This is a genomic window from Stenotrophomonas sp. ATs4, from assembly GCF_051861585.1.
In the GTDB taxonomy this organism is placed as follows: Bacteria; Pseudomonadota; Gammaproteobacteria; order Xanthomonadales; family Xanthomonadaceae; genus Stenotrophomonas; species Stenotrophomonas maltophilia_AS.
This window is the reverse complement of the sequence record NZ_JBLYPK010000002.1, coordinates 114,437-569,258: the sequence shown is the minus strand read 5'-3', so window position 1 is coordinate 569,258 and position 454,822 is coordinate 114,437. Positions and strand designations below refer to the sequence as shown.

Genomic DNA, 454,822 nt, shown 5'->3' with positions numbered 1-454,822 from the left:
AAGGGTCGGGGTTATCACTATTCGCACGCCGCGCCACTGGCAATGCTGTCCGCTGGTGAATTTCCAAATGATGACCCATGGGCGGCATTGGCGTGGGTATTGGAGCGCGCAAAGAAGGCAGATTTTGGTCATGTTTCTAAGCTGAGGCGCTTGATACTGGACAAGCGCAATGCCCCAACCTTGGTGTCGGCCTGCTTGGGGTTGACAGCTGATACGGGGCTGGATGGCGACCTCGAGTTTATTGCAGAGCTGATGATTGATGGGCCGGACTATCTACGCATTGAGGCAAGTCTTGCAGCTCAATGGTCCGGTGTTATGTGGTTGGTTCCCTTCATGCTTGAAGCGTGGCGTGCGCTGAGCCGCAGGGCTGATCGGGAATCGATCGAGGCAAACATTGTCAATCTTCTCGACCCAATTGAGGCTATTGAGCCTCAATTCTTTGCCAGTGGCTTAAGTGAGGACGAGTACACCAATGCTGTGGGTGTGAGACTGCAGCAGTTGAGAGGCATCTGTGGCAGTGACAAGGCATCGATATCGGGAGGCGCCTCCGTCGATATGAACCTGCAAATAGCACTCATGAAGAAGTCACTGGAGCCGAGGAACGCCAAGGACTGGGTGGATTGGGGTAATTTCCTGATATGGCGACGTAAATTCGAGGTCTATTCTGGAGTCGATTGCTCCGCTTTCTACAGGGAGGGCATATTTCAACCCAGGGCAGCGGCAGTCATACTGAACCGATATTTGGCAGCACCTGTGGACTTTGCGGCCGGTAAGCGATATTTCTTCGGCCACTTGGTGCCGCAGTGAAACAAAGAGATCTGGCATGGGGCGACGTGGTGCCGGTCTCCTGTCGCGCGCTGTGTCGGCGCCAGGTTGTAACTGGGCTGGATCTCGGCCAGGCCGGGGGCACGGTCAGCCAGCCCGGCTGACCGAAGTCGATCACGGGGAGCTGGACGAATCGGCCGCACATGGCCGGAGGGTAGCCCGGCCGGTCGTGCCCGGGCGTGTAGGGACAGCCCGACCCTACAAGGCGAGGTCGCCCGATGGCGCCAGCCGGGAAGGGCGGGCATCCTGACCTTGCCGGATCCGGGGCCACAGGCAGCTCAACCCGGGGCGCGTGAGCGGCGGCTTGCCGGTACAGAGTTAAGTTAGGCTCGACTCTGCCTCAGTCGACTTGCAGTACCAGATCCTCGCGGTTGTTCCGGGGCGTGTTCACCGCGCGGCTGACGCGGTGGGCCTCCATCGCCGGCGGCTCGCTGGCCAGGCGGCCTACCCGGAACGGATCACGGCTAATCCAGCTATGTGTTGCACTGATTGTCCTGGGGAGAGTAGAACCTTTTTACTGGTTACCGCTGCATTGCCGTCCGAAAGCGGCGAGCGTGCTGGCCGGGGGATCTGCAGACTACGGGGAACTTTCCCTGGAGTGAGCCATGTCCAACCGATACCAACGTTTCGTGCATCTGCACCATCAGAACGAGCTGCTGACCCTGCCAACCATCTGGGACGCAGCATCGGCCCGCCTGGCGCAGGCGTGTGGGGCTCACGCGGTAGGCACCTCCAGCGCAGCGTTGGCGTGGTCCTGCGGCCATGCAGACGGTGGATCGCTGCCCATGCGGGCACTGCTGCAGCGGGTTGCCGAGATCGTGCGCGTCACCGCGTTGCCTGTAACCGTCGACATTGAAGACGGATACAGCGACGATCCTCTTGAGGTGGCGACGTGCGTACAACACCTGGCTGAGCTTGGGGTGGTCGGCATCAACATCGAGGATGGCGACGGCGATCCAGCACTGCTCGCCGCCAAGATCGCCGCAGTGAGGCACATACTTGGGCCGCGTTCGCTGTTTATCAATGCACGTACGGACGTATATCTGCGTGGCTTGGCTCACGGCGAGGCAGCAATACGGATGAGCGTGGAGCGGCTTCAGACCTGCGCGCGGTCCGGCGCGGATGGTGGTTTCGTACCCGGCCTGCAGCTGCCGCAGGACATCGCCGCACTCAAAGAGCAAATACCCTTGCCACTCAATGTGATGTGGCTGCCGGGAATGCCTTCAAACGAAACGCTGTACGCAGCGGGAGTACGCCGCTTGAGCGCCGGACCTGCCCTTTTCATGCATGCCTGGGCGAGCGCATCGACAGCAACACGCGCGCTGCTGAGCGGCACGCTTGCCGCAGACGATATGGCGCCGGACTATGCCACGTTCAATTTGATGTTCTCATCGCGGCCTTAAGCCAGTGTCGACATGTTGGCCCACGACTTCCTCGTCACCTTCCGTGGCTCGCGGTCGCGCATGAACAGCACTCTACGTCGCGCGGTGACCGCTTCAGGAAATGTCTTTGTAGGGGTCTTACACATACACCTGATCCCATGTGTCCGGTCCTGCGGCTCGATCAGCGCCAGCAGGGACTTCCACGGAACAACCTGCTCCATCTCCCCTAGGAAGATTTCCCGGCGGGTCTATTTGCGCTTGCCCGGGCCCTCGGCGTCGCCGAATGTCAGCTGCATGAATTGCTCATCAACATGTGCTGCCATTGTCCATCAGGTTGCCGGCCATCGGCCGGCAACACCGGAGCACTTGTTCAGGGCATCCTTAACACGTTGTCCATAAACAAGTTCTGTGTATTGCCGATCAGCATGTGGAGTATTTTCGTAGATTCCACGTACACTGCTTTCGTAACTCTACGCTTTATCAATGGAACGACTACTACTCACAGCAATCGGATTGGTTGTTTCCAGCGCAGGACCTGCGTCTTTTGCATATCTTAAAGTGCAACGCTAACAATCAGTCCGCCGCACGCCGCTCAACTAAAGACTTGATGTACTTCAGCTGTTCCAATATAAAGTCAGAAAAGTTTGGCGCCAACACATCAAATCCACCCAGTTCGGAATTAATCTCTACAACTTGCCAATTATTTTTTGCGTCAAAAGCATATAGCACATCGCTAGAGTTTCCACCGAATACGTAAATAACATCATAGCCCTCAATTTCCCGGCCGCATATGGTTGAATATTTCTCTGGGCCATCATCAATGTAAAATGCCGCATCTAGCTCTCCGAAACCAAATTCTGTGAGAAATTCCAGATAGTCAGCTGGAACTTGGTGACGATGTGAATCATCAACATTGCATAACGTCGCACTCGTGTCTGCTGTGTGGTGGCCGTAATTGCCCTCATAGCCCTCTGAGGACGTAACATTATCAATCAGCGACTTTAACTCTTCTTTATTTTTTATAATCATCTACTAAATATTTTTTCCCGCTGGCCCTTGGTCCCGGCTGGCTTGCCTGCTTAACCGCGCCCCACTTGAACCCGGCGCTGAACTTCCTTCGCTTCGACATGAACACTCTTCATGGCTTGAATCGGTCTTCTTGTAAGTGTCCGTGAAAACGGGGGGTGAACCCCGGGGAGCCTGCGGCAGTCAGGCCGTGGCGGCTATGCAACAAATCGGAAAAAGCGGCTGTGGCGCAATGCACCGCAGCGGGACGCCCCTCAGCTATCACAGCGCAAGCATGACGCTATCGTCCCCTTGTCCGCTGGAGCTCTGTGCCTCGCGCACTATTGCGTTCGATAGATGGTCACAGTCAGCACAGCCCAGCGGGGCGGCCTCACGGGCTAAAGATGGAAGCGGGGTGTCAATTGCGTCGCTACCTTTCATCAAATTCTGCATAGTTGCATTGACTCGCCATCTCCCGTCGCTAGACTGCCGCACGTCATACGGGTCCATGGCGGGCGCCAACCTCGACTTAGAGTTGTGCGATGCCGTCGAGCTATGCCTTGATCCCACCTCTGCACTACTCAGTGTGAGGCGGCGTTACATAGAAGGTCTGCCCCCAACTCCAGCTTCTGCGGGACTAGCGCGTTGTCGCGAAGTTAGAAGGACGTAAAAACTACAGTTGACTGAAGTCCGGAGTGAGACATGTCTATCCCAAGTGCTCAATGCAGATTGGTAGCTAAGTACGAACAGAAAATATTTGGTGGCAAACCACAGGCCCGGGAATACCTGGATGAGGCAGGGGCTGCGTCAATCGACATGCTGACATGCCTGGACCCCGTCGACCCGGAGATTGTATCGATCGGAACGATCGGTGTGTCGGAGGTTGCGTTGATTACAGATTCTGGCGATGAGCTCTTCACGAGAGTTGAGCTATGTGCCGCAGCGCTCGCCTCTGAGGGCTACTGGGTGAATGCCGTTGCGTCAGTCGCGCTCCACATCATAAAGACTGAGAGATCTGTACTTCCGGGGTGCGTTGTGGAAAACATATTTCGTGATTACCTTCCAAATCCAAGGATGCCTCACGTGTATCTGGCTGTACCATTCTTCTGGAATGAAGATCATTTTCCGCAGCTTGATATTCCGCCGCTGCAGGTCAACTGGCTTCAATGCATGTCGATCTATGAGGAGGAGCGCTTGTTTATCCAGGAGTTTGGCAGCGACGCCTTTGAAGCCCGGCTCGTCGACCAGAGTGTGAACATACTGGACATGTCGAGGCAGCAGGCAGTGCTGGATTGAGGTGTTGACGCACTAGCCGAGTCGGCCGGCCGAGAAGGGGGGGCATGATGCCACCCGTCACCTCGATCTGGTGCAGGAACAACGCCAACAGTGTCGCGAGATACCACTGTTCCATGGGGTCATCCATCGAAAGTTGACGAGGTCCAGCTGCCGGCGTGGATGGCCGATCCCCTAGCGGGATCGAGCCCCGGGCATAGTTCTCGATGAAAGTTTGGCATGGTCGAACATCGCCGCGCTGAGTGCGCAGAAGAACGCACTTACCTGCGTCGCCCACCCGGCTTGTTGTGGCACAACGGATAGCTGGAGCACGACCGGAAAGCTCCATGTGGCCCATTGCGGTCCACAAACACCCCCACCTTGCACACCGGGCAGCGCTCTTCGTGAATGGCCGCGCCTGAAATCGCGGTAACTTCCACCGCGCCGTCCCGCACCAGCTCATCCAGGAACGGCGAGTGCTTGCCCTGCAGGGTGAACATCGCAACCGAGCGTCGCGCACGCGTCAGTGCTACATAGAACAGGCGCCGTTCTTCGCTCAGCGGATAGGTATCGCCGTCCGGCATTGCCAGCGAAAGCACCGGGTCATCCGCGCGCAGGCTCGGGAAGCTGCGATTGATCATGCCCGGCAGGATCACGTAGTCCGCCTCGCGTCCCTTCGACCGATGGACCGTGAGGAACTCCACGTCCATCGTGCTGCCGACGGCCGTCTTACAATCCAAAGGCACTGCACCGCGATCCGCGCGATACCGCCCCAGAACAAAGACTGTCACGCGCCCGTTGCGCCCCTGGGGCACCGCCCCGGACAACAACTGCTGATGCAGCTTGGCGAGGTACTGACGAACGCCATCCTGCACCTCCTCACGCCGAGTCATCTGGAACGCCTGTAGCACCGGGCCCATTGCCGGCGCAGCAGAGCGAACTTCCTTGGTGATCTGCGCGGGATTGCGGCTGATGAAGCGGCTGGACACATCGCACAGTGCCTGCGGGCAGCGGAACGTCTGTTCCAGTTTCAGCACCTGGCCGTGCCCCATCCACTCGCGGAATCCGGTCATCACCGAAACGTCGGCACCGGCGAAGCGGTTGATCGACTGCCAGTCATCGCCCACCGCAAACAGATGGCGGCCCGGTTGGCTGACCAGCGCACGGCAGAGGCGCGCACGGGCGCGCGATGCGTCCTGGAACTCGTCGGCCATCACCAGTTCGTAGGGTGATTCATAGTGGCCCTGTTCCAGCAGCCCGGCGGCCATGTTGAGCATGTCCTCGAAGTCGATGCCGTGCTCGTCAGCCAGTGCGTTGTCCCAGGCCTGGAAAACCGGCCCTGCGATTTCCAGGAAGCGACGATGTCGCTCCTTGAACTGATCCTCGGGCATCTGCCGCAGGCGCGCGGCCATATCGTCCAGCGTCAGGCAGTTGCTCTTGGCGTGCGCAATGAAGGTGCGCATCAAGCCGATCAGGTCCGCGTCCGGCATCGGCTTGGCGCCCTGATCGGACAGCTCGCGGTCTGGATTCGGGTCGAGTTCAACATCAGACTCGCCAAGCTTCTCTGCGAGGTCCAGCAGGGCATGTCCGCTGCGCAGGCCAAAGGAGGTCGTCTCGACAAGGGCCGTGCCGCGCGCCACATGCTGCTGGCGCTTCCAGTGCATGCCTTCGGCGTAGTTCGAAAAGTGCTCCGGCGGCTGGCCATCGGCATCCAGCGCAAAGTGCTCGTGATACAGCCCGGCGTCCGGGTAATAGAAGTCGGGGCGATACTGGCGGTGGGTGTCTGTCGTGGTATCGAACTCGTAGCGGCGCTCGTAGTCGTACGTCACGCCGTTGTAGAACAGCCAGTCGGCGATCACGCATTCTTCCAGGCTCTTCACCCGCTCACCCTGCAGCGTGCGGATATAGGGCGAGCCATCGCGGTCGTAACCATCGGCATCCATTTCCGCGCCGAATGGCGGCAGGTCGCGCCCGAATACCAGGCGGAACATGTCCCATTGGGTGCGGAAGTGGGTCGAGCGATCCTTCAGGTCGTCCACCAGTTCGGCCAGCTTGTTGAAGCCGAGCGTCGCGTCGATGGTCCAATCCGGGATGTCGGGCTTGCGCCCTGTGGCTTTGGCGATGATGGCCAGGCCCAGGGCGTGGAAGGTCCGGGCCTCCACCACGGTGTTGCCCATGCCGAGCCGGTCGAAGGATCGCTGCGCGCGCTCTTCCAGCTCCTTCGCGGCGTCCTTGTTGAAGGCGAGCATCACGATCCGTTCGGGATCGACAAAGCCGCGATCGATGGCATAAGCGGCCTTGGCGACCAGGGTGGATGTCTTGCCAGAGCCGGCCGCAGCCACGACCTGCACGCGATTGTCGAAGCAGAAGACGGCGCGCGCCTGTTCCTCGGTCAGGGGTTTGCTCTCGACCCGGTCCAGGAACTCCTTGGCAAGCGCCAGTTCGCGTGTGGCCATGGTCGCGTTGGCGTCGGCCCACACGGCGGGCCAGTCCAGCTGCCAGTCGTGCAGGGCGTCCAGTGCGGCGCGGTGGCTGGGCGAATGCAGGTCCTCGTGCACATTCTCATCGAGGAACAACCGTTCCAGTTCGTCTGGCTGAAGGGGCAGGGTGGGTCGGTCGGCCAGCAGCGCCTGCTGCTGTTCGTGGCTGATCCAGCGGCGGCCGGTAGCGCCCCGGTCGGTGAGCGCATCTGCCTCGGCCAGCCACGCCTGGATCTGCTCCAGGAGGGCTTCAAAGAGTGCCGTGCGACCACGCGTGGTGCGCGCGAAGAGCACGTGCTGTACAGCAGCTGCAAGTCGGGAGGCCTGGCCGTTGGGCAGCCCATTTACGGACAGCGTGTCACCGCCTTCGGTCTGCAGCACCACCCTGGACCAGAACAGCCCAGGAGTGACCTGCAGGCGATGGTCGTCATCCACGTGCTCCCGGTACGGTCTATCCCCGATCATGAGCTCGACGTGCTCGCCATCAAGCCGCAATCGCCAGTTCGGCGAGCGGGTCACACGCTGGCCCCAGCCTGAGGGGCGCCATTCCATAGACATCCAGATACTGCCTTGCGTACGTCAATTGGGCTTACAGAGCCCTTGCGCTCCATGATAAGGGGCCTTGACGACGCGTGTGGCGTTTCGCCTCATGGCCAGTCATGCGACCGGTTTCATTGACGCGGGCGAAGGCTGTTGCCAGCATCAAGCGTGTGGATCTGGAGGTCGACCATGGATACTGACTGGAACAGCGTGGGCACCCTGAAGCATACCGTCGGCGGCTACGCTATCCGGACCGATGCGCTGAAGATCCTGGTGACCACTGCAATGCAGGGTCACGAGGGTGACGTCTCGCAGATGCGCATCGATATGGAGGATGGCACCGTCATTCCGCCAGACGAGATCAGGCGCCTGGCACTGGCGCCGGGTCGGATCCGCTAGCAGTACCGAACGGCATCGGGCCCATGTGTCGTCCGGCAACGTCACGTGCTGGCATGTGCGAGCAGTCGATCACTCGTAGGCGCGATCCCGCTTCGTAGGCGGTACTTCGATGAGATCTCCCCGCCGGATCAGCTCATCCAGATCCACTGCCGATGCTGCCAATGCCTCCTGCGCATCGAAATCCCATTTGTTCCTGTACTCACGCGCCAGCAGATCGCAGACCGCCCTGGCGCGCTGGTAGGCATCGTTCTTCGCGTCATCCTGCATCAGCTCGTCGCGATGGATCTGGCAGAGCATCAGCTGATGCGCGTCCTCACCGCGCTCGCGCTCCCAGGTGATGTCGGGCAGGCCCGAAAGTGCGGTGGCAAGTGCGAATGCGGTCATTGACATGGCGGTGTCCAATGGGGCGATGGGAACCTGAGCGTATGCGAGCGGTGGCGGTAAGCGACCGCTGCCGCTCGCACGGTTTCACGAGGTGTTCACCATTCGCTACAGGATGGAATCCGCTATGGACGTCCTCTCAGGCGTTGACATCCACAACAATCCGCCCACGAACTTTGCCTGGAATGATCTGCTGGTAGACGTCCAGCACCTCGGCAAGCCCGATCAGTTGCACGGTGCTTTCCAGCTTCTGCGGATCCAGATCGGTGGCGAGACGATCCCACGCGCGTTGACGCACCTCCTGCGGCGCATTCACTGAATCCACGCCCGCAAGGGTCACGTTGCGGAGGATGAAGGGCAGCACCGAGCCTTGCAGCGCATCACTCTGGGCCAGTCCGCAGGCGGCAACTGCACCGCGGTATTTCGTCTCGGCAATGGCGTTGACGAGGGTGGGGCCGCCAGCCACATCCACCACACCTGCCCAGCGCTCGGCACTCACCGGCCTGTCGCGCGGTTCTGAAAGCTGGGCGCGATCAATGATCTCGGCCGCACCCAGGCTGTGCAGATACCCGGCGTGTTCCGGTCGTCCGGTGGCGGCCACCACGCGATAGCCAAGCTTTGAAAGGATCGCCACCGCGATCGAGCCGACGCCACCGTTGGCACCGGTCACCAGCACATCGCCCTTCTCGGGCGTCAGCCCGGCATCTTCCAGCGCCAGCACGCACAGCATGGCCGTGTATCCAGCAGTGCCGATGGCCATGGCGTCGCGGGTGCTCAGGTTGCCAGGAATCCGGTTGAGCCATTCGCCACGCACGCAGGCGCGCTGTGCCAGACCTCCGTGGTGGCCCATGCTGAGATCCCAGCCGTTCAGCACCACGCGGTCGCCCTGTTCGAATCCGGTGTTGCTGGACTCCAGCACTACACCCGACAGATCGATGCCAGGAATGAGCGGGAACCTCTGGATGACCGGACGCGTGTTGCTCAGTGCCAGCGCATCCTTGTAATTGAGCGTGGAGTACTCGACCTGTACCAGGACGTCGCCGTCCATCAGATCGGCCTCATCAAAATCGACCAGCTCGGTCGAAACCTCGTCGTTGGTCTTGCGTGTAAGCAGTGCTTTGAACGTCATGTTTGGCCTCACATTCACGGGATGAAGCCATGCTAGGCTCGCGCCCTTATCGCAACAAGAACGATGATTTTCCGTAGGTACTATGGTTTTCCGGAGTATTCATGCGTAGCAAGCGTTGGGACGGCAAGAGCGGTTGCGCCGTGGAAGTCACGCTGTCGGTCATCGGCGGCGTATGGAAGCCTGTCATCCTCTTTCATCTGATGACGGGCAAGCGGCGTTTCATGGAACTGACGCGGCGGGTGCCCAATGCCACCCAGTCCATGCTGACCAGCCAGCTGCGTGAACTGGAAGCCGATGGCGTGGTGATCCGCCACGTGTACCCGGAAGTGCCGCCGAAGGTGGAATACGAGCTGTCCGAGTTCGGGCGCACGCTGGTGCCGGTGCTGCTGGCCATGCGCGAGTGGGGTGAAACCTACCGCGGCCATGGACACACCGATGGCAACAACTGAAGCGCGAGGAGTGCGCGGGATTTCTGTGGACGCGCGAACGTCATGCAATGCAGGTGGAGTGATATCACACCGTCAGCAGCGGATAGAGCGATGCCCCTTGGAAGGGGCATCGCTGGGACTACGGGGTTGCCTTTGGATTACGGGGATCTGCAATGATCCGCGAGGGTGACCCATACAGCACCAGCACCCGCATACCGGTGCTGAATACCGGATCGGGGCCTTGCACGACCGTCATCAGGTTGCCGTTCTCGGTCTGTACCACGTTGCCAGCCGTTGATGGCCCCTTGGGCGCCTCGGCCGGAACAGGGGAAGTGTCGACTGTGGCGACGGTGGCCGTCGCCAGGATCGATCGGATGACCCGCAAGTAAAACGACCCGGTGCAAACGCGGGTGTGGGATGCCACGAGCGCGGCGCTCAGCCTGCAGGCCTTACCGGCGTTGGAGCCGCGTCCGGGGCAGGTACCCACCCGGATGGGCATCCACTACGTCAGTGCCCCAGCAGGGATTTACTTTGCCGGGGCGTCTGCGGTCTGCGCGGCGACCATGGCTTGTTGCATTTCCTTCAGCGACAGATAACCGTCACCATCGGTGTCCAGGCCCGAAAAGTACTGCGCGATCTCCGGCACCACGGTGGCTTCCTCTTTGCTGATTCTGCCATCCTTGTTCTTGTCCATCGCGGCAAACGCGGCGTCGATTGAATCGGCCTGCTTGCTGAAGCGTCCCTGCTGAAATCTCGCGTACTCGGCCTTGTCGACGCGCCCGTCGTTGTTGGTGTCCATGGCGGTGAATGTGGAGTCGATGTAGGCCTGTTTCGGGTCAGCCGGTGTGGCCTGGGCCAGCAACGGGGCAGTGCACAGTGCGATCAACAGGGTGGTCTTGGTCATGGGTCGTTTGTCCGTGAGAGATACAGGTCAGCGGCAGGGATAGGTGTAGCCGTCGGAACCGCGATAGGTGTCGTTGCGACGGTCGTAGTTGCCGTAGCGGTTCATGCAGTAGTCGGCGCGCTCGCGGGTCTCGCGCTCACGTTTGGCGGCAGCGGCAATCACGCCGGCCACCACCGCTGCACCTACCACGCCCACCACGACGCCGGCGGTCCTGGCGTCGTGCCGGCGCTCGCGTTCCCGATCACGGTCCCGCTCCCGTTCGCGCCGTTCCCACGCATCGCGATCCCGATCCCGGTAGTCCTGGTTCCACTGCGGGTTGTAGCGGTCGCCCCGCTGCGCATGGGCGTCGCCGGAGTACGGCATCAGCACCAGCTGCGCAGCGGCCGCCAGAATCAGCGCGGTCCTTCCTGTCTTCAGAAACATCGTCCAGCTCCTGTGCGGACATCATTGGTGGCTGTAGTACACCCCGCAGACATTGCGCGAACCTGCCGTCAGGGCGCGTAATTGCAGCGGCTATCGAACCAGCGCCTCCACCGGATCCAGCTGTGCGGCACGGCGTGCCGGCAGGAAGCCGAAGCCAATGCCGATCAGGCTGGAACACGCGAATGCGGCAAGAATTGAATGAGCGGAAAACACCAGGCTGAAGCCCACGTCGGCCAGCTCCAGTACCGCGCCCAGCGCCAAGGCCACGCCGATGCCGAGCACGCCGCCCAGCAGGCAGACCAGCACCGATTCGATCAGGAACTGCTGCAGGATGTCGCTGCGTCGCGCGCCCACCGCCATGCGTACGCCGATCTCACGCGTTCGTTCTGTCACCGAAACCAGCATGATGTTCATCACCCCGATCCCGCCGACCACCAATGCGATAGCCGCAATGGAGCTGATCATCATGGTCAGGATGCCGGTAGTCTGTTCGATGGACTTGCGGATCTGCGCGTTGTTGCTCAAGTAGAAATCCGTGCTGCCGTGGCGACGCGTCAGCAATCGCGCGATGGCCTGCTCGGCTGCTTCCATGCTGATTGCATCGGAAACGCGCACGGTGATGCTGGAGACGTGGCTCTGCCCCAGCATGCGCGCCATGGCGGTGGTGTAGGGCAGCCATACCCGCAGCAATGATGCATCGCCAACCGCGCCAGCATCCTTTTTCACCACACCCACTACGCGTACCGGCACGTTGCCCAGCAGCAGCGTCTGCCCGATTGGGTTTTCCGTCGTGGCGAAGAAACGTGAGCGGGTATTGGCGTCGATCACCACCACCTGCTGGTAGCCGGCCACGCCGGGAGGGCCGAAGAAGGCGCCTTCGCCCAGCTTCAGGCCATGCACGCGGAAGTACTGCTCGCTGACCCCCTGCACCTGCACGCTGGCCGAGCGGTTACCGCGCAGCGCCGTCCCGCTGGTGGCCACCCCGGGCGTGGCGCTGTCCACGAACGGCTGGCCAGCCAGGGCCACGCTGTCGCCGGGGGTGAGCGTTTCCACCCGCGCAGCGTGCAGGTCGCCAAAGCCTGAGCCGGGATAGATCTCGATGGTATTGGTGCCCAGGGAGGAGATGTTGGACAGGATGGCCTGCCGCGCACCGGTGCCCAGCGCCACCACCGACACCACCGACGCAATGCCGATGATGATGCCGAGCATGGTCAGGAAGGTACGCATGCGGTGCGCGTTCATGGCGCGCAGGGCCATGCGGAAGGCCTCGGCGAACCGGTCGCGCACGGCCTGCCAGCTACCGCCACTACCGCGCTGAGGCGAGGTTGCCGTCGCTACACCCGTTGCAGATGCAGTGCCGGTGACACGATCATCCACAATCCGTCCATCGCGGATTTCGATGATGCGTTGCGCATGTTCGGCTACAGCCATGTCATGCGTTACCAGCACCACGGTATGGCCCTCGGCGTGCAGCTCGCCCAGGATCTTCATCACCTCCTTGCCGGAGTGTGTGTCCAGTGCACCCGTGGGTTCGTCGGCGAAGATCACCGCGCCACCGTTCATCAACGCGCGGGCGATGGAGACGCGCTGCTGCTGGCCGCCGGACAGCTCGCCGGGCAGGTGCTGCATGCGCTCGCCCAGGCCCAGCCGCGTCAGCAGTTCGGCGGCCCGTGCGTGGCGGCCGTCCGCGGGCATGCCGGCGTAGATTGCCGGTACTTCCACATTGCTCAGTGCGGTCAGATCAGTCAGCAGGTGGTAGCGCTGGAAGATGAAACCGAAGTGCTCACGGCGCAGCTCGGCAAGCTCATCGGGCGTCATCTGTGCGGTTTCGCGCCCGCCAATCTGATAGGCGCCGGCAGAGGGCCGATCCAGGCAGCCGAGGATGTTCATCAGCGTGGATTTTCCCGAGCCGGACTGGCCAACGATGGCCACCAGTTCACCTGCGCGGATCTCCAGGTCGATGCCATCCAGCACCACCAGGGTCTGCTCGCCGGCTGCAAACTCACGGCGTACACCGCGGACGCGCAGCATCGGCTCGGTCGTGGCTGTACTCATTTCGGCTGCGCGGTTGCAGTTGCGGCTTCGTCGCTGGCCTGCGCCAACACCACCTGTTCGCCCTCTTTCAGCCCGCTGCGGACCTCCACCTGGATCTGATCATCCAGCCCGACGGTGATGCGCCGCGTGCTGGCGTGCCCATCGGTACCGCGCACGTCCACGCTGTAGCTGCCATCGGCAGCGCGTGTACCCAGTGCGGCCGAGGGAATGGTCAGCACGTTGCTGGCGCGGCCCAGCACGATGCGTACCTGCGCGGTCATGTAGCTACGCAGGCGGCCATCGGCATTGTCCACGTCGAACTGGCCGTTGTAGTACATGGCCGTGCGGCTGCCGCCTGACACGGCCGGCGAGGCGAGGCTGGAACTGTCCTCCTGAGTGATTGATTCGGGCGCCGGCGCGATGTCGCGCAACAGGCTGCTGTAGCGGCGACCTGCGTCGCCAAGAATGGTGAAGAATGCCTCTTGGCCAACGGACGTGTGTACAACGTCAGCCTCGGAAATTTCCGCGTACACCGTCATCACGTCCTGGTTGCCCAGCATGACGATGGTCGGCGCGCTCTGCACCGCGTTCACGGTCTGCCCCTGGCGCGCGACCACGGCCAGCACGGTGCCGTCGGTGGGGGCGGTGATGCGGGTGTACTCCAGGTTGGTCTGCGCGATGTCCACGTCTGTCTGTCGGCGCACGACCTCGCCGTCCAGCGCGGCAATCTGTTCGCGGGTGGCATCGACCTTGGCCTTGGCAGCATCGAAATCGGCGCGCGCCACCAGTTGCGATGTCACCAGTTGCCGCTGCCGATGCAGTGTCAGCTCGAACTGGCGCAGGTCGGTGGCCAGTGCATCGCGATTGGCACGCGCGGTGCGCTGTGCCGCCTGCGCGCTCAGCAGCGCATTGCGCTGCGTGCGCGAATCGATATCGGCGATCGGATCGCCTGCCTTCACCTTGTCCCCCAGCTTCACATGCAGGGTATCGATGCGGCCGGAAACCTGCGCGCCCACGCTTACCAGCCGCGAAGGCTTCAGCGTGCCAGTGGCTTCCACCACCTGTTCGATGTTGCCGCGAACGACTGGTGCAACCTGCAGTTGCGGTGGCGGTGCCGGCCGCAGGAATGCAAACAGAATCAGCGCGCTGCACAGCAGTGCGGCAGCAATGATGAGCATACGGCGGCGATTGCGCGATGCGGCGCTCATCAGCGCGGCATCCAGAAGGGACAGGGCATCGTGTGACCTCGAGACAGATGGAATGCACACCTGTGGTGACGGGTGTGGATGGTCGTCGAGTCTCGATGCGCTGGATTGCGTGAACCTTGCGGGTCTACCGCTGTGTCAGCCTGCGGCAAGAAGGGCGAGCAGTGCTACGGCGATGAACTGTAGGGCGCTACCGAGAACCAGCAGCACATTACGCAGCCGATGACCTGCCATCCGCGCACCGCAGAATTGACTCGCCGCGCCGGCCAACAACCAGAAGAACGTTGAAACAGGCACCTTCGTCATTCCTGCGCCGATGGCGGTCAGCAGCGCACTGGCAATCATTACCCCGGCAGCATGGCCATCCAGAGCGCGCAGCAGCGGTGGAATGGGGCGCGAGGTTGCCGCTCGCCATGCTGCCAACCCATGCAGCGCGGCATGCACGGCAACAAACAGGAATACGCCTGCGGCCGCCGTTGCGCTGGCGTGCCGATACGTTGAAGTCACCAGGGCAATGCCGGGCAGCAGCAGAAACAAAGCGCCAAACAGCCGCATCAACACGCCAGCGCGCTCGGCCTCTGGAACGGCGCGCAACCAGTGCGGCCAATGTTCCAGGCCGAGCGCACGGCCAGCCCGTGGGCGGCGATTCCAGGCAGCTGCTGTAAGGCCCGGCGAATTCCGCGGTGGCACAGTGCGCGTGGAAGAAGACGGAGGAGGGGCTCCCTGGGTCACATGCAGGCTTCCTGTCGGATCGGAACGCGGTGGCACGACAGGTGCCACACCCTGATGCTGTGCAGCGAACATTGCCGCAACCTTGCCTGTCCTCGCTGCCGGGCACGCCTGGACAGGTGTCAGTTACCCACGTGCATGCGATGTGTTCAGTGCTCCAGCGGTGGCGTGCTGGTCACGCCCGGATGCAGTGGAAACTCAACACGGATCAATGCACCACCGCCAGGTGCATCCAGAATCGTAACGTGGCCACCGTGGCGGTCGATCACTTGGCGCACCAGGTTCAGCCCCAGGCCCGCGCCTGTCTGCCGCGGCCGCAGCCGCTGGAAGGGTTCGAAAACGCGTTCGCGCTGGTCGACCGGTATGCCCGGGCCGTCATCCTCCACCTCCAGGCAACTGCCTTGGACGCGCACGATGACCTGGCTTCCGCCATGTTCGGCAGCATTCAGAACCAGGTTGGAGATCACCCGTTCCACCGCACCGGCCTCGCCGAGCACCGGGAAGTGGGGTTCCACCGCCACCGCCACGGCCTTGCCCGACTGGATCAGCAGCGGCGCCAGATCGGCGGCCACCCGCTTGGCCACCCGCGCCAGGTTGATGGATTCTTTCGGTCCGTCCTCCTCCATGCGGTGCAGATCCAGCAGCTGCTCGGCCAGCGTCGCCAACCGCGCCACTTCCACGGCCAGGCTGCGCGAGGTGGCATCGTCGGCGGCATCGATCTTCACCCTCAGAATCGCAATGGGTGTGCGCAGCTCATGCGCGGCGGCGGCAATGAAGCGGCGTTGCCGTTCGTGTCCTTCGTCCAGCCGGCCCAGGGCTTCATTCACCGCCGTCACCAACGGAGCGATCTCTACCGGCACGGCGGTCTCTGTAAGACGGATGCCTCGGCGGCTGGCGGAGATGTTGCGTGCTTCCTGGGCGATGCGTTCCACGCCGGCCAGGGCGCGACGCACGATGATCGGGGTCAGGATGATGGTGGCCAGGCCCAGCAGCAGGAAGATGGGCAGCGTGATGATGTGTGCGGCCAGCGCCATCTGCCAGGTCAGCGAATCGGTTTCGCCATGGGCCATGATGGTCAGCTTGCCGGCCGGACCGCGGTGCTGGCGTATCACCACGGCCAGGCCATCGTTGCGGCCACGTCCGCGCAGGTCCCCATAGGGAATGCCGTCGAGGGCGCCCACCAGCGAGGCATAGGCCGGTGGCACATGCCCGAACGTAACGTGGTGGCCGTGTTCATCCTCGGCGATGAACCACGCGTCGGGCACGACCTTCAGAAGCTCGGCCAGCTCCGGTGTGTGTTCCACATACAGCTCGCCGTTGCGGTCGCGGTGCACCGCGTCGGCGGCCACCGGCGCGAAGGTCTGGATGCTGTAGTAGCCGCCGCTGTCGGCACGTACCAGCACCATCAGCAGCGCGAAGAACGCCACCAGCAACGCGAGCAGCTGGTAGATCAGCGTTTTGACGATCAGCGGGCGCTTCAGCGAGGGACGACGTGCCATTACTTCGTTTCCCGCATCAGATAGCCGACACCGCGTATGGCGTGGATCTCCAGCCCTGCATCGGCGTCGGCCAGCTTTCGCCGCAAACGAGAGACATGCGAGTCCAGCGTATTGGAATGAATGCCGTCGTCGAAGCCGTACACCGCCATTTCAATGGACTCGCGCAGCACGGTGCGGCCCAGTCGGCGGGCGAGGGTGGCCAGCACGCGGATCTCGCGCCGCGGAAGCTCCAGTCGCTGGCCGCCCACGCTGGCCTCGCCCGAGGCGGGGTCGAACAGGAGCCGGCCGATGCTCACCGGTTCTACCTGCATGCCGCTCGGCCGGCGCCCGGCCGCACGGATCCGCGCGAACAGTTCTTCCAGCGCGAAGGGCTTGGCCAGGTAGTCGTCGGCCCCCTCATCCAGGCCGGCGATGCGGTCCGGCAGCTGCCCCAGCGCGCTCAGCACGATGATCGGCACCCCGGGGTTGCGCTCGCGCAACAGCGAAATCAATCCCAAGCCGTCGCCATCGGGCAGGGTGCGGTCCAGCAGCACCAGGTCGTGCGAACCAGACAGAGCCGCTTCGCGGGCCAGGGCCAGGGTGTTGGCCAGGTCGACCACGTAGCGCTCGCGCTGCAGGGCGGACTTCAGGGTAGCGGCCAGTTCGGCTTCGTCTTCGATCAGCAGGATGTGCATCGGCAGGGCTTGGGCAGGAAGGGGCGTGGCAGGGCGGTTCGGCACGCGCCGGCACCGTATTACAGGAACATTGCGTGAACATGGCGTGCCTTCACGATGCCCGGTGAGGCTGTGACGCGCCATGAAGAGGGGCATCGGCGCAAGGTTCGCGCAATCCGGGCACTCCAGCCTTGGCGCCCTCTTGCCGATCCCCAATCCCTGGAGTACCCATGAAGTTGTTCGTTCCGTTGTTGTTCGTGGCCGCGCTGAGTGGCTGCACCACCGCCAAGATGACCGTTACCCCCGATGGCCGACGCGGCGTTGCCATCGACTGCAGTGGCTCCAGTTCCTGGAGTGGCTGCTACGAGAAGGCCGGGCAGATGTGCCCGGGTGGCTATGTTGTCTTCAGCAAGGATGGCGACGACGGCAATGCCATTGCCGTGGGGAACAAGAACGGCTTCACCTCCACCCAGATGGCCACCCGCTCGATGCTGGTGGCCTGCTCGCACTGAGGCCAACAGGGGAGGTGGGTTGCCACCTCCCCGTTGTCACAGCCCGCAGCCCTGCGTCAGAAGCTGTAAGCCGCCTGCACATACACCCGGCGTGGCTCGCCCGGGAAGTGCCCGTTGCGCTCGATGAAGCCGCTGGCCGCGTACACCTTGTCAAACAGGTTCTTCACGTTGGCCTGGAACTGCCACTGCTTCCACGTGGTCTTCCAGCTCATGTCGAACACGGTATAGGCCTTCACCGTTTGCCCGTCCAGACTGACGCGCTCGCCCACATGGTCTGCCCCGAAGCCAATGGCGGAGTTGATCGCTGGCAGCTCGTAGCGTGTCCACAGGCCCAGCTTGTTGCGCGGTGCATTGGCAAAACGGTCGCCAGAGGCATTGGTGATGCCGTTCGGGCCGGCGTCCTTCACCCGCGCATCGTTGTAGGCGTAGGTCAGGTTCAGCACCCAACGCTCGGTCACGTCGGCCAGCAGGTCCAGCTCCATGCCGGTGCTGCGGACCAGGCCCAGCGCGGCCAGCTGGTTCACGCCACTGATCACCTCTCCGGTCGCCTGCACGATGTTGCTGCGGTCGATGCGGTAGGCCGCCAGATTCAAGGTCACGCGGTCAGCCAGCAGCGACTTCATGCCCACTTCCCACTGCTTGCTGCGCTCGGCATCGAACGGGCCACCTGCGGCCGGATTCTGGTTGGCCGCACTCTGCGGTACGAAGCCGCTGGCGACGTTGGCGTAGACATTCAGGCCATCGCGTACAGTGAACGTGCTGCCCAGCCGCCAGCTGAGGTCGTTGCCATCGACGCTGCTGCCGGCAATCCGGTCGTTGTCCTTGAAGCCGTCCCAGCGCAACCCGGCCAGCACGTGCCAGCGTGCGGTCAGCGCCAGTTCGTCCTGCAGATAGGCGCCGTAGCGTTTGCTGCGGGTTGAAGTGCTGCGCCAGGGCAGGGCAGCCAGGTTGTAGTCGTGCCAGGTGCTGGCGCCGTACACGGGATTGAACAGATCGATGCCGCGCACCGGCCCGGCGCCACGCGCAAGATCAGCGCTGTTGGCGGTCTGTGCAGTGAAATCCGCATCCAGCTGGTACACATCCGCGCCGAACAGCACCTTGTGCTCCACCGCGCCGGTGGTTACGCGCCACACGGCATTGCCATTGGCGGTGAATGCCTTGTTGTCGCGGATCTGGTTGCGCAGCTGGCGGGTCATCCATTCGGCAACACCATCACGATCGCGATCGATCAGCCCCATCGGCTCGTGGTACATCTGGTGTTCGTTGTTGCTGAACCATCGCGCGGCGACGTCCACGTCCAGATTGTCGCCCGGCGCGAAACGGTACTGCGCCAGCGCCACCTTGGCGCGCATATCGAGGAAGTCGCTGGCTTCGTTGTGGTTCCAGCGCCGGTCGGTGAGGAAGGTGCCGGCATCGTTGACCGGCACGCCGCGCAGGCGGTTACCCCCAAGGTTCTGGGTGATATCGGTGAACTGCAGCACCAGTTCGCCGGTCTGGCCGACGTCAAAGGCCAGCGAAGCATCACCGATCACGCTCTCACTGTCGGTGTTCCAGCGCACGCCCTGCTCGCTGTCGGCATAGAGCCCGGCGCGATAGCGCACGCTGCCGGCGGCGTTCAACGGCCCGGTGCCTTCGATCGAGCCGGCACGGAAATCCTTGTCCCCCAGCTGCATCTCGATACGGCGTTCGGCGGTGGCCTTGGGTTTGCGCGTCACGTAGTTGATGACACCGCCCGCATCACCGCCGCCATACAACGCACCGGCCGGGCCTTTCAGTACCTCCACGCGCTCGATGTTGAACAGTTGCGGCACCGAAAAACCGGCATAGGGATCACCCCGCAGGCCGTCATAGAGCACGTTTTCCTGTCGGAAGCCGCGCAGGGTCACGCCAGCGTAGCTGAAGAAGCTGATGCCGCTGATGCTCCGGTACAGGTCGGTTACCTGGCGGGCGGCCTGGTCGTCGATCAACTCGCGCGGCACCACCTGGATCGACTGGGGCACCAGCTGCAACGGGGTATCGGTGCGGGTACCGACGGCGGCGTCGTCCACGCGGTACAGCGTCTGTGCGCGGCCGCGCACTTCGACGGCATCCAGCTCCTTCGGCGGGCCATCCGCCGCATGGGCGGGAGGTGTCAGGGCAATGGCCAGAGCGGCGCAAAGGGGGAGCCTACGGGGCGATGGGAGGGCCATGGGGCGACAATATGGATTTCAAATGAGAAAGAATATCATTTGCATTGTCATCGTGCCGCTTCGCCGATCAGGCGCTGCCCGCCCGGTCAGGGCGGGCAGCGCCGGGAGCGCGCATCTCACGTCGGTGTCAGCAACTCGCTGATGGCATCGTGCTGCTTTCCAAGTTGTTGTTGCAGCACGAAATCGTGCAGCAGGGCCGCAGCGGCCTTGCGTTGCCCATCGATGGCCTGGAGCGAGGCATAGCGCACGGTCGGGTCGTTCGGGCTCGGTCGCCCAGGCGCCTCCATCTCGGTGGCGGAGGTGAGCGTGATGAAGGCCAGCGCGCGCTTGTTCTCCTTCAGTTCCGCGTTGGTGGTCAGCACTACCAGAGTGACTTCATAACTGAGGCTGCCGCCGCGCCGGGTGTTGTAGGCGTGGCTGCGCACGCTGACCTTGGTTCCCTTGGGCAGTACCGCCTGCAGCTTCCGGGCGAAATCCCATTTATCGAATGCCATCTGTGTCTTCTGGTCGACGCGCACCATGAACGCAACATCGACGCCGGTAAACGGAACCTGTGGCACATCCAGATAGGGGCTCTGTTTCAGGCTCTGCACCAGGACCAGATCGTCACTGAACATGGCGGAGGGATCGACGGGGGCGGTGAAGGACTGTTTGAGCAGCTCGAAGATGGTCAGTGCGCGTTGGCGTCCCTGGGCAATCCGCTGAAGTACCGCCGGTGCTGGATTGTTCTGCACATAGCTGGCGTTGGCGTCCTGCATGCGTCGCTGCACGATCGCTGTCAGTCCATTGATCTGCTGGTCGGCAGACGCATTGGCGTTGGCGGAGGCCTCTTCACCGGCCATGCTGTCGACTACCTTCTTGAACTGCGCCAGACGGTCCTGGCCCGCGTACAGGGTGTAGATCTCGTTTACGCGCGCCACCCGCTTGTGTCGCTTGCGCGCGCTGGGGCGGTTGGGGTCGACGGCGATCTCACACAGCATCACCAGGTTCTCGCGCAGGTGGTAGTCCATGTCCGGTAGTGGCAGACGGACCGGATCCTGGGCCCCACCATCGGTGCCGATCACCAGTTTTCCGCGGTCGATTTCCGACCAGACGGTGACCGCCTCGATCGAGTTCCGGCGCGGCAGGCTGACGTCGATCAGTTCCATCAGGATCGGTCGGGGCGTAGCGGGTGCCGTCTGAGGTGGATTCGGCGGCGCGGTGATCAGCTCGGCATGCCAGGTGTAACCCATCCGGTAAAGGATGAAGGGCCGGATGGCGTCGTTGAGGATGATGCCCGGCGGAGCTGCACGTCCCGGCGATGTGAGGTCACGCCGGGTGTCAAGGGTGAGCCCGGTGGTGTCGCGGCTGTAGACACGGCGCAGTGCCTGGGTGGGATCGCAGGTGGCACGCCAGGTGACGTTCGCGGGCTGGCCTGGAGGGAGGGGCAATGGCTGAGGCGTCGGTTCCAGCGGCGATGCGGCGGGCTGCGGCGGCCTGGGAAGGGGCTGCAGCGGATACGCCGCATTCTGTGCTGCGAGCTGATCGATCAGGAGTGCGACGTTCTGGCCGGCAATGGTGAGTTCTTCCACCACCAGATCTTCGATCAAGGCATGCAGTTCGTTCTGCACCGCGCCTGGCAGCCAAGGATCGATCACGATCTGCGTATCCCAGTCCGAGTCACCCGAGGTGAAAAGGTGTTCGTTGTGGTTCTGCAACATGTCCATGCGTGCGGCGAAGGCATTGCCGCCCTTGATGTAGAAATGCACCAACGGCATGTCCTGGCGGAGCAGGTACTTGGTGCGCACGCCGTCAGACAGGGCATGCAGTTTCCCGTCGATGTCGGCCAGCGCTCTGATGACGGCGTTGCGGATGTCCGGGTAGGTCTGCGCGCTGTTGATCTTCTTGGTCAGGTCGCCGCTGATCTGGCGGCGCCAGTCGGCTTGCTCAGGTGTCTCTTTCATGGCTTGGCCTCTGCGGGAAGACAGGGTGCTGCGCGAGGTGGGGCCTGACGCAACAGTGGCTTCACCGTAGAGGCCGGCAAGCGGGAATGATCGGGGCAATCGATGCTGGTCGTGACCGCCGATGCGGTGGATTCAATGATCGTTGCGGGCTGGTTACTGGTCGCGTGCGGTGTAGGCGGTCCCGCTGAGCGCAGCGCGCACGCCCATGCTGCCGCGCTGCCAGGTTGCAGTGAATGCCGGCGTGGAATCGTTGCCTTTGTTGAAGGCACGCAGTGCATCGGCATAGGCCACCACCAGCGCTGCGATCAGCATCGATGCACCCAGTTGTGCCGGTGCGTCGGCGGGGTCGGCCCCGATGGCATCTGCCATCAAGCATGCAAGGTCTGCGATGAGCAGGGCCTGCAGCTCCCGTGCGCGGCCTGCAAGTACGGGGCTTTCGGCGACGGTCAGCCAGAAGGCCGCCGCGCCTGTGTTGATCCGCAGCAGGGGGTGGCCACTCTCCAGAAGTTCCTGCACCAGCGACTGGAAGGCCGCCAGTGGGGGCATGCTGCGGCGCGCCAGCATTCCCTCGCGCAGTAGATCCCGGGCCTCCTCGTCGCGGTCAAACACCAGGTCTTCCTTGCTCGCGAAGTAGTTGAAGACCGTTTTGCGTGAGACACCTGCGGCCTCGGCGATCTCGGACATCGATACGGCTTCGAAGCCGCGCCGGATGATCAGCTCCGTGGCGACGTCCGAAATCGCTTGCCGGGTCTCGGCCTTGCGTTGTTCGCGGCGGCCTGGGGGCGGGGTCATGAGCGGCTCACTTGTGAAAACGTACACCGAGTGTAACAGTTGAGCCGCCAGAGCGCCGACCCGGTGCTCACAAGGAATCCCCATGCTGTACGACGTCGTCATTGCCGGTGCTGGCCCGGTCGGCCTGTTCCTGTCCTGCGAACTGGCCCAGGCCGGGTGTTCGGTGCTTGTGCTGGAACAGGCCGAGTCCGCTGATTCACCGTTGAAGCGTTTGCCATTCGGGCTGCGCGGCTTGAACGCGCCCACCCTGGAAGCGCTGGACAGGCGGGGTCTGCTCGATGCGGTCGCCGCCACGCAGGTGCTGAAGCCGGACAAGGGGCCGCCGCCGCCCGGCACGGCCCATTGGCTGGCGCAACCGCGGCCGCTTGGGGGCCACTTCGCCGGCATTCCGTTTGCGTTGGACGACGTGGACCGCACGCGCTGGACCTGGCGCCTGCCGACGCCGGTGGGCACCCAGATGGCGGTGGAGCTGCAGGCGCTGGAAGCTGTGCTGGCCCAGCGAGCGATCGCGCTGGGCGTGTGCATCGAGCGCGGCCGCGCTGTGCAGGCCGTGCGCGCTGGTGCGACCGAAGTGGTCGTCGAGACCGCTGCTGGAGTGGTTCGTGGTCGTTGGCTGGTGGGCTGCGACGGTGGCCGCAGTACCGTGCGCAAACAGTGCGGTTTCAGCTTTGCTGGCACGGATCCGGAGTTCACCGGTCACTCGCTGCTGGTCGAGCTGGAAGATCCCGGTGTACTGACGCCGGGCCGTCAGTACACCGCGCAGGGCATGTGCAACTTCAATCCGCCGGGTGTCCTGGCGCTTGCCGATTTCGATGGCGGTGCCGGACATCGAAAGCCGCTCGACCTGGCCGAAGCGCAGTCACTGCTGCGGCGTGTGTCTGCTCGCGATGCGACCATCACCGCGCTGCATCTGCACAGTACCTGGACCGATGGTGCACGCCAGTCCAGCGCCTATCGCAACGGTCACGTACTGCTGGCAGGTGACGCCGCGCATGTGCATTCACCGTTGGGAGGGCAGGGCCTGAATCTGGGCATCGGCGATGCGATGAACCTCGGTTGGAAGTTGGCCAGGGTGGTACGCGGCGAAGCCGACGAGGCACTACTCGACAGCTATCACTTGGAGCGCCATCCGATTGGCGCCACAGTACTGGACTGGTCACGGGCGCAGGTTGTGCTGATGCGTCCCGGAGCCGGTTCGCGCGCGCTGGCGGCGGTCATGGCGGATCTGGCCGATACCCGCGATGGCGGCACCTATCTGGCCGAGCGGGTCTGGGGCGTTTCGCAGCAGCTTGATCTGGGCGGCGGCCATCCATTGGTCGGTCGCAGCGTGCCAGACTTCCTGCTGGCCGATGGTCGCCGCATGGGGGAAGTGTTGAGGACGGGGCAGGGGGTGTTGCTCATGCTCGATGAGAACTGCGCGTTGCGCGACGTCGTCGACCGCTGGCAACAGCACTTCACCAGCGTCACCTCGGCGGTGGACCATGCGTTGGGCCTGGGCGCGCTGCTTGTGCGTCCAGATGGCATCGTGGCCTGGGCCTGCGATGCGGGAGGCGACGAGGCCGGGTTGGGCCTGGCGTTGCAGCGCTGGTTCGCACTGCCAAAGGCAGACTGACGCGCAACGCAAAGGCGCAGCCGATGTAGGCTGCGCCTGGCGCGGTTACAGATCCTTCTTCTTGCCGCTCAGGTCAATCGGCCTGTCACTGCCCTTGCGCTCGCTCGACCACACTTCCATGCTCTTGTTGCAGCGGCTCTCGCGGGCAGCCACTTCGCGCGGCAGATCCTTCAGATGCGGCGACTCCTGGCAGGCCTGATGCATGTTGCTGTCGTCATAGGTGGCACAGGCACTGAGCGAGGCCAGGGCAAAAGCGGTGAGGGAGGCGCGGAGCAGGGGCTGCAGGTTCATGCGGAGGTCTCGGGTGGTGCCGGGCTGGCCATGGAATTCAAATCCGTGACACCGGGCACGCACAAGCCGACCAACCACACTTGTTATTCTGTAACAGATGCGCGATAGTCCGCGCCCTGCTGGGATCAGGCGGCACAGATCATCAGCACCATGCACAGCAGCAGCATCAGCACGAACACGCGCCGGCTCAGCGCAAGGCAGGCCAGACAGGCGGCCAGCGACCAGGCGCCCAGCAGCGCGCAGGCCAACAGCCACAGCCCGATCACCATCAGCGATCCGGTCGCCAGCGTCGACAACGCGATCGCCTTGAGCAGGGCCATGCCCAGCACGCTGCCGAGCACGCCTGCCTGAAGGGCAACGACATCATGGCGGGCGGGGGTAGGGTGGCGAAGCATGCTGGCCGGATGCGTCATATGGAAGGGGCGGCGCAGGTACTGTGCCCGACCGCATATCCACGCCGCGTGTACTTCACGTGCGCCATGTGCCTGCGGCAACCGGCACTCAGTCGAACTCACCCTCGGCAGATTCCAGCCGCAGCCGGTACGCCGCCCGATGCTGGTACAGGCGTTGGCACTCTGCGGACTTGTGGATGCGGCTGCCGGGTTCGTTGGCCACCGAGTCGCATAGCCGCGCGATGTGGTTGTTGGACGCCAGCTCGGTCACGAAGAACACCGCGGTGAAGCCAGTGCCGAGCAGCGCGACATACAGCAGACGGCTGAGCCAGCGCGACAGCTTGCGCTCGAAGTGCTGCTGGATGGTCAGGTCGAAGCGGATGATGCTGAGCACGATCCAGATGATCGCTACCAGGAAGCAGAGTGTGGGCAGCAGCCCTCGCCAGAGCCCTGCCTCGTAGACTGATTCGTTGTAGTGGACGGCCGCCCCGGCACCGGCGATGGCGATGGCAAGTGCCCAGTTGCGGCCCAGCGAGAGCAGGTCGTCGAGCAGCTTCTCGCGGTTTTTTGTCGATCCTGCTGCCACCTGGGTTCCATCTCCATGCTGCGACCGGCGGCGGACTGCCGCCGATCCTGCAGATGGTGGAGCATCGCTGCGGCGATGAGAAGACCGCGAGGCTCAGTATGCGATGGTGCGTGCACCGATCCAGCGCCGGTAGCGGCGGGTACGGCACTTGCCGGCTGCCTGTGCCAGCAGCAGTGCCCACACCGGTGAGACACCGGGTGCGGTGGGGCGGCGCCGGCTCAGACGGCCCAGCTGGTACTTCACCGCAGCCATGTGCGCACTGGCCGCCAGCGGCTTGCTGCGCCAGCTGATGTCGCGCAGTGTCGGCACCGGGTCGCGGCCCTGTTGCCAGTGCTGTGGCAGATCCGGCTCGATCGCCAGCGCAGTGGCGATGCCGACCATGCCCACGCCGCTGGCCAGCACCTGCTCTGCCACTTCGCGGCGGCGGACGCCACCGGTGACCATCAGCGGCATCGTTGCCACCGTGGCGATCTCGCGTGCGAATTCGAGGAAGTACGCTTCGCGGGCCATGCTGCGTTGGTCGCGTGCGACGCCAGTCATGGCGGGGGCTTCATAGCTGCCGCCGGACAATTCGACCAGATCCACGCCAAGCGGCGCCAGCATCTCCACCACTGCACGCGCATCCTCGGGCGAGAACCCACCCCGTTGGAAGTCAGCGGAGTTGAGCTTTACGGCCACCACGAACGTGGGTGCCACGGCCGCGCGCACACCCTGCACGATCTCCAGCAGCAGGCGCGCACGGTTGTGCAGGCTGCCACCCCAGCGGTCGTCGCGGCGGTTCGAAAGCGGCGACAGGAACTGGCTGATCAGGTAGCCGTGCGCGGCATGGATCTCCACTCCGTTGAAGCCGGCACGCTCGGCCAGCTCGGCACTGCGGATGAAGCGTGCGATCACCGAGTCGATGTCGTCCTCGGTCATCGCCCTCGGCGGCGCGAACTGCTTGGACAGCGCGCCCATCTGCAATGCGACGGCTGACGGCGCGAGTGCGGGTTGGCCGAGCGCGGACGGCATCTGCCGCCCGGGGTGGTTGATCTGCATCCACATCTGCACGCCCCGCGAGCGGGCAGTGTCCGCCCAGGCGGTGAAGCGGTCGAGGTGGCGGTCGTCTTCCAGTACTACGCCGCCCGGCCCGGTCATGGCGCGCCCATCGACCATGACGTTGCCGGTGATGATCAGTCCGGCGCCGCCGTCGGCCCAGCGCTGGTACAACTGCAGCAGCGCTTCGGAGGGCGCGTGGTCGGCGTCGGCCATGTTTTCCTCCATCGCCGCCTTGGCGATGCGGTTGCGGATGACGGCACCGGAGGGCAGTGCCAGGGGGGAGAACAGCGACATCGGACAGCTCCAGGACAGGGGAATGGCGCTACGCTAACCTTCAAGTTTTGTTGAAGGTCAACAGGCTCCGATGTCGAGGATTCATACAGATGAAGATCGGTGAGCTGGCCAGGCGCACTGGCCTTGCCGCGTCGCGCATCCGCTTCTATGAGGATGCGGGGCTGCTGGTGGTGCAGCGCCAGGCCAACGGCTATCGCGACTACCCGGAGCAGGCGGTGCTGCTGCTGGAGTTGATCACCGGCGCGCAGCGCGCCGGCTTCAGCCTGGAGGAGATACGCGCCTTGCTGCCACCGGACATGGGCCAGTGGCAGCACGACGCGTTGATCATGATGCTGCAGCAGAAGGTGGCCGACATCGAAGCGCTGCAGTTGCGGCTGTCGCAGAGCCGGGCGCACCTGCTGGCGCTGATCGAGGACATCCAGGCGCGGCCGGACGGCATCGACTGTGCAGCCAATTCGCGGCGGGTGCTGGACCGCGTGCAGCGCGGTGAGTTGGCACAGCCGACCCTGGCGGCCGGCGATACCGCGTTGCTGCGTCCGGATCGCCGCCGCCGCGCGGGCAGCAGCTGACGATCCGGCGCGATGGTCAGTGGCTGCCGGCAGCGACGGCCTTGCGCTTCTTGTCCAGCATTACCGCCACGCACCACAACAGCAGGCCGCCGATGGCGGTGGCCGCACCGACATAGCCGGTGCTGGCCGGGCTGAAGCCGGCACTGATCGCCATGCCGCCCAGCCACGGGCCGAGGGCATTGGCGGTATTGAAGGCGGCATGGTTGGAGGCGGCGGCCAGCGTCTGCGCTTCGCCGGCCACGTCCATCAGGCGCGTCTGCAGCACCGCCGCCAGCGCGCCCATGGTGCCGACGGTGATGATCATCGGGCCGATGGTCCACACCGATTGCGCGGCCAGCGGATACAGCAGCAGCATCACGATCGACCAGAGCAGTACCACCGCAGCGGCCTTGAAGTGGAACTTGTCCACCAGCCAGCCACCGGCGATGTTGCCGATGATCGCGCCGATGCCGAACACGCCCACGGCCAGCGGCATCCACGATTCGGCCACGCCGGTGACCTGCACCAGGGTCGGTGCCAGGTAGGTGAACACGCAGAACATGCCGGCGAAGCCAACGGCGCCGATTGCCAGTGCCAGCCACACCTGGGTGGTGTTGAAGGCACGCAGTTCACGCATCGGCGAGGTGCGCACCTCGTCCGGATCGGGCAGCAGAAAGCGCGCGATCATCGCCACGGTGGCGATGGCCAGCAGGCTGACCAGGGCGAAGGCGGTGCGCCAGCTCAGCTGCTGGCCCAGCCAGGTGGTGAGCGGATTGCCGACCAGGATCGCAATCGACAGGCCCAGCAGCACCCGCGACATCGCCTGGCCGCGCTGGCCGGCCGGACTGATTGCGGCGGCCACCAGCATCGCCACGCCGAAGTAGGCGCCATGCGGCAGGCCGGCAACGAAACGCGCGATCAGCATCGTGCCGTAGTTCGGGGCCAGGGCGCTGGCCAGGTTGCCGACGGCGTAGAAGCCCATCAGCGCCAGCAGCAGCTTGCGGCGAGGGAAGCTGGCGCCGACGAAAGCGAGGATCGGCGCGCCGACCACCACGCCGATGGCGTAGGCGCTGATCAGGTGACCGACCTGGGTTTCGGAAATCGACAGGCCGCGGCTGATCTCCAGCATCAGGCCCATGCTGGCGAATTCACTGGTGCCGATGGCGAAGCCGCCCAGTGACAGGGCAAGGATGATCAAGGTGCGCTGACGGGGCGTCAGCCGCGCAGCCAGGGAAGAGTTGGGGCTCATGCGGGGGCGCGATGGGGGCGGGAAGCCAGGCATTGTACTGCTGCACCGCAGCAGGAGCAGCCATGCTGGGGGTAAATCAGTGTTTGATCGATGGGATTGCGGTAGGACGAGCAGGGGCTTGGCGCTGCAGCAGGTGCGATGCAGTGTTGTTGGCGTTCTGCATGTGACGACGACAGGCGGCACGGCATGATGCGAGATGCAGGGGCTGTTGGAGTGCCACAACAAGGAGAATGTTGATGCAGGAATTCAGGCATGTGCTCGAGACGCGCGGCCGCTATCAGCTGGTAGCGGTGTCCTACGCGCCGGTGTACGCTCCGGGCGATGTGGTCGGCCATGCGGTCGTAGCCGACGATGGGGATCGTCTGACCGACCTGATGTCGCTGGCCGAAGCGCGCCAACTGCTGTTGCAACGGGTGCGTGAAGAGGGTGAAGAGCCCGGGCTGGAGAACGAAAACCACCTGCGGAAGAAGGCGTCGCGCTGGCGCCGCCGCTAGGCCGTCGCGCCCTCGTGCGCATCATGGAGGATTCGGGTGTTGCCCAGTAAGAAGTATCTGCTCATCGCCATCATCACGCTGGCGACCCTGCTGCTTGGTTTCGTTTTTTCCGGCTACCTGACGCTGTTGTTGCTGGGCCTGGATACCAAGCTGTTCACCTGGAACACCTACTACCAGTACTTCAACGCCCTGGGCCAGCCGCAGGTCGCGCCGTTCGTGGGCAAGATCAAGTGGGCCGGCTATCTGGGTTTCGGCCTGCCGCTGCTGGTACTGCTGGTCACCGGCCTGGTGTTGCTGCTGAAGAAGGACAAGCGCTCGCTGCACGGTGATGCACGCTTTGCCACCAGCGCCGACCTGTCCAGGCATGGCATGTTCAAGAAGACCGGCCAGAGCATCGTTGTCGGCAGCCATGGCGGCAAGCTGGTGCGGCTGGACGGTCAGCAGTTCGTGATCCTGGCCGCGCCGACCCGCTCCGGCAAGGGCGTGGGCGTGGTCATTCCGAACCTGCTGGAGTACGGCGAATCGCTGGTGGTGCTGGACATCAAACAGGAGAACTTCGACCTCACCAGCGGCTGGCGCGCCAGCCAGGGCCAGGAGATCTACCTGTTCAATCCCTTTGCCGAAGACCGCCGCACGCATCGTTGGAATCCGCTCAGCTACGTCTCCGATGACCCGGCGTTCCGGGTGTCGGACCTGATGAGCATCGCCGCGATGCTGTACCCGGACGGCGCCGAGGACCAGAAATTCTGGGTCAGCCAGGCGCGCAATGCGTTCATGGCCTTCACCCTGTATCTGTTCGAGAACTGGGACGACGAGCGCAACAGCGGCTTCCCGGGTGGCTCGGGCACGCCCACCCTGGGCGCTGTCTACCGGTTGTCATCGGGTGATGGCAGCGATCTGAAGAAGTACCTCAAAGCCTTGTCGGAGCGGTCATTCCTCAGTTCCAACGCGCGCTCGGCGTTTGCCAACATGCTGTCGCAGGCTGATGAGACCTTCGCCTCCATCATGGGTACCTTCAAGGAGCCGCTCAACGCCTGGATCAACCCCGTGCTGGACAAGGCCACCAGCAGCAACGACTTCCTGCTGACCGATGTCCGCAAGAAGAAGATGACCATCTACATCGGGATCCAGCCCAACAAACTGGCCGAGAGTCGATTGATCATCAACCTGTTCTTCAGCCAGCTGATCAATCTCAATACCAAGGAACTGCCCAAGTCCAACCCGGACCTGAAGTACCAGTGCCTGCTGTTGATGGACGAATTCACTTCGATCGGCAAGGTCGAGATCATCGCCTCGGCGGTGTCTTACATGGCCGGCTACAACATCCGCCTGCTGCCGATCATCCAGAGCATGTCCCAGCTTGATGCCACCTATGGCCGGGAAGTGTCGCGCACCATCATCACCAACCACGCGCTGCAGATCCTGTATGCACCACGCGAGCAGCAGGACGCCAACGACTACTCGGACATGCTGGGCTACACCACCATCCGCAAGAAAAACGTCACCCATGCCCGTGAGAAGACCCACAGCTTCACCGAAGAGCGGCGCGCACTGATGCTGCCGCAGGAGCTGAAGGCGATGGGGCCGGACAAGGAGGTGTTCCTGTATGAGGGCATACCGCATCCGGTGAAGTGCGACAAGATCCGCTATTACAAGGATCGCTATTTCACATCGAGGCTGATGCCGAAGGTGGATGTTCCGATGCTTAACGTCTAATTCACGACGCTGAATTTGTGACGTTGGTTCACATTCATTGACGTGAATTCGTGAGCCAAGTCAAAAAAACATCATCTGTTCATAGAAATTCAGACTTGTCTGACATGGAATTGACGCGTGGTTGTGTAACTCTGTGTTCGTCATCCAGAAGTGTGTGTTGGATGACAGAAGTTGTAACGCAGGGTGGCCAGGAGTTTGTGCCATGGAAACAAGGATGGTTTCGACGTTGGTGATGGGTGCGGGTGTGTCGTCGGCGAAGTCTGGCGGCCCCGCCACCTGGTTGGCAGCTTTCGGGCTGCAGGGGAGCCGGGGCAGGTGTGCTGCAAGCCAGCGCGTCTTCCCGATTCCGGCGTGCGCCATGCAGCGCCGGACGACCAGGGGGCCAGTGTTCGGGACTGCTTTTTCGTACGTCAAAGTGAAGCCCGTATGAATCAGGCGTTTATCGCGAAAATATCCATCGCCGCAGTGGCGGCGTTGATGGTGGCAGGGTGTGCCACCAAGTCCGCTCCCGATTTCGGAGGGCGCTGGAAGCCGGTCAACCGTTTTGCTGCGGCGACGACCGAGATCCCGCTGTATTCCAGTTACGTCTACCAGGCTTCGCCGATGGATGGCACGCTCAAAGCCATGCTGGAGCGCTGGGCCAAGGATTCCGGACGCACGCTGGACTACCGCCTCAGCTCGGACTTCACGCTGTATGGCGCGGTCTCGAACATCGACACCACCAACGCACAGCAGGCCGTGATCGATCTCACCGCGGCCTATGCGACGCAGGGAATCTCCGTCTCCATCGTTGGCAACCAGATCGTTGTGCAGAGCGCTGGCGCGACGCCGACCGCGTCGGCGCAGGGCGCTGATTCCAACAGCGGCACCTGAGTCCACATCGAAATCATCGAACGTGCCGCTCCCCGCGCCTGTCGCAGGGGCTCCACGCCCATTGATGTTTCAGCAGTACGGAAGAATCCATGTTCCGCAAGAAGGATCCCGGCAACAGTCCCAAGGTCGAGCAGTCGGTCGCCAAGGCGGTCAGCTACGAGATCACCGTGGCCGACATGGCGCGTCGCAGCGAGCGCCGTGCCTGGTGGGTCGCCACGGGTTCGCTGCTGATGTCGCTCGCACTGGCGGGTGGCTACTACTACATGCTGCCGCTGAAGGAGAAGGTGCCGTTCCTGGTGATGGCCGATGCCTATACCGGTACCGCCACCGTCGCGCGGCTGAGCGGTACCTTCCAGGGCGAGACGATCACCAGCAATGAAGCGATCAATCGCAGCAACGTCGCCCAGTACGTGCTGGCACGCGAGTCGTACGACTCGGCGGTGATGGGCCTGCGCGATTGGGAACTGGTGTTCGTGATGTCCACCGATCCGGTCGCGCAGTCCATGCGTGTCCGCTATGCCGGCAACAACCCGCAGAATCCGTTCGTCATGTATGGCCGCGAGCGCGCCATCCGGGTCAAGATCCTCAGCATCACGCCGCTGGGCGCCGAAGCGAATGGCAGCTTCCGCGGTGCGTCGGTGCGCATCCAGCGCAGCTTGTTGGACAAGCGCACTGGCGTTGCCACCTATCTGGACAACCAGCTGGTGACGATGCGCTTCGGTTACAACCAGAACCTGGCGCTGTCCGAGCAGGACCGCATCCTCAATCCGCTGGCCTTCCAGGTCACCGAGTATCGCGTCGACAACGATTATTCCCGTGGCGTCCCGGTGCCGGATGACGGCGCCATGCAGGCGCAGGCGCAGCAGGCTGCACAGGCCGCGCAGCAGGCCCAGGGTGTCTACGATCCCAACAACCCGGCCGCGGCCACGATGATCGATCCGGCCACCGGCCAGCCGGTCGCGGCTCCGGTCAACGGCCAGGTGCCGGGTCAGTCGGTGCCGGGTCAGCCCGTACAGGGGCAACCCATGCCGGGACAGCCGGTGCAGGGGCAAGTAATGCCGGGGCAAGCCATGCCCGGACAGCCGGCCATGAGGCCGGCGCAGAACAATTCCACCGGAACTGCTGATGGAGCAAGCAACCGATGAGTAGTCGAAATATCAGGGGAAGCGCGCTGGCGCTGCTGTCGATGCTGTCGCTGCTGTTTTCAGCAACGGCGATGGCGCAGGCCGTGGACCATTACGAGTACGAGAAGGACCGCATCTATCCGGTTCGCACCGGCCTGGGCCTGACCACCCAGATCGAACTGAGCCCGAACGAGAAGATCCTCGACTACAGCACCGGCTTCAGCAGCGGCTGGGAGCTGACCCGTCGCGAGAACGTGTTCTACATCAAGCCGAAGAACGTCGACGTCGACACCAACATGATGGTGCGCACCGAGACTCATTCCTACATCTTCGAGCTGAAGGTGGTGGCCACTGACTGGCGGCAGCTGGAACAGGCGCGTCGTGCAGGCGTGCAGTACAAGATCGCCTTTGTCTATCCGAACGACACCGTGTTCGGCGTCGCCCAGGAAGCGGTCGAGGAAGAGGCCAAGCCATTGTTGAGCTCTGAACTGGCCAAGGACCGCCAGTACAACTTCAACTACTCCTATTCGACCAGCAAGGCGAAGAAGATGGGGTGGCTGATCCCGGTCAACGCCTATGACGATGGTCGTTTCACCTACCTGAAACTACCGAATTCGCCGGAGTACAAGACCGGCATCTTCCCGGCGGTTTTCGGTCGCGAAACGGAATACGGTGAAGACTTCGTGGTCAACACCACGGTTGAAGGCAATACGCTGATCGTGCACGGGACGCACCCGTACCTGGTCATCCGCCACGGCGACTTCGTCGTCGGCCTGCGAAGGAACGTGAAGAAATGAGCCAGCAGAACACTCCCGGAAACGACCCGAACAACGGACGCGACGAGAGCCAGGGTCCGTACGGCGCGCAGGGCACCCCGGACACGCAGTCGAACCCGTACTTCGGCACGGCCCAAGCCGAGCCGGCGCCGGATCTGGACGCGGCCGCGCCGCAGCTGCGCTCGGCCGAAGAGCAGCGGTTGAACCGCAAGGCGCTGCTGTTCCTCGGCGGCATCGTGCTGCTGCTGATGGCAATGGGCTTCCTGCTGTTCCGCAAGGGCCAGGATGGTGATGACGCCGCGCAGAAGGTGCCGGATGTCGCACGTGCCAGCACGCCGACACTGCCGGACGTTGCGCCGCCTCCGCAGGCGCCGCCGACTGCCGCCGAACCGATTCCAATGCTTCCGCCGATGTCGCAGGACGAAGGTCCGAAGCTGGTGCCCATCGCATCCCGGCCGGAAGCCATGGAACCCCGTGGGCCGACGCTGGTCGAGCGCCGGATGGCTGGCGTGGATGATGCCGCGCTTGCGGCAGGCAATCGCGCGCAACCGCAGCGCAGTGCGATCGACGAGCAGACCCGCCAGGCGCTGCTTGCGAACATGATGCCCAACCAGCAGGGGCAGCAGAAGATCCGCCGTGGGCCGGATGTGGAAGACGTTTCCAGTGCCACCTACATCCAGAGCCCGGATGCGCTGCTGGTGCGCGGCACCTACCTTCGTTGCGTGCTGGAAACCCGCATCATCACCGATCTCGCAGGCTATACCTCGTGCCTGCTGACCGAGCCGGTTTACTCGATCAACGGCCGCAACCTGCTGCTGCCCAAGGGCTCCAAGATCTATGGTGCCTACGGCGGTGGTCCGATGGGCAAGCGTGTGGAGGTAATCTGGGATCGCATCACGACCCCCAATGGCATCGATGTCGCGATGTCCAGCCCGGGCGTGGATCAACTGGGCGGTGCCGGGCATCCGGGTCAATACAGTGCGCACTGGGGCAGTCGTATCGCCTCGGCGCTGATGATCAGCCTGATCTCCGATGCCTTCAAGTACGCCGCTGCAGAGCACGGTCCGGAGACGACCACCATTGCCAACAACGGCATGACGGTGCAGTCGCCCTATGAGAGTGCTACCGCACGCACCATGGAGCGACTGGCCAATGAGGCACTCAGCAGCAACCGTCGTCCTCCGACGGTGACTATCAACCAGGGCACGATCGTGAACGTCTACGTCGCCAAGGACGTCGACTTCACCAATGTGCTGAACCCCCGCCGGTAACCCAACGAACGATCATGGACGCCGAAGTGTCACCCCTTGCCCTCGTCTCCAGCGATTTCCTGCGCTATCAGTACGAAGTGCTGGGCATCGCCGAGTACATGACTTCCCCGGAGGTGACGGAAATCTGCATCAACCGTCCCGGTGAGCTGTATCTGGAAACCCGGGCGGGGTGGCAGCGGGTGGATGTGCCGGGCCTGACCTTCGAACGGGCCCGGCAGTTCTGCACCGCAGTGGTGAACGAAAGCAACACTGGTCAGCGCATCACCGATGCAGACCCGGTCGTTTCACTCACATTCCCCACTGGCCAGCGTGCCCAGTTCGTGATTCCGCCGGCCTGTGACGCGGGCAAGGTGTCGATCACCATCCGGTTGCCGTCCAAGCACACGAAGTCGCTCAGCCAGTATCACGAAGACGGCTTCTTCAACCAGATCCTGGAAAGCGATGGCAGCATCAGCGAACAGGATCGTGAGCTGCTGGAACTGCGGCAGTCGCGCGAGTACGCCGAGTTCTTCCGTCGCGCGGTGATGTACCGCAAGAACATCGTGGTATCCGGTGCAACCGGTAGCGGCAAGACCACCTTCATGAAAGCGTTGGTCAATCATATCCCGGACAGTGAGCGCCTGGTCACGATCGAGGATGCGCGCGAACTATTTCTGACCCAACCCAATGTGGTGCACCTGCTGTATTCCAAGGGTGGGCAGAGCACGAGCAATGTCAGTGCAAAGAGCTGCATGGAAGCGTGCCTGCGCATGAAGCCTGAACGCATCATCCTCGCCGAGCTGCGCGGCGATGAAGCGTTCTACTTCATCCGCAACTGCGCGTCCGGCCATCCAGGTTCGATCACCAGCTGCCATGCGGGCAGCCCAGAGCAGACGTGGGACCAGCTGGCCCTGATGGTAAAGGCCTCCACCGAGGGTTCTGGGCTGGAATTCAACGTGATCAAGCGTCTGTTGATGATGACCATCGACATCGTCGTGCATATCAAGGCGCACGCTGGTTCGCGCTACATCACCGGTATCGATTTCAATCCTGGGCGCGCCCAGGGGCAGGAGGGCTGAAGGATGCTGCCAGGACTGGAAATGATGGCGTGCCCGGAGATGGCGGTGTCGATGGACGTGATGCAGCATGTCATCAACGTCGAGTCGTCACGCAATCCCTATGCCATCGGCGTGGTTGGCGGTGCGCTGGCACGCCAGCCGAAGGCCTTGGATGAGGCGCTCGCTACTGTGCGCATGCTGGAGGAGAAGGGCTACAACTTCTCCATCGGCCTGGCTCAAGTCAACCGCTACAACCTGGGCAAGTATGGGCTGGATTCCTACGAGAAGGCCTTCCAGCAGTGCCCGAACCTGCAGGCGGGTTCGCGCATCCTCGCCGAATGCTACAAGCGCTCCGGCGGCGACTGGGGCAAATCGTTCAGCTGCTACTACTCGGGCAATTTCGAGACAGGGTTCCGCCACGGCTACGTGCAGAAGGTCTATGACTCGATGCGCCGCGGGCAGCAGCTTGCCAGCAATGGCGTGGCGCCGATCGAGGTCGTCAGCCGCGGCGAACGCCGCAGCGTGAAGGTCGAACATCATCCGCAGCTGGCCTCTCCGGCGCAGGCGCGCATCGTTGCACAGTCGAGTGGCCCGGTGTACGTGCCGACGGAAGACCCGGCTCGCGCCTATGTCGTCTATCCGTCCACGGGTGCGATGGCGCGGGGCAGCCTGCTGAACATCGCCGACCAGGCACTGTCCAAGGTGGTGCTGGGCTCGGTGGACCGCATGATGCAGCCACAGGCACAGCCGGCCCAAGGAGCCGCCTATCCGCAGCAACAGGCCGCTGGCATGCCGCAGCAGTTGCCTCAGCAGGGTGCCGCGCAGGCAATGGCCATGCCGCAGCAATTGCCCGGTGCCGCTGGCGTCGGCAACGAGGGCCCCGTGATGCTGCGGCCTTGGAGCGAGCGTAACCAGCCTGTAGCCGGTGGTGCCAATCCGTACAACTCACCGGTGCAGACCGCGCCGGTTCAGCAGATTCCCGCAGGGGATGCGGCCTTCGTGTTCTGACGAAGTCGTGGTACGGCCAGTCCCCCGGCTGGTCGATTCAGTTGTGTTAGTCCATCAACAAGGAAATCAATCCATGAAGCGATCCAATCTCGACCTCGTCCAGGCCCAGCGCACGCTGAAGACCCTGCTGATGGCCACGATCTTTGTCGGCGCACTGTTCGCCCCGCAGGTGTTCGCCAACAACACCGACTTCGGCGGTACCGACAAGAAGGTCTGCGGTTTCTTCTCCAACATCAATGGCCTGCTGAACATGGCGTCGATCGCCGTGGTGACCATTGCGGTGATTTTCGCCGGCTACCAGATCGCCTTCGCGCACAAGCGCATTGGTGACGTCGCGCCGATCCTGATCGGTGGTGTCCTGATCGGCGCCGCCGGCCAGATCGCGCGCATGCTGCTGGGCGAGGGCAGTGACGGCAAGTGCACCGGTGGTGGCACGACGTACTACCTGATCAACAACGCCATCCAGTACTACAGTGCATAAGAACGTCCTGTTCCGCGGTTGCACACGCCCAGCGATGTTCCTGGGCGTGCCCTACCTGCCATTTTTCATGGTGGCGGGCGGGCTGTTGCTGCTCAGCGTATACACGAACTTCTGGTTCCTGCTCACCATTCCGGTGGCGATCTTCATCATGCGGCACATGGCCAAGCGTGACGAAATGATTTTCCGGCTGTTGGGCCTGCGCCTGATGTTCAAGCTGAAGGTGCGCAACGTGCCGGAGCACGATGGCATGTGGGTGTTCAACCCCAATCACTACCGCAACAAGCCGGCCCGAATGGATTGAGGTCCGGATCCGGCCTGGCGGGCGTCCACGCCCGCCAGGTCTCTTGAAACTCCTTGGCAGTACCTCTTTGGAAGCAGTCGTATGTTCAGCCCTGACACCTCCATCAGTGAGTTCATTCCGTTGTCTTCGCATGTTGCCCCGAACGTGGTCAAGACCACGGGCGGCGACTACCTGCTGACCTGGCATCTGGAAGGGCTGCCGTTCGTCGGCCGCGAGGAGTGGGAGCTCGAGCATCGCCACAATACGTTCAACCGCCTGCTGCAGACGCTGCGCGCGCCGGACTTCGTCAACGTCGCCTTCTGGGTGCACGACATCCGTCGCCGCCGCACGCTGAAGGGCAAGAGCAACTACAAGCAGCGCTTCAACCAGGATGTGTCCGACCAGTACATGGGCATGCTGTCTTCGCAGCGCATCATGCAGAACGAGCTGTACCTGACCATGATCTACCGCCCGGTGGTGGCGGGTAAGCGCTTCGTTGAAAAGTCGGCGAACGTGGACAAGCTGCGCGCCGAGCAGGAGCAGGCGGTCGAGAAGTTGATGGAGCTCGCCGGCAACGTCGAGGCTGTGATCCGCGACTACGCGCCGTATCGCCTGGGCATGTACGAAGCCAAGAACGGCGTGGTGTTCTCTGAAACGCTGGAGCTGTTCGGCTACCTGATCAATCGCATCGACGAGCCGGTGCCGGTGCTGTCGGCACCGATCAAGGATTACCTGCCTGTCAGCCGCCACATGTTCTCGGCCAAGACCGGCGATTTCGCGATCAATACTCCCAACGGTGCCAATCACTACGGCGCCATCCTGAACATCAAGGAGTATGCCGAGGGGACCTACCCGGGCATCCTCAACGGCCTGAAGTACCTGGATTATGAGTACGTCATCACCCATTCGTTCAGCCCAATGGGGCGCCAGGATGCGCTGAAGGTTCTCGACCGCACCAAGGGCATGATGATCTCCTCCGGCGACAAGGCGGTCAGCCAGATCGTCGAGCTCGATCAGGCCATGGATCAGCTGTCGTCGGGCAACTTTGTGCTGGGTGAGTACCACTTCATTATGGCGGTCTACGGTGACACCCAGGCCAAGCTCTCGCAGAACGTCGCCTCGACCCGCGCCGAGCTCTCCAATGCCGGTTTCGTGTCGACCAAGGAAGACCTGGCGGTTACCTCGTCCTTCTACTCGCAGCTGCCGGGCAACTGGCGCTACCGCACCCGACTGGCCAACGTCAGCTCGCTGAATTTCCTGGGCCTGTCGCCACTACACAACTTCGCCACCGGCAAGCAGCACAACAACCCGTGGGGCGACTGCGTCACCACGCTGCAGACCACCAACGGCCAGCCGTACTACTTCAATTTCCATGCGACCCATCCGTCGGAGAACTCGCTGGGTGAGAAGGCGATCGCCAACACCATGGTGATCGGCAAGTCCGGTACGGGTAAGACCGCGCTGATCAACTTCCTGCTCAGCCAGGTGCAGAAGTATGAGCCGTCGCCGACCATCTTCTTCTTCGACAAGGATCGCGGTGCGGAGATCTTCGTGCGTGCCTGCGGGGGCAACTATCTGGCCCTGGAGAACGGCGCGCCGACCGGCTTCAACCCGTTCCAGTGCGAGAACAACGAAGCCAACGTGCAGTTCCTGGCCGACCTGATCAAGGTGCTGGCCGGCAAGCGTGAGTACAGCGCCCGCGAGGAAGAAGACATCTATCGCGCGGTGGAGAGCATGCTTGATACTCCGATGCATCTGCGCAGCATGACCAATTTCCAGAAGAGCCTGCCCAACATGGGTGACGATGGCCTCTACGCTCGCATGCGGCGCTGGACTTCGGGCAATTCGCTGGGCTGGGTGTTCGACAATCCGATCGATACCGTTGACCTGAGCAAGGCCAACATCATCGGTTTCGATTACACCGACATCATCGACAACCCAGAAGTGCGCGTGCCGGTCATCAATTACCTGCTGCACCGCCTGGAGTCGTTGATCGACGGCCGTCCGCTCATCTACGTGATGGACGAGTTCTGGAAGATCCTGGACGGCGAGGGTGGCCTGAAGGAATTCGCGAAGAACAAGCAGAAGACCATCCGTAAGCAGAACGGTCTCGGCATCTTCGCAACGCAGAGCCCGGAGGATGCGCTGAAGAGCGATATCTCCGCCGCCCTGATCGAACAGACGGCCACGCTGATCCTGCTGCCGAACCCGAACGCGAGCAAGAGCGACTACATGGACGGCCTGAAGCTGACGGAGGCCGAGTTCAAGGTGGTTACTGCCCTGGACGAGCGCTCGCGCTGCTTCCTGGTCAAGCAGGGCCATGCCTCCAGCGTCTGCCAACTCAACCTGCGTGGCATGGACGACATCCTGTCCGTGATCTCTGCCTCGACCGACAACATCGATGTCATGCATCGGGTGTTGCAGACCGCCGCAGTGCGCAACCGGATCACCGTGGACGAACTCACGCCCGAGCAATGGCTGGAAGATTTCTACAAGAACCGGAAGGGTTCGGGGAAGTCAGCGAACAATAGTGAGGTGGCGGCATGACGATTACTCGAAACGTAACCCAGGCAGTTGCCTTGAACTCGATGGAGACGAAGATGGATGCCAATACCCGCGCCACCAGAACGCCGTGCGCTGCTTCGAAGATTCGCGTTGCAACGCTTGCATTCTCGCTTGCTGCGATGCTCAGCTTCCCGGTGAAGGGCTACACCGTCCCGGTCGTCGAAGTCGGCTTGAACACGGTCAACAGCACCTTGACGGAGTTCAATACACTGACCAGTCAAGCGCAGGCGTTTGCCGAGTACGGCACCCAGGCTCAGCGATTCATCGAGACGACTCAGAACTGGGCCCAGAAGCTGGCCAAGTTCAATCAGATCATTGCGACCCCACTCATGCCGACCGGGGTGACGCTGAAGCCGGTTCCAGCTGAATGGAATGTTGCCGAACGGTGCGGTGCTGGATCGATCATGAGTCTTTCCGGCATCCTTACGGCCTTGAATATGAATCCGGGTGGAGATATCGCCGCGCAGCAGCGGAACATCTGCGCAGCGATCCAGATGCTGGAAAACCAGAAGTACAACGAGACCGTCCAAGTGGTTCAGAAAACGATGCCGGACATGCGCAAAGTGCTTGATCGCATCAAGGACATCCGCGATCTGTTCAATACGGAAGGTGCGCTGTCAGAGACTGTCACCAATACTACGGTTTCTAACATCTACATGCAGGCCGACTTTGCTACTTGGGAGAAGAAGGTCGGTGCATACGATCGTCAGATCCAATCGCTCACGCGTATGCAGCAGATGCTGACCCAGCGCGCGCTGAAAGGCACGCAGTCCCCAGTGGGCACAATCGTCAAGGCTGCGGCTCTCAAGGCAGCGCTGTCGAACTGAGGTAGAGGGCCACCTTGGTCCGGTAGCACATTAATTATTGGGTGAAGTCATGGGTCTAGGGATAGGAGTCGGCATGTTCGGTATGAACGCATTGGACGTGCTGCAGAACCTGCATGTGTCGTCGTCGGTGGGTGACTTCGTTTTCTTTCGACTGATCCTCGATTACCTTCACAAGGAAATCGCGGATTTCGGCGTCGAACTGCTGGGAAGAATGATGAAGTGGGTCGGCGCCATTGCGCTGACGCTGATGACGCTGTGGGTATTCATCCAAGGTTTCCGCATTGTGACGGGGCGCAGTCGCGACTCGATGATGGTGCTGGTCACCAATATGGCCAAGGCGGCGTTGATTGTCTCCGTGGCAACCACCATGGCGATGTTCGGGCGTGATCTTCATACGTTCCTGAATAAGGATGTAAAGAATGAAATCACCCAGGTCATCACTGGCAAGAAGGACTCGCCGGAAGATCTGATCGACGAGAACCTCGGCTACATGCAACTGGCACTTTCTTCCGTCGATTCACTTGATGTGATGGGTGACGTTACGCTGGACAGTGCCAAGACCCGGGCGATGTGGTTCATCGGTATGGGGACCGGTGGCCCGGCGGTCACGGCGGGATCGATGCTGCTGTTGTACGAAGTCGCGCTGGCGTTGTTCATCGGCCTTGGGCCACTGTTCATTCTCTGTCTGCTATTTGATCAGACGAAGCAGTTGTTCCAGAAATGGTTGATGTATGGCATAGGCACGATGTTCTCGATGGCAGTGCTCGCGGCGATGACGGCCATCGCGATGAAGTTGGTGGCCAAGGTCGCGCTGTCGTTCTGGGGTTCGGCGCTGGTGGGTACCTTGATGGGTGACAACTTCACCGAGGGTATGTCCAGCATGGCCTTGCAGCAGGGGGGCATGGGTCTGATTCTGACGACGTTGATTCTTACGTCGCCGCCGATGGCCGCGATGTTCTTCCAGGGCACGTTGGGTAGCTTCATGGCTTATTCGCAGATTGGTGGTAGCGCTGTGCCGACTTCGCCAGGTCCGAGCGGGCAGCCACCTGGTGCGGCCGGTGGAGGGGCTCCACGGCCTGAGAACAGACAGGTGAACTCTGAAGTTCCTGTTCACCAGGCGATGCCAAGGTTCAATAGCGGTGTTGACGCACCTACCCAGCCGGGCCAGCGCGGAAATGCTGGAGCGACAGCATAGTTGAAAGAAATTGGAGTATGCAGATGCGCGAATTGAATGCCGTGATCCTCCTGGCTATAGCAAGCTTTTGGTGCAGCACTGCTCGGGCTGAAGGAAATTGTCCTCCGGGCTTCTATCCCATTGGCGGACAGGGGGTTCAGGGTTGTGCCCCAATTCCAGGCGCGTCTGCGGGTGCGTCCGTGGATGTGCCTGCAGCGCCCGCAGGCGAGTGGATGACGCGTTGGGGAGCGATTGCTGAATCCGGTAGTTCCACGCTTGTTGGTACAAGCATGGGACAGTCCTCAAAGCAGGACGCGGAGCGGCAAGCGATTACACGGTGCCAGGCGGAAGGGGCAAGGGATTGCCGTGTGTCCATTAGCTACTACAATCAGTGCGTGGCATATGTTGTCCCGTCCTCTGGTCGGGGCAAAGGATCAATCACTTCTGCGGTGGATAAGCCAACTGCAATAACGTTGGCAAAAGAGAAGTGTACGGATGCACAGGGGGGCGCTTGTGCCGTGGCCTACTCGGAATGCTCACTGCCTGAGTTTCACAACTTCTGAGTTTGGTCGTGCAGGCTTTGCGGTATAGGTGTGGCGAAGTCACCGCGCTCCTGCCGGGTTTTGACTTGTGACAGAGTAGTTCCTGCAGCGGGTCTGAAGGGGTTTCTCAGGGGGCGGCCTTCGACTTCTGGTGCAGATCCAGAACAGGCTGGCGACGCCGCGACGTGTCCGTACGGAGGCTGTGTTCGGGAACGTTCTCGCTATCAATCAAGCGTCGCTATCGACTCTATGAAGGACCAATAGAGCCAGCGCTTCCTCTTCAACTTAATAAGGCCATCGTGCGTAAATTTGGGGTCGATGCGGGATGACTGGCACTGCAATGTTCTGGTCCTGACGACGCGGATCCTGCCGCCTTCGCCCAGGGATGCCATTCGGCTTTGCGCTGATCGTGATTGCTGGCCATGACGCGAGGCAGCAAAGAGTGGGCAGGGCCCCGCGCCCATCCGCATAGGCAGCGGGGGCTTTCCGTGCAACATCGATCCAGCCGGGCGTAGGCCGTGTGTGGGGTGGCGATGCATGACCGCAGTGCCATCCACCGCGGATCTGTCTGTCGGATAAGCCACCATTCACGCTAACCGCGCTTTTTCTGTGATCAAGTGCGCTTTTCATTCCAAGCCCCCTTCGACGAGCCCCGCCTCCTCGAAGTAAGCTGCGTGCGCGTCAAAATCCCGACGAATCGGTGCTGTCGAACGCAGGAGCTTTTCCGTCCATGAGGACTCTGATCACCCGCGCTGCGGATGACGTTTGCCGCCGTCGCGGTCGCCGTGGGCTCAGGGCTATGATCCGGCATGGCGGACGCTGGGCGCGCATGGTGCATCGCACCGGTTCCGACCTCCGCTCGGATACCGGCAGGACGGGATTGAAGGAGTTGCAGGGGATGGAAAAGGGGAGTGGCACGCACATGGACAATGCCCTGGCGTTCGTTCCGTCCGGCGCGAACCTGCTGGAAGCCGTACGCGGCGATCTCACAGGTAATGGGGTCGACGATCAGTTGCTGGTGATCGATCAACCGGCGCCTGATGGCCTGGTGCCCGGCGAGCACGGCCCCAACCGGGTGCTGTTGCTGCTGCTGGGCGACGCCGCGGGCCGATGGCAACTTGCAGCACGCAACGACAAGCTGGTGCCGTGCTCCACCCGTGGTGGCATTGCCGGCGATCCCTTCGCCTACGTGACGATCGAGGATGGCGCGTTCAGCGTGATCACCAATGGCGGCAGCAGGGAGCGCTGGAGCAGCATCTACACGTTCCGTTATGCGCCTGCGGAGCGCGCCTGTTGGGTGCAGGGCGTGCAGCGGAGGGTGGTCGATATTGAGACAGAGGCGATCCATACGCGTGAGTTCTCGGCGGCCGAGCTGGGCAGGGTGCGATTCGAGGACTTCGATCCGTCCGCGGTTGCCGACGTGAGCCTGCCTTGAGTACCGCGCCTGTGAGGAGGCAGGAGTACCCCACGATGATCGAGCAGGAGTTTCACCGTGTCGCAGGATAGAGAGTCGCAGTTGTTGCGGCAGGCCACGGAGGCCGGCATGACCTCGTCCCGGGAACTGGCCAACTTCATGGCGCAGGCCGGGCACGAGTCCCGTGGCTTGAGCCGGCTCAATGAGAGTTTCAACTTCACCCGGGGCATCTCGCAGATCCCGGTGGAAGCGGCGTGGCGCAATGGCAATGGTGCACTTGAGAGCGCCCGTCAGGAGGCGCTGCGTGGGCGGCCGGAGAACCTGGCCGAGCTGATGTACGGCGGGCGCATGGGCAACGACGCGCCTGGCGACGCACTGAAGTATCACGGCCGCGGCTATCTGCCGTTGGTTGGCAAGGAGAATTACGAGCGTGCCGGCAAGGCGCTGGATCTGGACCTGGTGAATCACCCGGAGCTGGCCGCGCAGCCCGAGCACGCAGGCCGTATTGCGGTGTGGCAGTGGCAGACGCGGGTACCGGAGGCGGCGCGCGAGGATGTGCGCGAAGCGACCCGTGCGATCAATGGCGCGCTCAACGGCATCGAGGCCCGCCAGCAGCGATTCGATGTGTGGCAGCAGAAGCTGACGCCTGATGTGATGGCGCGGCTGGAGCGGGGCGACGTAGGGGCTCCGGCCCAGCCGGCCACTGTGCGCGACATGTCGCAGCCGGGCGAGCCGGGACACGCCCTGTTCCAGGGGGCGCGCCAGCACCTTCAGCAGATGGGGGCGCAGAGCGGACTGCGCAGTGGGCAGGAACTGGACAATGCCGCCGGCGCACTGGCGTTGAGCGCGCAGAAGGCGGGGATGTCGCGCATCGATCATCTCCTGGCCGGCAATGATGGTCGTACGCTGTTTGCCGTACAGGGTGCGCTGGGCGATCCGGCCATGCTGCGCGCATCGGTCGATTGCGAGCAGGCGGCGCAGCAGCCGCTGGAGCAGAGCAGCCAGCAGATGGCTGCCAATGTCGCGCAGCAGGACCCGGCGGCCGCACTCACCCGTGAGCAGGAGCAGCGTTCCCGATCTCTGTAACACCGGTGCCAGCGGGCAGGGTGCCCGCGGGCGCTTTACGTACGACGCGTGGCGCCCTGTGGCGCCGACATGGAAACCCACTCGTAAGGACACTACATGCGAATCGTTCCCCTGAATGCCAAGCACGCCGCTGCCCGCTGCAATGCATCCGTGCGCCGCCTGCCGCCGCTCTGGCTGCTGTCACTTGGACTTGCCGCGGCGTCGGCACAGGCTCAGGAGGCAGCGGCCCCCGTCGTGGAGACGCCCCCGGCTGCCGAGGCGACCGTTGACACGCCTGCAGGGACGGCACCTGTTGCAGCGCCCATGGTCACCGAAGCCGTTGTCGCGGCGCCGGCTCCCGAAGTACCGGCTGCCGTGACACCCCCTGCAACACCTGTGGTGGACGCGCAGCCGGCGTCGGCTGCTGACCCGACGCCTGTGTCTGTTGCGTCCGCAGCGGCGGCGCCTGTCGCTGCACCGCCTGCCGTCGTCGAGCCAGCCGTCCCGGCGGTAGCACCGGCACCGCCCGCATTGGTCGTGGTGCCGTTGCCGCCCGAGCAGGCAACCGAGCGTGCGCTTGGTGCCCGCTGCCCGGTGGATCTGGCCGGGCGACTGGCGACCCAGGGCGACCTGCTGATCGGCGCCTGCCAAGGCACGATGCCGACGCATCTGGCCGCGATGCTGGTCGCACTGCCCGAGCAGGACATCTACCTGCCACGCAGTTGGCGCGAGCGTGAGGTACAGCACAAAGCCTGGTTCAAGGCCGTGCCGGGCTACGGCCAACGTCCGGACTTCATCGTGCGGATGGGCGACATCTGGGTGCGTTCGTTGGAAGGGCGCGACGCCGACAGCACGTTCTACCTGGTGTCGGCGCCGTTCACCTGCAGCGACCGGGTCTCCAACCGCGATAAGTCCGGCGCGGAGCCGGTGCGCATGCCTGCCGGTGACTGCCGCGAGGCCTATGTCAGCCAGCGTGTGTACCAGGTACGAGGCGATGCGGCGCCGAGGGATGTCACCGCCGAGGCGATGCCGGCCATGCCGCAGGTGACCGATGCGGATCGTGCACGCCAGCTGGCCCGTGAGGGCAGGGTCACACTGGATCACAGCAAGCTGCAGTTCGGGCCTGCCATGCGTTGGTTCGTGCAGTATCCGGAGACGGCGCAGAAGGGCGGTCCGCGTGCCTACAGCGACTGGAACCGCGAGCACATCGCCTTCGTGGTCTGGACTGGCGATCGCTTCGAGTTGCGCGACAAGGTCCCGCGCAGCCAGTGGCCGTGTGATCCGGTGGCGCCGGGGGATCGGACCTGTGGGGGCTTCCCGGATTCCGGGCCGGATCTGTTCGTGACCGCCAGTGCGTCTGCACCGGTCGCGACCACCAGCCCCTGAGGCGCGATGCTGAAGTAAAGCGGGAGCTGGAATGACCGGCTCCCGCGCTGCCCATCAGGCCTGCATGCTGCGGGTCTGATTCTGCTGCTGTTCCAGCTGTTGGTCGCGCTCCAGCGCAAGGCGCTGACCTGCGGCCTGCTGGTCGATGCGCTGGCTGCTCTGTTCCAGCGGTGTGTTCATCGCCACCGCCGTATCCACCGACACGCGAAGGTGGGCGGGGTCACCGCCCTGGCCCTGCACGGCGAAGCTGCGCGAGGCATCGGCATTCATCATCACCTCGTCGATGCGCTTGCCGCCTGCCGCATGCATTTCGGCCGCCAGACTGCCCGCTAGCTGCGTGCTCATCACATCCGGCACGCGACCGACCCGCACGTCTTGCGCGTGCACGCCGCGGATCGCGTCGTTGAACAGCGGGTTGCCCAGGTGATTGGCATCGTCCATACGCAGCATGCTGGTGTGGTGGCCGTTCTTCTCCGCTTCGCGACGTGCCGGTTCACCGGGCTGCAGCGGGCCGCGGATGTGGTCGTACAGATCGACGGCGCCGCCCGGGATGCCGCGTGCCGCGCGGGTGACACCGCGACGCAGTGATTCGACGTCATCGCGGTACTCCTCGATCATCTTGGCGTTGTCCTTCGCCAGTTTCTGCGTTTCCGGGTGCTTCAGCACCGAGCCTTCGTTGAGGAAGTTGCCCAGCTTGTGCGCACCGAACGAGCTGGTGGCCGCGATGATCGGGCGGTCTGGAATCAGATCACGCAGGGCGTGATTGCTGAAGCCGTTTGCCGCGAGCGTCTTGATCTCGTCGGGCTTGGCGTAGACGCGCACCTGGCCGAAGTGCGGCGAGGCGGCGCTGACCGGATCGGAGGCCATGACGTGGTTGATCATGGTGCTGCCGCCTTCCGGGATGCGGTAGCTGAGGCTGACCGCGCCATAGGCGTTGAAGGTCTCGCCCTTGACGTTGAAGTGGTGCGAGGTGATCTGGGCGAGGGCGCCGCCGAGGGAGTGGCCTGTGACGGTGACCTGGGGCGCGCGGCCTCCAAATGCAGCTTCCTGCTTCGCGTAGTCCAGCGCGCTCTTGGTCAGAGCGATGGCATCGGGGGCCTGCACATTGGTGCGGGCAACGACCATGCCTCCGTCGGTGAGGATCGCATCACGAGCGATCTGCTCGGTGCCGCGATGAGCGACCACGATCTCGTTGGTATCGGTTCGTTGGTAGACCGTACCCTGGTAACCATTGAGTCGGTTATTGACGTGATCGAGAATCTTGTATTCGTGCCCGTTGAGCGTGACGAGCTCTTCCTCTCCCGGCCGCCGACGACCAACAGCGCGATCCTTGTAGGCATCATCGGATAGCGCAGCATAGTCCTGAGAGCTGATGGTCATTGGGTGACCTCGCTGGCGCTGAGGCTCATCGTGAACAACTTGCCCTGCAGTTCAGCCACGTAGTCAGCAGGGTTCGCCTTTCCGGTGGCGGGGTAGTTGGCAGCAAGCGGTGCCCGCGGATAGGCCGCGTCTGGATAGTAAAGAGTGTGGGTATTGCCCTCGGTCAGCGGTTCGGCCTTGACGAAGGTCAGGAAGCGGGTTTCTTCTTCGGCACCCGTTGCCTTCAGCATTGCCCCGGCACCGGTGAACTCCCAGGTGCACACGCCACGGCCGTAGTAGTCTTCATCCAGCATGCGATCCACATACAGCGTGCCGCGGTACTCGCCGTCGGCGACCTTGCGCAGCTCCACCGGCTCCTGGCTGGTGATGCGTGCGGCGGTACCGGTGGCCGGTTCGATGTGCCCGCACTGGTCTTCGTTGGTCACGTCGTACTGCGCGACTCCTTCGACGACCGCGAAATCACCGGGGGCATCCTTCAGGCGCAGCACCAGTTCATAGGCCTTGCGCGGGCTGGGGTTGAGCTTGGCGAGGCCACGCCCACCCTGGGCGACATCGACTTCAGCAGCGGCACGTTCCTGGTTCATGGCGGTCTCCGGGTTGCAGGCGGTCAACAGAAGCAGAGCAAGGCACGGAATCATCTTGTGGCGCAATGTCGGCCTCCTTGGGGGTAGGGGTAAATGTGACACTGGCAGTTCATGGCGTGAGCTTCTGCACAGTGGTGGTGGTTGAGAACAGCGCGTCGCGCAGATCTTCGCTGTACCCCGACGGATCTTCCTCGCCACTGGCGCCAAAGTTGGCGACAGTGGCGGCGCGCGGATAGATAAGGTTTGGGTAATAAAGCGTAAGAGGTGAGTCGTTCTCCATGCGCTCCTTGTCGACGAACGTCAGGAATCGCGTATCCGCCTCGCCGGTCGTAGCGCGCAACATCGCACCGACACCCGTCAGCGTCCAATGGCAGACGCCACGCCCGTAGTAATCCTCGTCCTGCATGCGGTCGAGGTAGAACGTACCGCGGTACTCGTTCTCGTCGACCTGGTGCAGTTCCACCAACTCCTGGCTGGTGATACGGCTGGCGGTACCGGTCGCCCACAGGACCCGGCCGCAGTCCTTGTGGTTGCTGACGTCGTACTGGGCAACGCCCTCGACCACCGCGAAGGGACCGGGGGTATCCTTCAGTGTCAGTACCAGCTCGTAGCCTTGCTGCGGTGATGGGTTGAGCTTGGCCAGGCCGCGTCCACCCGCGGCGACGTCACGCTCTGCATCCGCGTAAGGCGAGCAGGCCGTCAGGGCCAGCAAGAGGCCCATCGGTACCAGATGGCGTCCCTTGCGTGTCGGCATGGCTACATCCATGGCGGCATCCTGCATCGTGCGTCCGTGTCCATATATCCTTCCCTGGTGACAGGTTTATCGATTATGGAGTGTTCTGGAAACCTGGCGCCAGCTACGGCAAGGCATCGGCGACGGAATTTTGACGCATTCAGCGTTCGGCAGCGTTGCCGAATCGATTGCGGCACAGGCGATTCGAGGTTCGCGGCGTGATTGCGCTTCGCGTTCGACATTTCGCCGCCAATTTGTGACAACGGTCGCTAATTCACGCAACTCTCACGCAAGCGAACATTACGCCATGAACTACACGATCCGCTCTGAATCCACTGCCGACCACCCCACCATTCACGCGCTCACCGAGGCCGCATTCCGGAACGCTGCGCACAGCAGCCATACCGAGCAGTTCATCGTCGACGCCCTGCGCGCCCGCGGGGAGCTGAGCGTTTCGCTGGTGGCCGAGATGGACGGGAAGGTGATCGGCCATGTGGCGGTGTCGCCGGTGACGATCAGCGATGGCAGCACGGGCTGGTTTGGCCTGGGCCCGATTTCGGTATTGCCCGCGTGGCAGGGGCAGGGCATCGGTGCGGCCCTTATGCACGCTGCACTTGAAGCTCTGCGTCAGTAGGGTGCACATGGCTGTGTATTGCTGGGCGAGCCGGCCTATTACGGTCGCTTCGGCTTCCGTGCCGAGCCGGGCCTGGTGCTGCCGGGTGTGCCGCCGGAGTACTTCCAGGCACTTTGCCTGCAGCCTCCGTTGGCAGGGGGCGAGGTGCAGTACTCACCGGCCTTTGAGGCGACGGCCTGATCCGGGCCTGCCACGTTTCTGCTCAGGGCGCGCGCCAGACGGTTGGTTCGGGTTGCGGCTTCGGAATGCGGTAGCCGCCGATATGCTCGAGAAGTTCATTGGTACGGCGCTGCTCGACCAGTACCTCACGCAGCAGGTTGCGCACCGCGAAGATGGCGAACGGCACCAGGATCCAGACCAGGCTGATGCCCAGCGCGAACAGGGTCAGCAGGGCTTTTGCACCATCCATGCACGGCATTCCTTGGTCGAAAGCAGCCACGCTAGCACGTGGCTGCTGCCGACGGATGTCAGCCGTTGTGCCGAAGGTGGATCAGCGGATACGGACGGCCTTGCGAATCGAGCGGTGAGCGGCCGCTTTCGACGAAGCCCATGCGCAGGTAGAAGCCGACGGCCTGTGCGTTCTGTTCGTTGACGTCAGTACTCAGCTGCGGATGCTGGGCCAGTGCATGCTGCAGCAGCTGCCGGCCGATGCCGGTGCCACGTACGTCCGGATCGATGAACAGCGCTTCCATGTGCGTGCCGTCGATCAGCATGAAACCCAGCGGCCGATCCTGCGCATCGACAGCAACGGTCATCGGCGCCTGCGGCAGGAAACCGGCGACTTCGGCATCGATCGCCTGGCGATCTTCAGTGCTGAGGAAGTCGTGGGTGGCGTCGACGGCGCGGCGCCAGAGGTCGACAAGGGCGGCGCCGTCGTCGGCGCGAGAGGGACGGAGGGTGGTCATGTGTTCACCAAGGTGCTTGACAGGAATGCGCAGTATGAAGCTTTCCGGCCGCGCCTGCAGGTGCGGGTTCATCCGGCGCTTCGATGGCGGATGAAGGGACTGTAGGCAGTCGCTTCCGCGCGCAGCGCCACGCCATCCTCGAAGTCCCCGCTATTGTTGAAGGGCACGGTCGGCCACTGCCGCCAGTGCGTCAGTCGCTCGCGGTAGGAAAGGGTTGCTGCAGCCAGCGCTTCGTCGTGGGCCTGTACGCGTTCCGCTGCAAGCCCTGAACGCACGCCGTGCACTACATGCGGCTCCATCACCTCGAAGCCGACGTAGCGCAGGCTGTACATCAACGGCCACAGCAACAGCCGGGTATCGCCTTCGCGGCCATCGACCGCGCACGCCCGCGCCGACGAACCGGTTGTCACGCTCAGCAACGCACGCTTGCCCTGCATCACGCCATGTTCGTGACGTTGCCGGCTGTTGTACATCGGCCCATACACCATCACGCGGTCCAGCCAGCCCTTGAGGATGGCCGGCGCCGCGAACCACCACAGCGGGAACTGCAGGATCACCAGGTCCGCAGCCCGCAGCAGTTGCAGGTGACGCTGCACATCGGCGGGCAGCTGGTCGTGTTCGGCGCTGTAGCGTTGTTCACGCTGGGCATCGAAGCGGTCGGGCTGCAGACGTTGCCGATGGTGGCAGGCCGCTTCCAGCGGATCGAAGCCTTCCGCATATAGGTCGACCACATCCACCTGTACCTGGTCGTGCCGCAGCTGCTCGGTGGCCTGCACGGCCAGGTGGGCGTTGAAGGAGCGGGGTTCGGGGTGGGCAAGCAGGATCAGGGCGCGCATGGGGTGAGGTGCTCGAGGAGTGTGCGACCATCCTCGCGGCGCCGGCATGCCCCGGCAATTACGCACCTTGAGGTAACCATGGCCTTTCCCGGAGATGTCTATGCCGCCGATTGCTCGGCGCGCGATGCGCTGGCGCTGATCTCCGGCAAGTGGGTGATGCTGCTGTTGCCGGCATTGGCGCAAGGCCCGCAACGCAACGGTACGCTGCTGCGAAAAATCGAAGGCATCTCGCAGAAGGTGCTGACCCAGACCCTTCGGCAGCTGGAGCGCAATGGCCTGGTCGAGCGGTGTGGCCTGGCTAGCAAGCCGCTGCATGTCGAGTACCGGTTGACCGAGGTCGCGCGCGGCCTGGTCGAGACGCTGTCCGCTCTGGACCGATGGGCCGAGCACAATTTCCCGGCGCTGGATGCGGCCCGCGAGCGCTTCGACGCGCGCTAGCGGCGCCTGCACGGCCGCGGGCGTACAATGCGGCCCCGGCGGCCATCCTGGCCCTGTACACACGCGAGAACCGCCATGACCGATGCCCTGGGTGTGCCGGTGCACGACACCGATGAACACTGGATGCGCCACGCGCTGGCGCTGGCCGAGCGCGCGCAGCGCGAGTTCGACGAAATTCCGGTGGGAGCCGTGCTGGTGGGTGCCGATGGGCAGCTGCTGGGCGAGGGCTGGAACCTCAACATCGCCTCGCACGACCCCAGTGCACACGCCGAGATCGTGGCCATGCGGGCCGGCGGAAAGTTGCTGGCCAATCATCGCCTGCTTGGCAGCACGCTGTATGTGACCCTGGAGCCGTGTGCGATGTGCGCGATGGCAATCGTGCATGCACGTGTCTCGCGCCTGGTCTACGGCGCCAGCGACCCCAAGACCGGTGCCTGCGGCAGCGTGTTCGACCTCATTGGCGACGCCCGCCACAACCACCGCGTGGAGATTCACGGCGGGGTGCTGGCCAAGGAAGCCAGTACGCGCCTGACCAATTATTTCCGCGCCAAGCGTGGCAAGCCGCCGCTGTTGCTGGAAGACCACGCCAGCGAGGGCTGAGGGGCGAAAGGGTATGATGGGCGCCTCTTTCCATTACCGGTAGGCCGCGCGCCTGCCCAGCAACGAGGCGACACAATGGCGGACACCGGCGCGGCCAACGAGCGACTGATCTGGATCGACCTGGAAATGACCGGGTTGGATACCGATAACGATTCGATCATCGAGATCGCCACGGTGGTGACCGATGCCCAGCTCAATGTGCTGGCCGAGGGCCCGGAATTCGCCATCCATCACCCGCTGGAAACGCTGGAAGCGATGGACGAGTGGAACCGTAACCAGCACCGCCGTTCGGGCCTGTGGCAGCGCGTGGTGGACAGCACCACCACGCTGGCCCAGGCCGAGGCGCAGACCGTGAACTTCCTGGCGCAGTGGATCCCGGCCGGCCTGTCGCCGATGTGCGGCAACTCCATCTGCCAGGACCGTCGCTTCCTGCACCGCCAGATGCCGCGTCTGGAGAAATACTTCCACTACCGCAACCTGGACGTCTCAACGGTGAAGGAACTGGCCAAGCGCTGGGCGCCGACCGTGGCCGCTGGCGTCGGCAAGAACAGCAACCACACCGCGCTGAGCGACGTGCACGACTCGATCGCCGAGTTGCGCCACTACCGCCAGTTCATGGGAGCGCTTTCCGGCCTTCCCACTGCCTGAGGGCGGTAGCGCCGGGCGATGCCCGGCGAATGCTGAGGGAGCGAAGCTCTCGATCAGGGGGCTGCCCCGATCGATGGCTCCGGGAAACGGCCGTTCCTGTTGTAAGGGCGTGTGCAGTGGAAAAATGATGTCCTGCACCCTTGAGGGCAGGCCTCTTGAATGGCTTGTTGAGGTGTTCCAGGCGCATCGAGATCCCGCGTGAAGACGCCGAATTGACCTGAGTTGTAGTGAAGCAGTGCTACCCCGCACTGCCCGCTGTAGGACGCAACGATTTCACAGTTCTGGTCGCTCTTCTGCTTGCAGGCTTTGAGTGCCTTTCGATTGGCACTCTCCTGCTTGTGCTCATGGATGGCCCATCCAATGGCGTCGCCAGAGACGGAACGGGCGATCGCGCCCCATTGAGGGACGATCTTTACACTTGAGATAAAATTCCCGGAATTGCCATTGTTGTCACCAGCGGGAATGGGGGCACAGCCGCGAACACCCTGCCCGCCGATCGAGTAGTAGCCAGGGGGGCAGGCCCATGCCGAATGCGACAGGCTGGCGCCTGCCAGGAACAACAGCAACATGACCATCAAGCGTGGGTGCATGGTGTTTCCTCGTCCATTGAGTGGGCTCCGGGGCACCGGTCGATGCCTGCATCCCATCCTAGCGAATATAGCGGCCCCGCCCACCCTCCGTTCAACTCCATAGCGCTAAGATCGGCGCCATGAACGAGCCCATCCTGCTCCCTCGCGATATTGCCCACGACGCCGGCGACTGGTCCGACCTGCAGCGGGCGGTGGCCCTGCTGGAAGCGCCGACCCTGACCGCGCGCATGGCCAATCTGGTCGGCACGCCGCTGGAGTTCGCGGTGAAGGCGCTGCCCAGCTCGGTCTCCAACCGCATCCACGGTGCGGTGCAGGCAGCACTGACCAAATCGGCGCAGGCCGCGCTGTGGAGCATGGACAACACCCCCGGCAAGGGGGCGTCCACCCGCTGGCACAAACTGGCGGCGGCCACCTCGGGGGCGGTTGGCGGTGCCTTCGGCTTCGCAGCGCTGTTCATCGAGCTGCCGGTGTCGACCACCATCATGATGCGTGCAGTGGCCGACGTGGCCCGCAGCGAGGGTTTCGACCTGTCTGAGTTCAGTACCCGCCAGGCTTGCCTGGAGGTGTTCGCATTGGGGGGTAATTCGCCGCGCGATGACGCCAGCGAGACCGGCTATTACCTGGCCCGCGGCTTCACCACCGATGTGATGCGCCACCTGTCGGCCGAGCTGGCCGGGCGCGTGGTGACCGGCCGCGACCTGACCCTGGGCGTGGCACCGAAGGAGGCGGGCAAGCTGCTGGCGAAGATGGTGGAGAAGGTGGCGGCGCGCTTCGGCGTGGTGGTCACCGAGAAATTTGCCGCACAGGCGGTGCCGATCGTCGGTGCTGCCGCCGGTGCAACTCTGAATACCATGTTCACCGACTACTACCAGGACATGGCGCGCGGCCACTTCATCGTGCGCCGCTTGGAGTTGAAGTACGGCGAAGATGTGGTGCGCACCTGTTATGACCGCGTGGCGCATGGCGCGGTAAAGATCGAGCCAAGGCTGGAGTAAAGCCACGCCATGCGTGGATGAGCCCTCGAACCGGGTGATCCTTGCCTTGGGGGAACAATTGTTTTGCCAGTGCATGCCTGTTGCCTGGCGGCCGCCATCCCCATTCTTGCCGGCACTCCCCCCGCAAGAGATGTCCGCCATGTTGTTCACTCCCCACCGCCTGGGCACCCTGACGCTGCCCAACCGCATCGTGATGCCGCCGATGACCCGCTCGCGTGCCGCCGACGGCAACGTCGCCACCGCGGAAATGGCTGCCTACTACGCGCAGCGCGCCAGCGCCGGCCTGATCGTCAGCGAAGGCACCCAGATCAGCCCGCAGGGCCAGGGCTACGCCTGGACCCCGGGCATCCACAGTGACGAGCAGGTGCGGGGCTGGCGCCAGGTGACCGATGCCGTGCACGCTGCCGGTGGCCGCATCTACGCCCAGCTGTGGCACGTGGGCAGGGTCTCGCACGTGGCGTTGCAGCCGGGCGGCGTCGCGCCGGTGTCGTCGTCGGCGCTGCTGGCCGAAGGCGTAAAGGTGTTCGTCGATCCCACGGGCGCCGGTCCAAAGGCGGGCGTGGGCGAGATGATCCAGCACTCGATGCCGCGCGCGCTGGCCGAGGACGAGATCCCCGGCATCATCGCCGACTACGCGCAGGCCACCCGCAATGCGCTGGCCGCGGGATTTGATGGTGTGGAACTGCACGGCGCCAACGGCTACCTGATCAACCAGTTCATTGATTCCCAGGCCAACCAGCGCACCGATGGCTACGGCGGCGCGCTGCCGAATCGCCTGCGCTTCCTGCGCGAGGTGGTGCAGGCGGTGGTCGAGGTTGCCGGTGGCGAGCGCGTGGGCGTGCGCCTGGCGCCGCTGACTACGCTGCAGGGTGCGGTGGACGATACACCGCAGGCGACCTATCTGGCTGCCGCACACCTGCTGGGTGGACTGGGTGTGGGCTACCTGCACATTGCCGAAGCCGACTGGGACGATGCCCCGCCGATGCCGGTGGCCTTCAAGCAGGCGCTGCGCATGGTTTACCCGGGCACGCTGATCTATGCCGGCAAGTACACCTCCGAGCGCGCCGAGCAGGCACTGGCGGAAGGCTGGGCCGACCTGATCGGCTTCGGCCGCCCGTTCATCGCCAATCCTGATCTTCCGGAGCGCCTGCGCATGGGGGCGGAACTGAATCCGCCAGACCGTGCGACGTTCTTTGGCGGTGGTGCGGTCGGCTTCACCGATTACCCGACGCTGGAAGAAAGCGTCGCTGCCTGATTCTGGAGGCTGCCGGCCAGCAGCCGGCACTGCCGGGGTGCGCGGGGCAGGGTAGTGCCGGCCGCTGGCCGGCATTTGGGTGGGTGCCGACCGTTGGTCGGCACTACCGGCATGGATCAGGGCTTGTCGCGCACCAGCGCGTCAGCCTCTATCACCCCACCATCCTTGCCGTGCAGGTACAGGTGCATGTCCTGCTGCGGGTACGGGATGTTGATGCCGGCCTTGTCATAGCCCAGCTTCAGCTGTTCCAGCAGCGTGACCTTGGTGCCGAACCAGTCGGCCGACTTCACGTAGCAGCGGATGCCCAGGTTGATTGCATGCGCACCCAGCTCGTACACCACCACGTCCGGTGCCGGCGTCTGCAGCACGCGCGGATCGGCTTTCATCAGCGCCAGCGCGGTATCGCGTGCCAGCTGGATGTTGTCCTCGTAGCCGATGCCGATCACCAGTTCGACGCGTCGCGTCGGCTCGGCAGTCAGATTGATGATCGGTGCGGCGGTGATCAGCGTGTTCGGGATGGTGGTGTGCTGGTTGTCGGCACCGGTAAGCACGGTCTGGAAGATGCGCACTTCGCGCACGGTGCCGGTCTGCCCGGCCACGGTCACCACATCGCCCACGCGGAACGGGCGCAGCGTCACCAGCATCACGCCCGAGGCGATATTGGACAGCGAATCCTTCAGTGCCAGGCCAACGGCCAGGCCAGCGGTGCCGAGCACGGCCAGCAGCGGGGTGATCTTCACGCCCAGCGTGTCGATGGCCAATAGCGCCACGATCACCAACGAAGTGGCATAGACCACGTTGCGCAGGAAGGTACCCAGCATCGGGTCCACACCCATGCGCGCAGTGGCGCGCGGCATTGCGTTGGACAGGCGTCGTGCCACCCACATGCCGACCAGCAGCACCACGATGGCGGCCAGCAACGGTACGCCGTAGGTTTCCAGCAGGCGTTCCCAGTCGAGCGAGTGGAACCAGGGCGTTGCGGCGGGCGAGGGCGGTGCGGCGGCGATCATGCGGGAATTCCTTTGCTGCTGCGGGACAGGCGCGAGGTGCGCGTGGCGTGTACAGACGCCAGAAACAGCAAGCCCCGCAGAGGCGGGGCTTGCGTGCAGCAGCAGTATCGGCTGACGCCGATGAACACGACGTCAGCCTGCGGCCTTTACGGCATCAGCCGTTGGCCTTCAGCTTGGCCAGGCGCAGCCAGGTATCGACCACGGTGTCCGGGTTCAGCGACACCGACTCGATGCCTTCCTGCATCAGCCATTCGGCCAGATCCGGGTGATCGGACGGGCCCTGGCCACAGATGCCGACGTACTTGCCCTTGGCGCGTGCTGCCTTGATCGCCATCGACAGCAGCTTCTTCACTGCCGGGTTACGTTCGTCGAACAGATGCGCGACGATCGACGAGTCGCGGTCCAGGCCCAGGCTCAGCTGGGTCAAGTCGTTGGAACCGATCGAGAAGCCGTCGAAGATTTCCAGGAACTCATCGGCGAGCAGTGCGTTGGACGGCACTTCGCACATCATGATGATCTTCAGGCCGTTCTCGCCCTGCTTCAGGCCGTTCTGTTCCAGCACCTCGATGACCTTGCGGCCTTCTTCCAGGGTGCGCACGAACGGAATCATCACCCACAGGTTGTCCAGGCCCATTTCGTTGCGCACGCGCAGCACGGCCTTGCATTCCAGTGCGAAGGCGGCTGAGAAGCTCGGGTCGACGTAACGGCTGGCGCCGCGGAAGCCGATCATCGGGTTCTCTTCGTGCGGCTCGTAGTTGCTGCCGCCGATCAGGTTGGCGTACTCGTTGGACTTGAAGTCAGACAGGCGCACGATCACCGGGTTCGGTGCGACCGAGGCGGTAAGGGTGGCGATGCCTTCGGCCAGGCGATCCACGTAGAAGCCGACAGGATCGGAATAACCGGCAATCTTCTCGTCGATCTTCTTCTTGGTCGCCGCGTCCTGGCGGTCGTATTCCAGCAGCGCGTTCGGATGGATGCCGATGTGGCTGGCGATGATCATTTCCAGGCGGGCCAGGCCGATGCCAGCGTTCGGCAGCTGGCCGAAGTCGAAGGCACGTTCCGGGTTGGCCACGTTCATCATGATCTTCAACGGTGCCGGCGGCATGTTGCCCAGATCGGTGGTGGTGCGCTCGAAGCCGAGCTTGCCTTCGTAGATGAAGCCGGTATCGCCTTCAGCGCAGCTGACGGTGACCAGCTGGCCATCTTCGATGACCTTGGTGGCGTTGCCCGAACCGACCACGGCCGGCACGCCCAGCTCGCGCGCGATGATCGCGGCGTGGCAGGTGCGGCCGCCACGGTTGGTGACGATGGCCGACGCACGCTTCATCACCGGCTCCCAATCGGGATCGGTCATGTCGGCGATCAGCACGTCGCCCGGCTGCACGCGGTTCATGTCTTCCAGCGTCTTCACCACGCGGGCCACACCGGCGCCGATCTTGGCACCGACAGCGCGGCCTTCGGCCAGCACGTTGCCGCCCTTTTCGGTCAGCGCGAAGCGCTCGATCTGGGTGGCGTGGCTGCGCGACTTCACCGTTTCCGGGCGCGCCTGCACGATGAACAGCTTGCCGCTGACACCGTCCTTGGCCCACTCGATGTCCATCGGGCGGCCGTAGTGCTTTTCGATGACCAGGGCCTGCTTGGACAGTTCCTGCACGTCTTCGTCGCTGATCGAGAAGGTGGTGCGCAGTTCGGCCGGGGTGTCCTCGATCCTGACGCGCTCACCCGGAACATCCGAATACACCATGCGGATCGCCTTGCTGCCGAGCGAGCGGCGCAGGATTGCCGGCTTGCCAGCCTGCAGGGTGGGCTTGTACACGTAGTACTCGTCCGGGTTGACTGCGCCCTGCACGACCATTTCGCCCAGGCCGAACGAGGAAGTGACGAACACCACGTCGCGGAAGCCGGATTCGGTGTCCAGGGTGAACAGCACACCGGACGAACCGACGCCCGAGCGCACCATCAGCTGCACGCCGGCGGACAGGAACACGTCCTCATGCTTGAAGCCGTGGTGCACGCGGTAGGCGATGGCACGGTCGTTGTACAGCGAGGCGAACACTTCCTTGACCTTGTGCACGACGTCGTCGGCACCGGTGACGTTGAGGAAGGTTTCCTGCTGGCCGGCGAAGGAGGCATCCGGCAGATCCTCGGCGGTGGCCGAGGAACGCACGGCCACGGCCACGTCGCCGCCGCCGTTTTCGGCGCTCAGCTTGGCGTAGGCAGTGCGGATGTCCTGGTCCAGCTGCGGCTGCAGCGGCGCGTCGATCACCCAGCTGCGGATCTCCTTGCCGGCAGCGGTCAACGCGTTGACGTCTTCGACGTCCAGCGTGGCCAGCTTGTCGAAGATGCGCTTGGACAGGTCGTTGTGCGCGATGAAGTCCTTGAAGGCTTCAGACGTGGTCGCATAACCTCCAGGAACGGAGACGCCCAGACCGGCCAGATTGCCGATCATCTCGCCCAGCGAGGAATTCTTGCCGCCTACGCGGGCCAGGTCGGCCAGACGCAGTTCGTGCAACCACAGGATGTTCTCGTTCAAGCGCGATGCTCCGTTTGGCCATCGCCCGAGGCGGGCTGAGTGGCCGCGTCCGTAGGAAGAAGCCGATATGATGCCGGGCAGACCGCTGTCGGCACAAGCTTGTGTTGGCGGCCCTTTTAGGCTTCGTAGGGGGTAAAAGCGCGCATGTCGACCATCCGTCCGGTGTTCTACGTTTCCGATGGAACCGGTATCACCGCTGAAACCATTGGGCATAGCCTGCTGACCCAGTTCTCCGGGTTCAGCTTCATTACCGACCGGATGTCGTTTGTCGACGACCCCGAAAAAGCCCGGGAAGCCTGTTCCAGGATCCAGGCGGCGGGGGAGCGCTACCAGGTCCGGCCGATCGTGGTGAACTCCTGCGTGGACCAGAGCCTGAGCCTGATCCTGGCCGAGAGCGGGGCGCTGATGCTGGATGTGTTCGCCCCGTTCATCGAGCCGCTGGAGCGTGAGCTGTCCAGTTCGCGTGTGAACCGTGTGGGCCAGGCCCATGGCATGGTCGACTTCGACACCTACCACCGCCGCATCAACGCGATGAACTTCGCGCTGACCCATGACGACGGTATCGCGGTGAATTACGACGACGCCGACGTGATCCTGGTGGCGGTGTCGCGCGCCGGCAAGACGCCCACCTGCATCTACCTGGCCCTGCATTACGGGGTGCGCGCGGCCAACTACCCGCTGACCGACGAAGACCTGGAAAGCGACCGCCTGCCGCCGCGCCTGCGCAACTACCGGCGCAAGCTGTTCGGCCTGACCATCGACCCGGACCGCCTGCAGCAGATCCGCCAGGAGCGCCGGCCCAACTCGCGCTACGCCAACCTGGACACCTGCAAGCGCGAGGTGGCCGCGGCCGAGGTGATGTTCCAGATGGAGCGGATCCCGACCCTGAGCACCACCCACACCTCGATCGAGGAGATTTCCAGCAAGGTGCTGGCTACGCTGGGGCTGCAGCGCGAGCTGTATTGAGGCGCGTGCCACGACCAACGGTCGTGGCCTACCTCCGGGGGGGCGACCCTCCTGCGCGGTGGGTATCGACCGTTGGTCGATACCGAGCCCCTTTGGTCGGGGTGATCCCGCCCCCACGTTCAAGCACCAACGTGTAGGATCGACCCATGGCCCGAGCCTTGCCCCGCACCGAACGCATTCCCCGCCTGAGCCGGCTGAGCTGGCTCATGGGCCTGTACGCGGAAAACTACCGCCATCTGGTGCGCCTGTTCGAACCGGCCGGACTGGTGGCGGGCAGCTACATTTCCTCGATCGGTGATGGCCTGGATGTCCGCCTGGATGTGATCGAGTGCCACCGCTACACGGTGGAGCTGCGCCTGACCTACGACCTGGCCGACCCGGTGACCGGCGAGCCGGATCCGTCGGCCTACGTGCGCCTGTACCGCGATGCGCGGCAGGCCGAGACCACCCACTGCTATGTCGGCCGTCGCTGGCAGGACACCATGGGGCTGTACCCGCCGCCGGCGGAGCTGATCAGCCACCGCATGAGGATGAACACCTTCCTCGGCAAGTGGCTGGAATACCTGGCCGAGCGCGGCCATGGCGTGGCCACCCTGCGCCGCGATCCCGATGGCGCAGGCACACCCGCCGAACGCCGCCTGTCGCTGGTGCGCTGATCGGCCATAATCCACGGCTGACCTGCCGCTGGATGCTGCCCCATGCCGTATACCCCGATCGTCGCCACCCTGGGCTACGTGCTGTCGCCGGATCGTCGCCAGGTGCTGATGATCCATCGCAACACCCGGCCCGGTGACCACCACCTGGGCAAGTACAACGGTCTGGGCGGCAAGATCGAACCCACCGAAGACGTCGCGGCCGGCATGCGCCGCGAAATCGCCGAGGAAGCTGGCATCGACTGCACCGGCATGCGCCTGCGCGGCACCATCAGCTGGCCGGGCTTCGGCAAGCATGGCGAGGACTGGCTCGGCTTCGTCTTCATCATCGATGGATTCGAGGGCACCCCTCACGGCGGCAACCACGAAGGCACGCTGGAGTGGGTGGACCTGGACAAGCTGGACACGCTGCCGATGTGGGAGGGCGACCGCAACTTCCTGCCGCTGGTGTTCGACGCCGACCCGCGCCCGTTCCACGGCGTGATGCCGTACAAGGACGGTCGCATGGTGAGCTGGTCCTACAGCCGCCTGTGAGGCGGGTCCGAGCACCGCTGCGCTCGCCGGGCACGGCCCGGCGCTACCGACGTCGCACCCTCCGCGTAGCGTCGGGCCATGCCCGGCGGGGTAGATCAGCGACGCTGTGCCAGCAGCAGGTGGAAGTGCTTTTCTCGGCTCTGGCCGTCATTACCCGTCGCGGTTTCCCGATGGCTGCGCCAGGCCGAGACGCGGAAGCCCGATACACGCAAGGCCAGCTCCACCGCGTCCAGCTCATGAAGCTGGAAGTCGGCGGTGAATGGCAGGCTGCGCATGAAGGTGGCATCGCCGAAGGCCAGGCAGAGGCGGCCGCCCCGGCGCAGTACCCTCGCCAGCTCGTCGAGCACCGGGGCCAGGTTCGGCCAGAAATACAGCGTATTGACCGCCAGTGCGGCATCCATCGCGACATCGGCGACCGGCAGGGCGTGGGCGTCACCATGACGCATTGCGGCACGATCGGCCAACCCGGCGCTGCTCAGCCGCTGGTTGCCGGCCTCGACCATGGCCGTGGACAGTTCGATACCCAGATAGTGGCTGTCGGCGGCCTCCAGCATCAGCGGTGCGAAGGCTGCGTTGCCAGGTCCGACCTCCAGGACCCGTTCGCCGGCGCCAACGGCCAGCAGCCCGATCGCTGCCTGGTTGAGCGCACCGTTGCTGCGGTTCATTGCGTCGGCCACTGCCAGCGCGGCCTCGCCATGGGGGTGCCGCAGCTGTGCGGCCAGGGTGGGAGCATCCAGCATCATCATCGTCCGTTGCAAAGTTTCGGACGTGGCGGCGGCGAGTCCGCCGGTGACCATAGCGCCGACCCTGCCGCTTGGGAAGTAGGAAAACCCCGCTGCAGGGTGATGAGGAAATGTCCAGCGTCGCAGTCGGTGAGATCTGGTTGTCCACAGGGGGTGTGGATTACACGTGGGCAACTTTGTGGATAAGCCACGACAGGCGCCACCCCCCTAGGCTGTCAAGATGGGTGGCGAAAAATTCACCGCCAGTGAGGACGGGTGAGGGAGCGGTGAAGGATCGACCCCGCCAGCGCTGTCGCCAGCGGCGGTGCTCGCGGTAACCTGTGGGCCTTGATGCTCCGTGAGACTCCATGAAACGTCACTTCTCGATGCTGCGCGAATTCCAGCTGGCCGACTGGTTCACCCTGGCCAATGCTTTCTGCGGCACCGGTGCGGTCTTTGCCGCGATGCGCTTCCTGCAGGACGGCGAGCGCGGCTATCTGCTGTTCGGCATGGCGCTGATCCCGCTGGCCTTCATTTTCGATGCCCTCGACGGGCACATTGCGCGCTGGCGCAAGTCCAGTTCCACCCTGGGCCGCGAGCTGGACTCGCTATCCGACGTGATTTCCTTCGGGGTGGCCCCGGCAGCGCTGGCCTATGCCTGTGGAATGCAGGGCGGCTGGGATTGGCTGGTGCTGAGTTATTTCGTCTGCTGCGGCGTGAGCCGTCTGGCCCGCTACAACGTCACCGCCGAGGCACTGGCCGGCGACGAGGGCAAGGTCAAGTATTTCGAGGGCACCCCGATCCCGACCAGCCTGTTGCTGGTGATCGTGCTGGCCATCGCCGCCGGCACCGGCGCCATCGGCCAGGACATCTGGTTTGGCCAGTGGCAGATCGGGCCGTGGCAGCTGCACCCGATGGTGCTGCTGTTCGCCCTGTCCGGGTCGCTGATGATCAGCAAGACCCTGCGTATCCCCAAGCCATGAGCCAGCCCTGCGGAGGCCTGCGATGACCAGCTCGGCCCACGACCCCGGCAGCAGCGATTTCGAGACCCTGGCCCGGCAGTACTTCGGCGCCTGGGGCGATGCCCTGCGCCATGCGGGCACGCCCGGCGCACCGGCCGGAGACGATCCTGGCAGCTGGCAGCGGTTGTTCGACTGGTGGGGCCAGCTGCTGCCCGAACAAGCGCAGGGCGCGCCGGAAGATGCCGTGCGCCGCTTCCGCGAACAGGCGGGCAGCTGGTACGGCACCATGCAGGAAGTGGCCGCGCGTTTTGCCGGCCGCGATGCCAGCAGCGCCGATGTGGCCCAGGCCTGGCGTGAGGCGGTGCAGGGGCAGGGCGATGGCATGCTGCAGTGGATGCTGCAGGGCGCCCGCGGCAGCACCCACGCCGGCGCCGCCGTGCCCGAATTCGCCGCATGGCTGCAGCAGTTCCAGCTGCAGGCCGGCCCGTGGCTGCAGAGCCCGGCGTTCGGCCCCGGCCGCGAGCACCAGGCGCGCTGGCAGGCGCTACTGCGCGCACAGGAGGAGTACCAGCAGCACTCGCGTGCATACGTCGATCAGATCAAGCAGGCGCTGGACGAGGCCTTCGCGCTGTTCGAGCAGCGCCTGGCAGAGCATGAGCAGCCTGGCAGCCAGCTGACCAGCGCCCGGGCGATGTTCGACCTGTGGATCGAAGTGGCCGAGGAGGCCTACGCCAAGGTCGCCATGTCCGAGCCATTCCAGCAGGTATATGCCTCGCTGGGCAACGCACAGATGCGCCTGCGCGCTGGACTGCAGCGCGAGGTGGAACAGATGAGTGAACGTATCGGCCTGCCGACCCGCAGTGAGATGGATGCCGCACACCGCCGCATCGCCGAGCTGGAGCGCAGCCTGCGCCGCCTGCAGGCACAGGTCGCGGTGCTGGCCGGAACCGCTGCGGTCGATCCGGTGGCGCAGCCGGCACCGGCGAAGGTGAAGCCGGTCGCGCGCAAGGCCACGAAGAAGGTCGCACCGGCGAAGAAGGCGGCTGCGAAAAAGGTGCCCGCAAAGAAGGCTGCTGGCCGCACCACGCCACGGGCGCGTGACCGATGAAAGGACCACTGGGCTTCAACGCCGATGACCTGATGCAGGAAACCCTGGCCATGCAGCGCAAGCTGATGGAAGGGCTGAAGCTGCTGCCGCAGGTCGAAGATGTTGATTACGGCGTGACCGCCCGCGAGGAGGTCTGGCGCGATGGCAAGGTGGTGCTGTACCGCTTCGTCGGCGAACAGGCACCGACCCGCCGCACGCCGCTGCTGATCGTCTACGCGCTGGTCAACCGGCCGTACATGGTCGACCTGCAGGCCGACCGTTCGCTCGTGCAGAAGCTGCTGGCGCTGGGCCAGGACGTCTACGTGCTGGACTGGGGCTACCCGGATCGCTCGGAGCGCTTCCAGACCCTGGAGGACTATCTGCTGCGCTACATCGATGGTGCGGTGGATGCGCTGCGCGCGCGCAGCGGCAGCCCGGTCGACCTGCTCGGCATCTGCCAGGGCGGCGTGTTCGCGCTGTGCTACGCCGCGTTGCGCCGGCAGAAGCTGGGCAAGCTGATCACCATGGTCACCCCGGTCGATTTCCAGACCGCCGACAACATGCTCTCGCACTGGGCGCGGCAGGTGGACGTGGACCTGCTGGTCGACACGCTGGGCAACATCCCGGCTGACCTGATGAATGCCAGTTACCTGATGCTCAAGCCGTTCCGCCTGAACGTGCAGAAGTACGTGGGCCTGCTCGACATCCTTGATGACAAGGCGGCGCTGGAGGATTTCCTGCGCATGGAGAAGTGGATCTTCGATTCGCCAGATCTGGCGGGTGAGGCGTTCCGCGACTTCATCAAGCAGTTCTACCAGGGCAACGGGCTGGTGAACGGCACGGTGCGGATCGGCGAGGAAGCGGTGGATCTGTCGCAGGTAACCCTGCCGGTGCTGAACATCTATGCCGAGCAGGACCATCTGGTGCCGCCGGATGCCTCGCGCGCGATGCGCGGGCGCTTGGGCACGGAGGACTACACCGAGTCCAGTTTCCGCGGCGGGCATATCGGTATTTACGTGTCTGGCCGCGCGCAGCGCGAAGTGCCGGCCACGATCGATGGCTGGTTGAAGGCGCGCGACCTGTAGGGTCGAGCTTGCTCGACTGCGAAAGGTGGATAAGCTCAAACACCGTTTGATGGACAGGTACATGGCTCAGCCAGCAGTTTTCGCCCGGAACAACGTCTCGTTCAACGATTCGTCGCCACCGGTGCCGGTCGATCTGATTGCAGTGATGGTGCCGGGCAGATTTCCCGGCAGAGATGCCTTTATCGAATTCTATTCGAAGCACAATGGTGGCTACTTCGACGGCGGCGCGGTGTTCTATCGGGACACGTTCTACGAAGTTGCCGCAGAAGATCGAAATCGGCTTGAGTTGGAGGCATTCCATTGCATCAAGGTGCCGGGCATGCCTCCCAATCCTCGACTTTTGTCAATCGTTGATGTGATGGGATGGAGGGCAGACCGCCATCGCGATGCTCTGGCGTTCTTTGAAAGTCACATCCCCTTTGGGGGTGACTGCGGCGACAACGACTATTGGCTTGACACGCGGACAGGTAGTGTGAAATTCACAATTGCGGGGGAGCATATCCGTGCGGACGACGCGATTCTTGTCGCCCCGGACTTCCTCTCGTTTTGCGAGAATATTCAAGTCATGCAGCGATAAAATCGAGCTTGCTCGACCGCTATGAGGCCCCTGATGTCCCGACGAATTCCTCTGATCTTGGCCGCGCTACTGGCGGCGCCACTTGCCAACGCCGCACCCAGCGCCGACGCGCGGCGGGAGATTGCCCAGCTGATCTCCAGCCTGGATGGCTCCCAATGCCGGTTCCAGCGCAATGGCAGCTGGCACGATGGCAGCGATGCGCGCGCGCACCTGCAGCGCAAGTACGACTACCTGCTGAAGAAGGACATGGTGGACAGCGCCGAGCAGTTCATCGAGCGCGCGGCCAGCCAGAGCAGCATGAGCGGCAAACCCTACCGCATCCAGTGCCCGGGGCAGCCTGAACAGACCGCAGCCGCCTGGTTCGGCGCGCGCCTGCAGGCCCTGCGCCACCGCACGCCGTAGACATAGGGGCGGTGTAGAGTCGAGCGATGCTCGACTGCTTTTTCCCGTAGCCTAGGAGAACCCGCATGAACATCACGCCGCGCACGCTGTCGCGTTCATTGAACGACCGCATGATTGCCGGCGTGATGGGCGGTATTGCCCATCGCTTCGGCTGGAACGCCACGTTGCTGCGGGTGATCTACGTGCTGTTGTCGCTGGGGTCGGCCGCCTTCCCCGGCATCCTGGTCTACCTCATCCTGTGGCTGCTGATTCCCAACGAGGCCGATTGAAGACTGCCCTGACGCCCTCGCCGATCTGGCTGCGCGCGCTGCAGGTGCTTGGCGCGCTGTGGACGTCACCCAATTCCCTGCTCGGCGTGATCGGTGGCCTGGCCGGCATGCTTGGTGGCGCGACAGTGCGCTGGAGCGGCCGTGGCTGTGCGCTGGTGTTCGACCGGTGGCCGTGGGGACCGGGTGGGGCGATCACGCTGGGCAATGTGATCCTGCATACCGGCCATGACCTGGGCATCTCCTGCCGAACCTATGCGCATCAGGCCGGGTGGGGCGTGGAGCCGCTGATCCGGCTGGATGACCACGAGCGTGCTCACGTGTACCAGTACATGGTGCTGGGGCCGCTGTACCTGCCGGTGTACCTGCTGTGCGGCGGAGTGAGTGCACGGAATCCGTTCGAGCGGGCGGCCGATCATTTTGCCCGGTTCGGGCACGGCTGGTGGCCGTAGTTTCCAGCCAACGGCGCAGCCCCTCGTGGCTTGGTCACGGAAAGCCTACCTCCTGGGGGCTGGCCGGGGGGGGGGGGGGGCTGGCGGGGACGCCGTGAACCCATCCCTGGGGGCTTAGCCGCGGCATCCATGCCGCGGATACCCCGCCAGCCCCACCCACCCGGCCGCTGACAGATTTCGTGCGCGTCCAGCCACGGAAGAGAAAAGAACAGCAGAAACGGGTCGCGCGCTGCGCTTGCTCGCGAGCGGGGCATGGCTTTGGCTCTACAGGAAGCAACAAATCAGCCGGCCACGCTGCTTTTGCTCTTGATCTTTTTTTTCTTTTCCGTGGTTGGACGCGCACGGAACCTGTCAGGGGCAGGGCGGGATGGGGGCGCGGGTCCGTTGGCGCCATGGATGGCGCCATCGAGCCCCCATGGATGGGTTTACGGCGTGTCCCGCGACCCCATCCCGCCCTGACCCATCACATGAATCGCACTTCGCGACCACGCCACGAGGGGCTGCGCCGTTGGCGGGAATCCCCCGAGGATTCGTTAGCCGGAAGTTAAAGATCCGTAAGCATTCTGCTGCGATTCCGCAGTCATCTGCATGCAACCGATCGTCATTAGCCTTCGTGACGTTCCAGTCAGGTTCGACGCGGTAAGCTCTCCCTCGATGAGCTCGCAGCATCGCTCATCGAGTGCAGTACGCAGTAGCAATTTGGAGGAATACATCACATGGCAATCGTTCTTTATGTCGGTGGTAGCAAGGATGGCGAGAAGGGCGTGGTGCCCTACGGCTTCAGCAAATCCCGCGCTGACACCGCGCTGGGGCCGGAGTTCTACACGGAGCGGTTCATGGAACTGCAGGGTGTCGGCAAGGTCCGCCTGATGGCCCTGGAAAGCATGCGTGACGAAATCGTCATGCAGCGCGCCGCCCGCCACTACCGCTGACCTCCGCAACACGCGGCAGGGCGCGCTCACCATCGCGCGCCCGCGCCGGCATCCCAGCCCAGGGCCAGTCCGAGCCCTCTCTTCGCCAGGATGCCGGCGTCCAATCCGGCCCCGCCGCTGAACCTCGCCCCCTGTCAATGCCTTGTCCGGCTCCGTCGTGGGTTGCCAGAATGGGGTCTTCCCGTACCGCGGCACAGACCTGAAGCAATGCACGACGCCAAGAACGCCCAGAGCGCGCTCGCCCAGCAGATCGCCCAGACCATCGCCGACGAGATCGGTGCCCAGTCCACCCAGGTACGTGCCGCCGTCGGCCTGCTCGACGAGGGCGCCAGCGTTCCGTTCATCGCCCGCTACCGCAAGGAAGTGACCGGTGGCCTGGACGACACCCAGCTGCGCAACCTGGAAGTGCGCCTGACCTACCTGCGCGAGCTGGAGGACCGCCGTGCGGCGGTGCTGTCCAGCATCGGCGAGCAGGGCAAGCTCAGCGATGAACTGCGCAACGACATCCTGGCGGCCGATACCAAGAGCCGGCTGGAAGACCTGTACCTGCCGTACAAGCCCAAGCGACGTACCCGCGCCCAGATCGCCCGGGAGGCGGGCCTGGAGCCCTTGGCCGATGGGCTGTTGACTGACCCGACGCAGGACCCGCAGGCCTTCGCGGCAACCTTCGTCGGCACCGACAAGGGCGTGGCCGACACCAAGGCCGCACTTGAAGGCGCGCGCGCGATCCTGATGGAGCGTTGGGGCGAAGACGCCGCGCTGGTCGGTGAGCTGCGTATCTGGCTGGGCGAAACGGGCGTGATCCGTGCTCGCGTGGCCGAGGGCAAGGAAACCGAAGGCGCCAAGTACCGCGATTATTTCGAACATGCCGAGTCGCTGGCGAAGATTCCCTCGCACCGGTTGCTGGCGCTGTTCCGCGCGCGCCGCGAGGAGATCCTGTTCCTGGAACTGGACCCGGGCAGCGAGGCCGAGGCCGGCCACCAGTACGCCGAGGGTCGGGTGGCGCGCAAGGCTGGCATTTCCGACCAGGGCCGTGCCGCCGACCGCTGGCTGCTGGATGCCTGCCGCCTGACCTGGCGTGCCAAGCTGCACACCCATCTGCTGCTGGACCTGTTCAACCAGGCCCGCGAGAAGGCAGAAGCCGAAGCCATTGCGGTGTTCGGCGACAACCTGAAGGATCTGCTGCTGGCCGCACCGGCTGGCCCGAAGACTGTGCTCGGCCTGGACCCGGGCATCCGCACCGGCTGCAAGATCGCCGTGGTTGATGCCACCGGCAAGCTGGTCGCCACCGATACCATTTACCCGCACGAGCCGCGCCGGCAGTGGGACCAGTCGCTGCAGACCCTCAAGCAGCTGTGTGCCAAGCACAACGTGGAGCTGATCGCGATCGGCAACGGCACCGCCAGCCGCGAGACTGACAGGCTGGCCGGCGAAGCGATCAAGGCCGCCGCCAACCCCAAGCTGCAGAAGGTCGTGGTCAGCGAGGCCGGCGCCTCGGTGTACTCGGCCTCGGAGTTCGCGGCCAAGGAATTCCCCGACCTGGACGTATCGATCCGCGGCGCAGTATCGATCGCCCGCCGCCTGCAGGACCCGCTGGCCGAACTGGTGAAGATCGAACCTAAGGCGATTGGTGTCGGCCAGTACCAGCACGACGTGGACCAGTACCGGCTGGCACGGGCGCTGGACGCGCGCGTGGAGGACTGCGTGAACGCTGTGGGTGTCTACGTGAACACCGCCTCGGCCGCGCTGCTGTCGCGGGTGTCCGGCCTGTCGGCCACGGTGGCCGAGAACATCGTGCGCCACCGTGACGACAATGGCCCGTTCAAGCGTCGCAAGGACCTGCTGAAGGTCGCACGCCTGGGCGACAAGACCTTCGAGCAGTGCGCCGGCTTCCTGCGCATCGCCGATGGTGACCAGCCGCTGGATGCCTCGGCGGTGCACCCGGAAGCCTACCCGGTGGTCGAGCGCATCGTGGCCAGCACCGCGCGCCCGATCAAGGCGCTGATCGGTGATGGCAGCTACCTGCGTGGCCTGAAGGCAGAACAGTTCACCGACGACACCTTCGGCGTGCCGACTGTGCGCGACATCCTCAAGGAGCTGGAAAAGCCGGGCCGTGACCCGCGCCCCGAGTTCAAGGCCGCGCGCTTCGCCGAGGGCGTCGAGGACATCAAGGACCTGCGCGAGGGCATGGTGCTGGAAGGCGTGGTCAGCAACGTGGCCGCGTTCGGTGCCTTTGTCGATATCGGCGTGCACCAGGATGGCCTGATCCACATCTCGGCGCTTTCCGACACGTTCGTGAAGGACCCGCGCGACGTGGTCAAGGCTGGCGATATCGTCAAGGTGAAGGTGCTGGAGGTGGACGTGGCGCGCAAGCGCATTGCCCTGACCCGACGCCTGGACGATACCCCCGGACAGGCCACCAGCCGACCCGGCCAGCGTGATGAGCGCGGCCAGGGCCAGGGGCCACGCCGCGACGCAGGCGGCCAGAACCGGGGCCAGAACCGGGGCCAGAACCGGGGCCAGGGCAATGGCAATGGCGGCCGTCCCGCCGCGCCCCCGGCCAACAATGCCCTGGCCGAGGCCTTCGCCCGCGCCAAGCGCAGCTGAGGACCGTGTCCCCCGTCACGGTCGATCCGGGGCGGGGGACTTGTCGATTTTCCCCGTGATTGCGCACACTTGCGCCTGAGGGGGGCGTTTGGCCTCCCCGCTGTCGCTGGGGAGGGCCATGACGCCAGCAGGACCCGATGTCTTCGTTGAACGCTGCAGCGGATCGCTGCGGCGGGAGCCGGCCTGCACGGGCCGGGGGACGGGCTGATGGCGGGCCAGGGAGGCAACGGCAACCGGCTGCTGGAACGGCGCCTGCAGGAGCTGGCCGAGGAGCGTCGGCGCCTGGCGATGATCATCGACGGCACCGCAGCCGGCACCTGGGAATGGAACGTGCAGACCGGCGAGATGCGGGTCAACGCGCGCTGGGCCGAGATCGTCGGCTATCGACTGGAAGAGCTGGAGCCGGTGTGCCAGAAGACCTTCCTGACATTGGTCCACCCCGACGACATCGCCTTGTCCGACGCGGCGCTTGAGGACCATTTCGAAGGCCGCAGCGACAACTACGTCTGCCTGCTGCGCATGCGTCACAAGAATGGCCAGTGGACATGGATCCACGACCGTGGCCGCGTGTTCGAATGGGACGGGCAGGGACGACCGCTGTGGATGGCCGGTGCGCACGCCGACGTGACCGAGCTGCAGCAGGCGCGGCAGGATGCGGCCGAGAGCCGGCAGCGATTGCAGGCCGTTGTCGATGCCTCCGACGAGGTAGCGGTGATCGCTACCGATACCGAAGGCACCATCACCCTTTTCAATACTGGCGCAGAACGCCTGCTGGGATACAGCGCGGACGAAGTGGTCGGCCAGCGCCGACTGGGTGATTTCCACGATCCGGACGAGCTGGCGGCATGGCTGCGTCCGCTGGCGGCGGCGGACGGAAGCCTGCCGGGCGCGTTTGAGGCGCTCAGCGCCCGCGCGGATGGGCAGACTTATTCGCGGCAGTGGACACTGCGGCGCAAGGATGGCCAGTCACGCCAGGTACGCCTGTCGATCAGCCGCATGGATGGTGCCGAGGGCGCGCGGATCGGCTATGTCGGCATGTCCATCGACATCACCGAGATCCTGCAGGCGCGCGCCGAAGCACGCCTGTCGGCGGAGAAATTCGCCGGTGCGTTCACGTCGGCCGCGCTGGGCATGGCGTTGGTGTCGCTGGAAGGGCGCTGGCTGGACGTCAATGACGCGCTGTGCCGGATCCTCGGCTATCCACGCGAAGAACTGCTGCAGGTTGATTTCCAGCGGCTGACGCATCCCGACGACCTGCAGACCGATCTGGCCCTGGTGCAGGACCTGCTGGCCGGGCGGCGCAGCCACTACCACCTGGAAAAGCGTTATCTCGATCGCGACGGCAAGGTGATCTGGGCGCGGCTGTCGGTGTCGCTCGTCCGCAACGAGCATGGCGAGCCTGTGCATTTCGTGTCGCAGATCCAGGACATCAGCGCCCAGCGCAGCAGCGAGCAGCGCCTGTTCGAAAGTGAGCAGCGCAGCCGCATCACGCTGGATGCAGTTGCCGACCTGGTGCTCAGTGTCAGCCTGGATGGCCGTATCGACTACGCCAATGCCGCCGCAGTGCGCACCCTGGCCGGTGATGGCGCGCTGTCGCTGGCCGGGCACAAGGTGCAGGACGTGCTGGCACTGACCACCGAGTACGCACCCGGTTCGGTGCTGGATGTCTCGGTGCTGCTGGACCCGGAAAGCAACGCAGTGGACCTGCACGCTGACCTGCTGCTGCGGCTGGGTACAGCCACGATTCCGGTCGACCTGACCCGCGCCTGGCTGCGTGATGACGAAGGCCGGGTGCGCGGCGCGGTGTGGGTGCTGCGCGACGACACCCAGCAGCGCGCGCGCCAGCGCGAAGCGCGCCATCTGGCCGAGATCGATCCGTTGACCGAGCTGAGCAACCGTCGCGGCTTCGAGGTGCATCTGCAGCAGGCCATCACCCGTGTCGAGCGCACCGGCCAGGCTGCGTCGTTGATGTACATCGACCTGGACCGCTTCAAGCCGATCAACGACACCTGGGGCCACCTGGCCGGCGATGCGGTGTTGTGGGCGGTGGCCAGCGTGCTGCGCCATGGCGTGCGCGATTCGGACGTGGTGGCACGGCTCGGTGGCGACGAATTCGCGGTGATCCTGTCCGGCTGTACGCCGCGACGTGCCGCGCGCATCGGCGGTGAACTGCTGCATACCCTGGCATCCCTGTCGATTCCGTGGGATCAGGGCCGACTGCATGTGGGGGCCAGCATTGGTATCGCGCCATTGGCGGGTGGAATGGGCGTGGACCAGGCAGTGGCGGCGGCTGATGCCCAGTGCTACCGGGCCAAGGCGATGGGTCGCAACAACGTACAGGTGCAGGGCGAGGCCAGTGAGCTGCCGGGCGGCGACATCGACCCGCTCGAAGGCTGATCTCAGCCTGTGAGAGGAGCTGCGCGAATACTCCGCGCACCTCCCTTGGTACAGGTGATCCCATGAATGTCTGCAACCCGGTGACGGTGCGTGCCTTCGCCCCGGCCCTGGTCGGTTGGTGCCTGGCCCTGGCCGCCTGCCTGCGTGCGGAACAGTTGCACGGCGATCTGCACGCGCAGGCGTTGCTGCCGGTGCTGCAGGGCGGCGCGGTTGCCCTGCTGGTGTTCACGCTGTCCTGCATCGGTGCCACCAGCATCGTGCTGTGGCGGGCAGGCAGGAATGCGCTGGAGTGATGCGGTGGAAGGTCACCGCATCCTCCATGTCATGTTGCGTCAGCGCAGGACTTCATCCGAGCTGACCAGCTGTACGTCGTGCATCAGGTTGAGATAGGCCTCGTAGTAGCCTTTGTGCGAGGCGCCAACGATGGTCAGCATGCGGGTACCTGGATGCTGGCCCAGCACATCGCGCATGTTGGCGACCATGCGCAGGTTGCGGGTTTCCCAGTAGCCCACGTAATTGCGGCCGAAGCCCTCGGGTGAGGGTTCGACCAGGGTCGCGCCGAAGTCGCTGTTGTAGGCGACCATTGCCGTCTCAGGCGTGTTGTAGGCGCGATACATCGCGAGCAACCCATCGGGTTGAGCAAGGTTGGCTTCGAGCCGTTCGTCAGCCGCCATGCGCGCTTTGACGAAGGCGTTGTCCCAGGCACCTCGTATGGCGGCCGCTTGAGCCTTCTGCTGGGCTGCCGGCGTGGGCGAATCCGCAGTGTGGTCGTCGACCGCCCACAGCCGCTCCAGGCCCAGGCGTGCGGCAAGGACGCCTGCGACCAGGCCGGCCTCGTTGCGGCGGGCCATGCGCTTGTCGAGGAACTGCACCAGTTCCGGAGTCAGGCCATCTGCGGCGCGGCGCTCTTCCTGCGGCAGGCGCAGCCACTGCACGAGTGCCGAGCTGCTCTCGCCTGCAGCCAGGAATACTGCGGCCAGTCGGCGCCGCTCGGCGGCGGTGGGCGCTTTCGGCCAATCCGCAAGCAGGCGCTCCATTTCGACGTTGGCGCTGGGAACGTCCAGCCCCGTAGCGGCATGTGCCGGCGCTGGATCGACGCAGTAGTCAGAGACGCTTTCGGCGTAACGGGCCGGATTGCGGCGCATGAAATCGCACTGCAGCCCGGACAGGTTCTCGATTGCGATCGCAGTGGGTTTCCAGGCCTCCAGCCGCTTCAGCAGGGGCTCCAGCATCGCTGGCTGGAAGGTCTTCGGCAGGCTGGACAGATGCGGGCTGCCCAGCACCAGCACTTCGTTCGGGCGACCTGAGGGCGGACCCTTCAGCTGATCGGGGTGGAAGGTTGGCCGATACGTAGCGTCGGCGGCCAGTGCGCCGGTACTGCAGATGCTCAGAATGAGCAGGCTGGCCAAGCGTGGGAACATGCGATCTCCGTGTCAATGAACGTCCTGCGGGTCGCTGCATGCTCGCCAATCCTTCGTGTCGGGGAACCTCCCGTTGGTCATGTAAACCCTTTCGCCTTGAGTTGCATCGGTGTTCCGGGCGAGGCTGTACCCCCTGACCAGGGCGATGCAGGACATGACATCCGACAGCTGGACCATCGACAGCCCACGGCTGCGCCTTCGACCGTTCGCGGCCGCCGATGCGGAGGAAGTATTTGCAGCAATCACCCCAGGGCTGACCCGGTACATGGCCTTCGAGCCGCCGCCATCGAAGGAGGCATTTGCCGCTGTCTGGCAGGCATGGTTGCCAACCATTGCCGATGGTACGGACATCACCTTCGTCATCCGGCGGCACGACAACGGCGACTTCCTTGGTCTGGCCGGCCTGCATCGCACCACGGATGCCGAACCCGAGCTGGGCATCTGGATCGCGGAGGCGATGCATGGGCACGGCTATGGCCGCGAAGCAGTGGCAGCGGTGTGGCTATCGGCCTCCGAGCGTCTGCGATGCGCCGCGTTCCGCTACCCGGTGGCTGAGCAGAACCGCTCCAGCCGGCGCCTGGCGGAATGCCTCGGTGGACGGCCAGTAGCGCGTGAGCAGGGGGTGAAGTACTCGGCGATCGTCTACCGCATTCCGGCTGCAAAGCGTGGAGTTGCGACGGGCGTCGCGGAATCTGGTTAAAGCCGCCGCCCCCATCGCCGATATCCCCTCTGGATCCCGCTCCAGTCAGCCGCTGCAGGACCCCGGGCTGTCCCCAATGGGGCCGCCCGCGCCGTGTGTTCCGCTGCATCTCCGATGCTGATCGCGCCCGCACCAGACGTTCTTGCCAGCCGCTCGAGGGGTGCCTGCCGGCACCTGTAGTCCCAGGCAACTGATGTTGCCGCCGGGCATCCCGCCCGTCGGATCGCAACCGCTTACCGGACACCGAGGATCAGACAATGCTCATTCCAGGCTTCACGGCGGGCGCGCAGGCGCCGGCCGAGCTGCATACCCGTTGGTCACCGTGGCGCGCATTGTTGGGCGCGCTTGCTCCCCAGCACCGCACCGGTGCCGAACCGGCGGCGAGCGAGCGCGCCGAGCTTGAGGCGCAGGTCGCAGCGCTGCACCGCGTGCAGGCGGTCATCGAGTTCGCGCTCGACGGCACCATCCTGCAGGCCAACGACAACTTCCTGCAGGCAATGGGGTACCGGCTGGAAGAGATCCAGGGCAAGCATCATTCATTGTTCGTCGATCCAGAGCATGCCCGCAGCACCGAGTACCGCGACTTCTGGGCGCGGCTGGGGCGTGGCGAGTATGACGCCGGGCAGTACCGGCGCTTCGGCAAGGGCCAGCACGAGATCTGGATCCAGGCCTCGTACAACCCGGTGCTGGACAGCCAGGGTCGGCCGTACAAAGTGGTCAAGTTCGCCACCGATATCACCGCGCAGAAGCTGCAGGCGGCGGACTCGGCCGGGCAGCTGGCAGCGATCGGCAAGTCGCAGGCGGTGATCGAGTTCAGCATGGATGGCCGCATCCTCTCGGCCAACGACAATTTCCTCGCCACCACCGGATACAGCCTGGACGAGGTACGTGGACAGCATCACTCGTTGTTCGTCGAGCCGGACCACCGCGGCAGTGAAGAGTATCGGCAGTTCTGGCAGAAACTCGGGCGCGGCGAGTACGATGCCGGGCAGTATCGGCGCCTGGGCAAGGGCGGGCGCGAGGTCTGGATTCAGGCCTCCTACAACCCCATCCTTGACCTCAACGGGAAGCCGTTCAAGGTCGTTAAATACGCTACCGACATCACCGTGCAGGTACATGAAAACCAGGCCATGCAGCGGGCGGTGGCGCAGACCCGTGAAGTGGTGGCGGCGGCCAAGGGCGGCGATCTGACCCAGCGCGTGGCCACGGCCGACAAGCGTGGCCCGATCGCCGAGCTGTGCGAGGGCGTGAATTCGCTGGTCGAGGCGATGGCGACCATCATCGGCCAGATCAAGTTCGCCGCTGACACCATCGCGGTGGGCGCGACCGAGATCGCGCAGGGCAACAGCGACCTCTCGCAGCGCACCGAGCAGCAGGCGGCCTCGCTGGAGGAAACTGCAGTGTCGATGAAGGGTCTGGCAGAGACCGTGCAGCGCACCGCCACCAATGCACGGCAGGCCAGCCAGCTCGCCGGTGGTGCTGCCGATGTCGCGGCAAAGGGCGGCAGCGTGGTGCACGAAGTGGTCGAAACCATGGCGGTGATCAATGCGTCTTCGCGGCGCATCGTCGACATCATCGGGGTGATCGACGGCATCGCCTTCCAGACCAACATCCTCGCATTGAATGCAGCGGTGGAGGCTGCACGGGCGGGCGAGCATGGCCGTGGATTCGCCGTGGTTGCTACCGAGATCCGCGAGCTGTCGCAGCGTTCGGCCAGCGCCGCCAAGGAGATCAAGCATCTGATCGACGAGTCGGTTGCCAATGTGGGGGCCGGCACGGCGCAGGTTGAGAGTGCGGGCCGCACCATGGATGAAATCGTGACCAACGTGCGCCGGGTCAGTGATCTGATGACCGAGATCAGCACGGCCTCGCAGCAGCAGAGCGACGACATCCAGCAGATGAACCATGCGGTCGACCTGATTGACCAGGGCACCCAGCAGAACGCAGCGCTGGTGGAGGAGGCGTCGGCAGCGGCGCGCAGCATGGAAGAGCAGTCGGCGCAGTTGCTGCAGACCGTGGCCAGTTTCCGCGTGCAGGGTGGGGCCGGTCATCACTACGGGGCAGCGGTGCTGCGCGCGGTCTAGGCGCCCCGGCCAGGCCGCTCTTTCCCGTCCGTGGTGGCCGGATCGCCGTGCACACAGTTGCGCCCGGCGTGTTTGGCCCGGTACAGGGCCTGGTCGGCTCGGTCGACCAGGCCGCGCGGAGCGGCGTCCTGGCTGGCGGCCTGCCAGGCAACGCCAATGCTGATGGTGACGATGGCGTCTGCCGCCGGTAGACCCGCGGTTTCGACCGCCGCGCGCAGCCGCTCGCCCAGACTCAGGGCATGGGTGATATCGGGCGAGGGCAGGGCAGCGATGAACTCCTCGCCGCCGTAGCGGGCCAGCAGATCGTCGCCGCGTTGCAGGCAGCCATCCAGGATCTCGGCCACCGCGCGAAGCCGGCGGTCTCCTTCCGGGTGGCCGTAGGTGTCGTTGAGCCGCTTGAAATGGTCGATGTCGATCATCAGTACCGCAAGGCCCAGGCCCTGGCGGCGTGCACGGCGATGGGCGCTGCCCAGTGATTCGTCGAAGTTGCGCCGGTTGCCCAGTCCGGTCAACGGATCGCGCCGGGCCAATGCTTCCAGTTCGTCACGCTGGCGCTGGATCTCGACCTGGGTCAGCACGCTGCGCAGGGCATAGCCGAGCATGGCACCGATGAAGCCCACCGTGGCCAGGGTGGGTTGCAGGCGCGCGACCAGCAGCGCCACCATCATCAGCAGCAAGGGCAGCATCAGCGGCACGCCGGCGTCGACGATGCGGCGCAGGCTTCGCGATACCTCCACTGCCGGATAGCGGCGCTTGCTTCCCGCCATGACGGCCAGCAGCACGAACAGCCCGCTGATCAACAGGTCCCCCCAGTTGCCGTCAGGCAGCTGTGGCTGGCAGGTATTGATGTAGAACGCCAGCAGGAAGTAGCCCAGCGCGTAGATCGCAAGTGTCCGGAAGAAGTCGCGGCGGTCGGGATTGTCCTCGGCCAGGAAGCGGATCAGCGCGAAGCAGAACACCAGGCTGTTCTGCACGTTGCTCATCGTGTTCAGGCACTGCGTCCACAACGCGGTGTTGAAGTGCGCCATCGCCCGCGTATGCCCGTAGTACAACAGCCACAGCAACGCGATGATCAGCAGGTCCACCGCGCGGATGTAGCGGTTGCCGCCACCTGGGCTGGCCGCCACGTAGGTCAGGGGGATCCGGTAGAACACGTACAGAATCAGCGAAGTCACGCTCATCTGCGCAGGATCGAGGCCTGCCACATTGCGGTACAGCAGGGCCAGCAGGGCCAGCGAGAACAGGCTGACGGCGAAACCGAGCAGCCGCCACTTGCAGGCGGCCTGGCTGTTGCGGGCGCGCCGCACGCAGGCCAGTGCGGCCAGCAACGGAGCTGCGATCAGCATCAGATAGGAGCCGACCGGGTCCTGCGGGCCGACAAGGGCAATGACGAGCGCGTGCGTGACCAGAAAAAACAGTGCCGCACGCAACGTCATGCATTCCCCCGCCCCCAGCTCCGGCTGGGATCACGATAGGCAGAAGCACGTGCGGCTTGCAAGAAAAGTGTGCACTGCGTCTATTTCCAGCCGTGTCTGCAGGTGCAGTTGTGTTTCAGCGGGGTGACGCGGGGTCCTCGACCTGGGCATACATCCAGAAGTCGCGGGGCTGCCCCCGCACCCGACGGTAGGCGCGCAGCAGCCCTTCGCGCTGCATGCCGAGACGTTCAAGCAGGGCGATCGAACGGGCGTTGCTGTCCAGAACGGTTGCCTGGATACGCACCAGCGCGTGTGCGGAATGGCCCCATTCGAGCACTGCGCGTGCCGCATGCGTGGCCAGTCCCTGTCCCTGCCAGCGTGGATCGAGGTCATAGGCGAGTTCGCCGCGGCCGTGCGGCACGTCGATTCCGTTCAGGCCAACGGTGCCGATCAGCCGGTCGTCGGCGTCCACCAGCGCCCAGCGCAGACACGTTGCGGTGGGCAGGTAGCCGGCGATCTGTTGTCGCAGTGCCATTTCGGAAACGTCGCCCCAGCTGGTGTGCTCGGTCACGCCTGGCAGCGAGAGATAGCGGGACCAGGCGGCAGCGTCATCCGTGCGCAGCGGGCACAGTCGTGCGGGCAGGGTATCGGGGAGCGTGGGCAGGGCGGGCGTTGGCATCGTCGCCAGTTTCAACGCCCCGGCCCGGAAAATGCAAAAGGCCAGGTCGGGGACCTGGCCTTTGATGCAGTGGTGCCGGTGAAAGGACTCGAACCTTCATGGGGTCACCCCCGGCTGATTTTGAGTCAGCTGCGTATACCATTCCGCCACACCGGCAGGCAGCGTGCGAGTGTAACCGAGGTCGGCAGGGCTTTCATAGGGGGAGAGGCGATCAGGGCGTTTCCTGTCGGCTCCGACCCCATGATGGCTATACTGCGCCGGCATGTATGCCTCCAGGAGCGGTAGCCAATGACAGTGTTGCAGGACCTGAGGGTGCTGGTGGTCGAGAACGACGAGATGAGTGCGGCCCTGCTGCAGATGCAGCTGGTGCATGCCGGCGCATTCGTGGTCGGGCTGGCGGCGAGCGTGGCCGAAGCCCTGCGCCTGCTGGAAGAATCGGCGCCGGACGTGGCCCTGCTGGACTATCGCCTTGCCCGCAATGAAACCAGTGAGCCGGTTGCGGCTGCACTGTCGGCACGTGGCGTGCCGTTCGTGTTGGCCACGGGAATGCTGGCCGAGCAGTTGCCGGAGTCGATGCTGGCCGGTGTATTGCTGGTCAAGCCGTACCTGTCGGCAGATCTGAGCCAGGCGCTGGCCCGCGCCGTGGGTCGTTCCAGCGCGAAGGTCTGAGCCCCGCCGCTCAGGCGACCTCCTCGTATAGGAAACGAATCTCCTCGCGGTCATCGAGGATGCGGTACTGCCGCGCCAGATCGTCCGGATCGGGATTGAGCCAGGCATCAAGATGTTCCTTGCGGATGGGAACGACGCCGCGGTCATGGCCAGCGGCGGCAACGTCGCTGGGCGGGGCATCGGTGATCGTGGCGAACGACAGCAGGCGACCTTCCGGTCCTTCCCATTCCGCCCATAGGCACGCCAGCAGCAGGTCGCGCGGCGGATCGGGCCGGAATTCCAGTACCACGTCCTGTTCCTTTTCATCTGCGCCGAGCGCGCGCCCGGCGATGGCGTGGCGTGGCACGTGCTCATAGAACGCCTGCACCACCACCACGCCGTGGCGTAGTCCGAACGCGCCGCGCCAATAGCCTTCCAGGCTGTCGCGCCGCGCATTGTAGGTGCCGGGGTAGAGCACGTCGTTGCGCGCCGGCTTGTCCGGCAGCCGGCACTGATAGCGCATCGGCTTGATCACCCGCTGGCCGTTCTCACTGACCATCACCGGCGCGTAGGTGCCAGGGAAAATGCGGTTGTCGCGCGGCAGCAGCTGCACCCGATGCAGGTCTTCGAGCCGTGCCTGCGCACGCTCGATGCGGTTGCCGGCCACACGCAGGTCGTTGCGTGCTTTCTGGGTAGGGCGGTTGGCCAGCGTAGCGTTGGCGATATCACGCCGCTCGCGTTGACGGGCCAGATCTGCTTCCAGTTCCTGGCGCTCCTGTGCGTGCCATTGCTGGATCTTCGCCACGATGTCGCGGCCCTGTTCGGTGCGCGCGCCGGCAAAGCCGTCGTCCATGGCCTTGGGGGTCTTGGGTCGCTTCTTGCCGGGATCGTGCGCGTACAGCTCCGCGAATTCCTCCAGCGACAGGATGGCGCCGAACTCGCGCACGAGCTTGGCGTAGTCGGCGCGGATCAGAGCGGAGTAGCACATGGATGTTCTGCCGGCATGGGTCGCAGCAGCTGCGACGCGGATGCGGCAGGATAGCCCGACCTAAAGGGAGATACTGCATGAATGATTCCATCGCCTGCCAGTTCCGCGAGGCCGTGCCCACGGTCGAGGATTACTGCCAGCTGCGCGTGCTGGCGGGCCTCAGTGCCAAGCGCCAGGAGGCGGCGGCACGCGCGCTGCCCAATACGGTGTTCGGTGTCTGTGCGTACCAGGGCAATGAACTGGTGGCGATGGGGCGCATTGTCGGTGATGGCGGCTGCCACCTGCAGGTCTGCGATATCGCCGTGTTGCCACGCTTGCAGGGGCAGGGGCTGGGCAAGGAGGTGATGCGTCGCCTGGATGGCTGGATGCAGGCCAATCTGCCGCCATCGGCGTATGTCAGCCTGCTGGCTGATGGCGAAGCGCACCGGTTGTACGCGCAGTTTGGCTTCGCGCCCACAGCGCCGGCGTCGATCGGGATGTATCGCCGGTTCTGAGGCGTGAGCGAGGAGAAGCCATCCACGCATGGCGTGGATCTACTGCAGGAGCCCGGTAGTGAAGCCATCCACGCATGGCGTGGATCTACTACAGGTTTCGGGTAGATCCACGCCATGCGTGGATGCGTTCCGCCAGCAGATCACAGGCAAAGAAAAACCCCGGCCGAAGCCGGGGTTTTAAAGAATTGGCGTCCCCACGGGGATTCGAACCCCGGTCGCCACCGTGAAAGGGTGATGTCCTAGGCCTCTAGACGATGGGGACGCACGAAAACTTCAAGTTGTAGATCCTTCGACGGCCTAATGTCGAAGTGGTGGAGCCAAGCGGGATCGAACCGCTGACCTCCTGCATGCCATGCAGGCGCTCTCCCAGCTGAGCTATGGCCCCATGAAACTCCGGATTGTCCTGCCGGGAGCAGGGTCCGTTTTGAAACTGGCGTCCCCACGGGGATTCGAACCCCGGTCGCCACCGTGAAAGGGTGATGTCCTAGGCCTCTAGACGATGGGGACGCACGAAAAACTTCAAGTTGTAGAACTTTCGACGGCCTAATGTCGAAAGTGGTGGAGCCAAGCGGGATCGAACCGCTGACCTCCTGCATGCCATGCAGGCGCTCTCCCAGCTGAGCTATGGCCCCGTGTTACCGAGCCGCCCATCATACCTGCGTGTTCACATTTGTGGAAGCTTTTTTTTAAGCTTTCTTCGTTCCGGATCAACCGAAGCCACAAGGGCAGGGGAGCCGCAACGCCACAACCTGAATGCCGGTGGGCGGTGAACAAAAAAGACCCGGTTATCGGCCGGGTCCTCGTTGTTCGTGATGAGTGGCGTCCCCACGGGGATTCGAACCCCGGTCGCCACCGTGAAAGGGTGATGTCCTAGGCCTCTAGACGATGGGGACGCAATTCTCATCAATGTTCTTTAGCGACCTTTCGACGGCCTAATGCCGAAAGATTGGTGGAGCCAAGCGGGATCGAACCGCTGACCTCCTGCATGCCATGCAGGCGCTCTCCCAGCTGAGCTATGGCCCCACGTCGCTGAGGAGCGAAATAATAGCCTTGCCCCAGGGGGTTGGCAAGCATTTGTTGCACTTTTCTTCACGTCGATTGCGACGTGGATGTCGCTTGCCTGCGCTCATGCCGTGTCGTCGGTAAGCGCGGCCAGGATCGGGCATTGATCCAGTGTGCCGTGCCCGGGGCAGGCATCGACCAGCTGTGACAGCGCGTTGTGCATGCGCTGCAGTTCGGCCATCCGCTGCGCGATGTCCTGCAGCCTTGCCTGTGCGGTGTCGCGGACGCTGCCCATGTCCTGCTGGTGGCGGTCACTGAGTGCGAGCAGCTCGCCAATCTCTTCCAGGCTGAAGCCCAGTGATTTGGCCCGGCGGATGAACCGCAGCCGGCGCAGGTCCTGCTCACCGAAGATGCGGTAGCCGCCGGCCGAACGTGCAGCGGTGGGCAGCAGTAGCTGTCGCTCGTAATAGCGGACCGTATCGATGGGCACGCCCGCCTGACGGGCCAGTTGTCCAATGTTCATGGCGGATTCCTGCAGAGGCTGTCGACCATTTTGAAGCCTTGAGTCTGGTCAAGAGTCAAGGCTTCGTCCCAAGGCGCGTATTCAGCGCACTTTGCAACTTTCTTCATAGCCCTGCCGTTGTGCCAGTTCCTACCCTTCGCCTGAACCGGCCGTTCGATGGCCTGCAACGAACCGAGGAGGTGGTCTGTGGAAGGATTCAGGAACGAGGGATTCGTCGAGGTCGCAGTGGTCGAGTACCCGGGAGGCGATCCCTCGGCTGCCTCGGTGCTGGCCGAGATGGCCCACGTCGCCAATCGCCTGGCCCAGCAGCAGCGCAGGCCGTTCAAGCGCGTGCTGGTCACCCGCTGGATCGTGCCAGCCAGCCAGACCGGTGTGCATCGCATCGCCGGTGCGGAAATGCTCGATGCCGCCATTCCCGCGGTAATCGCCGTGCCCGGCCAGATCAGCCCAGGCACCTGCCTGCGTGCCGACGAGATCCTGCTTGACTGGCTGCGGGCCCACTATGACGGCGGCAGCCTGCTGGCCGCTGCCAGTGATGGCGTCAGCGTTCTGGCCCGGGCCGGATTGCTGGCGGGGCGCATGGTCAGCGGACCTGATCTGGGGCGCCACCCCGGTTTGCAGGCACAGGCCGCAAGCTGGGTGCCGAGTGAACGCGCACTGGTTGACGACGGCGATCTGCTGACCGTCGGCGGTTCGCAGGCCTGGCGTTTCCTGGGGCTGCGCCTGCTGTATCGGCTGCACGGGCAGGGTGTGGCCAGCGCGGTCGCACAGCAGTTGGGGATCACCGTGCCAGAGACGATCCAGCAGGATCTGGAACGTTTCAGTGCGAACTTCGCCCACGGCGATCGTGATGTGCTGAAGGCGCAGCGGTGGCTGCACACCACGGCGGCGCGCGGCGCCACACTTGCTGCGATCTGTGAGGTCGCCGGGCTGGAGCCGCGGACGCTGCAGCGGCGCTTCCTGCGGGCCACGGGGTTGCGCCCCATCGAATACTGCCAACGGCTGCGCATCGCCAAGGCACAGACCCTGCTTCAGCAAGGTGCAGGCATCGATGAAGTGGCCTGGGGCGTGGGCTATGCGGATCAGAGTGCTTTCCGGCGCCTGTTCCTGCGCATCGTTGGCATGACACCGGCCAACTATCGCCGCCACGTCAACTGCAAGCGGCGTGAGCGACCATTGATGCCATCAGTGGCGGGCAGCCTGCGGGGCCTGCAATCGCCATCGGCAATGCAGTTGGGGCGCAGTGCAGCGTAGTGTCTGTTCAAGTGTCGCGCTTGCAACCTGGGCGCGACCCTTCGACCATGCAGGCAGTGGACGAATGAGCAGGTGGGATGATGTCGAGTGTTGGGCCGGTACCGATGCCGGTGGTTTTGATTCTCGCATGCGTGTTGCTGGCGATGGCCGTGGCCCATCTATGGCCGCGTCGGAAGGACGGGGCGCCGCTACCCTCGGCGGCAAGCATGGTGCTGGACATGCTGCTGATCGGGCTGCTCTGTGGCCGCGTCAGTTTCGTTGCCTTGAACCTTGCTCTGTACCGCGAGGCGCCCTGGAGCATTCTGCAGATCGTAGACGGTGGTTATCACCTGCTGGTGGTGTTGGCTGCGGGCCTGGCGTGGGGGCTGTGGCGGTTGCGCTATTGGCGCGCCTTGCGAGCCCCGGTTCTGGTCGGTGCATTGACTGGCATCCTGCTATGGGCCGGCGGCAGCCAGCTCCTGTCAGCCTGGCAGGAGCGGCAGATGCCGCTGCCGACGCTGCAGGTGGTCGATCTGCACGGCGGGAAAGTCGATCTGCAGCAGTTCCGGGGGAAGCCGGTGGTGCTGAATCTCTGGGCGACCTGGTGCGGGCCCTGCCGCCGCGAGATGCCCGTACTGGCGGCGGCGCAGCAGACACACGCGGATGTGCAGTTCGTATTCCTCAACCAGGGCGAAACCCTGGATGAGGTCCAGGGTTTCCTCACCAGCGAACGACTGGTGCTGGGCAACGTGTTGCTGGACGATGACGCTGCCGCTTCAACTGTGCTGGGCGTGCAGGCCTATCCTTCCACGCTCTTCTTCGATGCGGACGGGCGCCTGCGTGAACTGCACCTGGGCGAACTGACTGCGGCCGGTCTTGAACACAAACTGCGCCGGCTGCGGTAGCCTGCGCGGGCATCTCACTACGGAGTTCCCATGTTGTCGACTTCCCTGCGCACCGCTCCTGCGGTGCTGTTGCTGCCGGTCCTGCTGGCATTGGCCGCCTGCAGCCAGGCACAGACGCCGCCGGGCAAGGCTGCCGCTGCACCGGCAGCAAGTGCTGCGGCCTCCGCCGCCAAGGGCGACCGTCCCGCTGTGTTGAAGGGCATCGAGAAGCATGGCTTCGAGGTTGTCGCTGAATTCGATGCGCCGGGTGGCCTGCGCGGCTTTGCCGGCGTGGTGGGTGGCCAGCAGCCGGCTGCGGCCTACGTCACTGCCGATGGCAAGCACGTGCTGGTTGGCAGTCTGTTCGATGCCGAGGGCAATGACGTAGCGGCCGAAGCGGTGGAAAAGCTGGTTGCGCAGCCGATGTCGGCCAAGATGTGGACCAAGCTGGAGGCCAGTGCATGGGTACGCGATGGCAAGGCCGACGCACCGCGCGTGGTCTACACCTTCAGTGATGCCAACTGCCCGTACTGCCACAAGTTCTGGGAAGCGGCGCGTCCGTGGGTCGATGCCGGCAAAGTCCAGTTGCGTCACATCATGGTCGGCGTGATCCGTGAAGACAGCCCCGCCAAGGCGGCCGCCATCCTCGCCGCGCGCGACCCGAGTGCAGCACTGCTGCAGAATGAACATGAGTTCGATCGTGGCGGCATCAAGGCGTTGCCGAGCATCAGCCGTGAGATCGCCGGCAAGCTCGATGCCAACCAGGTGCTGATGATCGAAATGGGCTTCCAGGGCACGCCGGGCATCCTGTTCCAGGATGCGCAGGGTCAGGTGCAGCGTCGCGCAGGACTGCCGCAGGGTGCTGATCTGCAGACGGTGCTGGGCCCGCGCTGAGCCACGCCTGCATCGTGATGCAACCTACAGGCCCGCATGGCAGCATGCGGGCCTGTTGCTTTCTGTGATCGGAATCAGCGGTGGGAGCCCGCGCATCTCCTGTTCGTCGTCACGTCTGAATAGTGACTGACATCAAGCCTCGCGCCTTGATTCCAATCAAGGCCAAAAACGACAGGCGGATTAGCCTGTGACCCATGGAATACAGCGTCAATGCGCGATGGATGCCGCGCTCGCCATGCCCTGATCAGGGTCGGCCGGCCCAGCCATTCACGACACTCTCACCCCGTGCTTGTTACCCAGACCGCTGCCGTCGCCACCTCTCTGGCAGCGCGGCCTTGGTGGAGTCGACATCGGCACGGGCAGGGCAGTGCCATCGTCCTGTTGCCTGCAATGCGCAGGCTGGCCACTGGCGTCGACGCAGTATCCGCATTTCCAGCAACGGCAACGTGGGGCCGGAGCGGCGCAAGCGTGCGTTCGGCCTGCGCAATGAACATGGATGTCCAGGGAGGATGCAATGCGCGTGGCGGTACTGAGTGTGGCCTGTTTGACCGCATGGGCGATTGCGCCAGCGTATGCGCAGCAGAATGGCCAGGAAGATGCTCAAGCCCTGCGCGGCGAGATTGCGGCCATGCGGCAGGCACTGGAGGGCATGCAGCAGCGTCTGGACCGGCTCGAACAACGCGATGGTGCGGTTGCGCCCGCCGTCGTGCAGGGGCCATCCCCGGCGGCCGTGCCCGCCAGCAGCGCCAATCTGCTGCATCCCACCCAGGTGCCGGGCGTGGCACAACCCGTGCTGCCGCAGCGCGAATCGGTGGCCGATCCATCCACTGCTGCGTCGCGTCCCGACAGTGCCGCTGGTCCAACCGATCCCGATCTGAAGGGCTTCTTCGCCATTCCCGGCACCGACACGGTGATCCGCATCGGTGGCTACGCCAAGCTCGATGCCATCGCCGATTCGCGCGCAGCGGGCGACGAGGATCAGTTCATTCCTTCGTCGATGCCGGTGGGCGGTCGTCATCGTGATGTGTCCAACTTCAACATCCATGCCAAGCAGACCCGCTTCAGTTTCGAGGCGAGACGCCCGACCACGCATGGCAACCTGCGTTTCTACCTGGAGAATGATTTCTTCGGCAGCAGCGACGGCTACGAATTCCGCCTGCGCCACGCCTACGGTCAGCTCGGCAATACCTACGCCGGCTACGGCTATTCCAGCTTCATGGATCCGGACAGCCTTCCCGACACGCTGGATTTTGCCGGTCCCGGCGGTGCTGGCTATCTACTGGTGGCAGGCATCCACCACAGTTTCGCGATGGGCAAGGGCAATACCCTGACCGTCGCCGCCGAAGACCCGAAGACCGAACTTGCCGGCGCCAGCGACGAGCGCGCCGCGGTGAACAGGCTGCCGGATGTGACCGTAACCGCGCGCATGGAGCGTGACTGGGGTCACCTGCAGCTTGGCGCGGTGGCACGCAGCCTGGCCTACGACGGTGAGGGCGAGCGCGACCGGCGCATGGCCGGCGGCCTGCAGCTGAGCGGCTCGGCGTCGGTTGGCCAGCGCGATCTGTTGCTGTTCGGTGCGCTTGGTGGGCGCGGCCTCAGTCGCTACACCGCCGATCTGACCGGCTCCGGGCTGGACGCGGTGGTCGGTGCCGATGGCCGTCTTGATGCGCTGGACCTGCACGGTGGTTTCGTTGGCTACACCCATTACTGGTCCGAGCTGTGGCGTTCGAACCTGATCTTCGGCCAGCTGACGCTGGAGCGGAATGCCGCATTGGCGGCCGACGCATTCCGGCAGAGCCGCTACGGCGTCTTCAACCTGATCTGGAGCCCGGCGCCGTCGTGGACGATGGGCATGGAGCTGCTTTACGGCCGCCTGGAACAGCAGGGCGGCGCACGCGGCGATACGGTCCGTGTGCAGGGCAGCCTGCAATACAACTTCATCAAATAGGCGCCAGCGGCAGCACGCCAGCGTAGCCAGTCCCCACGCCCGGGCCTACCGGGCTCATGCCAGTACAGGAGTGTGTCATGGCAGAAGCAAAGAAAATCGGGGTGGTCGGAGCCACCTTCCTCGTCGCCGGCAACATGATGGGCTCAGGCGTGTTCCTGCTGCCTTCCAGCCTGGCCAAGATTGGTACTGCCTCGATCTGGGGCTGGTTGATCACCACGGCTGGCGCGCTGCTGCTGGCCTTTGTGTTCGCCAAGCTGGGCAAGCTGGCACCCAAGGCGGGTGGCCCCTATGCCTATGCGCGCGACTGGTTCGGCCCATACATGGGCTTCCAGACCAATACCATCTACTGGTTCGCCAACTGGATCGGCAATGTCGCCATTCCGATCGCGGCGGTAGGGTATTTCAGCTATTTCTTCCCGATCCTGTCCGAGCCGCTGGTGCGTTGCATCGCGGTGCTGATCCTGGTGTGGGCATTGAGCTTTGCCAACATGATCGGCCCGGCGTTCGTCACCCGTGTACAGACGGTCACCACCAGTTTCGCGCTGGTGCCGATCCTGGGCATCGCCATCTTCGGCTGGTTCTTCTTCGATGCCGACATCTTCAAGGGCGCCTACAACGTGTCCGGTGAATCCAACTTCGGTGCGATCTCCAGCGCTGCGGCTCTGACCCTGTGGGCCTTCATCGGCGTCGAATCCGCTTCGGTCACCGCCGGTGTGGTGGAGAACCCGGAAAAGAACGTGGCCCGCGCGACGTTGGCCGGTGTGTTCCTGGCGGCAATCGCCTACATCGCCAGTTCGTCGGTGATCATGGGCATGGTGCCCAACGCGGAGCTGCAGCTGTCCGATGCGCCGTTTGCGTTGGCTGCGGCCAAGGCCGTGGGTGGCTGGGGCGGTGCGCTGGTCAGCCTGTGCGCCTTCGTCGGTGCCGCCGGTTCACTGGGTGGCTGGATCCTGCTGACCGCACAGAGCGCCAAGGCGGCCTCTGACGACGGCCTGTTCCCTAGCATCTTCAGCAAGACCAACAAGGACGACGTGCCGGTCAAGGGCGTGCTGATCGTGGCGGTGCTGATGACCCTGGCGGTGCTGGTCACCTCCACCTCGAAGACCGCCTCGGCCCAGTTCGACGTGATCACTTCGGCGGCGGTGGTGCTGACCCTGCTGCCTTACATCTACTCGTGCGTGGCCTGCTACTTCGTGGTCGAGCGTTCGCACACCCTGGTGCATACGGGTGCGTTCTGGACCCTGACCAGCCTGACAGTCGTGTACTGCCTGTGGGCGATCTACGGCTCGTCGGGAACCATCGTGCAATACGCCTTCCTGTTCGTGCTGTTCATCACCGTGTTCTATCCCTTCTTCAGCGAGGAGCGCCGCCAGCAGCGGCAGCGCGCCCGCGAGGCATCGGCCATCAGTGCCGGCGCCCAGCGTTCCTGAGTTCGACAAGGAGAATCAACGTGTACTTCAAGTCCCTGGACTATCCGGTCATTGTCATCGACAACGACTACGAGTCGCCGCGCATCGGCGGCATCCTGATCCGCGCCCTGGTGGAAGAACTGCGCAACAACGACCAGCGCGTGCTGTGCGGCCTGAACCTGGATGATGCCCGTGCTGGTGCCCGCACTTACGTGGCGGCCTCGGCGGTGCTGATCTCGATCGACGGCAGCGAAGAGGTGGATGGCGAGTTCCAGCGCCTGACCGCCTTCCTGCGTGAGCAGAGTGCGCGCCGCGCCAACCTGCCGGTGTTCCTGTACGGCGAGCGTCGCACCATCGAAAAGGTGCCGAGCAAGCTGCTCAAGTACATCCACGGCTTCATCTTCCTGTTTGAAGACACCAAGAGCTTCATCTCGCGGCAGGTGATGCGTGCAGCCGAAGACTACATGAAGAACCTGCTGCCGCCGTTCTTCAAGGCGCTGATCCATCATGCGGCCGAATCCAACTACTCCTGGCACACGCCGGGCCATGCCGGCGGCGTGGCGTTCACCAAGTCGCCGGTCGGCCGTGCATTCCATCAGTTCTACGGCGAGAACACCCTGCGCAGCGACCTGTCGATCTCGGTGCCGGAGCTGGGTTCGCTGCTCGATCACACCGGCCCGATCAAGGATGCCGAGAACGAGGCGGCACGCAATTTCGGTGCCGACCATACCTTCTTCGTCACCAACGGTACTTCCACCGCCAACAAGATCGTCTGGCATGGCACGGTGGCGCGCGGTGACGTGGTGTTCGTCGACCGCAACTGCCACAAATCGCTGCTGCATGCGCTGATCATGACCGGCGCGGTGCCGGTGTACTTCACTCCCAGCCGCAACGCGCACGGCATCATCGGCCCGATCAGCCTGGATCAGTTCACGCCGGAGTCGCTGCAGCAGCGCATTGCCGCCAATCCGCTGGCCAGCCAGGCCTACAAGGCCGGTTCCAAGCCGCGCATCGCGGTGGTCACCAACTCGACCTACGACGGCCTCTGCTACAACGCCGAGAAGATCGCCGACGAGATCGAAAGTGCGGTCGATTTCCTGCACTTCGACGAAGCGTGGTACGCCTACGCGGCGTTCCACCCGTTCTACGAGAACCACTACGGCATGGCCAAGGGCAAGCCGCGTGAGCAGGATGCGATCATCTTCACCACGCATTCCACCCACAAGCTGTTGGCGGCGTTCTCGCAGGCGTCGATGATCCACGTGCGCAACTCGGCGCAGCGCAATCTGGACGCGGAGCGTTTCAACGAGTCGTTCATGATGCATACCTCGACCAGCCCGCATTACGGGGTGATCGCGGCCTGTGACGTGGCCTCGAAGATGATGGAAGGCGATGCCGGCCGCTCGCTGGTGCAGGAAATGCACGACGAAGCCATCGCCTTCCGCCGCGCGATGCTGCACGTCCGCGATGACCTGGGCCGCGACGACTGGTGGTTCAGCGTGTGGCAGCCGACCCAGGTTGCGCGCAGCCTGGACAAGGGCGATACGCCGGCACCGCTGGTGGCCAAGCGTGAGGAGTGGTACCTGCAGCCGGACGCGCACTGGCACGGCTTCGAGAACCTGGTTGACGACTATGTACTGATCGACCCGATCAAGGTGACCCTGCTGACCCCGGGCCTGGCAATGGACGGCAGCATGGGCAAGCTGGGCATCCCGGCGGCAGTGCTGAGCAAGTTCCTGTGGGGCCGCGGCATCACCGTGGAAAAGACCAACCTGTACTCGGTGCTGTTCCTGTTCTCGATGGGCATCACCAAGGGCAAGTGGAGCACGCTGGTCACCGAGCTGATGGCATTCAAGGAGCTCTACGACCGCAATGCCCCGCTGAGCCAGGCACTGCCGACGCTGGCCGCCGATTATCCGAATGCCTACGCTGGCTGGGGCCTGCGCGACCTGTGCGACGCCCTGCATGCGTTCAACCAGGAATTCGCGGTGGCCAAGGTGATGCGCGAGATGTACGTGGATCTGCCGACGCCGGTGATGACCCCGGCAGATGCCTACAACCACCTGGTGAAGGGCGAGATCGAGCGGGTCGACATCGAGCAGATCAGTGGCCGCGTCGCGGCGACCATGCTGGTGCCGTACCCGCCGGGCATTCCGACCATCATGCCGGGCGAACGCTTCGGCGACAGCGACGAGCCGATCATCCAGTCGCTGCGCATCGCCCGCGAGCAGAACGCTCGTTTCCCGGGCTTCGAGTCGGACGTGCACGGGCTCATCATCGAGCAGGAGGATGATGCGGTTTCGTACAAGGTGGAGGTGCTGAAGGCCTGACCCGCAACGGTTGGCCCTTCGGCGGACAATGGATACCGCGCGCGAGCAACGCATCCTCAAGTTCTCGATCGGGGTCACCCTTGCGGTGAGCGCGGTCGGCTTCGGCGGTGGCCTGCTGGTGGGATCGCAGGCCATCCTGTTCGACGGCGTGTACAGCCTGGTCGACGTCGCCCTGACCCTGGTGTCGTTGTCGGTGCTGCGGCTGGTGGCGCGGGAACAGAGCCCGCGCTTCCAGTACGGCTATTGGCACCTGGAGCCGATGGTGGAAGCGCTTGGTGGGGTGATCCTGTCGCTGGCCTGCGTGTATGCGCTGGCCAACGCAGTGATCGGTTTGACCACGGGCGGGCACGAAGTGAACTTCGGGCCCGCGTTGTGGTGGGCGGCACTGCTGAGTGGCAGCAACCTGGCGATGGCGGCGTTTGTCGCCCAGCGGGCGCGGCACCTGCGCTCGGCGCTGCTGTGGCTGGACGTGCGTGGCTGGCTGCTGGGTGGGTTGATGAGCCTGGCGGTGGTACTGGCCTTCGTGTTGGCGCTGGTCCTGCACGGCGGTGAGTGGCACCACTGGGTGCCGTACCTGGATTCGATCGTGCTGGCGTTGATCAGCCTGGCGGTGTTGCCGGTGCCGGCGCGCAGTGCGTGGAAGGCCATGCGTGAAGTGCTGCAGGTGGCGCCGGATGATCTGGACCGGCGCGTGCAGCGGGTAATGCAGGCGTTCGTGGCGGAACGCGGTTATGCCGGTTTTACCAGCCACGTGGCGAAGATGGGGCGGATGCGCTTCATCGAGATCCATGTGCTGGCCGACCCGGCCATGCCGCTGGGTTCAGTGGGCGAGGTCGATGCGATGCGCGATGAGATCGCGGTGCGGCTGGATGCGCGGGGCAGCACGTTCTGGCTGACCATCGATTTCACGGCAGACCCGGCGTGGACGTGAGCGGGAAACGGTAGAGCCGAGCCCATGCTCGGCTGCCATTCGCGCAGCGCAGCCGAGCATGGGCTCGGCTCTACAGGTCGGCGTGATCGTTACGCGTGGCAGACCAGTCTGTTGCACCGGATCTGTTTGACCTCAACCAGAGTTGAGGTCGCAGACTGCCTCGCATCCCCCACGAGGCATGCGGCATGAACCTGCTGACCACCCCGGACCTCAGTCATGGCCTGCTGGAACTGTTCAATCCCCCGGGGCTTTACGACCCCTCGGCCAACGGTTACTCACACGTGGCAGTGGTGCGCCTGCCGGCGCGGGTGATCCATATCGCCGGACAGGGCGGCGAAGACGCTGACGGACAGCTCTCGCCCAGCTTCGAAGACCAGGTCGGGCAGGCACTGGACAATCTGCAGACCGCGCTGCGCTCGGCACACGCCAGCCTGGCCGATGTCGCGCGACTTCGCATCCTGGTGGTCGGCCACGACGAGGACCGGCTGGGCATCATTGCCCACCAGGTGCGCCGGCGCTGGCCGAATCGTGCCGCCCCCACCTGCACGCTGATCCCTGTGCCACGCCTGGCGCTGGACGGCATGCTGTTCGAGATCGAGGCGGAGGCCTACGCCACCTAGCGCAGGTAGTACTCCACGGGTACCACCAGTTCCTGCGGAGCCTTCATTTCATCGGGGATGGGCGGTAGCGGCTGCGCGCGACGGAAGGTCTGCAGCGCTGCGTCATCGAGCATCGGCTGGCCACTGGACTGCTCCAGCCGCAGCGACAGCAGCCGTCCCCCACGGTCGATGTTGGCCCTGACCCAGGCAGTGCCCTGCTGCCGGCGCGAGCGCGCGGCGGCAGGGTAATAGCGGTAACGCTCCAGCCGCGCCATCAGGCGGGCTTCCCACTGGTCGCTGGCGGCGCCGGCCTGGAAGTCCGCCGGTGGCGCGTCTGGAGCGGGCGGCGCGGCCGTGATCGATGCCGGTGCGGGACTGGCATCGGTCGCGGCCGCCGGCGGGGCGACCGGCAGCGGTTGCCGGCCAGTCCCGCCCGTTTCGCTGGCGGCCAACTCGCCCTCGCGCGCGGCGGTGGGCTTCGGTGGCGGGGGCGACTTTGTCGGTTGCGATGCACGCGCCTGCTGCGCCTGGCTGGGAGTGTCGGCCTGGCGCTCCTCTACGGGCTGTGGCGGCGTGGCCGGTGCCAGCAGGCGCAGGCTGATGCGCACGTCCTGTTCCGGTGGCGGCAGCCTGGGCGGCGTGGCGACCCAATGCACCAGCAACAGCAAGGGCAGCAGGTGCAGGCCGAGGGTGATCGCGATTGCTTGCCAGTGTTGGCCGCGCTCACTCATCGTCCAGCACCCACAGCAGGTCGGCGTCGGTCGCATCGATGGTTTCGCCGGGCGAGGCGAGAACGATCACCAGTGCCGGTGCATCCGATGGCAGGTAGCCCGGCACCCCTGTGCCGCGCAGGACGTGCCACCGGCCCGCCACCAGCAGGGCTGGCGCGGGTGCATCGACCAGTACCTGCGCCATGCGTGTGTCGCGGGCCTGTTGCACGGCCAGCATCCCATCCAGCATGGGTGCCGCGTCTGCGTGCTGGGCCAGCACTACCGCCGACAGGCGCTGGCGGGCAGCGGCCACCGGGAACCGCACGCCCTCGGTGGAGGCGAGCAGCACGTTGACCTCGGCACGTGACAGGTTGCCGCCGAACAACGGCGTGCCTGCATCGGCAGCATCCTTGACCAGCCCGCCATAGGCGGCCCACGGCCAGCGCGCATCCCAGTCCAGCAGTTCCTGCAGGCGTGCACCTTCGGCCTGGTTGCCCTTGGCCAGCCAGCGCTGCACCCGCTGCAGGCGTGGCTGGCGCTCGCGGGCAATCATTTCCAGCACCAGTGAACCCTGCGGGCGCTGCCGCTGCAGGGCCTGCAGCAGCCAGCGCTGGGCGGCGTGGTCTCCGGCGAGGTCATGGCGTTCGCCCAGCAGCAGTCGCTGGGCGCCTGCCGCACGTGTCACGAATGCGGCTTCGTCCAGGTGCTGGCCATTGGCCAGGTCGATCACCGTGCCAGGCATCGCCTGTGCGCTGGCCACGCCCGCCAGCGCAAGCAGGCATGCGGGCAGCCAGCGATGGCTAGAACGCCACATTGACGCCCATCGAGACGGTGCGGCCACGGCCGTTGCCGCGGTCCAGGATCGGGCTGAAGATGCTGTCGATCGAGGCATTGTTGTCATAGGCCTTGTTCTGCAGGTTTTCGATGTTCAGCCACAGCGTGGTGTTGGCCTGTGGCTTGAAGCTCGCGTAGAAGTCCAGCAGCACGCCGGTGCCGCCGGTCTTGCGGGTCTGGAAGAAGTCGTAGCCTTCCTCGGTCGGGCCGGAGTACTCGGCGCGCAGGCCGGCCTGCACGCGCTGCTGCCACCAGCGGCCGCCCACGTCCAGCGTCCAGTAGCGGTCGGGCAGGGCGGTGATGTCTTCCAGGTTGACGAACTCGATGGCCGGCGCACTGGTACGCGAGCGGGTCCAGCTCAGCGTGGCGTGGTAGTGCTCGCTGGCGTAATGCGCTTCCAGTTCGATACCGCGCATGCGCACTACCCCGGCGTGGTTCATCCAGCGCGTGGTGGCGCTGAAATCGTCGGCGTCCAGCACATCGGTCCAGCCAGTGAGCTGCGGATCGCTGTCGATCGGCACCACGAACGGTTCCACTTCCGGCGGATGCACGATCAGCAGGTACTGCGGCTTGATGTAATCGCGGATGCGGTTGTCGAAGCGGGTGACCCGCAGCTGTGCCAGGTCACCGTCGACCAGCAGCGAGTCGGTGCTGAGGTTGGCGCCGAACTGCAGGTTGCGCGAGCGCTCGCGGCGCAGGAACGGATTGGCACCGATGCCGTCGGCGATGCTGGCGTCCTCCAGCGGGATCTTCTCGAAGAACATCTCCTGCACGCGTGGTGGCCGGGAGGTACGCGAGACCTCGGCGAACAGCTGCAGCCAGTCAGTGGCCTGCAGTGAAACTGCCAGGCTCGGGCTGAGTGCGCGCTCGGTGCGACGCACGTCGATGTCGCCGCCATTGATCTGCGCGCATTGGCCCGGAACATCGGAGCATGCCGGGATGTGGCCACGGATGCCGAAGCGATCCTGGCGCAGGCCGGCGGTCAGTGCGTAGATGTCGTACTGCAGCTCCAGCGTGCTGAACACACTATCCAACTGGCTGCGGCCCTGTGGGTTGGCGCCACGCAGGATGGGCGTATCGGCCACATAGATGTCCGACTGGTGCTTGATGCCGGTGTTCCAGCGTGCCTGCAGTGCACCGATGTCGAAGCGGCTGGTGTTGTCCACGGTCCAGCTGCTCAGGCTGCTGTGGGTGCGGCGGCCGATGTAGCTGGAATCCTCCACCGGCGGATAGAACAGCCGGGTCTTGTTGCTGGCGAAGGTCGCACGCAGGTCGATCCACGGCGAATAGGGCGTGTAGTGATAGCTGGCGCGCTGGTTGCGCGCGGAAATCTGCCACGGATAGTTGTGGTAGAAGTCGTTTTCGTAACGCATGTGGCTCAGGTCCAGCCGATGCTGGTCGCTGGGCTGCAGGCGCGCTTTCAACAGCCAGCTGCTGGGCTGCTGGCTGCCCGGGTCGGCGTTGTTCTTCTGCCCACGTGCGGTGGCGTACTCGCTGCTGCGGCTGCTGCTGGCAGCGGCCAGCAGGCCGAACTGGCGGTCGCCACCCTCTTCGCTGTGGCGCCAGGCACCGGCGAAGGTGCGGCCACTTCCGTAGCCGTTGTTGCCATGGCGGTAGCCCGCGCGCAGGCCCCAGTCGCGCCCCTCACCGAGTAGATCGTCGATATCCAGCGTGCGGAAGTTGGCACTGCCGGCCAGCGTGCCGGCGCCATCACCACCGGCGACCGCACCGCGCTGCACATCCACACCGGCCAGCAGGAAGGGATCGACATAGGCGAACGGACCGCCCGAGCCATGCCCGGCATTGTTGCGGAAGGTCTGGGTGACACCGTCGATCATGGTGTTGACCCGGCCGGCACCGGTCATGCCGCGGATGTTGACCTGCAGGCCCGGCTGGCTGCGCGAATGGAAGCTGTGGGTGCCGGGCATCGAGCGCAGCAGGCTGTTGCCTTCCTGGCGTTCAGCCATCGCCACGCGCTCACTGCCGACCGAGGGTGCAAAGCCATCGCGGGTGGCCGGTACATATTGGCTGGCACCGGCGCCCGGTGCCTGGCCGTGCGCGGTAGTGCCCTGTACCCGCAGCGGACCGGTGCGGCGGCTGCCATCGGCGTGTTCGGCCGGTGCTGGTTCCAGAGTGGCGCGGTGCGCATCGATGAAGCGCGGGCGCAGGCCGCTGCCGGCCAGCAGGCGCGACAGGGCCTGTGCATCGTCGAAGTCACCGCGCAGGGAAGGCGCGGCATGGCCGGCGGGCAGCGCCGCGCCGATGACCAGATCGATGCCGGTCAGCCGGCTGTAGGCATCCAGCGCTGCCGCCAGCGGCTGTGCCGGGAGATCGTAGGTGCGAGTGGCGGCCTGCGCGTGGGCGTTGCCGGGCAGCAACGAGATGGTGCTGGCACAGGCCAGCGACAGGGCGAGAACAAGGGGGCGGGGGGACAGCATCGGGGGCTCCAGGGGCTGACGCAGAGCGTCGTCATCCTGGGTAGACGCAGCCGCAGGCCGGATGTCAGGGTCCATCACGATGTTCCCCGCGCGGTGGCAGCCACACCTGTACGCCGTTGCCAAGGCGCAGCACGCGCACATGCAGTTGCGTGGCCAGCTGGTCGCGATTGCTGGCTGCACCGTCGGCACGGCCGAGCAGGGTGACCGGCTGCTGGCGCAGGCGCGCACCCACGATCCAAGTGTGCCCACCATGCCAGCGATCAAGGCCCTGGGTGACCTCGACCAGCGGTGCCGATACCCAATGCAGGCGCCGCTCGCGCCAGACCAGGGCACTGCTGTCTGCGGTTGTCACGGTTGCCGGCGCGTCTCCATTGAAGCGCAGCTGCTGACCCTCGCTGGCCTGCACGCTGGCGGTGCCCCTCTCTACGCGCACGCTGTGCTCGGTAACGGTGACCACGCTGCTGTTGCCCTGCACGGCAAGATCGAACGCGGTCCCCAGTGCAGTGACGGTGCCCTGTGATGTGTGTACCTGGAATGGCCGGTCGGCATCGGCAGCGACCTTGAACCAGGCCTGCCCCTTTTGCAGTTGCAGCTGGCGGCGTTGTGCGTCGACGCGCACGTGCACTTCGCTGCCCGGTGACAGCAGGACGTGCGAACCGTCTGGCAGGGCTTCATCACGGATCTCGCCGGCGGCGGTGCGCAGCACCTGCGCGGCAGGCGGCGATGCGTGGCGGCTGTATAGACCGAGTGCGCACAACAACAGCACCGCAATGCCGGCCTCGCGCAGGCGGCGGCGTTGCCGGTGTTGCTGCTGCCGCTGCAGGCTGGGCATCGCTGCACCCGCATGCCACAGCTGCTGCAGATGCTGGTACTGCGCGTCATGCCGCGGATCGGCCTGGCACCACTGCTCGAAAGCATTCTCGTCGCGCTCGCCGTCGTGGCCGTCGAGCCACCAACGTGCCGCTTCGCGCGCGATTGCGTCCTGGCTCATGCGCCGGGTACCTGCTGCAGGGCGACCAGGGCGCGTAACAGGTGGCCGTGCGCGGTCTGCCGGCTGATACCCAGTTGGCGGCCGATTTCGGCCAACGCCATCTGTTCCACCCGTGCCAGCAGGAAGACCTGGCGCGAACGGGGTGGCAGCGCGGCAATGACCGCATCAAGGTGGCGCAGCTGCTCGGCGTCGAGCAGACGTTGCTCCGGCAGTGGCGCAGGATCAGCAATGGCGAGCAGCTGCGCGTCATCCAGCGCCTCCTCGCGACGGCGCTGGCGTTGTCGGTAATGATCGGCGATCAGATTGTGGGCGACGCGGTACAGGTACGCGCGGCCATTGCTCAGCAGGCCACTGGCGGCGACTTTGACGACACGCAGCCAGGTTTCCTGGACGACGTCATCGGCGTCGCTGCGTTGCGGGAGTTTTCGGCGGACATGGGCGTGCAGCGGCCGGTAATGGGCCGCGCACAGCTGCGCAACATCCGTCGGTTCGACAGGCGTGGACACGGGGCGGGCGACAACTGGGAAAGGGAACAGCCCGCGGCGGCAAGGGCGGCGGCTGCACCTTACAGCAAAAGAGAATCATTTGCATCTACGAATGTGACATGGCACGCATGGCCGATCTCGGGGTCAGCGCGGGCGATAGTCGCAGTGGATCTGCAGTGCTTCGGTCGGGTTGTGATGCAGTTCGAAGCCACAGTGCTGCAGGCTTTGCTTCACCCGCGCGACGGCTTCTGCATGGCGGGCGACGCGCAGCTCCTGCCAGCGCGGCGGGGTGAATACGCCCATGGGCAGCAGCCGCAGCCGCTTGCCGTGGAGGATCAGTGATACATCGATATGACGACCATCGATGTCGTGGCCATTGGCGCCGAAGATGGCATCGATCTCATCGCGGCGCTGTGGGTAGCAGGTGCTGAACACCGCAATTCCGAGCCGTCGCACTGCGCGGCGGAAGCCACCGAGGCGGCTGTGGCTGGGTTCGAAGCCACGGGTGAGCAGCAGGCGCAGCCCGGCAGGCAGCATTGCCTGCGCGTCGAGCAGGCGTTGCAGTACCTCTTCTTCCAGTTGGATGCGGGTCGAGGGCCAGCGCGGGGCGATGAGCAGTCCGTGGTGGTTGCCGCGTTGCAGGGTCAGCATCCGTGAAGCTTCGCACGCGGCCGAACAGCCGGGGTAGTGCCGGCCGCTGGCCGGCAGATTCGGATGCCGGCCAGCGACCGGCACTACCATCGTCGGGTCAGATGTCGCGGTACTGGATCTGCGAAGCCAGCACGCGCAGGCCGTCGGCATTGCTGGACAGGATGCGCTCTTCGCCAACCCCTTTCTGCCGTTTCAGCTGGAAGCCCTGATCGGCGGGCAGCTGCGCGGCGATGGCGTCCATGCGCTGCAGGGCATCGGGGCCGCTGCAGTCGAAGTGGCCCCAGTAGGCGCCATCGCGGTGGATCTGCAGTCGGTAGTTCATCGCGGTATCTCCGGCAGGTCCTGCAGCCAGTGGTCGAACATCGCGGTGGCTGCGGCGGCCAGTGGCGCACCATAGCGACGCGCCTGTGCACGTAGGTCATTCGGATCGATGCCGGCGTGGGCCAGCTCCAGCGTGTGGCCGATCAGCCAACGTTCGAACTGGCGCGCGTCCAGTTCCGGATGGCATTGCAGCCCCAGTGCATGGTGGCCGATGGCGAAGGCCTGGTGGCGGCAGCCGGGCGTGCTGGCCAGGCGGCGTGCACCGGCCGGAAGCTCGAAGGCTTCACCGTGCCAGTGCAGTACCGGGATGCCCTGCAGGGCCTGCAGCGGTGAACGCTGGCCTTCATCGGTCAGCAGCAGTGGCGAAAAGCCGATTTCCTTGCCGCCACTGGGAGTGACACTGGCACCGAGTGCACGCGCCATCAGCTGTGCACCCAGGCAGATGCCCAGGGTCGGCCGCTGCTGCTGCAGGCGGTGCTGCAGCAGGGTGATGCTCTCGGCCAGGAATGGATAAGTGTCTACATCGTTGACACTGATCGGCCCACCAAGCACCACCAGCAGGTCGGCGGCGGCGGCCGGATCGAGCGTATCGATACCGGCCTGCAGCACCTGCAGCTGCCAGCCCTGCGCCAGCAGCAACGGTTGCAGGGTGCCGAGGTCTTCGAAAGCCACGTGTTGCAGGACGACCGCGTACTTCATGCCGGGCCTCCACTGCTCGGCCAGTAGAAGCTGTCAGGGGTGGCACGTGCACCAAAGATGGCCTGGCCGACACGGACCACGGTGGCACCTTCCTCGATGGCCACTTCGAAATCACCGGACATGCCCATCGACAACTGCGTCAGGTCGAGGCCGGGCGGGGCGGTGCGTTGCAGCTGGTCGCGCAGTTCGCGCAGGCGCACGAAGCAGGCACGCACGCGCTCGACCTCGGGGGTGAAGATGGCCAGGGTCATCAGGCCACGTACGCGCAGGCGATCGAACGCCGGCAGCTGCTGTACGAAGGCCTCGACAGCATCGGGTTCCAGACCGTACTTGCTGGGTTCGGCGGACGTGTTGACCTGCACGAACACATCCAGCGTGCGCTCTTCCAGCTGCAGGCGCTGCTGCAGTGCTTCGGCAACGCGCAGGCTGTCCAGCGCCTGGAATTCGCTCGCGAAACGCGCTACGTAGCGCGCCTTGTTGGTCTGCAGATGGCCGATCACCGACCAGTGCACGCCAAGGTCGGCCATTGTCTCGGCCTTGCGTTGTGCTTCCTGCACCTTGTTCTCGCCGAGTTCGTGGCAGCCAGCGGCCACCGCCATGCGGATGCGGGCGTCGTCGACGGTCTTGCTGACCGGCAGCAGGCGCACGCTGGCCGGGTCCCGGCCGACGCGGGCGCAGGCATCGGCGATGCGTTGGCGCACCGTGACCAGGTTGGCGGCGATCTGTTCAACGGACTGGGCGACGGGCCAGTCGGCAGCGGCAAGGGGCATTCGGGCACCTCCAATGCAGGGTGGCCAGGGTGGGATACACTGGCACAGGACAAGGTATATTTTGGCATAGGACAAAATGAAAATCACCGGGCATAGCGCCGAGTCGATCTTCGACAGCATCCGCGACGGCATCGGCAAGGGCCGCCTGCCGGCCGGCAGCGTGCTGCCGCCGGTGCGTGAGCTGGCCGAGCAGCTGGGGGTGAACCGCAACACCGTGGCCGCTGCCTACAAGCGCCTGGATGCGGCGGGCCTGGCCAGTACGGCCGGTCGCCGCGGCACGGTGGTGCGTGGCCTGCCGCCGACGCTGGCGCGCGAGGGCAGTACGCCTGGGCTGGCCCTGCAGGATCTGGCCGGTGGCAACCCGGATCCGCGCCTGTTGCCCAACCTGCGCCTGGCCCCGGCTGCACCACGGCTGTATGGCGTGGGCACGGTCGACCCGAGATTGCAGGCGCTGGCGCGGGCCTCGATGGATGCGGACTGCCCCGAGGGCTATGCGCTGGAACTGACCCATGGTGCGGTCGACGGCATCGAACGTCTGCTGGCGGCGTGGCTGCTGCCGGGGGATCGCATCGCGGTGGAGGATCCCTGCTTCCTCGGCAGCCTCAACGTGCTCAACGCTGTGGGCCACGTGCCGTTGCCGGTGGCGGTGGACGCGCATGGCATGCAGGTCGAATCGCTGCGTGCGGCGCTGGAGGCCGGTGCACGCGCGGTGCTGCTGACCCCGCGGGCACACAACCCGACCGGCGCCAGCCTGGATGCGAAGCGGGCACGGGCGTTGCGCCAGTTGTTGGCGGCCTACCCGCAGGTGGCGGTGCTGATCGACGATCACTACGCGCTGCTCTCGCAGCAGGTCTATCACTCGGTGCTGCCACTGGATGGCCGGCGCTGGGCGCTGCTGCGCTCGCTGTCCAAACCGCTTGGCCCGGACCTGCGGCTGGCCTGGCTGGCCTGCGATGAAGAGACCGCGATGCGGTTGCGGCTGCGATTGGCGTCCGGTACCGGCTGGGTCAGTCACCTGCTGCAGGATGCGGCGACCTCGGTGCTGTCGTCGGCGGCACAGCGGGCGAAGATCGCTTCGGCAGGTGAGCGTTACCAGCAGCGCTTGCGCTCGCTGCAGGAGTTGCTGCATGCGCGTGGCGTGCCGACACCGTTGCCGATGGAAGGATTGAACTTGTGGCTGCCGTTGCAGGCGGACAGCCATCCGCAGGTGTTGGCGCTGGCCGCGCGCGGATGGCATGTGCGTGCAGGCGAGGTGTTCGCGGTGGCTGCACCGGGACATGGCCTGCGCATCACCTGTGCAGCGCTGGGGACGACGCAGCTGCGGCAGCTGGCCGATGACCTGGCGGCGGTGTGCGGTCTGTAGCGTCGAGTCATGCTCGACTTTGCTTCGCCTTTGTAGAGCCGAGCCATGCTCGGCTGTTGTTGGTAGAAGCAGTCGAGCATGGCTCGACTCTACAAAAGCAGATCAGGGCGCGGCGTTGGCGCCGGGGCGCACGTAGTAGGACTGGCCGCTGTCATCGACGAACATCAGCTCCGGCTTGCCCTGCCAGGAGGTGAGCATGGCGCCGGTGTTGTTCTGGTGCTTGACCATCAGGCTGGCGCCGCGGTCCGGGTTGGCGACGACCTTGAACACTTCGGTGGTGCCGGTGGCATCGTCCAGGGTCAGCAGGGCTTCGCCACCGCGGTCGCTGGTGCCGTAGCCGCCGCGTTCGGAACCATCGGGACCGAGCAGGATCAGGCCTGACAGGGCGGTGGCACGCGGTCCCTGGGTGCGGCCCTGGCTGAGCGGATCGGGAACCGGTGCGCCGAGGATCACCCGCGGCTGGCCGTTTGCATCGTGAATGACCAGACCGCGTGCTTCGATGATGCGTTGTGGCGATTGGCTGCGATGCAGGCTCCAGGCGGTCCAGCCGGAAACAAGCAGGGCAAGGGTCGAGACCAGCAGGGTGGTCAGCAGCAGTGCACGGGGCATCGGGTCGTCCTTCCTTGGATGTGCCGACGATAGCGGATGCGGACCGGCAATGGCCAGTTCGTTGTGTGACGTTGTGTATCGTCAGTGGAAATCGCGGCTGTGGCTGCGTAGTCCCTGCAGCAGCTCATCCAGGCAATGCATGCGCTGCACGATGACGTGCTGGACGCCATCGACGCGTTCCAGGCGGCCATCGATCTGCATCAGCTGGGTATCGACCAGCACCCGGTGCTGGCGATCGGCCAGGTGCCGCCAGACCACGGCGTTGACCATGCCGGTCTCGTCTTCCAGGGTGAGGAAGGTGACGCCACTGGCGGTCTGCGGGCGCTGGCGCATGCGTACCAGGCCGGCGATGCGCACGCGACGGCCATGGCCATGCCCGGCCAGTTGTGCAGCGTCCAGGCAGCCGCGGCTGCGCAGCTGCACGCGCAGGAACGAGATCGGATGGCGGCCAAGGGTGGTGCCGGTGCTGCGGTAATCGGCCTGCATGTCGTCCCACGCGCTGGGCAGGGGCAACGGCACGCGGGCTTCGGCGGTGGCGCGGGCCTGGTCGAACAACGGCAGGCGGTTTTCCACGCCGGAGATGTCCCAGCGTGCGCGATGGCGATGGCCGCTGAGCCCACGCAGTGCACCAGCATCGGCCAGCAGGCCCTGCTGACGGCGGTCCAGAGCGGTCCGCTGGCACAGGTCGCCGACATCGTCGAACGGGCGCCGCGCACGTTCGCGCATGATGGCCTGTACGGCGGGCTCGTTGCAGCCATCGACCAGGCGTAGACCGAGCCGTATCGCTGCCGGCCCTTTACTGAAATCCAGGGTGCAGTCCCAGTCGCTGTGGCGCACGTCCACCGGCAGCACGTGGATGCCATGCCGGCGCGCATCCTGCAGCAGCTGGTCGGGGCTGTAGAAACCCAGTGGCTGGCTGTTGATCAGGCTGGCGGCGAACGCGGCCGGGTGGTGGCACTTCAGCCAGCAGCTGGCATAGGTCAGCAGGGCGAAACTGGCGGCATGGCTTTCCGGGAAACCGTAATCGCCGAAGCCCTTGATCTGTTCGAACAGGTGCTCGCCGTATTCGCGGCTGAAGTTGTTTTCCATCATGCCAGCCAGCAGCTTTTCGCGGTGCGGTTCCAGGCCGCCACGGCGCTTCCAGGCGGCCATTGAGCGGCGCAGTGCATCGGCTTCACCGGGTTTATAGCCGGCCGCTTCCACCGCCAGCTGCATCACCTGTTCCTGGAACAGTGGTACGCCCAGGGTGCGTGCGAACACGCGCTCCAGTCGTGCTGGATAGAGCGGGTTGTCCGGATCATTCAACGCATCCGGGCCTTTTTCGCGCAGGATTCGTCGGCGTTCCAGGTAGGGGTGGACCATGTCGCCCTGGATCGGGCCGGGGCGCACGATCGCGACTTCGATCACCAGATCGTAGAAATTGCGCGGTTGCATGCGGGGCAGCATCGCCATCTGTGCGCGCGACTCGATCTGGAACACGCCGATGGTGTCGGCGGTGCAGATCATGTCGTAGGTGGGTTTGTCGTCATCCTCGATCGCATCCATGCGTCCACTGTGCAGGCCATGCTGCTTCAGCATCGCCAGGCACTTGCGGATGGCGGTGAGCATGCCCAGCGCCAGGCAGTCGACCTTCATCAGGCCGGTGGCATCCAGATCGTCCTTGTCCCATTGGATGACGGTGCGGTCGGCCATCGCCGCGTTCTCCACCGGCACCAGGGTCGACAGCGGGTGCTCGGAAATCACGAAACCGCCCGGGTGCTGCGACAGGTGGCGCGGGAAGTCGATCAGCTCGGCGGTCAGCGCCAGCAGCCGCCGCATCAGCGGTGTTTCCGGATCGAAGCCGCGCTCGCGCAGGGTCTCCGGCAGCGGTACGTGGCCGCCCCAATGGTCCATCGCCGCGCCCAGTTCGTTGACCTGGTCCATCGGCAGGCCCAGCGCGCGGGCGACATCGCGGATCGCGCTGCGGCCGCGGTAGCTGATTGCCACCGCAGTCAACGCGGCGCGTTCGCGGCCATAGCGGTTGAACACGTACTGCAGTACTTCCTCGCGGCGCTCGTGCTCGAAGTCGATGTCGATATCCGGTGGTTCATCGCGCTCGGCGGAGATGAAGCGCTCGAACAGCAGGTTGCTGCGCGCCGGATCGATTTCGGTCACACCCAGCACGAAGCACACCGCGGAGTTGGCCGCCGAGCCACGGCCCTGGCAGAGGATGTCCTGGCTGCGCGCGAAGCGCACGATGTCCTGCACAGTGAGGAAGTAGGAGGCGTAGTTCTTCTGCTTGATCAACGCCAGTTCGTGCTCGATCTGCGTGCGTTGCGCCGGTTCGATGCCGCCTTTCCAGCGCCACGGGATGCCGCGTTCGACCAGCACGCGCAGCCAGCTGTCCGGGTCGTGGCCTTCGGGCACCAGCTCGCGCGGATAGGTGTACTGCAGCTGCTCCAGGGTGAAATGGCAGCGCTCGGCGATGTGCAGGGTCTCGGCCAGCAGGGCAGGTGGGTACAGCTGGGCCAGTGCGGTGCGCGGGCGCAGATGGCGCTCGCCGTTGGGAAACAGGCGCCAGCCGGCTTCGGCCACGCTGCAACGGTGGCGGATCGCGGTCAGCGTGTCCTGCAGGGCGCGGCGGCGTCGCACGTGCATGTGCACATCGCCACTGGCGACCAGCGGCAGGCGGTGGCGTTCGCCGAAGGCCTGCAGCTGCTGCAGGCGGCGTGCGTCGTCGTGTTCGTGGTGCAGTTCCACCGCCAGCCATAGCCGATCATCGAAGCCGGCGCGCAGCAGTTCCAGATCGGTGGCCGCCGGTTGCCGGTCCAGCCACAGGCACAGCAGGCCGTTGGGCAGGCCGAGCAGATCGTCGCGCAGGCAGCGGTACTCGCCCTTGGCCGCGCGCCGTCGGCAGGTGGTGATCAACTGGCAGAGCCCGGCATAGGCGGCCTGGTCGGTGCACAGCAGGGCCAGCTTCGGCCCATCCTCGACCTGGAATTCGGCGCCGATGATCAGCGCCACGCCATGCGTCTTCGCTGCCTGCCAGGCGCGCACGATGCCGGCCAGCGAGCATTCGTCGGTGATCGCCAGTGCCCGGTAACCCTGGCCGGCGGCGCGCGCGAACAGTTCTTCGGCGATCGAGGCGCCGCGCTGGAAACTGAAGGCAGACAGGCAGTGCAGTTCGGCGTAGCCGGGCAGTTCGCTGTGCATGGCGGCTCAGCCGAACCAGCCGTGCAGCATCCACGGCGCCTGCGGATCGTTGCGCTCACGGAAAGCCCAGCCGCGCTGGCCGTGTGCGGTTTCCACCACGTAGTAGTCGCGGCGCGCGTCGGCCTGGTCCCACCAGCCCGATTCGATCCGCTCCGGTCCGGTGACGATGCGCAGCCGCGGATCACGCAGCGGTTGCGGGGTGTCCAGCAACCAGCCGGGGCGCAGCGGCCAGTACGACGGAGGCTTGGCTGGCGGCTGGGTGCCACTGGCGCGTTCGGGGCGATGGTCGGCCTGCACTGCCAGCGGCTGCACGGCGTCATCGCCCAGCCGCGCGCGCAGGCGCTCGCGCAGCTGGTTCCAGGGCATCGCCTGTGCCGGCCGGGTATCGAACAGGTCACGCGCGGCGGGTACGAACGGTGGCAGCTGCTCGGCCTGCAGGCGCAGTGCGCGGCTGCCGGCCGGCAGGGCGAACGCTTCCATGCGGTTGCGTGCGATTTCGAACAGCAGCGCGGGATCGCGCTCGGGCGCCAGCAGGCCGATGGTCAACACGCTGGCTGGCAGCAGGTCATGCTCGAAATGCAGGTCGAAGCGCTGCACGCCGCCATCGCGCGAACACAGGAACGCAGCCAGGTCCAACAGCAGGCGACGCAGCGGGAACAACAGGGCCTGGCTGGATTCGATCTCGTACTCGAATTCGATGCGCGCATCGAAACGGTCCGGTGGCTGGTAGTAGCACAGTGGCGCAGTGGGTAGCCCACGCAGTGCATCCAGCTGCTGCAGCACGTCAGGTGCGAAGCGCCGGGCCAGGCTGTCGCGCGGCAGCTGGAGCACCGGGCCCAACGTGCGCAGGCCGGAGCGGCCGAGCACGGTCACCGCGTCGCTGGGCAGGCCGCAGCGCGGCAACGGCAGTTGTGCCAGTGCCGCTGGAAGCTGCTGCGCATCGATGCCGAGGCCGTCGTGGACGTTGGCCAGCACGCGCGCGGCATGCGCGGTCGGCGCGGCCACCAGACGGTGGCGAAAACCCAGCTCATGCAGTTCACCGCGCAGGCGCTTCTGGATCGTCAGCCAGTCACCGAACAGGGCACGACTGGCGCCGATCTCCATGACCAGCGCATGCGGGAAGTCGAGGCTGACCTGCGAGCTGTAGGCATAGGCCCAGCTGGCCAGCAGCTGGCGGGTGTGCTGTTCGGCGGTGGGATCGTAGTCGTGCAGATGCATGTCCTGCACCAGTACCTGCGCGGCCGACAGCAGCATGCCCGGGCGCAGTCCCACCGCACGGGCGGCAGGACTGACCGCACGCAGCACGCGACGCTGCGCCGGCCCCTGCAGCAGCACCAGCGGCCGCTGCGGGTCCGGCTGCAGGCGCAGCACGCTGTCCAGCGCCAGCTGCGGCAACAACAGGCAGGCCCAGTGCATGGCGCGGCCTCAGTGGGCGATGGCCAGCGGCAACGGCTGCGCCGGCGGCAGCCCGCCACGGCACTTCAGTACCCGTACCTGGCCGTGGTCGAGCTGCAGGCGCAGGCTGGCCGGGGAGGGATTGCGCGCCGCCTGCGCCTCGCGGAACACGAAACCCAGGCACTGGCCGCTGTCGGCAGCCACCTGCAGCCGGCGCAGTGAGCGGTCATCGGCCTGGTGTGGCCAGCACAGCACCGCCGCACAGGCGGCGGAGCGCAGGCACTGTTCGGTGGCCCATAGGGCCTGTTTCGGTGTGGCGTGGATGATCTGCAGCTGGGCCAGGTCCAGTCCGGCCGCTGCCCAGGCTGGGGCATGCGGGCGATAGGGTGGGGCGACCAGCACGATCGGACGGTCGCGCTGGCTCAGCTTGGCCAGCGCCGGCCAGACCAGCGCCAGCTCACCCACCCCGGGCGCCGCCTGCAGTACCTCGCACAGCCCGCTGGCCGGCCAGCCGCCGCCGGGCAGGCGTGCGTCCAGTGCCGGGTGGCCGCTGGCCAGGTGGTCACTGGCCGGTCCCTGGCGGGCCGGGCCACGCCACAGCTGGCGCCCGTCCAGCAGCCGGTCGAGGGCGACGACGGCACCCATCAGCCGGTCCTCCTGGGGAGGCGCCGGGCGAGCTGGAAACGGCAGGAATGGGCGGAAACAGCGGGCATGGCGCGAGTATCGACGGGCCGGTATCAGGGGCTGAGACCGGACATGCTACTCGCCTTGTGAGTAGAATTACTAATGAAATCGGAGGGTCGGGTTTCAGGTTGCTGAAGGGGTAAAGCATCCACGCATGGCGTGGATCTACTGGACAGAGCCCCGGTGAATCCATGCCGCAGCTCGGTAGATCCACGCCATGCGTGGATAGGAGAACGGTGCCGACCCAGGTCGGCACCTGCCCCGCCGGCGACCATCCAAATCGGCCGTTTCGCTCGCCGGGCATGGCCCGGCGCTACCCAGGCCGTGGCCCGCGTTTCCCAGTCAGGGGCGGACCGGCAACGCGACCGGGCGCAGCGGCGCGGCATCGCCGCCACGGATCTTCAGCGGGCCGCCGATGAAGGCGAACTCGTAGACCTTGTCGCGGGCCAGTTCGTCCAGCGCCACCAGCTCGATGATCGGCGCGCCCTGCTGGGCCAGCAGGTAGGTGTGCAGCGGCACGTAGTCGTCAGACACCTCCGAGGGGAAGGTCTCGAAGCTGAGGTTGTCGGCGCCGACGATCATCGCGCCGCTGTCCTCCACCAGGAAGCGCGCCGCGTCCAGACCCATGCCCGGCGGGTTGGCCATGTAGGCCTTGGGCTGTTCGAACAGGCGCATGCGGCCGGTGCGGATCAGCACCACGTCGCCCTGCTGCAGTTTCACCTTCTGGCGTGCCAGCGCATCCTTCAGGTCCTGGCGGGTGACGCGGTAGCTGTCCGGCAGCATGTCCACGCCCTTGGCGGCGGCCACGTCGATCAGCACGCCACGCGCGATCAGCGGTGGGAATTTCTCGATGCCGGTGACATTCCAGCCACGGTCGCCGAGGTGCTTGTCGGCCTCGAAGCCGTTCCAGATCTTTCCATGGATGCCGAAGTGGTTCAGCGCATCGATGTGGGTGCCGGTGTGGCTGTACATCGAGAACGCGGTGCCGGTGTAGCTGCGGGTGAGGTTCATGGTTTCGCCCACGCCCATCGGGTCGTCCATCACCGTGCCGCGCGGGGTGTGGGTCATCCAGAACTGGTAGTGCGGGTCGCCGGCATCCTGCCAGCTGGGCATGCCGACGTAGTATTCGGTGGCCAGGTCATAGGCCTTGCCGCCGCTGACCCGCGACAGGATCGCCGCACGCGAGGCCTCGGTGATCAGGTTGAGGCGGCCGATCTCGTCCTTCGGCCCCCAGGGGCTGGTACCGACCTGCTGGCCGGAGGGAACGCGTTCGTGCGCGGACACGGTGGTGGAAGCGGCGGTGCCGGCCAGCAGCAGGGCCAGCGCGGTGGCCAGGGTACGTGGGGTCATGGGGAATCTCCTTGTGGGGTGAGGGATGGTGCGGCTCAGGCCGCGACCAGGTGCGACAGGGCCTGGCGCAGGTGTGGCAGCGGCAGGGTCTGCAGGCGCAGGCCGTTTCCGCCGATCACGGTGGGAATGGAACGGATGCCGAGGGCAGCGGCTTCGGCACGATCGGCCTGCACGTGCTGGCGTACTGCGTCGCTGCGCATGTGGTCAGCGAAGGCGCCACGTGGATGGCCCAGCGATTCGGCGATATCCAGCAGTACTTCGGCGTCGCCGACGTTGCGGTGCTGGTGCAGGTGCGCCCACTGCACGGCATCGAACATCGCGCCATGGGCATCATTGCCGCCGAGCATGCCGGCGGCCTGGCAGGCCAGTGCGCCGAGCCAGCCGGACGGATACTCGAAGTCCTGTGCGCGCATGCCTTCGATATCGATGCGCGCGGTGTCTTCATGCGCGGCGCAGTCGGTCCAGTGGCGCAGGATGATCGCCTTGGCGCGCTCCATCGAGCCGAACACCTCGACCATCTGCGCGCGCGAGTCCTGCAGCACGAAGCTGCGGTGGCGCACCTGGATGCCGAGTTCGGCCGAGACCTGCTGCAGGCGCGGGGCCAGCACGAAGCACCAGCCGCAGACCACGTCGTGGAAGAAATCGACCACCGGCGCTGCGGTGGCGGGGGAAGGAACGGAAGACATCTGCCTGCCATCGGTGAGAGGGGAGGCGGCAGATTAGGCAGCGCGGCGCGGCTGAAACAGCACGCCGCGGGCAGCTCAGTTTTCGCTGGTGGTTACGAATCCAGGCCGGCGCAGCCGGGCAGCTCGGCGTGCAGGAAATCGATGAAGGCGCGTACCTTGGGCTGCAGGTGGCGCGACGTGGGGTAGACCGCATGCACGAAGCGCGGCGGATAGCGGTGGTCGGGCAGCACCTGCTGCAGTTCGCCACGGGCCAGCGCCGGTGCCGCCAGGAACGAGGGCAGGGCGCCGATGCCCATGCCGGCCACCAGCAGGTCGCGCAGCAGCAGGCTGTTGTTGACGGTGACGCGCGCCGGCAGGGTGATCGTCACCTGGCCATCGGGGCCGAGCAGCGGCCAGCTGCCGGGCGAGTCGGACAGGCTGTAGGCCAGCACGCTGTGTGCCTGCAGATCGTCCACCGCCTGCGGTGCCGGATGCTGCCGCAGGTAGGACGGGGCCGCGCACAGCACCTGCTGCAGCGAGGCCAGGCGCCGTGCCACCAGCCGCGAGTCATCCAGTTCGGCGCGCAGCCGCAGCGATACATCGAAACCCTCACCGACTGCATCGAGCAGGCGATCTTCCATCACCAGATCCAACGACAGTTGCGGATGCTGCTGCAAGAAGCGTGGCAGCAGCGACGACAGCGTGCTCAGCGCGAATGACTGCGGCGCGTTCACGCGCAGGCGCCCGGCCACGTCGCCGCGCTGTTCGGCGATGCCGCGTTCCAGCGCCTCCAGCTCGTCGAGCAGGCGGCAGCATTCGCGGTAATAGGCGTGGCCGGTCTCGGTCAGGCTCATGCGCCGCGTGGTCCGCTGCAGCAGTACCACGCCCAGATGCGCTTCCAGCGTGCGCAGCTGCTTGCTGAGCCCGGCCGGCGACATGCCCAGGTCTTCGGCAGCGCGGGCCAGCCCGCCGCGTTCGACGATGCGGCGGAAGGCACGCATCAGGTTGAAGGAATCCATGCCGGCCCCGGGCGCGATGAGGGCGCCATTGTAGATCCACGCCATGCGTGGATGTGGGAAACGCGGCGCCGACCAAGGTCGGCGTCTACCAGGTGCGCGCGGGTTGCGCCGTTTGTTCAAGCCGGCACCCCATACGCCACGCCAGCATGCAGGCCCCTCACTTTCCGGGTTGCCCATGAAGCACTGGATGCTCCGCCTGTATGCCCCGCTGTTCCTGCTGGGTTTCGTTGCCACTGCCGCCGTCTGGGTCGGCCACTGCCACGGTGATCCGTTGTGGCTGCTGGCCTTGCTGGCGGCCGCCATCGCGGTCTCGTTCGCCGCCGAGCGTGCCTGGCCGTACGATCCCGCGTTCAACCACGACCACGGCGACAGCCTGCGTGACACCCTGCATGCACTGGTCAACGAAAGCCTGAACCTGCTGTCGATCGCCGCGGTGCCGCTGTTGGCGGCAATCATTCCGTGGCAGTTGTGGCCGGTGCAGTGGCCGTTCGTGCTGCAGGTACTGTTGGCTGTCGTCTGCGCCGACCTTGGCATCACCCTGGTGCACTACGCCAGCCATCGCATCGGCTGGTTGTGGCGGCTGCATGCGGTGCATCACAGCGTCACCCGCATGTATGGTTTCAACGGCCTGATGAAACACCCACTGCACCAGGCGGCCGAAGCAGTGGGCGGCGTACTGCCGCTGCTGCTGTTGGGCCTGCCGATGCCGGTGGCGGCGGTGCTGGCGTTCGCCATTGCCATCCAGCTGTTGCTGCAGCACTCCAACGTGGACATGCGTCCCGGCGTGCTGGGCCGGGTGATGGCCTGGGCGCCGCTGCACCGCTTCCACCACATGCGTTACGGCACCGCTGGCGACGTCAACTTCGGCCTGTTCCTGACCGTCTGGGATCACCTGCTGGGGACCGCCTTCGATGCGCCGGGCTATCGGCTGCAGCAACGCGATCTCGGTATCGGCAGCCAACCGGACTATCCGCGCGATTATCCGGGGCAGCTGCTGGCGCCGTTCCGCGAATTGCCGCATGGCGAGGTGCCGGAGCTGCCGGAAGGTCTGCGCAGGCGCGAATGATCGAACATGTCAGGTCGCGTGCAGCTGCAGGCCCTGCAGCTGCGCGGCACCGATGCCGAACATGCGGCGCAGGCTGCGCGACAGATGGGCCAGATCGGCGAATCCAGCGGCATGCGCACTGTCGGTCAGGCTGTGTCCGCGCAGATGATGCATGAGCGCGTTGCGCAGCCGTTGCCACAGCACCCAGCCGCGCAGGGTCACTGCCAGATCGGACTGGAAACGCCGGTGCAGCTGGCTGGTCGACAGGTGCGCCGCTTCGGCGATATCGGCGGCTGGTACCGGGCCAGGCAGGTGCTGGACGATACGGGCCAACGCCGCCTGCACGCGACGATCCAGCGGTTGCGGGCGGCTCAGCCGTGGCAGCCAGTCGCGCAGCTCCAGCGCGTTGCCCGGCAGCGCGTGCAGGTGCTGCTGGATCTGTGCGGGATCGGCATGCGCCGGCTCGAGGAACACCGTGCAGCCCGCTTCCGGCGCCGACAGGATCGCGTGCGTCTGGAAGGAGGGCAGCCACAGCCGTTGGCCCTGCTGCCGTACGCCATCGACCTCGACCTGCCAGGGTGCACCGTCGCTGAGCAGCAGTTGATGGGCGTAGTGCGCGTGCGCGGCGCTGTCACCGGCATGACCGTGAAGCACGGCGGCGTGCGCATCCAGCAGCAACGTGCCATTCCAGGGTAGGGCGGGGGAGGACATGGAGGGATTGTAGATCCACGCCATGCGTGGATGACTTGCACCCGGTGCCCCAAGACCGATATCCACGCATGGCGTGGATCTACGGAGGTGTGGCGTGCGCCCTCACCGCCCGTGCGGGTCGGGCCGGTGATGCACGTACTCGACCACGGTGCCATCGGGATGCACCGCATTGAAGGCCGCCCCGGTCGGTACCACCTGCAACGGGAAGATGATCTCGGCGCCAGCCGCGACCAGTTTGTCGTGATAGGGCCGAACGTCGTCGACCAGCAATGTCCCCGTGGTTGAGGTGAACGGCGCCAGCGCCTCATCGCACCCTTCGATCAACAGGAATGCACCGACCATGGCCAGGCGTAATCCGGCCTCCGGAAACGGGAACCCCGCATCGGCCACCACGCCCTGCAGCTGCTCGTAGAACGCCACGCTGCGCTCCAGCTCACCGGGGGCCACGAACACCCGGATCAGCACGCGCGGCGCGCGCTGGCTGGACGTATCGCAGCGGTCACGCCAGAGATGGTCGAAGTCGCGGTGGACGGTCATGGGCTCGGTTCGTGGCCAGGGATCTCCATTATCGGCAGCCCCGCGCGGCGCACTGATGACCGCCGGTGATGGCCTGATAACCACTGGCCGGGTTGCCCCTGTGACTTAGGTCCTGTTGACAGGTGTGAACGCCCTCGCACAATCTTCACATGATTGGGTCGCCCTGCGCGGCCCGGGCAGGCAGGTTGTCACGCCGGGAGGAGGGTCCCGCGCGCAGACCGGCCCGTCCTTCGGCCTGCGGGACGTTGCCTGGCAACCCCTGCGCGGCATGAACGCTGCACCCTTCGGCGGCACTTTCCCTGGACCGATTGCCTTGGCAACGGAATTACGCTCGCCGATGAAAACGTTTACAAAGCCGCTCGCCCTGTCCCTGGCCCTGTCTGTCGCACTGGCCGCCCCGGCCTGGGCCGACCCCGCCGCGTTCACTGTGCTGACCCTGGAACAGGCCCCGACCGCCGAGGCGATGCCGGCCCTGGCCGCCCAGCTGAAGACCCTGCAGGTGGACGCGGTCAGCGTGCGCCAGGTGCAGCGCGGCATCGGCCAGGTCGACCCGCTGCAGGTGCTGGCTGATGGCCTGGGCTACCAGTACCGCTTCATTGCTGCGGGCAAGGACGATGGCCAGACCCAGCGCGGCCAGGCCGTGCTGACCCGGCTGCCGATCGCCGCTGAATCCGGTCCGGACCAGCCGGGCCTGAATTACCTGCGCCTGGACGATGGCCGCCACACCGTGGCGGTCTACACCGATGCCGGCGCAGGTGCCGCACAGCTGCCGGCGCTGGTCACCCGTTCGCGGTTGGGCGCACCGGCGGTGCTGCTCGGCGCGGTGGCCGGTGAATCGGCCAAGGCCGCAGGTTTCGATCCGGCGCGTGTGGCGCTGGAAGCCGATGCCAGCTACTTCAGCGACGGCTTCCAGGCCGCCAGCAGTGCACCGTTCAAGGTGGAAGGCAGCACCCTGCGCGCCACCCTGTTGACCCTGGGCTATGCCGCCGACAAGCACGGCGACACGCCGTGGATGGACACCACCCTCAATGCCGATGCGCGCGCCGCGCTGCTGCTGAAGGCGATGACCGAGGACGAGAAGTTCCAGATGCTGCACAGCTACTTCGGGCTGGGCAAGGATGGCGGCAAGCTGCCGGAAGGCGCGGTGGGTTCGGCCGGCTTCGTGCCGGAAGTGGCGCGCCTGGGCATTCCGTCGCAGCAGTCGGCCGATGCCGGTGTGGGCGTGACCAATCCGGGCGGCATCCGCCCGGGTGATTTCGCCACGGCCATGCCGTCGGGCCCGTCCACCGCGTCCACCTGGAATCGCGCTGTAGCCTTCGCCGGTGGCGCCACGATGGGCCGCGAGGCGTGGCAGCAGCGCTTCAACATCCTGCTGTCGGGCAGCGTCAACCTGCAGCGCGACCCGCGCAACGGCCGCAACTTCGAATACGCCGGTGAAGATCCGCTGCTGGCCGGTTCGATGGTCGGCGCGCTGATTCAGGGCGTGCAGAGCCAGCACGTGATCTCCTCGATGAAGCACTTCGCGCTGAACGACATGGAGACCCGTCGCAACTTCCACGACGTGCGCATTGGCGAACAGGCCATGCACGAGTCGGACCTGCTGGCCTTCGAGATCGCGCTGGAAGCGGGCCGCCCGGGCGTGGCGATGTGCTCGTACAACAAGATCAACGGCACCTACGGCTGCGAGAACGGCTACCTGATGAACCAGGTGCTGAAGCAGGAATGGAAGTTCCCCGGTTTCGTGATGTCCGACTGGGGCGGCGTGCACAGCGGCTCGAAGGCGGCGCTGGCCGGCCTGGACCAGCAGTCGGCCGGTGAAGTGTTCGACGCGGCGGTGTTCTTCGATGAGCCGCTGCGCCTGGCCGTGCATGGCGGCGTGGTGCCGCAGGCGCGCCTGAACGACATGGTGGCGCGCATCCTGCGCACGATGTTCCTGCATGGCAACTTCGACAATCCGCCGCAGCACCAGAAGGTGGATGCCGAGGCCGGCTTCGCCGTGGCACAGCGTACGGTGGAAGAGGGCAGCGTGCTGCTGCGCAATGAAGGCAACCTGCTGCCGCTGGCCGACAGCGTGAAGCGCATCGTCATCATCGGCGGCCATGCCGACAAGGGCGTGATCGGTGGTGGTGGTTCGTCGATGGTGGGCGTGACCGCCAAGGGCACCAACGCGGTGCCGGGCGTGATGCCGACCACCTGGCCGGGCCCGGTGATCTTCCATCCGTCCTCGCCGCTGGAATCGCTGCGCGCCGCGCGCCCGGACGCGACCATCGCGTATGTGGATGGCAGCAATACTGCCGCTGCGGCCAAGGCCGCCGCGCAGGCCGACGTGGCCATCGTGTTCGCCACCCAGTGGGCCGCCGAATCGGTGGACCTGCCGGACATGCAGCTGCCGGACAACCAGGATGCGCTGATTTCGGCGGTGGCCAAGGCCAACCCGAAGACCGTACTGGTACTGGAAACCAACGGCCCGGTGCGCACGCCGTGGCTGGCACAGGTGCCGGCGATGCTGCAGGCCTGGTACCCGGGCATCCGCGGTGGCGAAGGCATTGCCGCATTGCTGACCGGCCAGGTCAATGCGTCCGGCCGCCTGCCGGTGACCTGGGTGACGGACGAATCGCAGCTGCCACGCCCGCACATCGACGGTCTCGGTTTCAAGCCGGCCAAGCCGTTCGGTGATGTGTTCGATTTCGATATCGAAGGCGCCAACGTCGGCTACAAGTGGATGGCGGCCAAGGGCCTGACCCCGACCTTCGCCTTTGGCCACGGCCTGTCCTACACCTCGTTCGCCTACGAGAACCTGAAGGTGAGCGTGGAAGGCTCGCGCCTGGTCGCCAGCGTCGACATCCGCAACACCGGCAAGCGTGCCGGTGCCGATGTGGCACAGCTGTACCTGAAGCTGCCCGCCGGCAGCACCACGCCGATCCGCCTGATCGGCTATGACAAGGTGAACCTGCAGCCGGGCGAACAGCGTCGCATCCGCATCGAAGCCGAGCCGAAGACCCTGGCTCATTACGATGCACGGGCGCGCCAGTGGAAGATCGACGGCGGTACCTATCAGGTGCAGCTGTCGCGCAATGCCGCCGAGCCTCTGCAGACGGTGGACGTGCAGCTGGTGGAGCAGGTGCTGCGCTGATGCCTGAAGACACGGCCCGCACAGGGCCGTGTCTGAAAAAGGGGACGGAGGGGATTAAGTCGTTTATGCACAAACGACTTAATCCCCTCCGTCCCCTTTTTTCATTTGCCAAACCACCCGCGCAGGAAATCAATCAGCTGCCGCACCTTCGGTGAGGGCTGCGTGCTGTGCGGGTAGACCGCGTACACGCTCTGCTGCGGGAAGCGATGCTGGCGCAGTACCGGTCGCAGCCGACCCTGGGCCAGATCGTCCTCGATCAGCCAGCGTGGCAGCACGGTGACCCCGGCGCCGGCCACAGCGAAAGCGCGCAGGCTGCTGGCACCATCCACGCGCACCACCGCATTGCCCGGGTTGGTGGCAAACAAGGCGTCGCTGCCATCCGGCGCCACCACCGGCACATCGGCCAGACGCGGGTAGCCCAGGCGGGGCAGGGTGCCCAGCTGCACCGGATCATCCACGGCATCGGCCGAGGGCAGGCGTGCCAGCAGCAATGGAGCGGCCACTGCGCACAGCGGATGCCGTTCCAGTTCATTGGCATGCAGCCCCGAGTCCGGCAGGCGGCCGAGGCGGATCGCCAGATCGAAGCGTTCGGGAATCAGGTCGGCCGGTGCCGGTGAGGTCGACAGGTGCAGCTGCAGCGCCGGGTGCCGTGCACGGAACGTCTCCAACGCGGGAATCAAGCGTAGCTGGGCGTACTCCGGCGTGGTGGTCAGGCGCAGCACGCCCTGCAGCTGGTGCTGGTCGCGGCGCGCGGCATCGATCGCTGCCTGTGCGGCGTCCAGCGCCTGCACGCAGTGCTGCAGGAATTGTTCGCCGGCCTCGGTCAGGGCCAGGTGGCGGGTACTGCGCAACAGCAGGGTCACGCCCAGCTCCTGCTCCAGCCGCTTCAGGTTGAAGCTGACCACCGCACGGCTGAGGCCGAGGCGATCGGCGGCAGCGGTCAGGCTGCCGGCCTCGACCACTGCACGGAAGATATCGAATCGATCGAGGCTGACCATGGCAATTCATTGTCAAAGCAGATTTGACAGTGTTGCAGTTGCTGTCGTGTTTTTCCAACAAGGCTCGCACGGCATGCTGGCCGCTTCCCTGCTGGAGCGTCGCCGATGCCGTCCCCCCGCCTGCGCCATGAGGCGATCTTCCTGCTGGTGTTCGCCCTGGACCTGGTCAACATGTTCATCGCCACGGTGGCTTATCCGGCATTGTCGGCGGAACTGCACGCCGATGTCGGTACCCTGGCCTGGGTCGGCACCGCCTACATGCTGGGCCTGAGCGTGGTGATTCCGCTGGCGCCGTGGCTGGCCGCGCGCTGCGGCGAGCGTCGCTTGCTGCTGGCGGCCCTGCTGCTGTTTGCGTTGGCGGCGGCATTGGCCGGCGCAGCACCGGGCATCGGCTGGCTGCTGGGCTGGCGCCTGCTGCAGGGGCTGGCCGGCGGCCTGCTGATTCCGGTGGCGCAGGCGGCGGCCTACCGCCAGTGCACGCCCGAGCAGCGTGGCGCGCTGACCCGCCGCATCCTGCTGGTGGCGCTGCTGGTGCCGGCATTGGCGCCAGCGTTGGGCGGGCTGCTGGTCCAGTGGTTGTCCTGGCGCGGCGTGCTCTGGGCCAGCCTTCCGTTGGCGGTGGTGGCAATCGGCCTGGTGCTGGCCTGGATGCCGGCCGATGGCGCGCGCAGTGCGCCGCGCCTGCAGGCCTATGCGCTGTCCACCGCAATGCTGGCGCTGGGTGCGCTGCTGCTGGCGCTGACCTGGCTCGGCGAGACGGGACATCGGGCCGCAGGCACCGTGTTGCTGCTGGTCGCGCTGCTGCTGGCGGCGGCCCACCTGCGCCACGCACGCAGGCAAGTGCAGCCGCTGCTGCGCTGGTCCCTGCTGTCCCATCGTGGGCTGCGCCTGGCGATGCTGATCTATCTGGCCGTACCCGGTGTATTCATCGGCAGCCAGCTGGTCAGTACCCTGCAGCTGCACCAGGCCGGTTACAGCGCGGCACGCATCGGTGCGTTGATGCTGCCGTGGGCGCTGGCTTCGGCGATCGCGATCACGGCCAGCAAGCGTCTGCTGGCCCGTTTCGGTGCAGCCAGAGTGTTGCGTGCGGGCATGGTCCTGCAGGCGAGCGGCCTGCTGTTGATGGCGCTGCTGCCGCAGCCGGCCTTCGCGTTGGCCGGGATGTTGTTCGCGCTGATGGGCGCCGGCGGCAGCTTGTGCAGCAGTACCGCGCAGACGCTGGCCTTCCATGGCGTGGAAGCGGAGGCGCTGGGCGATGCCAGCGCTCTCTGGAATCTCAATCGCCAGCTCAGCTTCTGCCTGGGCACCGCGGCCATCGCGTTGCTGCTGGCACTGGCCATGCAATGGCTGCCGGCTTACGCCACGCACGTGGCGCTGGGGCTGGCCGCCGTACTGACCCTGCTGCCGATGGCGCTGCTGCGCCGGCCGCAGAGGTTCACCCTTTCGCAACCGGAGAACACCTGATGGATACCACCGCAGAACATGAAATCCACCACCTGCATGACAAGCTGCAGGCCTGGTTCCGTGCCGAGGTTGGCGCGGATGCGCTGGATGATCTGATGGCGCATTTCTGCGCGGACTTCAGTATGGTCGGCATCACTGGGCGCAGGTTGGATCGCGATGCCGTGCAAGCGTTGTTCGCGGGTGGTCATGGCGCGCGCCCAGGCCTGCAGATATACATCGAAGCCCTGCAGGCAGTGGATGTGCCGTCGCCGCTGGCAGTGCTGCGCTATCGCGAAGGGCATTCGGTGGGTGAAGGGGCGGTTGCCTGGCGCGAATCGCTGGCGGTGCTGCGGGTGGAACAGGGGCGTTGGCGATGGTTGGCGCTGCATGAAGTGCCGGTGGCCTGACCGGTAGTGCCGGCCGCTGGCCGGCAACCGCGTAGCGCGCCCCAGGATCATGAAGTTGCCGGCCAGCGGCCGGCACTACCGGTCGTCGGCGAGCGCAGCGGCGCCGGAGGCACATGTGCCATCAGTCCTGCCTGCATCCGCCGCAGAATGCAAAGCCCGCCCACACTTCACGGATCAAGGCAGGAGTAGGCTTGAGACTTTCCTGCCGGGAGGGGTTGTCCATGCGTGTGCGTGCCGTTGCTGTAGCCATCGCCCTTTGCCTGTCCAGCACCGTGCTGGCCGCCGATACCCCGCCGATGACCCCGGACATCAGCGGCAAGCCCTTCGTTGCACCCGATGTCGGCCGCGATTACGACAAGCGCGTGGTGATGGTGCCGATGCGTGATGGCACCAAGCTGTATACGGTGATCGTGGTGCCCAAGGGCGCCCGCAACGCGCCGATCCTGCTGACCCGCACTCCTTACGATGCCGCTGGCCGCGCCAGCCGCAGTGATTCGCCGCGCATGCGCGATCTGCTGCCGCAGGGCGACGAGGTATTCGTCGACGGTGGTTACATCCGCGTGTTCCAGGACATCCGTGGCAAGTACGGCTCCGAAGGCGATTACGTGATGACGCGGCCACTGCGCGGGCCGTTGAACAACACCAAAGTCGACCACTCCACCGACGCCTGGGACACCATCGACTGGCTGGTGAAGAACGTGCCGGAGAGCAACGGCAGGGTCGGCATGCTCGGCTCGTCGTACGAGGGTTTCACCGTGGTGATGGCGCTGACCGACCCGCATCCGGCACTGAAAGTGGCCGCACCGCAGAGCCCGATGGTCGATGGCTGGATGGGCGACGACTGGCTCAACTACGGTGCGTTCCGCCAGGTCAACTTCAACTACTTCGCGATGCAGACCGAGAAGCGCGGCAAGGGTACGCCGCTGCCCAGTCTCGGCTATGACGACTACAGCACGTTCCTGCGCATCGGTTCGGCCGGCGACTACGCGCGTTTCACCGGCGTGGACCAGCTGACCTGGTGGAAGAAGCTGGTCGAGCATCCGGCCTATGACGGCTTCTGGCAGGGCCAGGCGCTGGATGCGGTGATGGCGAAGACACCGTTGAAGGTGCCGACCATGTGGCTGCAGGGCCTGTGGGACCAGGAGGACATGTGGGGTGCCAACCACGCCTACCAGGCGATGGAAGGGCGCGACAGTGGCAACAACCGCAATTACCTGGTGATGGGCCCGTGGCGGCACAGCCAGGTGAACTACAGCGGCAGCGAACTGGGCGCGCTGAAGTTCGATGGCGATACCGCGTTGCAGTTCCGTCGCGACGTGCTCAAGCCGTTCTTCGACCAGTACCTGGTGGATGGCGCGCCGAAGGCCGACACGCCGCCGGTGCTGATCTACAACACGGGCGAAAACCACTGGGACCGCTTGAAGGGTTGGCCGCGCAGCTGCGACAAGGGTTGCGCCGCCAGCAGCAAGCCGCTGTACCTGCGCGCCGGCGGCAAGTTGGCGTTCCAGGCGCCGGCGGCGGGTGAGGGCGACTTCGGGGAATACGTGTCCGACCCGGCAAAGCCGGTGCCATTCGTGCCGCGTCCGGTCCGCTTCGGTGACCGCGACATGTGGACCACCTGGCTGGTCAAGGACCAGCGCTTTGTCGATGGTCGTCCGGACGTGCTGACCTTCATCACCGAACCGCTGACCGTGCCGTTGCGCATCGGCGGCGCGCCTGTGGTGCACCTGCAGGCCTCCACCAGTGGCACCGACAGCGACTGGGTGGTGAAGCTGATCGACGTGTATCCGGACCAGGAAGCGTCGACGCCGGAGATGGGGGGCTACGAGCTGCCGGTGTCGCTCGCGATCTTCCGCGGCCGCTACCGCGAGAGCTTCAGCGATCCGAAGCCACTGGCGGCGAACCAGGTGCTGCCGTACCGCTTCGATCTGCCCAACGCCAACCACACCTTCCAGAAGGGGCACCGGGTGATGGTGCAGGTGCAGTCCAGCCTGTTCCCGCTGTACGACCGCAACCCGCAGACCTACGTGCCTAACGTCTACCTGGCCAAGCCGGGCGATTACCAGAAGGCTACACAGCGGGTCTGGCACAGCGCGGCGCAGGCCAGTTACATCGATCTGCCGGTGTACTGAGGCGAAGGGGGTGACGCCGGGCATGGCCCGGCGCTACCCAAGGATGTGCGGTGTCGGTAGCGCCGGGCCATGCCCGGCGGCGTTGGTAGTGCCGGCCGCTGGCCGGCATCCGCGATGGCGCAGGAGCGTGTCGACCAAGGTCGACACCTACCAAGGCTGGGCCATGGCATCCCGATCGACCAAGATCGACACCTGCCAGGGCACAGGCCTTCAGCCCACCTTCGAGGGGCCCGTGCGCCAGCGGCTGGGTACCAGGCCGAAGCGCTTGCGGAATGCCGCGGCGAAGTTGCTGGGGTGGCGGTAACCGCTGGCGGCAGCTGCCTGCTCAACCGTCCAGCCGTCTTCGCGCAGTCCCTGTTCGGCGTGGCGCATGCGTTGTTCGTGCAGGTAGTCGAACACCGAGCAGCCGTACTGCTGGGCGAAATGACGGCGCAGCGAGCTCGGGCTCATGCAGGCCAGCTGGGCCAGTTCGATCAGGCTGTGGGTGTGGCTCGGATCGTCATGCAGGTAGGCACGCACACGTTCCAGCCGCTCGCGCTGGCCGGCCCGCAGCGTTCGTACATGGTCGGTCTGCAGATCCTCGGCCTTCAGGCCAACGGCCAGCAGCTGCAATGCAACGCCTTCGCGCCACAACGCGTCAATGCCGTCCTGCCAGGGGCTGTCGAACAGCTGCCCGAGCACCGGCAGCAGGGTGTGCGGAATCGCCCAATGGCGGCATTCCAGGTGCGTGTTGAGCGCGGTCTCCAGTTGCGGCAGCTTGAACAGGTCCGGATCGATCTCGCCCGGCACCATCACACTGACGCCGCGCATGCGCGTTTCGCCAGGATGCGCACCCGTCATCTCGACCTGTTCGCGGTGGTGCGCGGTCATCGCCGTGCCAGCGCGCAGGGTGAAACCAGCGCGTCGCGGAATGCGCACATCGACCTCGCCCTGCAACATCACGCGGATGGCCAGGCCGGGACTCTGCTGGGCGGTGGCGACATAGGGAAAGCGATTATGGACGTCGGAGGCGATCAGGCTCATGCCGCCGCGCAGGAACTGTTCGTTGACCTCGCCATGGCCGGCCCACTGGTCGTCGCGCAGGTGTTCCGGGTCGGCGCGGTAATCGAAGCCATGGCGGTGGCCGAAGCGGCGGTAATCAGCAAAAGTGAAATATCGGGACATCGCTCGGCACGTGCATTGGAGGTGGACGCTGGCATTACCTCGCCCACGCGCTCTGCAAAGCAGATGCAGATCCGGTCGTTACCCGTGCAGACATGCTGGGAAGCAATGGCGTGGGCACTCTGGATGGTGGGGAAACACCAGGTTGAATGGAATGTTTCGAAGAAACTGGAAGCGTTTCCCATTGTCGCCTCGATTCGCGCGCTTTTGATTTCAATATGGTCAAAACGATTGACGATTACGGCCAAAGTGAAAATGCCGCCGAACATACGCCGGCGTTTTGCATGCATATGCGTACGCAATTCCATACATCAACTTGAGTTGAGGTTTCATTGCTGGAACGATCGTCTGCAGACGCGATGTCAGCCAGGCCATCACGGGCACGCGCGTAGGGTGGGGCGGTTGGCTGTTGCAGGCCACTTCGATACCCCCTACTGATGGAGAACGCAGATGATTGACTACCAGCTCACCGGCAAGACCGCGATCGTGACCGGCGGCGTGTCCGGTATCGGCTTGGCCGTGGCGCAGACCCTGGCGGCGTCCGGCGCGCGGATCTCGGTCTGGGATCTGAAGCAGGATGCGGTGGATGCCACCGTGGCGCAGTTGCGCGACGACGGTGCACAGGCCATCGGCATCGCGCTGGACGTCACTGACGACGCTGCGGTAGAGGCAGCAGTGCAGCGCACGATCAAGGAACTCGACGGCCTGCATGTGGCGGTCAACAACGCCGGTATCGGCGGGCCAGCTGCCAGCAGCGGTGACTATCCGATCGATGGTTGGCAGCGGGTAATCGACGTCAACCTCACCAGCGTGTTCCTGTGCCAGCGTGCGCAGATCCAGGCGATGAGGGCGGCCGGAACCGGCGGCAGCATCATCAACATGGCCTCGATCCTGGGCCAGGTGGGCTATGCCGGCTCCACTGCGTACGTGGCGGCCAAGCACGGCGTGGTCGGGCTGACCCGGACCGCAGCGTGGGAACACGCGACCGACGGTATCCGTGTCAACGCGGTTGGCCCGGGCTTCATCAGTACGCCGCTGCTGGAGAAGATGGACCCGAAGGTGCGCGCCACGCTGGAAGGTCGCCACGCGTTGAAGCGGCTGGGCACGGCCGAGGAAGTGGCGGCGCTGGTGGCCTGGCTGGCCAGCGACGATGCCTCGTTCGCGACCGGCACCTACTACGCCATCGATGGCGGTTATCTGGCGCAGTAACCGGATGCAACAGGGATACACATGGCGGTGATCAGTAGATCCACGCCATGCGTGGATGAACCCGTGCGGTGAAGAGGGCGTGCCACCGTCTTCACCCCTGTCCCACGGCCGCCGAGCAACGCTCCGGGAAACTTCCGGAGGCCCACAATGGAACTCACCCAGGACATGTCCATTCTGCTGCGCGTAGCCGCAGCGATGCTGTTCGGCGGCGTGCTCGGCGTCGAGCGCGAGATGGGCAAGCACGCCGCCGGCCTGCGCACGCACATGCTGATCGCCGGTGCCGCGGCACTGATTGTCGGTCTCGGTGATTCGGTGGCCGAACATTTCCAGCAGGAGCGCTACCGCGACCTGCTGCAGGTCGATCCGGTGCGCCTGATCGAAGCGGTAGTGGCCTGTGTCGGGTTTGTTGCCGCCGGCACCATCCTGCGTGGGTCACGCGAGGACCAGGTCAGCGGCCTGACCACGGCCAGCTCGCTGATCATGGCCGCGGCCATCGGCATCGCCGTGGGCATCGGCAAGTACCTGATTGCCATCGGGGTGAGCGTGCTGTGCGTGCTGGTGCTGGCGGTGATGCGCCGGTTGGAGAAAAGGATTTCGTAAGGAATCCCGAGTTGCCGGCCAGCGGCCGGCGCTACCAAGGCGTTATAATGGTCGGACCAATACTGCGTCTAGCCCTATGGTCTAATAGGCTCTTCGTCGCAGTGGCGGTTAAATCCGCTGCAAGTGGTCTGATCGAAATCATTATTGGTAAGACCAATAATCGACGGCCACGGCGATCCACCGTCTGCGGTGGAGCACATCCCGCCCCAGACGAGAGCCCCCATGCAGCCCTGGCAACACCTGTACGACCCCGCCGGCAACCTGTGGTTGTCCAGCCTGATCGCGCTGCTGCCGATCGCGTTCTTCTTCATTGCCTTGGCCGTGCTGCGCATGAAGGGCTGGCTGGCCGGCACGATCACCGTGGCCATCGCGCTTGGCGTGGCCCTGCTGTTCTACCGCATGCCGCTGAGCCAGGCGCTGGGCGCGGCCGGTTTCGGCTTCGTCTACGGCCTGTGGCCGATCGCCTGGATCATCATCGGAGCGGTGTTCCTCTACAAGGTCTCGGTCAAGACCGGTCAGTTCGACATCATCCGCGCTTCGATCCTGTCGGTCACCGAAGACCAGCGCCTGCAGATGCTGATGGTCGGTTTCGCCTTCGGTGCCTTCCTGGAGGGCGCGGCCGGTTTCGGTGCGCCGGTGGCGATCACGGCGGCACTGCTGGTCGGGCTGGGCTTCAAACCGCTGTATGCCGCCGGCCTGTGCCTGATCGTCAACACCGCGCCGGTGGCGTTCGGTGCAATGGGCATTCCGATCATCGTGGCCGGGCAGGTCACCGGCCTGGATGCGTTCGAGATCGGCCAGATGGCCGGCCGCCAGCTGCCGTTCCTGACCATCATCGTGCTGTTCTGGATCATGGCGATCATGGATGGCTGGCGCGGCATCAAGGAAACCTGGCCGGCGGTGCTGGTTGCGGGTGGCTCGTTCGCCATCGCGCAGTACCTGACCTCCAACTTCATTGGCCCGGAACTGCCGGACATCACTGCGTCGCTGGCGTCGTTGGTCTGCCTGACCCTGTTCCTGCGCCGCTGGCAGCCGGTACGGATCTTCCGCTTCGATACCGAAACCAGCGCCGAGGCGGCCGCACAGGCACTGGAGGCACCGCGCTACAGCGTCGGCCAGACTGCCAAGGCGTGGTCGCCGTTCCTGATCCTCACCGCGATGGTTACGCTGTGGAGCATCAAGCCGTTCAAGTCGCTGTTCGCGGCGGGTGGCCCGTTGGAAAGCTGGGTGCTGAAGCTCCCGGTGCCGGGCCTGGACCAGATGGTGCAGAAGATGCCGCCGATCGTGGACGCGCCGCTCAGCTATGAGGCGGTCTATAAATTCGACTGGTTCTCGGCCACCGGCACCTCGATCATCCTCGCGGCGGTGATCGCGATCATCGCGCTGCGCATGCCGACCCGGTCGGCGCTGCAGACCTTCGGCGAAACCGTGCGTGAGCTGCGCATGCCGATCTACTCGATCGGCATGGTGCTCGCCTTTGCCTTCATCGCCAACTATTCGGGTCTGTCGGCAACGCTGGCACTGGCGTTGGCGCACACCGGCGACGCGTTCCCGTTCTTCTCGCCGTTCCTGGGCTGGCTGGGCGTGTTCCTGACCGGCTCGGACACCTCGTCCAATGCGCTGTTCTCGGCGCTGCAGGCCACTACCGCGCAACAGATCGGTGTGTCCGACGTGCTGCTGGTGGCGGCCAACACCACCGGCGGAGTCACTGGCAAGATGATCTCGCCGCAGTCGATCGCCATTGCCTGCGCGGCGGTCGGCCTGGCCGGCAAGGAATCGGACCTGTTCCGCTTCACGGTCAAGCACAGCCTGATCTTCACCACGATGGTCGGCCTGATCACCCTGGCCCAGGCCTACTGGCTGACCTGGATGATTCCCTGAGCCATGCCGCGCGGTCTGGCCCTCTGTTGCGCGCTTCGGGCCACAATGGCGCCATGAGCACGCAACGTATTTCGGACAAGGTGGCCGCGCAGCTGCGCGGCCTGGTGCAGGAACAGCGGCTGCAGCCGGGCGACCGGCTGCCGGCCGAGCGCACCCTGGCGGTGCAGTTGGGGGTCTCGCGCACCGCACTGCGCGAGGCCATCGCGCAGCTGGCCAGCCAGGGCCTGCTGACCGCACGCGTCGGTGGCGGCACCTACGTGGCCGAACCTGCGGCGCGCGCGCGGCAGGCGCTGGATGAACCGCTGGCGCCGTACCTGCCGCTGTTCCAGGGCGACCCGGAGTACCGCTTCGACGTGCTGGAGATCCGCCACGCGCTGGAAGGTGCCACCGCCTGGCATGCGGCGCTGCGTGCCACCGACGAGGACCGCACGCGCATCGCGCAGGCCTTCCAGACCATGATGGACGCACACGGCAAGGACGACCCCGCCGGCGAAGCGGAGGCTGACGCGGCCTTCCATCTGTCCATCGCCGAGGCCTCGCACAACCTGGTGCTGCTTCAGGTGATGCGCGGCCTGTTCGATCTGCTGCAGACCAACATCTCGCAGAGCCGCGAAAAGCTCTATACCTCGGCGCGGACCTTCTCGCCGTTGTCCGACCAGCACCGCGAGATGATGGACGCGGTACTGGCTGCTGACCCCGAACGCGCGCGCGCCGCCGCGCATGCCCACCTCGAGTTCGTGCACACCACGCTGCGCACCCTCGACGACAACGAAGCCCGGCGTGCGCGGGCCTCGCGTCTACCTTCCCCACACGGTTGACCCCATGATCATCTCCGCCTCCACCGATTACCGTGCCGCAGCCGAACGCCGGCTGCCGCCGTTCCTGTTCCACTACATCGATGGCGGCGCGTATGCCGAGCACACGCTGAAGCGCAACGTTTCCGACCTGTCCGACATCGCGCTGCGCCAGCGCATCCTGCGCAACATGTCCGACCTGAGCCTGGAAACCGAGCTGTTCGGCGAAAAGCTGGCGATGCCGGTGGCGCTGGCGCCGGTCGGCCTGACCGGCATGTATGCCCGGCGCGGTGAAGTACAGGCGGCGCGCGCGGCCGACAGCCGTGGCATCCCGTTTACGCTGTCCACCGTATCGGTGTGCCCGATCGAGGAAGTGGCACCGGCCATCCAGCGGCCGATGTGGTTCCAGCTGTATGTGCTGCGCGACCGTGGCTTCATGCGCAATGCGCTGGAGCGGGCACAGGCCGCGGGCGTGACTACGCTGGTGTTCACCGTGGACATGCCGGTGCCGGGCGCGCGCTACCGCGATGCACACTCCGGCATGAGCGGCCCGAACGCCTCGCTGCGCCGCATCGGCCAGGCCATCACCCATCCGCACTGGGCCTGGGACGTCGGCCTGTTCGGCCGCCCGCATGATCTGGGCAATATTTCCACCTACCGTGGCAACCCGACCGGGCTGGAGGACTATATCGGCTGGCTGGGCAGCAACTTCGATCCCTCCATTTCGTGGAAGGACCTGGAGTGGATCCGCGAATTCTGGAAGGGGCCGATGGTGATCAAGGGCATCCTTGATCCGGATGACGCGCGTGATGCGGTCAAGTTCGGTGCCGATGGCATCGTGGTCTCCAACCACGGTGGCCGCCAGCTGGACGGCGTGCTGTCCACCGCGCGCGCATTGCCGGCCATCGCCGATGCCGTGCAGGGCGATCTGAAGATCCTCGCCGATTCGGGCATCCGCACCGGCCTGGACGTGGTGCGCATGCTGGCGCTGGGTGCCGATACCGTGCTGCTGGGCCGTGCCTTCGTCTATGCACTGGCCGCGCAGGGCGAGGCCGGCGTGGCCAACCTGCTGGACCTGATCGCCAAGGAAATGCGCGTGGCGATGACACTGACCGGCGCGCGTCGCATCGCCGATATCGGGCGCGATTCGCTGGTCAGCCTGCCATGAGTGGCCACGATGACGTGCTGGCGCAGTTGCGCGACGCAGTCGGCAGCCGCCATGTACTGACCGGCGACAAGGCCACGCGCCGCTTCCGTCGTGGCTATCGTTTCGGCGACGGCCCGGTGCTGGCGGTGGTGCGCCCGGGTACCTTGCTGGAACTGTGGCACGTACTGCAGGCGGCGGTGCAGGGTGGGGCGGCGATCATCCTGCAGGCGGCCAATACCGGCCTGACCGGCGGCTCGACCCCGGATGGCAACGACTACGGGCGGCCGATCGTGCTGGTCAGTACGCTGCGCCTGACCGGCATCCAGCTGTTGAACGATGGCCGCCAGGTGCTGTGCCTGCCCGGTGCAACGCTGGACCGCCTTGAGCAGGCGCTGGCACCGCTGGGCCGCGAACCGCATTCGGTGATCGGCTCGTCCTGCATCGGCGCCTCGGTGCTGGGCGGCATCTGCAACAACTCCGGCGGCGCGCTGGTGCGCCGTGGCCCGGCCTACACCGAGCTGGCGCTTTACGCGCAGGTCGATGCGCAGGGGCAGCTGCAGCTGGTCAACCATCTGGGCATCGCGCTGGGCGATACGCCCGAACAGATCCTGCAGCGCCTGCAGGCCGCCGACTATGCTGCTGCCGACGTGGGTGACGGCGACGGCCGCGCCGCCTCCGATCCACGCTACGCCGACGAAGTGCGCCGGGTCGATGCCGATACCCCGGCGCGCTTCAACGCTGACCCCAGCCGCCACTTCGAAGCTGCCGGTTCGGCCGGCAAGCTGGCGGTGTTCGCGGTGCGCCTGGATACCTTCGAAAAGGAGGCCGCCGAGGTCTTCTATATCGGCAGCAACCGCACCGACAGCCTCACCGTGATCCGGCGCCAGCTGCTGACCGGATTCCAGCGCCTGCCGATTGCCGGCGAGTACATCCACCGCGATGCCTATGACATCGGCGAGCGCTACGGCAAGGACAGCTTCCTGTTGATCGACAGGCTTGGCACTTCCCGAGTGCCCGCCGCGTTCGCATTGAAGAGCAGGGTCGATGGCTGGTTCGAACGGCTGGGCCTGCGCGGGGTGACCGACCGGGCGATGCAGGTGCTGACCGGCCTGCTGCCCTCGCACCTGCCCAAGCGCATGGGCGAGTTCCGCCAGCGCTACGAGCATCATCTGTTGCTGAAGGTCTCTGCGCAGGACGCAGCGGAAACCGAGGCCTGGCTGCGCGGTTTCTTCGCCGGGCACGAAGGCGGGTATTTCCACTGCACAGCGGAGGAGGGACGCAAGGCGTTCCTGCATCGCTTCGCGGTGGCCGGTGCCGCGGTGCGTTACCGCGAAGTGCATCGCGACCAGGTGCAGGACATCGTCGCGCTGGACATCGCCCTGCGCCGTGATGACGCCGACTGGTTCGAGCAGCTGCCGGCCGATATCGACGGCCGCCTGCTGCACAAGCTGTATTACGGGCACTTCCTGTGCCACGTGTTCCACCAGGACTACATCGCGCGCAAGGGCGAAGACCCGATGGCGATCGAGCATGCGATGTGGTCGCTGCTGGACCAGCGCGGCGCCGAGTACCCGGCCGAGCACAACGTCGGCCACCTGTACCCGGCCAAGCCGGCGCTGGCCGGGTTCTACAAGCAGCTGGACCCGAGCAATACGTTCAATCCGGGCATCGGCCAGACGTCGAAAGCCAAGGGCTGGGGTGGCTGCGACTGCGGATGATGTAGAGCCGAGCCGGCGCTCGGCTGATGCTTGTGGAGAGAAGCAGTCGAGCATGGCTCGACTCTACAAAGTGAATGTCGAGCAGGCTCGACGCGCCCGGGCAACGGTTACCATCGGAAGCCCAACCGCAGGAGCCATCCATGCCCACCGCTGCCGCCCGCGCCACCCTGTGCGTTGTACTGCTGGCTTCCCCGGTGCTGGCGCTGGCGCAGGGCTCGATCCTGCCGCAGCAGCGTGACGCCGCCGGCAATGTGATGGAGCCGCTGGGGCAGGTGCTGGAACAGAGCGGGCAGGGCGAGGCGCGCATGCAGTACTGCACCCTCGACCGTGCCTGGTGCGTGCGCGTGCAGCCGGTGGCCGAGGATGGTGACCGGCCGATCGTGCTGGAAGTCTCTGAAAGAGTGGCCGGCGAAAGCGAGCCGCACCTCTACCACGTCAGCATCGACGTGCCGCAGGAAAGCGAGCTGTCGCTGTGGCCATGGATCGTGCGGCTGGCCCCTGGCGTGGGCAGCGATGAACGAGTGACCGACCCGCAGCAGCGCGCCCGCCAGAACGTGCTGGTGGGTGGCATCGTCAAGTTCAGCACCATGTACTCCGGTGGAGGGGCCGATGCGTCCACGCTGCAGTTGGCACGCGTGCGCCACCTGCAGGACGACATCCAGGTGGACGACGACGTGTTGACCGTGCCATGGCTGGGCAATGCGATGATCCGCGCCTGTTTCAGCGAGCAGGACATGAGGCAGCGCGCAGGTGCCTGCCACGACGAATACGGGTTCTCGGCGAAGCTGGCGCTGGATACGACTGCCAAGGGCATGCCGGTGCTTCGCTATCAGACGGTGGCAACCCGCTTCCCGGCCGGCGTTTCACGCTTCGAGGATTCGCTGGCCAAGGGGCCGCTGAAGAAGAAGGATCTGCGCAGCGAGCAGGACCCGGCGTGCACCTATACGCGGCAGTTCCACTTCAGCGATGGGGTGTTCCACCCCGACCAGGCGCTGCCGGACTGCGCCGGCTATACCGAACCCTGAACCCTGTAGAGTCGAGCCGTGCTCGACTCGGGTTCTCGCGTGGCCCGACCGGAGAGCAGCCGAGCGTGGGCTCGGCTCTACGAAAACTGAGGAGGCGCTTACTCGCAGCGCGTGGACGTGATGATGTTGTCCTTGTCCACGAACACGCGCAGGCGGTCCTGGCGGATGTCCTTGGTGGTGATGGTGCTGGGACCGATCGGGTTGACCAGGCCGGCACCGCTCTCGCTGGACAAGCGGCGGATGTTGGGCTCATTGGCTGGCTGGCCGATGGCCCAGCCGAGCTGGCTGGCATCGCAGCGGCCGCTGCCTTTGACTTCCGGACCAGGCGTGCTGACACAGGCCGACAGCAGCAGGGCAGAGGCCGGCAGCAACAGGGACAGACGGAATGCAGACATGCGAGCGCTCCTGCGCAGGGAAGATGGCGGGAACGATAGCACCCGGCGTGCGAAAGGCGTCAGCGTCGCGGTCATTGCCGGCACAGCGTGGCCGTTGCATAGTGAGAGGAATGACTGGCACCACGCCAGTGGGCAGGCCGGGCTCTTCCGGCACAGGTATTGGATACGGTATGACGGCAGGCAGTTTCGGCGGGAAGCACAAGACGATGACGGTGCTGGCGTTGTCGTTGCTGGGCGTGGCGTTTGCCGCCTCCGCTGCCGATCCGGAGCCCGCGCCGGTCGAAACCCCGGTATTCGGCGCCTGGCGCAACCTGCAGACCGAGGCCGGCTACACGCCGGCCCAGCGCGACCTCGCCTTTGCCATGCTGCCGCAGGCCGCCACCCGCGGTGATCGATTCGCCATTGTCGACCGTGAGGGCAAGCGCGCGGTGTGCTGCCTGCAGGTGGCCAGTCCGTCGCTGGGCGTGGCCGCGCTGCGCGAGCAGTACCACCTGCCGCAGGCCTGGGTGACCGACCTGAGCAACGGCCGCAGCCCGGCGCGCCCCTATCTGCCGCACGTCTATGCGATGCAGCGGGTGGACGAGCTGGCCGATTACGGCTTCGCCGATGTGCCGGGGGCCTACAGTGACCTGGGCGGCCTGCTGATTCCGGAAGGTGCCGCGTTGGAGGCCGACGGCAGCGCCGTGCGCCTGGGTGACACTCGCTATCCGCTGCATTTCCAGCGCCAGCCCCACGCCGATGACGATGGCGCGCTGGACCGCTACAGCCTTCAGGCCGGCGAAGGTGCCGCCCCGATCGTGGTTGAAGTGCCGTTCGGCACCTACTGATTGCAGCACCGCACTGGCTAGAATGCAGCGCGGCGCCGTCTGCCGTGCCTGTTCCGTGAGTCGTTGCCGTGTCCCTGCGCCCCTTCCTGCTGCCGTCCCTGCTGCTGTTGTCCGCCTGCGCCAGCGCGCCCCCGCCGCCGGCCCATTCCGATGCATTGTGGCGATTGATCGAACGTGACTGTCGAAGCGCCGAAGGCCCACGCGGCGACTGCCTGCGCGTGGAGACGGCCGCGGACCGCCGCGATGTGCTGATCAAGGACGCGCACGGCGACTACCAGTTCCTGCTGATGCCGCTGGACAAGGTCAGCGGCATCGAGAACCGCAGCCTGTACCAGCGTGGTGCACCGAACTACTTCGCCGCGGCCTGGCAGGCGCGCAGCCACACCGAACAGGCCCTGCGGCAACCGCTGCCGCGCAATGTCGCCAGCCTGGCGTTGAACTCGCCGCACGGCCGTTCGCAGCACCAACTGCATATCCACGTGGATTGCCTGCGTGCCGATGTACTGCAGGCGCTGGACGCACATGCCGCTGCCCTGGCCGGACAGTGGCAGCCGCTGCCGGTGTTGCTGCGCGGCCATCAGTACCAGGCCCGTCTGCTGCCGGGCGTAGAGTTGACCGCCAATCCGCTCAATCTATTGGCCTATGACCTCGCTGGCGTGGACGACGTGGGCCAGTGGAGCCTGGTGGTGGCCGGCCGGGACGCAGTGCAGGGCGGCCCGGGCTTCATTCTGCTGGCTACGCGTGTGGATGCCAGCACCGGCAACGAGGCCAGCGCCGAAGAGCTGCAGGACCACGCCTGCTCGGTGCTGACCGGCGCAGGCGCCTCGCTGGAGCGGGTCCGCTAACCCTGGGTCTGCTGGCGGCTGCGCCAGACCGGTGCGGTCAGCGCCAGCAACTGGCGATCCTGCCAGCCATCCAGATCCAGATGATGGTCGCGCAGCAGGCCTTCGTGCTCGAAGCCGAAGGCGTGCAGCGCAGTGGCGAACGGGTCGCTGCAGTCCGGCGGCAGCATCACGAACAGGCGGTGCAGGCCGACATCCTCGAACAGGAACGGGCACAGCGCCTGCAGTGTGGCCTCGGCATGCGGGTGCCAATGCTGCAGCGACAGCAGTTCGGCGCAGCGCGCGTGCAGTGATTGCAGGCGGACGTGCAGCTGGTCCAGCACGTTGCCGTGGTCATCATCGAAAACGCCCAGCAGCAGTTGGTCGTTGTCCTGTTCCAACCGCGAGCGATGCATGTGGGCGAGGAAGCGCGCTTCCTCATCGATGCCGGTCGGGTCGCGGCGGCCGCGCCGGCGGCGGTCATCGAACAGGCGCCAGCGCGGCAGATCGGCGCGCTGGAAGGGACGCAGAGTGACCGGCGGCACCTGCAGCTGCAGCAGATGGCGGCGCAGCACCGGGCGCAGCGATGGAAGGGGGGAAGTTGGGTACGGGGTCATCATCCCTGGAACGATGGCCGTGCTCGCACCGTCAAACCATTCAAAACATTGCAAAAGCGCCGCGGTCGTCCGGAACGGGTCTGATTCGGTTCAGGCATAAGCCCATCAGGGCTGGTCATTTCCGTTGAAACCACCCATTCAGGACACTTTCGTTACGGGATCGTTATGCGCCGCACAGGCCGCTGGCCCCGTACCACCACCCGCCCAACTCCCCCAGGAAGCCCATGTCCGCCTCCCACAAGGCGCCGCGCCCGCGTCCGCTGGTGCTCGCACTGTCGTCCCTGATGCTGGTCTCGCTGCCGGCCTTCGCGCAGGAAAGCGCACCCACCTCATTGCAGGAAGTGAAGGTCACCGGCTCGCGCATTCCGCGTGCGAGCGTCGAAGGGCCGTCGCCGGTGACGGTGATCAGCCGCGAGCAGATCGATGCGCAGGGCTACCGCAATGCCTTCGATGCGCTGAGCGCGCTGACCGAGAACACCGGCAACGTGCAGGGCGAGGACTTCGGCAACACCTTCACCCCGGCCGCCAACACCATCAACCTGCGTGGGCTGGGCCCGAACCGCACGCTGGTGCTGGTCAACGGCCGCCGCCAGGCCGACTACCCGCTGGCCTACGAAGGGTCGGTGAACGTGGTCAACCTGGCCAACATTCCCAGTGCGCTGATCGAGCGCATCGAGGTGCTGGCGGCTGGCGCGTCGGCCGTGTACGGCTCCGATGCCATCGCCGGCGTGGTCAACATCATTCTCAAGGACCGCTTTGAGGGTGTGGACGTGAATGTGCGCGCCGGTGGCACCCAGCAGGGCGGTGGCGACAACCAGCGCGCACAGGTGGTCGGTGGCAGTTCCGGCGAGCGCTGGGATGCGCTGTTCGGCTTCGAGTTCGATGTGCGCAAGGCGATCCACGCGCGGCAGCGCGACTTCATGGATTCGCTGGACGATGACCCGGCCGGCAAGGCACCGCAGGCGACCGCGATCGCCTATCGCCGCAATGCTGCCACCGGCCGCAACATCGATTCGGGCGTCAACGGCTGCGACGCAGCGTCGGACATCTACGGTGGCAGCGTGTTCCGTGCCTTCAACCCGCGCCAGGGCTGGTACTGCGGCAGCAACGAAGCCGCCGCCAGCTACTGGACCGTGCAGACCCAGAAGCGCAACCTCAACGGCTATGGCCTGCTGACCTTCCACGTCAACGAGACCACCGACGTATTCGCCGATCTGGCGGTAGGCAGTGCGCGGATCTACAACAACACCCGCGCCCCGACCTGGACGTCGGCGCGCAACTACTTCTACAACCAGACCACCGGCAACCTGGAAAGCTGGTACCGCCGCTTCGCACCGGAGGAAATCGGTGGCCTGCCACGCAATGCCAATCGTTTCCTGGAAAGCTCGTGGTCGTTCAACGTCGGCGCACGGGGCCAGATCGGCGACAGTGGCTGGGACTATGAGGCGGTCTACAGCCGCTCGCGTTACGAGAACCGTACCCGCCGCCCGGTGCTGCTGGCCGGCATCAACGAATACCTGCTCGGCCCGAAGCTGGGCGTGCGCGATGGCGTTGAGGTCTATGCACCGGACCCGGCACGCCTGTTCCAGCCGTTGACCCCGAACGAATACGAGGGCTTGTCCGACTACCAGGAAAGCCGCAATGCGGCGTGGCTGCAAACCTTCAGCGCCAGCGTCAACGGCCGCCTGTTCGCGCTGCCTGGCGGCGATGCGGCGTTGGCGGCGGTGGTCGAGGCCGGCAGCCAGGGCTATCGCAACCGCCCGGACCCGCGCCTGGGCAGTGGCGAGTTCTGGAACACCAGTGCAGGCGTCGGTGCCGGTGGCGAGCGTGACCGCTACGCCGCAGGTGTGGAGCTGCAGTTGCCGCTGCTGCAGTCGCTGACCACCACGCTGGCCGGCCGTTACGATCAGTACCGTGCCGGTGGCGAGCACATCGGCAAGGCGACCTGGAGCTTCGGCGTCGAGTTCCGTCCGATCGAGAGCCTGCTGATCCGTGGTACGGCGGCGACCAGTTTCCGGGCGCCGGACATGAACTACGTGTTCGCCACCGAAACCCGCGGCTACAACCCGGGCATGACCGATTACTGGCGCTGCCGCACCGCGGGCCAGTCGTACGACAACTGCGACTACAACGGCCTGTCGATCGATTACAGCAACCGCGCCAATGCACAGCTGCAGCCGGAATCGGCCAAGTCGTATGGCTTCGGCGTGGTCTGGTCACCGCTGGCCGGTCTGGATTTCAGTGCCGACTACTACGACATCCGCATCGACAACGAGGTGACCAGCCTCGATACCAGCCGCATCCTGCGTGACGAGGCTGATTGCCGCCTGGGCCGCACGCTGGGCGGCGAAGCGCGCGATATCGGTTCACCGCTGTGCCAGGACGCACTGTCGCGGGTGATCCGCAACCCGTCCAATGCAACCGTGCAGCCGGACCAGGTGACCCGTGTGCTGATCAATCCGATCAACGCGGCCTCCGAATCGGTTCGCGGCCTGGACCTGAAGGGCAACTGGCGTTTCGATGCCGGCCGCTATGGCCGCTTCACCACGCGCCTGGCCTATACCGTGGTGCTGGAGCATGAATACCGGCAGTTCTCCGATGATCCGGAGCGTGACATCCGCAATTCGCTGGATGACTACCAGTGGCGCAGCAAGGCCAACGGCAGCGTCACCTGGAACCAGGGTGACTGGACCACCACGCTGTACGGCAACCGCTTCGGCTCGCTGCCGAAAACCGACGGCAGTGGCCGCATCGCGCCGTACATGACGTACAACGCCAGCGTGTTCCGCCAGTTCGGCGAGAACCTGTCGGTGGGCGTGATCGTCAACAACCTGCGTGACAGCCGCCCGCCGGCGGACAAGAACGGGGGCGGCTGGCCGTTCTATCCGGTTGGCAATTACGACCCGTATGGCCGCCAGTACTGGGTGCAGCTGGACTACCGGTTCCGCTGATCGAGCAGACGAACGAAAGGCCCGGCATTGCCGGGCTTTTTGTTGTGCGATGCACATGTGCGAAGGCGCGCGAGCTGGCATGCTTCGGCCATCAAGACAAGGATGGCGGTCATGGGCGCAGGAAGAGCGTGTTTACTGGTTGGGGCGCTGTTGGTGACAGCGGGATGCGGCGGCGACAATGCCGGGGCGGCCGTGGGCAGTGCTGATGTTGCAGCCGCGCCGGTATCGGCAACCGCCGTTGCGCCGAAGGCACCGCTGGGCGACATGGCCGATGCGGGATCGGCGGCCCCGGGGCGAGCAGCAGCCCAGACGCTCGGTGCTGCACCGCCTGCGTTGACTGCCCATGGCACGGAGCCCACGACACGGGGGAGCCTGGACGGTGAAAACATGCTGATGAGTGAGGGTGCACTGTCCGATCAGGAGGCCGCTGAGGTCATCAGGTCCAGCAAGGCCTACGCACAGGCCTTGCAGCAGTTCGAGCATGATGCCGCGCGCAGTCCCGACGCGCAGGATCTGACCACGCTGTACCGCGCGGCAGTAGCACGCGCGCTGGGGCCGGACATGGCACTGGACTCCTTCGCTTGTGGCTACAGCCTGTGCATGGGCGAAATCCACAGCCGGAATGCCGACGGATTCAGCCGCTGGACCAGAACGTTCGGGGACGACCGTGCCGCGCCACAGTACGCCTTCATGAGTGGCGAATACCTGCAGGGCAGGGGGCAGTCGATCGGCCGTTTCGTGTTTTCCACCGACCCGGCGGCGAACGGCATTACGACGCGGTAGCGCCGGACCACGCCCGGCGACACATCAAGCTAGGGAAGCGCCTGCATCAGGTACGACTCGATGACATAGCTGAAAGGCTGTTGCTGGCGGTCGCGCAGCAGGGCACGCACTTCCAGGATCACGCCGTGATCGCCTTCGCCCCGCGGCGGCCAGAAAGTCTGGTCGGTCAAGGTCTGGCGCTGGAAACCGAGCGGGCCGACCACGCGACCGAACGGTTCGTCGGTGCTGTCCAGCACCTGGTTCATGGCCGGGCTGAGGTGGCCGGGCAGGTACCAGTTGTCGGCCTCGGACAGCACGCGGCTGCCGCAGACCAGCTGCACGCGGCGATAGCGCAGTTCGGTGCCCGGTTTCGCGCCCAGCGCCTGCAGCACGTCGGTGGGCGCGGGCTTGTCCTGGCCGTGTGCGCGCACTGCACGCACCCGCGCCTGTTCGGCCAGGCCATGCTCGGCGCACCAGTGTTCCAGCGTGGCGGTGGCGCTCTGGCCGGACAGCACGCGCTGGTGCAGGCGCTCGACCAGTGCAGCCGGAGCGATGCGCTGCTGGCCCGGCGGCGACTGCAACGGCGCGGCGGTCGCCGCATCGGTGGCGGACAGGCTGGCGATCGGAGCGGCGGCGAGCAGGGACGCGGCCTGCCAGCGGCGGAGACGATCGTGGCGGTCGGACGGGCCCATGCGGCTTCACAGCGGAGACAGGCGGCCATGTTACCCGTTCAGGGGTATGCACGGTGGTGCTGCGACCGGTTGTCGCAGGGGTATTCATCGTTCTGGTGAATGTGTGCCATCCAGATATTTCGTTGGCCGATGAATCCGCCGAGGCGCAGGATGGCGCCATTCTTGGCTTTCCGGGAGTTCCCGATGACCCTCCAGTTCGTCCATGGCGGTGTCGACCGCGACGGTGCGCCACTGCATTTCCATATCCGTGATGGTCGTATCAGCGGGCTCAACGGTGACGCCGCGCCGGCCGAGGGGGCGGAATGCGTCGACCTGAAGGGCTTCTCCGTGTTGCCGGGGTTGGTGGACGGACATATCCACCTGGACAAGAGCTTCGTCGGTGATCGCTGGCACCCGCATCAGCCGGTGGACAGCCTGCGTGAGCGGCTGGCGGTGGAGAAGGCGGCGGTGGCGGGTGCGGCACCGATGGTGGACCGTGCCGAGGCGCTGATCCGCCAATGCAGCGCTTTCGGTACGGTGGCGATGCGTTGCCATGTCGATATCGACGCGAGCACCGGCCTCGGCCATCTCGAAGCGGTGCGCGAGGCGGCGTTGCGCTGTGCCGACATCATGCGCATCCAGCTGGTGGCGTTCCCGCAGGCCGGGGTGATGTCCTGTCCGGGTACCGCCACCGTACTGGAGCAGGCGCTTGCCGCGGGCGTGGAAGTGTTGGGTGGCATCGATCCCACCACGCTCGATGGTGATGCCGAAGGCCAGCTGGCGCTGCTGTTCGGCCTGGCCGAGCGCTACGGCGTGCAGCTGGACATCCATCTGCATGAGCCCGGCGAAACCGGGCTGGCGCAGCTGCTGCGCATCGCTGTGCGTACCCGGGCCGCCGGCCTGCAGGGGCGTGTTGCGGTCAGCCATGCCTATGCGCTGGGCGACGTGCCGTTGGCGCGTGCGCTGCAGGTGGGCGAGGCGTTGGCCACGGCGGGCGTAGCGATCATGAGCAATGCGCCGGGCGATCATCCGTTCCCGCCGCTGCGCGCGCTGCATGATGCCGGTGTGCGCGTGTTCGCGGGCAACGACAACATCCGCGACTGCTGGTGGCCGTATGGCAATGGCGACCTTCTGCAGCGGGCGATGTTGCTGGGCTACCGTTCCGGCTTCTACACCGATGCCGACCTGATGCTGGCGCTGGACATGGTCACCACCCATGCCGCGCAGGCGATCGGCCTGCCGCAGCATGGTATTGCCGAAGGCCAGCCGGCCACTTTCGTGGCGGTGCGTGCCGACCACGGTCCGGCCGCCGTGGCCGGGGTGCCGGTGGAGCGCCGGGTGGTGGTCGACGGCCGCTGGCTGTAGATCCACGTCATGCGTGGATGGCACCATGGCGTGGTCTCATTCATCCACGCATGGCGTGGATCTACCCCGATGTGCCGTCAGGCGTAATCGTCGGCGCGGGTGGCGACGAATTCCTCAAGCCACGCCAGCAGATGGGCGATGTCGATGATCTCGCCCTGCTCGACGCGCTTGAGCAGGAGCGTGCTGGCGCCGATCTGCAGGCTGCTGTCGGCATAGCGCAGCACCGCGTCGATGCCCCAGGCATCGGTGACCTGCATCCAGGCCAGGCCCGGTACGCGCTGGGCCAGGGTGTCACCGAACGCCACGCCCAGCGCCTCCCAGCCATCGCAGTCGTCACGATCGATCATCTCGGCATCGACCACGCGCTGCAGCGTGATGGCCGCCAGCGGCCACTGCACGGGCAGGGTCGGGAAGCCGGCGGCTACGCGCGCAGCGATCAGCGAACGCTGGTGCTGCAGATGTGTCTGCAGGGCAGCGGGCAGGGGATCGAAGCGGGTGGGAATTTCGTCGGACATGGCATGGCGCCGTGGGGCACGGAAACAAGAGTCACTGTAGCCGGCGATGTAGTGCCTTGGCGCGGCAGGTCTGATCAGATGTCGATGATCAATGCGCGAACTCTGATTGCTCCCGCAGGTGCAACATCAAGGTCCGTATACGTCATTCTGCGCGGCTCAATCGTCCGCTCATGGGCTCAGCTGGACCTGCGCGCTTGCTGGATGACGAACTCCTCGAGGGCTTCAAGCAGGTGGTTGATCTCGATGGTCTCGCCGTCTTCGACGCGCTTGATCAACAGGGTGACGGCGCTGACAATGCTATTGGCCTCTCCATAGCGGAGAACCGCATCGACGCCCCAAGCATCGGTTACCTGGGTCCAGGCAAGTTCCGGTACACGCTGTGCCAGACAGTCACCGAATGCAACCCCCCAGTGCTTCCCAGCCGTGACAATCATCGTGATCGATCAGTTCTGCGTCGACTACGCGTTGCAGCGTGCTCGGCAGCAGCGGCCATTGAACAGGCACGGTAGGGAACGCAGACGCGACAAGGGCAGCAACCTGTGCACGCTGCTGCTGCATGTGCGCGATGAGTGCAGGTGGCAGCGGATCGAACCGGATGTCGGCTTCGTCCTTCGGAGCAGGGGTCAAAGTAACCTGGTACGTGCTGGTCATAGGCGTGGCAATCCGGAGAAGGGCGTTCACCACCCTATCGCCCAGGCCTTGGATACGCCATTAGTGGGCCTTTTGCGACAAGCGTGTATTTGCTGGCGCACCAGCGCCCTTTTCGATGCCGGAGGGGCGTTTCTATCCACGCATGGCGTGGATCTACTGTGGTCAGTCCGGTTCGCGCTGCACCTGGCGCCACAGCTCGCTGGCCAGCGCACGCACGGCATCGTCGGCGTCCGCGCGGTGCAGCAGGCCGATTTCGTAGTTGTCGATCACCGGCAGCTCGCGCTCGCCATCGATGATGCGGTGCTCGCGGCTGACCGCGCGACGCGGCAGCAGGCTGATGCCGATGCCATCGGCCACCGCGCCCTGGATGCCGCTCAGCGACGAGCTGGTGAAGGCGATGCGCCAGCGCAGGCCCAGCGCTTCCACGGCATGGATCATCTCGTCGCGGTACAGCCCGCGCGGCGGGAAGGTGACCAGCGGCAGCGGGTCCTGCTGCAGGCAGCTGCTGCGCAGGCTGTCGATCCAGTGCATCGGCTCGCGCCGGCAATGCACCGCCTGGCGGCTGTTGCGGCGCTGCTTGACCAGCACCAGGTCCAGCTCGCCGTGGTCGAAGCCCTGCGCCAGGTCGCGGCTGAGGCCGCTGCTGATCTCCAGCTTCACCTGCGGGTGGCGGCGGCTGAAGGCGGCCAGCATGCGCGTGGTCTGCGCGTTGACGAAGTCCTCGGGAACACCGATGCGGACCGCGGTCTCCACCGTCGCACCGGCCAGCGCCTGGGCCATTTCCTCGTTCAGGTCGAGCATGCGCCGCGCGTAGCCGAGCAGGGTGTGGCCGGCGTCGGTGGGGTGCACGTCGCGGTGGCCGCGTTCGAGCAGGCGATGCCCGGCCAGTTCCTCCAGCCGGCGGACCTTCTGGCTGACCGTGGACTGGGTCGAATGCAGGCGCGTGGCCGCCGTAGTGAAGCTGCCGCAGTCGGCCACCATCACCAGCGCCCGCAGCAGGTCCAGTTCGAACAGGGTTCTATTCGATTTGGCACTGTCTTGCATTTGAACATTTCACTTCTGGATACCCAGGCCGACTTCTACCATGCAGGGCAGGGGCCGGCAATGCCCGGCTGTTGCTACCGTCGCACGGCGTTCCGTGGCGACGGACATGAGGAGACACTGTCATGCGCGTCCATCATTCCCCTGGCTGGCCTGCGCCGTTCGCGCGCGTGCTGCTGTTGTGCCTGCTGGCCATGGTCACCCCGGCCTGCACCGCAACGTCCAAGGCCGACGTCGATGGCCGCCTGCGTGATGCCGCCAGCCGCGGCGACGCCGATGCGGTGCGGCAGGCGATCGAGGATGGCGCCACGCTGGAGGCGCGCGATGGCCAGGGCCGCACCGCGCTGCTGCTGGCCACGCACGGTGACAACGTGGATGCCGCGCGTGAGCTGATCGAAGCCGGCGCCGACGTCAACGCCAAGGATGCGTTGCAGGACAGCGCCTACCTGTACGCCGGTGCGCGCGGCCTGGACGAGATCCTGGCGATGACCCTGGCGCACGGCGCCGATCTGCGCAGCACCAACCGCTATGGCGGCACCGCGTTGATTCCCGCGGCCGAGCGCGGCCACGTCGCCACCGTGCGCACGCTGCTGCGTGCGGGTGTGGCGGTGGACCATGTCAACCGGCTGCACTGGACCGCGCTGCTGGAAGCGATCCTGCTCGGCGATGGCGGTGCGCGCCACGTGCAGATCGTGCAGCTGCTGCTGGATGCCGGCGCCGACCCGGAGCTGGCCGACGGCGACGGCGTGACGCCGCTGGCACATGCGCGCCAGCGCGGCTATACCGGAATTGAAACCCTGCTGCGCCAGCACGGCGCGGTGCGCTGAATGCAAACCCCTTCCACCCGCACGCTGGGCGTGCCCACCAGGATGCTGTCCATGTTCCGTTCCCGTCCGTTGTCCCTTGCCATCCTCCTTGCGGTGGCACCGCTGTCGGCGTCTGCTGCCGAGCGCGCCGATCTGCTGATCCGCAATGCCACCGTGGTCGATGTCGAGCACGCCAGCACCCTGGTGGGGCAGAGCGTGGTGATCCGTGGCGAGGACATCGTCGCCGTCGGCCCGGACGCGCAGCTGCGCAGCCAGTGGAGCGCGGCCCGCCAGATCGATGCCAAGGGCAAGTACCTGATCCCGGGCCTGTGGGACATGCACGTGCACTTCGGTGGCGGCCCGGCGCTGATCGAAGAGAACAAGGCACTGCTGCCGCTGTACATCGCCCACGGCATCACCACCGTGCGCGACTGCTCCGGCGATCTGCCCGAGCAGGTGCTGCAGTGGCGCGGCGAGATCGCCAAGGGCAGCCTGTTCGGCCCGCGCCTGCTCAGTTCCGGCGCGAAGATCGAAGGCATCAAGCCGGTCTGGAAGGGCACGATCGAAGTGGGCAGCGAGGCCGACGCCGACAAGGCGATCGCCCGCCTGCAGCACGACAAGGTCGATTTCGTGAAAATCACCGACAGCACGCTGAAGCCGGAACTTTTCCTGTACTCGGCCAGCGCTGCGCGCAAGGCCGGCTTCAAGGCCTCGGGCCACATTCCGATGGCGCTGACCGTGGAGCAGGCGGTCGATGCCGGCCTGGCCTCGATCGAGCATCTGGACTACGCATTCAAGGCCGGCAGCAAGGACGAAGCGAAGATCGCCGCCGACTTCGGTGCCGGTCGCATCGACCGCGCCGAAGCCAACCGCCGCCTCGACGCCAGCTTCGACCGTGACACTGCGATGCACGCCTACCGTGATTTCGCCAAGCGCGGCGTGTTCGTAACCCCTACCCTCAATGGTGGCCGCATCCTCGACTTCCTTGATCAGGATGACCACGCCAACGACCCGTACCTTGCCTACATCGGCCCGGGCCTGCGCGCGACCTACCAGTGGCGCGTGGACCGCGCGGCGAAAGCCACGCCGGTGCAGATCGAAGCGCGCCACGCGCAATACCACCAGGTAGCCGCAGTGCTGCCGATGCTGCAGGAGGCGGGCGTGACGATCATCGCCGGCACCGATGCAGGCTTCCTCAATTCGTTCAACTTCCCGGGCATCGCCCTGCACCAGGAACTGCAGCTGTTCGTGAAGGAGGGCCTGAGCGCACCGCAGGCGCTGTCGGCCGCAACCCGTTCCGGCCCGGCCTGGTTCGGCCAGATGGACCGCTTCGGTGGCGTTGCGCAGGGCAAGGCGGCCGATCTGGTGCTGCTGACCGCCAACCCGCTGCAGGACATTGCCGCCACCGAAAAGATCGACAGCGTGATCCTGCGTGGCAACGTGTATGACCGCGCCGCGCTGGACAAGATGCTGGCTGATACCAAGGCCAAGGTCGCGGCGTGGAACGTCGAGGCGGGCAAGGCCAACTGATTGCCGGGTCGGGGCGGAATCCACGCATGGCGTGGATCTACCCGTACCCTCAGTAGACCCACGCCATGCGTGGATGATGCGGCCGATGACCTAACGCGGTGCCGGCCGCATTCCATGCAATTGCGGCAACGCGGTCTTCATCGCGTCGATGAAGGCGCGCAGCCGCGGCGGCTGCTGGCGCGCGGCGGGAAATACCACGTGTACCGGCAGTGGCGGCGCGTGCCAGTCCGGCAGCAGCTGCACCAGCCGCCCTTGTGCGAGATCGTCGGCCACCAGCCAGGCCGAGACCACGGCCGCTCCCAGCCCGGCACATGCGGCCTGTTGCACCACGAACAGGTTGTCGCTGAGTAGTCGCGGGCTGATCGAAAGGGTATGCGCGCGCCCCTGCGCGTCATGCAGCAGCAGTCGTTCGCGGTAGTAGGTGACCAGCGAGATCCACGGCAGTGACTGCGCCTGTTCCGGCGTACTGACGGCCGTGGCGTCCACCAGCGAGGGCGCCGCCACGACGATGCGCGGTACTTCGGCCAGCGGCAGCGCGACCATGCGCGGTTCGTCGACCGGGCCCACCCGGACCGCGCAGTCGATGCCTTCCGCGATGAAATCCGGACGCCGATCTTCAAGGATCCACTCCAGGCTCAGCTGCGGATGCTGGGCCAGGAACGCGAGCATGGTCGGCAGCAGCTGCGCCTGGCCGAAGGCATGCGGCACCATCACCCGCAGGCGGCCGCGCAGTGTTTCTGGCTCGCCGTGCAGTTCGGCCTGCAGTGACTCCCATTCGTCGACCACACGTTGCGCATGGCGCTGGCAGCGCAGGCCATCCTCGGTCAGCTGCAGGCCATGGGTGGAGCGCTGCAGCAGACGCAGACCAAGCTGCCGCTCAAGGGCCTGAAGGCGGCGGCTGACCGTCGGCTGGGTGGTGCCCAGCTGCATGGCTGCAGCGGACAGGCTGCCGGCATCGACGATGCGCAGGAAGGTGCGCAGCAGGTCCAGGCGATCGGCGCCGGTGGCGAGGTCATTCATGCGTATGGCGTATGAAGAGTATGTAATGAAGCCTACTACAGACGTTTGACGAATACCGTCAGGATACGCCCACTTCCTCCACCGGGCTCCCCCCATGTCTACCCCTTCGCTATCCGTCGCCGCACCCGCGACCGCACCCTCGACCCCGTTGGTGCTGGCAATGGCGGCCGGCGCCGGCTTCTCGGTCGCCTCGCTCTACTACAGCCAACCGATGCTGGGCCTGATCGCCCAGGACCTCGGCGCGGGTGAGCGCGCCGCCGGCCTGGTACCGACCCTGACCCAGCTCGGCTATGCGCTGGGCATCCTGCTGCTGGCACCGCTGGGCGACCGCTTCGACCGCCGCAACCTGATCCTGTTGAAGTCCGCGTTGCTGGCACTGGCACTGGGCGCCGCAGCGATGGCCGGGCACCTGCCGGGCCTGCTGCTGGCCAGCCTGCTGGTTGGGCTGATGGCCACGCTGGCGCAGGACATCGTGCCGGCCGCCGCAGTACTGGCACCGGATGCACAACGCGGCCAGATCGTCGGCCGGGTGATGACCGGCCTGCTGCTCGGCATCCTGCTGTCGCGCGTGGTCAGTGGCGTGGTGGCTGAAGCATGGGGTTGGCGCGCGCAGTTCGTGCTGGCCGCGGTATCGGTAGCGGCGATGGGCGCGGTGATGGCGCGTGCGCTGCCGCGTTTCGCGCCGACCAGCACGCTGCGCTATCCGGCGTTGCTGGGTTCGTTGCTGGCGTTGTGGCGCGAGCAGCCGCAGCTGCGCCGTGCGGTGGCCAGCCAGTCGCTGCTGGCGGTGGGCTTCAGTGCGTTCTGGTCGACGCTGGCGCTGATGCTGCATGCCCGCCTGGGTCTTGGCAGCGCTGCGGCGGGTGCATTCGGTATCGCCGGTGCAGCCGGTGCGCTGGCCGCGCCGTTCGCCGGCCGTTTCGCCGATCGACTGGGGTGCCAGGCAGTGGCGCGGCTGGCGATCGCGGTGGCGCTGCTGGGCTTCGCCCTGTTGCTGACCGAGTCCTGGCTGCCGGCCGCTGCGCTGCTGCCGCTGCTGGTGGTGAGCGCGCTGCTGTTCGACTTCGGTTTCCAGTCGGCGCTGGTGGCGCACCAGACGCTGGTCTATGGCCTGGTGCCGCCGGCGCGCAGCCGCCTCAATGCGCTGCTGTTCACCGGCATGTTCATCGGCATGGCTGCCGGTGGTGCGCTGGGCAGCCTGGCGCTGGCGCAGTGGGGGTGGCACGGCGTGGCCTGGCTGGCGGTGGTGTGTGCGGGCGGCAGCCTGCTGCTGCGTTTGAAGTAAGGGGGATGTTCGGCAGGGCTTGCAGCCCCGCTTCTGACAGATTCCGGCGGCTGTTGGTGGGTGTCGACCTTGGTCGACACGGTAGATCCACGCCATGCGTGGATGCTCTTCGTTCAATTCTCGAAATATTCGATTTCGATAGAGATTCATCCACGCATGGCGTGGATCTACAGAAAGCAATGCCCGACAGCTCGCAGAGATCTGTCGAAGGCGGGGTGGGTCCGGTTGCGGCGGCGTGAGCCGCATGGATGCGGCGACCGAGCTTACATGGATGTACTTGCAGCGACCCCCGCAACCGGACCCACCCCGCCATCCTACGGAATCCAAGCTGTTGCTGTTGATGTTGCCGGCCAGCGGCCGGCGCTACCGCGGGTGCAGGGCGCAGCCCTGCCGAACAACCTTAATCGTGACCGCTGTCGTCCAGGCTGATGATGCCGCGCCTCAGCGCCTGGGTCACCGCATGCGTGCGATCACCCACACCGAGCTTGTCCATCAGGCTCTTCATGTGCGCCTTCACCGTCTGCTCGGAAATCTGCATGCGCTCGCCGATGCGCTTGTTCGACAGGCCGCCGGCCACGTGCCGCAGTACCTCGGTCTCGCGCGGCGACAACCGGTCTTCCACCACATGTGCCGCGATGCTGGCCGCTACTGCCGGGGGAATCGGTGCGCGTCGGCCGCCAGCGACCATGCGGATCGTATCGACCAGCTCGTGACGCAGCATGTCTTTGAGCAGGTAGGCACTGGCGCCGGCCTGCAGCGCCCTCACCGCACGTACGTCGCCGCGGTAGGTGGTCAGCACGATGATGCGCGCGCGCAGGTCCATCGCGCGGATCCGCACGATGGCTTCCACACCATCCAGGCGCGGCATCTGCAGGTCCATCAGTACCACGTCAGGTTGCAGCTGCTGGTAGCGCGCGATGGCCTCTTCGCCATCGGCGGCCTCGCCGAGCAGGCGCAGGTCGGAATAGGCGCCCAGCAGCGCCGCCAGACCGTCACGCAACAGGGGGTGGTCGTCGACCACCAGCACGCCGATCGGGGCAGGGGACTCAGTCATGGTTTGCTTTACTCCAGGGCCAGCGCCAACGCGATGGGCGGCGGTGATACAGGCGCCGGGCGGGAACCGCCAGCGCGACTTCGGTACCCAGCCCGGCGCGGGTCCACAGCTGCAGTTCCGCACCGAGGCGCTGCGCGCGCTCACGCATTCCCTGCAGGCCCCAATGGCCGTTGCCGGCATTCTCGTCGGCGATGCCGACGCCATCGTCGCGCACGTGCAGCAGGAAGCAACGCGTGCCGTACGACAGTTCCACCTCAATGGCGCTGGCGTTGGCATGACGCAACGCGTTGCGGATCGCCTCACGCCCTATCAGGAACACTTCTTCGGCCGCGTCGGCCTGCAGCCGTGGCGTTGCACCTTCCACGGTCAGGCGCAGCGGATTGGTGCCGTGCCCGGCGTACTCGGCGTGCACATCGGCCAGTGCCGAAGCGAGGTCGCGGCCAGCGAATGGTCCCTCACGCAGGGCATTGACCCGCTCGCGGCCCTCGGCAAGGTTGCGCTCGGCCAGCTGCATCGCCGACTCCAGCTGGTTGCGCACCGGCTCCGGCGTCTGTGCGGACTGGCTGATCGCGTGCAGGCGCAGGATCAGGCCCTGGCTGCCCTGCAGCAGGGTGTCGTGCAGGTCGCGTGCGATGCGTTCGCGTTCGCCATTGCGTTCCTGCAGGCGTGCGCGGAACAGCGCAGCAAGCTGCCCGCTGCGGATGCGCACCGCCATCATCAGCAGCGCGAGTATCGCGGCGGCGCACAGCAGCTTGAACCACACGGTCTGCATGAAGGTGGGAGCGATGCGGAAGCTGCGGCTGGCCGGAGAGGTGCTCCAGATGCCGTCTTCGTTGGCCGCTTCCACCTCGAACCGGTAATTGCCCGGTGCGAGGTTGGTGTAATACGCGCGGGTGCTGCTGCCAGCATCCTGCCAGCCGTCGTCGACGCCGGACAGGCGATAGCGATAGCGGTTGCGCTCCGGCCGCGCCAGCGACAACGCCACGTAGTCGATCTGCAGCTGGCTGGTACCGGCGGGAAGGCGCAGGCCATCGCGCAGCGGCTCGTGCTTGCTGCCATACAGCACCTCGCCGATGCGCACGCTGGGGGCCATCGTATTGACGTGCGAATGGGTGGTGTCCAGCCAGGCCAGGCCCTGGTTGGTGGCCAGCCATAGCAGGCCGTCGTCGGCCAGCGTCGCGGTTGCGATCGGTCCACTCTGCAGGGCAATGCCAGGCATGCCGTCGATCGCGTCGAACAGGCGTGGCGTGACCGGCAGTCCGCTGCGCAGGGCGCGACGCAACAGCCCGCTTTCCATCCGCACCAGGCCACGGCTGCCATTGAACCAGAGGTGTCCGTTGGGATCGGCGACCATGCCGGTGATGCCTTCCAGTACGCCGGCCATGTCGGTACGCACCGGAACGAAACGACCATTGCCAACGCGCGCAGCCAGACCGGCTTCACCGGCAACCAGCAACAGGTCCTGATGATGCAGTATCGCCGTGACCGGTCCGACGGACAGACCCTGAGCGGCATCGAAGCTCTCGATGCGGCCTGCACTCATCCGGCGCAGGCGGCCGTCGGCATAGCCGAGCAGCAACTGGCCATGGGTATCCAGCGCCAGCGATGAACAGGCCTGCTCGGGCAGGCGGACTTCGCGCTGCCATTGGCCATGAAGGTAGTGCAGGACGCCGCGTTCACCCGTACACACCCAAGCCTGTTCGTCGTCGGGGAACAGCAGCGCATGCATCGGTTGCCCGGTGAACGGAGCCGGCAGCGGGATCAACGTGGTGTGGCCGGCGACCGTGCGCGCAAGATTGACCCAGTCGAACTGCCAGATCGGCGTGGGCGCCTGGCGTGCCTTGGCCTGCAGCTGCGTGGCGCTGCCATCCAGCAGAGTGCGCCGCAGATCGAAGGGTTTTAGATCCTCGCCATAGCCATACACGCGGCCATCGCCGGCCCGCACCAGCGAGCGATAGGGATCACTCGGGCCCACCGCCAGGGTGTGCACGCTGCGTGCGCGGAAGCGGTTGAGGCCGAGATTGGTACCGACCCACAGATTGCCTTCGCGATCGACGATGATCGGCACCGCCGAGGTGGCGGTCAGTCCGTGCGGGGAATCGAAGCGTTCCATGCGCACGGCCCGGGTGCCGTCGAAGGTGATGCGGGCGACGCCGCCGTGCGGGCTCATCGTGGCCCACAGCGCGCCGTCGGCAGTGAACTGCAGACGCGCGGCAACCAGTTCCGGAAGACGCCGCGCTTCGCGTTCGCTGGCCGCCAACAGACCCTGCGCGTTGGCCAGCGGCGAGGTGCCGCGCACCCGGTCGGCCAGCCACACTTCACCCTGTGGGCTTTCGGCCAGCGTTGCCATCTGCGAGACCGCGATGCCGGTGTCTTCGAACGCGGCCTGGCCGGCAGCACGCATCCAGATCTTCAGGTCGGCCAGTACCCAGAACCTGCCCCGGCTGTCATGCAGCACCCACTGCACACGCCGCTCGGGCAGGCCGACCTGGGCAGGCAGTGCTTGCCAGCGCTGTCCATCAAAGCGGCGCAGCCCACCGTTGATCGCCGCCCACAGCTGGCCCTCGCGATCCTGGCTGAAGTGCGGGACCACGCCGACCGGCACCCCTTGCTCGCGGCCATAGCTGTGCAGCCGCCCCTGCGCGAACCGGCTGATGCCGGCCTGGAAGTAGCCGATCCACAGGGCGCCATCGCGGCCCTGCGCCAGCGTGACCATGTTGGTGGACGGGAACTGGCTGCCGACGGGCGTCGCCTGCCGTTCGAAACGCCGGCCATCGAAGCGGTACAGGCCCGAGCCGGTGGCCAGCCACAGCAGGCCGTCGCGGTCCTGGGTGATGTCCCAGATATCGCCGGGTGCGCCTTGGCCGACCCGCCAGGCGGTGTGCTCGTAATCGGGCAGTCCGCCGCTCACCGGAGGGCGCTGCACGGCAAAGGCGGGCAGGGCGGTCAACAGCAGCAGGCACGTCAGCAGCGTCGGCAGGCGACGCAGGAACGGGAAGGGGCGGCCACGCATGGCGCGCATTCTGGCAGGTGCGGGGCAGTCCGGGGTGACCCGAACGGGGTAGGCAGCGGCCGCCACGGTCGGCTATCACGCCGGCATGTCCCCTGGAGCCCCGCGATGCAGCGCCTGTTCGTGATGTTCCCCGACCGCGGTCCGGGCGTCGGCCTGCTGTGGCTGCGGCTATGCGTGGCCGCCGCGCTGTGCATGCCCGGCACGCATGCGGGCGGATGGTTGGCGCTGTGCCTGCTGGCGGCGGCCATGCTCACGCTGGGTGTGTTGACGCCACTGGCGGCGCTGATGGCGGCCGTGGGCATCTTCGCGCAACAGGCGCCGTGGCCACAGGTAGTGCTGCCACTGGCGCTGTTGATGTTGGGCCCTGGCGCCTATTCACTGGATGCGCGGTTGTTCGGTCGTCGCCTGCTCGGTCGCCGGCATCCCCCATTCGGGTAGGTGCTGGCCTCGACCGACGGGGGTAGGGCATCGCGCAGGGGCCCCGCACCATGGGGCACCCCTCCGCGGCATCCCGCATGGCCACCGTTTTTCCGCCTGATCCGCCCGCTGCATCGCTGGCACCGCAGCAGGCCGCCGCGTTGCAGCGCGCCCTGCGCTATGTCGATGAGCACCTGTCGCAGCCGCTGCGGGTGACCGAACTGGCGGCGGCCGCCTGCGTCAGCCGCTTCCATCTGGTGCGCCTGTTCCGCACCGGTACCGGCGCCAGCCCGCTGCGCTATGTGCGCCGCCGCCGCATCGAGCGTGCGCGCCAGCTGCTGCCGGGTGCACAGCTGCCGATGGCCTGCCTGGCCCAGCAGCTGGGCTTCTTCGACCAGAGCCATTTCGTCCGCAGCTTCCGCGCGGAGACCGGCTGCAGTCCTGGCCAGTACGTTGCCGGCGATGCGGCCCTGTTGCTTCCCCCTGATCGTGTTTCCAACGGAGTTCACCCATGAGTCTTGCCACCGCCACTCCCGCCCTGGCGCTGCTGTCGCCGACCGACCACGCCTTGGTCTTGATCGACTTTCAGTCGCAGATGGCGTTTGCCACCCACACCATCGACATCTCCGCGCTGCGCAACAACGTGTCGCTGATCAGCAAGGGTGCCAAGGGCTTCAACGTGCCGGTGCTGCTGACCACCGTTGCCGAAACGTCCTTCTCCGGCCCGATGTTTCCGGAACTGCCACAGATCTTCCCGGGCCAGACCGTGTTCGACCGCACATCGATGAACACCTGGGAAGACCAGCCGGTGATCGATGAGATCAACCGCATCGGCAGGCGCCGCCTGGTCATTGCCGGCCTGTGGACCAGCGTCTGCATTGTCGGGCCGGCACTGTCGGCGCTGGCGCAGGGCTTCGAGGTCTACGTGATCACCGATGCCTGCGGCGATGTCAGCGAAGAGGCCCACGAGCGTGCGATCACCCGCATGGTGCAGGCCGGCGCAGTGCCGATGACCAGCGTGCAGTACCTGCTCGAACTGCAGCGCGATTGGGCGCGCGGTGAAACCTACGACCTGACCACCGGCATTGCCCGCGACCACGCCGGCGGCTATGGCATCGGCATCCAGTACGCCAAGAGCATGTTCGGCGCACAGGAAGGCGGGCACTGAGCATGCTGGCTGGCCATGGCCTCGACCTGGCCCTGCTGATGCTGCGCGTGGCGGCAGGAGGGTTCCTGCTGCCACACGCGCTGGGCAAGTTGCTCGGCTGGTTCGGTGGCCCGGGGTTGTCCGGCTTCGCCACCGAGCTGCGCGATTTTGGCCTGCCGGCCGCCGCGCCGTTGCCATTGCTGCTGGCCCTGCTGCAGGTGCTGTCCGGGCTGGCCGTGCTGCTGGGATGGCAGACCCGCATCGCCGCGCTTGCGGCGGCCGCCTTCATCGGCTTCACCGTCCTGTTGGCCCTGCCCAAGGGCTGGTTCTGGATGCGCGGCGGCAGCGAGTACCCGTTGATGTGGACCACGGTACTGCTGGCCATCGCGCTGGCCGGGCCCGGCACCTGGGCACTGGACGTCCACCGCCTTCCGGGAGATATCGCATGAGTCACGATCCACTCGACCAAGGCCGCCGCAACGTGGTGCTGGCCAGCGGTGCTGCCGTAGCGCTCGGCCTGGCCGGCAGCGCCGCTGCCGCACTCGATTCCACTTCCAAGGAGCGTCGCATGAGCACGCTGGTCATCCGCAATGCCCGCATCACCACCCTGGACCCCCTGCAACCGCATGCGCAGGCGCTGGCCGTGCAGGAAGGCCGCATTGTCGCCGTCGGCAGCGACGAGGAGATCATGCGCGACTGGGGCAATGAAGCGACCCTGATCGACGCCCAGGGCCGGCGCCTGCTGCCCGGCCTCAACGACAGCCATACCCACCTGATACGTGGTGGCCTGAACTACAACCTGGAGCTGCGCTGGGACGGGCTGCGTTCACTCGGTGACGCTCTGGACATGTTGAAGGCCCAGGTCGATCGCACGCCCGCACCGCAGTGGGTACGCGTGGTCGGTGGCTTCACTGCCGCGCAGTTCAACGAGAAGCGTCTGCCGACGCTGCAGGAGATCAACGACATCGCGCCGGATACGCCGGTGTTCCTGCTGCACCTGTACGACCGCGCGCTGCTCAACCGTGCCGCGCTGCGCGCCTGCGGCTACACCAAGGAAACGCCGGATCCGCCGGGTGGCCAAATCGTGCGTGATTCGCTGGGCAACCCGACCGGGCTGCTGCTGGCCAAGCCCAATGCGCTGATCCTGTACGCGACGCTGGCCAAGGGCCCGCGCCTGCCGATCGAGTACCAGGCGAACTCGACGCGCCACTTCATGCGGGAACTGAACCGGCTCGGGATCACTTCGGTGATCGACGCCGGTGGCGGTTTCCAGAACTATCCCGAGGATTACCAGGTCGTCGAGCAGTTGCACCGCGATGACCAGCTGACGGTGCGCATCGCCTATAACCTGTTCACCCAGAACAAGGGCAAGGAAGTAGACGACTTCCGTGGCTGGAGCGAGATCCTGCAGCCGCGCCAGGGTGATGATCTGCTGCGCCACAACGGTGCCGGCGAGATGCTGGTGTTCTCCGCGGCTGATTTCGAGCTGTTCAACGAGCCCCGCCCGGAACTGCCGCCGGAGCTGGAGCCCGAACTGCACGACGTGGTGAAGCTGCTGGTCGAGAAGCGCTGGCCGTTCCGCATCCACGCGACGTATGACGAGAGCATCACCCGCATCCTGGATGTGTACGAACAGGTCAACCGCGAGGTGCCGTTCGATGGCCTGCACTGGTTCATCGACCACGCCGAGACCATCACCCCGCGCAACATCGAGCGCATCCGTGCGCTGGGCGGCGGCATTGCCGTGCAGCACCGCATGGCTTACCAGGGCGAGGCCTTCGTCGAGCGCTACGGCGTGCAGGCTGCGCGGCACACGCCGCCGGTCAAGCGCATGCTGGCCGAAGGCGTGCCGGTCGGTGCCGGCACCGATGCCACCCGCGTGGCCAGCTACAACCCGTGGGTAGCGTTGTCCTGGCTGGTGACCGGGCGCACCGTGGGCGGACTGGCCCTGTATGGCGATGAGAACCTGCTTGAGCGCGAGCAGGCGCTGCGCCTGTGGACCCAGGGCAGCGCCTGGTTCTCCGGCGACGAAGCGGTGAAGGGCACGCTGAAAGCCGGCCAGCTGGCCGACTTCATCCTGCTCTCGGCCGACTTCTTCCGTGTTGATGACGCGCAGATTGCCGATATCACCAGCCTGCTCACCGTCGTCGGCGGCCGTATCGTGCACGCCGATGGCGATTACGCCGGCCTGGCCCCGCAGCTGCCGCCGGCGATGCCGGACTGGTCGCCGGTCAACCGGTTCGGTGGCTACCACGTCGGCGGTGCCGCCACCGGATTGGCCGCTGCCCATCGCCACCATCACGGCGTGGCCTGCAGTACCCATGGCGCGCACGGACATGCCGCGCAGCATGCAGCACCGACCAATGACCTGACCGCGTTCTGGGGCGCGATGGGATGCTCGTGCTTCGCGTTCTGAGCCTGGCGGTGTTGGCCGTGCCATCGCTGGCGCTGGCCTGCGAGGGTGGCCGTTGCACTGACGCCGGTGACGGCCAATTGCGCTGGGATGCCTCACTGCGCTTGCGTGGCCTGTACTACGACCCGACCCGGTTTGGTATCGGCGGTCGCGAAGATGGCTATGGCCTGTTGCGTGCGCTGGCATCGGCCACCTATGTGGAAGACACCTGGCAGGCGAAGCTGCAGCTGGGCGTGCATGGTGAGAATGGCAAGGCAGGTGGCGCTGGCCGCACCGACCGCAGCGCGATGGACGTGCAGCAGGCGTACTGGCGCTGGCAGCGCGGTGGCTTCCACCTGCAACTCGGCCGGCAGGAAGCCGGCTACGGAAGCTCACGACTGTTGTCGGTGCGCGATGGGCCGAACATCCGCCTGGCCTTCGACGGTGCACGCATGGGGTGGAAGGGTCGCTTCGGCACGCTTGATCTGATGGCGCTGCGGCCGGTGGAGAACCGACCGGGTGCCTTTGATGATCGCGGTGAGGATGGTGCGCACCTGTGGGGCATCTATGCCACTACCGCGCGCGGCAAGCGGACAGGCCAGTGGGACGTGTATCTGCTGGACTACCGCCGGGAAGGCGCGCGCTTCGCCGCAGGCTCCGGCACCGAGCGGCGGCAGACCCTCGGTGCGCGCTGGTTCGGCCAGGTCGGTGCACTGGACTGGAACAGCGAGCTGGTGGCGCAGGGGGGCGAACTGCGCACGTCCGCCGGCATCCTCGACATCCGTGCATGGACGCTGGCCACCGATACAGGGTGGCGCTGGACGGACCTGCCGTTGCAGCCGCGTCTGGGGCTGAAGGCCGACATCGCCAGCGGCGATGGCAATCTGCGAGACGGTCGTCTGGGAACCTTCAATGCATTGTTCCCGAAATCGGCCTACTTCAGCGAGGCCAGCCTGCTGGCCCCAGCCAACCTGATGGACGTCCAGCCGACCCTGTCCCTGCGCCTGCACGACGCGGTGACGACGGAACTGGGCGTACAGATGGCCTGGAAGCATCGTCGCGCCGATGCGGTCTACACCACGCCGGCACCGCTGGTGGCGTTGCCGGGCAGCGCCGGTGGCGCGCGCCGCATCGGCAATCAATACAAATCCGAAACCCGCTGGCAGGCCAGCGAACACTGGCAATGGCAGCTGCAGCTGGCCTGGGTCGACGCAGGTCCTGCACTGAAGCAGGCCGGAGGCCAGGGCACGCTGTTCGCCTCGATCGTTGGAGCATGGCAATGGTGAACGCAACCGCGTCGCAACCCCCCGTACAGGCCGCAGGTGCCTGGTCCCCGCTGAAGATCCGGATGTTCCGTTCGATCTGGCTGGCGATCCTGGCCAGCAACATCGGCACCTGGGTCAACGACGTGGCCGCCGCCTGGGTGATGGCCGAACGCACCGGCTCACCCTTGATGGTGGCGTTGGTGCAGTCGGCTACCACCGTGCCGATCGTGCTGCTGGCGCTGGCTGCCGGAACGCTGGCCGACATCGTTGATCGCCGCAAGTACCTGTTGGCGACCCAGGGTTGGATGCTGCTGGTCGCCGCCGTGATGGCAGCGCTGACAGCGATGGATCTGCTGACACCGCAGTTGCTGGTGCTGCTGACCTTCTGCATGGGTTGCGGTGCGGCGATGGCGATGCCGGCGCAGGCCGCGATCGTGTCCGAGCTGGTGCCGCAGCCGATGCTGGCCTCGGCCGTGGCGCTGAACTCGATCGGCATCAATATCGCCCGTTCGATCGGTCCGGCCATCGGTGGCGTGATCGTCGCCCAGCTCGGAGCGGTCTGGGCGTTCGGCTTCAACGCCATCACCTTCGCCGCGATGCTGTTCGTGGTGTGGGGCTGGAAGCGCGACCCGAAGCAGTCCAGTCTGCCGCCGGAAGGCTTCGGTGCCGGATTGAAGGCGGGCCTGCGCTACGCCAGCCGCGCCGGGCGCCTGCAGGCGGTGCTGATCAAGTCGGTCGGCTTCTTCTTCTTCGCCGCAGCGATGAATGCGATGCTGCCGGTGGTGGTGCGCGGGCAGATGCACGGCGGGGCAGGGCAGTACGGCATTCTGCTGGGTTGCATCGGTATCGGCGCAGTGGGTGGTGCGCTTCTGCTGCCGAAGCTGCGCGCGCAGATGGATCGAGACCTGCTGGTGCTGCTGGCCACGCTGTCACTGGCGCTCAGCCTGGTCGGGTTGGCGCTTACCCGCAGCTGGTACGTACTGCCAGTGGTGATGCTGATCAATGGTTTCGCCTGGATCACCGTGCTGTCGTCGCTGCAGATTGCCGCGCAGACGGCAGTGCCTGCCTGGGTACGGGCGCGTGCACTGGCGCTGTACATCATGGTGTTCTCCGCCGGCATGGCGGCCGGTGGCCTGAGCTGGGGCGCGCTGGCACAGCGTACTTCGCCGGAACTGGCCTTGCTGGTGGCCGCCGCAGGTGCGGTGATCGGTGGGCTGCTGGTATGGCGCGTGCGCATCGCTGGCGCAGAGGACCTGAACCTGAGCCCGGCGGGTCATTGGCCGGCGCCGGAGCTGTCGGTGCCGGTGTCACATGATCGCGGCCCGGTGCTGGTCACCCTTGAGTACCGCATCGACGAGGCTGATAGAGCCGCGTTCCAGGCGCAGATGCGCGCGCTGGGCACGATCCGCCGCCGCGATGGTGCCGTGGTCTGGGGCGTGGTCGAGGACGTGGCCAGTCCGGGCATTCATCTGGAGTATTTCGTGACCCCGTCCTGGCTGGAGCATCTGCGCCAGCATGAGCGCATCACCGCCGATGACAAGGCGATCCAGGAAGTGCTGCGTGGATTGCATCGTGGCGAACGTGCACCGCTGGTGCGTCACTTCGTGGGTGGCCACGATCCGTTGCCAGAGGCCGTGCCGCACCATCACAGCGACATCTGACAAAAAAGGGGACGGAGGGGATTAAGTCGTTTGTGCACAAACGACTTAATCCCCTCCGTCCCCTTTTTGCGACCGCAGAAGCGGCGGCACCGTTACGGCGCCGCCGCAGCACATCATTTACGTGCGAACGCCAGCAGGTCGGCGTTGAACTGCTCGGCGTGGGTGATGGTCAGGCCGTGCGGTGCGCCCGGGTACACCTTCAGCTCTGCATCCTTGATGATCTGCGAGGACAGCTTGGCCGACGCATCGAACGGCACGATCTGGTCGTCATCACCGTGCACCACCAGCGCCGGAACGTCGATCTTCTTCAGGTCTTCGGTGTAATCCACTTCCGAGAACTCGTGCACGCAGTCGTACTGCCCCTTGACGCCACCGAGCATGCCCTGCAGCCAGAACGCGTCACGCATGCCCTGGGTGACACGGTTGCCGTCGCGATTGGCGCCGAAGAACGGTGTGGTCAGGTCATTGAAGAACTGCGAGCGGTCACCGCCAGTGCCCTTGCGGATGCCATCGAAGACCTCCAGCGGCGTGCCTGCCGGGTTGGCATCGGTCTTCAGCATCAGCGGCGGAACCGCGCCGACCAGCACCACCTTGGCCACGCGCTTGCTGCCGTGGCGGCCGATGTAATGGGCCACTTCGCCGCCGCCGGTGGAATGGCCGACCAGGATCGCGTCCTTCAGGTCCAGCGCCTCGATCACTGCGGCCAGGTCATCGGCGTAGGTGTCCATGTTGTTGCCGTCCCAGGTCTGGCTGGAGCGGCCGTGGCTGCGACGGTCGTGAGCGATCACGCGGAAGCCGTTCTGGCCCATGAACAGCATCTGCGGGTCCCAGGCATTGGAAGACAGCGGCCAGCCGTGGGCGAACACGATCGGCTGGCCGGTACCCCAATCCTTGTAGAAGATGCGGGCGCCGTCGGCGACGGTGACGAAGTTGCTCATTGCGGTTTCCTTGGCGAAAGGGAGGGAAGGCGCCGACGGATATGCCGGTGCCTTCGGCAGTACAGCGCAGCGCCGGACCGGCGACTTGCACGGCTGTGCTGGATTACCCCGGATGTGACGCGTATCGCTCTGGCATGACGCGGCTGTGCCGCCGAGGATGGCGGCAGCCCTGTGGAGGAGACTGCAATGTCGATCGCGCGCTGGAGCCCGCTGTTGTGCCTGCTGCTGGCCACGACGGCGCACGCTCAGACCAACGTCTACAAATGCGTGGACGGGCCGCATCCGGTCTACCAGCAGACGCCGTGCCAGGGGCGTGCGGAATGGCGCTGGGAGGTGCCGGTGGATCAGTCGCTATCGCGGGGTGTGGAAACCCGCGCGGCCGATCCAGTCACTCCGAAGCCTCGCGTGGTGCGGCGATCAGGCGCGCGCGCGGCGCTGATTTCCATCCGCAGCGACCCCGCAGCCTGCGACCGCGCACGGCAACAGCGCGAGAAGGCGCTGGCAAGGAATACACGGCTGGACTTCGTGCAACGGCGGCAGCTGGATGACGCGGTGTACGACGCGTGTCGCTGAATCCCGGGATGCCGGAAACGACAACGGCGCCCTGCGGCGCCGTTGTGCAGACTGATGAGAGCCCGGGCCTCAGCGACTGTCGCTGGCTGCAGCCGGTGACGGCGAGGGCACGCTTTCCGGCTTGGGCAGGCTCAATTCGGGGTTGCCCTGTTCGGCCTGCAGGATCTGGATGCGGCGCTGCAGGGAATCCAGCTGGTTGTTGGTGCTCTGCACGTCGGTGCTCAGGCTGACGGCCTGCTGCTGGGCCTGCTGCAGAGCCGCGCTGACCTGCGCCGACTGGGCCTGCTGCTGTTCCATTTCCTGCTGCAGGGTGCGCAGTCGTTCCTCGTTGTAGGCCACCAGACGCTCGGTGTAGCGCTTGCCGGCTTCCAGTCGGGTCGTGTCGATATAGACCTGGGCCAGCTGCTCGGACTGCTGCGCGAAGGTGCGGTAGACGCGCTCGGCGTTGTCGACGGCGTCGGTCTTGATCACCCGCCAGAAGTTTTTCTCCTGGAACAGGGCGACGTAGTAGGTCAGGGTACTGGCATTGAACAGCAGGCTGGCGCCGTAGTTGCCGTTGTAGGTGGTGCGCAGCTCGGTCAGCTGGCGCGCATCCATCAGCTGCTTGAGCTCGTCAACGGTGTTGCGTACCACCGGTGCGGTACGTGCGGCGGGCTCGGCAGCCGCTTCACGATCACCACGTGCGGCCATCGCCGCCGGTGTCACCAGCATCATGGCCACGGCCAGCATTGCCGCGCTGCGCGCGTGCCGGGCGAAGACCGCGCCCCCTGAAGTTTCTCGCATGTCTAGACCATCCACGGATGAAGTGTGGGTTGAGATGAAGGTGGTTCCCCGCCGGGAGTCTAGCATGGGCGCGGGCGCCGCCAAGGGCGCCCGTCACGGGTCAATAGACCAGCTGTGCGGCGCTGCACTGGATCGACTGCACGTTGACGTCGGTTCGGCCCAGCTCCAGCCCCAGCACGCTGGCCAGCAGGTTGGTCAGCAGCGCGCCGACGCTGTTGAGCACCGGCCGCAATGCAGCCAGGATCGGCTTGAGCAGCGTGCACAACAGACCGCTGCAGCTCACGCTGCCATCGGGGTTGGTGACGCCGGTGCCGCCGGTGCCGTCAAGGAACCCGGCCGGCGCAGTCTGGATGTACGACGCCAGGTTGTTGCGCACGCAGCCGTTGTAGTCCAGCAAGTTGCCGAGCAGGCTGTCGCAGCGGTTGATCAGCAGGCCGCCGACCAGCGAGCCGAGCAGCCCATCAAGCACGCCCAGGCCCTGGCCGGTGACGGTGACCTTGAACGCATCCCAGACCTGACCATCCTTGTGGCAGGTGGCCAGGTTGAGCAGGCCGCAGGCATAGGGCAGGCCATCGGGTACGTTCCAGCTGTTGAGCGGGGCCAGCTGCCGGCTGGGATCGCCATCGCGCAACAATGGGATCAGCTTGTTCACGTCATAGCGCGTGTTGGGCGGGAAGGTCGCCTGCAGGTAGCGGTCGGCCAGCGCCTTGGCAGTGTCGTTCGCATTCATGCCCTGCTGCGGTGAACTCAGCATGCCCGACAGTACGCGCAGCAGCTCGTTGACCAGATCGGAAACGGCGTTGCCCAGCGCCAGCGGGTTGATCCGGGTCGAGCCGGTCTCGCCGGCGGCCAGGGTCAGGTTCTGCGAGCTGGTCAGGGCCGGCAGGGTGATCTTGTCGGTGATCAGCGGGCGGCCGAGCAGTTTCAGCAGCTGTTCGTTCTTCAGCGTCGCATCGCAGACATTGCTCTTGGAGAAGCGCTGCGCAGGATCGACGTTGCCGACACAGGCGCGCAGGACCGACGAATCAACCTGGATGGTGGCCCTGGGTGGACTGGCGCCGCACTGGATGCCGGTGAGCGTACCCATCGCGTTGGCGACATCGACATGCAGCGGCAGATGCAGGCGTGTGCCGAGCAGGTTCAGCAGCGGTCCCAGCGCGAACAGGTTGTTGCTGTCCACGTCCACCATCAGCCGTACCTGCGCGTTGTAGGCGCGGGTACCGACCCCGCCGATGGCGATCGACGGTGGCTCGACCACGCCGGCCTGGATGTTGATGCCCAGCAGGTCCAATCCCTTGACCGTGACGCCGTTGCCGTCGTTGGCGATGGAGATGGCGGTGCTGATCAGGTTGAGTACGTTGACCTTCGTTTCCAGTGCGCTGCCGACAGTGCCATCGGGCGAGATCACTTCGGCGAACAGGCCGCCTCCGCCGGACTCGCTGCCCAGTGCGATATTGAGCTTGTTGATGTCCAGCTGGGTGGCGACCAGGTCGGACAGGGCGCGCAGCTGCACGCCAACGGTGGTGTTGCGGCCGACCACGGTGGCGGTGGCATCGACCAGCTGTGCCAATGAGATCTTGTTGACCGACAGCAGCCGGTTGAAGTCGGCCACGCTCAGGTTGGCGGTGACTGGGATGTTCAGCGCCTTGAGCAGGCCCGACGGGGTGATGTTGACCTGGGCCAGTCCGTCATAGGACAACACGGTGGCGTTGGTGACATCCAGGCCGACCAGGCGCAGGGTGGACAGCAGCACCGAGTCGCCGTTGGTGCGCAGCAGCTGCGAGCCGACCGCGAATACCGCAGTGGGTTCAGAACGTCGGGCAACAGCCTGTGCGCTGACAACCGGGAGGCTGGCGTTCTGGCCGAAGAATGGCAGCACGCTGCGCTCTGCGACCACCTGGACCGCGTTGCGGGGGTTGCTGGCATCGACGGTGGTGACGAAACGGTTCCCCTCGCCACGGGTGGCGCTCCAGTTGCCGCAGCGGATCTGCAGGCTGCCGGCGAACGTGTTCTGGGTGAGCGCGTTCTGCCGCGCAGCGCTGTTGTCGCTGTTGTCAGAGCTGCACAGCTCCAGGCGCTGGGCACCGGCCAGTGCCGCAAGGTCGGCCACCTTCTGCGCGTCACGCTTGGCCCAGAACAGGTAGCCGATTTCGATCAGACCCAGCATCGCCAGCAATGCCAGCATGACCAGCATCATGGTGATCGACATGCCGCCACGCGGGCGGCTGAAACTGAACTGGCGTGGGCGTTTCATGGCCTACCTCAGCGTCCGGATGAGGATGTTCCCTTGGACTTGGCGACATCGGTTTCAAAGAAGTCCGGGATCTCGTGTTCGAAGCTTTTGATGTAGCGGGCATAGCTCAAGGTGGCCTGGTCGCCGAGGATCGGCAGCTGCTGCCCGGCCTGCTGCCCTGATGCCTGCAGATGGAACAGGCTGCGCGTGGCATCGCCGATCTGGCTGCGGCCAGGGCGTGCGACGACGGCAGGGGGTTGGGCGGCAACTCTTGTTGCGGGCGAGGGCGCTGCCGCCGGAGCTGTGGCCGATGCGGGCGCCAGATCGACCGTAGCGAGTGCCTCGGACTGCAGCGGCTGGGATGTTGGAGCGGCCGGCCCGCTGCCGCCGAGCATCTGCCCGGTCAACGGCTGTTGCTGCGCCTGCACAGCCCCCACGACCAGCAGGCAGGTCCACATGGGGAGCAGTCGTCGGATCAGGAGTGTCGCGATCATGGTGTATTCCCGTTCGGGCGGTCGGAGGCGCTGAAGCGTTCCAGCATCGAGGGCGGAAGGCGCTGCGGATCGCGTTCATCGCGGCTGTCGCGGCGTGGCTCGGCTGCCAGTCGTGTGCTGTCGCCGGTACTACGGGTGATCGTGCGAGCCGATGCCGATGCCGAGGTGGCCGCAGTGGCGGCGGCTGCAGCTGCTGCCTGCTTCTGCTGCAGACGGGCACGGATCTGCGTCGCCTGCTGCTGGATGCTGAGCCGGGTTTCCTCGTTGAGGTTGCCCTGCTGGGCCAGGCGTTCGGCAGTAGCGGTATCGCCACGCAGCACCGCCCAGAGCGCCAGATTGGCGGTGGCCTTGGCATTGCCCGGCGCCAGTTCCAGGGCCTTGGCCAGCGGCTCACGCGCCTGTTCGAAGTGGCCGGCTCGCAGCCGTGCATAGCCGAGGTCGCCCAGATAGTTGGTATTCAACGGCTGCAGCTGGGTGGCCTGTGCCAGCGCATGCTCGCTGCCCGCGTCGTCATCGCGGCGGGCGGCGATCAGGCCCAGGCCATGCGCGGCCGCAGCGGCTTGCGGACCACTGGAAAGCTCGCGGTACAGGGCGATCGCCGCGTCGGCCTGGCCGGTCTCCCGCAGGGCGTCGGCCTGCAGCAGTCGCAATGCCGGCGGATCCCCATAGCGCTGGCGGAAGGCATCGACATGCGCCAGCGAGGCATACCACGCCCCCTGCTGCTGCATGCGTTCGATCAGTTCCAGGTAGGCGTTGCGGCTGTCCTGCGGCGCCGGTTCGGGTGCGGCCAGGCTGGGGGCGCGCAGATACTTCGGCGTGGTTGAGGAGCAGCCGCCGGCGACGGCAACCAGGGCAAGCAGCAGGCAAGTGGTGCGCAGGGCAAGCATCAGGGCGATCCCATCTTGGACATGGTGGTGGCCAGCGCGACCAGCGCTGGGCCGGCGAGGACCAGCATCAGCGCTGGCAGCAGGGTCAGCATCATCACCACGGTCATCTTCACCGAGAGCTTGCCGACCTTCTCCTTCAGTGTGTTGCGACGCTGTTCGCGCAGGCGGATGCTGAACTGCCGAAGGGGTTCCTGCACCGCACCGCCGTGCGCATGCACCTGCAGGATCAGCTGCATCAGACTGGTCAGGTCATCGTCGGCATAGACTTCGCTCAGGCGGCGAAGGGACTGTGCACGCGTGCGGCCATGGGTGTAGGCGACGTTGGCTTCCTGCAGTTCGCCGCCGAGTACCGGCAATGCATCGCGCAGCTTGTCGCCGAGCGTTTGCAGGCTCTGGTCCATGCTGAAGCCCACGCCCTGCAGCAGGCGCAGCAGATCGATCAGCAGCGGCAGCTCGTTGTCGACCGCACGCTTGCGCCGCTTCACCCAGGACGAAAGGATGAACTTGGGCAGCAGCAGGCCCGCAGCGAGGGCGCCGATCATCACCATGATCCTGGTCAGCCCGGTGGCATCGTTGAAGGTGAGTGCCAATGCCAGCACCAGCACGGCCAGCAGCAGGCGCAGGCCGAGGTAGATGGCCGTGCCGCGGCGGGTATTCCAGCCGGCCAGATCCAGCAGCAGGCGGTCTTCATTGGCCAGCAACGCCGCTTCCAGTCGGCCGCCGCTGAGCGCGCGGCCGAAGCGCTCCAACCAGCCCAGCGAATCGCGCCGTGCTGCTTCTGTGTCGCGGGCTTCTTCGCGCGGCTGCAGGGCGGTCTTCAACGTGGCCGAGGTGCGGTGCTCGCGATGGCTGCGCACCCAGCCGGCGATGCCGAACAGGGCGACACCTGCGGCCAACACCAGCAGAGAGAGGGCGAACCAGGTGCTGGCGCTCATCGGACGTCTCCGGAATGGCTGCTGTAGTTCATAGCGATTTGGCCAAGCGATACAGCAGGAATCCCCCTGCCAGCTCAAGTCCCAGCGCGATCAGCAGGATCTTGTGGCCGAGTGGATCGCGAAGCACGGGCTGGAAGAAGTCCGGGCTGGCGATCGCCATGAGCACGGCGCAGGCCGGAGGCAGCAGGCCCAGTACCCAGGCCGACATGCGCGTTTCGGAGGTGGTCGCTGCCAGCTCCTGCTGGGCCTGTTCCAGGTCGCGCATGAAGTCACCCATGCGCTGCAGGATCTGATCGGAGCGGCCACCAATGCGCACGCTGACCCCGATCACCACCGACAACACCTTCAGCACATCCATGCGATACGGTTGCGCTGCCAGGGCGAGTGCACGGTCCAGGTCCATGCCGCTGCGCGCATAGCGCACCGTGGTATCCAGCAGCCCACGCAGCGGAGCGCTGGTCTGCATCGACGCCACCTGGAATGCCGCCTGCAGGCTGTTGCCCAGCGCGGTCAGGCGTACCAGGTTGTCGAGGAAGTCCGGCAACAGGTGCAGCAGCTGCGCGCGCAGCTTCGACGTCCGCCGCATCACCCACAGCCAGCAGCCCAGCAGGTACAGCAGCAGAGTCAGCGGAAACATCCAGCCAGTGCCCAGACGCAGCATTGCCACGACCGAAAGCACCAGCCCCGGCACCAGCAGCATGATGGGAAGCTTCCAGCCCGTCTGCAGGCCGGCCCGCTGCAACAGGCCGTCCAATGGCAGCGCGCGGCGCCCGCTGCTGGCAGGCCGAGGCGGATCGTTGGCGGCCGCCACCGAGGCGCCAGCGGGCGTGCCGGCACCGGCACCGCCGCGCGCCAGGCGCTGTTCGGCGTGCTGCATCGAGGCCTGGCGCTGCTCGCGGTTGCTGGCTGTGCCCCACAGCCAGACCGCCAGCGCCAGCAGCACCGAGATGATGCTCAATACGCCCAGCAGCAGGCCGGTGCCCATGCTCAGAAGTCCCCGTACAGGGATTCGCGCAGTTGCTGGCGGAACGGCTCCAGCTTGTGCGAATGCGGATGGAAGCCCAAGCCGATCCAGCGATCGACTTCATTGCCATTGCCGTCGATCTGCAGCTCGTGGCGGAACATTTCCTGGGTGGTGATCAGGTTGTCGCTGACACCGGTGATCTCGGTGATCGAGACCAGTACGCGGCGGCCGCTGCCGAGGCGCGAGATCTGCACGATGAAGTCGATGGCACTGGCGATCTGTCGACGCAGGCTGTCCTCGCTGCCCTGGAAGCCGGCAAAGCCGGCCAGCATCTCGATCCGGTACAGGCAGTCACGCGGCGAGTTGGCATGGATGGTCGCCATCGAGCCGTCGTGGCCAGTGTTCATCGCCTGCAGCATTTCCAGTACCTCGGCACCACGCACCTCGCCCACGACGATGCGATCGGGGCGCATGCGCAGGCTGTTGCGGACCAGATCGCGGATGCTGACCGCGCCTTGGCCTTCGGCGCCACCAATCCGGCTTTCCAGGCGCACCACATGCGGATGATTGAGAGACAGTTCGGCGGTGTCCTCCACCGTGATCACGCGCTCGTTCGGTGGTACGTAGCTGGCCAGCGCGTTCAGCAGCGAGGTCTTGCCGGAACTGGTACCACCGGAGACCAGGATGTTGCAGCGACCCAGCACCATCGCCTTCAGCAGTGCCTGCATCGGCGCATCGAAGGTGCCTTTGGCCAGCAGTTCGTCCGGGGTGAACGGATCCTTGCGGAACTTGCGGATGGACACCATCGGTCCGTCCACCGCCAGCGGCGAGATGATCGCGTTGAGGCGTCCGCCGTTGGGCAGGCGCGCATCGACCATCGGATTGGAGTCATCCAGCCGGCGCCCAAGCGGAGCGAGGATGCGGCGCAGGATGCGCAGCAGATGCGTATCGTCGGTGAAGCGCTGCGTGGCCCGCTTGAGCAGGCCGCCCTGGGAAACGTGCACATCCTTGAAGCCGTTGATCAGGATGTCTTCGATGGACGGGTCGTGCAGCAGGTCGTCCAGCGGCCCAAAGCCGGTCAGCTCCTTGACCAGTCCGTCGGCGACCACCTGCATTTCCTCTTCGTTGATCGGGATGCGCCATTCCTGGATGAAGCCGACCGTCTGCACCTGCACCCAGCGGGCGATGGTGTCGGGGGCCCAGGAATCGATGTCGATGCGCTCGTCTTCGATGCTGTTGAGCAGGTGCTCGTGCGCGGCCGAGAGCACCTTCTGGTACTGCTCGGTCTGCGCGAACGGAAGATGCCCCGGGGCGCTGTCGGGCAGCACCGGGCGGACAACGGCATGCGGGAACGGAGTTACCTTGTCTTCCATTGCGATCCACCCAGAGCAAGGGAGAGTCTTTCCCGCAGGCCCTGCGCCTGGACCGGGCAGGCGGCCGGATCCAGTCGCGGGACGAGCGGGGCGAGGGCACGCAGGTAAGGGTCGCGCGGTGCATCCTGCAGCAACAGGTGGCCCTGGCTGGCGGCCAGGCGTACGCGTGGGCGTTCGGGCAAGGTCGCCAGCAGCGGCACTTCGAAGCGGCGCGCGATCTGCTCGGGGCTCATGCCGCTGCTGTCGTCGTGGCGGTTGATCACCAGCTGCAGGCGCTTCTCGCGCTCGCGCTGGCCAGCGAGATGTTTCAGCGCCTGGTCGAGTGACACCAACGTGGCGATCGAGGCATCGGTGACCAGCCAGATCTCGTCGGCCTGGTCCAGCAGCAGCGGTGGCAGCTGCCGTAGCGGACAGCCGCCGGCATCGCACAGCACGCTGGCGAACACGCCGCGAAGCCGCTGCAGCAAGGCGCCCGGGTCCGATGGCGGCACCGCGTCGCTGCCGCTGTCACGGTCCAGCAGCACCAGTCCGGACTCATGGCGCGCCATCGCGGTGCGGGCAAGCGTGGCATCGATGCGGCTGGCATTGCGCAGCGCATCCTCGTAATGGAAGCGGCTGTCGAGATTGAGATACAGCGCAAGATCACCCGAGGGCTGCGCCAGTTCAAGCAGCAGGCCATCCTGCTGCAGCGCCTCGCCCTGGGCGAGTGCACGTGTCTGCTGTGCCAGCACCGAAAGATGCGCGGCCAGGGTGCTGGTGCCGACGCCGGCGCGCACGCCCAGCAACACGATCAGGCGTGCCTTGTGCACCAACTGTGCCGAGGCGGCCGGTCGTGGCGACAGCGCGCGGCGCAGCGCCGCTTCGATGCCGACGTTGTCGCTGTCCAGGTCCAGCACGTCACGCAGGCCTACGCGAAGAGCCATCACGACGCCTTCCACCTGACCAGCACTGGTGGCCCCCACCGCGACCAGCATCAGGTCAGGCTCGGTCTGCTGCAGTTGTTGCGCGAGCACGCTGGAGGCGGCGGCGTGCTCGGGACGGAAATCGAGCAGTACCAGGTTCTCCGGCCCCCGTTGCAGGTCCTGCGCGGAGGTCGGCATGCTGCTGTCCTGCCAATGCAGCGTCGTTGTCGGCGGCAGCTTGGCGGCCAGCCGGGGCAGCAGTTCGCGATCCATCCCGTACAGGACCAGGTTCATCGGCGGTCCTTGTGGATGCAGCGGCTGGGCGGTGGCGTAGGGCATGGTCGTGGTATCGCAGGCATCATGGGATCAGCGTGAGAAGCCGGGCACCGGATCCTGGCTGATCGGGCCGAGCAGCCACGAACCCCATTCCGGAAGGTTCGGCTTGGCCTCGCGTTCGCCGGGCAGCGGCAGTTCGGTGTTGCGCGCCAGTGGCTTGACCAGTCGCGGCGTAACGATGATCACCAGCTCCTTGTCCTGTCGCTTGTAGTCGAAGTTGCGGAAGAACGAGCCAATGATCGGCAGATCACCGAGCAACGGGATCTTTCCAACGTTGGAGACCACGTTGGAGCTGACCAGGCCGCCGATCACGAAGCTCTCGCCATCGCCGAGCTCGACGGTGGTGTCTGCGCGCCGGGTGGTGATCGAGGGAATCTGCACGCCGTTGAGCGCGATGGCGTTGCTGTAGTCCAGGTCACTGGCTTCGGGGGCCACCTTCAGTGCGATGCGGTTGGGCGCCAACACCGTAGGCGTTACGGTCAGGCCGATGCCGAACGGCTTGTAGGTGATGGTGGTGGTGCCCAGCCCCTGCGGTTCCAGGATCGGCAGCTCGCCGCCGGCCAGGAAGCTGGCGCTCTGGCCGGACAGTGCGACCAGCGTCGGTTCGGCCAGTACGCGTGCCATGCCATTGCTCTGCAGCAGGTCGACGTCGGCGTTCCACAGGCCCTTGGTGGAGCCGAACACCAGCCGGAATGCAGAGGAAATAGGCGACTCGGATTCGTTGCTCGAGTTTCCCTCCTTCATTCCCGGCAGGATGCCGGTGTTGCCGGGCAGCTGGCCGCCCGGGCGGGCGAAGCCGTAGGCGAAGTTGCCATTGCGGTTCTGGAAGCTGATGCCGATCTGCTTCAACGCGGTCTTGTTGAATTCGACCACCTTGACCTCGACCTGGACCACGCCGCCGCTGCTGATCGTCGAGGCGTCGGCGAGTTGACCATCCTTGCCGAGTGCCATTGCTGCGGTGCGTTGCTCCTGCATGTGCGAGAGCACGCTGTCGGTGCTGCCCTGCAGCAGGCCCTGGTTGTCCTGCTGGGTGAATGCCAGCCCGCTCGCACCTGCATCCGCTGCACCCTGTACGGCGCTCTGCACCCGCACCTGCAGGCGTTGCGGCTCGGCCTGCTTGCGATGCCACAGCAGCAGGGTGGTGATGCCTGGTGCCTTGCCAACCAGCAGTGCCTGGCGTTGGCCGCGCAGCATCACGATGTCGGCTACGCCGGGGTCGGCGATGGCGACCCGCTCCAGATCCGCCGGCAGGGTCCACGGCCGCTGCTCACGCGCCTGCAGGATCAGATCGTCAGCCGCCACGCTTGTTGCCGGCGCCAGCAGCACCAGCAGCAGGGCCAGCCAGCGCTGGCGGGGGGAAGGGCGTGGACTGCGGCGACGTTGGGTCATGGATGCACTCGATGCAGGTCAGAGGGAACCACGGGGAGCGGAGCTGTCCCCGCGGATGATTTCGATGCCGGACGCCCTAGGCGCCGCGTGACGCACCGCCGCAGGGCGTGCCGGTGCCTGCGGGCTGGCACGCGGCGGTGTGGTGCCGCGGCCGGCCAGTGCATCGCCGTCAATACCCGCGAAGGCATGGTTCTCCGGCCGTTGCAGCGCAAGCTGCTGCTCTGGATCCAGGCTGCGCAGCGGATCGATCACGCCGCGCGGCTGCGGGAACAGTGCGAGGTCGGGCAGGCCGGTGTCTGCGGGGTTGCGCAGCGCCAGGAACAGCTTGCCCTGCTGTGCACCCAGCAGCAGCCGGTTGGCATCGGCCACCGGTACCGCCAGGACCGCACTTCGTGCGGGCTGGTTGGCTTCGTTGCCGGTCGTTTGGCTGCTGCCGTTTCCGGTGATGTCGGCGGCGCGTGGATCATTCCGCGTCTCCCCATCAGTGCTGGCCACCGCGTCGCTGGTGGACGGAGCGATGTCCTGCTGGCCATAGCTGAGTACGCGCAGCCGCGACAGCAGCAGGCGCGTCTGCGCGGCCTCGCCTGGGCCACCGGCACTGGGCTGGGCGTTGCGCAGGTTGAGGAAGACGTCGACGAAGTCGCCAGGCAGGATGCGGTTGCCGGCGCCCACCAGTTCGTCGACCGGCACCGCAAGGGCACGTTCGCCGGGGCGCAGCTGCAGCGAGAACCCCTGTGCCAACGCGCTGCTGCTGATTGCAGTGCCCTCGGCGATGTCCTGCACCGGCACTTTGCCGACCACCGAAGCGATGCTGGTAGCGGCACCGGCGACAGGCGCGGTGCGCTGTACCAGGCGCAGTCCATTGGCAGTGATCGGTTCACCCGCGGGCAGGCGCGCGACCGCTTCCACCACCGTGATCGCCTGGGCTTCGCTCTGCGTGACCGGGGCCACCGTGGCCGGGGCATCCGGCTTGCGCCCGACCATGAAGGCGATCAGGGCCAGCAGCACGGCCAGCCCGATCAGGGCCACGGCAGCGATGCGGGTCAACTTGAGCATGGAACCGTCTCCTGTACCGATCGTCAGTTACCGCTGCCGAGGTCGAGCTGAGCGACCGCGACGCTGCGGATGGGAGCCTGCATCACCCACTTGTAGAGCGTGGCCGTGCCGGGCAGGAAGGGATGACTGGCGTAGTCGTAGCTGACTGTTACGGTCATGCACTGAGCGGTGGCCAGGCCGGCGCATGGCGCCTGCGGTGACACCACGACAGCGTTGCTGCCGCCGTTGCTGCAATCGACGGTCTGCGCTGAGAATTTCAGCAGCCATTGCATCGAGTTGCGCGCTGCGATGCATGCCGCGGTGCGGCGCTCGTTGGCATTTCCATAGCGCAGCGATGCGCGCGCGCCCTCGGCCGAGGCCATGGACAGGGTCTGCTGGGCCGCCATGATCATTACGCCGGAGAAAGTGAACATCAGCAGTGGCAACAGGCCAAGCATCAGCATCAACGCGAACTCGATGCTGACGACGCCGCGCTGTCGGTGGGGGCTGCGGGAGTTCATGAGATACCTCCGTAGGCGCTGAGGATGATCCAGCCGATGGCGGAGATCGCCAGATAAGCGGCATAGGGAATGCCACGGCGTCCCTGCCTGGCGCTCTGCATTTCACGCAGCGCAGGATGTGATTGCCAATGCGCACTGGCGCGGTGGACCTGGGCCTGCAGGCTGATGGGCAGTACCAGGCCCAGCCGGCGCGAAGCCAGCAGCAGTGCTGCATGTGCGCCGGCGGCGAGGCTGGCCGCGATCCAGATCGGCAGCAATGCCTGCCAGCCCAGCATCAACCCGAGTACGGAGAAGAATTTGACATCCCCCGCACCCATCCAACGCAGCGCATGGAAGGGCAGCAACGCGACCAGGCCCAGCGCCGCGCCGGCAACGTGGGGCAACCACGGCAGGCGCGGCGCGTTGAACTGGCCGATGACAAGCAGCAGAACGGTGCAAGCGCTTGCGGCAAACAGCCAGGTGTTGGGCACCCGGCGCGCGTACAGATCGCTGATCGCAATCCGCAGGCATATGCCAATGGCCAACAATCCCAGCAGTGTCATCGTGCACTCCCTTGTCCGTCACTGGACAGTCCGCAGTTTCTCCCGACCCCGAGCGGACCCGCAGCTGCGCGCGCCCTCAGGCGGTACCCGAAGCCTTGTTGGCGAGTTTGGTGAGATTCTCAAAGAGCGTGCTGAAGAACGTCTGGATCTGCGTGCTGCCCAGCGTGATCAGGACGCCAGCGATGACAGCGGCAAGCAGCCCGTACTCGAGTGCGGTGACGCCATCTTCTTCCTTCAGGAACTTGCGGATCGATGCGTTCATGACGTTTGTCTCCCTCTACCTGTCTGCTACAGGACACCTGTTGGGCGGTGGCCCGGCTCCGCCGGGATCGTCCGTGGACCTCCGCACATCCTGGCGGAGGAGGCACGGCGGGATGCACCCGCTGTGCTCAAGCAGGGTGATCATTTCCAGGCGGGACGCCGTTCGCGCAATCGCGACCGCGCGGCGCGGGGCCGGTGGTCGAGGTGTCGTGCGATACGTGCATGGTCATGCTGTCCCCCTGGGCGCGGCCTTATTCAAGACCGGATCACCGTGTTATCGACTTTGCCTGAATGGCGGCCGGCTGCAACCGGAACCTATATGCAAATTCGGCAGAAACCCGTCGATCCTTAATTTTTCAGACGGGTTCTGTGACGTAAATCCGTTCGATCGCAAAACGATTCATTGACGTGCAGATAATGTGATGCGGGCTTTCCGCCGCATGCGAAAACTGTGCCAATAACGACAACATGCTTTTCACGTATGTATCCATCTTATTCAACGTGGCGAGGATGTTTACGCTGTTGAATTATCGGGCATACTCGTATTCAAGTATTCGTATTTCTTTTGGGGTGTGCACCTTGGCGGCGCGCATCCCGGTGATGGAAGGTATTCCATGAGAGGTGCGCGCCCTGTCAGGCAGTGGGGGCCGTATCGCACGACGGATAATCGGGGGGGACGACACTGTCATGGTCGATGGTGGGGTAGGAGACAGCGACGACAGCGGCCTGCGGTCGATCGACCTGGCGACGCTGAGCGGCGTACTTCGTGTCTGTGATGTCGAACTGCTTCTGCTCGATGGCAATGGGCCGCGGGCTGCCTTCGCTTCACGCGTGCACGAGGAGGCGTTGTTCTGCAGCATCAGCTGTGGATTCCATTGTCGTGGACGTTTCATGCTGCCGCCGGACTGGGCGATGCTGGGGTATCTGCACGCGACCGATGAAACCCTGAGCTGGTGCCATGGCGTACCGCTTACACCGGGGATGGCGTTGACCGTGATGCCCGAGGGCATCAGCGAGTTCACCCTGAGCCCAGGCACGCATATGACCCTGATGCTGGTGCCGCTGGCGCGGGTGCAGCGCAAGCTGACCGAACTGAGCCTGCGCAGCACGCCGCCGGCAGGCCAGGCGCTTTCACTGTTCAACCTCGCCAGCGAAGCCGCCCCGCTGGCACAGCATTACCAGCAGCTGCACCTGCAGCTGGGCCAGGGCACGGGCCTGCAGCCGGAAGAAACCGAACGTTTGCTGCACGAACACGTACAGGCACTGCTGGGTGCCGGTTCCGCCGATCGCCCGGGCTGCAGCCGTGCGCGGCGCACGCATTATCTGATCGCGCAGCGCGCGGAAAATTTCATGCGCCTCAACCTGCGCCGCAACATCTACATGAATGAGATCTGCGACGCCGCTGGTGTCAGCGAGCGGGGGCTGCGGTACGCGTTCGAGGACCTGTTCGGTACGTCACCCAATCGCTATCTATCGATGCTGCGCCTGTGCGCGGCCTGCCGCAGCCTGTCGATGGCCGATTCCAGCCGTCGCTCGGTCAAGGCCATCGCCCTCAGCTGCGGGCTGTGGGACCTGTCGCGTTTCGCCGATAACTACCGCAAGGTCTTCGGTGAACTGCCGCGCGACACACTGATGCGCGCTCCCGCGCAGATCGGCCAGCCGGCCTGAGCCAAGCCCCGTAAGGGTTTCCCGGCAGTTCCTGCCGGAATTGCATATCCGCTTGCCGATATGGTTGCCGCTTCTGCATAACCGGCTGCCGATTCCGACCGTGGATTTGCCGGAATGCGCGATTGCCGTGCCGGAATGAAGTGCGCAGCCGCCGTTGCAAGCGCTGAAATGTCAGTCACCTGCCTAACGGCAAGTCCACTGACATTCCAGTTGTTCGCCTACGGGGGAAATGCTCATGAACCGCATCTACCGGCGTGTATGGAACCGCCAGCTCAATGCTCTGGTTGTGGCCTCGGAACTGGCCACCGGCGACAGCGGCGGCGCTGCCCGCGATCCGCGCAGCGTCCTGCTGATGCCGACCGCACTGGCCCTGGCCCTGCTGTGCGTGCTGGCCAGCGGACATGCAGGAGCGTCCGAATCCAATCAATCGCTGCGTGACCTGCAGGCACTGGCCGCGAAGTACGCGCAGCCGATGCCGGTCAAGGTCGACGCTGAGGTGGCACTGGCCGCCGCAACGCGTCAGGCGCAGAGCACCACGGCAATCAGTGCCGATGCACGTGTCGGCCTGCAGCTGAGCACGAACGCGCTGCCGATCGTGCGCGATGTGCTGCCAGCCACCGTAGAGGTCAAGCTGGCGGCGAATGCCGCGCCGAAGCAGGTCGCGGTTCCGGCGTTGGCTGCCGATGTCCGCGCCAATGTCGGGTTGGGCCATGCGGCGTCCAATGTGGCGAAGGTTGACGCATCGCTGGCGGCACAGGTTGCACCGTCTGCTCATTCGCCGCTCGGTGTGGCGGCTGATGCAAGGGCGAAAGCCAACGTTGGCGTCGCTGGTGCACAGGTGGCTTCGATCGAGACCGGTGCCAAGGCTGCGGCCGCTGTTGCTGGTGCATCCGCTGGCGCGCTGTCTGGCCTGAACGCTTCGGTTGACGGCAAGGTGGATTCGAAGCTGAAGCTGGCGGGCCACCAGATCGAGGGTCAGGGACAGGTCAAGGCGACGGCGGCGGTCGCGCTGCCGGCCAAGGAGGAGCTGCCTGGCGAGACTCATGATCGCGCAATCACCGCAGCCTTCGATACCGGTGTTGCCGGTAAGGTGCGCGTGCAAGCGCCGGATGGCCAGGAAGTCGTGGCCGACCGCAATCTGAAACTGGCCGGCCAAGCAACCGTGGCAGCGCAGAACAGCGCGCTGGGTGTCGGTGGCCTTGTCGGCGGTGTCGTCGGCGCGGCAGGCAGCACCGTGGGTGGCGTGCTCGATGGCAGCGCAGGCAACACGGTGGGTGCAGTTGGCGGCGCATTGCACGGCGCGGTCGGAGCGGTCGGCAGCACCGTCGGCGGCGCGCTCAATGGTGCGGTTGGGACCGTCGGTGCAGTCGGCGGCACCGTGGGCGGTGCACTCAATGGCACGGTCGGTTCGGTAGGCAGCACCGTCGGCGGCGCACTCAACGGTGCGGTTGGCACGGTTGGTGCAGTCGGCGGCACCGTGGGTGGTGCGCTCAACGGCACGGTCGGTTCGGTCGGCAGTGCAGTCGGTGGCGCACTCAACGGTGCGGTTGGCACGGTTGGTGCAGTCGGCGGCACCGTGGGTGGTGCGCTCAACGGCACGGTCGGTTCGGTCGGAAGCACTGTCGGTGGCGCACTCAACGGTGCGGTTGGCACCGTCGGTGCAGTCGGCGGCACCGTGGGTGGTGCGCTCAATGGCACGGTCGGTTCGGTCGGCAGTGCAGTCGGCGGTACGCTCAACAATACGGTGGGTGCAGTGGGCAGCACCGTTGGCGCAGTCGGCGGCACCGTGGGTGGTGCACTCAATGGCGCGGTCGGCACGGTTGGCGCAGTCGGTGGCACCGTGGGTGGCGCACTCAACGGCACGGTCGGCTCGGTCGGCAGTGCGGTCGGCGGTACGCTCAACAATACGGTGGCTGCAGTGGGCAGCACCGTCGGCGGTGTGCTCAATGGCGCTACGGGCGGCAGCACCGGCGGCCTGGGCGGCCTGCTGGGCGACACGCTTGGCAATGTCGGCGGCGCCGTCGGCAACCTGCTCAATGGCAATCTCAACGGCACCATCGGCAATCTCGGCACTGCCGTCGGTGGCCTGGTAGGCGGCACGCTCAACGGCCTCGGCCTGACCAAACCCTCGGCGATCCCGCCGACCAGCCCGAAGGCGCCGGCTCCGGCCGACCCGAATGCAGGCCTGATCATCGGCACCGGTGGCCTGGTCGGCAATGTCGGCCAACTGATCGGTCCGACCACCACCAGCCTGTTCGGTGGCAACGGCTACCTGAGCAACGGCAACCTCAAGCTCAGCAACGCCAACGTGATGCAGACCTACTCGACGGTCAATGTGCTGGGCCTGCCGGTGGTCAACCTGTCGCCGGTCGGCAGCACCCTCAGTGGCCTGGGCGGCGCCGTTACCGGCGGCAGCTCGCACCTGACCCTCATCGGCGGTGTCACCTCCGACAGCTACATCTACAACATCAACAACGGCAATCCCGGCGGCCTGCTCGGGCTGCTGCTGCCGAAGGACTCGCCGGCGTGGGCCGCCAAGTGCCTGGACATCGTCCTGGCTGACATCTCCTGCTGGGCCGTCAATGCGGCGCAGGACTACCAGGTGCTGATGGGCGACGGTGCCTTCGCCAATGGTTCGAAGGAGGTAGTGATCGGCGCCAATGCCCGCCACGAACTGCCGAAGGTCGATGCCAACGTCGCCTTCCCGGGTGCGGGTACCAATGACCCGAGTAATCCGACCGGTGTCCCGACTGCCGACTATGCCGCACGCATGGGCCACTCGGTGATCGTCGGTGACAGCGCGGTCGGCACTGCCAACGGGCAGACCCTGCTCGGTGCCGAGGCCACGTCGAACCAGGCCAATTCGGTCGCACTGGGCTACCGCTCGGCTGCGCTGCGCGGTGCCCAGGCCAGCTACAGCGCCTATGGCCTCACTGCACCGCAGGTCTCTGCCGGTGAAGTGTCGGTGGGTACCGCCGGTGGCGGCGAGCGCCAGATCACCAACGTCGCCGCAGGTAGTGTCAATACCGATGCGGTCAACGTGGCCCAGTTGAAGGGCGCCATCAGCCTGATCAACGGTGTGGCCGATGCCGCAGTGACCTACGACCTGGACGGCGCCGGCAATCCGAACTATCGCCGCGTCACGCTCGGGGCGGGCACCGGCACCACCACCATCGGCAACCTGGCCGGCGGCGCGGTCACGGCCGGCAGTCTGGAAGCGGTCAATGGCGGCCAGCTGTCCACGACCAACGCTGCCATCGCCGGCTTCTTCGGTGGTCGCGCGGCCTTCGATCCGGCCAGCGGTGCCTTCACCGCACCCCTGTTCGAGATCAGCACGATCTCCACCGGCGGCGCCATCGCCAAGGGTCTGTATGAGAACGCCACCGATGCGTTCGCTGCTGTGGACGGTTCGCTGGTCAACCTCAACACGCAGATCACCGACATCCGCAACGGCGGCACCAAGTACCTGCGGGTGAACTCGACCGGTACCGAGGCACTGGCCAGTGGTGCCGACTCGATCGCGGTGGGTACCAACGCCCGCGCAACGGCCGCCAACAGCATCGCGGTTGGCGCCGGCAGCCTGGCTGACCGTGCCAACAGCGTGTCCATCGGTGCCGCGGGTGCCGAGCGCCAGGTCACCAACCTGGCGGCCGGTACCGCAGCGACCGATGCGGTCAACGTGGGCCAGCTGCAGGCCTCGGAACAGGGCGCCCTGCGCTATGACCTCAACGGCGATGGCAGCGTCAACTACGCCAGTGCCACCCTCGGCCAGAGCGGCACCGCCACCACGCTGCGCAACCTGGGCCCGGGTCAGATCAGCGCCACCAGCAGCGAGGCGATCAATGGCGCCCAGCTGTTTGCCGCCAACCAGGCCGTGGCCACGCATCTCGGTGGTGGCGCGGCGGTCAACGGCAGCGGTGTGCTGACCGCACCCACCTACTCGATCAACAACGTCGCCGCCAACGGCACCGTCACCAAGGGCAGCTACAACGACGTCGGTACCGCCTTCGACGCGGTCAGCAACTCGCTGGCCAATGTCGCCGACCAGACCGGCGAGATCGACAAGCTTGCCGTGAAGTATGACGTCGATGGCAGTGGCAACGTGCTCAACAGCGTGACGTTGACGGGTACCGGCACCGGTGCGGTGAAGATCACCAACGTCGCCGCCGGCAGCGTCCTGGCCGGCAGCAGTGATGCCATCACCGGCGACCAGCTGTTCAGCACGAACAGCACCATCGCCAACTACTTCGGTGGCACCACCGCCTACAACGGCACCACCAACGTGTGGACCGCGCCGAAGTTCAGCATCTCCAGCATCGCCACCGACGGCACCTTCACCAGCGGCGACTACAACAATGTCACCGCCGCCTTCACTGCGGTGGACGGCTCGCTGAAGGTTCTCAACCAGCGCATCACCAACGGTGGTGGTGGCAGTGCCTACCTGGCGGTGAACTCGACGGCAGCAGCTGCAACGGCTGCTGGCGCGGAAGCGGTGGCGGTGGGGCCGCAGGCCAGCGCTGCCGGCGCGAACAGCGTGGCAGTCGGCAATGGTGCCAGCGCCAGTGCCGGCAACAGCGTCGCCCTGGGTGCCGGATCGGTGGCCAGTGTTGGTGCGCAGACTGGCTACACCGGCGCGTATGGCCAGACCGGCGCCAGCAATTCGGCCGGTGAGGTCTCGGTCGGCAGTACCGGCAGCGAGCGCAAGGTCACGCATGTCGCAGATGGTTCCGACACGTATGACGCGACCAATGTCGGCCAGCTGAAGAACGGCGTGAACTACGCCATCGACGAGTCGAAGAAGTACACCGACCAGAAGATCCAGAACATCACCAACGTGGCCGGCAGCTTCCGCGCCAACAACACCAACAACCTGGCCGACCCGTCCGCCAGCGGTGCCAACTCGGCCGCCGGTGGCGCAGGCTCCACCGCCGCCGGTGCCAATTCGACCGCGCTGGGCAATGGCTCGCAGGCGCAGGCCGACAACTCGGTGGCACTGGGTGCGGGTTCGGTGGCGAACCGGGCCAATACGGTCTCGGTCGGCGCCAGCGGTGCCGAACGCCAGGTCGTCAACGTGGCTGACGGTTCGCAGGCCACCGATGCGGTCAACGTGCGCCAGCTGCAGGCCTCGCAGCAGGGCACGATCCGCTACGACACCACTACCAACGGTGCGACCAACTACAACAGCGTCACACTCGGCAGCACCAACAGTGGCCCGACCACGGTGCGCAACGTCGCCGCCGGCACCGCCGGTACCGACGCGGTCAACGTCGACCAGTTGAAGTCGGGCATGGCGCAGACCCTGGACTGGTCCAAGGCCTACACCGACGAGCGCATGGGCGGCTTCGAGCGCGACCTGCGCAAGACCGACAACCGCGCCTCGGCCGGTATCGCTTCGGCGATGGCCACTGCGGCCCTGCCGCAGCCCAGCGAGGCTGGCCGCAGCATGGCCTCGGTCGCGGCCGGCAGCTACAACGGCGAGTCGGGCGTAGCGGTCGGTATCTCCGGTGTTTCAGAGGGTGGGCGCTGGATCTACAAGTTCAGCGGTTCGACCAACAGCCGTGGCGAGGCCGGTGTGGCCGTCGGTGCCGGCATCCAGTGGTGATCGCCGCCGCCGGGCCGCACGCGCGGCCCGGCATTGCGGAAACGTCCATAGGGGGAATGACATGAAACAGCATCGCATCGCCCGCGCCGGCCAGCTGGCCGCTACGTTGGGCCTGGTCCTGGGGATGGGCCTGCTGGCCGCTTGCCGCAGCCATGCGCCGGCCGCCGAGGGTCCTGCCGAAGCCACCGCCGTGCAGTTCCCGGCCGCTTCGAAGGCCTCGCTGAAGGAAGGTATCTATCCCGACGTTGCCGACCTGCGCCGCTTCGCGCCCGGCATGAGCAAGCGGCAGCTGTATACGCTGCTGGGCACGCCGCACTTCAACGAAGGCATGTGGGGTGTGCGGGAATGGAACTACCTGTTCAACTTCCGCACCGCGCAGGGCGCGGAGTATTTCACCTGCCAGTTCCAGGTGCGCTTCGACAGCAAGGGCATCGCCCAGGGTGGCTACTGGAAGCCGGAATCGTGCGCGGCGGTGCTGGAACCGCCGCGGCCGCCAGCGCCGCCAGCACCGGCACCGCTGCCGGAGCAGCCGCTGCGCCTGTCCGCCGATGCGCTGTTCGGGTTCGACAGTGCAGTGCTCAGCGCCGAGGGCCAGCATGCAGTGCAAGGCGTGCTGGCACAGGTGCGCGAAGCCAGCCAGGTGCAGTCGATCCGGGTGACCGGTTATACCGATCGCATTGGCAGTGCCAGCTACAACCAGACGCTGTCGCAGCGACGCGCCGAAGCGGTGCGCATGGCGCTTGTGCAGGGAGGCGTGCCGGCGGCAAGCATCAGTGCTGAAGGACGTGGCGCGGCGGAGCCGGTCGTGCAGTGCGAGCAGCGCAACCGCCGTGAACTGATCGCGTGCCTGGCCCCAAACCGCCGTGTGCAGATTGCAGGTGTGGCACAGCCACGCTGAGAAACCCGCCGGGGCACCGCCCCGGCATCCCGAGTCCCCCTGACCGCCGGCAGGACGTGGCCACGTCTCCCCCGTTGTCTACGCCTGCCGGCGGCTCAGGTTTTCATACGGTGCACGATGAACGCCCAATTCCTGCCTCTTTCCATGAAGACGGAAACCACACTGAGTGTGTACGGCCAGCTCGGCAACCATGCCGTGGTGCGCATTCCCGGGCGGCGCCTGCCGGGATTGATCCTGCAGGCGGACACTGTGGCCGGCTTCCTTGCCCAGCTGCAGGAAGCCCAGGCCTGCCTGCGCAGTGGCCGCGCACAGCGTACCGACGCCGAACTGGACATGCTGATCGACGTGCTGCAGCAGTGGTATGCGTTGATTGAATCGCGTCTGGCCGACGCCGGCGAGGCGCTGTAGAGGAAAAAAGGGGACGGAGGGGATTAAGTCGTTCTTGCCCCGGCTGTGCCGGAAACGACTTAATCCCCTCCGTCCCCTTTTTGTATCAGGCGCGGGCGCGCACCAGCCAGCAGGCGGCATCGATGCGCACACGGTCGCCTTCGATGAACGGGTTGAATGCCGCTAGCGCCGTGCTCCGGAGCAAGGTGGCTCGGCCTTCAGGCAAGTTCCGCAGCGCCAGACCCAATGGGCCCAGCTGTCCCACATAGGTCGGCAGCTCATCGCGGGCGATCGAGCACGGCAGGTCCACCGCAACCATCTCCACATCCTTCCAGCCGGCGGCCTGCAGCAGGCGCTGCACGCGCTGGCCATCGGCAAAGGCGAACTGGCCGGGTGCTCCTGGCGCACGTGGCGGTAGGTCCAGCTCATCGCCAATGGCGCGCTCGGCGGTCGTCATGAACGGGTTCTCCTCCGCGCTGCGCCAGGCGATGAAACGCAGGCCGGCACCCGGTCGCGCGGCGCGGTGCAGGTTGGCGAAGGCGGCCTCGGTATCTTCGAAGAACATCACTCCCAGCCGCGACTGGATCCAGTCGAAGTGTGCGGAGGGCAGCGGATGCTGCTGCGCGTCGGCGACGATGAAGTCTGCATCCAGCCCCGCGGCTTCGGCGCGCTGACGGGCCAGTGCCAGCATCGGCGCGGAGATGTCCAGGCCGGTGCAGTGCGCAGCCGGACATGCCGCAGCAGATGCCAGCAGACTGGCACCGGTACCGCAGCCGACATCCAGCAGTTGCGTGACGGTACCGGGCAGCTCGTCGACCAGCAGGTCGGCCATCGGTTGGAACAGGCCGTCGAGGATGGCCTGCTGCGCAACCCAGATCTGACCGCCGGGGCCGTTCCACAGGGTGTTCTGATCAACGGGGGATCTACGGGTCATGGTCTTGCCTTGCGGGGAAGTCGCCCATAGGTTGGCGCTTGAAGGTCACTTGAGGTCAAGCCCGTGCGTGAACTGGATATCGGCGAGGTGGTCAAGCGCAGTGGCGTGCCGGCCTCGACCCTGCGTTACTACGAACAGTTGGGGTTGTTGCAGGCGCTGGGCCGCCGCGGCCTGCGACGGCAGTACGACGAGCAGGTGCTGGAACGGCTGGCACTGATCGGTCTCGGCCAGGCGGCCGGGCTGTCACTGCAGCAGATCGGGGCATCGCTGCCGCCGCAGCGTGGATGTATCTCGCTGGACCGTGAGGCGCTGCTGGCACAGGCCGATGTGCTGCAGCGGCAGATCACCCAGCTGCAGCGGGTGCGCCGGCATCTGCAGCGTGCGGCGGCCTGCCCGGAAGCGCAGGATGCGCGGCAGTGCGGTTCATTCCGCAAGCTGCTGCGGGCACAACAGCGCCTGGCGGGTGGGTGAGAGAAGCGCATCCACGCATGGCGTGGATCTACTGCACCTCGACCTCGGTAGATCCACGCCATGCGTGGATGAATCAATCGCGGGTACTGACTTCCCAGGTGGCGTGCAGCACGCCAGGCACGTGTTCCATCCGTGCCAGCACGACGTCCAGCTCGTCGGCACTGACCGCGGTACTGACCAGCACCGCGATCACGTCGGTGGGCGCGTCGGCATGCTCGACCACCTGCACATCACCGACCGGGTACTGCGCGGCTTCCAGCGCATCGACCAGGCGCTCGCGCACCCGCGGCACGGCTTCGGCATCCACGCTCAGGCGCACCTCGTAGGTGGCTTCTGTGGCGGTTTCGTTGATCGGAATACGGTTGATTGCATTCACCAGCGGCCGCAGCAGGGTGTTGCCGGCGATGATGAGCACGGTCAGCAGCACGCCCTCGGCCAGCATGTCCGCGCCGGTGCAGCTGCCCACCGCCGCCGAGCACCACAGGGTGGCGGCGGTGTTCAGGCCGCGCACGTTCATGCCTTCCTTCATGATCACACCGGCGCCGAGGAAGCCGACGCCTGAGACCACGTACGAGATCACCCGCACCGCCTCGGCGCTGCCGGCGATGCGCATGCCCAGGTCGACGAAGGCGGCGGCGCCGACGGCCACCAGCACGTTGGTGCGCAGGCCTGCCGTGCGTTGCCGGTACTGGCGCTCGGCGCCGATCAGCGTGCCCAGCACGAAGGCGGCCAGCAGGCTGACCACGGTGTCGGCGAAGGGGCCGGCCTGGAAGGTTTCAATGAAGCGCATGGCCGGAGTCTACCCCGGCCATGTGACGGTAGATCCACGCCATGCGTGGATGGGTTGTAGATCCACGCCATGCGTGGATACCCGGAAGTGCCAAAAACGACTTAATCCCCTCCGTCCCCTTTTTGCGGGGTCAGTCGGCGTCCTCGACGCGCTCGCCCATCAGTTCGCGCTGGCGTTTGTCCAGTTCCTCGGCGTAGCGCTTGCGTACGAAGGCTTCGGAAACCACGCCCAGTACCTGGCCGTCGGCGGCGACCACGGCCAGTTCGTCGGCCTGGGTCTGGTCGAAGCGCTGCATCACGCTGACCACGTCCGCGGCTGGCGACAGCGATACGTCCCGGTTCTCGGCCAGCTCGCCGATCGTGGTCTCCGGCTTCACGCCGTCGCCGTAGACGCGCGGAATCTGCACGATGCCGGCGTAGTGGCCTTCGCTGTCGATCAGGATCACCCGGCTGCCCGAGCCCAGCGGGAAGCGCTGGCGGAACGCAGCGGCATCGAGATCGGCCGGGGCGGTGGCCACGCCCTTGCGCATCAGCCGGCCGGCGTTGAGGTTCTGCACCCAGCCCACGTCGCGGGCACTCTTGATGGTCTCGCCGCGCAGGTGCATGCGCCAGGTCGAGAACGAATAGCCGAACCACTGCCGTACCAGCGTGCTGGACACCAGCACCGCGCTCATCACCACGCTGGTCAGCAGGAAGTCGTGGGTGCCTTCCAGCACCAGCATGGCCATGGTCATCGGCGCGCCGACCACCGCTGCGGCCAGCGCCGCCATGCCGGCCAGCGCGGCGGAGGTGGCGTCGATCACCGGCACGCCGGTGGCCATGGCCAGCAGCCCGGCGAACAACGCGCCGACCAGGGTGCCCATGAACAGCGAGGCGAAGAACAGGCCGCCACGGAAGCCGAAGCCCAACGAGATGCCCGAGGCCAGGCACTTCAGGGTCAGCAGGCCGCCGATCCAGATCAGTGGCAGGTGCGTGGTCAGGTCCAGGTGCAGGGCGCCATGGCCGGACGACAGCACCTGCGGGCTGGCCAGGGCCAGTGGAATCAGCAGCAGGCCGCCGACCACCGGCCGTCCCCACAGCGGCAGCGGGCTGCGCTTGACCGTGCCCTCGATCGAGGCGATCAGCCGCATCACCGCAATGCCGACCATCGCGCAGCAGCAGCCGAGCAGGCCGTAGATGGCGTAGTCGGCGGCGCGGACATCAATCGTCGAGGCGGCGGGCAGCAGGTAGGCCTCGATCCCGGCCTGGTCGGCCACGAACGCGCCGGCCAACGCGGCCACGGCCACCGGCGCCAGTGCGGCCGGGGTGTAGGCGCCGATGACGATCTCGAAGGCGTAGAACGCACCGGCCAGGGGCGCACCGAAGGCGGCGGCGATGGCACCGGCGGCGCCGGCGCCGACCAGGATGCGCACGTCGTTGCGGCGCAGGCGCATCACCCGGCCCAGCTGCGAACCGCTGCCGGCGCCCATCTGGGTGTACGAAGCCTCAAGTCCGACCGAGGCGCCGCAGCCATTGGACAGCAGGGTCTGGGTCAGCACGATCAGGTTGTCGCGCATCGACATGCGGCCGCCATGCAGGGCATTGGCTTCCACCGCATCAAGCAGGGGGCGCTTGAGCCGGGTCGCGGCCAGGCTGACCAGCCCGACCAGCAGGCCACCCAGTGGCAGCACCAGCAGCGCAGTCCAGGTCAGCGAGGGCAGGGAGCTGAGGCGCATGCCTTCATCCAGCCCGTACAGGGCGCCCTGCAGCCAGCGTGCGATGCCGGACTGCAGCAGGGTCAGGTAGCCGGCGATCAGGCCGACCAGCAGCGCAAGTGCGATGAACCAGAGGTCGCTGCCGCGCAGTCGCAGGCGCAGGCCCTGGAAGGCCAGATGCAGGCGCGATGGCAAAGCAGACGGTGACATGGTGGCGGCATGATACGCCGCCACCGTGATCGCCACCGTCACTGCATCGGGCGATTACCGCGTCAGAAGCGGTAACGACCCTGCAGGTAGAAGGTGCGCGGCGCGGCCACCATGCGGCCGGCGTTGCCATCGACGTTGCGGGTGTACCAGCGCTTGTCGGCCAGGTTGTTCACGCCCAGCGTGATTTCGCTGTCACCCAGGCCCGGCACCTGCCAGGCCACCTGTGCATTCCACAGGCGCACGCCCGGCACGCGGCCCACGCGCGCATCGGCGGTTTCTTCCCAGGTGTTGGCGGCATCGGAGAACTGGCCGCTCTGGTGGGTGCTGGAGACATTGAGGGTCCAGCCGGCCAGCGCGTAGCGGGCGCCGATACTGTCGGTGTCGCGTGAATAGAACGGCACGTCCAGACCGCGGTTGTCGCCGGACTGCTGGATCGCCTTGGTCCAGGTGTAGTTGGCGTACAGCTCCAGCCCGGTCAATGCGCTGTCCTCGGCGAAGCGGTACTCCAGCGCGCTCTCCACGCCCTTGTGGTCGGTGGCGCCGATGTTCTGGAAGGTCGGCGGGGTGATGCCCGGCACCTGCAGGATCTGGTTGTCGAAGCGCATCTTGAACACGGTCACTTCCGCGCGCAGTACACCGTCCTGCCAGCGCGCACCGAGTTCGGTGGTCTTGGCGATTTCCGGGTTCAGCGGGTTGCTGGCGGTCTGCGAATTGAGCTGGATGTTCTGCACCGGCCCGAACGAGGTGGTGTAGTTGCCGAACACGGTCAGCTGCGGGGTCAGCAGGTAGGCGATGTTGAGCGAGGGCAGGGCCTTGTCGTTGCGGCTGCTGAAGGTCGCCGTGCCGCCGGCCTGGCGGCGGTCCATGTCGATCCACTCCATGCGCACGCCGGGGGTGATCCGCCACTGGCCGACGGCGATGCGGTCGTCGATGTAGAACGCATGGGCGTCGGTGGCGTTGTTGAAGCGGTTGGTGGCGCTGGCCACGCCGGTGCGGCGGGTGACGGTGTAGCTGCGGTCGTTGCCACGTTCGCGCAGGAAACGGTAGCCGGCGGTGATGTCGTGCACGCTGGCGCCCCAGTGCAGGCGCTGGGTGTAGCGCGGCTCGATGCCGAGCACGCGGTAGTCGCGCGGCTGCACGGTCAGCTGGGTATTGGCGGCATTGATCAGCGAGCTGGCTCGGCTGCTTTCGTTGTAATAGGCCAGCACCTCGAACTCACTGTTGGCCGACAGCGTGTTGGTGTAGCCCAGATCGATGCCGGTGCGGTGGCCCTTCCAGAAATCGGTCGGTCGGGTGTTCTGGAACGGATCGGCCTCGTACTGGGCGCGGGTCAGGCCGCCCGGGGTCAGCGAGCGCACATCGTAGTACGACAGTTTCGCGCGCAGCTCCTGCTGCTCGTCGATGGCATAGGCGAACTTCAGTGCAAGGTCGTTGAAGCGGTCATCGCTGCCTTGGCGCCAGCCGCGCCCGTCCTGGCCGGAGTACAGCAGGGCCGCGCCCAGTCCGTTGTCGCCGGTGCCGCCGAGGAAAGCGTTGTACTGGGTGCTGTCGCCGCCGCCGTGGTCGTAGGCGGTGTAGCGCACGCCGGCTTCGCCGTGCAGGCCGGCGCCGGTGGGAATGGCGCGGGTGCTGAAGTTGATGATGCCGCCCACGTTCTGCGGGCCGTAGCGCACCGCGCCGCCGCCGCGTACCACGTCGATCGATTCGATGTTGGACAGACTGGTCGGTGCGAACGAAAGCTGTGGCTGGCCATACGGCGCCACCGCCAGCGGCACGCCGTCCAGCAGCACGGTCGAGCGCGGCGAGTAGCGCCCGGTCAGGCCGCGCACGCCGATGTTCAGCGAGACCGAGCTGCCGGCCGTGCCGGAGTTGTCGGTGACCTGCACGCCGGGGATGCGGCGCATGGCATCGCCGATGCTGGCCGCGCCGCTGGCTTCGATGCGCTGGCGGTCGACCACCGTGCGTGCACCGGCAAAGCTCTTGACGCTGTCATGCAGGCCGGTGCCCAGCCAGCTGCCGGAAACCTGGATGCTGTCCAGCGTGGTGGCGCCGTCCTGGGCGAAGGCGCAGGTGGCCGGGAGCAGGCACAGGGCGAGGGCGGTGGCCAGGGGCAGGTGGACCGGTTGCAGGGCGTGGATGGGCATCGGTGCGGGCTGTGGAAGGTCGTAAATGAGAATTATTGCTGATTCCATTCGCTATTGGAATGCATCCCGGGTTCATGCCGATGCCCCGGTGATAAAGTGTCCGATTGCTTCCTGACTCGCTGAGATCCGCCATGTCCCAAGCCGCTTTCTACCCCGTCGGAACCCCTGGCCAGCCGTGGGGAGCGGCGGAACGGGAGGCGTGGCGTGGCCGCCAGCAGCGCCTGCGTCGCTATGACGAGGAGGTGCTGCCGCGCATCGAGGCGCTGGCTTCGCGCTTCGACAAGGTGGCCTATGGCCAGCTCGACTACGCTGGCGAGACCTACACCCTGTTCGCCCTGCGCAGCCGCGACTGGAACCCGGCGCTGCCGGCTGCCCTGGTCACCGGTGGCGTGCACGGTTATGAGACCAGCGGCGTGATGGGCGCGCTGGAGTTCCTCGAAAAGCACGCCGCCGACTATGCCGGCAAGGCCAACCTGCTGGTGGCGCCGTGCGTGAATCCGTGGGGCTTCGAGCGTATCAACCGCTGGAATTTCGATGCGATCGATCCGAACCGGAACTTCCGCGCCGACGGCCCGGCCCGCGAGTCGACCGCGTTGATCGAACTGATCGCACCGATCAAGGGTCAGTTCGTGCTGCACATCGACCTGCACGAGACCACCGACAGCGATGAAAGCGAATTCCGCCCGGCGCTGGCCGCGCGCGACGGCAAGCCGTTCGAGCCGGGCCTGATTCCCGACGGCTTCTATCTGGTGGACGACAGCGAGGCCCCGCAGGCGGCGTTCCAGCAGGCGGTGATCGCTGCGGTGGAGAAGGTCACCCACATCGCGCCGGCTGACGACAAGGGCGAGATCATCGGTTCGGCGGTGGTGGCGCATGGCGTGATCGAGTACCCGCTGGTGAAGCTGGGCCTGTGTGCCGGCATTACCGGTGCGAAGTACACCACCACCACCGAGGTCTACCCGGACAGCCCACGTGCGACCCCGCAGCAGTGCAACGATGCACAGGTGGCAGCGGTGTGCTCGGCGCTGGATTACGCGCTCGCCCATCGTTGATGAAAAGGGGACGGAGGGGATTAAGTCGTTTGTGCCACAAACGACTTAATCCCCTCCGTCCCCTTTTTCGGTTCACCCCAGCGCGTCGGCCCACCACAGTGCGGCCGGTCCTGGTGGCGTGTCGCGGCGCCACAGCAGGTCGCTGTGGATGCGCCGCGGCCAGCCGGGCAGCACCAGTTCCACCAGTCGCCCACGGTCGTAGCGCTGCACCAGTGCACGCGGCAGTTCGGCCCAGCCGATGCCGTCCTCGGCCATCTCCATCACCATCAGATAGTCGGTGGCGGTCCAGGCCAGGCCGGTGACCACGCGGGATTGATCGACTTCCGCGCTCAGGCGCACCTGCCGATGCCGCGCCAGTTGCGCGGCGGCGCGACGCCCGGCGTTGGCCAGCGGATGTTCGCGCGCCACGTACACCGACAGCTCGCTGTGGTGGGCCAGCGGTCGCGCCACAAGTGCATCCGGATAGCGCTCCTGCCGTGGCAGCAGGCCCAGCGCGGCGCGGCCATTGCCGACCAGTTCCAGCACGTCCTCGCCCTCGGCATCCAGCCATTCCAGTTCGATCTCCGGGAACGCCTCGGCGAAGCGCTGCAGGATCCGCTGCTCCGGATCGAGCTGGTAGACATCGGAAAACACCACGGTCAGCCGCGCTTCGACCGGGGCGGCCAGGCGCACGCTCAGCTGCTGCAGGCGGGCATCGGCGGCAAGGATCTCCTGCGCGTGGCCCAGTACCTGTCGCCCGGCCTCGGTCAGCTGCGGGTAGCGGCCGCTGCGGTCGAACAAGGTCACACCCAGGTCGGCCTCCAGATGGGCGATGGCGGTACTGACCGTTGATTGGGTCTTGCGCAGGCGTCGCGCGGCGGCCGAGAACGAGCCCAGCGCCGCAGCTTCCACGAAGGCCTGCAGGGATTCAGGGGAGTAGGGCATTGATCCATCGCTCCTGTCGATGGAATCCATTTTGATCCCACCGTAAAAGACGATGATACTGATCGCCGTCGCCCCTGTCTGCGGGGCGTTCCGGACCCCACGCACGGCGTGGATCTATTGATGAGGCGGCGCGGTCCCCGTCCTGCAAGGAGCTTCACATGTCCCGTACTGTTCCCGCCCGTGGCGCGCTGGTCGCCTGGGCCTGCCTGACCGTGGCGATCGTCGCCGAAGTGGTCGGCACCTCGTTCATGGCCCATGCCGCCCGTGATGGTGGCTGGACCGGGTATCTGATCATGGCCGGCGCGCTGGCGCTGTCCTACTTCTTCCTGGCGCAGTCGGTGCGCCGCATTGCCGTGGGCGTGGCCTACGCCGTGTGGGAAGGGCTGGGCCTGACCCTGCTGACCGTGGTCGGCCTCACCGTCTTCGGTGAAAGCCTGTCGCTGCAGCAGCTGGCCGGCCTGGTGCTGGCAGTGGTCGGCATCGTCTGCGTCACCCTCGGGGAGGCGCACTGATGAACACCCTGGCACTGTTTTTCGTGATCTGTTCGGCACTGATCGATGTCGCCGCCAACATGATGGTCGCCAAGTCGGAAGGCTTCCGCCGCTGGCGCTGGGGCGTCGGTGCGATTGTCCTGGTCTGGATCGCCTTCGCCCTGCTGGGCCAGGCCGTGCGTTACATGGATCTGGCCACCGCCTATGCAATGTGGGGAGCGATCGGCGTGATTGGTACCGCCACCTGCGGCCGCCTGCTGTTCGGCAACCGCCTGCGCCCGATCGGCTGGGTCGGCATCGGTCTGGTCACTGTTGCGGTGCTGCTGCTGAGTACTGCGAAGTAACGCTTCGCTGTGCCAACCAAGGTTGGCACCTACCAGTGCTCAGTCGCTGTGCCAACCAGGGTTGGCACCTGCCAGAGCGTGAGCCGCCGCAAGCAAGCGCCCCGGGGAGGATTTCTCCGGGGCGCTGCCGCATCCGCAGGGCTTAGAAACGTGCGGTGAAGTTCAGCCGCGTGGTGCGGCCCGGGCCCGGCATCAGGCTCATTGCCAGCGTGTCCATGTAGTAGGTGTTGCGCAGGTTGCTGACCACCAGTTCAACCTCGCTGCGCGGGGTGAATTGCCAGCGCGCATAGAAGTCATAGATCGCGGTCGGCAGGTAGATGTTCTGCAGGCCGGTCGAGCCGGTGGTGTTCCAGGGCTTGTCCAGTTCGTGGGTGGGGCCGCTGTTGTAGGTGCGGCGGATGCCGGTATCCAGTCGCTTGTCGAACAGGCGGAAACCCAGCGTGCTGTGGATCGAGTACTTCGGTGGGTTCTGCGCGTTGACGAACGAGGTGCCGAAGCCGCCATCCACGCAGTCCGGCGTGGTGTCCAGCTTGCTCCACTTCGCATACGGGTCTTCGCGCATGCGCTTGGCGGTGGCTGCATCGCAGGTGCGCGCGCGCTGGTAGTAGCTGGCCGACAGGTCCAGGTAGGCGATGCCGGCGTCATAACCGGACTGCAGCTCGTAGCCGGACACCGTGTAGTTGTCGACGTTGTCGACGTAGAACGCCCAGTTGCTGGAATCGAAGCGACGGGTGATGGCGTTGTCGATATCGTTCTTGAACCAGGCGACCTTGAATGCCAGGCGATCACCCTCACGCCACAGGTCCTGCTTGAGCAGGCTGAAGCCGATGTCCCAGGAGCGGTTCTTCTCGGGCTTCAGGTCGGCCACCGGTGCCGAGGTGCTGTTGCCCAGTGTCGATTCGAACAGGCTGGGCATCTTCCAGCCCTGCGCGTACTTCACGTAGAAGAACATGTCCGCGTCGAGGTTGAAGCGCGCTTCTGCATAGGGCGCAAAGCCGTGGCCCGAGCGACGGATCGCCGGCTTGTAGCCCCAGGCGGTGGGAATCTGCTTGGTGTAGAAGCCGTTGGCACCGCGCGGGTCACGGATGAAGCCGTCGAAGTCGTAGGTCTGGCCCAGCGTGCTGTCGCCATAGGGCGTAGCGCGCAGCGAGTCGTACGTGTAGTTGCCCTGTGCATCCGGGTACCACTCCTTGTACCAGCCCGGCAGCAGCTGGCCACCCTTGCTCAGGCGCGCGAAGGTGTAGCGCAGGTCGCGCGATTCGCTGACGAAGGCCACACGGTTGCGGTCGCGGGTGCGGTAGTCGATGAAGCGGCCGCCTGCGGTCAGCGACAGCCAGTCCCACGGCTGCCACTGCAGCGAGGCGACGACGCTGGCCTCGCGGCGCGTGCCCGAGCGCAGGTAACGGTTGTTGTTGTAGTCCACCGGCAATACCGGCGAGTTTGGTGCGGTGTCTTCGTGCTGGAAGGACGCGCCATAGCGCAGCGTCCAGTCGCCCAGGCCATTGCTGAAGCGGGTGGTGTTGCTGCTGTCCACACCCCAGCGCTGGGTCTTTACGTCCGACTGCAGGCCGGGGCCGTAGGTCTCACCCAGCGTGTCGGGCATCTGGTCGTTGGGCACGTCCTTGAACAGCGGTGTGTTGGCGATGTTGCTGTTGAACATGCGGCTGGTGGCGGTGGTGAACCACAGCGTGCTGCTCAGGTCCAGCCACGGGTGCGCCTCGGGGCGGTAACGATGGCGCAGCGAGGTGGCGTTGACCCGCATCTTGCCCGGCTCGAACTGGAACATGGTGTTGGCCTTGTCCACGTAGGTCACCCATTCGTTGGACTCGCCCACGCGACCGATCGCCGACGGCATGATTTCACCGAAACTCGAATTGAAGTAGCGGTGGCTCAGCTCCAGGCGCTGGTCCGGGTTGGGCGTCCAGGTGAATTTCAGCAGTGCCGATTCGTTGTCGGTATGGGTGTTCAGGACTTCATCGCCCGGGTGGTACAGCTTGGAAACGGCCTGGCTGGACATGCCGGTGCCGCCGCTGGACAGATGCTGGTCGTCGTAGCGATGCGCGCCGTTGCTGCCGGCGAAGTAGTTGCCCTGGCGTCGTCGTGCATAGGCCGCGACCAGCTGCCAGTCCTCGCCGCGCTGGGCGAAAGCCACGCTGCCGTTCCAGTCGCGCGGGTCGCGCAGGCTGTTGCGGTTGTCGCTGCCACGTGCGATCTGCTTGAACGTACGGGTGCGGTCGATGCTGTTGTCGGCCACGCCGCCGCGCACGCGCAGGCCCCAGTCCTGGCCGTCGTCGAGGATGTCATCGGCCTTCAGCGTTTCCATGTAGACCACGCCACCGATCGCGCTGGCGGCATTGGCGGCCAGGCTCGGCCCCTTCTCGATGCTGATCGCGCTGATCAGGTCCGGGTCCAGGTAGCTGCGTTGCTGTACGCCGGCATAGCCGCGATAGACATCGATGGCCTGTTGGCCACCATCGATGATCACCGGCACCCGGTTCTGGCCCTGCAGGCCGCGGATGTTGACGTCCAGCGCGCCACCATTGCGTACGTCTCCGGTGTGCACGCCGACTGCGCCGGCCAGCACATCGCCAATCGACTGGCCGCGGAAGCGTTCCAGCTGCTGGTGGTCCAGATGCACGCGCGAGCCGCTGTCGCGGTAAACGGCATCGGCATCGGCCAGGCCCCACGGCGACGCACCTTCGCTGGCCTGGCCGGCTACACGCAGGGTGCCGATCTGGCGCACGCCGGCATCGGTGGCGGGGGCGGCCTGCAGCACCACGCCGCTGGCATCACGCTGGAACGACAGGCCGGTGCCGGCGAGCAGCTGCGCCAGCGCGGCCTCGGTGTTGAGCGAGGCCTGCACGCCACCGCTGTGGCGGCCGCGGGTCAGACGCGCATCGGCAGCGATGGACAGGCCCGACTGCTGGCCGAATGTGGTCAAGGCCTGGTCGAGCGGTCCGGCCGGGATCTGCCAGCGAACGGCAGCGGCAGCATCCTGTGCATGGGCGGCGGCCGGCAACAGGCACGGCGTGGCCAGGGCCAGGCACAGCGCGATGGCCAGCGGGCGAGGGGAAGGGCAGGGTAGTTTCATGGGGGCGGCAACATCCGCAATGGGTTCCCTTGTAGTGCCCGCCGAGCGCGCAGAAAGGGAACCGCCATTTCAAACCGGACGCACAACGGTCCACCATGGCCAGCGTTGCTCGATGCGGATCGGCAGGGCGCGCGCCAGCAGTTTCAGGGCCTGCAGGCTGTCCAGCCGCGGCAATACCGCGGTGACATTCAATGCGGACAGTGCCGGATCACAGCCCAGATAGCCACGATGGTGGCGGGCCAGTTCGTCGATCACCCGGATCAGCTGCGTGTCCTGTACCTGCAGGCGCCCGTCCTGCCAGTCGCCGCGCAGAGGGTCGGCAGCAGCCGTTGTGAGGCCCCCCAACGGTCCAATCTGCAGCGCGCCTCCCGCAGACACATCCAGCGGTCTACCGAACATCGGCAGGCAGCGCACCACGCCCTCGAACACGTCCAATCGGCTGTCCTGCGCTTCGCGCCCGACCGCGAAGCGGGTGCCGATCGGTTGCAGGCGCGCGCCGGGTACATGCACGGTCAGGGGCAGCCCGGTGAATGCGGGGTGGTGGCCGGTCTTCAGCAGCAGTTCGCCGCGCAGCAGATGCAGGGCGCGGTGGCCGTTGCCGATGTCGACGGTCACTTCGCTGTCGGCGTTGAGCCAGAGTTGGCTGCCATCGGCCAATGTCCAATGCCCGGTGTGACCGGCAGCGGTGCGCTGCGTCTGCAGGCCGCGTTGTTCGCGCAGCCCGTGCAGGCCGAGCAGGGAGACCGCGCCGACGCCGAGAGCGCCGCCAAGACCGCGAAGCGCGCGGCGGCGGCGACGGCCGGCGGCATCGAGCGCCATTGCTGCTGCCGGTGCAGACAGAGGGGCGAAGGATTGCCAGACCGACTCGACCCGGTGCCATGCATCGGCATGCCCGGCATCGGCCTGCAACCAGGCGTGCCAGCGCTGCCGGTCGCTGTCGTTCCATCCCTGCTGGCGCAGCGCGAACCATTCGGCTGCCTGTTCCAGCGCCGGGCTGGCCAATGCCACACTCATGCCGCCGCGTCGCCGGACAGGCGCAGGCAGTGCAGCATCGCCTGCGCCATGTACTTCTTGACCATGCGCTCGGACACGCCCAGCTGTTGGCCGATCTCCGCATAGCCCAGTCCGGACAAGCGGGCCAGCAGGAAGGCACGCCGTGGCCGCTCGGCCAGGCCGGACAACATGTCAGCAATGGCATGCAGCAGCTGCAACGCCTGTGTGCGCTCCTCCGCGGAGGGATGCACCGGCTCCGGTTGTGCGGCCAGCGCGGCCAGATAGGCGCGTTCCAGGTCCGCGCGCTGCCAGTGGTTGACCAGCAGGGCGTGCGCGATGGTGCTGAGATAGGCGCGCGGCAGGCGCAGTTCGGCCGGGTCGACGCGACGGCTGAGCAGGCGCAGGAAGGTGTCCTGGGTCAGGTCGGCGGCGCAGTCGGCGTTGTGGGTGCGGCGGCGCAGCCAGCCCAGCAGCCAGCCATGGTGTTCGAGGTAGAACCCCGCCAGCGCGGCGCTGGAGGTGGCGGGCACGGCCATCGGCATGGATCATTAATGAGAATGATTCCCATTATAGAGTGATCGGGCGGTGCACGACAAATCCTGCGCAGGTGGCAGCGGTCACGGGTGACGGATTTGCGATGCCTGCGGCGCTCGCCGACACTGCGTTCTTTCCCACAAGGAGTGCCCGCATGTTCAGCCACATCACCGTTGGAACGAACGACATGGATGTCGCACATCGGTTCTACGATGCACTGTTCGGTGCCCTGGGCGCACGTCCGGGCGTCTTCGATGACAAGGGCCGTCTGGTGTACTTCAAGGATGGCCGCATGTTCATCGTCACCGCGCCGATCGACGGTCAGCCGGCATGCCACGCCAACGGCGGCACCATCGGCTTCACCCTCGACAGTGCCGAGGCCGTGCGTGGCTGGCAGGACGCGGGCGTGGCCCAAGGCGGCACCGCCATCGAAGAACCGGCTGGCATCCGCAACATGGCCGGGCGCCAGTTGTTCCTGGCTTACCTGCGCGACCCGGACGGCAACAAACTGTGCGCGGTGCATGTGATGTCGTAATTGGACAGTACGCGCGCGGCCGCGTGGCACGTAGCGCACGCGCCGTTGCCGGTCCGAGGTGCGCATCGGCGCGCGCGTGATAACACGGAACGGTGGATCCGGCCTGCGATCGCAGGTCGCAACTTCATGCTCTGTCCACTGCGGTTCAGCCACAATCGGTCGGTTAACCCTTTGATCTACCGGAGAACGCCGCCCCATGGAAGTACTGGAGCCGCAACAATCCCCGGTGCGCACCCTTCGGCCTGTATTCGCCTTCGCGGCGATCGTTGTCGTGGCGTTCGCGCTGTTCGTCAGCCTGTTCCCGCTCGGTGCGGGACGCATTCTGGTCAAGGCGCAGGACTGGGCCGCACTCAATGTGGGCTGGTACTACCTGCTGGCGATGACCCTCTACCTGGTGTTCGTGGTCGGGGTGGCGCTGTCCAAATACGGTGGCATCAAGCTCGGTGCGGACCATGACGAGCCGGAGTTCAGTTACCTCTCCTGGGCCGGCATGCTGTTCGCCGCGGGCATCAGCATCACCCTGTTTTTCTTCTGTGTGTCCGAGCCGCTGACCCATTACATGCAGCCGCCGCAGGGTGACCCGGCCGCCGGCGAGGCCGGTGCGCGCCAGGCCATGCAGCTGCTGTTCCTGCATTGGGGCCTGCATGGCTGGGGCGTATTCGCGCTTGCAGCGATGGCGATGGCCTATTTCGCCTACCGTCACAACCTGCCGCTGGCGCTGCGTTCGGCGCTGTACCCGCTGATCGGCAAGCGCATCAATGGCCCGATCGGCTACACCGTGGACGCGCTGGGCATCGTTGCCACCGTGTTCGGCATTGGTGCCGACATGGGCTTCGGTGTGCTGCACCTCAACGCGGGCCTGTCGCACCTGTTCAACATCCCGCACTCCAACCTGGTGCAGATCATCCTGGTGGTCAGCATGATGGGCGCGGCGGTGGCCGTGGCTGTGTCCGGGGTGGAGAAGGGCGTGCGCTGGATGGCCAACATCAACATGCTGCTGGCGATCGCGCTGGTGCTGTTCATGCTGTGCGCCGGCCCCACCCAGTACCTGCTCAGCACGCTGATGCAGAACCTGGGCGACTACCTGGGCAGCGTGGTCGGCAAGAGTTTCGATGTGTATGCCTATGGCGGCCGACCGGAATGGCTGGGTGGCTGGACGGTGTTCTACTGGGCCTGGTGGATCGGCTGGGCACCGTTCGTTGGCCTGTTCATCGCGCGTATTTCGCGTGGCCGCACCATCCGCGAATTCGTGTTCGGCGTGCTGCTGATTCCACTGGGCTTCACCCTGGCCTGGCTGTCGATCTTCGGCAACAGCGCGCTGGACCAGGTGTTGCACCACGGCCAGCAGCAACTGGCGCAGCTGGCGGTGGATGATCCACCGACCGTGCTGTATGCGCTGCTGGACGGCTACCCGTGGAGCAAGGCGGTGATCGCGGTGACCGTGCTGATCAGCTTCATCTTCTTCGTGACATCGGCTGATTCCGGTGCGGTGGTGCTCTCCACGTTGTCCTCGCATGGCGGTGGCCCTGAGGATGACGGTCCGCGTTGGCTGCGTGTGTTCTGGGGCACGGTGATCGCCGTGTTGACCGCGGGCCTGCTGTTGGCCGGCAGCATCGATGCGCTGAAATCGGCAGTGGTGCTGGCGTCGCTGCCGTTCTCGGCGGTGCTGTTGCTGATGATGTGGGGCCTGACCCGGGCCTTCAGCGACGAATCACACCGCAAGCGCGCGCAACAGTTCAGGCCTTCGCCCCTGATCGGCGATGACCGCCACCATCAGGGCTGGCGGCAGCGCCTGACCCAGGCCATGCATTTCCCGGTGCGGGACCAGGTCTACCGCTTCATGGACGATACGGTGAAGCCAGCGATGGAAGCGGTGGCCGAGCAGCTGCGTGGGCAGGGCTGGGACGTGGCTACGCGTTTCGAGGCGGGTGACATGGAGCTGTCGGTGAATCACGGCGAGCAGCAGGACTTCCTGTACCGGGTGATCCTCAGCGGTTACCTGACTCCATCGTTCGCCGCACAGCAGTTGCGCAACCAGCGGTACTACCGCGCCGAAGTGCATCTGTACGAGGGCAGCCAGGATTACGATCTGGTGGGCTACAGCCGCAAGCAGATCATCAACGACATCATCAGCCAGTACGAACGGCACCTGCAGTTCCTGCACCTGAGCCGGTGATGCACGTTGATGGTAGTGCCGGCCGCTGGCCGGCAACGCGAACGGGGTGGCGCGTCACCGCCACCCCGATATCGCATCAGAACCGGTAGCGCGCGCCCAGCGAGACGAACTGCCCGCGCAGGTTGTACTGGCTGATGTCGAAGCCGTTGGAGCCACCGGCCGGGTCGAACGGCGGGTCCTTGTCGGTCAGGTTCAGCACCGACAGCGACAGCGTGGTGTTCGCAATCCCTTCGTAGGCCACGTACAGGTCCAGCTGGTGATACGGCTTGATGCGGTCGCGCAGTCCGGGGTTGCTGGTCGCCGTCGCCACACGCTGGTCGTAGCCGCTCACGTACTGCAGGCTCAGCGTGCTGCTCCAGTCGCCCACCGCCCAGTTCAACGAGGTGGTGCCGCGGGTACGCGGCAGTGCACCGTGGCGGTTGTTGCCAGCCCCTTCATACGGGGCCTGGCCGGCCACCAGCGGCTGCTTGAAGCTGAGCAGGTGGGTCCAGCTGCCGGCCACGGTGAAGTTGCCCCAGCCCTCGGTGCGGAAGGTGCGGTTGGCGTCCAGGTCCAGGCCAGAGGTGGTCAGCTCGCCCTGGTTGGCGTACTGGTTGGTGATGAACTGGATGCGCCCCTGTGCATCACGCTGCACGCGACCAGGGAAGAGCGTCGGGTTGTCGACGATGAACTGCGCGCTGTCCGGCTTGACCAGGTTGTCCTGCTCGATGCGATACCAGTCCAGGCCGATGCTGGTATCGCCATCCGGCGACCACACTGCACCCACGTTGAAGTTGCGCGAGCGTTCGGCCTTCAGGTCCGGATTGCCGGTGCGGATGTTGGTCACGCCACGGCTGCCACCGGGCTGCAGCGGATCCAGCGGATCGATCACCGAACCGTAGCTGACGGTCTGGCCCGGCGCGATCTCCGGCAGCGACGGTGCACGGAAGCCGCGCGAGAATGAGCCGCGCAGCAGCAGGCTGTCCAGCGGCTGCCAGCGCAGTGCCACCTTCGGCGAGAACGCCTGGCCGAAGTCGTCGTAGCGGTCGCCGCGACCGGCCAGCTGCAGTTCCAGTGTGCGGTGCAGCGGCACGCTCAGTTCGGCATAGGCTGCGCTGACCTGGCGCTCGCCGTTGACCACGTTGATGGCCGGGCGCAGCTCGGTGCCCGACAGCACCTGTGCACTGGTGCGCGCGTCCAGCGATTCCTTGCGGAACTCGGCGCCCCAGGCGAAGCCGACCGCACCGGCCGGCAGCTCCCACAGCGAGGTCGAGGCCTTCAGGTTCAACGAATGCAGCTTGTACCAGCCCGGGCGCTTGGTCTGCAGGCGCAGTGCGTCCAGCGCGCCCGGCGTGCTGGATGGATTGAGGAAGTTGTAGCTGCCATCGCGCAGGATCTGTTCGAACGCGTAGCGGTTGACGAAGTTGTCGACGTACTCGCGCTGCGCGCTCTGCGAGGTCAGTGCTGCCACTTCCCAGTCCCAGCGCTCGCCACTGCCACGCACGCCGGCCAGGGCACGGTAGAACACCTGCGTGTTGTCCTTCAGGCGCGGGCCGATATCGAAGAAGGTGTACTCGAACGGCAGCGGCGTGCTGCCCGGGTTGTTCGGGTGGCCGACCGGCAGCACCGCCGGAACATCGATCAGGGTGCCGGTGGCCGGGTTGTAGGCACGCAGGCCCGGGCCGACGGTCAGCGGCGCGCTGAAGATCTGGTCGGCCTTGTTGTGGCTGTACAGCACGTCGGCGAACGCTTCGACGCTGTCATTGAAGCGGTAGGTTGCGCTCAATGAGGCCTGCAGGCGCTCGGCGCCGGGCTGCAGGGTCTTGAACGGCTGCGCGTTGAAGGCGCAGGCCTGGCCGGGCAGGGTGCTGCCGAAGTCGCTGTAGGGGCGCAGCTGGCTGCCGTCGGGGCAGTTGGCGAACGGCTGCGGCGCGCGTGGGTTGGACAGCCAGTTGCCACCGGCAGTGGACCAGCCAGCCAGGCGGCCACCGGGCTTGTCGCGAAAATCGCCGCTGCGGGTATAGGCGCGGTCGTCGCCATCGAGGCGGTCGCGCTTGAGCAGGTCCAGCCCGAACAGCACGTTCCAGCCCTGCTGTTCGAGGTCACCGAAGCCGGCCAGCAGGCTGGCCTTGCGTTCGTCCAGGCCGCCCTGTGTGGCGGTACCGAAGCCGCCGCCCACTTCCACGCCCTGGAAGTTCTTGCGCAGGATGATGTTGATGACGCCAGCAATGGCATCGGAACCGTACACCGCCGAAGCGCCATCCTTCAGCACTTCGATGCGTTCCACTGCGCTGATCGGCAGTGCGTTGAGGTCGACGAAGGTGTCCTGGGTATTGAGCGCGAAGCCGAAGTTGGAGACGCGGTAGCCGTTGACCAGCACCAGCGTGTTCTTCGGCGACAGGCCACGCAGGCCGATCGAAGCGGAGCCGGCGGCGAAGCTGCCGGTGTACTGCTCGTCGAAGCTGTTGCCGGCATTGGCCGACAGGTTGCGCAGCACATCGGTGAGGGTGGAGCGGCCGGTCTGCTCGATCTGTTCGCGGCTGACGATCTGCACCGGGTTGGGCCCGGCGGTATCGCTGCGCTTGATGTTGGAGCCGGTCACCAGCACGGTGCCAAGGGTGGTGCTGTCCTTGCCGGTATCGGCGGATTCAGCGGCGCCGGCAGCGCCGGCGGTGAGGCCCAGCGCAATGGCGCCGGCAAGCAGGTTCAGGGTGGTGCGGTGCATGGAAGCGACAACGCCGAACGGGGGAGGAGCCGTCAGTACCGCATGCAGGCACGCGCGCCTTCCAATGACGAAAGCGCATTCAGTTATACATCACAGGTTCTTAACGAAAGTCAGTACCTCCGCTGGGGCAGACCAATTCGGTGGGTGCGGACCGATCTTTGGTGGGTGCCGACTGATCTGTGGTGGGTGCGGACCGTTGGTCCGCACACCCCTGTAGAGCCGAGCCTACGCTCGGCTCCACACACTGGCCGGAAAGCAGCCGAGCATGGCTCGGCTCTACAGAAGGCAATGTCAGCCGATCAAAGACGCAGCAGCACCTTGCCATTGCGGCCCGAACCGGCGCCGGCCTTCGCCGCCTGGGCGATGTCGTCCAGTGCGAAGATCTGCTCCACCGGCAGGGTCAGTTCGCCGCTCGCCGCACGCTTCAGCAGTTCGCCAACCAGCCGGCGCTTGTCCTCCACCGCCATCGTCTGGCTGACCTTGCTGCCCCAGAAGCCCTTCACCGTGGCTTCCTTGTAGATCAGGCCGCCGGCGGGAATGCGCATGGGTTCGCCACTCATTACACCGAACGACACCAGGGTGCCGTGGTGGCCGAGCAGGTCGACCAGATCGCCGCTGGCATCGCCGCCGATGGAATCCACCGCGGCCGCGGCCTGTGCTTCGCCGGTCGCTTCACGCACACGATCCTTCCAGCCGTCCACCGAGGTGTCGAACACATGATCGATGCCCAGCGCTTTCAGCTGCGCGACCGCATCGGCATTGCGCACCAGGTTGGCCACATGCACGCCACGCGCCCGCGCCAGCATCGCCAGCGACTTGCCCACCGCGCCGTTGGCGGTGTTCTGCACGATCCACTGGCCTGCCTCGACATGCAGGAACTCCAGCAGCATCAGCGCGCTCAGTGGCATCGCGATCAGCTGCGCGGCCATTTCGTCGGGGATCGCCTCCGGCATCGGAATCACCATGCGTGCCGGGGCGATGAACGCCTCGGCCCAGGTGCCGTGCACCGAGGCGGCGGCAACCCGCTGGCCGATCTGCAGACCATCGACACCGTCGCCAAGTGCATCGATCACGCCCAGTGCTTCACTGCCACCGATCGCCGGCAGCACCGGCTTGTAGCCATACAGGCCACGCACGGTCAGCAGGTCGTGGTTGTGGATCGAGGCCAGCACGGTGCGGATGCGCACCTCGCCGGGGCCGGGCGAGGGCAGGGGCGCATCGGCAATGGCAAGGACGACGGCCGGGTCGCCGAAGGAGGGGTACTGGGCAGCGCGCATGGGCGGTGTTCCGGGGAAAGTTGATGTTGTACCGAACTGGGGACGCAGGGGCTGTCGACAAGGCGCCGCAGGTGCAACACGGCATCCTGCGACTGATCGTCGCGACAGGTGCTGATTACCGCATCTTGTGTTGACGAGTTCGGGTATCCCCACTATGTTGTGGCCGTCACTCCCGGTCAGCCGCCGCCGCCGGACATGCAGCAAACGTCCCGCGGCCCGCCCCTGAGGCTTGCCGTGTCGACGCGGCCGCCATCGTGCGGACGCAGGTCGCCCCCACGGCCCGGATACCGGCCGCAGGCGCAGGCAGATGCCGACGACCTACGTTCCCGTGCCCTGGCAATCCACCCGTTCGCCCCGTGCGCCGGTATCGCGTTCAGGGCCGCCATGGCATCGACCGCCAACGCGCGTGCGAGCCTGGAGTTTCACCACCATGACCGACAGTACCTTCCGCGTGGCCGATCTGGCCGGCGCTGGCGACGCCTTGCGCGCCGGTGGCGAGCGCGTGCCGACCTGGATCACCAAGGAGGCCGGCAACCGCCGCCTGCCGTTCGAGGCCGAGCGCCTGCAGCGCAGCATCGACGCCGTGCATGCCGAGTTCCCGCAGCTGGACGTGAGCGACTACCGCCGCGTAGTGCAGTCGATGGTCGAGCGCAAACCGAGCATCAGCGCCGATGATCTGGTCGATCTGCTGATCCGTGAGGCTGAATCGCGGGTGGATCTGGTTGCACCCGAGTGGGAACAGTTTGCCGCGCGCATCTACCTGCGCCGCCTGTACAAGCGCGCCAGCCGCAACCGCTTCTACGATGTCGGCCTGAAGTACGGCTCCTACGTTGGCCTGCAGGAAAGCCTGGCCGACCGCGGCATCTACAGCAACGACATCCTGCGTTGCTATTCGAAGGAAGAGCTGCAGCAGGCCGGCGAGATGATCGATCCGGAACGCGACCGCCTGTTCGCCTACAACGGCCTGTACCTGCTGGCCACGCGCTATCTGGCCAGCGACCGCAGCCGCGAGGTCTACGAACTGCCGCAGGAGCGCTGGCTGACCATTGCGCTGTACCTGATGCAGGAGGAAAAGCCGCGCGAGCGGCGCATGCAGCTGGTCGGCGAGGCGTACTGGGCGCTGTCCAACCTGTACATGACGGTGGCCACACCGACCCTGGCCAACGCCGGCAAGGTGGGTGGGCAGCTGTCCAGTTGCTTCATCGACACGGTGGACGACAGCCTGCAGGGCATCTATGACTCCAACACCGACATCGCCCGCGTGTCCAAGCACGGCGGCGGCGTCGGCGCCTACTTGGGCTATGTGCGCAGCAGCGGCGCGCCGATCCGGGGCGTGGCCAATTCCTCCGGCGGCGTGGTGCCGTGGATCAAGCAGCTCAACAACACTGCGGTCTCAGTCGACCAGCTTGGCCAGCGCAAGGGCGCGGTGGCGGTGTACCTGGACATCTGGCACCGCGACATCGAAGCCTTCATGGACCTGCGCCTCAACAACGGCGACCAGCGCCTGCGCGCGCACGATGTGTTCACCTCGGTGTGCGTGCCCGACCTGTTCATGGAAGCGGTCGAGCGTCGCGCCGACTGGTACCTGTTCGACCCGCACGAGGTGAAGCAGGCCAAGGGTTGGTACCTGCAGGACTTCTACGATGAGACGCGCGGTGCGGGCAGCTTCCGTGACCGCTATGCCGAACTGGTAGCCGACGAGCGCATCAGCCGACGCACGGTGAAGGCCATCGATCTGTTCAAGCGGATCATGCTCAGCCAGCTGGAGACCGGCAATCCGTTCCTGTTCTACCGCGACGAGGTCAATCGCCGGAACCCGAACAAGCACGCGGGCATGATCTATTCCAGCAACCTGTGCACCGAGATCCTGCAGAACATGAGCCCGACGCGGATGATCCAGGAGATCGTCAGCGGCGACCAGATCGTCACCACACGGCGGGCCGGTGACTTCGTGGTCTGCAACCTGTCCTCGATCAACCTCGGTCGAGCGATCAGTGCGCCGGATGACCTGCTGGCCACCGACGTGCTGGAGCGCCTGATCCCGATCCAGGTGCGCATGCTCGACAACGTGATCGATCTCAATGCGCTGCCGGTGCCGCAGGCCACGATCACCAATCGCAAGTACCGCGCCATCGGCCTCGGCACCTTCGGTTGGCACCACCTGCTGGCGCAGCAGGCGATCCAGTGGGAATCACCGGATGCCGAAGAATTGGCTGACCGTCTCTACGAGCGCATCAACTTCCTGACCATCCAGGCCAGCGCACAGCTGGCGAAGGAGAAGGGCAGTTACCCGATGTTCGCGGGCAGCGACTGGCACAACGGGCGCTACTTCCGTGACCGCGACTACAGCGGCGCCGCGTGGGACAGCCTGGCCCGCGACGTCGCCACGCACGGCCTGCGCAACGGCTGGTTGCTGGCCGTCGCGCCGAACATGAGCACTGCGCAGATTGCCGGCTCCACCGCCTCCATCGACCCGATCTACAGCGCGTTCTACTACGAGGAAAAGAAGGACTTCCGGCGGCCGGTGGCGGCGCCGGGCCTGTCGCTGGAAACCTGGCCGTACTACGAGAAGGGCGCCTACAAGGTCGACCAGTTCGCCAGCGTGCGCCAGAACGCGCGCCGCCAGCGCCATGTCGACCAGTCGATCAGCTTCAACCTGTACGTGCCCAGCACCATCCGCGCGAGCACGCTGCTGGAGCTGCACCTGAGTGCCTGGCGCGAAGGCCTGAAGACCACGTACTACGTGCGCTCCAACGACATCGACATCAGCGAATGCGAGTGGTGCTCCAGCTGACCACCGGCGCCCCACGGTAGTGCCGGCCGCTGGCCGGCAACCCCGCGATCTTTGGTAGTGCCGGCCGCTGGCCGGCAACACGATAGAAATAGAACGAAGGCAGAAAACCATGGCAACCCCCCTCGATCGCATCAAGATCCTCGAACCGCGCCATCCCAACCGCAGCACCGGCATCATCAACGGCCGCACCAGCGGCATCCTCAACTGGAACGACATCCCGTACCCGTCGTTCTATCGGGCCTACAAGGAGCTGTCGACCAACTTCTGGATTCCCGACGAGGTCGACATGAAGCTGGATGCCCGCCAGTACGGCGAGCTCAACGCACGCGAGAAGAACGCCTACGACTCGATCATCGGCCTGCTCGCCACGCTCGATTCACCGCAGACCCGCTTCATCTACAACGTGGCCGAGTACATCACCGACCCGGCCGCGCATGCCAATGCGGCGATCATCGGGCAGCAGGAAGTGATCCACAACGAGAGCTACAGTTACGTGCTGGCCTCGATCACCGACCTGCCAAACCAGAACCGCATCTTCGAGATCGCCCGCACGCATCCGACCATCATCAAGCGCAACGCGCCGATCATGGGGGCGTATGACGATTTCATGCGCGAGAAGACCGCCGAGACCCTGCTCAAGTCGTTGATCCAGTCCTCGATCCTGGAGGGCATCAATTTCTATTCCGGGTTCGCGTACTTCTACAACATGGTGCGGCAGAACCGCATGAACGGCACCGGCAAGATCATCAGCTTCATCAACCGCGACGAGCTGGCGCATACCAAGTTCATCAGCGAGCTGATCCGCGCCATCATCGGCGAGAACCCGGAGCTGCAGACCAATGAGCTGACCGCGTACGTGCACCAGTCATTCGAACATGCCATCGAGCTGGAGACGCAATGGTCGTCGGAGGTGCTGGATGGCATCGACGGCATCGACGTGGACGAGATGGTGCGCTACGTGAAGTACCGCGCCAACAAGATGGCCGGCATGCTCGGCATCGAACGCCTGTACAGCGACACCACCGACAACGTGATGCCGTGGATCAAGGCCTACGCCGACAACTTCACTGAAACCAAGACCGACTTCTTCGAGATGCGCAATGCAAGTTACAAGAAGACCAACGTCGACAACGGCTTCGACGATCTCTGAGCCCGGCGCCGCGCTGAGCATCCTGGTGGTGGTCGCCTCGTTGAGCGGCAACACCCGCGAGCTCGGCCGGCAGATCGCCGAACGCTGCCGCGCCGCCGGCCACGCAGTGCACTGGCAGGAGGCCGACGACCTGCGGCAAGCGCCGCCGCTGGCTGCCGACGAGGCCGACTTGGTGCTGCTGGGCTGCTGGACCGACAACGCCGGTCGCACGCCAGCGGAGATGAAGGCCTGGGTGGCCGGTATTGCCGAGCGCGGCGAGCGGCCACGGCAGCTGGCGGTGTTCGGCACCGGCGAAACGCAGTGGGGGCAGGAGTACTACTGCGGCGCCGTGCACCGCCTGATCCGCTACTTCCGCAGCGACTATCCGCCGCTGGAAATCGAACAGATGCCGCATGGTGAACGCCATGCCGGGGCCATCGAGGCCTGGACCGACGCGGTCCTGGCCCACTATTGGAGCAACACCGATGCAGATCATCGACGCCACCACGCCTGAGCAGTTCCAGCAGCTGCTGGCCGAACACCCGCGGGTGCTGGTGGATTTCCATAAGGAGCAGTGCCCGGGCTGCCGGATGCTGGAGATGTCGCTGCACCGGGTGGCCAACAGCGTGGCGGGGCAGGGCACGACCCTGCTGCGCGTGCAGCTGGAAGTGCTGGGTGAGGCGTTCTTCCGCGAGTTGGGGCTGCGACAAACGCCGACGCTGTCGTTGTTCCGTGACGGTGATGAGCGCACGCGCCTGGCCGGGTTCCAGTCGCCGCAGCAGATTGAAGCCGCGATCGCGCTGCATTTGTAGAGCGGGCATCCACCGGGGTCGGATCCCTCGCCGCAGGCGAGGGCTCTGACCCTGCAACGGCGCACGACGTAGAATTTGCTGTAGAGCCGAGCCATGCTCGGCTGCTTTTCGCGCGGTGTGTGATGAAACGCATCCACCCGTGGCTTGGATCTACTGGGGTCGGATCCCTCGCCGTAGGCGAGGGCTCTGCCCCCCGCGTTCCGGATTACGCGCCGGCGTCGGTATCGTAGGCATCCCTGCAGTCCAGTGCTGCCCAATAGGGCTGCCCCGCACCGCAGGAGAGAAGCTTCCCTATGAGCTCGGTGGAGCTATCGGCGATGTTGGGACAGCTGCCAGCCACTCCGTGGATCTCGTGGTTGCTGTCGTAGCAACGCCCTGGCTGGTGCAAGGAGAGATCGATGGAAATGTAGTCTCCATTATCGCTCCTTGCGACGACATGCCACGTTGCGGACAGGTCATCCTCGCACCGCTCACTGGCGATGGCTTCATTGGCTTGACGAATATCTTCGGGCGGCAACAGATTGTACGAAATGACCTCTGGGTCATTTGCGTACAGAAGGGCGCCGCCGCACTCGCGATAGAAGTGCTGCAAATCTGCCGGGTACGCCAGCGGCCCCTCAAGTACGGGAAGTGCTGCGGCAGGTGATCTGATCGCATGGCTGGAGCTGGATCGGATCATGCCGATCAGTTCTTCAATGCAGTTCACACGGTTGCCCTTGCCAAGTGTTTGTCCTGGGGTGTTGCACAGGAGGCAAGTTAACCGGGATGGGTCTTCCGCTGTAGGCTGAAGGCGACACCAGCTCTGCTGTTGCTCGAGATTTCCATGGGACAACAAAGGCATCCACGCATGGCGTGGATCTACTGGAGCCGAGCCCATGCCCGGTTGCCTTTCGATCGACGGGGTCAGAGCCCTTGCCTCCGGCAAGGGATCCGACCCCGCCATGTGGTCTCACCCGCCGCTGAAGGTATCCACCAGCAGCTTCACGTTCAGCGCCACGATCACCACGGCGATCACCCAGGCGATGCTGCCCAGCCAGCGCGGTGCGACCAAGGCTCCCATGGTCACTTTGTCGGTCACGATCCGCACCAGCGGGATGATCGCGAACGGCAGCTGCATCGACAGCACCACCTGGCTCAGCACCAGCAGCTTCACCGCACCCTGGTCGCCGAACAGCATGATCACCACCACCACCGGAATGATCGCCAGTGCGCGCGTGATCAGTCGACGCAGCCACGGCGGCAGTCGCAGATGCAGGAAGCCCTCCATCACGATCTGGCCGGCCAGCGTGGCGGTCACCGTCGAATTCAGGCCTGAGGCCAGCAGGGCAACCGCAAACAACGTCGCCGCCGCGCCTACGCCCAGCATCGGCGCCAGCAGCTGGTGCGCCTGCTCGATGTCTTCCACATCAAAGCGGCCATTGGCATGGAACACCGCCGCCGCCAGGATCAGGATGCTGGCGTTGATGAACAATGCCAGGGTCAGCGCGAGGGTACTGTCGGTCACTGCCCAGCGCAGGGCGCTGCGACGGCCCTCGTCGGTGCGCGGGTAGGCGCGGGTCTGCACGATGGACGAATGCAGGTACAGGTTGTGTGGCATCACCGTGGCACCAATGATGCCGATGGCGATATACAGCGCGTGAGGATCGGTCACTACCTGCGCGCGCGGAATGAATCCGCCCAGCACGTCCATCACCGGCGGTGCGGCCAGCGCGATCTGCACCATGAAGCAGCCGAAGATCACCATCAGCAGCGCGATCACGAAGGCTTCCAGCGCCCGGAAGCCGCGGTTCATCAGCAGCAGTACCAGCAGCGTGTCCAGGGCGGTGATCACCGCGCCCCACAGCAGCGGCAGGTCGAACAGCAGCTTCAATGCGATCGCGGTGCCGATCACTTCGGCCAGGTCGCAGGCGATGATCGCCGCCTCGCACAGCGCCCACAGCGCCAGGTTCACCGGCTTCGGGTAACGCGCGCGGCAGGCCTGGGCCAGGTCCATGCCGGTGGCGATGCCGAGCCGTGCCGACAGCGCCTGCAGGATCACCGCCATCAGGTTGGAAATGAGGATGACCGACAGCAGCAGGTAGCCGAAGCGCGAACCGCCGGCGAGGTCGGTGGCCCAGTTGCCCGGGTCCATGTAGCCGACCGAGATCATGTAGCCCGGGCCGAGGAAGGCCAGCAGGCGGAACCACCAGTGACCCTTGTCGGGCACCGCCACCGAGGCGTTGAGCGCGCCCAGGCTGGCCGCAGTGGAGGCCGAAGGGTCGCGGGGTGCCAGGGTGTTCATGGGTCCGAATATAGCTCCTGCTATAGTGATTAGCAATGTGAAACAATCGTCTTTATCGCGTTACTGGTCCAGAATTCAGGTTCAACACCGGATCACCCCGGAAGGACAGGCGCAGGCGTGGGCAAGACCGACGATTCGACATCGCTGAAAAGCACCCCCTTGATCGAGGCCGAGCGCCAGGTCGAGAGCTTCCGGCAAGTGCGGGAGGCGCACCGGATGGAGCTGGTGGAGGACTATGTCGAGCTGATCTCGGACCTGCTGGCCGACGGTGGCGAAGCCCGCCAGGTCGACATTGCCACCCGCCTGGGCGTGGCCCAGCCCACCGTGGCGAAGATGCTGCGGCGCCTGGCGCGCGATGGCTGGGTGGTGCAGCGGCCGTACCGCGGCGTGTTCCTGACCCCGGAAGGCGAGGCGTTGGCCCATGCCAGCCGCCAGCGCCACCAGACCGTGGAGCGTTTTCTGCTGGCGCTGGGCGTGGACCCGGATACCGCGCGGCGCGATGCCGAGGGCATCGAGCACCACGTGAGCGAACAGACGCTGGCGTTGTTCGAGGCGTTCGTGCGCAAGGCCGAGGGCGGGGCGCCGTAACGGTAGCGCCGGGCCATGCCCGGCGGGCGCGTCGCCGTGTTCATGCCTTTCGCCGGGCATGGCCCGGCGCTACCGTGGTTGGATGGCGCCGTTGGGGCAGCGCGCCTGTTCCTGCGCGCAGGCCCGTTTCGTCCATTCCTTCAACACCGGTTGCAGGCCTTCATAGCGCCGGCCTTGCCAGCCATTGGCCAGCACCTGGCCGTCGGCATCAATCAGCACCAGGTTCGGCGGTGCCAGCCCGGCCAATGCCTGCAGCGCGGGCATGCGCGCGGCGCGGCGCGGGTCCAGCACCGGCCACGGCATGTCCTGTGCATGCATGTAGCGGCGCAGCGCGCTCTCGCTCTCATCCAGGCTGACGTACACCACTTCGGTATCGGCGCCGGCCTCGCGCAACGCGTCGCGCACGCTGCGCAGTGTGGGTACGAAGGCGTGGCACGGTGCACACCAGTCGGCGCCGAAGTACAGCGCCACCAGTTTCGGCGGCGGCGTCCACTGCATCGGTCGCAGCGAGCGCTGTTCCGGCCGCATCAGCGAGGCCGAGACCTGCGCGTGCAGGTCCGCAGCCATCGCCGGTGCGGCCAGCACCAAGGCACAGGCCAGCAACAGCGCTCGCAGTGCTTCAGAACGCATAGCGCAGGTTGACGTACCACGAGCGCGCGAAACGTGGCCCGTAGACATAGTCGCTGTCACGCAGCGCGCCCACCTCCAGATCCTTCTGGCGCTGATCGAATACGTTCTTGACGCCTGCGGCCACCGATACCTCCTGCTGCGCCTGCGCGCCCAGATGCCGGTGCCAGCGTGCACCAAGATCGGTGACCAGGAACGAGCGCGTACGGTGCAGCTCGCCCAGCCGGTTGTTCAGCACCGACATCGGGCCGGTGTGGCGCAGCGCGACGAAGGTCTCCCACGGCTCGGCCGGCATCCAGCTGAGTTGGGCCAGGCCGGTCCAGCGTGGGGTCTTCAGGTAGTCGCGGCTTTCGATCACGGTGTCGCCACCATCACCGGTGTCGTCGAAGATGCGCTGCGGTTCGCGGAAGCGCGAGCGGTACCACGAGGCACCGGCGGTCAGGCGCCACTGCGGCGAGGGTTGCCAGCCGAGGTTGGTTTCCGCGCCCAGCACATTGGAACCGGACGCGTTGTAGCGCAGCTGGCTCAGCTGGCCGTCATCGCCGCGCTGGATCTCGCCCAGCGCGAAGGTGTCGCGGATGCGTGCATAGGAGGCCGTGGCATCCCAGCTCCACACCGGATTGGCCGGGTCCGATCGCCAGTCGAAGCCGAACAGGGTGGTCAACGCGCGCTCTTCCTTCAGGCCATCGGTATTGCGCACGCGCACCTGCTCGCCCCCCAGCGTGTCGACATGCACGTCCTCGACGAAGATCTCCGGAGCACGGAAGCCGGTGGCGATGCCGGCACGCCACTTCAGGTTGGGCGTGGCCTGCCAGGCCAGCGCGATGCGCGGCGAGAACACCGCGCTGTCCAGCTCCGAGCTCTTGTCTACGCGTGCACCCAGCACCAGGTCGACGTTGTCGCGCAGGCTCCACTCGTCCTGGATGAAGGCGCCCAGGTTGTGGAAGGTGGCGTCCTCCAGTACCGCAAGACGCTGGCCGTCACCGGTGCGGTTGTCGTCGCGCAGTGCCTCGTGCTTGTACTGCACGCCGAAGGCCAGCGCGTGCGCACCCAGCCGCCAGTTCAACTGGCTGTCGATGTAGTGCAGCGGGTTGTGGGTGCGGCCGTACTGGCGCCACGAACGCGAGGCCGCGCTGCCGGCCACGTTCGGGTCCAGCTGCGAGGGGTCATAGCCGGGCGCGGACGGATCGGTGACGACGTCGCCCAGACCGCCGTAGAAGCTGTCGCGGTCGATGTCGGCGAAGGCGTAGGCCAGGCGGAAATCGACGTCGGCATTGACTTCCTGGTCCCACGACACGCTGCCGCGGCGGTATTTTGTATCCAGCGATTCGGCGATATTGGCCAGGTATTCCGGCTGGTCCAGGCGGTTGCCGCCACGCCGGGTTTCATCGGTCACCTGCAGGTCCAGGCGCAGCCGCGTGCCCGGCGTGGGCGCATACCAGGCCTGCAGCCCACCGACCTTGAGGTTCTTGCGGGTGATTTCGGTGTAGCCGTCACCGTTGTAGTCGATGCCGCTGTTCCAGTTGCGCTGGGCAATCACCGACAGGCCGGCGTCTGCTTCCTTCGCCACCAGATCGAGCCGCACGTCGGCATTCTTCTGCGGCGTGCCTTTCAATACATCCACACCGGCCTGGACATGCCCACCGCTGCGCGCCGGCAGCGGCGGAATCAGGTTGATCACACCGGCGACCGCACCCGGCCCATACAGCGCCGAACCACCGCCTTTGACCACTTCGATGCGGTCGACGAACCCGGCCGGGATCTGTTCCAGGCCGTACACGCTGCCCAGCGTGGACAGCAGCGGGATGCCATCGAACAACAGCTGGTTGTAGGCACCGGGCAGGCCCAGCAGCTGTACTTCGCTGGTGTTGCAGTTCTGGCAGTTGCTTTCCACGCGCAGGCCGTTGATCAGCTCGGCGGCACGCGAGAAGTCGGTGGCCGCGCGCAGCGCGATGTCTTCCTTGCGCAGCACTTCGGTGCGGATCGGGACATCGGACAGCAGGCGCTCGCTGCGGGTGGCGGTGCTGACCTTCACCTGCACGCGGTCCAGCTCGGTCGGCTTCGGTGTGGCGGCCAGTGCGGGCAGCGGCAGGGTCAGGGCGATGGCGGCGGCCAGGGGCAGCCGATGGAAGAGGGGTGTGGCAACGGGCATGAAGGCGTCGTCCTTGGGAGAGGAAAGGCGGCGAGGGCGACCTGGCTGACGCATATGAAAGCAGAGGGTTATAGATATAGCAATGGCTATATAAATAAGTCCGTGCAATCACGAAGCCGAAAGCGGGATCAGAACATCGCGGACGACGTTGTTATAACATTACAAATAAGCGCCGGAACCCTGCCGGATGTCATGCCAGGCAGGGTGCGAGGGGAGTTGAGGAACGGCGCCCAGGGCCTGGGCCCGGGGCGGCGTTGGCCTTACCAGGCGGCGCGCAGACCCACCTGGGCACCATGGTTGCGGTAGCCGCTGTCGCCACGCTGCACACGCAGGTCACCCCATGCGCTCCAACGCTGGCCCAGCTGCAGCTGGGCACCGGCCTGCACTTCGTAGCGGTTCTCCGGCGTCTTCGCGCTCAACGACTCGCTGTTGAAGCGCATGGCCTCATCGCGCTGCCCACGCAGCCAGTTCGCCGCCAGGAACGGTTGCACGCGGTTGCCCTGCAGCGTGCTCTGGCCAAACAGGCGTACGCCGAGGCGGCTGTTGAGGCCGCCGCCGCGACCGTCTTCGACCGTGGTGCCATTGTTTTCGACCAGGCTGTCGCCGTCGTAGTCGGTCCAGGTCAGCTGCGCCTGCGGCTGCAGGTACAGCATGCTGGCCTCAGTGCTGCGGATGGCCCAGGCATAACCGGCTTCCAGCGATGCACTGCGGGTCCTGGAGTCGTAGGTCTCGCGGGCGATGCCTTCGCCCTGCACCTCGTTGTCGAAGCGCGCCGCCTGCAGCCAGCCGTCCACATACAGGCCGGCACTGCTCTGTGCATCCTGCACCCAGCCCAGGTAGACACCGGCCGACTTGCCCTTGACCTTGCCGCGGGTGCCATAACCGCTCAGCGTCGACACCGCCTGTGTGGTCGCCTCGCCGGTGCCGAGCATCACGCCGACCTGGCCGCGGCCATCGCCCCAGCGCCAGACATCGCTGCCCAGCTGCAGGGTGTTGATGTGGGTACGGGCATCGACCTGGCCGGCCACGTTGGCTTGCAGCTGGTCACGCCCGGCGCGCACCCAGGTACCGATGCGGGCACGGTCGAAACCGGGCTCGCCGCGGTCATGGCGGCGCAGCTGGAACATCTGCACGGCCGCGGCCTGGTTGGCCAGGTACGCGCCCGGCTCCGGGCGCAGCACGGGGACCGGATCGACCGGATCGGTGGGATCGACCGGGTCCACAGGGTCGACCGGATCCACTGGATCCACCGGCGTGCACTCCGGCAGCGCCGGATTGATGTCGCACGGATTGCCGGTGTAGGCCGAGGTCAGGTACCAGTTTCCGTTGTTGGCGCCCGGAGTGCCCTTGCGCAGGAAATACTCGTACATGCCACCGATGGCGCGGCCCTGCAGCGCGAGCTGGCCATTGCTGGCACCGTCCACCTGCACCAGCGCAATGCCGTTGATGGTCTGTGCGCCAGCACCGGCAATGTTGTTGACGGTGACCTGGGTGGTACCGCTGGTATCACCGGTCACGTGCATGCGCGAACTCGCTGCGTCGTCGCCGGCCAGCACCGTGTTGAAGTGCAGGGTGCCGCCGTTGCCGGTGTAGTTGCCGTTGACGGTCAGCTGCGGATAGGCCGCCGTACCCGCAGCACCGAGGAAGATGTTGCTGCCTGCACCCAGGGTGAGGTTGCCGGTGTTGCTGTCGCCGGACAGCGTCCAGCGGCCGCCCTGGTCCACGATGACATCGGCCGGACCGAGGATGCGGCCGGTGAGGTCGAGGCCATCAAGGAAGCGCAGCGTGCCGCTGGCGGTATCGGCGATGGTGAAATTGCCGGCCAGCGTGGAAGTTCGGCCGGTAAAGTCGAACAGGGCACCTGCATTGGCCTGCAGGAGGTTGCCGTTGCCACCCTTCAGCGTGGCGCCGTTCTGCACAATGAAGCGGTTGACCTGCGGAGTTGAGCCCACGGCTTGCGCGCTGAGCGCTGCGCCAGCGGTTCCTTCCACCGAAGAGCCATCGACAAGTACGTACCACCCATCCGGGCCGATGGCGGGTTGGCCACCAGCGTTGAATCTGCTGTAGATGCCATCCTGCGCGCCGACGACGGAAGAACCGCTGCGCAGTTCCAGAATGCCCGCCAGCATCTCGACGCCGTGCACATTGCCAGCAAAGGCCGTCGATGAGGCACGGATGGTTCCGCCACCCGAAATGCGCGAAGCCGTGAAAGAACTTTCGACGCGGCTGTTTGAAATGGCGATGACTGTGCGCGTCGATGTCGGGTTGGACAGTACGGCACCGGTGTTCAGGCCGGCCAGCGTGCTGTCTCGGATGTCGCCGACGGAATCCGTCAACGTGACCTGGCCGGCGGATGCGTTGCTGAGGGTGAGTGTCGAAACTTGCGAATTTACTGAGCCGACGCGAGTGCCGTCGACGGTCAGCTGCGAATTGCCACGGAGCGTGAAGTCCTGCCCGACCCAGACATGGCCCGGAACGACCGTAGCGGACGCGCCGTTGGTCAGATCAACGGCCGCGGCCTCCATGGAGGGCACGAGAATCAGCCCGGCGAGTGCAAGCGCCAACCGCGAACGGACGAAAGTGGAAGGAAACTTCGGCGTGAACTGCATCATGCGCATGGGTGTTTCTCCTTGAAGCTCATTGGGGTGGGACCTGCAACCGCAGGGCCGGAGGCGGCACTTTGCGGATCGGATCTTGCCTGGGCCATGCAATTAATCTGAAACGACTGCAGCGGCACTTGCCGGATTCAAACCCCGTTCAATAACTCACCAAACTGAATGGAGCGCGCGGTCTGAATAATTCAGCGTGCGTGAGAGCACAGTGAATGGCGCGTGCAGGATGTCCAACCTGCGCATTTGCGACACAGATCTGTGATGGCGCCCGCAGTTCATCGGCACGGCGATGCCGTGTGGAAGGCTGGAGTCGGGGTGTGCGGGGCAGGGCCCTTTCCTGCGGAAAGGGATCCGACCCAGGGGGAGATTGATCAGCCGCGGCGGAACGCGGCGGGGGTGCGGGCGCCGACGATGATCATGCGGATCATCGTGGAGATCTGTTCGACCAGCTCCGGATCCTTCTCCGGCGGCAGGTCCATGGCGGTGGCGCCCATCGCGAACACCAGCCGGGTGATGGCCTTGGCCACCAGTTCCGGGGCATGCAGCACGGCGCCATCCAGTGCGGCCAGCCGCACCAGGTCGTGCTGCAGCTCTTCTTCGAAGTAGTGCAGCTCACGTTCGACCGCGTGCTTGAAGTCGTCCGAGCCGACCGCGCCTTCGCGCAGCAGCACGTGCAGCAGCTTGTCGTCGGCGCGCAGCTGCTCCATGAAGGTCTCCACGGAAACGCGCACCACGCTGGTGGCGGTGGAGGTGGCGCGCTGGCGGGCCTCGCCGATGATGGTGCGCAGCGAGCGGCCGGCGGCGTCGATCAGCGCCACGGCCAGTTCATCCATGTCGCGGAACTGCCGGTAGAAGCTGTTCGGCGCGATGCCGGCCTCACGTGCCACTTCGCGCAGGCTGAGCGTGGACAGGCTGCGGTGCGGCCCGATCAGTTTCAGGGCGGCGGCCAGCAGATCCTCGCGGCTCACCGTGCGGCGGGCCGGGCTGTTGGCATCTTCGGGCGTCGACAAGGCGGTGGCGGCGGCCATGGGGGTTCCGGTGGGGCGAGGCTGAATCATACCCAATCCGGTTCAATATACACATGTATACACAGGTGTATGTGCGCCCGTATAGTTCGCTCATGAGCGCTGTCGTCCGTCCGTCCCTGTTCTCTCCGTACCGCTGGGTCTCGCCGTCGCTGTTCGATTTCTGGGCGGGCCAGCTCAATCCCCTGTGGACCCTGCGCGAGCCGGTGGCCCGCCTGGTCCGGCGTGAGCCGGCCGGCGAGGGCGCCGCTACCCTGGTCCTGCGCTGTAACCGGCACTGGGCCGGCATGCGCGCCGGCCAGCACGTCACCCTCGGCGTGGAGATTGAGGGACGTCTGTGGCAGCGCAGCTACAGCCCGACGGCACTGGGCCCGCGCGAGCTGGCGATCACCGTCAAGGCAGTCGAGGGCGGCCGGGTCAGCCAGCATCTGGTCAACCATGCGCAGCCGGGCGAGCTGTTCCGCCTCGATGCCGCCTTCGGCGAGTTCCATATGCCTGCCGCCGCGCCAGTGCTGCTGCTGGCTGCCGGCAGTGGCATCACGCCGATGCGCAGCCTGTTGCGCGACGCCTGCAAGCGCCCGCTGGCAGCACCGGTGGACCTGTTCTATTGGGAGCGCACCGACGCCCATCTGCAGTTCCGTGATGAACTGCAGGCGCTGGCAGCCACGCATCCGAACCTGCGCGTGCATCTGCTGACCACCCGCGAGGGTGAGGCGCCGGCCGCGCGTATCGATACCCATGACCTGCAGGTGGCTGGCGATGACACGCCGCTGGTGCAGCGCCATGTGCTGGCCTGCGGCCCGGATGGGTTCGTTGCCGCCGCCCGTGAACGCCTCGCGCACCAGGTGGCCGGCTTCCAGGCCGAAGCTTTCACTCCGCCGGCACCGCTTCGCGATGCCAGCAGCGAGGGCGAGGTGTCGCTGACGCTTGCGCGCAGCGGTCGCCAGCTGAGCGTGCCGCGTGGCCGCTCGTTGCTGGAAAGCCTCGAAGCCCATGGCATCAAGCCCAAGCATGGCTGCCGCATGGGCATCTGCAACAGCTGCAGCTGTGACCGCGTCAGTGGCGCGACCCGCCACCTGCGCACCGGCGAGCTGCAGTCCGAATCGGCACAGCCGGTGCGGATCTGCGTGAGCGCACCGACCACCGACCTGACCCTGGATCTCTGAGGACCCGTTGCCATGACCCGCGCTACCGACCGTGCTCTGAGCACCACCGAGATGCATGCCTTCGGCCAGGAACTCGATGCGATCCGCGACCGCGTGATCGGCAGCCTTGGCGCTTCCGATACCCGCTACATCCGCCGCGTGGCTGCCGCCGTGCGCTGGTTTGGCGTGGGCGGCCGTGGCCTGTTGTTCCTGGCGGCGTTCTCGCCGCTGTTCTGGATGCCGCTGCTGTGGCCGGCTGCGATCGTCGGCACGCTGCTGCTGGCGCTGTCGAAGATCCTGGAGAACATGGAGCTGGGCCATAACGTCATGCACGGCCAGTTCGATTGGACCGGCGACCCCAAGCTCAACGGCAACACCTACGAGTGGGACATCGTTGCCACCGCCGACAACTGGCGCAAGACGCATAATTTCCGCCACCACACCTACACCAACGTGCGTGGCATGGACGATGACATCGGCTACGGTCTGCTGCGCATCTTCCCGGAACAGCGCTGGAAGCCGTTCTACCTGCTGCAGCCGATCATCGCGCCGATCTTCGCGCTGCTGTTCCAGTGGGGCGTGGCCGCTCAGGACCTGCGCCTGGGCCGTTGGCTGAAGGGTCGTATCAGCGGCCGTGCGATGTGGATGCAGACCCGCCCGGTGGCACGAAAAATGGCCCGCCAGGTGCTGAAGGACTACGTGTTCTTCCCGCTGCTGGCCGGCCCGTTCTTCCTCACCGTGATGCTGGGCAACATGGTGGCCAACGGCCTGCGCAACATCTGGACCTACGTGATCATCTTCTGCGGCCACTTCACCGCCGAATCGGAAACCTTCCCGAAGGAATGCCTGCGCAATGAATCGCGCGGCCACTGGTACCTGCGCCAGCTGCGCGGTTCGTCCAACATCAGCGGTGGTTTCGTGATCAATGTGCTGTCGGGCAACCTCAGCCACCAGATCGAGCACCACTTCTACCCGGACCTGCCGGCCAACCGCTATGCGGCCATTGCCAAGGAAGTGAAGGACATCTGCCGCCGTTACGGCCAGCACTACAACAACGGTTCGCTGCCGCGCCAGTTCGGCCAGGTGGTCTGGCGCATCCTGCGCCACGCGTTCCCGAGCAAGCCGCGCCGCCTGCCGATGTCGGACATCATGTCCGCACCGGCATCGGCCAACGCGGGCTGATCGACTCAGCCCGCCTTCGCCAGGGCCGCCTGTTCGCGGTCCAGGCGTCGCAGGAACACCTGCATTTCCTTGCGTGCCTGCTGGTCACCCTTGCTGCCGGCCACGCTCAAGCCGCGTTGCCATGCTTCGCGCGCCGCCTGCGGTTGGCCACTGGCCAGCCAGGCTTTGCCCAGCAGCTTCCAGGCGGCCGAGTACTGCGGATCAAGCACCACGCAACGGCCCAGATGGGTCGCTGCGCGCACCGGATTGCCGGCATCCAGCCAGCCCTTGCCCAGGCCGAAGCGCAGCAGCGCGCCGTCCTTGCCGCTGGCCAGCATGCATTCCAGAGCCTCGATGTTCATCAGCGCACCTCCACCAGCAGCTCGGCCGGTCCCGGCTGAAAGCGGCCGCGATGGAACAGCAGCGGCGCGCCGCCGTTCTCGTGCACTTCGATGATGCGGCCGGCCAGCAGCAGGTGATCGCCCACCGGCCACTGTGCGTGGCGGGTACAGCTGAGATGCGCTACCGCACCGGCGATGCGTGGCGGGGCGTCCTCGTCGTCATCCAGCAATGCGAGGCCGTCGAAGCGGTTGCGTACCTGCGGATCGGCAAAGCGCCGGGCCAGCGCTTCCTGGTCGGCCGCGAGCACGCTGATCGCAAAGCGGGTGGCGCGCTGGAAGGTGGACAGGCTCTGCGCGTGCAACGCCAGGTTCCACAGCACCAGCGGCGGCTGCAATGACACCGGCACGAACGAATTGATGGTCAGGCCGATGGGTTTGCCCTGCGCATCACGTGCGCAGACGATGGCCACGCCGGTAGGAAAGTGGCCGAGCAGCCGCCGCAGTGCACGCGGCGGCATCTCGACCGACGGCACCGGGGCCGGGGCGGGGAAGACCCCCGCCCACGGCCCGGCGTACGGCAGTGTTTCGCCGCTCATGAGGCCCTGGCCTGGCGGTAGCGCCGGCCGACCTCGGCCCAGTTGATGATGTTGAAGAACGCACCGATGTAGTCCGGGCGACGGTTCTGGTAGTGCAGGTAGTAGGCGTGTTCCCAGACATCCAGTGCGAGGATCGGGGTGTTGCCGGACAGGCCCACGGCTGCACCCATCAGCGGGCTGTCCTGGTTGGCGCTGCTTTCCACCTGCAGGCGGCCATCGCGATCGCTGGTCAGCCAGGCCCAGCCGCTGCCGAAGCGGGTCTGCGCCGCCTTGGTGAAGGCGTCCTTGAAGGCATCGAAGCCGCCAAGATCGCGGTCGATGGCGGCGGCCAGCTCATCATCGGGTGCACCACCGTTGGTGCTGAGCACCGTCCAGAACAGGCTGTGGTTGGCGTGGCCACCGCCGTTGTTGCGGACTGCGCCGCGCTGCGCCTCGGGTACCGCATCGAGGTTGGCGATCAGCGCCTCGACCGGCTGCTCGGCGATACCGGCCTGCTCGATGGCGGCATTGAGGTTGTTGACGTAGGTCTGGTGGTGCTTGCTGTGGTGGATCTCCATCGTGCGCGCATCGAAATGCGGCTCGAGGGCGTCGTAGGCATAGGGAAGCGGGGGAAGCGAGTACGACATCGAAGCAATCTCCGTGGGGAAGGCCAGAGAGCTGGCCGTGGGGAGACTGTTATCGCACCTCAACATTGGTTGAGGTCAAGGGGCGGGGGTGAAATGCCTGCGCTGACGGCGCCTTGATTCATTCCGTGTTGCAGGTGCGGAGACGGAGTCAAAGGCAAGAGGAAGAGCGGGTTCAGTAGTGCCAGCCCATGGCTGGCAGCATTCATGCAATGCGAGCTGCCAGCCATGGGCTGGCACTACTGAGCCCGCTTTCCCACACGTATCAACAAAAGCGCCGGCAGGCGAACCCGCCGCCAGCGCTTTCATCAACTCAACTCAGCCAATCCTTGCAGGCGCCATCCACCTGGTCACCGCACGCCTGCTGCATCCGCTGCTGCAACCGCGCCAGCGTCTCCGCACCCTGGTGCTTGCCGCTCCACGTCTTCAACTGCCCGGCCAGGCGCTCGAAGCGCTGGCGGGTGCGCTGGTGGTAACCCGACGGCTGCGCTTCCAGTTCGGCGATCAGCGAGGCGGTGGCCTGCTCGATGCGTGGTGCGTCGTCCGGCGCCAGCTTCAGCAGGCCCTCTACGTACAGCACGCCCCACTGCACGCGGGTGGCCGGGCCCTGGGCACCGTCGTAGGCACGCTTCAACCACTCCAGCGCACCGGCGGTGTCGCCGCGCTGCTCGGCCAGTTCGGCCAGTTCGGGCATGTAGTAGTACGGCTGTTCGCTGCGCTCCAGCTCGGCCAGCAAGAGTGCCTCGGCACCTGCGTCGTCGCCAACCTCGCGCAGGGCATAGACCGCGCTGCTGATCGTGGCCTGACGCGCATGCGCATCGGTGGCGGCGGCATCGGCAGCGGCCACGCGCTGCTTGACCCGATCAACCAGCGCGGCGGGCAATCCACCCTTCGGCTGCTGCTGGCGGGCCAGCGATACTTCGGTCAGCGCACGCGACAATGCGTCGTCGGCGCGATCACCGCGCTCGGCATCTGCGCGCTCCAGTGCGACCAGAAGCTGCTGTCCCAGCGTGTTGCTGGTGGCCGGCCCGGCACTGGCCTGCTTGACCAGCTGCACGCCTGCATAGCCCAGCAACTCACGGTTGCGGCGCACTTCCGCCGGTTGCGCCAGCACTGCCTGCAGCAGCTCGCGTACTTCAGTGGGCGAGGCATCGGGCTTTTCGGCCGTTGCCAAGGCCAGCAGGGCGAAGCGGCGCTGCAGGGCAGCGTCGGGTGCTGCCTTGGACAACTGGCGCAGCACATCCTGGCTCCTGCGCTCGCCGGCCAGGCGGTTGGCGTCGACTTCCCAGCCGTAGTCGCCCAGTACCTGCCAGTCTTCGGCGGCCAGGCGGTCCGGCGTCGCCAGCGAGGTGGCCAGGGTGGCGGCAACAGCACTGCGGCGGCCTGCGGCAACGGTCAATGCCCGGGTCAGTTCGGCGGCGTCGTTGCCGCCGGCCACGCGCGTGATTTCGTTGCGCTGTGGGTCCAATACGATCAGGGTCGGATAGCCGCGTACGCCGAAGCGCTCACCCCAGGCCTGCGCACCTTCCTCGTCGCCATCCAGATAGACGGGAACGAATTTGCTGGTCAGCGCGATGAAGGCCGGGTCCTTGAACAGCCCCGCCTTGAGCTGGTTGCACGGCGGGCACCAGACGGCGCCCCAGTACAGCAGCACCGGCTTGCCGCTGTCGGCGGCTTCGGCGAAGGCATCGTCCACATCGCCCTGGCGCCAGGCGATGGCCGTGGCCGGCGCGGGTGCCTCGGCGGAGTTGGCGGTGGAAACCGGGGCCGGGGTGCAGGCGCTCAGCGCCGAAGCCAGCAGCAACACGGAAAGCGCGACGCGCATCGGCAGCATCTCGAAGGGCAGGGGGACAGGCCATTGTAAGAATGGCCGGGGAGCCTGCTGATTCAGTTTGCTCATGACGGGCGTGCTGCAGGGCATGACGCCCGCCGGGCATTGCCGGGCGGATGCCCTCAGGCCGCTGCCCGCACCATCTGCTGATACACCAGCCCATTGAACTCGCCGACGTCGCCGTCCAGCACGAAGCCATAGCGCAGGTAGGTCGGTACTGCATTGAGCGAGGCGCGCACGCTCAGGACCGGCTCGCGCACCTGCGGGAGCACCGCTTCGAACAGGGCATGGCCGATGCCCTGGCCCTGGCAGGCGGGATCGACGAACAGCATCGCAAGATGCCGGCCTTCCTTCAGTTCGATCATGCCGACGATGTGGCCGTCCTGCTCGGCCACCAGGATGTGGTTGTCGCCCTGCAGGCGCGCGCCGAACGCTTCGGCAGCGGCGACGCTGACGAAGGTGGCGATGCCGGCCGCGCCGAGCGAAGGCGCGACCGCCGCATTGAACGCAGCCAGGCACACCGCGCTGATCGCGGGCAGGTCATCGGCGTGGGCAGGGCGAATCTTCGGCATGCAGTGTTCTTCCGGTGGTGGGCGGCACGTCATCGTCGCCGCAGGCCTGCACGCTAAGCTGGCGGCATGAGTGATTTCAATCCTGCTTACGCGGCCTTGTTTCCGCAACAGGGCCTGAGCCTGGGCCTGATGACGCCGGTGGCGTCGCATGGGCTGGCCGATCCGCACGAGGCGCGACGCATCGCGCGATTGGCCGATGACCTGGGCTTTGCCGCGTTGTGGACGCGCGACGTGCCGTTGATGGTGCCGCAGGGTCCGGACGCGACAGCGAGCGCGCTGGATGAGCCGTTCCTGTGGCTGGGCATGTTGGCTGCCGCGACCGAACGCATCGTGGTCGGCAGCGCAGCCATCGTGCTGCCATTGCGTCAGCCGCTGCAGGTGGCGAAGTCGGCCTTGAGCCTGGACCGGATCAGCGGCGGACGCTTCGTACTGGGCCTGGGTTCGGGTGACCGCCCGGAAGAATTCGCCGCATTCGGCGAGGATCTGGAGGGCAGGGCGGCGACGTTCCGGGAACGCTGGACGTTGCTGCGGGCGGCGCTGTCACCGGAGGCCGATGAGCGGACCGCCGTACTGCAGGCGACGGGTGGCTTCGACGTGCTGCCGGCGCCGGCAGCGCGCATTCCGATGCTGGTGGTGGGTACCGCGCGGCAGAGCCTGCAGTGGATCGCGCGCGAGGCCGAAGGCTGGGCCACCTATCACCGCGAGGAGGCCGCGCAGGAAGGACGCATCGGCCTGTGGCAGCAGGCGCTGGTGCAGCGCGGTGGACCAGGCAAGCCGTTCGTGCAGTCGATGGTGCTGGATCTGCAGGCGGATCCGCAGGCGCCAGCCGCGCCGCTCCCGCTGGGCCTGAAGGTCGGCCGCGATGGCCTGCGTGACTATCTGCTGCGCGTGCATGCGCAGGGCGTGGCGCATGTGATGTTCAATCTGGTCGACAACGGGCGACCGATGGACGCGGTGCTGCGCGAGATTGGTGAGCAGGTTCTGCCGCATATGCTCCGGTAGGTGTCCACCTTGGTGGACACGCCCTATCGTTGCCGCCGCTGCGCTCGCCGGGCATGGCCCGGCGCTACCCGCCGGTGTCCGGAACGTTCGCATCTGCGTATCATTCGCATTTGATACCCCGATGCCGGAGCCCCGCGTGACCCAACGTTCCCCCATGCACCCGACCGGACGCCTGTTCGCCGCGGTCGCTTTCATCGAGGCTGTGACCTGGGCCGGCCTGCTCATCGGCATGTGGATGAAGTACGGCCCCATGGCCAACGTCGCGCTGGTGAAGCTGTTCGGGCCGCTGCACGGCGTGGCCTTCCTGGTCTATGTGGCAGTCACCCTGTTTGTGGCAGTGCGCCTGCGCTGGCCGTGGTGGGCCAGTGCCCTGGCGCTGCTGGCGGCGATCCCGCCGCTGGTGACGCTGCCGCTGGAATGGTGGTTCAAGCGCCGTGGCCTGTTGGGCCTGCGTGCAATGCGCTGAACCTACTGTTGCATGCCCATTCAAGAGAATGGGTATCAAATGCAAATACGAGCCGTTATCATTTGAGGATGGCGTTCGGTCCTGAGTAGGACGGATGCCGGGCGGGGCGTGTAGACGCGCCCGGCCAATCCTTTCCTGTTACGGCTGGTGTTCCATGCACGCACGTCCCGTCGTTCCCGGCTTGCCGGCGTTGGTGTTGGCTGCCCTGATCGGCACCATGGCGATGATGTCCTTCGTCGCTGTGATCGGCCCAGTGGTCCGCATGCTCGGCTTGTCCGAGTGGCATGCCGGCTTGTCGGTCACCGCCGCGGGCGTGTTGTGGATGCTGGCTGCGCGCCCCTGGGGCCAGCTCAGCGACCGCATCGGCCGCAAGCGCGTACTGATGCTGGCGATGAGTGCCTACACCGTGGTCTACATCGCGCTGGCAGTGTTCATCGACGTTGCCCTGCAGGCGGTGCCACCCGTTCTGGTATCGGTGCTGGTGCTGGTCGGTGCGCGTGGCCTGATCGGCCTGTTCTACGCGGCGGTACCTCCTACCGCAGCTGCGCTGATCGCCGACAAGGCACCGACCGGACAGCGTGCGAAATTCCTCGCCCGCCTGGGCAGCGCCAACGCGCTGGGCATGGTGCTCGGCCCGGCCGCCGCAGGCTGGCTGGCCTACACGAACCTGTCGCTGGCGCTGTACGTGGCCGCGCTGCTGCCGCTGCTGGCGCTGGCATTGCTGGCCTGGCGGCTGCCGGCTACAGCGCCCGTGGAGGGCGCGTCCGCACAGCGCCGGGCGCCGATGAGTCGCCTCGACGCGCGGTTGCGCCTGCCGCAGCTGGCAGCGTTCATCGCCATGGTTTCGGTGACCATCGCGCAGGTGACGGTTGGCTTCTTCGCGATTGATCGCCTGGGCCTGGATGCGGCTGCGGGCGCGCGCATGGCCGGCATTGCACTCACCGCAGTCGGCGTCGGCCTGATCCTGGCGCAGGCGCTGGTGATGAAATTGGAGGTACACCCACGCCGCTGGATCGTCCTCGGCGCCCTCATTTCCGGCATCGGCTTTGCTTCGGTGGCGGGCGTGCAGCAGGCCTGGCAGTTGCCGGCGGCGTATGCGTTGGCCGCATTCGGCATGGGCTTCGTATTCCCTTCGTTCCAGGCGCTGGCCGCCGATGCGGTGGAGGCGCACGAGCAGGGCGCCGCCGCCGGCACCGTGGCGGCCGCGCAGGGGCTGGGCATGGTGGCCGGGCCGATGCTCGGCACGCTGTTGTATCGCGGCGGGCCCAGCCTGCCTTACCTGCTGGTGGGCGCGCTGCTGCTGTTGCTGTGCGCGCTGGCCGCAGCGCATCGGATGAAGGAGACCCCATGAACGATTCCCTGATGCAGGGCACGTGGCCGGAGACTGCGTCAGCAGCGCTGGAGAGCACCGACGACGCGTCGCTGTTCCTGCTGCAGCACGCTGGCCAGCACGTGCACGCACGCGGTTGCCGCGCCGCGCTGCCGGCCGGTGCACTGGCGACGTTGGCAGAGCGCGTCTCGGAATTCTTTGCCCAACAGCGTGGCGGCCCGGGCCTGCTGGTTGGCGCGGTGCCGTTCGAACCGCGTGCGGACGATGCGTTGTACCAGCCCGAGCGCCTGCTGCCGGCGCTGGCACTGCAGCCGCAGGCCGCACCGCCGCTGGACGGTGCCCTGAAGGCCGAGCCTGCGCCGCAGGACTATGCGTCAGCGGTTGCCGCGGCGGTGCAGGTCCTGCGTGCGCCCGAGCAGAACCTGCACAAGGTGGTACTGGCGCGCAGCCTGCTGGCGCACACCCGCCAGGCGCTGTCCCCGGACGTGCTGCTGGCACGCCTGGGCGCGGATCCTTCGGTGGCGACCTACGCGGTGCCGTTGCCGGTGGAGCTGGGCCAGGCGCCGGCGTGGCTGGTGGGGGCGACCCCGGAACTGCTGCTGCGCAAGCGTGGCGCCGAACTGTTGTCGCATCCGCTGGCCGGTTCCGCACGGCGCAGCGCCGATGCCGCCGAGGACGAGCGTGCCGCGCAGGCGCTGCTGGCCTCGACCAAGGACCACGACGAGCACCGCCATGTGGTCGAAGCCATCGTCGAGGGCCTTGCACCGTACTGCAGCCAGATCGATGCACAGCCGCGCCCGGTGCTGCATGCCACCGCCAGCATGTGGCATCTGGGAACCCGCATCCACGCCACGCTGAAGGATCCGCAGACGCCGGCCGCCGAACTGCTGGCGCAGCTGCACCCCACGCCGGCGGTCTGCGGTACGCCGCGGTTGGCGGCGCTGCAGCGCATCCGCGAACTGGAGCCGGTGCCGCGCGGCTTCTATGCCGGCGCCGTGGGCTGGTTGGACGCACAGGGTGACGGCGACTGGTACGTGGCGATCCGCTGCGCGCGCCTGCAGGGTACCCAGCTGCGCCTGTATGCCGGCGCTGGCATCGTCGCCGACTCGCAGCCCGAGGCCGAAGTGGCCGAAACCGCAGCGAAGTTCGCTGCCCTGTTGAACGCGCTGGGTGTCCATGAATCCGCGCCCGCCATCGAGCCTGCCGCATGACTACCTCCACTGACTCTTCCCGCCTGCCACTGCAGCAGGTGTGGCCTGATGACCTGATCGCCCGCTATCGCGAGGCCGGGCACTGGCGTGGCGAGACCTTCCCGGCGTTCCTGCGCGAACGTGCGGAACGCTATGCCGACGACATCGCGGTGGTCGCCGGTGATGTCCGCCTGAGCTATGCACAGCTGTGGCACGAGGCCGGGCGGATCGGTGCCGGCCTGCTGACGCTGGGCCTGCAACCCGGCGAACGGGTGCTGGTGCAGCTGGGCAACACCGCAGGCTTCGTCACCACGGTCTGCGGCCTGTTCCGCGCCGGGCTGGTGCCGGTGTACGCGTTGCCGGCGCATCGCATCACCGAGCTCGTGCACTTTGCCAACAAGGCCGAAGCCAGTGCCTACATCACCACCGAACTGCACGATGGCTTCGATCATCGCGGGCTGGCGCGCGCGCTGCAGGCCGAAGTGCCGGCAGTTCGCCATGTGGTGATCGACGGCAATGCGGCGGAGTTCATCGCGCTGGACGCACTGCAGGGTGATCGCAGCCAGCTGCCGGCCGATCCGGACCCGCAGTCGGTGGCGTTCCTGCAGATTTCCGGTGGCAGTACCGGGCTGTCCAAGCTGATCCCGCGCACGCACGACGACTACATCTATTCGTTCCGTGCCAGCAATGACCTCTGCGGCATCGACCGCGACAGCGTCTACCTGGTCGCGCTGCCGGCCGCACACAATTTCCCGATGAGCTCGCCCGGTTTCTTCGGCGCGCTGTATGCCGGTGCCCGTGTGGTGCTCAGCCCCGGCCCCGGGCCGGATGCGGCCTTCCCGCTGATCGCCCGTGAACAGGTGACCTGCTGTGGACTGGTGCCGCCGCTGGCGCTGCTGTGGGCGCAGGCCGCGGCTACGAGCAAGCACGACCTGTCCAGCCTGCAGGTATTGCAGGTAGGCGGCGCCAAACTGGTGCCGGAAGCCGCACGGCGGGTGATCGACGGTCTTGGCTGCACGCTGCAGCAGGTGTTCGGCATGGCCGAAGGCCTGGTCAACTACACGCGGCTGGATGATCCGGAGGAACTGATCGTGGCCTGCCAGGGCCGGCCGATCAGTCCGGATGATGAAGTACGCGTGGTCGATGACCATGACCAGCCGGTGGCCGAAGGCGAGGTGGGGCATCTGCTCACCCGTGGCCCGTACACCATCCGTGGCTACCACAACGATGCGGTGGCCAATGCGCGATCGTTCACCGACGACGGCTTCTATCGCACCGGCGACCGTGTGCAGCAGCTGCCCGGAGGCTACCTGGTGGTGCAAGGGCGTGCGGGTGACCACATCAACCGCGCCGGCGAGAAGATCTCCGCCGAAGAGATTGAAGATCATCTGCTGGCCCACCCCGGCGTGTTCGACGCCGCCGTGGTCTCCATTCCCGATGAGTATCTGGGCGAGCGCAGCTGCGCCTTCGTGATTCCGCAGGGCGAACCGTTCAAGGCGCCGGCGCTGAAATCCTGGATGCGCGGGCGCGGCCTGGCGGCGTTCAAGGTGCCGGACCAGATCGTGTTCGTCGTCAGCTTCGATACCACTGCGGTCGGCAAGATCAGTCGCCGCGAACTGCGCGCGCAGCTGCGTGCGCGTCATCTGCAACAGACAGGAGGAACGCGCTGATGGCGCTGCCCCGTATCACCGATTACCCCTTGCCGACCGCCGCTGAACTCCCGCAGGCGCGCGGCCCGTGGCGCCCCCAGCGCGATCGTGTCGCGCTGCTGGTGCACGACATGCAGCGTTACTTCCTGGCCGCATTCGACGCTGGCAACGCGCCGCTGCAGCCGGCCGTGGACAACATCGCACGGCTGCTGGCGCATTGCCGTGCGCACGGCATTCCGGTGTTCTACACCGCCCAGCATGGCGACCAGGACCGGCGTGACCGTGGCCTGCAGGCCGACCTGTGGGGGCCGGGCATGCGCCGCAGCGCCGACCACGAACCGATCATCGAAGCACTGGCACCCCAGCCGGGCGAGCACGTGCTGGTGAAGCACCGCTACAGCGCGTTCCAGCGCAGCAACCTGGAGACGCTGATGCGGGTACGTGGGCGCGACCAGCTGCTGGTGACCGGCGTTTACGCGCATATCGGCTGCACCGCGACCGTGGTCGAGGCCTTCCAGCGTGATATCGAGGCCTTCATCGCCGCCGATGCGGTTGCGGACTTCTCGCGCGCCGATCACGATCAGGCACTGCACTGGATCGCACGAACCTGCGGGGTGCCAATGACCACCGACCAGCTGCTGGAGGTGCTGTGATGGCTGCTACGGGTGAGGTGCTGGATCTGGAGCGCATGCGTGCCGACGTGGCGCGCGTGCTGGAGTGCACGCCAGCCGAGATCGGTGACGACGACAACCTGATCGACCTGGACCTGGACTCGATGCGCATGCTCGGCCTGGTCCTGGCCTGGGGCAACACCGGCCTGCCGATTGAGTTCTCGCAGTTGGCCGAACACACCACGCTGCGCCAGTGGTGGAACGTGGTGCAGACGCTGCAGACGCTGCAGGCCGCGCAGAACGCATGAACGCCGTCGCGCTGGCCACGCCGGTGGCATTGACCGAGGCCCAGGCTGGACTGTGGTTCGCACAGCGGCTGGCACCGGACAACCCGTCATTCAATACCGCGCACGCGGTGTGGATCGACGGCCCGCTGGACGTGGCCGCGTTCGTTGCAGCGGCAGACCAGGCTGCGGGCGAGGCCCAGGCCTTTGCACTGCGCTTTGCTGAAGGGGCCGATGGCCAGCCGCTGCAGTGGCATGACCCAGCACACGTGCCACTGCTTTCGGTGCGTGATGTTTCCGCCGAGGCGGATGCCGCCGCTGCCGCACGCAGCCTGATGCGCGCTGACCGGTTGAGCCCGGTCGACCCCACCCGCGACCGGATCAGCCAGCAGGTGCTGCTTGAGCTGGGCGGGCAGTGCTGGGTCTGGTACCTGCGCGTGCATCATCTGGCCACCGATGGTTACGGCATGGCGTTGTTCACTGATCGCGTGTGCGCGTTGTATGCCGGTCGTACGGGTGAGCCACTACCGGGGCTGACGGGCGTGCTGGCCGATGATGCCGCTTATCGTGCCGACCCGCGCCGCACGCAGGCCGGGCAGTGGTGGCGCGAGCATATGCAGGGCGCACCGGCGGGCGTCGGCCTGGCCGGTACGCTCGCGGCCAGTGACGACGCGCTGCGCTGGGTGCAGCCGCTCGATGCGGCATTCCGTGAGCAGCTGTTACACGCTTCGGTACGTTGGCTGCAGCCCTGGCCGGATGTGCTGGCCGCGTTGTCGGCCGAGTACCTGCGGCGGATGAGCGCGGCCGATGAAGTAGTGCTGGGCGTGCCCTACATGGGGCGGCTCGGCAACGCGTCGGCGCGGGTGCCGGCGATGGTGATGAATGTGTTGCCGCTGCGCGTGGCGGCCGGCGAGGGCAGCGTCGAGGCCTTTACCTGCGGCCTGGGCCGGCAGCTCAGCCAGGGTCGCAAGCACGGGCGTTACCGCGGCGAGCAGCTGCGCCGGGACCTGGGTCTGGTGGGCGCGCAGCAGCGCCTGCACGGTCCGCTGGTAAATGTACAGCCGTTCTACAAGCCACTGGCGCTGACGGGCGTGCAGGCGACGCTGGAGGTGCTGTGCACCGGGCCGGTGGATGATCTGACGCTGGGCTTCCGTGGCGATGGCCAGAGTCTGCTGCACCTGGAGATCGAGGCCAATCCCGCGCTGTACAGTCGCGAGGATGTCGAGGCGCACGCGGCGCGGTTGCTGCATTTCGTGTCGGCGGCACTGCAGGCTGACGATATCGCAGCCGTGCCTCTGGCGACGCCGCAGGACGCGCAGCAGGTGCTGCAGGACTTCAATGCCACCGCGCACGCGCTGCCGCAGACGACTCTGGTCGAACTGCTGCAGCAGGGCATGGATCGGGATCCGCACGCGCCAGCGCTGGTGTTCGGCGACACTACGCTGGACTACGCAACACTGGAGGCGCGCAGTTTCGCGCTGGCGGCACAGCTGCGGGCGATGGATGTCGGCCCGGGCAGCGTGGTGGCGGTGGCATTGCCGCGCTCGCTGGAGCTGGTGATCGCGCTGCTGGCGGTGCTGCGTGCCGGAGCCGCCTACCTGCCGTTGGACCTTGCCCATCCCGACGAGCGGCTGGCGCGTATTCTCGCCTCGGCGCAGCCGGTGTGCGTTATGGCTGCGGAGGACGTATCGGCGCGCATGGCCGGTGTGCCGGTGCTTGCGCCGGAGCAGTGGACCGCGTTGAGTTTCGCAGCACCGTGGGCCGATCCTGCGCCCAGCGATGCGGCCTATGTGATCTACACTTCCGGTTCGACCGGCGAACCCAAGGGCGTGGTCGTCGAACACAGCGCCATCGTCAACCGGCTGCTGTGGATGCGCGAGCACTACGGCATCCGTGCCGATGACTGCGTGCTGCAGAAGACCCCGGCCACGTTCGATGTCTCGGTCTGGGAATTCTTCCTGCCGCTGCTGTGCGGGGCCACGCTGGTCGTCGCCGGGCCGGAAGCGCACCGCGATCCCACCGAACTGGCGCGGTTGATCCGTAACCATGGCATCACCACGGCGCATTTCGTGCCGTCGATGCTCGATGCCTTCCTGGCTGCGCCGGCCTCGGCGGGGCTGCAGCTGCGCCGGGTATTCACCAGTGGCGAAGCGCTGGACGCCGCGTTGCGCGACCGTTTTCACACGCGCGTGCACGCAGAACTGCACAACCTGTATGGCCCGACCGAAGCTGCGGTGGATGTCAGCTACTGGCCGGCGTCGGCGCAGGATCGTTCGCGGCCGGTGCCGATCGGGTTCCCGGTCTGGAATACCCGCCTGTACGTGTTGGACGCCCGGATGCAGCCGGTGCCGGTCGGTGTGGCCGGTGACCTGTACCTGGGCGGGGTGCAGCTGGCACGCGGCTATCTCGGTCGCGATGAGCTGACTGCCGAGCGTTTCCTTGCGGATCCGTTCCTGGCGGACGAGCGCATCTACCGCACCGGCGACGTAGCCCGTTGGCGCCGCGATGGTGCGGTCGAGTATCTCGGCCGCAGTGACCATCAGGTGAAACTGCGCGGCCTGCGCATCGAGCTGGGTGAGATCGAGGCGGCACTGCGTGAACTGCCCGGCATGGAGCGCGTGGAAGTGCTGCTGCGCCAGGACGCGCCGGGTGATGCCCGGCTGGTGGCCTATGTGCCAACCGTGCTTGCCGACGCCGTGACGCTGCGCAGCCACCTGGCAACCCGTGTGCCGGACTACATGGTGCCCTCGGCGTTTGTCGGCGTGGACCACTGGCCGGTCACCGCCAACGGCAAGCTAGACCGCAACGCGTTGCCGAAGCCACCGCAACATGAAGTTGCCGGATTGGCGCCGCGCACGCCGTTGGAACAGGAACTGGCGTTGCTGTTTGCCCAGGCGCTTGGGCGTGAGGCGCCGGTGGCGGTGGATGCGGATTTCTTCAGTCTCGGCGGTGATTCGCTGTCGGCGGTGCACCTGCTGCTGGCGATCGAGCAGCGCTGGCGCTGCGATCTGGGTTTGGGTGCTTTGTTTGCGCAGCCCACCGTGGCCGCGCTTGCGGTTCGTATTGCCGAACCGCCCGCGCTGGCCGATCACGCACTGGGGCCGGTGATCGCATTGGCTGCGACCGACGCCGCCGGGCCCACGCCGCTGTTCGTGCTGCACCCGGCCGGCGGCATCGCCTGGAACTACCGCACCCTGGCCCGGGCACTGCAGCCGGCACGCCCGGTGTACGGCCTGCAGTCGCCGGCACTGGACGCGCGGCAGCCGCTGCCGAGCAGCATCGAGGCGATGGCCAACGACTACGTACAGCGCGTGGTCGCATTGCAGCCGAAGGGGCCGGTGCATCTACTGGGCTGGTCGGTGGGTGGCATCCTGGCCCAGGCGATGGCGGTGCGGCTGCATGAGATCGGCCGCGACGTCGGCGAGCTGGTACTGCTGGACGCTTATCCCAGCGAGTGCTGGCGGGCCGAGCCGGAACCCGATGCCATCGCCGCATTGCGGGCACTGCTGGCGATTGCCGGTCATGACCCGGATGCGCATCCGGAACTCGACAGCCGTGAACGCATTCTGGCGTTCCTGCGACGTGGCGGCAGTGCACTTGGCAGCCTGCCGGATGTGGTGCTCGATGGCGTGGTGCGCGCAGTGACCGGCACCAATCGACTGATCCGCGAACACATCCACCAACCGTTCGACGGCACGCTGGTGCATGTGCGTGCGGGTCGTGATCACCAGGCGCGGCCACAGCTGCAGTCGGCGTTGTGGCGGACCCACGCGCGCAAGGTGCAGGCGCTGGAACTGCCGTTCCTGCACGCAGAACTGACCGGGCGCGATGCGGTGGCGCAGCTGGCGCCGTGGTTGTCGGCGCGGTTGCGCCAATGGGATGAGCAACAGGAGAACGCAACATGCAGTTGACCGGTTTTGAAGGCCGCGTGGTATTGGTGACCGGTGCCTCCGGTGGCATCGGAGAGGCACTGGTACGGCTGTTGGCCGAGGCCGGCTGCACCGTGGTGGCGACTGATCGCGAGGCGCCGCGCGTGGCCGATACCCGGGTGACGTCGCTCGCACTCGACGTGACTGACAGTGCAGCTGTGGACGCGCTGATGGGCCGGGTAGAGTCCAGCATCGGGCCAATCGCGCTGGCCGCCAACGTGGCCGGGGTGCTGCATGTGGGTGGCGTGACCGAGACCACCGACGACGACTGGCGTCGGGTATTCGCGGTCAATGCCGATGGCGTGTTCCATGTCGGGCGTGCGCTGGCGCGGGTGATGTCACCGCGCAGGCAGGGTGCCATCGTCGCGGTCAGCTCGAACGCGGCCGGTGTACCGCGGCACGGCATGGCGGCGTATGCCGCGTCCAAGGCCGCGGCCACCATGTTCACTCGCTGCCTGGGGCTGGAACTGGCGCCGCTCGGCATCCGCTGCAACATCGTCGCCCCGGGATCGACGCTGACCCCGATGCAGACCAGCATGTGGCAGGACGAGCACGGTGCCGAGCGGGTAATCGCCGGCAACCTGGAGACCTACAAGGCCGGCATTCCGCTGCGCAAACTCGCTACGCCCGAGGACATCGCGCACTCGGTGATGTTCCTGCTCTCCGAGCAGGCCGGGCACGTGGCGATGAGTGACCTGTACGTGGACGGCGGCGCCACCCTGCGCGGCTGAGCCCCGACGGCCGCTGGCCGGCAATCCATGATCCCTGGTAGTGCCGGCCGCTGGCCGGCAGCCTCATTCAACTTCAGAAATCTCCCAACACCCATCGAGGCACGGCCTGACAGCCAACGCCCAATGATCGACTCACCATGGGACATGAGCAGCCATCGCCTTCGCCTGGGCCGTCGCTCGAGCATCGGCCAGGCCTACGTTCTGACAACCGCCACACATCAACGCCGCCGGCTCTTTGAATGCGAAGCTGCAGTGGCATGTGTAATCGACCAGTTCCATTACATCGAACAGCAAGGGCTCGTGCAGTCACTCGCGTGGGTCGTGATGCCGGATCACGTCCACTGGATGCTCGAGCTGCGCGCAGCTCACCTTCCAGACATCGCACGCCGGATGAAGTCGTCTAGCGCGCTTGCCCTGAATCGCCTGGCGGCGTGTCGAAGTACGGTGTGGCAGCCCGGCTACTTCGATCATGCCGTGAGGGCCGAGGAGTCGCTGGCGCGGCAAGCGCTGTACATCCTGGGGAATCCGGTACGCGCCGGTCTTGCTGGGCAGATTGGCGAGTATCCGTATGCGTGGTCGGTCTGGTTGTGATGCCGGCCAGCGGCCGGCACTACCAGGCCTTCGAATATGGCGATTGCCGGCCAGCGGCCGGCACTACCCGTTGCAGTCAGGGTAGCGTGAGGCGGTACACCAGTACGCGGTTGTCGTTGTCGTACGCGCTGTCACAGGATTCGCCCTGCATGCGGCAATGGCGGGCGATGAAGTCGTTGTCGTTGCCGATCAGCAGCAGTACGTCGTTCGGGTGCTGCGGGTCCAGTGCCGGCAGCACGTCCATGGCTTCCCACTTTTCCGAGAGCAGCCCAGCATGTGGGCCGCGCTTTGTGTCCAGATCCAGCCCGGCGCGGGCCAGCTGCGGGCGGTCGAGCAGGTTCAGCAGTTCGTCGCTGCGTGCGGGCACGATGCCGTCCTTCAACACGGTACCCGCCGGGTCGGCCAGCACCGAGGCCGTACCGGACTCATAGTTGCTTCCCGCCAGGTTGCTGGCTTCGGCCACATCCACCACCAGCACCGACTTGTAGACGATCGGGTCATCGCCGTCCTTGCCCAGGCCGTTGCCGTCGCGGGCCAGCAGCAGGAAGCGATGGTCGTCCAGTGCGCGCAGCTCGCTCTGCGCGGCGGTGCGGTCCAGCTTTCCCTTGCCGTCGTGCGCGTAGGTGGGCAGGGCCATCACGTAATGGCCGATCGGCTGCGGTGGCGTCGGCGAGGCCGTCACGTCGTAGACCAGTACGCGGGTGTTGATGCGGCCCGCCGCGTTGCCCTGCGCGCTGTCCTGCAGCGTGGCGCTCTGCAGGGCCACGAACAGGCGGGTGCCGTCGGGTGACAGGCCCATGCCTTCCACGCCCTGGTTGTTGCGGCGGCCGGTCTGCGGTGGCGCCAGCGAACCGAACGCCGGCTTGCCTTCGCGCTGCGGACGGATCGCAGGCGGTGCCACGATCACACCCTGCAGCTGACCCTGCGCATCGAAGTAGTAAACGTTGGCGGTGTACTCGTCGCCGACATAGAAGTGACCATCGGCGGTGAACTGCAGCGACTCCGCATCCAGCGAGACCTTGCCCGCGCCTGGGCCGCTGGCGGGCGAGGGCAGCACCACATCGCGCTGCGTGACCGTGTGGTCACCCGGGTCCGCACCGGTGAACGGTTGGCCGTTGAAATCCTTCAGTACCACGCCCTTGTCGGGCACCATCGTCAGCGTGCCAAGCGCAGGCGTGCCCGGGGAGATGTCGATGCGCAGCTGCATGCGCTCCACGCGGCCGGTGTAGTCGTAGAACATGCCGGCCTCGGGATCATTGCGGCCGCGGTCGGGCAGGGTCCACAGCACGCCTTCATAGCCGCTGGCGGTGCGCTTCCAGGTGCCGGGCTGCACCGCCAGCGACGAGAACGAGCCCAGCGTATCGCCAAGGAAGTCCACCGTGCCCGCGGGCAGCCGCCCGGCGGCGACCAGGCCCTTGTCCACATAGGTACGATCGCCCAGCTGCAGGGTGCGTGGCGGTGCGCCAGCGGCCTCGTGCGGAGCGGAGTATCCGCTGGCGGAGAGGGTGGCCAGCAGTAGGGCGGTTGCGAGCATCGGTGGACTCCGGGGGCGATCAGAAGCGAAGGTCGATCGTACCGAACACCTGGCGCGGTGCCGAGGCATGGAACACATACAGCTTGCCGGCCGGGTCGCTGGGTGCGAACACGCTCGAATCCAGGTTGCTGGCGTAGCGCTTGTTGGTCAGGTTGGTCACGTTGAACGACAGGCGCATGCCCTTGGCGAAGCCGACCTGACCGAAGTCATAGCCGCCGGCCAGGTCGAACACGGTGAAGCCGCCGAAGCCCTGGTCGTTGGTGTAGGTGTAGAAGCGTTCGCCGGTGTACTTGCCGCGCAGGCTGGCGAACCAGCCGTTGTCACGCCAGGTGATCTCCGTGGCCAGCAGCTGCTTGGGCGTGTCGGTCTGGATCTTGCCCTTGATCTGCTGCTCGACACCGGCCTGCACGTAGTTGGAGGCGTAGGTCGAACGGTTCAGCGACGCCGAGGTGTACCAGCTGAAGTGCTCGTTCGGGGTCCACAGCACGGTCAGCTCGGCGCCTCGGCTGTCGACGCCGCCCACATTGTAGAAGCGGTTGCCGCAGGTCGGGCCGACCGGCTGGCGCGAGTCGCAGGGGTTGTACTGCAGCAGGCGGTTGTCGAAGCGCACGCTGTAGGCCGCGATCGAGGCCTGCAGGGTATCGGTGACGAAGCGGTAGCCGGCTTCCAGCGAGCGCGACTCTTCAGGCTTCAGGTTGCCCTGTGCATTCCAGGTGGCCTGGCTGACCGCCTGCGGGCCCAGCTTGAAGCCGCCCTGGAACATGGCGATGTTCTCGGCGTAGCTGGCGAACACTTCGTGATGCTCGGCCAGGCGGAAGTTGGCGCCGATGCTGGGCAGGAAGTTCTTGCTGGCCTTCAACGAACCGGTGGCGAACTGATTGTTCGAGGTCGGCGAGATCGGCGTCTTCGCGTCGCCCGGCAGTGCTTGTGCATCGGAGGTGGCATGCGGGCTCTTGGCGCCGAACTCCAGGGTCAGGCGATCATCAAGCAGGCGCCAGGTGTCCTTCAGGAAGAACTGATGGGTCTTCCAGCGCGTGCGCTGGGCGAACACGCCGACGTCGGAGGGCAGGGTGTTCATGCCGCTCAGGTCGCGCGGGCCGTCCACGGCGGTCTGGTAGCGCTCGGCACTGCTGGTGTTGCGCTCGTACCAGACGCCGCCTTCGATGCGATGTGCGCCCAGCTCCCAGTCGAACGACAGCGTGCCGCCATCGCGGTCGATGGTGTAGATGGTGTTGCGGAAGATGATCGGGATCTCCTGCGCCGTGCCCTTGTTCGACCAGGCGCCGCTGTTCCAGTTGTGGCCTTCGCCGCGGTCATCGTGGTGGTAGGCCAGGGCACGCAGGCTGAAGCCATCGGCCAGGAAGAAGTCGCCGGCCAGGTAGTAGAGGTTGTCGTCGCGCAGGATCTGCCCGGCGGTGAATGCACCATCGGCATCCTTGTCCGGGCCGCTGTTGTCGCACCTCTTCGCGTTGAGGCTGGCGGTATTGCAGTAGGCCTTGGCCACCGCCTTGTTCCAGTCCGGCGCGTAGCCGCCCCAGTCCCAGCCGAGGCCGCGCGACATCTCGTCCTTGGACAGGTAGAAGTAGTCCGCCTGGGTGGTGCGCGAGGTGTCGACGAAACCGGTGATCTGGCCGCGGCCGAAGTTCCACACACCCTTGGCATTGAACTGCTTGGTGGTGGATTTGTTGTAGGCGGTCTGGTCGTTCCACAGATCGGAGACGGCATTCATGCCGGAGACGTAGCCGGAGAAGCCGTTGTACTCGCCGCTGTCCACGCGCACGAAGGTGCGGCGGTTGGCATCGCTGCCGAAGGTCTGCACCACGCGGCCACCGAGCTCTTTGGCTGGGCGGTCGGAGGTATAGGAGATGGTGCCGCCAAGATTGCTGGTGGACGGCGTGCCGAGGCTGCCGATGCCCACTGCCAGCTCGGCGCCGGCCATGTTCTCGCTGATCAGCGCACGGTTGATGGTCAGGCCGTTGTAGTTGTTGTACGCGCCATCGCCCAGCGGCACGCCGTCCAGCGTGTAACCGAGACGGGTGGAGTTGAAGCCGCGCAGGCTGAGCGTCATCGACTGCTCGTTGGTGCCCAGCGCATCGGCCGACTGCGCGTTGACGCCCGGCAGCAGGTTCAGCGTCTTCTGCAGGCTGGTGCCCGGCGGCAGGATGTCGAGGTTCTCGCGGGTGATGCGCTGCACCTGGCGCGCTTCACCGCTGCCGATCACCGAGACCGCATCGAGGTTGGTGGCGGAGGGTGTGCTGGAGGCCGGGGCAGCGTCCTGCGCCCAGGCCGCGGGAGCGAGCGCGATCGACAGCGCGGCGGCCAACAAAGTCTTTGTCATGTTACGGACACTCAGGCAGGCATGAGCCACCGCACGGGCGCGGAGCTCATGGAGTTTGAAAGGGGAGACAGCCGATGCGACCGCGGGCGCTGCGTGCGCCGTGGGTCAACGTGAAAATGGTGCGCTAGACAGATGACTGTCTGGTGACACCGCTACCTGCCCGGCATGCCGACGCATGCATTGGTAGATGCCAACCTTGGTTGGCATGTGCCGCGTCGTTGGTGAAGCGCCAACCAAGGTTGGCGTCTACCAGGCGCGCGGATAAGGAGTGTCGTATCCAGGGGGCGCCGAACGTGGTCGGCGTCAATGTGCGATCAACCGGCGTTGCGCGGCTTGCGCGTGCGCTTCGGCTTCGCGTTATCACCACCGCTGGCGGCACCATCCTGCAGCGCCTGCAGCCAGGACAGGGTGTCCACGTAGTCGATGAAGTGGCGCAGGTAGCCGGGGCTGGTCGCCTGCATCGTGTCCAGCATGCGCTGCACCAGCACCGCCGAGTTCAGCGGGCCGCCGTCGGCGGGGGCTTCGGTGCGCAGTGAGCGGCGCACCTGCAGTTCGCTGCGCAGTTCCGACCACTCGCGCTGCACCTGCTGCAGCATCGGTACCTGCGGGTAATGCGGCAGCGAGCGCGACCCCGCATCGAGGTCGCGCACCAGTGCGCGCAGGCCCTCCAGCGCTGGCGGCTTACTTGGCATCCGGGGCCTTGGGCTTGGGAATCGGCGCGATCTCCACGCGGCGGTTGCGTGCTCGGCCGTCTTCGCTCGCATTGGAGCTGACTGGCTGCTCGCTGCCGAACGCGGCGGCGAACACGGCGTCAGCCGGTACGCCATCGGCGATCAGGGTGCGGGTCACGGTCAGCGACCGCTGCGCGGAGAGTTCCCAGTTGTCGGCGAAACGACGGTTGCCTTCGCGCACCGGCGCGTCATCGGTGAAGCCGCTGACCATCAGGATCTCTTCGCGGCTGCCCAGGTAGGCGGCCAGCGGCGCGGCCAGACTGCGCAGCAGCTCCTGGCCTTCCGGCTGCAGCTGGTCGGAGTTCAGCGCGAACAGCACGCTGCCGCTGATGCCGATGCGGCCATCCACCAGGGTCACGCGACCGGCGGCCAACGGGCCGGCCAGTGCCTGTTCCAGTGTCTGCAGGCGTTTGGCCTCGGCCTGGCGCTGCTTCACTTCCTGGTCCAGCCGCTGCGACAGTTCCAGCTGCACGGCAACCACGCCGACCAGGATCAGCACGAACGCACCCAGCAACACCGACATCAGATCGCCAAAGGCGGCCCAGATCGGGGCGTGTGAGCCGCCGTCGACCTCCAGCTCGTCGCTCATGCGCTACCGGCCTTGCTGCGGCGCGCGGCCAGCTGCTGCAGTTCTTCCATCACCTGCTTCTGCGACAGCAGGCTCAGGTCGACCACCTCGCGCGCCTGCGCTACGTAGTAGGCCAGCTGCTCATCGCTGCGGGCCAGCGAGGCATCCAGCGCACCTCCAATCTGTTCCAGGCGGCCGGACAGCTCGATGGAGGCGCTGCCGAACTGCGCGACCGCGTCGCCGAAGGTGCCGGCCAGCTGGCCGACTTCACCGGCGCTGCCATTGAGGGCTGCGGCGATACCGTCCAGCTTGCCGGTCTCGGCGGCGATATGGTCGGTGAAGCGGTTGCCGACGCGTTCCAACAGCTCGGCCGAACCGCCGACCAGCGCGTCCACGGCAGTGCGCTGCTCGTGCGAAGCATGATTGATCGCGTCCAGCAGTGTCTGCACGGTGGCCAGCAGGCGACCGCGTTCTTCCAGCATCGCGTTGTCACGCACCAGGCTTTCAGAGAGCGTACTGCGCAGCTCGTTGATGACGTCGGCAGCAGCCTTCGGCGCGGCGGCGGCAGTCTGCAGCAGGGTGGACACTTCGGCCAGCGTGGCGCTGGCCTGCGCGCGACCGTTCTCGCCGATCTGCAGTGCGGTCTCGGCCAGCGTGTCGCAGACCTGCTGCTGTTGCGCGGCGAGGCGTTCGCCGTTGGCCTGCAGGCGCTCGGCCAGGTCGGTGGAAACGTGCTGCAAGGCATCGCTCCAGCGCTGCAGGCGCTGTTCGTCACCGGCCTGCAGCTGCGTCTGAAGCGTGGCGTGCGCCTGCTGCAGTTCGGCGCTGACCGCGTCCCAGCGCGCCTGGCGTTGCTGTTCGCGGCTGTCCAGGCTGGCCTGCAGTTCGGCGTGCGCGGTCGAGGCGGCGGCCTGTGCGGCCTGCCAGTCCTGCGAGCGCTGCTGCTCGTGGTCCTGCAGCAGCGACTGGCTGGCACTGTGGCGCTGCTCCAGTGCCTGCAGCAGCGCCTGCGCGTGCTCGTCCAGCTGCTGACCGGCTGCGAGCAGCGCCTGCTGCTGGCGCTCGACCAGCGCGCTGTTCAGGGCCTGCTGCTGTTCGGCGGCGGCACGCAAGGCCTCCGCATTGTCCTGTGCATCGGCCTGCAGGCGCTCGCCGATACGTGTGACCAGCGCTTCGGCATGCGTGGCCTGGCCATCGCTGAAGGCCTGCAGGTGCTGGCGCAGATCGCCCACCAGTGCCTGCTGTGCCTGGGTCTGTTCACTCACCACCTTGGCCCAGCTGGCCTCGGTTGCAACGCGGCTGCGTTCGAAACCGTCGCTCAGGCCGGCCAGCTGCTGCTGCACGGCCTGCTCGACGCGGGCGTGCAGTGCCTCGCCGTGACGGGCCAGGCCAACCAGCGTGGTCTCGGCCATCGGCTGCAGGGCACCACCGATGGCGGCGGCGCTCGCTTCAGCCCCTTCGCGCAGCGACTGCTGCAGCGAGACCGCCAGACGTTCCTGCAGGGCCTGGCTCTGGGTCAGGAACTCGGCCTGGCCGGCCAGCAGGCGCTCATTGGCGGCTGCACTGTGTTGTTCGAAGGCGCTGGTCATCGACTGCAGGCGGTCGACCAGCGCCGGCAGCGCCGCGGACTGTGCCTGCAGCAGGCGCAACGACTCGGCGCGCTGCCAGGCCTGCGAATACGGGTGCAGGTCATCGGCAATGGCGCGGTCCAGCTGCTGCAAGGCCTGCAGGCGGTCGCGACGCAGCAGGGCAGCCAGCAGGCCGAGCATGGCCGAGCTGGCCACACCGGCGATCGAGGTGCCGAATGCCACCGCCAGGCCTTGCACCGGCGACGCCAGCGAGCCGCGGATGGCGGCCATGTCGGTCGCGCTCTGCAGGGCCAAGCCGGTGCCACGCAGCGTGTCCATCATGCCCAGCAGCGTGCCGAGCATGCCCAGCAGCACCAGCAGGCCAACCAGGTAAGGGGTCAGCACCGGCGCGGGCAGGGCGGTGCGCTCGCCTTCCACGCGCAGGCGCACGGCGTTGCGCAGGCCCACTGGCACGCGCTCCAGCCAGGGAGCGAGGCTTTCCTTCGCGCTGGACAGATCGTTCAGTGCGGTGCGCAGGCCGTTGCTGGCCTGGCGGTAGCGGTACAGCTCCACGCCACCGGCGATGTAGCAGGCCGCGATGATCGCCGCCACCGCTGCACCCAGCGGATGCACCGAAACGTAGCCAATGCCGATCCAGCACACGGCCAGCAGGCCGACAAGGAAAACAACGACATGGAAAGCAGTTCTGGACATGGTGTTCCGGTCAGTGGGAGCGCAGGGCGTCTTGCAGCCCTTCGATCGGGTGGAAGCGCAGCTGCAGCTCGGCGAGCAACAGCGTGCGCATGTCATGGCGGAAGGCCGTGCGCCAGCCGGGCTGGCCGTGCACGCGTTCAAAACGGGCGCCGAGCACCGCCGGCGCGGTGGCCAGCAGTCCGTGCTCGCGCGGGGTGAGGGTCTGTTCCATCACCGCATCGACCTCGGCCAGCCGCGCCAGCTCTGGCGAAACCTGCACCAGCTGGTCGCGCAGGCGGCCCCGCAGGCGCCCAGTGGCGGTCTGGATGGCCTGCTGCAGTACCCGGTAGCGCTGGCGCAGCGACGCGAAGTTGGGTGTGGCGGCGGCTTCGGCCAGGTCCAGCAGGCGCTCGGCCTCGGCATCCTCACTGATCGAAGCCAGTAGGCTGGCGTGTGCCTGGGCGCAGTCGGCCAGCACATCCTCGAGCGCTTCGGTGGCTTCGCCGGGCTCGGGCAGGCGTCCGCCGAGCGCCCCGGACAGAGCCACGGCACGGCTCCAGTCCACCCACTGGCCGAGGCGATCGGTCAGGGCGGGACTGGTGGCCGGCATCGCGCCGTCGCTGAGACGGGCGAGCAGGCGGAGGAACTCCGGTCCACCCAGGACCGGCTGCGCTGCGTTCGCCATCAAGGGGTGAGGGGCCAAAAACCATTGATTTTACAACCAGATGACGCCGGCTGGATGAAGGCGGGGCCGGGGTGGGGCGCCCGCAGGCGCGACAAGGCTTAGAATGTCCGGCTGCACCCATCCGTTCGACCCCTGGAGTTCCCCAATGACTGTTGCGCAGTTCTACCCGATCGGCACCCCCGGACAGCCCTGGGGCGACGCGGAACGCGCACAGTGGCGGGCCCGCCAGCAACGCCAGCGCAGCTACCACGACGACGTGGTGGCTGCCCTTGAGCGCCTGGACGACAGCTTCGACGTGATCCAGTACGGCCAGCTGGACTATGCGCCGGACCATTACCCGCTGTTCGCCGTGGTCAACCACGACTGGAACCCGGCGCTGCCGACCGCGCTGATCACCGGTGGCGTGCATGGCTATGAGACCAGCGGCGTGCACGGTGCCCTGCAGTTCCTGGAACAGCAGGCCGAACGCTACCTGGGCCGGCTGAACCTGATCGTGGCGCCGTGCATCAGCCCGTGGGGCTACGAGCGCATCCAGCGCTGGAACCCGGACGCCATCGACCCCAACCGCAGCTTCCGTGACGGCGGCCAGATCGAGGAAGCGGCTGCGCTGATGCGCTGGGTTGCCCAGCGCAAGCCGAACCTGCTGGTGCACCTGGACCTGCACGAGACCACCGACAGCGACCTGCACGAGTTCGATCCGGCGCGCTGCGCCCGCGACGGCAAGCCGTTCGAGCGCGACACCATTCCCGATGGCTTCTACGTGATCGGCAACAGTGAAGATCCGCAGGCCGAGTTCCAGAAGGCATTGATCACCGCCGTGGCCCCGGTGACCCATATCGCCCCGGCCGACGCCGAGGGCAACCTGGTCGGCCTGCCATTGCAGTCGCCGGGCGTGGTCTGGGGCGAGTCGCGTTCGATCGGCGCCTGCGCCGGCTTCACCGACGCACGCTTTGCCACCACCACCGAGGTCTACCCGGACAGCCCGCGCACCAACCCGCAGGAATGCAACGACGCCCAGGTGGCGGCGGTGTGTGCGGGCCTGGATTTCGCCCTGGCGGCGCAGTAACGCGCCACGTTCCGGGCAGCGACGGGCATCAGCCGGCGCTGCCTCGCTGGCGAGGTGGCCACAGCCGGCGAAGCCGACGCGCGGCAACCGGCGAACACATCCAGATCGCGCTGGTACACCGTGCTGTTGACCCCGAACAGGCCCAGCAGCGAGTGGAAGACGTTGTCGTGGCTGTGCGCCCGGTGCAGGGCATTGTCGCGCAGGCAGGCCAGGTCCAGGCCCGCGTTGCGGCTGAATTCCGGTGAGAACCACATCACCATCGGCACCTGAGTCTGCTCGCGCGGTGCGATGAAGTAAGGCGTACCGTGCAGGTACATGCCGCGTTCGCCCAGCGACTCGCCATGGTCGGACACATAGATCAGTGCGACATCACGCTGGTCCGAATAGCCCTGCAGCAGGTCGATGGTCTTGCCCAGCATGCGGTCGGTATGGACCAGGGTGTTGTCATAGGTGTTGATCAGCGCCTCGTTGCTGCAATGCTGGATCTGGTTGCTGTCGCAGGTCGGGCTGAAGGCACGCGACTGTGCCGGGTAGCGTTCGAAGTAGGTCGGGCCGTGGCTGCCCAGCTGGTGCAGCACGACCAGGGCGTCACCGTTCAGGGCGTCAATGCGTGTACCAAGCTGATGCAGCAGCACCTCGTCGTAGCAGGTGCCGTCGGCGTTGACGCACTGGCCGGCCACCTTCAGCGCGGGCATGTCCTCGGTCGGCACGCGTTCGCACACGCCCTTGCAGCCGCCATTGTTGTTGTTGCGCCAGAGCACGCTGATGCCGGTGCGCTGCAGGATGTCGAGCACGTTCTCCTCGGTCGCTGCGCGTACATCATCGTACTGGCTGCGGGTCATCTGCGAGAACATGCATGGCACCGAGATCGCCGTTGCGGTTCCGCATGAGGAGACATCATTGAAGCTGATGACGTCTTCCTTGCGAGAGAGCTGGGGATTGGTCGCGCGTGGGTAGCCGTTGAGTTGGAAGTTCTGTGAGCGAGCGGTCTCGCCGACGACCATGATCACCAGCTTCGGACGCGGGCCCGGTATGCGCCGTGCGTCCATGCCAATCGGGCGAAGTGGCTGCTGGCGGGTGCTGTAGAGGCCTTTCAGATAACCATGGGTATGGCGCACGACGTTCAACGGCAGTACCTGATCACGGATATGACGGTTGTTGCGCAGCAGCGAGGAGTAGTCCTTGTAGAACGTAAAGCCGATTGCCAGCAGCACCAGCAATGAGGCCAGAGCGCTGGCCGGCCACACCAGCAGCGAACGTATCGAGCCCGCCCCGCTGGCGGTGGGCACCAGGGCCAACCCGGCAGCGGGCAGCACACCCAGCGCCAGCAGCGTCAACAGCAGTGGCAGTGAGAGATAGGCGTTCAGCTCGGCCTGGTTGGTCTCGAACACGTTCTGCACCATGCTGCGATCGATCAGCACGTTGTAGTGCAGCATGAAGTAGCTGCAGGCGGCGCTGATGACAACGAGGAGTATCAGCAGCGGCCTGCGCAGGAACGGCAGTGCCAGCAGTGGCGTCAGCATCAGGTTGAACAGGCAGAACAGCACCACCGGCAGGCTGGCCAGGAACAACACGCTGTGCAGGCTGTTGAGGTCGATCAACCCCCACAGCGTCTTCCAGAGGGCGATGTTTCCAATCGTGGTGAAGAACAGTGCGGCGGCCCAGATCAGAACGATCGGATGGGGCCGTGGAAAACGGAGGCATTGACGCACGAGCAGGTTCCGCGGAACGAGAGTGCGCGCAGTATTGAAACGGCTTTATCAGGAAGTTGTCAGGATTGGCGGCTCACCCCAGCAGGATCACGCTCCACACAGCACCCACCATCAACAGTGCGGTGGTCTGCGCGGCGCTGCCCATGTCCTTGGCGTTCTTGGACAGCGGATGCTGTTCCAGAGAGATGCGATCGACCACCGCTTCGATCGCCGAGTTGAGCAGTTCCACCAGCAGGCTGATGAAGCAGACCGCCAGCACCAGCGCCCGTTCGAGCCTGCTGATGTCCAGCACGAACGCTGCAATGATCAATAGCGCGTGCAGAAGCAGCAGCTGACGAAAGGCAGCCTCGCCGCGGAAGGTGGCGATGAAACCATCACGCGAATGGATGAGGGTGTGGAAGATGCGGCTCAGGCCGGTCTTGCCGTGCGGGTACTTGCCGCTGTCCTTGGGGTGCTGCATGCGGGTTCCGCCGTGAAGTGAGCCATCCCAGCATGTGCACGCGCGCGTCAGGAAACCGTCAGAGGGGCCACTCCAGGCTGAACTGGCATCCCTGCTGCGAGGAATGCACCGTCATCCTCCAGCCCAGATGCTCGACGATGCGCTGCACGATGGACAGCCCCAGTCCCTCGCCACTGTGCGGGCTGCCGGGCAGGAAACGCTCGAACTGCTGTGGGTCGATACTGGAGGGCAGGCCGGGCCCTGTGTCGGCGATGATGAGTGCGGTGTCGCGGAGGGTGATCCGGACTTCGCCCCGATCGGTGTACTGGCAGGCGTTGCGCAGCAGGTTCCAGATGATGCTGTGCGCCAGGTCCGCGTTGGTGTGCAGCACGGTGTCGTGCAGGGCATCAAACGCAATGATCACTGGCTTGCCGGAAAGCCAGGGCTGGCAGCGCTCCATGCAGGATTCGATCAGCGGACGCAGTGCCACCTCGTTGCGTGGCACGGTGCTGGGGGCGCGTGAGAGCAGCAGCAGGCAGGCCAGCTGGCGCTGCATCTCCTGGGTGGTGCGCAGGATGCGCTCGGCACTGGGAACCAGGTGGCTGTCGGCCGGAAGCTGGCAGGCCAGCGTTTCGGCAGCACCACCGATGATGGCCAAGGGCGTGCGCAGCTCGTGGCTGGCATCGCCGCTGAAGCATTGCTCGCGATGCAGGAACCGTTCGAGCTCGTCACTATGGAGCGCAAAGGCGCGGGCGAGCACGCCGATCTCATCCCGTGCGTCCTGGTAGGGAAAGGGCTTGTGGCCGTCCTGCACCGCATCGGCCAATCGTGTGATGGGCGCGATGACGTGGGTCGCTACCTTGCGCCCGATCAGGAAGGCGCCGAGCACGCAGATCGAAATGACCAGTGCCGCAAAGGCATTGATCAGGTGCTCCAGATAGCTATAGTGCGTCGCGTCCTCGAGCAGGTAGTAGCGCTGGTCGCCGCTGTCGAAGACGCTCAGATGCCACTCGTTGGGCGCCTCTTCGCCGTGATGGCCCGGGCCGTACTGGCGCAGAACGACAGGCACGTCATGGGCATCGAACAGCTGGGTCCCCGCTGGCAGGGCGGGGCGCTGGCCACGATCCAGCAAGGCCTGCAGCCTTTGCACTTCGCCGTGCTGGGTGCGCGCGACGACCGCGGCCCGGACCTGGTCGTAGTCGACCTGTTCGGCCAGTACGATGAAACCCATCGCACCGGCCATCAACAGCACGAACGAGATCGTGATGCGGGTACGCAGGCTCAGGCGGCGGTAGAGGGAGGCAGGGCTCACGCCTGCATGCGCCAGCCGACGCTGTGCACCGTGGTGATCAGCGCAGTGTCGAAGCTGCGGTCCACCTGCAGGCGCAGCTCATGGATGTGTGTTCGCAGCGCACCGCTGTCCGGTGGCTCGTCGCCCCAGACCAGGTATTCCATCTCCTGCTTGCGGACGACCGCAGGAGCCGCACGCACCAGGCACATCAACAGTTTGTGCGACGTAGGTGTGAGCGCAATGCAGCGGCCCTGCCGCCAGGCCTGGGGTGAGCGCGTGTCCACCTGCAGGTCCTTCCACGCCAGCACGCTCTGGACCTGGCGACCCTGTGCCCGTCGCACCAAGGCCTTGATCCGCGCATCCAGTTCCGCCAGCGAGAACGGTTTGACCAGGTAGTCGTCCGCGCCCAGGGCAAGGCCCTGAACCCGATCTTCGATCGGATCGCGCGCGGTCAGCATCAGGATCGGTACCGGGTTCTGGAACTCCTGGCGCAGCTTCTGGCACAGCGTCATGCCGTCCAGGCGCGGCAGCATCAGGTCCAGCAGGATGGCGTCGTAGTCGTGCTGCGTGGCCCGGCGCAGGCCGCTGGCACCGTCGCGGGCGTCGTCCAGTACGTAGCCCAGCGGTTCAAAGAAGGCATACAGGTTGGCAACCAGCTCAGGGTTGTCTTCGATGATGAGCAGGCGGGTCATGGCGGGCGTCCTTGCGCGTGGCCGAACTCTGCCCGATCACTGGCCGAATGCCAATGCCCTTGCTGAATGGATCGCGGGTGAGGGCGCCCGCATCAAGTCCTGGTCAATCGGCCGGACTGCGTGAATCGCGGACCGAATAGATCACCGAGAAGATCTTCCAGCCCTGCTCGGTCCGGATCAGCTGCCACATCTCCTTGCCCCAGTTGGTCTTCACCCCATCGTCGTGGAAGCTGTAGTCGAACGACACCGAGGCCACATCGCCATCCGTCTCGATCTTCGTGTTGGAAAATTTCTCTTCCTTTGGCTTCGGCGAGGCCACTGCCCCGTCGATCAGCGCGATGAAGTTGTTGGCGGGGATCTGCCGTGCCTTGATCGCATCGGGCTTGGCCTTGCGGATGTCCTGCAGGCGCACATCCTCGGAGACGAACTGCCAGCCGATATGTTCCGGTTTGTCGGAGAAGAACAGGCTCATGTAGGTCGGCTTGTCCTTGTTGATCAGCGAGGTACGGAAGGACTCGACCACGTGTTCGATCGCCTTTACGTCGGCGGGGACGTTCTGCGCGGCGTAGGCCGGCAGGCACGCCGGGAGGAAGAGGGCGAGGGCGGCGAAACGTGCACGTGCGTTGGGCATCATGGGTTCCTGAGGGAGGAGCGGCGGCGCAGGCGCATCACCGCGCGTAGGTTCGCCAGAAAAGAACGCGGTCTTCGGTGCTGTTGATGGCGACGAAGACTGACTTTCCGGATTCAGGCGCGCAGCGAAAGACGCGGTACGATTTGTTGAGCGTCGCGTTGCCGGGCCACCAGTATCGATTGAACGCAACAGGATCACTGTTGTTGAATGTCGTCGCCCTGCAATCCGCAGGCAACTGCAGTGGCAACGCAGGGGGCTTGGTGAAGGCCAGCGCGCTGGTGTTGGAGTCGAGGTCGTGCACCTCGCGCAGGGCGGTCGCCTCGTGGGGCACCCAGTCGGGAATCCATCCCTTGTTCACCATGTCGGAGTCAAGCGCCTCGCGCAGAGTATCGAACGAACTGTCCATCACCAGGCCGCAGGCGCTGAGTAACGTGCACGCCGCCAATGGAAAAGCAGATCGCGCCTTGATCCAGATGGTGGGTGGAAACATCGTCCTTGCGGCTCCGTGGAATGCCGTCCGACCTATCGGGTCAGCGCGTCGAACAGGCGATTGCGGTCCGCATCGGTCATCGACCAGCTCTGTCCGAGCGGGGTCATGCGAACCGATTCGGTCCGGCCGCAGGCCCGGTACTGCCAGATTTCCGAGCCATCGGGTTGGGCTGTCACGCCGATGCCCTCCAGGCGGGCGCACTGCAGCTGGGCCAGCGCCATCGGCGCGAAGTGCAGCATGTAGTGCTGCACCCGGTCGGCCGGCATTGCCGTGCCGACAGGCAGCGGATGGGCCGGGCCGTACTCGGCGAGCAGGCCAACGCAGGTCGCTGCGGCGGACAGGGGGTTGCGGCCGAAGGCGCGGGAGGCATCCCGCTCCACGCCCTTTTCCAGAGCCTTGCCCTCCTTGCTGTTGGCATAGGCCTCGGCGGCCTGCAGTTGCGCAGCGTCGAGTGTCGACAGCCAGTGCTGACGGCCCGCCTGCAACTGCAGTTTCAGGCCGGGCAGGGTCTTCTGGCAGCGCGTTGCGATCGCCTGTGTCTGCACGAAGTCCTGCCCACGATCACCGGGCGTCGCGGCCGCTGTTGCCGCCGCTGGGGCAACAGCGAGGGCCATGCAGGCGATCACCAGATTCCGTCCCATTCCATTGCGCATCCTGCACCTCATGGCGAGTTTGACGGCGCACGCTAGCACGGATGCCGGGCGCCGCAACAGGCCGGTTTGACGTTGAAGATGGTCTGTGCAGATGGTGCGCGGGCGCGCGGTGCAGGAGGGGAACTGTCAATGAGGACGCTGATGTGGGGGAGCGCCCTGTTCGTGGCGTACGTTGCCGGTTGCTCGGCTGTCTCGGCGTGGCACTCTCACGCGTTTAGCTCGTTCCGGTTGTGGAGATCGCGGCCATGAACACGGACTCAGCGCGCCACAGCTTCGGCCGGACGGCTCGCGATCCACCCTCCACCCAGGGACAGGAAAAGATCCACCTGGCGATCGACCCGTTGCGCGCGCGAGGCGGCCAATGCGGACTCGGCGTCTGCCAGCGCGGCCTGGGCCGAGAGCAGGTCCAGGAAATCGATCCTGCCGAACTGGTAGAGCCGCTGCGCCTGCTGGCTGGCTCGCGCCGCGTCCTCGCGCGCCTGCGCCAGGCTGCGCTCACGTTCAAGTTCCTGGGTACAGGCAGAAAGTGCGGTTTCAGTCTCGCGGAGGGCCTGCAGCACGGTGCCGTCAAACGACGCCAGCGCCGCATCGACATTGGCACCGGCTGCCGCAATGCGGGCCTTGGTGAGGCTGCGGTTGGGCCAGCGCCATGACAGCAACGGCCCGATGCTGGCCCCGAAGCTGTTGGAAGACAGCAGGTGACTTGCAGTACCGGCTGCGCCGGCCGAAGCTCCCAGCGTTACCTGGGGATAGAGATTGGCGGTCTCAACGCCGATCAACGCAGTCGCCGCGGCCAGGCTGCGCTCTGCTGCACGTATATCGGGGCGGCGCTGGATCAGCTGCCAACCGTCGCCGACGGGAAGTCGCTCGCCTGGTTCGGGCGGCTGCTGGCACGCTGCCGCCTCTTCCGGGTAGTCAGCCGGCACTTTTCCCATCAGTGCCGCCAGCTCGAATAGGCTGGCCTGGCGTTCGGATTCCAGGTGCGGGAGTGTCGCCGCGCTGCGATTGACGGCGGCACCGGCGCGACTGACATCGAAGTCCGTTCCGCGCCCGCCAGCGGCCAACCGGCGGGTGGCGTCCAGCGTGGCACGCTGTGTCGCCAGCACCTGCCGGGTCGCAGCCAAGGTGTGATTGCTGGAGCACACGCGCAGATAGGCACGGGTGACGGCAGCAGCGACGACCACGCGGACCTGGTCCCGTGCCGCAGCGACGGCCTCCGCGTCCGCATTCGCGGCTTCGATGCCACGGCGGATGCCGCCTGCGAGATCCAGCGGGTAGGAGAGGTGGAGGCCCAGCGCATAGGATTGCGGTGCGGCCGACGCCTGGGTGTAACCACCGGCATGGGTGAGCGTGCCCGATGCATCCACGTCGGCCTGCATGGAACCGCGCGCGCGGTACTCCAGCACGGTAGCGCTGGCGCGCCGAAGGTTGGCATCGGCGGCGCGCAGGTCGGTATTGGCCGCCAGTGCTTCGCGTACATAGGCGTCAAGCTGGGGGTCGCCATACAGTTGCCACCACCGATCCGGTGGCGCATCCTGGCTGAACGATGCCTCCTGCACCGAGAGAAACGTCCGCGCGACCCCCGGGGAGGCCGCGACCGCACTCGCAGGCAGGTGATAGTCGGGGCCGGACACGCAGGCCGTCATCGGCAGCAGCAGGGCAAGCAGCCCACCACGTACAGTTCGCAAACTCACTTGCAGGCTCCCTGTGCTGAGGGCGTGATGGTCACATTCGCAGTGCGACCGACGATCAGTCGTGTATCCGGCGGGGCATTATCGATACGGATGCGTACCGGGATGCGCTGTGCCAGCCTCACCCAGGTATAGGTCGGCGCCACGGCGGGCAGCAGGTTGTGTGTGCTTGAGCGCTGATCGTCGGCAATGCCGGCGGCGATGGTGTCCACGTGTCCGCGGACGTCGTGGTCGTCGCCCATCAGCCGGGCCACGGCGGCATCGCCCTCGGTGATGCAGGCCAGTTTGGTTTCCTCGAAGTAGCCCTCGATACGCAGGCTGCGGGTGTCGATCAGCGCCAGCGCCTGCGCACCGGGTTGCAGGTAGTCGCCCGCGTGCAGGTCCAGATTGGTGATGATGCCGTCGGTGGTCGCGCGCACCTCGGTGCGTTGCACGTTGAGCTGGGCAACGCGCTGTTCGGCCCGCGCCTGCGCCAGAGCGGCCAGCTCGGTATCGACCTTGGCGGCATTGCGTTCGCGTGTTTCCGATGCGACAAGGTTGCCAAGTGCGTTGTCCCGCGTTGATTCGCGGCGGGCCAGCGCCAGCGTGGCGCGTGCGCTGTTGACCGCTGCATCGGCCTTCTCCAGCGCGGCAGCGAAGCGCGGTTGATCCAACACCAGCAGCAGCTGTCCGGCGCTGACCCGCTGGTTGTCGTGCACCAGCACCTGGGTGACCAGCCCCCCCATGTCCGACGCAACGCGCACCACATCGGCGCGCACCCGCCCATCCCGCGTCCACGGGCGCATTTCGTAACGATTCCAGATGGAGAGCGCGGCAATGGCGGCAAGCGCGCACACGCCCAGCGTTGCGCTCCAGCGCCCGATGACAGCAAGCAGGTGTTTCATTTCATTTCTCGAGCAGGGGCGAGAGCCGGATCATCAGCTCCGCCAGGATCACGAACAGGGACAGGCCCACCAGTGGCCGTGCGGCGAACAACCGGTACAGACCGAGGCCGGCGAGCAGGCGTGAGGTCAGCATCGACAGCGCCAACGCGGCGGCGGCCACGGCGAGCAGGCCGGGGATCAGCACACCATCAATGGAAAGATCAGAAAACATGAGGTCAGTACCGATGGGTAAGCGGTGAGGCCAGCAGGTCGCGGCGCAACCCGCAGAGCAGGTGCAGCAGATACCCTCGATCGGCCTCGGCGCTGGCTGCCGCTGCCTCGCGCACGCGGTCCAGGAGTTCCAGAAGATGGGCGTCGACACGGCGTGGTGAGTGGGCGCGAACCCTGAAATGTGCGGCGACGCGTTCGATCAGCGCCGCATGAAGCGCCCGAACGCGCGGGCTGTCCAGGCACTTGTCCAGTGCGCGGAGTTGGTTGGATGCACGTGCCGCACGAACGTCCGCAAACAATGCCCGCAGGTCGTGTGCTGCACTGGAACGGCCCTGCAACCTGGGAGCGAGCAGCCCGATTCGATCCAGCATGCGGCTGAGCCAGGCGCGGGTCACATCACCTTGGCCGGCGGCATGTCGTGCGATGTCCCGACGGATCGAACGCTCCAACCGTGCGCGGTTGCGACCCGCATCGCCGGTCTGGAACAGCTGCATGCTGCACAGTGCCATTGCCGTACCGACGAACAACGCAACGCTGCTGTTGAGTGCGCCGACGATGTTGACCGTACTGGTCGCACCCAGACCTGCGATGAGCGGGAAGGTCAGTACCACGCCCAGGGCGGCCATGATGAAGGGCGGCCGGGCCAGGAACGATCCGCACAGCAGCAGCACCGGCGCGAGCGCGGCAATCAGGCCGACGAAATCGGACAGCGTGGGGAAGATCAGCAGACCGTAGAGCAGGCCGACGGCAACGCCGATGCACGATCCCACCAGATAGCGCATGACATGCGGTGCCGCCGCTTCGAGGGTGCCGAACAGGACGCATGCAGTGCCGATGATGGACACCGCCGTGGCGCCCTCCGACCAGCCCGTAATGATCCACAGCACGCAGCTCAGCAGGATGCCCACGAACGCCCCCAGCGCGCTGCGCGCGGCGATCCTGTGATCCCGGTGAATCACTGCGCCCTGCCCATTCCGCGCAAGACGGCCAGGTACCTGCAGGCGCCAGTCGGGGCGGGCAATATGCAGTTGTGCCTGCAGCACGCGGCAGTCTACGTGGGCGAGGTCGAGTTCGGCCCGTTGCGCGATGAGGCCGGCCTGCAGCAGCGCGCGCCAGCCCGTTGCATCCATTGCGCCGGCCTGCGGTGAATGCAGCCGGGCGATGGAATCTTCCACCGCGCTGGACAGCATCAGTACGTCCAGCATCCGGTCATGCAGGGCACGCAGGATCTGCACCTGGGCCACGCCGTGGGCGCTGTCGAAGGGCAGGTGGATCGACAGTACATGCAGCTCGAGCAGGTCGGCTGCCACTTTCGAGCGGTCCGTCGCCAGCACCGTGTCCGATGCACCGCCGCGCATGTCGCGTGTCCATCGTTCCGCATCATCCAGTACGGCAGCAACCCGCGCGTGCACGCGCATCGAGACCCGGCGCGGCAGCACCAACCCATGCACCAGCGTGGCGGCCAGGATGCCGATGGAGATTTCCTGCACCCGCGTGATGGCAATGGTGAACACATCTCCCGGCACCATCACCGCAGGAAAACCAATCAGACTGGTGGTATAGCCGGCCAGCAGGAACGCGTACGCACGTGGCGTGCGGTCGAGCATCGCCAGGTACAGGCACAGCGCCATCCACGTGGCGAGCGCGGCGCTCAGCACCAAGGGCGCATTGGCGAAGCGTGGCACCAGCGCAACGGTGGCGATGGCCCCGCCTACGGTACCGAGCAGGCGGAACAGACCTCGGCTGAGCGTTGCGCCGGACAACGGTTGCGACACCAGATAGACCGTGCCGATCACCCAGAACGGGCGGTTCAGGCCGATGCGCAGAGAGACATACAGCCCCAGCGACGCGGCGAGCAGGCATTTGAGCGAGAACAGCACCGCCTCCTGGTCGGTCCTGAGAGCAGGGCTTTTAAACCGTGCAAATGCCTGGAGCACATGGGGGCGGAGTGGGCTGGGGGAATGCATGCGGCTCATGCTAGTGATCGGCCGGCATGGCGAATTTCGCTACAATGACAACCAATCGCTAAAACCGGTCAATGTGAGAATGGCTCGCATTTCGCTCCCCGGCTTTGACCTGGACCCGGACGAGACCGATCGCCCGGCGGTCGCCAGCCGCCTGCAGGTAGCCGAGCACGACGCGGAAATTCCCGTGCACGAGCACCGCAAGGGCCAGCTGATTCTTGCGCTGCATGGCGCGGTGACCTGCGAAGTGGCCAATGCGTTGTGGATCGTGCCGCCCCAGTGCGGCGTCTGGATTCCGGGTGGCATGCCGCACAGCAATCGCGCCACCGCCAACGCGCGCCTGTGCTACCTGTTCGTCGAGCCTGGCATCGTCGAACTGCCAGCGCAGTGCGTGACACTGGCGATCTCCCCGATGCTGCGCGAGATGATCCTGCACCTTGCCGACGCGCCGCTGGACTACCCGCATGGCAGCCACATCGATCGGCTGGCGCGGGTGCTGCTGGACGAACTGGTGCAGATGCCGGCCGAGCACCTCTCGCTGCCGGTCAGTCATCACCCGAAGGTGCGGGCGTTGGCTGCGGCGCTGTCGGCTGATCCGGCAGACCGCAGCACCATCAGCCAGTGGGCTGTGCGCCTGGCCTTGGGCGAGCGCACGTTGACCCGCCTGATTGAGCGAGAAACGGGATTGTCCTTCGGGCGCTGGCGACAGCAGTTGCATCTGCTCATCGCCATTCGTGAACTCGCCGGTGGTGCACCAGTACAACGCGTTTCCGAGACGCTGGGCTATGAGTCGGTGACGGCCTTCATCACGATGTTCAAGAAGGCGCTTGGCCTTTCCCCGACGCGGTATTTTGCGGTGCGCCTGCGTGGGCAGTAGCAGGGAACAACCCGGAAAGCCGTTGCCTGGAACGGCTACTTCAAGGTGCCGGAGACTGATTGAATCGCGGCCACCACCGCAGCAGGATCCTCGCGCTGGAGGGTATGCCCGGTCGACAGATAGCGATGCGTACCGCGGGTGAACCCCGAGAAGAGCAGGGCGTGCTGTGCCTTCCAGAGTGCCTTGCCCGCTGCGGTTTCTTCGAAGAACAGCGGTTCGGCAGCGAGCTGGGTTGCAGTCAGCAGCGCCACGGGCACGTCCGGCATCGTGCGCGGGGTCTGCGCACCGGGTGCATCCAGTTGTTCGGTCAGCACGGCGTAGTCGGCAGCCATGGCCGGCGGCAGCATTGCCCGCAGCTGGGCATCGTCTGCTTGCACGCGGGCACTGTCGGCCTGCTTGAACGCATGGCGCTGCCCCAACGTGGCCGGGTCCACCAGCACGAGGCCCTGCAGGCGCTCCGGATGGCGGCGTGCGAACTCCGTGGCCAGCAGACCGCCATAGGAATGACCCACCAGCACAACGCGGCGACCGGGTGCGAGCGTATCGATCACGGCCGTGAGGTCGGCCAGATGCGCATCAATGCGCTTGGGGTGGCCGTCGCTGCCGGACTTGCCAAGTCCTGCACGGGCGTAGGTGATGCTGTGGTAGTCGCGCCCCAGACCTGCAACCACCTCTTTCCAGGCGCCCGCGCCCTGGCCGAAACCGGATTCAAAGACCACGGTGATCGGGCCGGCCCCCGTCTCTTCGGCCTGCAGTGCGTAAGCACCGCGATCCACCTGGATCTCCCCGGCGTGGGCGATGCCTGCAGCGGTCATCACCACGGCCAGCACCCACAACGTCAGTCGACTGCTCTTCATTGCCATTCCCCTGGGCCGTGACGCGTGCCAGCCCTTCCGATGGGTCAGGTCTGCGGCGGACTGCCGTAGCCTGCCGACCTCGCGACAGGTCTTGCTGGTAATGTGGTGAGGTATAACACCGACTCCCTGTGCAGGAAGTCATGGGGACAGGGCGCAGTCCGCTGAATCGTTACGGATGCTTGAATCTGTGATCGGTTCCGCGTCTCCACACTTGAATGTGCAAGCGTCCTCAACGATAAAGGCGGCATGTGGCAACTGCCGCATTCCGGACCAGGGACGATCCGAGGCATGACGCGGGGGAGCACCTCTGCGTTCTCGTTCCCGCCGGCGCTGTGTTCGTCCAGGAAGGAGAACAGGGATGTTGGAACGACTGAAGACCCTCTCGCGTGCCGTGCTGGCGATTGTTGCCGTCGGCTGCTTCGCCCCTGCTGTGGCGCAGGCGCAGGAAAGCAGGATTACCTGGCGCATTTCGCAGCCCGGCGGCAATTCGACGCAGTACAAGACCCAGCAGCAGGCGGTGCAGGCGATCAAGAGCCTTCCCGCACCCAGCCCGTTCCCGCCGGAGTTCCAGTTCGGCTGGCAGTCTGTCGACAAGATCAAGTCGAAAGTCGTGGACTTGAACGGAAACACGTCGATTACCTACTGGATGGGAAAGACGCAGCCCTCCGACCCGGACTGGTCCTACATAGGGCGTGACATATTCCCGACGGAAGAGGCGATGGTTGCTGATTTTCTTGCGGACCAACAAGCCAACAATCCCGTGTGCCCCGGGGCGGCGGTCACTCCGTCTGGCGATTGGTTTGCAGCCTCGCCCGATCAGGAAGGTGTCATGGAGTCACGCTACTACGATCTGACTTCAATGGCTGGCAACAATACGGCTGAATCACCCTGCACGCCGTACACCGGAACGGTGGCGGTCGCGCGTACCCGGCGCTTGAACTGCCCGGTCCCCTTCACGCAGTGGTCCAACAAGCACAACGCCTGCGTCAGCGAAGAATTCGTTGCTACCATCACCTCGAAGTCGCAGAAGTGCGACAAGGACAGCGCCGGTACGAATTGTCCCTCGGAAGAGGACAGCGAGGCGACGAATAAGGCACCTTGCGACGGCAATGTCGGCAATCCGTGTGACGTCAAAACCGGCGAGAAGTACGAAATCGCGCAGGACTTTGATCTGGGCTGGATCGCACTGACGCGTTTCTATCACTCCGGCATCTCCACCTCATCCGGTGGCTTCGGTTATGGCTGGACCCATTCGCTGGGCGCCCACCTGGCACTGGATGGCGTTGACAGTGTGGGCATCATTGAAAGCACTGGTTTCCAGCGTGCATTCAAGAAGATCGGGCAAGCCTATGAGGCGGACGACGACAGTGGCGATCGTCTGGTCCAGAACGGCAACTGGACGCTGTATTCAGCGGGCTCCATCTCTACCTTCGGCGCGGACGGGCGTCTTGCCGCCAAGCGCTTCCCGGATGGCACGTGGCTGACCTACATCTACGATGACAGCGACCGTCTTGCGGCCGTCACCCACAGCAGTGGCCGCACACTGGAGTTCGTCTACCAGTCCAACGACTATGAGGCGCTGATCAGTTCGGTGCTGGTCGAGGGCATTCCGCTCGCCACCTACACCTACACATCGCAGAACCAGGTCGCCACGGTGACCTATGCGGGTGGCGGTGTACGCACGTATCACTACGAGAACCAGGACTTCCCCCAGCACCTGACGGGTATCACCGCCGAGGACGGTCGCCGCTACAGCACCTTTACCTACGATTCCATCGGCCGTGTGATCTCCAGTCAGCATGCCGGCGGTGCCGATGGCGTGACACTGGCCTACAGCCCCAACGGCGGTGCAGTCGTGACCGACGCGCTTGGGCGGCAGACCGATTACACCCTGACACCCGGGGGCGACACCGCTCCGTCGCGCAAGGTAACCGGCCTGAGTGATTCGCAGGGAACCGTCAGCCGGACCTACTACGACCAGAGTGTCGACTTCCGCCGGCGCCTGGATACCTACACCGATCGTCGCGGCATCCAGACCAAGCACACCTATGCGCAGGGCACCGATGCGGCGAGCGGTCGTGCCGTCAGCATCCATACCGTGACCGAAGCGGTCGGCCTGCCCGAGCAGCGGGTGGTGACCACCTCGCGCGACGTCGAAACCAATGCGGTACTGACCACCCGGATCGGCAATCGTGAAACCCGCACGTCCTTCAATGCCCGACGCCAGCCGACGGCCAACACGGTGACCGACACCGCATCCGGCCAGACGCGCATCACCAGCTACACGTACTGCGAAGCCGCTGATGTGGCGGCGGCGGGCAGCTGCCCGGTGGAAGGGCTGCTGAAGAGCGTGGATGGCCCGCGCACGGATGTGGTCGATACTGTTACCTATGCCTACTACCCGGCCGATGACGCAGGGTGCGCGACCAATGGTGCATGTGGCTTCCGCAAGGGCGACCTGCGCAGTGTGACCAATGTGCTGGGCCAGACGGTCGAGACCTTGACCTACGACGCGTTCGGACGGCCGTTGTCGGTCAAGGACGCCAACGGCGTGGTCACCGATTACACCTACCACGCCCGCGGCTGGCCGACCTCGATCACCGTACGCGGTGCCAGCACGGCCGAGGACCGCGTTACCCAACTGAGCTACTGGCCAACCGGCCAGGTGCAGAAGATCGCCGAGCCGGATGGCAGCAGCGTTTCCTACGTCTACGATGCTGCGCTGCGCTTGACCGACATCGAGGACAACGCAGGCAACACGATTCACTACACGCTGGACAATGCTGGTAACCGCCTCAAGGAAGACACGCTGGATACTGGCGGCACCCTGCGTCGCACCCTGGCACGGATGTTCAACACGCTCGGCCAGCTGACCGCACTGAAGGACGCGGGCAATCACGCCACAGGCTTCGCCTACGATGCCAACGGAAACCCGCAGACGATCACCGACGCACTGCAGCGCGTGACCCGCCAGCAGTACGACCCGTTGAACCGCCTGGCCCAGACCCTGCAGGACGTCGGCGGCGTGGCGGCGGAGATCCTCAGCCAGTACAACGCGCTGGACCAGGTCACCCAGATCACCGACCCGAAAGGCCTGCATACGACCTATGCCTACAACGGGTTCGGTGACCTGACCGGGCAGATCAGCCCGGACAGTGGCGCCAGCAGCTTTGCCGTGGACGCCGCAGGCAACCGCAAGACCGCCACCGATGCGCGTGGCGTCACCGCCACCTATCACTACGATGCACTCAACCGCCTGATCGGCATCGCCTACCCCGACCCCAACCTGGACGTGGGCTACAGCTACGACGTGGCGCCCGCTGCGTGTACTGCCGACGAGCGCTTTGCCAAGGGGCGCCTGGGGCAGGTGCTGCACGCCAATGGCAGCACCCAGTACTGCCACGACCGCTTCGGTCAGGTCACCCGCAAGGTGCAGACGCTCAATGGGGTGGCCAGTACCCTGCGCTATGCCTACAGCAAGTCGGGCCGCCTGACGGCGTTGACGTACCCCGATGGCAGTGTGGCCGACTACGTGCGCGATACCCAGGGGCGCATCAGCCAGATCGGCCTGACCCGGCCCGGCCAGGCGCGCCAGATCGTGGTGAACAACGTGACCTACGCGGCCTTCGGCCCGGCGACTGGCTGGACCTACGGCAATGGTCGCCAGCTGCAGCGCCCGCTGGATCTGGACTACCGCCCGCAAGCGGTGCACGACCCGGCCGCAGGCGGCCTGTCGCTGGGCTATGGCTATGACCCGGTCGGTTCAATCACCGAACTGAAGAACGGTGCAGGCTCGACGGTGCTCGCCAAGTACGCCTACGACGCGCTGGGCCACCTGACCCAGACCCAGGACGGCGCGACCGGCACGCCGATTGAAACCTATGCCTACGACGCCACCGGCAATCGCACCGCGCTGACCACCTCGGCAGGCACCGCCAACTACACCTATCCCGCAACCAGCCATCGCCTGACTGCGGTGGATGGCCAAGCGCGCAACCATGACGCAGCGGGCAATGCCACCAGCATCGACAGCAAGACGTTCACCTACAACGATGCCAACCGCATGAACGCGGTGAAGCAGGGCAATGCCGTGTTGGAAAGCTACGGCTATAACCATCGTGGCGAGCGCGTACTGCGCACCCCAGCCGGTGGCGCAGCGCAGATCACGCTGTACGGCGAGGCTGGGCAATGGCTGGGTAACTACTCGGCCACGGGCCAGGCGCAGCAGCAGGCCATCTGGCTGGACAACTATCCGGTGGCGTTGATCAACACGCCGGCTACCGGCGTGCCGGAGCTGGCCCACGTCCAACCAGATCATCTGGGTACGCCGCGCGTGGTGATTGATCCGGTGCGGAATGTTGCGATCTGGGAGTGGAGCAACAAGAGCGAGGTGTTCGGTAACCAGATTCCGAGTGCAGACCCGGACGGGGATGGTGTGGCGTTCGAACTGGCGCTGCGCTTCCCCGGCCAGCAGGCGACGGATGCGAGCGGGTTGTTCTACAACTACTTCCGTGACTATGACCCGGCATCGGCTAGATACGTGGAGAGCGATCCCGTTGGGTTGAACGCCGGCGTCAGTACGTATGGCTACGTGATCTCGAACCCCGCCCGATTTACTGATCCGCTTGGGCTGACGACTACGCTAATAACGACATACGATTTCGGTATTGCAAGCCACTCGGCGATTCATGTTTCGATACCTGGCAAGCCTGATTTCCTGTACGACCCTTCCGGCAGCTACGCACCTGGGGGTCGTCGAGGAACCGGTGGGCTATTTGAGGGGCGCGATGCCAGCTTGGCCAGCTACAAAAAGTATCAGGTGGGAACTGGTAGTCGAGTTGAATTAACGGTAATCCCTTTGACTCCGGAGCAAGAATTAACTCTCATTGCGAACGCGGAGGAGTGGGGGGATGCACGTGGCTTCTGGTGTGCGAGCCACGTGTCCGGCGCGTTGGATGGAATGTGTGGGACAAAGCAAACACTCTTCCCGGGTGTTCTTCAAAAGAGTGCAAAGGCGGCAGAATGTCCAGTCAAATGAAGGATAGGCTTATCTCATCATTGATATGCTTCACTCTATCTGCTTCTGTGAATTTTGCGGGATGGATATGGCTATCCGCTTTCATGAAGATAGGAGCGATGCGAGTTCCCTACGTACTGCTTCTCTCACTACTTCTTTCGGTTACATTCTATGCGCTCTCTCGATGCGAAAGTATGCGCCGCATCCCGCGAAGTTTAGTGGTGGGGTTGATCGCTGGTCTTGTACTCGGGGTCGTGGCTGTAACTTCTTCCAATCTGGCAATTGATGGGGGGGGGCGCTTGCTTCTACAGAGCCTTGAAAGATTCGGAGCAACGGCGTTGGTAGCAGACCTTTGGCCGTCGCTATTGCTTGGAAGCTGGCTTGTGGGGGCGGTCGCATTTTGCGGGGCGTCGGCTTACTTGAGGCGAGCGTTCCTGAGGATGCCCTGAATAATCGCCGCAGAGCCTTGGATTTCGACCGCGCTGAATTGATCCTATGCCTGCGGCGCCACCGGTAATGGCCGCGCTGACCACCTCGGCGGGAACTAGCAGTTAAACCTATCCAGCATCCAGCCATCGACTGACTGCAGTGGATGGTGTGCTTGGACAATCACGATCAGCTCTTCGAGCTGGAGCTGTGCAAGGTGGACTTCTCACCGATCATCGGCGTCGATCTGAGGAGCGCTTTCAGCGAGCAATGACGCCTGCTGAAAGCGAGCATGGCTGAGGAGCGCGGCGCATGCCCTTCACCCTTCGGGCTGCAACCGCCCCACCGCCTGCGCACACAGCGACTGGCAGGCCATGACCAATCCCTCCATCACCCGGTCGCCCACGTACTCTTCCGGTTCGCCGTTCTGCCGGGTGCGTTCGGCCGCCAGCAGCATTTCCAGCACTACCCGCAACCCGCTCAACGCACAATCGGCATCGGCCAAGGCCAGGCAGCGCCCGGGCAGCTGGTGCCGCTCCGGCCAGGGTTGTCCGTCGGCTGCTGCACCGGAGCCGATGCGGTTGAGATTGGCAATGAAGGTGTTTCTGTCCACTGCAGGCGCAGCCTGTGACGAACCGTCGTCGCGGGCGGTGCTGCGGTAGGCGTGCAGATGCGGGAAGTCCGATTCGTTCATGGCAAGGCTCCGTGCAGGGCAATCGGTAGCCGCCACCCATAAAAGTGGCGGACGGTACGTGGTTCGAATCCGGGTTGGTCCCAAGCCGGTGGGCGCGAACGCCCCCACGCACCGCCCGCCATAGCCGGCAGACGGATTGCCAGCCGGCGCCACGCTAAGGTGGCGCCGACTGGCAAGCGCAATCACTCAGGACCAACTCGGGATTCGAAACCCGGCCACCCTTTTCCGGTGGCACGCCATCTGAGCCCGTGGCGCTGTGCAATGCCAATCAGAAGAGTTGCAAACATCACTCGATTGCAGACGCTTTCGGCATTCTCCCACGCTGTTAAGCACCGCCAGTGCTTGCTGGCGCGGTGATCCGCCTGCACCGTGCAATCTGCGACAGGTGTCGAGGTTGGGGGACGGAGGAGGGCGGGTGGGGAGGGGCGATGGCGACAGGCAAAACAGGACGGGTAGCGCCGGGCCATGCCCGGCGAACCGACTGCGCGCGAACGTGAAGGATTCCGCCGGGCATGGCCGGCGCTACCGATTCCGTCCTTCCTTGACGTTCCCTGCCACCAAGCGCAGGCTTGTTCAGCACGTTTCCTAAACAGAAGGAGACTTATGACCGCGACCGCTTCGCTGCACCCAACCCCCGACGCCCCGGGCCGTTCCCGCCTCTGGAGTGTGTTCTGGCTGCAGGGCGTCATTCCCAGCAACATTCTGTGGGCGGTGGCCCTCTGGGCCCTGGCCAACCAGCGCACCACGCTGCTGCTGGGGGTATTTGCCGTGCTGCTGCTCTATACCGGCTGGATCATTCCGGCGGTCTGGCGGGCGGCGCCGACCGCGCACAACCCAAATCTGGGCGTGGCGGCGCGCGGGCTGACCGTCGCCTGGGGGCTGAACACCGTGCTGGTGATCTTCTTCCTGACTCTGCAGCTGGTGGCTCAATAGAACTGAACGGGCTCGCCGCCACGGTCGAAGGCGGCGAAGCGGCCGATCTGACCGTCATGGATGGCGTTGACCATCAGCTGCAGCGGGCGCGCGGCTTCGTCGCTGTTGGGTGCGAAACCGCCTCGGCCATCCAGCGCCGCCACGAACACCAGGTCCCAGTCGATGCCGGTGGTGGTCGATTCGGCCGCCAGCGCCTGGAAGCTGGGCACCTCGGCCGGCAGCTTGTCCACGCACAGCACCGGCGACAGGGTGCCGCCCTCGCGGCGGTCATGCCGGTCGCGCTGGTCACCGGTGGGCGATTCGGGCAGCTCGGCGCGCACGAATACGAACAGCAGGCGTTGCGGTTCAGCCTGCTCGCCGGCGGCATGCAGCAGTTGCTGGAAATCGTTCATCATCATGAGGGTTGTCACACACCCGCTGCACGGAAAGCCGCATGCTGCCACAACGCCTGCCGCGCGGGGCCGAACGCGATTGATTTAAGTCATGCCCATGGAACTGAAGGCCGCGTACTCTGGCAATCGTTCCAGCAGGCGAGGGTATCCGGGCCGTTCCGGGCACAGGCAAGACGGTGGAGCAACAAGGTGGACCAGCCATGAGCCAACTCACCGACGGTTTCGGACGCAGCTTTCCGTACCTGCGCCTGTCGTTGACCGAAGCCTGCAACTTCCGTTGCAGCTACTGCCTGCCCGACGGTTACCAGGCCGATGGCCGCCCGCGCTTCCTGCAGGTGGATGAAATCGCGAGGCTGGTGCGTGCGTTTGCCGCGCTGGGCATGAGCAAGATCCGCCTGACCGGTGGCGAACCCAGCCTGCGCAAGGATCTGGACGAGATCATCGCCACGGTGGCTGCGGTGCCGGGCATCCGCAAGGTGGCCATCACCAGCAATGGCACGCTGCTGCCGCGGCGCCTGCCGGGGTGGCACCGGGCCGGCCTGACCGCGCTGAACGTGAGCATGGACAGCCTGCAGCGCGAACGCTTCAAGACCATCACCGGGCATGACCGCCTGCCGGAGATCGAACAGGGCCTGGCCCTGGCGCAGGCGCTGGGCCTGTCGGCGATCAAGCTCAACGCGGTACTGCTGCGCGGCCTGAACGACGACGAGCTGCCGCAGTGGATGGACTACCTGCGCGACCGCCCCTTCAGCGTGCGCTTCATCGAGCTGATGCGCACCGGCGACAACGAAGCCTATTTCCAGCGCCACCACCTGCGCGCCGACGTGGTGATCGAGCAGCTGCTGGCCGCTGGCTGGCACGAACGGCCGCGCGCCGCCGATGCCGGCCCGGCGCGCGAGTTCGGCCACCCCGACCATCGCGGCAGCATCGGCATCATCGCCCCGTATTCGCGTGACTTCTGCAAGGGCTGCAACCGCCTGCGGGTGACCGCCAAGGGCGACCTGCGGCTGTGCCTGTTCGGCGAGTTCGGCGTGCCGCTGCGCCCGCTGCTGCAGAGCGACGATGACCACGACGCACTGCTGGCACGCATCACCACACAGCTTGGCCTGAAAGCGGCCGGGCATGGACTGCACCAGGGCCAGACCGGGCTGACCCCGCACCTGGCCTCCATCGGAGGATGAGCAATACGATGAGTGGGGAATTGAATGCGGCCTTTCATATGGCCGATGTCCGCGACAAGCGCATCACCCGCCGCCGTGCGGTGGCGGTGGGCGAGCTGCATGCCGGTCCAGTGGCCTATCCGCTGATCGTCGAGCGCCGCCTGCCCAAGGGCGATGCGCTGGTGATGGCCGAGATTGCCGGCCTGCAGGGCGCCAAGATGGCCTCGATGCTGATGCCGCTGTGCCACCCGCTGCCGCTGGAACTGGTGCAGGTGTTCTGCGCGCCGGTGCCGGAACGGCAGGCGATCCGCGTGTGGTGCGAGTGCGCCAGCGAGGCGCGCACCGGCGTGGAGATGGAGGCACTGGCCGGCGTCAACGCGGCGCTGCTGACCCTGTACGACCTGAGCAAGCCGGTGGAACCGGCCCTGCGTATCGAAGGCATCCGCCTGCTGTTCAAGGAAGGCGGCAAGCGCGGTGTCTGGCTGCACCCCGACGGCATGGACGATGCCGAGCGCACGCGTTTCAAGCCGCGTGCGCCGAAGGGCCTGGGGGGCGCGACCTGCGCGGTGATCACGCTGAGTGATCGCGCCAGCGAAGGCACCTATGAGGATGTGTCCGGCCCAACCTTGGTGACCGGCGTGAAAAAGCTGGGTGGTGAGGTCGTAGCTGCCGAGGTCTTGCCCGATGGCATCGAGCCATTGGCGGGCCGCCTGCAGGCGTTGGCTGCCGATGGCGTGCGCCTGTGCCTGTGTACCGGTGGTACCGGGCTGGGCCCGCGTGACCTGACCCCGGAGGCGCTGCGTTCCTTGAACGCGCGGCCGGTGCATGGCCTGGCGCAGATGGTGCGGGCACTGAGCGCACAGCACACGCCGATGGCCTGGTTGAGCCGCGCCGAGGTGGTGCAGCTGGGCAACATGCTGGTGTTCGCGCTGCCCGGCAGCCCGAAGGCGGCGGCGCAGTGCCTGGACATCCTGGCGCCGGTACTGGGCCACGCCCTGGCGATGGTCGAGGGAGATGGCCACGCATGATTCCCTACAGCGAGGCCTTGCAACACCTGCTGGACGCGGCCACGCCGCTGCCGGCCGAGCGCCTGCCGCTGCATGAGGCCGGCGGCCGTACCCTAGCCAGTGACATCCACAGCGGGCAGTCGTTGCCGCCGTTCGACAACTCGGCGATGGACGGCTTCGCGCTGCGCGCCAACGGCGCGGCGTTCGAGGCCGGTACCGAATTCGCGGTGCAGGGCTGGCAGGCAGCAGGCGATGCCGGTGCCGAAGGCGGCGAGGGTGCCTGGGAAATCATGACCGGTGCGCGCATGCCGTCGGGGCTGGATACGGTGGTACCGGTCGAGAACGTGGACATCCTCGCCAACGAGGAGGGACGCCCGACCCACATCGCCCTGAAGGCATTGGTGAAGCCGGGCCAGCATGTGCGCCTGCGTGGCCAGGACGTGAGCGAAGGCGAGCGGGTGCTGCAGGCCGGGCAGGTGCTGGATATCAATGCGCGCACCCTGCTGCATGCCATCGGCGTGGGCCAGGTGGCGGTGGTGGCACGGCCGAAGGCCGCGGTGATCGCTACCGGCAAGGAGCTGGTGACCGAAGCGGCGCAGACGCTGGAATCCGGGCAGATCCGTGACAGCAACCGGCCGTATCTGGTCGGCCGCCTGCAGGCCGCCGGTGCCGAGGTGGTCTGGCAGGGCACGGTGGGCGACGACGTGGCCGCGTTCAATGCGGTGCTGGATGAAGCGTTGGCCGCTGGCGCGCAGGTGCTGATCAGTACCGGCGCGGTGTCGGCCGGCCGCTACGATTTCGTTCCCGATGCGCTGCGTGGCCGTGGTGCGCGCATCGTGTTCCACAAGGTGGCGATCCGCCCGGGCAAGCCGCTGCTGTTCGCGGTGCTGCCCAATGGTGCGCTGTACTTCGGCCTGCCGGGCAACCCGGTCTCCGCTGCCGTGGGCCAGCGTTTCTTCGTCGAGCCGGTGCTGCGCCGCCTGTTGGGGCTGGCGCCGGAAGTCATGTTGCAGCTGCCGCTGCAGGCCGACGTGCGCAAGCCGCCGGGCCTGCGCTTCCACGCGCGTGCGCGCGTCGAAATGGACGGGCAGGGGCGCCTGAGCGCGCGCGTGCTGTCCGGGCAGGAGTCGTTCCGTTTGATGTCCATGCTGCAGGCCAACGCCTGGGTAGTGCTGGAGGCCGAGGGAGACCTGGCCAGCGCTGGCACCTACGTGCGCGTGCAGGGCTGGGGTCACCACGAACCGGTGCAGCTGGTGAGCCAGGAGTCATGATGAAACAGGTGAATCTGCAGTTGTTCGGTGCGTTTTCCGATCTGGATGCCAGCCGCGAGATTGCCGTGGAAGTGGCAGGTGGCACCGTGGCCGATCTGCGCCAGGCGCTGCGCGAGCTGCTGCCGGTGCGTTGGCCGGGTTTCCGTGCCGGCCTGCTGGATTACTCGGCGTTCGCCGACCAGCAACGCGTGCTGCGCGACCACGAGGCGCTGCCCGATGATGGCCGGGTGGCGATTCTGCCGCCGGTGAGCGGGGGCTGAGCCATGAACGAGAAAATCATCGCGAAGGTGGTGGACCGCGCGCAGGCGGCGATCGATCCGGCCGAGGGCATCGCGGCGGTATCCGATCCGGGCTTCGGCGGCATCGACGTGTTCATTGGCAAGGTGCGCGACGTCAACATCGGCCGGCCGGTGACCGGGATCACCTACGACCTGTTCGAGCCGTTGGTGCTGAACGAGTTCAAGCGCCTGGCCGCCGAGGTCGAGGCCACGTTCGGTCCGAAGCTGAAACTGTATGTGGCCCATGCCAAGGGCCGGTTGGGCATTGGTGATGTGGCGGTGGTGGTGGCAGCGGGCAGCCCGCACCGCGACGAGGCGTTCCGCGCGTGCCGGCAGTTGATCGAGGTGGTGAAGCACCAGTGCCCGATCTGGAAGCAGGAGCATTACCAGGACGGCGACAGCGAGTGGAGCGAGGGTTGCAGCCTGTGCCATGCGGACAGCGAACCCGCACATGCCCATGACCATGCGCACGATCACCAGCATTGATGCCGGGCCAAAGGCCATTCGGGCGGCCATTGGATTCAGTAGATCCACGCCATGCGTGGATGAGGCCTTCCCGATGCAGCCGGCCGATGCAGCCACGCATGGCGTGGCTCTACTGCGGGGCATTCGGGTGGCCATTGGATGCAGTAGATCCACGCCATGGGTGGATGGGGCCTTTCCCGCGCACCCGGCCGATGCAGCCACGCATGGCGTGGCTCTACTGCGGGGCATTCGGGCGGCCATTGGGTTCAGTAGATCCACGCCATGCGTGGATGAGGCCTTTCCCGCGCATCCGGCCGGTGCAGCCACGCATGGCGTGGCTCTACTGCGATGAGCATCAACGGCATCGTGCTGGCCGGTGGCCTGTCCACCCGGATGGGCCGCGACAAGGCACTGCTGCCGTGGCAGGGCCGCACGCTGCTGGAACACATGCGGGGCCTGTTGATGCAGGCTGGCGCGCGCGAGGTCTGGGTCAGCGGAAACTACCCGGCCTTCGGCGGCGTGCCGGACCGCGTAGCACGTTGCGGCCCCCTTGGTGGGCTCTACAGCGTGGCACTGCGCATGCCCGATGGCCCGGCCTGGGTGGTGCCGGTGGACACACCATTGCTGCCGCCGCGATTGCTGCAGCAATTGCGTGACGGCCATCGCGGTCCATGCACGATCTTTGCCGGCCACCCCCTGCCCATGCTGGTGGATATAGACGATGCTTGTCGCAACGTACTTGGATCGATGCTGGATGACCCGGACGGCCCGCGCTCGCTGCAGGCCCTGCAGCGTCGTCTTGGCGCGAATTCCGTGGCGCTGGCGCCGGTTGACGAGGCCGGGCTGGTCAACTGCAATACCCCCGAACAATGGGAGGATGTTGCGTCATGAAAGTGCAGTTGCAGGACCAATCGGTACGGCTTCGCCTGGACGAGGCCGAACTGGCGCGCCTGCTGGCCGGTGAATCGGTCGAGAACACGACCCGCTTCGGCGGTATCGAGGGCTGGGGCATGGCGGTATCGCTGCACGCCGGTGAACAGCCCGTGCTGCTGGATGGCGGCACCTTCTGCCGCCTGGTACTGCCGCGCCCGGCAGTCGAGGCCTTGGCGGCACGGCTGCCGTGCCGGGATGGCCTGCCATTCGAGATTGCCCTGGAAGAGGGCGGCCAGCTTCAGCTGCAGTTCGATGTAGACGTGCGCGACAGCGTGCGCCAGCGCGGGGTGACCCGCCGCAGCACCGCTTCATCGGTTTGACATTTGTCAGGGGCAGGGTGGAAACCGGCCCCTGATTGATCCAGATCAACCCCGTCGTCCGTGCTGCACGGCCTAATGGCTGCATGACGACGGGTTACAACTTGAAACGCAGTACCCACGTCATTCCACAGCCTTGGAGCCATGTATGACCGTCGGTAGCGATCCTGTTGTCCGCAGCACTGCCAGTCCGGGTCGCGTCATCAGCGACTGGACGCCGGAAGACCCCGGCTATTGGGAGCGCACCGGCAAGCGGGTGGCTACCCGCAACCTGGTCATTTCCATTCCTTCGCTGCTGCTGGCGTTCTCGGTCTGGGTGCTGTTCTCGGCGGTGACCATCAGCCTGCCCAAGATCGGCTTCGGCTTCAGCACCGACCAGCTGTTCTGGCTGGTGGCCTTGCCCAGCCTCTCTGGCGCGACTCTGCGCATCTTCTATTCCTTTGTGATTCCGATCTTCGGTGGCCGCCGTTGGACGGCGCTGTCTACCGCCTCGCTGCTGCTGCCCACCGTGTGGTTGGGCTTTGCAGTGCAGAACCCGGCCACGCCGTACTGGGTGTTCGTGGTGATCGCGATCCTGTGCGGCTTCGGCGGCGCCAACTTCTCTTCGTCGATGTCCAACATCTCCTTCTTCTACCCCAAGCAGAAGCAGGGCCTGGCGCTGGGCTTGAATGCCGGTCTGGGCAATGTGGGCGTGTCGGTGGCGCAGGCGGTGGTGCCGCTGGTGATCACCGTGGCCGTGTTTGGCGCGCTGGGTGGTGCACCGCAGCCGGTGGTGGATGGCGGCGCGGCGCTGTACCTGCAGAACGCCGGTTTCATCTGGGTGCCGGCCATTGCAATCTGCGCGGTGGCGGCCTGGTTCGGTATGAACGATCTGACCAGTGCGCGTTCGTCGTTCTCCGAACAGGCGGTGATCTTCCGCCGCAAGCACAACTGGCTGATGTGCTGGTTGTACATCGGCACCTTCGGTTCCTACATCGGCTTTTCGGCCGGCTTCCCGATGCTGGTGAAGAGCCAGTTCCCAGACGTGAACCCGCTGGCCTACGCCTTCATCGGCCCGCTGCTGGGCGCACTGATGCGCTCGGTGGGCGGCAGCATGGCCGACCGCTGGGGTGGTGCACGCCTGACCTTCTGGGTGTTCGCGCTGATGATCGCGGCGGTGTTCGGGGTGCTGCACTTCCTGCCCAGCCATGGCCAGGGCGGCAACTTCTACGGCTTCCTGCTCAGCTTCATGGCGCTGTTCGTGCTCAGTGGCATAGGCAACGGCACCACCTTCCGCATGATCCCGGTGATCTTCCGCACCCTGCATGAGCGCTGGTCGGCCAACGACAACGCCGAGGGCAAGGCCACGGCCGCACACCAGGCCAGCATCGAGTCGGCCGCGGTGGTCGGTTTCTCCGGTGCGATCGGTGCCTACGGCGGTTTCTTCATTCCCAAGAGCTACGGCTCGTCCATTACGTTGACCGGCAGCCCCGACATGGCGCTGTACGGATTCGTTGTTTTCTATGTCACCTGCCTGGCCGTGACCTGGTGGTGGTACTACCGGCGCGGTGCCGAGACACCCTGCTGACGACATGAAAACGCACCGCAGCCAGATGACACACACAGCCACGATGCCGATGTCCGCAAAGGGAGATCCCCGATGAGTTATTTCCTCGATCGCTTGCAGTTCTTCAAGCGCGACCCCCAGACCTTTGCCGATGGCCATGGATTTGCCAAGAGCGAGGGCCGCGACTGGGAAAACAGTTACCGCGCCCGCTGGCAGTACGACAAGATCGTGCGGTCCACCCACGGCGTTAACTGCACCGGCTCCTGCAGCTGGAAGATCTACGTCAAGAACGGCCTGGTCACTTGGGAAACCCAGCAGACCGACTACCCGCGCACGCGCCCGGATCTGCCCAACCATGAACCGCGTGGCTGCCCGCGTGGCGCCAGCTATTCCTGGTACCTGTACAGCGCCAACCGGCTGAAGTACCCGCTGATCCGCGGCACGCTGCTGCGCCTGTGGCGCGAAGCCCGCAAGAGCAAGGCCCCGGTCGATGCCTGGGCCAGCATCGTGGAGGACAAGGAAAAGGCGCGCTCGTACAAGACCCGCCGCGGCATGGGCGGCTTCGTGCGCCTGCAATGGGAAGAGGCCAACGAGATCATCGCCGCCTCCAACCTGTACACGGTGAAGCAGTACGGCCCGGATCGCGTGGTGGGCTTCTCGCCCATTCCGGCGATGTCGATGGTGTCCTACGCTGCGGGTGCGCGTTACCTGTCGCTGCTGGGCGGCGCCTGCCTGTCGTTCTATGACTGGTACTGCGATCTGCCGCCGGCCTCGCCGCAGGTGTGGGGCGAGCAGACCGACGTACCCGAATCTGCGGACTGGTACAACAGCCGCTACATCATCGCCTGGGGCTCGAACGTGCCGCAGACGCGTACGCCCGATGCGCACTTCTTCACCGAGGCGCGCTACAACGGCACCAAAACGGTGGCGATCTGCCCGGACTATTCCGAGCTGGCCAAGCTGACCGACCACTGGCTGCACCCCAAGCAGGGCACCGACGCGGCGCTGGCCTTTGCGTTCGGCCATGTGATCCTGCGCGAGTTCCATGTCGATTCGCCCTCGCAGTACTTCCAGGACTACTGCCGCAAGTATTCAGACATGCCGATGCTGGTGCGGCTTGAGCGTCGCGCTGACGGCCGCCTGGTGGCCGGCCGCTTCCTGCGCGCCAGTGAGCTGGGCGGGCTGGGTGAAGCCAACAATCCCGACTGGAAGACCCTGGCCTATGACGAGACCAGCGGCCAGATCGTGGTGCCCAACGGCTCGATTGGTTTCCGCTGGGGAGAGAAAGGTCGCTGGAACATCGAAGAGAAGGCCAGCAATGGCGCCGATACACGCCTGCGCCTGAGCTTGTCCGACGCCAATGACGGCATCGAAGCGGTGAGCTTCCCGTACTTCGGTGGCATTGAAAGCGATGGCTGGACCGCCGCGCCGGCCGAAGAAGTACTGGACCGCAACATTCCGGTGCGCCGGCTGGCCACGGCCGACGGCGGCGAGACGCTGGTGGCCACGGTCTATGATCTGCTGCTGGCCCAGTACGGTGTCGATCGCGGTTTTGGTGGTGCCAATGTCGCCACGAGCTTCGATGAGAACGTGCCGGGCACACCCGCCTGGCAGGAACGCATCACCGGCGTGCCGCGTGGCGAGGTGATCGAGATCGCCCGCGAGTTCGCGCGGACCGCCGACAAGACACACGGCCGTTCGATGATCATCGTCGGCGCGGGCATGAACCACTGGTTCCACAACGACATGAACTACCGCGGCCTGATCAACATGCTGATCATGTGCGGTTGCGTGGGTCAGACCGGTGGCGGTTGGGCACATTACGTGGGCCAGGAAAAGCTGCGCCCGCAGACCGGTTGGCAGCCGCTGGCGTTCGGCCTGGACTGGAGCAAGCCGCCGCGCCACATGAACGGTACCTCGTTCTTCTACTTCAACACCGGGCAGTGGCGTTACGAGAAGCTGCAGGTGGATGAACTGTTGTCACCGCTGGCTGATGCCAGCAAGTACAGCGGCAGCCTGGCCGACCTGAACCTGCGCGCGGTGCGCATGGGTTGGTTGCCGAGTGCGCCGCAGCTGGACCGCAACCCGCTGCAGCTGGTGCGCGAGGCCGAAGCGGCCGGCGTGGCCCCGGCCGATTACGCGCTGGGCAAGTTCAAGGACGGCTCGCTGGACTTTGCCTTTGCCGACCCCGATGCCAGCCAGAACCACCCGCGCATGATGTTCATCTGGCGCTCGAACCTGCTGGGTTCTTCCGGCAAGGGCCACGAGTACATGCTGCGGCATCTGCTGGGCACCCGCCATGGCCTGCAGGGCAAGGACCTGGGTGAGATGGGCGCGGTGAAGCCGCAGGAAGTGAAGTGGCACGACGAGGCGCCGGAAGGCAAGCTGGACCTGCTGGTGACGCTGGACTTCCGCATGTGCACCACCGCGCTGTACTCGGACATCGTGCTGCCCACCGCCACGTGGTACGAGAAGGACGACCTCAACACCTCGGACATGCATCCGTTCATCCACCCGCTTTCGAAGGCGGTGGACCCGGCCTGGGAATCGCGCAGCGACTGGGACATCTTCAAGGAAGTGGCCCGCACCGTAAGCGAGATGGCGCCCGGCGTGCTGGGCGTGGAAAAGGATCTGGTGCTGGTGCCGACCCTGCACGACACCGCCAACGAACTGGGCATGCCGTTCGGTGTGGCCGACTGGAAGAAGGGCGAGTGTGAGGCCATCCCCGGCCACACCATGCCGTCGATGACGGTGGTGGAGCGCGACTACCCGAACCTGTACCGCAAGTTCACCTCGCTGGGCCCGCTGCTGGACAAGCAGGGCAACGGCGGCAAGGGCATGAACTGGGATACGAAGCACGAGGTGGAATTCCTCGGCAAGTTGAACCATACCGTGCACGAAGAAGGCGTAAGCCAGGGCCGCCCGGCCATTGCCACGGCCATCGATGCGGCCGAAGTGATCCTGCATCTGGCGCCGGAAACCAACGGCCATGTGGCGGTGAAGGCGTGGGAATCGCTGGGCACCTTCACCGGTCGCGAGCATACGCATCTGGCGGTGGGCAAGGAGCACGAGGCGATCCGCTTCCGTGACATCCAGGCGCAACCGCGCAAGATCATCTCCTCGCCGATCTGGTCGGGCCTGGAGGACGACAACGTCAGCTACAACGCCTGCTACACCAACGTGCATGAGTTGATTCCGTGGCGCACGATTACCGGCCGCCAGCAGTTCTACCAGGACCACGAGTGGATGATCGACTTTGGCGAGGCGTTCATGAGCTACCGTCCGCCGGTCAACACCCGCACCATCGAGCCGCTCTTGAACCAGCGCTCGAACGGCAACAAGGAGATCGTGCTGAACTGGATCACCCCGCACCAGAAGTGGGGCATCCACAGCACTTACAGCGACAACCTGATCATGCAGACGCTGTCGCGTGGCGGTCCGATCGTGTGGATCAGCGAGGACGACGCGCGCAGTGCCGGCATCGTCGACAACGACTGGATCGAGCTGTTCAACGTGAACGGTGCGATCGCCGCGCGTGCGGTGGTCAGCCAGCGCGTGATGCCGGGCATGGCAATGATGTACCACGCCCAGGAACGCATCATCAACGTGCCGGGATCGGAGATTTCCGGGACCCGCGGCGGCATCCACAACTCGGTGACCCGCATCGTGCTCAAGCCCACCCACATGATCGGCGGCTACGCGCAGCTGGCCTATGGCTTCAACTACTACGGCACCTGCGGAACCAACCGCGATGAGTTCGTGATCGTGCGCAAGATGGACAAGATCGATTGGCTGGACGATGAACAGGGAAGTTCGAGTGTCGCGGGCGCAGGACGCGCAGGAGCGACCGGCGAGGCCGTGCCGGCCGCCGCCAAGGAGGTGGTGTGATGAAGGTCCGTGCACAGATCGCGATGGTGCTGAACCTGGACAAGTGCATCGGCTGCCATACCTGCTCGATCACCTGCAAGAACGTCTGGACTTCGCGCGAGGGCGTCGAGTACGCCTGGTTCAACAACGTGGAAACCAAGCCGGGCATCGGCTATCCGAAGGAATGGGAAAACCAGGAGAAGTGGAACGGTGGCTGGGTGCGCACCGGCAGCGGCAAGCTGGTGCCGCGCGCCGGTGGCCGCTGGCGGATGCTTGCCAAGATCTTTGCCAACCCGGACCTGCCGCAGATCGACGACTACTACGAGCCGTTCGATTTCGACTACCAGAACCTGCATACCGCCAAGGACAGCAAGCACCAGCCGACCGCGCGGCCGCGTTCGCTGATCAGTGGCGAGCGCATGCAGAAGATCGAGTGGGGGCCGAACTGGGAGGAGATCCTGGGGTCGGAGTTCAGCAAGCGCTCGCGCGACTACAACTTCGACCAGGTGCAGAAGGAAATCTACGGCGCCTTCGAGAAGACGTTCATGATGTACCTGCCGCGCCTGTGCGAGCACTGCCTGAACCCGGCGTGCGTGTCGGCGTGCCCCTCGGGCGCGATCTACAAGCGCGAGGAAGACGGCATCGTGCTGATCGACCAGGACAAGTGCCGCGGCTGGCGCATGTGCGTGTCGGCCTGCCCGTACAAGAAGATCTACTACAACTGGAAGAGCGGCAAGTCGGAGAAGTGCATCTTCTGCTACCCGCGCATCGAGATGGGTGAGCCGACCGTGTGCTCGGAAACCTGCGTGGGCCGCATCCGCTACCTGGGCGTGATGCTCTACGACGCTGACCGGATCGCCGAGGCCGCTTCGGTAGCCGCCGAGAAGGACCTGTACCAGGCCCACCTGGACATCTTCCTGGACCCGAACGATCCGGCGGTGATCGCCGCCGCGCGCAAGGAGGGCATCCCGGACAGCTGGCTGGAGTCTGCCAAGCAGTCGCCGGTGTACAAGCTGGCGATCGACTGGAAGCTGGCGCTGCCGCTGCACCCGGAATACCGCACGTTGCCGATGGTCTGGTACGTGCCGCCGCTGTCGCCGATCCAGTCCGCCGCCGAGCGTGGCCGCGTGGGCATGAGCGGCGAGCTGCCGGACGTGGCGTCGTTGCGCATCCCGATGCGTTACCTGGCCAACCTGCTGACGGCGGGTGACGAGGCGCCGGTGGTGCGCGCGCTGGAGCGGCTGATGGCGATGCGCGCCTGGCGCCGGGCCAAGAACGTGGACGGCGTGGAAGACACTGCAGTGCTGGAACAGACCGGGCTGAGCATCGCCCAGGTGGAAGAGATGTACCGCTACCTGGCCATCGCAAACTACGAGGACCGTTTCGTGATTCCCACCGGCCACCGCGAGTACGCCAACGATGCCTTCGGCGAGCGCGGCGGCTGCGGCTTCACCTTCGGCAACGGTTGCAATGGTGACAGCCCGGCCGACCTGTTCGGCCAGCGCAAGAGCACCAGCTTCGTGGTGAACAACGGGCCCAACCACCGTCGCAAGGAGGTGGTGTGATGAGCGTTCTGAAACTGGTGGGCGTGTTGCTGGATTACCCGCGCGAGGACCTGTGGGAGCACGGCGGGGAACTGCTGGCGGCGTGCGATGAGGTTGCGCTGACGCCGATGCGGCGAAAGCAGCTGCGCGGTTTCGTGCAGCAGCTGCTGGATGCCGACCCGCTGGATGCGCAGGCGGCGTGGCTGGCGACCTTCGACCGCGGCCGTTCGATGAGCCTGCTGCTGTTTGAACATATCCACGGCGAATCGCGCGATCGCGGCCAGGCCATGGTCGATCTGGTGGAAACCTATCGCAAGCACGGCTTTGAACTGGACGCGCGCGAGCTGCCGGACTACCTGCCGTTGCTGTTGGAGTTCCTGGCCCACCGCCCGGAAACTGAAGCGCGTGAGTGGCTGCACCACATCGGCCACATCGCCGGCATGCTGGCCGCGCGTGCGGCCGAGCGTGAGCTGCCGCATGTGCCGCTGCTGGAGATCCTGGTGGAGGCCGGCGACGGCAAGGTGAACCTGGAAGCGCTGCGGCAACGCGCAAGTGAAGAACCCCGCGACGATACGGCCGAGGCGATGGACAAGCTGTGGGAGGAGGAGGCGGTGCGTTTCGGCGCCGAAGCACCCTCTGAAGACTGCAAGCCACCGACGCGCTCGCCGGCCCGTCCCGTGCACCGTGAGGTCCAGCCATGAACTACTACCTGCATCAATTCGCCTTCCAGTACTACCCGTACATTGCCGTGGCGGTGCTTCTGATCGGCAGCTGGGCCCGCTATGACAAGGCCATGTACACCTGGCGCACCGGCTCCAGCCAGATGCTGTCGGACAAGGGCATGCGGATCGGCAGCAACTGCTTCCACATCGGCATCCTGGCCATCCTGGGTGGCCACCTGGTCGGCCTGCTGACCCCGCACGCGGTGTACGAGCATTTCATCACCTCCTCGCAGAAGCAGATGCTGGCGATGGTGGTCGGTGGTGTGTTCGGCGCACTGTGCTTCATCGGCATCAGCATCCTGCTGGTACGCCGCTTGTTCAACGCGCGCGTGCGGGCCACCGGCAGTTTCGGTGACACCCTGGTGCTGGTGCTGCTGTTCGCCCAGCTGTGCCTGGGCCTGTACAGCATCCGGGTCTCGTCCGGGCACCTGGACGGTGGGGTGATGGTGCAGCTGGCCGAATGGGCGCAGCACATCGTGACCTTCCGTGCCGGTGCCGCTGACTACATCGAGGGCGTCAGCTGGGTCTACAAGATGCATATCTTCCTGGGCCTGACCCTGTTCCTGATCGCGCCGTTCACCCGCCTGGTGCATGTGTGGAGCATTCCGATCAGCTACCTGTGGAGGCCGTACCAGGTGGTGCGCCGCCGCCAGGCCACGCTGCGCTACGGTCCGCGGGAGTAACGCCATGGGCAGCCTGCCGAAGTTCCTGCCGATCACCGTGATCGACTCCGCCGCACCGGTTCCCGCCGAGGCGCATTCGCACCACCATGACGCGGCAGCGCAGGGGCCGCGCTCGCTCGGGCAGCCGGCGCCGTGCCGGCTGTTCGTGGACGAGACCGCGATCAGCGAGGCCGACATCGCCCGCGAGATGCAGCACCACCGGGCGATGCGCCCGGAACAGTCACGGGCCGAGGCGGCACGTGCACTGGTGGTGCGCGAGCTGCTGCGTCTGGAAGCGCAGCGGTTGGGCCTGCAAGCGCCGGACGGCAACCGGGTAAGCGACGAGGAAGTGCTGATCCAGCAACTGCTGGAAGACGCGATCGAAGACCGCGTGCCGACCGATGAGGACTGCCGCCGCTACTTTGAACAGAACCCGGAGCGCTTCCGCTCGCCCGACCGTGTGCGCCTGCGCCATATCCTGCTGGCCGCGCCGGCCGACGACGTGGCCGGGCGCTTCGCCGCACGTACCGAGGGCGAGCGGCTGGTCGGGCTGCTGAAGGAATCGCCGCACCTGTTCGCCGATTTCGCCCTGCGCCATTCGCGTTGCCCGTCCAGCAGCGACGGCGGTGACCTGGGCTGGCTGCAGCGCGGACAGACCACGCCGGAGTTCGACCGCCAGGTGTTCCGCCTGCGCGAGGGCCTGGCCGGGTTCCCGGTCGAATCGCGCTGGGGCTACCACGTGGTCTGCGTCGATGCCCGCGAGGAAGGCCAGCTGCAATCGTTCGAGGCCGTGTTGCCGCAGCTGCGTGACTACCTGGAATTGCAGGTACGGCAGCGCGAGGTGCAGGCCTACCTGCTGCAGCTGCAGGAGCGCTACCCCGTGCGCGGGCTGGAAGAAATCGAAGCCGAAGCGGATATCGGCTGACCCCCCATGAACGAGGAGAATTCATGAACCAGGCCCTTGCCCCCGCCAGTGCCGGGCAGCAGCAACGTGCGCTGTGGCTGAGCACGTTCGCCTTCACCGTGTGCTTCGCGGTGTGGATGATCTTTTCGATCATCGGCATCCAGATCAGTCAACAGCTCGGCTTGAATGACACCCAGTTCGGCTTGTTGATCGCCACCCCGGTGCTGACCGGTTCGGTCAGCAGGGTGTTTCTGGGTATCTGGTCGGACCAGTTCGGCGGCCGCAAGGTGATGGCGCTGGTGATGCTGTGCGGTGCGGTGGCCACCTGGATGCTGACCCACGCGCACACCTACCCACAGTTCCTGTTTGCCGCGTTGTGCGTGGGTATTGCCGGTGGCAATTTCTCGGTGGGCGTGGCCTATGTGTCCAAGTTCTTCCCGGCCAGCAAGCAGGGCACCGCGCTGGGTATCTTCGGCGCGGGCAACATCGGCGCGGCAGTGACCAAGCTGCTGGCGCCGATGGTGATGGTGGCGGCGGGTTGGATGATGGTGGCCAAGGTGTGGGCGGTGGCGCTGGCAATCACTGCCGTGCTGTTTTTCCTGTTCAGCAAGGAAGACCCGTCGCTGGAGCAGCGCCGCCGTGACGGCGTCAAGCCGGTACCGTTCGCCGAGCAGATGGCACCGCTGAAGAACCTGCAGGTCTGGCGGTTCTCGCTGTACTACTTCTTCGTGTTCGGTGGCTTCGTGGCTCTGGCACTGTGGTTGCCGCACTACCTGGTGGGCGCCTATGGCATGGATGTGGGCACCGCCGGCATGGTGGCGGCCTGCTATTCCATTCCTGCCAGCCTGTTCCGGGTGGTGGGCGGGTGGATGTCGGACCGGATGGGCGCGCGCCGGGTGATGTACTGGACCTTCGGGGTGTCGGCCATCTGTACCTTCCTGCTGGCCTACCCGGATACCGAGTACGTGGTGAAGGGCATCCATGGCCCGATCCACTTCCATCTGGCCATCGGCGTGGTGATGTTCACCGTGCTGGTGTTCGTGCTGGGCTTCTTCATGTCGCTGGGCAAGGCCGCGGTCTACAAGCACATTCCGGTGTACTACCCGAAGCATGTGGGCGCGGTGGGCGGTGTGGTCGGGATGATCGGTGGGCTCGGTGGTTTCATCCTGCCGATTGTGTTCGGCGCCTTGAACGATGCGCTGGGCATCTGGAGCAGCTGCTTCATGCTGCTGTTCGTGGTGGTGGCCGCTGCGCTGGCGTGGATGCACTTTGCAATCCGTCGCATGGAACGCCGCCACTTCCCCCAGATCGACCGCGAGACCGATCTGCCCGAAGCCATCGATGCGGCCGCCGCCGAGCGGGTGCGCGGCGGGTGAAGAGGTAGTGCCGGCCGCTGGCCGGCATGAAACAGCCGATGCACCACGCTTGATTTCAATCAGGGCCACGCGAGGAGGAACGCCCGAAGATGTCTGCCATGAGCTTCCACGTTGACGAGAGCGAGGACACTGCGCTGCAGGCGGCATTGCTGCGGCAGCCCCGGCACGTGCTGTTTCCGCCGGCTGACCAGTTCAGTACCGGCTTCGGCGAAAGCGGGTGGCGCGCCGCCGTGCGCGCCAGCAACGAGCACCTGATCCCGCGTGGCTTGACGCTGGGCTTCCAGGCAGGCCGTGGCGGGCGCGATGTGCCGCCGCAGGCCTATCTGGACACCTTGCTGCTGGCGCTGCGGTTGCAGGCCGACGCGCTGGCCGAGGATCGTGAAGTGGTGGCGATGGTACTGCAGCTGGGGCTGGCCGAGACGTTGCCGCCGCCGCAGCTGGGCCAGCTGCTGGACGCGGTGCCGCAGCACCTGCGCACCGTGGCGCGACCGCAGGTGGAGGTGCGGCTGGATGCGGGCAGCGCACTATCGCCAGCGCAGCTGCGTGCGGTGGGCTGCACCCGGTTGAACGTGATCGATCGTGCCGATGCGCCGGGGCCGACCCTGCTGGCGCACGCGCGTGATGCTGGGTTCACCGCGCGCTACTACCAGTTGCGGGTGCCGGGCAGCGAGGACACCGGCTTCATCGAACGGCTGCATGAGGTGCTGGCCGAAGCGCCCGAGCGCATCCTGCTGCCGGCGCCGTGTGCGCTGCCGGAACAGCCCTCTGCCGTCCATTGGCTGCAGGCCTGGCGCCTGCTGCGCGCAGCGGGTTACGAACCGATCGGTGGCGATCACTATCAGCGTGGCGATCTGCCGAACCCGCATGGCCCGGGCGATGGCCAGCGCCATTGCGATCTTGCCGGCGTGCCGCGCCGCGACCGCAGTGATTTCATCGGCCTTGGCCTGTCCGCCTGCAGCCAGATCGGTGAGGTGTTCTACCGGCTGGAGGACGAACTGGGTGAATGGCGTGCGCGTCTGCAGGCGGGTCACATGGGAGTCTCCGCCGGGCTGATACTGTCCGAGGACGAACGGTTGGTGGCCGAAGTGGCGCAGAGCATCGCCTGCGACCACGCGCTCGATGCGGGCGCCTTCGAATGGCGCAACGATGAGCCGTTCGAGGAATGCTTCGCCGAACAGCTGCCCGCGTTGTCGCCGTTGCTGGCACGCGGCTGGGCGCATTGGGATACGCGCGTGCTGCGCCTGGCCGAAGAAGGGCGCCTGCTGTGGCGTATGATGGCCGCATGCTTCCGGCCGGCGGCCGCCATCGCTTGAGTCTTGCCCCGATGTCTTCAATTCCGCCAACCCAGGGCCGCCTTGGACGGGCTACACCGAACCCCGCTGCCGCCGACGATGGCGATGCACTGCATTTCTGCAGCACCTGCGCGTTTTCCGACGCATGCATGTCGCAGGGCTACGACAAGACCGCACTGGGCGATCTGCACGTGCTGGTCGACCATGTCGGTCCGTTCCATGCGGGTGACTATATCTTCCGCGCCGGCGAATCGTTCGACTCCATCGCCGCGGTGCGTGCCGGCATGGTCAAGACCTTCGTCGATGACAGCCAGGGCAACGAGCAGGTGCTGGGCTTCAGTCTGCCGGGCGAAGTGATCGGCCTGAATGCGATTCACGGCTCGCGCTTCCCCTGCAATGCGGTGGCGCTGGACACCGTGCACCTGTGCCGCATCTCGTTTCCCAAACTGAGCCTGTTGGCCACGCGCATGCCGGGGTTGCAGGCCAAGCTTTTCAGCCTACTCAGTGCGGAGATCGGCAAGGTCGCCACACTGGCCGCCAACCACCGTACCGAAGAGCGCATGGCCGCATTCCTGCTGGACATGTCCGAGCGTTACGCGCGGCGCGGTTTTTCCGCCACGCGCTTCAACTTGACGATGGCGCGTACCGAGATCGCCAATTACCTGCGGATGGCGCCGGAAACCGCCAGCCGCGTGCTGCGCCGCTTGAGCGATGATGGGATCATCGCGGTGAAGCAGCGCGAGATCCTGCTGCTGCAGCCCGAGCGCCTGGCGGCGCTGGCGGTGGCCGACGAATCCGATCCGAACTGAACCTGGCCGGGAGCCGACGATGAAGCGAGCTGGACTGTTGTTGCTGGGACTGCTGGCCGCGGTGCCGGCCTGGGCGGCCGGCCTGACGGTGTCGGCGGCGTCGAGCCTGACCGAGAGCTTCCGCGAACTGGGCACCGCCTATGAGAAGGCACACCCGGGAACCAAGGTCGATTTCAACTTCGCCGCGTCCGGCGTGCTGCTGCAGCAGATCAGCCGTGGTGCACCGGTGGATGTGTTTGCGTCGGCCGATGAAACCACGATGGATCAGGCCCAGCAGCAGGATCTGCTGGCGGCCGGCACCCGTGAGGTGTTCGCGGTGAACGCGCTGTGGGTGGTGGTGCCGCCGCAGGCCAAGGCTGCACCGCGTACCTTGAAGGACCTGGCCGGTGCCGGCGTGCAACGCATCGCACTGGGCAACCCGGACAGCGTGCCGGTCGGCCGCTATGCCAAGGGCGCGCTGGAAGTAGCGGGCCTGTGGCCGTCGGTGCAGGGCAAGACCATCACCACCCAGAACGTGCGCCAGTCGCTGGACTACGTGGCGCGCGGCGAAGTGGATGCCGGCTTCGTCTATGCCACCGATGCGCAGGCGATGCCCGACCGGGTGCGCCGCGCCTTCGCGGTGCCGGTGTCCGGGAGAATCGCTTATCCGTTGGCGGTGACCAAGGCCAGTGCGCAACCGTCTGAAGCCAAGCGCTTCACCGCCTTCGTGCGTTCGGCACAGGGCCAGGCGATCCTGGCCAAGCACGGGTTCGGCAAGCCCTGAGGCATGGATCTCGACTGGAGCGCACTGTGGTTGTCGCTGAAGGTGGCCGGTTGGGCGACCGCGATCAATCTGGTGCTGGGCGTGGCACTGGGCGCGTTGCTGGCGCGTCGGCGATTTCCTGGCCGTGAGCTGCTGGATTCGCTGCTGACCCTGCCGATGGTGCTGCCACCGACGGTACTGGGCTATTACCTGCTGGTGCTGATCGGTCGCAACGGTCCGATCGGCACGTGGCTGCAGTCGTGGTTCGGCATCAACCTGGTGTTCACCTGGCAGGCCGCGGTGATTGCTGCGGCGGTGGCTTCGCTGCCGCTGGTGTTCAAGCCGGCACGCGCGGCGTTCGAGGAAGTGGACGGGCAGCTGGAGCAGGCCGCGCGCACGCTGGGTGTGTCCGAGGCGGCGGTGTTCTTCCGCATCACCCTGCCACTGGCCTGGCGCGGCATCCTCGCCGGCCTGCTGCTGGCGTTTGCACGCGCGATGGGTGAGTTTGGCGCGACGCTGATGGTGGCCGGCAGCATTCCGGGCCGCACGCAGACGCTGTCGATCGCCATCTACGAGGCGGTGCAGGCCGGCCAGGACGGCAAGGCCAATGCGCTGGTGATCCTGACCTCGGTGGTGTGCATCGTGATCCTGCTGCTGGCTGCGCGGCTGGTGGGCGGACGTCGCCGGGAGCTGCGTGATGTGGCTTGACCTGCTGGTGCAGCGTCGCCTGCAGGCGGCCGGCCAGAATTTCGTGTTGGACGTATCGCTGCAGTGCACGCAGCGGCAGGTGGTGTTGTTCGGGCCCTCGGGCGCCGGCAAGAGCCTGACCTTGAAGGCGGTGGCCGGGCTGCTGATGCCGGGCCGGGGCCATGTACGGCTGCAGGGGCAGACTCTGTTCGATGCAGCCACCGGCGTGGATCTGCCGCCGCAACGCCGCCGGCTGGGCTACGTGTTCCAGGATTACGCGTTGTTCCCGCACCTGAGCGTGCGCCAGAACGTGGCGTTCGGTCTGCAGAAGGGGTGGTTGAATCCGCGGATCGGCCAGCGATTCGACGCGGTGGAACAGTGGTTGCACGCATTCCGCATCGACACGGTGGGCGATCTGCTGCCCTCGCAGGTGTCCGGTGGCCAGCGCCAGCGCACTGCATTGGCGCGCGCCCTGGTGACGCAGCCGCAGGCGCTGCTGCTGGATGAACCGTTCTCCGCGCTGGACCATGATCTTCGCCAGCACCTGCGGCAGGAGCTGGAGACGGTGCTGGACAAGACCGGCATCCCATTGTTGTTGATCAGCCACGATCCGCAGGATGTGGCCGTGTTTGGCCAGCAGGTGGCACGTGTAGTGGACGGCCGTATCGTCGGCGGTATCTGAGGGGTAGTGCCGGCCGCTGGCCGGCAACCACGGAATCCTGGGCAGCCGGCCAGCGGCCGGCTCTACCGATCCAGGATTTGTGCGATCCAATGGGACAGGTCAATACAACTCGCAGTGCGTGCGGCCTTCCCCTCGCAGCGCGTCCCAGTGCCCTTCGCCACCGATGGCATCGATGGCCTCGCGCACCGCGCCTTCCAGGTGGCTCTTGTTGCCGCACAGGTACAGATGCCCGCCGCGGGCCAATACATCGCGTACTTCGGCGGCGCGCTGCTGCAGCACATGCTGCACATAGACCTTTTCGGCGCCATCGCGCGAGAACGCGGTATGCAGGCCGGCCAGCACGCCACGCGTGTGCCAGTCCTGCAGCTGGTCGCGATACAGGTAGTCGTGCTGGCTGTGCTTCTCGCCGAACACCAGGTGCACTTCACGTTCGCAGGCACTGGCCTGCAGTTCCTGCATCAGGCCCATCAAGGGCGCGATGCCGGTGCCGGTGCCGACCAGCAGCAGCGGTGCCTCGCCGGTATCGGGCAGGTGGAAACCAGGGTTGGAGCGGCAGTACACACGGGCATGGTCGCCGCCATGCAGCAGGCTGCCGGTGGCAGTGCCGAAGCGCTCGCGGCCGCGCAGGGTGTAGCGCACTTCGCGCACGCACAGGCTCAGCTGGTCGTCGCATGGGTGCGAGGCGATGGAATAGGCACGTGGCAGCCGCGGTGACAGCAATTCGCGCAGTCGGGCCAGCGGCACGCTGTCCGGCGTGGCGTGGTCCTGCAGCACGTCCAGCAGGTCCAGGCCGTGCAGGTAGGCTTCCAGCTCGCGCTTCTGGCTGACCTTCAACAGGCCCTTTAGCGCCTCGCTGCCACCGAGCTTTGCCAGTTCGCGCAGCACACCCTTGCTCAGCAGGCGCAGCTCCCGATCATGCAGGGCAGCCACGGCGGCGGTGTCGCCGTACCAGGTGGCCAATGCCTGCAGCAGGGCAGGGTCGTTCTCCGGCACCACGTGCAGGGTGTCGCCCGCGCGGTAGGCCATGCCGCTGCCTGCAATGTCCAGTTGCAGGTGCCAGGCAGCGGGGGCGCTGCTGTTCAAGCGGCGACGTTCGAGAATGGGGGCGGCAAAGGCGTTGTCTTCGCCATAGGCGGTGACCTGCAGGTGCAGGTCCTGGCCAGCGCTGAGGTCGCCATCCAGCACCTGACCGAGCACCGGCTGCCATTGCTGGAAGAACTGCTCGTAGCCCAGGTCGGCATCCACGCGATGCAGCAGCGGCTGTGCCTGGCGCTCGCTCAGCGCCGCATCCAGCGCCTTGGTGAAGCCGCAGAAGCTGGGGTAGCCGGTGTCACCGAGGCCGAACACTGCATAGCGCAGGCCGCTCAGCGTCGGGGTCTGGCGCAGTGTTTCAAAGAACTGCTCGCCGTTGGCCGGCGGTTCGCCATCGCCGAACGAGCTGGAGATCGCCAGCAGCACATCGCCTTGGCCGAGACTGGCCACGTCGATGTCGTTGAACGGGAGCACCTGCGGCCCGTGCGGCTGCAGGTCCGCGCCCAGGCGCTGGGCCAGGGCGCGGGCATTGCCCGACTCGGACGCGAAACCCACCAGCAGGCGGCTGAAGGGCGTACTGGTCGGGAGGGCGTTCACGCGGCCTCGTAGAAGTCGTCGAACTTTTCCTTGCTGAACTCGACCAGGTCGTAGTTCTGCATCAGGTCGTTCACCACGCGGCGGATGCTGATGTAGGAGGTGATGTTGCCGTCGGCGTCGAACAGCGGCTGCACGGTGGTGTCGACCACGTAGAGCACGCCGCCCTTGCCGAGGTTGGGCACGATGCCGGTCCAGGTCTTGCCGGCCTTGATGGTGTCCCACATGTCCTTGTAGACGGCCTTCGGCACATCCGGATGGCGCACGATGCTATGCGGCTGGCCGATCAGTTCCTCGCGGGCGAAGCCGGTGAGCGTGCAGAACAGGTCGTTGGCGTAGGTGATGTTGCCCTGCAGGTCGGTGGTGGAGATCACCATGACGTTCTGCATGGCGTTCAGGAGCTGGGCGTTGTCGGGGGTGTAGCTCATCGCAGGGTCCTTGTGGATGCCGGTAACGCCGGCGTGTTCGGGTCCTGCATAGAAATACGCCCGCACGGCGGTGGGCGGTTTGACATTGATCAAGTGGGTGGCGGGATCGCCTGCGACCGGGTGTCGCAGGGGGCGGTCACCGCTGCAGGGGAAAGCCGATGGTCTCGTGGCAATGCTGCACGAGGTGGCGACCTCCCTCATTGATGTGCAGAGTTTCCGCGTCACCGAAGAACCGCAGCAGCGCGGTCCCTGTCGTACTGCCCGCGTGCGCGGAGCGCTTGGCGGCGGATGGCAGGAACGGATCAGCTCGCGGATCGTGTCCGCCTGGCAGATCCGTACGTGCAACTGAACCTTCGATCATCAGTTGGGCACATGCGCCTGCCAGATAGGCGTCTGGTTCCCGCTGCCCGCCGCGCCGCGGCTGCCCTGACAATGCGGTGGCGATATGCTGGAATTCATGCGCGGTGGTGGCGATCACGCGCCTGCGCAGCGAATCAGCGTCCGGGCTGGAGGGAAACCAGAAGCTGACCACCTGGCCCGGCCGCTCTGGTCCTGGCAGTTGTCGCCAGATACCGCCGCCGTCACTCACGATCGTGAGCTGATAGCGCACAGGCGCCCGTTCCTGCCCATTGGCCTGGAGCGGCAGTCCAGCGGATCGTGCAGCCGCCTCGCAGAGCCGTGACGCCTGCATGGCCGAAAGCGCTCCATCCGCCCAGAGAACCCGGGTTGCAATGGATGATCGCCCGCACTCGATGGATCGGTTGGGATACTCCGAGCTTTCCGGGCCGGGTAACACCGACACTGTGCTGATCTTCAGATGCGAGGAAGCGCCTCGCAGCAGGGTGGCATACCCTCCATCGGGACTGACCAGGTTCCGGGGAGGCAGCTGGAGGGATTGGCACGCACTTGTGGCCAGAAGGATTGCCGCCAGCCCAGCATAGAGCCCGAGGCCGGAGCCCGGTTGGGTACGCCTGGACTGGCGGCGCTGCATCAGGGGGTCAGCCCGCATTGATACGGCGATGGATACTTCGTACAGACTTGAAATTCCGAGACTGAAGCCGCCCGGGTGGCTCCGCCGTATCGAGAGGCCGCCGCGATGGTGTTTGGTCCAGGGGCTGCACCTACATCGAATGTTGCGAGCTCGTATCTCAACTCGGTCGCTGGACCGGACGCAGATGCGGCCCAGGCGTTCGCACCATCCGGATCGACAAGCCGGAGGACGGTTCCTGTTCGATGCCATTGGAACTGCTTGGCGGCGATGGTGGCTCCTTGCCGGCCATCAAACAGCAGCAGGGTTACAGATCCATTGGCTGGGAAGGCTATGGATGAACCTGTGACGTCGATTTCGAACTGCGCGGCATCTGGCACTTCTGATGTCGACGCCAGCAGAATTCGCTCGAACCAAGGTATGCCATCGCGTTCGCCTCCGCCGATCTTGCCTCCAATCCTGCCTTCTATCCGGCACTTCTTGGTTTCTTCGCACGATGCGCTCAACTGCCACTCCATTGGCCCGCAGCCAGCAGAGATGAGGGTGATACCGATTGCCGCCACGATAGCTCGTAGATTGCTCATTGGTACTCTCCACGTTTGACGTCGATTGACCGATCAGCTCAACCCGCTGGCTCGGTAGTCAATGCGTATCGACTCTGGCTCGATCAGGCAATCGGAATTGTTTCAAACACCTCCAGTAGCTGGCTCCGGGCCACGTTTGACGCGGCAGGCAAATGTCCAGGTCGTGCCAATGGCGACACTTGTGCCTCCAGTCGCACCGCGTTGTGAAGTCGCGCGTGTGTCAGCCCATCAGATAACGCAACACCCCGGCCGAGGCCACGCCGATCAGCACCGTCGGCAGCATCGACAGCCGCGTGGCGGCCAGCAGGGTGATCGCCAGCGCGGCGAGGTCGGCGGGCTTGTCGGCGACGAAGTCCGGGGCGATCACCGAGATCAGCACGCAGCCTGGCGCGGCTTCCATCACCGTCACTGCGCGTTTGCTCAACGTGCGGTTGCGCAGCGCGAGGAAGCCGACGATGCGGGTCAGGTAGGTGGCGGCGGCCATCAGCACGATGGTCAGCACCGAGGTCCAGTGGATCAGTCCGTTGAAGATCATGCCGCGTCCTCCGCCAGCAGCCAGGCGGCGGCCAGGCCGGCCAAGGCGCCGCTGGCCACGTACCACGCACCCGGAATCAGCAGGTAGGTGGCCGCAGCCACGACCAGGCTGACCAGCCAGGGCCGCGCCGCCTTCATGCCCTGCCACATGCCGCGCAACAGCACCAGGAACACGGCGGGGAAGGCCATGTCGAAGCCATAGGCGTGGATGTCGCCCAGCATCGGCCCGACGATTGCGCCCAGCGCGGTGCAGGCCACCCAGACCGTGTACAGGCCTGCCGAGACGCCCAGGTAATAGGCCAGGCTGAAGCCGAGTGCGCGTCGGCGCGCATCGGCCACGCCCATCGCCCAGCTTTCGTCGCACATGAAGAACAGGGCCGGCAGCACGCGGCGGCGCGGCAGGTGCTGCAGCAGCGGGGCCAGGCTGGCGCCCATCAGCAGGTGGCGGCTGTTGACCAGCGCGGTGATGGCCACGATCAGCGCGATGTGTGGCGGCGAGGTCCACAATTCGACGGCAGCGAACTCCGAGCCGCCGGCGAAGTTGAGGCCGGTCATCAGCGGCACTTCCAGTGCGCTCAGGCCCTTCTGGGCCGCCTGCGCGCCGAGCACCAGGGCGAAGGGAATGAAGCCGATCATCACCGGCACGGCGGCGCGCAGGCCACGCAGGAATTCGGCACGCGGCGCGGTATCGCAGGTGTCGGGTAGGGGGAGGGCAGTACGGGCGTCCATGGAACGGCACAACGAGGTGGGGGTGGCCCATGCTAGCGGTCTGATTACGAAATCGGGTTGCGTTGATGCCACTGAATTCTTGATGATTGATATTCCATGCGACTGAATCCAGCAAAGGTGAAATTCCATGCAGTACCAGCTCGACAACCTCGATCGGCGCATCCTCGACGCCCTGCAGCGCGATGGTCGTCTGCAGAACCTGGAGCTGGCCCGGCTGGTCGGGCTGTCGCCGTCGGCCTGCCTGCGCCGGGTGCGGTTGCTGGAGGAGGGCGGCTACATCGACCGCTATGTGGCCTTGTTGAACGAGGCCAAGGTAGGCCGTGGCTTCACGGTGTTCGTGCGGGTGTGGCTGCGCGGGCAGGACGAGGACACCACCAATCACTTCATCAACAGCATCAAGTCGTTCCCGGAAGTGCTGGAATGCCATCTGATGGCCGGCGACTGCGACTTCCTGCTGCGGGTGGCGGTGGCCGATCTTGATGCCTACCGGCAGTTCCAGATGCAGCACCTGAACCGGATTGCCGGGGTGCAGAACACCAAGACCGAGATTCCGATGCAGCGGATCAAGCAGACGACCCGGTTGCCGCTTTGAGGGATGGGGTTGCGGCCGGGTTACACCCGGCACCCACGGTAGTGCCGGCCGCTGGCCGGCAACCTCAACCTCAACAGCAACAGCAACAGCGGGCCTGCTGAGGGATGGCGGGGTGGGTCCGGTTGCGGGGGCCGCTGCAAGTACATCCATGTAAGCTCGGTCGCCGCATCCATGCGGCTCACGCCCCCGCAACCGGACCCACCCCGCCTTCGACAGTTTTCCGCGATCTGCCGGAACGGCGTGAGCTGCTCTTGGTGGGTGTCGACCTTGGTCGACACGTTTGGGTCGGCATGGGGTCGGATCCCGTTGCTTCGCAACGGGCTCTGACCCCCATGCGTGGATGACATGTCTGTTCGATTCATTGATTCCTGATGCGTGACTGGCTCCACGGAGCCTGGCTCGACGCCAGGCCGTGGGCGGCAGTCATCGCAATGACATGTGACCCCGGTACGGTTTGAGCCCGCTTGCTGGTCGCGCGCGGGCCGGGGTTCCGGTCGTGACGCGCGTCCACTGCAGCTGCTGTCGCTGCCGAGGGTCATGTGTTCTACGTCAGGGGGCTGAATGGACACCATGCGGTCAGAACTTGGAGGGTGGCCATCGCCGCATGGCTGCTGCTGTCCTTTGCCGCTGCCGCGCAGGACGCTGTTCATGCCTACGACATTCCTGCGCAGCCGCTGGAACAGGCGGTCGAGCGCTTCAGTGTCATCAGCGGGTGGTCGGTGATGTACCCGGGCGATCTTGCCGCGGGCCGCAGCAGCCATGCGCTGCGCGCCAGCCTGGCGCCGCTGCCTGCCTTGCAGGTGCTGTTGCAGGACTCCGGTATCGAGGCCGAGGTGATCGGCGAGCAGCGTGTGGTGCTGCGCCGGGGCACACCCTCGGCCGCCGAACCCGGTGTCGGTGCCGAACTCCCGGATGCGGAACGTCGGCGTCGCTATGGCGGCCTGCAGCAGAGGCTGCGTGCGGCGTTCTGTGACGACCCGGAGATTGCGCCCGGCCGCTATGCCGCGACGCTGCGTTTCCATGTCGACAGCGAAGGCCAGGTGCATGCGCCCGAGCTGCTGTCAGGCAGTGGCAGCACCCGCCGCGATGCACGCCTGTTGCAGGCGATGCAGGGCCTGGTGCTGACGGCCGAGGCCGCCGCGCTGCCGCAGCCGGTAACGCTGCAGATCCGACCTTCCGGCACCGACCACGACTGTGGCCGGCGCGCACCCCTTCCATGACTTCAAGGATTCGAACATGAGCAACGGTACGGCTGGGGCAGTTGACCTGATGGACCACCTTCTGGGGGCCTACGACGAGCTTAAACGCCGGTTGGTGCGCAAGCTGGGATCGGAGGAGCTGGCCGGCGACGCGCTGCAGGACACCTGGATGCGCCTGAGTGCGCGCCGTGACCGCCTGGATGTCGTGCAGAATCCCGCGGCCTACCTGCTGCGCATGGCGATGAACACCGTGATCGACCGCCAACGTGCCGACCACCGCCTGCTGAGCCTGGAGGAGGTGGATACGCTGATGGACATGGCCGACCCTGCACCGGGCCCGGCACAGGCGGCGGAGCTGGATTTCGCGCTGGAAGACATGGTCGGCCTGCTGCAGCGCATGCCCGAGCGCCGTCGTCGCATCCTGCTGGCGATCCGCGTCGACGGCCTGCAGCAGCGCGACGTGGCCGACCACCTCGGCGTGTCGCTGCGGCTGGTGCAGCGTGAGCTGAAGGCGGCCCAGGACTACCTGGCCGAACGCAACGGGCAGGGGCGCCAGGTGCGGTTCTGAGCGACGGCATCCGTCTACACTTTGACGCCGAGCAGAACCCCGCAACGTGCGGGTCCGGCATGAGCCCCCATGGATCCTGACGATCGCCCGCAACGCCCGCTGGATGCCGTTGAGCGTCAGGCCCACGCGTGGGTGGTGCGGCTGACCTCGGGCGAGGCGACCGCCGCCGACGGGCGCAGGTTCCGTACCTGGTGTGAGGCTGACCCGCGTCATCGCGAAGCGTTCGGCCGTGCGCGCCGGCAATGGGACCAGGTACGCCTGGCCGGCGAGCAGCTGCCCGCTGCCGCGCGCGAGCCGGTCGCGCCGACACCGGCCCAGCGCTGGAGCCGACGCGCCTTCTTGGGCGCCGCGATTGCCGCCCCGGCCAGCCTGGTAGTGGTGGCGGCCATCCGCCCGCCGCTGGGGCTGTGGCCCTCGGTGGTAGCCATGGCAGCCGATTTCCATACCGGCACCGGTGAGCGACTGCAGATCGCGCCCTCGCCGCAGCTGAAGATCGAACTGGATACGCAGAGCAGCCTGCGCCGTCGCGTGGACGCGCAGGGCGAAGGCTTCGAGCTGGTGCAGGGCCAGGCCGCGATCGAGACCCAGGCCGGCCTGCGCCTGGCGTTGTTCGCGGGCCCGGGCTGCGTGATTGCCGATGAGGGTGCGGTGCGTCTGGACATACGCAACACGCAGGGTCAGGTACGGGTTACCTGCCTGAAGGGCAGCGCCCGCATCGAGCATCCGCAGGGTCGGCTGCAGCTGCAGGCGGGCCAGCAGACCCAGTACGACGAGCGCCTCAGCGGCGTGGTGGCCCAGGCCGTGGCTTCGGAGGTGAGTGCCTGGACCGAAGGCATGCTGGTGTTCCGCCGCGCACCGCTGCGCGAGGTGGTGGAGGAGATCAACCGTTATCGCCGCGGCAAGGTACTGCTGGGCGAATCGGCGTTGGCGCGAGCCCCGGTCAGCGGCCGCTTCCGCATTGATGATCCGGATGCGGCGCTGGAGCAGCTGCGGCTGACGATGTCGCTGGACCTGCGTCGCTTTCCGGGCGGCATTGCCGTCCTTGGATAGATGAAGACGCTGGCCGTGCGCACCGCGCAGGGCTGTTGCAAGCAAGGAGAAGCCAAGGATGCGCAACGAGACCATCGGTGTGCTGGATCTGCGCCGCAATCTGTCGGCGCTGCTGGAAACCACGCAGCGACGGCCGTTGATGGTGCATCGCTATGGCTCGCCATGGGTGTGCGTGGTGTCCGATGCACAGTGGCAGCGACAGGCGGTGCTGCTGGATTTCGATCCGCAATCGCACCCGCTGGCGATGCTGCTGCGCCTGCAGCAGCAGGCGCTCCCCCTGTCTGAAACCGGTGCGCTGCCACCTGCTGCGCTTGCCCGCGCACTATTGCTGATGGACATGCATTGCATCGCCGATCTGGCGCAGCTGCATGAGCAGGTGTTGCACCATCGGCTGTGGCACTGGTTCGTGGCGGGTACCCACGGTGTGATGGACGGCTGGCAGCTGCCCGCGTTGCGCATTGCGATGGCGTCATGGTGCGATGACGTGGACATGACCGACGCACTGGTCGCGTTCGCCGCGCGCAGCGACGTAGCGATACTGGCACGCCGTTGTGGTGGCGAAGCACCGCGACTGGAGCGGGAAGCCTGCAGGCGGATGACGCTGCGATGACGTTGCTGATGAAGCGCCACGCAGCGCACAGAGCTGCATGCGCGCTGTCGCTTCACCTGCCTTGCTGACGTCTTCTCCAGAGTACGGCGCACCACGCGTCGCGGAGCACGGGCGGCGCCGATGGCAGACAGTCGCAGGATCAGCATGCTGGAGCTGGATCGCCACCTGAGCCAGTCACTGGAACAGGCACGGCATACGCCATTGAACGTGCAGCGCTATGGGCACTCCTGGGTATGGGTGCTGTCCAGTGACGCCTGGGCAGATGCAGCGCGCTGGGCGGCATTGGATGGTGGTGCGCACCCACTGGTGGGGCTGCGAAGAGCCCTCGACCTGCAGCTGCGGCCCTGGTCCGAAGCGGCCATGAGCCCGCTGCCGCTTGATGCGGGCGATGCGCGGCTGCTGCAACGTGCCGCCCTGCTGGTGGTCCTGCGTGATCTGAACAGTGCGCAGCGCGTATACGACGACCTGCGCTATCACCAGGCCTACCGGTTGTTCATTGGCCTCGACCATGGCACCGCGTGGTCGCCGATGCAGTGCGTACGCCTGTTGCAGGCCTGCGCACATCCTCTGCTGCGCGGTTGCATCGACGAAACACTGGCAAGCGTTCCGCGGCACCTGTTCGAGGCGGCATGTGCACCGGCTGCACGCACGGCGCCAGCGCAGGCACACGCGCAGCGAATTGCCGGCGGATGTTTATCGTACTGACACATGCACCGCTGACCATGGTGCAGCGGTCTCTTCCAGGATGACGAGGGCGGAACAATGGCAAGGCAGGTTCGTGGTCGCAAAGCTCGGCAGCAGGGTTTCAGCCTGATCGAAATCATGGTGGTAGTCGTGATCATCGGCATCCTCGCCGCATTGATCGTGCCGCGTCTGATGGATCGTCCTGACCAGGCGCGCGTGGTCGCGGCGCGCCAGGACATCGCTGCATTGATGCAGGCGTTGAAACTGTTCAAGCTGGACAACGGGCGCTATCCCAGTGCCGAACAGGGCCTGCAGGCGCTGGTCAAGCCACCGCAGGGCGGTGGCGCGATGCCGGTCACGCCCTATCTGGATCGCCTGCCCAATGACCCGTGGGGCCATCCGTACCAGTATCAGATACCTGGCACCCACGGCGACATCGATGTGTTTTCGCTGGGTGCGGACAGCAAGCCCGGTGGCGACGCCGGAAACGCGGATATCGGCTCCTGGCAGCTGTGAGGCAGGCCGATGTCAGCCCGGATGCGTTCTGTTTCGAGTGTCCGCCAACGTGGCATGGCGGTGATCGTCGCCCTGCTGGTGGTGGCGTTGGTGGCGGTGATTGCCACGGCACTGCTGACCCGGCAGTCGGCCCAGCTGCGCGCGCTGCGTGGCGACCAGTTGCGCGCACAGGTACGCATGGCAGTGGACGCCACTCTGGAGCGTGCGGCGCAGCAGCTGCGCGAGGATGTAAAGGAACAGCTGACTACGGTGCGCAGCGGGCGCTGGGCGCGCCCGTTGGAGCTGCAGGCGCCGTTGCCGGTGCAGCTGCAGCTGGTCGATGCACAGTCGATGTTCAACCTGCGCAACCTGCTGGCACATGGCAGGCCGGATCCTGAGACACGGCACGCGTTCATCGCGTTGTGTGCCGGGCAGGGACTGGGCCAGGGTGCCTGCGCGTCGGCAGCGGAGCACATCCAGGCGCGCCTGCGCGACGGCGACATCCAGGCGCAGGCACCGCTGCCGCGCGAATCACTGATCGAACAGGCGCTGCCTGGTGCCGATCCGGTGGCGTTGCAGGCGCTGGCGCGGCGCACCGTGGTGTTGCCGGCGCAGACCCTGGTCAATGCCAACACCAGCGACCTGAGCGTTCTGCAGGCCGTGACGCCCGTGGTCGAGCCGGCACGGCTGCAGGCGTTGCTCGGTGAGCGCGACGCTGGCCATTGGCTGCTCAATCGCGGCGACATCGCCAACCGACTCCAACTGAGCAACGAACAGATGGCCGTGCTTCCCCTGGGTATCCATAGCGAGTGGTTCCTGGCCGTCGGCCAGGTGCAGGCTGACGGCAGCGCGGTTGATTTTCGCGCGCTGCTCTGGCGCGAGTACCGCGACGATGGCGTGCGTGTGCAACGCGTATGGACGAGGATCGGCGCATGAACGTGCAGCTTCGGGTGCGTCTGCCTGCGCTTGAGCGCCTGCGCGCCGACAGCGAGGTGGACTGGGCGCAGCTGCACAAGGGCGAGGTGCTGGCTCACGGCCGCGACACGCTGGCGGCGCTGGGCCTGCGGCATCCGCAGGCTGCGGTGCATGCCTGCCTCGATCCGAACGACCTGATCCTGCTGGAACTGCAGCTGCCGCCGCTGTCCGGGCGCCGCCTGCAGTCGGCGCTGCAGGGTGAGGTGGAGGCGATGCTGCTGGATGACCTGCAGGAGGTGGCGCTGGCCCACGGTTCGCAGGCAGCAGACGGCACGGTTCCGGTGGCCTGGCTGGGCCAGCAGGCGCTTCTGCAGGCGCAGCAGTTGCTGGCTTCGTGTGCACTGCGGCTGCAGGCACTGCATCCGACGCCGCTGCTGCTGCCCTGGCAGGACGGCCAGGCCACGCTGCAGGTCAGCGGCGAGCACCTGCTGGTGCGTTGCGGGCGGGATCGGGGTTTCGTTCAATGGTATGGCGGACGTGACGCCTGTGCGGTGATGCAGGCGCTGGCCGTGCGCCTGCAACAGGCCGGCGTGCAGGCCGTGCAGTGGATCGATAGTGTGCCGCCGACGTGGCCGGACAGCCTGCCGGCCTCCGCCGTCACGCAGGAACGGCAGGCCTGTGGCCCGCTGCCGGGTTGGTCATTGCCGTTGCCCGGCACAGGCCGACAAGCACCGCGACTGGCGATCGGCCTGGCACTGGCGGCAGTGCTCCTGGCTGCACTCGGCCTGCAGCTGCAGGTCTCGCGTTGGCGGATCGAGGGTGAAGCGTTGCAGCAGGACATGGCACGGCAGTTCAGCGCACGCTTCCCGGAGATCACCGATGTGGTGGACCCGGTGTTGCAGGCAAGGCGAGCACTGGCCGTGCCACTGCCGGCGCCGCCATTGCCGCCACTGCAGCGTCAGGTTGCCAGCACGCTGCAGGCGGTTCCTGAGCTGGCGGGGCAGGTGCGCAGCCTGCATTACCAACCGGGCCAGCTGGACATGGAGCTGGATGCCGATGCCCAGGTATTGGCCGATGATCCACAGCGGCTAGAGCGCTGGCAGCAGGCAGTGCAGGCGCAGGGGCTGCAGTTGGCGCGCGAAGCCGGTGGACGCCTGCGGGTGAGCGGAGCTGGACAGTGACGACCCGCTCCTTGCGGCTGGGCGGGGAACTGGCGGGCCTGCAGCAGCGCTGGCAGCGCCTGCCACCGCGCGACCGGCTGATGCTGTGGGTGATGGTGGTGGCGCTGCTGGCGGCGGGTCTGTGGATGTTGTGGCTGGAGCCGCTGCTGAAGCAGCGCACGCACTGGCAGGCCGAGCTGCCGCGGCTGCAGGCGCAGGCGCGTGTACTGGCACCACTGCTGCAGGCACGCGAGCGCCAGCAGCAGACGCAGGGACAGCGCCCGACGATGGCCGGGCTGCGTGACGGGATCACGTCGGCCGGCCTTGCCGAGGGACTGCATATCGAAGCGCGCGACGGGCGTTGGCACCTGCAGGTGCAGGCGGTGCCCGCTGACGCGCTGTGGAACTGGCTGCTGCCCGTGCTGGCCGATCCGGCCATCGAACTGCAGCAGCTGCAACTGACACGCACAGGGGATGCGAACATGCCGGCGGCACGGATTTCCGGAAACATCGTGATGGCGCCCAACGTGGGTGCCCATCCATGAGGGCGATGCGCAGCCTTGCCTGCAGTACTGCGTTGGCCCTGATCGTGGGCGTGGCCCACGTGCCGGCGCCGGTGCTGGCGCAGGACACCCGCGATGAGCCGGTGCAGTTGAACCTGGTGGATACCGATATCGGCGGCGTACTGCGCATGGCGGCGCGCTTCACCGGGCGTCAGTTCCTGGTCGACCCACGGGTGACCGGCAAGATGACGGTGGTTTCCGATGGTCCGGTCAGCCGTACCCAAGCCTACCAGTTGCTGCTGGGCGCACTGCGCATGCGTGGCTTCGCGGTGGTTGAGAACGGCGGCGTCAGCCGGGTGGTGCCGCAGGCCGATGCCAAGCTGCTCGGTGGCCGGGTCGGTAGCGGTGGTGCAGGGGGCGAGATCGCCACGCGCACCTTCGCGCTGCGCTACGAGAACGCGGCCGCGTTGGTGACCGTGCTGCGGCCGATGATCAGCCCGGACAATCCGATCACTGCCAACCCGGGTAACAACACCCTGGTGATCACCGACTATGCCGACAACCTGGAGCGCATCGCGCGGGTGATCGCCAGCGTCGATACACCGGCTGGCATGGACACCGATGTAGTGAAGCTGCAGCAGGGCATTGCCGTTGATGTCGCGGCGATGGTCGCGCCGCTGCTGGATGCGCAGGGCGCCGAGCCCACGCAGAAGGTGGTGGTGATGGCCGACCCGCGCAGCAACAGCGTGCTGCTGCGTTCCAGCAGCCCCGGCCGCACCCGTCTGGCGCGGCAGCTGGTGGAGAAGCTGGACCGCGCCCAGGACGAGTCCGGCAACCTGCATGTGGTCTACCTGCGCAATGCCCAAGCCAACCAGCTGGCCGGTGTGCTGCGAGGTGTGGTGGCCGGGCAGAGCGATGCACCGGCAATGGGCAGCAATGAAGGCATCACACCACTGCCGGGTGACGCCAACCGGCCCACGCCCGCGCAGCCGTCGCAACCGCAGCAGGCCAAGACCGGAGGCAACGCGCTGGAATCGCAGCGGCTTGATCCGAGCCGCCGCGACCCGATCGATGCGGGAAGCACCGGCTTCAGCCAGAACGGCATCTCGGTGCAGGCGGACGTGGCTACCAACACGCTGCTGATCTCGGCGCCGGAGCCGGTGTACCGCAACCTGCGACGGGTGATCGACCAGCTCGACCAGCGCCGTGCGCAGGTGCTGGTGGAAAGCCTGATCGTGGAGGTCAACCAGACCGATGCGGCCGAGCTGGGCGTGCAGTGGATGCTGGGCAATGGCCGTACCTTTGGCGGCACCCACTTCGGTGGTGCTACCGGCGGCAGCGGGCTCAATACCGGTGCGCGCACCACGCTGGACGTGCTGCCCAAGGATGGCCTGAAGATCGGCGTGATCGACGGCACCATCAACCTGCCCGGTGTCGGCCAGATCCTCAACATGAAAGCGCTGGCCAACGCGCTGCAGAGCAAGGGCGGCGCCAACATCCTGTCCACGCCGAACCTGATGACGCTGGACAACGAAGCGGCCAGCATCATGGTCGGCCAGACCGTGCCGTTCGTCAGCGGCCGCTACGTGACCGACGGTGGTGGCGGCAGCAACAACCCGTTCCAGACCATCGTGCGCGAGGACGTCGGCCTGAAGCTGCGCGTACGCCCGCAGATTTCCGAGGGCGGGACGGTGAAGCTGGACATCTACCAGGAAGTCAGCAGCATCGACGCGCAGAGTGCCAATAGTGCCGCCGGCATCATCACCAACAAGCGTGCGCTGGATACCAGCGTACTGCTGGACGATGGCCAGATCATGGTGCTGGGTGGCCTGCTGGAGGACAACGTCAGCCACGGCCGTGATGCGGTGCCGGGCCTGGGCAGGATTCCGGTGCTGGGGGCGTTGTTCCGCAGTGATACGCGCAAGCGCTCCAAAACCAACCTGATGGTGTTCCTGCGCCCACACGTGGTGCGCGACCCTGCCGCCGGCCAGCGCCTGACCCGCGACCGCTACGACTACATGCGCAACGCGCAGGCCAGCGCGCAGCCGGTACAGAGCTGGGCATTGCCGGCGCTGTCCGCACCGCAGCTGCCGCCGCAGGACCTGTCTGTACTCGGCCAGGGCAATGCGCGCGATGGGAAGGGTCAGCCGCTGCAGAACACCAGCCTGGCGGCGTTGTATCCGGCCGGGGAGGGCGATGCTCAGCTGGTGCAGTTCGCGCAGGGGCTGGACCCGGCGCGTGCCAGCCAGGGCGTGGCGCAGGTGCGGGCACTGGGCCTGCAGGCCTATGCCGAAGCGACGCCGGGCGAGAGCGGGCAACGCCTGCGGGTGCGATTGCCGCGCGACCCGGCGACGCTGGACCCGGCACTGCAGCAGCTGCGCGGGCTGGGCTACACGCCGGAACTGGTGATCGGACCGTGAGCGCCGCCGCGCCGCTTCCGTACGCCTGGGTGCGCAGCCATGGCGTGATGCTGTCCGAGGCGGGCGGCGAGCCCGTGTTGCTGGGCACCGCCGACACCGCGGCGTGGGCCGTGGCCGAACTGCGCCGCCGGCATGGCCCGCTGCCGTTCCAGGCGCTGGATGCTGAGACGTGGCAACAGCGGCTGGGTGAGCAGTACCGTGACGGCGGCGATGCCGCTGCCGTAGTGGGTGCCGCCGAAAGCGAAGTCGATCTGGACCGGCTGATGCAGGACATGCCGGAGGTGACCGATCTGCTGGATGCGCAGGACGATGCGCCGGTGATCCGCATGATCAATGCGCTGCTGGCACAGGCCGCACGCGATGGCGCCAGCGATCTGCATATCGAGCCGTTCGAGACCCATTCGGTGGTGCGCTACCGGGTGGACGGCACGCTGCGCGACATGGTGCAGCCACGGCGCGCACTACACGCAGCGCTGGTATCACGTATCAAGATCATGGCCCACCTGGACATTGCCGAGAAGCGCTTGCCGCAGGATGGGCGCATCGCGATCCGCGTGGGCGGGCGGCCACTGGATATCCGTGTTTCCACGGTGCCGACCGGGCATGGCGAACGCGCCGTGCTGCGATTGTTGGAAAAGGACGCCGGCCGCCTGCAGCTGCAGCGCCTGGGCATGGCCGATGACACCCTGGCCACGTTCACCGGATTGATCCGGCAACCGCACGGCATCGTGCTGGTCACCGGGCCGACCGGCAGCGGCAAGACCACCTCGCTGTATGCCGCGCTGGGCCAGCTCGACAGCAGCACCAGCAACATCCTCACTGTGGAAGATCCAGTGGAGTACGACTTCGCCGGCATCGGTCAGATTCAGGTCAATGCGCGCATCGGCATGAATTTCGGCACGGCATTGCGCGCGATCCTGCGCCAGGACCCGGACACGATCATGATCGGTGAGATCCGCGACCTGGAAACCGCGCAGATTGCCGTGCAGTCGTCGCTGACCGGGCATGGCGTGCTGGCCTCGCTGCACACCAATGACGCGATCTCGGCGGTGACCCGCCTGGCCGACATGGGTGTGGAACCCTTCCTGCTGGCCTCGTCGCTGCGTGGTGTACTGGCGCAGCGCCTGGTGCGGCGGCTTTGCATGCAGTGCCGGCGTGCCGAGGTGGACGGCGAGGGCCGCACCGTATGGCGTGCGGTGGGCTGCGCGGCCTGCGCCAACAGCGGCTATCGCGGGCGCACCGGCATCCATGAGCTGTTCGTGGTCGACGACCGCGTGCGCGCGTTGATCCATGAAGGGCAGGGTGAGCCCGCGCTGCGCGAGGCGGCACGGCGCGCCGGCATGCGGACGTTGCGGCAGGATGGTCAGCGTTGGGTCGACAGCGGGGTGACCACGCTGGAAGAGATCCTGCGCGTCACTGGCGACGATTGAGGCCCGCATGGCACTGTTCGACTACCAGGCTGCCAATGCGCAGGGCCGCATCGAGAAGGGCCAATTGGATGCCGACAGCCCGCGCGGTGCGCGCCAGCTGCTGCGCGGTCGTGGGCTGACACCGGTGCAGGTGAGCGCGGCGCGCAGTGCGGGCAGTGGCTGGGGCGCCCGCCGGCTGTCTGCCAGCGAGCTGGCCTGGGCTACGCGTCAGCTGGCCAGCCTGTTGGCCGCCAGCCTGCCGTTGGAAGGCGCATTGAGTGCGGTGATCGAGCAGGCCGAACGTCCGCACGTGGCCCAGGCGCTCACCGCAGTTCGCGCCGACGTGCGCGCAGGCCAGCGGCTGACCGTGGCACTGGCCGCGCGGCCGCGCGATTTCCCGCCGATCTATCGGGCGCTGGTGGGAGCAGGCGAAGACTCCGGCGATCTGGCACGGGTGATGGAGCGCCTGGCCGACTACATCGAAGAACGCAATGCGCTGCAGGCCAAGGTACTGACCGCCTTCATCTATCCAGCGGCGATCAGCCTGGTATCGGTGGCGATCGTGATCTTCCTGCTCAGCTACGTGGTGCCGCAGGTGGTGACCGCGTTCGTGCAGGCGCGGCAGACGTTGCCGATGCTCACGCAGGTGATGCTGGCCGCCAGCGCGTTCGTGCGCAGCTGGGGCGTGTGGGCGGGGCTGGGTATCGCTGCGTTGGTGGTGGCGTGGCGGCTGGCGTTGCGCCGACCCGAGCTGCGCCTGCGCTGGGACGCGATGCTGCTGCGGGTGCCGATGGTCGGGCGTTTCGTGCTGGGTGTGAACAGTGCGCGCTTCGCCTCGACACTGGCGATCCTGCTGGATGCGGGCGTGCCGCTGCTGCGTGCGCTTGAAGCTGCCCGGCAGACCCTGGGCAATGCGTTGTTGGCGCGCTGTGCCGATGATGTGTCCGCGCGCGTGCGCGAAGGTGCCGCGCTTGGCTCTGCGCTGAAGGTGCAGAAGGTGTATCCGCCGATCCTGGTGCATCTGGTGGCCAGTGGCGAGAAGACCGGTTCGCTGGCGCCGCTGCTGGATCGTGCCGCACAGACCATCTCGCGCGAGATCGAGCGTCGTGCGATGGCACTGACCGCGCTGCTGGAGCCCACCATGATCCTGGTGATGGGCGGCGTGGTGCTGACGATCGTGCTGGCGGTGCTGATGCCGATCATGGAAATGAATCAATTGGTGCAGTAGATCCACGCCATGTGTGGATGCACCACGTCTCGAGCCCGTCTGGTGATCCATCCACGCATGGCGTGGATCTACTGATCCTCGATTCTCCACACAATCCTCCACACCTTTGATATCGAGCGTCAAGCGATGGCACTGACCGCGTTGCTGGAGCCGATCATGATCCTGGTGATGGGCGGCGTGGTGCTGACGATCGTGCTGGCGGTGCTGATGCCGATCATGGAAATGAATCAATTGGTGCAGTAGATCCACGCCATGCGTGGATGCACCGCGTCTCGAGCCCGACTGGTGATCCATCCACGCATGGCGTGGATCTACTGATCCTCGATTCTCCACACAATCCTCCACACCTTTTTTTGATCTTCCACAGGTTTCTTAAGCGGCCTGTCATCGGCGCGGACCAGCATGGACACGTCGCCGCAGAGTGGGCTGGGAGGCCCTCGGCGGCAGCAGGCGTGTAGTGACCGTTCCTCCCTTGGCGTTTCCCTTCGCAGTAAACCCTTCAGGAGAAGATCATGAACAAGTACAAGACTCTGGCCGCGCTGGTTGCCACCGCGCTGCTCGCCACTGCCGGTGCCGCCTCGGCCCAGCAGTCCCTCATCAACGGTGGTGGCGCCTCGCTGCCGGCCGATCTGTACAAGGGCTCGACCGACAGCATCCTGCCGGCGAACTTCAGCTATGCCGTGACCGGTTCGGGCACCGGCAAGAAGGCCTTCCTCGAGAACACCATCGGCCTGTTCATCGCCAACGGCACCGGCAACGTGCATTTCGCTGGCAGCGACTCGGTCCTGAGCAGCACCGAGATCACCAACTACAACAACTCGGCGCTGGCCTCCACGCTCGGCCCGGTGCTGCAGCTGCCGTCGGTCGCCACCTCGGTCACCGTGCCGTACAACAAGGCTGGTGGTGATCTGAACCTGGACGTGGCCAAGATCTGCGGCGTGTTCTCGGGCAAGATCAACGACTGGTCACAGCTGGACAGCGCCCGCAGCGGCGCCATCAAGGTCATCTACCGCGGCGAAAGCAGCGGCACCAGCGAGCTGCTGACCCGCTTCCTGACCGCCGCCTGCGCCACCGAAGACCTGAGCGCCACCCGTCTGGTCGGCGGCAAGTTCCAGGTCAAGTCGACCTTTGCCGATCTGTTCACCCGCGATGCGCAGAACAACCTGCCGGCCTTCCTGGAAGCGGCCCCGGCCACCGGCGGTACCTCGCTGTACAACCGTGTCTACCAGGTTGCCGGCGCCATCGGCTATGTCGGCCCGGACGTGATCCCGAACCTGCAGGACGCGACCAAGATTGCCAAGGTGAAGGGCTTCTCGCCGGATGAAGTGAGCGTTGCCGCTACCCTGAACACCGTCGCCCCGCCGTCCGGTGCCGACATCGCCAACCCGGCCAAGTGGGTGCCGGTGTTCACCAACCCGACCGCCGGCTACCCGATCGCCGGTTACACCAACCTGGTGTTCGCACAGTGCTACCGCACCCTGCCGCAGCGCCAGGCCGTCCGCAACTTCCTGGAGAAGCACTACAACCTGGGCGTCGCCGGCAACAACGATGCCGCCGTGCGTGCGCACGGTTTCATCCCGCTGACCCAGACCTGGCGCGAAGCGGTTGCCAACAACCTGATCTCGGCCACCCCGGCCACCGGTCTGGGCAACGCCAGCACCTGCGCCGGCATCGGCCGTTGATCCACCGTACCTGCTGAACAGGGCGCCGGCCGCGAGGTCGGCGCCTTTTTTTGTGGTCGCGCCGAATGTGAAGAAGCTGTCGTTTTTCCGGCGCGGACACCGTCTATCTGATAGTGCCCGGCCGTGCCTGCGGGCAGTCGAATCTCTCCTATGCCGCAGACCGTCCGTCGGTCGCTCGAGGTCCTGATGTCGCACCCGCACACGCCCGTCCTGCTCACTGCGCCACACAGCCATCCGATGGCCTGGGCCATCGCGCTTGCCCTGGGGGCCACGCCGATGCTGCCTGCCCAGGCGCAGCAGGCATTCTCGCCGGGCTGGTTTGCCGACCGCGGTGCAGCACAGGGTACAGCGGCACAGACTGGACGCATGCCGAACGGGGCGCCGATCCAGTTTCAGCTGCCCGCGCAGCAGCAGGATGCAGCGCGGCAGAAGCTGCAGCAATCGATCGACAGTCTGGGCACCGCGGCACAGGCCATCGCCCTGCAGCAGCGACTGCAGGAACAGGCCCGGCTGCAGCCGCGTGCATCCGGCTTCGTGGTGGCCGATGGTCTCGGCAAGGATGGCCTGAAGGTTGATGAGAACCCCCTGACCCGTGGCTGGGTGAATGCACGCGAAGCGATCCAGTCGAGGGCCAGTGATGGCAAGGTGCAGGTCAGCATCGAGCAGACCGCTGACAAGGCCATCCTGAACTGGGAGACCTTCAACATCGGCAGCAACACCACGCTTGATTTCGTGCAGAGTGCGGACTGGGCGGTGCTGAACCGGGTCAACGATCCGAGCGCACGTCCCAGCCAGATCCTGGGCCAGCTGAAGGCCAACGGCACCGTGTTCGTTGTCAATCGCAACGGCGTAGTGTTTGGCAGCAACAGCCAGGTCAACGTCGGCAATCTGGTCGCGGCGGCGACACGGATCAGCGATGGCCAGTTCCGTGACAACGGCCTGTACAGTGCCAACAACAGCACGGCTGCGCTCACCGATGCGTTCGGTGCGGTCCTGGTCGAGCAGGGCGCCCGCATCACCACGCAGGCGCCTGCCTCGGCCACCCGCGGCGGTGGCTATGTGCTGCTGGCCGGCCACACCGTGGAGAATGCCGGCCAGATCGAAACACGCAAGGGCCAGACGCAGCTGGCTGCGGGCGACTCGTTCGTGATTCGCCGCGGCGTCGGCACCGCTCAGAACACCGCATCGACGACGGCCGGTAATGAGATCGCGCCACGCATCGGCGCTGGCAGCAGTGCCGGCAGCGTGCGCAACAGTGGTTTGATCCAGGCACGTGAGGGCGACATCACCCTGGCCGGGCGCACGGTGGAACAAGCGGGCGTGACCGTGGCAACCACCACGCTGGATCAGCGCGGTACGGTGCACCTGCTTAACGCGATCAGTGATCGCGCGGGCACGGTAACCCTGGCCAGCGGCGCGACTACGGCCGTGCTGATCGAAGATGATGGCAAGAACACAGCACTGGACAGCCGCCGCGATGCGCTGGTCAAGGCTTCCGCAGAGCAGGACCTGCTGCGAGGCGCCAGCAGCGCGGGGGCGTTCGACAATCTTTCGCGCATGCAGGACCGGCGTGACCAGTCACGGGTGGAGATCGTGTCCGGCGGCGACGTGAACTTCCAGGATGGTTCGCTGACCCTGGCCACCGGCGGTCAGGTCGTGGCCGATGCCGCGCGCCGGACCTATGCCGGCAATGCGGCGCGCATCGACGTGTCGGGCGCTGTCGGCGTGCGGGTTGCGATGGAAAGCAACAACGTACAGGTGAAGGTGCAGGGCAACGAACTGCGTGATTCTCCCGACAACCGTGACAGTGGCAAGCTGATCAGCAGCGAGGTCTGGATCGACCGACGCCAGCTGCAGCATGTGGCCGCAGGCACCGGTGGCAACGCCGCCGAACGCTGGTACGCCGGTGGTGGCCTGCTGGAAGTGGGGGGCTATCTCGACAACCAGGGCCATTCCATAGGCGAATGGGCCGCGCAGGGCGGTACCGTGCAATTGTCCGGCACCGAAGTGGTGACCCATGCCGGCTCGAAGATCAACCTCGCCGGTGGCAGCCTGGATGTGCAGAGTGGTGTCATCAAGCAGAGCTGGCTGCGTGGCACCGACGGTCAGCTGTACCGGCTGGATGATGCGCCGGCCGAGATGCGCTACGAAGGCCTGTACCGGGGCTTTGAAGTAAAGCAGGAACGCTGGGGAGCCACCGATGTGTTCCGCAATCCGCTGATCGGTGCCGAGCAGCGGGTGGAAAATGGCTATACCGTCGGCCGCGACGCTGGCCGGCTGCTGGTGTCCGCTCCCAGTGCGGTTCTGCAGGGGCAGGTTGCCACCGATACCTTCCAGGGTGCGCAGCAGTCGAAGACGCCCGATGCTGCACGCGACGGCTACGCGCAGGCGCAGACCGCCGTAGCGCGCAATGCCCAGCTGTGGCTCGGACGCTACGATGGCAACGGTCGCAATGCGGTGTTCGACACCCAGGTGCGTATCGTCGATGGTGGATTGCCCGCCGCCGACGTGTCCCTGCAGGCGCCACTGCCGCCGGAACAACGCAATGCGCTGTGGCTCGATGCCAACCAGCTCAGCGCGCAGCAGTGGGGACGCATTGATCTGGCCAGCGGTGGCAGCATCGCGGTGGATGGTGCGCTGCGCCTGCAGGATGGTGGACAGTTGGTACTCACTGCCGCCGACGTACTGCTGGGTGGGGACATCCAGATCGCGGGTGGACAGGTGCAGGCGGGCAATGAACTGAGCCGCGTCGGCGCGCCGGTTGCGTGGCTTCTACAGGCGGGCCGTTCACGCGTGGCTCTGGCGGAGGGCGCGCGCATCGATCTCAGTGGCCGCTGGGTGAACGCGTTGCTGGAACCGGAAGCCAGCTCCGGCATGGCGTGGACCGACGGCGGCAAGCTGCGGTTGCAGAACAGCCACGATGTCGTGGTGCCGGACAGCGACGTTCGCGTTGATGGTGGCGGTCGCGTTGATGCAAAGGGCAAGGTCACGATCGGCAAGGGCGGCGACGTCAGCCTGCAGGCAGCGAGCGTGGTCGATAGCAGTGGACGGGTCGGTCGCCTGCAGCTGTCTGCCGATGCACGCTTGAGCGCGCTCGGCGCCGGCAGCGGCACGCTGTCGTTGGGCGACGGTGGACGTATCGTGATCGGCAGGCAGCCGGCCGACGGCGCACTCACCCTGCAGGAGACCCTGTTCAACAAGGGTTTCGCCAGCTATGACATCAATGGCCAGCAAGGTGTGGGGGTGGCGGACGGAGCCATCGTCGCCGTGCGCATGCCGGGCCTGCGCCTGGCCGAAGCAGCGATGCAGGCACGCGACCGGCACGACGCATTGCAGGTCTGGTCGGCACCGTTGTACAGCGCGGACCCGATTACCGGCAGACTCAGTCAGCGCAAGGGCGCGAGCCTGACGCTGCGGTCGCAGCAGGATGAGGCCGGTGGTGATCTGCGTATCGGTCGCGGCGCCCTGGTCAGCGTGGATGCCGGTCAATCGATCACCCTGCGCGGCGCTGGCAGCATCACGGTCGATGGCGGCCTGAAAGCGGCGGGTGGTCGCATTCGCCTGGATGATATTCGCGAACCGATCAGCCTGTTCGACTCGCAGCGCAACGAGCGCACCTACCGCATCGGTGCGCAGGGTGTACTCGACGTCAGCGGTGACGCCTTCACTGCGCGTGATACCAGTGGCCGCCTGCGTGGGCAGGTGCGCAAGGGGGGCAGCATCGAGATTGGAGGCGCGCTCGACTGGGACGGCCAGGACAACGTGCCTGATCGGCCGGTAGATGCATTCGTGGTGGTTGAACGCGGTGCGAAACTGCTGGCCAACGGCAGTTCGGCGCAGCTGGACATCGATGGCGCCGGCCGCCAGGACGTGGCCAGCGATGGCGGCACCATCGTGGTGCGATCGGCCAACGCGCTGTACCTGCAGGGCGCTCTGCAGGCCGCTGCAGGCGGTGCCGGCGCGCAGGGCGGTACCCTGGGCATCGCCTTCGGTGGCAGTAGCCATGCGCGCGGGGCCAGTGATGTGGTGCTGGCACCGCGCGCCATCGTGCTCAGTCAGGATGATCAAGAGCAGGCCGTACCGGCCCAGCTGCAGTACGGGCACGCACGTCTGTCGGCGGCGCAGGTCGGTGCCGGTGGCTTCGACAATCTGTCGCTGTTCGGCAACGTGCGCGCCGAGGGTGATGTGGAACTGCGCCTCGGCCAGAGCCTGCGCTTCCACGGCCTGCAACAGGATGGGCTGGGCATGCTGCCGGGCGGCAGCGCTGGCGGCCTGCTGGCGCTGAGCGCGCCCTACGTTCGGCTCGCCCAGAGCAGCTGGTTGCCTCTGCAAGGCGGCGACCCGGTCAATACCGCTGTCGTGGCGGTGGATACCGGTCGCCAGCACCGCTTCAGCGTGGACGCGGACCTGATCGACCTGCGCAATACCACCTGGCTGGCGGGATTCGACGACGTGCAACTGCGCAGCCGCGGCGATGTGCGTTTCCTGGGCAGTGGCGCAGCGATCGGCGGTACCGGCGCGCAGCTTGTCGCGCCGCGCAGCCTGGATGTAACCGCAGCGCAGTTGTACCCGGTGGCCGATGCGGGCGGCGTGCTGGCGGCAGGTGTGTCGCAGCCGGGCAGTGCGATCAGCCGCTGGGATGATGCCGAAGGCATCGTGCGCATCCATGGTCTTGGCGGGGCGGTTCTAGCCCTGCCGTTGTCGGTGTCCGGCGGCCTGTCAGTGGTGGCAGCGACCATCGAGCAGGGCGGCATCCTCCGGGCGCCGTTGGGCGCCATCACCCTGGGTGGTACCGATGCCGACGGGCGCCGGGCCGGCTCGGTGACGCTGCTGCCCGGAAGCGTGACCTCCACCAGCGGCGCGGGGATCAGTGTGCCGTTCGGTGGCACCGTCGATGGCGTGGACTGGCGCAGGGACGGCAGCGCCCATGCCATACCGCCGGTAGGCGGTGCCGCGCGCGGCGCGGACCCCAAGGGCATCGCCATCATCAGCAGCCGTACCGAGGTGGCCGAAGGGGCGCTGCTGGATCTCTCCGGCGGCGGCGAGTTGACCGGTGCTGCCTTTGTCAGCGGGCGCGGTGGCTCGGTCGACATCCTGCGCCATGCATTGGCCGATGCGAATCCGCGTTATGGCTTCAGCGAATCGGCAAGCCCGGTATACGCGATCCTGCCTGGCTACACCGGCAGTGCGGCGCCGCTGGGCTTGAGTGATGGCACACTGGACCCTGGCATCGGCCAGCAGATCACGATTCCCGCCGGCGTGCCTGGATTGCCGGCCGGCACCTACACGTTGTTGCCGGCCAGCTTCGCGCTGCAGCAGGGCGCGTTCCGGGTGGAGCTGGGGCAGACTGGCGCGGTCGGCATCGGTGCGCCGCTGGCCACCGGCACCGGCTCCTGGAGGGTCGGCGGACATACGGGGTCAACGTTGGGTGGCCTGCGTTCTCCCTTGCTGACCGCGTTGCTGCTGACCCCGGCAGACACCGTGCGCCGGCATTCCAGCTACAACGAGACCAGCTACAACGCATTCGTGACCGCGTCCGCACAACGGTTGGGCACGCCACGCGGCTGGCAGACTGTCGATGCCAGCACGCTGCGCCTCGGGCTTGGCAATGGCGCCGGCAGGGAGGGCACACCCGCCGTCAGTTTCCAGGGCCAGACCCGGTTTTCGCCGGCAGCGGGCAGCGCGGGCATCGGCGGTTCGGTGGAAGTGAACCTGGTCAATCGGCTGGGTGAACTGGAAGTGGTGGCGGCCGGTCGCACGCCCAGTTCCACCGGCAATGGCGCCACCATCGAGGCAGACGTGCTCAACGCGTTGCAGCCTTCTCGCCTCGTGCTCAACGCACAGGTCCGCGCAACCAGCAACCAGCGCCTGCAGGTGGCCGGCGTCGGCCAGAACCTGGTGTTGCGGGACGGCGCGGTCCTGCGTGCGCCGGAAGTGATTCTGGGCGCGGTGGCCGGTGGCACCGGTGTGCGCGTGGAAGCCGGCGCAGGTATCGACACGCTCGGTCGCGGTGCCGCTTCGTTGCCCGCCGATGCCGGCTTCTACTACCAGGCCGAGGGCGGGGTGATGGTGGTGTCCAACGGACGTACCGATCTGCTGGCCGCGCCGTTGCGCGAGGGAAGCGATCCGTCGCTGGTCAGCTTCGACATCGGCACCTGCGATCCGGGGCGTCAGTGTGTGGGCCAGGCACGACTGGTGTCGGAGGGGAGCATCAACGTCGCAACCAATGGCAGCCTGCAGCTGCGCGACACGGCCAGCTACGGTACCCGCCAGCTCGGCGTCAGCGTGGCCGCGATCAATCTGGGCAGCGACGATGCCATCGCGCGGGCCGCTGCGGCCGCCGCGTTGCCGCCGGGCATGATGATGAACCAGCAGGTGCTGACCACCTTGCTGCGCGGCAATACCGCCACCGGCGCACCGGCACTGGAGACGCTGAAGCTCTCGGCGGCCGAGTCGATCAATGTATTCGGCAGTGTCGACCTCGATACGCGCGACAGCGCGACCGGCAAGTCGAGCCTTCGCAGCCTGGTGCTGGGCGCACCGGCCATCCATGGCTATGGCAACAGCAGCGATCGTGCGCGCATCTTCGCCGGCAACCTCACCTGGGCCGGTGCACTTGCGGCAAGTGGGTTGGCGGATTCGGATGCCGCGCAACCCGGTGGAGCGGCGATGGTCGACCGCCTTGGCAGTGGTCAGCTGGACATCATTGCCGATACGTTGCGGCTTGGCCCGGCACCACAGTCGTGGCCGGCCTCGGAGGTCGTGGCAGGGCGGCAGGTTCTCGGTTTCGCCGGGGTGAACCTGCGTGCCGCACAGCAAGTGGTCTTCGCTGGCAATGGTGCGTTGAATGTGCACCAGTTCCAGGGCGCTTACGACCCAGCCAAGGGCTGGACCTACAGTGGCGGCAACCTTGATATCCAGGCACCGCTGGTGACGGCGGAAGCAGGGGCGAAGCTGGCGGTGACCGCTGGCGGTTCGCTGCGTGTGCATGGTGCGGGCGCCTCGACGGCGGCCGATGCGCTGGGCGCCGAATTGACGCTGGACGCCAACGACATCCTCCTCGATACCCGCATCGCCCTGGCCTCGGGCCGTCTGGCGGCCACGGCGGCCCGCTCGGTGCAGCTTGGCAGCAGCGCCAACCTTGATCTGGCCGGGCGCAAGGTCAGCCTGTTCGATGTGGATACCTACAGCGTCGGCGGTGACGTCACGCTGACCGCAGGGGAAGGTGACGTGCGAAGCGACGCCGCATCGCGGATCGATCTGTCGGCGCAGAACAACCGCGCGGGTCGCCTCACCGTGACCGCACTGGGTACTGCCGGCGGGCATGTCGACCTGGCGGGCCGGTTGCTTGGTCAGGCCAGCGGAACGCTGGACGCCGGTGGCAGCCGGGTGCCGTACGAGAGCGGTGAGCTGGTTGTGCGTGCGCAAGAACTGGTTGACTTCAGTGGCCTCAACCAGCGCCTCACCCGCGACGGTGTCACCGGCGCGCGCAGCTTCCAGACCAAGCAGGGCGACCTGCTGATCGGTGACGAAGTGAAAGCGCGCAAGGTGGATATCAGCGTCGACGGTGGCGCACTGCGGGTGGCGGGGCGCATCGATGCCAGCGGCGACCAGGTCGGCAGCATCCGACTGGCCGCGCGCGATGGCCTGCAGGTGGACGGAAGCCTGGACGCCCACGGCACGGCACTGCGTGTGGACAGCTATGGCAAGATCATTGACAGCCCCAACCGTGCCATCGTCGAGCTGGAAAGCCGCGACGGACGCGTGCAGCTGGGGTCGGCGGCGCGGATCGATCTGCGCAGCGGCACCAGCGTGGCCATCGGTACCGGGGCAGGGCAGAACGATGGACGCGCCCGTGGCACGTTCGCGCTGAACGTGCCGAGAGTGGGCAGCGACGATGCCGGCATCGACACCGGCAGTGGGCTGCAGGTGCTTGGCGCGCGCGATATCTTCGTGACTGGCGTGCGCCGCTATGACGACGCACCCCTGGCTGACACGGCGGATGTGAACGGCCGACGCGGGCAGCTGGTTACCCAGTCGTGGCTGGATACGGTGGTCGACCCGGCCAACAGTGCATGGATGAGCGCCGCGCTGGGCAATACCGGGTTGTCGGCACGGGTGGCCGCGCTGGGAACCGTGCGCCTACGTCCTGGCGTGGATGTTGTCGGTACAGTTTCGTCCAGCAATCCGCATGGCGATCTGACCGTCGGCGGCGATATCGATCTTTCCGGCTATCGCTACGGCCCGAACGCCAATCGGCAGGACCCCGCGCGTCGCGGCTTCGGTGAAGCGGGTGCGTTGCGCCTGCGCGCAGCCGGCGACCTGTTCATTCATGGCAGCATCAACGACGGCTTTGCGCCGCCACCGGCCAGCCCGGATGATCGCGGTTGGCAGCTGGTGCCAGGGCAGAGTTTCGGCACCGGCTTTACACCGTTCGGCAGCGACATCCTGGTGCCGAATGACAACGTCGTACTGGAGCCCGGCACGCGCTTCCCGGCGGGTGTAGTGTTGAACTACGCCATTGCGGTGCGCGATACGGTCCTGCCTGCCGGCACCACGGTGCCGGTGGAGATGACGCTGGGCCAGGCACTTACGTTGCCGGCAGGGTATGTGCTGCCGGCAGCGGTTACGCTGGCCGATGGCCAGGTGCATGCCGCAGGCAGCGTGCTGGCGCAGCCACTGCAACTGCCCGCCGGTTCGCGCCTGGGCGCCGGTTTCCAGCTGCGCAGCGAGGCCAGCGTAAGGGCCACGACCTGGCCGGCCGGCGCGCGATTGCCGACGGAGCTGCGACTGGCCGCGCGCACACCGTTGGCACGAGGTTCGCTGATTCCGGCAATGACCACGCTGGAGCTGGCCGGCGGGCAACCGATCGACCTGCGCCCGGTGGGCAGCGATGGCCGACAGGGGCGCAACTGGGCGTTGGCGCAGATGTTGCCTGAAGGCACCACGTCGTGGGACCTCACCGCCGTTGCAGGCGCCGATACCGAGGCGGCCGACCCGCGTGCGCGGCGCCTGGGCAGCGGTGATCTGGTGCTGGCCGACACCCACTACGGCGTTGTGCGCGCAGCGACGATGGTGTCCACGTTCGTGCGCGAACAGCGGGTGACCGCCCTGGGCGCGCAGCGCGAAGGTGTGGATGCAAGCTGGGTCGGCAAGCCGGTGAAGGCGCTGGCCGAGCACCTGGGCAAACCCGAGTCCGCGATCTGCGCGGCTGGCAGCAGCTGCGAGGTGGCGCCCTACCTGTTCACGGCACAAGGCGCCGATGAAATGGGCGATCCGTCGCTGGTCGGCATGCCAGTGAAGGAGATTGCCGAGATGTTCGGGATGACCGAGCAGGAACTGTGTGGCTCGGTCAGTTCGGGCATCTGCGTGATGCCCGGCGAGATGCGTGACGTGGCGACCGTAGGCCAGCCGAAACATGGCACGCCGCTGTGGAGCGTGTTGCGCACCGGGAGTGGCGATCTGCAGTTGATGGCCGGCCGCGATCTGTCAATGCGCTCGGTGTTCGGCGTCTATACCGCGGGAACACCGACCGCGCTGGGTAATGGCCTCGATGCCCGTTTCCAGTCCGAGCGCGCGCCGCCGACCGGACGCGAGGCACTGCTCGGGCTGCAGCAGTCCAGTGGTGACTATGACGCCGCACTTGCCGCCTATCGCGCGTGGTATCCGGATCACGGTGGCAACCTGAGCATCGCGGCCGGCCGCGACGTGACCGGGGCAACATGGGGGGAGCTGTCGTCGTCCGGCTCGGAGGTGGGCGACCTGGCCAACCATGCCAGCAGCGCGGTCGCCAACTGGCTGTGGCGCCAGGGCACAGGTGCGGTTGCGGGCGTCGAGCAGCAGCCTGTCGCCTGGTGGATCAACTTCGGCACTTACGCCAATGTGTCCGTGCTCTCCAACCCCAGTCCGCGCATGGTCGGCTTCACCGGCTTTGGTACGTTGGGTGGCGGCAATCTTGAGATTGATGCGGGCAGGCATGCGGGTGTGACCGAGGCAAAGGGTGACGCACTGAAGAACACAAGCAGCACCCGCTTCTCCACCGCGATCAACGCGGCCGTGGGCGCGACCGGACGTGTCGATGATGGGCGGCTGGTGCTGACAGGTGGTGGCGATCTGAGCCTGCGCGCCAGCGGTGCACTCAACCCGAACCTGATGGCCACTACGCTCAATCACGTCAGCAACGAGCAGGACCTGGAACTCAATGGCACCTTCACCAACCTGCGTGGCAGCCTCAGTCTTGAGGCCTCCCGCATTGGTGGCAGTGCCGTCGGCATCTCCCAGTACACTGATCCCAGCGGTGGCCTGCGCCCCAGCGATCCGTTCCGCGCTTTCGGTGGCAAGGCGATGGGTGGTCCGGTGCTGGTGCTGGGCGACGCCGTGGCAAACCTGCACGCCCGCGGCGACGTCATCCTGGGCGGCGTAGCCGATGCCGGCCGTGTGGTGCAATTCAATGCACCGCAGGTGGCGCTGGCGGGAGGCGGTCTTGCGGCGGGTACTACCGGCTTCTCGCTGTGGACCGCGGCCACGGCAGTAAATCTGGTTTCGTTCGGTGGCGACGCCACCCCGCTGACAGCGCATGCCAGCAGCCCGGGGCAGAATCTGCGGTCGGAATCCACCGGCGACAATTTCGCCTACTGGATCTATCCCTCCAGGCTGCAGGTGCAGGCCACCAGCGGCGACATCAAGTTGGGCGAAGGCGGTGAGAACAACGTACTGCTTACCGCTCCTTCGACTACGGGCAGCTTGCAGTTGCTGGCGGGCGATTCGATCATCGCCGGCGATCGATCGCCGTACATCAGCAGCTCCGGTGCGGACACGCGCCTGCCATCCCCGTTCGATCCTGTATTCACCGCACGGGACGCGAAGGGCACCGAATTGCTCGGCAATATTTCGCTCGATGGCATCAAGGCTCTGGTACCCACATGGGGCGCTGCCATACCGCTGTTCTCCTTTGGGCCGAACCGGCCCATGCTGGCGGTGGCACGCACCGCCGGGGGCACGCCGAACCGCTTCTACGCAGGCTCGGGCGACATCATCGGTCTGCGCACGGGCGGACAATGGATGCTGAACGCCGCCAGTGGCAGCAGCCGCACCGTTCGCGAGTGGATTGATGTGGCTGCGCCGGTGCAGCTGCGTGCAGGCCAGGACATCCTGTCGAGCACCGTCCTTGCATTGAACAACAGCGCCAGCGATGTCACGGTGCTGCAGGCGGGGCGCGACATCGTGCATGCCAATGTCACCGTATACGGCAGCGGCAACGTCGATGTCAGCGCCGGCCGTCAGCTGCGCCAGGAAGACCGCGGCAGCATCGTCAGCCGGGGCGGCCTGGTGCAGGGCGACACGCGCCCCGGCGCCAGCATTGCGATGACCGCGGGCAACCAGCAGATCGACTTCGGGGCCGTGCGCGCACGCTACCTGGATGCGACCCGGTTGGCCGATCCCGCGCAGACACTGGCATCGCAGCCGGGCAAGGTGGTCAAGGTCTATGAAAAGGAACTGAAGCAGTGGTTGCAGGAGCGCTTCAACATCAGTGCTGACGGCGCCCAGGCGCTGGCCCTGTTCGACGCACTGCCGCAGGAGCAGCAGCGTATCTTCCTGCGCCAGGTCTACTACGCGGAACTGCGCGAGGGCGGTCGTGAGTACACCGATGCCGAAGGCCCGCGTTCTGGTTCCTACCTGCGTGGCCGTGAGGCGATCGCCACGTTGATGCCGGACAAGGATGCAGCGGGAGCGACGATCCAGCGCACTGGCGATATCGTGATGTACGGCGGCTCGGGTGTGCGCACCGAGGCCGGTGGCAACATCGAGCTGCTGGCGCCGGGCGGGCAGATCGTGGTGGGTGTGGTCGGCGAGGCGCCTCCCGCAAGTGCTGGCCTGGTGACCCAGGGGCAGGGTGATATCCGTCTGTTCAGCCAGGACAGCGTGCTGCTGGGCCTGTCGCGGGTGATGACCACCTTCGGGGGTGACATCCTGGCCTGGTCTGAACAGGGCGACATCAATGCGGGCCGTGGCTCGCGAACCACGCTGGTCTATACGCCGCCGCGCCGCCTGTACGACCGATGGGGCAACGTCAGTCTGTCACCGCTTGCACCGGTCAGCGGTGCCGGCTTCGCGACGCTGGATCCGATTCCTGAAGTACCGCCGGGCGACGTCGACCTGATCGCGCCGTTGGGCACCATCGATGCAGGCGAAGCAGGTATCCGTGTCTCCGGCAACATCAACCTGGCCGCATTGCAGGTGCTCAACGCGGCCAACATCCAGGTGCAGGGCGAGAGCAAGGGCCTGCCGGTGCTGGCCACGGTGAACGTCAACGCGCTGGCCTCGGCCAGTGCGGCGGCCAACAGTGCGAGCCAGGCGGCACAGGATGTGATGCGCAAGAGCCAGGACGATGCACGGCGCAACCAACCGTCGGTGATCAGCGTTCAGATCCTGGGCTTTGGCAGCGGCACCAGCAGCATCACCCCGCCGGCGCGAGGCAACACTGCCAACAGCGGCTACGACGCCAATAGCGCCTTCCAGTTCCCACAGGCAAGTCGCGACGAGGGCACACAGCGCCGGTAGGTGCCGACCTTGGTCGGCACACATTGCTGCCGATCGCGCTCGGCAGTAGATCCACGCCATGCGTGGATGCGACCGGGCCGAAAGAACGAACAGCATCGGGCCAGCCGCCACGGAACGGTGGCGGCCCCAGCCAGGACGGCACCGAGGGCAGGGAGCGGCCATCAGCGGTGAGGACCACCGACACAGCGCCGCCGGGTGCAGGAGAGCACCCGGCGGCAGGAGCGCGGTAGATCCACGCCGTGCGTGGAGGCCCGGGTCAGCCTCACGGCCGACCAACGGTCGGCACCCACCAGATCAGGCTTGGCGGTAGATCCACGCCATGCGTGGATGCGGGCAATGCCGACCAACGGTCGGCACCCACCAGATCAGCCTCAACAGTAGATCCACGCCATGCGTGGATGCGTTGCCAGGGACGAGCCCTAAAGCTCCAGCACCCGCCGGTAACTCAACGGCCCACGCCGATCGCGCAGGCCCAGCCGTAGTTCCAGGCCGGTGGCCGGCAGCACCTCGCCTTCGCTCGGCAACGTCGCCCAGCCGGCACCAGGCTGCCATGCCCGCACCTCGAACCGCTGCACCTCACGCGCCACAGCGATGCCCTTCGACAGTTCCGGCGCCGGCAACGGATACCGGTCCGTGGCCGCACCACTGGCCCGCCACAGTGTGTTCCCCTGTCGCCACCAGCGAACACGTTGCCAGCGCAGTCCATCACTGCCCGCGCTGCGGGTGATCTCCAGCGCGAAGCTCCCATCCGGGTGCCGTTCGCTCACCAGAGACGGGGGCAGCAATCGCTGCGGACGATCGGCCGGGCGCACTGCACCATTCATCAGCGCATCGTCGGCACGCATCTCGATATCGCGCTGGAACTGCTGCAGCACGGGCAGCGCAGTCGTGGTCTCGGCATCTGCCTGGCGCAGCCGTTGGTCGCTGCTGGCCACGCTGTCGAGCGCCCGCCAGCAGATCAGCGCCAGCACGCCCATGATGGTGATCGCGATCATCACTTCGATCAGGGTGAAGCCGCGCACGGAACGGTTCATTGCGCCGCCGTCCACGGCAACTGCATTCGCGCCAGCGACTGCCGTGGAGCATCCTCGGCAACCACACTCAGTTCCAGCTGCGGCTGGCCGTCGCTGCCCGTGCCCAGATGCTGAAGCACCAGGAAGCTGCCGCGCCCCTGCACACAGCGCTGCCGGGCATCCCGCGGTACCTGTCCGCTCAGGCGCAGTTCCTGCCAGCGGTCCTGCGCGCACATCAGTGCCAGGCGGCGATCCCGCAACCGTGACTGATCGTCGGTCGCCACTGCCACCGAGCGCATCACCGCAGCCAGTGCAATCGATACGATCGCCAATGCGATCAGCACTTCGATCAGGGTGAACCCGCGCATGTTCTGCTTCACTGCACGACCTGCAACTGTCCGCTGCCATCATCACGAAGACGCAGTTTGCGGCCATCCAGCGACAGTCCAAGCTCCCAGGCGATTCCGATCCACTCCGGGCTCAGCTCAATGGCGCGGGTGGGCTGCACGGCGATGCCCGTCACCTGCCACTTCTGCGGACGCAGCAGATCATCACGCTCCACAGTCACCCAGCGGCTGCCTTCGCGGCGGCTGAAGCGATAGCCGTTGGCGTCAGCCTGCCAGCGCAGGGGGCGACCATCGATACGCGCCTCGTCGCGTGCAACCTGCAGGCGCTGCGCCAATCGCTCGGCCTCCTGTCGCAGCTGCCGACCCGGATCAAGCAGGCTGCCCAGCCCGAGCCCGATTCCGGCCGTGCAGATGCCGATGATCACCAGCACCACCATCAGTTCAAGCAGGGTGAAGCCACGCGGCACGCGCTGCATCGACGTTGCCTCCTGTCCGGGTCGATACCTGCCAGCGTAGGCCCGCATGATGAAACAAAAGCGTCAGCCACAGCTGCTAGCGTAGGCGGACACGAACGTGGCGGTGGTGCGGAACATGGATGGCAGGTGCTGGGATCGCAATCGCATACTGACCCTGCTGGCAGCGACGCTGCTGCTGGCCGTGGTGGCCTATTGGGGTGTCACCTTGTCTGCGGTGGCGCCAGCGGCCTCGGCCAGCGAGGCGAAAGCCGAGGCACCGGTACGGCCGATGTTCGACGCCGTGGCCAGCCTGCCGCTGGTGCGGCTGCTGTCCCCCGGTGCAGTGCAGACTGAGGTGGTGGTGCTGGGCGTGATGGCCGGTGACCATGCGCCACTGGCCCTGCTCTCGGTGGATGGACGCCCGGCGGAAGCGTATGCGCCCGGCCAACGACTCGGACCCTGCACGGTGCTGGCCAGCATCAGTGCCAGTGCGGTGGAACTGAACCAGGCCGGGCGATCGCGCAGCCTGCCGGTGCCCGAGCTGCCGCCGGTGCCGAGCGATGGCATCGTGCCGGCCGCACTGTAGAGCCTGGCCGACGCTCGCCTGCGTGTGGAAGAACTGTCGAGCATGGCTCGACTCTACAAAATCCTGCAGGGCGTGGGCTTGGTTCTACGGCCGCGCAGGCTCAGCGCGCCGGACGCTGCGGTACCACCGAACGACCAAAGGCATCGCCCATGCGCTGTCGTGTGCCTTCCAGGTTGTACTGCATCAGCTGGTTGCCGGGCTGCCGCATCAGGCGTTCGGCCTCCGGCAGCGCCGGTGACTTCGCCGCTTTCGATGCTGGCGCGAGCTTGCGCTGCAGGCAGTCCCAGGCCGGAATCCGCTCGCCGTTGACCTGCACTTCGATGCAGGGCGCAGCTTCTTCCTGCTTCTTCGCCTCGTCGGCGCGAACCGATGGCAGCGCCAGCAGCAACGCAAGGGTGAGGGCAGCGCGGAGTTCCACCATCAATGATTCACGCATCTCGAATCTCCCGCAGCAATCGACGTTCCGCAATAGAGACGTGTGGCGAAGGCAGGGTCCGCCTGCGTGTGTTGCCGCGCTGTCAAAAGATGACAGTGCTGTCACAAAACTGTTGGCGGTTTTGACGCGACGTACACGTCCTGTTGGTAGACCCACGCGCCGCTCCATGGCCATTCCCTTCGATACGACGCGATGCCTTCGATGACTCCTGTTCCGTGCCGAGCCGTCCGCCTTCCCTTGCGCCTGCATCCCCTGATGCTGGCCCTGGCCGCGATGCCGCTGCCATTGTTCGCGCAGGAGGCGGCGCCTGCGCCCAGCGTGAACATCAATGAATACATCGTGCGCGGCAATACCGTGCTCGATCCGCGCCAGATCGAGCGCGCGGTCGAGCCCTTCCTCGGCCCGGGAAAGACCCTGGCCGATGTCGAGAAGGCACGCGATGCCGTCAGTGCGCTGTACCAGCAGGCGGGCTACCAGTCGGTCTACGTGGAGCTGCCCGAGCAGCAGGTCAGTGGTGGCGTGGTGTTGCTGAAGGTACAGCAGACACCGATCGGCCAGCTGCGGGTCGTGGGCACGAAGCACGAATCGCCCGAGCGCATCCGCGAACGCGTGCCAGCACTGGCGGAAGGCAAAGTTCCGGACTTCGACCAGGCACAGAAGGAACTGACCGCGCTGAATGAGGGCGGACGACGCCAGGTGATGCCGCTGGTGCGCGAAGGCCAGGTTCCAGGCACGATGGATGTGGACCTGCAGGTCGAAGAGAAGTCGCCGTGGCGTGCCAGCGCGTCACTCAACAACGACCACAGTGCAGACACCGAGAAGCTGCGCCTGAGTGCATCGCTGGCCTACGACAACCTGTGGAAGCGCGGGCACAGCGCCAACATCGGCGTGTACCTGGCGCCGGAAGATACAAAGCAGGCCAAGGTGTTCTCGGCCTCGTACATGATGCCGTTCGAAGGCACGCCGTGGAGTCTGGAAGCGTCCGGCTACAAGTCCGACAGCCGCGTGCTGAACGCGGGTGGGCAGGTTGGTTCCGGCACTGGCACCAATGTGATCGGCAATGGTCATTCGATCGGCATCAAGCTCAACTACCGTCTGGCGAGCAGCAGCCAGTGGTGGCGCCAGCTGAGCCTCGGCGTGGACTTCAAGGACACCGAGGAAGACACGCAGATGGGCAAGGACAGCCTGAAGACGCCGCTGAAGTACGCGCCGATCACCCTGGCGTTTGTCGGTGTACGCCAGGGCGAGCAGGATCAGTTGAGCATCAACACGCAGCTGGTGGCCGGTACCCGTCGACTGTTCGGCTATGGCAGTGATGCCATCGGGTTCGGGCAGAAGCGCTACTGGGCGGACCCCAGCTTCGTCGCGTTCAAGGCGGACGTCGCCAACACGCATACCTTCGGCAGCGACTGGCAGTGGTATGCACGCGGTTCGCTGCAGGTGACCGATGCGCCATTGGTGTCGGCCGAGCAGTTCGCCGCCGGTGGCATGTACACCGTGCGCGGCTATCTCTCGGCCGAGGCGATCGGCGACTACGGCGGCCTGGCCAGCCTGGAATGGCGCACCCCGGCATGGTCGCTGTGGAGCGGCACCAACCTGCGTGTCTACAGCTTTGCCGACGCGGCCTACCTGCGCCTGCGCCAGCCGCTGCCCGATCAGCGTGACAAGTACAACCTGGCTTCGGTCGGCCTGGGTGCGCAGCTGCGCCTGGGCGAACACCTGCAACTGCGCCTGGACTATGCCTGGCCTTATGCCGATGGCCCGGTCACGCGCAAGGACGACCCGCGCCTGCATTTCAACATCAGCACCAGTTACTGACCCTTTCCTTGAACATGCGTTCTCCGGAGACCCTTCGCATGGACCGTTTGCTTTCCCGAGTGTTGTTGCTGCTGGCCGCGCTGGTTGCGCTGCCTGCTGCTGCGGCTGATGCCAATTGGTGGCAGGCCGAATGGAAGTACCGCAAGCCGATCACCGTCGACGCCGGCCCGCAGGGCGCGGGCCTGGCTGGCGACCCGGGCCGTACGCCGCTGCTGCTGCGCCTGCATACCGGCAACTTCGGTTTCGACGGCACCCAGGATGCGGGCAACGACCTGCGCTTCGTCTCGGGTGATGGCCGCACCGTGCTGGCCCACCAGATCGAACAGTTCGACCCCAAGCTGGGTCTGGCCCTGGTCTGGGTGGACGTGCCGGCGGTCAGCGCTGCGGCACCGCAGACCATCTGGATGTACTACGGCAACGAGAAGGCCCCGGCCAGCGGCAATGGCCAGCAGGTGTTCGACCCGGACTACACGCTGGTCTACCACTTTGCCGAGGCCAATGCGCCGGCACGCGACACCACCGCCTATGGCAACAACGCGGGTGCCGTGGCGCCGCCGTCGGAAGGCTCGGTGATCGGCCGCGGCGTTCAGTTGGGTGCAGGCCCGCTGCCGCTGCCGGCCAGCGCATCGCTTGCACAGGAGGCGGGCGCGCCGCTCACCGTTTCGGCCTGGATCAAGCCGGGCGGCAACAACGCTGCACAGGCGATCTACGCCCGTCGTGACGATGCTTCCGAACTGCTGTTGGGCATCGAGAACCGCGTGCCGTTCGTGCAGCTCAATGGCCAGCGCAGCACGCCGGCGCAGCCGATTCCGGAAGGGCAGTGGGCGCATGTGGCACTGACTGCGGAGAAGGGCGCACTGCAGCTGTACCTCAATGGCCGCGTGGTCGCCCAGTTGAGCGGCGAGCTGCCGGCGCTGGGCACCGCGCCGGTGGTGGGCGCCGATGCCCCGGGCGCGGCGCAGCCGCTGGCCAACTTCGAAGGTGCGCTGGATGAGCTGCGCGTCTCGCGGGTGGCACGTCCAGCGGCACTGCTGCTGGCCGATGCCACCGCGCAGGGCGCGGATTCACGCCTGATCAGCTACGGCGCCGACGAGCAGTCGGCCGGTCAGAGCCACTTCGCCTTCATCCTCAAGGCAATGCCGTTCGATGCCTGGGTGGTGGTCGCCATTCTCGGCCTGATGATGCTGCTGTCGTGGGCGATCATGATCGCCAAGGGGCGCCACTTCGGTCGTACCAGCAAGGCCAATGCGGTATTCACCGAGAGCTTCGGCAAGCTGGGCGGGGTGCCGCTGCGCACGCTGTCCGACATGGACCGCCAGGGCAAGGCGCCGACCGCGATGCATGACGGTTCGCTGTGGCGCATCTACCAGGTGGCCATCGATGAAATGCAGCAGCGCCACCAGCGCGACGGCAACAGTGGTTACCTCAGTGGCGCCACCATTGCGGCGATCCGCGCCTCGATGGATGCGGTGATGGTGCGCGAGCAGGAGGCGATGGCGCGGCGCATGAACTGGCTGTCGACCACCATCGAAGGCGCGCCGTACGTGGGCCTGTTCGGTACCGTGATCGGCATCATGCTGGTGTTCGTGGTGGCGGCGATGGCCGGCGCGGTGGACATCAACTCGGTGGCACCGGGCATGGCCGCGGCGCTGCTGTGTACGGCGGCCGGCCTTGGCGTCGCGATCCCGGCGCTGTTCGGCTACAACTACCTGGGCGCACGCGCCGAGGCGATCGGCGCGGACATGGCGGTGTTCATCGACGAGTTCGCCGCACGCCTGGCCGAAGAGCAGGACGGGCGCGGCCCGGCCGCGGTCCAGGGCTGAGGGGCGCGCCATGGGCCACAAGGCGAAGTTCGGCATCAAGAAGCGCGAGAAGGGCATCAACGTGACGCCCTTCGTCGACGTGCTGCTGGTGGTGCTGGTGATCTTCATCCTGACCAGCAACGCCTCCATCCCCGGCATCGAGGTCAACCTGCCGAAGGCGAGCAACAGCGTCGCGCTGGAGAAGCCGAAGACCAAGGCGATCACCATCGACCCCAGTGGCCAGGTGTTCCTGGATGCCTACCCGGTGACGATGGCCGAGCTGGAAGACCGCCTGCGCACCGAGCGCGCGACCACGCCGGATTTCCCGGTGATCGTGCGCGGTGATGCACAGGTGCAGTACGCCCGCGTGGTCGAGGTGCTGGACCTGCTGCGGCGGCTGGAGCTGGCCCAGGTCGGCCTGGTCACCGGCAAGGCGCAGGGCTGAGGCATGACAGCCCATCAACCCCCTCGGCCGGAGCCCGGCATGCGCGGTCGCCAGTTGCTGGTGACCGTCGCGCTGGTGCTGGCCGCGTTGCTGGTGCTCGGCATCGCCGTGTGGTGGATGCTGTTCAAGGACACTGCCAGTACCCGCCGGCCGGTGGTGCAGCCGCCGATGCTGGCGCTGCCGCCGCCCCCTCCGCCGCCACCGCCGCCACCGGAAAAGCCGCCGGAACCGGAAACGCCGCCGGAAGAGACCATCCCGGAGCCGGAGCCGCTGGATCAGCCGACGCCGGCCGAAGAGCCGACCCCGACCCCGGACAACGCCGACCCGGTGACGATGAACGCCGATGCGCAGGCCGGTGGCGACAACTTCGGCATCCAGTCCGGTAGTGGCGGGGGTTCGTCCGGCGTCGGCCGTGGCGGCGCCGGCAATGCCACGTATGGGCGCTACCTCGGCTACCTGATGCAGCAGGCGATCTCGCGCGACGACAAGGTCAAGCGCCTGGCGTTCCAGCTGCAGGTGAATGTGTGGCTGTCCAATGATGGCCGCCTGGAAAAGGTCGAGCTGGTGCGCGGCAGTGGCAACGAGGAGGCCGACGCGGCCGTGCTCGACGCGCTGCGACGCATCGGCAAGGTCGACCAGGCACCGCCGCCGTCGCTTGATTTCCCCGCCCGCGTGCTGATCCAGGGCCGCCGGCCCGGGGCCTGATTTCCGACCTCCGTGATTTCCCTTCTTTCGATGAGAACCGTGATGAACGACCACGTCCGCGCACGAACCGACTCCCGCCGCCCGCGGCCGGCCCGACGGGCGCTGCTGTGCTGCGCCGTGCTGCTCAGCCTGGCCGCCCCGGCCGGTGCGATGGCTGCCGAAACCACCATGGTCAAGCTGATCAAGGGCCTGATCGCCAGTGGTGCGTTGAAGCCCGAAGACGGCCAGGCATTGCTGGTGCAGGCCGAGGCTGAAGCAGCGGCCGCATCGCGCACCGCGACCACCGTACCTTCGGCTGCCAGTGGTGGCGTGGCCCTGGAAGCCGGCGACGTGCGCGTGCCCTACGTGCCGCAGAGCGTGCGCGACGGCATTCGTGACGAAGTGCGCCAGGATGTGATGGCGCAGGCCAAGTCGGAAGGCTGGGCGGCACCGAACGAAGTGGCTGAGTGGACCAAGCGCATCAAGGTCACCGGTGACATGCGCGTGCGCAGCGAGTCGCGCTTCTTCTCCGAACGCAACAGCGACATCGTGAGCAACTGGTCGTCGATCAACTCCGGCAACGGTTTCGATACCAACCGGAACACCAATCCGCGTCAGATCCCGCCGCTGCTGAACACCCGCCAGGATCGCCGCAACCTGTGGCGGATCCGTGCCCGCCTGGGCATCGAAGCGACCATCGGTCAGCACACCACGGCTGGCGTACGTCTGGCCAGCGGCAGCAGCAACGGCCCGGTGTCGACCACGGAGCAGCTGGGCGGCGGCCTTGGCAAGAAGGACGTGTGGCTGGATCAGGCCTGGCTGGCTTACAGCCCGGCCGATTGGGTGACGGTACGCGGTGGGCGCTTCGGCAACCCGTTCTGGAGCAGCGATACCCTGTTCTCCAACGACCTGAACTTCGACGGACTGGCCGCCAACCTGAAGTACGACTTCAACGGCGGTGACCTCGACCTGTTTGGCACCCTGGCGGTGGTCCCACTGGAGTACACCTCCGACAGTTCGCCCAGCCAGAGCCTGGTCAAGACCCCGAACGAGAACAAGTGGCTGTCCGGCGCGCAGGTAGGTGTGAACTGGCGCTTCAACGATGACAACACGGTGCGCGCGGCACTGGCCTACTACGATTTCAAGAACATCAGCGGTCGCCTGTCTTCGCCGTGCGCGCTGTTCTCGGGCATCGATGGCTGCGACACAGACTGGTCGCGCCCGGCCTTCATGCAGAAGGGCAACACCCTGATGCTGATCCGCGACGTCGCGCTCTATCCGTTGGATCCGGCCAATACGCCCACTCCGCAGTATGTCGGCCTGGCCTCGGCGTTCCGCTTGGCAGCGTTGAACCTTCGCTGGGATACACAGCTGGCGCAGGGCATCGGTCTGCGCCTGGATGGCGATTACATCCGCAACCTGGCCTACGACAAGCAGGCCATGTTCAGTCGCGCCCAGAACGGCATCGTCAACAACTACGGCGCCGGCGACACTGTCGGCATCGATACCTTCCGCAGCGGCGACACCGCATGGATGGTGCAGGCCACCTTCGGTGCCACCGACCTGAAGGAGAAGGGTCAGTGGCAGGCGCTGCTGGGCTACAAGCACATCGAGGCCGATGCGCTGCCGGATGCCTACAACGATCCGAACTTCCACCTCGGTGGCACCAATGCCCGCGGCTACTACGTGGGCGGTGCCTATGCGCTGGATGCACGCAGCTGGATCAGCGGCAAGTGGATGGCGGCCAAGGAAGTGTCCGGTGCACCGCTGTCGATCGACGTGTTCCAGCTGGAGTTCAACACCGGGTTCTGAGTGGCGAGCGTGATGCAGATCACGTAGTGCGTGGCGGGGGCGCAGCGATGCGCCCGTCTAAGGAAAGGAGACCACGCGTTGTTCAAAAGGAGGAGTGGATGAGCCGTCGCAAGCTGTTCGAGAGTCCCGAACCGTCCAACCAGATGCTGGGTGTTGGACCGGCCTATGTTTCCGTGGAGGGCCTGCGCCAGCATCTGGCCGAGTTCCTGCTGTATGCGGGCAGGCCGGTGGTGATCATGCGCGGGCGCAGCGAAGTGGGCTATTTCCTGCCGGCGCGCTGCTGGCGCCAGCGTGACGACGATCCGCTGGCGGCCGCCGCCGCCGACCAGCTGCTGGATGCGGCCGGTTTCCAGGCCGAGGACATCCAGCAGGTGGAGAAGGAATTCAACGCCATGCGCCAGCGCACCGTGCTGCATTCACGGCGCTGAACCTTCGCCTCTACAGTAGATCCACGCCATGCGTGGATGGGGTTACTGCCCCCCGCGCTCACTGGTGATGCGTGCACCCTCGCGCATCACCAGGGTCACCGGGGTCTTCTCCACCACCTCCAGCAACCGCTGCCACTGCGCATCGCTCAGCTCGGCGGTTGCATGCAGCACGCGGTGCACATGAAAGCGACCATCCGCGTCACGTTCCGAGCGCAGCTCGGCATGGAACTCGCCCAGTTCCCAGCCCTTGCGCTGGGCATACATGCGCAGGGTGATGGCGGTGCACGCCGCCAGCGAAGCCAGGTACAGATCGAACGGTGCGAAACCCTTGCCCTGGCCGCCCAGCGAGGTGGGCTCGTCCGCATCCACAGCGAATGTGCCATTGCTGATGTGGTGAAGGTAATTGTCGGCGGTTGAAACAATGCGTGCGTAGGCCAATACGTTCTCCATCTGTCTGTAGCGTCGAGCCATGCTCGACCAATCCCAACGGCGGCGCCAGCCAGGACCGACGCCGCCACGCAATCACTCGGTACGATCGTACGAGAACTGGATACCCGCCGTACCACCGGTTTCGATGAAGAGGTTCATGAAAGCCGGCACCGTTTCCGACCGGGCCCAGTCGCGCTGCAGCTCGCAGAACAGCTGCGGCACGCTGATCAGCTGGCCACCGGCCTGTTCGATGCGACGCAGCGCGGCATCGTGTGCGGCCAGTGAGGTGCCGCCGACGGCGTCGACCACCACATACACTTCATAGCCTTCCTTCAATGCGTCCAGCGCCGGGAAGGTCAGGCAGGCCTCGGTCCACAGCGCGGTCATGATCAGCTTGCGGCGGCCGGTGGCTTCCACCGCCTTGCGGAATTCGACGTCCTCCCAGGAGTTGATGGTGGTGCGGTCGTAGGTGGGGTAGTCACCCAGCACTTTGCGCAGCTGCGGGATGGGCGGCTTGTTCAGGCCGGTCTTGACGTTCACCGTCGAATGCACGATCGGCAAACCGTAGGCGACGGCGGCTTTGGCGGTGCCGACGATGTTGTTGACCAGCAGCTGGCGGTCCATCGAGGCGATGGAGTTCACCTGCACCGGCTGGTAGTCGATGATGACGAAGGCGGAATTCTGCGGGGTCAGCAGATGATCGCTGGCCGGGTCGCGGATCGGTTCACTGGACATGATGGTTCTCCATTGCGGGAGCGGCGCGAGGCCGCGGGGGAATGCCCGGGGCGGGCAGAGGCTGGACGGCAGGGCGCGGGACGTGAGCAACAGACTGCCGGCCGGGTGTTTCAGCGCGGTGCGTACGGGACGCGGCTATTCGGCATCGAGGGCGCCGCTGTCGTGCACGATGCGGCCGCCGACCAGGGTGAGCAGCGAGCGCAGCGAATGGATGCGATGGGCCGGCATGGTCAGGTAAGGCTGGTCGAGCACAGCAAGATCAGCAAGTTTTCCCGCGGTGAGGGAGCCACGCTCGTCTTCGGCGAACGACAGCCAGGCCGCATTGCGGGTGAACAGGCGCAGTGCCGCATCGCGGGTGATGAGGTTGTCCTCGCTGCGGCGCACGCCGGCCAGTGGCTGGCCCTCGACGTGGTACTGGATGGCCTGCCAGACGCCCGCCACGCCGATGCGGGTGGAGTCGGTGCCGCCCGCCACCGGAATGCCGAGCGCCATCGCGGCACGCACCGGGGCGCTGGAGGCCGCAACCTGTGCGGTGTTGGCGGCGTGGATCGCCGTGGTCTCGAAATAGGGCCCCATCTGTACGCTGTAGGCCAGCCCGAGCCGGGCCATGCGCTGCAACGTCTGCTGTGACCCGGTGTTCAGGTGCGCTATCGCCCAGCGCAGCGGCCGCAGGTCATGATCGCGCGCCACCACCTCGAAGGCGTCCAGGATGGCACCGGCGGCATCATCGGTATATGCATGGATCTCCAGTGGGATGCGCCGCTCCGCGGCCAGCCGTGCCACCTCGATCAGCTCCTGCCGGGCTCCGGCCGGCGGATCGAAGCCAGGCCCCATCAGAACGCCGTCGTTCATGGCGGTGACCAGGTTCTCACCCAGGCCGAGGAAGGCGATGTCGCCATCGTCGTGCCGGTTCGGACGGAACGCCATGACATTGCGGAACCACTCGGCTTCATCGCCGTGGGTACCGGCCGGAATGCGGTAGCCGGCACGTAGCGTCAGCCCGCCCTGGTCGCGTAGCTTGAACAGGGGTTCGTAGGACTGCGGTGGGCCCGCCGAGGGATCAATGAAACCGGTCACGCCCTGCGCGTTGAGGGCAGCGAAGAAGGCCCGCAGGCTCTTTTCGTGATCGGTGTTGGCACTGACCTGCGCGAACAGTGCGTTGAATGGGCCGATGCCACCGAACAGGCGGCCGGTAGCCTGTCCGTCTTCGTCGCGCTCGATGGTGATGCCCGGGGGCAGGCGGGGCTGGTCGCCCTGCAGATCCAGCGCCGCGATGCCGGCACGATTGAGCTGGGCGTAGTCGTACAGATGCTGCACGTAGACCGGCCTGTCCGGCAGGGCGGCATCGAGCTCGGCGCGGGTCGGCGCCCGGCCCTCCGCGAACTGCTCGGGATGCCACGCACCGACTACGGCGGCCCATTGCCCGTCAGGTTTGCGTCGGGCATCCCGCTGCAGCCGCTGCAGCGCTTCGGACAGCGTGGGTGCGTCGAACCAGTAGGTTTCGAAGGTGAAGGTCTGGCCGCCACGGATCGCGTGGATGTGCGTATCGATCAGGCCCGGGACGACAGTGCGCCGTTGCAGGTCGACGACCCGGGTGCGAGGGCCGATATGGCGCTGCATGGTGCGGTCAGTGCCAACCGCCAGGATTCGCTCACCGCGGATCGCAAGCGCGCTGGCACGTGGCGTGGTGCCATCCTGGGTCAGCAGCAGGCCATTGCGCAGCACCAGATCGGCCGGCTCAGCCGATGCCGCAGCCGCGACGGCTGGCAGCACGAGTGTGAAGAGGAGGAGCAGTACTCGCATGGAAGTGTCTCGCTCTGGGGGAGGGGCAATCGTCGCGGGGCGTGGGGGTGGCGGAGGCAGCCAGTGCTTCCACGGTGATGTGGATCCGCCATCGGCGGGTTGCGGGAATGCCACGGCCTCAGTAGCGCCAGAGCGCTTCAAGACCGATGAAATGGACGGTGTCGGCGCGTCCGGTATCCCGGATGAAGCGACCCGGCTTGAAGATCGAATAGGCCGCTTCGACGCTGAGCTGGCGGGATATCTCGCGCCCCAGCACCAGGTCCGCCTGCGTGCCGATGTACCGCGCGCGGCTGTTGCCCGCCGGCCGCAGCAGGTTTCCGGCAACGCCATACACGCCGTCGCGCACGCTCTGCCGCCAGTAGAAGACGACCGCACTGGCCAATGACCAGCCACCGCCCAGATCCAGTTCCAGCGAGGGGTGCAGGTTGATCAGGTTGGTCGGGCCGACCTGGCCGCTTTCGCCGAAGTACTTGCCTTTGGGGAACATCACGTTGAAGGTCTGCAACGCGCGATCGTCGGGGTCACGGTCGCCGCTGATGATGTTGGCCTTCAGGCCGAGCTGTGGCGTCAGCGGCCACGCATCGAAGCGATGGCGCACATCGCTGGCGAGTGACCACGCGCGTACCGGCACGCCGGCGAAACTGCCGTACTGGAAGAACCCCTCCAGGTCCCAGTTCCATCCGTTGCGACGGCCAAACCAGCGACTGCCCAGCGTATTGCGGGTTTCGGCACCTTCGCCCTGGTCGTAGCGCGCGTGGTCGTTGGACAGGCCCAGGTAGTAAACGTCCACGCCGGTATCGCGATGGTTTCCGGGGTCCTGGAAGGTGGTGTACACGCCCCACAAGCGCCGCTGCGGATCACCACGGTCATTGAAGGAACCCATGGCATTGCGTACCGGGCGCAGCAGGAAGGCTTCGGTACGGGAGTGCGACGTCCGCCACGCAAGCAGGCCACCATCGAATGCGCGCAGGACATTGGGTCCATAGCGCACCGAAACCAGGCGCTCGCTGCCGTAGGCCAGTACCTGCCGGCCCACGCGCAAGGTCGCACCCGCGTCGCGCGAGGGCAGCGAAACATCGACGAAGCCCTGCAGGACCTCTGCGCCGGTATCGTCCACCGGGCCAACGGTGCTGTCGTTGCGACGGGCATGGGTCAGGTTGAGCTGGGTGAAAATCCTGGCATGCTCGTTGAGCTTCAGATCTGCATATGGCAGTGCACGATAGAGCGCACTGCCGTCGCGTTTGACAGATGAATGCCCGAACTCGTTGCTGGTGTAGTGCTCGTAGCGCGCACGCAGCTCGGCGCCGACGGTCAGACCGCCGGATGCGCCGAACGGCATCCACTTTCCCTTCTCCCACCAAGCGCCGGAACGGAAGGCCGGATCCTGCAGGTAGCGGTAGTCTTCGCTGTAACGCCACGGATCGATGGCGGGTGGTGACGGCACGATCTCTTCCGCGCCGGCCGCAGCGGCGAACAGGGTGGCAAGCGCGCCCATCGAACGCGCCGCGATGTCTGCTGCAGGGGAACCTGGCCAACGCATGATCGCCTCCGGTGCAGGATGGAAGAAGGAAGGGCAAAGCAGGGCGGCGGCGCTGTGGCGCACCGCCCCGCGTGGCGTCAGCTGCGCTGCGAATCCAGCTGTTCGTGGTTCTTCTGCACGTCCTGCGCCTTCAGGTAGCTTTCGATCAGCAGCTGGTAGTTCGGGAAGATCTTCGTGTAGACCTCGGCCCACTGCTGGGCATCGTCGCGGTTCCAGGTCCGCTGGATCTCCGAGGCCACCGCGGCGGTATCCATCGGCACCACGCCGGCCTGCACCACGCGGGCCAGGGTGATCTCCTCGGCCATCTTCGAGTAGGTGCCCGATGCGTCGATGACCGCGAACACCTGGTAACCATCGGCAACGGCGGCGATCGACGGGAAGGCCATGCACACGCTGGTGATGGTGCCGGCAATGATCAGCTGCTTGCGGCTGGTGGCCTTCACCGCAGCAACGAATTCGGGGTTGTCCCAGGCGTTGATCTCACCCTTGCGCGCCACGTACTGCGCATGCGGGGCGGCGTCGTGGATCTCAGGGATCAGCGGGCCGTTCGGGCCCTGCGGCACAGAGGCAGTGGTGATCACCGGCATCTTTGCCAGCGTGGCCATCTTGGCCAGTGCGGTGGCGTGGGCGCGCACGCTGGTGAACGGCATGTCACCGATGGTCTGGAACAGGCCGCTCTGATGGTCGATCAGCAGCATCGCGGCGTTGTCCGGATCGATCACCGGGCGGGCACCGTTGAAGTTGGCGGGGGTACTCATGGTCAGTCTCCTGGAGAAGGTGGGCGATGGCCCGGAAGGTGCGGCGGGCCAGTGCCCGCCGCATTGAAACGATCAGTGCGCGATCTGGCCGAAGCGGCCGCTGTTGAAGTCGTTGACCGCCTGCGCGATCTCGGCCTGGCTGTTCATCACGAACGGGCCATAGCCCACCACCGGCTCGTCGATCGGCTCACCGCTGAGCAGCAGCAGGGTGGCGTCACTGTCGGCGTCGACGAACACGTCCTCACCGCTGCGGTCGAAGGTGACCAGCTGTGCCTCGCCGACCGGCTGGCCACCGTTGATCCGGACCGTGCCCTTCAGCACCACCAGCGCCAGCGTGCGGCCATCGGCCACCGGCAGCTCGGCGTGGTGGCCCTGCCGCAGGCGGATGTCCCAGACATCCATCGGCGTGTGGGTGCGCGCCGGGCCGGCGTGGCCGTCGAAGCGGCCGGCGATGACCCGCACGCGTCCGGCGTCTTCAGGCAGTTCAACCGAGGGGATCTGTGCGTCGAGCAGCGTCTGGTAACCCGGTGCCCCCATCTTGTCCTGCGCCGGCAGGTTCACCCACAGCTGGACCATGTCCAGGGTGCCGCCGCGCTTGCTGAATTCCGGCGTGTGGAATTCCTCGTGGAGGATGCCGGAGGCAGCGGTCATCCACTGCACGTCGCCCGGGCCGATGGTGCCGCCGGCACCGGTCGAATCGCGATGCGCGACCTCGCCCTCATAGACGATGGTGACAGTCTCGAAACCGCGGTGCGGATGCTGGCCGACGCCGCGCGGGGTATCACTGGGCGCGAAGGTGTAGGGGCCGGCATAGTCCAGCAGCAGGAACGGGCTCAGGTGCTGGCCGTGGGTGTTGTAGGAAAACATCGAACGGGCGGGGAATCCGTCGCCCACCCAGTGCGGGCGGGGGGCGCTGTAGGTACCGGTGACACGCTTCATGGCGATCTCCTGGCCGGGGCTGCCGGCCGCTGTTCTTCGTTGCGAAGACGATATCGCCGTGACAATTGGTCCGGTAGACGCCAATATTTGCCGTCATAGTCCTATCTGGTGAACAATGGGTGCGGGCCTTGCGCCGCAGGAGATCGCCCCGTGTTCATCGCAGATATCCGCCGTTGTGACCTCAACGACCTGTTCTACTTCGCCATGGTGGTCGAGCACGGGGGCTTCTCGCAGGCCGGTCGGGCGCTGGCCATGCCGAAGTCGAAACTGAGCCGGCGCATCGCGCTGCTGGAGGAACGGTTGGGCGTGCGCCTGATCCAGCGTTCGACCCGGCGTTTCTCGGTCACCGAGGTCGGCCAGGACTACTACCGCCATTGCAAGGCAATGCTGGTCGAGGCCGAAGCGGCCGAAGAAGCGATTGCGATGTCACGCGCCGAGCCGCGCGGCACGATCCGCCTGGCGTGCCCGATCGCGATCCTGCATGCGCGCATCGGCACGATGCTGGCCGACTTCCTCGCCCTGCACCCGCAGGTGACGGTGCAGCTGGACGCCACCAACCGGCGCGTGGATGTGGTGGGCGAGGGTGTGGACGTCGCGATAAGGGTGCGTCCGCCGCCGCTGGAGGACAGTGACCTGGTGGTGCGCGTGCTGGCGCGCCGGGTCTGGTGCACCAGTGCCAGCCCGGTGCTGCTGCAGCGGCTGGGCACGCCGCAGGTGCCGGCCGATCTGGCAATGATGCCGACCGTCGATCTGGCATCGCCCAGCCAGCAGCATGTCTGGGAATACACCGGGCCGGACGATGTGCTGGCCAGCGTGCACCATCGCCCGCGGCTGGTCAGCGATGACATGATCGCGCTGCGTACCGCTGCCACGGCCGGAGTGGGCTTGCTGATGTTGCCGCGGATGATGATCAGTGAAGAACTGGCGAGCGGTGTGCTGGTGCCGGTGCTGCCGGAGTGGGTGCCGAAGCATGGCATCGTGCACGCGGTGTTCCCGTCGCGACGCGGCCTGTTGCCGGCGGTGCGTGCGCTGATCGATTACCTCGCCGAACGCTTCGAGGCGCTGGAGGAACCCTAGGTCTTCCATCCACGCATGGCGTGGATCTACTGACCGGGGCTCTGGTAGATCCACACCATGCGTGGATGAAGGAGCCCACAGTAGATCCACGCCATGCGTGGATGATGTCGGGGACACGGCTTGCCGCCTGTGGCCGTGCAGCCCACAATCCACCTCCGGACCGTCGCCATCACGCCCATCATTCCCCGGTCCGGCCTTGGCACCTATGTCTCCCAATGCCCTGGCGCTGGTCGAGCTGCTGATCCGCGAGCGCCGTGCGTTGTCTCGCTTCATCGCGCGCTATCTCGACCCGGCCAGTACCGAGGACGCCCTGCAGAACCTGTACCTGAAGGCCAGCAGCGTGCCCGGCGACCCGCCCATCCTGGAGCCGCGCGGCTATCTGTACCGGATGGCCTATCACCACGCGCTCAACCGCAGCCAGGCAGACGCCCGTGAACGGCGTGCGATGGCCGAGTACGCCATCGACATGGCCGAGGCCAGCCGCGATGGCGAGGCGCAGGCGCTGGACCAGGCGCAGCTGCGCGAGATCACCCAGACCATCCTCGCGCTGCCGGCCCAGGTGCGTGAGTGCTTCGTGCTCAACCGCTACCTGGGTCTGAGCGAGCGCGAGATCGCCGCCCGGCTGGGTATTTCCAAGAGCCTGGTCGGCAAGCATGTGCTGCGCGCGGCACTGTTGATCCAGCAGCACCAGCAGGGAATGCACCGATGAGCTGCGATTGCCGTGGGCAGATCGCGCCTGCCGTTGTCACAACAGGAAGGCGCACCCGTTCGTGGTGCGGCAGGCCACAACCATGACCACGTCCGAACCCTCGCCGCGTCAGGCCAGGCAGGCGTTGCGCTGGGTGATCCAGTGCAGTGCAGGCCCGCTGCCGGAACGCCAGCAACGAACCCTGCAGCGCTGGCTGCAGGCCGATCCTCGCCATGCGCTGGCATGGCGCCAGCAGCAGGCCTTCTGGCAAGGGTTGGATGCCGCCGGGCCGGAGGTGCTGGCCGCGCTGCCCGGGCTGACGGCTGATCGAGAAGGGTTGCGCCCGATCGCACCGCGTCGCCGCCTGCCGTGGCTGCTGGCCAGTGCCGCCTCGGTCGTGCTGATGGTTGCCGCTGCGCCGCACGCGCTGCTGCTGGCACGCAGTGATCTGCGCAGCAGCGATGCACCGCGCGTGGTGCAGCTGGACGACGGCAGTACCGCCGTACTCGATGCGGGCACCGCATTGGCGGTTGAGTTCGATGGCCAGCGGCGGCACTTGCGCCTGCTGCGCGGCCAGGTCTGGTTCCAGGTAGCGCACGAGGCGCGTCCGTTCCAGGTCGAGGCGGCGGGCGGCCTGGTCCGCGACATCGGCACTGCCTTCAGCGTGTCGATGCAGGACACCACGGTCCTGACCCAGGTCAGCGATGGCGTGGTCGATGTGCGCCCGGGCGATGGCAGTGTGCAGCGCCTGCATGCCGGGCAGGCACGTGTATTCCGTGACGGTCGCTGGCTGCAGTCGATGCGACAGGCCGATCCGGATGCCGTGGCGCCATGGCGGAGGGGCGAAGTGGTGATCGACGATCAGCCGGCCGCGCAGGCCATCGCCGATCTGGCGCGCTACCGCCGTGCACCGGTCTGGGTGCTGGGCAGGAAGGGCGCGGACGTACGGGTCAGTGGCCTGTTCCATCTGCAGCAGCCGGAGACCGCCATCGATGCAGTGGCCGCGCAGGCGGGACTGCGTGTGCAGCGCTTGCCCGGCGGCGCGCTGGTGGTGTGGTGAGGCTCGCGCAATGCCCGGATGAACCGGCCGCATGAAAAAAACATGAAAAAACCGTGGGCAGTCGCCACACCGCGCTGTCTATAGAGGTATAGCCAGAGCGAAACACCGTTTCTCCTCAAGCCAGACATGCCACCGGCACCGGACGTGCCCGTGGTTCCGCCACGCTTGAGGAGTTCCTGTCCATGCCGTCCACGGCATCCGCCTGTCATCGTCGCGCCACCGCTCTGGCCCTGGCCATCTCCACTGCATTGCTGCCGCTGGCCTGGGTGCCGGGCGTGCAGGCGCAACCGGCGGTCGTCGCGCCGTTGCGCCAGTACACGATTCCGGAACAGCCCTTGGCCGACGCCGTGCGTGCCTTTGGCCGCCAGGCCGATGTGCAGGTGGTGTTCCGCAGTGACCTGGTGGAGGGCCGCCGCTCCAGTGCAGTGAAAGGCGAGTACAGCCAGATGCAGGCGCTGCAGCAGCTGTTGCGCGGCAGTGGCGTGCGCGCGCAGCGCGGCATGGACGGCACCTGGAGCCTGCGGGCCGCAGCGGAGGCGGGTGGGGGGGAAGGGGTGCGGGTGACCGAAACACTGGACGTCGCCGGTCGCCTTCAGTCGGAAGGGGGCGAGGCGCGTGATCGGCGCGGCTACGATGATGTGTTCGCGCTGGACCTGACCACGGCGTATTCGGGGCGCGACCGGGTGGAGCGCTACCGTGGCTCCAATCCGGCCGACGTGGTCAAGGATCTGGTCGGTGTGTTCAGTGGCGATGCGCGCAACAGCGGCGCGCTGGACATCAACATCCGCGGCATCCAGGGGCCGGGGCGGGTGCCGGTCAGCATCGACGGTGGCGAACAGGCGCTCACGGTCTGGCGCGGCTACAACGGCGTCAGCAACCGCAATTACATCGATCCCAACCTGATTGGTGGCATCCAGGTCATCAAGGGGCCAGGGCTGGTGCGCGATGTGCACAGCGGGATCGGTGGCGCGCTGGTGATCAAGACCATCGATGTCGATGACATCGTGAAAGCGGGTGAGCGCTTCGGCGGGGAGCTGAAGATCGAAGGCAGCAGCAATGCGGTGGCGCCGCGCCTGCCGCGACTGCACACCGGCGAGGATTACCGTACCGTGCCGGGCTTCCCGCAGGGCTCGCCGAACTCGCCCTATGACGACCGCACCCTGGTGGTGCCGGTGAAATCGCGCAGTGGCAACAACCCCTTCGATGGCGAGGACCAGGCCTGGCGCCTGGCGCTGGGCGTGCGTGGGGACAACGTGGACCTGATGGCCGCCTATGCCTGGCGCAAGCGCGGCAACTACTTCTCCGGGTCCAACGGTAGCGCCTACTACGACCAGGACCGGCGCGAGCAGTTCGAGTACCAGGGCATCGACTACATCACCACACTGGCGCGCTACTTCAAGCCCGGCGATGAAGTGCCCAATACCTCCAGCGAACAGGAGTCCTGGCTGGTCAAGGGCAGCTGGCAGATCAACGATGACCAGCAGTTGAAGGCGACCTGGCGGCGCACGCTGTCGCACTACGGCGAGATCATGCCGTCGCGCATTCTGTCCGCGCCGGACTATGGGCGCATCCAGTGGCCGCTCAGCCGGGTTGCGTCCGATGCCTGGAACCTGGAGTACCGCTTCCAGCCGGCCGGCAGCCGCTGGCTGGACCTCTACGCCAACCTGTGGCGCACCGAGACGGACAGCGATACCTACTCCGCAGGCGGCTTTCCGAACTTCGCCCCGGGCAATCCGGACTGGAATGCCGGTGCCAGCCCGATTCTGCGCAACACCGCGCTGGCGAATGCGAGCAACGACCGGACCGGCCTGACCCTGAGCAACCGCTTCGCCCTGCATTCCACCCTGGACCTGACCGTGGGCGGCAACTGGCAGTACGAGAAGCTCGGTTCGCGTGACCCGTATTTCGGCCCGTCCGATGGCTGGCGCATGTACCCGCGCGCTGGCCGTCGCCAGGAGGGCGAGGGCTACCTCACTCTGGAATGGCGTCCGGTCGACTTCCTGACCCTCAATGCCGGCGTGCGCTACAGCCGTTACTGGGCGTTCGACGACTTCCTGCAGGCCCACCCGGAACTGCAGACGACCTCGATCGTGCCGCGCGAAGCGCAGTACCGGGTGAATGAACTGCCGCCGCGGCCGGACAGCCTGCAGGGCGAGATCGACGCAATCGAGAGCGAGCGGGAATTCTGGAACAGCATCGGCATGGGCTGGATCGTCGATCAGTCGCTGGCTGACCTGCTGCGCAGGTACGAGACACCCAGGGAGGTCCAGCACGGCATTCCCTGGTTGCCCGATGCCAACGGCAACTACAGCCGTGCCACCAATCCCTGCCTCAACGGCCAGGTCGCCGCCATCCCCGGGCTGCTGCCGATGGTGCTCGGCACCGACATCCGCTGCAGGATCGGGGGCGGGGCGATGCAGTCGGTGGCCGGGCGCAACGAACGGCACCGCGATCACGCCTGGTTGCCCACGTTCTCGGCGACGGTGCGTTTCTCGCCGGCCGCGCGTGCCTATCTGCGCTACAGCGAGGCAGTGCGCTTCCCCAGCATGTTCGAAAGCACCATTGCGTTCTCCAGCAGCCTCAACCCGCTGTATCCGCTCAAGCCGGAGCATGCCTACAACTACGAGCTGGGGTACGTGCACAACCTTTCCGGGCTGTTCGGCAACACCGCCGATGCCGACGTCAAGCTGGCCTACTACGTACACAAGACCCGCAATGTGATCGAGCGTGATGCGTACTTCATGTTCGACAACATCGACAAGCAGACCATCCGCGGCCTCGAGCTGCAGGCGCGCTTCGACAACCGCCGCTTCTTCACCGATCTGGGCATCAGCCGCATCCTTGAAAACGAAGTCTGCGATGAAAGCTCGGCGGTACGGTTGGATGCGGATCAGGGGCGGGTGCCCAACTGCGTCCAGGATGGCTTCGTCAGCGGCTATCTGCTGACCCAGGCCACGCCGAAGCTGTCGGTGAACTGGTCACTCGGAACCCGCCTGTTCGATGAGCGCCTGGAACTGGGCAGCCGCATCGTGCACTACCAGCGGCACGACAATCCGGACCTGCAGGCCTACCGCGACCGCCTGGTCGCCGGTGGCAGCAGCCTGCTCTGGCAGAACGTGCCCTTCACCTGGGGAAACATCACCACGGTGGATGCCTACGCCCGCTGGCGTTTCAACGAGCACGCCAGCGTCGAACTGGTCGGCAGCAATCTCGGCAACCGCTATTACGTCGACCCGGCAACACGCTCAACGCTTCCGGCACCGGGCCGCACGATCAAGCTTGGCGTCACCGCGCGCTTCTGAGTTCGCATTCGACAGGGAGAACCACCGATGAAACAGCACCGCACCCTTGTACTTTCGATCTGCCTGCTGGCTTCCATGCCGGTCATGGCCGCCGACATCGCGGGTGGGCAGAGCCCGGCCCAGGACGGCGTCCATTACATCAACGCAGGCGAATCGACACTCAATGCCGGTCCGCACCGTTCCGGTCGCGCAGGCATTTCGTTGGGGCCGTATGCCAACGCGGCACGAGTGGACGTGGCCAGCCTGGTGCCCTATGCCACGGCGGTGGTGCGTGGCGCGACCACGGTCCGCACGCTGGGCCCGGACGCAGGCCTGCCGTTCCCCACCGCTGGCGTGGGCCACTTCAGCTTCGTGCAGGTGGGCAATGCAGATGTCTGGTTCGGTGAATGGTCATCCAGTGGCGCGCAGGCGGGCTTCAATCACCGCCAGGTGTTCTTCGTCGGTGACCGTGCCGGTACTTCGCTGCCGGCCGGCGTCGTTACCTACACCCTGGCCGGCATCAATCGCTTCGATGGCAGCGGCGTGCTGGAAGGTGCACTGCGGGCGAATTTCGATACCGGCACCGTCACCGCCGGCCTGGCCGGGAACGGATACAGGCTTGCCGCGAGCGCCACGCTGGATCGCGCCACCGGTGCATTCAGCGGTTCGGCCATTGCCAATGGATCGATCATCGGTACCAGCCGCGGCCAGTTCTTCGGCACTGGTGCCAGTGCCGTGACCGGCATCGCCACCTTCGCCGGCAACAGCCAGTTCGATACGTCCTTCGGCGGTCAGCGCAACTGATCCGCCGCCGTTCCTTTTCGTGTTGTACCCGTAGTTCCCTCAACCCAAGGAGCAATACCATGAAAATGATCAACCGTTCCCTGCTGGCCGTCGCCGCTGCGCTGGCCCTGGCCGGCACCGCGCAGGCAGCCGACATCGTCGGCGCTGCCAGCCCCGCGACCGATGTGCAGCTGTACGTCAAGGTCGGTGCGTCGGAAGTCAACGGCGGCCCGCACTCGGCCGGCAAGGCCGGTATCGGCGTCGGCACCGTGTCCAATGCCAAGCCGGTCGATTTCCAGGGCCTGGCGGCCTACTCGGCCCCGACCACCGTCAATGGCGTCACCGTGCGCACCCTGGCCATGCCGATCACCGGTACCCCGGGCAGCCATTCCGGCATGGGCCACTTCAACTTCGTCAAGGTCGGCAGCGGCGATGTGTGGTTCGGCGAGTGGTCCAAGGATGGCGCCGCTGGTGGGTTCAACAACCGCCAGGTCTACTTCGTCGGTGATCGTGCCGGCACCACGCTGCCGGCCGGTGTGGCCACCTACAGCGTTGCGGGCCTGAACAAGTTCAACGGCAGCAACCTGCTGTCCGGCACCTTCCGTGCGGACTTCGGCAGCGGCAAGCTGCTCGGCGGCCTGACCGGTGGCGGCCTGGCGATCAACGTCAACGCCAACATCAACAGCGCCAACGCCTCGTTCGCGGGTACCGCCACCGCCAACGGCAGCGTTGCCGGCTCCACCCAGGGCCAGTTCTTCGGCGCCAACGCCGCCACCCTGGCCGGTATCGCCACGTTCACCGGCAACAGCCAGTACGACACCGCCTTCGGCGGCAGCAAGAACTGATCGCCACGCCCCTGACGGGGCAGGGCAGGGACAAGCCGCGATCCGCCAGTCCCTGCTTCGGCCCGCTGCATGCACCACCACGGATCGACCATGCGCCATTCCATCTTCCTTGTCGTACTGCTGTTGGCTGCCACCGATGCGCGCGCCCAGCAGGACGATCTTCGTCGTGTGCTTGAGCAGGGCACCGAACTGCGCCACCAGCAGCAGGACCAGCAGCGCCTGCAGCAGGCCGAGTCGGAGCGGCCGACCATCACAATCGACGGCCAGACGCTGCGCGTGGAGCGCACCGTCGATGATCTCGGCCAGGCCCTCTACCTGTCGCTGCAGCATCAGCAATGGCAGGCCGCCGCTGCGTTCCTTGACGAATACATCGAACTGCCCGGCCACGATCCGCTGCTGCGCCACTACGCGCAGGGTGGCCTGGCGCGGGTGGCCGGCAATCATCACCGCGCGGCCAGTGAATACGAAGCGCTGCTGGCGCTACAGCCGGATTTCCTGCCGGCCCGCCTTGAATTGGCGCGTGTCTACGCCGAGGACCAGCGCGACCGCGATGCCGTGGCATTGTTCAACGCGATCGCCGCAGGCATCAATGCCGATGATCCAGCCACCGCGGGCGTGCGTGGGCGAGTGGGGGGCTACCTGAGTGCGCTGCAGGCCCGCCAGCGCTGGAAAGGGGCCTTGTCTGCCGGCCCGGCATGGAGCGACAACATCAACCGCAGTTCCGCCAGCCGCACCTGCCTGTTCGGTGTCGGCGACACCTGCATCATCGAGCGGAAACTGCCCGACGCAGAGCGTGCCTTCGGTCTGGACTATGACGGCAGTCTTGAGCGGCGCTGGGCGCTCGGTGGGCATCATGGCCTGTATGTGCGAGGCCTCGCCTTCGGCCAGGCATGGCGGGGGCAAAGCGCCTACAACGAACTCAATGCCAACGTGCAGGCAGGTTACAGCTGGCGCAGTGCGCGACAGACCGTGCAGCTTGCATCCAGCTATGACTACCAGGGCCTGGGCAACCATGCGCTGCAGGGTGGCAGCGGGCTGCACGGCGAATGGCAATATGCGCTGGACGCGCGCAGCCTGCTCAAGCTGGAGGCCGACTGGAAACGCCAGCGCTATCGCCAGCGGGGCCTGGCCAGCAATTACGACGGCGAGCTGGCAGCGTTGTATGCCACCTGGTTCCGCGCGCTCAATCCGCGCTGGACGGTCTTCGCCGGGCTGGACGTGACCGCCAGCAGCGCCGCCGATCAGGCCAACGGCTACCGTCAGCGCGGCCTGCGCCTGGGCGCAGCACGGCAATGGAACGGCACCACGGCCACCGTGTTCGTGTCATTGCGCGAGCGCGACTACGACGCGTGGAGCCCGCTGCTGGAGGCGCGGCGCCAGGACGACGAACAGAATCTGATCGCCATCGTCCGCAGTGAACGTCTGGCGGTGGCTGGCCTGGTGCCCAGCCTGAGCCTGCGCTATGCACGCATCGACAGCAATGTCGACTGGCTGTACAGCCACGACCGCAGCCTGCTCAGCCTGAAATGGGAGCGCGCTTTCTGAAGCCTGGGCCACCAGTGCCGATGCATCGGCGGGGTGAAGGGGGCTTGGCCGCCGCCTTCATCGATCGTCACGCGCTCTTGTAGACCGGATCGCGCATCCTGCCCTCGTTGCGACCGCAGGCGGGTCGCGTGCATCGAGGAGCGAGCAACGTGCTGGAAGCGGGCAACAAATCGGAGGGACTGAAGGGGCTGAGGGTTCTGGTGGCGGAAGATGAATTCGCCATCGCGATGTTCCTGGTCGACTACCTCGAACTGAAGGGCGCGCAGGTGGTCGGTCCGGCCGGTGATCTGCAGGCGCTGGGGCAGTTGGTCGATACGCATCCGATCGATGTGGCCCTGCTGGACATCAATCTCGGTGGCGAGCAGGTGTATCCGTTGGCCGATCGGCTGGCCGAGGCCGGGACCCCGTTCCTGCTCACCTCCGGCTACGATGACAACCTGCCCGCCCGCTTCGCAGCGGCGCCGCGCTGCACCAAGCCTTATCACATCGAAGTCCTGGTCCAGCAACTGGCCGGGCTGGTGGCGGCACCGCAGGCCTCTGCGGGCATCGCCTGATTGCGCGGCATGGGGCGTCGCGTCGAAGGCCTCCACAGCGATGATCGGCGCAGCGTGATGCCGCCCGCATTGCGGCTGCATGCCCGGCACGATGGCATGGCCGCGCGTATCGCCCGGCATGACTGGTCACGCAGCCCTTTGGGTCCGATCGAACGATGGCCCCCGCACCTGCGCGCCACCGTCGACCTGATGCTGGCCCACGGCTTCCCCATGATCGTGCTGTGGGGTGAACAGCTGGTGCAGCTGTACAACGATGGTTACGCCGAGATCCTGGCCGACAAGCATCCCGGCGGGCTCGGCCAGCCGACCCGTGAGTGCTGGCCCGAGGTCTGGCACATCAATGGTCCGCTCTACACCCGTGTCTGGCAGGGCGAGACGGTCACCTTCGAAGACAAATTGTATCCGCTGGCCCGCCATGGACGCCTGGAAGACGTCTGGTTCACCATCACCTACAGTCCCATCCGAGGCGAAGAGGGGCGGATCAACGGGGTGCTGGTGACCATGTTCGAGACCACTGCGGCACACATGGCGCTGGTTGCGCGCGAGCGCGAGGAACTGCGACGGCGCGAGAGCGAACGGCGCCTGGAACTGGCCTTCAGGATGCTTCCGGTTGGCCTGTGCATCGTCGACCTGCAGGGGCGCATGCTGCTGTCCAATGATCAGATGCGCGCCTACCTGCCCAGCGGCAAGGTGCCTTCGAAGGATGTGGACAACCAGCATCGCTGGCACGGCTGCCATCCCGATGGCACCACCATTGCACCGGACGACTTCGCCATCGCGCGTGCGATGCGTGGCGAGACCGTGGTGCCGGGGCTGGAGTTCCAATACCTGCACGATGACGGCCGCACCCGCTGGACGCGGGTCGCGGCCGCCCCTCTGCGTGATGCTGACGGCGAGGTCAGCGGGGTGTTCGCCATCGCGGTGGACATCGACGACCTCAAGCGCGCCGCCGAGCGCCAATCGGTGCTGCTGGCCGAGCTGCAGCATCGGGTCCGCAACATCATGTCGACCATCCACGCCATTGCCTGGCGTACCCGCGAGTCGGTCGGCAGTGTGGATGAGTATGCCGAACGGTTGTGTGGGCGGCTGATGTCACTGGCGCGTACCCAGAGCCTGCTGACGCGGGGCGCCAACGCCGGGGTCTGCCTGCGTGGCATGCTGGACGAGGAGATCGCGGCACAATCCCCGCCCGCTGCGGTCTATCGCCTGCAGGGCGAGGATGTGTTGCTGCCACCGAAGGCTGCCGAAGTTCTGTCGCTGGCCATCCATGAGTTGGCCACCAATGCGCTCCGGCATGGTGCGCTGACCCATGAGGACGGGCATATCGACGTGTCCTGGCATCTGCAGGTGCAGGATGGGCAGCCCTGGCTGGGTTTGCACTGGTGTGAACGGCATGCCGAAGTTGAAGGCTGGGAACTGCCCCGGCAGCGCGGGCTCGGCCGGTCCTTGATCGAACAGCGCGTGCCCTATGAACTGGCCGGCAGTGGCGAGCTGCGCTTTGGCGCACAGGGGCTTGACGCCTGGATCCGCTTCCCTCTGCGTGAGCGCGACAGCCTGCTGCAGACCGACGCGCCGCAGGCAACCTCCGGCCGGTGAAAGGGTATTTATCCCCAATTGGGCCAAATTGGGCATAATGGCCTCAACTGTCCCCGTCTGGAGCCGTGCCATGACCCTGCCGCTGGATCTGCCTGGCCTTGAGAAGGCCCCGGCCTCGTCGGTGAAGACCCGTGGCTGGCCAAGCCTGATGCGCACCGTGCGCGAGAAGCAGGCGCTGGTCATCACCAACCACAACCACCCCGAAGCGGTGATCGTGGACATCCGCACCTACCAGGAGCTGCTGGCCAAGGCCGCCGGCAGCGATGCCGGTGAGCGCAGTGAAGAACTGCTGCGCCTGCGCGGCGAATTCGACCAGACCTTGGCCGGCCTGCAGCGCGGTGAGGGGCTGGGCAAGGTGCTGGGCCAGCCGATCCGCCGCGGCCGCAAGGTCACCCTCGGCCGTCCGCTCTGACCGATGGGGCGGATCCTGGTGCTGGCCGGCGTCAACGGCGCCGGCAAGAGTTCGCTGCTGGGTACCTGGCTGGAAGCCGAAGGGCTGGGCTGGTTCAACCCCGATTCGTTCACCCGCCGCCTGGTCGAGGCCGGCTGGCCGCTGCCCGACGCCAATGCCGAGGCCTGGCAGGAAGGCACCCGGCGGTTGCGCCAGGCCATGGCCGACGGCACGGACTTCGCCTTCGAGACCACGCTGGGCGGCAACACCATTCCGCGCCTGTTGCGCGAGGCCTGCGAACACCATCACGTTGCGATCTGGTTCTGCGGCCTGGCCACGGTGGACCTGCATATTGCCCGCGTTGCAGCGCGGGTGGCCGCCGGCGGCCATGACATTCCTGTGGAGAAGATCCACGTCCGCTTCGATTCGGCGCGCGAGAACCTGCTGGATCTTCTGCCTTATCTGGCCGAGCTGCATGTCTACGACAACAGCGCACCGGCCGATGCCGACGGCTGCGTCGATCCGCTGCCGGTGCTGGCGATGGCGCATGGCCAACTGCAGTACCCGGTCTCGGTGGCCGAGCTGCTGCATACGCCGGACTGGGCCAAACCCATCGTAATGCGTGCGATGGAGTTGGACACCCCGAATGTCGCCGGGCATGGCCCGGCGCTACCCGTTCAGTAGATCCACGCCATGCGTGGATGGCGTTTCGCGCCCACCCTCAGGCCGGCTTCACCTGCTCAGGCTCCGCAGCCTCCGGCAGTGGCGGCAAACTCGGGTCCACCGTGACCGGCACATCGCTCTTCAACAACGCGGCGGCTTCCCTGTCGCTGCCGACGGCCGGCGGTGAACCGCGCAGCGGCAGGCCGGCGGTCTCCTTCACGAACAGCATGGTTACCAGGCCGATCACCGCCGCGCCCATCAGGTAATAGGCCGGCACCAGCGGATCGCCGGTGCGCTCGACCAACCATGCGGTCACTAGCGGCGTGGTGCCGCCAAACAACGACACCGACACATTGAAGGCGATCGACAGCGCGCTGTAGCGCACCGGGGTGTAGAACAGCGCCGGCAACGTGGATGGCATCGAGCTGGTGAAGCACACCAGTGCCAGGCCAAGCAGCATCAGGCCGAGGAAGATCAGCCAGTCATTTCCGCTGCCGATCAGCAGCAGGCAGGGCACGGCCAGCACCAGCAGCGCGATGCAGGCACCGATGATCATCGGGCGACGGCCAAGCTTGTCACTGAACAATCCGCCGACGATGTTCAGCGGCATCATCACCAGCATCACGATGATGATCAGCAGCAGGCCCTTGCTCTCGGCGTAGTTCATGGTGACGCTGAGGTAGCTGGGCATGTAGGTCAGCAGCATGTAATCGGTGACGTTGAACACCAGCACCAGGCCCATGCACACCAGCAGCTGGCGGCCATGTACCTGGAACAACGCACCCAGCCCCGGACGTTCATGCTCGCGCTTCTCGGCCTCCTCGGCAAAAGCACGGAACGCTGGGGTTTCCTCCAGCTTCATGCGCATGTATAGGCCGAGCAGGCCGAGGGGACCGGCCACCAGGAACGGAATGCGCCAGCCCCAGTCCAGCATCTGCGCGTTGCTCAACAGCATGTGCAGTGCGGTGACCGTGCCGGCGCCGGCGATGTAGCCGCCCAGGGTGCCGAACTCCAGCCAACTGCCCATCAACCCGCGGTTGCGGTCGGTGGAATATTCGGCGATGAAGGTTGCCGCGCCACCATATTCGCCACCGGTGGAGAAGCCCTGCACCACACGCGCCAGCAGCAACAGCACCGGTGCCCAGATGCCGATGCGCTCGTAGGAAGGAATCAAGCCGATCGAGAACGTACCGAGTGCCATCAGGATCATGGTGAACGCCAGTACTTTCTGGCGCCCATAGCGGTCGCCGAGCGGGCCGAACACCAGGCCGCCGAGCGGGCGCACCAGGAACGCCACGGTAAAGGTGGCGAAGGCTGCGATCACCTGTGCGGTGGGGTTGCTGGACGGGAAGAACACCTGGCCGATGGTGACGGCGAGATAGCCGTATACACCGAAGTCGAACCACTCCATGGCATTGCCGAGTGCGGCGGCGCCGACGGCGCGCTTGAGCATGGGCTTGTCGACGACGGTGATCTCATCGACCTTCAGGTGGCGGCGGCGTTTGAACCAGCCGAAATGGGCATGGGAATCAGGTGTGTCCTGCATGGGGGCTCCCTTGTAGGTATGGAATTGGGATGGGCGGTGGGGTGTGTCCCGGAAATCGGAAACGGCGATGCAGGCGCAGGTGGCGCAGGGGCATCGGTGAGTGGCGTGGGGGCCGGGGAATGTGTGCAGGCGCAGCGCCACGCGCACGGCAAAGCACCGCCGCAGGGGCGGAAACGCAGCAACGGGATCACTGCGGCCGCGCAGTCAGCGGCCGAGCATCACATCAGCGTAGGGGTGCAGGCAGAGGGCCTGCGGGCGTCATCCGCCGGGATCCAGCGCAAGGCGATGGAAATGCAGGGCGGGAGCATTCGTGGCAAGCGAAGCGCCTGTCGGCAGTGCTTCCCACGTAACAGGTGCGCCCGTCACGTAGTGGGTCTTGTCGATCATTGATTCATCATAACGGCATCGGCGTGAGCGTGCAGCGAAGCGGACTGATCTGCACGCTGTGTTCCACGCTGCCTGTTCAGATGCCTCAGGCCGATTTCGCCATCAACCCGAACACGGTGCAGGCCATCGCCAGCGCGCCGGGCAGCGCCAGCCGGCGCGAGACCAGAGCAGCGCCGATCATTGTCAGTACGGAGAACATGATGGCCAATGCGAACAGCGGTTGGCCCAGCAGGAACTGATGGATGCAGCCTGCGCAGCCGGCGATCGCCAGACTGGTGGCAAAGCAGACGTGGAACAGTGAGCCAGCGTACACAGAGGTTCCTCGCGATGATGGAGGCCATAGCGGCAGGCAAGCGGACAAATTTAGCGCTGATTGCAGATTGCGATGATGGGATCACATCCTGTGCGCGCTCTGGTGACATCGGCGTGCATAAGGTGGAGCGCACACCCACTTTTCGGATGGATGGAGGATGCAATGGCGCGGACGATTCCCGAAGGAACGCTGATCGTGGTAGCCGACGGTGGTTCGGCACGGGTATTCACCAACGTGGGCAGTGCACAGCAGCCCGCACTGAAACAGGAGGGCGAACTACGTCTGCAGGACATCAGCGAGCAGGGCGTGTCCGGGCAGGGTCCGGCCGGCGCTGTACCGAAAGACATGTCGATTTCCCAGCTCAACGAGGCCACGTTCGCCAAACAGGTGGCAGAACAGCTCAACGAGGATGCGTTGAAGAACCGCTATGCACATCTGGTGTTGATTGCTGATCCGACCACGCTGGGGCGCATCCGGCCGCTGCTGCACAAGGAGGTCCAGGCCCGGCTGCTCGGCGACATCGCCAAGGACCTGACCAACGCACCGCTGGCGGATATCCAGAAGGCGCTGGTGGCGTAGCGCGGATGCCTTTCATGCGCGATCACTTGTCGCCGGAGCCCAGCCGCTCCGATGTGGAGGCGCAGGTCGGCTGGCAACTCCTCGAGTTCGGCGCTCCCTGGTGTGGCCACTGCCAGGCCGCGCAGCCCGCGTTGCAGGCCTTTGTCGAAGCGAACGATCTGCCGCATTGGAAGATCGAGGATGGCAAGGGAAGGCCGTTGGGGCGAGCGTTCAAGGTCAAGCTGTGGCCGACGGTGGTGCTGCTGCACGAAGGTGAAGAGGTCGCGCGCGTGGTGCGGCCGGTGGACAGCGCGGACCTCATGTCGTTGCAGAGCGCGCTTCCCGATTGAGGTCCGAAGGCAGGTTGAACGGGGCGCGGGAAGCCGGGCAGCCGCACTGCAACATGCGGCGTGACGGACCCGGTGCTAGCATCGGGTCATCATCTGAATCGATCCAAACGCCGATGCCCACGCTGGACCGTCGCCTCCTGATCGCTGTCGCCGCCACGGCGATGCTCGCTTCCGGCCTGGCTTCGGCCGCTCCTTCCAGAACTGCCGCCGACAAGGCCTACGCTTCGGTCGACCCGTTCATCGGCACCGGCGGCGAGGGTCACACCTATCCGGGTGCCACGGTGCCGTTCGGGATGGTCCAGCTCAGCCCGGATACGCGTGTCCAACCACGCGAGAAAGCCTACGATTGGGCGGCCGGCTACCGCTACGACGACAGCAGCATCGTCGGCTTCTCGCACACGCATTTTTCCGGCACCGGCCATTCCGATCTGGGCGACATCCTGCTGATGCCGTTCACCGGCAATCCCGGCCTGGAGCGGGGCGATCCGGAGAAGCCGCGCAGCGGTTATGCATCACGGTTCCGCCATGCTGACGAGAAGGCCGAGCCGGGCTACTACGCGGTCACCCTGGACGACTACAAGGTGCGCGCCGAGCTGACCACCAGTACCCGCGTGGGCGTGCATCGCTACGCCTTCCCCAAGGGCGCCGACGCCAAGGTGCTGCTGGACATGCGCACCAGCATGTACGACTACCCGGGCAAGGTGCTGTGGTCGCGGGTGCGGGTGCGCGCCGATGGCACCGTGACCGGCTTCCGAGAGACGCGCGGCTGGGCACCGGGTCGCCAGCTGTACTTCGCGATGCGTTTCTCGCGTCCGTTGGCCGGGCATGAGCTGCACAACACCGAGCAGGACATCGTCTACAAGGGTTTCCCGCCGCCGGGTGAGAAGGATCCGTCCCAGCGCGCACAGATCGAAGGTCGCCAGCTGGTTGGTACCTTCGCATTCGGAAAACTGGATGCACCGCTGGTCGTCAAGGTCGCCATTTCACCGGTCAGCGAAGCAGGCGCCATCGCCAACCTGGATGCCGAGGTGGCTGACTTCGATTTCGATCGCGTGCGTGCGCAGGCGAAGCAGGAATGGACGCAGGCGCTGTCGGTACTCGATATCGATGCGCCGGAACACGCGCGGCGAAGCGCCTATACCGCGCTGTACCACACGATGCTGGGACCGACGCTGTTCATGGATGCCGATGGCCAGTACCGCGGCTCGGACAATGCCGTGCACAAGGCTGATGGCTTCACGAACTATTCCACGTTCTCGCTGTGGGACACCTACCGCGCGCTGCATCCGTTGCTGACGCTGGTGCAGCCGGAGAAGCGCAACAGCGACTTCGTCAATTCGATGCTGGCGCACCATGAGCATAGTCCCTACGGCATGCTGCCGGTGTGGTCGTTCCATGGCCTGGAAGACTGGTGCATGATCGGCTACCACGCCGTGCCGGTGATCGCCGATGCCTATGTGAAGGGCATCCGCGGCTTCGACGCCGACAAGGCATTGAAGGCGATGGTCGAGACCGCCAACTACGGCCCCTACGACGGCATCGCGCAATACCGCGAGCTGGGCTATGTGCCGATCGACGAGGAAGGCGAGGCCGCCAGCAAGACGCTGGAATACGCCTTTGATGATTGGACCATCGCGCGCATGGCGCAGGCGATGGGCAAGACCGACGTGGCGGCGACCTTCGACAAGCGTGCCGGCAACTGGCGCAACGCCTTCGACAAGGACACCGGCTTCATGCGCGCGCGCAAGCGCGATGGCAGCTTCCGCACGCCGTTCGACCCCAGCGCCAGTGGCTATGGCACCGACTACACCGAAGGCAACGCCTGGCAGTACTCGTGGTACGTACCGCAGGATGTGGCGGGTCTGGCCGCAGCGCACGGTGGCAGCGACAAGTTGCTTGCGCGGCTGGACGAGGTATTCAGCGCCAAGGTGGATCCGTCCATCTTCGAGCACATGGAAGACATCACCGGGCTGATCGGCTGGTACGCGCATGGCAACGAACCCAGCCACCATGTGGCCTACCTGTACTCGTATGCCGGCCAGCCGTGGCGCACCCAGGCGCGCCTGAAGCAGATCATGGACACCCAGTACGCTGACCGCCCCGATGGCCTGGCCGGCAACGATGACGTTGGCCAGATGTCGGCGTGGTACGTCTTCACCGCGCTGGGCTTCTACCCGGTCGCACCGGGTTCGGGCGAGTACATCCTCGGCCGCCCGTTCCTGCCGAAGACCGCGATGCGATTGCCGAACGGCAAGACGTTCACCATCGTCGCCGATGGGCTGGATGACAAGCACACCTACGTCGGCAACGTGAGCCTCAACGGCAAGCCGCTTCAGCGCACCTTCCTGCGCCATGACGAGATCCTGGCAGGTGGCGAGCTGCGTTTCAGCATGCAGGCCGAGCCGAACAAGGACTGGCCGGGGCAGGGCGCGCAGGCGCCGTATTCGATGAGCCGGTGATGCTGCGCGGCGGTGCCCTGACGCCGTCATTGCCCTGCACGTGGTAGGTGCCAACCTTGGTTGGCACGCGGGAGGTCACCGGCGCCCACCAAGGTGGGCGACTACCGGAATCTTCCGGTCGGGATGTCTTTGGTAGGTGCCAACCTTGGTTGGCATGCAGGACCTCAACGGCGCCCACCAAGGTGGGTGACTACCGGAATCTGCCGGTCGGGATGTCTTTGGTAGGTGCCAACCTTGGTTGGCACGCAGGACGTCAACGGCGCCCACCAAGGTGGGCGACTACCGGAATCTGCCGGCCGGGTGCCTTTGGTAGGTGCCAACCTTGGTTGGCATGCAGGACGTCAACTGGAACGAAACCGCAACCCCACCCGCGCGCCACCGATCGGGGCGGTATCAATCATCAGGGTTGCGCCATGCCGCTGCGCGATCTCGGCCACGATCGCCAAGCCCAGGCCGCAGCCGTCGCCTTCGCTGCTGGCCCGGTAGAAGCGTTCCGTGACGCGCGTGCGTTCGGCCTCGGCGATGCCTGCGCCGTCATCGTCCACCCATACGTGTACGCCATCGGACTCCTGCCGAACGCCCAGAGTGATCACCCCGCGCGAGGCGCCGTAGCGCAACGCGTTGTCCAGCAGATTGCCGAGCGCCTCGCGCAACAGCTGTGGGTCACCCTGCACCTGCACACCCTCGTCGGGGCCGTCATAGCCAAGATCGGCACCTGCAGCCAACGCGCGGTCAGCGTAGCGTTCCACAACGCCACGCGCCAGCGCGGCCAGGTCCAGTGGCTGCAGCGGCAGCGCGCTGCCATGCGGGTCTTCGGAGCGGCTGAGCATCAGCAACTGGTTGACCAGATGCTGCAGACGCGCCAGTCCGGACAGCGTGCCGGACAGCGCCAGTTGCTGGGCCTGCGGATCGTGCTGGCGCAATGAACTCTCCAGCTCCACCTGCATTGCTGCCAAGGGCGTGCGCAGCTGGTGCGCGGCATTGCTGACAAAGCGCCGCTGAGCATCCTGCATTGCGTCCAGGCGCTGCAGGAGTGCGTTGTAGGCCTCAACCGCCGGCCACAGTTCGCGCGGTGCCTCCTGCGCCGGATCCAATGGTGCCAACGGATCCGGCCGCGGGCTGGCCAGCTTCCGCGCGACCAGATTGGCATGGCGCGCGGCGGCGCCTGTACCGGACCACGCCAGCCACGCCGCCAGTGCAAGGATTGCAGCCTGGAACGGAACGCTGGTCAGCAACAGCTTGCGCTCCAGCCGGTGGCGTTTGCGCAGTGTTTCGGCCACGCGCAGCCGGATGTCGTGGCCCGGCCCGGCGCTGACCACCACTTCGACCATGCGCACGGCCTGGCCACGCAGTCGCGCGTCGTAGTAGACGGCGTCGTCATCATTTCCCGCTGCGATTGCGGGGCGTGGCAGGGCTTCGGGCAGGTCGCCATACAGACGCCCGCCCTCGGCATCGACCACCTCGCCATGCACTTCGTCGGCGGTGTCCCAGGTGAACATGCGCGAGACCGCCGGAGTGATCTCGATCGAAGCGCGACCATCCTGCACCGTCACCAGCTCGGACAACGACATTGCCGAATCCAGCAGCCAGCGGTCGTAGACCTGGCCGGCGTAGAACCGCGCCAACGCGAACGAACCGACTGCGCTGCACAGCAGCAGCACCAGCAGCGGCAGCCACAGGCGTCTCAGCAGCAGGCCACGCAGGCTGTGCACGCGCTCAGTCACCCACGGCCTCCAGGCGATAGCCCAAGCCACGCAGCATGCGGATGCCGACGCCGGCATGTGCCTGTTCCAGCTTGCGTCGCAGGCGGCTGACATGCACTTCGATCACCGACAGGTTGGCGTCGTGGTCCCAGCTGTACAGCGCGTCGAACAGGCGTTGCTTGGTAACCGTGCGGCCCGGACGCTGCATCAGTGCCTCGACCAGCGACAGTTCGCGTGCGGTCAGCTCGACGCGTTGCCCTTCAACCTGTACTTCATTGCGGATGCTGTCGAAGCACAACCGGCCCAGGCGCTTCTGCGCCGGTGCATCACTGCGACGGCGCGACAGCGCACGCAGGCGCGCTTCCAGCTCACCCAGGGCGAACGGCTTTGCGAGATAGTCGTCGCCACCACGGTCAAGGCCAAGGATGCGGTCCTCCACGCCATCGCGCGCAGTGAGGATCAGCACCGGCAGGGTGACGCCGTCGTTGCGCAGGCGCGAGAGCAGGTCGAGCCCATCGACGTCGGGCAATGAAAGATCGAGAACCATCACGTCATACGGCGCGCTGGCCAGTGCAGCCGGCGCGTGCAGCCCGCGCGAAAGGTGGTCGCACAGATGCCCGGCGCCCTGCAGGGCGCGGATCAGTCCATCGGCCAGAGCGGCATCGTCTTCGATCAGCAGGATTCGCATTGCAAGCTTCGTGCAAGGTTGGGGCAAGTTTGGCGCAAGTGCTTCACCTTACCGTGACTCGCATGAATTCCTCCCTTCATATCGTGGCTGTGATGGCCATCTTTCTGTGCGCACCTGCAGCGTCGGCATTGTCCCTGCAGGAAGCGCAGCGTGCGATGGAAGCACACAACCCGGACCTGCGTGCGGCGGCGCTGGAACTGCGTGGGGTGCAGGGCGATGCGCAGACGGCGGCGTTGCGCCCGGCCACCGAGCTGTCGATCGGCACCAGCAAGATCAGCCCCAAACACGGCATCGGCCCGGGACGCTGGCAGGACAAACGGGTGGACAGCACCGTGGGCGTTGGCTGGACCTGGGAACGCGGTGGCAAGCGCATGTTGCGCATCCGCCAGGCCGATGCGCTGCTGGAAGTGGCCGGGCTGGAGATGCTTGATGCGCGGCGCCGCCAGCAAGTGGCGTTGCATGAAACCTATTTCGGCCTGAAGGGCGCGCTGGAGCGGGTGCAGATTGCCGATGCCAACCGCCAGAGTTCGGCCGAACAGATGGCAGCGGCGGACAAGCAGGTTGCCACCGGGGCGATGGCGCCGGTCGACCGCGCGCGGCTGGCGGTGGACGACCTGGCAGTAGCCGACGCGGCGCGCGAGGCGGCGCTGGATCTGCGCGACGCGCGGCATGCGCTGGGCCTGCTGCTCGGCCGCGACGACAGCCATGATCTCAGCGCCGATGATCCGTGGCCAGACGCCGCAGACAGGGCCGATACGCGCGCGGTCGATCCGCAGCAGCGTGCCGATCTGCGCGCGGCACGCTCGCGCCTGGCCGCGGCCGACGCCGGTGTGGCGCTGGCACGCAGTGAGCGCCACCGCGACATCCAGTTGGGTGTGGAAGCCGAGCGCGAGCCGACCGACATCAGCGGCGTCACCTGGGGTGTGTCCTTGACCATTCCGCTAGGGGGACCGTCACGTACACGCGGCGCGATCCAGCGTGCCGAGGCCGACCGTGACAGTGCCGCGCTGGAGCTGAAGGTGCTGCAGCGTGAAGCGCGCGCCGAACTGGACCAGTTGCAAGCCAGCGCGCAGTCCGCCGCGCAGCGTCGCAGCGACTACGAAGGATTGCAATCCGATGCCGCACGCAAGGCGGTGCAGGGCATCGAACTGGCCTACCGCCGCGGCGCCGCCAGCCTGACCGATCTGCTGGATGCACGCCGCAGCTGGCGCGATTTCGAGGCCGCGTTGATTGAAGCGCGTGCCGACCATGCCATTGCCCTGGCGCGCTGGGAAGCGGCCACATCCGTTGCTGAAGGAGAGTCCCGATGAAGTTCACCGTCGCTTGTCGCCCGCAGGCGCGACATGCCGTGCTGCCGGCCTTGCTGGCGCTGGCCCTGCTGGGCGGCTGCGGCCGTGAGCCGGCGTCGTATACCGAGGACGCACCGCAGGTCAGTGCTGGTCAGATCCAGTTTCCTGCCGGTAGTCGCCAGCTGGACGTGCTGCGCAGCGAGGCGGCGACCGCCGGCGCCAGCGCAGGCCTGCAGCTGCCGGGGCGGGTGGTCTGGGACGAGACGCGCTCCAGCGCGCTGCGCACGCCGCTGGCGGGGCAGGTGGCGCGCATCGAGGCACAGCCGGGGCAGAAAATGAAGGCGGGGCAGGTGATCGCCTGGATCATCTCGCCCGAGTTCGGCCAGGCCCAGGCCGACGGTGTGCGTGGTCGCGCCGAGCTGCAGCAGGCACGCCGGGAACTGGACCGCACCCGTGAACTGCATGCGGCGGGAGTGGCATCCGGTCGCGAACTGGACGAGGCCGAGGCCAATTTCGCTGGCAGCCAGGCCGATCACGCGCGTGCGACCGCCTTCGCCAAGGTGTATGGCAATGGCCAGCACGTCGACCAGCGCCTGCCGCTGCGCGCGCCGATCGATGGCGTGCTGGTGGAGCGGCGGATGAGCCCTGGCATGACAGTCAGCCCTGACAGCGAACAGCCGTTGGCGGTGATTGGCGATCCGGACCGCTTGTGGCTGTTGCTGGATGTTCCCGAGAGCCTGGCCGGACGCTTGAAGGCGGGCATGCAGGTAACCGTGCCCGGCGCCGATGGACAGCCGCTGCAGGCGACCCTGCAGCACGTGGATGACTTCGTCGACAGCGAACGCCGTGTGGTGCAGGCGCGCGCCGAGCTGGACAACCGCGCACGCGGCCTCAAGGCAGGGCAGTACGTGCGCGCCCAGGTGGCGTTGCCGGCCGACGGCGGTGTCTCGCTGCCCGATGCGGCCGTGTTGTTGATCGACGGCAAGCAGGTGGTGTTCGTGGAGGAGGGCAAGGGCCGCTTCGTGCGTCACGCTGTGCATGCCGAGGAACTGGGCGATGGCCGGCTGTGGGTGCGTGAGGGCCTGGCCGCAGGCGCCAGGGTGGTGGTCGAGGGCGGCCTGCTGCTGCAGCAGCTGGCGGACAGCGCGCCGGCCGCCGCCAGCATCGGCACGGGGCATGCCGCCCCATGATCGATCGCCTGATTGCCTACTGCCTGCGCCAGCCGCTGATGGTGATGCTGGCACTACTGCTGTTCATCGGCGCTGGCATTGCCGCGTTCCGCGTGCTGCCGGTGGAAGCCTTCCCGGATGTGTCCGACACCCAGGTGACAGTGGTGTCGCTGCACCCGGGTCGTGCCGCCGAAGAGGTCGAGCGCGAGGTGACGATGCCACTGGAAGTGGCGTTGTCCGGCATCCCGCATTCGGTGCGGGTGTTCTCGCATACGCAGTTCGGCCTGTCGATGATCATCCTCACGTTCGACGACAAGGCCGATGACTACTTCGCGCGGCAGCAGGTGCTGGAGCGCCTGCAGGGCGTGGAGCTGCCGGAAGGGGTGACGCCGGAACTGGAGGCGATGAGCTCGGCGGTAGGTGAGATCTACCGCTATGTGCTGAAAGGCCCGCACATGACGCCGACCCAGTTGCGCACCGTGCAGGAATGGACGATGGAGCGCAGTCTGCGCACCGTGCCGGGCGTGGCCGATGTGATCAGCTTCGGTGGCTTCGCGCGCACCTTCCAGGTCAAGCCGGACCTGGACAAGCTCCGCGACCGCGGCATCAGCCTCGGTGAATTCGCCGACGCGCTGGAGAAGGGCAGCTCGAATGCGGGCGGCGGTTACGTGGAGCGCGGGCAGCAGCAGTTCCTGATCCGCGGTGTGGGCCTGATGCGTTCGCCGGCCGACATCGGCAACGTGGTGGTGGCGCAGCGCGGAGGCACGCCGATCCTGGTGCGCGACCTCGCCGGCATCGCCGATACAGGCCTGCCGCGTCAGGGCCTGGTCGGCCAGGACGACAACGACGATGCAGTGTTCGGCATGGTCCTGATGCGCAAGGGCGAGAACCCGTCGGATGTGCTCGATGCCCTGCATGCGCGCATTGCCGAGATCGAGGCGAGCCAGCTCCCGGCGGGGGTCAGCATCGAACCGTTCTACGACCGCTCGTGGCTGGTTACGACCACGCTGAAGACGGTCTTCCGCAACCTGCTGGAAGGTGCAGTGCTGGTGTTCCTGGTGTTGTGGCTGTTCCTGTACAACGCCCGCGCGGCGCTGATCGTGGCGGCGATGATGCCGCTGGCGCTGCTGTCGACCTTCCTCGGCCTGCATCTATGGGGCGTGCCAGCCAACCTGCTGTCGTTGGGTGCGATGGATTTCGGCATCATCATTGATGGCGCGGTGATCGTCACCGAACACGTCGTCTCGCGGTTGTCGAAGCTGCCACCTACGGCCGATCGGAAGACGCGGTTCTCGACCATTCTTTCGGCTGCATCGGAAGTGGGTCGGCCGACATTCTTCTCGATGTTGATCATCATCGCCGCGCACATCCCGATCTTCACCCTGCAGCGGCAGGAAGGACGCATGTTCGCGCCGATGGCGTACTCCGTGACTTCGGCGTTGATCGGTGCGTTGATCCTGGCGCTGACCGTGGTGCCGCTGTTCTGCTACTGGTGGCTGCGGCGCGACCGCATGCGCGATGGCAATCCGCTGATGGACCGCCTGACTGGCTGGTACCGGCCGATCCTGGAGCGTGCATTGGCCCGACCGCGTGCGGTGGTACTGACCGCGGTTGCGCTGCTGGTCGGCACGCTGGCATTGGGCACCCGGTTGGGTTCGGAGTTCCTGCCCGAGCTGGACGAAGGCTCGATCTGGTTGACCGCCACGCTCGACCCCAGCACCAGCCTGGCCGAAGCGCAGCAGCAGTCGCGGCGCATCCGTGAGCTGGTCGGCACCTTCCCGCAGGTGTCGACGGTGGTGGCCAAGCTGGGGCGCCCGGAAGACGGCTCCGATGCCAAGGGCGCCAATCAGATCGAGGCGCTGGTGGCGTTGAAGCCCGAGAAGGAGTGGCCGAAGGGCGTGGACAAGCGGCAGCTGGTGAGTGATCTGCAGCGCACGCTGGAGCAGCGCATTCCTGGGCCGGAATTCTCGATCTCGCAGCCGGTACGCGACAACATCCTGGAGAGCATCTCGCAGATCAAGGGCCAGGTGGTGATCAAGGTCAGTGGCTCGGACCTGGACGTGCTGAACCAGCAGGCGCAGGCGATCCTGGGCCAGGTACGTGGCGTGGAGGGCGTGGAGAGCGCCTTCATTGACCGGGACGGGTCGTTGCCGCAGCTGCAGATCGAGATCGACCGCGACCGTGCTGCACGCTACGGCCTGAACGTGCGGGACATCGATGAGGTGATCGAGACCGCACTGGGCGGGCGTCAGGTCGGTGAGCTGTGGGAAGGTGACCGAAAGTTCCCGATCACGCTGCGCCTGGACGACGCCGATCGCGACCTGCAACGGCTGCGCACGGTGCCGGTGGGCATCGGCGACGGCCACACGGTGACACTGTCCGACGTGGCAGATTTCCGCATGGCCAGCGGCGCGATCAACATCTCGCGCGAGAACGCACAACGGGTCAAGGCGGTGAGCATCTTCATCGCCGGGCGCGACATGGGCAGCGTGGTGGCCGACATGCGCAAGCGCGTGGACGCCAGCGTGCAGCTGCCGGAAGGCTACCGGCTGGAGTGGTCCGGCGAGTTCGAGAACCAGCAGCGTGCAATGAAGCGGCTGGGCTGGGTGATCCCGCTGTCGGTGCTGATCATCTTCGTGCTGCTGTTCGATGCGTTCAAGGACATCAGCAGCGCCGCGCTGATCCTGGCCAACGTGCCACTGGCGATGATCGGCGGCATCCTCGCCCTGTGGTTGACCGGCATTCCACTGTCGGTGTCGGCGGCGATCGGCTTCATCGCATTGTTCGGGCAGGCAGTGCTGAACGGGGTGGTGATGCTCAGTCGCTTCGCGCAGCTGCGTGAGCAGGGCATGGACCTGCTGCAGTCGGTCGTGCAGGGCTCGCTGCAGCGCCTGCGCACCGTACTGATGACCGCGCTGCTGGCGATGTTTGGTCTGCTGCCGATGGCCACCTCGCACGCGATAGGTGCCGAGACCCAGAAGCCGCTGGCGGTGGTGGTGATCGGCGGCCTGCTGTCGGCGATGCTGCTGACCCTGCTCGTACTGCCCACGCTGTACTACTGGGTACACCGCCGCCGCGAGGCCCGCGCCGGATGATCTGCACGGTAGATCCACGCCATGCGTGGATGCGGCCCCGCCGCCGGGCATGATCCGGCGCTACCGATGCATCGGGTGGATGGACATCTCCACCGCCGGGCATGGCCCGGCGCTACCGATGTCCCCGTGGATGGTAGATCCACGCCATGCGTGGATGCCGTCCGCGCGACCTACACCATCCCGCCGTTGGCGCGCAGCACCTGGCCATTGATCCACCCGCCATCGGCACCGGCCAGGAACGCCACCGCACCGGCGATGTCCTCTGGCGTACCCAGCCGCTCCAGGGGGTTCATCTTCGCCAGCCGCTCGATGAGTTCCGGCGATTTGCCATCCAGGAACAGGTCGGTGGCGGTCGGGCCGGGGGCCACTGCGTTCACGGTGATGTTGCGCCCTCGCAGCTCCTTGCTGAGGATCGCGCCCATCGTCTCCACCGCTGCCTTGCTGGCCGCGTACACGCTGTAGTTCTCCAGCTTGATACCGACCACGCTGGTGGACAGGGTGATCAGTCGGCCACCGTCGCGCACCCGTCGCGCGCTTTCGCGCAGCACGTTGAAGGCGCCCTTGAGGTTGATGCCGATCACCCGCTCGAAAAGGGCGTCGTCGGTATCGGCCAGTGGTGCCAGCTGCAGCACGCCGGCGCTGTTGACCACCACGTCGATGCCGCCGAAACGCGCCTCGATGGCGTCGAACAGCTGGCGGACCGCCTGTGGATCGGCCACGTCGGCCTGCAACGCGATGGCCTGCGCACCGGCTTTGTTGAGTTCGGCCGCCAAGGCTTCGGCGTCGTCGCGGCGGCCCGCATAGTTGATCGCGACCGCGTGGCCATCGGCGGCCAGGCGGCGGGAGATGGCCGCGCCGATGCCACGGGAACCGCCGGTGACCAGGGCGACAGAGCGGGCGGGGGAGAGGGTCATGGTGGCTTCCAGCAGGGCACGCCGGAGTGGCGCAGGGCCATCTTCACCACATTATCCTTTCGGATAATCCTGCATAATCCGCCAACATCATCCGGATAGCCGAATAATGGACCGCTTCACGGCCATGCGCGCCTTCGTCCGTATCGTCGAGCGTCGCAGCTTCACCCGGGCCTCCGAGGACCTCGGCCTGCCGCGGGCCACAGTGACCGACGCGATCAAGGCGCTGGAACAGCGGCTGGGCGTGCGCCTGCTGCACCGGACCACGCGGGTGGTGGTGCCGACGCTGGAAGGCGAGGCCTTCTATGGCCGTTGCCTGCGCCTGATCGCCGACATGGACGATGCCGAGGCCGCGTTCCGTGATGCGCCGCCGCGCGGCCCGTTGCGCATTGACGTGCATGGCACGCTGGGCCGGCATCTGCTGTTTCCGCACCTGCCGGAATTCCTGCAGCGCTACCCGGAGATCGAACTGGACGTCAGCGAAGGCGACCGCTATGTCGACCTGCTGCGCGAAGGCGTGGATGCGGCGTTGCGGGTGGGGACGCTGGCCGACAGCGACCTGGCGGCGCGCCGGTTGGCGATGCTGCGCGAGGTCACGGTGGCCTCGCCGGGTTATGTGCAGGCGCACGGCCTGCCCGATACCATCGAATCGCTGCAGGACGGCCACCAGATGGTCGGCTACCGCTCCAGCGCCACCGGCCAGCTGATTCCTCTGGAGTTCCAGCAAGGCGGGCAGGTGCGCTACGTGTCGCTGCCGGCGCGGGTGCGTGTTTCCGGCGCGGACGCGTTCCTCGGTGCCACGCTGGCAGGCCTGGGCATCATCCAGGCGCCGCGCTATCGGATGGATCCCTACATTGAGCGCGGGCAATTGGTTGAGTTGTTGCCGGAGGCACCACCGACGCCAAGCCCGCTGAGCCTGGTCTACCCACGCAACCGCACGCCGTCGCCGCGCTTGCGGGTGTTCATCGACTGGGTGGCGGGGGTGTTCGACCAGACCGGGGTTGCCGGCCAGCGGCCGGCACTACCGAAGCGGCGCCCCTGAGACGCTGCGGCGGGCTGACCGTGCTGGGTAGTGCCGGCCGCTGGCCGGCAACTGCAATGCGCTTGATGCTCCAGGGGTGCCGGCCAACGGCCGGCACTACCGGGCTGCGGTGCTCGACAGCACCAGCTCGAACATGGTGCCGGTGTCATCTGACGCAACACTCACGCTGCCGCCGTGCGCCTGTGCAATCGCACGGGTGATCGCCAGGCCCAGCCCCGCACCTTCGTGGCGGCCACGCTCGCCACGGTAGAAACGATCGAACAGGCGGGGCAGCGCTTCGGCGGAAATCGGGGTGCCGACGTTGTGCACGCTGACCCTGCACACGCCATCGGCCTCGGCCAGCCGCAGCCGCACCTCGCTGCCGGCAGTGGCGTGCTTCAACGCATTGGACAGCAGGTTGGCAATCGCCCGGTGCAGCATCAACCGGTTCCCTTCCACGCTCGCCGTGCCTTCGCGCCGCAACGTCAGTTGCCGGTCCTCGGCCAGCAGGTCGTAGAACTCCAGCAGCGAATCCACCACCGCGTCCAGCGCCACCGGCTCGCGCGAGGGCAGCGCGCCCGGTGTCTCGGCCTGCGCCAGGTACAGCAGGTCGCCCACGGTCTGCGCCAGTTGCTGCAACTCCTCGGCACACGACGCCAGCGTCTCGCGGTAGGCCTCGTTGCTGCGTGGGTGCGCCAGCACCACCTGCACCTGGGTCAGCATGTTGGTGATCGGCGTGCGCAGCTCGTGGGCGAGATCACCGGAGAACTCGGTCAGCCGCGCGAAGTCCTGCTGCAGGCGCGCCAGCATGCCGTTGAGCGTCTGTGCCAGTTGCTCCAGCTCGGCCGGTGCACTGCGTGCACTCAGCCGGCGCTGCAGCCGACCGGCGGTGATCTGCCGGGCCTCATCGGCCAGCGTACGCAGCGGTCGCAACGTGCGCCGAACCACGTAGCCGCCGAGCAGGCTGCTGGCCACGGCGGCGCCGATGATGGCGATCGCCAGAAGATGGCGGAAGCGCTGCAGGAAATCGGCATGGCGGTCGTCATCGATGGCCAGCAGGGTGACCAGCTGGCTGCCGTCGGCCAGCGCCTGGCGCAGGTGCAGGGCATGCATGCAGCGACCATCGGCGAGGATCCAGTCGTGCCGCCGTGGCGCGGCGTCGATGGGCTGGCTGCGTGCATGCTCGCGCAGCAGTGCCGGTGCGGTGGAGAACAGCACCGCGCCGCTCCCATCAACAATGTGGAAGGCGATATCCGGATGATGGCCCAGCGCCTCTGCCAACCGCTGCCCGCGTGCGGATGCAGGTCCATTGCCGGCCAGGTCACGGATCAACGCAACCTTGTTCTCCAGTTCGATGAAATCCTGGGCGACCAGGTCGTGGCGGGCACTGACATAGATCGCCACGCCCAACGCGGCCAGCACCAGCGTAGCCACGATGGCGAACAGCAGCGTCAGCCGTACCGCAATGGAACGGCGCAGGCTCATCCGTTGCTCACTGCACCGTCGTCCGGTGCCTCCAGCACATAGCCCATGCCGCGCACGGTGACGATCAGCTTGGTGTCGAAGTCATCGTCGATCTTCGCGCGCAGGCGGCGGATCGCCACGTCGATCACGTTGGTGTCGCTGTCGAAGTTCATGTCCCACACCTGCGAGGCGATCAGCGAGCGCGGCAGCACCTCGCCGCGGCGGCGCGCCAGCAGTTCCAACAGGGTGTATTCCTTCTGGCTGAGGGCGATGCGCTGGCCGCCGCGTTCGACCCGGCGGCGCAGGGTATCCACCACCAGGTCGGCGATGACGATGCGCTCGGCCTGCGGCAGCGCCTGGCCACGACGCAGCAGGGTGCGCACGCGTGCCAGCAGCTCTGCGAAGGCGAATGGTTTGGCCAGGTAGTCATCCGCGCCCAGCTCCAGGCCCTGAACGCGGTCGGCGATGCTGCTGCGCGCGGTCAGGAACAGCACCGGTACCTGCCATCCGGCCTCGCGCAGCCGCGACAGCACGTTCCACCCATCCAGGCCGGGCAGCATCACGTCGAGAATGACCAGCTGGTACTCGCCGCTGCCGGCCAGGTGCAGCCCGTCGACGCCGTTGCAGGCGAGATCGACCACGTAGCCGGCCTCGATCAGGCCCTGGCGCAGGTAGTTGCCGGTCTTGGGTTCGTCTTCGACGATCAGCAGTTTCATGATGCGCCCATCATCGCAGCTTGGGCCCGTGCTGGAACGGATGAGTCATGCCGATGGGTCCAGCGTGCCGAGCACCGCCACGCAGGCCAGCACCAGCAGCGCCAGCACCGATTCGAAGGCCAGGCTGTGGCGAAGTGAGCGCAGCGGCCTGGGTTGCCAGCCGCCGCGGATGGAGACCGCCAGCGCCGGCACCAGCCGCCAGCGATGCAGTGCGGCAAACCCCAGCATGCCACCGACCAGCGCCAGCTTGAGCAGTAGCCAACGCCCATGTGCGGCGCCGGTCAGGGTCTGTATGGAACCGCCGAGATCGACATAGGTGTAGGTGCCGGTCATTGCCAGCAGGGCGACGATGATCGTGCCCGGCACGGCGAAGCTGTGCGCGGCCTGCCACAGTTCGCGGGTACGTTCGCGCAGGCGCAGGCCCTGTGGACGCAGCGCCAGCTGCAGGATGGCGGTGATCGCACCGACCCAGGCGCCGGCGGCCAGCAGGTGCACGATGCCGGCCGCCAGCCGCAATGTCCCGCCGAATCCATCACCGGCGGCGGCGTGACCATTCCAGGCGAGGCTGGCCAGAGTTGCCGCCGAGAGTGCCAGCAGGGCCAGACGGCGCAGGCCCTGCACCGGGCGATTGACTGCCAGCAGCGGCAGCATTGCCAGCAGGGCCAGGATGCGCAGCAGTCCCGCCTCACCCACCGGCGTACCGGTAAGAAACCAGCGCGCCGTCTCGCCATCGATGTCGACCGCTGATATGCCGAGCACGCCGGACAACCGGCTCACGGCATCGGTGACGACCAGGATCAGTGCAGCCACGGCGAGCGTCAGCGAGATGCTGCGCGGCAGTCCGGGGCGGACGAACAGCAGCCGCCCGAACAGCAGCATCAGCACCAGGTATAGCGCCAGCCGCAGCGCATACGGCGAGAGCTCGGCCATGGCGGCGGCCTTACTTCACGGTGAAGCGGTAGTTGCCGGTGATCGGGTGGCTGTCCTGGCCGACCGCGCGCCATTGCAGTGCGTAACTGCCTGCGGGCAGCGGCTTGGCGAAACGCGCGCGCAACGTGTGGCCATCTTCGGAGAGGTCCTGCGCGGTGGTGGGCATGGCCATCTTCATGCGGCCATGGTCCATGCTCAGTTCGATGCGGGTGGCACGCGGCATCACCTTCTCGCTGAACTGCAGTTCGATCTGGCTGGCCGGAGCCACCGTGGCATCGGCGGCCGGCGTCGAACGCACCAGGCTGGGATGGGCCAGTGCCAGCGGCGCAACCGCGAGGCCGGACACGAGGAGGACAAGGGAGGCGGAGCGGAGCAGGGGACGGGTCATGCGTGGCACACCTGTGGAAGACGTGGCCCACAGGGTGGAGGGCAGCGCCTTTCGCCGCCCTGACCCGCACATTACCGATCTGTAATGTTTCGTCTGCCAACAGGTAGTGCCGGCCGCTGGCCGGCATCACAGCGCTGCCAACGGCCCCTGCATGCGATGGAAGCTGCCATCGGTGGCGGTGAACCAGGCAAGCGAACGCCCGCCGACGAAGTCATCGACATGCACGACCGTAGCGCCATCGGCTTCCTGCCACGAAATGGCATAGACCCCTTCGCTGATCCGCTGCCACTCGCAGGCGGCTTCACCCTGCGCACCGGCATAGGCGCCAGAGACGATGGCGTACTGCACGTGGCTGCCATTGGCGCTGTAGACATTGTCTGCGGCCAGGCCGTCATAGCTGACGCGGAAGCGGCGGCCGGCGAACAACGGCAGGGCAGGGGCAGTGCTCATCGGATCGCCACCGGGTTGATGTTCACCTGGGTCGAGCCGACGTACAGCGGCTGGCCAAGTACGAACAGGAATTCCCAGGCCTTGTCGCGCACCAGGGCACGGCTGTCGATCAGCTCCAGGTTGTAGATGCCGCGCTTGGCCAGCATGTACTGGTTGATCGGGAACTCCTCGGTACCGTTCGGGTTCGGGTAGACCTCCGAGGCCCAGGTGTCGCCACCGAAGGCGACGATGCCCTGGTCGGCCAGCCACTTCGCGGCCTCCATGCCAATACCCGGTTCCACTTCCAGGAACTGCGTGTCGTCCTTGCCGATCAGTTCCAGCCAGCCAGTGTTGAACAGCACCACGTCGCCCTTGCGCAGGCTCAGACCCTGCTTCTTCAGCACGGCCTGGATGTCGGCCACGGTGAACTCGGTGCCGCCGGGCACGATCGCCTTGCCGTAGTAGGCGGTCATGTCCAGCACGACGCCGCGGGTGACCATCGGCGGCACCTTCTCGACGCCGAGCTTGCGCACGCCGTCCACAGTTACGAAGTCGGCGGCCTTGTTGCCGTTGTAGTAGACATTGTCGATACCGATATGGCCGATGCCGTTGAGCTGGGTGCCAACGCCGGTCCAGGCGTTCACCAGTTCATCGTTGAAGGTGAACTTGTTGGGGCCCAGCGACTTGCCGGCCTGCTGGCCGACCTGCACGTTGTACAGGCGGAAGCTGCGGTGGCGGAACGCGGGCAGGTTCTTGTCCACCGGCACCGCCAGCGGATAGGTCTTGCCGGTCCTGACCAGCGATACCGCGTGCTTGACCACGTCCGCGGTCAGCAGGTTGGCCGCGCCGATCTCATCGTTGGCGCCGTAGGCAGAGGGATACCAGTCCTCGGCAGTGGCCTGGAAGGACAGCGGCAGGGTGGCCAGCGCAAGCGCGGCCAGGGTCTTCATCTTCATGGCAAAGCTCCGGTAACTGTCAGGCCGTCGCGGGGGCGGCAAGCGGGGCGTGCGACGCGGCGGCGCCGGCATGGGCCGGGAAGTGCGGCAGCACGTACTCGGCGATTTCGTGGAAGGTCTCGGCCAACGGCCGTTCGTTGCGGCGGAACTGCAGGCCGATGTGGTCGACACCGGCCGCCTGCATGGCGTGCAGCTCGGCCAGCAGGGCGTTGCGGCCGCCGCGCAGGCCGAATCGCCAGCGCTGCAGGGGGGCATCGGCATCGGCCACCAGGTCCAGGTGGATGAAGCTGGCATACGGCTTGTTGCCGGCCACGGCGCGCCAGGTCGCCACGCGTTGGGCATGGTCCTGTGGCGTGCCCGGGTAGGCCAGGCAACCGTCCATGTGCTGGCCGATCCACGCCGGTTGCTGCTGGGCCAGCCCGGCCACGAACAGCGGCAAGGCCGGGCCATCCGCGGGCAGCACCTCCAGGCCCTGCGGCAGGTGCGCGGCGGCGCCTTCGCGCAGCAGTGCGACCTGCTCGCGGAAGCGGCTGCCACGGGTGTCGAAGTCGCGGCCGAACAGCGGGTACTCCACCGGGCGGTCGCCACTGGCCACGCCCAGCAGCAGGCGGTCACCGCTCAGCCGCTGCACGCTGCGCGCCGACTTCAGGGTCAGTAACGGCTCACGGATCGGCAGCACCACCGCACCAGTACCCAGCAGGATGTGCTCGGTGATGCCGGCCAGGTAGCCGAGGTAACTGAATACCTCGAACACCTGTGCCGCATCGCCGAAGGCCGGGTCGTACACCGGTACGTCGCGTACCCACAGCGCACGGAACCCGAGGCGGTCGGCCAACCGTGCCAGCTCCGCGTGGCACTGCAGGTCCGGTTCGCCGGGCAGGCGTCGCGCGGCGCGTCGTGCCTGTTCGCCCAGCGGCGTCCAGTCATTGTCCAGCGGTGCTTCGATGCCGATGCTGAAACCACCGGCCTGCAGCCGCGTCAGCGCACTGCCCATGGCGAGGCTCCTCAGTCCCAGGCCGGGGCCAGGCCCGGCGGATCGACTTCGCGGCCGTTGCGGTCAAGCGCGGCGATCGCGGCCATGTCATCGGCATCCAGGTGCAGGTCCTGTGCGAGCAGGTTGCTGGCCAGGTTCTCGCGCTTGGTCGAGGACGGGATGACCGAGTAACCCAGTTGCAGCGCCCACGCCAGCGCGACCTGGGCCACGGTGGCCTGGTGCTTGTCGGCGATTGCGGTCAGCACCGGATCCTTCAGCACCTTGCCGTAGGCCAGGGTCATGTAGGAGGTCACGGTGATGCCCTGGTCCTGCAGGAAGGCGGTCAGTGCCGGGTTCTGCAGGTAGGGGCTCAGTTCGATCTGGTTGGTGGCGATCTCACCGGCGCCGACCACCTCGATGGCCTGCCGGGTCAGCTCGATGTTGAAGTTGGATACACCGATCTGGCGGGTCAGGCCCTGCGCCTTGGCTTCGGCCAGTGCGGCCATGTACTCGCGTAGTTCAACGCCATTGCCCGGCGCCGGCCAGTGGATCAGCAGCAGGTCCACGTAGTCGGTGCGCAGCTTGGCCAGGCTGTCGCGCAGGCTCGGGATCAGCTTGTCGGCGGCGTAGTTGTCCACCCAGATCTTGGTGGTCAGGAACAGCTGGTCGCGTGCTACGCCGGATTCGGCGATGGCCTGGCCGACGTCGGCTTCGTTGCCATAGATCTGCGCGGTATCGACCGCACGGTAGCCGACCTCGAGGGCGTTGCGCACCGAGTCGATGACGGTCTGGCCGGTCAGGCGGAAGGTGCCGACGCCAAAGGAAGGAACGCTCATGATGGACTCCAGGGACTTCGTTGAGAGCCGGTGGGCTCGGGACAGGGCGAAGTGTGGGCGCTTTACATTTGTTGATTAAGCTGTGTATACGGGAAACGCTTTTGCGCCGAGGTAAAAAATGAAAACCACCCTGGATGAGCTGAAGGCCTTCGTGGCCGTGGTCGACAGTGGTTCGATCACGGCGGCGGCCGAGGCGCTGGAACTGACCATCTCGGCCACCAGCCGCACCCTGGCGCGACTGGAGGACAAGCTGCAGACCACGTTGCTGCGGCGGACCACGCGGCGGCTGGAACTGACCGAGGAAGGCGCGGCATTCCTGGAGTACGCGCGCACGATCCTGGCCACGGTGGACGAGGCCGAAGAACAGATGGCCGCGCGACGGCTGCAGCCGGTCGGGCGCCTGCGCGTGGATGCGGCCACGCCATTCATGCTGCACGTGATCGTGCCGCTGCTTGAGGGGTTCCGTGAGCGCTACCCGCAGGTGGAGCTGGAGCTGAATTCCAATGAAGGCATCACCGACCTGATCGAGAAGCGCACCGACGTGGCGTTCCGCATCGGTGTGCTGCGCGATTCCACCCTGCATGCGCGGCCGATCGGCCACAGCCGCATCCGCGTGGTGGCCGGCCCCGAGTATCTGCGCCGGCATGGCACGCCCACGCGGGTGGAGCAGCTGCGCGAGCATGACCTGCTGGGCTTCACCCAGCCCAGTTCGTTGAACGAATGGCCGCTGCACGATGCCGATGGTGGGCCTTTCGTGATCGAGCCGGCGATCGCTTCATCCAGTGGCGAGACACTGCGGCAGATGGCGGTGGCGGGGTTGGGCATCGCTTGCCTGTCCGACTTCCTGACCCGCCAGGACCGGCGTGATGGCCGCCTGGTGCAGCTGTTCGCCAAGCAGACGCAGGAAGTGCGGCAGCCGATCAACGCGGTGTACTACCGCAACACCGCGCTGGCTGCACGCATCACCTGTTTCGTGGACCACGTGACGCAGACGCTGGGGCAGCGACCATTCGACGAGTGAGGGGCATGGTTTGCTGGGCAGGGCCCGGCGCTACCACGGGCTGCGGTGCTGCGTGGCCCACGCAGACGGTGAGCAGCCGACTACGCGCCGGAAGGCCGCGCTGAACTTGCTCGGGTTGGCGTAGCCACAGGCCAATGCAACCTCGGTGACGTTGCGCCCCTGCACAAGCTGCGCGCGCGCCCACTGCATGCGGCGCTGGGTCAGGAAGGCATAGGGTGGTAGCCCGGTGGCTGCACGCAACGCACGGCTGAACGTCGATGGGTCCATCTGCAGTGCCGCCGCCAGCTGTGCAACCGCCAGCGGTTGGCCGTACTGCGTGTCGATGTACTCCTGCAGGCGCTGCAGTTGCCGCACGGACAGCGCGGGGCCCCTTGGCGGCGTCGCTCGCGCATGTCCGGCGAGTTGTTGCAGGCGGTGCAGCAGCACCTGCGCGCCGTGCTCGAGGAATCCGGGAAGGCAGGCATCGACCTGCGCGCTGCACCACAACGCCTGCAGCACGGAGGTGACCACCGGGTCGCGCTGCAGGCGCGCCGCCAGCGGTTGCAGGTCATGCAGCTGGTGCATTTCCAGCGGAGGGCGGCCGGTATCGATGGCAAGGCCGAGCACTTCCACTGCAGGGCTGGCATAGGTGCCGATGTCACCAGGCAGGACCACGTTGAATTGACCAGGTTGCCAGACGCCCTGCAGCAGGCCGCTCTGGCTGCGCTGCTGCAGGCGCCCGCCGCCACCGATGGCCATGCCCAGGCGCAGCTGATGTGGATGGCCAAGGCCGCCTTCGCTCGGTTCGAAGCGGTGGCGCAGCAGCACCACCGCACCGTCGTCACTGGTCACCATCGCGGGCGGTTGTGGGCCGGTTTCCTGCAGCAGCTGGTCGGCGAGGGCTCGCATCAGGAAAGCACGCGTCATGGATCCGGAAACGGAGCAGGGCTGCCAGGAATGGAGTGGCGGCACTGCGTGAATGTTACAGGATAACACTCTTGTCCTGCGCTGCCGCCGCCCGCGCATCCGCCACCCCATCCGTCGAGGTTCCCGCTTTGAAGTCGTCCACGCCTGCTGCCGCGTTCATCGCGGCATCCCTGCTCATTCCCGCCATCCCCGCTCTGGCCCAACAGGCCGACCCGGCCACGCTCGACGGCGTCCGGGTCACCGGCTCCAAGCGCGACACTCCGTACCTGAAGAGCGACCTGTCGGTGACGGTACTGGACCGGCAGGCGCTGAAGGAGGCGGGTGTCACCGAGTTCCGCGACCTCGACAAGCTCGCGCCCAACGTGAAATTCAATGCGATGGGCCAGCTCAGCAACATGTTCATCTCGATCCGCGGCATCGAGTCCAATCCGTTCCTGGTCAACCGCGCCTCGGTCTACATCGATGGCATCCCGTTTCGCGAACTGAGCAACGCGGTGCTCAACCAGGTCGAGTCGGTGGAAGTGCTGCGCGGGCCGCAGGGCACGCTGTACGGTGCCAACAGCGAGTCGGGGCTGGTGCTGGTGCGCACACGCGGCCCGGCCGATGCGCGAGAGGGCGAGGTCAATGTGCGCAGCACCTGGTTCGGCAACGGCAATGGCACCGCTCTCGATGGCTTCCTGGCAGGGCCGTTGAACAAGACGGGCAGCCTGTCCGGCTCGGTGGCGTTCATGGGCTCGGATGAGGATGCCTACCTGAAGAACCTCACGCCGTCCGGTGCGCGCGGCAGGGTGGGCGAAGGCTATCTGCAGGGCAAACTGCGCTGGCGGCCAAGCGACTATGTTTCGGTGAACGCGCTGGCCTATCACCTGCGCACCCGCGCGCCCGGCATGTTCGAGTACGAGTACCTGCCGCTGGATACCGGCCTGTACAACCGCACCTACGGCACGTCGCTCAACGGAGGCCGCCATGCCGGTGACTTCACCTACATCAACGACGCGCCCAAGCGCACCGAAAAGGATGAGTCGGTTGCGGGTCTGAGCGCGCAATGGCAGCTGCAGGCCGGCACGCTGGACGTGGCCGCCTCCTGGCGCAGCGAGGAAGTGACCTCCGCGGGCTATGACTTCGACATGACCCAAAGCCCGGCACTGGCAGGCCGCATCTACGACCGGAAGCGCGAGTGGACGGCCGAGGCGCGCTTCAGTTCGCCCAGCGACCAGGCCCTGACCTGGATGGCCGGCGTGTCCACCTACCGCAACAGCAAGGATTCGATCCTTGGCACGTTCGTCGGCCCGGTGCTGCATGGGCTGGACAGTTACAACCTGGCGCCGCGGCAGACCTCGAAGGGCGAGGACTACAGTGTGTTTGCTACCGCCAGCTATACCTTCCCGGCATTGCCGAAGCTGACTGCCAGTGCGGGCCTGCGGCATGAGCAGGCGCGGCGTTCCACCGAGCAGCGTGCCGGTGCGCTGGACCTGGGTGCCGGTGGCCGCGTGCTGTACCGCGATGCCGCGCTGGCGCACACCTTCTCGGCCACGCTGCCGCGGGTGTCGCTGCGCTACGACGCCACCGACGACCTGTCCTTCTATGCCGCTTCAGCCAAGGGTTACATTCCAGGTGGCTTCAACCTGGCCGCAGCGCAGAGCGCTGTGGTCAACGACAAGGTGCTGCGCTACGAATCCGAACGCATGTGGAGCCACGAGCTGGGGTTCAAGATGAATCTGGCGGGCGGTCGCGGCCACATCGGCGGCGCGCTGTTCCACATTACCTCGGACAACTGGCAGGAGATCCAGGTGGCCACTGATGCCAACGGCCGCCCGATTTCGTCGGACTACGTGGGATCGGACGCCTCGATCCGATCACGGGGTGCAGAACTGGAGGGTGTGTTCGAAGTAGTGCCTGGCTTCACGCTGATGGCGAATGTGGGCTACGTCGATGCGAAATACACCAAGCTGTGGGTCAGCGTGGACCGGAATCTCGACGGCAAGCGGGTCAAGTTGACGCCGCATTACACCGGCTACCTGGCTGCACGCTACCAGTTCGAATCCGGGCTTTACGCGCGGCTGGAGTCGCAGTTCACCGGCTCCAGCGCACTGGACGAGCGCAACCGCGCCTTCCAGCCGGCCGTCGCCGTGCTGGGTGCACAGCTGGGCTACGAAACCGGGCCGTGGAGCGCACGGGTCTTCGTGCAGAATCTGACCAACAAGCGTCGCATCAACGGCCTTATCTTCGACAACCTGGCTTTTGGGCGTGACGGTAACTACTACGGCCCGGTCGACAGCCCACGCATCTTCGGTGCGGAAGTAGGCTATCGCTTCTGATGATGGGTAGTGCCGGCCGCTGGCCGGCATCTTCGGGGCGCCGGCCAGCGGCCGGCGCTACCGGCGGTTACGCAGCGCCCGTCGATTGCCGATGTGCGCTGCCGCCAACAGCACGCCACCACATGCCGTGGCCACGCCATGCCAGAGCAGCGATTCCTTCAGCGGCAGGTACAGGGAGGCCGACAGCAGCAGGATCGCGCCGGCGCAGGCCAACTGCACAGGCCGCCAGCGCCGATGCCGGTGCACCCCGGCCGAGGTACTCGCCAAGGCCAGCGACGAGGCCAGCAGCGCGAACAGCCATTCCCAGCGCGACATCATCAACAGCAATGTCATCGCGCCATGGCCGGGATGCTGGAACGAGCGCAGTGCCATCATCGCCGCCGGCACGAAGGCCAGCAGCAGGGGCAGGGCGATGCAGTGGGCGGCGCAGGCCAAAGACAGCCAGGCACCGGCAAGATCGAAGCGGGGGTGCCAGCGTGCCGAACGTGGCGGCTGGGCCAGGGCCCTTGCGGACGTCGTGGGGATATGGTCCATAATGTTACATAGTAACAATTGGAGACTCCCCCATGAAGCTTCCTGCTGCTCTTTTCCTGCTGCTGGCTGCCAGCGCCGCACAGGCCCATGACATTCGCCAGCATGCACCGCACGTGCATGGCCAGGCGACCGTCGATGTTGCGCTTGACCAGCAAACCCTGGAATTCGCCCTTCAGGCCCCCGGCATAGGCATCCTTGATTACGAGCGACCGCCCGCCAATGCAGCCGAGCAGGCCGCGCTGGCACGGGCCACGTCGTTGCTGAAGGGCGGTAGCTGGGTCACCTTGCCCACCGCTGCAGGGTGCCGTCTGGCCACCCGTAAAGCCGATGCCGAGGGCTTCGACGCGACGGCCGCCGCGCCGCCGCCAGGTCAGCACCGGCACGCAGGTTTCAGCGCAACGCTGCAGTACCACTGCACCAAACCTGCCGAGCTGCGCGCCATCGTCGTGCGCCTGCCCGTGCTGTTCCCAGGCCTGCATGAAGTCATCGTCAACAGCGCAACCGCCAACGGCCAGGATCGCAGCGTGCTCACGCCCGACAACCTGCGCGTGGTGCTGGCACCGTGAGCGCGGCACCGGTGATCGCGCTGGAGAATGTGCAGTTCGGCTACGCAACACGCCTGGTGCTGGATATCCCGCAGCTTCTGATAGAGCAGGGCAGCAGCGTGTTGCTGCGCGGCATCAGCGGTGGCGGCAAAAGTACCCTGCTGGGCCTGTTGGCCGCTGTGCTGCTGCCTGGCAAGGGCCGTGTCGAGGTGGCCGGCCAGGCACTGCAGGACATGGGGGGGGCGGCGCGGGATCGTTTCCGTGCCGACCACCTGGGCGTGATCTTCCAGCAGTTCAATCTGCTGCCGTTCCTCTCCGTGCGCGACAACATCGCGCTGGGCCTGCGCTTCTCGCGCCTGCGCAGCGCGCGCATCAGTGGGCCGCTGGATGCCGAGATCGCCCGCCTGCTGCAGGCCCTGCAGCTGGACCCGGCGCTGATGCAGCGGCGCGCAGGCACGCTCAGTGTTGGCCAGCAACAACGCGTGGCGGCGGCACGCGCCCTGATCGGCCGCCCGGCGTTGCTGCTGGCCGATGAGCCCACCTCGGCGCTCGACCGCGAAGCGGCGACCGCCTTCCTGCAGCTGATGTCCGCGCAGTGCCAGGCGGCTGGCACCACGGTGCTGGTGGTCAGCCATGACGACAGCCTGCAGCCGTTGTTCGACCGCACCATTTCACTGTCCGAGATCAACCAGGCAGGTGCCGGCCATGCTTGAGTTTGCCTGGGCCAGCCTGCGCAGCCGTGCGTTGAGTGTCGGCCTGACCGTGCTGGTCATCACCCTCAGCGTGGTGCTGCTGCTGGGCGTCGAGCGTGTACGCACGCAGGCGCACGAGGGGTTCGCCAGCACCGTATCGGGCACCGACCTGATCGTCGGTGCGCGCTCGGGGCCGGTGAACCTGCTGCTGTACTCGGTGTTCCATATCGGCGACCCGACCAACAACGTGTCCTGGCAGTCCTACCAGGAGCTGTCCGCATTGCCGCAGGTGAAGTGGGCGGTGCCGTTGTCGCTGGGCGATTCCTGGCGCGGCTACCGGGTAGTGGGTACCACTGGCGGCTACTTTGAACACTATCGCTATGGTTCCGGCCACGAGCTGGCCTTTGCACAGGGGCGGCCCTTCGATGATCTGTATGACGCGGTGATCGGCGCGGAGGTAGCACGGGCACAGAAGGTCGGCCTCGGCGATGAGATCGTGCTGGCGCACGGCACCGGTGCGGTCACGCTGGCCACGCATGCCGACAAGCCGTTCCGTATTGCCGGCATCCTGCAGCGCACCGGCACGCCGGTGGATTCGTCGCTGCTGGTCTCGCTGCCGGCCATCGAGGCGATCCATGTCGACTGGCGATCGGGCGTGCAGCTGCGCAGCCAGAGCGTCAGCGCCAAGCAGGCGCGCCACCTGGACCTGACACCGACCAGCATCACCGCCTTCATGCTCGGCCTCAACTCGCGCATCGCCACGTTCTCGGTACAGCGCAGGATCAACGAGTATCCGGACGAGGCGATGCTGGCGATCCTGCCCGGCGTCACGCTGCAACAGCTGTGGCAGTCACTGGGCACCGCTGAGCGGGCGTTGCAGCTGATCAGTGCAATGGTGGTGCTGCTGGGCATGGTCTCGTTGGTGGCGCTGCTGGTCTCGACCCTGCAGGAGCGGCGGCGCGAGATGGCCATCCTGCGTGCCACCGGCGCGCGGCCAGGTTACATCGCCGGCCTGCTCGTGGTGGAAGCGGTGGCGACCAGTGCCGTGGCGTGCGTGCTGGCCCTGTCGCTGCTGGTGGTCGCCAGCATTGCCGGGCGTGGCTGGGTACTGGCCACCTTCGGTCTGTCGATCACCCATGTCTGGCCGGATGGCCGCGAGCTGGCATGGGCTGCGGGCGTGCTGCTGATCAGCGCCGTGGCCGGGCTGGTCCCGGCGTTGCTCGCTTACCGGCGCACCCTGGCCGATGGCCTTTCACCGGGAGGCTGAGCATGCGCTGGATGTGGGTAGTGCCGATGGTGCTGGCGCTGGCCGCCTGTGAGCGGCCGGTGGATACCGGCGTGCAGGCCTTGCCACCCACGCCGGTTGTTGACCGCGATGACTCTGCGGACGGTGCGGAGCAGGAACTGGACTGGCTGCAGATGATGCCGAAGGACGAGCTGGCGGCGCTGGAGCGGGGCGAGGGCCTGGAGGTCGAGCACAACGGCAACCGGCGCATGCCGCAGTTCGGCACCTTCCGCACGGTGGACACGGTGCTGCAGCGGCCGGTGCGCCTGCCGGGCTACGTGGTACCGCTGGCCAACGCGCAGGACGGGCGGCTGACCGAATTCCTGTTCGTGCCGTACTACGGCGCCTGCATCCACGTGCCACCACCGCCACCGAACCAGATCGTGCATGTGGTGCTGCCACGCCCGATCGAGATGCCGGATATGTACTCGCCGTTCTTCCTGGCCGGCACCCTGCGCGCCGAACGGTTGGATGACGATCTGGCCGGTTCGGCCTACACCATGCGTGACGCACAGCTGAGGCCCTATGAACCGTAGTCACCTGTTGCTGGCGTTGGGATGCCTGTGGTTGACGGGCTGTACGGCGCCGGGCGGCGATACCGTGGCGGTCACGCCACAGGAAAAGTCGGCACCCTCGGTCACGGCCGAAGCCGCCATTGATCGCTGGGACGCGCTGCGGCCGGACGAAGTGACCTACCAGCGCCCACCCCCGCAGATCGGCCTGTCACGCAACGGCATGGAGGGCGTGGGTGGCCTGATTGACGACACCGGCTCGGGCACGCCGCCGGGGCTGGAGATCGACCATTCCAGCCCCGACCGTGCCAAGCAGTTCGGCTCTTCGCGCGTGGTCGACGCTGTCGACGGTCGCGCGGTGGATCTGGATGGCTACGTGGTACCGCTCGGCACCAACGATGCCGGCCTGGTCGATGAACTGCTGTTCGTACCGTTCTATGGCGCGTGCATCCACGTGCCGCCACCACCACCGAACCAGATCATCCACGTGGCCCTGGCCACGCCGATCGCGCTGGGCGATCTGTGGGACCCCTACCGGCTTGCCGGCCGCCTGCAGGTAAAGCGCTTCGATGCAGACATTGCCAGCGCGTCCTACGATGCTGCTGCGGCCACGCTGACGGCGATCCGCAACTGATGCGCAGGCGCTGGCTCATGGCTGCCGGGGGACTACTGGGGGCAGTGGTGCTGCTGGTGTGGTGGCAGCGGCAGCGCGCACCCATCGCGCCGCCGGCGGTTGCGTTTCCCGCGCCGACGTCCGACGCCAGCCAGCGCATCGAACAGCGCCTGGCCGATGACCACACGTTCCGCAACGACGTGCTGTTCCTGCTCGCGGCAACATTGCGCGACCGCTGCCAGCCGGCGCAGGTAGGTCTGCTGGCGCGCATGGCCAATCGTGCATCGCTGCCGGTGCTGGCGGCGGTCAGTGCGGTGACCCAGCGGGACCCATCGCTGGACCGGCCGATCTACCAGTACATCCAGCATCGCGCAGATGCGACGCAGTGCGGCCAGCCGCTGCAGATGCCGCTGGCCGGTGGGCGCAGCATGGCCGTGGACATCGAACAGTACGCGCGCACCTTCCCGGACAGCTACTTCGACCCGCAGCGCAGCAGTGAACCCCGGGATTTCGGTGGACTGTCGCTGCAGCAGCGCGCTGGCAATGCCTGCAACAGCGTGGTGTATTCCGTGCTGCCGCTGGGCGGTACCGATTGGCGGTGCAGCAGCCTGCGCGCGAATGCCCGCGCGCGGGTGCGCGGCCTGTGCGAGGACGAGCTGCGGCGCCAGCATGGTGGCATCGGCGGCGAGCTGGACATGGCCGTGGGGCAGGGCATGCAGTCGGCGGTGGTATCGGCGATTGCCGCGCTGCCGGAAGACTGCCGGTAGAGGTGCACCAGTAGAGCCAGGCCATGCCTGGCTGACCGTTCAGTCGAGCAAGCTCGCCTCTACAAAAGCTGAATCGGCTGATTCTGAAGGCCATAACTATACAGGACATCCGGTATAGTTATGATCGTACTCCACCCCCATCAGGTTCCCCCATGGCTTTGTCCCAGCCCTTGGCCGGTGCTCCGGCCCTGTCGCGTGCCCGTCGCTGGGCACTGTTGTTCACCGTCGCCGCCGGCCTGCTGCTGGTTACGCTCGACAACTCCGTGCTCTACACCGCACTGCCCACCCTGACCGAGGAACTGTCGGCCAGTGCCGGCCAGGCGCTGTGGATCATCAACGCCTATCCGCTGGTGATGGCCGGCCTGCTGCTGGGCGCGGGCACGCTGGGCGACCGCATCGGTCACCGGCGCATGTTCCTGATCGGCCTGGTGGTGTTCGGCGTCGCCTCGCTGGCAGCGGCGTTCGCCGACACCGCAACGCAGCTGATTGCCGCGCGTGCATTCCTGGCCATCGGTGCCGCAGCGATGATGCCGGCCACGTTGGCGTTGATCGGACTGAGCTTCCACGAAGAGCGCGAACGCAACATCGCCATCGCGATCTGGGGTTCGGTGGCCATCGTCGGCGCGGCGCTCGGCCCGATCATTGGCGGCTGGCTGCTGCAGTACTTCTGGTGGGGCTCGGTGTTCCTGATCAACGTGCCGGTGGTGGTGGTCGCGTTCGTGGCCACGCTGCTGCTGGCGCCGGAAGGACAGCGCGACACCTCGCGGCCATGGGACCTGGTGTCTTCAGTTCTGGCATTGGCTGCACTGTCCGGCCTGGTGCTGGCGATCAAGTCGTTGATCGCTACGCCGCCGTCGTATGCGCTGGGCGCAGGCGCGCTGCTGTTGGCCGTCGTCAGTGGTGCGGCGTTCGCGCGCCGTCAGCAGCAGCTGCCGTACCCGCTGCTGGACTTTGCGATCTTCCGCAACCCGGCGTTCCTGGCCGGCACGCTGTCGGCGGTGTTCACCCTGTTCGCGATGGCCGGCCTGCAGCTGGTCACCACCCAGCGCTTCCAGCTGGTGGCAGGTTTCACGCCGCTGCAGGCAGGCCTGCTGGTCTCGGTGGCGGCGCTGGGCAGCCTGCCCAGTGCGCTGCTGGGTGGCAGCATCCTGCATCGGGTGGGCCTGCGCCCGCTGATCTGTGGCGGCCTGGCCGCAGGTGCGTTGGGCGTCGGCGTGGTGGCGTTCGGCTTCCCGCACGGCCTTGGTTGGGTGGTGGCTGGCATGGCCATCACCGGCTTCGGCATGGGTTCGGCCATCTCGGTGGCGTCCACTGCCATCCTCAACAACGTGCCGGCGCACCGTGCGGGCATGGCGTCTTCGGTGGAAGAAGTGTCCTATGAGTTCGGTGGCCTGCTGGCGGTGGCGATGCTGGGCAGCCTGAGTGCCGCGATGTACAGCGCGTTCCTGCCGGTCTCGGCCGACATGCCCGCGCTTGCCCGCGAGGGTTTCACCCAGGCGCTGCATGCCGCGCGCGAGAGCGGGCAGGGCGAGTGGTTCGCACTGGCTGCGGCCGCGTATGACCGTGGCTACCAGATCGTCCTGCTGGTGATCACTGCAGTGCTGGCGCTGGGCGCGACGATCCTGGCGCGCCTGCTGCGGGGCCGCGTCGGCAGCCGCGAGGGCGCGGCCGATCGCGTAAAGTGAGGCAATGAGAACCAGCAAGCGCGACCGCATCCTCGACGCCGCCGTCAACGTGATCAATCGTGACGGTGTGCGTGCGGTGACCTTCGAGTCGGTGGCAGCCGAGGCCCAGCTGACCCGCGGCGGCCTGCTGTACCACTTCCCGTCGCGCGAGGCGCTGCTGCGCGGCATCGACGAGCACCTGGTGCAGGCCTGGGAAACGTCGATGGAAACGCTGCTGGGCAAGCGCGCGGATGAAGCGACGGCACTGGAGCGCTACCAGACCTTCGTGCGCGTATCGGCGCAGAGTGCCACCCGTGCCGAGCTGATGTTCATGCTGGAATCGGCCGACCCGGACGCCGATGAGCGTCCGTGGGGGCCGGCGGTACGTCGTTGGGCACCGCTGCCGCCGGAGGCGGGTGCAGGGAATGACAGCGCCGCGCTCGACAATTTCGTGGCGCGGCTGGCCGCCGATGGCCTGTGGATCTACGAGGCGATGTACGAAGGGCAGCTCGATGAAGGCGTGCGCGCCCGTGTTGCCGAGCGCATCGCCGGGCTGCTGGCGAAGTCTGATGGAACGTCCAGTTGAGCGGCCAGCCGGCGCGCAGACATCGCCCGTGGTAGAGCCGACCGCTGGTCGGCTGCCCTTCGGTCAGACAACGAAAATCCCGCGCTTCGCGCGATAGTCGACCAGCGGTCGACTCTACCTACCCAGCCTGCGCTGCGCTCGCGGCCAGCCACGCCCTCGGCGATGCCCCCAGCCGCTTGCGGAACGCCTTCGATAGCGAGGCGGTATCGGCAAACCCCACCTCGATCGCCACCTGCTTGACCGCCACGCCGGCCCGCAGCTGCGCGCAGGCCAGGCTCAGCCGCCAGTCCAGCAGATAACTGGCCGGCGTCGCCTGCATGACGTCTTTGAACACGGCCGCGAAGGCACTGCGCGACATGCCGGCGGTCGCAGCCATGCGTGGCAGCGTCCAATCGTCCTGCGGCGCCTGGTGCATCGCCACCAGCGTACGAGCCAGCCGCGCATCCGACAGCCCCCGCATCAACCCATGGCTGACGCCGGCCGCATCCGGGTGGTCCACCACCCAGCGCAGGATCTGGATCAGCGCCACCTCGAACAGGCGGTTGGTCAGCAGCCGTGAACCGCAGCGCTGGCGATCGGCCTCGGCGAACAGCAGGTGCAGGGTGTCATCCAGTTCGCCGATCGCGGCCAGCGGCACCACCATCACCGGTGGCAGCGACTGCACGATCGGATTGCGCGCGCCGCCATCGAAATCCAGCGTGGCGCAGGTGAAATCCGGGCCATCCAGCGGTGCATTGAAGAACACATGGTGCAGCGGCTGCGGATACAGCAACAGGCAGGGTGTGTCGATCTTCAACCGGGGCAGCGCGATATCGCCGTCGGGATGACGGACCTCCATTTCACCCTGGCGCAGGATGTGCAGGAAGGCACGACCGGGCTGCGGCTCGAAGACATGGCGCCCGCACAGCGGACCGCTGTGAAACAGCGCGGCCTGTACCCGGAAGCGTTCCAGCAGGGAGGAGAGACGGTCGGGTGCGGAGGTGTCGGCGGGGAGGGTCATGGATGAATGGACAACATGTGTGGCTAATTACGCCTGATGCGTCCACGCAGTCTACCTAGGATGAGCGGGTCGTCCAATCCCGGGCGCTTTCCCAAGGAGATCCACCATGTCCCGTGTCCCCCTGATCGATGCCGCCAACACCACCGCCGACCGCCAGGCCCTGCTGGGCCAGGTTCACGCCGCCTTCGGCGCCACTCCGGCCATGTTCCGCGCCGTGGCCAACTCGCCAGCCGCCCTGCAGAGCATGTGGGGTTCGTTCGGCGCGCTGGGCGGCGGTCGCCTGTCGCCGCTGCTGGGCGAGCAGATTGCCGTGGCCATCGCCAACCGCAACGCCTGCGAATACTGCCTGGCCGCCCACACCGCGCTGGGCCGTAAGGCCGGTGCCAGCAGCGAGCAGATGGCCGCCGCGCAGATCGGCCAGTCCAGCGATCCGGCCACCTCGGCGGCATTGGACTTCGCGCTGAAGGTGGTCGAGCAGCGTGCGCAGATTGCCGATGGCGATGTGCAAGCGCTGCGCGCGGCCGGCTTCGATGATGAGCAGATCGTTGAGATCCTCGCCCACGTCGCGCTCAACCTGTTCACCAACTACGTCAACGTAGTGTTCGACGTGCCGGTGGACTTCCCGAAGGTGGCGCTGCGCTGAGATGCGGTTCGGCCCGGGGGGGCAGTGGGCCGCCCGGGCTGGTCGGAACAGGGCAGATGAGGCGGGGCGACTCTACCCTTCGTCTGCCTGCAGCCGCTCGGGGTGCGTGTACACATTGAACCCGCTCTCCCGCGCAAATCCGACCAGGCACAGGCCCGCACTGCGGGCCAGGTCGATCGCCAGCGCGGTCGGTGCCGAGACTGCGGCCAGTACGCTGACGCCGGCCCGCACGGCTTTGCTGACCATTTCGTAGCTGGCGCGGCTGGAAATCACCAGCAGCCCACCCTCGATCGTGTGTTCATTGTGATGCAGGGCGCCGATCAGCTTGTCCAGCGCGTTGTGGCGGCCCACGTCTTCGCGCACCCAGCCGATGCGACCGCTGGCATCGGCCCAAGCCGCAGCGTGGGTCGAACCACTCACCGCATTCATCGGCTGATGCTGCGCCAGCGTGGCCAGCGCCCGTTGCAGGGCTGCCGGTGGGTAGGTCCGCCGTTCGCGCACCTCGGGCAGTGGCCGCAGCACCTCCTCCAGCTGCCGCGTGCCACACAGGCCGCAGCCGCCGCGGCCGGGCAGCAGGCGGCCATTGGCCGGATCCAGGTCGGCGCCGGGCGCATCGTCGGTCACGGTCATCTGCAGTTCGATGCCTTCCAGCTGCGGGCGAATGTCGATCGACAGCAGCTGCGAGGGCGTAGCGATCAGTCCCTCGCTGAGCGAGAAGCCCAGCGCAAAGTCCTCCAGATCGCAGGGCGTGGCCATCATCACCGCGAAGGCGGCGCCGTTGTAACGCAGCGCCACCGGCACTTCCTCGGCCACCACGTCGACCTGCGGCTGATGCCCCTCGCTGCGCCAGCGCTGCAACGGGCGCTGGGCCGTGCCGGCAGGCGGGGTGTGCGGTGGGGGCGAATCAGGCATGCAGCGCGTCCGGACAAGGGAGATACGCAGGTGGTGGACCACCCACGGCATCGAGAATAGCGCAGTGGCCATGCGCTGACGCAGGTGTAACCGTTGTCATGGCAGGCTGCGCTGAAAACAGCGTGCACCCACTGGCGAAGCCGCGCCGGCCGTGCTTGACTGTGGGGCTGGCCGTGCGATCGAAAGCGCCGCCGGACCGCGTTGTGCTGTTTGTTGCTGCGTTCCTCCCGTCAGGTTCCCGAACATGTCCGAGCAGAAGCCGCCGCGTTACAAGCCCTACAACCAGCCCGCCGGTGGCTGGGGTGCCGCGGGCGCCACGGCCAAGGTGCTGCTGCAGCAGAGCGTGATCGGCAAGGGGTCGAAGGCATTGCTGGCGATGAACCAGCCCGGTGGCTTCAAGTGCCCCAGCTGCGCCTTTCCCGATGCCGACGAACGCAAGAAGCTGGAGTTCTGCGAGAACGGCGCGAAGGCACTGGCCTGGGAAGCCACGCAGTTCCGTGCCGGTCGTGAGCTGTTCGCACAGCACACTGTTACCGAGCTGATGGCGCAGACCGACTACTGGCTGGAGATGCAGGGCCGGTTGACCGAGCCGATGCGCTACGACGCGGCGACCGATCACTATGTGCCGTGCAGCTGGGACGATGCCTTCGCGTTGATCGGCCGCCACCTGCAGGCGCTGGACAGCCCTCACCAGGCCGAGTTCTACACGTCCGGCCGCACGCCCAACGAAGCCGCGTTCCTGTATTCGATCTTCGTGCGCGAGTTCGGCACCAATAATTTCCCGGACTGCTCGAACATGTGCCACGAGCCGACCAGTCGTGGCCTGCCGCCAGCCATCGGGGTGGGCAAGGGCACCATCGTGCTGCAGGATTTCGAGCACGCCGAGGCGATCTTCGTGATCGGCCAGAACACCGGCACCAATTCGCCGCGGATGATGAGCAACCTGGTCGACGCGCGCAAACGCGGCATTCCGATCGTGGCGGTCAATCCGATGCCCGAGCGTGCGCTGATCCGCTTTGCCGAACCGCAGGACATGGTGCAGATGGCCACCTTCGGTTCGACCGAGATCACCAGCGAGTTCGTGCACATCCGCATCGGCGGCGATCTGGCCCTGACCAAGGGCATGATGAAGGTGATGTTCGAGCGCGAAGCGCAGGGCGAGCGCGTGCTCGACCACGATTTCCTGTCAGAACACACGGTAGGCCTGGAGGCGCTGCGCGAAGACGTGATGGCGCAGGACTGGGATGAGATCGTGCAGGTGTCCGGCATTTCGCAGGCGCAGATCCGTCGCTGTGCGGAGATCTACATCCGCTCCAAGGCCACCGTGATCTGTTACGGCATGGGGCTGACCCAGCACCAGTACGGCTCGCGCCTGCTGCAGCAGGTCGCCAACCTGCTGTTGCTGCGTGGCAACTTCGGCAAGCCCGGTGCTGGCATCGGGCCGATCCGTGGCCATTCCAATGTGCAGGGCGACCGCACCGTCGGCATCGACGAGAAGCCCAAGCCGGCCTATCTGGACCGCGTGCAGCAGGTGTTCGGCTTCGATCCGCCGCGCGAGCATGGCCACCACGTGGTCGAATCCATTGAGGCGATGCTGGACGGCAGCGCCAAGGTGTTCATCGGCCTGGGTGGCAACTTCATCCATGCCGTGCCCGATACGCCGCGTGCGTACGAGGCCATGCGCGGCCTGGACCTGACCGTAGGCATCGCCACCAAGCTCAACCGTGGGCATCTTGTTCATGGCCGCGATGCGCTGATCCTGCCGGTGGTGGCGCGCTCGGAGCGCATCGTGACGCCGGCGGGCGAGCAGTTCGTCACCATTGAAGACGCGATGTCCAATGTGACCGCCTCGCGCGGCGTGCTCGAGCCGGTCAGCGCCGATGTGTTGCCCGAGGTCGAGATCGTCTGCCGCATGGCGATGGCCGCGCTGCCGCACAGCAAGGTCGACTGGGCAGGCTGCATGCACGACTACGCACCCATCCGTGAGCTGATCGCGGCCGTGTACCCGGAGATCTACACCGGTTTCAACGAGCGCATCCAGCAGTCGCATGGCTTCCACCTGGACATTCCGCCGCGCCGCCGCGTCTGGCCTACACCCAATGGCAAGGCCAACATCCTGGTGATGCCTGGCCTGGACGTGGACGATCCCGTACATGACCCGGACATGCTGCGGTTGGCCACGGTGCGCTCACACGATCAGTACAACACCACCATCTACAGCTACAACGACCGCTATCGCGGCGTGTACAACGATCGCATGGTGCTGTTCATGAACATCGAGGACCGGCTGGCGCGCGGTCTGGAGAAAGAGGTGCTGGTCAGCCTGGAGACGATCAGCGGTGATGGCGTGCAGCGCCGCATCGAGGGTCTGACCGTGTTGGACTACCCGATGCCGCGCGGCGCGCTGGCCGGTTACTACCCCGAACTGAACCCGTTGCTACCGCTGGACTACTACGACCGGATCAGCGGCACACCCGCAGCGAAGTCGATCCCGGTGCGGATGCGGGCGATGGCGGCGGCGATTGCGTAGCACGCGCATCGGCTATCATCGGCGTGTGAACCTGCCTGGCCTGCTGCTGCGATGGATGTTGCTTGTCGCCTTGGTGCTGAATGCACCAGCGCTGGCGCTCGCCGCGTCTTCGTACAGCGGCCCGGCCAGCCAGGACCATTGCGCTGCACCGCACTCGGCCGCGATGGCGGCAGCGGGCTGCTGCGATGATGCGGCCCCGGCGGCCTGCCAGAGCGGTGAGTGCGAATGCCCGCCGGCCTGTCTTGGGATGCTGGCGACATTGAACGGAACACCGGCCTCGCCCTGGCGCGAGGCGCCTGTTCCGGCCAAGACCCAGCAACGCGCATCGCCGCCGATACTGGACCCGTTGCGTCCCCCCATCGTGTGATTTCCTGCAGGCCTCAAGCGCCTGCCATGACTGCTCGACTTTTTCTCGACTCTGCTTGCGCCTTCGATGCGTGGGCGGCGGGCCACGTTGCCCGCCTCTGCAAAGGAATCACTAATGAACCGTACTCTCTCCCTCGGCCTGCTGCTGGGCACCGTGTTGGCCACGACCGCCTGCGCTCGTGCCGCCGAAGAATCCTCTGCGGCGCCGGTCGCCAGCGAGGCGTCGGCACCGACCCAGGCCAGCCCGGCCAAGGTCGATCCGGCTTTGCCGGTGGCCATCGTGCACAAGACCGCCAGCTGCGGTTGCTGCGGCATCTGGGTTGATCACCTGAAGGCGGCTGGCTTCCAGGTCGATGTGCGCGACACCGATGACATGAACCCGATCAAGGTCCGGCTGGGTGTACCGGTCGGCAAGGCGTCCTGCCACACCGCCGAGATCGGCGGGTATGTGGTCGAGGGCCACATCCCGGCCGAGGACATCAAGCGTCTGCTGGTCGAACGCCCCGCAGCGCGCGGGCTGGTGCTGCCCGGCATGCCGGCCGGTTCGCCGGGTATGGAAATGCCGGACGGCTATGTGCAGCCGTATACCGTCGAGCTGGTGCGTACCGACGGCAGCACCGAGCCGTTTGCCCAGCACGGGCAGGGCGGCTGACAGTCAGTGGCGGTGCCGGTCGGTCTGACCGGCACCTTTCCACGCGGCCGGTTTGCTCTTTGTAGAGTCGAGCCACGCTCGACTGCTCTTCGCTTCAGTCGAGCAAGCTCGACTCTACAGATTCAACGGGCCCCGGCCGTTTCCTTGGCCAGCTGCGCGTCGAACTTCTTCTCGGCCGCATCCGCGTAGGCGTTGCAGGTCAATGCCTTGGCGCTGGCCTTGCTGCCGGCAGCGTAGTCCCAGTTGCTGGAGCCCGGGTGTGGGGTCAGCAGCAGATCGCAGGGCAGCGACCGAACCGTCGCGAAGCTGCGCTTGTAGTCCTCGATCAGGCGCGGATAACGGGGGTTGCCCTTCAACTGGTAGCCCGGTGCACTCAGGCTGTCGGCGTAGGCGATGCGCACCGGCTTGCCATCGCGGGTATCGGTCCAGGTCCAGGCGGTGCTGCCCGGGGTGTGCCCCGGCATGAAGTGCGCGGTGAACGCGATGCCACCCACCGTGACCACTTCGCCATCCATGATGATGCGGTCGGCGCTGGTGGGCGGATAGGTGATGCCGTCGCCAAAGTGCAGGTCGTCGCTACCGCCGCGCGCCAGCAGTACCGCCGATTCGGCGTTGGCCACCACGTGCGCGCCGGTGCGACGCTTGAGCTCGGCCACCGGGCCGGCGTGGTCGGCGTGCGCATGGCTGAGCAGGATCAATCGCAGGTCCTGCGGGGCCACGCCGCGCAACTTCAGGTTGTCCAGCAGGTGACCGGCCATCTGTGGCATGCCGCCGTCCAGCAGCACTGCGCCTTCGGCGGTCTGCACCAGCAGCGCGGTCAGGTTCTCGGTACCGATCTGCCAGGTGTGGTCGGCAATCTGCAGCGGCGCCATCGGCTGCAGCCAGGACGCATCCACGGTGTAGGCCCGCAGCTGTGGCAAGGGCGCTTCTGCGGCGCTGGCGTGGGTGATCGGGAGTGCCGCCGCGAGCGTGAAGGCGAGCTGGTTCAGGCGCATATGAAGGGCGTGCTGTGAAGGTGGATCGAGGCTAGCACGGCACTTTCCGATGCCGTTTCGATGATTTCTCATGCCTGCCATGAGCCTGGGTTACGGGTGTCGGAATACTGGCGCGACTGCTGCCGTGAAAGGGCGATGCGGTTCGCAACGTGTTCGCATCGCACGGGGTAGCCTGCACCGACCACAAGGAAGGAGCAGGCGCATGTGCATTGTGTGCAATCCAGGAGCTGCGGCATTCCTGCAGGCACGTCGCGAGTTTCTGGGCGGAATGGTCGGGTTGGGTGCGGGGGCGCTGGTCGGGTCGGCCGTACCGCTGGCAGCGTTCTCCGCTACGCCGGCGTCGAACCTGACAGGGCCGGCGGATGTGATCTTCCATGGCGGCCCGATCCACACGCTTGGGCCAAAGGGCAAGGTGCAGGCCATCGCGGTTCGCCAGGGGCGGATCCTGGCCACGGGCAGCCACGAGGACGTCATGCTGCATCGAGGGCGCCAGACCGACGTGGTCGACCTGCGCGGCAGGACGCTGCTGCCAGGCTTCATCGACCCGCATATGCACTCGGCGATGGCGATGCTGTCCGACTGGGTGGATGTGACGCCGTTCAGTACCGGCACGTTGGCCGAGGCGCTGTCGAAGATCGGTGCCGCCGCGAGTGCGGGCAAGCCCGGCGAATGGGTGGTTGCGCAGGGCATCGACCCGTCGCTGATGCCGGGTGAGCCGATCACCATGACGGCGCTGGATGCGGTTGCTGCGGATAATCCGGTGTTCGTCCTTGAATCCAATGGACACGTTGCCTACAGCAACAGCAAGGGCTTCGCCGCAGCCGGAGTCACCGATGCAACGCCGGATCCGGACCAGGGACGCTACGATCGCGACGACGGGAAGCTGACCGGACGCATGCAGGAGTCTCCTGCGATGAAGCCATTCATGGCGGCAATGCCGATCCCCGACGAGGATCGCTACGTCGCATTGATCCAGCAGCTGTTCTCCGACGCGGCCAAGGCCGGCTGCACAGGCCTGCATGATGCAGGCATCGGGTCCGGCGGCGTAACCGATCTCAAGGTTCTCAATCGCGTGATGGCGAAGAATCCGCCTATCCGCTATTCAGGCTTTCTTACCTCGGACCTGATGGACGACTGGGTTGAGCTGGGGCTCAAGCCAGGCCACGGTGATGACCGCTTCCGCCTGACGGGTATCAAGTTCTGGTCCGATGGCTCCAACCAGGCGCAGACCGGCTACCAGCGCGTGAACTATCTCGGCTCGGACAAGCGGGGTTCGCTGAACTACACGCAGGAGCAGCTGACAGAAGGTGTGCAGCGCGCCCACGATCTCGGTTGGCAGGTCGGTATCCATGCCAATGGCGATGCGGCCATCGATACCACCCTGAAGGTTTACGAGACCGTGCTGGCCAACACGCCACGTGCCGATCATCGCCACCGCATCGAGCATTGCAGCGTGCTGCATGGCGACCAGATCACGCAGCTCGCCGAGCTGCAGGTTTCGCCTTCGTTCCTGATCGGGCACGTGTACTACTGGGGTAAGGCCTTCCGGGACAACATCCTCGGCCCGCAGCGCGCCGATCTCTACGATCCATGCCGGTCGGCGCTGGCGGGCGGGCTTCGCATCTCGCTGCATTCGGATTTCAACGTCACCACCATCGAGCCGCTGCGCTACATCGACAACGCGGTGAACCGGCGCATGCGTGATGGCGGCGAAGTGTTGAACCCAAATGAGTGCATCAGCGTCGAACAGGCCCTGCGTGCAGTGACCATCGATGCGGCATGGCAGTGCCGAGTGGACGACATCGTCGGCAGCCTGGAGCACGGAAAATATGCGGACATGGTGATCCTCGACCGCGATCCGCTCACGATCGACCCGGCAAGGATCATCGACCTGAAGGTGATGGAGACCTGGCTGCAGGGTGAGCGTCGCTACGCCGCGTGACCCGCAGATTCCAGTGGGACCCGGGGCAACGCCGCCCCGGGCCCTGCGCGGACTCAGTAGCGGTACTGCCACCCCAGCGTCAGCACCCGACCGCGGCCGGAGAAATAGCTCGGGTTCGACGGCGTGGTCTGCGAGTAGTAGCTGATGTACTGCTTGTTTGCCAGGTTCTGCACGCCCAGCGTGAAGGCATGCTTGTCCAACGTGTAGCGCGCGACCAGATCCACGGTGGTGTAACCCTTGAACTCCGCCACCTGCGTGCCACGCAGGTCGAAGTCGCGGTCGAAGGCATGGCTGGCCTGCAGGCGGGTGCTGAGCTGCGGCGTCCAGCTCTGTTCCCAGAACGCGGTCAGCCGGTTCGGTGCGATGTTCACGCCAGCCAGGTCGCTGTCGAGGCGGCCGTCAACGTCGGCATCGTAGCGGCCGTTGGCGCGCGCATAGCCCAGGCCAAGCCGGCTGTCGCCCAGCCGCAGGCGCAGGTTGCTTTCAAAGCCTTCCACGCGGGTGGCCTGGCGCTGCACCGCATAGGCATCGATACCCGGATCGTAGATCAGTACCGAGCCGAGCTTGGATTCGGAGGTGTAGTAGGCAATGTCACCGCTGAAGCGGCCATCGTCGTACTCCAGGCCGATCTCGCGGTTGTCCGACACCACCGGTGACAGGTCGATGAGGCTGTCCACGCGTTGGCCGTCGCGGTTGATGGCGCGCAGCACGCGGCCGACGTCGGCAACGGTGTAGCCCTCCGAGTACGAGGCGTAGGCGTTCAGGCGGTCGTTGATGTACCAGACCGCGCCGAAGTTGGGCAGGGTCTCGCTCATCGTCGGTTTGCCACCGGCCACCTTGCGTGCGCCGTAACGGGGCAGGGTGGTGTAGTCGCCCACCTCCAGCTCGCCCTTTTCGTAGCGCAGGCCGCCGGACAGCATCAGGTGGTCGGTCGGCCACCAGTGCAGCTGCAGCAGCGGTGACAGGCTCTGGTAGGTGGTCTGCGGCACCCAGTTCATGCCACTGGCCAGCAGCACCTGGTGGGTGCGGTCGCGCAGGCCGTCCAGGCCCAGGGTCACGTCCAGCGTTGTGTCGGCGATGCGGCTCCAGCTCTGGGTCAGCTTGAAGCCGCGCTTGTCCGATTCGTTCTGGGTCTGGTCCCAGGCGGCATTGGCACCGGTGTTGCCCCACGGATCCCACTGGCTGGCGCCATAGCGGCCTTCGAAATCCACTGCGAAGGCCTGCGCCTGGAAACGGCCACCGAGCAGGTCGGCGGCGCTGTAGTCCACGGTGAGCGAACGCGAGCGGTTCATCGGCGGATCGAGTGGCGTATCACCGGGAACCGAAATGGTCGGGCGACCGGTCCGGTAGTCACCGTTGATGGCCAGGTAGTTGTCCAGCCCACGCAGTTCGTAGCGGTTGGCCATCACCTGCAGGCGGTGGCCCTCGGCAATGTTCCAGCCCAGCTTGGCGAATACGTTCGATGAGGTCGAGTCCATCAGCTCGCCCTGCGCGTTGGTGCCGATCGATCGGCCCTCGCCGTCGTGGTACAGACCCTGTTTCTCATAGGCCAGGCCGGCCACCAGGTCGAACAGCTCGCCGCGCACGCCCACCAGGGCCGAGCCGCGCTGGCCATTGTCATCGCTGCGGCTGGGCAGGGCGGAGCTGTAGCTGACGTTGGTGTCGAGCAGGAACGCCCCTGGCTCACTGGGCGCGCTGCGGGTGATGATGTTGACGATGCCGCCGGTACCGCCGATGCCCTGCAGCGCGTTGGCGCCGTGGATGACCTCGATGCGCTCGATCATCGCCGGGTCGATGGTGTGCGAATCACGCGAGCCATCGCGCAGCGGCGTGGACTGCGGCACACCGTCGACCATGTACAGGATGCCGCGGCCACGCATGGTTTCGCCGTAGTTGGACATCTTCTCGCGCGCCGGGGCAAACGCCGGGATCTGTGACGACAGCACCCGCGACACATCCGAACCCAGCGCCAGCTGCTGGGCGATGTCCTCGCGGGTCAGCACGGTGATGGTGTTGGGCATGGCGGTCTCGCCCTGCGGCATGCGCGCGGTCGAGGCCGATACCGTGACGCGGGCCAGCGACGTCGTCGTGGCTGATGTCGGCGCCGATGACGCGGCCCGGGCCGGGGTGCGCGGCTTCGCCGGCGCTGGCGCGGCACTCACCACGAACACACCCGGCGAACGTTCCTGCATCGCCAGGCCTTGCCCGGCCAACAGGCGCTGCAGGGCGTCGTGCGGGGTGTAGCGGCCGTCGAGGGCGGGCGCATTGCGGCCGCTCACGCTGTCGGCCGCGAACAGCAGCTGGATGCCACTCTGCCGGGCCAGCGAGTTGAGCGAAGCCTGCAGCGGGCCGGCCGGCAGGTGCAGCTCGACGGGTGCGGGCGCAGCGGTCTGCGCCGTGGCCGGCAGGGCTGCACACAGGCAGGCAGCGAGCAGGGTGGGGGCCAGCCGGCGCAGGGCGGCAGGCGGAACAGGGCGGGTCATGCGGGGGTCCTTCGGAAGGGTTCAAGCACTTGCCGGATGGGACGGCGCGCAACCCACCCTCGGCAGGGCATTCAATCGCGGGCGCGCAGATGCAGGCTGCCATCGGTGCCGGCATGCACCTGCACCGGCAGGATCTCCGGCAACAGGGCGACCGCAGTCTCGGCACGATCAGCATCGAAAACGCCCGACACCTGCAGCGGTCCCAGTGCGGGGTCGTCCAGCACGATCGGGCGGTCGTGATAGCGCTGCAGGATGCGCAGCACCTCGGCCAACGGCATGCGGTCGAACTGCAGCCGGCCACTGGTCCAGTCGGCCCGATCCGGGTCCACCGCTTCCGGTGGAGACAACGATCCTGGCTGGGCCAGCAGGCGCTGGCCCGGCTTCAGGCGTTGCTCGGCACCACCGCCGTCCACGCTGACACCGACCTCGCCACGCCACAGCGTGACTTCGCTGAGATCGCCCTGGCGGTCAACGTCGAATACCGTGCCGTAGTTGCGGACCTGGACAGGCCCGGCATCGACCTGGAAGCGGCGCCACGACGAGTGCTGTACCTCGAAGCGCGCATGGCCCTGCACCAGCAGCACCTGTCGCGAACGCAGGTGGCGACGGAGCTGCAGCTGGGTTCCCGCGTCGAGCAGCACGCGGCTGCCGTCCGGCAGGTTGATGTCACGACGTTCGCCGACAGCGGTCTGGTAGTCACGCACCTGCCAGGCGGGGTCAGCCAGCAGCAGTGCGCCGGCCGCCAGCAACAGCAACGGTAGCGCCCGTTTTGCGGTAGCTCCTCCACGGCGCCGTTGCAATTGCTCCGGGTCCGGCAACGGGAAGCGCTCTTTCAGCAGGTCGCGGTGCTGGTCGAGCATGTCCTCGGCAGACGGTTCGGCGGGCGACGACGGGGGGAGCGGGTCAGGGGACGCAGGGCTCACCGCAGTGCACCGTGCAGCCGGCAGTCGGCCATGGCCAGGCGCAGATGACGCTCGACCGCCTTCAGGCCGATACCCATCCGCTGCGCCACCTCGGCCTGGGGCAGCTCATGGATCTTGTGCAGGACGAAGACCTGCTGCCGCCGGCACGGCATGCGCTCGATGCTGGCGGTCAGCCACTGCAGTGCCTGCTGGCCCTGTGCCTGCCGCTCGGGCCCTGGGTGCTCGCAGGCGCCCTCGGGAAGTTCGGCGCGGGGCTCGACCCAGTGCCGGCGCAGATCCTCGGCGCGGCAGCGGTCGACTGCCGCATCGTGGGCGATCCTGCGCAGCAGCGCGATCGGTTGGCGGGCATCATGCACGGCCGGACGTTCCAGCAGGCGCACACAGACATCGTGCACCACTTCGCGGGCCAGCCCGGGCGAGCGGAACCGGCGATGCAGGTAGTCCACCAGTTCCTCGTAGTGGCGCACCAGCGAGGACACCAGCGGCAGCGCAGGTGGGTAGGGATGTGTCGGCGGGGGCATCCGGACGGGCAGCAAGGGTGAAGGGCGGGCGCCGGGAGGTCATCCCTGCGTGATGACGCAATACTAATGGGAACTGTTCTCGTTTGCCATGCGGTTCTTGCCGCGGGGATTGTTCGCCGCGTCTGGAAAGTGAATCCACGATCATCGGCTGGAGCGCAGAATCGGCCACGGCTAGCCTGCCTGCAGGCTCAAGGAGGTGAATCATGCATGTGCTTCTGGTGATGGTGGGTGGCGTGGTGCTGCTGGGCGTGTTCCTGCTGTTCGGGCGTCTGTGGAGCGTGGGCACGTCACAGCTGCCCACGGCGCTGATCGCATTCATGGCGACCTGGCTGCTGGTGACGGTAGCCAACATGTGGGTGGGTGTCAGCAAGGCCGGTTATGCGGTGCGCGAGGAACTGCCGATCCTGCTACTGGTGTTCGCGGTGCCGGCCCTGCTGGCCGGTCTGCTCTACTGGCGCCTGGCGCGCTGAAGGACGGCCATGAGTACACCACTGCGATTGCCGGCGTTGCGCCAGCGCGACGGCCACCATGCACGCGTGACCTACGAAGAGCTGTTCTTCGACCTCGTCTACGTATTTGCGGTTACCCAGCTCAGCCACCATCTGCTGCATCACCTGGACCTGGCCGGCGTGCTGCAGACGCTGGTGCTGTGGTTTGCGGTGTGGCTGGGCTGGCAGTATGCGTGCTGGATCAGCAACTGGTTCGACCCGGAAGCGCCGCGTATCCGCGGCCTGCTGTTTGCCACCATGCTGCTGGCCTTGCTGATGTCCTCGTCCATACCCGAGGCCTTCGCCGACCGTGCCTGGGTGTTCGCCGGGGCGTATGCCACCATGCAGGTCGGGCGCACCGTGTTCGTGCTGCTCGAGGTTGGCCGCACGCACGCGCTGGCGCCGAACTTCCGCCGCATGCTGGCGTGGTTGAGCGTGTCGGCCTGTTTCTGGCTGGCAGGCGCTGCGGCCGACGGTAATACGCGGCTGGCGCTGTGGGCAGTGGCGGTGGCCTGCGAGTACGTCTCGCCGATGTTCGGTTTTGCGTTCCCGGGGTTGGGGCGTTCGCATACCCGTGAGTGGACCATCGAAGGCGGGCACCTGGCCGAGCGTTGCCAGCTGTTCGTCATCGTCGCGCTCGGCGAGACGCTGCTGGCTACCGGTGGCGTGCTCAGCGAGGTCGAACAGTGGAGTGCTGCGGTGGTGTCTGCGGTGCTTGCCACCTTTGCCGGCACCATCGCCATGTGGTGGCTGTATTTCGGCATCTCCAGCCGCGATGCCACCGAGGCCATCAGCCACGCCGACGACCCGGGCCGGATGGGCGCCAATTTCCACTATGTGCACGCGCTGCTGATCGCCGGCATCATCGCCACAGCGGTGGGCAACGATCTGGTCATGGACCATCCGGGAGCGGTGGTGACCGCGGTGTACGCCACCGTGCTGGTGGCCGGCCCGTTGATCTACCTGCTCGGCAGCGCCTTGTACAAGCGGATCGTGTACGGACGGGCGCCGTATTCGCATCTGATCGGTGCCGTGGCGCTGGTCGTGTTGGGCGTGGTCTTGCCGCACACCCATCTGCTGGCCGCTGGGTGGCTGACCAGTGCGGTGCTGCTGGCGGTGGGGTTGATGGATACGCGGTTGAAGCACCGCCTGCGACGGGCCTGAGCTGCGCTGTCCGCCACGGTGCTTGCACCGGCGGTGGATGGGCGTAGCGTGGCGACAAAGACCCTCTGACACGGGAGTGGCGCGGCATGCAGAACATTCCGCAATGGCTGGTCTGGGCCGGGTTGTCGGCGTTGTTCGCGGCAATGACCGCGCTGTTCGCCAAAGCAGGAGTCAAGGGCGTCGACTCTGATCTGGCCATGGCCATCCGCACCCTGGTGGTAGCGGCGGTGATCCTGCCGCTGGTGGTGGTCACCGGCAAATGGTCCAATCCGTTGTTGCTGCCGGGCCGCACCCAGTTGTTCCTGGTGCTGTCGGCACTGGCCACCGGCGCTTCATGGCTGTTCTATTTCCGCGCGCTGCAGAGTGGCGAACTGGCCAAGGTGGCGGTGGTCGACAAGTTCAGCGTAGTACTGGTGATCGTGCTGGCCTACCTGCTGCTGGGCGAACGGCCGAGCCTGCGTGAATGGAGCGGCATTGGCCTGGTGGTGGCCGGGGTGATCGTGCTGGCGACGAAGAAGTAGCCGGATCCAGCTTGTCAGCGGGGCGTGCAGGATGCAGGTCTACCTCCTCCGATGACGGTGCCCAGGATGCGGGCTAGCCGAGTGCGGCGGCCATCGCCGCAAGCTTGCCGACCGTGTTGAGATTGCGGGCGGTGCCTTGCTGGGCATAGGGAGTCCGCAGGCGCGAGTCGGCCATGCCGTCGCCATAGTGGATGAAGAGCTCACGATCGCCGAGTGCCAGCTGCTCATCGCGCAGGCCAGTCACTCCGGTCAAGGGATCGGCGGGCAGTGTGGCATCCACGAACAACGCGACGACGCGATTGCCGGCGGCGTGCGGAAACGGATTGCGTGCGGCAACCGCCGCGATCTCAGCTGCCGAGCGCACCAGTACGCCCAGCGGTTTGCCGGCGTAGGCCTGCAGCCGTTGGCCAAGGGCCTGCCGCACACCGGCTTCGTCAAGCCCGCTGCGGAACACCACGTTGCCGCTGGAGATATAGGTACGAACGTCGCTGAAGCCTGCGTCCTCGCACATCGCCACCAGTTCAACCATCGGCAGTTTGCCGGTGCCGCCGACATTCACCGCACGCAGCAGCGCAACATGCACGCTCATGCGATGCCCGCCTGCAGCCGGTCGTACATGCGCACCAGATCAACCAGGGTACGTGCGCCCATCTTGCGCATCACCTGTGCGCGGCGCACCTTCACCGTGATTTCGCTGACCCCGAGGTCGCCGGCGATCTGCTTGTTGAGGCGGCCGCGCACCACGCCATCGACCACCTCGCGCTCGCCGGCATTGAGGGTGCCCCAGCGCAGCTGCAGCGCGCCGAGTGCCTCGCCGTCGCGGCGGCGCTGGCGGTCGATCTCGATGCCCTTGTGGATGGCATCGAGCAGTTCCTGGTCGCGGAAGGGTTTGGTCAGGAACTCGATGGCGCCGTCCTTGATCGCGTTGACGCCCATGGCGATGTCGCCGTGGCCGGTGATGAACACCACCGGCAGCTGCAGGCCGTGGCTGCCCATCGTGCGATGGAACTCGAGGCCGCTCTGGCCGGGCATGCGCACGTCCAGCACCAGGCACGCCGGCGCGTCTTCCAGTTCGTGTTCGAGGAAGGCCTGGGTGGAAGCGAAGGCCCGCACCTGCAGGCCCATCGAGGCCAGCAGGTCTTCCAGTGCGGCGCGCACCGACGGATCGTCGTCGACCACATAGACGATGGGTGCTGAATCGATGGCTGGGGCAGCGGGCTTACGCATGTTGAACATCCGTGGCGACGGGCAGATCAAACACAAAGCAGGCACCGCCGCCTGCTGGTCGTTCGGCGCGGATCTGGCCGTCGTTGGCCTCGATCATCGAACGGCTCAGGCTCAAGCCCAGGCCGAGCCCATGTGATTTGGTGGTCCAGAACGCATCGAACACGCGCTCGGGATGATCGGTGGGCAGGCCGACACCGCGGTCGCGCACGCTGAGGCTGACCCTCTGTCCGTTGCGCTGGGTCAACAGGGACAGGCGTCGGTCGGCGGTCGGCATCGCTTCCATCGCATCCACCGCATTGAGGATCAGGTTGCCGATCACCTGCTGCACCTGCACACGATCGGCCTGCACCGGGGGCAGGTCGGCATCGAGCAGCAGGGCCACGGCCACGCCGTGCTGGTCCAGCTCGCTGCGCGACAGCGCCAGCATTTCCTCCACCGCCAGGTTCAGGTCGAAGGCGCGCCGTTCCGGAGCTGCGCCCTGGGTGAGTCCGCGGATGCGGGCGATCACGTCACCGGCACGGTGCGCGTCGGCCAGGATGCGGGCCACGGTCTGGCGTGCCTTGTCCACGTTCGGCGGGTCCTGTGCCAGCCAGCGCTGGCAGGCTTCGGCGCTGCTGGCGATGGCCGCCAGCGGCTGGTTCACTTCATGCGCGATGGAAGTGGTCAATTCGCCCACGGTGGAGGCGCGCGCCACCCGCAGCAGGCGGCCCTGTGCTTCCTGCACGGCGGCCTTGGCCGCTTCCATCTTCAACGCAAGATAGGTGGTGATGGCAATCACCAGCATGCCGATCACCGAATTGACCAGGCCGATGCGGTAGGTGCCGAAGCGGGTGAGGAAAAAGCTCAGGGCGGTGAGTGCGATGCAGGCGAGGGCAAGGCGGACCAGCCCGCGTGTGCCAAGTACGCGCGACGCGGCGAGGATGACCGCTGCGTAGAAGCAGGCCGCAGCCACGGCGTAATCGGTAACGGTGTCGATCAGGAAGATCGCCGCCATCACGACGATCAGGGCCAGCAGCACCAAGGGGCGACGGGGCGACAGCGATGGCATCGGGATAGTTCCCTGGCGTGGGCGGAAAGGATAGCAAAGCGCTGTTCGGTAGATGCCGACCTTGGTCGGCGCGAACCAAAACGATGCCTGGTAGTGCCGGCCGCTGGCCGGCATCCGCACGGTGCTTCGGGGTGTCACGGTGTTGCCGGCCAGCGGCCGGCACTACTCCTCCAGGCTGGCGTTCCAGAACCCCTGCAGCACGCCGGGCGTGGTCGCCAGCGTGGCCAGCACGGCATCGAGCTCACCGGCATCCACCGTGGTGGCATACAGCACCGCTTCGATCTCCACATCACGCTCGCCAAACGGGCGCTGGTCCACCGCCCGCACGGGGTACTGCGCCTGCTCAAGCAGCAGCAACAGCTGGTCCAGCACCTCGGCCTGCTGCTCGCGCTGGCAGACCACGTTGATCGCATAGGTTGCCTCGCTGAACGCTTCCGGCAGCGGCTGTCGCTGGATGCGGTTCACCACCGGTCGCAACAGGGTGTTGGCGGCCAGCACGAACACGGCCGCCAGCACCGCCTCCGGCAACAGCTTGATGCCGGCGCAGGCACCCACCGCCGCAGAGCCCCACAACGTCGCGGCGGTGTTCAGGCCGGACACCTGCGCACCATCCTTCATGATCGCGCCAGCGCCGAGGAAGCCGACGCCGGAAATCACATAGGCCACCACATGCAGCGGCGACGGCGGGCCACCGTAGAGGTCATGGAAGCGTACCGCCAGATCGACGAATACCGCCGCAGCCACCGCCACCAGCGTGTTGGTGCGCAGGCCTGCGGTGCGTTGGCGCAGCTGTCGCTCCAGGCCGATGATCGTGCCCAGCACGAAGGCCACTGACAGGCTGATCAGCGAGCTGAGCGTGGCGCCGGCGTTGAACGCCGGCAGGTTCGGATTGAGGTCCATCGTGTTTCTCCCTGCGCGGGCCGGTTACTGCCAGCCGTAGCGACGGATGTAGATCCTCTTCAGTGCGGTGGTCAGCACCGCATAACCGAACAGGATCGCCACCAGGAACGGCCAGTAGCCGGCCGGTAGCGCCTGCAGCTTGAAGTAGCCGGCCAGCGGGCTCATCGGGAGGATCACGCCGATTGCCATGATCAGGCCAGTCATCAGCAGCAGTGGCGGAGCCGCGATGCTCTGCAGGAACGGTACCTTCGGCGTACGGATCATGTGCACGATCAGGGTCTGGGTCAGCAGGCCGACCACGAACCAACCGGATTGGAACAGACCCTGGTCCGCCGGCGTGCGTGCATCGAACACGTACCACATCAGCGCGAAACAGCTCAGGTCGAAGATCGAGCTGATCGGCCCGAAGAACACCATGAAGCGGCCGATGTCTGCCGGGTTCCACTTCAGCGGCTTGCGCACCAGCTCCTCGTCCACGTTGTCGAACGGAATGGCGATCTGCGAGATGTCGTACAGCAGGTTCTGCACCAGCAGCTGCAAGGGCAGCATCGGCAGGAACGGCAGGAAGGCCGAGGCCACCAGCACCGAGAATACGTTGCCGAAGTTGGAGCTGGCGGTCATGCGGATGTACTTCAGCATGTTGTTGAACGTGCGCCGGCCCTGGATGACGCCTTCCTCCAGCACCATCAGGTTCTTTTCCAGCAGGATGATGTCGGCGGCCTCCTTGGCGATGTCCACCGCGCTGTCCACGCTGATGCCGATGTCGGCCGCACGCAGCGCCGGTGCATCGTTGATGCCGTCGCCGAGGAAGCCGACCACCTTGCCCTGCGCGCGCAGTTCACGTACCAGCCGTTCCTTGTGCAGCGGCGTCAGGCGGGCGAACACACGATGCTGCTGCAGCGCCTTCGCCACGTCGGCGTCGTCCATGCGCTCGATCTGCGGGCCGGTCAGGATGGTGTCGGTCTCCAGACCGACCTGCGCGCAGACGCGGGCGGTCACCAGCTCGTTGTCGCCGGTAAACACCTTCACTTCCACGCCATGCGCGGCCAGCGCCTGCAGCGCCTGCGCAGCCGATTCCTTGGGCGGATCCAGGAAGGCCACGTAGCCGACCAGGGTCAAGCCGCACTCGTCGGCCTGCGTGTACACAGTCTGGCTGGCCGCGGTTTCCTTCATCGCTACCGCCACCACGCGCAGGCCCTGTTCGTTCAGTTCTTCGGTGGTCTGCCGTACGCGGGCCAGGCGATGTTCGTCCAGCGGCATGTCCTGGCCGTTCTCGCGCACCGTGCTGCATACCGCCAGCATCTCCTCGACGGCGCCCTTGCAGATCAGCTCGTGGTGGTCCTCGCGCTCGGAGACCACCACCGACATGCGGCGGCGCTCGAAGTCGAACGGGATCTCATCCACCTTGTGGTAGTCCTGCGACAGCCGCAGCGAACTCTGCAGCTCCACGTGCTCCAGCACCGCGCGGTCCAGCAGGTTGATCAACCCGGTCTGGAAATGGCTGTTGAGGTAAGCGAACGTCAGCACGTCTTCCGAATCGTGGCCGAACACATCGGTATGACGCTCCAGCGCGATCTTGTCCTGGGTAAGGGTGCCGGTCTTGTCGGTGCACAGCACTTCCATCGCGCCGAAGTTCTGGATCGCATCCAGGCGCTTGACGATCACCTTGCGCCGCGACAGCAGCACCGCACCCTTGGCCAGGGTGGAGGTGACGATCATCGGCAGCATTTCGGGGGTCAGGCCCACTGCCACCGACAGCGCGAACAGGAACGCCTCGGTCCAGTCGCCCTTGGTCCAACCGTTGATCAGCAGCACGAACGGCACCATCACCAGCGCGAAGCGGATCAGCAGCCAGCTGACACTGTTGACGCCGGCCTGGAACGCGGTCGGTGCGCGATCCGTGGCGGTGCTGCGCTGGGCCAGCGTGCCGAAGTAGGTGCGATTGCCGGTGGCCAGCACAACGGCCGTGGCAGTACCGGACACCACATTGGTGCCCATGAACAGCAGGTTGTGCTGTTCCAGCAGGCCAGCCAGACCGTCGCCGGGGTGCGCGAACTTCTCCACCGGCAGCGACTCGCCCGTCATTGCGGCCTGTGCCACGAACAGGTCCTTGGCGGTCAACACGCGGCAGTCGGCCGGAATCATGTCGCCGGCCGACAGCACGATGTGGTCACCGGGCACCAGCTCGCGGATCGGAAGGTCCAGCAGGCGCGCCGGGCGGCGGCTGTGCAGGTGCGCACCGAAGTACTGGTCGGCCACATCGGCGGCCTCGGTACCCGGATTGCGGCGCAACACGCGTGCGGTGTTGCCGACCAATGCCTTCAGTCGCTCGGCGGCACGGTTGGACCGGCCTTCCTGCACGAAGCGGATCAGCGTGGACAGCAGCACCATCGCACCGATGACCACGGTAGCCTTGATGTCCTCGGTCAGCCAGGACACCGCCGCCAGCACGGTCAGCAGCAGGTTGAACGGATTGCGGTAGCACTGCCAAAGGTGCCGCCACCACGGCAGCGGCTTTTCGTGATCCACCTCGTTGGGGCCGAGCGTAGCCAGCCGTTCCTCGGCCTCATGCGGGCTGAGACCATCGGCATGCGACCCCAACGTGGCCAGCAGCTCGGCTTCCTCCTGCTGCGCGAGGGTGACCAGGCCGGTGGTGAGCGCGAACGGTGCTGCTTCGGCACTGCCCGGGCCAAAACCGGCTTCGGGCATCGCACGGCGACGGAACAGGTTGCCTGCGCGACGGCTGCGCAGGAAGGCATTGAACCAGGCGTTGAGCAGGCTCATGGGACTCTCCTCGAATGTCAGAGCCGGCCGCGGCCGGAACACGAACGGAACGGATGAAACAGATCAGGCGTGGCGCATCGCCAGCACCGCCGGTGACCACGGCTGCATGTGCAGGCGCTGGCTGCCGCCGATGCACAGCGGCTTCATCGCATCGCGCAGGGGGTAGGGCAGGTGCCGCAGCACGGTGATGCGCTCGCTGATCGGCAGCAGCGACAGCGCGTCGGCCACCACGCGCGGCGAACCGAGCGACAGCGAACGGGCGAACATCACGGGGCCGTGCTGCAGCAGTTGGCTGCGCAGGCCGGCAACATCGCGCTCACCGATCAGGCGGCGCAGGGTGATGTAGAGGATCTTGTAGGACATGGGGTGCTCTCCAGGCAGACGGCGCCTGGCAGTCCCCCGTCACTCAGGCAGGCAGGGACCGGCGGGCAGGCGCCAGGAACAGGCAACAAGCGGTCATCCGGGGCGCGGTGCGCCCGGCAGGGTCGGGGTCCATCTGCGTCTCCATGAGGGGAGGGGGCCGGCCAGGATTGCCCGGGCCAGTGGCGCTATTGTCCGCCCCTGAATGGGGCAGTCCTAGAGGCTCGTGGGTTAGCCCGGCTATACCTTGGTATAGCCGGGCATGCGCAGCGCCAATCGATGGTTCAGTGATGGCTCAACGCGAAGCGCTGGTCTGCTTGCACACGTCGTACTCGCCGCGGCTCAGCGTCTTGTTGCGGTCTGTGTCGCAGGCATGCAGTCGCTCGGCCCAGTCTGGCGCGACGGCGTCCACCTCGGCCAGCGTGACGATGCCGTCCTTGTCCTTGTCCAGCGATTCGTAGGCAGGGATGAGCCTTACTTCGGTCACGTCCTCGGCGGCCGTTGCCTTGCTGGCCTCCTGGGTCTTGGAACAGGCGCCCAGCAGCAGGCCCGCACACAGCGAGAGAGCGATGGGAAGGCAGCGATAACCGGTCATGGCGTGCTCCTGAGGAAAGGGCGAACCACCGGTGCGGTGGCCACGGCCGGATCTTCTGCGCGGGGCTGTAAGCGGGCTGCGAAGAATGGGGCCCGTGAAGCGTCGCCAGTGGGTCGCCATTCACCGGGCCCGCAGCAGCGATTGCGCACGGACGCCTTGGGGGGAGTCGACTCTATCGAGCGGTGGGATGCCGGCCAGCGGCCGGCACTCCCCATCTGCTCAGAAGCGGTCGGCGAACTCATCCGTCGCGCGCACCAGCGCATCCACCGTGGCCGGCTCGTTCGCACTGTGGCCGGAGGTCACCATCTCCAGCCGGGCTTCCGGCCAGGCCTTGGCCAGATCCCAGGCGCTGCGCGGCGGGCAGATGATGTCGTAGCGCCCCTGCACGATCACGCCGGGCAGGTGGCGGATGCGATCGACGCCACGCAACAGCTGGTCCGGCTCCAGGAAGATGCCGTTGCGGAAGTAATGCGCTTCGATACGCGCCTTGGCCAGGGTGTCCAGCGGATCGTCAGTGGATTCGGCATTCACATCGTGCTGCAAGGTGGCGGCGTTGTCTTCCCAGCCCAGCCAGGCCTGTGCGGCTTCGATGCGGGTCGCTTCATCCGGGCCGTCCAGACGCGCCCAATAGGCCGAGAGCATGTCACCGCGCTCGGTTTCCGGAATATAGGCCTCATAGCGGTCCCAGCGTTCCGGGAAGATCCAGCGCGCGCCGCCACTGACCTCGGCGAACCAGCGGTTCTCCATTTCGCGGCCGAGGAAGACGCCACGCACGATCAGGCCGGTAGCACGCTCCGGATGGGCCTGCGCGTAGGCCAGCGACAGCGTCGAACCCCACGAGCCGCCGTAGACCAGCCAGCGTTCGATGCCCAGGTGTTCACGCACCTTCTCGATGTCGGCCACCAGGTCCTGCGTGGTGTTGTCGCGCAGTTCGCCAAACGGCGTGGAGCGGCCGCTGCCGCGCTGGTCGATCAGCACGATGCGGTAACGCGCCGGATCGAAGAAGCGGCGATGGGTCGGCGAGATACCGGCGCCCGGGCCGCCGTGCAGGTACACCACCGGAATGCCCTCCGGGGTGCCGCACTCTTCGATGTGCAGCGTGTGCAGATCGCTCACCGGCAAGGTGAACTCGCGGTACGGCTCGATGGCGGGGTACAGGGTGCGCATGGCGGGGGCCTCACAATCAAGGGCGGCCAGCATACCCCCACCCGTGGCACCCGGCAGCGCTGGCTGCCTGCCCGGTGATGGAAATGCGCTTGCCGATGCGCATAAGCTTCGATGATGCACGCGACCCCGACACGGATGTTCACCTTCGACCCCGGCCTCAGCAGTGGCGCGCGCGAGCTGCTGAAGTGGATCGCACTGCTGGCCATGACCGGCGATCACGTGGCCAAGGTGGTGTTCGGTGGCTACGTGCCAGTGGTCAGTGAACTGGGGCGCATCGCCTTCCCGTTGTTCGCGCTGGTGATGGCCTGCAACCTGGCCCAGCCAGGGGCCGACCTGCGCAAGTCGATGCGTCGGCTGGCGCTATGGGGGCTGATCGCGCAGCCATTGCATGCGCTCGCATTTGGTTCCTGGCTGCCGCTCAACATCCTGTTGACCTTTGCTCTGGCCGCAGTGGCCGTGCATGCGCTGGCAAACAATCGGCCGGTGCAGCTGTTGCTGGCCGCCGGTGTGCTGCCGATGCTCGTGGATTACCAGTGGGCCGGCGTTGGTGCTGTGCTGCTGGCCTGGATCGCGTTCCGGCATCGCGCGTGGTGGCTGTTGCTGGTTGGGCTTGCAGCGGTGTGCTGGGCCAACCACAACGGCTGGGCGCTGCTGGCCGTTCCGGTGGTGCTGTTGGCCGCGCGGGTGCCGTGGCAACTGCCGCGCTGGCGCTGGGCGTTCTATGGGTACTACGTGGGGCATCTGGCGGTGCTGGCGTTGATTGCCCATCTGCTTGCGTAATGTCGGAACCGGCATGTCGCATGTCTCGAATGCCGGACGCAGTCAAAGAATGCGCGTCGCAGGCATGGGTGAAGCATGCCGCCATTGGCGTGGTGCAAGTTATTGAATTTTCGGCGCGATTGTCGATATGCGACAATGCTGCCACTGCGTGAACGTTGCTGTCTTTGCACTTGGGTTGTTGGCGCCTGCCACCCCGTTGTGCACATGATGGGGTGCCATTGAAAAAGGATGGCCGGGGGCTGGAATCCCCGTTGGTTGTGTTGTTCGCGCTTGTCAGCCGGCGTCGCCTTGTGCGGCGCCGGCTGACAACCCGTCCGCGCCTTATGGCGGGCGGTGCGTGGAGGTGCGCGCAAGCGTGCCTACCGGACTGTCTTCACACAACCACCGGATTCCAGCCACGTACCGTCCGCCGCCTTTGTTAAGGGCGGTGGTCCCGCATGCCTTGCACGGAGACCTGCCATGAACGCATCGGAGTTCCCCCATCAGCACGCCCCGGCCAATGCCGATGAGGGGCACGACATCCCGCCCGATCCCAACAGCCTGATGGCCCTGCTGCATCGCGTCGGGTTGGGCGCGGCCGCCGACGGGCAGCCCTGGCCCGAGCGCCATCAACTGCCAGGCCGATGCATGGCGTTGGCCGATGCCGATGGTGCGCTGGCCGGGCTGCGCATCGTGCAGGAAATCCTGCTGGCGGCTGAGCGCGCCCGCCAGAACGGCGGCCCGGACCAGTACGTCGGCGATCGCGTGATGGAAGGGCTGAAGCTGGCGGCATTGGCCTTGACCAGCCACGCCATCTACCGCCTGCAGCCGGAATGATCCACGCCCTGCGTGGATGCTCCTGGCGGATCATCGCTACGCCAGCCAGGCATGGCCTGGCTCTACCGATGATGCATTTCACCATGGCGCCAGCCAGGCATGGCCTGGCTCTACTGATGCATTTCCAGTAGATCCACGCCATGCGTGGATGCCTCTCAGAAGTCCATCGTCGCCGACACCAGCACCGTCCTCGGCGCACCCAGCGCCAGGCTCGACAACAACGGCATGCCCCAGTACGCCTTGTTGGTCACGTTGTTCACGCTGGCCCGCAGCGCAAGCGGTCGACCCGCCACGGTGGTGCTGTAGCGCGCCCCCACATCGAACAACGTGCGCCCCGGTACCGACAGGCTGTTGTCGGCACTGATGTACTGCTTCGACATCGCCGTGGCATTGCCGGTCAAGGTGAGGCCCTGCAAGGTAGGCACATCCCATTCCACGCCCAGCTTGGCCTGCCGCTGCGCCACGGCGGTGGCGATGCGCCCCTCATTCACGCCGCCTGCCGTGCGGGTCAGCTTTGGTTGCACGTAGGCCACGCCACCCAGCAAGCGCACGCCATCCAGCGGCGCACCGAAGAAGCCCCATTCCACACCGCGGTTACGTTGTTCGCCACCAAACGAGAAGATATTCGTGACCGGATCGGTGTAGCTGCTCGGTCGCTTGATCTCGTACATGCTGAAGGTGTGCGCGAAGCTGCCCAGGTCCAGCTTCAGGCCCAGCTCCTTCTGCTTGGTGCGGAACGGTGCGAACACATCGCCGGCATTGGCAGCGGTCATCGGCGCGGTGGCGCCCTGGCTGAGGCCTTCGATGTAGTTGGTGTAGAGGGAGACCGTGTCGGTAGCCTTCACCAGCAGCGCCGCCGCCGGCGTGGTGGCGCTCTCGTCGTAGCGCGAGGTGCGCGCACCGCTGGCGACATTGAAGGTCTCACTGACCACCTGCTGGCGGCGCACGCCCAGCGTCAGCTGCACGCGGTCATCGGCGAAGGCGAGGGTGTCGGCGAAACCGATGCTGTCCAGCTTCAGCTCGGTATGCGAGATGTGCGGTGCCACGAACGGCGCGGCCGGGCCCCACACCGGGTTGTACAGATTGGTGGTCCAGTCCCAGCCCGGCACGCTGCGGCGGCCGTAGTCGTTCTGGGTGTGCTGGTAATGGGTTACGTTCGCGGCCCACTGGTGGCCGACGCTGCCGGTGTGGAACGAACCGCGCAGGCCGGCATCTGCAGACTGCTTCTTGATATCGAAGGCGAGCTGGCCGATCACCGTGCTGAAGTCGCCGGCTGGATTGAGGATCTGCGCGCTGATCGAACCGTTGTAGCGGTAGTCGGTCTTGCTGGTGCCGTAGGCCAGGTAGGCCATCAGGCTATCGTTGATATCCAGTTCGCCGCGCAGCATCGCGCCCTTGTCCTGGCTGTCCACATAGGCCCAGTCCGGGTTGATCAGCGTATCGCCACGCGGCGGCCGCGGAATGGCCACGCCCGGTGCCAGGCCTACGCCACGTGCCGGGCCGTCAACACGGTCATCGGCGCTGTACAGATCGGCCGACAGCCGCGCACGGTCGCCGCGCCAGTCCAGTGCCAGCGAACCGAGCTGTACCTTCTTGCTCTGCTTGCCCACGGCACCATCACCGTCACGGTACGCGCCGTTGAAGCGGATGCCGAACTGCTTGTCGGCGCCGAGGCGGCGACCCGCATCCACATGGGTGCCGAACTGCGCATCGGAGGCGAAGTTGGCACTGACCCGCAGCAGCGGTTGATCGCCGGCACGCTTGGGGACCAGGTTGACGCTGCCACCAACCGAACCGCCCGGCGGCATGCCGTTGAGCAGCGCGGAGGGGCCCTTCAGCACCTCGATGCGTTCGAACATTTCCGGGGAGGTGCGGTAGTACGGCGCCATGCCGCTGAGGCCATTGAAGGTGGTGTCGCTGGTGTTGGAGGCAAAGCCTCGGATCGCGTAGTTCTCGCTCCACGAACCGGTGACGCCGTTGCTGAACACCGTGGGGTCGGTGGCGGCGATGACGTCGGTCAGGTCCTTGGCCTGGCGGTCGCGGATGAAGGACTCGGTATAGCTGACCGTACTGAACGGTGTGTCCATGAAGTCCTTGTCGCCGAGCAGGCCGACGCGGCTGCCGGCGGCCACCTGGCCGCCCGCATAGTCTGCAGTGACCCGGCGCTGTTCCTGCACCTGCACCGAGGGCAGGGTGGACGGCGCGGCGTCGGCCAGCGCGGCAAACGAGGCCAGCAGCCCCAGCGCCAAGGCGGACACCCGGTATCGCCGGGCCATGCCCGGCGAATGCATCAGACCGGGGGATGCGGCGGCAGCACGATGCTGCGGAGATGAGGAGGGGTACACGTTCATGCCAGATTCCTGTGAATCGCAGGCGCGAGCGCGCCTGGCGCGCTGCCGACGGCAAGCACGGGGAGAGGGCGCAGCGCAGGGTTGTTGGCTGGGTGGGGACCTGGCGGGAGGTGAGCCATGGGCTCGGCTACGGGCAGCGTGCTGGACGCATTCCGAATTAGTTGAGTAAATTAAACTAAATCAATCGTAGCGGACAAGAGGGTCCCTTTACTGGCACCCTCAGCAGGGTATGAGCACGCAACGTATGAGCACGCACCCCGATCCAACGGCGCCGACCCGTGGCCGCCCGCCCACCATCACCCCGGAGCGCCTGGCCGACATCGGCATCCGCCTGGGCCTGCCCAATCTGACCATGGCCAACGTGGCCGCCGAACTGGCGGTGACCCAGGCGGCGCTGTACAAGCGCGTGGCCAACCTGGAGGCGTTGAAGCGCCTGGTGGCGGAGGCGGTGTTCCAGCGCTGGCAGATTCCGCGCGCGTCGGGCGATGCGCCGGGCAGCCTGGAGGCCTACCTCATGGGGTTCGTGCAGTCACTGTGCGAGGTGGTGAAGGCACATCCCGGGCTGCCGCCGTACCTGCTGCGGCGCACGGTGGCGACCGCGCCGATGCTGGAAAAGATCGCCTCGCATCAGGCACACGTCGCTGATGTGTTCGGCCTGCCGGTGGACAAGGCGCGCTGGCTGCTGGCCACGATCGCCTTCTATTGCATCGCCGGCGCAGACACGATCTACGCGATTGCGGACGACGAAGAAGGGCAGGTGATCACCGAGTTCAAGCAGGGCATGCGGGCGCTGGTGATCGGTTCGCTGGAGGTGTCGGCGCTTCGGTAGATCCACGCCATGCGTGGATGATCCTGGCCGTTCACCATGACGCCAGCCAGGCATGGCCTGGCTCTACTGGACGGATCGCGTAGTGTCGAGAATACAATGCGGCCATGCCTGCCACGCCTACTCTCGATGATCTTCGCCGCTACGCGGTGGCGCGCACCCTGTTCAAGCCGACCACGCTGCTGACCGCGATACGACGTCTGGGCTTCGTGCAGGCCGACCCGATCCGGGCGCCCGCTCGCGCGCAGGATCTGACCCTGCGGCACCGGGTGAAGGATTACCGCGCAGGCGATCTTGAGCGCCGCTATACCCGTCTGCCGGTGGAAGAGGATTGCCTGGTGAACTACGGCTTCCTGCCGCGTGAGCATCTGGCACTGATGCACCCGCGCGTGTCCAAGCGCGAGTGGGACGCCGAGACCCATCGCCGCGCGGCCGACGTGCTTACCTTCGTGCGCGAGCGCGGCAGCGTTCACCCGCGTGAGGTAGACCAGGCGTTCGCGCATGGACGGGTGACCAATTACTGGGGCGGCACCAGCAATGCCAGCACCCATCTGCTGGACGGCATGCACTACCGCGGCCTGCTGCGCGTGCAGCGGCGCGACAGTGGCACCCGCATCTATGCGGTGGCCGAGCATGTCGAGCCGGATGCCAGCGAGCAGGCGCAGATCGAACGTGCTGCCGCCCTGATCGATCTGGTGGTGCGCAAGTACGCACCGCTGCCGTCGGCCAGCCTGACCTATCTGGTGCGCCTGCTGGGCTATGGCGCACCGCATCTGGCCGAGCAGACCCGGCAGGCATTGGCGTTGGCCAAGCAGCAGCTGGCCAGCTGCACGGTGGAGGGCACCACCTGGTACTGGCCCGTGGACGAGAATCCGCGTTCGCGCCGCCATGCGCCGGACGAACAGGTGCGCCTGCTGGCACCGTTCGATCCAGTGGTGTGGGACCGCCGCCGCTTCGAGCTGCTGTGGGGATGGGTGTACAAGTTTGAGGCCTATACGCCTGCGCCGAAGCGCCAGTACGGCTACTACGCGCTGCCGGTGCTGTGGCACGACCAGGTGGTGGGCTGGGCCAATCTCAGCGTGCGCGACGGTGAGTTGGCATCGAGTGTGGGCTATGCCGGCAAGTCGCTGGCGCGCGACAAGGTATTTCGTGGCGCGTTGGACGACGAGCTGCAACGCATGGCGGAGTTTCTGTAACGCTGAGCGGCGCATTGGTATCGATCGCTCCTGGTAGTCGCCCACCTTGGTTGGCGCCGCTTTCCATCGGTGCCCACCAAGGTGGGCATCTACCAAAGCAACGCTGCTCAGGCCTGGTAGTCGCCAACCTTGGTTGGCGCGGCCTTCCACCGGTGCCCACCAAGGTGGGCATCTACCGGAGCAACGCTGCTCAGGCCTGGTAGTCGCCAACCTTGGTTGGCGCTGGCCTCCACTGGTGCCCACCAAGGTGGGCATCTACCAAAGCAACGGTGCTCAGGCCTGGTAGTCGCCAACCTTGGTTGGCGCGGCCTTCCACCGGTGCCCACCAAGGTGGGCATCTACCGATTCCACCGCCCATGCGCCACCATCGCCAGCACCACCGCGCCAGCGGCGACGCTGGTGTGACCGGACAGCGCGGCCAGACCGAAGCCGACGCCCAGCCCGCGCATGGCCAGCACCGCAGTGAACACCAGAAGCGCCCAGCCGACTGCGCGCAGTTGTTGGACGGCCTGCGCGCTCAACACACGACGCAACACATCGCGCTGATGGCGCTCCATCGCCAGCGCCAGGCAACCGAACGCGGCCAGTGACAGCACAAACAGAATGACGTGGATCATGCGCTGGCCTCCGGTGCTGCAGTGCGTGTTGCGGCCGGCGGGCGTGCGCGCTTCACCTTCGGCGCGTGCTTCCAGGTGCGCCACGCCAGCAACGCATGCAGAACGGCTAATGCCAGCAGGGTCAGGTCGGTACCGGCAAACGCCCAATCACCTGCGGCCAAGGTGCGCCACAACGGATGTGCCGTCGTCATCGCCGTCAGCAAAGGCAACAGCGCCAACAGCAACGCGCCCAGCACGAACTGTTCGATCCACGCACGCTTGGGTGTGCGCAGCGTGGCATGCACGAACATCGCCGCCCAGGCCAGGAAGAACACATGCACCTCCCACGCCGGGCGCCCATCCATGGCAGTCGGCAGCAGCCGGTTCGCCCACAGATAGGCCGCCATCGCCACCGACAGGCCAGCCACCGAGGCGATGTTGAGCCGCTCCACCAGCCGGAAGCCGAAGTAGGGCCGTTGCGGGTCGGGCAGCTGGGTGCGGCGCTTCACCGTCCACAGCACCAGCCCGGTACCGACCATGGCGGTACCGGCAAGGCTGACGACGAAGTACAGCCAGCGCAGGGCGGCGTCGGCAAAGCGCCCCAGGTGCAGGCCATACAGCACGCCCTGGGTATCAGCGGCGACGCCCGAGCGCTCCTTGATCTGCAGTAGTTGCCCATCGCTGCCATCGAACATCAGGTAGTTCGGCGTGGTCGAAACGCGGCTGGACTGCGCACGCACCACAGCCACGCGTGCGTTCTCGTCGCCGGGGTTCTGTACCTGCACGCTGCCTACCGTGCCGGTTCCCCAGCGCTGTTCGGCCTGTCTCACCAGTGCGCCGATGTCCGTAAGTGGAGCGGCGTGGCCGGCGGCCTTCTGAGGCGGCAGGAACAAGCGCATCTCGCTGACTACCTCGGCCTGCTGGCGCTTGTCCGGCAGCTTGGCCAGGCCCCACGGCATGTACAGCACTGCCAGCATCACCAGGCCACTCCAGGTGATCATGAAATGGAAGGGCAGGCCGAGCACCGACAGCGCCGCGTGACCATCCAGCCACGAGCGCTGGCCCTTGCCCCAGCGAAAGGTGAAGAAGTCGGCGAAGATCTTCTTGTGGGTGATCACGCCGCTGACGATGGCCACCAGCATGAACATCGCGCAGACGCCGACGATCCAGCGACCCCACATCGCTGGCATGTAGTGCAGATTGAAGTGGAAGGCATAGAAGAAGTCGCCACCGCCGGTATCCCGCGCCTGCAACGGCGCACCCGTGCTGGCATCGAACAGGCCCGAATCGAAACCATGTCGGCCGCGCCCACCCGGGCTGGCCCACATCGCCGACACCCAGGGCATGCGCGTACTTGGCAGGCTCAGGTTGATCTGGCTGGCTGCCGGTGCATCGGCCATCAGGTTGGAGACCGTGCGCTGCGCGACCATCGCGGCCTCCGGCAACGTGGACGGCGTGGCGATTTCAGGGCGAGTGTAGCGGGACAGCTCGTCGCGGAAGTAGCTGGCGGTGCCGGTGAGGAACATCGCGTACAGGATCCAGCCGGCCAGCAGGCCAACCCAGATATGCAGGTCGGACATGGTCTGGCGGATCCCGCGTGGCTTCGGGGTGCGATCGGCCTTGCTCATGCGCCCGCTCCCTGGCCGACCGTTTGCGCGACCAGCCACAGTGGCAGGGCGATCACGATCAGCCCGATCCATGCGCGCCGCGCCGAGCGCACCGCGAACACCCAGACCACGGCGCCGGCGTACAGCAGGAAGCTGGCCAGCATGCCGGTGAACACGGCCTGGCGACCATCGATGGGTAGCGCCAGTGCGGCGATGCTGCTCAGTGCGGCCAGCGCATAGCCGCCGAACAATGCGGCGATGATGCGTGAGACCAGGGGCAGCCAGGCCAGTACGGAAGCGGTACGGGAAACGGTCAAAGCACTTCTCCAGGGCACCACGCGCAATGGCGTGGTGCCCTTGAAACGAGGATCAGAAATCGACGGTGGCCGACAGCAGGGCGGTGCGTGGCGTGCCCAGGCCGGAGCCGAGGCTGCCCGCCCAGTACGCCTTGTTGGTCACGTTCTGCACGGTGGCGCGCAGTAGCAGCGGATGGCCGGCCGCCTGTGTTGCATAGCGGGCGCCGAGATCGAACACGGTGCGGCCCGCCACCCATTGGCTGTTGTCGGCATTGATGTAGCCCTTGGACAGGCTGACCGCGTTGCCGGTGAGGGTGAGGCCGGTCACGGCCGGCACGTCCCATTCGACGCCCAGCTTGCCCTGCCATTGCGGTGTGGCCGTCGCCAGTCGGCCTTCGTTGATGCCGCCCTGGGTGCGGGTCAGCTTCGGCTGCAGCCAGCCGATGCCACCCAGCACGCGCAGCTGTTCGGTGGCCTGGCCGAACACGGTCCATTCCACGCCACGGTTGCGCTGCTGGCCGCCGAACGAGAACACATTGGTAGTCGGGTCGGTATAGGAGCCGGGCTTTTCGATCTCGTACACGCTCAATGCACTGGCCAGACTGCCGAAGTCGAACTTGGCACCGACCTCGCGCTGGCGGGTCTTGAACGGCGGGAACACTTCGCCCGCATTCGCTGCGCTGACCGGGGCGGTGCTGCCCTGGCTCAGGCCTTCAATGTAATTTGCGTACACCGACAGGCGATCGCTGGCCTTGAACAGCAGTGCACCGGCCGGGGTGTTGGCGCTGGCGTCGTAGCGTGCGGTGCGCTTGCCGGTGCTGCCGTCGAAGGTGTCGCTGAGCACGGTCTGGTGACGGATGCCCAGGGTCAGCTGCACGCGATCGTCGATGAAGGACAACGTGTCGGCGATGCCGAAGCTGGTGGTACGCACTTCCGCGGTCTTCGGCAGCGACGCATCACTGAAGCTGCGATCGATGGCCGGGCCCCACTGTGGGTCGTACAGGTTGGTCACCCAGTCGCGGGCCAGCAGATTGCGCTTGAAGCCGAATTTCTGGTCGTGCTGGTACCAGGCGGCGCTGATCGCCAGTGCGTGATCGACCGCGCCGGTGCGGAAGCGTGCCGAGAGGCCGGCTTCGGCGGTGTCCTTGCTGTAGATGAAGCGCTGGTGGGCGAAGTTGTTGCGGAAGTCGCCGGCGGTGTTGGTGATCAGCGTGGTGGCACTGGCGATGGAATCGAAGTTGGTATGGCCGTGGCCGTAGCTTGCGTGCGCCTGCAGGTGGTCATTGATGTCGAACGACCAGCGCAGCGCGGCGGCCGAGTCCTTGACGTTGCTGAAGGTCCAATCCGGTGCGAACAGGGTGCTGGCCTTCGGTGGGCGGGGCACGGCCAGGCCGGGCGCCAGCGAAACGCCACGATTGAGGCCATCCACATGGTCACGGCTGCTGAACAGGTCCAGCGAAACCTGCGAGCGCTCTCCACGCCAATCCAGGCCCAGCGATGCCAGCTGCGTCTTGTGCTGCTGGTGGTCGGTGGCGGTGTCGCCATCGCGATGCATGGCATTGAGGCGCACGCCGAACTGCCGCTGCGCGCCAAAGCGACGACCCACATCCAGATGACCGCCGAACTGCGCGTCGCTGCTGTAGCTGGCCGTGAAGCGGGTCAATGGCGTATCGCCCGCGCGCTTGGGCACCAGGTTTACCGCGCCGCCCACCGAGCCGCCTGGCGGCATGCCGTTGAGCAGCGCCGATGGCCCCTTGAGCACTTCGATGCTCTCGGCCAGTTCGGGGGTGACGCGGTAATAGGGGATCAGGCCGTAGAGTCCGCCGAATCCGATATCCGACGAGGCGACTCCGAAGCCACGGATGTTGAAGTAATCGGTGATGCCGCCGCTGGATCCACTGTTGTAGACGCTGGGGTCGGTCAGCGCGATCACCCGTACCAGATCCGGTGCCTGGATGTTCTCGATGAACCCGGCGGTGTAACGGGTGGTGTTGAACGGAGTGTCCATGAAGTCGAGCTCGCCGAGCAGGCCGACACGGCTGCCGCGGGTAACCTGGCCTCCGGCATAGGCATCGGTAGGCGCGGTCTTGTCGGCGCGTACGTTCACCGTAGGCAGCTGGCGGGCGCCATCGGCGGCTTCCTCTGCATGGGCGAACGGGGCGAGCAGCAACGCCGGCAGCAGCGCTGCCTGCGCGGCCAGAGATAAGGTCGTGCGGCGTGGGGAGGGCAGGATTCGGGTGGGGAGGGACATGGCAGTTCTCGTGTGGTGGGTCGTGCGATCGGCCAGCACGGCGCCGTCGATGACCTGCAGAGGCAGGACGACGCAGGCTGTGGAATGGCTGGCAGAGGGCACGGCACTGCCGCTGGGGCAGGCTGCACGCGAGGTGCTTTGGCGATCTGTGGCTGGGTGGTGCGAGGTGTTGTGTCTGTTGCTGCCGAGAGCGTTGGCTCAGATGTCGTCGGCGAGGTCGTCGAGGTCCTGCAGGCCGCCGCCGCGCGCCAGCACATGCTCGTAGTTGCGACGGCGGCGCTGGTCGGTTTCGGTGGTGGTCTCGCCGCGTTTCCAGTACCCGGCCACGGCGACGTCGGTGCGCGGCAGTCCGACCGTTTCGATGAAGTGGCGGCGCAGGGCGCGCATTTCCTCGCGCTCGCCGGCGGCCCAGACGGTGCTGTTCGCCCCCATGTGCAACCGGCGTGCCTGCTGCAGCAAGGGCGTCGCGCCCGTGGCCAGACGCTGCACGCAGACGCCCTCGACGGCGGGCAGTTCGTCTACCGGGAAGGGATCATCCGAAGCGATCCAGGCCCGCGCACGAAGGCCTCCGGGCCACTGCTGCAGCAGCGCAAACAGCGCGGGGAGGGCGCTCTGATCGACGAACAGCAGGGCAACGCTGCCCTCGCGATGCGGCACCTGCAGATGCGGGCGCGGACCGGTGAGATCGAAGGCGTCGCCGGGCTGCAGTGCACGCACCCAGGTCAGCATCGGCCCCGGTGCCTCGTGCAGCACCACGTCCATCGTGAAACGGCGCGTCTGCGCGTCGACGCTGCGCACGGTGTAGATCCGTGACACATCGCCGAACGCGGCACCCAGCTGGATGCGCACGGCGGTGTTGGCACGCTGCCAGGGCGCAAGCTCGGCCTGTGGTGGCAGCTGTACGACCAGCCGGAGCAGGCTGGTGCAGGACTGGGTGACGTCAACCACGTGGACGCGAAGCGCCTGCAGGCCACGGTCGTGGTCTGCGCCGCGCAGCGGCCCGGCCGGGGTGGTGGGAAGGGTGGACGCGGACATCGACAACGATCCAGAAGGCTGCGAATGCGAATTAGTTACATCATAGTAAACTAAATTGATCGCCCCGCAACCCAGGCCTGATGGAAGCGTATGCAGCGCGTTGACCATTGCGTTGCCGCAGACCACCATGACAGGCCTTGCCAGCGCGCCGCGCAGGAACCGCAACAGCATGGCTGCACCGAAGAAGACCGCTGCCCGTGGGCGACCGCCCACCATCACCCGAGAGCGTATCGCCGACGCTGGCATCGCGATGACCCTGCCGGGGTTGAGCTTCGTGGGCGTGGCAGCAGCGCTGGGGGTCAGCCACATCGCGCTGTACAAGCATGTGTCGAATCTGGCGGCGCTGCGCGAGCTGGTGGCTGAAGCGATCTTCGAGCGCTGGCAGGCACCGCCGCTGGATGCCGGTGCGGGACGCGGCCTCAACGAGGATCTCTGCGCGTTCCAGCGTTCACTACGGATGCTTGTGGACGAGAACCCTGGGTTGGCCCCGTTCCTGGTGAGCCACGGTGCGAAGACGCCGGAGATGGTGGCGCGCATCCAGTGCCACCATGCCGAGTTCAGCCGTGTGCATGATCTACCGCAGGAACAGGCAGCGTGGTTGCTGTCGACCGTGGCCTACCATGCCGTGGCGCTGGCCGACACCGTGTACTCGCGGCATGCCGTCGTGGACACCACGCGTCGGCCACTGGATCGGGTGGTGCAGGAGGCCGAGTTTGATCGCAGCATGCAGGCATTGATCATCGGTGCCTTGGCCATGTGTGGGCGCACGGCAGCCGCGAGGTAACCGCCAATTCTGGTTGGCGCCGTTGCCCGGGTAGTCGCCAACCTTGGTTGGCGCCGCGGCGTGTCGGTGCCCACCAAGGTGGGCATCGACCGGTCACGCGGCGTCCTTGTGCTCCGCATCGCCCATCCCCGGGCTGACTCGCCGGCCGATGTCCTTCAGCCGCGCGAGCTGATCCACCATTGACGGTGCATCGTCCAGGCTGCCGGCAAAGGTCCAGAGATAGGTCATCACCGCATAAACGTGACCGGGGGTAACGCCATCGGTGGTGGCGAGGCGGCCGATGGTCAGCGCGAACAGGGCCGCTGCCGTCGCGCCCACGGCCAGGACGGCACCGGCTTCGCGATCAGACAACAGGATGCGCAAGCGCGACAACGTGGTGTAGTGACGGCGCAGCACCGACGGACTGACCCGGTCGACCAGGCGGATCTCATGTTCCAACCGATTGTTGAGGCGCCCATGCAACTGCTCGTTGCGGCGCGCGAACGACGGCAGCAGCAGGAGAGCGCCGAACAGTGCGATGAGAGCAGCACCGCCGACCAGCGGTTCAATCACGAGCAGCATGGCCGCTGCACCGAACATGGATACCAGTGCAGTGGCGATGATGGGCACGTGCTTTTCAAAGAAGTCCACGAACTCGCGGGCCAGCACGACGCGGGCCGCCGAGGTGGAGGTGGCCTGGCCCAAACGGCGCTGTGCCTGCACCACGTTCACCGCCAGGTCGGCGTAGATGCGGGTGAAGGTACGGGTATCGACCGCACGGCGGGCCGCGCCGACCAGCCAGAACAGCAGCACCACGCCGGCGTAGGAGATGGCATGGCCGATATCGCCGCGGATGATCGCGTCCACTGCGAAGCCAGCGAACAGCGGATAGGCCAGCAGCAGCGCGTTTTCCAGCGCCACCAGCGAGAACGTGCCGGCGAGCTGCCACGGGTAGGTGCGAAGGATGGCCTTCAGCGTGGCGGCAGCATTCTGCTGGCCGATGCTGCCGGCGGCGGCCGCTGGATCGTGGGGATGTTTCATGGGATGCCTGGGTGGGTCGGGGACAGGGCAGGGGACGGATGCCTGCCATCTCCCGGGTCGCGCCCAGTATCGGCAGCCCTTTGGAGTGGGCATGGAGGGACGATGGAGATTGCGTGGAGAAACCGGAGCCGTTCAGCGACGCGCGTGGTGCCCACCCAGGTGGGCAACTACCAGAGCCGTGGTAGTCGCCAACCTTGGTTGGCGCTGGCGCAATTTTCAACGACGCGCATGCACCGGCCAGCGGATTTCGAAGGAACTGCCGCCGCGTTCGGTGGCCCGGCACTGTGCTGTTCCGTGATGGGCCACGGCAATCGCACGCACCACCGCCAGACCGAGCCCGGAACCACCACTCTGCCTCGAACGCGAGACATCGGTGCGCTGGAAGGCTTCGAAGATGCTGTCGCGCAGTTCGTCCGGCACGCCGGGGCCGCCATCCTCTACGGCCACGGTGCAATGACCCTCGGCCAGCGTGACGGCTACCCGCAGCGGGCATGGAATGGCATGCCGTCGTGCATTCTCCAGTAGTGCCAGCACCGCCTGGCGGATGCGCGCTGGATCGCAATCGGCCAGTGACGGCCGCGCGTCCAATGTCACCGAGAAATCACTGTCGGTCAGCGCCTCGGACATCGCTTCCACCACTGCCGCCACCTGTATGCTGACGTCGCTGCGCTGCAGGCGCAGATCAAGGTGGCCGCTTTCGGCCAGACTGACCACGCGCAGGTCCTCGATGATGCGGGTCAGGCCCTCCAGCTGGGTGAGCATGCTGTTGAACTGCTCCGGTCCGGGCTCGAACACGCCCTCGGCGATACCCTGCAGGCGGCCACGCAGGATGGTCATCGGTGTGCGCAGTTCATGGGCGATCGCGGCGTTCCAGAACACCCGGTTCTCGGACATCCGGCTCAGCCGCTCGGCCATGGAGTTGAAGTCGCTGACCAGCGTGGCCGCTTCGGTCATCGAGGTATCGCCGTCACGCGCACGCGCCTCCAGGTCGCCGCTGGCGACCTTGCGAAGGCTCTCGGCCACCGAGTTCAAGGGTGTGATGATGCGCCGGGTCAGGCGCGAGGCGACCAGCGTGGCGAAGATGGCGACAACCGAGGCGGTCAAGCCGATCCACAGCCATTCCAGTCCGGACGGCATGATGGTCTCCGGCTCGTCATACCAGCGCGGATAGAACACCTCCATCAGGTAGTAGAACAGGTAGAAACCACTGATCGACAGCACCGTGGAGCACAACGAGGCGACGGTGATGGACAGCGTGATCTGACGACCGATGCTCTTGCCCTTGGGATTCATCATTCAGTCCAGGAAACGGTAGCCGACGCCACGAATGGTGGCGGGAATGCCAATGACGCCCACTTCTTCCAGCTTGCGACGCAGCTTGCTGACGTGGCTGTCCACGGTGCGTTCCTGGGCGTCGCCCTCCGGCAGGCAGGTCTGCAACAGGTCCAGCCGGCTGTGCACCTGACGCGGTGCACGGGCCATATGTACCAGCAGGCGGAACTCGGTGAGCGTGAAGTTCAACGCGTGCACATGGTCCCCGGTACGTACGGTGACCTCGTGGCTGCGCAGGTCGATCTCGAACGGCCCCTGGCGGATCAGCCCGTTGGGTTCGTCTGCAATGGGCTTTGCGCTACGCCGAAGCACGGCCTGGATGCGGGCGACGATCTCGGCTGGATTGAACGGCTTGGCCACGTAGTCGTCGGCACCGACGCGCAGTCCGGTCAGCTTGTCCACGTCCTGGTCGAGCGCGGTGAGCATGATCACCGGCGTGTTGCCGCGCCGGCGCAGCTCACTCAGAACCTGCCAGCCATCCAGCTTCGGCATCTGCACATCCAGCAGCACCAGGTCCGGGCGCAGTTGGCGGTGGCTGGCCAGGGCAGCCTCGCCATCGGCTGCACGGGCACTGCGCAGGCCGGAGCGGGCCAGGTAGGCGCCGAGAATGTCTGCGATCTCGCTTTCATCTTCGGCAATCAATACCAGAGGCGGTTGGCGGGTGCGGAGATCGTGTTTCATGGGGTGCTGCGGATTCGGAAAGAGAGTGGGCAGGTGCGTCGGCAGGGGCAGCGTCATCGTCGGCGCTCCATGGCCTGTGCTTCCTCATTGGCGGCCCACGCCAGCGTTGCCAGCACCAGGGTGCGATGCAATGACGGTTGCATCGGGTCCTTGCTGAGTAGTTGCTGTGCAGCGAGTACGGATACCGCGGCGGGCAACTTGATCCAGCGTGCCGCCATCGCGGTTGCATCCACACGCGCCTGCAGGCGCGTTGCCATGTGCAGGACGGCGCGCAGACGGAGCGCCGCCAGGGCGGAGACCAGTATGGCGGCAGCGATGATCAGCAGATGCAGCGGAGTACTGCTGGCCGGGTGGGTCGCCCACCATGCCGCCAGGCCGATCATGACCAGCGCAGCGGGCGTCCCGAGGCGGTTCACACGGCCGGGGCCATCGCTGTGGAACCACACCAGTGCGGCCGCGCCGAAGCCCGCCAGCAGGGGCGGCAGTGCATGCGGGCTGGCCAGCATCCAGGCGCTGGTCGAGGCCAGCACCAGCACGAGCAGCCAAGGCGAAGGCGCGCAGCAGGCCAGATAGGCGCGACGCACGTCGATCGAAGGCAGGTCTGGATAGGGAGGGGGCACGGTGCGGAGGCAGTCGACAAGGGTGCCGAGGCTAGCCTCCATTGATGGAGACTTGGTCGAGATTGTGTCGAGATTGCGTGGACGCGGAGAGCCCGATTCAGCCGGCGGTGGCGCGCCTGAACCGCGGCCGCGTCTCCATGCAATCTCCACAGTGGCTCCAAGAAACGTCCACTCCGGGCTCGCAGACTGCGGCCTCAGCGGTCGCACTGGGTGGCCGCCCGAAGCCGGGCGTTTCAATGAACAACCGCAGGACCTGGATCATTGCCGCGGCCGTAGCTGCCGTTGCAGGCACCGCCGGCTGGTGGGCATTCACAGGCGGCGATGATGCCGCGTTGATCACTGCGCCGGCAAGGGTTGCGGATCTGGAGAAGACCGTACAGGCGGTGGGCCGGGTCAACCCGAAAGAGTTGGTGGCGGTGGGCGCGCAGGTGTCCGGCCAGGTCAAGCGCCTGCATGTGGCGCTGGGTCAGCGCGTGCAGGCCGGCGACCTGATCGCCGAGGTCGACTCGCAGCCGCAGCGCATCGCGCTGCGCAGCGCTGAGGCGGCGACCAGTACGCTGCATGCCCAGCACGCCGCAAGCCAGGCCCGCTATGCGCAGGCCAGCCGCGTGTATGAGCGTCAATCGCAACTGGTGGCCTCGCAGCTGGTGTCACAGGAGGGGTTCGAAGGCGCACGGGTGGCGCGTGATGCCGCGCGCGCGGACGTGGCGGCGCTGCAGGCGCAGATCGACCAGGCCGTGACCCAGGTAGAGACCGCGCGGATCAACCTGGGCTATACCCGCATCGTCTCGCCCAGCGACGGCTACATCGTGGCCATCGTGACCAAGGCCGGACAGACCTTGAACTCCATGCAGACCACGCCGACCATCGTGATGCTGGCGCAGATGGATACGATGACCGTACGTGCCGAGATCGCCGAGGCCGACGTGGAACTGGTCGCCCCCGGGCAACCGCTGTGGTTTTCGACACTGGGACCGAGTGGCCGTCGCTATGAATCCCATCTGCAGCAGCTGGAGCCTGCGCCTTCGACGATTGCCGATGCTGCCAGCAGCAGTGCGGGTGGCTCAGCGCAGACACCCAAGGCGGTGTACTACGCCGGCCTGTTCGATGTGGCCAATCCGGGGCTGAAGCTGAAACCATCGATGACGGTCAAGGTCACCCTGCAGTTGGCACGCGCCGCCAACGCACTGCAGGTGCCGTTGACTGCATTGACCGAATCCGAAGGCAAAGACGGCAACCACGGCACCGTGCAGGTGGTCGACGCCAAGGGCCGTGTCTCCGCACGCGCGGTCAGCACAGGGCTGCGCACGGCTACGGCGGTGCAGATCCTGTCCGGTCTGAAGGCCGGTGAGAACGTGGTGGTCGGCCAGGCGCCCAGCGGCGCCGAGCCGGAAACCGCCAGCCTGTTGGGGATGTGAGCATGGCCGACGCTCTGCTGGAGCTGCGCAGCGTCTCCCGCGCCTATCATTCGGCCGCGGGTGAAGTGGTGGTGTTGAAGGATGTCTCGCTGCGCATCGACGCCGGTGAGTTCATTGCCATCATCGGTCCGTCGGGCTCGGGAAAATCCACGTTGATGAACATCCTCGGCTGCCTGGACAGGCCGACCGAGGGCAGCTATCGCGTGAACGCCGAAGCCACCGAACAGATGCCGCCGGATGCGCTGGCAAGGTTGCGCCGCGAGTACTTCGGCTTCATCTTCCAGCGCTACAACCTGATGGAAAACCTGAGCGCGACCGAGAACGTGGCGCTGCCGGCGGTTTATGCGGGCGTGGGTGCGGAGGCGCGCACTGCGCGTGCACGCGGGCTGCTGGAAGCGCTGGGGTTGGGCGAACGCACCGCGAACCGGCCGAGCCAGCTGTCCGGCGGCCAGCAGCAGCGCGTGTCGATTGCGCGTTCGCTGATGAACGGCGGCGCCATCGTGCTGGCCGATGAGCCCACCGGCGCGCTCGATCACGCCAGTGGCCAGCAGGTGATGGCCGAGCTGAAGCGCCTGCATTCGCAGGGTCACACGGTGATCCTGGTGACCCATGACGCTGCGATCGCGGCGCATGCCGGCCGGGTGATCGAGATCGCCGACGGGCGGGTGGTCGCTGATCGTGGCGTAGGGGGCCGGGTGGTGGTGCCGGTGGCATCCACAGCCGAAGGCGTACTGCCCCCCATCGCAGAACGCCGTGCCCGCCTGGATGCGGTGCGAGAGGCCGCGCGGATGGCGGTGCGTTCGATGCTTGCCCATCGGCTGCGCACCTTGCTGACCATGCTCGGCATCATCATCGGCGTGGCCGCCGTGGTGACCGTGGTCGCACTGGGCAAGGGCGCGCAGGCACAGGTCGAATCGCAGATCAACGAACTGGGCGCCAGCACACTGGAGATCTTCCCGGGCGCCGATTTCGGTGATCCACGCTCGGCGGAGATCGAAACACTGGTGGTGGGCGATGCCGATCATCTGGCCGCGTTGAGCTATGTGGACAGCGTCAGCCCCAATCTGAGCGGATCGGTGGCGGCGCTGCAGGGCAGCCGCCGTGCCAACACCCAGGTACTGGGCGTGGGCGCCGACCTGCCGCGTGTGCGTGGGCTGCGGCTCAAGGCCGGCCGTTTCTTCACCGATGCCGAAGTGGATGCGCATCGCGCAGTGGGCGTGGTCGACCAGAAGGCGGCCAAGGCGCTGTTCACCGGCAACCCGATCGGCAGCACGGTGCTGTTGGGCGGCATGCCGGTGGAGGTGATCGGGGTGGTTGGTGCCAGCGCCTTTGCCGGTGGCGCAACGCCCACGGTCTACGTGCCGTACACGTCGGCGGCCTCACGGCTGTTGGGCAGCCAGCGTCTGGAGAGCATTACCGTACGTGTGCGCGACAACGTGCCGACCACCGCGGCCGAGGCTTCGCTGGCGGCCGAACTGCAACGCCTGCATGGCCGGCGTGACTTCTTCATCTACAACGCCGATCAGATCCGCAAGGCGGTGATGAAATCCAGCCAGACCATGGCCGCGCTGGTCTCGGCCATTGCTGCGGTGGCGCTGGTGGTGGGCGGCGTAGGCGTGATGAACATCATGCTGGTGTCGGTGAAGGAGCGCGTGCGGGAGATTGGCGTGCGCCTGGCGGTGGGCGCGCGGCAGGGCGATATCCTGCGCCAGTTCCTGATCGAAGCGGTGCTGATCTGCCTGTTCGGTGGTGTGCTGGGTGTGCTGTTCGCGTTCGGGGTGGGCGCCTTGTCCAGGGTGCTGTCACTGGGTGTGCCGTTCCTGTTCACGCCGGGGCCAGTGCTGGCCGCATTGGCCTGCTCGTCGGCCATTGGCTTGGGCTTCGGTTACTTCCCGGCGCGCAGTGCGGCTCAGCTGGACCCGATCCAGGCACTGGCGGCGGAGTGACCTGGCTAGTGGGCGGGGAACGCGATGACGATGTCGTTCAGAGGGAGCTGGTGTTCACGTGGCGCGGCCGCGGCCGCTTTCCAGGCATCGCCCTGACCGAACAGCTGCGCCTCGCTTTCCGGGCCCAGATAATCGAAGTTCTGGAACACGTAGGGAATGCCCTCGGAACCTTCGAAGGTCGGTTTGTCCGAAAGCTGGAAATGCAGGTGAGGTGCGCCTGAGTTTCCAGATTGGCCGAGCTGGGCCAGCACCTGTCCGCGCTGGACCCGCTGCCCGGGTTTCACGCTGACGCTGCCGGCGCGCAGATGGGCATAGCTGGCGAAGACATCTGGCGCGATTTCCAGCACCACGTAATTTCCGAACAAGCCTTCGGCGGACAGCGATGCCGGCTCCGGTTGCGGGGTCAGCGGCGCATGCTCCGGTTGTCCGTCACGGATGGCACGCACAGTGCCGTCGGCTACGGCCAGCACAGGCGCCGCGTAGCCCACCCAGTCCGGGTGGCGGATGTGCTGAAGATCCTTTGCATCGGGTCGCACCGCGCGGCCTTGTTCGTCCACACCCACCAGATCAAGCGCGAAGCGCTGTGGAATGGTCAGATCGCCATTGACCGCAACCAGGCTGCCCCAGTGATGTGACTGCGCTGCGCCCGGTCCTTCATGCGCGAGCCAGCGTCCACCTTGCAGTGGCGGTCCGAGTGCCAGCACTGGTGCTGGATTGATCTGCACACTGGCCCCCTCCAGCAGCACGGTGCCCTGGCGCTCGGTACCCAACAGCATGTGGTGGCGCAGGGTGTGGGGAACCGGCACCGTGGGCGGCAATGACAGCCACAGGAAGACCACCAGCCGCTTGCCCGGCGCAATGCTGAGGGCCACATTGTCGGCCGGTAACGGGCGCACCCACCCGCGCAGGGCAGGGCTGTCGAGCGTCAGCAGCGGCGTTGCGGCGTTGTCGGCGAACACCTGCAGCGACTGCGGCTGCAGGGCTCCGGTGTCGCCGTAGAAGTTGGTGATGTGCAGCTCGTAAGCCAGATGGCGCAGGCCGTCGCTGCCGATGAAGGGCGTCGGTGCAAAGGGCACCCTCGCTTCGACCGGTGCAGGGACGGGCGCCGGCAAGGCCAGCGAAGGAAGCAGCAACAGCAGCAGGACAAAGCGGATGCTGCGGGTCATGCGTGTTCCCCAGGGGGGCCGTAGGTGGCCGCTGCCGAGCATAGCGCCAGACCGGGGACGCAGGTACACGGGCGGATTGCTGCCAGCCGGGCACTGCGGCCGATATCAGGCCGGCGGCCGGGGATGCTTCCGCACGCGTGCCCGCTCGCGGTACAGCCGGCTGTCGGCGCGCTGGAGGGTGTCGGCCACCGTCTCGCCAGATGCGTGGTGGGTCGCGCCCAGCGAGAAGGGCGTGGGTGACTGTTCGGCGTGCTGCGCATACCACTGCTCCAACGCGGCCAACCTTCCCGGTTCCGGGGCGGTCAGCACCACCATGAACTCGTCGCCGCCCATCCGCACCACATTTTCCTCCTTGCCCAGCGGTGCACGCAGGAAGGCGGTGAACTCCACCAGCACCGTGTCACCACGTGCATGGCCCTCGGTGTCGTTGATCTGCTTGAAATGATCGAGATCGAACATCAGGCACGCCCATGGCCGGTCGGTCAGTTCGTCCAGGCGCGGCAGGAAGCGTCGGTTGTAGCTTTGGGTGAGCGGGTCCTTGAAGGACATCTCGCGTAGTTGCTGCTCCTGCGCCCGCAGTGCGGTGACGTCCTGCGCATGACCAAGCACGTAGGGTGGGTTGGCCTCGTTGTCGAGCACGTTGTGGTAGGCCCAGTAGTGGCGCACCCCGTCAGCGGCGATCAGCTCGATCACCCCGGCATCGGTGTGGTTGGACGTGATGCGCGCCAGATAGGCCTTGAACGCCTCGCGCTTTTCCGGCGGCATCAGGTCGCACAGGCTGCGACCGATCATCTGGCGTTCTTCGAAGCCCAACGATTGCACTGCCGCCGGGTTGACCGAGGTCAGCGTGCCATCCAGGGTATGCGTGCAGATCAGGCCCAGGCTGTAGTGGAACAGCCGCCGGTAACGGGTCTCGCTCGCTTCCAGCGCATCCAGTGCGGCGCGCTCTTCGGTGATGTCCTGGATGGCGCCGACCAGCCGTGGGTGTCCATCAACCTGTTGCCGTCCACCGACGACCCGCGTCCAGATGGCACGCCCGTCGGCGGTGGTCATTGGTAGTTGAACTTCCCACGAGGTGCCTTCCTCGACACAGCGCTGCACCGCCGTGCGGATGATGCTGCGGCTGTCTTCGCGATAGAACGACAACGCGGTGTCGAGCGTGGGCTCGAAGTTGCCGCGTACGCCATGGATCTGCTTGGTTTCACGGGTCCAGCGGACTTCGTTGCTGACCAGGTCCATCTCCCAGCCGCCCACCCGCGCCGCCCGATTGGTGCGCTCAAGGAAATCTTCGCTGCGCTTCAGCTCGCGATGCAGTGCCTTCGCCTGGCCGACCTGCGCCATCAATGTGCTGCGTTGCTCCAGTACCTGGGTGGTGACCCGGGCAAGATGCACCATCAATTCGCGTTGCGACGGCGACAGTACGCCGGGCATTGCATCGAGAAGGCAGAGTGTTCCAATACGGGCGCCATGCGCCGAGCCCAGCGGTATACCGGCGTAATGGCGGATGCGCGGGCCGCCGGTCACCAGCGGGTTGGTGGAGAAACGCGGATCCTGGCGCGCGTCCGGTACTTCAAACAGTTCATCCTGCCGGATCGCATGCGTGCAGAACGAGATCTCGCGTGCGGTCCCGCTGACGCCCTCCAGCCCGATGTTGGCCTTGAACCACTGGCGTTCGTCGGCCACCACCGAGATCAATGCAATGCTCATGCCGGTGGCGGCACGGGCCGCAGCCACGATCGCATCGAACACGGGTTCGGGTGGGGTATCAAGCAGGTGCAGTCGGTCGATTTCAAGCAGTCGTTCGGCTTCGTCCATGGCACGGCGTGGCTGGGTGGCGAGGGCGGGTGCGGCGGCTGTTGAGCCCTACGTTAGGGCGCACGGTGTTATGTATCGCCACGACCGGGTGATGCCAACGTGAGGCGCTCGCCTCAACGTTTCTGCCCAGGACGCGATGGGCGCACCGAAACGTGACGGTGGTCGCGTACATGCCAGCGCCACGGAAAATCCACGGCGCGCGTGATGCCTATCCGGGGGCCGACGACCGGGTCGAGCGGTGGCGTTGTACCGTCGCTGGCAATGATGATCCCCTGGTTTCCGGTCACCAGGTCGGCGCCATCGAAGCTGCGGTCCAGCCCGAAGGCCTGGGAGAGCTTGCCCGGGCCGCTGGCCAGATCGTGATCACGCCGGGCAGCCGGTCGGCACTCACGCATGCGCTCCAGGCCCATCAACGGTTCGGCAGCGCGCAGCAGAACAGCGACGCCTTCGCCGATCTCACCGCAGACCACGTTGCTGCCCCAGTGCATGCCATAGGTGAAGTAGACGTACAGGTGGCCGGCTTCGCCGAACATGCTTGCGGTGCGCGGCGTTGGTCCGCGGTACGAGTGCGCTGCCGGGTCCACGCTGCCCGCATAGGCCTCGACCTCGACGATGCGCGCGGCGCGGCCATCGCTGCGCACCAGCAGCTTGTTGAGCAGCTCGGGCGCGACATCGGTGGACGGGCGCTGGTAGAAGCGGCGGGGAAGCACTTTCCAATGGTCGGGCAACCCGTCGGGCACGGCTGTGGCGCGCTTCGCAGAAGGAGCACACAGTGTGGCGACCATCAGGTGAAGCCGTTGCGGACGACGCGTCAATCCTGCCGGGGCGGCGCGGCCAGTGCCGCACGGCGGGCGGCATACACCTCCGGCGTCTGCGGCTTCACGAACAGTGCCACCAACTCCGGATACTCGTGCTTGACGGCCTTTTCGATACGGGTAATGCATGCCTCGATCTGCGGGGTGCGGCGGTCATCCTCGAACTCGGCGCTGAGCATGGCCACTACCTGCTGCGGTCCCATCTGCAGGGTGGTCACGCCGTTGGCGCGGCGCAGGTCTGGATCGGTTTCAGCGACCGCAAGGATGCGTTCGGCCACTGCCGGATGCGCTGGCTCGCCGACCAGCAGGCCCTTGGTTTCGCGCGCCAGCAGGAAGGCGGTCACCGCCAGTACGCCGGCAATGCACAGCGAGGCAACGCCATCGAGGATGGGCATGTCCAGCAGCTGCGCAGCGATCAGGCCCGCCAGCGCAAAACCGAGGCCGAGCAGGGCGGCACTGTCCTCCAGCAGCACGGTGAAGGTGGACGGATCCTTGCTGCGGCGGAAGGCTTCGAAGTAGCCGAGCGTGCCCTTGGTGCGCCGGAACTCGCGCAGCGCGACCCACCACGAGGCACCTTCGAAGAGGATGGAGATGCCCAGCACGCTGTAGCTCAGTGCATGGTTGGTGGCCGGTTCCGGCCGGCGGATATGCTGGATGCCCTCGTAGGCTGAGACACCGGCGCCTGCAGCGAATACCAGCAGGGCGACAATGAAGCTCCAGAAGTACAGCTCGCGTCCGTAGCCGAACGGATGCACCGGGTCAGGGGCCTTGCCTGCACGGCGCAGGCCGTAGAGCAGCAGCATCTCATTGAGGGTGTCGACCAGCGAATGCACGCCCTCGCTGAGCATGGCCGAACTGCCAGAGATGCCGGCCGCGATGAACTTGGCCACGGCGATGGCCAGGTTGCCGGCCAGGGCGGCGTAGATGACGAGGCGGGAACCGGTGGGAGCGGACATTTCAGGCGGTGTGGGGGCAGATGGGTGATCTTCCGGGTCGGCGCGTACCTGCGGTGTGCAGGCCCTACCTGGCCTTGGGATTGAGGTAGAGCCGCGCGCCATCCGATTCACGGTACCCCGTCCAACGCCCGCCGCCCGACGCTCGGAAGCGCCCGAATACGGTGTTGCTGCTGTCGGTCAGCAGCAATTGGTTGCCCGACAGCACCCAGCGGTTGGCCGAGAAGAAGCCATCCGGGCAGCCGGCAGGCACGTAGGCACTGTAGCCACCGAACCACTCCATGTTCTTCAGCTCGATGGTGCAGTTGCTGCCGTTCTCCTGGCCCAGTGTCCAGCTGCCGAACAGGTCGCTGTCGCGCACATCGCGGTCATCGCGCCGGCGGCCATGGCCCCAGTCGTCGTTGTTGGCGTGGACGCCGAAGCCCACGTCGATCCCTTTGCTTTCGCTGCGCGACTCGGACTGCGAGCTGCCACTGGTGGTGGTCTGCGTGGTCATCGAGCCACTGTTCTGGGTCTCGGTGCTGCTCGATTGGGTGGTCTGGTCGGTACGGGTGGTCTGTTGGCCGAAGCCGAACGAGGCGTCCTGGGCCAGGGTGGGCAGGGCCAGGCAGCACAGTGCGCACAGGCAGGTACGGGCAAGCACGGCAGCCATCGCAGGATCCTCGGAAGGGTGGGCCGCGCGAGTATCGAGCCGGCGGGGCGGGAGACGGTGTGATGATGTTTGCTCCCCATGGGGACGCAGGGAGGGCGGGGGCTCAGCAGGTGAGGGGCCTGCTGGCAGGTTTCCGCTTCCTTGCCGGCCCCGCTTTCTTTTCCTGTGGAGGGGGCGATGGTGGCACTACAGCCTTCTCCGCCTGGGGTGGGGGCGAAGGCCGCTCGGAGCGTTCATGTGCCGCGTACCAGGTGAACACTTCACTACTGGGCAAGGGCACCGTGCGCTTGGGTGAAAGCACCGTCCAGCCAGGCTCGGCGATCACCACTTGGCTCCCAAGGCGGTTGAGGAGCAGGACGTTCTCGATCTCGTTGAGTGGTTTGCCTGGACCCTCTAGTTCCCGGCATGCCGAGACAACACCGGATGCCTTGGCCATCCGGCAACCTTCAGCGGTCACCACAACACTTTGCCCGGGAAGTAACCCAAGCTGAAAGACCTTCGCAGCCCGGTCCAATGCTTCGAAGATGGTCCCCGCCAATCCGAGCAGGAACACGACCAGGACCCCCGTGATGACGGCGCGGGTGCGGAAGGGAAGCTTCCGCATCGAAAGAATGAAAAGATGTACGCAGGGTATCCCCACCGCAACCGCAAAGATCGATTCACCCTTCATGCTGGCGGCGGCGGAATGGGTTCCAAACATCACAGCGGCGATCAATGCGTAGGCGAACAGGTACAGCCCGGTAGACAATACGAAAAGTCTCGCGTACCAGAAGAACTTTTTCGACGTCGTTACGGTTGCAGTGGTGGCTGCGGCGGGCCGGGTTCCGATCACCAGCAGTGAGCCCAGGACACCAGCAGGGAGCATTCCCAGTATCCACAACAGGTAGGGATCATCCTGTGCCGTGTACAGTCCGCGCCACAACAGGTACAACGCCGTACCAGTGCCCAGCAGATAAGCGCATCTGCTCCCCAGTGCAGGTGCTATCCATCCTGGCCCGAGCGGCCGCGGGGTGGCTCCATCCGTGATGACGCCAGCTGCCTCCCATTCCACCAGTACCATCGCTGGCAGCAGACCCGTAGTGAGGACCACCGCGATCATCAAGGTGGAGAACACCACGATTGCGAACGCCACCAGCCCTATATCAGTAAGGGTCAGGCTCGGCAGATATCGGATGCGCCAGAAGAAAACGACCATCACCAGGGTGCCGAGAAATCCAAACGCCCACTTGTGTTTGTTGATCTCTGCCAGGATTCCGGAGATGACGGTCCAGAGAGGGGAATGCGGTGCAGGTCGTGTCACGGCCTTCGTTCCTTGATCGGCGCTCAGGCCGGGGTTATCGGCCTGAGCGCAAGGGACTTGAGCGGGCGCGAATCAGCCGCCGCGAACGGCGGCGCGCATTCAAGCCAATTCCTGCGGCTGCGCGCTGTCAGATACGCAGGCCACAGGGTTTCACGCATGCCGGCATCCGTCTCCGAACGGTCTTCAACCTGGCGTCAGACCTTCCACAGCACGACAGCGCGACTTGCGAAGTGCTGAGATCGCTCTTCGACCTGCTTGAACTTGAAGTGCGGCAACCCGGCGACATCCCGAGTCAAGCGGATGTTCGAATTGACGTATTCCTTCTTCTTGGACTGGAAGGGGTTGTTCGAGGCAACCACATTCAGCTCGTCCGCAATCAGGGTCATGTTGCCGATCCGATGCAGCATTTTTGCGTGTCTGGATTTCCATCCTTCGCCAAGATAGCTCGGCCAATCACCAAGCTCCTTCTTGGTGCTGGCCTTGTCTGCAGCCTTCGGAATGATGTGTTCGAGCTCAAGCTCCTCCGGATCGGCGAGGTAGTACTCGTTCTTGTGGCCAATCGCATCGTACTCGAGGACCTGCAGCGCGTACCTGGCACGATTGATCACGGCGGGCACGAAGGGGAATGCGGCGAAGGCGGCGCCGAACTCGTCGTCGTCCGGTGTGTGCTCGCGCAACGTGCGGATGGCAGTCTTCTCGTAGTCGGCGTCATCCAGGCCTGTCAGCATCGCGAAGATTGTTTCGAGCTCGTTGGATCGCTTCTCACAGATATGCCTGCGCATCATGAAGGATTCCAGGGTTCTGAGCAGGCGGATCTTGGCCTTTTCATCGAGGCTGCCCCTCCCGAACATGTCCAGCAGCCACGTGAATGCCTGGAAGGCCTTGATATCCTCGAGGTTGCCGATATGCCGATCCAGCTTGGCAGAGCCGGTCTGGCACCAGAGCAGCTTCGAGTAGAGTTCGGCAGACTGGCGAAGCGCCCTCGCGAATGCGACCAGCTTGACCTTCCGGGGCTTGCCGGTCTTGGAGCCGGCATCCACGGCATCGTCCTCATCTGAAATGGCAGCAACCCCATCCTCCGCATCCTCGTCGTCCTCTTCGTCCTTGATGACCGAAGAGAGGAATTCGGTCATGGTTTCGGCCTCAACCACGCTGCGCAGGTAGTACCACTTGAAGTCGCCCACCAGCTTGGTCTTTGAGACCTTGCGATGGAGCTTTCCAGCCAGCCACTGGCGGAAGAAGACGTCACTGTCCAGCCCGTCGAGGGCCACAATCAGCTTTCGCCAGTCATCCTTCACCTTGTCCAGCATGGCCTGCGAAAGCGAGGATGCATGGCCGAGCAGGAAATTCTTGATGATGTCGGTGGGCTTCAGGCGCAGTCCGCGGTTGTTGATGGTCTCGAAGAGCTTGTAGGCATCCTTTGCTGCGCCGACGTCCAGGCGGATGATGGATGCATTGTTGAGCAGCTTGTGGGAGAACTCGTTGAGCTCATCGGTCGTCAGCTGCTGGACCCAGGCGGTGAAGTTGACTTGGGCGCCCTTCAGTCGTTCATTCTCGACTTCCGAGACATCCAGCGAGTCCATGATGGACGTGTAATCGGAGTGATCCAGGTCGCCAAGATGGAGCTTCGGCTGGGTCTTGCGATCCATGCCCCGGCACTGCAACAGCTTCTCAAGTTCCTGCGCGGCCTCCTTGTCGCCATCCTTTTCGTATCTGCGGGCAAGCACGCGCATCAGGATGGTGAGGGTGGTGACGCGTTGCTGGCCGTCCACCAGTTCAAGGTGATTCACGCCGGGAGTGTGCGTGTCCGACAGCAGCAGTACGGTGCCGAGCAGATGCGCATCGCCCGCGGGCAGCAGGCGGATGTCGTCGAACAGTTCGCGCTGCTGACGCGGCCCCCAGGCGTACCGGCGCTGGTAGGCCGGTATCAGGAACTGCTCGTTTCCCACCGAGAAAAACTGCTGAAGCGTGAGCGTTGTCGGGGTGATCTTCATGATCTACATTCTCCAGGCCTTCATGCGGGCGTTTCGTCGAAAGTGTGTTTGCACCAACCCTCCGGGGCCGGATGCAGATCGCTATTATGCGGTTGCGTGCGGAGCACGCATGTCAGGTTTTTCCTGACATCCTACGGCCCGCCCGGGAGCAAGCTGTTGCAGAATCGAATCAGTCCCATTAGACGCTGGCTGGGCTTGTTCAGAGGCCGCGGTCGTGCATCGAACCCGTACGAGTTCGGTCCGTTGCAGCAACGTGACCGTGTGGCCGCGACCGCAACGCTCAGAGCACATGGTTGCGCGCCCCTGGGGCCAGCGAGCACGCTTGGCCCGGTATTCTCGGTGGCGGGCAAAGCTCAGGATGGAATGGAGATAGTCAGCGCCGCATTCGCCGGCGTCCGTCAGGGTTTCGGTGGCGCACCTCATCTCTTCCGGCCTGGACGGCTATGCGGATTCGTGACGGATTCTCCGTACGCCAACGGCATGGCCTGGCGCATACATCCGGATGAACCCGTCTATGGCCTGTCGATTACCGCAGGCAGCCTCCTGGAAACCGTCGTCGCGGCCTATCGGGTTCTGAGTGTTCCCGGGCTGGATGCAGCGCTTCCAATGCAGGGTTTGGTGGAGGCGGCGATGGAGTGGCCACGTGCGGAAACCTTCCTCATTCCCGGCAGTCAGCAGAGGAGGGATCGAGGCATCCGCTACGCACACTGTGGATTCCTCGCGATCTTCATGCATGAGTTTGCGCATGTGGCAAGGGGCCACCTTGGATATGAGGCGGTCACCAATGGCAACCTCTATATGGACGAGCGCCCTGTGAAACCGGCAGCCGGCCAATCCGCGATGCGCCTGTTCATCGAGTCCGATGCGGACGAAATGGCGGGAAGGCTGCTGGCGACCCGCTTTCTTCGATCCCGGCCGTCCGTCGATCCGATGGATATGAAGCAGAAGCTTTCGATCGCCTATGACTTCCTGGTAGGCATCACACTGGCCTTTGCGGCGTTCCCGAGAGCGCAGAATGCCTATCACACAGGTACGTTGCGTGCGCGGGTGATGATGGGTGCGATGCTTGAATGGGGCGGGATCGAGGTAACGATCGCCGACAAGTGGATCGAATCCAACATGCTGGATGTCCTGCAGTGCATGCAGGCGGCGGGATATCCTGCACAAAGCTACCTCTACTCTGCGGCGGAGGCGAGGGAGTTCATGACCACCACATCGGCCGGCATACGCAGTCATCAGCGCGATTGGCTCCGTTGCGCCCCATTCCAGCACGAGAAGGAAGGCCTTGCCCTGCCGGAGTGATCCGGGGCATGCCCTTCAATCGCCCGTCACCCGCCCGATGGCATCAGCCAGCAGGGCGCGCAGCCGCACCGGCGGCAGGTCCGGGTCGCGCACGGCACGCATCGCCAGGCCCTCCACCAGCAACCGCAGCAACAGGGTACGGCCGGCAATCTGCTCTTCGTCCAGAGCCCGGCCAAGGCGCGCATCGCGCTGGCGCAGCCAGGCCTGGATGGCAGCGCTGGTCTGCTTGTCATGGGTACGCAGCACGCTGGCCAGCTCCGGGTCGCGGTGTGCCTCGGCGTTGATTTCCGCGTACAGCGCCACGCTGGCGATGGCGTTGCCGTGGATCGGCAGCACCTCACCACGCGCCCATTGCTGGTAGCACTCCAGCAGCCCGTCAACCAGATCGGACGCCGCCGGCATCTCGCTGATCGAGGCCTGGTCGTGGCGCAGCTGGCGCTCGATCAGGGCCAGGATCAGGGCGCGCTTGTTGGCGAAATAGCGGTACATCAGCCCCTGGCTGATCTCGGCCTCGGCGGCGATATCGCCGATGGAACCGCCATGGAATCCGTGGGTGATGAAGCACTTCTGGGCGGCGTCGAGGATGCGGCGGCGCTGGGCCTCGGCATGGGCCGCAGCGGGATCTTCGGAGGTCGGGACTACGGCGGATTTCGGCGTCATTGCGTGAGGTCAGGGCGTCCAGAGGCGGGATAGTACGTCACAAAAGGTGTGAATGAACGGTCATTCATTTGTAATTCCCACCTCCCAGACTGCGCCGGCCTTCTCCTTCCGCGAATGAGTCCGATGCGCCACGCCACGCTGCACCGCCCGTTGCTCACCCTCGCCATCGCCGCCGCTCTGCCGGCGCTGGCCCATGCCGAAGACAGTCCAGGCGCCGACGCCAGCGCGTCCGCCGATGCGGCACGCACCGTGGTCGCTCTCGACCAGGTGATGGTGACCGCGCAGAAGCGCACCACCAACCTGCAGGAGACGCCGATCTCGGTGTCGGTGATCGACGCCGAAGCGCTGAAGGACCGCAGCGCGATCTCACTGGGCAGTCTGTCTGATGGCTCCATTCCGTCGCTGCGGGTCACGCCCTTCGCCACCCGCAGTTCGGCGCTGAACATCGGTATCCGTGGCATCGGTGCCTCCGGCGACGCCAACCAGCCGGCGCGGGATGCCGGCGTCGGCATCTATGTCGATGGCGTGTTCATGGGCCGTGCGCAGGGCCTGGGCAGCATGCTCTACGACGTGGAGCGCATCGAAGTGCTGAAGGGTCCGCAGGGTACGCTGTTCGGCCGCAATACCGAAGGCGGCGCGGTGAGCATCGTGACCAAGGCGCCTACCGGCGAGTTTGGCGGCAGCGTCAGCGCGGGGGTGTCCAACTTCAGCGGCTACAACAGCGCGCTGCACCTGGACTTGCCAAAAGTGGGCGATGTCAGCTTCAAGATCGACGCCGTGCAGGCAAAGCGCGGCGGCACTACCGACAACCCGATGCGCGGCGAACGTGACTTCAACAGCTATGACAAGCGCGGTGCTCGCCTGAGCGCGCTGTGGCAGCCGAGCGATGACTTCTCTTTGTTGTATGCGTTCGACCGCGCCTACGACGCCACCACGCCGTACCATACCCAGGTGCTGGTACCAGGCGCCTACCTCAGCCCGCTGCAGAAGGCCGGTGCCAGCCAGGACCGCCGTGACAGCGCCATCCTGGGTGGACCGCAGGAAGACAACATCGGCCGCACCAGTGGCCACCTGTTGAACCTGTCGTGGGTGTTGAATGACACCCTTGAGCTGAAATCGATCAGTTCCTACCGGGAACTGACCCAGGGTCAGTTCGACATGGGCCTGGTCGATGCGATCTCGGCCTATGGCGGCGCTGGCACGCCGTTCGGCCGTTACAGCCTGGCGCAGGTCTACCAGCACCAGTACAGCCAGGAATTCCAGCTGATCGGAAACACCTCGCAGGTGCAGTTCCTCGGTGGTGCGTTCTACTACCACGAGACTGCCGGTGACAATGCGCAGACCCCGAACATGCTGGTGTGGGGCCCGGGTGGCAACAGCTACACGGTCAATCCGGCAACCAATCCGCTGGATCTTTCGCGGGTGCGCATCGACCGCGCCAGCAAGGCCTGGACCGACAGCCTGGGCGTGTTCGGGCAGGCGACGTGGACGCCCGAGGCGCTGCAACGGCTGCACCTGACTGCGGGCGGTCGCTATACCCGCGACGACAAAAAGGGCAACCTGTACATCGTCAATGGCGCGGCGACCAGCCTTGCATTCAAGGACCGCTGGAGCCGCTTCGACCCGATGGTCAACGTCGCCTACGACCTCGGCGAGCACGCGATGCTCTACGCCAAGTACAGCACTGGCTTCAAGGCCGGCGGTGCCAACTCGCGCTCCACCAACTACAGCGCGTTCGGCCCGGAAGAGGTGACCGCCTACGAGCTGGGCTTCAAGTCGCAGTTCTGGGACAACCGCGCGCGCCTGAACCTGGCCGTGTTCGATTCGACCATCGCACACAAGCAGATGGACTTCTCGCTACCGTTCGACCCGAACAGCGGTGAAACCCGTACCACCATGGTCACCACCAATGCGCTGAGTGATGGCAAGTCACGCGGCGCAGAGCTGGAATTCAACGTGATGCCGGTGGACAACCTCACGCTAGGCCTCAACTACGCCTACACGAAGATCGATGCGCAGACCGCGACGGACCCATTCGGCGCAGGCGTGCAGGTGACCGTGCAGCCGCTGCTGGCCCCGAAGAATGCGGGCAGCCTGTCGGTCGACTACCTGGTGCCGTTCGCCAACTTCTCGGCACTGAAGTTCCATGTGGATGGCAACTGGTCCGATGGCTACTACACCAGCGAGTACGACCAGATGCTCACCGACAGCTCGTTCGTGGTGAACGCCCGCGTGGCACTGGTCGATGTGCCGGTCAACAGCACCGGCACCACGATGTCGTTCTCGCTGTGGGCACGCAACCTGCTGGACGAGCAGCACCTGTTCTACAAGATCAACAGCGCGGCGCTGGGCCAGAGCGGCATCTTCAACGACCCGCGCACCTTCGGCCTGGATGTGGCCGTCAACTTCTGATGCAACTGGAGATACCAATGAAGAATGTTCGTACCGAACTCGCCCTGGCGTTGATGCTGACCCTTCCGCTGGCTGCCCCGGCGGTTGCCGCCGGTGCACCGCAGCCCGTCGCTGCGAAGCAGGTTGCTGCAGCCAACATAGAGCCTGTAGCTGCCGATGCACAACGGGTGATCCCGCTGCAGGGCGCCTGGAACGTGCGCACGTTTGCCGGCCTGCAGGGGCACCACGGGCCGATCCCGGCCGACGCCTTCGTGCGCACCGCCGACCTTGGCCGCCTGACCGACGCCGACCGCGATGCATTGGTTGCCGCTGGTGTGAAACTGGACATCGATCTGCGCACTGCCGATGAAGAAACACAGTCACCGGACCTGTTGGCCAGGGACGATCGCTTCGACTACCAGCGCATCTCGTTGATGGGCACCGAGAAGATGGACCTGCAGAAGATGATGACCAGCTTCCCCGATACCCTCGGCGAAGCCTATGTGCAATGGCTGGGCCACAGCAAGCCGCAGTTCAAGCAGGTGTTCCAGCGCATCGCCGCGCAGCAGGACGGTGCGGTGCTCTTCCATTGCACGGCCGGTAAGGACCGCACCGGCATCATCGCCGGGCTGCTGCTGGACCTGGCCGGGGTGCCGAAGGCCGAGATCGTACACAACTACGCAATCTCTGCGCATTACCTGGAAGGGCAGCCGAAGGACAGTGCGATGAACACGCAGATCATGGCGCTGGTCAAGCAGAACCCGGAGATCGGTCGCAGGATGGCGGGCATGGCCGGCACCGCGCCGGACAACATGGAGCAGTTCCTCGCGGCGCTGCACAGCCAGTACGGCGGCGCTGAGGGCTACCTGAAGTCGATCGGAGTCAGTGAGCAGGAGATCCAGCAGTTGAAGGTGCGGCTGGGTCAGGCTGGCTGAAAGCTGCCATGCCGAAGGCAGGTGCCGGTCGGCGCCGGCACCTGCCGTGCATCATCACGGTTGCAGCGGCGCCACCAGGATGGCGGCGTCGAGCACCGGGAACGTCTGCGGTGCCTGGCCAGACGATGCGACCAGGCGGATCTCCAGCGTGGTCGTTCCACCATCGGCGGCCTTGAGTGCCTGCAGGGCCCCCAGCTTCTGCGGCAGTGGCACCGCGAACGTGGTGGGATGGCTGTGGTCCATCCCGGCCATGGTGGGTCCGAAGAACGATACAGTGCCGGCGTAGTACGGGCTGTCGGCCGCCACGGACGCGGTGCCGGCTGGTGCGTTGATCAGCACGTCGAACTCGCGCGTATTGTTCAAGCCACGTGGTCGCTCCAGGGTCACTTCGGCAATCAACTGGCGCGGGCCCGACGAGGTCAGGTGCGCACGCACCGCCTCATTGGGCACAGCCACGCGGACGGCGCCATCGGAACGTGTGCCTTGCACCAGCCGCACCGCACCGGCCGCCGCCGGCAGCGCGGTCGCCTTCAGCAGGTCGTTGCGGCCCCCGTAGACGTAGTCGTAGTCGAAGGCCGTGGTGGAGAAGAACGCGCTGGCCGGACGCTCGCCAACGGGCCTTCCCTGTGCATCGACGAAGAAGCGGAACGGCTCATTCATGAACTGACGCCGCTGATTGACGTCGATGGGCATGATCGGCTTGCCGCGGGATTGCTGCAGCTGGTTCCACACGTCCCACAGGCGGTCCATGTTGGCGTGGTGCAGGTAGAAGATCGGATCGAGCGGCGACAGGAAGTTGGTCATGTTGCCGTAAGGGCCGGGGTCGACTGCACCGACGCCGCCAATGCAGTTGTGCACCTTGTTGTGCGGGAAGCCCTCCAGTACCGAGAATTTTGTGGCGCCATCGGGTTGCACCACGTGCGAGGCAGTACGCGAGCTGGTGAAGCTGCGACTCACATCGGCGTTGTAGAACTCGATCGGCGACAGCCCCGCATGAATGGTATCGGGAGACACAGCCGAAGCTGTTTTTGCATCGAAGCCGGGGTTCTCGCGCCAGAGATAGCGGGCGCCGCAGGTGATCGCATACGCCGCATTGCCCGAGATACCGGTCTTCTCCGCGACGCTGTAGCCGGTCACATCGTTCCAGACATCGTCCGCGGTGAGATAACCGCGGAACTTCAGCTGATCGCGTTGGCCTGCATCGAGCTTGTCCCAGTAACGCTGCAGTGCTGGCCGCATGAACCGGGTGAAGACCGCCAGGTTGCGCGTATACGGCGCATAGGCGCTATCAGTGGGCGTCAGCACACCGTCGAACATCGCCGGGGGAATCCGTGGCAGCTCGGTCCAGTCCCAGTAGGGCATGGCGAACTGCGGATCACCGCTGAGCGTGCGGATGGTCTGTTCAAAGTAGCCGACATAGCCACGGTGCCAGACATAGAACCACCAGTTGCCGTGCGGGCAGTCCATCAGGTGTACGAAGGCGTTGCGGAACCAGTTACGTGGATCGTCCGCCGGCAACGCGAGCATGGCTTTGATGCCACGCGCGTAGCTGGCCAGCATGCGCTGGCCTTCGGCGCTGGTGACGTTGTAGCGGTGGTAGCGTGCCTGCGTGGCCTTGTCGATCGGTGCAGCGCCACTGGCCCAGGCCCCGGGTGCGACCAAGGACGCCAATGAAGCGCTGGCGGTGGTTGCAAGAAAATCACGACGTGTGTAGCGCATAGCCTTCCCCCTGGTGATTGGTTGAACCGCGTTGGGTTACAAATCACTGGCAGGGCCGGCGGCAGCATGGCGGCCGGCCCGACGGGGACATCCAGCCCCGCCGCTTCCACCGGCAGGTGCAGCGATGGCCGGGGTGAAAGCGGCGGTAGTATAGGCATGGCAGGCAGGACTGATCTGCGAAGCAGGCCACAGTCGCGGGTGCGTACACCTTTGCCCGGCTGAAGCTGTTCACCGTCGTCGTTGCTGCGTTGTCGATCAGCCAGGCATGGCCTGGCTCTACTCAACGGGTTTCACTCGAACAACCCGTTTCCGGTACTCATACACGTTGTCACCGCGGATGCGCTTGTCTTCGGTGCCGGTGATCCGGTCGACCTTCTGGTCCGAGCCTGTTACCGGCTGGGCCTCGATCTCGGTTTCGTGTTCGAAGGAGTGCGATTTGTCGGTGTTGCGGTAATAGCGGTACAGCGCCCAGTACAGCGCGGTTGCGCCGGCTGGACCTGCCGCCAACAGCCAGAGGCCACTGTCGTCACTCATGTCGATGCCACCAGGAAGGCAATTGCGAGGGCTTCAATGACGGTGCCGGTGGCCAGTGCCGCCAGCAGCATCTTCCATTGCTGCACGGGCACGCTGCCCATGGTTTCGCCGGTACGGCCGTTCACCGCGATGTAGTGCAGCATGCCGCCGTTCTTGCCGGGCTGGTGATACGAATACAGCCACACCGGCAGGTACATCGACACCCAGCGGGTGCCATGCACCTCCAGCTGCTCCTGCTCCCAGCGCACGCCACGGTTGTAGCGCTTCACCGAGCCTTCCACCTGCGCGCGGGCAATCGACAGCAGCTGATCTTCCAGCCGTGGCCGCAGCTTCTCCACATCCAGATTGCGCTTCTCCGAAGTGAAGCCGGCCAGGTACGAGGCGTTCCACTTCACCGCGTTCTTGGTATCGAACGGCAGGATGGTGTTGATGATGTTGTTGGTGTTGGCGCGGGTGTCCAGGTTGCCGCGATCGGCCGACGATTCCAGCGGAAGATCATCCACGGTGAAATCGACATGGCGCTCGATCTGGTAGACATCGGCGTCGTAGAGGGTGCGCTTGTTCTTTTCGCTACCGACCGTGTATTGCCGGGTCTGTACCTCGCCCTTGCCGGCCACGGCAGCGCTGACATTGCTGTCGACGATCATGTACGGCAGGAATACACCCACCACGTTTTCCGGGGTGAACTGGTCCTTGAACGCCTTCAGCGCGAACATCCGGCGCTTGTCGACGAACTGGCGGATGCGCGCGACGGCATCGTCCTTCTTGATATGGAAGGGCAGCACTGCATCGGGCACCGCGCCGTTGGCGATCTGCTCGTTGACACCGAACACATGGCGGCACCAATGGCAGCGCGCTGTCATCGTACTCTCGGTATTGACCGTGACTTCGGCGCCGCAACCGGTGCATTTGAACGTCATCAGTGCCGATGTGTCGGCATCGATGTCACGTGCGCCCGAGGCGATGACGGTGCCGCGCAGCTGGTCGATGGCTTCGCCCAGGCCGAATTCCTCCTCGACCCGCGCGCCATGCCATTCGTGACGGCAGTACAGGCAGACCAGGATATCGGTCCCGGCCTTGGGCCGGATGTCGGTGGCGCCGCACTTCGGGCAGCGGTTGAGGCCGTCCTTCAGCTCGCTGGCTGAGGTATCGATGGCCACAGGATCGGGCGCTTCCACTTCATCGCGGATGGCCTGCGGCAGCTTCGAGGTGTCCAGCGGGAAACTGCCGGGCAGGGGAGGGACATCCTGCGGTGAACCGGGCCCATCCAGCGACGCCGCCGGCAAGGGCGGCGGCGTCGAGGGCGCGGATCCGGGCAGCGGCGGTGGGCCGTTTCGGGGATCGGACATGTTGGTTGTGCGTCCTGGCGGTTACAGGCCCAGTGCCTTGGCCTTGAGCGCGTCGTAATCGCTCTGGGTGATCAAGCCCAGATCGAGCATTTCCTTGGCCTTCTTCAGTTTGGCGACCGGATCGTCGGCAGCTGGAGTGACCGGCTGCTGCATGCCGCCAACACCGAACATGCCCGATGCCATGCCGACACCGACCAGACCCGCCGCACCGCCATTCTCGCCGGCCGACTGGATGCCCTGTGCCACGCTGGCCTGCAGGTTGGAATTGCCGCGCGAACCCGACAGGGCATCGGCGCGCTGCACGGTCTTCAGCAGCTCGCGGGTGTTGGCGTCGTACTCGATCGAGACGATAGCGGTCTTGACGATGGCCAGGCCGCGGTCGGACTTCCACTGGTAGCCCTGCTCGACCGCGGCCGACAGGCTCTGTGCGAAGCCCAGCGAGTCCTGCTGCAGCTTGGTGATGCGGTTGCCCTTGCTGGGATCGTTGGTGTACAGACTGAAGGCGGGCGCCAGCGAGCCAACCACTTCATTGAACAGCTGGCTGGCGGCAGCGTTGTCCAGATCGGTGAAGTCGAACACCTGGCCCGGCTGCAGGTAGCTGGCCGGCACGAAGTTCTTCACGAACAGGATCGGGTCGACGATCTTCAACGTGTACGAGCCACGGGTAACCGCGCCGACCTGGGTGTTGAGGAAACCGTCGTCCCAGTAGATCTCCGACTGGGTGCCGAAGCGGTTGTCCGGCAGTTCCTTCAGCGAGACGAAATACGCTGCCTGCTGCGAGCCCGGCTGGCCGCCGAACTTGAAGCGCTCCCAGCTCTGCTTGATGAAGGTGCTGACCAGGCCGTCGCCGGCGAAGATCGACTGCGAGTTCAGATCGTCCGAACGCCACTCGTAGCCACCCGGTTCGGCGACGAACGCGGTGATCGCACCGTCCTGGAACAGCAGCAGGCCGTAGCCTTCCGGAACGACGATCTTCGAGCCGTTGCTGATGATGTTGGACGAACCGCTGGTATTCGAGCCGCGGCCGGCGTTGGTGCCCTGCGGCACCGCCGCGAACAGCGCGGCCGTGGACGGCAGGCCCGTCGGCACGGTGTAGAAGTCCTTCCACTGGTCAGCCAGTACACCGCCAACCGCACCCTTCACCGCCTGTACCAGACCCATGTCCAACTCCCTGTGATTCGAGGCAGGCACCATGCCTGCCGAGCTGGACTGACTATAGAGGAGCCGGGTGGCCTGCCGCCACCGTCGCCGGCAACTCCCATTCATGTGCATCCCCGGGCATATACATACCCGCTGGAACGTGCAGGGCAGTATGGGCCGCAGCCCGCGCGTTCACTTGTTCACACCGCGGTATTGCTGGCACATGCGCGACAAATGTCCGGCGCCGGTATTCACGTCATTATCATCCTTATTTTCTGGAAACTCGCTCTCCATAATCCAGGAATGTGACGGCCAGGCAATATCGGGTCGGCACAGCATCGGCAGTGCTGCCCGTTGGCGCACGACCCAGGCCTGGACCACGTCCGCCTTGCCGACCTCCAGCAGCGAAGGCAGTTCCCGCTACATCGGGAGCGGACAGCGTGCACGGCAACAGCGGTGCGACCCGTGGGCACAGCATGCGGCGTGGACGTCGCAGCATCCCGCGATGCCGCCATATCGGCCCATATCGCGTGATCGCCCGTTGCAGGTGCAGCGGGTTGCCATACCAAAGGGGAGTTTCAATGCACAGGCAAGTCAGTGAGATGCTGCAGCGCGCTTATCGGCCTTACCCGTCGTTGCCCGAGTTGCTCGGTGCATTCGTGCAGGAGCTTTGCCAGCACAAGATGCTGCGGGGCGGACAGGTGCAGCTGCAGGGCACGGTGGCAGGCACCTCGGTGGGGATGCTGCCAGCAGCCAGGGACACCGCACAGCGTGCCTTGCAACGGGTTCCGATCCGCTATGGCGGTGAAGTGCTGGGTGAACTGCATCTTGAGGGAGAAGATGGGAGCCTGGACGGCAATGCGTTGGCATTGGGCGAGCAGTTTGCCCAGCGTTGCGCGCATCTGATCAAGCGTTACGAAGCCAAGGCCTGGGCCGAGCAGGCGTTGAGCCGGCCGTTGCTGCTGGTGGGTGCAGGCGAGGCGCTGAAGCAGATGGATGAATTCATCGAGCGCGCTGCGGCCAGTCGGTTGCCGGTGCTGCTGCGTGGCGAGTTCGGCACCGAGAAGATGGAGCTGGCGGCTGCACTGCACAGCGGCGGGGCTTCGCGGCATGGCCCATTTGTCGAAGTAAATTGCGTTCACCCGCTGGATGAACCCGCTGACTGGTTCGCGCGTGCGCAAGGGGGGACGCTGTACTTCCATGAAGTCGACGAGCTGCCGGCGAGCCTGCAGGGCCAGCTCTCGCATCGCATGCGTGGCCTGCCGGCAGCGCACACCGAACCGGGCGTGGCCGGAGCGATACGGGTCATTGCTTCGACCAGCGCGGACCTGGAGCAGCGGGTACGGGAAAAGCAGTTCTCGCGTGCCCTGCTGGCTGGGCTGGAGTTCCTCACGGTGGATATTCCACCGCTGCGCGAACGGGTGGAGGATATCGGCGCGCTGGCAGCTCGCTCGCTGGAACTGCATGGGTTCAACCCCCACGTGCTGGGTGAGGACGTGCTGGAGGCGCTGTGCGCGCATGACTGGCCCGGCAATCTTCTGGAAATGGAACGGGTCGTCGTGCGCCTGGCGGTGATGACCGGCGGCCGCTGCGTCCGTCGCGAGGACCTTGCGCGTCACGCCCCGGATCTGGCGGGTCTCGACGTTGCCAACGATGCCGCACAGGACGTTTCACCGCAGAAGTCAGATCAGGCGATGACCTCCGGGTGCGCGCAGGCGGAGGTGCCGCGCACCTCGCATGAAGGCCTGCACGACGGCCTGAAACGCGCCCTGGCTTATCTGAAGGACCATGCGGCCGAGCCGGTCACGCTGGGTGACCTCGCTCGCCAGGCCCATGTCAGCCAGTCGCACCTGGGATTCCTGTTCCGCAGCGAGCTGGGTACGACCTTCAAGTTGCTGCTGCAGCAGCTGCGCATCGAGCATGCCAAGCAGCTGCTGCGCGATGGGCAACGCCTGCGCATCACCGATGTGGCGCTGCAGGTCGGCTTCGGTGACCTGAGCCACTTCGAAAAGAGCTTCCGGCGCGCGGTGGGGGTCAGCCCGCGCAGCTACCGGCGTACGCCGGACCAGTAAAGAGAAAGCCCCGGTGCAGGCCTGGGCCTGCCCGGGGCGCAGGGCGGGCGAAGCGATCGCTATCGTGCGTTCGCTTCGGAAGCGCGCTGTACGGCCAGTTCTGCGGCTTCGTCCGCGCGGCGTGCCGCCTCGGTGGCGGCATCGACCGCGCGTTGCGAAACCTCCATCGCGGCGCGGATGCCTTCTTCACTGGCGGCCATCGCGGCGTCTGCCAGCTCCTGGGCGATCTCCATCGGGGATTTTCCCGCCGGATAGGCGGGGTTGGGTTTGCCGGGAAGCGGGGTCGGGAAGGTCATCGTCGGTGCTCCTGCTGGGGATGAGGGGGGAACGCCGCCGCTGCGTTCCCCAAGGATATGGCGCAATGCCAACTGGGCATCGGCCAGGATCTTCTGTGCCTGTTGTCGGGCCGCCAAGCGTCCGGCGGCGACGGCCACGCCGGCCGCCGAAGCGAGCGCCCCCGTTGCTGCCTGCACGCCATCGGCCCCCGGTGCTGGAGGCGGGCTCACAGCGTATCCGCCCGGTAGCCAACCTGGGCTTCATCGTCCAGGTACTGACGGGTTCGCCGGTAGTCCTGCAGCGTGATCACATTGTCCTCCACCTGTACCAGCGCCTGCGCTCTGGAGCCATCGATCGCGAACTGCACGCTGGCACCATCCTGGCCGAGCTGGCCACGGGAGACCGGGTGTTCGTTGAGGAATTCCTGCGCATCGCGCAGCTGCCACCGCGCGACCTCGCGCAGCCGGCCGTCATCCTGCAGCAGGTCAGGATCATGGTCGAAGCAGGCCGCCATCTGCTGGGCCGCCAGCGAGATGCGGGCATAGCCGATCTGACGGTTCGCGGCCAGGCTTGCGGCGATCGCCTCGCGTACCTGCTCCGGCGACGGCAGCTGTGGCAGCTGCGGCCCGTCCAGGAAGCCGAACAGGATCGGCAGCACCTGCTGCAACGCGCGGGTGGCACGCGTCAGTCGATGCTCGCGGCTTCCGCCACCTGCGCTCACCCGCTGGTAGAAGCGGAAGTAGTCGGCAAACTCGATGGGCCTGCGCGCGTGCAGCAGCGCGAAACTGGCGGCGTCGGCCAGATCATCGCGCCCTGCGGTGGACATTCCCACCTCACCGGCCAGCTGGTGGAGCGCTACCGATTCACGGAAATCCAGCTGCTGCAGCAAGGGAGCATCAGCCACGCCGATCGAGGCCAGGAACGAGCGGGAGGCGCCGAGTTCGGCGTTGGTCAGCAGCCGATGTCTTGCCAGCACGCCCTGTGCCTCGCTGTGCGACAGGCGCGTCTCATCGCCAAACTCGATGTCGCGCAGGGCACCGAGGTCGCTGCTGCCGAGGCTGAGCAGCTTGATCGGGCCGATCTGCAGCCCGATGCGCGGCAACCATGCCATGCGCGAACCGTGCAGGCCCTGCTGCACCCCATCGAGCATCGTGCCCTCGTCGGAGAAGGCGTAACGGTGTTCAGGCGATTCCATGGCCCACTTCAACCATTGCTCGCCGCCGTCGATGAACTGAAGAGCATGCCTGAATGATTGACTGACCAGGTTGGCCTGGGGGATGGAACGACCGGCAATGAAAACGCTCATGCGTGACTCTCCTGGCGGCCTCACTGGGCCGGAAAATCTTTGAGGACGGTCGCAGCGGCACTGCCGACCCGGGTGAAATCGTCGGTGGCCCCCTGCATCATTGTCTGCGCCTGCGTAAGCACCCTCGCATACTTTTCGTCCCCCGTGGCCAGGTACTGGGCCATGGCCACGCCGGCCGCGGTGGTCGCGATGGTTGAGACATTGCGCAGCGCGTCGGCGGCATCCTGCACGGCGATCGCCGCGGACTGGGCCACCGATTGGTAGGCCTTGCCGGCGCCACTGGTCTTCACCACGGTGGCGGACATGGTGGCCGTCTGCACCTGGTTGATCACATCGATGACCTGGGCGTTGACGTTGCTCGGGTCCATACGGGTTCCTTGATGGGCGGGTGCGGCCGCGGGCGGCCTGCGCGGTGTCAGGCCCCGGCGTCAGTGTCGTCTGTTGCCGGGGAGGAGGATGAGTCTGGCGCGGGATCCTGGGCGGGACCTGCGGCCGGATCCGGACCGGACGAGGAGTCGGGCGCAGGACCGGGCGCGGGCGCTGCCGCGCCACCTGCAAGTTCTTCGAGTGCATGCAGGCTTGTGGTAGCGGCCGCAGCGTCGGCAGTGGCACCGTGGGTCTGTGCCTGCAGGACGCTGATGGCGGTCTTTCCTTCTGCGGTGGCCGCGGCAATCACGGCCGCAGGCGAAGGGGGTGTCGGCACCGGTCCAGGCAGGGGGATGACCTGCGGCGGCGGCGGCGGAGGAGGTTCCGGAGCGGGCGGTGGCACCGGCCAGGGAGCGTTGATCATCTTCGCGCAGGTAGCGGTGACCGCGGCGTTGCTGACCATGCCCGCACCCTGCTGGCGAGCGACGGCGTTGTGCATGGCTGTGCCGAGTGTCTCCAGCATCACCATGTCCAGCATGCTGAAGGACTGTGCGGGTCCCTGGGCCACCAGCAGGGTCGAGGCGGCGCTGACGCTGTCGACGATCTGGCTGTTGACGGTGTTCTCACTGCTCATGACGGAACGGCTCCCTTCTGGATGATCAGGGCCAGGACCTGGGCCAGGCTTGCGCCGGCGGTTACCTGGCCGCGTTGCTGGTTGGCCACCGCGTTCTGCATTGCCAGGCCGAGGCTGTCGGCCATCGCCAGGTAAGTGGCGGACATCGCGAACGAGGGGGCGAGGGCGATCGACAGCCCGGCCCCGGCGCTGGTTGCGTCCAGCAGGTAGCCGGTGGCAGTCGATGTGGCCATGGATCAGGGGCCCGACGTGACGCCGCCCTGGGCGGGGGCGCGGCGGTTGGCGTCACGCCGGGCCGACACGTCAGCGCAGACCCAGGATTTCGCGGGTCGCGACACCATTCGAGGCGGTGTCGATCGCATACAACGTGGACACGCCCTGGGTGGTCGACGCCTGCATGGTCACGTAGGACTGCTGCTGGTTGTTGGTGGCGTTGTGCGCTGCATTGGACAACGCCTGGCTGGTGGCAACGAACAGGTTGCCCATTGCGATGGCCGGTGCATCACCAAGCACCTTGGTGTTGACCTGCGAGACCGAATCGGTGATCTGGCTGTTGACGGCGGTGGGAAATGCCATGGTGGAAGCTCCTAGGGTGGACAGCACTACAGGAACGGAGATTGCCGGCACTCAATGGATTCAGCCGAGAATCTTCCGGGTGGCGGCGCCGGTGGCGCCGGTATCGACGGCATAGAGCAGTGCGACGCCCATCGTGGTCGCGGCCTGTGCCGTGACATACATCTGCTGCTGGGCGAGCGTCGCGTTGTGGGCAGCATTGGCCAGCGCCTGTGCGGTGGCCTGGTACAGCGTGCCCATTGCCGTGGCAGGCGCCACGCCCAGCACCTGCAGGTTGGCCTGGCTGACCGAGTCGGTGATCTGGTCGTTGACGGCCGTGGGAAAGGCCATGGCTCAGCTCCTTGCCTGCCGGCGCATCACGCGCCGAGGATCTGCTTGGTGGCCACGCCGGTGGTGGCGGTATCGATCGCGTACAGGGTGGCCACGCCCATGGTGGTGGCTGCCTGCGCAGTCACATAGGACTGCTGCTGGGCGTTGGTGGCATTGTGGGCAGCGTTGGCCAGCGCCTGCGCGGTGGCCTGGTAGAGGTTGCCCATGGCCACGGCGGGGCCGTCGCCCAGCACTTTGGTGTTGACCTGGGTGACTGAATCGGTGATCTGGTCGTTTACAGCGGTCGGGAAAGCCATATCGATCTCCTTGAGGTTGGCGGGTCAGCTACGGAACGACGGATCAGGAACCCAGGCCGCGGACGCGGGTGCTGAGGATTTCCTTGCTCGCTACCGCCGTGGTGGCGGTATCGATCGAGTACAGCGTGGCCACACCCATGGTGGTGGCCGACTGCGCGGTCACGTACGACTGCTGCTGTGCGTTGGTGGCGTTGTGCGCGGCATTGGCCAGTGCCTGGGCGGTGGCCTGGTACAGATTGCCCACCGCCACGGCGGGCGCATCGCCCAGCACCTTGGTGTTGGCCTGGGTGACCGAATCGGTGATCTGGTCGTTTACCGCGGTTGGAAATGCCATGTCCTGCTCCTGCGAAAAGGTGGAAGTGCGTGGTATCCAGCGTCACGGTGCGTTGCCTGCAGCGGCTGGGCTTCACCGTGGGGCCAGAGTAGGAAATGGCGTCGCCGCCGGATTGGCGGAATCGACGGAGAATGCGGGCGGATCGCCGTGAAGGTGCGGTGTGAATACGGCGGAACTGATGATCAACGCCGTCATCGCCCGGCCTGCCACAGTGCCCTGGAGGATGCACAGGTGCCTGCGACGGTCTGCGGAACGGTCGACGGCGGGCTGTGGCCGCGCCGTCGCCATGTCAAGGCCGCTACAACATGTAGGGAATCTTGAACGCCAGGGTGAAATCCGGTGCATCGGGGGTCAGGCCGATGCCGAGCAACGTCACCAGCGTGGTGTGCTGGTTCAGCGCATAGGTGACGCCCAGATTCAGCGACGCTGCATTGGCATCACTGCCGATCACCTTCATCCATTTGCCACCTTCGAAGCGGGTGGACGCACGGGCGCTGATGCGGTCGCTGAAGGACAGGCTGAGACTGGTGCGCTCGTTGAACGCAAAGGCCACGCCCGCGCCGAAGTACACCGAGCCGCCCAGCTTCACGTCGCCGGGGTTGACCGTGTCCGGATTGCTGTCGATGTCGTTGAACCCGCGCGGGATCGAGTGCACATAGCCGATGTTGGCGAACAGGATGGCCGGGTCGGCGGTCTTCACCATCGACAGGCCCACGTTGGCCTGCCACACGCCATTGCCAGTGGGCTGATCTTTCGGCACGGCGAAGCGGATGTAGTCATCGTCGTCGCGTTCGATCACCTTCCAGTCCAGCCCATAGGGCGCTCGGCCGGTGGGCGCGGTAACGCCGGCCGTAAGCACGGTCTCCGGGCGCCAGCCACGTTCCCCGAACAGCCGGTAGTTGGCGCTCAGGCCGATATCGCCCAGGCCGTTGCCGTTTGTCTCTTCCTGCGCGATGGCAGCCGCGGCACCGCCGGCACCGCCCTTCTGGTAGACCGTGCGCCGCGCCAGGTAGGGCACATCCAGGTTCAGGGTCAGGTTCGGGCTGACGCCCCAACGTGCGGCCAGGTTATAGGTGAGCGAATCGGATTCCACGTTCTCGATGGCGATGTTGCCAAGGAAGATCGCGTCCAGCGCGAGGAAGCCGTTGAGGGTGAGCTGTTTGCGGTCGTAGCGGGCGTAGGTGAGGCTGTTTTCGAGGGTGAAACGGCGCGAGAACAGGGCCGATTGCTGCTGCTTCACATCATCCACGCTGCGCCGCGACTCCTGCTTGGCCTGCTGCGCTTCAGCCGCGGTGCTGGCGTAGCCTTCGTTGCTTGGCGATGTCTGTGGAGTCGAGCCATGCTCGACTGCCGTAGCCGTAGCCGTAGCCGGTCCCATCGGGCCAACCCGGCCACTCAGTCGCGCCTGCATGGCCTGCACCTGCATGTCCAGTTCGCGTAGGCGCCGGACTTCCTGGGCGTAGTTGGATTTCAGCTGCTCCAGCTGGTTGGCCAGCGCCTGCACGTCGGCACCATCGTCCGCCGCTGCCGGTGGTGCGGCGAAGGCAGTGCCCGCCAGCGCCGCCAGCGCCAACGGGGTGATCCTCATCAAGGTGTGCATGTTCGTGTCCTGCGTTGTGGAACGCTTCCCCCAACGCCGCGCCGTGTTGCTACCGGCCCGGCCCCATGCCGCGGTTCATCGCAATCGCCTGGACCACGTTCTGGCTCAACGGAAGGTTGCTGCCCACGGTGTCGCGCACCAGTTCCAGCCGCAGCTGGTTGCTGGCGATCTGGCCGTCACCGGCGAGGGCGATGCCCTGGCCGACGCTGCCATTGCGTATCCATTGCTGCACCAGGCCCCGGCCATCCACCTGCAGTTGCAGGCGTACCTGGTTGCCGTCCAGCACGGCCGATGCCGATGCACCGGCGCCTTGTGCACTGAGCGAACGGGGACCATCGTCGTGCAGGGCGGGCACGGCGCCATCGCGTACCGTCAGCGTGGTCACGTTGCGGGCGGCGTTGCCGTCGCCAGCCACCTGCACGCTCTGCACCAGGCCGCTGGCATTGGCCAGTCCGCTGCTGTCGATGTGACGCCCCTGCGATTCCGGCAAGGGGGCGTCCGCTGCGGTCACGTGCACGCTGGGCTGGAAGCTCAACTTCGGTGTAGCACCGCCGCGAAAATCCATCGCCAGAGTCAACGCGCCCTGCAGGGCACTGCCGTTGCCCGCCTGCCACTGGGAAACCATCGTTACCCCGAACCAGGCCACGCTGTTGCCGCCCACGGTGTAGCGGCCCCGCATCAGGCTCAGCTCCGGGTCGGGGATTTCCGTGAGTCCACGCCCGGTCCTGCCGTCGGCGGCCTGCAGGGGCAGGGCAGGGGCCATCAGCAGCAGCGCCATCCATACGTGTTGACGGAACATGGTCGTACCTCCTTCAGAACAGGTCGGCATGGCTGAAACCGAAGTCGACCAGTTCGGCATCGGTGATCGGCCCCTGCCGCGCGTAGAGCGCGCGGGCACTGGGCCGTTCGCTGGGTTGCAGAAGAACCGTGTTGCGATCGAAATCGCTACCGATCACCACGAACACCGCACGCGACGGCCAGGCGGCCAGGAACTCCGGCAGCGCCAGGCTGCGGTTGCCGAGGATCGGGTCAGCCACTTCCACGACACCGTTGCGGACCTGCTTGAGCACCACGAAATGGCGGAATCCACGCACGTCCATCAGCACCAGTCCTGGCACGCGAAGGGTGCGCAGTCGTGTCTCGTCGATGCGGTAGCCACGACCACGCATGCCCAGCGATTCCACGTAGCGCTTGATGTCGAGCAGCGAGAAGCCGCGCTCGGCCACCAGCGCTGGATCGGAGACCCCCATCATTCCTTCGATCACCGTCGCTTCGTCGGTCTGCAGGTGATAGGCATGGCGCAGGATGGTCGCCAGTGCGGCGGCCCCGCAGCTGTAGTCGGTGTGCTGGCGCACCACGTTGCGGTAGCGCCGCTCCTGCATGCTTTCCACCCTCTGCTGCAGCAGCGCGCCATTGGGCAGCACGCCGGCGAAATGGACCTCGCCCGCCCATGCCGATGCCGTGCCCAGCAGCAACAGGCAGGCGAGCAGGCGCATCGATGGCGGGCAACGGATCATCTGGTTTCTCCGGCAGCAGGGGGGAGCCCCTGTCCCAAGGGGGAGGAGGAACAGGGGCTCCCGGGAACCCGGCCATTGGCGGACGGCCGGGGTGGTGCGCTTACTCGCCGTTGCCGCCACCACCGCCGGTACTCGGCTGGGCGACAGCGAGCGCCAGGCTGTTGGCCTGCAGGTTGCCGGTGCCCGCAGCAACGTTCACGCCGATGTTGCCGGAGGCACCCGAGAAGGCACTGCCGGACAACGCCGAGGTGTTGGTCGCGTTGACGTTCACCCAGCGCGTGGTGCTGACCGTGCCGCTGAGGCTGGCATACAGGTCGGCCACGCCCAGTTCGACGAACTGGCTGGTGCCGCTCTCACGCGTATCGAAGCCCAGGCCGCCCACCCCCGGCCGGTTCGGGTTCATCGTGGCGTTCTGGATCTCGTTGTCCAGGTCGATGTGGCCGGTGCTGTTGCCACCCGGGTGCGGCAGCTCGCCATTCCACGTATCCAGGTAGTAGTTGGCCATCTGGTAGGCGTTGCCGGTGCCGCGGTAGGTGCCCGCGCCATAGGCCAGGGTCAGGCCGCTGACGCCGCCACGCATGCCGACCTGCACGGTATCGGTGTAGGACTGCACGAAGCCGGCATTGCTGACCGTGTTGCCGGTGGAGACCTGGTTGGAGCTGATGCTCGACTGCGCCACCGCCGTGGTCGCTACCGAGGCCGCGAGCGCGTTCTTCTGCTCGTTGTTGTTGCCCGAGGCGATATTCACGCCGATGTTGCCGGACGCGCCGCCGAAGGCGTTGCCGCCGAGACCTGCGGCGTTGGTGACGCCGGAGTTCATGGTGACGTTGCCGAAGCCGGCCTGGTTGACGAACACCTCGGCGTCGGCCATGCCGAAGCTGAAGGACGCATCGGCAGCAGACAGCGACGCGGCATTGTCCTGGGCGTTGTTGTCGCCGGATACCACGTTGAAGCCGAGGTTGCCCGATGCACCGGCGCCCACGCTGTCACCGATGGATGCACTGTTGGTGACCAGGCTGTTGCTGGTGGCGTTGTTGCTGATCGACTGGCGGTTGTCGATCACGGCAATGGCCGCCGAGTCGAGGTCGATGTCGCCGGTGATGTTCGGGTCGCCGGAGAAGTTGATGTCGGTGCTCAACCGCAGGTCCTTCTCCAGGTTCACGTCGACGCCGTGGTTGTTCTTCTCCTTGCGCTCGTCGGCCTGGATGTTGCTGTGCTTCTGCACATTGACGTTGACGGTGCGGTTGCGCACGTCGTTGTCAGTGTGGTTGTGCGTGTCGTTGCGGGTTTCGCTGACGGTGTGGTTGTGGTTGATGTTCGCGTTGGCGTTCTGGTTGTCCCAGCCATTGGCCGCAGCGGCGGTCGAGGCAGTGGCAATCGCCATGGCGAGCATGGTCTGTTTGACGGTCGCTTTCATGGTGCCCTCTCTCTCATCAGGTGGTGCATCGGTTGGGTGGTTGTCACGGGCGGTCCTGCACGACCAGGCCCAATACGTTGGCCGTGTCGTTGCCGTTGCCCGCGATCTGATTGAGTTGCAGGACCCCGTCGAATCCCCGCAGTGCGGTGCTGGCTACACCGGCGCTGCGGGTACCCGTCGCGACGCCGCGACCGGTGTCGTCCCGCCCCCCTGCCAACGCGGAACCCTCGGCGGCCAAGGCCGTATCGTCGGTTTCGCGTATGCCCTGTCGGGCCAGCGTCGCGCTGACGACGTTGAGCGTCGTGTTGGCGATGCCGCTGGCCTGGTTGATGGATGCGATGCCACTGGCACCGGCCAGTGCGTCACCGCCGATGAACGCAGTGGCCTGCAGTGGCCCGGACAGCACGCGGTTGCCCTGCTGCAGTTGCCGCGCATTGATCGCCACGTCGGCGCGATCGCCGTTGGCGATACCCCGCAGGTTGGCCTGCACGTTGAGGTCGCCGGCGGCCTGGTTCACAGCGATGGCGCCATTCGCCCCGGCCAGTGCGTGGCCATCGATGCGGGCCACGTCGAGATAGGCGAGCATGCCGCCGTAGTCATCGGCCCGGGCCGTCCAAGGCGCGGCGACGAGCAGCAGAAGCAATCCGTGCAGGGGCTTCATTTTCCACCTGCCGGGGCCGTGCCCTGCAGGGGGAACTGGGCCAGCGCGCCGCGCACCGTATCGGCAATGCTGCGGGTGCTGCTGCCAACCGCACCGAGCGGACCACTCATCGCGCCCCCCAGGTTGCTGCCGACCATGCCATCACCACTGCGGCCAAGCGTGCCGCCCAATGCCTGCTGGGTGACCCGTTCAACGGTGGTGCCACCTGGCGCCGTGATGGACGCTGCCTGGCCGGCGCCCATGCCGGCATAGTCCTCATCACTCAACTCGTCCATGCCGGTCGTCGTGCCGCCGGCACCCAATGCGGTGGCGATCTCGCGCTGCGGCTTCGGGTCGGCAATCAGCGCCAGGCCCGGCGGTGCCATGCGATAGGCCGGCCGCGCGGATACGTCGCGCAACAGGACGATTTCGCCCGGTTGTGCCTTCACGCCCTGGCGGGCGCCGGATGCGGATGCGCCTGCGCCAACCGACAGCAGGGCTGTTGCCAGTGCTGCGGCCAGGCCGCGAATCAGGGTGGTGCCGTCCATGCCGATCTCCCGCGATGGCTGCGGCGGATCCACGCATCAACCGTGCCAACTCCGAAGTGCCCACCCGGTAACGTTGGGACCGGGCAGTACCTGAGCGGGCTGCTGCCATGCTGTTACAGGCACGTCGCGGAAGTGTTGGGATTTCGAAGCCCCAGGCACCGCAGGGCAAGAGCGGCGGGCGACTGTCGCATCGGTGTTACAGGTAGCGCCGCCGTCTGCAACGGTGCCGCTTCAGTTGAAAATTTCTTGACGCACTGCTCATTGCGCCGCCGTTTAGGGAAGCGCTAGGATCCGCCCAACAAAGGCCGCCGCGGTGGCCGTAGAGGTCCCGGCGGGGGGCGGCACGCCGGTGATTGCCTGACAGTCCGCCGACGGTGTCCGGATGCTGGGGGAAGCATGGCAGCGGTCCCGGAGGCTTCTACGTCACGTTGCGTGCTCTGGTTTGGCGAGCCGTTGGCGAACGAGCGCAGTGCGCTGGCGGCAGCGGGCTGGTATGTGCGCAGCATCCATCCCGATCCCGCCATGGCGATTGGCCTGCGCGGGCGCGATCGATTGCTCGCCGTGCTCGATCTGCGCCATCTCGATGCGGCCGCGCTGGAACTGCTGGCACCGTGGATTGAGCAGCACCAACATCTGCCCTGGCTGGCGGTACTGCCACCGGGTGCGGGGTCTACTCCGCCGGCGTGGCCTTCGTTGCTGCAGCACTGTCTGGCGCGCTTTACGTTGCCGTTCGGGCTGCAGGATCTCGTCTGCGCGATGCGCCAGCAGTTCGATGCGGATGATCCGCCTGTAGATCAAACCTGCAATGGGCAGGGACCGCGTGCACTGATTGGCGAAAGCCCTGCACTGCACGCGGTGCGCACCGTTCTGCACAAGTTTGCGCCGGTGGAACTGCCGGTGCTGGTCACCGGCGAAACCGGTACAGGCAAGGAACTGGCCGCACACGCGCTGCATGCGCTGTCGGGGCGCGCCGACAGGCCTTTCATTGCGGTGAACTGCGGTGCGATTCCGGCCAACCTGGTGCAGTCGGAGCTGTTCGGCCACGAGCGAGGCTCGTTCACCGGGGCCGACAAGCGGCAGATCGGCGTGTTCGAGTCAGCCCACGGCGGTACCGTGTTTCTTGATGAGATCGGCGATCTGCCGCCAGAAGCACAGACCAGCCTGCTGCGCGTGCTGCAGGAGGGAACCTTCGAGCGCGTGGGCAGCAGCCAGCCACTGCACGCAGATGTGCGGGTGCTTGCCGCCACCCACGTCCAACTCGAACACGCAGTGGCGCAGGGGCGATTCCGCAGCGATCTCTACTACCGTTTGAATGTGCTGCGCCTGCTGATGCCACCACTACGCGAGCGCGGTGCTGACGTGCAGCTGCTGGCCGAGCACTTCCTGCGCTGTTTCCGGCTGCGCCACAGCGTGCGTGCACGCGGCTTTGCACCGGCTGCACTGCAGGCCCTGCGGCGCTTCGACTGGCCCGGCAACGTACGCGAACTGCTGAACCGTGTGCAGCGTGCGGCGATCATGGCCGAAGGCGAGCTGATCAGCGAACGCGACCTGGAGCTGGGCGCATCGGTGGCGGTCCTGCCCGGGGCGATGCTGCACGATGCGCGCGGCCAGGCCGAGCGCGATGTGCTGCTGCAGACCCTGCGCCAGACCGGCTACAACGTCTCCGAGTGCGCCCGGCAGATGCAGATATCGCGGGTGACGGTGTATCGCCTGTGCCGCAAGCACCGGCTGGAACTGCCTGCGCAGCGCTGATCCGGGTTGACGTGGCGGGGCGCTCCGCCCACGCTTGGGCCAACCCCCTTGTGTGGCCACGTACGCGTGATGAACCAGAGCCCCGAACTGCTGCGGCGCCTGCTGCGTGCCAAGGACCGGATGGATCGGGCCAGCCATGAGGAATGGCCAGTCGCGCGCCTGGCCGAGGTCAGTGCGGTGTCGCCGGCGCACTTCGCCCGTTCGTTCAAGCAGGCATTCGGGCTGCCACCGCACCGCTATCTTCTCAGCCGGCGCATCGAACGGGCCGTGGCGATGTTGCGTGACACCGACCTGCCGGTCACCGAAATCGCCGCGCAGACCGGGTGGAGCAGCCTGGGCACCTTTGGCCGCATCTTCCGTGACATCACCGGTGACAGCCCGGGCAATGTGCGTGAGCGTGAGCGTGCAGCCCAGGCGTCGTCGGCCGGCGTGCCGGAATGCCATGCACGCGGCGCGCAGCGCCCGGATCTGAAGATCGCAGTTTTGGAGAAGCGCCGCCGCGAGGCGGTTGCTAACGTGGATCCCACCTGAGGGAGGTCCCATGACGAACACTGTGAACACGGTCGGCCTGTACGTGCGCGACCAGGATGAAGCGCTCGCGTTCTACGTCGGCAAGCTCGGTTTCGAAGTGCATACCGATGTACGCAACGGCAGCTACCGCTGGCTGACGGTACGCAGCCCGGGTCAGGAGGGTTTCCAGCTGGGCCTGTTCGTGCCGGGCCCGCCCACCCACGATGCGGCCACCGCGCTTTCACTGCAGCAACTGGTGGCCAAAGGCGCAATGCCGCCCCTGGTGCTGGCGGTCGATGACTGCCAGGCGCGCTACACGCAATGGCTGGCACAGGGCGTGGAATTCACCCAGGAGCCGATCGAGCGCTATGGCGCCGTCGACGCCGGATTCCGCGACCCGTCAGGCAATGGCTGGAAGATGATCGAAGCCCGTTCCGAAGCGAGGCGCCGGCAATGAGCCGCGGTGGCTGGGCACGGCCCGTGCACCGTTGGACCTCGATCGTGTTCACCCTGGCGGTGATCGCCAACTTCGTGGCGCGCGGGCTGGGGCAGGGCGAGCCTGCGGCCTGGATCACCTATTCGCCGCTGCCGCCGCTGTTCCTGCAACTGTTCACCGGCCTGTACCTGTTCGCGCTGCACTACGCCGGAAAGCGTCGCAGCGCCACACTGGGCGCTGCGGGCTGAGCAGGGTCAGGCGACGGCGTCCACTGCGTAGGCGGCAAGCAGGGCCGGCAGCTGGTCCATGCGCTGGAAGATCACCTTTGCACCGGCAGCGCGCAGGGCTTCAGGCGTACTGTGGTGCGGGCCACCCTCACTGAAGCCGAACACGGTGGCGCCTGCGGCAACGCCTGCAGTGGCACCGGTGACGGTGTCCTCGATGACTGCACAGCGCGTCGGGTCCACGCCCAGCGCTGCAGCAGCGGCCAGATACACGTCCGGGTGCGGCTTGGTGCGCGGCATGTCCTGGCCACTGAACACATGGGGGCCGAAGGCATCGAGGATGCCGACCTTGCCCAGCTGCAGCTTCACCTTGAGCAGATCGGCGCCGGAGGCGCAGGCGATCTGCCCGCCGGTGGACGCGGCGATTGCGCGCACAGCCTCGGGTGCTCCCTGGATCGCTACAAGGTCACGCTCCAGTGCCCGGTTGCGCTGCTGGCGGAATTCCTCGAGCCACGCCTCGGTGAACGGCTTGCCGGTGCGCTCCTCAATCAGGCCAGCCAGATGGGCTACGGACTGGCCGAGGAAGACTTCACCCGCCTGCGCAGGGGTCAGCGCCCAGCCGCGCGCGGTCAGCATTTCCGAGAGAACGCGGGCGACCAGCGGCTCGGAATCGACGAGTACGCCGTCGCAGTCGAACAGCACGGCATCAAAGGGAAAACGGGACATCTACAGCTCCAGGGGGCAATGCGGTGGTGCAATTGCCCGCCATTTTCCCACAGCCATCCTTGCGTGGCACCCGGGCCGGGTGCCACCCATTCCCAGCAGGCCGGTCAACCCAGATCACATCCGGCCGGCTGCGGCCAGGTGCTGGCCGGCAGCATGTTCTTCAGCGAGGCCGGTGCGTTGATCGCCACGTAGCTGGCACCCAGCAGCTCCTCCAGATCGGCGATGGTCACCAGGTAGCTGTCGAGGCTGCCCAGATTGGCTTCGTTGGGAATGATCCAGCTGATCGCCTTGGCCGTGCCGGTGTTCGGGTCACGGGTGATGATCGTCTTCCAGAAGAACTCCGGTGTCGGAATGCCGTGGCTGGAAAGGAAGTAGTCGTTGGAGGCATCGCCGTAGACCACGCCGCCATAGACATCCACCGGCGCGATGTCGCGGTAGCACTCGGCCACGTTCTCGGCCTTCACCCAGATGCCCTGGTTGAAGCTGGACACCTGCGGGACGATGTTGGTCATGTAGTTGGCGCGGCGGATGTAGGTCGCGTTGTAGTCCATGTGGTTGGACGTCACCAGATGGCCACGGTCATAGCCGGATTTGATGCTGGCGTACGAGGCGGTGCTGTTCTGGCCCACGCAGCCGGCCGGCAGGTCGGGGTCCTTGTAGAAACTGGACGGACGCGCAGCCGAGCCGGTGTCTGCGGTGAGCGTGTACTCGTAGCGGGTCGCGCTATGGATGCTGCAGTCGTAGGTGAGCACGAAGCCGCCCTTGTTGAGGGTGACGACCTGGGCCTGGGCAGCACCGGCGACGGCACTGAGGACGAACGCGAGGAAGAAGCTTGCAAGGCGCATTGCGGTTCTCCAGCAGAAGTTCAGGGCGCAGACGTCCAGCACGACCGTGCCGGAGCGAGGTCATGTGGAGACGTTGCGGAGTCGGGTGCTGCGGAGTGCGGTAGGACGTGACCGCACGGGTGGGGCCATGAAGGCCCTGCCGTGTCGTAAGCGTCACAAGCTGTCGTCTTTCGGTCAACGACGAAAAGACGAAGCTGTGACCGCCCGCAAGCACTGGAGATGTGTCAGATCACGCGGCGCGTGGGTGAAACGCGCGCGTGCTAGGGTGCGGCGATGCCTGTTGCCGCCAGGCTCAGGGCTGTTCCC

General features: G+C 66.1%; 413 protein-coding genes, 7 tRNA genes and 3 pseudogenes (2 of these 423 cut by a window edge). 211 read left to right on the top strand and 212 right to left on the bottom strand.

The genetic code is table 11. From position 1 onward, the window contains the following. Together ABR323_RS05765 and ABR323_RS05760 are read left to right on the top strand one after the other, a co-directional pair. Positions 1–807 carry the 3' portion of a hypothetical protein gene (locus ABR323_RS05765; RefSeq protein WP_439448577.1) on the top strand. Its footprint begins 63 nt before the window's first position, so only the last 807 of its 870 coding nucleotides appear in the window; the start codon falls outside the window, past its left edge; its stop codon occupies positions 805–807. A gap of 623 nt (positions 808–1,430) precedes the next feature. Beyond that, the gene (locus tag ABR323_RS05760; RefSeq protein WP_439448576.1) at positions 1,431–2,228 is read left to right on the top strand and encodes an isocitrate lyase/PEP mutase family protein; all 798 of its coding nucleotides are present in this window, start codon (positions 1,431–1,433) and stop codon (positions 2,226–2,228) included. 152 nt (positions 2,229–2,380) lie between these two features. Here the strand turns inward: ABR323_RS05760 and ABR323_RS05755 are convergent. Continuing rightward, positions 2,381–2,503 (bottom strand): annotated as a pseudogene (locus ABR323_RS05755) (IS5/IS1182 family transposase); the annotation flags it as partial. A 277-nt stretch (positions 2,504–2,780) separates the two neighbouring features. Further along, positions 2,781–3,236 (bottom strand): hypothetical protein, encoded by a 456-nt coding sequence (locus ABR323_RS05750; protein ID WP_439448575.1) that lies wholly within the window; start codon positions 3,234–3,236, stop codon positions 2,781–2,783. 678 nt (positions 3,237–3,914) lie between these two features. On the opposite strand from ABR323_RS05750, the gene ABR323_RS05745 reads away from it, so the two are divergent. After that, entirely contained in the window at positions 3,915–4,508 is a 594-nt protein-coding gene (locus tag ABR323_RS05745) for a suppressor of fused domain protein (protein WP_439448574.1), read from the top strand. A 257-nt stretch (positions 4,509–4,765) separates the two neighbouring features. Here the strand turns inward: ABR323_RS05745 and ABR323_RS05740 are convergent, their stop codons facing one another. Continuing rightward, entirely contained in the window at positions 4,766–7,516 is a 2,751-nt protein-coding gene (locus ABR323_RS05740; protein WP_439448593.1) for a UvrD-helicase domain-containing protein, read from the bottom strand. A 177-nt stretch (positions 7,517–7,693) separates the two neighbouring features. Between ABR323_RS05740 and ABR323_RS05735 the strand changes: the two genes are divergently transcribed. Continuing rightward, complete coding sequence (locus ABR323_RS05735; protein ID WP_439448573.1) at positions 7,694–7,903, top strand: hypothetical protein; 210 nt, start codon at positions 7,694–7,696, stop codon at positions 7,901–7,903. 69 nt (positions 7,904–7,972) lie between these two features. On the opposite strand, the gene ABR323_RS05730 is transcribed toward ABR323_RS05735, so the two are convergent. Both ABR323_RS05730 and acuI read right to left on the bottom strand, forming a co-directional pair. Next, complete coding sequence (locus ABR323_RS05730; RefSeq protein ID WP_439448572.1) at positions 7,973–8,293, bottom strand: hypothetical protein; 321 nt, start codon at positions 8,291–8,293, stop codon at positions 7,973–7,975. A 130-nt stretch (positions 8,294–8,423) separates the two neighbouring features. Further along, the gene (gene acuI / locus ABR323_RS05725) at positions 8,424–9,413 is read right to left on the bottom strand and encodes an acrylyl-CoA reductase (NADPH) (protein ID WP_439448571.1); all 990 of its coding nucleotides are present in this window, start codon (positions 9,411–9,413) and stop codon (positions 8,424–8,426) included. Positions 9,414–9,514: 101 nt separating this feature from the next. On the opposite strand from acuI, the gene ABR323_RS05720 reads away from it, so the two are divergent. Then, positions 9,515–9,862 (top strand): winged helix-turn-helix transcriptional regulator, encoded by a 348-nt coding sequence (locus ABR323_RS05720; protein ID WP_439448570.1) that lies wholly within the window; start codon positions 9,515–9,517, stop codon positions 9,860–9,862. A gap of 505 nt (positions 9,863–10,367) precedes the next feature. On the opposite strand, the gene ABR323_RS05715 is transcribed toward ABR323_RS05720, so the two are convergent. From ABR323_RS05715 to ABR323_RS05685, 7 genes are all read right to left on the bottom strand, one after another. Next, positions 10,368–10,745 carry an EF-hand domain-containing protein gene (locus ABR323_RS05715; protein ID WP_439448569.1) on the bottom strand — a complete coding sequence of 126 codons (378 nt, stop codon included), beginning with the start codon at positions 10,743–10,745 and terminating at the stop codon, positions 10,368–10,370. Positions 10,746–10,772: 27 nt separating this feature from the next. After that, complete coding sequence (locus tag ABR323_RS05710; RefSeq protein ID WP_439448568.1) at positions 10,773–11,168, bottom strand: hypothetical protein; 396 nt, start codon at positions 11,166–11,168, stop codon at positions 10,773–10,775. 90 nt (positions 11,169–11,258) lie between these two features. Then, the gene (locus ABR323_RS05705; RefSeq protein ID WP_439448567.1) at positions 11,259–13,223 is read right to left on the bottom strand and encodes a MacB family efflux pump subunit; all 1,965 of its coding nucleotides are present in this window, start codon (positions 13,221–13,223) and stop codon (positions 11,259–11,261) included. Then, positions 13,220–14,410, bottom strand: a complete 1,191-nt coding sequence (locus ABR323_RS05700) for an efflux RND transporter periplasmic adaptor subunit (protein WP_439448566.1) — start codon at positions 14,408–14,410, stop codon at positions 13,220–13,222. The genes ABR323_RS05705 and ABR323_RS05700 overlap by 4 nt, the downstream gene beginning before the upstream one ends. 135 nt (positions 14,411–14,545) lie before the next feature. Then, the gene (locus ABR323_RS05695; RefSeq protein ID WP_439448565.1) at positions 14,546–14,962 is read right to left on the bottom strand and encodes a hypothetical protein; all 417 of its coding nucleotides are present in this window, start codon (positions 14,960–14,962) and stop codon (positions 14,546–14,548) included. Positions 14,963–15,285: 323 nt separating this feature from the next. Further along, positions 15,286–16,635, bottom strand: coding sequence for a sensor histidine kinase (locus ABR323_RS05690; RefSeq protein WP_439448564.1), 1,350 nt, complete (start codon positions 16,633–16,635; stop codon positions 15,286–15,288). Further along, the gene (locus ABR323_RS05685) at positions 16,635–17,309 is read right to left on the bottom strand and encodes a response regulator transcription factor (protein ID WP_439448592.1); all 675 of its coding nucleotides are present in this window, start codon (positions 17,307–17,309) and stop codon (positions 16,635–16,637) included. The genes ABR323_RS05690 and ABR323_RS05685 overlap by 1 nt, the downstream gene beginning before the upstream one ends. 209 nt (positions 17,310–17,518) lie before the next feature. Between ABR323_RS05685 and ABR323_RS05680 the strand changes: the two genes are divergently transcribed. After that, positions 17,519–17,800 carry a hypothetical protein gene (locus tag ABR323_RS05680; RefSeq protein WP_439448563.1) on the top strand — a complete coding sequence of 94 codons (282 nt, stop codon included), beginning with the start codon at positions 17,519–17,521 and terminating at the stop codon, positions 17,798–17,800. A 56-nt stretch (positions 17,801–17,856) separates the two neighbouring features. Here the strand turns inward: ABR323_RS05680 and ABR323_RS05675 are convergent, their stop codons facing one another. From ABR323_RS05675 to ABR323_RS05665, 3 genes are all read right to left on the bottom strand, one after another. After that, complete coding sequence (locus tag ABR323_RS05675; protein ID WP_439448562.1) at positions 17,857–19,989, bottom strand: TonB-dependent siderophore receptor; 2,133 nt, start codon at positions 19,987–19,989, stop codon at positions 17,857–17,859. 116 nt (positions 19,990–20,105) lie between these two features. Further along, on the bottom strand, positions 20,106–21,932 hold the full coding sequence (locus tag ABR323_RS05670; protein WP_439448561.1) for a hypothetical protein: 1,827 nt from the start codon (positions 21,930–21,932) through the stop codon (positions 20,106–20,108). Between the two features lie 153 nt (positions 21,933–22,085). Beyond that, positions 22,086–22,724, bottom strand: a complete 639-nt coding sequence (locus ABR323_RS05665; RefSeq protein WP_439448591.1) for a TetR/AcrR family transcriptional regulator — start codon at positions 22,722–22,724, stop codon at positions 22,086–22,088. An 82-nt stretch (positions 22,725–22,806) separates the two neighbouring features. Here ABR323_RS05665 and ABR323_RS05660 point away from each other — a divergent pair, with 82 nt between their 5' ends. After that, positions 22,807–24,336 (top strand): FAD-dependent monooxygenase, encoded by a 1,530-nt coding sequence (locus ABR323_RS05660; protein WP_439448560.1) that lies wholly within the window; start codon positions 22,807–22,809, stop codon positions 24,334–24,336. A gap of 45 nt (positions 24,337–24,381) precedes the next feature. On the opposite strand, the gene ABR323_RS05655 is transcribed toward ABR323_RS05660, so the two are convergent. The 4 genes from ABR323_RS05655 to ABR323_RS05640 form a co-directional block, all read right to left on the bottom strand. Next, the gene (locus ABR323_RS05655) at positions 24,382–24,627 is read right to left on the bottom strand and encodes a hypothetical protein (protein WP_439448559.1); all 246 of its coding nucleotides are present in this window, start codon (positions 24,625–24,627) and stop codon (positions 24,382–24,384) included. 125 nt (positions 24,628–24,752) lie between these two features. Next, positions 24,753–25,022: a hypothetical protein gene (locus tag ABR323_RS05650; protein WP_439448558.1), complete on the bottom strand. Its 270-nt coding sequence runs from the start codon at positions 25,020–25,022 to the stop codon at positions 24,753–24,755. 106 nt (positions 25,023–25,128) lie between these two features. After that, the gene (locus ABR323_RS05645) at positions 25,129–25,605 is read right to left on the bottom strand and encodes a hypothetical protein (protein WP_439448557.1); all 477 of its coding nucleotides are present in this window, start codon (positions 25,603–25,605) and stop codon (positions 25,129–25,131) included. A 93-nt stretch (positions 25,606–25,698) separates the two neighbouring features. Next, positions 25,699–26,937, bottom strand: a complete 1,239-nt coding sequence (locus ABR323_RS05640; RefSeq protein WP_439448556.1) for an NADH:flavin oxidoreductase/NADH oxidase family protein — start codon at positions 26,935–26,937, stop codon at positions 25,699–25,701. A gap of 89 nt (positions 26,938–27,026) precedes the next feature. On the opposite strand from ABR323_RS05640, the gene ABR323_RS05635 reads away from it, so the two are divergent. Beyond that, positions 27,027–27,506, top strand: coding sequence for a MerR family transcriptional regulator (locus tag ABR323_RS05635; RefSeq protein ID WP_439448555.1), 480 nt, complete (start codon positions 27,027–27,029; stop codon positions 27,504–27,506). A gap of 16 nt (positions 27,507–27,522) precedes the next feature. On the opposite strand, the gene ABR323_RS05630 is transcribed toward ABR323_RS05635, so the two are convergent. Further along, positions 27,523–28,734, bottom strand: coding sequence for an MFS transporter (locus tag ABR323_RS05630; protein ID WP_439448554.1), 1,212 nt, complete (start codon positions 28,732–28,734; stop codon positions 27,523–27,525). A 236-nt stretch (positions 28,735–28,970) separates the two neighbouring features. On the opposite strand from ABR323_RS05630, the gene ABR323_RS05625 reads away from it, so the two are divergent. The 17 genes from ABR323_RS05625 (at position 28,971) to ABR323_RS05545 (ending at position 46,767) form a co-directional block, all read left to right on the top strand. After that, positions 28,971–29,228: a hypothetical protein gene (locus tag ABR323_RS05625; protein ID WP_135274230.1), complete on the top strand. Its 258-nt coding sequence runs from the start codon at positions 28,971–28,973 to the stop codon at positions 29,226–29,228. A 36-nt stretch (positions 29,229–29,264) separates the two neighbouring features. Then, complete coding sequence (locus ABR323_RS05620; RefSeq protein WP_439448553.1) at positions 29,265–30,944, top strand: type IV secretory system conjugative DNA transfer family protein; 1,680 nt, start codon at positions 29,265–29,267, stop codon at positions 30,942–30,944. 426 nt (positions 30,945–31,370) lie between these two features. After that, complete coding sequence (locus tag ABR323_RS05615) at positions 31,371–31,817, top strand: hypothetical protein (RefSeq protein ID WP_046986265.1); 447 nt, start codon at positions 31,371–31,373, stop codon at positions 31,815–31,817. Positions 31,818–31,906: 89 nt separating this feature from the next. After that, positions 31,907–32,962, top strand: coding sequence for a VirB8/TrbF family protein (locus ABR323_RS05610; RefSeq protein WP_439448552.1), 1,056 nt, complete (start codon positions 31,907–31,909; stop codon positions 32,960–32,962). Further along, positions 32,959–33,738 (top strand): TrbG/VirB9 family P-type conjugative transfer protein, encoded by a 780-nt coding sequence (locus ABR323_RS05605; protein WP_135274227.1) that lies wholly within the window; start codon positions 32,959–32,961, stop codon positions 33,736–33,738. The genes ABR323_RS05610 and ABR323_RS05605 overlap by 4 nt, the downstream gene beginning before the upstream one ends. Then, positions 33,735–34,988 (top strand): TrbI/VirB10 family protein, encoded by a 1,254-nt coding sequence (locus tag ABR323_RS05600; RefSeq protein WP_439448551.1) that lies wholly within the window; start codon positions 33,735–33,737, stop codon positions 34,986–34,988. The genes ABR323_RS05605 and ABR323_RS05600 overlap by 4 nt, the downstream gene beginning before the upstream one ends. A 14-nt stretch (positions 34,989–35,002) precedes the next feature. Next, positions 35,003–36,046: a P-type DNA transfer ATPase VirB11 gene (virB11, locus tag ABR323_RS05595; RefSeq protein WP_135274225.1), complete on the top strand. Its 1,044-nt coding sequence runs from the start codon at positions 35,003–35,005 to the stop codon at positions 36,044–36,046. Positions 36,047–36,049: 3 nt separating this feature from the next. Beyond that, entirely contained in the window at positions 36,050–37,033 is a 984-nt protein-coding gene (locus ABR323_RS05590; RefSeq protein WP_439448550.1) for a transglycosylase SLT domain-containing protein, read from the top strand. A gap of 73 nt (positions 37,034–37,106) precedes the next feature. After that, positions 37,107–37,514, top strand: a complete 408-nt coding sequence (locus tag ABR323_RS05585) for a TrbC/VirB2 family protein (RefSeq protein ID WP_439448549.1) — start codon at positions 37,107–37,109, stop codon at positions 37,512–37,514. After that, positions 37,507–37,815: a type IV secretion system protein VirB3 gene (locus ABR323_RS05580; RefSeq protein ID WP_080347493.1), complete on the top strand. Its 309-nt coding sequence runs from the start codon at positions 37,507–37,509 to the stop codon at positions 37,813–37,815. The genes ABR323_RS05585 and ABR323_RS05580 overlap by 8 nt, the downstream gene beginning before the upstream one ends. A gap of 81 nt (positions 37,816–37,896) precedes the next feature. Next, positions 37,897–40,341, top strand: coding sequence for a VirB4 family type IV secretion/conjugal transfer ATPase (locus ABR323_RS05575; RefSeq protein WP_439448548.1), 2,445 nt, complete (start codon positions 37,897–37,899; stop codon positions 40,339–40,341). Between the two features lie 53 nt (positions 40,342–40,394). Further along, complete coding sequence (locus tag ABR323_RS05570; RefSeq protein ID WP_439448547.1) at positions 40,395–41,186, top strand: hypothetical protein; 792 nt, start codon at positions 40,395–40,397, stop codon at positions 41,184–41,186. 73 nt (positions 41,187–41,259) lie between these two features. After that, on the top strand, positions 41,260–42,381 hold the full coding sequence (locus ABR323_RS05565) for a type IV secretion system protein (protein ID WP_439448546.1): 1,122 nt from the start codon (positions 41,260–41,262) through the stop codon (positions 42,379–42,381). 17 nt (positions 42,382–42,398) lie between these two features. Further along, positions 42,399–42,923 carry a DUF4189 domain-containing protein gene (locus ABR323_RS05560; protein WP_439448545.1) on the top strand — a complete coding sequence of 175 codons (525 nt, stop codon included), beginning with the start codon at positions 42,399–42,401 and terminating at the stop codon, positions 42,921–42,923. Positions 42,924–43,800: 877 nt separating this feature from the next. Beyond that, positions 43,801–44,337 (top strand): hypothetical protein, encoded by a 537-nt coding sequence (locus ABR323_RS05555; RefSeq protein WP_135274338.1) that lies wholly within the window; start codon positions 43,801–43,803, stop codon positions 44,335–44,337. Between the two features lie 57 nt (positions 44,338–44,394). Next, positions 44,395–45,402, top strand: a complete 1,008-nt coding sequence (locus ABR323_RS05550; RefSeq protein ID WP_439448544.1) for an XVIPCD domain-containing protein — start codon at positions 44,395–44,397, stop codon at positions 45,400–45,402. Positions 45,403–45,498: 96 nt separating this feature from the next. Next, complete coding sequence (locus tag ABR323_RS05545; protein ID WP_439448543.1) at positions 45,499–46,767, top strand: hypothetical protein; 1,269 nt, start codon at positions 45,499–45,501, stop codon at positions 46,765–46,767. 54 nt (positions 46,768–46,821) lie between these two features. Here ABR323_RS05545 and ABR323_RS05540 read toward each other — a convergent pair whose 3' ends face one another. Genes ABR323_RS05540 through ABR323_RS05530 form a run of 3 tightly spaced genes read right to left on the bottom strand, consistent with a single transcriptional unit; the run spans position 46,822 to position 49,497 of the window. Beyond that, positions 46,822–48,147, bottom strand: a complete 1,326-nt coding sequence (locus tag ABR323_RS05540) for an XVIPCD domain-containing protein (RefSeq protein ID WP_439448542.1) — start codon at positions 48,145–48,147, stop codon at positions 46,822–46,824. Beyond that, entirely contained in the window at positions 48,144–48,797 is a 654-nt protein-coding gene (locus ABR323_RS05535; protein WP_439448541.1) for a hypothetical protein, read from the bottom strand. The genes ABR323_RS05540 and ABR323_RS05535 overlap by 4 nt, the downstream gene beginning before the upstream one ends. A gap of 43 nt (positions 48,798–48,840) precedes the next feature. Continuing rightward, a complete protein-coding gene (locus ABR323_RS05530; protein ID WP_439448590.1) occupies positions 48,841–49,497 on the bottom strand; it encodes a hypothetical protein in 657 nt (218 codons plus the stop codon). 274 nt (positions 49,498–49,771) lie between these two features. Here ABR323_RS05530 and ABR323_RS05525 point away from each other — a divergent pair. Beyond that, positions 49,772–50,278 (top strand): annotated as a pseudogene (locus ABR323_RS05525) (GNAT family N-acetyltransferase). A 22-nt stretch (positions 50,279–50,300) separates the two neighbouring features. Here the strand turns inward: ABR323_RS05525 and ABR323_RS05520 are convergent. The 3 genes from ABR323_RS05520 to ABR323_RS05510 form a co-directional block, all read right to left on the bottom strand. Then, a complete protein-coding gene (locus ABR323_RS05520) occupies positions 50,301–50,507 on the bottom strand; it encodes a hypothetical protein (RefSeq protein WP_005410107.1) in 207 nt (68 codons plus the stop codon). 58 nt (positions 50,508–50,565) lie between these two features. After that, positions 50,566–51,003, bottom strand: coding sequence for an acetyltransferase (locus tag ABR323_RS05515; protein ID WP_049436612.1), 438 nt, complete (start codon positions 51,001–51,003; stop codon positions 50,566–50,568). A 68-nt stretch (positions 51,004–51,071) separates the two neighbouring features. Continuing rightward, a complete protein-coding gene (locus ABR323_RS05510) occupies positions 51,072–51,839 on the bottom strand; it encodes an NAD(P)H-dependent oxidoreductase (RefSeq protein ID WP_439448540.1) in 768 nt (255 codons plus the stop codon). A gap of 78 nt (positions 51,840–51,917) precedes the next feature. Between ABR323_RS05510 and ABR323_RS05505 the strand changes: the two genes are divergently transcribed. The 3 genes from ABR323_RS05505 (at position 51,918) to orn (ending at position 53,525) form a co-directional block, all read left to right on the top strand. Next, entirely contained in the window at positions 51,918–52,277 is a 360-nt protein-coding gene (locus tag ABR323_RS05505; protein WP_439448539.1) for a winged helix-turn-helix transcriptional regulator, read from the top strand. 75 nt (positions 52,278–52,352) lie between these two features. Beyond that, complete coding sequence (gene tadA / locus ABR323_RS05500) at positions 52,353–52,877, top strand: tRNA adenosine(34) deaminase TadA (RefSeq protein WP_439448538.1); 525 nt, start codon at positions 52,353–52,355, stop codon at positions 52,875–52,877. Between the two features lie 75 nt (positions 52,878–52,952). Next, complete coding sequence (gene orn, locus ABR323_RS05495) at positions 52,953–53,525, top strand: oligoribonuclease (protein WP_228354623.1); 573 nt, start codon at positions 52,953–52,955, stop codon at positions 53,523–53,525. A 53-nt stretch (positions 53,526–53,578) separates the two neighbouring features. Here orn and ABR323_RS05490 read toward each other — a convergent pair whose 3' ends face one another. After that, on the bottom strand, positions 53,579–54,094 hold the full coding sequence (locus ABR323_RS05490) for a DUF4189 domain-containing protein (RefSeq protein ID WP_439448537.1): 516 nt from the start codon (positions 54,092–54,094) through the stop codon (positions 53,579–53,581). A 140-nt stretch (positions 54,095–54,234) separates the two neighbouring features. On the opposite strand from ABR323_RS05490, the gene ABR323_RS05485 reads away from it, so the two are divergent. Together ABR323_RS05485 and ABR323_RS05480 are read left to right on the top strand one after the other, a co-directional pair. Next, the gene (locus ABR323_RS05485; protein WP_439448536.1) at positions 54,235–55,110 is read left to right on the top strand and encodes an EcsC family protein; all 876 of its coding nucleotides are present in this window, start codon (positions 54,235–54,237) and stop codon (positions 55,108–55,110) included. Between the two features lie 139 nt (positions 55,111–55,249). Further along, positions 55,250–56,365 carry an alkene reductase gene (locus ABR323_RS05480; protein ID WP_439448535.1) on the top strand — a complete coding sequence of 372 codons (1,116 nt, stop codon included), beginning with the start codon at positions 55,250–55,252 and terminating at the stop codon, positions 56,363–56,365. 116 nt (positions 56,366–56,481) lie between these two features. Here ABR323_RS05480 and ABR323_RS05475 read toward each other — a convergent pair whose 3' ends face one another. Beyond that, positions 56,482–57,375, bottom strand: a complete 894-nt coding sequence (locus tag ABR323_RS05475; RefSeq protein ID WP_439448534.1) for a mechanosensitive ion channel family protein — start codon at positions 57,373–57,375, stop codon at positions 56,482–56,484. A gap of 154 nt (positions 57,376–57,529) precedes the next feature. Next, on the bottom strand, positions 57,530–59,908 hold the full coding sequence (gene ppsA / locus ABR323_RS05470; protein WP_135274206.1) for a phosphoenolpyruvate synthase: 2,379 nt from the start codon (positions 59,906–59,908) through the stop codon (positions 57,530–57,532). Between the two features lie 144 nt (positions 59,909–60,052). Between ppsA and ppsR the strand changes: the two genes are divergently transcribed. From ppsR to ABR323_RS05455, 3 genes are all read left to right on the top strand, one after another. Further along, on the top strand, positions 60,053–60,874 hold the full coding sequence (ppsR, locus tag ABR323_RS05465; protein ID WP_012511422.1) for a posphoenolpyruvate synthetase regulatory kinase/phosphorylase PpsR: 822 nt from the start codon (positions 60,053–60,055) through the stop codon (positions 60,872–60,874). 146 nt (positions 60,875–61,020) lie between these two features. After that, positions 61,021–61,530, top strand: coding sequence for a DUF1249 domain-containing protein (locus tag ABR323_RS05460; RefSeq protein WP_049398213.1), 510 nt, complete (start codon positions 61,021–61,023; stop codon positions 61,528–61,530). A gap of 42 nt (positions 61,531–61,572) precedes the next feature. Next, positions 61,573–62,061, top strand: a complete 489-nt coding sequence (locus ABR323_RS05455) for an NUDIX hydrolase (protein ID WP_135274204.1) — start codon at positions 61,573–61,575, stop codon at positions 62,059–62,061. 95 nt (positions 62,062–62,156) lie between these two features. Here the strand turns inward: ABR323_RS05455 and ABR323_RS05450 are convergent, their stop codons facing one another. After that, on the bottom strand, positions 62,157–62,807 hold the full coding sequence (locus tag ABR323_RS05450) for a class I SAM-dependent methyltransferase (RefSeq protein WP_439448533.1): 651 nt from the start codon (positions 62,805–62,807) through the stop codon (positions 62,157–62,159). A gap of 344 nt (positions 62,808–63,151) precedes the next feature. On the opposite strand from ABR323_RS05450, the gene ABR323_RS05445 reads away from it, so the two are divergent. The 11 genes from ABR323_RS05445 (at position 63,152) to ABR323_RS05395 (ending at position 73,843) form a co-directional block, all read left to right on the top strand. Continuing rightward, positions 63,152–63,766 carry a CDP-alcohol phosphatidyltransferase family protein gene (locus tag ABR323_RS05445; RefSeq protein WP_012511419.1) on the top strand — a complete coding sequence of 205 codons (615 nt, stop codon included), beginning with the start codon at positions 63,152–63,154 and terminating at the stop codon, positions 63,764–63,766. A 22-nt stretch (positions 63,767–63,788) separates the two neighbouring features. Next, positions 63,789–64,853, top strand: coding sequence for a class III poly(R)-hydroxyalkanoic acid synthase subunit PhaE (gene phaE, locus ABR323_RS05440; RefSeq protein ID WP_439448532.1), 1,065 nt, complete (start codon positions 63,789–63,791; stop codon positions 64,851–64,853). Then, on the top strand, positions 64,850–65,917 hold the full coding sequence (locus tag ABR323_RS05435; protein WP_439448531.1) for a class III poly(R)-hydroxyalkanoic acid synthase subunit PhaC: 1,068 nt from the start codon (positions 64,850–64,852) through the stop codon (positions 65,915–65,917). Before phaE ends, ABR323_RS05435 begins: the two co-directional genes overlap by 4 nt. Positions 65,918–65,942: 25 nt before the next feature. Beyond that, positions 65,943–66,494, top strand: a complete 552-nt coding sequence (locus ABR323_RS05430) for an SMI1/KNR4 family protein (protein WP_439448530.1) — start codon at positions 65,943–65,945, stop codon at positions 66,492–66,494. 33 nt (positions 66,495–66,527) lie between these two features. Further along, positions 66,528–66,896 carry a YfeK family protein gene (locus tag ABR323_RS05425; RefSeq protein WP_439448529.1) on the top strand — a complete coding sequence of 123 codons (369 nt, stop codon included), beginning with the start codon at positions 66,528–66,530 and terminating at the stop codon, positions 66,894–66,896. A 65-nt stretch (positions 66,897–66,961) separates the two neighbouring features. Beyond that, the gene (locus ABR323_RS05420; protein ID WP_135274196.1) at positions 66,962–67,165 is read left to right on the top strand and encodes a PspC domain-containing protein; all 204 of its coding nucleotides are present in this window, start codon (positions 66,962–66,964) and stop codon (positions 67,163–67,165) included. Further along, the gene (locus tag ABR323_RS05415; protein WP_439448528.1) at positions 67,162–67,614 is read left to right on the top strand and encodes a hypothetical protein; all 453 of its coding nucleotides are present in this window, start codon (positions 67,162–67,164) and stop codon (positions 67,612–67,614) included. The genes ABR323_RS05420 and ABR323_RS05415 overlap by 4 nt, the downstream gene beginning before the upstream one ends. A 716-nt stretch (positions 67,615–68,330) precedes the next feature. After that, a complete protein-coding gene (locus tag ABR323_RS05410) occupies positions 68,331–68,546 on the top strand; it encodes a hypothetical protein (protein WP_006374014.1) in 216 nt (71 codons plus the stop codon). A gap of 207 nt (positions 68,547–68,753) precedes the next feature. Then, positions 68,754–71,153, top strand: a complete 2,400-nt coding sequence (locus ABR323_RS05405; RefSeq protein WP_439448527.1) for a Tex family protein — start codon at positions 68,754–68,756, stop codon at positions 71,151–71,153. Positions 71,154–71,360: 207 nt separating this feature from the next. Continuing rightward, complete coding sequence (locus ABR323_RS05400) at positions 71,361–73,550, top strand: PAS domain S-box protein (protein WP_439448526.1); 2,190 nt, start codon at positions 71,361–71,363, stop codon at positions 73,548–73,550. A 62-nt stretch (positions 73,551–73,612) separates the two neighbouring features. Next, positions 73,613–73,843, top strand: coding sequence for a hypothetical protein (locus tag ABR323_RS05395; protein ID WP_135274191.1), 231 nt, complete (start codon positions 73,613–73,615; stop codon positions 73,841–73,843). A 39-nt stretch (positions 73,844–73,882) separates the two neighbouring features. On the opposite strand, the gene ABR323_RS05390 is transcribed toward ABR323_RS05395, so the two are convergent. Further along, positions 73,883–74,971, bottom strand: coding sequence for a DUF5694 domain-containing protein (locus tag ABR323_RS05390; RefSeq protein WP_439448525.1), 1,089 nt, complete (start codon positions 74,969–74,971; stop codon positions 73,883–73,885). 154 nt (positions 74,972–75,125) lie between these two features. Between ABR323_RS05390 and ABR323_RS05385 the strand changes: the two genes are divergently transcribed. Together ABR323_RS05385 and ABR323_RS05380 are read left to right on the top strand one after the other, a co-directional pair. Then, positions 75,126–75,671: a GNAT family N-acetyltransferase gene (locus tag ABR323_RS05385; RefSeq protein ID WP_167796816.1), complete on the top strand. Its 546-nt coding sequence runs from the start codon at positions 75,126–75,128 to the stop codon at positions 75,669–75,671. Between the two features lie 257 nt (positions 75,672–75,928). Continuing rightward, positions 75,929–77,755 carry a methyl-accepting chemotaxis protein gene (locus ABR323_RS05380; RefSeq protein ID WP_439448524.1) on the top strand — a complete coding sequence of 609 codons (1,827 nt, stop codon included), beginning with the start codon at positions 75,929–75,931 and terminating at the stop codon, positions 77,753–77,755. Here the strand turns inward: ABR323_RS05380 and ABR323_RS05375 are convergent. From ABR323_RS05375 to ABR323_RS05365, 3 genes are all read right to left on the bottom strand, one after another. Continuing rightward, on the bottom strand, positions 77,752–79,191 hold the full coding sequence (locus ABR323_RS05375) for a GGDEF domain-containing protein (protein ID WP_439448523.1): 1,440 nt from the start codon (positions 79,189–79,191) through the stop codon (positions 77,752–77,754). The two genes, ABR323_RS05380 and ABR323_RS05375, sit on opposite strands and share 4 nt — an antisense overlap. Before the next feature lie 115 nt (positions 79,192–79,306). After that, positions 79,307–79,849 carry a GNAT family N-acetyltransferase gene (locus tag ABR323_RS05370; RefSeq protein ID WP_439448522.1) on the bottom strand — a complete coding sequence of 181 codons (543 nt, stop codon included), beginning with the start codon at positions 79,847–79,849 and terminating at the stop codon, positions 79,307–79,309. 70 nt (positions 79,850–79,919) lie between these two features. Next, positions 79,920–80,005: transfer RNA gene (locus ABR323_RS05365), tRNA-Leu, on the bottom strand. A 132-nt stretch (positions 80,006–80,137) separates the two neighbouring features. Between ABR323_RS05365 and ABR323_RS05360 the strand changes: the two genes are divergently transcribed. Continuing rightward, complete coding sequence (locus tag ABR323_RS05360) at positions 80,138–80,518, top strand: response regulator (RefSeq protein ID WP_135274186.1); 381 nt, start codon at positions 80,138–80,140, stop codon at positions 80,516–80,518. A 10-nt stretch (positions 80,519–80,528) separates the two neighbouring features. Here the strand turns inward: ABR323_RS05360 and ABR323_RS05355 are convergent, their stop codons facing one another. Next, positions 80,529–81,485, bottom strand: coding sequence for an SOS response-associated peptidase family protein (locus ABR323_RS05355; protein WP_439448521.1), 957 nt, complete (start codon positions 81,483–81,485; stop codon positions 80,529–80,531). Between the two features lie 77 nt (positions 81,486–81,562). Here ABR323_RS05355 and ABR323_RS05350 point away from each other — a divergent pair, with 77 nt between their 5' ends. Beyond that, the gene (locus tag ABR323_RS05350; RefSeq protein ID WP_135274184.1) at positions 81,563–81,979 is read left to right on the top strand and encodes a GNAT family N-acetyltransferase; all 417 of its coding nucleotides are present in this window, start codon (positions 81,563–81,565) and stop codon (positions 81,977–81,979) included. A 186-nt stretch (positions 81,980–82,165) separates the two neighbouring features. On the opposite strand, the gene ABR323_RS05345 is transcribed toward ABR323_RS05350, so the two are convergent. The 7 genes from ABR323_RS05345 to ABR323_RS05315 form a co-directional block, all read right to left on the bottom strand. Beyond that, positions 82,166–82,241: transfer RNA gene (locus tag ABR323_RS05345), tRNA-Glu, on the bottom strand. A gap of 47 nt (positions 82,242–82,288) precedes the next feature. Beyond that, positions 82,289–82,364 (bottom strand) — tRNA-Ala (locus ABR323_RS05340). Between the two features lie 46 nt (positions 82,365–82,410). Further along, positions 82,411–82,486, bottom strand: a tRNA-Glu gene (locus ABR323_RS05335). Between the two features lie 49 nt (positions 82,487–82,535). Continuing rightward, a tRNA-Ala gene (locus tag ABR323_RS05330) sits at positions 82,536–82,611 on the bottom strand. Between the two features lie 185 nt (positions 82,612–82,796). Then, positions 82,797–82,872, bottom strand: a tRNA-Glu gene (locus ABR323_RS05325). A gap of 54 nt (positions 82,873–82,926) precedes the next feature. Then, a tRNA-Ala gene (locus tag ABR323_RS05320) sits at positions 82,927–83,002 on the bottom strand. Between the two features lie 103 nt (positions 83,003–83,105). After that, a complete protein-coding gene (locus ABR323_RS05315; protein WP_439448520.1) occupies positions 83,106–83,504 on the bottom strand; it encodes a heavy metal-responsive transcriptional regulator in 399 nt (132 codons plus the stop codon). 186 nt (positions 83,505–83,690) lie between these two features. Here ABR323_RS05315 and ABR323_RS05310 point away from each other — a divergent pair, with 186 nt between their 5' ends. The 8 genes from ABR323_RS05310 (at position 83,691) to ABR323_RS05275 (ending at position 93,753) form a co-directional block, all read left to right on the top strand. After that, positions 83,691–84,758, top strand: coding sequence for a GlxA family transcriptional regulator (locus ABR323_RS05310; protein ID WP_135274182.1), 1,068 nt, complete (start codon positions 83,691–83,693; stop codon positions 84,756–84,758). Between the two features lie 80 nt (positions 84,759–84,838). Then, positions 84,839–85,642, top strand: coding sequence for a redoxin family protein (locus ABR323_RS05305; protein ID WP_439448519.1), 804 nt, complete (start codon positions 84,839–84,841; stop codon positions 85,640–85,642). Between the two features lie 30 nt (positions 85,643–85,672). Continuing rightward, a complete protein-coding gene (gene dsbG, locus ABR323_RS05300) occupies positions 85,673–86,515 on the top strand; it encodes a thiol:disulfide interchange protein DsbG (RefSeq protein ID WP_439448518.1) in 843 nt (280 codons plus the stop codon). A 514-nt stretch (positions 86,516–87,029) separates the two neighbouring features. Next, positions 87,030–88,463 carry a DcaP family trimeric outer membrane transporter gene (locus ABR323_RS05295; protein WP_439448589.1) on the top strand — a complete coding sequence of 478 codons (1,434 nt, stop codon included), beginning with the start codon at positions 87,030–87,032 and terminating at the stop codon, positions 88,461–88,463. A gap of 77 nt (positions 88,464–88,540) precedes the next feature. Continuing rightward, positions 88,541–89,893, top strand: coding sequence for an arginine/agmatine antiporter (adiC, locus tag ABR323_RS05290; protein ID WP_135274180.1), 1,353 nt, complete (start codon positions 88,541–88,543; stop codon positions 89,891–89,893). A gap of 20 nt (positions 89,894–89,913) precedes the next feature. Next, on the top strand, positions 89,914–92,202 hold the full coding sequence (locus ABR323_RS05285; protein WP_439448517.1) for an Orn/Lys/Arg decarboxylase N-terminal domain-containing protein: 2,289 nt from the start codon (positions 89,914–89,916) through the stop codon (positions 92,200–92,202). A 28-nt stretch (positions 92,203–92,230) separates the two neighbouring features. Beyond that, positions 92,231–93,133, top strand: a complete 903-nt coding sequence (locus ABR323_RS05280; RefSeq protein WP_439448516.1) for a cation diffusion facilitator family transporter — start codon at positions 92,231–92,233, stop codon at positions 93,131–93,133. Between the two features lie 185 nt (positions 93,134–93,318). Next, positions 93,319–93,753, top strand: a complete 435-nt coding sequence (locus ABR323_RS05275; protein ID WP_135274177.1) for a RidA family protein — start codon at positions 93,319–93,321, stop codon at positions 93,751–93,753. Here the strand turns inward: ABR323_RS05275 and ABR323_RS05270 are convergent. From ABR323_RS05270 to ABR323_RS05230, 9 genes are all read right to left on the bottom strand, one after another. Then, positions 93,750–94,463: an energy transducer TonB family protein gene (locus ABR323_RS05270; protein WP_439448515.1), complete on the bottom strand. Its 714-nt coding sequence runs from the start codon at positions 94,461–94,463 to the stop codon at positions 93,750–93,752. The two genes, ABR323_RS05275 and ABR323_RS05270, sit on opposite strands and share 4 nt — an antisense overlap. Further along, positions 94,456–95,256 carry a ChaN family lipoprotein gene (locus tag ABR323_RS05265; protein ID WP_439448514.1) on the bottom strand — a complete coding sequence of 267 codons (801 nt, stop codon included), beginning with the start codon at positions 95,254–95,256 and terminating at the stop codon, positions 94,456–94,458. The genes ABR323_RS05270 and ABR323_RS05265 overlap by 8 nt, the downstream gene beginning before the upstream one ends. Further along, entirely contained in the window at positions 95,243–97,714 is a 2,472-nt protein-coding gene (locus ABR323_RS05260) for a TonB-dependent receptor domain-containing protein (protein WP_439448513.1), read from the bottom strand. The genes ABR323_RS05265 and ABR323_RS05260 overlap by 14 nt, the downstream gene beginning before the upstream one ends. 64 nt (positions 97,715–97,778) lie before the next feature. Continuing rightward, on the bottom strand, positions 97,779–98,705 hold the full coding sequence (locus ABR323_RS05255; RefSeq protein ID WP_439448512.1) for a FecR family protein: 927 nt from the start codon (positions 98,703–98,705) through the stop codon (positions 97,779–97,781). Continuing rightward, a complete protein-coding gene (locus ABR323_RS05250; protein WP_100442227.1) occupies positions 98,702–99,211 on the bottom strand; it encodes an RNA polymerase sigma factor in 510 nt (169 codons plus the stop codon). The genes ABR323_RS05255 and ABR323_RS05250 overlap by 4 nt, the downstream gene beginning before the upstream one ends. Positions 99,212–99,334: 123 nt before the next feature. Further along, complete coding sequence (locus ABR323_RS05245; protein ID WP_135274172.1) at positions 99,335–99,841, bottom strand: hypothetical protein; 507 nt, start codon at positions 99,839–99,841, stop codon at positions 99,335–99,337. A 97-nt stretch (positions 99,842–99,938) separates the two neighbouring features. Beyond that, on the bottom strand, positions 99,939–100,163 hold the full coding sequence (locus ABR323_RS05240) for a hypothetical protein (protein WP_019336453.1): 225 nt from the start codon (positions 100,161–100,163) through the stop codon (positions 99,939–99,941). Next, complete coding sequence (locus ABR323_RS05235) at positions 100,160–100,861, bottom strand: glutamine amidotransferase (protein WP_439448511.1); 702 nt, start codon at positions 100,859–100,861, stop codon at positions 100,160–100,162. Before ABR323_RS05235 ends, ABR323_RS05240 begins: the two co-directional genes overlap by 4 nt. Continuing rightward, the gene (locus ABR323_RS05230) at positions 100,858–101,631 is read right to left on the bottom strand and encodes a YggS family pyridoxal phosphate-dependent enzyme (protein WP_439448510.1); all 774 of its coding nucleotides are present in this window, start codon (positions 101,629–101,631) and stop codon (positions 100,858–100,860) included. Before ABR323_RS05230 ends, ABR323_RS05235 begins: the two co-directional genes overlap by 4 nt. A 76-nt stretch (positions 101,632–101,707) precedes the next feature. On the opposite strand from ABR323_RS05230, the gene ptsJ reads away from it, so the two are divergent. Beyond that, positions 101,708–102,994 (top strand): transcriptional regulator PtsJ, encoded by a 1,287-nt coding sequence (ptsJ, locus tag ABR323_RS05225; protein ID WP_439448509.1) that lies wholly within the window; start codon positions 101,708–101,710, stop codon positions 102,992–102,994. 102 nt (positions 102,995–103,096) lie between these two features. Here ptsJ and ABR323_RS05220 read toward each other — a convergent pair whose 3' ends face one another. From ABR323_RS05220 to ABR323_RS05190, 7 genes are all read right to left on the bottom strand, one after another. Beyond that, positions 103,097–103,603, bottom strand: a complete 507-nt coding sequence (locus tag ABR323_RS05220) for a hypothetical protein (protein WP_135274168.1) — start codon at positions 103,601–103,603, stop codon at positions 103,097–103,099. A gap of 81 nt (positions 103,604–103,684) precedes the next feature. After that, positions 103,685–106,795, bottom strand: a complete 3,111-nt coding sequence (locus ABR323_RS05215; protein WP_439448508.1) for an error-prone DNA polymerase — start codon at positions 106,793–106,795, stop codon at positions 103,685–103,687. Positions 106,796–106,801: 6 nt separating this feature from the next. After that, positions 106,802–108,211, bottom strand: a complete 1,410-nt coding sequence (locus tag ABR323_RS05210) for a Y-family DNA polymerase (RefSeq protein ID WP_439448507.1) — start codon at positions 108,209–108,211, stop codon at positions 106,802–106,804. Positions 108,212–108,220: 9 nt separating this feature from the next. Beyond that, positions 108,221–108,835 carry a translesion DNA synthesis-associated protein ImuA gene (gene imuA / locus ABR323_RS05205; RefSeq protein WP_065724547.1) on the bottom strand — a complete coding sequence of 205 codons (615 nt, stop codon included), beginning with the start codon at positions 108,833–108,835 and terminating at the stop codon, positions 108,221–108,223. A 381-nt stretch (positions 108,836–109,216) separates the two neighbouring features. Next, positions 109,217–110,224, bottom strand: a complete 1,008-nt coding sequence (locus tag ABR323_RS05200; protein WP_005410050.1) for a cyclase family protein — start codon at positions 110,222–110,224, stop codon at positions 109,217–109,219. A 35-nt stretch (positions 110,225–110,259) separates the two neighbouring features. Further along, positions 110,260–110,910 carry a DsbA family oxidoreductase gene (locus ABR323_RS05195; RefSeq protein ID WP_439448506.1) on the bottom strand — a complete coding sequence of 217 codons (651 nt, stop codon included), beginning with the start codon at positions 110,908–110,910 and terminating at the stop codon, positions 110,260–110,262. Between the two features lie 92 nt (positions 110,911–111,002). Then, positions 111,003–111,953 (bottom strand): LysR family transcriptional regulator, encoded by a 951-nt coding sequence (locus ABR323_RS05190; RefSeq protein ID WP_439448505.1) that lies wholly within the window; start codon positions 111,951–111,953, stop codon positions 111,003–111,005. 142 nt (positions 111,954–112,095) lie between these two features. Between ABR323_RS05190 and ABR323_RS05185 the strand changes: the two genes are divergently transcribed. Next, the gene (locus tag ABR323_RS05185) at positions 112,096–112,974 is read left to right on the top strand and encodes a sterol desaturase family protein (protein WP_439448504.1); all 879 of its coding nucleotides are present in this window, start codon (positions 112,096–112,098) and stop codon (positions 112,972–112,974) included. A gap of 9 nt (positions 112,975–112,983) precedes the next feature. Here the strand turns inward: ABR323_RS05185 and ABR323_RS05180 are convergent, their stop codons facing one another. After that, entirely contained in the window at positions 112,984–113,688 is a 705-nt protein-coding gene (locus tag ABR323_RS05180; protein WP_439448503.1) for a helix-turn-helix domain-containing protein, read from the bottom strand. A gap of 78 nt (positions 113,689–113,766) precedes the next feature. Next, on the bottom strand, positions 113,767–114,201 hold the full coding sequence (locus ABR323_RS05175; protein WP_135274161.1) for a VOC family protein: 435 nt from the start codon (positions 114,199–114,201) through the stop codon (positions 113,767–113,769). Between the two features lie 337 nt (positions 114,202–114,538). On the opposite strand from ABR323_RS05175, the gene ABR323_RS05170 reads away from it, so the two are divergent. Then, positions 114,539–117,334: a beta-glucosidase gene (locus tag ABR323_RS05170; RefSeq protein WP_439448502.1), complete on the top strand. Its 2,796-nt coding sequence runs from the start codon at positions 114,539–114,541 to the stop codon at positions 117,332–117,334. Positions 117,335–117,435: 101 nt separating this feature from the next. On the opposite strand, the gene ABR323_RS05165 is transcribed toward ABR323_RS05170, so the two are convergent. Next, positions 117,436–118,332 carry a LysR family transcriptional regulator gene (locus tag ABR323_RS05165; protein WP_439448501.1) on the bottom strand — a complete coding sequence of 299 codons (897 nt, stop codon included), beginning with the start codon at positions 118,330–118,332 and terminating at the stop codon, positions 117,436–117,438. Between the two features lie 105 nt (positions 118,333–118,437). Between ABR323_RS05165 and ABR323_RS05160 the strand changes: the two genes are divergently transcribed. From ABR323_RS05160 to ABR323_RS05150, 3 genes are all read left to right on the top strand, one after another. Next, positions 118,438–119,796, top strand: a complete 1,359-nt coding sequence (locus ABR323_RS05160) for an MFS transporter (RefSeq protein ID WP_439448500.1) — start codon at positions 118,438–118,440, stop codon at positions 119,794–119,796. Then, positions 119,796–120,182 (top strand): DUF4440 domain-containing protein, encoded by a 387-nt coding sequence (locus ABR323_RS05155; RefSeq protein WP_135274157.1) that lies wholly within the window; start codon positions 119,796–119,798, stop codon positions 120,180–120,182. Before ABR323_RS05160 ends, ABR323_RS05155 begins: the two co-directional genes overlap by 1 nt. Positions 120,183–120,403: 221 nt before the next feature. Beyond that, positions 120,404–122,314: a CocE/NonD family hydrolase gene (locus ABR323_RS05150; protein ID WP_439448499.1), complete on the top strand. Its 1,911-nt coding sequence runs from the start codon at positions 120,404–120,406 to the stop codon at positions 122,312–122,314. Between the two features lie 210 nt (positions 122,315–122,524). On the opposite strand, the gene ABR323_RS05145 is transcribed toward ABR323_RS05150, so the two are convergent. Beyond that, a complete protein-coding gene (locus tag ABR323_RS05145; RefSeq protein WP_439448498.1) occupies positions 122,525–123,478 on the bottom strand; it encodes a helix-turn-helix transcriptional regulator in 954 nt (317 codons plus the stop codon). Positions 123,479–123,925: 447 nt separating this feature from the next. Between ABR323_RS05145 and ABR323_RS05140 the strand changes: the two genes are divergently transcribed. The 7 genes from ABR323_RS05140 (at position 123,926) to ABR323_RS05110 (ending at position 131,849) form a co-directional block, all read left to right on the top strand. Beyond that, a complete protein-coding gene (locus tag ABR323_RS05140) occupies positions 123,926–124,684 on the top strand; it encodes an SDR family NAD(P)-dependent oxidoreductase (protein ID WP_439448497.1) in 759 nt (252 codons plus the stop codon). A gap of 147 nt (positions 124,685–124,831) precedes the next feature. Beyond that, positions 124,832–125,284: an MgtC/SapB family protein gene (locus ABR323_RS05135; RefSeq protein ID WP_439448496.1), complete on the top strand. Its 453-nt coding sequence runs from the start codon at positions 124,832–124,834 to the stop codon at positions 125,282–125,284. A 222-nt stretch (positions 125,285–125,506) separates the two neighbouring features. Next, positions 125,507–127,165, top strand: a complete 1,659-nt coding sequence (lldP, locus tag ABR323_RS05130) for an L-lactate permease (protein ID WP_439448495.1) — start codon at positions 125,507–125,509, stop codon at positions 127,163–127,165. Between the two features lie 53 nt (positions 127,166–127,218). Next, on the top strand, positions 127,219–127,983 hold the full coding sequence (gene lldR, locus ABR323_RS05125; protein WP_439448494.1) for a transcriptional regulator LldR: 765 nt from the start codon (positions 127,219–127,221) through the stop codon (positions 127,981–127,983). 4 nt (positions 127,984–127,987) lie between these two features. Further along, positions 127,988–129,127, top strand: a complete 1,140-nt coding sequence (lldD, locus tag ABR323_RS05120; RefSeq protein WP_439448493.1) for an FMN-dependent L-lactate dehydrogenase LldD — start codon at positions 127,988–127,990, stop codon at positions 129,125–129,127. Next, positions 129,124–130,824, top strand: a complete 1,701-nt coding sequence (dld, locus tag ABR323_RS05115) for a D-lactate dehydrogenase (protein ID WP_439448492.1) — start codon at positions 129,124–129,126, stop codon at positions 130,822–130,824. Before lldD ends, dld begins: the two co-directional genes overlap by 4 nt. Positions 130,825–130,964: 140 nt before the next feature. Further along, positions 130,965–131,849: a hypothetical protein gene (locus ABR323_RS05110; RefSeq protein ID WP_439448491.1), complete on the top strand. Its 885-nt coding sequence runs from the start codon at positions 130,965–130,967 to the stop codon at positions 131,847–131,849. A 98-nt stretch (positions 131,850–131,947) separates the two neighbouring features. On the opposite strand, the gene ABR323_RS05105 is transcribed toward ABR323_RS05110, so the two are convergent. Continuing rightward, positions 131,948–132,244 (bottom strand): hypothetical protein, encoded by a 297-nt coding sequence (locus tag ABR323_RS05105; protein WP_135274147.1) that lies wholly within the window; start codon positions 132,242–132,244, stop codon positions 131,948–131,950. 170 nt (positions 132,245–132,414) lie between these two features. Here ABR323_RS05105 and ABR323_RS05100 point away from each other — a divergent pair, with 170 nt between their 5' ends. Both ABR323_RS05100 and ABR323_RS05095 read left to right on the top strand, forming a co-directional pair. Then, positions 132,415–133,071: a decarboxylase gene (locus ABR323_RS05100; RefSeq protein WP_135274146.1), complete on the top strand. Its 657-nt coding sequence runs from the start codon at positions 132,415–132,417 to the stop codon at positions 133,069–133,071. A gap of 68 nt (positions 133,072–133,139) precedes the next feature. After that, entirely contained in the window at positions 133,140–133,916 is a 777-nt protein-coding gene (locus ABR323_RS05095) for a CDP-diacylglycerol diphosphatase (RefSeq protein ID WP_439448490.1), read from the top strand. On the opposite strand, the gene ABR323_RS05090 is transcribed toward ABR323_RS05095, so the two are convergent. Next, complete coding sequence (locus tag ABR323_RS05090; RefSeq protein WP_439448489.1) at positions 133,913–134,512, bottom strand: GNAT family N-acetyltransferase; 600 nt, start codon at positions 134,510–134,512, stop codon at positions 133,913–133,915. The two genes, ABR323_RS05095 and ABR323_RS05090, sit on opposite strands and share 4 nt — an antisense overlap. A gap of 221 nt (positions 134,513–134,733) precedes the next feature. Between ABR323_RS05090 and ABR323_RS05085 the strand changes: the two genes are divergently transcribed. Together ABR323_RS05085 and ABR323_RS05080 are read left to right on the top strand one after the other, a co-directional pair. Beyond that, the gene (locus ABR323_RS05085; protein ID WP_439448488.1) at positions 134,734–137,460 is read left to right on the top strand and encodes a TonB-dependent receptor plug domain-containing protein; all 2,727 of its coding nucleotides are present in this window, start codon (positions 134,734–134,736) and stop codon (positions 137,458–137,460) included. Between the two features lie 111 nt (positions 137,461–137,571). After that, complete coding sequence (locus tag ABR323_RS05080; RefSeq protein WP_439448487.1) at positions 137,572–138,243, top strand: hypothetical protein; 672 nt, start codon at positions 137,572–137,574, stop codon at positions 138,241–138,243. 29 nt (positions 138,244–138,272) lie between these two features. Here ABR323_RS05080 and ABR323_RS05075 read toward each other — a convergent pair whose 3' ends face one another. Beyond that, positions 138,273–138,914 (bottom strand): hypothetical protein, encoded by a 642-nt coding sequence (locus ABR323_RS05075; protein ID WP_439448486.1) that lies wholly within the window; start codon positions 138,912–138,914, stop codon positions 138,273–138,275. Between the two features lie 183 nt (positions 138,915–139,097). Between ABR323_RS05075 and ABR323_RS05070 the strand changes: the two genes are divergently transcribed. After that, complete coding sequence (locus ABR323_RS05070) at positions 139,098–140,258, top strand: amidohydrolase family protein (protein WP_439448485.1); 1,161 nt, start codon at positions 139,098–139,100, stop codon at positions 140,256–140,258. Between the two features lie 77 nt (positions 140,259–140,335). Here the strand turns inward: ABR323_RS05070 and ABR323_RS05065 are convergent, their stop codons facing one another. The 3 genes from ABR323_RS05065 to ABR323_RS05055 form a co-directional block, all read right to left on the bottom strand. Beyond that, the gene (locus ABR323_RS05065; RefSeq protein ID WP_439448484.1) at positions 140,336–140,773 is read right to left on the bottom strand and encodes a DUF3806 domain-containing protein; all 438 of its coding nucleotides are present in this window, start codon (positions 140,771–140,773) and stop codon (positions 140,336–140,338) included. Between the two features lie 176 nt (positions 140,774–140,949). Then, positions 140,950–141,207 (bottom strand): DUF3806 domain-containing protein, encoded by a 258-nt coding sequence (locus tag ABR323_RS05060; RefSeq protein WP_439448483.1) that lies wholly within the window; start codon positions 141,205–141,207, stop codon positions 140,950–140,952. A gap of 379 nt (positions 141,208–141,586) precedes the next feature. Then, positions 141,587–142,468: a LysR substrate-binding domain-containing protein gene (locus tag ABR323_RS05055; protein WP_033833894.1), complete on the bottom strand. Its 882-nt coding sequence runs from the start codon at positions 142,466–142,468 to the stop codon at positions 141,587–141,589. A 122-nt stretch (positions 142,469–142,590) separates the two neighbouring features. Here ABR323_RS05055 and ABR323_RS05050 point away from each other — a divergent pair, with 122 nt between their 5' ends. Together ABR323_RS05050 and ABR323_RS05045 are read left to right on the top strand one after the other, a co-directional pair. Then, complete coding sequence (locus ABR323_RS05050; RefSeq protein ID WP_439448482.1) at positions 142,591–143,292, top strand: ankyrin repeat domain-containing protein; 702 nt, start codon at positions 142,591–142,593, stop codon at positions 143,290–143,292. Positions 143,293–143,343: 51 nt separating this feature from the next. Next, positions 143,344–144,801, top strand: a complete 1,458-nt coding sequence (locus ABR323_RS05045) for an amidohydrolase family protein (RefSeq protein WP_439448481.1) — start codon at positions 143,344–143,346, stop codon at positions 144,799–144,801. Positions 144,802–144,891: 90 nt separating this feature from the next. On the opposite strand, the gene ABR323_RS05040 is transcribed toward ABR323_RS05045, so the two are convergent. Then, a complete protein-coding gene (locus tag ABR323_RS05040) occupies positions 144,892–145,821 on the bottom strand; it encodes a LysR family transcriptional regulator (protein WP_439448480.1) in 930 nt (309 codons plus the stop codon). Between the two features lie 94 nt (positions 145,822–145,915). Here ABR323_RS05040 and ABR323_RS05035 point away from each other — a divergent pair, with 94 nt between their 5' ends. Beyond that, positions 145,916–147,106 (top strand): MFS transporter, encoded by a 1,191-nt coding sequence (locus ABR323_RS05035; protein ID WP_439448479.1) that lies wholly within the window; start codon positions 145,916–145,918, stop codon positions 147,104–147,106. A gap of 400 nt (positions 147,107–147,506) precedes the next feature. On the opposite strand, the gene ABR323_RS05030 is transcribed toward ABR323_RS05035, so the two are convergent. Then, positions 147,507–148,160 carry a response regulator gene (locus tag ABR323_RS05030; RefSeq protein ID WP_439448478.1) on the bottom strand — a complete coding sequence of 218 codons (654 nt, stop codon included), beginning with the start codon at positions 148,158–148,160 and terminating at the stop codon, positions 147,507–147,509. After that, positions 148,153–151,182 carry a sensor histidine kinase gene (locus ABR323_RS05025; RefSeq protein WP_439448477.1) on the bottom strand — a complete coding sequence of 1,010 codons (3,030 nt, stop codon included), beginning with the start codon at positions 151,180–151,182 and terminating at the stop codon, positions 148,153–148,155. The genes ABR323_RS05030 and ABR323_RS05025 overlap by 8 nt, the downstream gene beginning before the upstream one ends. Positions 151,183–151,278: 96 nt before the next feature. Between ABR323_RS05025 and ABR323_RS05020 the strand changes: the two genes are divergently transcribed. The 7 genes from ABR323_RS05020 (at position 151,279) to ABR323_RS04990 (ending at position 158,055) form a co-directional block, all read left to right on the top strand. Continuing rightward, positions 151,279–151,611, top strand: coding sequence for a hypothetical protein (locus ABR323_RS05020; protein WP_439448476.1), 333 nt, complete (start codon positions 151,279–151,281; stop codon positions 151,609–151,611). Positions 151,612–151,661: 50 nt separating this feature from the next. Next, positions 151,662–152,105 carry a helix-turn-helix transcriptional regulator gene (locus tag ABR323_RS05015; RefSeq protein WP_439448475.1) on the top strand — a complete coding sequence of 148 codons (444 nt, stop codon included), beginning with the start codon at positions 151,662–151,664 and terminating at the stop codon, positions 152,103–152,105. After that, complete coding sequence (locus ABR323_RS05010; protein ID WP_439448474.1) at positions 152,102–152,758, top strand: hydrolase; 657 nt, start codon at positions 152,102–152,104, stop codon at positions 152,756–152,758. The genes ABR323_RS05015 and ABR323_RS05010 overlap by 4 nt, the downstream gene beginning before the upstream one ends. Before the next feature lie 2 nt (positions 152,759–152,760). Then, complete coding sequence (locus ABR323_RS05005) at positions 152,761–153,186, top strand: DoxX family protein (RefSeq protein WP_439448473.1); 426 nt, start codon at positions 152,761–152,763, stop codon at positions 153,184–153,186. 119 nt (positions 153,187–153,305) lie between these two features. Beyond that, positions 153,306–155,153, top strand: a complete 1,848-nt coding sequence (locus tag ABR323_RS05000) for an amidohydrolase (protein ID WP_439448588.1) — start codon at positions 153,306–153,308, stop codon at positions 155,151–155,153. Next, positions 155,132–156,415, top strand: coding sequence for an alginate export family protein (locus ABR323_RS04995; protein ID WP_439448472.1), 1,284 nt, complete (start codon positions 155,132–155,134; stop codon positions 156,413–156,415). Before ABR323_RS05000 ends, ABR323_RS04995 begins: the two co-directional genes overlap by 22 nt. Next, a complete protein-coding gene (locus ABR323_RS04990) occupies positions 156,409–158,055 on the top strand; it encodes an MFS transporter (protein ID WP_439448471.1) in 1,647 nt (548 codons plus the stop codon). The genes ABR323_RS04995 and ABR323_RS04990 overlap by 7 nt, the downstream gene beginning before the upstream one ends. Positions 158,056–158,168: 113 nt before the next feature. On the opposite strand, the gene ABR323_RS04985 is transcribed toward ABR323_RS04990, so the two are convergent. Then, positions 158,169–158,993 (bottom strand): alpha/beta fold hydrolase, encoded by an 825-nt coding sequence (locus ABR323_RS04985; RefSeq protein WP_439448470.1) that lies wholly within the window; start codon positions 158,991–158,993, stop codon positions 158,169–158,171. Between the two features lie 186 nt (positions 158,994–159,179). Here ABR323_RS04985 and ABR323_RS04980 point away from each other — a divergent pair, with 186 nt between their 5' ends. Further along, positions 159,180–159,566, top strand: a complete 387-nt coding sequence (locus ABR323_RS04980) for a hypothetical protein (RefSeq protein WP_439448469.1) — start codon at positions 159,180–159,182, stop codon at positions 159,564–159,566. A gap of 69 nt (positions 159,567–159,635) precedes the next feature. Here ABR323_RS04980 and ABR323_RS04975 read toward each other — a convergent pair whose 3' ends face one another. The 13 genes from ABR323_RS04975 to ABR323_RS04915 form a co-directional block, all read right to left on the bottom strand. Beyond that, on the bottom strand, positions 159,636–160,349 hold the full coding sequence (locus ABR323_RS04975) for a DUF2968 domain-containing protein (RefSeq protein ID WP_439448468.1): 714 nt from the start codon (positions 160,347–160,349) through the stop codon (positions 159,636–159,638). 100 nt (positions 160,350–160,449) lie between these two features. Next, a complete protein-coding gene (locus ABR323_RS04970) occupies positions 160,450–162,603 on the bottom strand; it encodes a TadG family pilus assembly protein (protein ID WP_439448467.1) in 2,154 nt (717 codons plus the stop codon). Between the two features lie 8 nt (positions 162,604–162,611). Continuing rightward, positions 162,612–163,076, bottom strand: coding sequence for a DUF3613 domain-containing protein (locus tag ABR323_RS04965; RefSeq protein WP_439448466.1), 465 nt, complete (start codon positions 163,074–163,076; stop codon positions 162,612–162,614). Beyond that, positions 163,073–163,963, bottom strand: a complete 891-nt coding sequence (locus ABR323_RS04960) for a Flp pilus assembly protein TadD (protein WP_439448465.1) — start codon at positions 163,961–163,963, stop codon at positions 163,073–163,075. Before ABR323_RS04960 ends, ABR323_RS04965 begins: the two co-directional genes overlap by 4 nt. Next, on the bottom strand, positions 163,963–164,898 hold the full coding sequence (locus ABR323_RS04955; protein ID WP_439448464.1) for a type II secretion system F family protein: 936 nt from the start codon (positions 164,896–164,898) through the stop codon (positions 163,963–163,965). The genes ABR323_RS04960 and ABR323_RS04955 overlap by 1 nt, the downstream gene beginning before the upstream one ends. Positions 164,899–164,926: 28 nt before the next feature. After that, positions 164,927–165,883, bottom strand: coding sequence for a type II secretion system F family protein (locus ABR323_RS04950; protein ID WP_135274110.1), 957 nt, complete (start codon positions 165,881–165,883; stop codon positions 164,927–164,929). A gap of 2 nt (positions 165,884–165,885) precedes the next feature. Continuing rightward, complete coding sequence (locus ABR323_RS04945) at positions 165,886–167,235, bottom strand: CpaF family protein (protein ID WP_135274109.1); 1,350 nt, start codon at positions 167,233–167,235, stop codon at positions 165,886–165,888. Next, positions 167,220–168,476: an AAA family ATPase gene (locus tag ABR323_RS04940; RefSeq protein WP_135274108.1), complete on the bottom strand. Its 1,257-nt coding sequence runs from the start codon at positions 168,474–168,476 to the stop codon at positions 167,220–167,222. Before ABR323_RS04940 ends, ABR323_RS04945 begins: the two co-directional genes overlap by 16 nt. 27 nt (positions 168,477–168,503) lie before the next feature. After that, on the bottom strand, positions 168,504–169,862 hold the full coding sequence (locus tag ABR323_RS04935) for a type II and III secretion system protein family protein (RefSeq protein ID WP_439448463.1): 1,359 nt from the start codon (positions 169,860–169,862) through the stop codon (positions 168,504–168,506). Between the two features lie 18 nt (positions 169,863–169,880). Then, on the bottom strand, positions 169,881–170,918 hold the full coding sequence (cpaB, locus tag ABR323_RS04930) for a Flp pilus assembly protein CpaB (protein ID WP_439448462.1): 1,038 nt from the start codon (positions 170,916–170,918) through the stop codon (positions 169,881–169,883). A gap of 23 nt (positions 170,919–170,941) precedes the next feature. Continuing rightward, positions 170,942–171,418, bottom strand: coding sequence for a TadE/TadG family type IV pilus assembly protein (locus tag ABR323_RS04925; protein WP_439448461.1), 477 nt, complete (start codon positions 171,416–171,418; stop codon positions 170,942–170,944). After that, positions 171,415–171,960, bottom strand: a complete 546-nt coding sequence (locus ABR323_RS04920) for an A24 family peptidase (RefSeq protein WP_439448460.1) — start codon at positions 171,958–171,960, stop codon at positions 171,415–171,417. The genes ABR323_RS04925 and ABR323_RS04920 overlap by 4 nt, the downstream gene beginning before the upstream one ends. A gap of 76 nt (positions 171,961–172,036) precedes the next feature. Beyond that, on the bottom strand, positions 172,037–172,222 hold the full coding sequence (locus ABR323_RS04915; protein WP_439448459.1) for a Flp family type IVb pilin: 186 nt from the start codon (positions 172,220–172,222) through the stop codon (positions 172,037–172,039). A gap of 686 nt (positions 172,223–172,908) precedes the next feature. Between ABR323_RS04915 and ABR323_RS04910 the strand changes: the two genes are divergently transcribed. The 4 genes from ABR323_RS04910 (at position 172,909) to ABR323_RS04895 (ending at position 180,797) form a co-directional block, all read left to right on the top strand. Continuing rightward, positions 172,909–173,889, top strand: coding sequence for a helix-turn-helix domain-containing protein (locus tag ABR323_RS04910; RefSeq protein WP_439448458.1), 981 nt, complete (start codon positions 172,909–172,911; stop codon positions 173,887–173,889). A 235-nt stretch (positions 173,890–174,124) separates the two neighbouring features. Then, a complete protein-coding gene (locus tag ABR323_RS04905; RefSeq protein ID WP_439448457.1) occupies positions 174,125–179,491 on the top strand; it encodes an ESPR-type extended signal peptide-containing protein in 5,367 nt (1,788 codons plus the stop codon). 61 nt (positions 179,492–179,552) lie between these two features. Then, positions 179,553–180,389, top strand: a complete 837-nt coding sequence (locus tag ABR323_RS04900) for an OmpA family protein (RefSeq protein ID WP_439448456.1) — start codon at positions 179,553–179,555, stop codon at positions 180,387–180,389. 144 nt (positions 180,390–180,533) lie between these two features. Next, a complete protein-coding gene (locus ABR323_RS04895; RefSeq protein ID WP_006450485.1) occupies positions 180,534–180,797 on the top strand; it encodes a DUF6959 family protein in 264 nt (87 codons plus the stop codon). Between the two features lie 85 nt (positions 180,798–180,882). Here the strand turns inward: ABR323_RS04895 and ABR323_RS04890 are convergent, their stop codons facing one another. Beyond that, entirely contained in the window at positions 180,883–181,710 is an 828-nt protein-coding gene (locus ABR323_RS04890; RefSeq protein WP_439448455.1) for a class I SAM-dependent methyltransferase, read from the bottom strand. A 63-nt stretch (positions 181,711–181,773) separates the two neighbouring features. Here ABR323_RS04890 and ABR323_RS04885 point away from each other — a divergent pair, with 63 nt between their 5' ends. After that, positions 181,774–182,181, top strand: coding sequence for a MerR family transcriptional regulator (locus tag ABR323_RS04885; protein ID WP_439448454.1), 408 nt, complete (start codon positions 181,774–181,776; stop codon positions 182,179–182,181). 73 nt (positions 182,182–182,254) lie between these two features. On the opposite strand, the gene ABR323_RS04880 is transcribed toward ABR323_RS04885, so the two are convergent. From ABR323_RS04880 to ABR323_RS04870, 3 genes are all read right to left on the bottom strand, one after another. Continuing rightward, positions 182,255–182,971: an MgtC/SapB family protein gene (locus ABR323_RS04880; RefSeq protein WP_024957423.1), complete on the bottom strand. Its 717-nt coding sequence runs from the start codon at positions 182,969–182,971 to the stop codon at positions 182,255–182,257. A 130-nt stretch (positions 182,972–183,101) separates the two neighbouring features. Continuing rightward, the gene (locus ABR323_RS04875) at positions 183,102–184,874 is read right to left on the bottom strand and encodes a chloride channel protein (protein WP_439448453.1); all 1,773 of its coding nucleotides are present in this window, start codon (positions 184,872–184,874) and stop codon (positions 183,102–183,104) included. 62 nt (positions 184,875–184,936) lie between these two features. Then, on the bottom strand, positions 184,937–187,018 hold the full coding sequence (locus ABR323_RS04870; RefSeq protein ID WP_439448452.1) for a TonB-dependent receptor family protein: 2,082 nt from the start codon (positions 187,016–187,018) through the stop codon (positions 184,937–184,939). Between the two features lie 131 nt (positions 187,019–187,149). Here ABR323_RS04870 and ABR323_RS04865 point away from each other — a divergent pair, with 131 nt between their 5' ends. Next, a complete protein-coding gene (locus ABR323_RS04865) occupies positions 187,150–188,070 on the top strand; it encodes a M14 family metallopeptidase (protein ID WP_439448451.1) in 921 nt (306 codons plus the stop codon). A 72-nt stretch (positions 188,071–188,142) separates the two neighbouring features. On the opposite strand, the gene ABR323_RS04860 is transcribed toward ABR323_RS04865, so the two are convergent. After that, the gene (locus ABR323_RS04860; protein WP_439448450.1) at positions 188,143–188,994 is read right to left on the bottom strand and encodes a LysR family transcriptional regulator; all 852 of its coding nucleotides are present in this window, start codon (positions 188,992–188,994) and stop codon (positions 188,143–188,145) included. A gap of 158 nt (positions 188,995–189,152) precedes the next feature. Here ABR323_RS04860 and ABR323_RS04855 point away from each other — a divergent pair, with 158 nt between their 5' ends. Both ABR323_RS04855 and ABR323_RS04850 read left to right on the top strand, forming a co-directional pair. Further along, a complete protein-coding gene (locus ABR323_RS04855; RefSeq protein ID WP_010485170.1) occupies positions 189,153–189,506 on the top strand; it encodes an SMR family transporter in 354 nt (117 codons plus the stop codon). Continuing rightward, positions 189,506–189,829: a DMT family transporter gene (locus ABR323_RS04850; RefSeq protein WP_057500478.1), complete on the top strand. Its 324-nt coding sequence runs from the start codon at positions 189,506–189,508 to the stop codon at positions 189,827–189,829. The genes ABR323_RS04855 and ABR323_RS04850 overlap by 1 nt, the downstream gene beginning before the upstream one ends. A 142-nt stretch (positions 189,830–189,971) precedes the next feature. Here the strand turns inward: ABR323_RS04850 and ABR323_RS04845 are convergent, their stop codons facing one another. From ABR323_RS04845 to ABR323_RS04835, 3 genes are all read right to left on the bottom strand, one after another. Further along, positions 189,972–192,920: a TonB-dependent receptor domain-containing protein gene (locus tag ABR323_RS04845; protein ID WP_439448449.1), complete on the bottom strand. Its 2,949-nt coding sequence runs from the start codon at positions 192,918–192,920 to the stop codon at positions 189,972–189,974. A gap of 69 nt (positions 192,921–192,989) precedes the next feature. Beyond that, positions 192,990–193,934 (bottom strand): FecR family protein, encoded by a 945-nt coding sequence (locus tag ABR323_RS04840; protein ID WP_439448448.1) that lies wholly within the window; start codon positions 193,932–193,934, stop codon positions 192,990–192,992. Next, the gene (locus ABR323_RS04835; protein ID WP_439448447.1) at positions 193,931–194,449 is read right to left on the bottom strand and encodes a sigma-70 family RNA polymerase sigma factor; all 519 of its coding nucleotides are present in this window, start codon (positions 194,447–194,449) and stop codon (positions 193,931–193,933) included. Before ABR323_RS04835 ends, ABR323_RS04840 begins: the two co-directional genes overlap by 4 nt. 152 nt (positions 194,450–194,601) lie before the next feature. Here ABR323_RS04835 and ABR323_RS04830 point away from each other — a divergent pair, with 152 nt between their 5' ends. Further along, positions 194,602–194,982: a VOC family protein gene (locus ABR323_RS04830; RefSeq protein WP_135274091.1), complete on the top strand. Its 381-nt coding sequence runs from the start codon at positions 194,602–194,604 to the stop codon at positions 194,980–194,982. Positions 194,983–195,178: 196 nt separating this feature from the next. Beyond that, positions 195,179–197,158, top strand: coding sequence for a choline BCCT transporter BetT (betT, locus tag ABR323_RS04825; protein ID WP_439448446.1), 1,980 nt, complete (start codon positions 195,179–195,181; stop codon positions 197,156–197,158). A 76-nt stretch (positions 197,159–197,234) separates the two neighbouring features. Here the strand turns inward: betT and ABR323_RS04820 are convergent, their stop codons facing one another. Further along, positions 197,235–199,862 (bottom strand): TonB-dependent receptor, encoded by a 2,628-nt coding sequence (locus ABR323_RS04820; RefSeq protein ID WP_439448445.1) that lies wholly within the window; start codon positions 199,860–199,862, stop codon positions 197,235–197,237. Positions 199,863–200,161: 299 nt separating this feature from the next. Further along, positions 200,162–201,139 (bottom strand): zinc-binding dehydrogenase, encoded by a 978-nt coding sequence (locus ABR323_RS04815; RefSeq protein ID WP_439448444.1) that lies wholly within the window; start codon positions 201,137–201,139, stop codon positions 200,162–200,164. Between the two features lie 430 nt (positions 201,140–201,569). Between ABR323_RS04815 and ABR323_RS04810 the strand changes: the two genes are divergently transcribed. The 4 genes from ABR323_RS04810 (at position 201,570) to ABR323_RS04795 (ending at position 205,874) form a co-directional block, all read left to right on the top strand. Then, positions 201,570–203,933, top strand: coding sequence for a ribonucleoside-diphosphate reductase subunit alpha (locus tag ABR323_RS04810; protein WP_439448443.1), 2,364 nt, complete (start codon positions 201,570–201,572; stop codon positions 203,931–203,933). 109 nt (positions 203,934–204,042) lie between these two features. Further along, on the top strand, positions 204,043–205,083 hold the full coding sequence (locus tag ABR323_RS04805) for a ribonucleotide-diphosphate reductase subunit beta (RefSeq protein ID WP_024957408.1): 1,041 nt from the start codon (positions 204,043–204,045) through the stop codon (positions 205,081–205,083). Positions 205,084–205,108: 25 nt separating this feature from the next. Next, entirely contained in the window at positions 205,109–205,576 is a 468-nt protein-coding gene (locus ABR323_RS04800) for a flavodoxin (protein WP_439448442.1), read from the top strand. Further along, positions 205,548–205,874 (top strand): thioredoxin family protein, encoded by a 327-nt coding sequence (locus tag ABR323_RS04795; RefSeq protein ID WP_057495997.1) that lies wholly within the window; start codon positions 205,548–205,550, stop codon positions 205,872–205,874. Before ABR323_RS04800 ends, ABR323_RS04795 begins: the two co-directional genes overlap by 29 nt. Before the next feature lie 205 nt (positions 205,875–206,079). Here the strand turns inward: ABR323_RS04795 and ABR323_RS04790 are convergent, their stop codons facing one another. Both ABR323_RS04790 and ABR323_RS04785 read right to left on the bottom strand, forming a co-directional pair. Then, on the bottom strand, positions 206,080–206,553 hold the full coding sequence (locus tag ABR323_RS04790; RefSeq protein WP_439448441.1) for an SMI1/KNR4 family protein: 474 nt from the start codon (positions 206,551–206,553) through the stop codon (positions 206,080–206,082). A 270-nt stretch (positions 206,554–206,823) separates the two neighbouring features. Next, positions 206,824–208,155, bottom strand: coding sequence for an Nramp family divalent metal transporter (locus tag ABR323_RS04785; protein WP_439448440.1), 1,332 nt, complete (start codon positions 208,153–208,155; stop codon positions 206,824–206,826). 117 nt (positions 208,156–208,272) lie between these two features. Here ABR323_RS04785 and mntR point away from each other — a divergent pair, with 117 nt between their 5' ends. Then, the gene (mntR, locus tag ABR323_RS04780; protein ID WP_014037494.1) at positions 208,273–208,743 is read left to right on the top strand and encodes a manganese-binding transcriptional regulator MntR; all 471 of its coding nucleotides are present in this window, start codon (positions 208,273–208,275) and stop codon (positions 208,741–208,743) included. A gap of 69 nt (positions 208,744–208,812) precedes the next feature. On the opposite strand, the gene ABR323_RS04775 is transcribed toward mntR, so the two are convergent. The 3 genes from ABR323_RS04775 to ABR323_RS04765 form a co-directional block, all read right to left on the bottom strand. Next, entirely contained in the window at positions 208,813–209,373 is a 561-nt protein-coding gene (locus ABR323_RS04775; protein ID WP_439448439.1) for a thioredoxin-like domain-containing protein, read from the bottom strand. Further along, complete coding sequence (locus tag ABR323_RS04770; RefSeq protein WP_439448438.1) at positions 209,363–211,522, bottom strand: TonB-dependent receptor plug domain-containing protein; 2,160 nt, start codon at positions 211,520–211,522, stop codon at positions 209,363–209,365. Before ABR323_RS04770 ends, ABR323_RS04775 begins: the two co-directional genes overlap by 11 nt. A gap of 260 nt (positions 211,523–211,782) precedes the next feature. Continuing rightward, the gene (locus ABR323_RS04765) at positions 211,783–213,651 is read right to left on the bottom strand and encodes an autotransporter family protein (protein WP_439448437.1); all 1,869 of its coding nucleotides are present in this window, start codon (positions 213,649–213,651) and stop codon (positions 211,783–211,785) included. Here ABR323_RS04765 and ABR323_RS04760 point away from each other — a divergent pair. Continuing rightward, positions 213,638–214,156, top strand: coding sequence for a hypothetical protein (locus ABR323_RS04760; protein WP_439448436.1), 519 nt, complete (start codon positions 213,638–213,640; stop codon positions 214,154–214,156). The two genes, ABR323_RS04765 and ABR323_RS04760, sit on opposite strands and share 14 nt — an antisense overlap. A gap of 349 nt (positions 214,157–214,505) precedes the next feature. On the opposite strand, the gene fabR is transcribed toward ABR323_RS04760, so the two are convergent. Next, a complete protein-coding gene (gene fabR / locus ABR323_RS04755) occupies positions 214,506–215,162 on the bottom strand; it encodes an HTH-type transcriptional repressor FabR (protein WP_005409961.1) in 657 nt (218 codons plus the stop codon). Between the two features lie 92 nt (positions 215,163–215,254). Here fabR and ABR323_RS04750 point away from each other — a divergent pair, with 92 nt between their 5' ends. Both ABR323_RS04750 and ABR323_RS04745 read left to right on the top strand, forming a co-directional pair. Next, positions 215,255–216,325 (top strand): ferredoxin reductase, encoded by a 1,071-nt coding sequence (locus ABR323_RS04750; protein ID WP_439448435.1) that lies wholly within the window; start codon positions 215,255–215,257, stop codon positions 216,323–216,325. 12 nt (positions 216,326–216,337) lie between these two features. Continuing rightward, positions 216,338–217,486: a fatty acid desaturase family protein gene (locus tag ABR323_RS04745; protein ID WP_135274078.1), complete on the top strand. Its 1,149-nt coding sequence runs from the start codon at positions 216,338–216,340 to the stop codon at positions 217,484–217,486. A gap of 5 nt (positions 217,487–217,491) precedes the next feature. Here the strand turns inward: ABR323_RS04745 and ABR323_RS04740 are convergent, their stop codons facing one another. The 5 genes from ABR323_RS04740 to ABR323_RS04720 form a co-directional block, all read right to left on the bottom strand. Further along, on the bottom strand, positions 217,492–217,827 hold the full coding sequence (locus ABR323_RS04740; protein ID WP_008267331.1) for a tetratricopeptide repeat protein: 336 nt from the start codon (positions 217,825–217,827) through the stop codon (positions 217,492–217,494). Next, the gene (locus tag ABR323_RS04735; RefSeq protein WP_126927964.1) at positions 217,827–218,402 is read right to left on the bottom strand and encodes a flavin reductase family protein; all 576 of its coding nucleotides are present in this window, start codon (positions 218,400–218,402) and stop codon (positions 217,827–217,829) included. The genes ABR323_RS04740 and ABR323_RS04735 overlap by 1 nt, the downstream gene beginning before the upstream one ends. Next, entirely contained in the window at positions 218,399–219,028 is a 630-nt protein-coding gene (locus tag ABR323_RS04730; RefSeq protein WP_062606210.1) for a superoxide dismutase, read from the bottom strand. The genes ABR323_RS04735 and ABR323_RS04730 overlap by 4 nt, the downstream gene beginning before the upstream one ends. A 310-nt stretch (positions 219,029–219,338) precedes the next feature. Continuing rightward, a complete protein-coding gene (locus ABR323_RS04725) occupies positions 219,339–220,859 on the bottom strand; it encodes a thioredoxin family protein (RefSeq protein ID WP_439448587.1) in 1,521 nt (506 codons plus the stop codon). Between the two features lie 119 nt (positions 220,860–220,978). Then, the gene (locus ABR323_RS04720; RefSeq protein WP_439448434.1) at positions 220,979–221,428 is read right to left on the bottom strand and encodes a GNAT family N-acetyltransferase; all 450 of its coding nucleotides are present in this window, start codon (positions 221,426–221,428) and stop codon (positions 220,979–220,981) included. Between the two features lie 66 nt (positions 221,429–221,494). Here ABR323_RS04720 and ABR323_RS04715 point away from each other — a divergent pair, with 66 nt between their 5' ends. The 10 genes from ABR323_RS04715 to ABR323_RS04670 all read left to right on the top strand — a co-directional run bounded on the left by ABR323_RS04715 (position 221,495) and on the right by ABR323_RS04670 (position 233,211). Next, complete coding sequence (locus tag ABR323_RS04715) at positions 221,495–222,430, top strand: TIGR03571 family LLM class oxidoreductase (protein ID WP_439448433.1); 936 nt, start codon at positions 221,495–221,497, stop codon at positions 222,428–222,430. A 154-nt stretch (positions 222,431–222,584) separates the two neighbouring features. Then, positions 222,585–222,896: a DUF3817 domain-containing protein gene (locus ABR323_RS04710; protein ID WP_439448586.1), complete on the top strand. Its 312-nt coding sequence runs from the start codon at positions 222,585–222,587 to the stop codon at positions 222,894–222,896. Between the two features lie 154 nt (positions 222,897–223,050). Next, complete coding sequence (locus ABR323_RS04705) at positions 223,051–224,247, top strand: MFS transporter (RefSeq protein WP_439448432.1); 1,197 nt, start codon at positions 223,051–223,053, stop codon at positions 224,245–224,247. Then, complete coding sequence (locus tag ABR323_RS04700) at positions 224,244–225,437, top strand: isochorismate synthase (protein WP_439448431.1); 1,194 nt, start codon at positions 224,244–224,246, stop codon at positions 225,435–225,437. Before ABR323_RS04705 ends, ABR323_RS04700 begins: the two co-directional genes overlap by 4 nt. Continuing rightward, entirely contained in the window at positions 225,434–227,086 is a 1,653-nt protein-coding gene (locus ABR323_RS04695) for a (2,3-dihydroxybenzoyl)adenylate synthase (RefSeq protein WP_439448430.1), read from the top strand. Before ABR323_RS04700 ends, ABR323_RS04695 begins: the two co-directional genes overlap by 4 nt. Continuing rightward, on the top strand, positions 227,086–227,718 hold the full coding sequence (locus tag ABR323_RS04690; protein ID WP_439448429.1) for an isochorismatase family protein: 633 nt from the start codon (positions 227,086–227,088) through the stop codon (positions 227,716–227,718). Before ABR323_RS04695 ends, ABR323_RS04690 begins: the two co-directional genes overlap by 1 nt. Next, on the top strand, positions 227,718–227,984 hold the full coding sequence (locus tag ABR323_RS04685; protein ID WP_439448428.1) for a phosphopantetheine-binding protein: 267 nt from the start codon (positions 227,718–227,720) through the stop codon (positions 227,982–227,984). Before ABR323_RS04690 ends, ABR323_RS04685 begins: the two co-directional genes overlap by 1 nt. After that, positions 227,981–231,871 (top strand): enterobactin synthase subunit F, encoded by a 3,891-nt coding sequence (locus ABR323_RS04680; protein ID WP_439448427.1) that lies wholly within the window; start codon positions 227,981–227,983, stop codon positions 231,869–231,871. The genes ABR323_RS04685 and ABR323_RS04680 overlap by 4 nt, the downstream gene beginning before the upstream one ends. After that, positions 231,862–232,620, top strand: coding sequence for a 2,3-dihydro-2,3-dihydroxybenzoate dehydrogenase (locus ABR323_RS04675; protein ID WP_439448426.1), 759 nt, complete (start codon positions 231,862–231,864; stop codon positions 232,618–232,620). The genes ABR323_RS04680 and ABR323_RS04675 overlap by 10 nt, the downstream gene beginning before the upstream one ends. A 144-nt stretch (positions 232,621–232,764) precedes the next feature. Then, entirely contained in the window at positions 232,765–233,211 is a 447-nt protein-coding gene (locus tag ABR323_RS04670) for an REP-associated tyrosine transposase (protein ID WP_439448425.1), read from the top strand. Between the two features lie 76 nt (positions 233,212–233,287). Here ABR323_RS04670 and ABR323_RS04665 read toward each other — a convergent pair whose 3' ends face one another. The 6 genes from ABR323_RS04665 to ABR323_RS04640 form a co-directional block, all read right to left on the bottom strand. Beyond that, positions 233,288–234,745, bottom strand: coding sequence for an esterase-like activity of phytase family protein (locus ABR323_RS04665; protein WP_439448424.1), 1,458 nt, complete (start codon positions 234,743–234,745; stop codon positions 233,288–233,290). Between the two features lie 19 nt (positions 234,746–234,764). Next, complete coding sequence (locus ABR323_RS04660; RefSeq protein WP_439448423.1) at positions 234,765–237,083, bottom strand: TonB-dependent receptor; 2,319 nt, start codon at positions 237,081–237,083, stop codon at positions 234,765–234,767. Positions 237,084–237,397: 314 nt separating this feature from the next. Continuing rightward, positions 237,398–237,847, bottom strand: coding sequence for a DUF2894 domain-containing protein (locus ABR323_RS04655; protein WP_439448422.1), 450 nt, complete (start codon positions 237,845–237,847; stop codon positions 237,398–237,400). Then, positions 237,765–238,403 (bottom strand): OmpA family protein, encoded by a 639-nt coding sequence (locus ABR323_RS04650; protein WP_006449800.1) that lies wholly within the window; start codon positions 238,401–238,403, stop codon positions 237,765–237,767. Before ABR323_RS04650 ends, ABR323_RS04655 begins: the two co-directional genes overlap by 83 nt. Further along, entirely contained in the window at positions 238,400–240,664 is a 2,265-nt protein-coding gene (locus ABR323_RS04645; RefSeq protein WP_439448421.1) for a DUF802 domain-containing protein, read from the bottom strand. Before ABR323_RS04645 ends, ABR323_RS04650 begins: the two co-directional genes overlap by 4 nt. A gap of 10 nt (positions 240,665–240,674) precedes the next feature. Then, a complete protein-coding gene (locus ABR323_RS04640) occupies positions 240,675–241,328 on the bottom strand; it encodes a DUF3348 family protein (protein ID WP_439448420.1) in 654 nt (217 codons plus the stop codon). 145 nt (positions 241,329–241,473) lie between these two features. Here ABR323_RS04640 and ABR323_RS04635 point away from each other — a divergent pair, with 145 nt between their 5' ends. Then, complete coding sequence (locus ABR323_RS04635) at positions 241,474–242,394, top strand: M14 family metallopeptidase (protein WP_439448419.1); 921 nt, start codon at positions 241,474–241,476, stop codon at positions 242,392–242,394. Here ABR323_RS04635 and eptA read toward each other — a convergent pair. From eptA to ABR323_RS04580, 11 genes are all read right to left on the bottom strand, one after another. Continuing rightward, complete coding sequence (gene eptA, locus ABR323_RS04630; RefSeq protein WP_439448418.1) at positions 242,298–244,106, bottom strand: phosphoethanolamine transferase EptA; 1,809 nt, start codon at positions 244,104–244,106, stop codon at positions 242,298–242,300. The genes ABR323_RS04635 and eptA overlap by 97 nt on opposite strands. Before the next feature lie 73 nt (positions 244,107–244,179). Further along, on the bottom strand, positions 244,180–244,566 hold the full coding sequence (locus tag ABR323_RS04625; protein ID WP_439448417.1) for a diacylglycerol kinase: 387 nt from the start codon (positions 244,564–244,566) through the stop codon (positions 244,180–244,182). Positions 244,567–244,624: 58 nt separating this feature from the next. Next, complete coding sequence (locus ABR323_RS04620; RefSeq protein WP_439448416.1) at positions 244,625–245,857, bottom strand: sensor histidine kinase; 1,233 nt, start codon at positions 245,855–245,857, stop codon at positions 244,625–244,627. Continuing rightward, positions 245,854–246,528, bottom strand: a complete 675-nt coding sequence (locus tag ABR323_RS04615; protein ID WP_439448415.1) for a response regulator transcription factor — start codon at positions 246,526–246,528, stop codon at positions 245,854–245,856. The genes ABR323_RS04620 and ABR323_RS04615 overlap by 4 nt, the downstream gene beginning before the upstream one ends. Positions 246,529–246,631: 103 nt before the next feature. Then, positions 246,632–247,162 (bottom strand): nuclear transport factor 2 family protein, encoded by a 531-nt coding sequence (locus ABR323_RS04610; protein WP_439448414.1) that lies wholly within the window; start codon positions 247,160–247,162, stop codon positions 246,632–246,634. Between the two features lie 34 nt (positions 247,163–247,196). Beyond that, on the bottom strand, positions 247,197–247,649 hold the full coding sequence (locus ABR323_RS04605) for a hypothetical protein (protein ID WP_439448413.1): 453 nt from the start codon (positions 247,647–247,649) through the stop codon (positions 247,197–247,199). A gap of 32 nt (positions 247,650–247,681) precedes the next feature. After that, a complete protein-coding gene (locus ABR323_RS04600) occupies positions 247,682–248,263 on the bottom strand; it encodes a hypothetical protein (protein ID WP_439448412.1) in 582 nt (193 codons plus the stop codon). Between the two features lie 296 nt (positions 248,264–248,559). Next, positions 248,560–249,996 carry an efflux transporter outer membrane subunit gene (locus ABR323_RS04595; protein ID WP_439448411.1) on the bottom strand — a complete coding sequence of 479 codons (1,437 nt, stop codon included), beginning with the start codon at positions 249,994–249,996 and terminating at the stop codon, positions 248,560–248,562. Next, positions 249,993–250,877: an efflux RND transporter periplasmic adaptor subunit gene (locus ABR323_RS04590; RefSeq protein WP_439448410.1), complete on the bottom strand. Its 885-nt coding sequence runs from the start codon at positions 250,875–250,877 to the stop codon at positions 249,993–249,995. The genes ABR323_RS04595 and ABR323_RS04590 overlap by 4 nt, the downstream gene beginning before the upstream one ends. 1 nt (position 250,878) lies before the next feature. Continuing rightward, positions 250,879–251,088, bottom strand: a complete 210-nt coding sequence (locus ABR323_RS04585; protein WP_439448409.1) for a DUF1656 domain-containing protein — start codon at positions 251,086–251,088, stop codon at positions 250,879–250,881. Positions 251,089–251,092: 4 nt separating this feature from the next. Further along, on the bottom strand, positions 251,093–252,967 hold the full coding sequence (locus tag ABR323_RS04580; RefSeq protein ID WP_439448408.1) for an FUSC family protein: 1,875 nt from the start codon (positions 252,965–252,967) through the stop codon (positions 251,093–251,095). A 166-nt stretch (positions 252,968–253,133) separates the two neighbouring features. Here ABR323_RS04580 and ABR323_RS04575 point away from each other — a divergent pair, with 166 nt between their 5' ends. Continuing rightward, complete coding sequence (locus ABR323_RS04575) at positions 253,134–253,928, top strand: AraC family transcriptional regulator (protein ID WP_439448585.1); 795 nt, start codon at positions 253,134–253,136, stop codon at positions 253,926–253,928. 35 nt (positions 253,929–253,963) lie between these two features. Here ABR323_RS04575 and ABR323_RS04570 read toward each other — a convergent pair whose 3' ends face one another. After that, positions 253,964–254,785 carry an alpha/beta fold hydrolase gene (locus ABR323_RS04570; RefSeq protein ID WP_439448407.1) on the bottom strand — a complete coding sequence of 274 codons (822 nt, stop codon included), beginning with the start codon at positions 254,783–254,785 and terminating at the stop codon, positions 253,964–253,966. A 358-nt stretch (positions 254,786–255,143) separates the two neighbouring features. On the opposite strand from ABR323_RS04570, the gene ABR323_RS04565 reads away from it, so the two are divergent. Both ABR323_RS04565 and ABR323_RS04560 read left to right on the top strand, forming a co-directional pair. Continuing rightward, entirely contained in the window at positions 255,144–259,823 is a 4,680-nt protein-coding gene (locus ABR323_RS04565) for an RHS repeat-associated core domain-containing protein (protein ID WP_439448406.1), read from the top strand. A gap of 571 nt (positions 259,824–260,394) precedes the next feature. Next, positions 260,395–260,502, top strand: a complete 108-nt coding sequence (locus tag ABR323_RS04560) for a DUF6984 family protein (protein ID WP_430544041.1) — start codon at positions 260,395–260,397, stop codon at positions 260,500–260,502. Positions 260,503–260,547: 45 nt separating this feature from the next. Here the strand turns inward: ABR323_RS04560 and ABR323_RS04555 are convergent, their stop codons facing one another. Further along, complete coding sequence (locus ABR323_RS04555; RefSeq protein WP_439448405.1) at positions 260,548–260,922, bottom strand: hypothetical protein; 375 nt, start codon at positions 260,920–260,922, stop codon at positions 260,548–260,550. 603 nt (positions 260,923–261,525) lie between these two features. Here ABR323_RS04555 and ABR323_RS04550 point away from each other — a divergent pair. Beyond that, positions 261,526–261,855 (top strand): hypothetical protein, encoded by a 330-nt coding sequence (locus ABR323_RS04550; protein WP_439448404.1) that lies wholly within the window; start codon positions 261,526–261,528, stop codon positions 261,853–261,855. Here ABR323_RS04550 and ABR323_RS04545 read toward each other — a convergent pair. Then, on the bottom strand, positions 261,849–262,253 hold the full coding sequence (locus ABR323_RS04545; RefSeq protein WP_439448584.1) for a ribonucleotide reductase subunit alpha: 405 nt from the start codon (positions 262,251–262,253) through the stop codon (positions 261,849–261,851). The genes ABR323_RS04550 and ABR323_RS04545 overlap by 7 nt on opposite strands. 194 nt (positions 262,254–262,447) lie before the next feature. On the opposite strand from ABR323_RS04545, the gene moaA reads away from it, so the two are divergent. From moaA to ABR323_RS04450, 19 genes are all read left to right on the top strand, one after another. Then, a complete protein-coding gene (gene moaA / locus ABR323_RS04540) occupies positions 262,448–263,428 on the top strand; it encodes a GTP 3',8-cyclase MoaA (RefSeq protein WP_439448403.1) in 981 nt (326 codons plus the stop codon). Positions 263,429–263,436: 8 nt separating this feature from the next. Further along, entirely contained in the window at positions 263,437–264,435 is a 999-nt protein-coding gene (gene moaCB / locus ABR323_RS04535) for a bifunctional molybdenum cofactor biosynthesis protein MoaC/MoaB (RefSeq protein WP_439448402.1), read from the top strand. Further along, positions 264,432–265,685 (top strand): molybdopterin molybdotransferase MoeA, encoded by a 1,254-nt coding sequence (locus ABR323_RS04530; protein WP_439448401.1) that lies wholly within the window; start codon positions 264,432–264,434, stop codon positions 265,683–265,685. Before moaCB ends, ABR323_RS04530 begins: the two co-directional genes overlap by 4 nt. Further along, complete coding sequence (locus tag ABR323_RS04525) at positions 265,685–265,945, top strand: MoaD/ThiS family protein (RefSeq protein ID WP_049401279.1); 261 nt, start codon at positions 265,685–265,687, stop codon at positions 265,943–265,945. Before ABR323_RS04530 ends, ABR323_RS04525 begins: the two co-directional genes overlap by 1 nt. Before the next feature lie 3 nt (positions 265,946–265,948). Then, positions 265,949–266,449 carry a molybdenum cofactor biosynthesis protein MoaE gene (locus ABR323_RS04520; protein ID WP_439448400.1) on the top strand — a complete coding sequence of 167 codons (501 nt, stop codon included), beginning with the start codon at positions 265,949–265,951 and terminating at the stop codon, positions 266,447–266,449. Positions 266,450–266,776: 327 nt separating this feature from the next. Further along, entirely contained in the window at positions 266,777–267,319 is a 543-nt protein-coding gene (gene mobA / locus ABR323_RS04515) for a molybdenum cofactor guanylyltransferase (protein ID WP_439448399.1), read from the top strand. After that, the gene (locus tag ABR323_RS04510) at positions 267,316–267,681 is read left to right on the top strand and encodes a DUF7009 family protein (RefSeq protein WP_439448398.1); all 366 of its coding nucleotides are present in this window, start codon (positions 267,316–267,318) and stop codon (positions 267,679–267,681) included. The genes mobA and ABR323_RS04510 overlap by 4 nt, the downstream gene beginning before the upstream one ends. 145 nt (positions 267,682–267,826) lie before the next feature. Continuing rightward, positions 267,827–269,245 (top strand): NarK family nitrate/nitrite MFS transporter, encoded by a 1,419-nt coding sequence (locus ABR323_RS04505; RefSeq protein WP_439448397.1) that lies wholly within the window; start codon positions 267,827–267,829, stop codon positions 269,243–269,245. A gap of 72 nt (positions 269,246–269,317) precedes the next feature. Next, positions 269,318–273,112, top strand: coding sequence for a nitrate reductase subunit alpha (locus tag ABR323_RS04500; protein WP_439448396.1), 3,795 nt, complete (start codon positions 269,318–269,320; stop codon positions 273,110–273,112). Then, positions 273,112–274,656, top strand: a complete 1,545-nt coding sequence (gene narH, locus ABR323_RS04495; protein WP_439448395.1) for a nitrate reductase subunit beta — start codon at positions 273,112–273,114, stop codon at positions 274,654–274,656. Before ABR323_RS04500 ends, narH begins: the two co-directional genes overlap by 1 nt. Then, on the top strand, positions 274,656–275,336 hold the full coding sequence (narJ, locus tag ABR323_RS04490; protein WP_439448394.1) for a nitrate reductase molybdenum cofactor assembly chaperone: 681 nt from the start codon (positions 274,656–274,658) through the stop codon (positions 275,334–275,336). The genes narH and narJ overlap by 1 nt, the downstream gene beginning before the upstream one ends. Then, the gene (narI, locus tag ABR323_RS04485; protein WP_439448393.1) at positions 275,333–276,040 is read left to right on the top strand and encodes a respiratory nitrate reductase subunit gamma; all 708 of its coding nucleotides are present in this window, start codon (positions 275,333–275,335) and stop codon (positions 276,038–276,040) included. The genes narJ and narI overlap by 4 nt, the downstream gene beginning before the upstream one ends. Positions 276,041–276,044: 4 nt before the next feature. Next, positions 276,045–276,944: a peptidylprolyl isomerase gene (locus tag ABR323_RS04480; protein ID WP_439448392.1), complete on the top strand. Its 900-nt coding sequence runs from the start codon at positions 276,045–276,047 to the stop codon at positions 276,942–276,944. 23 nt (positions 276,945–276,967) lie between these two features. Next, on the top strand, positions 276,968–278,299 hold the full coding sequence (locus ABR323_RS04475; RefSeq protein WP_439448391.1) for an MFS transporter: 1,332 nt from the start codon (positions 276,968–276,970) through the stop codon (positions 278,297–278,299). A gap of 98 nt (positions 278,300–278,397) precedes the next feature. Continuing rightward, a complete protein-coding gene (locus ABR323_RS04470) occupies positions 278,398–279,612 on the top strand; it encodes a coproporphyrinogen III oxidase (RefSeq protein WP_439448390.1) in 1,215 nt (404 codons plus the stop codon). 11 nt (positions 279,613–279,623) lie between these two features. Beyond that, positions 279,624–280,400 carry a helix-turn-helix domain-containing protein gene (locus ABR323_RS04465; RefSeq protein WP_439448389.1) on the top strand — a complete coding sequence of 259 codons (777 nt, stop codon included), beginning with the start codon at positions 279,624–279,626 and terminating at the stop codon, positions 280,398–280,400. A gap of 19 nt (positions 280,401–280,419) precedes the next feature. Next, entirely contained in the window at positions 280,420–281,163 is a 744-nt protein-coding gene (gene modA, locus ABR323_RS04460; protein ID WP_439448388.1) for a molybdate ABC transporter substrate-binding protein, read from the top strand. A 3-nt stretch (positions 281,164–281,166) separates the two neighbouring features. Further along, positions 281,167–281,850 (top strand): molybdate ABC transporter permease subunit, encoded by a 684-nt coding sequence (modB, locus tag ABR323_RS04455; RefSeq protein ID WP_106468231.1) that lies wholly within the window; start codon positions 281,167–281,169, stop codon positions 281,848–281,850. After that, complete coding sequence (locus tag ABR323_RS04450; RefSeq protein WP_439448387.1) at positions 281,840–282,511, top strand: sulfate/molybdate ABC transporter ATP-binding protein; 672 nt, start codon at positions 281,840–281,842, stop codon at positions 282,509–282,511. The genes modB and ABR323_RS04450 overlap by 11 nt, the downstream gene beginning before the upstream one ends. 99 nt (positions 282,512–282,610) lie before the next feature. On the opposite strand, the gene ABR323_RS04445 is transcribed toward ABR323_RS04450, so the two are convergent. The 6 genes from ABR323_RS04445 to ABR323_RS04420 all read right to left on the bottom strand — a co-directional run bounded on the left by ABR323_RS04445 (position 282,611) and on the right by ABR323_RS04420 (position 287,400). Beyond that, the gene (locus ABR323_RS04445) at positions 282,611–284,140 is read right to left on the bottom strand and encodes a diflavin oxidoreductase (RefSeq protein WP_439448386.1); all 1,530 of its coding nucleotides are present in this window, start codon (positions 284,138–284,140) and stop codon (positions 282,611–282,613) included. Next, complete coding sequence (locus tag ABR323_RS04440; RefSeq protein ID WP_005409905.1) at positions 284,137–284,565, bottom strand: PAS domain-containing protein; 429 nt, start codon at positions 284,563–284,565, stop codon at positions 284,137–284,139. The genes ABR323_RS04445 and ABR323_RS04440 overlap by 4 nt, the downstream gene beginning before the upstream one ends. A 136-nt stretch (positions 284,566–284,701) precedes the next feature. Next, on the bottom strand, positions 284,702–285,175 hold the full coding sequence (locus ABR323_RS04435) for a hypothetical protein (RefSeq protein WP_439448385.1): 474 nt from the start codon (positions 285,173–285,175) through the stop codon (positions 284,702–284,704). 380 nt (positions 285,176–285,555) lie between these two features. Continuing rightward, entirely contained in the window at positions 285,556–286,137 is a 582-nt protein-coding gene (locus ABR323_RS04430) for a hypothetical protein (RefSeq protein ID WP_439448384.1), read from the bottom strand. A gap of 220 nt (positions 286,138–286,357) precedes the next feature. Next, the gene (locus ABR323_RS04425) at positions 286,358–286,672 is read right to left on the bottom strand and encodes an AzlD family protein (RefSeq protein WP_049437576.1); all 315 of its coding nucleotides are present in this window, start codon (positions 286,670–286,672) and stop codon (positions 286,358–286,360) included. After that, on the bottom strand, positions 286,669–287,400 hold the full coding sequence (locus tag ABR323_RS04420) for an AzlC family ABC transporter permease (RefSeq protein WP_439448383.1): 732 nt from the start codon (positions 287,398–287,400) through the stop codon (positions 286,669–286,671). The genes ABR323_RS04425 and ABR323_RS04420 overlap by 4 nt, the downstream gene beginning before the upstream one ends. A gap of 127 nt (positions 287,401–287,527) precedes the next feature. Here ABR323_RS04420 and ABR323_RS04415 point away from each other — a divergent pair, with 127 nt between their 5' ends. The 16 genes and pseudogenes from ABR323_RS04415 (at position 287,528) to ABR323_RS04340 (ending at position 314,476) form a co-directional block, all read left to right on the top strand. Beyond that, on the top strand, positions 287,528–287,992 hold the full coding sequence (locus ABR323_RS04415; protein WP_111205433.1) for an Lrp/AsnC family transcriptional regulator: 465 nt from the start codon (positions 287,528–287,530) through the stop codon (positions 287,990–287,992). 539 nt (positions 287,993–288,531) lie between these two features. Then, entirely contained in the window at positions 288,532–289,212 is a 681-nt protein-coding gene (locus ABR323_RS04410; RefSeq protein ID WP_439448382.1) for an STN domain-containing protein, read from the top strand. A gap of 16 nt (positions 289,213–289,228) precedes the next feature. Beyond that, positions 289,229–289,759: an RNA polymerase sigma factor gene (locus ABR323_RS04405; RefSeq protein WP_439448381.1), complete on the top strand. Its 531-nt coding sequence runs from the start codon at positions 289,229–289,231 to the stop codon at positions 289,757–289,759. A gap of 69 nt (positions 289,760–289,828) precedes the next feature. Continuing rightward, positions 289,829–290,809 (top strand): FecR family protein, encoded by a 981-nt coding sequence (locus ABR323_RS04400; protein WP_439448380.1) that lies wholly within the window; start codon positions 289,829–289,831, stop codon positions 290,807–290,809. A 58-nt stretch (positions 290,810–290,867) separates the two neighbouring features. Beyond that, positions 290,868–291,419, top strand: a complete 552-nt coding sequence (locus tag ABR323_RS04395) for a hypothetical protein (RefSeq protein WP_439448379.1) — start codon at positions 290,868–290,870, stop codon at positions 291,417–291,419. 120 nt (positions 291,420–291,539) lie between these two features. Further along, complete coding sequence (locus ABR323_RS04390; RefSeq protein ID WP_439448378.1) at positions 291,540–292,124, top strand: hypothetical protein; 585 nt, start codon at positions 291,540–291,542, stop codon at positions 292,122–292,124. Positions 292,125–292,181: 57 nt separating this feature from the next. After that, positions 292,182–292,619 carry a type II secretion system major pseudopilin GspG gene (gene gspG / locus ABR323_RS04385; RefSeq protein WP_054171900.1) on the top strand — a complete coding sequence of 146 codons (438 nt, stop codon included), beginning with the start codon at positions 292,182–292,184 and terminating at the stop codon, positions 292,617–292,619. A 9-nt stretch (positions 292,620–292,628) separates the two neighbouring features. Beyond that, complete coding sequence (gene gspK / locus ABR323_RS04380) at positions 292,629–293,534, top strand: type II secretion system minor pseudopilin GspK (RefSeq protein ID WP_439448377.1); 906 nt, start codon at positions 292,629–292,631, stop codon at positions 293,532–293,534. Next, positions 293,531–294,694 (top strand): type II secretion system protein GspL, encoded by a 1,164-nt coding sequence (gene gspL / locus ABR323_RS04375; RefSeq protein ID WP_439448376.1) that lies wholly within the window; start codon positions 293,531–293,533, stop codon positions 294,692–294,694. The genes gspK and gspL overlap by 4 nt, the downstream gene beginning before the upstream one ends. Further along, a complete protein-coding gene (gspM, locus tag ABR323_RS04370) occupies positions 294,691–295,218 on the top strand; it encodes a type II secretion system protein GspM (RefSeq protein ID WP_439448375.1) in 528 nt (175 codons plus the stop codon). The genes gspL and gspM overlap by 4 nt, the downstream gene beginning before the upstream one ends. Next, entirely contained in the window at positions 295,215–297,596 is a 2,382-nt protein-coding gene (gene gspD, locus ABR323_RS04365; protein WP_439448374.1) for a type II secretion system secretin GspD, read from the top strand. Before gspM ends, gspD begins: the two co-directional genes overlap by 4 nt. Further along, the gene (gspE, locus tag ABR323_RS04360) at positions 297,593–299,026 is read left to right on the top strand and encodes a type II secretion system ATPase GspE (protein ID WP_439448373.1); all 1,434 of its coding nucleotides are present in this window, start codon (positions 297,593–297,595) and stop codon (positions 299,024–299,026) included. Before gspD ends, gspE begins: the two co-directional genes overlap by 4 nt. Positions 299,027–299,033: 7 nt before the next feature. Further along, the gene (gene gspF / locus ABR323_RS04355) at positions 299,034–300,233 is read left to right on the top strand and encodes a type II secretion system inner membrane protein GspF (RefSeq protein ID WP_439448372.1); all 1,200 of its coding nucleotides are present in this window, start codon (positions 299,034–299,036) and stop codon (positions 300,231–300,233) included. 108 nt (positions 300,234–300,341) lie between these two features. Continuing rightward, positions 300,342–300,476: pseudogene (locus tag ABR323_RS04350) on the top strand (type II secretion system inner membrane protein GspF); the annotation flags it as partial. Between the two features lie 269 nt (positions 300,477–300,745). After that, entirely contained in the window at positions 300,746–301,915 is a 1,170-nt protein-coding gene (locus ABR323_RS04345) for a substrate-binding domain-containing protein (RefSeq protein WP_135273966.1), read from the top strand. 186 nt (positions 301,916–302,101) lie between these two features. After that, positions 302,102–314,476 (top strand): filamentous haemagglutinin family protein, encoded by a 12,375-nt coding sequence (locus ABR323_RS04340; protein ID WP_439448371.1) that lies wholly within the window; start codon positions 302,102–302,104, stop codon positions 314,474–314,476. 419 nt (positions 314,477–314,895) lie between these two features. Here the strand turns inward: ABR323_RS04340 and ABR323_RS04335 are convergent, their stop codons facing one another. Genes ABR323_RS04335 through gspH form a run of 3 tightly spaced genes read right to left on the bottom strand, consistent with a single transcriptional unit; the run spans position 314,896 to position 316,312 of the window. Continuing rightward, the gene (locus ABR323_RS04335) at positions 314,896–315,510 is read right to left on the bottom strand and encodes a PulJ/GspJ family protein (RefSeq protein WP_439448370.1); all 615 of its coding nucleotides are present in this window, start codon (positions 315,508–315,510) and stop codon (positions 314,896–314,898) included. Further along, positions 315,507–315,857, bottom strand: coding sequence for a type II secretion system minor pseudopilin GspI (gene gspI, locus ABR323_RS04330; protein WP_206141084.1), 351 nt, complete (start codon positions 315,855–315,857; stop codon positions 315,507–315,509). The genes ABR323_RS04335 and gspI overlap by 4 nt, the downstream gene beginning before the upstream one ends. Before the next feature lie 8 nt (positions 315,858–315,865). Then, a complete protein-coding gene (gene gspH, locus ABR323_RS04325; RefSeq protein ID WP_439448369.1) occupies positions 315,866–316,312 on the bottom strand; it encodes a type II secretion system minor pseudopilin GspH in 447 nt (148 codons plus the stop codon). 115 nt (positions 316,313–316,427) lie between these two features. On the opposite strand from gspH, the gene ABR323_RS04320 reads away from it, so the two are divergent. Beyond that, positions 316,428–316,877: a hypothetical protein gene (locus ABR323_RS04320; protein ID WP_439448368.1), complete on the top strand. Its 450-nt coding sequence runs from the start codon at positions 316,428–316,430 to the stop codon at positions 316,875–316,877. A gap of 100 nt (positions 316,878–316,977) precedes the next feature. On the opposite strand, the gene ABR323_RS04315 is transcribed toward ABR323_RS04320, so the two are convergent. Then, positions 316,978–317,313: a hypothetical protein gene (locus ABR323_RS04315; RefSeq protein WP_135273955.1), complete on the bottom strand. Its 336-nt coding sequence runs from the start codon at positions 317,311–317,313 to the stop codon at positions 316,978–316,980. A 201-nt stretch (positions 317,314–317,514) separates the two neighbouring features. Here ABR323_RS04315 and ABR323_RS04310 point away from each other — a divergent pair, with 201 nt between their 5' ends. From ABR323_RS04310 to ABR323_RS04285, 6 genes are all read left to right on the top strand, one after another. Further along, entirely contained in the window at positions 317,515–319,131 is a 1,617-nt protein-coding gene (locus ABR323_RS04310; RefSeq protein ID WP_439448367.1) for a ShlB/FhaC/HecB family hemolysin secretion/activation protein, read from the top strand. A gap of 38 nt (positions 319,132–319,169) precedes the next feature. Then, entirely contained in the window at positions 319,170–320,954 is a 1,785-nt protein-coding gene (locus tag ABR323_RS04305) for a DUF2341 domain-containing protein (RefSeq protein WP_439448366.1), read from the top strand. 10 nt (positions 320,955–320,964) lie between these two features. Continuing rightward, a complete protein-coding gene (locus ABR323_RS04300; protein ID WP_049437540.1) occupies positions 320,965–321,378 on the top strand; it encodes an ExbD/TolR family protein in 414 nt (137 codons plus the stop codon). A 39-nt stretch (positions 321,379–321,417) separates the two neighbouring features. Beyond that, complete coding sequence (locus tag ABR323_RS04295) at positions 321,418–322,083, top strand: cell envelope integrity protein TolA (protein WP_010485357.1); 666 nt, start codon at positions 321,418–321,420, stop codon at positions 322,081–322,083. Positions 322,084–322,125: 42 nt separating this feature from the next. After that, positions 322,126–323,874 (top strand): putative porin, encoded by a 1,749-nt coding sequence (locus tag ABR323_RS04290; protein WP_439448365.1) that lies wholly within the window; start codon positions 322,126–322,128, stop codon positions 323,872–323,874. Positions 323,875–323,972: 98 nt separating this feature from the next. Beyond that, positions 323,973–324,302, top strand: coding sequence for a hypothetical protein (locus tag ABR323_RS04285; RefSeq protein WP_439448364.1), 330 nt, complete (start codon positions 323,973–323,975; stop codon positions 324,300–324,302). Positions 324,303–324,344: 42 nt separating this feature from the next. On the opposite strand, the gene ABR323_RS04280 is transcribed toward ABR323_RS04285, so the two are convergent. The 6 genes from ABR323_RS04280 to ABR323_RS04255 form a co-directional block, all read right to left on the bottom strand. Next, positions 324,345–324,740: an OsmC family protein gene (locus ABR323_RS04280; protein ID WP_439448583.1), complete on the bottom strand. Its 396-nt coding sequence runs from the start codon at positions 324,738–324,740 to the stop codon at positions 324,345–324,347. A gap of 84 nt (positions 324,741–324,824) precedes the next feature. Beyond that, positions 324,825–325,466: a hydrolase gene (locus ABR323_RS04275; protein ID WP_439448363.1), complete on the bottom strand. Its 642-nt coding sequence runs from the start codon at positions 325,464–325,466 to the stop codon at positions 324,825–324,827. A 135-nt stretch (positions 325,467–325,601) separates the two neighbouring features. Continuing rightward, positions 325,602–327,269: an amidohydrolase gene (locus ABR323_RS04270; RefSeq protein WP_439448362.1), complete on the bottom strand. Its 1,668-nt coding sequence runs from the start codon at positions 327,267–327,269 to the stop codon at positions 325,602–325,604. Positions 327,270–327,387: 118 nt separating this feature from the next. Continuing rightward, positions 327,388–328,809, bottom strand: coding sequence for an alginate export family protein (locus tag ABR323_RS04265; protein WP_439448361.1), 1,422 nt, complete (start codon positions 328,807–328,809; stop codon positions 327,388–327,390). A gap of 77 nt (positions 328,810–328,886) precedes the next feature. After that, entirely contained in the window at positions 328,887–329,567 is a 681-nt protein-coding gene (locus ABR323_RS04260) for a hydrolase (protein WP_439448360.1), read from the bottom strand. 72 nt (positions 329,568–329,639) lie between these two features. Then, positions 329,640–330,506: a pirin family protein gene (locus tag ABR323_RS04255; RefSeq protein WP_439448359.1), complete on the bottom strand. Its 867-nt coding sequence runs from the start codon at positions 330,504–330,506 to the stop codon at positions 329,640–329,642. A gap of 150 nt (positions 330,507–330,656) precedes the next feature. On the opposite strand from ABR323_RS04255, the gene ABR323_RS04250 reads away from it, so the two are divergent. The 11 genes from ABR323_RS04250 (at position 330,657) to ABR323_RS04200 (ending at position 343,010) form a co-directional block, all read left to right on the top strand. Then, a complete protein-coding gene (locus ABR323_RS04250) occupies positions 330,657–331,583 on the top strand; it encodes a LysR family transcriptional regulator (protein ID WP_439448358.1) in 927 nt (308 codons plus the stop codon). A gap of 205 nt (positions 331,584–331,788) precedes the next feature. Further along, positions 331,789–332,292, top strand: a complete 504-nt coding sequence (locus ABR323_RS04245) for an RNA polymerase sigma factor (RefSeq protein WP_439448357.1) — start codon at positions 331,789–331,791, stop codon at positions 332,290–332,292. Between the two features lie 82 nt (positions 332,293–332,374). Further along, on the top strand, positions 332,375–333,331 hold the full coding sequence (locus tag ABR323_RS04240) for a FecR family protein (RefSeq protein WP_439448356.1): 957 nt from the start codon (positions 332,375–332,377) through the stop codon (positions 333,329–333,331). A gap of 182 nt (positions 333,332–333,513) precedes the next feature. Further along, positions 333,514–336,633, top strand: coding sequence for a TonB-dependent receptor domain-containing protein (locus ABR323_RS04235; RefSeq protein WP_439448355.1), 3,120 nt, complete (start codon positions 333,514–333,516; stop codon positions 336,631–336,633). Positions 336,634–336,660: 27 nt separating this feature from the next. Further along, positions 336,661–337,416 carry a Slam-dependent surface lipoprotein gene (locus tag ABR323_RS04230; RefSeq protein ID WP_439448354.1) on the top strand — a complete coding sequence of 252 codons (756 nt, stop codon included), beginning with the start codon at positions 336,661–336,663 and terminating at the stop codon, positions 337,414–337,416. 59 nt (positions 337,417–337,475) lie between these two features. After that, entirely contained in the window at positions 337,476–338,240 is a 765-nt protein-coding gene (locus ABR323_RS04225) for a Slam-dependent surface lipoprotein (RefSeq protein ID WP_135273929.1), read from the top strand. A 90-nt stretch (positions 338,241–338,330) separates the two neighbouring features. Further along, the gene (locus tag ABR323_RS04220) at positions 338,331–339,785 is read left to right on the top strand and encodes a surface lipoprotein assembly modifier (RefSeq protein WP_439448353.1); all 1,455 of its coding nucleotides are present in this window, start codon (positions 338,331–338,333) and stop codon (positions 339,783–339,785) included. A gap of 149 nt (positions 339,786–339,934) precedes the next feature. After that, positions 339,935–340,339: a response regulator gene (locus ABR323_RS04215; RefSeq protein WP_135274007.1), complete on the top strand. Its 405-nt coding sequence runs from the start codon at positions 339,935–339,937 to the stop codon at positions 340,337–340,339. A gap of 9 nt (positions 340,340–340,348) precedes the next feature. Beyond that, positions 340,349–341,935: a sensor histidine kinase gene (locus ABR323_RS04210; protein WP_439448352.1), complete on the top strand. Its 1,587-nt coding sequence runs from the start codon at positions 340,349–340,351 to the stop codon at positions 341,933–341,935. Between the two features lie 70 nt (positions 341,936–342,005). Then, positions 342,006–342,347, top strand: coding sequence for a type II toxin-antitoxin system prevent-host-death family antitoxin (locus ABR323_RS04205; protein ID WP_010485378.1), 342 nt, complete (start codon positions 342,006–342,008; stop codon positions 342,345–342,347). A 3-nt stretch (positions 342,348–342,350) separates the two neighbouring features. Next, on the top strand, positions 342,351–343,010 hold the full coding sequence (locus tag ABR323_RS04200) for an AAA family ATPase (RefSeq protein WP_439448351.1): 660 nt from the start codon (positions 342,351–342,353) through the stop codon (positions 343,008–343,010). Positions 343,011–343,047: 37 nt separating this feature from the next. Here the strand turns inward: ABR323_RS04200 and proP are convergent, their stop codons facing one another. The 3 genes from proP to ABR323_RS04185 form a co-directional block, all read right to left on the bottom strand. Then, positions 343,048–344,535, bottom strand: coding sequence for a glycine betaine/L-proline transporter ProP (gene proP, locus ABR323_RS04195; protein WP_135273920.1), 1,488 nt, complete (start codon positions 344,533–344,535; stop codon positions 343,048–343,050). Positions 344,536–344,793: 258 nt separating this feature from the next. Then, entirely contained in the window at positions 344,794–344,922 is a 129-nt protein-coding gene (locus tag ABR323_RS04190; RefSeq protein ID WP_254919678.1) for a hypothetical protein, read from the bottom strand. An 85-nt stretch (positions 344,923–345,007) separates the two neighbouring features. Next, positions 345,008–345,235 carry a hypothetical protein gene (locus ABR323_RS04185; protein WP_135273918.1) on the bottom strand — a complete coding sequence of 76 codons (228 nt, stop codon included), beginning with the start codon at positions 345,233–345,235 and terminating at the stop codon, positions 345,008–345,010. 162 nt (positions 345,236–345,397) lie between these two features. On the opposite strand from ABR323_RS04185, the gene ABR323_RS04180 reads away from it, so the two are divergent. From ABR323_RS04180 to ABR323_RS04170, 3 genes are all read left to right on the top strand, one after another. After that, positions 345,398–345,814 carry a host attachment family protein gene (locus tag ABR323_RS04180; RefSeq protein WP_439448350.1) on the top strand — a complete coding sequence of 139 codons (417 nt, stop codon included), beginning with the start codon at positions 345,398–345,400 and terminating at the stop codon, positions 345,812–345,814. Between the two features lie 5 nt (positions 345,815–345,819). Beyond that, entirely contained in the window at positions 345,820–346,143 is a 324-nt protein-coding gene (locus tag ABR323_RS04175) for a thioredoxin family protein (RefSeq protein ID WP_439448349.1), read from the top strand. Positions 346,144–346,256: 113 nt separating this feature from the next. Continuing rightward, positions 346,257–348,602: a GH92 family glycosyl hydrolase gene (locus tag ABR323_RS04170; RefSeq protein ID WP_439448348.1), complete on the top strand. Its 2,346-nt coding sequence runs from the start codon at positions 346,257–346,259 to the stop codon at positions 348,600–348,602. A 341-nt stretch (positions 348,603–348,943) separates the two neighbouring features. Here the strand turns inward: ABR323_RS04170 and ABR323_RS04165 are convergent, their stop codons facing one another. Together ABR323_RS04165 and ABR323_RS04160 are read right to left on the bottom strand one after the other, a co-directional pair. Continuing rightward, positions 348,944–350,326, bottom strand: coding sequence for a sensor histidine kinase (locus ABR323_RS04165; protein WP_439448347.1), 1,383 nt, complete (start codon positions 350,324–350,326; stop codon positions 348,944–348,946). After that, positions 350,319–350,993 (bottom strand): response regulator, encoded by a 675-nt coding sequence (locus ABR323_RS04160; RefSeq protein ID WP_439448346.1) that lies wholly within the window; start codon positions 350,991–350,993, stop codon positions 350,319–350,321. The genes ABR323_RS04165 and ABR323_RS04160 overlap by 8 nt, the downstream gene beginning before the upstream one ends. 62 nt (positions 350,994–351,055) lie before the next feature. On the opposite strand from ABR323_RS04160, the gene ABR323_RS04155 reads away from it, so the two are divergent. Genes ABR323_RS04155 through ABR323_RS04145 form a run of 3 tightly spaced genes read left to right on the top strand, consistent with a single transcriptional unit; the run spans position 351,056 to position 356,546 of the window. After that, complete coding sequence (locus ABR323_RS04155; RefSeq protein ID WP_439448345.1) at positions 351,056–352,303, top strand: TolC family protein; 1,248 nt, start codon at positions 351,056–351,058, stop codon at positions 352,301–352,303. Beyond that, positions 352,300–353,472 (top strand): efflux RND transporter periplasmic adaptor subunit, encoded by a 1,173-nt coding sequence (locus ABR323_RS04150; protein ID WP_439448344.1) that lies wholly within the window; start codon positions 352,300–352,302, stop codon positions 353,470–353,472. The genes ABR323_RS04155 and ABR323_RS04150 overlap by 4 nt, the downstream gene beginning before the upstream one ends. Then, on the top strand, positions 353,469–356,546 hold the full coding sequence (locus ABR323_RS04145; protein ID WP_439448343.1) for an efflux RND transporter permease subunit: 3,078 nt from the start codon (positions 353,469–353,471) through the stop codon (positions 356,544–356,546). The genes ABR323_RS04150 and ABR323_RS04145 overlap by 4 nt, the downstream gene beginning before the upstream one ends. 170 nt (positions 356,547–356,716) lie before the next feature. On the opposite strand, the gene ABR323_RS04140 is transcribed toward ABR323_RS04145, so the two are convergent. Further along, a complete protein-coding gene (locus tag ABR323_RS04140) occupies positions 356,717–357,460 on the bottom strand; it encodes an SDR family oxidoreductase (protein ID WP_439448342.1) in 744 nt (247 codons plus the stop codon). 106 nt (positions 357,461–357,566) lie between these two features. On the opposite strand from ABR323_RS04140, the gene ABR323_RS04135 reads away from it, so the two are divergent. After that, complete coding sequence (locus ABR323_RS04135; RefSeq protein ID WP_439448341.1) at positions 357,567–358,499, top strand: LysR family transcriptional regulator; 933 nt, start codon at positions 357,567–357,569, stop codon at positions 358,497–358,499. Positions 358,500–358,595: 96 nt separating this feature from the next. Here ABR323_RS04135 and ABR323_RS04130 read toward each other — a convergent pair whose 3' ends face one another. From ABR323_RS04130 to dkgB, 8 genes are all read right to left on the bottom strand, one after another. Further along, complete coding sequence (locus ABR323_RS04130; protein ID WP_439448340.1) at positions 358,596–359,963, bottom strand: heavy metal sensor histidine kinase; 1,368 nt, start codon at positions 359,961–359,963, stop codon at positions 358,596–358,598. Continuing rightward, positions 359,960–360,658, bottom strand: a complete 699-nt coding sequence (locus ABR323_RS04125; RefSeq protein ID WP_439448339.1) for a heavy metal response regulator transcription factor — start codon at positions 360,656–360,658, stop codon at positions 359,960–359,962. The genes ABR323_RS04130 and ABR323_RS04125 overlap by 4 nt, the downstream gene beginning before the upstream one ends. 45 nt (positions 360,659–360,703) lie before the next feature. After that, entirely contained in the window at positions 360,704–361,588 is an 885-nt protein-coding gene (gene copD, locus ABR323_RS04120) for a copper homeostasis membrane protein CopD (protein ID WP_439448338.1), read from the bottom strand. A gap of 10 nt (positions 361,589–361,598) precedes the next feature. Then, the gene (copC, locus tag ABR323_RS04115) at positions 361,599–361,976 is read right to left on the bottom strand and encodes a copper homeostasis periplasmic binding protein CopC (RefSeq protein ID WP_439448337.1); all 378 of its coding nucleotides are present in this window, start codon (positions 361,974–361,976) and stop codon (positions 361,599–361,601) included. Positions 361,977–362,102: 126 nt separating this feature from the next. Beyond that, on the bottom strand, positions 362,103–362,426 hold the full coding sequence (locus ABR323_RS04110) for a phenolic acid decarboxylase (RefSeq protein ID WP_439448336.1): 324 nt from the start codon (positions 362,424–362,426) through the stop codon (positions 362,103–362,105). Further along, a complete protein-coding gene (locus ABR323_RS04105; protein WP_126928966.1) occupies positions 362,423–363,361 on the bottom strand; it encodes a cyclase family protein in 939 nt (312 codons plus the stop codon). Before ABR323_RS04105 ends, ABR323_RS04110 begins: the two co-directional genes overlap by 4 nt. Positions 363,362–363,380: 19 nt before the next feature. After that, a complete protein-coding gene (locus ABR323_RS04100) occupies positions 363,381–364,355 on the bottom strand; it encodes a TIGR03571 family LLM class oxidoreductase (RefSeq protein ID WP_439448335.1) in 975 nt (324 codons plus the stop codon). Positions 364,356–364,366: 11 nt separating this feature from the next. Then, positions 364,367–365,170, bottom strand: a complete 804-nt coding sequence (dkgB, locus tag ABR323_RS04095) for a 2,5-didehydrogluconate reductase DkgB (RefSeq protein WP_439448334.1) — start codon at positions 365,168–365,170, stop codon at positions 364,367–364,369. A 118-nt stretch (positions 365,171–365,288) separates the two neighbouring features. On the opposite strand from dkgB, the gene ABR323_RS04090 reads away from it, so the two are divergent. Continuing rightward, a complete protein-coding gene (locus tag ABR323_RS04090; RefSeq protein WP_439448333.1) occupies positions 365,289–366,191 on the top strand; it encodes a LysR substrate-binding domain-containing protein in 903 nt (300 codons plus the stop codon). 30 nt (positions 366,192–366,221) lie between these two features. On the opposite strand, the gene ABR323_RS04085 is transcribed toward ABR323_RS04090, so the two are convergent. After that, positions 366,222–367,097: a helix-turn-helix domain-containing protein gene (locus tag ABR323_RS04085; protein ID WP_439448332.1), complete on the bottom strand. Its 876-nt coding sequence runs from the start codon at positions 367,095–367,097 to the stop codon at positions 366,222–366,224. A gap of 128 nt (positions 367,098–367,225) precedes the next feature. On the opposite strand from ABR323_RS04085, the gene ABR323_RS04080 reads away from it, so the two are divergent. Beyond that, complete coding sequence (locus ABR323_RS04080) at positions 367,226–369,415, top strand: TonB-dependent receptor (RefSeq protein ID WP_439448331.1); 2,190 nt, start codon at positions 367,226–367,228, stop codon at positions 369,413–369,415. A 57-nt stretch (positions 369,416–369,472) separates the two neighbouring features. Here the strand turns inward: ABR323_RS04080 and ABR323_RS04075 are convergent, their stop codons facing one another. Next, positions 369,473–369,949: a MerC domain-containing protein gene (locus ABR323_RS04075; protein WP_439448330.1), complete on the bottom strand. Its 477-nt coding sequence runs from the start codon at positions 369,947–369,949 to the stop codon at positions 369,473–369,475. Between the two features lie 32 nt (positions 369,950–369,981). Between ABR323_RS04075 and ABR323_RS04070 the strand changes: the two genes are divergently transcribed. From ABR323_RS04070 to ABR323_RS04035, 8 genes are all read left to right on the top strand, one after another. Then, positions 369,982–370,515, top strand: a complete 534-nt coding sequence (locus ABR323_RS04070) for a ZrgA family zinc uptake protein (protein WP_439448329.1) — start codon at positions 369,982–369,984, stop codon at positions 370,513–370,515. Then, positions 370,512–371,207 carry an ATP-binding cassette domain-containing protein gene (locus ABR323_RS04065; RefSeq protein WP_439448328.1) on the top strand — a complete coding sequence of 232 codons (696 nt, stop codon included), beginning with the start codon at positions 370,512–370,514 and terminating at the stop codon, positions 371,205–371,207. Before ABR323_RS04070 ends, ABR323_RS04065 begins: the two co-directional genes overlap by 4 nt. Then, positions 371,200–372,453 carry an ABC transporter permease gene (locus ABR323_RS04060; protein ID WP_439448327.1) on the top strand — a complete coding sequence of 418 codons (1,254 nt, stop codon included), beginning with the start codon at positions 371,200–371,202 and terminating at the stop codon, positions 372,451–372,453. The genes ABR323_RS04065 and ABR323_RS04060 overlap by 8 nt, the downstream gene beginning before the upstream one ends. 2 nt (positions 372,454–372,455) lie before the next feature. Then, on the top strand, positions 372,456–373,007 hold the full coding sequence (locus tag ABR323_RS04055) for a DUF3299 domain-containing protein (protein ID WP_439448326.1): 552 nt from the start codon (positions 372,456–372,458) through the stop codon (positions 373,005–373,007). Further along, positions 372,997–373,617, top strand: coding sequence for a DUF3299 domain-containing protein (locus ABR323_RS04050; protein WP_439448325.1), 621 nt, complete (start codon positions 372,997–372,999; stop codon positions 373,615–373,617). Before ABR323_RS04055 ends, ABR323_RS04050 begins: the two co-directional genes overlap by 11 nt. After that, on the top strand, positions 373,617–374,363 hold the full coding sequence (locus ABR323_RS04045; protein ID WP_439448324.1) for a hypothetical protein: 747 nt from the start codon (positions 373,617–373,619) through the stop codon (positions 374,361–374,363). Before ABR323_RS04050 ends, ABR323_RS04045 begins: the two co-directional genes overlap by 1 nt. Positions 374,364–374,515: 152 nt before the next feature. Further along, complete coding sequence (locus ABR323_RS04040) at positions 374,516–376,048, top strand: MFS transporter (protein WP_439448323.1); 1,533 nt, start codon at positions 374,516–374,518, stop codon at positions 376,046–376,048. A gap of 4 nt (positions 376,049–376,052) precedes the next feature. Beyond that, positions 376,053–376,613 carry a TetR/AcrR family transcriptional regulator gene (locus tag ABR323_RS04035; RefSeq protein WP_439448322.1) on the top strand — a complete coding sequence of 187 codons (561 nt, stop codon included), beginning with the start codon at positions 376,053–376,055 and terminating at the stop codon, positions 376,611–376,613. A 118-nt stretch (positions 376,614–376,731) separates the two neighbouring features. On the opposite strand, the gene ABR323_RS04030 is transcribed toward ABR323_RS04035, so the two are convergent. Next, on the bottom strand, positions 376,732–377,613 hold the full coding sequence (locus ABR323_RS04030) for an AraC family transcriptional regulator (RefSeq protein ID WP_439448321.1): 882 nt from the start codon (positions 377,611–377,613) through the stop codon (positions 376,732–376,734). A 106-nt stretch (positions 377,614–377,719) separates the two neighbouring features. Between ABR323_RS04030 and ABR323_RS04025 the strand changes: the two genes are divergently transcribed. Further along, a complete protein-coding gene (locus ABR323_RS04025) occupies positions 377,720–378,256 on the top strand; it encodes a carboxymuconolactone decarboxylase family protein (RefSeq protein WP_439448320.1) in 537 nt (178 codons plus the stop codon). A gap of 72 nt (positions 378,257–378,328) precedes the next feature. On the opposite strand, the gene fdhD is transcribed toward ABR323_RS04025, so the two are convergent. Then, positions 378,329–379,168 carry a formate dehydrogenase accessory sulfurtransferase FdhD gene (gene fdhD, locus ABR323_RS04020; protein WP_439448319.1) on the bottom strand — a complete coding sequence of 280 codons (840 nt, stop codon included), beginning with the start codon at positions 379,166–379,168 and terminating at the stop codon, positions 378,329–378,331. Positions 379,169–379,412: 244 nt separating this feature from the next. Here fdhD and ABR323_RS04015 point away from each other — a divergent pair, with 244 nt between their 5' ends. Together ABR323_RS04015 and ABR323_RS04010 are read left to right on the top strand one after the other, a co-directional pair. Further along, entirely contained in the window at positions 379,413–381,698 is a 2,286-nt protein-coding gene (locus tag ABR323_RS04015) for an FdhF/YdeP family oxidoreductase (protein ID WP_439448318.1), read from the top strand. A gap of 481 nt (positions 381,699–382,179) precedes the next feature. Then, positions 382,180–382,716: a DUF411 domain-containing protein gene (locus ABR323_RS04010; protein WP_439448317.1), complete on the top strand. Its 537-nt coding sequence runs from the start codon at positions 382,180–382,182 to the stop codon at positions 382,714–382,716. A gap of 122 nt (positions 382,717–382,838) precedes the next feature. Here the strand turns inward: ABR323_RS04010 and blaL1 are convergent, their stop codons facing one another. Further along, entirely contained in the window at positions 382,839–383,711 is an 873-nt protein-coding gene (gene blaL1 / locus ABR323_RS04005) for a L1 family subclass B3 metallo-beta-lactamase (protein WP_439448316.1), read from the bottom strand. A gap of 202 nt (positions 383,712–383,913) precedes the next feature. On the opposite strand from blaL1, the gene ABR323_RS04000 reads away from it, so the two are divergent. Beyond that, positions 383,914–385,653, top strand: coding sequence for an amidohydrolase (locus ABR323_RS04000; protein ID WP_439448315.1), 1,740 nt, complete (start codon positions 383,914–383,916; stop codon positions 385,651–385,653). Between the two features lie 53 nt (positions 385,654–385,706). On the opposite strand, the gene ABR323_RS03995 is transcribed toward ABR323_RS04000, so the two are convergent. The 3 genes from ABR323_RS03995 to ABR323_RS03985 all read right to left on the bottom strand — a co-directional run bounded on the left by ABR323_RS03995 (position 385,707) and on the right by ABR323_RS03985 (position 389,580). Next, entirely contained in the window at positions 385,707–388,136 is a 2,430-nt protein-coding gene (locus ABR323_RS03995) for a TonB-dependent receptor domain-containing protein (protein WP_439448314.1), read from the bottom strand. A 71-nt stretch (positions 388,137–388,207) separates the two neighbouring features. After that, on the bottom strand, positions 388,208–389,059 hold the full coding sequence (locus ABR323_RS03990; RefSeq protein ID WP_439448313.1) for a FecR family protein: 852 nt from the start codon (positions 389,057–389,059) through the stop codon (positions 388,208–388,210). Then, entirely contained in the window at positions 389,056–389,580 is a 525-nt protein-coding gene (locus tag ABR323_RS03985; protein WP_439448312.1) for an RNA polymerase sigma factor, read from the bottom strand. Before ABR323_RS03985 ends, ABR323_RS03990 begins: the two co-directional genes overlap by 4 nt. Before the next feature lie 203 nt (positions 389,581–389,783). On the opposite strand from ABR323_RS03985, the gene ABR323_RS03980 reads away from it, so the two are divergent. The 3 genes from ABR323_RS03980 to ABR323_RS03970 all read left to right on the top strand — a co-directional run bounded on the left by ABR323_RS03980 (position 389,784) and on the right by ABR323_RS03970 (position 391,753). Further along, on the top strand, positions 389,784–390,050 hold the full coding sequence (locus tag ABR323_RS03980) for a hypothetical protein (protein ID WP_135273845.1): 267 nt from the start codon (positions 389,784–389,786) through the stop codon (positions 390,048–390,050). A gap of 9 nt (positions 390,051–390,059) precedes the next feature. Continuing rightward, positions 390,060–391,232 carry a low temperature requirement protein A gene (locus tag ABR323_RS03975; protein WP_439448311.1) on the top strand — a complete coding sequence of 391 codons (1,173 nt, stop codon included), beginning with the start codon at positions 390,060–390,062 and terminating at the stop codon, positions 391,230–391,232. A gap of 86 nt (positions 391,233–391,318) precedes the next feature. Continuing rightward, positions 391,319–391,753 (top strand): EamA family transporter, encoded by a 435-nt coding sequence (locus ABR323_RS03970; protein ID WP_439448310.1) that lies wholly within the window; start codon positions 391,319–391,321, stop codon positions 391,751–391,753. Positions 391,754–391,826: 73 nt separating this feature from the next. Here ABR323_RS03970 and ABR323_RS03965 read toward each other — a convergent pair whose 3' ends face one another. From ABR323_RS03965 to pip, 8 genes are all read right to left on the bottom strand, one after another. Continuing rightward, entirely contained in the window at positions 391,827–392,342 is a 516-nt protein-coding gene (locus tag ABR323_RS03965; protein ID WP_439448309.1) for a DUF1697 domain-containing protein, read from the bottom strand. Continuing rightward, positions 392,339–392,980, bottom strand: a complete 642-nt coding sequence (locus ABR323_RS03960; RefSeq protein WP_439448308.1) for a response regulator transcription factor — start codon at positions 392,978–392,980, stop codon at positions 392,339–392,341. Before ABR323_RS03960 ends, ABR323_RS03965 begins: the two co-directional genes overlap by 4 nt. Then, positions 392,973–394,028: a sensor histidine kinase gene (locus ABR323_RS03955; protein ID WP_439448307.1), complete on the bottom strand. Its 1,056-nt coding sequence runs from the start codon at positions 394,026–394,028 to the stop codon at positions 392,973–392,975. The genes ABR323_RS03960 and ABR323_RS03955 overlap by 8 nt, the downstream gene beginning before the upstream one ends. A 162-nt stretch (positions 394,029–394,190) precedes the next feature. Beyond that, positions 394,191–394,928, bottom strand: a complete 738-nt coding sequence (locus tag ABR323_RS03950) for an MgtC/SapB family protein (protein ID WP_439448306.1) — start codon at positions 394,926–394,928, stop codon at positions 394,191–394,193. A gap of 24 nt (positions 394,929–394,952) precedes the next feature. Further along, positions 394,953–397,712 carry a magnesium-translocating P-type ATPase gene (mgtA, locus tag ABR323_RS03945; protein WP_439448305.1) on the bottom strand — a complete coding sequence of 920 codons (2,760 nt, stop codon included), beginning with the start codon at positions 397,710–397,712 and terminating at the stop codon, positions 394,953–394,955. Between the two features lie 63 nt (positions 397,713–397,775). Further along, a complete protein-coding gene (locus ABR323_RS03940) occupies positions 397,776–398,075 on the bottom strand; it encodes a hypothetical protein (protein ID WP_005409807.1) in 300 nt (99 codons plus the stop codon). A gap of 292 nt (positions 398,076–398,367) precedes the next feature. After that, positions 398,368–398,667, bottom strand: coding sequence for a hypothetical protein (locus ABR323_RS03935; protein ID WP_135273833.1), 300 nt, complete (start codon positions 398,665–398,667; stop codon positions 398,368–398,370). Between the two features lie 219 nt (positions 398,668–398,886). Further along, the gene (pip, locus tag ABR323_RS03930) at positions 398,887–399,834 is read right to left on the bottom strand and encodes a prolyl aminopeptidase (protein WP_439448304.1); all 948 of its coding nucleotides are present in this window, start codon (positions 399,832–399,834) and stop codon (positions 398,887–398,889) included. 114 nt (positions 399,835–399,948) lie between these two features. On the opposite strand from pip, the gene ABR323_RS03925 reads away from it, so the two are divergent. Together ABR323_RS03925 and ABR323_RS03920 are read left to right on the top strand one after the other, a co-directional pair. Beyond that, a complete protein-coding gene (locus ABR323_RS03925; protein WP_439448303.1) occupies positions 399,949–400,614 on the top strand; it encodes a TraX family protein in 666 nt (221 codons plus the stop codon). Between the two features lie 459 nt (positions 400,615–401,073). After that, positions 401,074–401,430, top strand: a complete 357-nt coding sequence (locus ABR323_RS03920) for a hypothetical protein (protein WP_439448302.1) — start codon at positions 401,074–401,076, stop codon at positions 401,428–401,430. Positions 401,431–401,585: 155 nt separating this feature from the next. Here ABR323_RS03920 and ABR323_RS03915 read toward each other — a convergent pair whose 3' ends face one another. After that, positions 401,586–403,781 carry a TonB-dependent receptor gene (locus tag ABR323_RS03915; RefSeq protein ID WP_439448301.1) on the bottom strand — a complete coding sequence of 732 codons (2,196 nt, stop codon included), beginning with the start codon at positions 403,779–403,781 and terminating at the stop codon, positions 401,586–401,588. Positions 403,782–404,025: 244 nt separating this feature from the next. Here ABR323_RS03915 and ABR323_RS03910 point away from each other — a divergent pair, with 244 nt between their 5' ends. Further along, positions 404,026–404,610 (top strand): TetR/AcrR family transcriptional regulator, encoded by a 585-nt coding sequence (locus ABR323_RS03910; protein WP_439448300.1) that lies wholly within the window; start codon positions 404,026–404,028, stop codon positions 404,608–404,610. Positions 404,611–404,714: 104 nt separating this feature from the next. Then, positions 404,715–405,803 (top strand): DNA glycosylase AlkZ-like family protein, encoded by a 1,089-nt coding sequence (locus ABR323_RS03905; RefSeq protein WP_439448299.1) that lies wholly within the window; start codon positions 404,715–404,717, stop codon positions 405,801–405,803. 338 nt (positions 405,804–406,141) lie between these two features. On the opposite strand, the gene ABR323_RS03900 is transcribed toward ABR323_RS03905, so the two are convergent. The 5 genes from ABR323_RS03900 to ABR323_RS03880 all read right to left on the bottom strand — a co-directional run bounded on the left by ABR323_RS03900 (position 406,142) and on the right by ABR323_RS03880 (position 411,588). Then, positions 406,142–406,420 (bottom strand): DUF3325 domain-containing protein, encoded by a 279-nt coding sequence (locus ABR323_RS03900; protein WP_439448298.1) that lies wholly within the window; start codon positions 406,418–406,420, stop codon positions 406,142–406,144. Continuing rightward, complete coding sequence (locus ABR323_RS03895; protein WP_439448297.1) at positions 406,417–408,027, bottom strand: PepSY-associated TM helix domain-containing protein; 1,611 nt, start codon at positions 408,025–408,027, stop codon at positions 406,417–406,419. Before ABR323_RS03895 ends, ABR323_RS03900 begins: the two co-directional genes overlap by 4 nt. Beyond that, positions 408,024–408,323, bottom strand: coding sequence for a DUF3649 domain-containing protein (locus ABR323_RS03890; protein WP_135273818.1), 300 nt, complete (start codon positions 408,321–408,323; stop codon positions 408,024–408,026). The genes ABR323_RS03895 and ABR323_RS03890 overlap by 4 nt, the downstream gene beginning before the upstream one ends. Before the next feature lie 52 nt (positions 408,324–408,375). Beyond that, positions 408,376–410,553, bottom strand: coding sequence for a TonB-dependent receptor (locus tag ABR323_RS03885; protein ID WP_439448296.1), 2,178 nt, complete (start codon positions 410,551–410,553; stop codon positions 408,376–408,378). 198 nt (positions 410,554–410,751) lie between these two features. Next, positions 410,752–411,588, bottom strand: a complete 837-nt coding sequence (locus tag ABR323_RS03880; RefSeq protein WP_439448295.1) for a siderophore-interacting protein — start codon at positions 411,586–411,588, stop codon at positions 410,752–410,754. Between the two features lie 169 nt (positions 411,589–411,757). On the opposite strand from ABR323_RS03880, the gene ABR323_RS03875 reads away from it, so the two are divergent. Further along, a complete protein-coding gene (locus ABR323_RS03875; protein ID WP_439448294.1) occupies positions 411,758–412,372 on the top strand; it encodes a TetR/AcrR family transcriptional regulator in 615 nt (204 codons plus the stop codon). 93 nt (positions 412,373–412,465) lie between these two features. Here ABR323_RS03875 and ABR323_RS03870 read toward each other — a convergent pair whose 3' ends face one another. The 4 genes from ABR323_RS03870 to ABR323_RS03855 form a co-directional block, all read right to left on the bottom strand. Continuing rightward, positions 412,466–413,392, bottom strand: coding sequence for an ABC transporter six-transmembrane domain-containing protein (locus ABR323_RS03870; protein WP_439448293.1), 927 nt, complete (start codon positions 413,390–413,392; stop codon positions 412,466–412,468). A gap of 216 nt (positions 413,393–413,608) precedes the next feature. After that, positions 413,609–414,685: an ATP-binding protein gene (locus ABR323_RS03865; RefSeq protein ID WP_439448292.1), complete on the bottom strand. Its 1,077-nt coding sequence runs from the start codon at positions 414,683–414,685 to the stop codon at positions 413,609–413,611. Positions 414,686–414,688: 3 nt separating this feature from the next. Further along, positions 414,689–415,405, bottom strand: a complete 717-nt coding sequence (locus ABR323_RS03860; protein ID WP_135273808.1) for a response regulator — start codon at positions 415,403–415,405, stop codon at positions 414,689–414,691. Positions 415,406–415,458: 53 nt separating this feature from the next. Next, positions 415,459–416,025 carry a hypothetical protein gene (locus ABR323_RS03855; protein WP_439448291.1) on the bottom strand — a complete coding sequence of 189 codons (567 nt, stop codon included), beginning with the start codon at positions 416,023–416,025 and terminating at the stop codon, positions 415,459–415,461. Positions 416,026–416,261: 236 nt separating this feature from the next. Here ABR323_RS03855 and ABR323_RS03850 point away from each other — a divergent pair, with 236 nt between their 5' ends. Together ABR323_RS03850 and ABR323_RS03845 are read left to right on the top strand one after the other, a co-directional pair. Beyond that, complete coding sequence (locus ABR323_RS03850) at positions 416,262–417,443, top strand: efflux RND transporter periplasmic adaptor subunit (protein WP_439448290.1); 1,182 nt, start codon at positions 416,262–416,264, stop codon at positions 417,441–417,443. 2 nt (positions 417,444–417,445) lie between these two features. Further along, positions 417,446–419,389, top strand: coding sequence for an ABC transporter permease (locus ABR323_RS03845; RefSeq protein WP_439448289.1), 1,944 nt, complete (start codon positions 417,446–417,448; stop codon positions 419,387–419,389). A gap of 5 nt (positions 419,390–419,394) precedes the next feature. Here ABR323_RS03845 and ABR323_RS03840 read toward each other — a convergent pair whose 3' ends face one another. From ABR323_RS03840 to ABR323_RS03810, 7 genes are all read right to left on the bottom strand, one after another. Next, positions 419,395–420,555, bottom strand: coding sequence for a M23 family metallopeptidase (locus ABR323_RS03840; protein WP_439448288.1), 1,161 nt, complete (start codon positions 420,553–420,555; stop codon positions 419,395–419,397). A gap of 105 nt (positions 420,556–420,660) precedes the next feature. Then, positions 420,661–422,370 carry a sensor domain-containing diguanylate cyclase gene (locus tag ABR323_RS03835; protein ID WP_439448287.1) on the bottom strand — a complete coding sequence of 570 codons (1,710 nt, stop codon included), beginning with the start codon at positions 422,368–422,370 and terminating at the stop codon, positions 420,661–420,663. Positions 422,371–422,483: 113 nt separating this feature from the next. Beyond that, the gene (locus ABR323_RS03830; protein WP_439448582.1) at positions 422,484–423,110 is read right to left on the bottom strand and encodes a DNA-3-methyladenine glycosylase; all 627 of its coding nucleotides are present in this window, start codon (positions 423,108–423,110) and stop codon (positions 422,484–422,486) included. A 71-nt stretch (positions 423,111–423,181) separates the two neighbouring features. Next, a complete protein-coding gene (locus tag ABR323_RS03825) occupies positions 423,182–424,141 on the bottom strand; it encodes a cation diffusion facilitator family transporter (protein WP_439448286.1) in 960 nt (319 codons plus the stop codon). 64 nt (positions 424,142–424,205) lie between these two features. Beyond that, entirely contained in the window at positions 424,206–424,790 is a 585-nt protein-coding gene (locus ABR323_RS03820; RefSeq protein WP_439448285.1) for an AprI/Inh family metalloprotease inhibitor, read from the bottom strand. A 103-nt stretch (positions 424,791–424,893) separates the two neighbouring features. After that, positions 424,894–426,090: a hypothetical protein gene (locus tag ABR323_RS03815; protein ID WP_439448284.1), complete on the bottom strand. Its 1,197-nt coding sequence runs from the start codon at positions 426,088–426,090 to the stop codon at positions 424,894–424,896. Between the two features lie 194 nt (positions 426,091–426,284). Beyond that, positions 426,285–428,084, bottom strand: a complete 1,800-nt coding sequence (locus tag ABR323_RS03810; RefSeq protein WP_439448283.1) for a DUF262 domain-containing protein — start codon at positions 428,082–428,084, stop codon at positions 426,285–426,287. Between the two features lie 363 nt (positions 428,085–428,447). Between ABR323_RS03810 and ABR323_RS03805 the strand changes: the two genes are divergently transcribed. Then, on the top strand, positions 428,448–429,386 hold the full coding sequence (locus ABR323_RS03805) for a hypothetical protein (protein WP_439448282.1): 939 nt from the start codon (positions 428,448–428,450) through the stop codon (positions 429,384–429,386). Positions 429,387–429,401: 15 nt separating this feature from the next. Here ABR323_RS03805 and ABR323_RS03800 read toward each other — a convergent pair whose 3' ends face one another. Next, complete coding sequence (locus tag ABR323_RS03800) at positions 429,402–430,046, bottom strand: TetR/AcrR family transcriptional regulator (protein ID WP_439448281.1); 645 nt, start codon at positions 430,044–430,046, stop codon at positions 429,402–429,404. Positions 430,047–430,160: 114 nt separating this feature from the next. Here ABR323_RS03800 and ABR323_RS03795 point away from each other — a divergent pair, with 114 nt between their 5' ends. Both ABR323_RS03795 and ABR323_RS03790 read left to right on the top strand, forming a co-directional pair. Then, positions 430,161–432,458, top strand: coding sequence for a TonB-dependent receptor (locus ABR323_RS03795; protein WP_439448280.1), 2,298 nt, complete (start codon positions 430,161–430,163; stop codon positions 432,456–432,458). Positions 432,459–432,475: 17 nt separating this feature from the next. Then, the gene (locus tag ABR323_RS03790; RefSeq protein WP_439448279.1) at positions 432,476–433,372 is read left to right on the top strand and encodes a tyrosine-protein phosphatase; all 897 of its coding nucleotides are present in this window, start codon (positions 432,476–432,478) and stop codon (positions 433,370–433,372) included. A gap of 54 nt (positions 433,373–433,426) precedes the next feature. On the opposite strand, the gene ABR323_RS03785 is transcribed toward ABR323_RS03790, so the two are convergent. The 4 genes from ABR323_RS03785 to ABR323_RS03770 form a co-directional block, all read right to left on the bottom strand. Next, entirely contained in the window at positions 433,427–435,091 is a 1,665-nt protein-coding gene (locus ABR323_RS03785; RefSeq protein WP_439448278.1) for a tyrosinase family protein, read from the bottom strand. A 276-nt stretch (positions 435,092–435,367) separates the two neighbouring features. After that, the gene (locus tag ABR323_RS03780; protein WP_439448277.1) at positions 435,368–435,625 is read right to left on the bottom strand and encodes a hypothetical protein; all 258 of its coding nucleotides are present in this window, start codon (positions 435,623–435,625) and stop codon (positions 435,368–435,370) included. After that, entirely contained in the window at positions 435,622–436,974 is a 1,353-nt protein-coding gene (locus ABR323_RS03775) for a TFIIB-type zinc ribbon-containing protein (protein ID WP_439448276.1), read from the bottom strand. Before ABR323_RS03775 ends, ABR323_RS03780 begins: the two co-directional genes overlap by 4 nt. Positions 436,975–436,995: 21 nt before the next feature. Continuing rightward, on the bottom strand, positions 436,996–438,135 hold the full coding sequence (locus ABR323_RS03770; protein WP_100434701.1) for an SPFH domain-containing protein: 1,140 nt from the start codon (positions 438,133–438,135) through the stop codon (positions 436,996–436,998). A 560-nt stretch (positions 438,136–438,695) separates the two neighbouring features. Between ABR323_RS03770 and ABR323_RS03765 the strand changes: the two genes are divergently transcribed. Next, positions 438,696–440,186: a helix-turn-helix domain-containing protein gene (locus ABR323_RS03765; protein ID WP_439448275.1), complete on the top strand. Its 1,491-nt coding sequence runs from the start codon at positions 438,696–438,698 to the stop codon at positions 440,184–440,186. A 59-nt stretch (positions 440,187–440,245) separates the two neighbouring features. Here ABR323_RS03765 and ABR323_RS03760 read toward each other — a convergent pair whose 3' ends face one another. From ABR323_RS03760 to ABR323_RS03690, 15 genes are all read right to left on the bottom strand, one after another. Further along, complete coding sequence (locus ABR323_RS03760; protein WP_439448274.1) at positions 440,246–440,620, bottom strand: hypothetical protein; 375 nt, start codon at positions 440,618–440,620, stop codon at positions 440,246–440,248. A 68-nt stretch (positions 440,621–440,688) separates the two neighbouring features. Then, positions 440,689–441,768, bottom strand: a complete 1,080-nt coding sequence (locus ABR323_RS03755) for a hypothetical protein (RefSeq protein WP_439448273.1) — start codon at positions 441,766–441,768, stop codon at positions 440,689–440,691. 20 nt (positions 441,769–441,788) lie between these two features. Next, on the bottom strand, positions 441,789–442,136 hold the full coding sequence (locus tag ABR323_RS03750) for a hypothetical protein (protein ID WP_014037265.1): 348 nt from the start codon (positions 442,134–442,136) through the stop codon (positions 441,789–441,791). Between the two features lie 47 nt (positions 442,137–442,183). Next, complete coding sequence (locus tag ABR323_RS03745; RefSeq protein ID WP_439448272.1) at positions 442,184–442,768, bottom strand: RebB family R body protein; 585 nt, start codon at positions 442,766–442,768, stop codon at positions 442,184–442,186. Continuing rightward, positions 442,765–443,001, bottom strand: a complete 237-nt coding sequence (locus ABR323_RS03740; RefSeq protein WP_135273778.1) for a RebB family R body protein — start codon at positions 442,999–443,001, stop codon at positions 442,765–442,767. The genes ABR323_RS03745 and ABR323_RS03740 overlap by 4 nt, the downstream gene beginning before the upstream one ends. A 70-nt stretch (positions 443,002–443,071) precedes the next feature. After that, a complete protein-coding gene (locus ABR323_RS03735; RefSeq protein ID WP_005416651.1) occupies positions 443,072–443,344 on the bottom strand; it encodes a RebB family R body protein in 273 nt (90 codons plus the stop codon). Positions 443,345–443,404: 60 nt separating this feature from the next. Further along, entirely contained in the window at positions 443,405–443,671 is a 267-nt protein-coding gene (locus ABR323_RS03730; protein WP_006446865.1) for a RebB family R body protein, read from the bottom strand. 26 nt (positions 443,672–443,697) lie between these two features. Further along, entirely contained in the window at positions 443,698–443,967 is a 270-nt protein-coding gene (locus ABR323_RS03725; RefSeq protein WP_046985582.1) for a RebB family R body protein, read from the bottom strand. A 43-nt stretch (positions 443,968–444,010) separates the two neighbouring features. Continuing rightward, positions 444,011–444,301 carry a RebB family R body protein gene (locus ABR323_RS03720; RefSeq protein ID WP_005416648.1) on the bottom strand — a complete coding sequence of 97 codons (291 nt, stop codon included), beginning with the start codon at positions 444,299–444,301 and terminating at the stop codon, positions 444,011–444,013. Positions 444,302–444,599: 298 nt separating this feature from the next. After that, positions 444,600–445,901, bottom strand: a complete 1,302-nt coding sequence (locus tag ABR323_RS03715; RefSeq protein WP_439448271.1) for a transporter — start codon at positions 445,899–445,901, stop codon at positions 444,600–444,602. 49 nt (positions 445,902–445,950) lie between these two features. Further along, entirely contained in the window at positions 445,951–446,700 is a 750-nt protein-coding gene (locus ABR323_RS03710) for a hypothetical protein (RefSeq protein ID WP_439448270.1), read from the bottom strand. A 13-nt stretch (positions 446,701–446,713) separates the two neighbouring features. Beyond that, positions 446,714–447,418: a C39 family peptidase gene (locus ABR323_RS03705; protein WP_439448269.1), complete on the bottom strand. Its 705-nt coding sequence runs from the start codon at positions 447,416–447,418 to the stop codon at positions 446,714–446,716. Between the two features lie 100 nt (positions 447,419–447,518). Further along, positions 447,519–448,835: an adhesin gene (locus ABR323_RS03700; RefSeq protein WP_439448268.1), complete on the bottom strand. Its 1,317-nt coding sequence runs from the start codon at positions 448,833–448,835 to the stop codon at positions 447,519–447,521. Between the two features lie 43 nt (positions 448,836–448,878). After that, positions 448,879–449,496: a hypothetical protein gene (locus tag ABR323_RS03695; RefSeq protein WP_439448267.1), complete on the bottom strand. Its 618-nt coding sequence runs from the start codon at positions 449,494–449,496 to the stop codon at positions 448,879–448,881. After that, the gene (locus ABR323_RS03690; protein WP_439448266.1) at positions 449,493–450,023 is read right to left on the bottom strand and encodes a hypothetical protein; all 531 of its coding nucleotides are present in this window, start codon (positions 450,021–450,023) and stop codon (positions 449,493–449,495) included. Before ABR323_RS03690 ends, ABR323_RS03695 begins: the two co-directional genes overlap by 4 nt. Before the next feature lie 396 nt (positions 450,024–450,419). Here ABR323_RS03690 and ABR323_RS03685 point away from each other — a divergent pair, with 396 nt between their 5' ends. The 4 genes from ABR323_RS03685 to ABR323_RS03670 all read left to right on the top strand — a co-directional run bounded on the left by ABR323_RS03685 (position 450,420) and on the right by ABR323_RS03670 (position 452,969). Then, the gene (locus tag ABR323_RS03685; protein ID WP_439448265.1) at positions 450,420–451,775 is read left to right on the top strand and encodes a sigma-54 interaction domain-containing protein; all 1,356 of its coding nucleotides are present in this window, start codon (positions 450,420–450,422) and stop codon (positions 451,773–451,775) included. A 69-nt stretch (positions 451,776–451,844) separates the two neighbouring features. After that, positions 451,845–452,306 (top strand): helix-turn-helix domain-containing protein, encoded by a 462-nt coding sequence (locus tag ABR323_RS03680; RefSeq protein WP_439448264.1) that lies wholly within the window; start codon positions 451,845–451,847, stop codon positions 452,304–452,306. A gap of 10 nt (positions 452,307–452,316) precedes the next feature. Further along, positions 452,317–452,742 (top strand): VOC family protein, encoded by a 426-nt coding sequence (locus ABR323_RS03675; RefSeq protein ID WP_439448263.1) that lies wholly within the window; start codon positions 452,317–452,319, stop codon positions 452,740–452,742. Beyond that, on the top strand, positions 452,739–452,969 hold the full coding sequence (locus ABR323_RS03670; RefSeq protein WP_439448262.1) for a hypothetical protein: 231 nt from the start codon (positions 452,739–452,741) through the stop codon (positions 452,967–452,969). Before ABR323_RS03675 ends, ABR323_RS03670 begins: the two co-directional genes overlap by 4 nt. 6 nt (positions 452,970–452,975) lie before the next feature. On the opposite strand, the gene ABR323_RS03665 is transcribed toward ABR323_RS03670, so the two are convergent. From ABR323_RS03665 to ABR323_RS03655, 3 genes are all read right to left on the bottom strand, one after another. After that, positions 452,976–453,671, bottom strand: coding sequence for an HAD family hydrolase (locus tag ABR323_RS03665; RefSeq protein WP_439448261.1), 696 nt, complete (start codon positions 453,669–453,671; stop codon positions 452,976–452,978). Between the two features lie 104 nt (positions 453,672–453,775). Beyond that, complete coding sequence (locus ABR323_RS03660) at positions 453,776–454,516, bottom strand: DNA/RNA non-specific endonuclease (RefSeq protein ID WP_439448260.1); 741 nt, start codon at positions 454,514–454,516, stop codon at positions 453,776–453,778. 292 nt (positions 454,517–454,808) lie between these two features. Beyond that, on the bottom strand, positions 454,809–454,822 hold the final stretch of the coding sequence (locus ABR323_RS03655) for a hypothetical protein (protein WP_439448259.1). 1,291 nt of this gene lie beyond the right edge of the window; 14 of the gene's 1,305 nt are visible here — the last part of the coding sequence; its start codon lies off the right edge, out of view — the gene reads right to left on this strand; the stop codon is at positions 454,809–454,811.

Excerpts from the sequence above, each read along its gene's own strand:
- ABR323_RS05220 (WP_135274168.1), bottom strand. The coding sequence starts at position 103,603 with ATGCCCCGTGCACTGCTGCTGACCACCCTGCTGGTCTCGACCCTTGCC.
- ABR323_RS03665 (WP_439448261.1), bottom strand. The coding sequence starts at position 453,671 with ATGTCCCGTTTTCCCTTTGATGCCGTGCTGTTCGACTGCGACGGCGTA.
- ABR323_RS05435 (WP_439448531.1), top strand. The coding sequence starts at position 64,850 with ATGAAAGGACCACTGGGCTTCAACGCCGATGACCTGATGCAGGAAACC.
- ABR323_RS04715 (WP_439448433.1), top strand. The coding sequence starts at position 221,495 with ATGAGTGATTTCAATCCTGCTTACGCGGCCTTGTTTCCGCAACAGGGC.
- ABR323_RS03750 (WP_014037265.1), bottom strand. The coding sequence starts at position 442,136 with ATGGACCCGAGCAACGTCAACGCCCAGGTCATCGATGTGATCAACCAG.
- ABR323_RS04675 (WP_439448426.1), top strand. The coding sequence starts at position 231,862 with ATGCAGTTGACCGGTTTTGAAGGCCGCGTGGTATTGGTGACCGGTGCC.
- ABR323_RS03980 (WP_135273845.1), top strand. The coding sequence starts at position 389,784 with ATGCATGTGCTTCTGGTGATGGTGGGTGGCGTGGTGCTGCTGGGCGTG.
- ABR323_RS04590 (WP_439448410.1), bottom strand. The coding sequence starts at position 250,877 with ATGAAACACCTGCTTGCTGTCATCGGGCGCTGGAGCGCAACGCTGGGC.
- ABR323_RS04270 (WP_439448362.1), bottom strand. The coding sequence starts at position 327,269 with ATGCGAGTACTGCTCCTCCTCTTCACACTCGTGCTGCCAGCCGTCGCG.
- ABR323_RS04200 (WP_439448351.1), top strand. The coding sequence starts at position 342,351 with ATGGGGCGGATCCTGGTGCTGGCCGGCGTCAACGGCGCCGGCAAGAGT.
- ABR323_RS05015 (WP_439448475.1), top strand. The coding sequence starts at position 151,662 with ATGGGGCACCCCTCCGCGGCATCCCGCATGGCCACCGTTTTTCCGCCT.
- ABR323_RS04305 (WP_439448366.1), top strand. The coding sequence starts at position 319,170 with ATGGACCGTTTGCTTTCCCGAGTGTTGTTGCTGCTGGCCGCGCTGGTT.
- ABR323_RS03840 (WP_439448288.1), bottom strand. The coding sequence starts at position 420,555 with ATGACCCGCAGCATCCGCTTTGTCCTGCTGCTGTTGCTGCTTCCTTCG.
- ABR323_RS04300 (WP_049437540.1), top strand. The coding sequence starts at position 320,965 with ATGGGCCACAAGGCGAAGTTCGGCATCAAGAAGCGCGAGAAGGGCATC.
- ABR323_RS05445 (WP_012511419.1), top strand. The coding sequence starts at position 63,152 with ATGAAACGTCACTTCTCGATGCTGCGCGAATTCCAGCTGGCCGACTGG.
- ABR323_RS05405 (WP_439448527.1), top strand. The coding sequence starts at position 68,754 with ATGCACGACGCCAAGAACGCCCAGAGCGCGCTCGCCCAGCAGATCGCC.
- ABR323_RS04995 (WP_439448472.1), top strand. The coding sequence starts at position 155,132 with ATGCTCGTGCTTCGCGTTCTGAGCCTGGCGGTGTTGGCCGTGCCATCG.
- ABR323_RS05370 (WP_439448522.1), bottom strand. The coding sequence starts at position 79,849 with ATGCCAACGCCCGCCCTGCCCACGCTCCCCGATACCCTGCCCGCACGA.
- ABR323_RS03925 (WP_439448303.1), top strand. The coding sequence starts at position 399,949 with ATGCACGCGACCCCGACACGGATGTTCACCTTCGACCCCGGCCTCAGC.
- ABR323_RS05280 (WP_439448516.1), top strand. The coding sequence starts at position 92,231 with ATGGATACCGCGCGCGAGCAACGCATCCTCAAGTTCTCGATCGGGGTC.
- betT (WP_439448446.1), top strand. The coding sequence starts at position 195,179 with ATGGAAGTACTGGAGCCGCAACAATCCCCGGTGCGCACCCTTCGGCCT.
- ABR323_RS05020 (WP_439448476.1), top strand. The coding sequence starts at position 151,279 with ATGCAGCGCCTGTTCGTGATGTTCCCCGACCGCGGTCCGGGCGTCGGC.
- ABR323_RS05190 (WP_439448505.1), bottom strand. The coding sequence starts at position 111,953 with ATGGCGTGGATCTACAATGGCGCCCTCATCGCGCCCGGGGCCGGCATG.
- ABR323_RS03780 (WP_439448277.1), bottom strand. The coding sequence starts at position 435,625 with ATGAGTGACGACAGTGGCCTCTGGCTGTTGGCGGCAGGTCCAGCCGGC.
- ppsR (WP_012511422.1), top strand. The coding sequence starts at position 60,053 with ATGTCGACCATCCGTCCGGTGTTCTACGTTTCCGATGGAACCGGTATC.
- ABR323_RS05065 (WP_439448484.1), bottom strand. The coding sequence starts at position 140,773 with ATGTCCGACGAAATTCCCACCCGCTTCGATCCCCTGCCCGCTGCCCTG.
- ABR323_RS05410 (WP_006374014.1), top strand. The coding sequence starts at position 68,331 with ATGGCAATCGTTCTTTATGTCGGTGGTAGCAAGGATGGCGAGAAGGGC.
- ABR323_RS04290 (WP_439448365.1), top strand. The coding sequence starts at position 322,126 with ATGAACGACCACGTCCGCGCACGAACCGACTCCCGCCGCCCGCGGCCG.
- ABR323_RS03860 (WP_135273808.1), bottom strand. The coding sequence starts at position 415,405 with ATGAAACACGATCTCCGCACCCGCCAACCGCCTCTGGTATTGATTGCC.
- ABR323_RS04440 (WP_005409905.1), bottom strand. The coding sequence starts at position 284,565 with ATGAGCTACACCCCCGACAACGCCCAGCTCCTGAACGCCATGCAGAAC.
- ABR323_RS05005 (WP_439448473.1), top strand. The coding sequence starts at position 152,761 with ATGCTGGCTGGCCATGGCCTCGACCTGGCCCTGCTGATGCTGCGCGTG.
- ABR323_RS05650 (WP_439448558.1), bottom strand. The coding sequence starts at position 25,022 with ATGCTTCGCCACCCTACCCCCGCCCGCCATGATGTCGTTGCCCTTCAG.
- ABR323_RS03660 (WP_439448260.1), bottom strand. The coding sequence starts at position 454,516 with ATGCGCCTTGCAAGCTTCTTCCTCGCGTTCGTCCTCAGTGCCGTCGCC.
- ABR323_RS05235 (WP_439448511.1), bottom strand. The coding sequence starts at position 100,861 with ATGAAGTACGCGGTCGTCCTGCAACACGTGGCTTTCGAAGACCTCGGC.
- mobA (WP_439448399.1), top strand. The coding sequence starts at position 266,777 with ATGAGCATCAACGGCATCGTGCTGGCCGGTGGCCTGTCCACCCGGATG.
- ABR323_RS05540 (WP_439448542.1), bottom strand. The coding sequence starts at position 48,147 with ATGACCATCAGCTCTCAGGACTATGCTGCGCTATCCGATGATGCCTAC.
- ABR323_RS04940 (WP_135274108.1), bottom strand. The coding sequence starts at position 168,476 with ATGCCCTACGCCACCGCCCAGCCGCTGCATCCACAAGGACCGCCGATG.
- ABR323_RS04075 (WP_439448330.1), bottom strand. The coding sequence starts at position 369,949 with ATGGACCATATCCCCACGACGTCCGCAAGGGCCCTGGCCCAGCCGCCA.
- ABR323_RS05485 (WP_439448536.1), top strand. The coding sequence starts at position 54,235 with ATGAACGAGCCCATCCTGCTCCCTCGCGATATTGCCCACGACGCCGGC.
- lldD (WP_439448493.1), top strand. The coding sequence starts at position 127,988 with ATGATCATCTCCGCCTCCACCGATTACCGTGCCGCAGCCGAACGCCGG.
- ABR323_RS04130 (WP_439448340.1), bottom strand. The coding sequence starts at position 359,963 with ATGAGCCTGCGCCGTTCCATTGCGGTACGGCTGACGCTGCTGTTCGCC.
- ABR323_RS05490 (WP_439448537.1), bottom strand. The coding sequence starts at position 54,094 with ATGTTGCTGTTGTTCCTGGCAGGCGCCAGCCTGTCGCATTCGGCATGG.
- ABR323_RS05455 (WP_135274204.1), top strand. The coding sequence starts at position 61,573 with ATGCCGTATACCCCGATCGTCGCCACCCTGGGCTACGTGCTGTCGCCG.
- ABR323_RS04015 (WP_439448318.1), top strand. The coding sequence starts at position 379,413 with ATGTCCGAGCAGAAGCCGCCGCGTTACAAGCCCTACAACCAGCCCGCC.
- ABR323_RS04430 (WP_439448384.1), bottom strand. The coding sequence starts at position 286,137 with ATGAGCAATCTACGAGCTATCGTGGCGGCAATCGGTATCACCCTCATC.
- ABR323_RS05355 (WP_439448521.1), bottom strand. The coding sequence starts at position 81,485 with ATGTGCTACTCCGCTCTGATCCGCGCCGACTACGCCAAGCTCGTGCGC.
- ABR323_RS05265 (WP_439448514.1), bottom strand. The coding sequence starts at position 95,256 with ATGTGGCGTTCTAGCCATCGCTGGCTGCCCGCATGCCTGCTTGCGCTG.
- ABR323_RS03985 (WP_439448312.1), bottom strand. The coding sequence starts at position 389,580 with ATGCCCCCGCCGACACATCCCTACCCACCTGCGCTGCCGCTGGTGTCC.
- phaE (WP_439448532.1), top strand. The coding sequence starts at position 63,789 with ATGACCAGCTCGGCCCACGACCCCGGCAGCAGCGATTTCGAGACCCTG.
- dkgB (WP_439448334.1), bottom strand. The coding sequence starts at position 365,170 with ATGAGCGTTCCTTCCTTTGGCGTCGGCACCTTCCGCCTGACCGGCCAG.
- ABR323_RS04135 (WP_439448341.1), top strand. The coding sequence starts at position 357,567 with ATGGACCGCTTCACGGCCATGCGCGCCTTCGTCCGTATCGTCGAGCGT.
- ABR323_RS04470 (WP_439448390.1), top strand. The coding sequence starts at position 278,398 with ATGAGCTTCCACGTTGACGAGAGCGAGGACACTGCGCTGCAGGCGGCA.
- ABR323_RS04700 (WP_439448431.1), top strand. The coding sequence starts at position 224,244 with ATGAACGATTCCCTGATGCAGGGCACGTGGCCGGAGACTGCGTCAGCA.
- ABR323_RS04500 (WP_439448396.1), top strand. The coding sequence starts at position 269,318 with ATGAGTTATTTCCTCGATCGCTTGCAGTTCTTCAAGCGCGACCCCCAG.
- ABR323_RS04790 (WP_439448441.1), bottom strand. The coding sequence starts at position 206,553 with ATGATCCGATCCAGCTCCAGCCATGCGATCAGATCACCTGCCGCAGCA.
- modA (WP_439448388.1), top strand. The coding sequence starts at position 280,420 with ATGAAGCGAGCTGGACTGTTGTTGCTGGGACTGCTGGCCGCGGTGCCG.
- ABR323_RS04710 (WP_439448586.1), top strand. The coding sequence starts at position 222,585 with ATGCACCCGACCGGACGCCTGTTCGCCGCGGTCGCTTTCATCGAGGCT.
- ABR323_RS04945 (WP_135274109.1), bottom strand. The coding sequence starts at position 167,235 with ATGGAAGACAAGGTAACTCCGTTCCCGCATGCCGTTGTCCGCCCGGTG.
- ABR323_RS05420 (WP_135274196.1), top strand. The coding sequence starts at position 66,962 with ATGAACATCACGCCGCGCACGCTGTCGCGTTCATTGAACGACCGCATG.
- ABR323_RS04565 (WP_439448406.1), top strand. The coding sequence starts at position 255,144 with ATGTTGGAACGACTGAAGACCCTCTCGCGTGCCGTGCTGGCGATTGTT.
- gspI (WP_206141084.1), bottom strand. The coding sequence starts at position 315,857 with ATGCGCGGGTTCACCCTGATCGAAGTGCTGATCGCATTGGCGATCGTA.
- ABR323_RS03835 (WP_439448287.1), bottom strand. The coding sequence starts at position 422,370 with ATGGACGAAGCCGAACGACTGCTTGAAATCGACCGACTGCACCTGCTT.
- ABR323_RS04705 (WP_439448432.1), top strand. The coding sequence starts at position 223,051 with ATGCACGCACGTCCCGTCGTTCCCGGCTTGCCGGCGTTGGTGTTGGCT.
- ABR323_RS04890 (WP_439448455.1), bottom strand. The coding sequence starts at position 181,710 with ATGACCCGTAGATCCCCCGTTGATCAGAACACCCTGTGGAACGGCCCC.
- ABR323_RS04830 (WP_135274091.1), top strand. The coding sequence starts at position 194,602 with ATGTTCAGCCACATCACCGTTGGAACGAACGACATGGATGTCGCACAT.
- ABR323_RS05700 (WP_439448566.1), bottom strand. The coding sequence starts at position 14,410 with ATGAGCGCCGCATCGCGCAATCGCCGCCGTATGCTCATCATTGCTGCC.
- ABR323_RS03970 (WP_439448310.1), top strand. The coding sequence starts at position 391,319 with ATGCAGAACATTCCGCAATGGCTGGTCTGGGCCGGGTTGTCGGCGTTG.
- ABR323_RS05040 (WP_439448480.1), bottom strand. The coding sequence starts at position 145,821 with ATGAATGACCTCGCCACCGGCGCCGATCGCCTGGACCTGCTGCGCACC.
- ABR323_RS04575 (WP_439448585.1), top strand. The coding sequence starts at position 253,134 with ATGGCTCGCATTTCGCTCCCCGGCTTTGACCTGGACCCGGACGAGACC.
- ABR323_RS04990 (WP_439448471.1), top strand. The coding sequence starts at position 156,409 with ATGGTGAACGCAACCGCGTCGCAACCCCCCGTACAGGCCGCAGGTGCC.
- ABR323_RS05315 (WP_439448520.1), bottom strand. The coding sequence starts at position 83,504 with ATGAACATTGGACAACTGGCCCGTCAGGCGGGCGTGCCCATCGATACG.
- ptsJ (WP_439448509.1), top strand. The coding sequence starts at position 101,708 with ATGAAAATCACCGGGCATAGCGCCGAGTCGATCTTCGACAGCATCCGC.
- ABR323_RS05675 (WP_439448562.1), bottom strand. The coding sequence starts at position 19,989 with ATGGCCCTCCCATCGCCCCGTAGGCTCCCCCTTTGCGCCGCTCTGGCC.
- ABR323_RS04560 (WP_430544041.1), top strand. The coding sequence starts at position 260,395 with ATGGTGTGCTTGGACAATCACGATCAGCTCTTCGAGCTGGAGCTGTGC.
- acuI (WP_439448571.1), bottom strand. The coding sequence starts at position 9,413 with ATGACGTTCAAAGCACTGCTTACACGCAAGACCAACGACGAGGTTTCG.
- ABR323_RS03670 (WP_439448262.1), top strand. The coding sequence starts at position 452,739 with ATGAGCCGCGGTGGCTGGGCACGGCCCGTGCACCGTTGGACCTCGATC.
- ABR323_RS03705 (WP_439448269.1), bottom strand. The coding sequence starts at position 447,418 with ATGATCCGTTGCCCGCCATCGATGCGCCTGCTCGCCTGCCTGTTGCTG.
- ABR323_RS04665 (WP_439448424.1), bottom strand. The coding sequence starts at position 234,745 with ATGCTCGCAACCGCCCTACTGCTGGCCACCCTCTCCGCCAGCGGATAC.
- ABR323_RS04335 (WP_439448370.1), bottom strand. The coding sequence starts at position 315,510 with ATGAACCGTTCCGTGCGCGGCTTCACCCTGATCGAAGTGATGATCGCG.
- ABR323_RS05100 (WP_135274146.1), top strand. The coding sequence starts at position 132,415 with ATGACGGCAGGCAGTTTCGGCGGGAAGCACAAGACGATGACGGTGCTG.
- ABR323_RS05610 (WP_439448552.1), top strand. The coding sequence starts at position 31,907 with ATGTTCCGCAAGAAGGATCCCGGCAACAGTCCCAAGGTCGAGCAGTCG.
- ABR323_RS04640 (WP_439448420.1), bottom strand. The coding sequence starts at position 241,328 with ATGGCGAACGCAGCGCAGCCGGTCCTGGGTGGACCGGAGTTCCTCCGC.
- ABR323_RS04555 (WP_439448405.1), bottom strand. The coding sequence starts at position 260,922 with ATGAACGAATCGGACTTCCCGCATCTGCACGCCTACCGCAGCACCGCC.
- ABR323_RS05615 (WP_046986265.1), top strand. The coding sequence starts at position 31,371 with ATGAATCAGGCGTTTATCGCGAAAATATCCATCGCCGCAGTGGCGGCG.
- ABR323_RS05730 (WP_439448572.1), bottom strand. The coding sequence starts at position 8,293 with ATGTCAATGACCGCATTCGCACTTGCCACCGCACTTTCGGGCCTGCCC.
- ABR323_RS05665 (WP_439448591.1), bottom strand. The coding sequence starts at position 22,724 with ATGACCCCGCCCCCAGGCCGCCGCGAACAACGCAAGGCCGAGACCCGG.
- ABR323_RS04725 (WP_439448587.1), bottom strand. The coding sequence starts at position 220,859 with ATGCTGCCGATGCGCGTCGCGCTTTCCGTGTTGCTGCTGGCTTCGGCG.
- ABR323_RS03920 (WP_439448302.1), top strand. The coding sequence starts at position 401,074 with ATGAACGCATCGGAGTTCCCCCATCAGCACGCCCCGGCCAATGCCGAT.
- narI (WP_439448393.1), top strand. The coding sequence starts at position 275,333 with ATGAACTACTACCTGCATCAATTCGCCTTCCAGTACTACCCGTACATT.
- ABR323_RS05390 (WP_439448525.1), bottom strand. The coding sequence starts at position 74,971 with ATGTTCCCACGCTTGGCCAGCCTGCTCATTCTGAGCATCTGCAGTACC.
- ABR323_RS04275 (WP_439448363.1), bottom strand. The coding sequence starts at position 325,466 with ATGTCCAGTGAACCGATCCGCGACCCGGCCAGCGATCATCTGCTGACC.
- ABR323_RS04985 (WP_439448470.1), bottom strand. The coding sequence starts at position 158,993 with ATGAGCAACTTCGTCACCGTCGCCGACGGCGCCCGCATCTTCTACAAG.
- ABR323_RS03975 (WP_439448311.1), top strand. The coding sequence starts at position 390,060 with ATGAGTACACCACTGCGATTGCCGGCGTTGCGCCAGCGCGACGGCCAC.
- ABR323_RS05240 (WP_019336453.1), bottom strand. The coding sequence starts at position 100,163 with ATGAACTACCGACTGCAGATCCACCGCGATGGCGCCTACTGGGGCCAC.
- ABR323_RS03740 (WP_135273778.1), bottom strand. The coding sequence starts at position 443,001 with ATGGCCACATCGACTGCCACCGGCTACCTGCTGGACGCAACCAGCGCC.
- blaL1 (WP_439448316.1), bottom strand. The coding sequence starts at position 383,711 with ATGCGCCTGAACCAGCTCGCCTTCACGCTCGCGGCGGCACTCCCGATC.
- ABR323_RS04845 (WP_439448449.1), bottom strand. The coding sequence starts at position 192,920 with ATGAAACTACCCTGCCCTTCCCCTCGCCCGCTGGCCATCGCGCTGTGC.
- ABR323_RS04600 (WP_439448412.1), bottom strand. The coding sequence starts at position 248,263 with ATGGCCCTCGCTGTTGCCCCAGCGGCGGCAACAGCGGCCGCGACGCCC.
- ABR323_RS04865 (WP_439448451.1), top strand. The coding sequence starts at position 187,150 with ATGTCCCAAGCCGCTTTCTACCCCGTCGGAACCCCTGGCCAGCCGTGG.
- ABR323_RS04045 (WP_439448324.1), top strand. The coding sequence starts at position 373,617 with ATGCGCAGGCGCTGGCTCATGGCTGCCGGGGGACTACTGGGGGCAGTG.
- ABR323_RS05605 (WP_135274227.1), top strand. The coding sequence starts at position 32,959 with ATGAGTAGTCGAAATATCAGGGGAAGCGCGCTGGCGCTGCTGTCGATG.
- ABR323_RS04525 (WP_049401279.1), top strand. The coding sequence starts at position 265,685 with ATGAAACAGGTGAATCTGCAGTTGTTCGGTGCGTTTTCCGATCTGGAT.
- ABR323_RS03755 (WP_439448273.1), bottom strand. The coding sequence starts at position 441,768 with ATGAGCGTTTTCATTGCCGGTCGTTCCATCCCCCAGGCCAACCTGGTC.
- ABR323_RS04520 (WP_439448400.1), top strand. The coding sequence starts at position 265,949 with ATGAACGAGAAAATCATCGCGAAGGTGGTGGACCGCGCGCAGGCGGCG.
- dld (WP_439448492.1), top strand. The coding sequence starts at position 129,124 with ATGAGTGGCCACGATGACGTGCTGGCGCAGTTGCGCGACGCAGTCGGC.
- pip (WP_439448304.1), bottom strand. The coding sequence starts at position 399,834 with ATGCGCACCCTGTACCCCGCCATCGAGCCGTACCGCGAGTTCACCTTG.
- gspD (WP_439448374.1), top strand. The coding sequence starts at position 295,215 with ATGAGGGCGATGCGCAGCCTTGCCTGCAGTACTGCGTTGGCCCTGATC.
- ABR323_RS05215 (WP_439448508.1), bottom strand. The coding sequence starts at position 106,795 with ATGCACAGCGAACTGCCCGGCTACGCCGAACTGCACTGCCTGTCTGCC.
- ABR323_RS04685 (WP_439448428.1), top strand. The coding sequence starts at position 227,718 with ATGGCTGCTACGGGTGAGGTGCTGGATCTGGAGCGCATGCGTGCCGAC.
- ABR323_RS04925 (WP_439448461.1), bottom strand. The coding sequence starts at position 171,418 with ATGAACTCCCGCAGCCCCCACCGACAGCGCGGCGTCGTCAGCATCGAG.
- ABR323_RS04900 (WP_439448456.1), top strand. The coding sequence starts at position 179,553 with ATGAAACAGCATCGCATCGCCCGCGCCGGCCAGCTGGCCGCTACGTTG.
- ABR323_RS05140 (WP_439448497.1), top strand. The coding sequence starts at position 123,926 with ATGATTGACTACCAGCTCACCGGCAAGACCGCGATCGTGACCGGCGGC.
- ABR323_RS04150 (WP_439448344.1), top strand. The coding sequence starts at position 352,300 with ATGAAGTTCACCGTCGCTTGTCGCCCGCAGGCGCGACATGCCGTGCTG.
- ABR323_RS04545 (WP_439448584.1), bottom strand. The coding sequence starts at position 262,253 with ATGATGATGAACGATTTCCAGCAACTGCTGCATGCCGCCGGCGAGCAG.
- ABR323_RS05375 (WP_439448523.1), bottom strand. The coding sequence starts at position 79,191 with ATGACGTTGCGTGCGGCACTGTTTTTTCTGGTCACGCACGCGCTCGTC.
- ABR323_RS04090 (WP_439448333.1), top strand. The coding sequence starts at position 365,289 with ATGAAAACCACCCTGGATGAGCTGAAGGCCTTCGTGGCCGTGGTCGAC.
- ABR323_RS05450 (WP_439448533.1), bottom strand. The coding sequence starts at position 62,807 with ATGATGATGCTGGATGCTCCCACCCTGGCCGCACAGCTGCGGCACCCC.
- ABR323_RS04390 (WP_439448378.1), top strand. The coding sequence starts at position 291,540 with ATGGCAGACAGTCGCAGGATCAGCATGCTGGAGCTGGATCGCCACCTG.
- ABR323_RS05260 (WP_439448513.1), bottom strand. The coding sequence starts at position 97,714 with ATGCTGTCCCCCCGCCCCCTTGTTCTCGCCCTGTCGCTGGCCTGTGCC.
- ABR323_RS05545 (WP_439448543.1), top strand. The coding sequence starts at position 45,499 with ATGCGAATCGTTCCCCTGAATGCCAAGCACGCCGCTGCCCGCTGCAAT.
- ABR323_RS03735 (WP_005416651.1), bottom strand. The coding sequence starts at position 443,344 with ATGGCATTTCCCACCGCCGTCAACAGCCAGATCACCGATTCGGTCTCG.
- ABR323_RS04245 (WP_439448357.1), top strand. The coding sequence starts at position 331,789 with ATGTCTCCCAATGCCCTGGCGCTGGTCGAGCTGCTGATCCGCGAGCGC.
- ABR323_RS05560 (WP_439448545.1), top strand. The coding sequence starts at position 42,399 with ATGCAGATGCGCGAATTGAATGCCGTGATCCTCCTGGCTATAGCAAGC.
- ABR323_RS03795 (WP_439448280.1), top strand. The coding sequence starts at position 430,161 with ATGAGTCCGATGCGCCACGCCACGCTGCACCGCCCGTTGCTCACCCTC.
- ABR323_RS04955 (WP_439448464.1), bottom strand. The coding sequence starts at position 164,898 with ATGAGCGCCAGCACCTGGTTCGCCCTCTCTCTGCTGGTGTTGGCCGCA.
- ABR323_RS05175 (WP_135274161.1), bottom strand. The coding sequence starts at position 114,201 with ATGACCGTCCACCGCGACTTCGACCATCTCTGGCGTGACCGCTGCGAT.
- ABR323_RS04915 (WP_439448459.1), bottom strand. The coding sequence starts at position 172,222 with ATGAACGCATCGATCCGCAAGTTCCTGAAGGAAGAAGATGGCGTCACC.
- gspL (WP_439448376.1), top strand. The coding sequence starts at position 293,531 with ATGAACGTGCAGCTTCGGGTGCGTCTGCCTGCGCTTGAGCGCCTGCGC.
- ABR323_RS04650 (WP_006449800.1), bottom strand. The coding sequence starts at position 238,403 with ATGAGCGACGAGCTGGAGGTCGACGGCGGCTCACACGCCCCGATCTGG.
- ABR323_RS05460 (WP_049398213.1), top strand. The coding sequence starts at position 61,021 with ATGGCCCGAGCCTTGCCCCGCACCGAACGCATTCCCCGCCTGAGCCGG.
- ABR323_RS05295 (WP_439448589.1), top strand. The coding sequence starts at position 87,030 with ATGCGCGTGGCGGTACTGAGTGTGGCCTGTTTGACCGCATGGGCGATT.
- ABR323_RS05745 (WP_439448574.1), top strand. The coding sequence starts at position 3,915 with ATGTCTATCCCAAGTGCTCAATGCAGATTGGTAGCTAAGTACGAACAG.
- ABR323_RS04645 (WP_439448421.1), bottom strand. The coding sequence starts at position 240,664 with ATGTCCAGAACTGCTTTCCATGTCGTTGTTTTCCTTGTCGGCCTGCTG.
- ABR323_RS05735 (WP_439448573.1), top strand. The coding sequence starts at position 7,694 with ATGGATACTGACTGGAACAGCGTGGGCACCCTGAAGCATACCGTCGGC.
- ABR323_RS03790 (WP_439448279.1), top strand. The coding sequence starts at position 432,476 with ATGAAGAATGTTCGTACCGAACTCGCCCTGGCGTTGATGCTGACCCTT.
- ABR323_RS04655 (WP_439448422.1), bottom strand. The coding sequence starts at position 237,847 with ATGCGAGCGAAGACGGCCGAGCACGCAACCGCCGCGTGGAGATCGCGC.
- cpaB (WP_439448462.1), bottom strand. The coding sequence starts at position 170,918 with ATGCTCAAGTTGACCCGCATCGCTGCCGTGGCCCTGATCGGGCTGGCC.
- virB11 (WP_135274225.1), top strand. The coding sequence starts at position 35,003 with ATGGACGCCGAAGTGTCACCCCTTGCCCTCGTCTCCAGCGATTTCCTG.
- ABR323_RS05075 (WP_439448486.1), bottom strand. The coding sequence starts at position 138,914 with ATGGGCCCGTCCGACCGCCACGATCGTCTCCGCCGCTGGCAGGCCGCG.
- ABR323_RS04205 (WP_010485378.1), top strand. The coding sequence starts at position 342,006 with ATGACCCTGCCGCTGGATCTGCCTGGCCTTGAGAAGGCCCCGGCCTCG.
- ABR323_RS05150 (WP_439448499.1), top strand. The coding sequence starts at position 120,404 with ATGCGTGTGCGTGCCGTTGCTGTAGCCATCGCCCTTTGCCTGTCCAGC.
- ABR323_RS05110 (WP_439448491.1), top strand. The coding sequence starts at position 130,965 with ATGCCCACCGCTGCCGCCCGCGCCACCCTGTGCGTTGTACTGCTGGCT.
- ABR323_RS05510 (WP_439448540.1), bottom strand. The coding sequence starts at position 51,839 with ATGCGCGCCCTGATCCTGCTTGCCCACCCCGAACCCCGCTCCTTCAAC.
- ABR323_RS05670 (WP_439448561.1), bottom strand. The coding sequence starts at position 21,932 with ATGAAAGAGACACCTGAGCAAGCCGACTGGCGCCGCCAGATCAGCGGC.
- narH (WP_439448395.1), top strand. The coding sequence starts at position 273,112 with ATGAAGGTCCGTGCACAGATCGCGATGGTGCTGAACCTGGACAAGTGC.
- ABR323_RS03955 (WP_439448307.1), bottom strand. The coding sequence starts at position 394,028 with ATGCCATCGCTGTCGCCCCGTCGCCCCTTGGTGCTGCTGGCCCTGATC.
- ABR323_RS05050 (WP_439448482.1), top strand. The coding sequence starts at position 142,591 with ATGCGCGTCCATCATTCCCCTGGCTGGCCTGCGCCGTTCGCGCGCGTG.
- ABR323_RS04615 (WP_439448415.1), bottom strand. The coding sequence starts at position 246,528 with ATGACCCGCCTGCTCATCATCGAAGACAACCCTGAGCTGGTTGCCAAC.
- ABR323_RS04660 (WP_439448423.1), bottom strand. The coding sequence starts at position 237,083 with ATGACAAAGACTTTGTTGGCCGCCGCGCTGTCGATCGCGCTCGCTCCC.
- ABR323_RS04480 (WP_439448392.1), top strand. The coding sequence starts at position 276,045 with ATGGGCAGCCTGCCGAAGTTCCTGCCGATCACCGTGATCGACTCCGCC.
- ABR323_RS03825 (WP_439448286.1), bottom strand. The coding sequence starts at position 424,141 with ATGTCCGCTCCCACCGGTTCCCGCCTCGTCATCTACGCCGCCCTGGCC.
- tadA (WP_439448538.1), top strand. The coding sequence starts at position 52,353 with ATGACCGATGCCCTGGGTGTGCCGGTGCACGACACCGATGAACACTGG.
- ABR323_RS05425 (WP_439448529.1), top strand. The coding sequence starts at position 66,528 with ATGTCCCGACGAATTCCTCTGATCTTGGCCGCGCTACTGGCGGCGCCA.
- ABR323_RS04750 (WP_439448435.1), top strand. The coding sequence starts at position 215,255 with ATGAGCGCTGTCGTCCGTCCGTCCCTGTTCTCTCCGTACCGCTGGGTC.
- ABR323_RS04720 (WP_439448434.1), bottom strand. The coding sequence starts at position 221,428 with ATGCCGAAGATTCGCCCTGCCCACGCCGATGACCTGCCCGCGATCAGC.
- ABR323_RS04810 (WP_439448443.1), top strand. The coding sequence starts at position 201,570 with ATGACCGACAGTACCTTCCGCGTGGCCGATCTGGCCGGCGCTGGCGAC.
- ABR323_RS04240 (WP_439448356.1), top strand. The coding sequence starts at position 332,375 with ATGACCACGTCCGAACCCTCGCCGCGTCAGGCCAGGCAGGCGTTGCGC.
- ABR323_RS03870 (WP_439448293.1), bottom strand. The coding sequence starts at position 413,392 with ATGAAACATCCCCACGATCCAGCGGCCGCCGCCGGCAGCATCGGCCAG.
- ABR323_RS04025 (WP_439448320.1), top strand. The coding sequence starts at position 377,720 with ATGTCCCGTGTCCCCCTGATCGATGCCGCCAACACCACCGCCGACCGC.
- imuA (WP_065724547.1), bottom strand. The coding sequence starts at position 108,835 with ATGGGTGCCGTCGTCGCCCTCGACCGGCTGCTGGACGGGCGCCAGCTG.
- ABR323_RS04160 (WP_439448346.1), bottom strand. The coding sequence starts at position 350,993 with ATGCGAATCCTGCTGATCGAAGACGATGCCGCTCTGGCCGATGGACTG.
- ABR323_RS05530 (WP_439448590.1), bottom strand. The coding sequence starts at position 49,497 with ATGGATGTAGCCATGCCGACACGCAAGGGACGCCATCTGGTACCGATG.
- ABR323_RS05145 (WP_439448498.1), bottom strand. The coding sequence starts at position 123,478 with ATGTCCCGATATTTCACTTTTGCTGATTACCGCCGCTTCGGCCACCGC.
- ABR323_RS05085 (WP_439448488.1), top strand. The coding sequence starts at position 134,734 with ATGTCCGCCTCCCACAAGGCGCCGCGCCCGCGTCCGCTGGTGCTCGCA.
- fabR (WP_005409961.1), bottom strand. The coding sequence starts at position 215,162 with ATGGCCGCCGCCACCGCCTTGTCGACGCCCGAAGATGCCAACAGCCCG.
- ABR323_RS05600 (WP_439448551.1), top strand. The coding sequence starts at position 33,735 with ATGAGCCAGCAGAACACTCCCGGAAACGACCCGAACAACGGACGCGAC.
- ABR323_RS03765 (WP_439448275.1), top strand. The coding sequence starts at position 438,696 with ATGCACAGGCAAGTCAGTGAGATGCTGCAGCGCGCTTATCGGCCTTAC.
- ABR323_RS03900 (WP_439448298.1), bottom strand. The coding sequence starts at position 406,420 with ATGATCCACGTCATTCTGTTTGTGCTGTCACTGGCCGCGTTCGGTTGC.
- ABR323_RS04760 (WP_439448436.1), top strand. The coding sequence starts at position 213,638 with ATGCCCGCCAGCATCTCGACGCCGTGCACATTGCCAGCAAAGGCCGTC.
- ABR323_RS03820 (WP_439448285.1), bottom strand. The coding sequence starts at position 424,790 with ATGGCTGCCGTGCTTGCCCGTACCTGCCTGTGCGCACTGTGCTGCCTG.
- ABR323_RS03775 (WP_439448276.1), bottom strand. The coding sequence starts at position 436,974 with ATGTCCGATCCCCGAAACGGCCCACCGCCGCTGCCCGGATCCGCGCCC.
- ABR323_RS03695 (WP_439448267.1), bottom strand. The coding sequence starts at position 449,496 with ATGAAGCCCCTGCACGGATTGCTTCTGCTGCTCGTCGCCGCGCCTTGG.
- copC (WP_439448337.1), bottom strand. The coding sequence starts at position 361,976 with ATGACCCGTCCCCTGCTCCGCTCCGCCTCCCTTGTCCTCCTCGTGTCC.
- ABR323_RS04295 (WP_010485357.1), top strand. The coding sequence starts at position 321,418 with ATGCGCGGTCGCCAGTTGCTGGTGACCGTCGCGCTGGTGCTGGCCGCG.
- ABR323_RS04100 (WP_439448335.1), bottom strand. The coding sequence starts at position 364,355 with ATGGGCAGTGCGCTGACGCGGCTGCAGGCCGGTGGTTTCAGCATCGGC.
- ABR323_RS04695 (WP_439448430.1), top strand. The coding sequence starts at position 225,434 with ATGACTACCTCCACTGACTCTTCCCGCCTGCCACTGCAGCAGGTGTGG.
- ABR323_RS04070 (WP_439448329.1), top strand. The coding sequence starts at position 369,982 with ATGAAGCTTCCTGCTGCTCTTTTCCTGCTGCTGGCTGCCAGCGCCGCA.
- ABR323_RS03850 (WP_439448290.1), top strand. The coding sequence starts at position 416,262 with ATGAACAACCGCAGGACCTGGATCATTGCCGCGGCCGTAGCTGCCGTT.
- ABR323_RS03960 (WP_439448308.1), bottom strand. The coding sequence starts at position 392,980 with ATGCGTAAGCCCGCTGCCCCAGCCATCGATTCAGCACCCATCGTCTAT.
- ABR323_RS04225 (WP_135273929.1), top strand. The coding sequence starts at position 337,476 with ATGAAAATGATCAACCGTTCCCTGCTGGCCGTCGCCGCTGCGCTGGCC.
- ABR323_RS05475 (WP_439448534.1), bottom strand. The coding sequence starts at position 57,375 with ATGATCGCCGCCGCACCGCCCTCGCCCGCCGCAACGCCCTGGTTCCAC.
- copD (WP_439448338.1), bottom strand. The coding sequence starts at position 361,588 with ATGGCCGAGCTCTCGCCGTATGCGCTGCGGCTGGCGCTATACCTGGTG.
- lldP (WP_439448495.1), top strand. The coding sequence starts at position 125,507 with ATGCAGCCCTGGCAACACCTGTACGACCCCGCCGGCAACCTGTGGTTG.
- ABR323_RS05720 (WP_439448570.1), top strand. The coding sequence starts at position 9,515 with ATGCGTAGCAAGCGTTGGGACGGCAAGAGCGGTTGCGCCGTGGAAGTC.
- ABR323_RS03725 (WP_046985582.1), bottom strand. The coding sequence starts at position 443,967 with ATGGCTTTCCCGACCGCTGTAAACGACCAGATCACCGATTCAGTCACC.
- ABR323_RS04000 (WP_439448315.1), top strand. The coding sequence starts at position 383,914 with ATGTGCATTGTGTGCAATCCAGGAGCTGCGGCATTCCTGCAGGCACGT.
- ABR323_RS03845 (WP_439448289.1), top strand. The coding sequence starts at position 417,446 with ATGGCCGACGCTCTGCTGGAGCTGCGCAGCGTCTCCCGCGCCTATCAT.
- ABR323_RS04050 (WP_439448325.1), top strand. The coding sequence starts at position 372,997 with ATGAACCGTAGTCACCTGTTGCTGGCGTTGGGATGCCTGTGGTTGACG.
- ABR323_RS04230 (WP_439448354.1), top strand. The coding sequence starts at position 336,661 with ATGAAACAGCACCGCACCCTTGTACTTTCGATCTGCCTGCTGGCTTCC.
- ABR323_RS05590 (WP_439448550.1), top strand. The coding sequence starts at position 36,050 with ATGCTGCCAGGACTGGAAATGATGGCGTGCCCGGAGATGGCGGTGTCG.
- ABR323_RS03995 (WP_439448314.1), bottom strand. The coding sequence starts at position 388,136 with ATGACCCGCCCTGTTCCGCCTGCCGCCCTGCGCCGGCTGGCCCCCACC.
- ABR323_RS04935 (WP_439448463.1), bottom strand. The coding sequence starts at position 169,862 with ATGACCCAACGTCGCCGCAGTCCACGCCCTTCCCCCCGCCAGCGCTGG.
- ABR323_RS05305 (WP_439448519.1), top strand. The coding sequence starts at position 84,839 with ATGTCGAGTGTTGGGCCGGTACCGATGCCGGTGGTTTTGATTCTCGCA.
- ABR323_RS04805 (WP_024957408.1), top strand. The coding sequence starts at position 204,043 with ATGGCAACCCCCCTCGATCGCATCAAGATCCTCGAACCGCGCCATCCC.
- ABR323_RS04425 (WP_049437576.1), bottom strand. The coding sequence starts at position 286,672 with ATGATCTTCAACGGACTGATCCACTGGACCTCGGTGCTGACCATCGTG.
- ABR323_RS04400 (WP_439448380.1), top strand. The coding sequence starts at position 289,829 with ATGGATCCTGACGATCGCCCGCAACGCCCGCTGGATGCCGTTGAGCGT.
- ABR323_RS04190 (WP_254919678.1), bottom strand. The coding sequence starts at position 344,922 with ATGATCGACAAGACCCACTACGTGACGGGCGCACCTGTTACGTGGGAA.
- ABR323_RS03810 (WP_439448283.1), bottom strand. The coding sequence starts at position 428,084 with ATGAAGATCACCCCGACAACGCTCACGCTTCAGCAGTTTTTCTCGGTG.
- ABR323_RS03770 (WP_100434701.1), bottom strand. The coding sequence starts at position 438,135 with ATGGGTCTGGTACAGGCGGTGAAGGGTGCGGTTGGCGGTGTACTGGCT.
- ABR323_RS04415 (WP_111205433.1), top strand. The coding sequence starts at position 287,528 with ATGCAGTACCAGCTCGACAACCTCGATCGGCGCATCCTCGACGCCCTG.
- ABR323_RS05025 (WP_439448477.1), bottom strand. The coding sequence starts at position 151,182 with ATGCGCGCCATGCGTGGCCGCCCCTTCCCGTTCCTGCGTCGCCTGCCG.
- ABR323_RS05275 (WP_135274177.1), top strand. The coding sequence starts at position 93,319 with ATGAACCTGCTGACCACCCCGGACCTCAGTCATGGCCTGCTGGAACTG.
- ABR323_RS05380 (WP_439448524.1), top strand. The coding sequence starts at position 75,929 with ATGCTCATTCCAGGCTTCACGGCGGGCGCGCAGGCGCCGGCCGAGCTG.
- ABR323_RS05695 (WP_439448565.1), bottom strand. The coding sequence starts at position 14,962 with ATGCGGCTGTTTGGCGCTTTGTTTCTGCTGCTGCCCGGCATTGCCCTG.
- fdhD (WP_439448319.1), bottom strand. The coding sequence starts at position 379,168 with ATGCCTGATTCGCCCCCACCGCACACCCCGCCTGCCGGCACGGCCCAG.
- ABR323_RS04835 (WP_439448447.1), bottom strand. The coding sequence starts at position 194,449 with ATGGCCGTGCCCGCCACCTCCAGCGCCGCGCTGGCGGGGTTCTACCTC.
- gspH (WP_439448369.1), bottom strand. The coding sequence starts at position 316,312 with ATGCAGCGCGTGCCGCGTGGCTTCACCCTGCTTGAACTGATGGTGGTG.
- ABR323_RS05685 (WP_439448592.1), bottom strand. The coding sequence starts at position 17,309 with ATGCACATCCTGCTGATCGAAGACGAAGCCGAACTGGCCGCTACCCTG.
- ABR323_RS05705 (WP_439448567.1), bottom strand. The coding sequence starts at position 13,223 with ATGAGTACAGCCACGACCGAGCCGATGCTGCGCGTCCGCGGTGTACGC.
- ABR323_RS03875 (WP_439448294.1), top strand. The coding sequence starts at position 411,758 with ATGGCTGCACCGAAGAAGACCGCTGCCCGTGGGCGACCGCCCACCATC.
- ABR323_RS03700 (WP_439448268.1), bottom strand. The coding sequence starts at position 448,835 with ATGAAAGCGACCGTCAAACAGACCATGCTCGCCATGGCGATTGCCACT.
- ABR323_RS04255 (WP_439448359.1), bottom strand. The coding sequence starts at position 330,506 with ATGAAGCGTGTCACCGGTACCTACAGCGCCCCCCGCCCGCACTGGGTG.
- ABR323_RS03685 (WP_439448265.1), top strand. The coding sequence starts at position 450,420 with ATGGCAGCGGTCCCGGAGGCTTCTACGTCACGTTGCGTGCTCTGGTTT.
- ABR323_RS04920 (WP_439448460.1), bottom strand. The coding sequence starts at position 171,960 with ATGACACTGCTGGGATTGTTGGCCATTGGCATATGCCTGCGGATTGCG.
- ABR323_RS04970 (WP_439448467.1), bottom strand. The coding sequence starts at position 162,603 with ATGAAACGCCCACGCCAGTTCAGTTTCAGCCGCCCGCGTGGCGGCATG.
- ABR323_RS04175 (WP_439448349.1), top strand. The coding sequence starts at position 345,820 with ATGCCTTTCATGCGCGATCACTTGTCGCCGGAGCCCAGCCGCTCCGAT.
- ABR323_RS04265 (WP_439448361.1), bottom strand. The coding sequence starts at position 328,809 with ATGCGTTGGCCAGGTTCCCCTGCAGCAGACATCGCGGCGCGTTCGATG.
- ABR323_RS05655 (WP_439448559.1), bottom strand. The coding sequence starts at position 24,627 with ATGAACCTGCAGCCCCTGCTCCGCGCCTCCCTCACCGCTTTTGCCCTG.
- ABR323_RS05640 (WP_439448556.1), bottom strand. The coding sequence starts at position 26,937 with ATGTCGCTGTTCTCCCCCCTGGCACTGCCCTCCGGTGCCGTCATCCGC.
- ABR323_RS05690 (WP_439448564.1), bottom strand. The coding sequence starts at position 16,635 with ATGGCACGTCGTCCCTCGCTGAAGCGCCCGCTGATCGTCAAAACGCTG.
- ABR323_RS04765 (WP_439448437.1), bottom strand. The coding sequence starts at position 213,651 with ATGCTGGCGGGCATTCTGGAACTGCGCAGCGGTTCTTCCGTCGTCGGC.
- ABR323_RS04775 (WP_439448439.1), bottom strand. The coding sequence starts at position 209,373 with ATGCGTTCTGAAGCACTGCGAGCGCTGTTGCTGGCCTGTGCCTTGGTG.
- ABR323_RS04110 (WP_439448336.1), bottom strand. The coding sequence starts at position 362,426 with ATGAGCACTGCCCCTGCCCTGCCGTTGTTCGCCGGCCGCCGCTTCCGC.
- ABR323_RS04315 (WP_135273955.1), bottom strand. The coding sequence starts at position 317,313 with ATGCGTGAATCATTGATGGTGGAACTCCGCGCTGCCCTCACCCTTGCG.
- ABR323_RS04850 (WP_057500478.1), top strand. The coding sequence starts at position 189,506 with ATGAACACCCTGGCACTGTTTTTCGTGATCTGTTCGGCACTGATCGAT.
- ABR323_RS05165 (WP_439448501.1), bottom strand. The coding sequence starts at position 118,332 with ATGGTCAGCCTCGATCGATTCGATATCTTCCGTGCAGTGGTCGAGGCC.
- ABR323_RS05070 (WP_439448485.1), top strand. The coding sequence starts at position 139,098 with ATGACCCTCCAGTTCGTCCATGGCGGTGTCGACCGCGACGGTGCGCCA.
- ABR323_RS05160 (WP_439448500.1), top strand. The coding sequence starts at position 118,438 with ATGCCGTCCCCCCGCCTGCGCCATGAGGCGATCTTCCTGCTGGTGTTC.
- ABR323_RS04860 (WP_439448450.1), bottom strand. The coding sequence starts at position 188,994 with ATGCCCTACTCCCCTGAATCCCTGCAGGCCTTCGTGGAAGCTGCGGCG.
- ABR323_RS05200 (WP_005410050.1), bottom strand. The coding sequence starts at position 110,224 with ATGACCCCACGTACCCTGGCCACCGCGCTGGCCCTGCTGCTGGCCGGC.
- ABR323_RS05625 (WP_135274230.1), top strand. The coding sequence starts at position 28,971 with ATGCAGGAATTCAGGCATGTGCTCGAGACGCGCGGCCGCTATCAGCTG.
- ABR323_RS03805 (WP_439448282.1), top strand. The coding sequence starts at position 428,448 with ATGGAGATAGTCAGCGCCGCATTCGCCGGCGTCCGTCAGGGTTTCGGT.
- ABR323_RS04220 (WP_439448353.1), top strand. The coding sequence starts at position 338,331 with ATGCGCCATTCCATCTTCCTTGTCGTACTGCTGTTGGCTGCCACCGAT.
- ABR323_RS03785 (WP_439448278.1), bottom strand. The coding sequence starts at position 435,091 with ATGCGCTACACACGTCGTGATTTTCTTGCAACCACCGCCAGCGCTTCA.
- ABR323_RS05195 (WP_439448506.1), bottom strand. The coding sequence starts at position 110,910 with ATGTCTTCCGTTCCTTCCCCCGCCACCGCAGCGCCGGTGGTCGATTTC.
- ABR323_RS04010 (WP_439448317.1), top strand. The coding sequence starts at position 382,180 with ATGAACCGTACTCTCTCCCTCGGCCTGCTGCTGGGCACCGTGTTGGCC.
- ABR323_RS04770 (WP_439448438.1), bottom strand. The coding sequence starts at position 211,522 with ATGCCCGTTGCCACACCCCTCTTCCATCGGCTGCCCCTGGCCGCCGCC.
- ABR323_RS05060 (WP_439448483.1), bottom strand. The coding sequence starts at position 141,207 with ATGATTGTCACGGCTGGGAAGCACTGGGGGGTTGCATTCGGTGACTGT.
- ABR323_RS04180 (WP_439448350.1), top strand. The coding sequence starts at position 345,398 with ATGGCGCGGACGATTCCCGAAGGAACGCTGATCGTGGTAGCCGACGGT.
- narJ (WP_439448394.1), top strand. The coding sequence starts at position 274,656 with ATGAGCGTTCTGAAACTGGTGGGCGTGTTGCTGGATTACCCGCGCGAG.
- ABR323_RS05520 (WP_005410107.1), bottom strand. The coding sequence starts at position 50,507 with ATGGATGGTGCAAAAGCCCTGCTGACCCTGTTCGCGCTGGGCATCAGC.
- ABR323_RS03675 (WP_439448263.1), top strand. The coding sequence starts at position 452,317 with ATGACGAACACTGTGAACACGGTCGGCCTGTACGTGCGCGACCAGGAT.
- ABR323_RS03720 (WP_005416648.1), bottom strand. The coding sequence starts at position 444,301 with ATGGCATTTCCAACCGCGGTAAACGACCAGATCACCGATTCGGTCACC.
- ABR323_RS04820 (WP_439448445.1), bottom strand. The coding sequence starts at position 199,862 with ATGCACCGCACCACCCTGAACCTGCTTGCCGGCGCCATTGCGCTGGGC.
- ABR323_RS05210 (WP_439448507.1), bottom strand. The coding sequence starts at position 108,211 with ATGCACTGGGCCTGCCTGTTGTTGCCGCAGCTGGCGCTGGACAGCGTG.
- ABR323_RS04420 (WP_439448383.1), bottom strand. The coding sequence starts at position 287,400 with ATGGACGCCCGTACTGCCCTCCCCCTACCCGACACCTGCGATACCGCG.
- ABR323_RS04730 (WP_062606210.1), bottom strand. The coding sequence starts at position 219,028 with ATGTCGTACTCGCTTCCCCCGCTTCCCTATGCCTACGACGCCCTCGAG.
- ABR323_RS05180 (WP_439448503.1), bottom strand. The coding sequence starts at position 113,688 with ATGGCGTGGATCTACAATCCCTCCATGTCCTCCCCCGCCCTACCCTGG.
- ABR323_RS04235 (WP_439448355.1), top strand. The coding sequence starts at position 333,514 with ATGCCGTCCACGGCATCCGCCTGTCATCGTCGCGCCACCGCTCTGGCC.
- ABR323_RS03690 (WP_439448266.1), bottom strand. The coding sequence starts at position 450,023 with ATGGACGGCACCACCCTGATTCGCGGCCTGGCCGCAGCACTGGCAACA.
- ABR323_RS04585 (WP_439448409.1), bottom strand. The coding sequence starts at position 251,088 with ATGTTTTCTGATCTTTCCATTGATGGTGTGCTGATCCCCGGCCTGCTC.
- ABR323_RS04690 (WP_439448429.1), top strand. The coding sequence starts at position 227,086 with ATGGCGCTGCCCCGTATCACCGATTACCCCTTGCCGACCGCCGCTGAA.
- ABR323_RS04735 (WP_126927964.1), bottom strand. The coding sequence starts at position 218,402 with ATGAGCGGCGAAACACTGCCGTACGCCGGGCCGTGGGCGGGGGTCTTC.
- moaA (WP_439448403.1), top strand. The coding sequence starts at position 262,448 with ATGAGCCAACTCACCGACGGTTTCGGACGCAGCTTTCCGTACCTGCGC.
- ABR323_RS05360 (WP_135274186.1), top strand. The coding sequence starts at position 80,138 with ATGACAGTGTTGCAGGACCTGAGGGTGCTGGTGGTCGAGAACGACGAG.
- ABR323_RS04450 (WP_439448387.1), top strand. The coding sequence starts at position 281,840 with ATGTGGCTTGACCTGCTGGTGCAGCGTCGCCTGCAGGCGGCCGGCCAG.
- ABR323_RS05660 (WP_439448560.1), top strand. The coding sequence starts at position 22,807 with ATGCTGTACGACGTCGTCATTGCCGGTGCTGGCCCGGTCGGCCTGTTC.
- ABR323_RS05055 (WP_033833894.1), bottom strand. The coding sequence starts at position 142,468 with ATGCAAGACAGTGCCAAATCGAATAGAACCCTGTTCGAACTGGACCTG.
- ABR323_RS04505 (WP_439448397.1), top strand. The coding sequence starts at position 267,827 with ATGACCGTCGGTAGCGATCCTGTTGTCCGCAGCACTGCCAGTCCGGGT.
- ABR323_RS04635 (WP_439448419.1), top strand. The coding sequence starts at position 241,474 with ATGACTGTTGCGCAGTTCTACCCGATCGGCACCCCCGGACAGCCCTGG.
- gspF (WP_439448372.1), top strand. The coding sequence starts at position 299,034 with ATGGCACTGTTCGACTACCAGGCTGCCAATGCGCAGGGCCGCATCGAG.
- ABR323_RS05570 (WP_439448547.1), top strand. The coding sequence starts at position 40,395 with ATGGATGCCAATACCCGCGCCACCAGAACGCCGTGCGCTGCTTCGAAG.
- ABR323_RS05680 (WP_439448563.1), top strand. The coding sequence starts at position 17,519 with ATGAAGTTGTTCGTTCCGTTGTTGTTCGTGGCCGCGCTGAGTGGCTGC.
- ABR323_RS04040 (WP_439448323.1), top strand. The coding sequence starts at position 374,516 with ATGGCTTTGTCCCAGCCCTTGGCCGGTGCTCCGGCCCTGTCGCGTGCC.
- proP (WP_135273920.1), bottom strand. The coding sequence starts at position 344,535 with ATGCAGGACACACCTGATTCCCATGCCCATTTCGGCTGGTTCAAACGC.
- ABR323_RS04510 (WP_439448398.1), top strand. The coding sequence starts at position 267,316 with ATGAAAGTGCAGTTGCAGGACCAATCGGTACGGCTTCGCCTGGACGAG.
- ABR323_RS05270 (WP_439448515.1), bottom strand. The coding sequence starts at position 94,463 with ATGAGTGAGCGCGGCCAACACTGGCAAGCAATCGCGATCACCCTCGGC.
- ABR323_RS05715 (WP_439448569.1), bottom strand. The coding sequence starts at position 10,745 with ATGACCAAGACCACCCTGTTGATCGCACTGTGCACTGCCCCGTTGCTG.
- ABR323_RS05480 (WP_439448535.1), top strand. The coding sequence starts at position 55,250 with ATGTTGTTCACTCCCCACCGCCTGGGCACCCTGACGCTGCCCAACCGC.
- ABR323_RS04550 (WP_439448404.1), top strand. The coding sequence starts at position 261,526 with ATGACCGCGACCGCTTCGCTGCACCCAACCCCCGACGCCCCGGGCCGT.
- ABR323_RS04035 (WP_439448322.1), top strand. The coding sequence starts at position 376,053 with ATGAGAACCAGCAAGCGCGACCGCATCCTCGACGCCGCCGTCAACGTG.
- ABR323_RS05515 (WP_049436612.1), bottom strand. The coding sequence starts at position 51,003 with ATGACCACCCTCCGTCCCTCTCGCGCCGACGACGGCGCCGCCCTTGTC.
- ABR323_RS05585 (WP_439448549.1), top strand. The coding sequence starts at position 37,107 with ATGAAGCGATCCAATCTCGACCTCGTCCAGGCCCAGCGCACGCTGAAG.
- ABR323_RS03940 (WP_005409807.1), bottom strand. The coding sequence starts at position 398,075 with ATGTCCTACAAGATCCTCTACATCACCCTGCGCCGCCTGATCGGTGAG.
- ABR323_RS04740 (WP_008267331.1), bottom strand. The coding sequence starts at position 217,827 with ATGAACATCGAGGCTCTGGAATGCATGCTGGCCAGCGGCAAGGACGGC.
- ABR323_RS04345 (WP_135273966.1), top strand. The coding sequence starts at position 300,746 with ATGAACAAGTACAAGACTCTGGCCGCGCTGGTTGCCACCGCGCTGCTC.
- mgtA (WP_439448305.1), bottom strand. The coding sequence starts at position 397,712 with ATGAGCCTGCTCAACGCCTGGTTCAATGCCTTCCTGCGCAGCCGTCGC.
- ABR323_RS04210 (WP_439448352.1), top strand. The coding sequence starts at position 340,349 with ATGGGGCGTCGCGTCGAAGGCCTCCACAGCGATGATCGGCGCAGCGTG.
- ABR323_RS03865 (WP_439448292.1), bottom strand. The coding sequence starts at position 414,685 with ATGAATCCCAAGGGCAAGAGCATCGGTCGTCAGATCACGCTGTCCATC.
- ABR323_RS03745 (WP_439448272.1), bottom strand. The coding sequence starts at position 442,768 with ATGAGCAGTGAGAACACCGTCAACAGCCAGATCGTCGACAGCGTCAGC.
- ABR323_RS03715 (WP_439448271.1), bottom strand. The coding sequence starts at position 445,901 with ATGCACACCTTGATGAGGATCACCCCGTTGGCGCTGGCGGCGCTGGCG.
- ABR323_RS05170 (WP_439448502.1), top strand. The coding sequence starts at position 114,539 with ATGAAAACGTTTACAAAGCCGCTCGCCCTGTCCCTGGCCCTGTCTGTC.
- orn (WP_228354623.1), top strand. The coding sequence starts at position 52,953 with ATGGCGGACACCGGCGCGGCCAACGAGCGACTGATCTGGATCGACCTG.
- ABR323_RS04895 (WP_006450485.1), top strand. The coding sequence starts at position 180,534 with ATGAAGACGGAAACCACACTGAGTGTGTACGGCCAGCTCGGCAACCAT.
- ABR323_RS04340 (WP_439448371.1), top strand. The coding sequence starts at position 302,102 with ATGTCGCACCCGCACACGCCCGTCCTGCTCACTGCGCCACACAGCCAT.
- ABR323_RS05135 (WP_439448496.1), top strand. The coding sequence starts at position 124,832 with ATGGAACTCACCCAGGACATGTCCATTCTGCTGCGCGTAGCCGCAGCG.
- ABR323_RS05010 (WP_439448474.1), top strand. The coding sequence starts at position 152,102 with ATGAGTCTTGCCACCGCCACTCCCGCCCTGGCGCTGCTGTCGCCGACC.
- ABR323_RS05185 (WP_439448504.1), top strand. The coding sequence starts at position 112,096 with ATGCTCCGCCTGTATGCCCCGCTGTTCCTGCTGGGTTTCGTTGCCACT.
- ABR323_RS04475 (WP_439448391.1), top strand. The coding sequence starts at position 276,968 with ATGAACCAGGCCCTTGCCCCCGCCAGTGCCGGGCAGCAGCAACGTGCG.
- ABR323_RS03965 (WP_439448309.1), bottom strand. The coding sequence starts at position 392,342 with ATGAGCGTGCATGTTGCGCTGCTGCGTGCGGTGAATGTCGGCGGCACC.
- ABR323_RS04975 (WP_439448468.1), bottom strand. The coding sequence starts at position 160,349 with ATGCGAGAAACTTCAGGGGGCGCGGTCTTCGCCCGGCACGCGCGCAGC.
- ABR323_RS03730 (WP_006446865.1), bottom strand. The coding sequence starts at position 443,671 with ATGGCCTTTCCCACGGCCGTCAACGACCAGATCACCGACTCGGTCAGC.
- ABR323_RS05630 (WP_439448554.1), bottom strand. The coding sequence starts at position 28,734 with ATGAGCCCCAACTCTTCCCTGGCTGCGCGGCTGACGCCCCGTCAGCGC.
- ABR323_RS04960 (WP_439448465.1), bottom strand. The coding sequence starts at position 163,963 with ATGCTTGCCCTGCGCACCACTTGCCTGCTGCTTGCCCTGGTTGCCGTC.
- ABR323_RS04155 (WP_439448345.1), top strand. The coding sequence starts at position 351,056 with ATGAATTCCTCCCTTCATATCGTGGCTGTGATGGCCATCTTTCTGTGC.
- ABR323_RS05710 (WP_439448568.1), bottom strand. The coding sequence starts at position 11,168 with ATGTTTCTGAAGACAGGAAGGACCGCGCTGATTCTGGCGGCCGCTGCG.
- modB (WP_106468231.1), top strand. The coding sequence starts at position 281,167 with ATGGATCTCGACTGGAGCGCACTGTGGTTGTCGCTGAAGGTGGCCGGT.
- ABR323_RS04905 (WP_439448457.1), top strand. The coding sequence starts at position 174,125 with ATGAACCGCATCTACCGGCGTGTATGGAACCGCCAGCTCAATGCTCTG.
- ABR323_RS03895 (WP_439448297.1), bottom strand. The coding sequence starts at position 408,027 with ATGAGCAAGGCCGATCGCACCCCGAAGCCACGCGGGATCCGCCAGACC.
- gspG (WP_054171900.1), top strand. The coding sequence starts at position 292,182 with ATGGCAAGGCAGGTTCGTGGTCGCAAAGCTCGGCAGCAGGGTTTCAGC.
- ABR323_RS05750 (WP_439448575.1), bottom strand. The coding sequence starts at position 3,236 with ATGATTATAAAAAATAAAGAAGAGTTAAAGTCGCTGATTGATAATGTT.
- ABR323_RS05090 (WP_439448489.1), bottom strand. The coding sequence starts at position 134,512 with ATGATGACCCCGTACCCAACTTCCCCCCTTCCATCGCTGCGCCCGGTG.
- ABR323_RS04055 (WP_439448326.1), top strand. The coding sequence starts at position 372,456 with ATGCGCTGGATGTGGGTAGTGCCGATGGTGCTGGCGCTGGCCGCCTGT.
- ABR323_RS05740 (WP_439448593.1), bottom strand. The coding sequence starts at position 7,516 with ATGGAATGGCGCCCCTCAGGCTGGGGCCAGCGTGTGACCCGCTCGCCG.
- ABR323_RS05760 (WP_439448576.1), top strand. The coding sequence starts at position 1,431 with ATGTCCAACCGATACCAACGTTTCGTGCATCTGCACCATCAGAACGAG.
- ABR323_RS04570 (WP_439448407.1), bottom strand. The coding sequence starts at position 254,785 with ATGAAGAGCAGTCGACTGACGTTGTGGGTGCTGGCCGTGGTGATGACC.
- moaCB (WP_439448402.1), top strand. The coding sequence starts at position 263,437 with ATGAGTGGGGAATTGAATGCGGCCTTTCATATGGCCGATGTCCGCGAC.
- ABR323_RS04170 (WP_439448348.1), top strand. The coding sequence starts at position 346,257 with ATGCCCACGCTGGACCGTCGCCTCCTGATCGCTGTCGCCGCCACGGCG.
- ABR323_RS04745 (WP_135274078.1), top strand. The coding sequence starts at position 216,338 with ATGACCCGCGCTACCGACCGTGCTCTGAGCACCACCGAGATGCATGCC.
- dsbG (WP_439448518.1), top strand. The coding sequence starts at position 85,673 with ATGTTGTCGACTTCCCTGCGCACCGCTCCTGCGGTGCTGTTGCTGCCG.
- ABR323_RS05045 (WP_439448481.1), top strand. The coding sequence starts at position 143,344 with ATGTTCCGTTCCCGTCCGTTGTCCCTTGCCATCCTCCTTGCGGTGGCA.
- ABR323_RS04795 (WP_057495997.1), top strand. The coding sequence starts at position 205,548 with ATGCAGATCATCGACGCCACCACGCCTGAGCAGTTCCAGCAGCTGCTG.
- ABR323_RS04260 (WP_439448360.1), bottom strand. The coding sequence starts at position 329,567 with ATGAGTACCCCCGCCAACTTCAACGGTGCCCGCCCGGTGATCGATCCG.
- ABR323_RS04405 (WP_439448381.1), top strand. The coding sequence starts at position 289,229 with ATGAGCAACGGTACGGCTGGGGCAGTTGACCTGATGGACCACCTTCTG.
- ABR323_RS04145 (WP_439448343.1), top strand. The coding sequence starts at position 353,469 with ATGATCGATCGCCTGATTGCCTACTGCCTGCGCCAGCCGCTGATGGTG.
- ABR323_RS05635 (WP_439448555.1), top strand. The coding sequence starts at position 27,027 with ATGAAGATCGGTGAGCTGGCCAGGCGCACTGGCCTTGCCGCGTCGCGC.
- ABR323_RS05000 (WP_439448588.1), top strand. The coding sequence starts at position 153,306 with ATGAGCACGCTGGTCATCCGCAATGCCCGCATCACCACCCTGGACCCC.
- ABR323_RS04980 (WP_439448469.1), top strand. The coding sequence starts at position 159,180 with ATGTCGATCGCGCGCTGGAGCCCGCTGTTGTGCCTGCTGCTGGCCACG.
- ABR323_RS04910 (WP_439448458.1), top strand. The coding sequence starts at position 172,909 with ATGGTCGATGGTGGGGTAGGAGACAGCGACGACAGCGGCCTGCGGTCG.
- ABR323_RS04395 (WP_439448379.1), top strand. The coding sequence starts at position 290,868 with ATGCGCAACGAGACCATCGGTGTGCTGGATCTGCGCCGCAATCTGTCG.
- ABR323_RS04465 (WP_439448389.1), top strand. The coding sequence starts at position 279,624 with ATGTCTTCAATTCCGCCAACCCAGGGCCGCCTTGGACGGGCTACACCG.
- ABR323_RS05155 (WP_135274157.1), top strand. The coding sequence starts at position 119,796 with ATGGATACCACCGCAGAACATGAAATCCACCACCTGCATGACAAGCTG.
- ABR323_RS05030 (WP_439448478.1), bottom strand. The coding sequence starts at position 148,160 with ATGACTGAGTCCCCTGCCCCGATCGGCGTGCTGGTGGTCGACGACCAC.
- ABR323_RS04840 (WP_439448448.1), bottom strand. The coding sequence starts at position 193,934 with ATGAGTGTGGCATTGGCCAGCCCGGCGCTGGAACAGGCAGCCGAATGG.
- ABR323_RS04950 (WP_135274110.1), bottom strand. The coding sequence starts at position 165,883 with ATGGGCACCGGCCTGCTGCTGGGCGTATTGAGCATCATCTCGGTGCTG.
- ABR323_RS04880 (WP_024957423.1), bottom strand. The coding sequence starts at position 182,971 with ATGCGCTTCATTGAAACCTTCCAGGCCGGCCCCTTCGCCGACACCGTG.
- ABR323_RS04610 (WP_439448414.1), bottom strand. The coding sequence starts at position 247,162 with ATGATGCCCAACGCACGTGCACGTTTCGCCGCCCTCGCCCTCTTCCTC.
- ABR323_RS03880 (WP_439448295.1), bottom strand. The coding sequence starts at position 411,588 with ATGTCCGCGTCCACCCTTCCCACCACCCCGGCCGGGCCGCTGCGCGGC.
- ABR323_RS05400 (WP_439448526.1), top strand. The coding sequence starts at position 71,361 with ATGGCGGGCCAGGGAGGCAACGGCAACCGGCTGCTGGAACGGCGCCTG.
- ABR323_RS04855 (WP_010485170.1), top strand. The coding sequence starts at position 189,153 with ATGTCCCGTACTGTTCCCGCCCGTGGCGCGCTGGTCGCCTGGGCCTGC.
- ABR323_RS05230 (WP_439448510.1), bottom strand. The coding sequence starts at position 101,631 with ATGCCCCTTGCCGCTGCCGACTGGCCCGTCGCCCAGTCCGTTGAACAG.
- ABR323_RS04785 (WP_439448440.1), bottom strand. The coding sequence starts at position 208,155 with ATGAACACCCTGGCACCCCGCGACCCTTCGGCCTCCACTGCGGCCAGC.
- ABR323_RS05505 (WP_439448539.1), top strand. The coding sequence starts at position 51,918 with ATGGCCTTTCCCGGAGATGTCTATGCCGCCGATTGCTCGGCGCGCGAT.
- ABR323_RS04530 (WP_439448401.1), top strand. The coding sequence starts at position 264,432 with ATGATTCCCTACAGCGAGGCCTTGCAACACCTGCTGGACGCGGCCACG.
- ABR323_RS04680 (WP_439448427.1), top strand. The coding sequence starts at position 227,981 with ATGAACGCCGTCGCGCTGGCCACGCCGGTGGCATTGACCGAGGCCCAG.
- ABR323_RS03885 (WP_439448296.1), bottom strand. The coding sequence starts at position 410,553 with ATGTCCCTCCCCACCCGAATCCTGCCCTCCCCACGCCGCACGACCTTA.
- ABR323_RS05555 (WP_135274338.1), top strand. The coding sequence starts at position 43,801 with ATGGAAAAGGGGAGTGGCACGCACATGGACAATGCCCTGGCGTTCGTT.
- ABR323_RS03710 (WP_439448270.1), bottom strand. The coding sequence starts at position 446,700 with ATGTTCCGTCAACACGTATGGATGGCGCTGCTGCTGATGGCCCCTGCC.
- ABR323_RS04875 (WP_439448453.1), bottom strand. The coding sequence starts at position 184,874 with ATGTCACCGTCTGCTTTGCCATCGCGCCTGCATCTGGCCTTCCAGGGC.
- ABR323_RS04140 (WP_439448342.1), bottom strand. The coding sequence starts at position 357,460 with ATGACCCTCTCCCCCGCCCGCTCTGTCGCCCTGGTCACCGGCGGTTCC.
- ABR323_RS03935 (WP_135273833.1), bottom strand. The coding sequence starts at position 398,667 with ATGACCGGTTATCGCTGCCTTCCCATCGCTCTCTCGCTGTGTGCGGGC.
- ABR323_RS03800 (WP_439448281.1), bottom strand. The coding sequence starts at position 430,046 with ATGACGCCGAAATCCGCCGTAGTCCCGACCTCCGAAGATCCCGCTGCG.
- ABR323_RS03680 (WP_439448264.1), top strand. The coding sequence starts at position 451,845 with ATGAACCAGAGCCCCGAACTGCTGCGGCGCCTGCTGCGTGCCAAGGAC.
- ABR323_RS04870 (WP_439448452.1), bottom strand. The coding sequence starts at position 187,018 with ATGCCCATCCACGCCCTGCAACCGGTCCACCTGCCCCTGGCCACCGCC.
- ABR323_RS04965 (WP_439448466.1), bottom strand. The coding sequence starts at position 163,076 with ATGATCGCGACACTCCTGATCCGACGACTGCTCCCCATGTGGACCTGC.
- ABR323_RS04085 (WP_439448332.1), bottom strand. The coding sequence starts at position 367,097 with ATGACGCGTGCTTTCCTGATGCGAGCCCTCGCCGACCAGCTGCTGCAG.
- ABR323_RS05575 (WP_439448548.1), top strand. The coding sequence starts at position 37,897 with ATGTTCAGCCCTGACACCTCCATCAGTGAGTTCATTCCGTTGTCTTCG.
- ABR323_RS04605 (WP_439448413.1), bottom strand. The coding sequence starts at position 247,649 with ATGTTTCCACCCACCATCTGGATCAAGGCGCGATCTGCTTTTCCATTG.
- ABR323_RS04320 (WP_439448368.1), top strand. The coding sequence starts at position 316,428 with ATGGATGGCAGGTGCTGGGATCGCAATCGCATACTGACCCTGCTGGCA.
- ABR323_RS03905 (WP_439448299.1), top strand. The coding sequence starts at position 404,715 with ATGCCTGCCACGCCTACTCTCGATGATCTTCGCCGCTACGCGGTGGCG.
- ABR323_RS03915 (WP_439448301.1), bottom strand. The coding sequence starts at position 403,781 with ATGAACGTGTACCCCTCCTCATCTCCGCAGCATCGTGCTGCCGCCGCA.
- ABR323_RS04625 (WP_439448417.1), bottom strand. The coding sequence starts at position 244,566 with ATGCAGCACCCCAAGGACAGCGGCAAGTACCCGCACGGCAAGACCGGC.
- ABR323_RS05245 (WP_135274172.1), bottom strand. The coding sequence starts at position 99,841 with ATGCTGACCCTGCAACGCGGCAACCACCACGGACTGCTCATCGCCCCG.
- ABR323_RS05105 (WP_135274147.1), bottom strand. The coding sequence starts at position 132,244 with ATGTCTGCATTCCGTCTGTCCCTGTTGCTGCCGGCCTCTGCCCTGCTG.
- ABR323_RS04105 (WP_126928966.1), bottom strand. The coding sequence starts at position 363,361 with ATGAAGATGAAGACCCTGGCCGCGCTTGCGCTGGCCACCCTGCCGCTG.
- ABR323_RS05395 (WP_135274191.1), top strand. The coding sequence starts at position 73,613 with ATGAATGTCTGCAACCCGGTGACGGTGCGTGCCTTCGCCCCGGCCCTG.
- ABR323_RS04125 (WP_439448339.1), bottom strand. The coding sequence starts at position 360,658 with ATGAAACTGCTGATCGTCGAAGACGAACCCAAGACCGGCAACTACCTG.
- ABR323_RS04030 (WP_439448321.1), bottom strand. The coding sequence starts at position 377,613 with ATGACCCTCCCCGCCGACACCTCCGCACCCGACCGTCTCTCCTCCCTG.
- ABR323_RS03950 (WP_439448306.1), bottom strand. The coding sequence starts at position 394,928 with ATGGACCTCAATCCGAACCTGCCGGCGTTCAACGCCGGCGCCACGCTC.
- ABR323_RS05350 (WP_135274184.1), top strand. The coding sequence starts at position 81,563 with ATGAATGATTCCATCGCCTGCCAGTTCCGCGAGGCCGTGCCCACGGTC.
- ABR323_RS05080 (WP_439448487.1), top strand. The coding sequence starts at position 137,572 with ATGGGCGCAGGAAGAGCGTGTTTACTGGTTGGGGCGCTGTTGGTGACA.
- ABR323_RS04815 (WP_439448444.1), bottom strand. The coding sequence starts at position 201,139 with ATGCGCGCTGCCCAGTACCCCTCCTTCGGCGACCCGGCCGTCGTCCTT.
- ABR323_RS05385 (WP_167796816.1), top strand. The coding sequence starts at position 75,126 with ATGACATCCGACAGCTGGACCATCGACAGCCCACGGCTGCGCCTTCGA.
- ABR323_RS04060 (WP_439448327.1), top strand. The coding sequence starts at position 371,200 with ATGCTTGAGTTTGCCTGGGCCAGCCTGCGCAGCCGTGCGTTGAGTGTC.
- ABR323_RS05565 (WP_439448546.1), top strand. The coding sequence starts at position 41,260 with ATGTTCGGTATGAACGCATTGGACGTGCTGCAGAACCTGCATGTGTCG.
- lldR (WP_439448494.1), top strand. The coding sequence starts at position 127,219 with ATGAGCACGCAACGTATTTCGGACAAGGTGGCCGCGCAGCTGCGCGGC.
- ABR323_RS04285 (WP_439448364.1), top strand. The coding sequence starts at position 323,973 with ATGAGCCGTCGCAAGCTGTTCGAGAGTCCCGAACCGTCCAACCAGATG.
- gspK (WP_439448377.1), top strand. The coding sequence starts at position 292,629 with ATGTCAGCCCGGATGCGTTCTGTTTCGAGTGTCCGCCAACGTGGCATG.
- ABR323_RS05255 (WP_439448512.1), bottom strand. The coding sequence starts at position 98,705 with ATGAGCCAGGACGCAATCGCGCGCGAAGCGGCACGTTGGTGGCTCGAC.
- ABR323_RS05035 (WP_439448479.1), top strand. The coding sequence starts at position 145,916 with ATGTCTACCCCTTCGCTATCCGTCGCCGCACCCGCGACCGCACCCTCG.
- ABR323_RS04310 (WP_439448367.1), top strand. The coding sequence starts at position 317,515 with ATGACTCCTGTTCCGTGCCGAGCCGTCCGCCTTCCCTTGCGCCTGCAT.
- ABR323_RS03910 (WP_439448300.1), top strand. The coding sequence starts at position 404,026 with ATGAGCACGCACCCCGATCCAACGGCGCCGACCCGTGGCCGCCCGCCC.
- ABR323_RS04670 (WP_439448425.1), top strand. The coding sequence starts at position 232,765 with ATGAGCAGCCATCGCCTTCGCCTGGGCCGTCGCTCGAGCATCGGCCAG.
- adiC (WP_135274180.1), top strand. The coding sequence starts at position 88,541 with ATGGCAGAAGCAAAGAAAATCGGGGTGGTCGGAGCCACCTTCCTCGTC.